Annotated in this window: 454 protein-coding genes, 2 tRNA genes, 4 rRNA genes, 4 pseudogenes, 1 CRISPR repeat array, 3 riboswitches and 6 other annotated features (2 of these 474 cut by a window edge); of the genes and pseudogenes, 401 read left to right on the top strand and 63 right to left on the bottom strand. The window is 30.1% G+C overall.

Translation table 11 applies throughout. From position 1 onward, the window contains the following. Positions 1-535: the 3' portion of a methyl-accepting chemotaxis protein gene (locus CURI_RS12645; protein ID WP_014968659.1), read on the top strand. The gene continues 434 nt to the left of window position 1, outside the view; 535 of the gene's 969 nt are visible here — the last part of the coding sequence; the start codon falls outside the window, past its left edge; the stop codon is at positions 533-535. A gap of 129 nt (positions 536-664) precedes the next feature. On the opposite strand, the gene CURI_RS12640 is transcribed toward CURI_RS12645, so the two are convergent. Continuing rightward, positions 665-1,213 (bottom strand): GNAT family N-acetyltransferase, encoded by a 549-nt coding sequence (locus CURI_RS12640; protein ID WP_014968658.1) that lies wholly within the window; start codon positions 1,211-1,213, stop codon positions 665-667. 420 nt (positions 1,214-1,633) lie between these two features. Between CURI_RS12640 and CURI_RS12635 the strand changes: the two genes are divergently transcribed. From CURI_RS12635 to CURI_RS12530, 22 genes are all read left to right on the top strand, one after another. Then, on the top strand, positions 1,634-1,963 hold the full coding sequence (locus CURI_RS12635; protein WP_014968657.1) for a hypothetical protein: 330 nt from the start codon (positions 1,634-1,636) through the stop codon (positions 1,961-1,963). A gap of 201 nt (positions 1,964-2,164) precedes the next feature. After that, entirely contained in the window at positions 2,165-3,742 is a 1,578-nt protein-coding gene (locus CURI_RS12630; RefSeq protein WP_014968656.1) for a nitrite/sulfite reductase, read from the top strand. Between the two features lie 22 nt (positions 3,743-3,764). Then, positions 3,765-4,367 carry an adenylyl-sulfate kinase gene (gene cysC / locus CURI_RS12625; protein ID WP_014968655.1) on the top strand — a complete coding sequence of 201 codons (603 nt, stop codon included), beginning with the start codon at positions 3,765-3,767 and terminating at the stop codon, positions 4,365-4,367. After that, entirely contained in the window at positions 4,364-6,055 is a 1,692-nt protein-coding gene (locus CURI_RS12620) for an adenylyl-sulfate reductase subunit alpha (RefSeq protein WP_014968654.1), read from the top strand. The genes cysC and CURI_RS12620 overlap by 4 nt, the downstream gene beginning before the upstream one ends. Continuing rightward, entirely contained in the window at positions 6,036-6,350 is a 315-nt protein-coding gene (locus CURI_RS12615; RefSeq protein WP_014968653.1) for a 4Fe-4S dicluster domain-containing protein, read from the top strand. Before CURI_RS12620 ends, CURI_RS12615 begins: the two co-directional genes overlap by 20 nt. 23 nt (positions 6,351-6,373) lie before the next feature. Continuing rightward, entirely contained in the window at positions 6,374-7,414 is a 1,041-nt protein-coding gene (locus CURI_RS12610; protein WP_014968652.1) for an aliphatic sulfonate ABC transporter substrate-binding protein, read from the top strand. Between the two features lie 48 nt (positions 7,415-7,462). Then, entirely contained in the window at positions 7,463-8,302 is an 840-nt protein-coding gene (locus CURI_RS12605; RefSeq protein WP_014968651.1) for an ABC transporter ATP-binding protein, read from the top strand. Continuing rightward, positions 8,214-9,008, top strand: a complete 795-nt coding sequence (locus CURI_RS12600; RefSeq protein ID WP_014968650.1) for an ABC transporter permease — start codon at positions 8,214-8,216, stop codon at positions 9,006-9,008. The genes CURI_RS12605 and CURI_RS12600 overlap by 89 nt, the downstream gene beginning before the upstream one ends. A 14-nt stretch (positions 9,009-9,022) precedes the next feature. After that, a complete protein-coding gene (gene cysD / locus CURI_RS12595; RefSeq protein WP_014968649.1) occupies positions 9,023-9,823 on the top strand; it encodes a sulfate adenylyltransferase subunit CysD in 801 nt (266 codons plus the stop codon). 15 nt (positions 9,824-9,838) lie between these two features. Next, positions 9,839-11,626, top strand: a complete 1,788-nt coding sequence (locus tag CURI_RS12590; RefSeq protein ID WP_014968648.1) for a GTP-binding protein — start codon at positions 9,839-9,841, stop codon at positions 11,624-11,626. A gap of 141 nt (positions 11,627-11,767) precedes the next feature. Next, positions 11,768-12,106 (top strand): PadR family transcriptional regulator, encoded by a 339-nt coding sequence (locus tag CURI_RS12585; protein WP_014968647.1) that lies wholly within the window; start codon positions 11,768-11,770, stop codon positions 12,104-12,106. Further along, the gene (locus tag CURI_RS12580; RefSeq protein ID WP_187287403.1) at positions 12,099-13,502 is read left to right on the top strand and encodes an FtsW/RodA/SpoVE family cell cycle protein; all 1,404 of its coding nucleotides are present in this window, start codon (positions 12,099-12,101) and stop codon (positions 13,500-13,502) included. The genes CURI_RS12585 and CURI_RS12580 overlap by 8 nt, the downstream gene beginning before the upstream one ends. Before the next feature lie 376 nt (positions 13,503-13,878). Further along, positions 13,879-14,784 (top strand): NAD-dependent epimerase/dehydratase family protein, encoded by a 906-nt coding sequence (locus tag CURI_RS12575; RefSeq protein WP_014968645.1) that lies wholly within the window; start codon positions 13,879-13,881, stop codon positions 14,782-14,784. Between the two features lie 12 nt (positions 14,785-14,796). Continuing rightward, positions 14,797-15,630, top strand: a complete 834-nt coding sequence (locus CURI_RS12570) for an endo alpha-1,4 polygalactosaminidase (protein ID WP_014968644.1) — start codon at positions 14,797-14,799, stop codon at positions 15,628-15,630. A gap of 59 nt (positions 15,631-15,689) precedes the next feature. Continuing rightward, entirely contained in the window at positions 15,690-17,330 is a 1,641-nt protein-coding gene (locus CURI_RS12565) for a CotH kinase family protein (protein WP_014968643.1), read from the top strand. A gap of 23 nt (positions 17,331-17,353) precedes the next feature. Then, positions 17,354-18,058 carry a polyphosphate polymerase domain-containing protein gene (locus CURI_RS12560; RefSeq protein ID WP_014968642.1) on the top strand — a complete coding sequence of 235 codons (705 nt, stop codon included), beginning with the start codon at positions 17,354-17,356 and terminating at the stop codon, positions 18,056-18,058. Between the two features lie 15 nt (positions 18,059-18,073). Then, positions 18,074-18,757, top strand: coding sequence for a DUF4956 domain-containing protein (locus CURI_RS12555; protein ID WP_014968641.1), 684 nt, complete (start codon positions 18,074-18,076; stop codon positions 18,755-18,757). A 9-nt stretch (positions 18,758-18,766) separates the two neighbouring features. After that, positions 18,767-20,041, top strand: coding sequence for a GAF domain-containing protein (locus tag CURI_RS12550; protein ID WP_014968640.1), 1,275 nt, complete (start codon positions 18,767-18,769; stop codon positions 20,039-20,041). Beyond that, positions 20,042-21,001, top strand: a complete 960-nt coding sequence (locus tag CURI_RS12545) for a tetratricopeptide repeat protein (RefSeq protein ID WP_014968639.1) — start codon at positions 20,042-20,044, stop codon at positions 20,999-21,001. A gap of 13 nt (positions 21,002-21,014) precedes the next feature. Continuing rightward, a complete protein-coding gene (gene pelF / locus CURI_RS12540; RefSeq protein ID WP_014968638.1) occupies positions 21,015-22,421 on the top strand; it encodes a GT4 family glycosyltransferase PelF in 1,407 nt (468 codons plus the stop codon). Between the two features lie 7 nt (positions 22,422-22,428). Further along, entirely contained in the window at positions 22,429-24,012 is a 1,584-nt protein-coding gene (pelG, locus tag CURI_RS12535) for an exopolysaccharide Pel transporter PelG (RefSeq protein WP_014968637.1), read from the top strand. A 130-nt stretch (positions 24,013-24,142) separates the two neighbouring features. Next, positions 24,143-25,870 (top strand): methyl-accepting chemotaxis protein, encoded by a 1,728-nt coding sequence (locus tag CURI_RS12530; protein WP_014968636.1) that lies wholly within the window; start codon positions 24,143-24,145, stop codon positions 25,868-25,870. A 112-nt stretch (positions 25,871-25,982) separates the two neighbouring features. Further along, positions 25,983-26,100: riboswitch (molybdenum cofactor riboswitch) on the bottom strand. Here CURI_RS12530 and CURI_RS12525 read toward each other — a convergent pair. The 3 genes from CURI_RS12525 to CURI_RS12515 form a co-directional block, all read right to left on the bottom strand. Beyond that, the gene (locus CURI_RS12525) at positions 26,097-26,780 is read right to left on the bottom strand and encodes a HesA/MoeB/ThiF family protein (RefSeq protein ID WP_014968635.1); all 684 of its coding nucleotides are present in this window, start codon (positions 26,778-26,780) and stop codon (positions 26,097-26,099) included. (Overlaps the previous riboswitch by 4 nt.) Before the next feature lie 4 nt (positions 26,781-26,784). Next, a complete protein-coding gene (locus tag CURI_RS12520) occupies positions 26,785-27,009 on the bottom strand; it encodes a MoaD/ThiS family protein (protein WP_014968634.1) in 225 nt (74 codons plus the stop codon). A gap of 10 nt (positions 27,010-27,019) precedes the next feature. Next, positions 27,020-28,846, bottom strand: a complete 1,827-nt coding sequence (locus CURI_RS12515; RefSeq protein ID WP_014968633.1) for an aldehyde ferredoxin oxidoreductase family protein — start codon at positions 28,844-28,846, stop codon at positions 27,020-27,022. Positions 28,847-29,140: 294 nt separating this feature from the next. Between CURI_RS12515 and CURI_RS12510 the strand changes: the two genes are divergently transcribed. The 8 genes from CURI_RS12510 to CURI_RS15095 all read left to right on the top strand — a co-directional run bounded on the left by CURI_RS12510 (position 29,141) and on the right by CURI_RS15095 (position 36,279). Further along, positions 29,141-29,863: a polyphosphate polymerase domain-containing protein gene (locus CURI_RS12510; RefSeq protein ID WP_014968632.1), complete on the top strand. Its 723-nt coding sequence runs from the start codon at positions 29,141-29,143 to the stop codon at positions 29,861-29,863. Positions 29,864-29,865: 2 nt separating this feature from the next. Further along, positions 29,866-30,552, top strand: a complete 687-nt coding sequence (locus tag CURI_RS12505; protein WP_014968631.1) for a DUF4956 domain-containing protein — start codon at positions 29,866-29,868, stop codon at positions 30,550-30,552. 21 nt (positions 30,553-30,573) lie between these two features. Then, on the top strand, positions 30,574-32,364 hold the full coding sequence (locus tag CURI_RS12500) for a CotH kinase family protein (RefSeq protein ID WP_014968630.1): 1,791 nt from the start codon (positions 30,574-30,576) through the stop codon (positions 32,362-32,364). Positions 32,365-32,451: 87 nt separating this feature from the next. Next, complete coding sequence (locus tag CURI_RS12495) at positions 32,452-33,114, top strand: response regulator transcription factor (protein WP_014968629.1); 663 nt, start codon at positions 32,452-32,454, stop codon at positions 33,112-33,114. Continuing rightward, positions 33,114-34,625, top strand: a complete 1,512-nt coding sequence (locus tag CURI_RS12490) for a sensor histidine kinase (protein ID WP_014968628.1) — start codon at positions 33,114-33,116, stop codon at positions 34,623-34,625. Before CURI_RS12495 ends, CURI_RS12490 begins: the two co-directional genes overlap by 1 nt. 134 nt (positions 34,626-34,759) lie before the next feature. Further along, positions 34,760-34,984 (top strand): hypothetical protein, encoded by a 225-nt coding sequence (locus CURI_RS12485; RefSeq protein ID WP_041701819.1) that lies wholly within the window; start codon positions 34,760-34,762, stop codon positions 34,982-34,984. 52 nt (positions 34,985-35,036) lie between these two features. After that, the gene (locus CURI_RS12480) at positions 35,037-35,495 is read left to right on the top strand and encodes a hypothetical protein (protein WP_144276033.1); all 459 of its coding nucleotides are present in this window, start codon (positions 35,037-35,039) and stop codon (positions 35,493-35,495) included. Positions 35,496-35,547: 52 nt separating this feature from the next. Then, positions 35,548-36,279 carry a lysoplasmalogenase family protein gene (locus tag CURI_RS15095; protein ID WP_014968626.1) on the top strand — a complete coding sequence of 244 codons (732 nt, stop codon included), beginning with the start codon at positions 35,548-35,550 and terminating at the stop codon, positions 36,277-36,279. Here the strand turns inward: CURI_RS15095 and CURI_RS12470 are convergent. After that, a complete protein-coding gene (locus CURI_RS12470) occupies positions 36,276-36,848 on the bottom strand; it encodes a DUF2238 domain-containing protein (RefSeq protein ID WP_014968625.1) in 573 nt (190 codons plus the stop codon). The genes CURI_RS15095 and CURI_RS12470 overlap by 4 nt on opposite strands. 133 nt (positions 36,849-36,981) lie before the next feature. Further along, positions 36,982-37,168: riboswitch (cobalamin riboswitch) on the top strand. Here CURI_RS12470 and CURI_RS16400 point away from each other — a divergent pair. The 35 genes and pseudogenes from CURI_RS16400 (at position 37,126) to hemL (ending at position 64,339) form a co-directional block, all read left to right on the top strand. Next, entirely contained in the window at positions 37,126-37,254 is a 129-nt protein-coding gene (locus tag CURI_RS16400; RefSeq protein ID WP_266353467.1) for a hypothetical protein, read from the top strand. It overlaps the preceding riboswitch by 43 nt. 93 nt (positions 37,255-37,347) lie before the next feature. Then, on the top strand, positions 37,348-38,079 hold the full coding sequence (locus CURI_RS12465) for an energy-coupling factor ABC transporter permease (protein WP_014968624.1): 732 nt from the start codon (positions 37,348-37,350) through the stop codon (positions 38,077-38,079). Next, positions 38,069-38,359: an energy-coupling factor ABC transporter substrate-binding protein gene (locus CURI_RS12460; RefSeq protein ID WP_014968623.1), complete on the top strand. Its 291-nt coding sequence runs from the start codon at positions 38,069-38,071 to the stop codon at positions 38,357-38,359. Before CURI_RS12465 ends, CURI_RS12460 begins: the two co-directional genes overlap by 11 nt. Further along, the gene (locus CURI_RS12455; RefSeq protein ID WP_014968622.1) at positions 38,313-39,023 is read left to right on the top strand and encodes an energy-coupling factor transporter transmembrane component T family protein; all 711 of its coding nucleotides are present in this window, start codon (positions 38,313-38,315) and stop codon (positions 39,021-39,023) included. The genes CURI_RS12460 and CURI_RS12455 overlap by 47 nt, the downstream gene beginning before the upstream one ends. Before the next feature lie 71 nt (positions 39,024-39,094). After that, positions 39,095-39,466: a sirohydrochlorin chelatase gene (locus CURI_RS12450; protein ID WP_014968621.1), complete on the top strand. Its 372-nt coding sequence runs from the start codon at positions 39,095-39,097 to the stop codon at positions 39,464-39,466. Then, entirely contained in the window at positions 39,457-40,077 is a 621-nt protein-coding gene (locus CURI_RS12445; protein ID WP_014968620.1) for a precorrin-8X methylmutase, read from the top strand. The genes CURI_RS12450 and CURI_RS12445 overlap by 10 nt, the downstream gene beginning before the upstream one ends. Beyond that, positions 40,074-41,144: a cobalt-precorrin-5B (C(1))-methyltransferase CbiD gene (cbiD, locus tag CURI_RS12440; RefSeq protein ID WP_014968619.1), complete on the top strand. Its 1,071-nt coding sequence runs from the start codon at positions 40,074-40,076 to the stop codon at positions 41,142-41,144. Before CURI_RS12445 ends, cbiD begins: the two co-directional genes overlap by 4 nt. Before the next feature lie 40 nt (positions 41,145-41,184). Further along, on the top strand, positions 41,185-41,814 hold the full coding sequence (cbiE, locus tag CURI_RS12435; RefSeq protein WP_144276032.1) for a precorrin-6y C5,15-methyltransferase (decarboxylating) subunit CbiE: 630 nt from the start codon (positions 41,185-41,187) through the stop codon (positions 41,812-41,814). A 210-nt stretch (positions 41,815-42,024) separates the two neighbouring features. Continuing rightward, on the top strand, positions 42,025-42,603 hold the full coding sequence (locus CURI_RS12430) for a sigma-70 family RNA polymerase sigma factor (RefSeq protein WP_014968617.1): 579 nt from the start codon (positions 42,025-42,027) through the stop codon (positions 42,601-42,603). Then, complete coding sequence (locus CURI_RS12425) at positions 42,600-44,054, top strand: DUF4179 domain-containing protein (protein WP_014968616.1); 1,455 nt, start codon at positions 42,600-42,602, stop codon at positions 44,052-44,054. The genes CURI_RS12430 and CURI_RS12425 overlap by 4 nt, the downstream gene beginning before the upstream one ends. A 135-nt stretch (positions 44,055-44,189) precedes the next feature. Beyond that, positions 44,190-44,534: a zinc-ribbon domain-containing protein gene (locus CURI_RS12420; protein WP_014968615.1), complete on the top strand. Its 345-nt coding sequence runs from the start codon at positions 44,190-44,192 to the stop codon at positions 44,532-44,534. Between the two features lie 305 nt (positions 44,535-44,839). Further along, positions 44,840-44,986, top strand: a complete 147-nt coding sequence (locus CURI_RS15935) for a hypothetical protein (protein WP_187287402.1) — start codon at positions 44,840-44,842, stop codon at positions 44,984-44,986. 63 nt (positions 44,987-45,049) lie between these two features. After that, on the top strand, positions 45,050-45,490 hold the full coding sequence (locus tag CURI_RS12415) for a hypothetical protein (protein WP_014968614.1): 441 nt from the start codon (positions 45,050-45,052) through the stop codon (positions 45,488-45,490). Between the two features lie 647 nt (positions 45,491-46,137). Beyond that, a complete protein-coding gene (xerA, locus tag CURI_RS12405) occupies positions 46,138-46,974 on the top strand; it encodes a site-specific tyrosine recombinase/integron integrase (RefSeq protein ID WP_014968612.1) in 837 nt (278 codons plus the stop codon). Positions 46,975-47,179: 205 nt separating this feature from the next. Continuing rightward, positions 47,180-47,548 carry a hypothetical protein gene (locus CURI_RS12400; RefSeq protein WP_014968611.1) on the top strand — a complete coding sequence of 123 codons (369 nt, stop codon included), beginning with the start codon at positions 47,180-47,182 and terminating at the stop codon, positions 47,546-47,548. Positions 47,549-48,000: 452 nt separating this feature from the next. Beyond that, positions 48,001-48,168, top strand: a complete 168-nt coding sequence (locus CURI_RS15930) for a hypothetical protein (protein ID WP_187287401.1) — start codon at positions 48,001-48,003, stop codon at positions 48,166-48,168. 801 nt (positions 48,169-48,969) lie between these two features. Then, a complete protein-coding gene (locus CURI_RS16215) occupies positions 48,970-49,374 on the top strand; it encodes a tyrosine-type recombinase/integrase (protein WP_014968610.1) in 405 nt (134 codons plus the stop codon). Between the two features lie 361 nt (positions 49,375-49,735). Further along, positions 49,736-50,230, top strand: coding sequence for a GNAT family N-acetyltransferase (locus CURI_RS12390; protein ID WP_014968609.1), 495 nt, complete (start codon positions 49,736-49,738; stop codon positions 50,228-50,230). 164 nt (positions 50,231-50,394) lie between these two features. Further along, positions 50,395-50,457, top strand: a pseudogene (locus CURI_RS16575) (hypothetical protein); the annotation flags it as partial. 746 nt (positions 50,458-51,203) lie between these two features. Continuing rightward, positions 51,204-51,380, top strand: a complete 177-nt coding sequence (locus CURI_RS15925) for a hypothetical protein (RefSeq protein WP_014968607.1) — start codon at positions 51,204-51,206, stop codon at positions 51,378-51,380. Positions 51,381-51,700: 320 nt separating this feature from the next. Further along, positions 51,701-51,925, top strand: coding sequence for a hypothetical protein (locus tag CURI_RS12380; protein ID WP_014968606.1), 225 nt, complete (start codon positions 51,701-51,703; stop codon positions 51,923-51,925). A gap of 127 nt (positions 51,926-52,052) precedes the next feature. After that, positions 52,053-52,262 carry a hypothetical protein gene (locus CURI_RS12375; RefSeq protein WP_014968605.1) on the top strand — a complete coding sequence of 70 codons (210 nt, stop codon included), beginning with the start codon at positions 52,053-52,055 and terminating at the stop codon, positions 52,260-52,262. A 363-nt stretch (positions 52,263-52,625) separates the two neighbouring features. Continuing rightward, positions 52,626-52,807, top strand: a riboswitch (cobalamin riboswitch). A 131-nt stretch (positions 52,808-52,938) separates the two neighbouring features. Further along, positions 52,939-53,505: a precorrin-6Y C5,15-methyltransferase (decarboxylating) subunit CbiT gene (cbiT, locus tag CURI_RS12370; protein ID WP_420805160.1), complete on the top strand. Its 567-nt coding sequence runs from the start codon at positions 52,939-52,941 to the stop codon at positions 53,503-53,505. Then, the gene (cobI, locus tag CURI_RS12365; protein WP_014968603.1) at positions 53,502-54,158 is read left to right on the top strand and encodes a precorrin-2 C(20)-methyltransferase; all 657 of its coding nucleotides are present in this window, start codon (positions 53,502-53,504) and stop codon (positions 54,156-54,158) included. Before cbiT ends, cobI begins: the two co-directional genes overlap by 4 nt. Continuing rightward, positions 54,159-54,914 (top strand): precorrin-4 C(11)-methyltransferase, encoded by a 756-nt coding sequence (gene cobM / locus CURI_RS12360; RefSeq protein ID WP_014968602.1) that lies wholly within the window; start codon positions 54,159-54,161, stop codon positions 54,912-54,914. Beyond that, positions 54,911-56,014, top strand: coding sequence for a cobalt-precorrin 5A hydrolase (gene cbiG / locus CURI_RS12355; protein ID WP_014968601.1), 1,104 nt, complete (start codon positions 54,911-54,913; stop codon positions 56,012-56,014). Before cobM ends, cbiG begins: the two co-directional genes overlap by 4 nt. Beyond that, positions 55,998-56,726, top strand: coding sequence for a precorrin-3B C(17)-methyltransferase (gene cobJ / locus CURI_RS12350; protein WP_228370429.1), 729 nt, complete (start codon positions 55,998-56,000; stop codon positions 56,724-56,726). Before cbiG ends, cobJ begins: the two co-directional genes overlap by 17 nt. Further along, positions 56,723-57,451, top strand: a complete 729-nt coding sequence (cobK, locus tag CURI_RS12345; RefSeq protein ID WP_014968599.1) for a precorrin-6A reductase — start codon at positions 56,723-56,725, stop codon at positions 57,449-57,451. The genes cobJ and cobK overlap by 4 nt, the downstream gene beginning before the upstream one ends. Then, the gene (hemA, locus tag CURI_RS12340) at positions 57,448-58,635 is read left to right on the top strand and encodes a glutamyl-tRNA reductase (protein WP_014968598.1); all 1,188 of its coding nucleotides are present in this window, start codon (positions 57,448-57,450) and stop codon (positions 58,633-58,635) included. Before cobK ends, hemA begins: the two co-directional genes overlap by 4 nt. Continuing rightward, on the top strand, positions 58,602-59,207 hold the full coding sequence (locus CURI_RS12335) for an NAD(P)-dependent oxidoreductase (protein WP_014968597.1): 606 nt from the start codon (positions 58,602-58,604) through the stop codon (positions 59,205-59,207). The genes hemA and CURI_RS12335 overlap by 34 nt, the downstream gene beginning before the upstream one ends. 43 nt (positions 59,208-59,250) lie before the next feature. Beyond that, positions 59,251-60,123 carry a hydroxymethylbilane synthase gene (hemC, locus tag CURI_RS12330; RefSeq protein WP_014968596.1) on the top strand — a complete coding sequence of 291 codons (873 nt, stop codon included), beginning with the start codon at positions 59,251-59,253 and terminating at the stop codon, positions 60,121-60,123. A gap of 11 nt (positions 60,124-60,134) precedes the next feature. Continuing rightward, positions 60,135-61,616 carry a uroporphyrinogen-III C-methyltransferase gene (gene cobA / locus CURI_RS12325; protein WP_014968595.1) on the top strand — a complete coding sequence of 494 codons (1,482 nt, stop codon included), beginning with the start codon at positions 60,135-60,137 and terminating at the stop codon, positions 61,614-61,616. Positions 61,617-61,644: 28 nt separating this feature from the next. Then, positions 61,645-62,616 (top strand): porphobilinogen synthase, encoded by a 972-nt coding sequence (gene hemB / locus CURI_RS12320; RefSeq protein ID WP_014968594.1) that lies wholly within the window; start codon positions 61,645-61,647, stop codon positions 62,614-62,616. A gap of 3 nt (positions 62,617-62,619) precedes the next feature. Next, a complete protein-coding gene (locus tag CURI_RS12315; protein ID WP_014968593.1) occupies positions 62,620-63,015 on the top strand; it encodes a YkvA family protein in 396 nt (131 codons plus the stop codon). A gap of 55 nt (positions 63,016-63,070) precedes the next feature. After that, the gene (gene hemL, locus CURI_RS12310) at positions 63,071-64,339 is read left to right on the top strand and encodes a glutamate-1-semialdehyde 2,1-aminomutase (RefSeq protein ID WP_014968592.1); all 1,269 of its coding nucleotides are present in this window, start codon (positions 63,071-63,073) and stop codon (positions 64,337-64,339) included. A gap of 37 nt (positions 64,340-64,376) precedes the next feature. Here hemL and CURI_RS12305 read toward each other — a convergent pair whose 3' ends face one another. The 3 genes from CURI_RS12305 to CURI_RS12295 are packed head-to-tail and all read right to left on the bottom strand — an operon-like array spanning position 64,377 to position 67,187. Next, on the bottom strand, positions 64,377-65,174 hold the full coding sequence (locus CURI_RS12305) for an ABC transporter ATP-binding protein (RefSeq protein WP_014968591.1): 798 nt from the start codon (positions 65,172-65,174) through the stop codon (positions 64,377-64,379). Further along, on the bottom strand, positions 65,171-66,226 hold the full coding sequence (locus CURI_RS12300) for a FecCD family ABC transporter permease (RefSeq protein ID WP_014968590.1): 1,056 nt from the start codon (positions 66,224-66,226) through the stop codon (positions 65,171-65,173). The genes CURI_RS12305 and CURI_RS12300 overlap by 4 nt, the downstream gene beginning before the upstream one ends. A 16-nt stretch (positions 66,227-66,242) precedes the next feature. After that, entirely contained in the window at positions 66,243-67,187 is a 945-nt protein-coding gene (locus tag CURI_RS12295; RefSeq protein WP_014968589.1) for an ABC transporter substrate-binding protein, read from the bottom strand. A gap of 534 nt (positions 67,188-67,721) precedes the next feature. Between CURI_RS12295 and CURI_RS12290 the strand changes: the two genes are divergently transcribed. The 5 genes from CURI_RS12290 to feoB all read left to right on the top strand — a co-directional run bounded on the left by CURI_RS12290 (position 67,722) and on the right by feoB (position 71,728). Next, complete coding sequence (locus CURI_RS12290; RefSeq protein ID WP_014968588.1) at positions 67,722-68,729, top strand: ketoacyl-ACP synthase III; 1,008 nt, start codon at positions 67,722-67,724, stop codon at positions 68,727-68,729. Positions 68,730-68,797: 68 nt separating this feature from the next. Continuing rightward, a complete protein-coding gene (locus CURI_RS16205; RefSeq protein WP_228370427.1) occupies positions 68,798-69,025 on the top strand; it encodes a hypothetical protein in 228 nt (75 codons plus the stop codon). A 410-nt stretch (positions 69,026-69,435) separates the two neighbouring features. Continuing rightward, a complete protein-coding gene (locus CURI_RS15455) occupies positions 69,436-69,576 on the top strand; it encodes a FeoB-associated Cys-rich membrane protein (protein WP_014968587.1) in 141 nt (46 codons plus the stop codon). 18 nt (positions 69,577-69,594) lie between these two features. Further along, entirely contained in the window at positions 69,595-69,813 is a 219-nt protein-coding gene (locus tag CURI_RS12285; RefSeq protein WP_014968586.1) for a FeoA family protein, read from the top strand. 52 nt (positions 69,814-69,865) lie between these two features. Then, entirely contained in the window at positions 69,866-71,728 is a 1,863-nt protein-coding gene (gene feoB / locus CURI_RS12280; protein WP_014968585.1) for a ferrous iron transport protein B, read from the top strand. Positions 71,729-71,813: 85 nt separating this feature from the next. Here feoB and CURI_RS12275 read toward each other — a convergent pair whose 3' ends face one another. Beyond that, positions 71,814-72,992, bottom strand: coding sequence for an SAM-dependent methyltransferase (locus CURI_RS12275; protein ID WP_014968584.1), 1,179 nt, complete (start codon positions 72,990-72,992; stop codon positions 71,814-71,816). A gap of 299 nt (positions 72,993-73,291) precedes the next feature. On the opposite strand from CURI_RS12275, the gene CURI_RS12270 reads away from it, so the two are divergent. Continuing rightward, positions 73,292-73,888, top strand: a complete 597-nt coding sequence (locus tag CURI_RS12270; protein ID WP_014968583.1) for a YdcF family protein — start codon at positions 73,292-73,294, stop codon at positions 73,886-73,888. 92 nt (positions 73,889-73,980) lie between these two features. Next, positions 73,981-74,253: a hypothetical protein gene (locus CURI_RS12265; RefSeq protein ID WP_014968582.1), complete on the top strand. Its 273-nt coding sequence runs from the start codon at positions 73,981-73,983 to the stop codon at positions 74,251-74,253. A gap of 103 nt (positions 74,254-74,356) precedes the next feature. Here the strand turns inward: CURI_RS12265 and CURI_RS12260 are convergent, their stop codons facing one another. The 3 genes from CURI_RS12260 to CURI_RS12250 all read right to left on the bottom strand — a co-directional run bounded on the left by CURI_RS12260 (position 74,357) and on the right by CURI_RS12250 (position 77,174). Continuing rightward, positions 74,357-75,952 carry an NAD(P)/FAD-dependent oxidoreductase gene (locus CURI_RS12260; protein ID WP_014968581.1) on the bottom strand — a complete coding sequence of 532 codons (1,596 nt, stop codon included), beginning with the start codon at positions 75,950-75,952 and terminating at the stop codon, positions 74,357-74,359. A gap of 132 nt (positions 75,953-76,084) precedes the next feature. Continuing rightward, entirely contained in the window at positions 76,085-76,525 is a 441-nt protein-coding gene (locus tag CURI_RS12255) for a CBS domain-containing protein (RefSeq protein ID WP_014968580.1), read from the bottom strand. A gap of 115 nt (positions 76,526-76,640) precedes the next feature. After that, entirely contained in the window at positions 76,641-77,174 is a 534-nt protein-coding gene (locus CURI_RS12250; RefSeq protein WP_014968579.1) for a CD3072 family TudS-related putative desulfidase, read from the bottom strand. A gap of 260 nt (positions 77,175-77,434) precedes the next feature. Between CURI_RS12250 and mnmH the strand changes: the two genes are divergently transcribed. Continuing rightward, a complete protein-coding gene (mnmH, locus tag CURI_RS12245; RefSeq protein ID WP_014968578.1) occupies positions 77,435-78,466 on the top strand; it encodes a tRNA 2-selenouridine(34) synthase MnmH in 1,032 nt (343 codons plus the stop codon). A gap of 65 nt (positions 78,467-78,531) precedes the next feature. Here the strand turns inward: mnmH and CURI_RS12240 are convergent, their stop codons facing one another. After that, positions 78,532-78,771, bottom strand: a complete 240-nt coding sequence (locus CURI_RS12240) for a PepSY domain-containing protein (protein WP_014968577.1) — start codon at positions 78,769-78,771, stop codon at positions 78,532-78,534. 191 nt (positions 78,772-78,962) lie between these two features. Here CURI_RS12240 and CURI_RS12235 point away from each other — a divergent pair, with 191 nt between their 5' ends. The 15 genes from CURI_RS12235 to CURI_RS12165 all read left to right on the top strand — a co-directional run bounded on the left by CURI_RS12235 (position 78,963) and on the right by CURI_RS12165 (position 95,485). Further along, on the top strand, positions 78,963-79,841 hold the full coding sequence (locus CURI_RS12235; protein ID WP_014968576.1) for a phosphate/phosphite/phosphonate ABC transporter substrate-binding protein: 879 nt from the start codon (positions 78,963-78,965) through the stop codon (positions 79,839-79,841). Positions 79,842-79,851: 10 nt separating this feature from the next. Further along, on the top strand, positions 79,852-80,583 hold the full coding sequence (gene phnC, locus CURI_RS12230) for a phosphonate ABC transporter ATP-binding protein (protein ID WP_014968575.1): 732 nt from the start codon (positions 79,852-79,854) through the stop codon (positions 80,581-80,583). Then, complete coding sequence (gene phnE, locus CURI_RS12225; protein WP_014968574.1) at positions 80,552-82,132, top strand: phosphonate ABC transporter, permease protein PhnE; 1,581 nt, start codon at positions 80,552-80,554, stop codon at positions 82,130-82,132. Before phnC ends, phnE begins: the two co-directional genes overlap by 32 nt. A gap of 169 nt (positions 82,133-82,301) precedes the next feature. Next, complete coding sequence (locus CURI_RS12220) at positions 82,302-82,967, top strand: amino acid ABC transporter permease (RefSeq protein WP_014968573.1); 666 nt, start codon at positions 82,302-82,304, stop codon at positions 82,965-82,967. Next, entirely contained in the window at positions 82,948-83,625 is a 678-nt protein-coding gene (locus CURI_RS12215; protein WP_014968572.1) for an amino acid ABC transporter permease, read from the top strand. Before CURI_RS12220 ends, CURI_RS12215 begins: the two co-directional genes overlap by 20 nt. Before the next feature lie 15 nt (positions 83,626-83,640). Beyond that, the gene (locus CURI_RS12210) at positions 83,641-84,387 is read left to right on the top strand and encodes an amino acid ABC transporter ATP-binding protein (RefSeq protein ID WP_014968571.1); all 747 of its coding nucleotides are present in this window, start codon (positions 83,641-83,643) and stop codon (positions 84,385-84,387) included. Positions 84,388-84,416: 29 nt separating this feature from the next. Next, positions 84,417-85,295 (top strand): cysteine ABC transporter substrate-binding protein, encoded by an 879-nt coding sequence (locus CURI_RS12205; protein ID WP_014968570.1) that lies wholly within the window; start codon positions 84,417-84,419, stop codon positions 85,293-85,295. Between the two features lie 297 nt (positions 85,296-85,592). Then, positions 85,593-86,498 (top strand): carbohydrate ABC transporter permease, encoded by a 906-nt coding sequence (locus CURI_RS12200; protein ID WP_014968569.1) that lies wholly within the window; start codon positions 85,593-85,595, stop codon positions 86,496-86,498. A gap of 22 nt (positions 86,499-86,520) precedes the next feature. After that, complete coding sequence (locus CURI_RS12195; RefSeq protein WP_014968568.1) at positions 86,521-87,348, top strand: carbohydrate ABC transporter permease; 828 nt, start codon at positions 86,521-86,523, stop codon at positions 87,346-87,348. Between the two features lie 57 nt (positions 87,349-87,405). Next, entirely contained in the window at positions 87,406-88,743 is a 1,338-nt protein-coding gene (locus CURI_RS12190; RefSeq protein WP_014968567.1) for an ABC transporter substrate-binding protein, read from the top strand. Between the two features lie 250 nt (positions 88,744-88,993). Beyond that, the gene (locus CURI_RS12185) at positions 88,994-90,985 is read left to right on the top strand and encodes a methyl-accepting chemotaxis protein (protein WP_014968566.1); all 1,992 of its coding nucleotides are present in this window, start codon (positions 88,994-88,996) and stop codon (positions 90,983-90,985) included. Between the two features lie 536 nt (positions 90,986-91,521). Continuing rightward, positions 91,522-92,571: an HD-GYP domain-containing protein gene (locus CURI_RS12180; RefSeq protein ID WP_228370426.1), complete on the top strand. Its 1,050-nt coding sequence runs from the start codon at positions 91,522-91,524 to the stop codon at positions 92,569-92,571. Positions 92,572-92,663: 92 nt separating this feature from the next. Beyond that, positions 92,664-94,355, top strand: a complete 1,692-nt coding sequence (locus tag CURI_RS12175) for a methyl-accepting chemotaxis protein (protein ID WP_014968564.1) — start codon at positions 92,664-92,666, stop codon at positions 94,353-94,355. A 112-nt stretch (positions 94,356-94,467) separates the two neighbouring features. Beyond that, entirely contained in the window at positions 94,468-94,887 is a 420-nt protein-coding gene (locus CURI_RS12170) for a Fur family transcriptional regulator (protein ID WP_014968563.1), read from the top strand. A gap of 52 nt (positions 94,888-94,939) precedes the next feature. Further along, positions 94,940-95,485 (top strand): ferritin family protein, encoded by a 546-nt coding sequence (locus CURI_RS12165; RefSeq protein WP_014968562.1) that lies wholly within the window; start codon positions 94,940-94,942, stop codon positions 95,483-95,485. Positions 95,486-96,205: 720 nt separating this feature from the next. Here the strand turns inward: CURI_RS12165 and CURI_RS12160 are convergent. After that, on the bottom strand, positions 96,206-96,769 hold the full coding sequence (locus CURI_RS12160; RefSeq protein ID WP_041701817.1) for a beta-class carbonic anhydrase: 564 nt from the start codon (positions 96,767-96,769) through the stop codon (positions 96,206-96,208). A gap of 243 nt (positions 96,770-97,012) precedes the next feature. On the opposite strand from CURI_RS12160, the gene CURI_RS12155 reads away from it, so the two are divergent. The 3 genes from CURI_RS12155 (at position 97,013) to CURI_RS12145 (ending at position 98,659) form a co-directional block, all read left to right on the top strand. Then, positions 97,013-97,534 (top strand): peroxiredoxin, encoded by a 522-nt coding sequence (locus CURI_RS12155; protein ID WP_014968560.1) that lies wholly within the window; start codon positions 97,013-97,015, stop codon positions 97,532-97,534. A gap of 227 nt (positions 97,535-97,761) precedes the next feature. After that, entirely contained in the window at positions 97,762-98,040 is a 279-nt protein-coding gene (locus tag CURI_RS12150; protein ID WP_014968559.1) for a hypothetical protein, read from the top strand. Positions 98,041-98,206: 166 nt separating this feature from the next. After that, a complete protein-coding gene (locus tag CURI_RS12145; RefSeq protein WP_014968558.1) occupies positions 98,207-98,659 on the top strand; it encodes a chemotaxis protein CheX in 453 nt (150 codons plus the stop codon). A 56-nt stretch (positions 98,660-98,715) separates the two neighbouring features. Here the strand turns inward: CURI_RS12145 and CURI_RS12140 are convergent, their stop codons facing one another. Then, complete coding sequence (locus CURI_RS12140) at positions 98,716-99,033, bottom strand: DUF6506 family protein (protein WP_014968557.1); 318 nt, start codon at positions 99,031-99,033, stop codon at positions 98,716-98,718. A 181-nt stretch (positions 99,034-99,214) separates the two neighbouring features. Between CURI_RS12140 and mscL the strand changes: the two genes are divergently transcribed. The 6 genes from mscL (at position 99,215) to CURI_RS12110 (ending at position 105,616) form a co-directional block, all read left to right on the top strand. Further along, complete coding sequence (mscL, locus tag CURI_RS12135; RefSeq protein ID WP_014968556.1) at positions 99,215-99,670, top strand: large conductance mechanosensitive channel protein MscL; 456 nt, start codon at positions 99,215-99,217, stop codon at positions 99,668-99,670. A gap of 9 nt (positions 99,671-99,679) precedes the next feature. Then, positions 99,680-100,516, top strand: coding sequence for a CvfB family protein (locus CURI_RS12130; protein WP_014968555.1), 837 nt, complete (start codon positions 99,680-99,682; stop codon positions 100,514-100,516). A 44-nt stretch (positions 100,517-100,560) separates the two neighbouring features. Next, entirely contained in the window at positions 100,561-100,980 is a 420-nt protein-coding gene (locus tag CURI_RS12125; RefSeq protein ID WP_014968554.1) for an FMN-binding protein, read from the top strand. Positions 100,981-100,986: 6 nt separating this feature from the next. Beyond that, positions 100,987-101,190, top strand: coding sequence for a GIY-YIG nuclease family protein (locus tag CURI_RS12120; RefSeq protein WP_014968553.1), 204 nt, complete (start codon positions 100,987-100,989; stop codon positions 101,188-101,190). A 47-nt stretch (positions 101,191-101,237) separates the two neighbouring features. Then, positions 101,238-102,458 carry a threonine ammonia-lyase gene (gene ilvA / locus CURI_RS12115; RefSeq protein ID WP_014968552.1) on the top strand — a complete coding sequence of 407 codons (1,221 nt, stop codon included), beginning with the start codon at positions 101,238-101,240 and terminating at the stop codon, positions 102,456-102,458. A 314-nt stretch (positions 102,459-102,772) separates the two neighbouring features. Continuing rightward, positions 102,773-105,616 carry a GGDEF and EAL domain-containing protein gene (locus CURI_RS12110; protein WP_187287400.1) on the top strand — a complete coding sequence of 948 codons (2,844 nt, stop codon included), beginning with the start codon at positions 102,773-102,775 and terminating at the stop codon, positions 105,614-105,616. Positions 105,617-105,656: 40 nt separating this feature from the next. On the opposite strand, the gene CURI_RS12105 is transcribed toward CURI_RS12110, so the two are convergent. Further along, on the bottom strand, positions 105,657-107,213 hold the full coding sequence (locus CURI_RS12105) for an ABC-F family ATP-binding cassette domain-containing protein (RefSeq protein ID WP_014968550.1): 1,557 nt from the start codon (positions 107,211-107,213) through the stop codon (positions 105,657-105,659). A 983-nt stretch (positions 107,214-108,196) separates the two neighbouring features. Between CURI_RS12105 and CURI_RS12100 the strand changes: the two genes are divergently transcribed. From CURI_RS12100 to yfcE, 9 genes are all read left to right on the top strand, one after another. Next, complete coding sequence (locus tag CURI_RS12100; RefSeq protein WP_014968549.1) at positions 108,197-109,321, top strand: pyridoxal-phosphate-dependent aminotransferase family protein; 1,125 nt, start codon at positions 108,197-108,199, stop codon at positions 109,319-109,321. A 522-nt stretch (positions 109,322-109,843) separates the two neighbouring features. Continuing rightward, positions 109,844-111,307 carry a YjiH family protein gene (locus CURI_RS12095; protein WP_014968548.1) on the top strand — a complete coding sequence of 488 codons (1,464 nt, stop codon included), beginning with the start codon at positions 109,844-109,846 and terminating at the stop codon, positions 111,305-111,307. Between the two features lie 706 nt (positions 111,308-112,013). Beyond that, positions 112,014-113,144, top strand: a complete 1,131-nt coding sequence (locus tag CURI_RS12090; RefSeq protein WP_014968547.1) for an ABC transporter substrate-binding protein — start codon at positions 112,014-112,016, stop codon at positions 113,142-113,144. Between the two features lie 35 nt (positions 113,145-113,179). Beyond that, positions 113,180-114,061: a branched-chain amino acid ABC transporter permease gene (locus CURI_RS12085; RefSeq protein ID WP_014968546.1), complete on the top strand. Its 882-nt coding sequence runs from the start codon at positions 113,180-113,182 to the stop codon at positions 114,059-114,061. A gap of 14 nt (positions 114,062-114,075) precedes the next feature. Continuing rightward, entirely contained in the window at positions 114,076-115,131 is a 1,056-nt protein-coding gene (locus CURI_RS12080) for a branched-chain amino acid ABC transporter permease (RefSeq protein ID WP_014968545.1), read from the top strand. After that, on the top strand, positions 115,131-115,898 hold the full coding sequence (locus CURI_RS12075) for an ABC transporter ATP-binding protein (RefSeq protein WP_014968544.1): 768 nt from the start codon (positions 115,131-115,133) through the stop codon (positions 115,896-115,898). The genes CURI_RS12080 and CURI_RS12075 overlap by 1 nt, the downstream gene beginning before the upstream one ends. Further along, entirely contained in the window at positions 115,898-116,602 is a 705-nt protein-coding gene (locus tag CURI_RS12070) for an ABC transporter ATP-binding protein (RefSeq protein ID WP_014968543.1), read from the top strand. The genes CURI_RS12075 and CURI_RS12070 overlap by 1 nt, the downstream gene beginning before the upstream one ends. A 190-nt stretch (positions 116,603-116,792) precedes the next feature. Next, entirely contained in the window at positions 116,793-120,662 is a 3,870-nt protein-coding gene (locus tag CURI_RS15090; protein WP_228370489.1) for an AAA domain-containing protein, read from the top strand. 27 nt (positions 120,663-120,689) lie between these two features. Next, on the top strand, positions 120,690-121,235 hold the full coding sequence (gene yfcE / locus CURI_RS12060; RefSeq protein ID WP_014968541.1) for a phosphodiesterase: 546 nt from the start codon (positions 120,690-120,692) through the stop codon (positions 121,233-121,235). Between the two features lie 15 nt (positions 121,236-121,250). Here the strand turns inward: yfcE and proC are convergent, their stop codons facing one another. Both proC and CURI_RS12050 read right to left on the bottom strand, forming a co-directional pair. After that, positions 121,251-122,048: a pyrroline-5-carboxylate reductase gene (gene proC, locus CURI_RS12055; RefSeq protein ID WP_014968540.1), complete on the bottom strand. Its 798-nt coding sequence runs from the start codon at positions 122,046-122,048 to the stop codon at positions 121,251-121,253. 17 nt (positions 122,049-122,065) lie between these two features. Next, positions 122,066-123,124 (bottom strand): SLC13 family permease, encoded by a 1,059-nt coding sequence (locus CURI_RS12050; RefSeq protein WP_014968539.1) that lies wholly within the window; start codon positions 123,122-123,124, stop codon positions 122,066-122,068. Positions 123,125-123,276: 152 nt separating this feature from the next. Between CURI_RS12050 and CURI_RS12045 the strand changes: the two genes are divergently transcribed. Further along, positions 123,277-123,891 carry an NUDIX hydrolase gene (locus tag CURI_RS12045; protein WP_014968538.1) on the top strand — a complete coding sequence of 205 codons (615 nt, stop codon included), beginning with the start codon at positions 123,277-123,279 and terminating at the stop codon, positions 123,889-123,891. A 63-nt stretch (positions 123,892-123,954) separates the two neighbouring features. Here the strand turns inward: CURI_RS12045 and CURI_RS12040 are convergent, their stop codons facing one another. From CURI_RS12040 to hcp, 5 genes are all read right to left on the bottom strand, one after another. Continuing rightward, positions 123,955-125,307 (bottom strand): MATE family efflux transporter, encoded by a 1,353-nt coding sequence (locus CURI_RS12040; RefSeq protein WP_014968537.1) that lies wholly within the window; start codon positions 125,305-125,307, stop codon positions 123,955-123,957. Positions 125,308-125,320: 13 nt separating this feature from the next. Next, positions 125,321-125,767: a MarR family winged helix-turn-helix transcriptional regulator gene (locus tag CURI_RS12035; protein ID WP_014968536.1), complete on the bottom strand. Its 447-nt coding sequence runs from the start codon at positions 125,765-125,767 to the stop codon at positions 125,321-125,323. A 153-nt stretch (positions 125,768-125,920) separates the two neighbouring features. Then, positions 125,921-127,174, bottom strand: a complete 1,254-nt coding sequence (tyrS, locus tag CURI_RS12030) for a tyrosine--tRNA ligase (RefSeq protein WP_041701815.1) — start codon at positions 127,172-127,174, stop codon at positions 125,921-125,923. Between the two features lie 401 nt (positions 127,175-127,575). Beyond that, positions 127,576-127,950, bottom strand: coding sequence for a class II SORL domain-containing protein (locus CURI_RS12025; protein ID WP_014968534.1), 375 nt, complete (start codon positions 127,948-127,950; stop codon positions 127,576-127,578). Between the two features lie 354 nt (positions 127,951-128,304). After that, on the bottom strand, positions 128,305-129,948 hold the full coding sequence (gene hcp / locus CURI_RS12020) for a hydroxylamine reductase (RefSeq protein ID WP_041702132.1): 1,644 nt from the start codon (positions 129,946-129,948) through the stop codon (positions 128,305-128,307). A 426-nt stretch (positions 129,949-130,374) separates the two neighbouring features. On the opposite strand from hcp, the gene CURI_RS12015 reads away from it, so the two are divergent. Together CURI_RS12015 and CURI_RS12010 are read left to right on the top strand one after the other, a co-directional pair. Further along, positions 130,375-131,514 carry a PP2C family protein-serine/threonine phosphatase gene (locus CURI_RS12015; protein ID WP_014968532.1) on the top strand — a complete coding sequence of 380 codons (1,140 nt, stop codon included), beginning with the start codon at positions 130,375-130,377 and terminating at the stop codon, positions 131,512-131,514. Positions 131,515-131,539: 25 nt separating this feature from the next. After that, positions 131,540-132,346, top strand: a complete 807-nt coding sequence (locus tag CURI_RS12010) for a metallophosphoesterase (RefSeq protein ID WP_014968531.1) — start codon at positions 131,540-131,542, stop codon at positions 132,344-132,346. Positions 132,347-132,457: 111 nt separating this feature from the next. Here CURI_RS12010 and CURI_RS12005 read toward each other — a convergent pair whose 3' ends face one another. Both CURI_RS12005 and CURI_RS12000 read right to left on the bottom strand, forming a co-directional pair. Further along, complete coding sequence (locus tag CURI_RS12005; protein WP_014968530.1) at positions 132,458-132,658, bottom strand: hypothetical protein; 201 nt, start codon at positions 132,656-132,658, stop codon at positions 132,458-132,460. Between the two features lie 171 nt (positions 132,659-132,829). Further along, positions 132,830-133,264, bottom strand: a complete 435-nt coding sequence (locus CURI_RS12000; protein WP_014968529.1) for a C-GCAxxG-C-C family protein — start codon at positions 133,262-133,264, stop codon at positions 132,830-132,832. 358 nt (positions 133,265-133,622) lie between these two features. Between CURI_RS12000 and CURI_RS11995 the strand changes: the two genes are divergently transcribed. The 7 genes from CURI_RS11995 (at position 133,623) to CURI_RS11965 (ending at position 140,920) form a co-directional block, all read left to right on the top strand. Further along, positions 133,623-134,396 carry an ATP-binding protein gene (locus CURI_RS11995; protein WP_014968528.1) on the top strand — a complete coding sequence of 258 codons (774 nt, stop codon included), beginning with the start codon at positions 133,623-133,625 and terminating at the stop codon, positions 134,394-134,396. A 265-nt stretch (positions 134,397-134,661) separates the two neighbouring features. Continuing rightward, positions 134,662-135,153, top strand: coding sequence for an acetyl-CoA carboxylase biotin carboxyl carrier protein (gene accB, locus CURI_RS11990; RefSeq protein WP_014968527.1), 492 nt, complete (start codon positions 134,662-134,664; stop codon positions 135,151-135,153). Positions 135,154-135,157: 4 nt separating this feature from the next. Further along, positions 135,158-136,504 carry an acetyl-CoA carboxylase biotin carboxylase subunit gene (locus tag CURI_RS11985; protein ID WP_014968526.1) on the top strand — a complete coding sequence of 449 codons (1,347 nt, stop codon included), beginning with the start codon at positions 135,158-135,160 and terminating at the stop codon, positions 136,502-136,504. 24 nt (positions 136,505-136,528) lie between these two features. Next, on the top strand, positions 136,529-137,479 hold the full coding sequence (gene accD / locus CURI_RS11980) for an acetyl-CoA carboxylase, carboxyltransferase subunit beta (RefSeq protein WP_014968525.1): 951 nt from the start codon (positions 136,529-136,531) through the stop codon (positions 137,477-137,479). Beyond that, positions 137,472-138,428: an acetyl-CoA carboxylase carboxyltransferase subunit alpha gene (locus CURI_RS11975; protein ID WP_014968524.1), complete on the top strand. Its 957-nt coding sequence runs from the start codon at positions 137,472-137,474 to the stop codon at positions 138,426-138,428. The genes accD and CURI_RS11975 overlap by 8 nt, the downstream gene beginning before the upstream one ends. 125 nt (positions 138,429-138,553) lie before the next feature. Then, the gene (locus CURI_RS11970; RefSeq protein WP_014968523.1) at positions 138,554-139,516 is read left to right on the top strand and encodes an LCP family protein; all 963 of its coding nucleotides are present in this window, start codon (positions 138,554-138,556) and stop codon (positions 139,514-139,516) included. Positions 139,517-139,960: 444 nt separating this feature from the next. Next, the gene (locus CURI_RS11965; protein ID WP_014968522.1) at positions 139,961-140,920 is read left to right on the top strand and encodes an LCP family protein; all 960 of its coding nucleotides are present in this window, start codon (positions 139,961-139,963) and stop codon (positions 140,918-140,920) included. A 107-nt stretch (positions 140,921-141,027) separates the two neighbouring features. On the opposite strand, the gene CURI_RS11960 is transcribed toward CURI_RS11965, so the two are convergent. From CURI_RS11960 to murC, 4 genes are all read right to left on the bottom strand, one after another. Next, entirely contained in the window at positions 141,028-143,331 is a 2,304-nt protein-coding gene (locus CURI_RS11960) for a xanthine dehydrogenase family protein molybdopterin-binding subunit (protein ID WP_014968521.1), read from the bottom strand. Beyond that, positions 143,331-143,783, bottom strand: coding sequence for a (2Fe-2S)-binding protein (locus CURI_RS11955; RefSeq protein ID WP_014968520.1), 453 nt, complete (start codon positions 143,781-143,783; stop codon positions 143,331-143,333). Before CURI_RS11955 ends, CURI_RS11960 begins: the two co-directional genes overlap by 1 nt. Further along, complete coding sequence (locus CURI_RS11950) at positions 143,783-144,577, bottom strand: FAD binding domain-containing protein (RefSeq protein ID WP_014968519.1); 795 nt, start codon at positions 144,575-144,577, stop codon at positions 143,783-143,785. The genes CURI_RS11955 and CURI_RS11950 overlap by 1 nt, the downstream gene beginning before the upstream one ends. Positions 144,578-145,015: 438 nt before the next feature. Next, positions 145,016-146,404, bottom strand: coding sequence for a UDP-N-acetylmuramate--L-alanine ligase (gene murC, locus CURI_RS11945; protein WP_014968518.1), 1,389 nt, complete (start codon positions 146,402-146,404; stop codon positions 145,016-145,018). 200 nt (positions 146,405-146,604) lie between these two features. Here murC and purR point away from each other — a divergent pair, with 200 nt between their 5' ends. From purR to clpB, 53 genes are all read left to right on the top strand, one after another. Further along, positions 146,605-147,429, top strand: coding sequence for a pur operon repressor (gene purR, locus CURI_RS11940; protein WP_014968517.1), 825 nt, complete (start codon positions 146,605-146,607; stop codon positions 147,427-147,429). 65 nt (positions 147,430-147,494) lie between these two features. Next, entirely contained in the window at positions 147,495-147,761 is a 267-nt protein-coding gene (gene spoVG / locus CURI_RS11935; RefSeq protein WP_014968516.1) for a septation regulator SpoVG, read from the top strand. Positions 147,762-147,932: 171 nt separating this feature from the next. After that, on the top strand, positions 147,933-149,315 hold the full coding sequence (gene glmU, locus CURI_RS11930) for a bifunctional UDP-N-acetylglucosamine diphosphorylase/glucosamine-1-phosphate N-acetyltransferase GlmU (RefSeq protein WP_014968515.1): 1,383 nt from the start codon (positions 147,933-147,935) through the stop codon (positions 149,313-149,315). Between the two features lie 26 nt (positions 149,316-149,341). Next, positions 149,342-150,289, top strand: coding sequence for a ribose-phosphate diphosphokinase (locus tag CURI_RS11925; protein WP_014968514.1), 948 nt, complete (start codon positions 149,342-149,344; stop codon positions 150,287-150,289). A gap of 24 nt (positions 150,290-150,313) precedes the next feature. Continuing rightward, positions 150,314-150,874, top strand: coding sequence for an aminoacyl-tRNA hydrolase (gene pth / locus CURI_RS11920; protein ID WP_014968513.1), 561 nt, complete (start codon positions 150,314-150,316; stop codon positions 150,872-150,874). Positions 150,875-150,947: 73 nt separating this feature from the next. After that, positions 150,948-154,481, top strand: a complete 3,534-nt coding sequence (gene mfd / locus CURI_RS11915; protein WP_014968512.1) for a transcription-repair coupling factor — start codon at positions 150,948-150,950, stop codon at positions 154,479-154,481. A gap of 52 nt (positions 154,482-154,533) precedes the next feature. Further along, entirely contained in the window at positions 154,534-155,631 is a 1,098-nt protein-coding gene (locus CURI_RS11910) for a peptidylprolyl isomerase (protein WP_014968511.1), read from the top strand. A 222-nt stretch (positions 155,632-155,853) separates the two neighbouring features. Beyond that, entirely contained in the window at positions 155,854-156,405 is a 552-nt protein-coding gene (gene spoVT, locus CURI_RS11905; protein WP_014968510.1) for a stage V sporulation protein T, read from the top strand. Positions 156,406-156,519: 114 nt separating this feature from the next. Next, entirely contained in the window at positions 156,520-158,130 is a 1,611-nt protein-coding gene (locus tag CURI_RS11900; protein ID WP_014968509.1) for a putative polysaccharide biosynthesis protein, read from the top strand. A gap of 52 nt (positions 158,131-158,182) precedes the next feature. Further along, entirely contained in the window at positions 158,183-159,649 is a 1,467-nt protein-coding gene (gene yabN, locus CURI_RS11895) for a bifunctional methyltransferase/pyrophosphohydrolase YabN (RefSeq protein WP_014968508.1), read from the top strand. A 100-nt stretch (positions 159,650-159,749) separates the two neighbouring features. Further along, entirely contained in the window at positions 159,750-160,028 is a 279-nt protein-coding gene (locus CURI_RS11890) for an HU family DNA-binding protein (RefSeq protein ID WP_014968507.1), read from the top strand. Positions 160,029-160,094: 66 nt separating this feature from the next. Continuing rightward, the gene (locus CURI_RS11885; protein ID WP_014968506.1) at positions 160,095-160,334 is read left to right on the top strand and encodes an RNA-binding S4 domain-containing protein; all 240 of its coding nucleotides are present in this window, start codon (positions 160,095-160,097) and stop codon (positions 160,332-160,334) included. Positions 160,335-160,473: 139 nt separating this feature from the next. Next, on the top strand, positions 160,474-160,758 hold the full coding sequence (gene yabP / locus CURI_RS11880; RefSeq protein WP_014968505.1) for a sporulation protein YabP: 285 nt from the start codon (positions 160,474-160,476) through the stop codon (positions 160,756-160,758). 16 nt (positions 160,759-160,774) lie between these two features. Beyond that, entirely contained in the window at positions 160,775-161,251 is a 477-nt protein-coding gene (gene yabQ, locus CURI_RS11875) for a spore cortex biosynthesis protein YabQ (RefSeq protein ID WP_014968504.1), read from the top strand. Between the two features lie 84 nt (positions 161,252-161,335). After that, the gene (locus CURI_RS11870) at positions 161,336-161,650 is read left to right on the top strand and encodes an FtsB family cell division protein (protein ID WP_041701814.1); all 315 of its coding nucleotides are present in this window, start codon (positions 161,336-161,338) and stop codon (positions 161,648-161,650) included. A gap of 73 nt (positions 161,651-161,723) precedes the next feature. Then, positions 161,724-162,143 (top strand): S1 RNA-binding domain-containing protein, encoded by a 420-nt coding sequence (locus CURI_RS11865; protein WP_014968502.1) that lies wholly within the window; start codon positions 161,724-161,726, stop codon positions 162,141-162,143. 517 nt (positions 162,144-162,660) lie between these two features. Further along, positions 162,661-165,027 (top strand): stage II sporulation protein E, encoded by a 2,367-nt coding sequence (gene spoIIE, locus CURI_RS11860; RefSeq protein ID WP_014968501.1) that lies wholly within the window; start codon positions 162,661-162,663, stop codon positions 165,025-165,027. A 60-nt stretch (positions 165,028-165,087) separates the two neighbouring features. Further along, positions 165,088-165,819, top strand: coding sequence for a vWA domain-containing protein (locus tag CURI_RS11855; protein WP_014968500.1), 732 nt, complete (start codon positions 165,088-165,090; stop codon positions 165,817-165,819). Positions 165,820-165,878: 59 nt separating this feature from the next. Further along, a complete protein-coding gene (locus tag CURI_RS11850) occupies positions 165,879-166,757 on the top strand; it encodes a protein kinase domain-containing protein (protein ID WP_014968499.1) in 879 nt (292 codons plus the stop codon). 78 nt (positions 166,758-166,835) lie between these two features. Continuing rightward, positions 166,836-168,218, top strand: coding sequence for a tRNA lysidine(34) synthetase TilS (gene tilS / locus CURI_RS11845; protein WP_014968498.1), 1,383 nt, complete (start codon positions 166,836-166,838; stop codon positions 168,216-168,218). A 35-nt stretch (positions 168,219-168,253) separates the two neighbouring features. Then, entirely contained in the window at positions 168,254-168,790 is a 537-nt protein-coding gene (hpt, locus tag CURI_RS11840) for a hypoxanthine phosphoribosyltransferase (RefSeq protein WP_014968497.1), read from the top strand. A gap of 47 nt (positions 168,791-168,837) precedes the next feature. Then, entirely contained in the window at positions 168,838-170,649 is a 1,812-nt protein-coding gene (ftsH, locus tag CURI_RS11835) for an ATP-dependent zinc metalloprotease FtsH (protein ID WP_014968496.1), read from the top strand. Positions 170,650-170,741: 92 nt separating this feature from the next. Next, the gene (locus CURI_RS11830; protein ID WP_014968495.1) at positions 170,742-171,728 is read left to right on the top strand and encodes a biotin--[acetyl-CoA-carboxylase] ligase; all 987 of its coding nucleotides are present in this window, start codon (positions 170,742-170,744) and stop codon (positions 171,726-171,728) included. Between the two features lie 176 nt (positions 171,729-171,904). Beyond that, the gene (locus CURI_RS11825) at positions 171,905-172,666 is read left to right on the top strand and encodes an ECF transporter S component (RefSeq protein ID WP_014968494.1); all 762 of its coding nucleotides are present in this window, start codon (positions 171,905-171,907) and stop codon (positions 172,664-172,666) included. Positions 172,667-172,767: 101 nt separating this feature from the next. Then, positions 172,768-173,535 carry a type III pantothenate kinase gene (locus CURI_RS11820; RefSeq protein WP_014968493.1) on the top strand — a complete coding sequence of 256 codons (768 nt, stop codon included), beginning with the start codon at positions 172,768-172,770 and terminating at the stop codon, positions 173,533-173,535. Positions 173,536-173,710: 175 nt separating this feature from the next. Continuing rightward, entirely contained in the window at positions 173,711-174,679 is a 969-nt protein-coding gene (gene dusB, locus CURI_RS11815) for a tRNA dihydrouridine synthase DusB (RefSeq protein ID WP_014968492.1), read from the top strand. A gap of 119 nt (positions 174,680-174,798) precedes the next feature. Continuing rightward, positions 174,799-175,785 (top strand): hypothetical protein, encoded by a 987-nt coding sequence (locus CURI_RS11810; protein WP_014968491.1) that lies wholly within the window; start codon positions 174,799-174,801, stop codon positions 175,783-175,785. A 167-nt stretch (positions 175,786-175,952) separates the two neighbouring features. Then, the gene (gene greA, locus CURI_RS11805) at positions 175,953-176,429 is read left to right on the top strand and encodes a transcription elongation factor GreA (protein WP_014968490.1); all 477 of its coding nucleotides are present in this window, start codon (positions 175,953-175,955) and stop codon (positions 176,427-176,429) included. A gap of 17 nt (positions 176,430-176,446) precedes the next feature. Next, a complete protein-coding gene (gene lysS / locus CURI_RS11800) occupies positions 176,447-177,928 on the top strand; it encodes a lysine--tRNA ligase (RefSeq protein ID WP_014968489.1) in 1,482 nt (493 codons plus the stop codon). A gap of 187 nt (positions 177,929-178,115) precedes the next feature. After that, entirely contained in the window at positions 178,116-178,514 is a 399-nt protein-coding gene (locus CURI_RS11795; protein WP_014968488.1) for a YtxH domain-containing protein, read from the top strand. 18 nt (positions 178,515-178,532) lie between these two features. After that, positions 178,533-178,988, top strand: coding sequence for a hypothetical protein (locus CURI_RS11790; RefSeq protein ID WP_041701813.1), 456 nt, complete (start codon positions 178,533-178,535; stop codon positions 178,986-178,988). A gap of 445 nt (positions 178,989-179,433) precedes the next feature. Beyond that, positions 179,434-180,958, top strand: a 16S ribosomal RNA gene (locus CURI_RS11785). Between the two features lie 102 nt (positions 180,959-181,060). Then, positions 181,061-181,136, top strand: a tRNA-Ala gene (locus CURI_RS11780). A gap of 168 nt (positions 181,137-181,304) precedes the next feature. Next, positions 181,305-184,240 (top strand): 23S ribosomal RNA (locus CURI_RS11775). A 67-nt stretch (positions 184,241-184,307) separates the two neighbouring features. Next, positions 184,308-184,424 (top strand): 5S ribosomal RNA (gene rrf, locus CURI_RS11770). Together the 16S, 23S and 5S rRNA genes with 1 tRNA gene alongside form the textbook arrangement of a ribosomal RNA operon. Before the next feature lie 321 nt (positions 184,425-184,745). Further along, positions 184,746-186,104 (top strand): alanine/glycine:cation symporter family protein, encoded by a 1,359-nt coding sequence (locus CURI_RS11765; protein WP_014968486.1) that lies wholly within the window; start codon positions 184,746-184,748, stop codon positions 186,102-186,104. A 208-nt stretch (positions 186,105-186,312) separates the two neighbouring features. Then, on the top strand, positions 186,313-187,665 hold the full coding sequence (locus CURI_RS11760) for an alanine/glycine:cation symporter family protein (RefSeq protein ID WP_014968485.1): 1,353 nt from the start codon (positions 186,313-186,315) through the stop codon (positions 187,663-187,665). 68 nt (positions 187,666-187,733) lie between these two features. Continuing rightward, positions 187,734-187,891 (top strand) — a sequence feature (23S ribosomal RNA rRNA prediction is too short). 20 nt (positions 187,892-187,911) lie between these two features. After that, positions 187,912-188,116 (top strand) — a sequence feature (23S ribosomal RNA rRNA prediction is too short). 80 nt (positions 188,117-188,196) lie between these two features. Continuing rightward, positions 188,197-188,313: ribosomal RNA gene (gene rrf, locus CURI_RS11755) — 5S ribosomal RNA — on the top strand. Positions 188,314-188,478: 165 nt separating this feature from the next. Beyond that, entirely contained in the window at positions 188,479-189,006 is a 528-nt protein-coding gene (locus CURI_RS11750; RefSeq protein ID WP_041701812.1) for a thioredoxin family protein, read from the top strand. 221 nt (positions 189,007-189,227) lie between these two features. Continuing rightward, on the top strand, positions 189,228-191,528 hold the full coding sequence (locus tag CURI_RS11745) for a vitamin B12-dependent ribonucleotide reductase (RefSeq protein WP_014968483.1): 2,301 nt from the start codon (positions 189,228-189,230) through the stop codon (positions 191,526-191,528). Between the two features lie 113 nt (positions 191,529-191,641). Then, on the top strand, positions 191,642-192,892 hold the full coding sequence (locus CURI_RS11740; RefSeq protein WP_014968482.1) for a class 1 isoprenoid biosynthesis enzyme: 1,251 nt from the start codon (positions 191,642-191,644) through the stop codon (positions 192,890-192,892). 239 nt (positions 192,893-193,131) lie between these two features. Then, the gene (locus tag CURI_RS11735; RefSeq protein WP_041701811.1) at positions 193,132-194,787 is read left to right on the top strand and encodes a hypothetical protein; all 1,656 of its coding nucleotides are present in this window, start codon (positions 193,132-193,134) and stop codon (positions 194,785-194,787) included. 251 nt (positions 194,788-195,038) lie between these two features. Further along, a complete protein-coding gene (locus CURI_RS16200) occupies positions 195,039-195,674 on the top strand; it encodes a B12-binding domain-containing radical SAM protein (RefSeq protein WP_228370425.1) in 636 nt (211 codons plus the stop codon). A gap of 42 nt (positions 195,675-195,716) precedes the next feature. Beyond that, on the top strand, positions 195,717-196,334 hold the full coding sequence (locus CURI_RS16195; protein ID WP_420805120.1) for a B12-binding domain-containing radical SAM protein: 618 nt from the start codon (positions 195,717-195,719) through the stop codon (positions 196,332-196,334). A gap of 205 nt (positions 196,335-196,539) precedes the next feature. Further along, positions 196,540-197,280 (top strand): elongation factor P 5-aminopentanone reductase, encoded by a 741-nt coding sequence (gene ymfI, locus CURI_RS11725; protein WP_014968480.1) that lies wholly within the window; start codon positions 196,540-196,542, stop codon positions 197,278-197,280. Between the two features lie 592 nt (positions 197,281-197,872). Next, a complete protein-coding gene (locus tag CURI_RS11720) occupies positions 197,873-198,229 on the top strand; it encodes a hypothetical protein (protein ID WP_014968479.1) in 357 nt (118 codons plus the stop codon). A gap of 323 nt (positions 198,230-198,552) precedes the next feature. After that, positions 198,553-198,873: a PadR family transcriptional regulator gene (locus CURI_RS11715; RefSeq protein ID WP_014968478.1), complete on the top strand. Its 321-nt coding sequence runs from the start codon at positions 198,553-198,555 to the stop codon at positions 198,871-198,873. 1 nt (position 198,874) lies between these two features. After that, positions 198,875-199,816, top strand: a complete 942-nt coding sequence (locus CURI_RS11710) for a permease prefix domain 1-containing protein (RefSeq protein ID WP_014968477.1) — start codon at positions 198,875-198,877, stop codon at positions 199,814-199,816. 122 nt (positions 199,817-199,938) lie between these two features. After that, positions 199,939-200,520: a DJ-1/PfpI family protein gene (locus CURI_RS11705; protein ID WP_041701810.1), complete on the top strand. Its 582-nt coding sequence runs from the start codon at positions 199,939-199,941 to the stop codon at positions 200,518-200,520. A 223-nt stretch (positions 200,521-200,743) separates the two neighbouring features. Then, complete coding sequence (locus CURI_RS11700) at positions 200,744-201,025, top strand: hypothetical protein (protein WP_014968475.1); 282 nt, start codon at positions 200,744-200,746, stop codon at positions 201,023-201,025. Positions 201,026-201,122: 97 nt separating this feature from the next. Further along, positions 201,123-201,317, top strand: coding sequence for a hypothetical protein (locus CURI_RS11695; RefSeq protein WP_041701809.1), 195 nt, complete (start codon positions 201,123-201,125; stop codon positions 201,315-201,317). After that, entirely contained in the window at positions 201,305-201,973 is a 669-nt protein-coding gene (locus CURI_RS11690) for a copper amine oxidase N-terminal domain-containing protein (protein WP_014968474.1), read from the top strand. The genes CURI_RS11695 and CURI_RS11690 overlap by 13 nt, the downstream gene beginning before the upstream one ends. Before the next feature lie 686 nt (positions 201,974-202,659). Next, complete coding sequence (gene clpB / locus CURI_RS11685) at positions 202,660-205,248, top strand: ATP-dependent chaperone ClpB (protein WP_014968473.1); 2,589 nt, start codon at positions 202,660-202,662, stop codon at positions 205,246-205,248. A 118-nt stretch (positions 205,249-205,366) separates the two neighbouring features. Here the strand turns inward: clpB and CURI_RS15450 are convergent, their stop codons facing one another. Further along, positions 205,367-205,534: a DUF1540 domain-containing protein gene (locus tag CURI_RS15450; RefSeq protein WP_014968472.1), complete on the bottom strand. Its 168-nt coding sequence runs from the start codon at positions 205,532-205,534 to the stop codon at positions 205,367-205,369. Positions 205,535-205,697: 163 nt separating this feature from the next. Here CURI_RS15450 and CURI_RS11680 point away from each other — a divergent pair, with 163 nt between their 5' ends. The 5 genes from CURI_RS11680 to CURI_RS11660 all read left to right on the top strand — a co-directional run bounded on the left by CURI_RS11680 (position 205,698) and on the right by CURI_RS11660 (position 211,369). Further along, a complete protein-coding gene (locus CURI_RS11680) occupies positions 205,698-206,450 on the top strand; it encodes a hypothetical protein (RefSeq protein ID WP_014968471.1) in 753 nt (250 codons plus the stop codon). A 140-nt stretch (positions 206,451-206,590) separates the two neighbouring features. Continuing rightward, positions 206,591-207,595, top strand: a complete 1,005-nt coding sequence (locus tag CURI_RS11675; RefSeq protein WP_014968470.1) for a hypothetical protein — start codon at positions 206,591-206,593, stop codon at positions 207,593-207,595. Positions 207,596-207,739: 144 nt separating this feature from the next. Next, on the top strand, positions 207,740-208,411 hold the full coding sequence (locus tag CURI_RS11670) for a response regulator transcription factor (protein ID WP_014968469.1): 672 nt from the start codon (positions 207,740-207,742) through the stop codon (positions 208,409-208,411). Beyond that, positions 208,411-209,859 carry a HAMP domain-containing sensor histidine kinase gene (locus tag CURI_RS11665; protein ID WP_014968468.1) on the top strand — a complete coding sequence of 483 codons (1,449 nt, stop codon included), beginning with the start codon at positions 208,411-208,413 and terminating at the stop codon, positions 209,857-209,859. The genes CURI_RS11670 and CURI_RS11665 overlap by 1 nt, the downstream gene beginning before the upstream one ends. 169 nt (positions 209,860-210,028) lie before the next feature. Next, positions 210,029-211,369: a DEAD/DEAH box helicase gene (locus tag CURI_RS11660; protein ID WP_014968467.1), complete on the top strand. Its 1,341-nt coding sequence runs from the start codon at positions 210,029-210,031 to the stop codon at positions 211,367-211,369. Positions 211,370-211,465: 96 nt separating this feature from the next. Here CURI_RS11660 and CURI_RS11655 read toward each other — a convergent pair whose 3' ends face one another. Continuing rightward, positions 211,466-211,810: a winged helix-turn-helix transcriptional regulator gene (locus tag CURI_RS11655; RefSeq protein ID WP_014968466.1), complete on the bottom strand. Its 345-nt coding sequence runs from the start codon at positions 211,808-211,810 to the stop codon at positions 211,466-211,468. A 132-nt stretch (positions 211,811-211,942) separates the two neighbouring features. Between CURI_RS11655 and CURI_RS11650 the strand changes: the two genes are divergently transcribed. After that, on the top strand, positions 211,943-212,965 hold the full coding sequence (locus CURI_RS11650) for an oxidoreductase (protein ID WP_014968465.1): 1,023 nt from the start codon (positions 211,943-211,945) through the stop codon (positions 212,963-212,965). 73 nt (positions 212,966-213,038) lie between these two features. On the opposite strand, the gene CURI_RS11645 is transcribed toward CURI_RS11650, so the two are convergent. Continuing rightward, complete coding sequence (locus CURI_RS11645) at positions 213,039-213,233, bottom strand: hypothetical protein (protein ID WP_014968464.1); 195 nt, start codon at positions 213,231-213,233, stop codon at positions 213,039-213,041. A 298-nt stretch (positions 213,234-213,531) separates the two neighbouring features. Between CURI_RS11645 and CURI_RS11640 the strand changes: the two genes are divergently transcribed. From CURI_RS11640 to carB, 3 genes are all read left to right on the top strand, one after another. Then, the gene (locus CURI_RS11640; RefSeq protein ID WP_014968463.1) at positions 213,532-214,173 is read left to right on the top strand and encodes a lactate utilization protein; all 642 of its coding nucleotides are present in this window, start codon (positions 213,532-213,534) and stop codon (positions 214,171-214,173) included. Positions 214,174-214,460: 287 nt separating this feature from the next. Beyond that, positions 214,461-215,534: a glutamine-hydrolyzing carbamoyl-phosphate synthase small subunit gene (carA, locus tag CURI_RS11635; RefSeq protein WP_014968462.1), complete on the top strand. Its 1,074-nt coding sequence runs from the start codon at positions 214,461-214,463 to the stop codon at positions 215,532-215,534. Further along, on the top strand, positions 215,534-218,725 hold the full coding sequence (carB, locus tag CURI_RS11630; protein WP_014968461.1) for a carbamoyl-phosphate synthase (glutamine-hydrolyzing) large subunit: 3,192 nt from the start codon (positions 215,534-215,536) through the stop codon (positions 218,723-218,725). Before carA ends, carB begins: the two co-directional genes overlap by 1 nt. A 97-nt stretch (positions 218,726-218,822) precedes the next feature. On the opposite strand, the gene CURI_RS11625 is transcribed toward carB, so the two are convergent. Further along, entirely contained in the window at positions 218,823-219,332 is a 510-nt protein-coding gene (locus CURI_RS11625; protein WP_014968460.1) for a flavin reductase, read from the bottom strand. 188 nt (positions 219,333-219,520) lie between these two features. Between CURI_RS11625 and CURI_RS11620 the strand changes: the two genes are divergently transcribed. The 8 genes from CURI_RS11620 (at position 219,521) to disA (ending at position 228,917) form a co-directional block, all read left to right on the top strand. Beyond that, positions 219,521-220,000 carry an LURP-one-related/scramblase family protein gene (locus CURI_RS11620; protein WP_014968459.1) on the top strand — a complete coding sequence of 160 codons (480 nt, stop codon included), beginning with the start codon at positions 219,521-219,523 and terminating at the stop codon, positions 219,998-220,000. A 319-nt stretch (positions 220,001-220,319) separates the two neighbouring features. Beyond that, complete coding sequence (locus CURI_RS11615; RefSeq protein ID WP_014968458.1) at positions 220,320-221,513, top strand: pyridoxal phosphate-dependent aminotransferase; 1,194 nt, start codon at positions 220,320-220,322, stop codon at positions 221,511-221,513. Positions 221,514-221,795: 282 nt separating this feature from the next. Beyond that, the gene (locus CURI_RS11610; protein ID WP_041701808.1) at positions 221,796-222,251 is read left to right on the top strand and encodes a CtsR family transcriptional regulator; all 456 of its coding nucleotides are present in this window, start codon (positions 221,796-221,798) and stop codon (positions 222,249-222,251) included. A 33-nt stretch (positions 222,252-222,284) separates the two neighbouring features. After that, complete coding sequence (locus CURI_RS11605) at positions 222,285-222,800, top strand: UvrB/UvrC motif-containing protein (RefSeq protein WP_014968456.1); 516 nt, start codon at positions 222,285-222,287, stop codon at positions 222,798-222,800. 11 nt (positions 222,801-222,811) lie between these two features. Then, on the top strand, positions 222,812-223,840 hold the full coding sequence (locus CURI_RS11600) for a protein arginine kinase (protein ID WP_014968455.1): 1,029 nt from the start codon (positions 222,812-222,814) through the stop codon (positions 223,838-223,840). A 17-nt stretch (positions 223,841-223,857) separates the two neighbouring features. Beyond that, positions 223,858-226,314 (top strand): ATP-dependent Clp protease ATP-binding subunit, encoded by a 2,457-nt coding sequence (locus tag CURI_RS11595; protein ID WP_014968454.1) that lies wholly within the window; start codon positions 223,858-223,860, stop codon positions 226,312-226,314. A 151-nt stretch (positions 226,315-226,465) separates the two neighbouring features. Then, positions 226,466-227,830 carry a DNA repair protein RadA gene (gene radA / locus CURI_RS11590; protein ID WP_014968453.1) on the top strand — a complete coding sequence of 455 codons (1,365 nt, stop codon included), beginning with the start codon at positions 226,466-226,468 and terminating at the stop codon, positions 227,828-227,830. 7 nt (positions 227,831-227,837) lie between these two features. Beyond that, the gene (disA, locus tag CURI_RS11585; RefSeq protein ID WP_014968452.1) at positions 227,838-228,917 is read left to right on the top strand and encodes a DNA integrity scanning diadenylate cyclase DisA; all 1,080 of its coding nucleotides are present in this window, start codon (positions 227,838-227,840) and stop codon (positions 228,915-228,917) included. A gap of 106 nt (positions 228,918-229,023) precedes the next feature. Here the strand turns inward: disA and CURI_RS11580 are convergent, their stop codons facing one another. Further along, the gene (locus tag CURI_RS11580) at positions 229,024-229,425 is read right to left on the bottom strand and encodes a nucleoside triphosphate pyrophosphohydrolase family protein (RefSeq protein WP_014968451.1); all 402 of its coding nucleotides are present in this window, start codon (positions 229,423-229,425) and stop codon (positions 229,024-229,026) included. A gap of 195 nt (positions 229,426-229,620) precedes the next feature. On the opposite strand from CURI_RS11580, the gene CURI_RS11575 reads away from it, so the two are divergent. The 89 genes and pseudogenes from CURI_RS11575 to rpsI all read left to right on the top strand — a co-directional run bounded on the left by CURI_RS11575 (position 229,621) and on the right by rpsI (position 297,568). Then, positions 229,621-230,097: a CarD family transcriptional regulator gene (locus tag CURI_RS11575; RefSeq protein WP_014968450.1), complete on the top strand. Its 477-nt coding sequence runs from the start codon at positions 229,621-229,623 to the stop codon at positions 230,095-230,097. A 100-nt stretch (positions 230,098-230,197) separates the two neighbouring features. Then, complete coding sequence (locus tag CURI_RS11570) at positions 230,198-231,295, top strand: PIN/TRAM domain-containing protein (RefSeq protein WP_041701807.1); 1,098 nt, start codon at positions 230,198-230,200, stop codon at positions 231,293-231,295. 287 nt (positions 231,296-231,582) lie between these two features. Further along, positions 231,583-232,011 carry a YbaK/EbsC family protein gene (locus CURI_RS11565; protein WP_228370423.1) on the top strand — a complete coding sequence of 143 codons (429 nt, stop codon included), beginning with the start codon at positions 231,583-231,585 and terminating at the stop codon, positions 232,009-232,011. Positions 232,012-232,142: 131 nt separating this feature from the next. Further along, entirely contained in the window at positions 232,143-232,856 is a 714-nt protein-coding gene (gene ispD, locus CURI_RS11560) for a 2-C-methyl-D-erythritol 4-phosphate cytidylyltransferase (protein ID WP_014968447.1), read from the top strand. Further along, on the top strand, positions 232,849-233,010 hold the full coding sequence (locus CURI_RS15920; RefSeq protein ID WP_014968446.1) for a fluoride efflux transporter FluC: 162 nt from the start codon (positions 232,849-232,851) through the stop codon (positions 233,008-233,010). The genes ispD and CURI_RS15920 overlap by 8 nt, the downstream gene beginning before the upstream one ends. A gap of 66 nt (positions 233,011-233,076) precedes the next feature. Further along, entirely contained in the window at positions 233,077-233,703 is a 627-nt protein-coding gene (locus CURI_RS11550; RefSeq protein ID WP_014967851.1) for an IS607 family transposase, read from the top strand. Next, entirely contained in the window at positions 233,681-234,796 is a 1,116-nt protein-coding gene (locus CURI_RS11545) for an RNA-guided endonuclease InsQ/TnpB family protein (protein ID WP_014968445.1), read from the top strand. The genes CURI_RS11550 and CURI_RS11545 overlap by 23 nt, the downstream gene beginning before the upstream one ends. A 166-nt stretch (positions 234,797-234,962) precedes the next feature. Further along, positions 234,963-235,193 (top strand): CrcB family protein, encoded by a 231-nt coding sequence (locus tag CURI_RS16570; RefSeq protein WP_420805159.1) that lies wholly within the window; start codon positions 234,963-234,965, stop codon positions 235,191-235,193. A gap of 14 nt (positions 235,194-235,207) precedes the next feature. Then, positions 235,208-235,681 (top strand): 2-C-methyl-D-erythritol 2,4-cyclodiphosphate synthase, encoded by a 474-nt coding sequence (gene ispF, locus CURI_RS11540; RefSeq protein ID WP_014968444.1) that lies wholly within the window; start codon positions 235,208-235,210, stop codon positions 235,679-235,681. A 94-nt stretch (positions 235,682-235,775) separates the two neighbouring features. Beyond that, complete coding sequence (locus tag CURI_RS11535) at positions 235,776-236,471, top strand: Bax inhibitor-1/YccA family protein (protein WP_014968443.1); 696 nt, start codon at positions 235,776-235,778, stop codon at positions 236,469-236,471. A 312-nt stretch (positions 236,472-236,783) separates the two neighbouring features. After that, on the top strand, positions 236,784-237,509 hold the full coding sequence (locus CURI_RS11530) for a DUF975 family protein (protein WP_041701806.1): 726 nt from the start codon (positions 236,784-236,786) through the stop codon (positions 237,507-237,509). Positions 237,510-237,772: 263 nt separating this feature from the next. After that, positions 237,773-238,318 (top strand): GNAT family N-acetyltransferase, encoded by a 546-nt coding sequence (locus CURI_RS11525; RefSeq protein ID WP_014968441.1) that lies wholly within the window; start codon positions 237,773-237,775, stop codon positions 238,316-238,318. A gap of 174 nt (positions 238,319-238,492) precedes the next feature. Next, complete coding sequence (locus CURI_RS11520; protein ID WP_041701805.1) at positions 238,493-238,834, top strand: zinc ribbon domain-containing protein YjdM; 342 nt, start codon at positions 238,493-238,495, stop codon at positions 238,832-238,834. Positions 238,835-239,128: 294 nt separating this feature from the next. Beyond that, positions 239,129-239,692, top strand: coding sequence for a nitroreductase family protein (locus CURI_RS11515; protein ID WP_014968439.1), 564 nt, complete (start codon positions 239,129-239,131; stop codon positions 239,690-239,692). 50 nt (positions 239,693-239,742) lie between these two features. Continuing rightward, positions 239,743-240,282 carry a GNAT family N-acetyltransferase gene (locus tag CURI_RS11510; protein WP_014968438.1) on the top strand — a complete coding sequence of 180 codons (540 nt, stop codon included), beginning with the start codon at positions 239,743-239,745 and terminating at the stop codon, positions 240,280-240,282. Positions 240,283-240,347: 65 nt separating this feature from the next. Further along, positions 240,348-240,680, top strand: a complete 333-nt coding sequence (locus tag CURI_RS11505; protein ID WP_014968437.1) for a hypothetical protein — start codon at positions 240,348-240,350, stop codon at positions 240,678-240,680. 312 nt (positions 240,681-240,992) lie between these two features. Beyond that, complete coding sequence (locus CURI_RS11500) at positions 240,993-241,529, top strand: methyltransferase family protein (RefSeq protein ID WP_228370422.1); 537 nt, start codon at positions 240,993-240,995, stop codon at positions 241,527-241,529. A gap of 456 nt (positions 241,530-241,985) precedes the next feature. After that, complete coding sequence (locus CURI_RS11495) at positions 241,986-242,363, top strand: ACT domain-containing protein (RefSeq protein WP_014968435.1); 378 nt, start codon at positions 241,986-241,988, stop codon at positions 242,361-242,363. A 77-nt stretch (positions 242,364-242,440) separates the two neighbouring features. Continuing rightward, a complete protein-coding gene (locus CURI_RS11490; protein WP_051003991.1) occupies positions 242,441-243,091 on the top strand; it encodes a class I SAM-dependent methyltransferase in 651 nt (216 codons plus the stop codon). Positions 243,092-243,293: 202 nt separating this feature from the next. Further along, positions 243,294-243,995, top strand: a complete 702-nt coding sequence (locus tag CURI_RS11485) for an ABC transporter ATP-binding protein (RefSeq protein WP_014968433.1) — start codon at positions 243,294-243,296, stop codon at positions 243,993-243,995. After that, positions 243,992-245,596, top strand: coding sequence for a putative ABC exporter domain-containing protein (locus CURI_RS11480; RefSeq protein WP_014968432.1), 1,605 nt, complete (start codon positions 243,992-243,994; stop codon positions 245,594-245,596). The genes CURI_RS11485 and CURI_RS11480 overlap by 4 nt, the downstream gene beginning before the upstream one ends. Positions 245,597-245,800: 204 nt before the next feature. Beyond that, on the top strand, positions 245,801-246,367 hold the full coding sequence (locus tag CURI_RS11475) for a response regulator transcription factor (protein WP_014968431.1): 567 nt from the start codon (positions 245,801-245,803) through the stop codon (positions 246,365-246,367). 32 nt (positions 246,368-246,399) lie between these two features. After that, positions 246,400-246,516, top strand: coding sequence for a winged helix-turn-helix domain-containing protein (locus CURI_RS16565; protein WP_420805158.1), 117 nt, complete (start codon positions 246,400-246,402; stop codon positions 246,514-246,516). Next, the gene (locus CURI_RS11470) at positions 246,500-247,957 is read left to right on the top strand and encodes a HAMP domain-containing sensor histidine kinase (protein ID WP_014968430.1); all 1,458 of its coding nucleotides are present in this window, start codon (positions 246,500-246,502) and stop codon (positions 247,955-247,957) included. The genes CURI_RS16565 and CURI_RS11470 overlap by 17 nt, the downstream gene beginning before the upstream one ends. Continuing rightward, positions 247,950-249,053: a LolA family protein gene (locus tag CURI_RS11465; RefSeq protein WP_014968429.1), complete on the top strand. Its 1,104-nt coding sequence runs from the start codon at positions 247,950-247,952 to the stop codon at positions 249,051-249,053. The genes CURI_RS11470 and CURI_RS11465 overlap by 8 nt, the downstream gene beginning before the upstream one ends. Positions 249,054-249,114: 61 nt before the next feature. After that, positions 249,115-249,341: a binding site (T-box leader), on the top strand. A 53-nt stretch (positions 249,342-249,394) separates the two neighbouring features. Then, complete coding sequence (locus tag CURI_RS11460) at positions 249,395-251,119, top strand: proline--tRNA ligase (protein WP_014968428.1); 1,725 nt, start codon at positions 249,395-249,397, stop codon at positions 251,117-251,119. Positions 251,120-251,493: 374 nt separating this feature from the next. Beyond that, the gene (locus CURI_RS11455) at positions 251,494-252,345 is read left to right on the top strand and encodes a DUF1002 domain-containing protein (RefSeq protein ID WP_014968427.1); all 852 of its coding nucleotides are present in this window, start codon (positions 251,494-251,496) and stop codon (positions 252,343-252,345) included. A 159-nt stretch (positions 252,346-252,504) separates the two neighbouring features. Continuing rightward, positions 252,505-253,983 carry a glutamate--tRNA ligase gene (gene gltX / locus CURI_RS11450; RefSeq protein ID WP_014968426.1) on the top strand — a complete coding sequence of 493 codons (1,479 nt, stop codon included), beginning with the start codon at positions 252,505-252,507 and terminating at the stop codon, positions 253,981-253,983. Positions 253,984-254,050: 67 nt separating this feature from the next. After that, positions 254,051-254,262 (top strand) — a binding site (T-box leader). Positions 254,263-254,316: 54 nt separating this feature from the next. Continuing rightward, on the top strand, positions 254,317-254,979 hold the full coding sequence (gene cysE, locus CURI_RS11445) for a serine O-acetyltransferase (RefSeq protein ID WP_014968425.1): 663 nt from the start codon (positions 254,317-254,319) through the stop codon (positions 254,977-254,979). A gap of 2 nt (positions 254,980-254,981) precedes the next feature. Then, positions 254,982-256,378: pseudogene (cysS, locus tag CURI_RS11440) on the top strand (cysteine--tRNA ligase). Positions 256,379-256,383: 5 nt separating this feature from the next. Further along, positions 256,384-256,809, top strand: coding sequence for a Mini-ribonuclease 3 (locus tag CURI_RS11435; protein WP_041701804.1), 426 nt, complete (start codon positions 256,384-256,386; stop codon positions 256,807-256,809). A gap of 19 nt (positions 256,810-256,828) precedes the next feature. Further along, positions 256,829-257,602, top strand: coding sequence for an FAD-dependent thymidylate synthase (gene thyX, locus CURI_RS11430; RefSeq protein ID WP_014968422.1), 774 nt, complete (start codon positions 256,829-256,831; stop codon positions 257,600-257,602). Positions 257,603-257,641: 39 nt separating this feature from the next. Then, positions 257,642-258,379 (top strand): 23S rRNA (guanosine(2251)-2'-O)-methyltransferase RlmB, encoded by a 738-nt coding sequence (gene rlmB, locus CURI_RS11425; RefSeq protein ID WP_014968421.1) that lies wholly within the window; start codon positions 257,642-257,644, stop codon positions 258,377-258,379. Positions 258,380-258,388: 9 nt separating this feature from the next. Further along, positions 258,389-258,910: pseudogene (locus tag CURI_RS11420) on the top strand (NYN domain-containing protein). Positions 258,911-259,002: 92 nt separating this feature from the next. Next, the gene (gene sigH, locus CURI_RS11415) at positions 259,003-259,653 is read left to right on the top strand and encodes an RNA polymerase sporulation sigma factor SigH (RefSeq protein ID WP_014968418.1); all 651 of its coding nucleotides are present in this window, start codon (positions 259,003-259,005) and stop codon (positions 259,651-259,653) included. A gap of 87 nt (positions 259,654-259,740) precedes the next feature. Further along, positions 259,741-259,816, top strand: a tRNA-Thr gene (locus CURI_RS11410). 90 nt (positions 259,817-259,906) lie between these two features. After that, a complete protein-coding gene (gene tuf, locus CURI_RS11405) occupies positions 259,907-261,100 on the top strand; it encodes an elongation factor Tu (protein ID WP_014968404.1) in 1,194 nt (397 codons plus the stop codon). A 233-nt stretch (positions 261,101-261,333) separates the two neighbouring features. Then, on the top strand, positions 261,334-261,483 hold the full coding sequence (gene rpmG, locus CURI_RS11400) for a 50S ribosomal protein L33 (protein WP_014968417.1): 150 nt from the start codon (positions 261,334-261,336) through the stop codon (positions 261,481-261,483). A 39-nt stretch (positions 261,484-261,522) separates the two neighbouring features. Beyond that, positions 261,523-261,735, top strand: a complete 213-nt coding sequence (gene secE, locus CURI_RS11395) for a preprotein translocase subunit SecE (protein WP_014968416.1) — start codon at positions 261,523-261,525, stop codon at positions 261,733-261,735. A gap of 58 nt (positions 261,736-261,793) precedes the next feature. Next, positions 261,794-262,318, top strand: coding sequence for a transcription termination/antitermination protein NusG (gene nusG, locus CURI_RS11390; protein ID WP_014968415.1), 525 nt, complete (start codon positions 261,794-261,796; stop codon positions 262,316-262,318). Positions 262,319-262,451: 133 nt separating this feature from the next. Continuing rightward, complete coding sequence (gene rplK / locus CURI_RS11385) at positions 262,452-262,877, top strand: 50S ribosomal protein L11 (RefSeq protein WP_014968414.1); 426 nt, start codon at positions 262,452-262,454, stop codon at positions 262,875-262,877. 67 nt (positions 262,878-262,944) lie between these two features. Then, a complete protein-coding gene (rplA, locus tag CURI_RS11380; RefSeq protein WP_014968413.1) occupies positions 262,945-263,643 on the top strand; it encodes a 50S ribosomal protein L1 in 699 nt (232 codons plus the stop codon). 44 nt (positions 263,644-263,687) lie between these two features. Continuing rightward, positions 263,688-263,818 (top strand) — a sequence feature (ribosomal protein L10 leader region). A gap of 25 nt (positions 263,819-263,843) precedes the next feature. Next, entirely contained in the window at positions 263,844-264,350 is a 507-nt protein-coding gene (gene rplJ, locus CURI_RS11375; protein WP_014968412.1) for a 50S ribosomal protein L10, read from the top strand. A 55-nt stretch (positions 264,351-264,405) separates the two neighbouring features. Next, positions 264,406-264,777, top strand: coding sequence for a 50S ribosomal protein L7/L12 (gene rplL, locus CURI_RS11370; RefSeq protein WP_014968411.1), 372 nt, complete (start codon positions 264,406-264,408; stop codon positions 264,775-264,777). A 394-nt stretch (positions 264,778-265,171) separates the two neighbouring features. Next, positions 265,172-268,903, top strand: coding sequence for a DNA-directed RNA polymerase subunit beta (rpoB, locus tag CURI_RS11365; protein ID WP_041701803.1), 3,732 nt, complete (start codon positions 265,172-265,174; stop codon positions 268,901-268,903). A 36-nt stretch (positions 268,904-268,939) separates the two neighbouring features. After that, positions 268,940-272,476, top strand: a complete 3,537-nt coding sequence (rpoC, locus tag CURI_RS11360) for a DNA-directed RNA polymerase subunit beta' (protein ID WP_041701802.1) — start codon at positions 268,940-268,942, stop codon at positions 272,474-272,476. A gap of 110 nt (positions 272,477-272,586) precedes the next feature. After that, the gene (locus CURI_RS11355; RefSeq protein WP_014968408.1) at positions 272,587-272,829 is read left to right on the top strand and encodes a 50S ribosomal protein L7ae-like protein; all 243 of its coding nucleotides are present in this window, start codon (positions 272,587-272,589) and stop codon (positions 272,827-272,829) included. 24 nt (positions 272,830-272,853) lie between these two features. Continuing rightward, positions 272,854-273,273 (top strand): 30S ribosomal protein S12, encoded by a 420-nt coding sequence (gene rpsL / locus CURI_RS11350; RefSeq protein WP_014968407.1) that lies wholly within the window; start codon positions 272,854-272,856, stop codon positions 273,271-273,273. A gap of 124 nt (positions 273,274-273,397) precedes the next feature. Then, positions 273,398-273,868 (top strand): 30S ribosomal protein S7, encoded by a 471-nt coding sequence (rpsG, locus tag CURI_RS11345; protein ID WP_041701801.1) that lies wholly within the window; start codon positions 273,398-273,400, stop codon positions 273,866-273,868. A gap of 75 nt (positions 273,869-273,943) precedes the next feature. Next, positions 273,944-276,010, top strand: a complete 2,067-nt coding sequence (gene fusA, locus CURI_RS11340; protein ID WP_014968405.1) for an elongation factor G — start codon at positions 273,944-273,946, stop codon at positions 276,008-276,010. Between the two features lie 29 nt (positions 276,011-276,039). Beyond that, positions 276,040-277,233: an elongation factor Tu gene (gene tuf / locus CURI_RS11335; RefSeq protein ID WP_014968404.1), complete on the top strand. Its 1,194-nt coding sequence runs from the start codon at positions 276,040-276,042 to the stop codon at positions 277,231-277,233. A 323-nt stretch (positions 277,234-277,556) separates the two neighbouring features. Further along, entirely contained in the window at positions 277,557-277,868 is a 312-nt protein-coding gene (gene rpsJ / locus CURI_RS11330) for a 30S ribosomal protein S10 (RefSeq protein ID WP_014968403.1), read from the top strand. 96 nt (positions 277,869-277,964) lie between these two features. Further along, complete coding sequence (rplC, locus tag CURI_RS11325) at positions 277,965-278,594, top strand: 50S ribosomal protein L3 (RefSeq protein WP_014968402.1); 630 nt, start codon at positions 277,965-277,967, stop codon at positions 278,592-278,594. A 28-nt stretch (positions 278,595-278,622) separates the two neighbouring features. Further along, entirely contained in the window at positions 278,623-279,246 is a 624-nt protein-coding gene (gene rplD / locus CURI_RS11320) for a 50S ribosomal protein L4 (RefSeq protein ID WP_041701800.1), read from the top strand. Beyond that, positions 279,246-279,536 (top strand): 50S ribosomal protein L23, encoded by a 291-nt coding sequence (rplW, locus tag CURI_RS11315; RefSeq protein WP_014968400.1) that lies wholly within the window; start codon positions 279,246-279,248, stop codon positions 279,534-279,536. Before rplD ends, rplW begins: the two co-directional genes overlap by 1 nt. Positions 279,537-279,568: 32 nt before the next feature. Beyond that, positions 279,569-280,414: a 50S ribosomal protein L2 gene (gene rplB, locus CURI_RS11310; RefSeq protein ID WP_014968399.1), complete on the top strand. Its 846-nt coding sequence runs from the start codon at positions 279,569-279,571 to the stop codon at positions 280,412-280,414. A 33-nt stretch (positions 280,415-280,447) separates the two neighbouring features. Beyond that, entirely contained in the window at positions 280,448-280,732 is a 285-nt protein-coding gene (gene rpsS / locus CURI_RS11305; RefSeq protein WP_014968398.1) for a 30S ribosomal protein S19, read from the top strand. A 19-nt stretch (positions 280,733-280,751) separates the two neighbouring features. After that, positions 280,752-281,087, top strand: a complete 336-nt coding sequence (gene rplV, locus CURI_RS11300; protein WP_014968397.1) for a 50S ribosomal protein L22 — start codon at positions 280,752-280,754, stop codon at positions 281,085-281,087. 20 nt (positions 281,088-281,107) lie between these two features. Then, positions 281,108-281,782 (top strand): 30S ribosomal protein S3, encoded by a 675-nt coding sequence (rpsC, locus tag CURI_RS11295; RefSeq protein ID WP_014968396.1) that lies wholly within the window; start codon positions 281,108-281,110, stop codon positions 281,780-281,782. 30 nt (positions 281,783-281,812) lie between these two features. Then, positions 281,813-282,256: a 50S ribosomal protein L16 gene (gene rplP, locus CURI_RS11290; protein ID WP_014968395.1), complete on the top strand. Its 444-nt coding sequence runs from the start codon at positions 281,813-281,815 to the stop codon at positions 282,254-282,256. Continuing rightward, a complete protein-coding gene (gene rpmC, locus CURI_RS11285) occupies positions 282,246-282,449 on the top strand; it encodes a 50S ribosomal protein L29 (protein WP_014968394.1) in 204 nt (67 codons plus the stop codon). Before rplP ends, rpmC begins: the two co-directional genes overlap by 11 nt. A 32-nt stretch (positions 282,450-282,481) precedes the next feature. Then, entirely contained in the window at positions 282,482-282,736 is a 255-nt protein-coding gene (gene rpsQ, locus CURI_RS11280) for a 30S ribosomal protein S17 (protein WP_014968393.1), read from the top strand. 30 nt (positions 282,737-282,766) lie between these two features. Continuing rightward, positions 282,767-283,135, top strand: a complete 369-nt coding sequence (gene rplN / locus CURI_RS11275; protein ID WP_014968392.1) for a 50S ribosomal protein L14 — start codon at positions 282,767-282,769, stop codon at positions 283,133-283,135. A 16-nt stretch (positions 283,136-283,151) separates the two neighbouring features. Beyond that, positions 283,152-283,460, top strand: coding sequence for a 50S ribosomal protein L24 (rplX, locus tag CURI_RS11270; RefSeq protein WP_014968391.1), 309 nt, complete (start codon positions 283,152-283,154; stop codon positions 283,458-283,460). A gap of 29 nt (positions 283,461-283,489) precedes the next feature. Beyond that, positions 283,490-284,032 (top strand): 50S ribosomal protein L5, encoded by a 543-nt coding sequence (rplE, locus tag CURI_RS11265; protein WP_014968390.1) that lies wholly within the window; start codon positions 283,490-283,492, stop codon positions 284,030-284,032. 25 nt (positions 284,033-284,057) lie between these two features. Beyond that, on the top strand, positions 284,058-284,243 hold the full coding sequence (locus CURI_RS11260) for a type Z 30S ribosomal protein S14 (RefSeq protein WP_014968389.1): 186 nt from the start codon (positions 284,058-284,060) through the stop codon (positions 284,241-284,243). A 32-nt stretch (positions 284,244-284,275) separates the two neighbouring features. Further along, the gene (gene rpsH / locus CURI_RS11255) at positions 284,276-284,674 is read left to right on the top strand and encodes a 30S ribosomal protein S8 (RefSeq protein ID WP_014968388.1); all 399 of its coding nucleotides are present in this window, start codon (positions 284,276-284,278) and stop codon (positions 284,672-284,674) included. A gap of 35 nt (positions 284,675-284,709) precedes the next feature. Further along, positions 284,710-285,249 carry a 50S ribosomal protein L6 gene (rplF, locus tag CURI_RS11250; protein WP_014968387.1) on the top strand — a complete coding sequence of 180 codons (540 nt, stop codon included), beginning with the start codon at positions 284,710-284,712 and terminating at the stop codon, positions 285,247-285,249. 22 nt (positions 285,250-285,271) lie between these two features. Next, positions 285,272-285,634 carry a 50S ribosomal protein L18 gene (gene rplR / locus CURI_RS11245; protein ID WP_014968386.1) on the top strand — a complete coding sequence of 121 codons (363 nt, stop codon included), beginning with the start codon at positions 285,272-285,274 and terminating at the stop codon, positions 285,632-285,634. A gap of 17 nt (positions 285,635-285,651) precedes the next feature. Continuing rightward, positions 285,652-286,158, top strand: coding sequence for a 30S ribosomal protein S5 (gene rpsE, locus CURI_RS11240; protein WP_014968385.1), 507 nt, complete (start codon positions 285,652-285,654; stop codon positions 286,156-286,158). Between the two features lie 13 nt (positions 286,159-286,171). Further along, complete coding sequence (gene rpmD, locus CURI_RS11235) at positions 286,172-286,348, top strand: 50S ribosomal protein L30 (protein WP_014968384.1); 177 nt, start codon at positions 286,172-286,174, stop codon at positions 286,346-286,348. A 32-nt stretch (positions 286,349-286,380) separates the two neighbouring features. After that, complete coding sequence (gene rplO / locus CURI_RS11230) at positions 286,381-286,827, top strand: 50S ribosomal protein L15 (RefSeq protein WP_014968383.1); 447 nt, start codon at positions 286,381-286,383, stop codon at positions 286,825-286,827. 1 nt (position 286,828) lies between these two features. Further along, positions 286,829-288,106, top strand: a complete 1,278-nt coding sequence (gene secY / locus CURI_RS11225) for a preprotein translocase subunit SecY (RefSeq protein ID WP_014968382.1) — start codon at positions 286,829-286,831, stop codon at positions 288,104-288,106. A gap of 23 nt (positions 288,107-288,129) precedes the next feature. Beyond that, on the top strand, positions 288,130-288,780 hold the full coding sequence (locus CURI_RS11220) for an adenylate kinase (protein WP_014968381.1): 651 nt from the start codon (positions 288,130-288,132) through the stop codon (positions 288,778-288,780). Position 288,781: 1 nt separating this feature from the next. Further along, positions 288,782-289,528, top strand: a complete 747-nt coding sequence (map, locus tag CURI_RS11215) for a type I methionyl aminopeptidase (RefSeq protein WP_014968380.1) — start codon at positions 288,782-288,784, stop codon at positions 289,526-289,528. Between the two features lie 23 nt (positions 289,529-289,551). Beyond that, the gene (locus tag CURI_RS11210) at positions 289,552-289,824 is read left to right on the top strand and encodes a KOW domain-containing RNA-binding protein (RefSeq protein ID WP_014968379.1); all 273 of its coding nucleotides are present in this window, start codon (positions 289,552-289,554) and stop codon (positions 289,822-289,824) included. Positions 289,825-289,858: 34 nt separating this feature from the next. Continuing rightward, the gene (gene infA / locus CURI_RS11205) at positions 289,859-290,077 is read left to right on the top strand and encodes a translation initiation factor IF-1 (RefSeq protein ID WP_014968378.1); all 219 of its coding nucleotides are present in this window, start codon (positions 289,859-289,861) and stop codon (positions 290,075-290,077) included. 24 nt (positions 290,078-290,101) lie between these two features. Further along, positions 290,102-290,215 carry a 50S ribosomal protein L36 gene (gene rpmJ / locus CURI_RS11200; protein ID WP_041701799.1) on the top strand — a complete coding sequence of 38 codons (114 nt, stop codon included), beginning with the start codon at positions 290,102-290,104 and terminating at the stop codon, positions 290,213-290,215. Positions 290,216-290,350: 135 nt separating this feature from the next. Continuing rightward, positions 290,351-290,719 carry a 30S ribosomal protein S13 gene (rpsM, locus tag CURI_RS11195; RefSeq protein ID WP_014968377.1) on the top strand — a complete coding sequence of 123 codons (369 nt, stop codon included), beginning with the start codon at positions 290,351-290,353 and terminating at the stop codon, positions 290,717-290,719. Between the two features lie 21 nt (positions 290,720-290,740). After that, on the top strand, positions 290,741-291,136 hold the full coding sequence (gene rpsK / locus CURI_RS11190) for a 30S ribosomal protein S11 (protein ID WP_014968376.1): 396 nt from the start codon (positions 290,741-290,743) through the stop codon (positions 291,134-291,136). Between the two features lie 29 nt (positions 291,137-291,165). After that, positions 291,166-291,792: a 30S ribosomal protein S4 gene (rpsD, locus tag CURI_RS11185; protein WP_014968375.1), complete on the top strand. Its 627-nt coding sequence runs from the start codon at positions 291,166-291,168 to the stop codon at positions 291,790-291,792. 81 nt (positions 291,793-291,873) lie between these two features. Further along, on the top strand, positions 291,874-292,821 hold the full coding sequence (locus tag CURI_RS11180) for a DNA-directed RNA polymerase subunit alpha (RefSeq protein WP_014968374.1): 948 nt from the start codon (positions 291,874-291,876) through the stop codon (positions 292,819-292,821). Positions 292,822-292,845: 24 nt separating this feature from the next. After that, on the top strand, positions 292,846-293,187 hold the full coding sequence (gene rplQ, locus CURI_RS11175) for a 50S ribosomal protein L17 (RefSeq protein ID WP_014968373.1): 342 nt from the start codon (positions 292,846-292,848) through the stop codon (positions 293,185-293,187). A 138-nt stretch (positions 293,188-293,325) separates the two neighbouring features. Then, positions 293,326-294,144, top strand: coding sequence for an energy-coupling factor transporter ATPase (locus CURI_RS11170; RefSeq protein ID WP_014968372.1), 819 nt, complete (start codon positions 293,326-293,328; stop codon positions 294,142-294,144). Further along, positions 294,141-295,004, top strand: a complete 864-nt coding sequence (locus CURI_RS11165; protein WP_014968371.1) for an energy-coupling factor transporter ATPase — start codon at positions 294,141-294,143, stop codon at positions 295,002-295,004. The genes CURI_RS11170 and CURI_RS11165 overlap by 4 nt, the downstream gene beginning before the upstream one ends. Further along, positions 294,997-295,800, top strand: a complete 804-nt coding sequence (locus CURI_RS11160) for an energy-coupling factor transporter transmembrane component T family protein (protein ID WP_014968370.1) — start codon at positions 294,997-294,999, stop codon at positions 295,798-295,800. The genes CURI_RS11165 and CURI_RS11160 overlap by 8 nt, the downstream gene beginning before the upstream one ends. A gap of 29 nt (positions 295,801-295,829) precedes the next feature. Further along, on the top strand, positions 295,830-296,570 hold the full coding sequence (gene truA, locus CURI_RS11155) for a tRNA pseudouridine(38-40) synthase TruA (protein WP_014968369.1): 741 nt from the start codon (positions 295,830-295,832) through the stop codon (positions 296,568-296,570). Between the two features lie 153 nt (positions 296,571-296,723). Then, a complete protein-coding gene (rplM, locus tag CURI_RS11150) occupies positions 296,724-297,152 on the top strand; it encodes a 50S ribosomal protein L13 (RefSeq protein ID WP_014968368.1) in 429 nt (142 codons plus the stop codon). Positions 297,153-297,175: 23 nt separating this feature from the next. Then, the gene (gene rpsI / locus CURI_RS11145; protein WP_014968367.1) at positions 297,176-297,568 is read left to right on the top strand and encodes a 30S ribosomal protein S9; all 393 of its coding nucleotides are present in this window, start codon (positions 297,176-297,178) and stop codon (positions 297,566-297,568) included. Positions 297,569-297,796: 228 nt separating this feature from the next. On the opposite strand, the gene CURI_RS11140 is transcribed toward rpsI, so the two are convergent. Beyond that, positions 297,797-298,198 carry a universal stress protein gene (locus CURI_RS11140; RefSeq protein WP_014968366.1) on the bottom strand — a complete coding sequence of 134 codons (402 nt, stop codon included), beginning with the start codon at positions 298,196-298,198 and terminating at the stop codon, positions 297,797-297,799. A gap of 189 nt (positions 298,199-298,387) precedes the next feature. On the opposite strand from CURI_RS11140, the gene cwlD reads away from it, so the two are divergent. Both cwlD and CURI_RS15085 read left to right on the top strand, forming a co-directional pair. After that, positions 298,388-299,095, top strand: a complete 708-nt coding sequence (gene cwlD, locus CURI_RS11135) for an N-acetylmuramoyl-L-alanine amidase CwlD (protein ID WP_014968365.1) — start codon at positions 298,388-298,390, stop codon at positions 299,093-299,095. A gap of 20 nt (positions 299,096-299,115) precedes the next feature. Then, a complete protein-coding gene (locus tag CURI_RS15085; RefSeq protein WP_014968364.1) occupies positions 299,116-299,802 on the top strand; it encodes a phosphatase PAP2 family protein in 687 nt (228 codons plus the stop codon). Between the two features lie 128 nt (positions 299,803-299,930). On the opposite strand, the gene CURI_RS11125 is transcribed toward CURI_RS15085, so the two are convergent. After that, positions 299,931-300,266 (bottom strand): C40 family peptidase, encoded by a 336-nt coding sequence (locus CURI_RS11125; RefSeq protein WP_228370421.1) that lies wholly within the window; start codon positions 300,264-300,266, stop codon positions 299,931-299,933. Positions 300,267-300,747: 481 nt separating this feature from the next. Between CURI_RS11125 and CURI_RS11120 the strand changes: the two genes are divergently transcribed. Together CURI_RS11120 and CURI_RS11115 are read left to right on the top strand one after the other, a co-directional pair. Next, positions 300,748-301,254, top strand: coding sequence for a ferritin (locus tag CURI_RS11120; RefSeq protein ID WP_014968362.1), 507 nt, complete (start codon positions 300,748-300,750; stop codon positions 301,252-301,254). 93 nt (positions 301,255-301,347) lie between these two features. Then, complete coding sequence (locus CURI_RS11115) at positions 301,348-303,378, top strand: methyl-accepting chemotaxis protein (RefSeq protein WP_014968361.1); 2,031 nt, start codon at positions 301,348-301,350, stop codon at positions 303,376-303,378. A 52-nt stretch (positions 303,379-303,430) separates the two neighbouring features. Here CURI_RS11115 and CURI_RS11110 read toward each other — a convergent pair whose 3' ends face one another. Beyond that, positions 303,431-303,655 (bottom strand): alpha/beta-type small acid-soluble spore protein, encoded by a 225-nt coding sequence (locus CURI_RS11110; RefSeq protein WP_014968360.1) that lies wholly within the window; start codon positions 303,653-303,655, stop codon positions 303,431-303,433. Between the two features lie 225 nt (positions 303,656-303,880). Between CURI_RS11110 and CURI_RS11100 the strand changes: the two genes are divergently transcribed. Beyond that, positions 303,881-304,303 carry a metal-dependent transcriptional regulator gene (locus CURI_RS11100; RefSeq protein ID WP_014968359.1) on the top strand — a complete coding sequence of 141 codons (423 nt, stop codon included), beginning with the start codon at positions 303,881-303,883 and terminating at the stop codon, positions 304,301-304,303. Between the two features lie 61 nt (positions 304,304-304,364). Here CURI_RS11100 and CURI_RS15915 read toward each other — a convergent pair whose 3' ends face one another. From CURI_RS15915 to CURI_RS11070, 6 genes and pseudogenes are all read right to left on the bottom strand, one after another. Further along, positions 304,365-305,753 carry a nucleoside recognition domain-containing protein gene (locus CURI_RS15915; RefSeq protein WP_014968358.1) on the bottom strand — a complete coding sequence of 463 codons (1,389 nt, stop codon included), beginning with the start codon at positions 305,751-305,753 and terminating at the stop codon, positions 304,365-304,367. Further along, entirely contained in the window at positions 305,746-306,516 is a 771-nt protein-coding gene (locus tag CURI_RS15910) for a FeoB small GTPase domain-containing protein (protein WP_014968357.1), read from the bottom strand. Before CURI_RS15910 ends, CURI_RS15915 begins: the two co-directional genes overlap by 8 nt. A 21-nt stretch (positions 306,517-306,537) precedes the next feature. Continuing rightward, the gene (locus CURI_RS11085) at positions 306,538-306,780 is read right to left on the bottom strand and encodes a FeoA family protein (RefSeq protein ID WP_014968356.1); all 243 of its coding nucleotides are present in this window, start codon (positions 306,778-306,780) and stop codon (positions 306,538-306,540) included. A 213-nt stretch (positions 306,781-306,993) separates the two neighbouring features. Beyond that, a pseudogene (locus CURI_RS11080) lies at positions 306,994-307,362 on the bottom strand (manganese catalase family protein); the annotation flags it as partial. 38 nt (positions 307,363-307,400) lie between these two features. Further along, on the bottom strand, positions 307,401-308,951 hold the full coding sequence (locus tag CURI_RS11075) for a recombinase family protein (RefSeq protein ID WP_014968354.1): 1,551 nt from the start codon (positions 308,949-308,951) through the stop codon (positions 307,401-307,403). A 300-nt stretch (positions 308,952-309,251) separates the two neighbouring features. Further along, a CRISPR array of direct repeats spans positions 309,252-309,942; the repeat unit is 30 nt; unit sequence GTATTAATAGAACTAGAGTAGAATGTAAAT. Positions 309,943-311,233: 1,291 nt separating this feature from the next. Then, on the bottom strand, positions 311,234-311,701 hold the full coding sequence (locus CURI_RS11070) for a helix-turn-helix domain-containing protein (protein ID WP_014968353.1): 468 nt from the start codon (positions 311,699-311,701) through the stop codon (positions 311,234-311,236). A gap of 154 nt (positions 311,702-311,855) precedes the next feature. On the opposite strand from CURI_RS11070, the gene CURI_RS11065 reads away from it, so the two are divergent. The 23 genes from CURI_RS11065 to CURI_RS10975 all read left to right on the top strand — a co-directional run bounded on the left by CURI_RS11065 (position 311,856) and on the right by CURI_RS10975 (position 325,258). Next, positions 311,856-312,038, top strand: coding sequence for a hypothetical protein (locus CURI_RS11065; protein WP_041701797.1), 183 nt, complete (start codon positions 311,856-311,858; stop codon positions 312,036-312,038). Positions 312,039-312,140: 102 nt separating this feature from the next. Then, on the top strand, positions 312,141-312,560 hold the full coding sequence (locus CURI_RS11060) for a hypothetical protein (protein WP_014968352.1): 420 nt from the start codon (positions 312,141-312,143) through the stop codon (positions 312,558-312,560). A gap of 170 nt (positions 312,561-312,730) precedes the next feature. Further along, a complete protein-coding gene (locus tag CURI_RS15570) occupies positions 312,731-312,901 on the top strand; it encodes a hypothetical protein (RefSeq protein ID WP_014968351.1) in 171 nt (56 codons plus the stop codon). A 279-nt stretch (positions 312,902-313,180) separates the two neighbouring features. Next, on the top strand, positions 313,181-313,447 hold the full coding sequence (locus CURI_RS11055) for a hypothetical protein (RefSeq protein ID WP_014968350.1): 267 nt from the start codon (positions 313,181-313,183) through the stop codon (positions 313,445-313,447). Positions 313,448-313,693: 246 nt separating this feature from the next. Continuing rightward, positions 313,694-313,897, top strand: a complete 204-nt coding sequence (locus CURI_RS11050; protein ID WP_014968349.1) for a hypothetical protein — start codon at positions 313,694-313,696, stop codon at positions 313,895-313,897. 3 nt (positions 313,898-313,900) lie between these two features. Next, positions 313,901-314,119, top strand: a complete 219-nt coding sequence (locus CURI_RS16185; protein WP_228370420.1) for a hypothetical protein — start codon at positions 313,901-313,903, stop codon at positions 314,117-314,119. Next, entirely contained in the window at positions 314,110-314,568 is a 459-nt protein-coding gene (locus CURI_RS11045; protein WP_014968348.1) for a hypothetical protein, read from the top strand. The genes CURI_RS16185 and CURI_RS11045 overlap by 10 nt, the downstream gene beginning before the upstream one ends. 157 nt (positions 314,569-314,725) lie before the next feature. Next, positions 314,726-315,223: a helix-turn-helix domain-containing protein gene (locus tag CURI_RS11040; RefSeq protein WP_014968347.1), complete on the top strand. Its 498-nt coding sequence runs from the start codon at positions 314,726-314,728 to the stop codon at positions 315,221-315,223. Positions 315,224-315,242: 19 nt separating this feature from the next. Then, on the top strand, positions 315,243-315,494 hold the full coding sequence (locus CURI_RS15680; RefSeq protein WP_144276026.1) for a DnaD domain protein: 252 nt from the start codon (positions 315,243-315,245) through the stop codon (positions 315,492-315,494). Positions 315,495-315,801: 307 nt separating this feature from the next. After that, the gene (locus CURI_RS11035) at positions 315,802-316,200 is read left to right on the top strand and encodes a Holliday junction resolvase RecU (protein WP_014968345.1); all 399 of its coding nucleotides are present in this window, start codon (positions 315,802-315,804) and stop codon (positions 316,198-316,200) included. Positions 316,201-316,299: 99 nt separating this feature from the next. Further along, a complete protein-coding gene (locus tag CURI_RS11030; RefSeq protein WP_014968344.1) occupies positions 316,300-316,794 on the top strand; it encodes a putative metallopeptidase in 495 nt (164 codons plus the stop codon). A gap of 177 nt (positions 316,795-316,971) precedes the next feature. Further along, entirely contained in the window at positions 316,972-317,574 is a 603-nt protein-coding gene (locus tag CURI_RS11025) for a hypothetical protein (protein ID WP_014968343.1), read from the top strand. A gap of 352 nt (positions 317,575-317,926) precedes the next feature. Beyond that, positions 317,927-318,286, top strand: a complete 360-nt coding sequence (locus CURI_RS11020) for a PH domain-containing protein (protein WP_014968342.1) — start codon at positions 317,927-317,929, stop codon at positions 318,284-318,286. A gap of 289 nt (positions 318,287-318,575) precedes the next feature. Beyond that, positions 318,576-319,529 (top strand): hypothetical protein, encoded by a 954-nt coding sequence (locus CURI_RS11015; protein ID WP_014968341.1) that lies wholly within the window; start codon positions 318,576-318,578, stop codon positions 319,527-319,529. Between the two features lie 156 nt (positions 319,530-319,685). Continuing rightward, positions 319,686-320,033, top strand: coding sequence for a hypothetical protein (locus tag CURI_RS11010; RefSeq protein WP_014968340.1), 348 nt, complete (start codon positions 319,686-319,688; stop codon positions 320,031-320,033). Positions 320,034-320,347: 314 nt separating this feature from the next. After that, entirely contained in the window at positions 320,348-320,875 is a 528-nt protein-coding gene (locus tag CURI_RS11005) for a DUF4352 domain-containing protein (protein WP_014968339.1), read from the top strand. A 130-nt stretch (positions 320,876-321,005) separates the two neighbouring features. Then, positions 321,006-321,209, top strand: a complete 204-nt coding sequence (locus tag CURI_RS11000) for a BhlA/UviB family holin-like peptide (RefSeq protein WP_014968338.1) — start codon at positions 321,006-321,008, stop codon at positions 321,207-321,209. Positions 321,210-321,220: 11 nt separating this feature from the next. Beyond that, entirely contained in the window at positions 321,221-321,472 is a 252-nt protein-coding gene (locus CURI_RS10995) for a phage holin family protein (RefSeq protein ID WP_014968337.1), read from the top strand. 9 nt (positions 321,473-321,481) lie between these two features. Then, positions 321,482-322,198 carry a peptidoglycan recognition protein family protein gene (locus CURI_RS10990; protein WP_014968336.1) on the top strand — a complete coding sequence of 239 codons (717 nt, stop codon included), beginning with the start codon at positions 321,482-321,484 and terminating at the stop codon, positions 322,196-322,198. Positions 322,199-322,272: 74 nt separating this feature from the next. Further along, complete coding sequence (locus tag CURI_RS15430) at positions 322,273-322,428, top strand: SPOR domain-containing protein (protein WP_081580442.1); 156 nt, start codon at positions 322,273-322,275, stop codon at positions 322,426-322,428. A 434-nt stretch (positions 322,429-322,862) separates the two neighbouring features. Then, a complete protein-coding gene (locus CURI_RS10985; protein WP_144276025.1) occupies positions 322,863-323,627 on the top strand; it encodes a hypothetical protein in 765 nt (254 codons plus the stop codon). A gap of 365 nt (positions 323,628-323,992) precedes the next feature. Beyond that, positions 323,993-324,421 (top strand): hypothetical protein, encoded by a 429-nt coding sequence (locus tag CURI_RS15675; protein WP_144276024.1) that lies wholly within the window; start codon positions 323,993-323,995, stop codon positions 324,419-324,421. Between the two features lie 141 nt (positions 324,422-324,562). Continuing rightward, a complete protein-coding gene (locus CURI_RS10975; RefSeq protein WP_014968333.1) occupies positions 324,563-325,258 on the top strand; it encodes an ADP-ribosyltransferase in 696 nt (231 codons plus the stop codon). Between the two features lie 105 nt (positions 325,259-325,363). Here the strand turns inward: CURI_RS10975 and CURI_RS10970 are convergent, their stop codons facing one another. Genes CURI_RS10970 through CURI_RS15670 form a run of 3 tightly spaced genes read right to left on the bottom strand, consistent with a single transcriptional unit; the run spans position 325,364 to position 326,051 of the window. Then, positions 325,364-325,561: a manganese catalase family protein gene (locus CURI_RS10970; RefSeq protein ID WP_014968332.1), complete on the bottom strand. Its 198-nt coding sequence runs from the start codon at positions 325,559-325,561 to the stop codon at positions 325,364-325,366. 15 nt (positions 325,562-325,576) lie between these two features. Next, positions 325,577-325,828, bottom strand: a complete 252-nt coding sequence (locus CURI_RS10965) for a spore coat protein CotJB (protein WP_041701796.1) — start codon at positions 325,826-325,828, stop codon at positions 325,577-325,579. 16 nt (positions 325,829-325,844) lie between these two features. After that, positions 325,845-326,051: a spore coat associated protein CotJA gene (locus CURI_RS15670; RefSeq protein WP_041701795.1), complete on the bottom strand. Its 207-nt coding sequence runs from the start codon at positions 326,049-326,051 to the stop codon at positions 325,845-325,847. 185 nt (positions 326,052-326,236) lie between these two features. Between CURI_RS15670 and CURI_RS10955 the strand changes: the two genes are divergently transcribed. The 19 genes from CURI_RS10955 (at position 326,237) to zupT (ending at position 345,586) form a co-directional block, all read left to right on the top strand. Further along, positions 326,237-326,785: a rubrerythrin family protein gene (locus tag CURI_RS10955; protein WP_014968330.1), complete on the top strand. Its 549-nt coding sequence runs from the start codon at positions 326,237-326,239 to the stop codon at positions 326,783-326,785. Between the two features lie 106 nt (positions 326,786-326,891). Further along, positions 326,892-327,593, top strand: coding sequence for a PrsW family intramembrane metalloprotease (locus tag CURI_RS10950; protein ID WP_014968329.1), 702 nt, complete (start codon positions 326,892-326,894; stop codon positions 327,591-327,593). A 121-nt stretch (positions 327,594-327,714) separates the two neighbouring features. After that, complete coding sequence (gene cdaA, locus CURI_RS10945) at positions 327,715-328,548, top strand: diadenylate cyclase CdaA (protein WP_014968328.1); 834 nt, start codon at positions 327,715-327,717, stop codon at positions 328,546-328,548. Next, positions 328,529-329,746: a CdaR family protein gene (locus CURI_RS10940; protein ID WP_014968327.1), complete on the top strand. Its 1,218-nt coding sequence runs from the start codon at positions 328,529-328,531 to the stop codon at positions 329,744-329,746. Before cdaA ends, CURI_RS10940 begins: the two co-directional genes overlap by 20 nt. Before the next feature lie 37 nt (positions 329,747-329,783). Next, positions 329,784-330,668, top strand: coding sequence for a YitT family protein (locus CURI_RS10935; protein WP_014968326.1), 885 nt, complete (start codon positions 329,784-329,786; stop codon positions 330,666-330,668). Between the two features lie 63 nt (positions 330,669-330,731). Continuing rightward, positions 330,732-332,078 carry a phosphoglucosamine mutase gene (gene glmM, locus CURI_RS10930; RefSeq protein ID WP_014968325.1) on the top strand — a complete coding sequence of 449 codons (1,347 nt, stop codon included), beginning with the start codon at positions 330,732-330,734 and terminating at the stop codon, positions 332,076-332,078. Between the two features lie 124 nt (positions 332,079-332,202). After that, entirely contained in the window at positions 332,203-333,666 is a 1,464-nt protein-coding gene (locus CURI_RS10925; RefSeq protein WP_014968324.1) for a methyl-accepting chemotaxis protein, read from the top strand. 367 nt (positions 333,667-334,033) lie between these two features. Continuing rightward, positions 334,034-335,863: a glutamine--fructose-6-phosphate transaminase (isomerizing) gene (gene glmS / locus CURI_RS10920; RefSeq protein WP_014968323.1), complete on the top strand. Its 1,830-nt coding sequence runs from the start codon at positions 334,034-334,036 to the stop codon at positions 335,861-335,863. A 279-nt stretch (positions 335,864-336,142) separates the two neighbouring features. Further along, complete coding sequence (locus CURI_RS10915) at positions 336,143-337,447, top strand: hemolysin family protein (RefSeq protein ID WP_014968322.1); 1,305 nt, start codon at positions 336,143-336,145, stop codon at positions 337,445-337,447. Positions 337,448-337,684: 237 nt separating this feature from the next. Beyond that, on the top strand, positions 337,685-338,392 hold the full coding sequence (locus CURI_RS10910) for a PAS domain-containing protein (protein ID WP_014968321.1): 708 nt from the start codon (positions 337,685-337,687) through the stop codon (positions 338,390-338,392). 5 nt (positions 338,393-338,397) lie between these two features. Beyond that, entirely contained in the window at positions 338,398-338,859 is a 462-nt protein-coding gene (locus CURI_RS10905) for a GGDEF domain-containing protein (protein WP_014968320.1), read from the top strand. A gap of 68 nt (positions 338,860-338,927) precedes the next feature. Next, on the top strand, positions 338,928-339,527 hold the full coding sequence (locus tag CURI_RS10900; RefSeq protein ID WP_014968319.1) for a nitroreductase family protein: 600 nt from the start codon (positions 338,928-338,930) through the stop codon (positions 339,525-339,527). A gap of 80 nt (positions 339,528-339,607) precedes the next feature. After that, positions 339,608-340,156 carry a pyruvate kinase alpha/beta domain-containing protein gene (locus CURI_RS10895; RefSeq protein WP_041701793.1) on the top strand — a complete coding sequence of 183 codons (549 nt, stop codon included), beginning with the start codon at positions 339,608-339,610 and terminating at the stop codon, positions 340,154-340,156. A 789-nt stretch (positions 340,157-340,945) separates the two neighbouring features. Continuing rightward, positions 340,946-341,713 carry a LamB/YcsF family protein gene (locus CURI_RS10890; RefSeq protein ID WP_041701792.1) on the top strand — a complete coding sequence of 256 codons (768 nt, stop codon included), beginning with the start codon at positions 340,946-340,948 and terminating at the stop codon, positions 341,711-341,713. 54 nt (positions 341,714-341,767) lie between these two features. Continuing rightward, positions 341,768-342,079, top strand: a complete 312-nt coding sequence (locus CURI_RS10885; RefSeq protein WP_014968316.1) for a C-GCAxxG-C-C family protein — start codon at positions 341,768-341,770, stop codon at positions 342,077-342,079. 157 nt (positions 342,080-342,236) lie between these two features. Next, on the top strand, positions 342,237-342,965 hold the full coding sequence (gene pxpB / locus CURI_RS10880) for a 5-oxoprolinase subunit PxpB (RefSeq protein WP_014968315.1): 729 nt from the start codon (positions 342,237-342,239) through the stop codon (positions 342,963-342,965). Positions 342,966-342,967: 2 nt separating this feature from the next. Further along, a complete protein-coding gene (locus tag CURI_RS10875; RefSeq protein ID WP_014968314.1) occupies positions 342,968-343,942 on the top strand; it encodes a 5-oxoprolinase subunit C family protein in 975 nt (324 codons plus the stop codon). Positions 343,943-343,990: 48 nt separating this feature from the next. Then, positions 343,991-344,638: a hypothetical protein gene (locus tag CURI_RS10870; RefSeq protein ID WP_014968313.1), complete on the top strand. Its 648-nt coding sequence runs from the start codon at positions 343,991-343,993 to the stop codon at positions 344,636-344,638. A 123-nt stretch (positions 344,639-344,761) separates the two neighbouring features. Next, the gene (zupT, locus tag CURI_RS10865) at positions 344,762-345,586 is read left to right on the top strand and encodes a zinc transporter ZupT (RefSeq protein WP_014968312.1); all 825 of its coding nucleotides are present in this window, start codon (positions 344,762-344,764) and stop codon (positions 345,584-345,586) included. Between the two features lie 52 nt (positions 345,587-345,638). Here the strand turns inward: zupT and CURI_RS10860 are convergent, their stop codons facing one another. After that, on the bottom strand, positions 345,639-346,436 hold the full coding sequence (locus CURI_RS10860; protein WP_014968311.1) for an MBL fold metallo-hydrolase: 798 nt from the start codon (positions 346,434-346,436) through the stop codon (positions 345,639-345,641). Positions 346,437-346,498: 62 nt separating this feature from the next. Further along, positions 346,499-347,947, bottom strand: coding sequence for a cardiolipin synthase (gene cls, locus CURI_RS10855; protein ID WP_014968310.1), 1,449 nt, complete (start codon positions 347,945-347,947; stop codon positions 346,499-346,501). A 306-nt stretch (positions 347,948-348,253) separates the two neighbouring features. Between cls and gshAB the strand changes: the two genes are divergently transcribed. The 26 genes from gshAB (at position 348,254) to CURI_RS10735 (ending at position 377,131) form a co-directional block, all read left to right on the top strand. Further along, positions 348,254-350,593 (top strand): bifunctional glutamate--cysteine ligase GshA/glutathione synthetase GshB, encoded by a 2,340-nt coding sequence (gene gshAB, locus CURI_RS10850; protein WP_014968309.1) that lies wholly within the window; start codon positions 348,254-348,256, stop codon positions 350,591-350,593. Positions 350,594-350,821: 228 nt separating this feature from the next. Next, positions 350,822-351,757 carry a cysteine synthase A gene (gene cysK / locus CURI_RS10845; protein WP_014968308.1) on the top strand — a complete coding sequence of 312 codons (936 nt, stop codon included), beginning with the start codon at positions 350,822-350,824 and terminating at the stop codon, positions 351,755-351,757. Between the two features lie 31 nt (positions 351,758-351,788). Next, the gene (locus CURI_RS15665) at positions 351,789-351,914 is read left to right on the top strand and encodes a DUF2292 domain-containing protein (protein WP_187287398.1); all 126 of its coding nucleotides are present in this window, start codon (positions 351,789-351,791) and stop codon (positions 351,912-351,914) included. Between the two features lie 45 nt (positions 351,915-351,959). Further along, positions 351,960-352,103 carry a DUF2292 domain-containing protein gene (locus CURI_RS16560; protein WP_081580480.1) on the top strand — a complete coding sequence of 48 codons (144 nt, stop codon included), beginning with the start codon at positions 351,960-351,962 and terminating at the stop codon, positions 352,101-352,103. A 99-nt stretch (positions 352,104-352,202) separates the two neighbouring features. Beyond that, positions 352,203-353,258 (top strand): ABC transporter substrate-binding protein, encoded by a 1,056-nt coding sequence (locus CURI_RS10840; RefSeq protein ID WP_014968307.1) that lies wholly within the window; start codon positions 352,203-352,205, stop codon positions 353,256-353,258. Between the two features lie 122 nt (positions 353,259-353,380). Continuing rightward, the gene (locus tag CURI_RS10835) at positions 353,381-354,385 is read left to right on the top strand and encodes an ABC transporter permease (RefSeq protein ID WP_014968306.1); all 1,005 of its coding nucleotides are present in this window, start codon (positions 353,381-353,383) and stop codon (positions 354,383-354,385) included. Further along, on the top strand, positions 354,379-355,161 hold the full coding sequence (locus tag CURI_RS10830) for an ABC transporter ATP-binding protein (protein WP_014968305.1): 783 nt from the start codon (positions 354,379-354,381) through the stop codon (positions 355,159-355,161). Before CURI_RS10835 ends, CURI_RS10830 begins: the two co-directional genes overlap by 7 nt. Positions 355,162-355,201: 40 nt before the next feature. Then, entirely contained in the window at positions 355,202-356,542 is a 1,341-nt protein-coding gene (locus CURI_RS10825) for a nitrogenase component 1 (protein ID WP_014968304.1), read from the top strand. A 14-nt stretch (positions 356,543-356,556) separates the two neighbouring features. Continuing rightward, entirely contained in the window at positions 356,557-358,083 is a 1,527-nt protein-coding gene (locus CURI_RS10820; RefSeq protein ID WP_014968303.1) for a nitrogenase component 1, read from the top strand. 371 nt (positions 358,084-358,454) lie between these two features. Further along, positions 358,455-359,330, top strand: a complete 876-nt coding sequence (locus CURI_RS10815) for a radical SAM protein (protein ID WP_014968302.1) — start codon at positions 358,455-358,457, stop codon at positions 359,328-359,330. Positions 359,331-359,345: 15 nt separating this feature from the next. Further along, on the top strand, positions 359,346-359,681 hold the full coding sequence (locus CURI_RS10810) for a NifB/NifX family molybdenum-iron cluster-binding protein (RefSeq protein ID WP_014968301.1): 336 nt from the start codon (positions 359,346-359,348) through the stop codon (positions 359,679-359,681). Between the two features lie 58 nt (positions 359,682-359,739). Then, a complete protein-coding gene (gene nifH, locus CURI_RS10805; protein WP_014968300.1) occupies positions 359,740-360,615 on the top strand; it encodes a nitrogenase iron protein in 876 nt (291 codons plus the stop codon). 38 nt (positions 360,616-360,653) lie between these two features. After that, positions 360,654-362,135 carry a nitrogenase component 1 gene (locus CURI_RS10800; protein ID WP_014968299.1) on the top strand — a complete coding sequence of 494 codons (1,482 nt, stop codon included), beginning with the start codon at positions 360,654-360,656 and terminating at the stop codon, positions 362,133-362,135. Next, positions 362,119-363,435: a nitrogenase component 1 gene (locus CURI_RS10795; RefSeq protein ID WP_014968298.1), complete on the top strand. Its 1,317-nt coding sequence runs from the start codon at positions 362,119-362,121 to the stop codon at positions 363,433-363,435. The genes CURI_RS10800 and CURI_RS10795 overlap by 17 nt, the downstream gene beginning before the upstream one ends. A 103-nt stretch (positions 363,436-363,538) precedes the next feature. Continuing rightward, positions 363,539-364,837 carry an O-acetylhomoserine aminocarboxypropyltransferase/cysteine synthase family protein gene (locus tag CURI_RS10790; protein ID WP_014968297.1) on the top strand — a complete coding sequence of 433 codons (1,299 nt, stop codon included), beginning with the start codon at positions 363,539-363,541 and terminating at the stop codon, positions 364,835-364,837. A 141-nt stretch (positions 364,838-364,978) separates the two neighbouring features. Beyond that, positions 364,979-365,758 carry a methionine ABC transporter ATP-binding protein gene (locus tag CURI_RS10785; protein ID WP_041701791.1) on the top strand — a complete coding sequence of 260 codons (780 nt, stop codon included), beginning with the start codon at positions 364,979-364,981 and terminating at the stop codon, positions 365,756-365,758. Then, complete coding sequence (locus tag CURI_RS10780; RefSeq protein WP_014968295.1) at positions 365,755-366,423, top strand: methionine ABC transporter permease; 669 nt, start codon at positions 365,755-365,757, stop codon at positions 366,421-366,423. The genes CURI_RS10785 and CURI_RS10780 overlap by 4 nt, the downstream gene beginning before the upstream one ends. Positions 366,424-366,447: 24 nt before the next feature. Beyond that, complete coding sequence (locus tag CURI_RS10775; protein ID WP_014968294.1) at positions 366,448-367,302, top strand: MetQ/NlpA family ABC transporter substrate-binding protein; 855 nt, start codon at positions 366,448-366,450, stop codon at positions 367,300-367,302. 159 nt (positions 367,303-367,461) lie between these two features. Continuing rightward, positions 367,462-368,517: a magnesium/cobalt transporter CorA gene (gene corA / locus CURI_RS10770; RefSeq protein WP_041702104.1), complete on the top strand. Its 1,056-nt coding sequence runs from the start codon at positions 367,462-367,464 to the stop codon at positions 368,515-368,517. A 93-nt stretch (positions 368,518-368,610) separates the two neighbouring features. Beyond that, positions 368,611-370,197: a glycoside hydrolase family 26 protein gene (locus CURI_RS10765; protein ID WP_014968292.1), complete on the top strand. Its 1,587-nt coding sequence runs from the start codon at positions 368,611-368,613 to the stop codon at positions 370,195-370,197. A gap of 544 nt (positions 370,198-370,741) precedes the next feature. Then, the gene (locus CURI_RS10760) at positions 370,742-371,662 is read left to right on the top strand and encodes a muramidase family protein (protein ID WP_041701790.1); all 921 of its coding nucleotides are present in this window, start codon (positions 370,742-370,744) and stop codon (positions 371,660-371,662) included. Between the two features lie 24 nt (positions 371,663-371,686). Beyond that, positions 371,687-372,523 carry a ModD protein gene (gene modD, locus CURI_RS10755; RefSeq protein WP_014968290.1) on the top strand — a complete coding sequence of 279 codons (837 nt, stop codon included), beginning with the start codon at positions 371,687-371,689 and terminating at the stop codon, positions 372,521-372,523. Beyond that, a complete protein-coding gene (ytaF, locus tag CURI_RS10750; protein WP_338028508.1) occupies positions 372,513-373,199 on the top strand; it encodes a sporulation membrane protein YtaF in 687 nt (228 codons plus the stop codon). Before modD ends, ytaF begins: the two co-directional genes overlap by 11 nt. 200 nt (positions 373,200-373,399) lie before the next feature. After that, entirely contained in the window at positions 373,400-374,731 is a 1,332-nt protein-coding gene (gene mgtE, locus CURI_RS10745) for a magnesium transporter (RefSeq protein ID WP_014968288.1), read from the top strand. A 145-nt stretch (positions 374,732-374,876) separates the two neighbouring features. Next, positions 374,877-376,481 (top strand): putative manganese-dependent inorganic diphosphatase, encoded by a 1,605-nt coding sequence (locus tag CURI_RS10740; protein ID WP_014968287.1) that lies wholly within the window; start codon positions 374,877-374,879, stop codon positions 376,479-376,481. 2 nt (positions 376,482-376,483) lie between these two features. Next, positions 376,484-377,131, top strand: a complete 648-nt coding sequence (locus tag CURI_RS10735; protein ID WP_014968286.1) for a Dph6-related ATP pyrophosphatase — start codon at positions 376,484-376,486, stop codon at positions 377,129-377,131. A gap of 59 nt (positions 377,132-377,190) precedes the next feature. Here CURI_RS10735 and CURI_RS10730 read toward each other — a convergent pair whose 3' ends face one another. Beyond that, positions 377,191-378,900, bottom strand: coding sequence for a methyl-accepting chemotaxis protein (locus CURI_RS10730; protein WP_014968285.1), 1,710 nt, complete (start codon positions 378,898-378,900; stop codon positions 377,191-377,193). 189 nt (positions 378,901-379,089) lie between these two features. Here CURI_RS10730 and CURI_RS10725 point away from each other — a divergent pair, with 189 nt between their 5' ends. The 4 genes from CURI_RS10725 to CURI_RS10710 all read left to right on the top strand — a co-directional run bounded on the left by CURI_RS10725 (position 379,090) and on the right by CURI_RS10710 (position 385,237). Next, the gene (locus CURI_RS10725; protein WP_041701788.1) at positions 379,090-379,776 is read left to right on the top strand and encodes a response regulator transcription factor; all 687 of its coding nucleotides are present in this window, start codon (positions 379,090-379,092) and stop codon (positions 379,774-379,776) included. A gap of 117 nt (positions 379,777-379,893) precedes the next feature. Beyond that, positions 379,894-381,396, top strand: coding sequence for a HAMP domain-containing sensor histidine kinase (locus CURI_RS10720; protein ID WP_014968283.1), 1,503 nt, complete (start codon positions 379,894-379,896; stop codon positions 381,394-381,396). A 388-nt stretch (positions 381,397-381,784) separates the two neighbouring features. Continuing rightward, positions 381,785-383,449 carry a YcdB/YcdC domain-containing protein gene (locus tag CURI_RS10715; RefSeq protein WP_014968282.1) on the top strand — a complete coding sequence of 555 codons (1,665 nt, stop codon included), beginning with the start codon at positions 381,785-381,787 and terminating at the stop codon, positions 383,447-383,449. Positions 383,450-383,602: 153 nt separating this feature from the next. Further along, positions 383,603-385,237 carry a YcdB/YcdC domain-containing protein gene (locus tag CURI_RS10710; protein WP_014968281.1) on the top strand — a complete coding sequence of 545 codons (1,635 nt, stop codon included), beginning with the start codon at positions 383,603-383,605 and terminating at the stop codon, positions 385,235-385,237. A gap of 96 nt (positions 385,238-385,333) precedes the next feature. Here the strand turns inward: CURI_RS10710 and CURI_RS10705 are convergent, their stop codons facing one another. Further along, complete coding sequence (locus tag CURI_RS10705) at positions 385,334-386,332, bottom strand: YeiH family protein (RefSeq protein ID WP_014968280.1); 999 nt, start codon at positions 386,330-386,332, stop codon at positions 385,334-385,336. A gap of 207 nt (positions 386,333-386,539) precedes the next feature. Between CURI_RS10705 and CURI_RS10700 the strand changes: the two genes are divergently transcribed. From CURI_RS10700 to CURI_RS10690, 6 genes are all read left to right on the top strand, one after another. Then, positions 386,540-387,430 (top strand): LysR family transcriptional regulator, encoded by an 891-nt coding sequence (locus CURI_RS10700; protein ID WP_014968279.1) that lies wholly within the window; start codon positions 386,540-386,542, stop codon positions 387,428-387,430. Between the two features lie 226 nt (positions 387,431-387,656). Next, positions 387,657-387,833, top strand: a complete 177-nt coding sequence (locus CURI_RS15905) for an iron-sulfur cluster biosynthesis family protein (protein WP_014968278.1) — start codon at positions 387,657-387,659, stop codon at positions 387,831-387,833. Positions 387,834-388,324: 491 nt separating this feature from the next. Then, positions 388,325-390,226 carry an endonuclease MutS2 gene (locus tag CURI_RS10695; protein ID WP_014968277.1) on the top strand — a complete coding sequence of 634 codons (1,902 nt, stop codon included), beginning with the start codon at positions 388,325-388,327 and terminating at the stop codon, positions 390,224-390,226. Positions 390,227-390,305: 79 nt separating this feature from the next. Then, on the top strand, positions 390,306-390,434 hold the full coding sequence (locus CURI_RS16395; RefSeq protein ID WP_266353453.1) for a hypothetical protein: 129 nt from the start codon (positions 390,306-390,308) through the stop codon (positions 390,432-390,434). Between the two features lie 59 nt (positions 390,435-390,493). After that, positions 390,494-390,622, top strand: coding sequence for a hypothetical protein (locus CURI_RS16390; RefSeq protein WP_266353451.1), 129 nt, complete (start codon positions 390,494-390,496; stop codon positions 390,620-390,622). Positions 390,623-390,908: 286 nt separating this feature from the next. Beyond that, positions 390,909-391,703, top strand: coding sequence for a methylenetetrahydrofolate reductase (locus CURI_RS10690; protein WP_014968275.1), 795 nt, complete (start codon positions 390,909-390,911; stop codon positions 391,701-391,703). Between the two features lie 389 nt (positions 391,704-392,092). On the opposite strand, the gene CURI_RS10685 is transcribed toward CURI_RS10690, so the two are convergent. Beyond that, the gene (locus tag CURI_RS10685; RefSeq protein ID WP_014968274.1) at positions 392,093-393,430 is read right to left on the bottom strand and encodes an aminotransferase-like domain-containing protein; all 1,338 of its coding nucleotides are present in this window, start codon (positions 393,428-393,430) and stop codon (positions 392,093-392,095) included. 196 nt (positions 393,431-393,626) lie between these two features. On the opposite strand from CURI_RS10685, the gene CURI_RS16180 reads away from it, so the two are divergent. From CURI_RS16180 to nifJ, 3 genes are all read left to right on the top strand, one after another. Further along, a complete protein-coding gene (locus CURI_RS16180; RefSeq protein WP_228370419.1) occupies positions 393,627-393,920 on the top strand; it encodes a nitrilase-related carbon-nitrogen hydrolase in 294 nt (97 codons plus the stop codon). A 104-nt stretch (positions 393,921-394,024) separates the two neighbouring features. Then, positions 394,025-394,183 (top strand): hypothetical protein, encoded by a 159-nt coding sequence (locus CURI_RS16175; protein WP_228370418.1) that lies wholly within the window; start codon positions 394,025-394,027, stop codon positions 394,181-394,183. Positions 394,184-394,855: 672 nt separating this feature from the next. Beyond that, positions 394,856-398,392, top strand: coding sequence for a pyruvate:ferredoxin (flavodoxin) oxidoreductase (gene nifJ, locus CURI_RS10675; RefSeq protein WP_014968273.1), 3,537 nt, complete (start codon positions 394,856-394,858; stop codon positions 398,390-398,392). Positions 398,393-398,457: 65 nt separating this feature from the next. Here the strand turns inward: nifJ and CURI_RS15415 are convergent, their stop codons facing one another. Both CURI_RS15415 and CURI_RS10670 read right to left on the bottom strand, forming a co-directional pair. Next, positions 398,458-398,622: a CDIF630_02480 family spore surface protein gene (locus tag CURI_RS15415; protein ID WP_014968272.1), complete on the bottom strand. Its 165-nt coding sequence runs from the start codon at positions 398,620-398,622 to the stop codon at positions 398,458-398,460. A gap of 111 nt (positions 398,623-398,733) precedes the next feature. Further along, a complete protein-coding gene (locus tag CURI_RS10670; protein ID WP_014968271.1) occupies positions 398,734-399,771 on the bottom strand; it encodes an FAD:protein FMN transferase in 1,038 nt (345 codons plus the stop codon). A gap of 251 nt (positions 399,772-400,022) precedes the next feature. Here CURI_RS10670 and CURI_RS10665 point away from each other — a divergent pair, with 251 nt between their 5' ends. The 5 genes from CURI_RS10665 to leuS all read left to right on the top strand — a co-directional run bounded on the left by CURI_RS10665 (position 400,023) and on the right by leuS (position 405,404). Then, entirely contained in the window at positions 400,023-400,394 is a 372-nt protein-coding gene (locus tag CURI_RS10665; RefSeq protein WP_014968270.1) for a GntR family transcriptional regulator, read from the top strand. Beyond that, complete coding sequence (locus tag CURI_RS10660) at positions 400,394-401,260, top strand: ABC transporter ATP-binding protein (protein WP_228370417.1); 867 nt, start codon at positions 400,394-400,396, stop codon at positions 401,258-401,260. The genes CURI_RS10665 and CURI_RS10660 overlap by 1 nt, the downstream gene beginning before the upstream one ends. Then, a complete protein-coding gene (locus tag CURI_RS10655; protein ID WP_014968268.1) occupies positions 401,260-401,916 on the top strand; it encodes an ABC-2 transporter permease in 657 nt (218 codons plus the stop codon). Before CURI_RS10660 ends, CURI_RS10655 begins: the two co-directional genes overlap by 1 nt. Positions 401,917-402,051: 135 nt before the next feature. Next, positions 402,052-402,606, top strand: a complete 555-nt coding sequence (locus CURI_RS10650) for a GNAT family N-acetyltransferase (protein WP_041701787.1) — start codon at positions 402,052-402,054, stop codon at positions 402,604-402,606. A gap of 86 nt (positions 402,607-402,692) precedes the next feature. Next, positions 402,693-402,908, top strand: a binding site (T-box leader). Positions 402,909-402,995: 87 nt separating this feature from the next. Further along, positions 402,996-405,404: a leucine--tRNA ligase gene (gene leuS / locus CURI_RS10645; RefSeq protein WP_014968266.1), complete on the top strand. Its 2,409-nt coding sequence runs from the start codon at positions 402,996-402,998 to the stop codon at positions 405,402-405,404. A 54-nt stretch (positions 405,405-405,458) separates the two neighbouring features. Here the strand turns inward: leuS and CURI_RS10640 are convergent, their stop codons facing one another. Beyond that, positions 405,459-406,256 (bottom strand): 3'-5' exonuclease, encoded by a 798-nt coding sequence (locus tag CURI_RS10640; protein WP_014968265.1) that lies wholly within the window; start codon positions 406,254-406,256, stop codon positions 405,459-405,461. Between the two features lie 26 nt (positions 406,257-406,282). Then, complete coding sequence (locus CURI_RS10635; RefSeq protein ID WP_014968264.1) at positions 406,283-407,461, bottom strand: MFS transporter; 1,179 nt, start codon at positions 407,459-407,461, stop codon at positions 406,283-406,285. Between the two features lie 216 nt (positions 407,462-407,677). On the opposite strand from CURI_RS10635, the gene CURI_RS10630 reads away from it, so the two are divergent. Both CURI_RS10630 and CURI_RS10625 read left to right on the top strand, forming a co-directional pair. Continuing rightward, entirely contained in the window at positions 407,678-408,247 is a 570-nt protein-coding gene (locus tag CURI_RS10630) for a sigma-70 family RNA polymerase sigma factor (protein ID WP_014968263.1), read from the top strand. Beyond that, on the top strand, positions 408,247-409,698 hold the full coding sequence (locus CURI_RS10625; protein WP_014968262.1) for a DUF4179 domain-containing protein: 1,452 nt from the start codon (positions 408,247-408,249) through the stop codon (positions 409,696-409,698). The genes CURI_RS10630 and CURI_RS10625 overlap by 1 nt, the downstream gene beginning before the upstream one ends. Positions 409,699-409,778: 80 nt before the next feature. Here CURI_RS10625 and CURI_RS10620 read toward each other — a convergent pair whose 3' ends face one another. From CURI_RS10620 to CURI_RS16470, 4 genes are all read right to left on the bottom strand, one after another. Continuing rightward, a complete protein-coding gene (locus tag CURI_RS10620; protein ID WP_014968261.1) occupies positions 409,779-409,994 on the bottom strand; it encodes a helix-turn-helix domain-containing protein in 216 nt (71 codons plus the stop codon). Between the two features lie 10 nt (positions 409,995-410,004). Continuing rightward, complete coding sequence (locus CURI_RS10615) at positions 410,005-410,487, bottom strand: DUF2975 domain-containing protein (RefSeq protein WP_014968260.1); 483 nt, start codon at positions 410,485-410,487, stop codon at positions 410,005-410,007. A 344-nt stretch (positions 410,488-410,831) separates the two neighbouring features. Continuing rightward, positions 410,832-411,074, bottom strand: coding sequence for a hypothetical protein (locus CURI_RS10610; protein WP_144276022.1), 243 nt, complete (start codon positions 411,072-411,074; stop codon positions 410,832-410,834). A 224-nt stretch (positions 411,075-411,298) separates the two neighbouring features. Beyond that, the gene (locus tag CURI_RS16470; RefSeq protein WP_338028507.1) at positions 411,299-411,595 is read right to left on the bottom strand and encodes a MerR family transcriptional regulator; all 297 of its coding nucleotides are present in this window, start codon (positions 411,593-411,595) and stop codon (positions 411,299-411,301) included. 114 nt (positions 411,596-411,709) lie between these two features. Here CURI_RS16470 and CURI_RS10605 point away from each other — a divergent pair, with 114 nt between their 5' ends. The 6 genes from CURI_RS10605 (at position 411,710) to CURI_RS15080 (ending at position 418,958) form a co-directional block, all read left to right on the top strand. Beyond that, positions 411,710-412,375 carry an MATE family efflux transporter gene (locus tag CURI_RS10605; RefSeq protein ID WP_014968258.1) on the top strand — a complete coding sequence of 222 codons (666 nt, stop codon included), beginning with the start codon at positions 411,710-411,712 and terminating at the stop codon, positions 412,373-412,375. Positions 412,376-412,416: 41 nt separating this feature from the next. Further along, the gene (locus CURI_RS10600) at positions 412,417-413,043 is read left to right on the top strand and encodes an MATE family efflux transporter (RefSeq protein ID WP_014968257.1); all 627 of its coding nucleotides are present in this window, start codon (positions 412,417-412,419) and stop codon (positions 413,041-413,043) included. A 138-nt stretch (positions 413,044-413,181) separates the two neighbouring features. Continuing rightward, on the top strand, positions 413,182-413,829 hold the full coding sequence (locus CURI_RS10595) for a LysE family translocator (protein ID WP_014968256.1): 648 nt from the start codon (positions 413,182-413,184) through the stop codon (positions 413,827-413,829). An 878-nt stretch (positions 413,830-414,707) separates the two neighbouring features. Further along, entirely contained in the window at positions 414,708-417,206 is a 2,499-nt protein-coding gene (locus tag CURI_RS10590) for an ABC transporter permease (protein ID WP_014968255.1), read from the top strand. 10 nt (positions 417,207-417,216) lie between these two features. After that, a complete protein-coding gene (locus CURI_RS10585; protein WP_014968254.1) occupies positions 417,217-417,894 on the top strand; it encodes an ABC transporter ATP-binding protein in 678 nt (225 codons plus the stop codon). Next, positions 417,891-418,958, top strand: a complete 1,068-nt coding sequence (locus tag CURI_RS15080; RefSeq protein ID WP_014968253.1) for an HlyD family secretion protein — start codon at positions 417,891-417,893, stop codon at positions 418,956-418,958. Before CURI_RS10585 ends, CURI_RS15080 begins: the two co-directional genes overlap by 4 nt. Before the next feature lie 64 nt (positions 418,959-419,022). Here the strand turns inward: CURI_RS15080 and CURI_RS10575 are convergent, their stop codons facing one another. Further along, positions 419,023-419,856 (bottom strand): TIM barrel protein, encoded by an 834-nt coding sequence (locus CURI_RS10575; RefSeq protein WP_014968252.1) that lies wholly within the window; start codon positions 419,854-419,856, stop codon positions 419,023-419,025. A 331-nt stretch (positions 419,857-420,187) separates the two neighbouring features. On the opposite strand from CURI_RS10575, the gene CURI_RS10570 reads away from it, so the two are divergent. From CURI_RS10570 to CURI_RS10470, 21 genes are all read left to right on the top strand, one after another. After that, positions 420,188-420,760 (top strand): anthranilate synthase component II, encoded by a 573-nt coding sequence (locus CURI_RS10570; protein WP_014968251.1) that lies wholly within the window; start codon positions 420,188-420,190, stop codon positions 420,758-420,760. Between the two features lie 10 nt (positions 420,761-420,770). Next, the gene (gene pabB, locus CURI_RS10565) at positions 420,771-422,147 is read left to right on the top strand and encodes an aminodeoxychorismate synthase component I (protein ID WP_014968250.1); all 1,377 of its coding nucleotides are present in this window, start codon (positions 420,771-420,773) and stop codon (positions 422,145-422,147) included. Positions 422,148-422,155: 8 nt separating this feature from the next. Further along, positions 422,156-422,977, top strand: coding sequence for an aminotransferase class IV (locus tag CURI_RS10560; protein WP_014968249.1), 822 nt, complete (start codon positions 422,156-422,158; stop codon positions 422,975-422,977). Beyond that, positions 422,967-423,689 carry a nucleotidyltransferase gene (locus CURI_RS10555; RefSeq protein ID WP_014968248.1) on the top strand — a complete coding sequence of 241 codons (723 nt, stop codon included), beginning with the start codon at positions 422,967-422,969 and terminating at the stop codon, positions 423,687-423,689. The genes CURI_RS10560 and CURI_RS10555 overlap by 11 nt, the downstream gene beginning before the upstream one ends. 35 nt (positions 423,690-423,724) lie before the next feature. Next, on the top strand, positions 423,725-424,285 hold the full coding sequence (gene folE, locus CURI_RS10550) for a GTP cyclohydrolase I FolE (protein WP_041701781.1): 561 nt from the start codon (positions 423,725-423,727) through the stop codon (positions 424,283-424,285). 9 nt (positions 424,286-424,294) lie between these two features. Beyond that, positions 424,295-425,146, top strand: a complete 852-nt coding sequence (gene folP / locus CURI_RS10545) for a dihydropteroate synthase (protein ID WP_014968246.1) — start codon at positions 424,295-424,297, stop codon at positions 425,144-425,146. Further along, positions 425,134-425,499 carry a dihydroneopterin aldolase gene (gene folB / locus CURI_RS10540; RefSeq protein WP_014968245.1) on the top strand — a complete coding sequence of 122 codons (366 nt, stop codon included), beginning with the start codon at positions 425,134-425,136 and terminating at the stop codon, positions 425,497-425,499. The genes folP and folB overlap by 13 nt, the downstream gene beginning before the upstream one ends. Beyond that, on the top strand, positions 425,492-425,974 hold the full coding sequence (gene folK / locus CURI_RS10535) for a 2-amino-4-hydroxy-6-hydroxymethyldihydropteridine diphosphokinase (protein ID WP_014968244.1): 483 nt from the start codon (positions 425,492-425,494) through the stop codon (positions 425,972-425,974). The genes folB and folK overlap by 8 nt, the downstream gene beginning before the upstream one ends. A gap of 171 nt (positions 425,975-426,145) precedes the next feature. After that, the gene (locus CURI_RS10530; RefSeq protein ID WP_014968243.1) at positions 426,146-429,238 is read left to right on the top strand and encodes an ATP-binding protein; all 3,093 of its coding nucleotides are present in this window, start codon (positions 426,146-426,148) and stop codon (positions 429,236-429,238) included. After that, positions 429,235-430,350 (top strand): response regulator, encoded by a 1,116-nt coding sequence (locus CURI_RS10525; RefSeq protein ID WP_014968242.1) that lies wholly within the window; start codon positions 429,235-429,237, stop codon positions 430,348-430,350. Before CURI_RS10530 ends, CURI_RS10525 begins: the two co-directional genes overlap by 4 nt. Positions 430,351-430,641: 291 nt before the next feature. After that, complete coding sequence (locus tag CURI_RS10520) at positions 430,642-431,811, top strand: RNA-guided endonuclease InsQ/TnpB family protein (protein ID WP_014968241.1); 1,170 nt, start codon at positions 430,642-430,644, stop codon at positions 431,809-431,811. 158 nt (positions 431,812-431,969) lie between these two features. After that, positions 431,970-435,089, top strand: a complete 3,120-nt coding sequence (locus CURI_RS10515) for a hybrid sensor histidine kinase/response regulator (protein ID WP_014968240.1) — start codon at positions 431,970-431,972, stop codon at positions 435,087-435,089. 154 nt (positions 435,090-435,243) lie between these two features. Then, positions 435,244-436,965: a methyl-accepting chemotaxis protein gene (locus tag CURI_RS10510; RefSeq protein ID WP_014968239.1), complete on the top strand. Its 1,722-nt coding sequence runs from the start codon at positions 435,244-435,246 to the stop codon at positions 436,963-436,965. 201 nt (positions 436,966-437,166) lie between these two features. Further along, positions 437,167-438,084, top strand: coding sequence for a GGDEF domain-containing response regulator (locus CURI_RS10505; protein WP_014968238.1), 918 nt, complete (start codon positions 437,167-437,169; stop codon positions 438,082-438,084). Positions 438,085-438,251: 167 nt separating this feature from the next. Continuing rightward, complete coding sequence (locus CURI_RS10500) at positions 438,252-439,571, top strand: nucleotide sugar dehydrogenase (RefSeq protein ID WP_014968237.1); 1,320 nt, start codon at positions 438,252-438,254, stop codon at positions 439,569-439,571. Between the two features lie 23 nt (positions 439,572-439,594). Next, on the top strand, positions 439,595-442,303 hold the full coding sequence (locus CURI_RS10495) for a polysaccharide deacetylase family protein (RefSeq protein ID WP_014968236.1): 2,709 nt from the start codon (positions 439,595-439,597) through the stop codon (positions 442,301-442,303). Positions 442,304-442,318: 15 nt separating this feature from the next. Beyond that, the gene (locus tag CURI_RS10490) at positions 442,319-444,199 is read left to right on the top strand and encodes a glycosyltransferase family 2 protein (protein ID WP_014968235.1); all 1,881 of its coding nucleotides are present in this window, start codon (positions 442,319-442,321) and stop codon (positions 444,197-444,199) included. After that, complete coding sequence (locus tag CURI_RS10485) at positions 444,199-446,037, top strand: polysaccharide deacetylase family protein (protein WP_014968234.1); 1,839 nt, start codon at positions 444,199-444,201, stop codon at positions 446,035-446,037. The genes CURI_RS10490 and CURI_RS10485 overlap by 1 nt, the downstream gene beginning before the upstream one ends. Before the next feature lie 47 nt (positions 446,038-446,084). Beyond that, a complete protein-coding gene (locus CURI_RS10480) occupies positions 446,085-447,158 on the top strand; it encodes a glycoside hydrolase family 18 protein (protein ID WP_144276021.1) in 1,074 nt (357 codons plus the stop codon). A gap of 286 nt (positions 447,159-447,444) precedes the next feature. Then, the gene (locus CURI_RS10475) at positions 447,445-450,822 is read left to right on the top strand and encodes a sensor histidine kinase (RefSeq protein WP_041701779.1); all 3,378 of its coding nucleotides are present in this window, start codon (positions 447,445-447,447) and stop codon (positions 450,820-450,822) included. 10 nt (positions 450,823-450,832) lie between these two features. Next, entirely contained in the window at positions 450,833-451,714 is an 882-nt protein-coding gene (locus CURI_RS10470) for a cation diffusion facilitator family transporter (protein WP_014968231.1), read from the top strand. A gap of 542 nt (positions 451,715-452,256) precedes the next feature. Here CURI_RS10470 and CURI_RS16385 read toward each other — a convergent pair. Further along, positions 452,257-452,391, bottom strand: a complete 135-nt coding sequence (locus tag CURI_RS16385) for a hypothetical protein (protein ID WP_266353442.1) — start codon at positions 452,389-452,391, stop codon at positions 452,257-452,259. A gap of 162 nt (positions 452,392-452,553) precedes the next feature. On the opposite strand from CURI_RS16385, the gene CURI_RS10465 reads away from it, so the two are divergent. Together CURI_RS10465 and CURI_RS10460 are read left to right on the top strand one after the other, a co-directional pair. Then, on the top strand, positions 452,554-453,837 hold the full coding sequence (locus CURI_RS10465) for an amidohydrolase (protein WP_014968230.1): 1,284 nt from the start codon (positions 452,554-452,556) through the stop codon (positions 453,835-453,837). Between the two features lie 249 nt (positions 453,838-454,086). Next, positions 454,087-455,292, top strand: coding sequence for a trans-sulfuration enzyme family protein (locus CURI_RS10460; RefSeq protein ID WP_014968229.1), 1,206 nt, complete (start codon positions 454,087-454,089; stop codon positions 455,290-455,292). On the opposite strand, the gene CURI_RS10455 is transcribed toward CURI_RS10460, so the two are convergent. Both CURI_RS10455 and CURI_RS10450 read right to left on the bottom strand, forming a co-directional pair. Further along, positions 455,285-456,439, bottom strand: a complete 1,155-nt coding sequence (locus CURI_RS10455) for a YibE/F family protein (protein WP_041701778.1) — start codon at positions 456,437-456,439, stop codon at positions 455,285-455,287. The genes CURI_RS10460 and CURI_RS10455 overlap by 8 nt on opposite strands. Positions 456,440-456,527: 88 nt before the next feature. Further along, positions 456,528-458,024 carry an alkaline phosphatase gene (locus CURI_RS10450; RefSeq protein WP_014968227.1) on the bottom strand — a complete coding sequence of 499 codons (1,497 nt, stop codon included), beginning with the start codon at positions 458,022-458,024 and terminating at the stop codon, positions 456,528-456,530. A gap of 252 nt (positions 458,025-458,276) precedes the next feature. Between CURI_RS10450 and glnA the strand changes: the two genes are divergently transcribed. From glnA to CURI_RS10435, 3 genes are all read left to right on the top strand, one after another. Then, entirely contained in the window at positions 458,277-459,629 is a 1,353-nt protein-coding gene (glnA, locus tag CURI_RS10445; RefSeq protein ID WP_014968226.1) for a type I glutamate--ammonia ligase, read from the top strand. Between the two features lie 132 nt (positions 459,630-459,761). Continuing rightward, positions 459,762-460,385 carry a hypothetical protein gene (locus tag CURI_RS10440; RefSeq protein ID WP_014968225.1) on the top strand — a complete coding sequence of 208 codons (624 nt, stop codon included), beginning with the start codon at positions 459,762-459,764 and terminating at the stop codon, positions 460,383-460,385. Positions 460,386-460,458: 73 nt separating this feature from the next. Continuing rightward, a protein-coding gene (locus CURI_RS10435; RefSeq protein WP_014968224.1) for an NAD(P)H-hydrate dehydratase crosses the window boundary here: on the top strand, positions 460,459-461,373 show its 5' portion. It continues 309 nt past the right edge of the window; only the first 915 of its 1,224 coding nucleotides appear in the window; it begins with the start codon at positions 460,459-460,461; the stop codon falls past the right edge of the window.

The raw sequence follows: 461,373 nt of genomic DNA, 5'->3' as shown, positions 1-461,373 counted from the left end.
AGAAATAACAGATATTATAAAAACTATAACAGACATTGCAAGTCAAACTAATCTCTTAGCTTTGAATGCTGCAATTGAAGCGGCTAGAGCAGGAGAACATGGTAGAGGATTTGCGATAGTTGCAGATGAGGTTAGAAAATTGGCAGAGATTACTACTCAAAGTACTACTACAATTCAAGAGCTAGTAGTTAATATTCAAAATGAAATAGATATAGCATCTAGTAATAATGATAAAAGTAATAAAGCAATAGAAGAAGGTATCCTTATGAGTAGAGTAGTTACAGAAAAAATAAAGGATATAGTACAAGATTTTGAATCTGTACAAAAAGAAGTAGAAGAAGTTACAAACGCTATTAATAGACAGAAGAATTATATCAATGATATTTTGGCTCAGGCAGAATTATCTGATGAAATATTAATAAATATGAATGATAATCTAATAAGTCACGTAGAGCGTGCTGCTGTAGTAGATGAAAAATTAGAAGAGAATCTAAGTGATGTAAAAGATTTAATCCATAAAAATAAAGTAATGTAATAATAGCTATTATTATATTTTAAAGTTTTCCATGTTTTAATATGGCATTGAAAATATATAAATTAAAAAGGAAGTCATTTTGACTTCCTTAAATTTGTTTTTAAGAGTATTATATTTAAATTGTAAAAATTAATTCTCTAATATTTTTGCCATTATAACAGTGTTATAATAGTTTCCACCCTTATGAACACGGTCATTTATTAATAATCCTTCTTCTACAAATCCATATTTATTATATAATTGAATAGCTTTCGTATTTGTTTGTACTACAGTTAATGAAATTTTCTTAATTCCCGTAATATCTGCCCACATCAAAATATTTTCTATCATTACTTTACCAATTCCATATCCCCAATATTCTTTCAATATACATAACCCAAATTCCACTTTATGTTTAAATCTGCTTAACTTACTTCCTTGGCAACGAGTAAACCCAACTATTTTGCCTTCTATCTCTGCAACTAAAAATATATTTTGGGGAGATATTGAGTCTTCATAAATAATTTTTTCAAAATCTTCTGCTGTTAATAAGTCCTCACCAGGTTCTCTATCAAGATTTTCTGTTTCCCCATCAATCTTAATTCTTAAATTAGATAATTCAATCGCATCGTCTTTTAATGGACAACGAAGTATCCATGTTAAAATTTTTCCGTCTATTCTTTTATTCTCAATAATCATACAGTACCTCCACTAACACTTAAGATAAATCCTTATTTTATAACAGTCATATATTAAATTATAGTATTAATCTTAATATAATGTATAGGACTATAAAGTTCTTAACTTTAACAACTCCTTTATTCGTTTCAAATAGTTGTAGTCATTTGAGACAATAAAAAATAACACAGATATTTAGGCGTAAAACCATTAAGTTCAACTGTCCACTAAATCTGCCTATATGACTCATATCGTAGTGTGCTTTTGATAGAAAATAAATTTTTAATATTCAATTAAAACATAGTTTTTAAATTAAAAAATTAATGAAACATTGGCTTTCATTGAAATTAAAATAATATGCTTATAATGTTGAGAGTATTAAACTTATAATATATAATGAAAACATGAAGTAAAACGAACAGAAGAAAAAGGGGTGTAATAATGAGTAGAGAAGATAAAATAATAGAAATATTAGAAAAACTTACAAACAAAGTAGAGATTATCGCTGGAAAAATAGACTTGCTTGCTATGAAAATAGAGAATATAGAATTAAGAGAAGAATTGCCATTTATGAGCATGGAAGAAGATAGGATGGGAATGGATGAAGCAATATTCATAAATATAGGAACAACAGATATACTACCAAACTCTACAGATAAAATAGATCGTATAGAAGAAGAAATTAAAGAGCTTAGAAATGACTTAAGTAATATTCAACAAATAACGGCTATGAACTTAGGGGATATAGGAAAATTAAAAGCTACTAAATAATATAATATTAAATAAAAAACTCTTGATTTACAAAATTTCAACGATAGAAGCTTTGTAATGTTAAGAGTTTTTTATTTTTTATAAAATAATTTCAAAAAAGGTGTGGCAATATTTTCAATAGTAGTATATACTGTTTATAGTATTAAAGCACAGTATTCTGATGCGATTTAAAAAGATTGACGAATGAAGGGGCTGATTGTCGTGTTCGTACCACCAGATTATGCGGATGATTATATAGAAAATTTTAGACTAAAGATAAAAGAATATAGTGAAAAAGGTGAAGAGAAGCTTAATTTCAAAAGTTTCGGGGCCACTGTAGGAGTTTATCAGGAGAGAAGTAGTATTACTTATATGGTAAGACCGAGAAGTCCGGGTGGATTAATCACATTAAAGCAACTTAAAGCCATAAGTAAGATAGCTAATAAATATTCAAAAAGACAAATTAGATTTACAACAAGACAAGACATACAATTTCATAAAGTAGAATTAGAAGATACTATAAAAATTATGGAAGAACTTAAAAAAGTAGACGTATACACAGTAGGAACTGGAGGAAATGCAGCTAGAAATGTGGCATGCTCACCTCTTTCAGGAGTAGAATTAGGAGAGAAATTTGACGTTACTCCATATGCTTTAGAAAGCACAAACTATATAGTTAAAGACGAAAATAGTGTAAAGTTTCCTAGAAAACTTAAAATATCATATTCAAATACAGATGAAGATACGGGGAATTCTACTTTTGCAGATCTAGGATTTATAGCAAAGATAGAAGATGGAAAAGAAAAATTTGAAGTATATGTTGGAGGAGGATTTGGTGGAGGTTCAAGACTATCATTAAAGCTAGAAGAATCCATAGAGCCTAAAGACATATTATACTATGTTGAGGCAGTAAAAGAATTTTTCTTCAATGAAGGGAATAGAGAGAATAAGGCTAAAGCAAGATTAAGACATTTAGTTACTAAGCTTGGAGAGGAAGAATTTAAAAATAGATTTAATAAATACGTGCAGGAAGCTAGAGAGAAGGATCTGACGCTAAATATAGATGAGTTAAATAAAAAATATGAGGAATTACAAAATAGTACTGATGGGGTAGAGACTAATATAAGAAGTAAAATATTAATACCGACTAAATATGATGGTATCTACTCAATTTATATACACCCTAGAAGAGGGAAAATAAATACTACAGACTTAAATAAGGTAATTAGATTTATAGATAATTTAGACTATGAAGTTACTTTAAGAATAACACCAACGCAAGGGTTTGTAGTAAGAGGACTAAAAGGAAATGACTCAGAGAAGTTACTAGAAATAATAGCTCCATTTGCATCTGAATATGATATAGACAATTCATTAGTTTGTGTAGGAGCAGATACTTGTAGAACAGGGATAGGATCATCACAAAAATTACTTCAAAGTATTCTAACTAAGTTTAAGAACATAGAACAAGACATAAAAGATCAACTTCCTAAACTATATATATCAGGTTGCCCTAGTTCATGTGGTCAACATCTGAGAGGGGATATAGGATTTTCAGGGAAGCTAAAAAAGATTGATGGTGAGTTAGTTTCTATATATTCAGTTTATTTTGGGGGAAGAGTAGGAACGGATGCCAAATTAGCAACTAGACACTCAGATATACTAAGTAAAAGAATACCACAATTCTTGTATGATCTTGCAGTATTGAAAAAGAAGAGTGGATATAGTGACTTTAATGAGTTTCTTAGTGAAAAAGAAGAGGATATCAAAAACTTAGTTGAAGCATATAAAGTAGATTAAGTAAAAAGGGGGGATAGGGAATATGGCAGTTACTTCAGACAATGTAGTTTGGCATAGTTCAAGTATTAATAGAGAAGATAGAGAAGAGTTACTAGGACAAAGAGGAACTCTTATATGGTTTACAGGTTTATCTGGATCTGGAAAGTCAACTATAGCTAATGCACTTCAAGAAAGATTATATAAAAAAGGTAAACTTACTTATGTATTGGATGGAGACAACATAAGACATGGACTAAATGGGGACTTAGGATTTAGCCTTGAGGATAGAAAGGAAAATATAAGAAGAATAGGTGAAGTAGGAAAACTATTTGTAGACTCGGGAATTATAACTCTTGGAACTTTTGTATCACCTTTAAGAGAAGATAGACTACAAGTAAGAAATCTTTTAAAACAAGACTTCATAGAAGTATATATAAAATGCTCACTAGAAACTTGCGAGCAGAGAGATCCTAAGAACCTTTATAAAAAAGCAAGAAATGGTGAAATAAAAGATTTCACAGGGATAGATTCTCCATACGAAGAGCCAGAAAATCCAGAGATTATCTTAGAGACAGATGTTGAAGATATCGATACTTGTATAGATAAAATCATAGAATATTTAGAGCTTAAGGAGAATACGATATGAGTTTAGATATAAAGGAGTATAAAACAGATATTTTAATAGTAGGTGGAGGGACTGCAGGATGCTTTGCAGCCCTTACAATATCAGAAGAAAGCAATGCAAGTGTAATAATAGCTGAAAAAGCTAATATAAAAAGAAGTGGCTGTCTTGCAGCCGGTGTAAATGCACTAAACGCATATATAACAGAAAATGAAACTGTTGATTCTTATGTAGAATACGTAAAAAAAGAATTTGAAGAAGTCATAAGGGAAGATCTGGTATATACCATAGGAGAAAAGTTAAATAGTGTAACTGAAAAAATTGAGTCACTAGGATTACCAATATTAAAAGATGAAAATGGAAAATATGTGACTAGGGGTAAGAGAAGCATAAAAATTAATGGTGAAAATATAAAGCCAATATTAGTAGATGGAATAAAGAATAAAGAAAATATACTAATTTTAAATAGAGTAAATATCATAGATTATATAGTTAAAGATGGTAGAGTTATAGGAGCTTATGGATTTTCATTAGATGAAAATAAGCTATTAGTTATATATGCTAAAGGAGTAATTTGTGCAACTGGTGGAGCATCAGGAATATATAGACCTAATAATCCAGGATTTTCGAGACATAAAATGTGGTATAGTCCATTTAATACAGGTGCAGGATATGCAATGGGAATCAGAGCTGGAGCAGAAATGACTTCATTTGAAATGAGATTCATAGCTCTAAGATGTAAAGATACTATAGCACCAACAGGTACAGTAGCTCAAGGGGTAAAAGCATCACAAGTGAATGCTAATGGAGAAAAATACGTTTCACGCTATGGAAAACCGACTACTCCGGTAAGACTACATTCAACTATAATGGAAAATAGGATAGGAAATGGGCCATGTTTCATACAAACAGAAGGGATAGCTAAAGATGTAGAGGAACAATTGTTAAAGGCATATCTAAATATGGCACCAGCTCAAACTCTAAAATGGTTAGAAAATGGGATAGGTCCTTCAGAAGAAAATATAGAGATAGAAGGTACAGAACCATATATAGTTGGAGGGCACACTGGGAGTGGATATTGGGTTGATAGAGATAGGAAAACCACTTTGAAAGGATTATACGCAGTGGGTGATGTAGCGGGAGGAAGTCCTAAAAAATATGTGACAGGATGCTTTGCAGAAGGCGAAATAGCCGGATTATCAATAATAGAATATATAAGAGGTAAAGAAGTAGAAGTAGCTGATAGTGAAGAAATAATTAAAGTTAAAAGTAAGCTAGAAGGGTTCCTAGAAAATAAAGAGAGTATTTATTCTATAGAAGAGGTAGAACAATCTATGCAAAAAGTTATGGATGAATATGCTGGTGGGATATCTTCTAATTATGGATATAACGAAAGTAGATTAGATATAGCTTTAGATAAAATTGAGGAGCTTATAAGATTATCAAATAAACTAAAGGCAAATGATTTACATGAACTATTATTTATACAAGAAATACAAGATAGGCTTATAGTAGCAAAAGTATTAATCCATCATTTGAAAGCAAGAAAAGAAACTAGATGGAGAAGTTATCAAGAAAATCTAAATTATCCAAACAAAGATGATAGTAACTTCTTAAAATATATAAATTCAGTATATAGTGATGGTGAAGTGAAAATACAATATAGAGATTTGATTGGAAAAGGTGAAGTCTATGAGTATAGTGATAAGTAAAGAAAAGTGTGTAGGTTGCAATAAATGTATAGGGGTTTGTCCAGGGAATTTAATATATAAGAATAGTGATAATAAAGCATTTATAAAGTATCCTAAAGAATGTTGGGGATGTACAGCTTGTCTTAAAGAATGTAAGTTTGAGGCCATAAAATACTACCTAGGGGCAGACATCGGGGGTAAAGGTGGATACCTATATACTAAGGACGAAAATGACTATTTGCATTGGCATATAGTAGATAAAAATGGAGAAAGACAAGTGATAACTATAGATAAAAATGAGTCTAATAAGTACTAAATAGAGGTTTGGGGGCTAGTAAAATGAGGTTAAGAAAATCTTTAGTTTATACTATCTTAGTTATACTTACTCTAGCTTTGGTAGGCTGCTCAGATGAATCAACTAAGACTTCAAGCGATGGGTCTAAGATAGTAAGGGTAGGATTCTTCCCTAATGTAACTCATACTCAAGCACTAGTTGGTAAAGGAAATGGAACTTTTCAAAAAGAGATTGGGAAAGAATATACTATAGACTGGAAACAATTTAATGCAGGACCATCGGAGCTAGAGGCACTACTTGCAGGAGAGCTAGACATAGGCTATATTGGTCCAGGTCCAGCAGTTAACGGTTATACCGTGTCTAAAGGGGATTTACAAATAATATCTGGGGCTTCTAATGCAGGAGCAGTATTGATAGTAGGTAAAGATACAGATATAAAAGACATAAAAGATTTAGAGCATAAAAAAATTGCCATACCACAGTATGGAAATACTCAAGATATTTGCTTAAGGGGACTATTAAAAGATAATGGATTAAAAGATTCTGCAAGAGGTGGAACAGTAGATGTAGTCCAAGCACCAAATCCAGATATAAAGATGCTTCTAGAGGAAGGAAATATAGATGCAGCTTTTGTACCGGAACCTTGGGGTTCAAGATTAGAAAGTGAAATAGGGGCAAAAATTTTATTAGACTATGATGAGACTTGGAGAGAAGGGGAATATTCATCAGCAGTTATAATAGCTAGGAAAGAGTTTGTAGAAAATCATCCAGACTTGATAGAAAAGTTTTTAAAAGCACATATAGAAACAACTGAGTATATAAACAAAAACAACGATCAAGCAAAGAAGGTTATAAATGAACAACTTCAAGAATTAATACAAAAGCCACTGCCTAAAGATGTATTAGATAGAGCATTTGATAGATTGGTAATAACGTATGATCCACAGCGAGAGTCAGTGAAGGAAATAGTAGATCTTTCTTATGAAGTTGGCTATTTAAGGAGAAAACCCGACTTAACAAATTTATTTAATCTAGATTTATTAAATAAAGTACTAGACTCTAAGGGACTGAAAGAAATAAAGTAAAGTGAGCTAATAAAACTGTAAGTGGATATACAGAAAGGGGGTCTTTATATGGGAATTAAGATAGAAAAGGTTAGCAAAAAATTCTTTAGTAAGACAAAGGAAACTCATACTTTAAGTGAGGTGAACCTTAACTTTGAAAAAGGAGAATTTATTTGCTTACTTGGACCATCAGGATGTGGAAAATCTACACTTTTAAATATAATAGCGGGATTAGAAACACCAACAGAAGGTAAGATTTATTTGAACGGAAAAGAGATAAATGGAGTTGGGGTAGATAGAGCAGTTATGTTTCAAGAATCGGCACTTTTTCCTTGGCTTAAAGTTATAGATAACGTAGAGTTTGGTATGAAAATGGCGGGAGTACCTAAGGAAGAAAGAAGAGAAAAAGCAATACACTACTTGAAAATGGTACATCTAACAAAATTCCAAAACTCATATATACACGAACTATCTGGGGGAATGAGACAGAGAGTTGCACTTGCTAGAGCACTTACTCTAGATTCAGAAGTACTTCTTATGGATGAACCTTTTTCAGCTTTGGATAGTCAAACTAAATCAATCCTCCAAACAGAGCTTCAAAAAATATGGTGGGAGACTAAAAAGACTATAGTGTTTGTAACTCATAATGTAGACGAGGCAGTTTTTCTTGCAGATAGGATAATAGTTATGTCTGCAAATCCAGGAAGAGTTAAGAAGGAATTTAAAATAGAACTTGGAAGACCTAGAAAAGTTGATAGCTTAGATTTAGCATATATATCTTCTCAAGTTATGAAAGAGTTGAAAGAGGAGGTAGAGAAAGTTGCAAAATCAGAGTACGACATCGACTGGGATATTGAAAAAGATAGTGTTCTATATAGCACTGATAATGATATGGGAGTTGGCTTATAGACTTGGAGTAGAAACACTAAAAATATGGAAGCCATATACATTTCCATCACCCTTCAGTGTAATAGAAAGTTTATTCATACTTGGAAAAACCAATACACTAGCGATAGCTATAATAGCTAGTATGAAGAGATTATTTGTAGGATATGGTATATCGCTAGTACTTGGAGCTGCACTAGGGCTTATAATAGCTAAATTTAAATATATAGATGAGAATCTAACTCCACTAATACTAGGACTTCAAACATTACCAAGTGTGTGTTGGATACCTTTTTCAATACTTTGGTTCGGAATAGATGAAAGTTCGATTATATTTGTTATAGCTATAGGATCAACATTTGCAGTAACTATGGCAATAGAGTCATCGATAAAGAATATTCATCCCTTATATGCGAAGGCTGCTAGAACTATGGGGGCTAGTGGAATGAAACTATATTTTAATGTAACACTTCCAGCAGCATTACCGTCTATAGTTACAGGATTAAAACAAGGATGGTCATTTGCTTGGAGAGCACTTATTGCAGGTGAAATGATTAGTGCAACTACGGGACTAGGTCAAGTTCTTATGGTAGGAAGAGACCTTGCTGATATAAGCCAAGTAGTAGCAGTAATGGTAGTAATAATAATATTAGGACTATTTTTAGATAATATAGTATTTGGAAAAATAGAAAAAAGAATAAGACAAAAATGGGGCTTAGAAACTAATTAAAGGGGGCTATAAAAATGGATCATTTAGATCAACTAGAAGCACAAAGTATATATATTTTAAGAGAAGCATATAAAAAGCTAGGAAAATTAGGAATGTTATGGTCTATAGGGAAGGACTCTACAGTAATGTTGTGGTTAGCTCAAAAAGCATTTTATGGACATTGCCCATTTCCGCTAATACACGTAGATACTAAATATAAGATTCCAGAAATGATTGAATATAGAGACAGACTGGCAAAAGAACTAAATCTAAATCTTATAGTAAATACCAATGAAGAAGCAATAAAGGCAGGTATGGGACCACATGAAGGTAGACTTGTTTGCTGTAAAGCTTTAAAAACAGAAGGACTTAATCAAGTAGTTAAGAATCATGAATTTGAAGGTTTAATTTTAGGAATAAGAAGAGATGAAGAGGGTTCTAGATCTAAAGAGAGAGTGTTTAGTGAAAGAACTAGTGACTCAGAGTGGGACTATGCAAATCAACCACCAGAGCTTTGGGATCAATTTAAAACAGACTTTAAAAAAGGAAATCATATAAGGGTACATCCAATACTACATTGGAATGAGTTAGATATATGGGAATATATAAAAAGAGAAAATATACCTATAATAGACCTATATTTCTCTAAAGAAGGTAAGAGATATAGAAGTTTGGGATGTGCACCATGTACAAATCCTATAGATTCAGAAGCGAACACGTTAGATGAAATAATAGAAGAACTTAGAAATACTCAGGAAACAGAGAGATCAGGAAGAGCACAGGATCAAGAAGATGCTCATGCAATGGAAAAACTAAGAAAAGAAGGTTATATGTAGAAAGGGGGCAGTAAAATGAATAGAGAAAGTTTAAATATAGTTGTAGTTGGACACGTAGATCATGGTAAGTCAACACTTATTGGAAGACTCTTATTCGATACGGATTCATTACCAAGCGGAGCTATAGAAAAAGTAAAAAGAATTTCTCAAGAAAAAGGAAAAGGGTTTGAATATTCATATCTATTAGATGCTTTTGAAGAAGAGCAAAAGCAGGGTATAACTATAGATACAACAAGACTTCAATTTAAGACTGAAAAAAGAGACTATATAATAATAGATGCTCCAGGACATAAAGAATTCTTAAAAAATATGATATCGGGAGCAGCAAGTGCAGAGTCAGCAATACTTATGGTAGATGCCAATGAGGGAATACAAGAACAGTCTAAAAGACATGGATATATATTATCACTTTTAGGTATTCAAAAAGTTTATGTAGCAGTAAATAAGATGGACTTAGTAGATTACTCAGAAGAAAAATATGAAGAAATAAAAAGGGATTTTGATAGATTTTTAAATACGCTAGGCGTTTATCCGTTGAAGTATATTCCAGTTTCAGCATTCCACGGAGAAAATATAGCTAGCAAATCAGATAAAATGCCATGGTATGAAGGTGAAAGCATATTAGAAGCTATGGATATAATAGAAAAAGAAGTAGGAATAGAAGATCAACCATTAAGATTCCCTATACAAGATGTATATAAGTTTGATCATAGAAGAATAATTGCAGGGAGAATAGAATCAGGAAGCTTAAAAGTAGGAGACGAGATAGTTATACTACCAAGTAACAAAACTACAAAAGTGAAATCTATAGAGCACTGGGTAGAGAAAGATAAAAAAGAAGAAGTAAGTGCTGGAATGTCAGTGGGTATAATAGTTGAAGATGAGTTTTTCTACAAAAGAGGAGAGATAGTATCTCACAAAGATAATATACCAACAGTGACAGATACATTTGGTGGTAACTTGTTTTGGTTAGGTAAAGACGATTTAGTAAAAAATAAGAAATATAAATTAAAACTTGCTACTTTAGAAATAGAATGTGAAATAGCAAAAATAAATAAGGTTATAGATGCGTCTACTCTTGAAACTATAGAAAATGGAGAAAGAGTAAAAAGAAATGACGTAGCAGAAATAACTATAACAACAAAAGAACCAATAGCATTAGATGAGTTTAAAAATATCCAAAGTACAGGAAGATTTGTAATAGTAGATGATTTAGATGTTAGTGGTGGTGGAATAATAACTAAAGGAAGCAGTTTTGAGGTTGAAAAGAAATTTAAATCAGTAGATGGAGAAGTTCACTCTGTAAGACCTAGACTGGTAACTAGACAAGATAGAGAGAAAAGACTAGGGGCTACAAGTAAAGTAGTATGGTTAACTGGAAAAGCGGGATGCGGAAAAAGAGAAATAGCAGTAAATTTAGAAAAAGAGTTATTCGATAGTGGTAAAAATGTATACTATCTAGATTACTATCAAGTAGCAACAAATCAAAATGATTCAGAAGGAATAAAAGAAGTGACTAAGATAGCAAATATACTTAGTGAAACGGGAAGCATAGTTATAGTTACATCAAACTATCTTTTAAGAGAAGAAAAAGAATATATAAAATCTCAAGTTGGAAAAGAAAACTTTGTAGAAGTATATGTAGAAGCTTCAGATGAAGTATGTGCAGAAAGATTCCCATCGAAAGAAGCTATAGCTGACTTAAATGAAAAATCAAAAGAACCATTTATATCACTATATATAGACGATCCGAATTTTGATGGAAAAGAAAAAGCCAACTCACTTTTAAATATTATATTTTAGCAAAAACCCTTTGAGGATTTACTCAAAGGGTTTTACTATGTTTGTATACATCATGAACTATTTGACAATATAAAGAAGCTAAGATAATATATAGACATACAATACATAGATAACATATGTATCGAGAAAGGAGGTATATAATTGAATGATAATAAAGCACTTCTAAAAGGGAGCACAATTATGCTGGTTCTTAATTTATTAAGCACAAGTGATATGTATGGATATCAAATGATTAAAGAACTAGAAAAGCGATCAGATAGTACATTTACTTTAAAAGAAGGAACACTGTATCCAATACTGCATGAATTAGAAAGTAAAGGGATGATAAAGTCGTACTGGGAAGATACTGAATCTACCCGAAAAAGAAAATACTATAATATTACAACAAACGGAAAAAAGATGTTATCACAAAAACAGAAAGAGTGGAAAGTATATAGTAATGCTATAGATAAAGTTATGGGAGGTGAATATGTTGAATAAACATACTTCTGAGTTTTTAAGAAATGTATGTAACCAAATAAAGTATAAAAAAATTCATAAAGATATCTCTAATGAATTAATAATGCACATAGACGAAATAAAGGATGAGTATATAAAAAAAGGAATGCCAGAAGAAGAAGCTGTTAAAAAGGCAGTTGAGCAAATGGGTAATCCTATTGAAATTGGGAAAAGCCTTAATAAAACTCATAAGCCTAAACTTGAATGGTCTATTATTATATTAGTTGGTATGTTGATTGCTGCAGGTGTAGGAGTCTTATTTTCTCTTGTAAATGATGCTGCTTTCTTGTCTACTCTATCAATTAGAATTAATAATGATCTCTCAGTCTCAATGAAAGGACTTATTAAGCTTTATTTACTATATACATCTTTAGGAATCAGTTTTTTATTAGCATTTTACTTTCTCGATTATACAACACTTGAGAAGTATTCTTTACACATATTTTTAGCAAGTATTGCATTCTTATTTATAACATCATATTTTCTACCAAGCGAATATATATATAAATACATTGGAATTAAAGATGTAAGATTTAGTCCTGTATCTATAGCTATGCCCTTTTTACTTATATCTTTCTCAGGACTTTTAACAAGATGGATGACCGGTAACCGAGGTGATTCTCTAAAGATATTTGGTTTAGGAGCTCTAGCTATATTAATATGCTTAATACATATATCTAGGGTAAATAATGTTATACTGATACATGAATCTATTGTAAATACCTTTATACTTATTTGTGTATTTCTAGTTATGATTACTATAGCCATTATAGATAAAAGATTTAAAGGGAATAAAAAGTTATTTTTATTTTATACTTATGGAAGTGTAGTCAGTTCTGTAGGAGGATTTTTATTTTTCTATGTTAGGCCACGCAAGTATCTGGTAGAAAGATTAATGGATATTTTGAATCCTAGTACAGATCCGACATCATATGGATTTATATATATGTGTATAAAGAAGGTATTGTACGGAAGTAAAATGTTTGGAAAAGGAGATGGAGTATACTTTAATAATGGAGAAAGGTTCTTAGTTCCATCTTCAGAATCTGATTTTATTTTTACTTATATTGTTTCTACTTTTGGTTGGATTGCTGGTATTGCAATAGTTATTATCGCTTTAGTAACTATTATACGTATGCTTTTTACAGTCAAGAAAATTCATTCAACATACGGAAAGTATATCATGAGCTCAATCACTATAGCATTCTCTTTGCAGATAGCTGCTAATATATTGATGAATTTGGGCATGTTTCCTCTGATGGAGGCTGCACTACCCCTTATTTCATATGGAGGTGTGAGTTTCATAATTAATATGGGGCTAATTGGACTACTGCTTGGAATATATCGTAGGAAAGACTTAATACTATCTACTGAATAAAAGCACCCTTTGGGTCATTTAATAAATAATGACCCAGAGGGTTTTTTTGTTATAACGTTGTGTGAATTAACATAAATCTATACTTGTAACAATAAAGATGTATACATATGGGCTTAAGCAATATGAAATATCTGGTCTTAATAACTATAAAATATGCTAACATATAATATAATAACAAAAATGTTCAGAAACTGTTCAGCAATAATTTGTTAATGTTTACTCAGTAGCTTTAAATAAAGGATAATAAATCAATAAAAATAAAATGACATGTTTTATGGTGACAATGATAATTATTGAAATTTATCTTACTACAATAGAAATATTAGGGGTCTAACAAAAAAAGGACATAACTTATTTTGTAAAGAGGTGATAAGATATGAGAAAGATACTTGTTACAGGTGGAGCTGGGTTTATTGGCTCACATATTGTTGATGAATTAATAAATATAGGGGATAAAGTTATTATAGTAGATAACTTATCAACAGGTAATGTTAAAAATATAAATAATAAGGCTAAATTTTATGAGGAAGATATAATAAGCGAGAATATATATAGAATATTTGAAAGAGAAAAGCCTGATTATGTAATTCATAGTGCCGCACAAGTAAGCGTAAATAAATCTTTAATAGACCCCATATATGACTTACAAAATAATGTTTTAGGTACTGTAAATGTTTTAGAATGTTGTAAAAAGTATAAAGTAAAAAAAATTGTTCACTCTTCTACAGCTGCGGTATATGGCGAACCAATATATCTAGGAATAGATGAGAAACATTATATAAATAGTACTTCTTTTTATGGAACATCAAAATATGCTTCAGAAGAATATATAAAGACCTATCAAAGACTATATGGAGTAGACTATACCATACTTAGATATGCAAATGTTTATGGTGATAGACAAAGCTCTGAAGGTGAAGGTGGAGTTATATCTATACTGTTAGATAAACTTCAATCTAAGGATAGAACAACAATTTATGGGGACGGGAATCAAACTAGGGACTTTATATATGTAAAAGACATTGTTAAAGCTAATATGCTTTCAATAAATAAAGGAAGTAGTGCGACACTAAACATAGGGACTGGAGTAGAAACAAGTATCAACGAACTGATTAACATAATAAAAAGTATATCACGTACTAATATTGAAACTATTTATGCAGATAAAAGACAAGGAGATATTTTAAATAGTTATTTTAATAGTGAACTGTCTAAAAAAATTATAGGATGGGAACCTAAATACACTTTAAAAGAAGGATTGAAAGAAATGTTAGAATACTAGGAGGAACTTTATTTGCTCAAAAAAATTATCTTTATACTACTAGTTATATTACTCATATGGCAATCAACACGTATACTAACAGCTGAAAACAAAAGTAGCTTGGAAAAAGTAAAAAAATATAGAATTTACTATAGAGGTATTGATGATGAGATAATAACAGATATGGAAAAGTACGATTTGTTAATTGTGGAGGCTTTAAACTTTGAGAAAGAAGATGTTAGGAATATTAAAAAGAAAAAAAATACTATATTAATAGGATACTTATCTACAATAGAGATTGGACATTGGGATGAAGAGATTTTGGAAAAAATGAATGAAGAAGACTATATGACCTTTGAAGGAAAAACACTATACAATAAAAGTTTTAAAAATCCGTTAGCAGATATCAGTCAAGAACATTACCAAGAAATACTTTTAAATACATTAGAAGAAAGGATTTTATCTAAGGGAATGGATGGAGTTTTTTTAGATACTGTTGACTGGATAGATTACTATAGCACAAATGAAGAAATTTATAAAAAATTAAATAAAGGTTATGAGGAAGTCCTGAAAAAGATAAGAAAAAAGTATCCAGACATATATATTATACAAAATAGAGGGTTTAAAAGTGTAATTGATTTTAGTAGTGATTACATTGACGGATTATTATGGGAAAATTTAAATGTAAATGAATTTGATGAGGATTATCAAGAAACTTTTAAAAAACTACAAGAGATAAATAGTAAAAATAAGTTTGTAATTTTTTCTTTATCTTTTGAAGATGAAAGAGAAAATAGTATTTTTACTAAGAAGTTAAATTGGAAGCATATGTACCTAGAGAAGGATGGAAGATATACAAAATGGTGATAAGTAGATTTGCACAGCTTATAAATTATGAGAGTTTATTGTGAAAGGAAGTCAACAAAATGAAAAAAAATTTAACTATACTATTGATTTTGTGCATATTACTTCTTACTTCATGTAGCTATAAAACAGGAGCTTATAATAAGGACAAAGGGATTATAGATAATGATGACATTTATGAAGATGAAGCTATAAACAGCGTAAAAGAGCTTTATATAACTGTAATGCCTTCAGAAGATCAGTCACATGAATATAAGTATACATTTGAAGAACTAAATGAAAATATAGATGAAAAATTAGAAGTAAGGGTGCTACTTCAAGAAGGAAAAGATGGAGTTATAAGACCTGGTGACTTTGGATATGGACTAACTGATGCAAATGGAAAAATGAGATTAAGAGGACAGTCTGCAAAAACTGCTGAACAAAAGTCTTATAGAGTAAAATTAGATAAAGAAGCAGGATTATGGGATAGTTATAGAGTTGTAAATTTGAATAAACATGCTTTTGACTATACTAGGACTAGAAATAAATTAACATTTGATTACTTGCAAGATATTCCGGCAATAAATAGTTTAAGAAATCAGTTTGTACACGTTTATATTAAAGACTTAAGTAAAGGAAACTTCAACGAAAAGTTTAAAGATTATGGACTTTTCACTAATATAGAGAATGTAGATACTACTTTTTTAAAAAATCATAAACTTGATACAAAAGCTTCTTTATATAAAGTTGAGAACTTTGAATTCTACAGATATAAAGAAAGTATAAAGCTCAAAACTGATCCAGAGTATGATATTGAGGAATTCGAGAAAATATTAGAAATAAAGGGTAACGATGATCATCAGAAATTAATCAACATGCTAGAAGATGTAAATAATGAATCAATTCATATTAATGATGTTATATCTAAGTATTTTGATAGAGAGAACTATATTACATGGATGGCATTAAATATACTAACTGACAATATTGATATAGGGAGTAGAAATTTTTACTTATATAGTCCAAGCAATGAAAATAAATGGTACTTCTTACCCTGGGACTATGATAAGGGATGGGGAGGATACCACTATTCAAGGGGTAAGTGGCAAGAAGGAGCTTCTATTTATTGGGGCGGTGTACTTCACAAAAGATTTTTAAAAAATAAGGAAAATGTAAAAGAATTAAGTGAAAAGATAGAGTATTTATCTAAAAATATAATTACTGAAGAAAGAACAAATGAACTTCTGGCACAATACAGACCAATTTTAAACTATTACTTAAGTAGAGAACCAGATAGCTTAGACAAATCAATAAGTTTAGAAAAGCTGGAAAAAGAACTTCAAGAAATGCCTAAAAGTATTGAAAAGAATAAAGAAACATACTATAAAAGCTTAGAAAAGCCAATGCCTGTGTTTATGGATGAACCATTAAAAATAGGAGGTCAGTATGTTTTTAAATGGACTAAGTCTTACGATTTACAAGGTGATTTAATTGAATACAATATAGATATTAGTGATTCTCCAGAGTTTGAAACTATTATCTATCATAAGGATGGTATCGTAGATACAGAACAAATAGTTAATGGACTAGATTTAGGAAAATACTACTGGAGACTGCAGATAAAAGACTCGAACGGAAATATTCAAGATGCATTTGATATATATAGAAATGAAAAAACTTTAAAATATTACTTTAGTATTCAACCTTTTTATGTGCACTAAACAGTTTATCGGGAGGAAATGGTGTGTTAGGAAAAAGAAATAGTATAAAAGTTCGTCATGAATATAAATATCTAATAACTGAGGGTTCTTACTTACAACTGAAAAATATATTGGATAAAACTATGTATATGGATAAACATTCAAAGGACAGTGAGGGTTATCATATAAGAAGTCTTTATTTTGATGACATATATGATACAGCACTTAATGAGAAATATTTAGGAATTCCAAATCGTAGAAAATTTAGAGTGAGAATTTATAATTTTTCGGATAAAGTTATTAAGTTAGAAGAAAAGATCAAATATGATAACTATATTCAGAAGAAAGTTTGCAGTATTTCAAAAAGTGAATACGAAGATATCTTTGATGGAAATATAGAAAGCTTAATTCATGATAATAATTCTGTTAAAAAAAATTATTACTATCAAATTAGAAATAACATGCTAAGGCCAAAAGTTATAGTAGATTATAAAAGGGAGGCTTATACTTTTCCATTCAATCAAATAAGAATTACTTTTGACAGAGGATTATCAGCACAAAGGCCTTATAGGAATATATTTGACAAAGATTTAATCTCCTATAATGTAGGACAAGGATATGAAAATATATTAGAAGTAAAATATGACAACTATTTACCAAATCATATTAAAAATGCATTAGAAATGTATTGCCATAGCAGATTAGCTATTTCAAAATACGTAATATGTAGGGAGCATTTATCAATATAAATAGGAGGAACAAATATGAATGATGCATTAAGTTTCAAAGATGTAATAAAAAAGAGTTTGTTCAAAGGAGATGTTTTTGGATCTGTTGGCTTTCCAGATATAATATTAGGATTAATAATTAGTTTAGTCTTGTCGTTATATATCTTTCATATATATAAAAAGACTCACAGCGGAGTTATTTATAACCATAGCTATAATGTTTCTCTAGTTATAATGTCAGTGACTACATCTTTAATTATCATGACTATTAGTTCAAACTTAGTTTTGTCTTTGGGAATGGTAGGAGCTTTAAGTATTGTAAGATTTAGAACAGCTGTTAAAGAACCAATAGATACCACATTCATGTTTTGGGCAGTTGCATCAGGACTTACAGCAGGGGCTAGGCTATACACAGTTGCTATAACTGGAACATTGTTTATTGGAATAGTAATTGTAATATTAATGAAGTATAAAAACACTAATAACATATTTATGCTTATTATTCATTATGAGGACGAAGCAAGTGATAATATATTTATGAGCTTAAATGAGCTAGACTATAACATAAAATCGAAGACTATTAACAGAGGGATAACAGAATTAACACTTGAAGTTAAAATAATTGGATCAGATACATCTTTTGTAGAAGAAATATCTCAAATAGAAGGTGTAAAAAATACATCTTTAATAAGTTATAATGGAAATTTTGTTGGACAATAGGATGATAATATGAATACAAAAAAAACGATATACTGTGTGTCAGAAACAATTCTTATAAATGTTATAATTTACTTCATATTTTTTACTAAGCAGTACAATCAAGATGTTTACTTAAGCTTAAATCCACATCCACTGCTACTACTATGTGCTTTAATGGGATTAAGGTATGGAAATCAGTTAGGATTAATCAGTGCTGTTATATCTTCTATATTTTATACTTATGTTTTTATACAGATCCATGGAGATATATTGACACTATTTAGATATATAGATAACTGTAAGTATATTTTATTATTTTTCGGATCATCTATGGTGTTTGGAAGTTTTAAAGATAATTATGATACTAGACTAGAAAAGGCTTTGAATGAGAACAAATTAATAAAAAATAGATATAAAAAGCTAGATGAATCATATAAGTTGACTAAAAAAATTCAAGAAGAACTTAAGAAGCAAATCATAAACTCAGAAGAAAGTATACTTAACTTATACGAGATAGCCTCAAGACTTGAGACTTTTGAATTAGAAGCTATATATACAGAGACTATAGGTATACTATCTAAATATCTAAAGGCTAATACTGTATCAGTATATACGTATAATGAGAAGAGCGGATATTTAAGACTTAAAATTAGAATGGGAGATCATGTAGAAGAGAAGAGTTCAAAACAAGTACAAGAGTCCCCTGGTCTTAGTAAAGTTGTACTAGAAAAGATACCAGTTAGATGGAGTGATGTAAAAGAAGAAGGATTTGCATTAATGGCAGCTCCATTAGTTAAAGATGGAAAAGTAATAGCTATTGTAAATGTAGAAAACATGGACTTTGATAAGTTATCAGAATATGCATATCAGCTATTTAGAGTTATTATAGACTGGGTAAATAAATCTCTGCAAAAAGCAATGTATGTAGGGGAATTAAGAGAATCACCGTATATTGATGGTACAGAGATAATGGAGTATAGATCGTTTGAAGAAAGGCTAGAGGAAGAAAAGAGAAGAAAAAGAGATTTTGGCATGGAATATGGTCTTCTTAAATATAGAGTAGAAGATTTGCAACTAGAAGACGTAAATGAAAAGATGAAGAAAATCTTAAGAGATGTGGATATCATAGGATATGATAAGTTAAAAAAAGTAATATACATTCTTTTACCAGCTACACCAGAAGATAAGCTAAAGATAGTGGAAGAGAGAATTCTAAGTAAAGTAAGTTATGGTTTAGAAAAGATATATGACAAACATTATGAAGAAAGTGAAAGTTCAAAAAAAGCCTTAGGAGCTGAAATTTAAATGGGGAGCTTAGTGATCTTATTTATATTTTTAATAGGAATATTGGACTGTATTATATTCATTTTATTTCTAGAAAATCCTAAACTAATAAAAGAAATAATGCTTGTTCATACACTTCTATACTTACTTCTTTATAATTTAGAAAACAAATATCTGAAGCAAACTAAAGGAGTACCTACTTATATAGCATTTTTTTTACCGGGGTTAGGAGGTATATTAGTCTCTGGTCTATACTTTAGTTTAGACTATTTTATGAGGGATAGTATGGTACTGGAGGAGTATGAGCAGTACATTCACTATGATAGATTATTAGAAGATAAAAAGAAATTAGATTATAGAAAAGAAGTGTCTACTATAAGCTTTTTAGATCAAATGAATTTATTAGATTCTGAAAGTAAGAAAGAATCAATCATAGAATTTGATGTGAACTATTATGATGGAAGAATTAATTTACTACAAAAAGGCTTAGTAGATCAAGATGGAGAAGTAAAACACTATACTGCAGTAACTTTAAACATGATAGAAAACGAATTCTCAATAATTATTAATCAGTTAAAAGAAGAGTTTAATATAAAAAAGGATATCAGAATACTAGTAAAGCTTTCAGAAGTCTATAAAAGTTATATAGAGTCTGGACTATTATCATCAGAAGTTTTGAATGCATTTAATCTCGAATATATAGATATATTAAATAAGCTAATAGAATCTAAAAAAGAAACACTTAAAATAGTGAACGAGTTAGTTAAAGCATATATTCGAGATAAGAATTTTAAACAAGCAGAAAAAGTTAATGATGATTTGTTGAAAAAATATACAGATAAATTTGATGGTATATTCAATAAAATACAAATTGCATATGAGAAAAAAGACTTTGATGAGTTAAATAATTTAATTAAGGATTTAGATAATAGAGAAGATATACCTAAAGAGTACGAAAAGATATTATCATTTTGGAGATGAAAAGAGGGGTGGAATGGTAATTTGTTTGATTGCAGAAGGAGCATATCCGTATGTTACTGGAGGGGTTTCAAGTTGGATTAATCAGCTAATAAATGGACTACCTCATATAAAGTTTAAAGTAATATCTTTGATGCCATCATATAAAGAAGAGCTGGAGTATAAATATAAAATACCAGATAATCTAATAGAAATAAGGACAATCTATTTAGATGATTACTTGAAATTAAAACATAGGTTTATAAAAAGAAAGCTAAGATTTAATAAAGAAGAAAGAGAATGCTTGTACAAGCTATTATCTTTAGAATCAGATGTAGAATGGAACAAACTTATAAACTTAATATCTAATCCTAAAAAGATAGGAAGTTCAGTAGACTTTCTGCAAAGCAAATTTTTCTGGGATAATATTATAGACATATATACAAAACAATATAATGAAGAGAGTTTAAATACATTTTTCTGGACTGTAAGAACTATGTTACTACCATTTCTGAATTTATTTAATCAAGAAATCATGGAAGCTGATATATATCATGCAGTATCAACTGGATATGCAGGCATAATAGGTGTGCACTTTAAACAGATTAATAAAAAGCCTTTTTTACTAACTGAACATGGAATATATGCTCGTGAAAGAGAAGAAGAAATTATAAAGGCTAACTGGGTAACAGGAATTTATAAAAAGCTATGGATTAAGTTTTTTTACTTTATTTCCACTGCAGCATATAAGGAAGCGGATAAAATAGTTACTTTGTTTCAGAGAAATCAGGATATTCAACATAAGCTAGGAGCTTCTAAAGAAAAAACAGAAATTATTCATAATGGAGTAAACTTAGAGAATTATAAAATAGAGTATGAAGAACATGAGGAGTATAATATAGGGGCTATTCTTAGGATAGTGCCTATAAAAGATGTGATGACTCTAATAAGAGCCTTCAAAATTGTAAAAGACACAGTTGATTCAGCCAAGCTTTATTTAATTGGACCAGCAGATGAGGATAAAGAATACTATCAACAGTGTTTAGGTCTAGTTAAGTTACTAAAGTTAGAGAAAGATATAATATTTACAGGTAGAGTAGACGTAAAAGAATATCTTAAAAAAATAGATGTACTAGTTTTGACTTCCATATCTGAGGGTCAACCCTTAGTAATTTTAGAAGGAATGGCATCTGGAATTCCTATAGTGTCTACAGATGTAGGAGGATGTAAAGAACTGCTAGAAGAAGATGATCATGAAGGAAGTTGTGGTATAGTAACTAATCTGGTATCAGCAAGTGAAACAGCAGCTATGATAATTAGACTAATTAAAAATCCAGATTTAAGAAAGCAAATGGGCAAGAACGGAAGAATTAGGGCAGAAAGAATTTATAGTGAAAAAAGCTTTATAGATAATTATAAAAGATTGTATGAGGAGCTAGGATGATAATATTATGGCTGGAATTGGATTTACCTTAAAAAGATTATTTAGAGACGAAACATATACGAATAGAGGCAAAGCATATATATATTCTGCACTAGTATCAGCAGGTCCTTGGATTGCAGCAGTAGTAACTGTTAATATTATGCTAGCTACAATGGAGGTTTTTCTAGATAATCCTTTAGAAAAAGAATTATTTATGGGCACCATTGTTTATAGTTTTGTATTTTCTCAGATTATAACAGCACCATGGCAATTTATAATTACTAGATATATTTCTGATAAACTTTACACTGAAGAATATGACTGTATCAGACCTTCATATATAGGAATAAATAAAATAGTATTTTTTCTATCATTTATAATTGCAGTGTGCTTTTATATTAATAAACCGATATCAATTTACTACAAGGTAATGTCTATATATTTGTTTACGATTCTCACAATGGTTTGGATACTTATGGTTTATTTAAGTGCAGTGAAAAATTATGAATTAATCTCCAAGGCGTATATATATGGAGGTCTGATTTCAATTGGAATGACTATATTCTTTTTATTAAATCCTATAAAATTTCCCTCTAATGTATACTCTACAAACATATTGTTTGCATATTTACTAGGCATAAGCTTAACGTTTGCAATACTTTTATATAGCTTTTTGTCAACGTTTTATTTCGGAAATAATTTAGAATATGATTTTATAAGATATGTAAATAAATTTCCGAGTTTATTTTATATTGGATTATTTTACACAGTAGGTCTTTGGATAGATGATATTATAATGTGGTTTAGTGTAGTAGGTGTTAACGCATACGAAACATATCATTATGCACCTATTTATGATAATGCTGTATTCTTAGCATATTTAACTACTATACCATCAACAGTAATGTTTTTAGTATCTGTAGAAACAGAGTTTTACGATTGTTATAAAAAATATTATGAGTTAGCTAATAAAACAGGAACTTATGAAGAATTATTAATAGCAAAGAATGAAATGAAGAAAACCTTATATGGAAAGTTACGTCATACTTTTTATGTACAGCTTTTAATAACTACAACTATAATATTACTTTCTAGACAGATACTTAGCTTTTTAAATATTAGTATAGTAATAAGGAATATCTTTAGGATAAGTGCTTTAGGTGCGGTATTTAATATATTCGCTTTATTGATAATAATAGTTTTACTTTACTTTGAATCTAGGGTATATGCGGTAATAGTTTCCTTTATATTTCTAGCTTCAAATATTATATTTACGTACCTTTTCAGTAGCAGCGGGTTAGAATACTATGGATATGGGTTTACTATAGGATCATTTATATCATTAATTATTGCTATGATATTTTTATCTAGATTTATAAAAAAACTTAACTTCACAACATTTTCTCTACAGCCACTTTTTGTAGAGGAGGATACAGGAATTTTTATAAAAATCTCAGATACTATGAATAGATACAAGCTGAATGAAGTGAATCAAGGAAATAATTTATTGAAAAATAAACTTAAGATTAATAGTAAATATATAAATATTTTAATTATATTAGCTGCAATATTTATATATTTTATAGCTAAAATTATTAGTATTAAGTTCTAATAAAGTAATGTAAAGTATTTGTTATGTACAGGTTATATTAATGTAAAATACATAGACATGGATATATTAAAGTGCTAGATTTGAATTGTAAGCTATCAGATAAATAATTTTACTGGAGGTAAAAAAATATATGAAGCTAACAATCAGAATGAGAATGTATAGCACATCTGCCATCATAATTATGCTCACTATAATACTTAGCATACTTTCTATTTACTCATTAAGAACAGTAAAAGATAGATCAAATCAAATAACAGATACATGGCTTAATGCAGTAGACTTAGCTCATAAAGCTAATAAAACACTTGTAGATTTTAGGTCTAGAGAGTACGTACATATTATAGCTGATGATCCAGAGCTTGTAGATGATGCAGAAAAGGATTTAAAGAATTTAAGAAGCGAATTTGAAAAGTACATAAACGAATATAGTAAAATTATAAAGTCTAAAAAAGAAAAAAATATGATAGAACAAATAAATAAAGAATGGAAATCATACTTAAACATAAGCAATAAGCTTTTATATCTAGGAAAAGCCGGAGAGGGTAAGGTTGCTATGGAGGCAACTTTAGGATATTCTCAAGATCATTTCACTAAAATTAATAATTTAATAGAAGAACTTGTTAAAAGAAATAGTAAAAGTGCTAATAGTGTTCATACTGAAAATAATAAGCACTATAATGATGCAAGAATGAGATTTATATTAATATCTATAGCTATTGTGTTAGTAAACGGAATTTTTGCTATATATAATGGGAGAGATGTTTCAGGTCGTATAGCAAATTTAAGTTCTATAATTAAAGAAACGGCGAAGTTAAAATTATCAGACGATGACGATAAGATATCAGAAGTTAAAATAAGTAAGAGTAGACTTCAAGATGAAATTAGTATAATGCAAGATCTTATACTATCAATGAGATGTGAACTTAGACAAATAATAAATAATATAAAAGACAACTCTGATAAAGTAGCACTTAGTTCAGAGAATGTTTCAACTACGATGTCAGAAACATCAATCTCTATAGAGGGAGTAGCTAGAGCTACTAGTGAGCTTGCAGAAGGGACAGCGGATCTAGCACAAAATGTTCAAGGTGGGGTAGATAAAATAAATTTATTGGCTGAATGCATAAATCAATGTGTAAATAATTCAGATACTATAAAAAGACATATAGAGAAGACTACTAAAGCAAGTGAAGAAGGAATGCTATACATCGGTAGTCTAGAAGATTCGGTAGGAGCAAATAGCATAATAGCAAATAAAGTATCAGATCAAGTAGATATACTTTACAATGAATCAAAGTCTATTGAAAAAGTTATAGAAGTAATTAATTCAATTACTGGACAAATTAACTTACTATCGCTTAATGCAAGTATAGAAGCAGCTAGGGCAGGAGAACATGGGAGAGGATTTGCTGTAGTAGCTGAAGAAATCAGAAAATTAGCAATTGCTACAGATACATCAACTAAAGAAATAGAAGAAATTATAAGTATTGTAAAAAAGGAAGTAGACAATACAAAGTCTCAAGTTACCGAGTCTATATCTGCTATAAAGCAAACTAGCATAGCTTCAGATAGCACTAAAAAATCTTTTGAGAATATAGAAGATCAGATATCGGGAATTATTTATGAATTAGACATATTAATAAATAACATAAGAGATATAGATAAAAGCAAAGATGAGTTTATAATTACTATGGATGAAATAAGTGCCATTTCAGAAGAAGCAGCTGCATCAACTGAGGAAATATCAGTAGCTATGGAGCAACAGTCAGCTAGTGTTGAACAAGTGTCCAGCTCTTCTAATGAGCTAATTAAAGTTGTTCATGACCTCGAAGAATTAGTTAATAGGTTTAGAACTTAAGGTAAAATTAATAATAAAGATATTGATAACTTGGTATTTTAATATTATGTAATAAATTTTAATGATAATGAAAAAACAGTCCTGAAAAGGACTGTTTTTTTAAATATAGAAAAATCATCTCAAACACATTCCTTTCCAATTCGGGAGGCACATACATTTCTACATGTACCCATTGGTCTTATGCCATAGGAAATCCCTTAGGTATATAAGACTCGGAAGATTTTATTTAATTAATATTTATTATCTCGAAGTCATTATTTAATAGATCTACATATAAAAGCTTATTTCTAAAAACTTCTCCTTTACCTACTAGAACTTTTATTGCTTCACAACACTGTATAGAAGCTACAGTAGGTGGAATAAAAGATGGATTGCCCCATTTACTTTCAATACCTTTATTTTTATTTTTATAAATCTTTTCAAGAGTTTTATCACCTGGATATATGGTTGTAACTTGACCAAAGAATCCAGCAATTGCACCATGTACTAAAGGTATATTTTCTTCAGAACAAGCTTTCTCAAGTAACAATCTTGTTTCTATATTATCCAAACAGTCTATTACAATATCATGGTTTGTTATGATACTGTTTACATTTGACTCCGAAATCATGCAATTAAAAGTTTTTACATTTATATTACTATTTATTTCTGCTAAACCACTTTTACAGACTTCAACCTTATACTTACCAATCGTTTTCTCTGTAGCAAATAGTTGTCTGTTTAAATTACTTTCTACGAAAACGTCACCATCAACTAAAGTGAGATGTCCTATTCCAAAGCGTGCTAAAATTTGAATTGTATATCCTCCAAGACCACCGCAACCAATAATACACACTTTTTTTGTGAACATTGATTCTACTTCTTCTTTAGAAAAAGAGTTTGTATTTTTAACATATCTTTCAAAGTTCATTTTATCAACCCCCACCCACTTGCGGAAAAATTGATAATACATCTCCATCTTTTAAAGAATGTTCTCTGTCAGCATCATGTCCATTTAATAAAATTATATGGGCATCTTCATCTGATATTTTTAGCTCATCCAAAACTTTACGAATTGTATCTGCGTTAGTGTAAAGAACTTTTCCTCTGTTTTCTCTTAAATATGCGAATAGTCTAACTTCAACTTTTATATCACTCATGATAGAACCTTTATGCGAAACAATCTTGTAAGCCAAGACGTTTTTTAGTTTCTTCTGTAACTATACCATCTTTTGACCAACCACGTGATATATAATAGTTATCAAGCATTTTTTCTAAGTTCACTATTTCACCTTTTACTGGGCCACTTGGCATAGCTTCATCAGTTAATCTCTTAGGAAGTGTATCATCAGCACGTGAAAAACCACATCTTTCATTATACATACGCTCTAATGAATAAATTCTTTCACCAACTTCTAATAGAGTATCTCCCGTATAATTTGTACCACATACAGCATTTAAAATATCCGCATAGTCTTGATTATCTTTAAGTCCGAAAGTAGTAAATATGCACATACCCATAGAATCAACGATTGCTGTTAAGTTCTGAACTATAACAGTTAAATCTGATTTTTCCTTATCATCTGAGAGTCTATCCACTTTTACAGGATAACCTAAAATTTCTGGGTTAATCATATAACCTTTAATGTGGCAACCGCCTCTATTATTAGTTGCATAGTTAAGTCCGATTCCTTTTGCCCCACGTGGGTCATAAGCTGCAATTTCTTGTTTTTTAACACTCATACTTTTATCTATCTGACCATAGCTTTCACAAAGTCTATATGAACCATCTGCCATTTTAGCTCCAAAACCTTCTCTAAGTGCTATTTTGTGTAGCCACTTTATCATAGAATCTTTGTCGCCCCACTGAAGACTTAATCCATCACTTTGTAGTTCCTCGTCCTTTATTAATCCATCTTCATATAGTTCCATAGCAGCTGCAAGAGTTGCCCCTGCTGATATTGTATCTAATCCATACTCATTACATAACATATTAAGAACATTGATAGAGTCTAGATCATAGTTATCACAGTCTGGTCCAAATGACCATAGAGTTTCATATTCTGGACCACCTACTATATCACCATTTGAAAGTTTTACTTCACGTCCGCAAGAAATAGGGCAAGAAGCACAACCTACTGCTCTTGTTAGATGATCACTAGCTAAAGTTTCACCACTAACTTTATCTATTTTTTCTAAATCAGTGTATCCTTCCTTAAAATTCTTAACAGGATGCATACCATTTTCATTAATTATATTTACAAGAACTGCTGTACCATAAGCACGTAATCCCGTACCACCAACAGGGTCATTCTTAATCAAACTAATTTTTTCTTTTGCTACTTCTCTAAACTTATCTTTATTAGGAACTTCAACTGTTTTTGTACCTAGAATAGATATGGCTTTTAAATTCTTAAATCCCATTATAGCTCCCATACCACCTCTGCCAGCAGCTCTATCAATATCATTCATAATAGAACTCATCAGCGATAAATTTTCACCAGCTGGTCCTATTGCTAGTATTTTGTGCTTATCACTTGTCTCTGATTTTAGAGTTTTTGTAGTGTCTTCTAATTTTTTTCCCCATAAATGCTTTGCACTACGAAGTTCTGCTTTGTCATTTTCAATTAGTAAATAAACAGGCTCTTTAGATTTTCCCTCGATAATAATCATATCAAGTCCAGATTTTTTCAGATGTGTACCAAAAAATCCTCCAGAATTTGCTGTTCCTATAGTTCCTGTTAGCGGAGCTTTTGAAATTACCATATAGCGTCCACCTGTTGGAGCTATAGTTCCCGTAACCGGACCTGTAGCCAATATGATCTTGTTTTCTTCACTTATAGCTTCAACATTTGGATCAACTTCATCGATATAAGTTTTTACACCAAGACCTCTGGCTCCAATGAAGTTTTTTGCATTTTCCATGTTTAAATCTTCATATAAACATGTACCTTTTGTCAGATCGACACGTAAAACTTTTCCCATGTAACCATACATAAATTAAACCTCCTTTAGAATAAATTCGTTACAATTTAATTATAACAAACCTATCTTTTTATTCAAAAATTCCAGCTAACATGAAGAATCGTTTAAATTTAAACATTGAGACTTAAGCATATGATCGTCAATAAAACGGGTAAAAATTTCCTTCTACAATGATCCATATAACTTAATGTAATAGAAAATTTACCTTACATTATATTTACGTGATATTAACATAAAAATAAAATTGTGATAAAAGTGTAACATTAGTCTTTTATACTACTCTTATGAAATAAGGAGGTGATTACTATGAAAGAACACGCTAAGAAGCTAAAATATCGTCATGAATTAAAGTACTATGTAAATTATCATGACTACTATATTTTAAGTCATAGACTAAAACGGATAATGAAAAGAGATAAACATACCAATGAAAATGGTGAATATCTTATAAGCAGCTTATACTTTGATGATATTGATAATACTGCTTTAAGCGATAAGCTTGCTGGAATTAATGATCGGGTGAAATATAGAATACGAACATATAACAGAAGTGATGAACAAATAATCCTAGAAAAAAAGATAAAGAATGGCAGCCATGTAGCTAAAATTAGAGAGAAAACAAGCATAGAAATTTATAGAGCCATTATAAGTAGCAATTATGAAGTTATTAAAAATATAGATATGCCTCTTCATAAAGAACTTTACATGAAGATGAAGAATAATCTCTTAAGACCAAAAGTAATAGTTGAGTATGTAAGAGAAGCATATGTATCGGATCCAGGAAACATAAGAATAACTTTTGATAAAGAATTAAGTACAGGTTTAAATCAATTAGACTTATTGAAATCAGAGCTAAGCACAATAAGATCATTAGATGAAGAACACACAATTCTTGAGGTAAAATATGATTCATATTTACCAGAGCACATAAAAGATATGATTCAACTAGAGGGACTAGTTAAGCAATCAGCATCAAAGTATGTAATTTGTAGAAAATATATAAAGTCAAATTTATGGGAGGATAATTAAGAATGGATAATACGTTTACTTTTTCAGATATATTTAAGAAAAGTTTTTTAAATAGTGCATCAAATGATTTAACAGCAATGAAAGTTGTTCTAACTTTAGGATTAACTTTTCTTATAGGATTATTTATTTATGTAGTATATAAGAAAACATTCAAAGGAGTTTTATTTTCAAAAAGTTTTAATGTATCTTTAATAGCCATATCAATGGTGACTTCTCTAGTTATTATGGCAGTTACCTCTAATGTAGTTCTTTCACTAGGTATGGTAGGGGCACTAAGTATTGTTAGATTTAGAACTGCTATAAAAGATCCAGTTGATATTGTATTTATGTTCTGGTCAATTTCAGTAGGTATAGTAACTGGAGCTAGTTTGTATGTGTTAGCTATATTTGGTTCATTAGTTATAGGTATAATTTTAGTTGCATTCAACAAGACAGTAATGCCTGAAAATGCATATCTTTTTGTAGTGAACTGTAATGACAGTAGCGCTGAGGATGAAGTTATAAAGAAGATAAGAAATGAAATTAAAAAATTTAATATTAAATCTAAAACAGTAACTAAAGATAGTATTGAGATGACACTAGAGCTTAGAGTAAAGGATAATGAAACGGGTTTTGTAAATATGATTTCTAATATCAGTGGTGTAAGTAACGCAGTTCTTATAAGTTACAATGGCGACTATGTTTCATAGTATAAGCTGGTGGTGATAAAATTGAAAAGAAATACTAAGGTGTATGCAATTGTTGTAATTCTATACTGTCTAATACTTATAATAAGCACAGTAGTTCCATCTTATAAGACTAATATATCAGATACAACACAGAAAGATGCAACATTAGATTTAAGTCAGGAAGATAAAGATGCAAAGGTAGATAAAGAAATATTTCCTAAAGACAAAGTTATAGACGTTAAGATAAATATAAGTGAAAAAGATTTTGAGGACATGCTTAAAAATGGGCAAAAAGAAGAAATTAAGGTTGCTAATGTTAATTATAATGGATATGAATTTAACAATATAGGTGTTAGAACAAAAGGAAACTCAAGCTTAATGCAAGTTGCAGCACAGGATTCTGATAGATATAGTTTTAAGATAAACTTAGATGAATATACAGATGGACAAAATTTTTATGGAATAACAAGTATAAATCTGAATAACAACTTTAGTGATCCGACTTATATGAGAGAGTATTTAACTTATGAGTTGATGGAGCAAATGGGACTACCTACTCCAAGATTTAGCTATGTGAATGTGTATATTAATAATAAGTTACACGGATTATATTTAGCAGTGGAACAAGTTAATGAATCTTTTATAAATAGTAATTTTGAAATCACTAATGGTAATCTATACAAACCTGATGGAGATGGAAGTGATTTAATCTGGAAAGGTGAAAGTATGGATAATTATAGTGGATTAAATTTAAAAACTAATAAAAAAGAAAATGATAACTCGAAAATACTTAATATGATGAAAGAGTTAAGTGAAGGTAGTGATTATGAAAAGTATATAAATGTAGATGAGGTGTTAAGATATCTAGCGGTTAGTACAGTACTGTGCAACTTTGACAGCTACCAAGGTAGCTTTAAGCATAATTATTATCTTTATGAAGAAAATGGAGTGTTTTCAATAATACCTTGGGATTTTAATATGTCTTTTGCAGGGTTTGGCGGAATGGGGCCAGAAAGTGGAGAAATGACAGAGGTTTTAATTGATGAGCCAACTATGGGTTCTCTGGAAGAAAGACCACTAATAGATAAACTTTTAAAAGTTCAAGAATATAAAGAAAAATATCATAGTTATATAGAAGAGATAGTTAATGGATATCTATCAAAGGAGAACTTTAATAAAAGAGTAGAAGAACTTTCGAATCTTATAACTAATCATGTAGAAAAAGATCCTACTAAATTTTATACTTTAGAAGAACATATAAAGTCACTTAGTGAAGATGTAACAACAAGTAATAGCAGTAAAATGCCTGACCAAAAGGGGCAAAATCAAATGGAAGAACCTACTGAACCAGGGCAAAAAAAAGATGAAGAAATAAATAGTAACGAAAGATCTAGAGAAGGAAAAGTAAAAAATAATGATATTAATAAAGATAATAAAATAGGCTTTGGAAATAGCACAATAGTGGGACTAACATCTTTCGTAGAAGCAAGAATAGAAAATGTAAGAAAACAATTAGACGGAACAATTCCTTCCTATAAGGATGGAACAGGAATCGGTGGAGGCAAGATGGGTATGTCTGGTGGGAACAATAAACCAGAAAATATGTCAGGGGAATTTAATCCAAGCAATATGCCAAAGGATTTTGAAAACAAACAAGGCATGAATCCTCCTAAAGAAGGTATGTCACCTCAAGGTAACAATAACAAAATGCCTATGATGGGGCAGCAAAGGGGTATGGTGAATTTAGAAGATATAAAAGTATTAATAGTAGGAGCGGCAATGTTAATATTATCAACTGTATATATACAGAGATTAAATAAAAAAAGAATATAGAGATAAAGCATGCAATAAATTTTTACATATTGCATGCTTTATTTGGCTTATACTATAAATATATAATTAATTGTAGGTGGTGAGAAAGTGAAGAGAATATTATTATGTGATGATGAAGCAAGAATAAGAGATATAGTAAAAGATTTTCTTGTTAACGAAGGATATATAGTAATTGAAGCAAAAGATGGAGAAGAGGCATTAAGTATATTTAATAATAAAGAAATAGACTTAGCTATTTTAGATATTATGATGCCTAAAATTGATGGATGGGATGTATGTAAAGAGATAAGAAGAATATCAAAAAAGACACCTATTATTATGCTAACAGCAAAAGGTGAAGAGGTTGATGAACTTTATGGCTTTGAGATCGGTGCAGATGAATATATAGTAAAGCCTTTTAGACCATCAATACTTGTTGCTAGGGTGAATGCATTATTGAGAAGAATAAGTAGAGGAAGTATTTCTTTAGATAAGGACTTGGTAATAAATGATGACTTTCATGAAGTAAGGTTAAACCGAGAATTAATTGATTTAAGTCCAAAGGAATATGAATTATTGTTATTCTTATATGAAAATAAGGGAAAAGTATTTAATAGACAACAGCTTTTAGACAAGTTATGGGGATTTGATTCCTTTGTTACAGATAGGACAGTAGATACTCATATTAATAGACTTAGAATAAAGCTTGAAGATAAGAGAAACTATATTAAGACTATAAGAGGATTTGGATATAAATTTGAGGTGGATTAATGAAAAACTCTATAAGAACTAAACTGTTTATTCAAGTAAGCGGAATAATTATAATATTTGTTTTATTAACTACTATTATCAACTCTAGCTTATTAGAAAAATACTATATTTATCAGAAGAAGAATGTCCTTATTGAACAAGTTAATCATATAAATGAAATAAATACAGGAAACTATAAAGATATAGCTGTAGAATTAAAAAAAATAGAAAGTAGATATGGGACAAATATATCTATAATGTCCTCACTGGGTGAAATAAAATATAGTTCTTTTTTTTCAGTAATAGATGATGCACCCTATATGGTTCAAAATCCACAAGAGCAACGACCACCATTATTTCCCAAAGGGGCACCACCTGATTCTAAAGGTCGCACTGTAAAAAATAAAGAAATTTTAAATGAAGATTCTTTTATAGAAATACAGAGTGATAACAAGCTAAATATAGACTTCTTAGTTTACTATAGTAAGCTTAACAATGGAGATCTTATAGAAAGTAGGGTATTCTTAAGTTCAATTTCTGAAAGTGCAAATGTTGCTAACACATTTTTGCTGTTTATTTCAATAATATTATTAATAGTTGGAGCTTTTTGGGCATTTATTATGGCAAATAATTTTACAAAGCCAATACTACAGATGAATGATATAACTAGAAAAATGGCAAAATTAGATTTTTCTAAGAAGTGTAATATAAAGACAATGGATGAGATTAATCAATTAGGTGATAGTATAAACTACCTATCAGAGCAGCTTGAAGAATCTCTAACTGAGCTAAAAGATGCTAATGAAGAATTACAGCATGATATTGAGAGAGAGAGAAAAATAGATGAAATGAGAAAGGAATTCATATCTAATATATCTCATGAGCTAAGAACTCCAATATCAATTATAGAGGCATACTCTGAAGGGCTTAAATTAAACATTATAAATAATGAGGAAAAAAAGAACTCCTATTGCGATGTCATTATGGAAGAAACAACTAAGATGGATAGGTTATTAAAAGAACTTTTAGACTTGTCACAAATGGAATCTGATTATTTTAAATTAGATAAAAGAGAATTTAAGATCAAAGAACTTATTCAAAGATGTTACTCTAAATATGAAAGAATACTTAGAGACAATAAAATTAATCTGTATATAGATAGTATAGAAGAAGCGATAGTTTATGCAGACTCATTTAGAATAGAACAAGTTTTAAATAACTTAATAAATAATGCAATTGCTCATATAGATGGAGACAGAGTAATTAGAATATCATGTAGAAATATTAATAGTAGCGTAAGAGTATCAGTTTATAATAGTGGATCGGAGATACCAACAAATGAACTAGAGAAACTTTGGATTAGCTTTTATAAAACTGATAAATCAAGAAACAGGGAGAAAGGTGGATATGGCCTAGGATTAGCAATAGTAAGAGCAATACAGGACTTACATGGGAAAGATTATGGTGCTAAAAACGTAGAGAATGGTGTAGTGTTTTGGTTTGACATAGATAAAAGCAAATTATCTATATAAATATATATACTCATTTTGTTACTTTAAATTTATTTAGAAATAAATAATTATAGTAAATATGTATTTTCCTTAAAGAGGATTTTAAAAGGGAACGTATAATAATATGTATAAACAGGATATAGGAGGGAAAAAAAGTGAGTATATATAAATTAGTACCACAAGACTACTTGAAAGCAAATAAAAAAAGAATAAGTGTAGTTTGTTTTATTATGTCTATAATGTTCGTACTAGTAATGTATGTTATCAATGGTTCATCAAATAATTTATATTATGATAAGTCTACTTTAATAGCAGAATACACAGTGTACGCTATAGCTAGTGCAGTATTTTTTTACAGTATTCTTAAAGACAATAATTAGGTCATTAAAAAGAGGATGGCTATCATATGAACTTCATATAGATAGTGATAAATTGATACAAAAACAAAATCATTTAAAAGATATTACTATTAATAGGGAAGAAATTGCAGATATTATAGAAGAAAAAAATAAAGGAATATATATTAATACTAAAGAGAAAAATAAGAGTATGTTCATACCATTAAGTTTAGATGGTTATAAAGAGGTGAGAAAGACTTTAATAGAATGGAAAGGAATAAGTGAAAAAGTTGATAGAATAAGTTCACATGAACTTAGAAATATATATACTGTACTATCAATGTTAATATTGATTATAGTACTAATTGTAAGAAATAAATATATTGTGATTCCATTAGGAATTATGTTCATTATAATTTTTATTTATGACATCATAAAGTTAAAAAATAATTCAGAGTTTGATGAAAGAATAGTGAGAAGATATTTACCCCAAATGTATCTAACATTATTTATAGTAATCGCTAAGATGATAACTCTCTTGATTTTTTACTAGAGTAATAATTATTTCGTATAAGAAGTTTTAAATTTATAAATGAGGGTGAGAAATGAGAAATAAAAAGTATAATTTTATGGATATAAAAATACTATTATTAGCAATTAGTTTTATTTATGTTCTTTGTTTATATATAGATTTTTCTAATAAACAATTTTTCATATCTATAGATATAGTTAAGTATATATCCATATTATTGTGTTTTATAATATCACTCCTTATAGGTAAACGTGCTATAAGTGTAAAAGATAGATGTTTACTTCAGGTAGGACTTCTCTTCACGGTTCTTGCAGACTTATGCCTTCTCATTTTGGGTTACTTCAAGCTAGGAGTAGCCTTTTTTTGCATAACGCAAATAGTTTATTTTTTTAGATATAAAGTAAAGGTAAACTTCTCAATAATAATGAGCTATATGAAAATACTAAGTATTATACTAATAGTATGTTTATCAGTTAACTATTTTTGGCTAAAAGCTGATATTATAATACCTATATCAATATTCTATTTTATATGTTTGCTAAATAGTATTATAGAGTCCTTAAAACTGCTTAGAAATAAGAGATATCCTTATCCAAATGCATATATGATAGCTATTGGTATGATCTTATTTCTTTTATGTGATATAAATGTAGGACTATATAATATAAGTAGAGCAGGAAATTTTCAACCGTGGCTTATTAAAGTACTAAGAGATGTATCATATCCACTAATATGGCTATTTTATCTTCCATCACAAGTATTACTATCATTAAGTGGGTTTAGAATTTATGATAAAAGATATTAACGATTGCCAACTCTAAAATCTAGAAGAAATAAATGAATACCAGCTAATATCGCACCAAAATAATTGAAAATTAAGTCTAAGTTAGTATCCACAAGTCCTGACTGACTAGCTGGTTTAGGATGAGCTATTACATCTATAAAAAACTCGCAAGTTTCAAACAATGCACCTAGACTCATACCAATACAGACTATAAAAATAAATTCACGAAATCTTGAAACAATTTGCTTCCTGGTAATTAAATTTAAAAATGAATATGCAAAATAGGTAACAGCATATGTTCCAAAAAGATGAAGTCCCTTGTCAAAATATTTAGACTTTTCATAGAATCCTAAATATTGTCCACAAAGAGTATGACCTATCGCTGTAATGATCAAAATAATTCTAGAATACGTACTAATATATAGTTTAAACTTAATTTCTAAAAACGTAAATATAATGAATAGTACAGTGGTGAAAGCTACATTACCTGCATATTTACCACCCTTGTTTTTGAACAATCCAAATATAATTAAAGCTTCTATAACAGTAAAAAGAACTGCAAAAAATATTGATTTGCTTCGTTTACTCAAAGAAAAACACCTCCATATTAAGAAAACTAAAAGATATGTTATATTATTTCCTAATATAAAGAGGTTTATCCTATAATATTTACTTTATCATTGCAATAACTATACATTAATAATATAATGAGAAATGAACTTAATATTGTATGTCGTTTTAGGTGCCTTGTATTTACAAGGATAATAGGGAAAGTGGTTAAAATCCACTACAGCCCCCGCTACTGTATACGGAGACGAATCTTTATAAACCACTGGCTATTATGAAAGCTGGGAAGGAAAGAGGAGGATGAAACGTGAGTCAGGAAACCTGCCTAAAAGGAGAGCTACACTTCGGAGGGAAGTAAATGGCGTGAGATTGATTTTAAAGAGTGTATTTATAATTACTTATGAAGAGTACTCTTATACTAGCGTTTAGATAGAAAACAACTCTTACCATTTATGGTTAGAGTTGTTTTTTTATCTAAGTTTTTATGGACAAACTTATAAATATCGGGAGGTGTTTGTTAAAATGAACAAACTAATTAAATATCTATATTCTTTAGCTATATTGCTATTAGCACCTAACTTTGGATACGCTATGCATATAGCTGAGGGATATTTACCACCAGTTTGGAGTGGTCTATATTTCTTACTTGCATTACCATTTGTTTATTTAGGAATCAGAGATATAAAAAGAAAGGGAAAGTTAAGCAATGATATGAAGCTTTTTATAGCTGTAGCAGGAGCATATTGCTTTATACTTTCAGCTCTAAAGTTACCTTCAGTTACTGGTAGTAGTTCACATCCTACAGGAACAGGATTTGGGGCTATAATATTTGGACCATTTATTATGAGTGTTGTAAGTACTATAGTTCTTTTATTCCAGTCCCTATTTTTAGCTCATGGTGGTCTTACTACACTAGGAGCAAATACTTTTTCAATGGGAGTAGTAGGACCTTTAGTAGCTTTTGGTGTATATAAACTTGCAGGGAAAAATAAAAAATTAGGAATATTTTTAGCTGCAGCTTTAGGTGACCTTGCAACTTATGTAGTAACAGCGATACAGTTAGCTCTAGCTCACCCTTCAGAAGTAGGTGGATTAGTAGCATCACTTGAAAAATTCTTATCTATATTTGCCATAACTCAAATACCATTAGCAATAGCAGAGGGAATACTAACTGTTCTAATATTTAATATAATTGAAAAATATTCTAAAGATGATTTAGAAGCACTAAAGGGGGACTTATCTTATGAAAAATAATGCATTACTTGTGATATTATTAGTAGTAATACTCGTAGTCTCTCTTCAAATAGGAGCTAAAAATGGCCCACTTGAAGGTGCCGATGGGATAGCAATGGATGAAATAGAAAACTATGAGCCATGGTTTGAACCAATATGGGAGCCACCTTCAGGAGAAGTGGAAAGTGGAATATTCGCATTTCAGGCAGCTATAGGAGGGGTACTTTTAGGGTACTTTATAGGTAAAAAGAAAAATGCTAAGAACACTAATGAGCTATGCAAAACTAAATCGACTCTGTAATGTACATCCTATAGAAAAAGCAATACTATTTTTGCTTCCTATCATTGTATGTGGATTTGTAAAAAATTCGATTGTAATTCTTCTAATAAATATACTGACAATGATAGCTATCCATATAATACTAAGAAATCCTAAAACGATAATATTAAAGTTCACTAAAGGGATACTCATTTTTTCCATATTTACATCTATATCATTAATCTTTGATCAAAGTATAAGATATATAGCTATTTTGATATTAAAAAGTATATCTGGAGTTTTATCTATACTATTATTTACTATGACAACACCTATAGAGGATGTATTTTATCTAGGTTCAAAATCCAGTTTATTTAAAGACATATGTGATATAGCTAAAAATATGATAAGATTTTTAATCTTAATAGAAGATGAGTATCTTCTACTAAAAAATGCTATGAAGTCAAGGCAAGGTTTTATTACAACTAAATTTAAAGTCATAAATGGTGCAAAAGTTATGGGATTCTTATTTGTAAATACCATGAGAAGGTGGAAGGAAATAAGCGACTCTATAGAAAGTAGAGGTTATAGGGGTAATACTGTCTATTTAGAAAGAAAATTTGAGTTTTCCAAACTAAGATTTGGACTAGGATGTTTTTATAATATTATATTAGTAGTTTTAATATTAAGTTTTGATAAAATATGATGAGTTTAAATTATTTCATTATTTTGACATAAGTGATATAGTTAATTAATAAGAAAAAGGAGCGATGGAAAGTGAAAGGTATAATAATTATAGGACATGGAAGCAGAGCAAATGATGCTAAAGATATATTTTTAAAAGTAGTAGAAGGATTAAAAGAAAAACTAGACACTCCTAATGTTGAGGGATGTTTTATGGAGTTGTCAGAGCCATATATACCTAGAACTATAGATAAGATGTATAATGAAGGAGTAAGAGATTTTACTGTGCTTCCATATTTTCTTTTTCCTGGAATTCATATAAAAGAGGATATACCTGAAATATTAAACGAATGTAAAGAAAAATATGGAGATATATCTATAAAGCTAGCTGAGCCTATAGGTTATCATGATTCTTTAATAGATATATTAAAGGAAAGAATACAAGGTGAAACTAAATGTATATAAAAAATCCTGAACTTATAGAAACTAAAAGTTTTGAAATAATAGATGAAGGCATGACTCCTCATAGTTTTACTGATGAGGAGTTAAATGTAGTTAAAAGAACTATTCATACTACAGGAGATTTTGATTATCAGAATATAGTTATATTTAAAAATAGTCCAATAGAAGTAGGTATAAACACAATAAAGAATGGATGTAGAATAGTAACGGATACAAAGATGGGCTTTTCAGGAATCAATAAAACAGCTCTAAACAAAGCCAATTGTACGCTAGATAACTATATAAGTCATGAAGATGTATTTAGAATAGCTAAAGAAAAAGAAATAACTCGCTCAATGGCAGCAGTAGACTTTGCTTTAAGTGAAGGTGTAGACATATTTGTAGTAGGAAATGCTCCAACTGCCTTGTTCAGAATAGGAGAACTAATAAAAGAGGGAAAAGCTAGTCCAAAACTTATAATAGGGGTTCCTGTAGGTTTTGTGGGAGCTAAGGAGTCAAAAGAGTATATAAGGGAATTTGATATACCTACTATTACTACAAAGGGAACTAAAGGGGGAAGTAATGTTGCAGCTGCTATAGTAAACGCATTGCTATATATGGCGGTAGGACGATGAGCAAGTTAGACTTATATGTTATAAAAGAAGGAAAGAAACTTAGATGTGGATATACTACAGGGAGTTGTGCTACAGGAGCTGCTAAAGCATGCACAGTTGGACTTTTAACAGGAACAATTCCTGAATATATTGAAATAGATACTCCTGCGGGAATTAGACTAAAGCTAAAAGTAGACAAACCTACAATAACAGAAGATTTTGTATCTTGTTGCATAGTAAAAGATGCTGGAGATGATCCAGATGTTACAGATGGAATAGAAATATTTGCAAAGGTAAGTAAAAGAGATGATGAAGAAATAGTTATAACTGGTGGACAAGGTGTAGGAACTATAACTAGGGGTGGATTCTGGGGTAAAAAAGGTGAAAGTGCTATAAATCCTGTACCTAGAAAAATGATAAAAGAGGAAGTAAGTAAAATTACTAATATAGGAGTTAATATAGAAATATATGTACCTATGGGTGAAACTATAGGGAAAAAGACATTTAATTCTAACATAGGTATAGAGGGTGGAATCTCCATCATAGGTACAAAAGGAATAGTAGAGCCTATGTCAGAAGAAGCATTTAAGAAAAGTATATATATTGAGATCGATAGCATAAGAAATAATGAAGAAGATGAAATTGTGCTCTATCTTGGCAATCATGGTGAAAAGATATATAGTGAAATGAATGAAAAGGTAAGTGGAGTGAAAATAGCTAATTTTATAGGTGAATCTATACTATGTTGCTATAATAAAGGGTTTAAGAAAATAACACTAGTGGGGCATATAGGGAAACTATGTAAACTATCAATAGGTGCATTTAATACTCATAGTAAAATATGTGATATGAGAATTGAGTCATTCATATACTATCTTTCATTACTAAATGCTCCACATGAAATGATAATGAAAATAAATAGCTGCTTAACTTCGGAAGAAGCTTTAAAAATAATAATAGAAAATGATTATATGAAAGTTATAAAAGACATGATTAAGGGCTGTGAATATAGGATAAAAAGATATTTAAAAGATGAGGACTTTGATATAAAAGTAGTAATGTATTCTATGGACTATGGAATACTTTAATTAGTGAATTAGTTTAAACAGCAAATAATTATTGTAGGTGTTGGGGGATGATATTACGATTTACTTAGTTGGAATGGGACCTGGAAATATAAAAAATCTTACAATAGAAGCCATAGAAGTTCTAAAAGATTCATCAAAGATAATTTCATTTGGTAGAATAGGAGACGTAGCACAAGAATTTAATAAAAATATATCTAAAGTCAAGACCTTAAATGAAATAGGTTATTTATTAGAAAATAAAAGTATGATAGAAGAAAATATAGCTATACTTGCCTCAGGTGATCCTTGCTTTTATGGAATACTGGAATATTTAAAAAGAAAAGAAGTAAGAATAGATAAAATAGTACCAGGAGTTTCATCGTTGCAATATATGATGTCAAAGTTAAAAAAGAGTTGGCATAATAGCAACTTGGTTAGTTTTCATGGCAGAGATGAAGAAAAAGAAGAAAAAATTAGAAACATAATGAAAAGTCAAACTTCTATCATTCTTACAGATAGTAATAATACTCCTAATAATATATCGAAGCTGTTATATGAAAAAGGACTAAAAGGAAAAATATATGCAGGATATAACCTGTCTTACGAGGATGAAAAAATAATTATAGGTAATATAGGAGATGAAATTAACTACGAAAGTTCGTTAGCATTAGTTGTTGTTGAGGTAGATTAATATGACAAACTATAAAATAATTTCAGAACAAAATTGTAAGTTTAAAATAGCGTAGAATAGAAAGTGAAAATCTATTTTATGCTATTTTTTTATTAGCGAATAAGATATATGAAAAAAATTTGGATAATCGTGATAGAAAGTCATTACATAGTTCGTATTATTTATTGAGAAGCTTCTTAAATAAAGGAAAGAAAAGGAGGGGTAAAATCTTTGAAAGTAAATGAAGAAAATTTTATAAGTTATATAGAAAAGAAAAGTCCAAAGGGTCTAGACTATGCTGTAGACTCATACTCAAAGCTAGTTTATAAGGTAGTATATAGCATTCTTGGAACAGGATTTCATGTACATTCTATAGATGAATGTGTAAATGATATATTTTTAGCGCTATGGAATAATATAGACTGCTTTGATGAGAAAAAAGGAAGTTTTAAAAATTGGATTATAGCTATATCAAGATATAAAGCTATAGATTATAGAAGGCAACTATTAAAAGACACGAATCTAGAATTTGATGAAAGTTTAGTTGAAAGAGATAAACTTTTAACTAATGAAAGTGATGCGGAAAATATTTTACTAATGAAGGAAAAAAGGGAAAAACTACTTAAAATGATAAACGAACTTAATGATGTTGATAGAGATATATTTATAAAAAGATACTTTCTAGATGAAGAAATACAAAATATAGCTGAAGACTTAGAGGTGAAGAGATCAGTAGTAGATAATAGACTCTCAAGAGGAAGAAAGACTTTAAAAGAAAAGCTTATAGCCTTGAAGGAGGAGATAATATGAATAGGGAGGAATTAAAAAATATTTTAGATGAAAAAGATATATATAAACTTCTTAATGAAGTCAATATTGATGGAGAAGAATTTGAAGATATAGATTTAAATATAGATGAAATAAGAATAAGAAAACTTAAAAAGAATTTGAGAAAAGATTTAGGAGTTAAAAGATTATCTAAAAAAGCTAAGTATGCTTTAAGTATAGCAGGAGGAGTTATAATTTGTATAGCTTGGATAGGAATAATGAGTGTTAAAAATCCTGCCTTTGCCAAAGAAATACCTGTGTTAAACTCTATAGTGCAGAGATTAATAGAGAATTACGGATATAAGGGTGATTATGAGACATACGCTGAAGTTATAGGTCAAACTCAATATGACAAAGGAATAAGTATTACACTAAATGAAGTAGTATATGATGAATCGGAAGTAATAATAACGTACACTATTAAAAGTGATAAAAAAATTGAAGAATTAGGTGAAAATTTTATTTCAAATCTATATGAATCAATTAAGATAAATGGAAGTTTTAGTGGTTTTAGCGGAGCCTCGTCTACAAGCGAGCAGATAGATGAACATACTATGATAGCTTTTGTTGAATATCAGATGGGACTTGAAAAACTACCAGATAAGTTTGATATGGATATAAATATTAAAGAAATATTTGATATAAAAGGAAAGTGGAAATTCTCATTTAAATTATCAAAAGAAGAAATATTAAAAGAACAAAAAACATTTGATGTTGATATAGTTAAAAATTTTGAGGGAACAGATGTTAGAATAAGTAAAGTTTCCTTTAGTCCACTAAGTACTAATATAAAATTAGACGGAAAAAAATATGAAAACATGAATGACTTAAATAGTCATTTCGGATTTTTTGAATATGACTATTGGCTTTTATTCGACGATAACGGAAATGAAATAGGAAGAAGAGAAAATATGAGTGGGGGAGGATCTCACGAAAGCTTTGAATCCACATATAGATATGATGCTGTGGACAAAGTACCAAAATATTTAACTGTTGTACCAGTGCAGTTCAGAATAAGAGAGGAATTTGGTTTACACGAGGATGGGAAAAAGTCTGTTAGAAAAAACAAAAAAGAATATATAACAAAAGATGTGAAAAAGCTTATAAATGGATCATATCCTATAGAATTAAAGCAAGGTAGATTTGGAAAGTTAACAATAATAGGAATGGAAGAAACAGAAGATAAAACTATTATAAGATATAAGGCAGAAGGAAAACTACCTTATTTTCAAGGACATCAACTCTATATAGAAAATGAAGCTGGGGAAAAACTTGAAGTGAAAATAAATCCAATAAATAATGGATATAACAATAAAGAATTTACCATTGAGGTAGAAAAACTTAAATCTAATGAAAAATATTACTTTGTAACTAGTAATTTAAACAATAGAGACTTTAAAGAAGATTATGTGTTTAAAATACCAATTAAATAAGAAATAAATAAACTATTCATTCAATGAAAGAAATCTTGGGTGGATAGTTTTATTTTGATATAATAGCCTAAATTATGTTGAATGATTATAAAAAATATGAGATGATAAATTTATTGAAATAGAAGGAGGAATAATATGATCATTTTTGGATGGGGTAAAAGAACAACTAAGCAATATGGAGAATCAGGACAAGACTATTGTAATCATTGTGCTAATTTAGGAAGTTGGTCATATAATCGCTATAGAACTTGGTTTACACTGTTTTTTATACCTGTAATTCCTTATCAAAATATGTACGTGAAAGAATGTAATATATGTGGAAACTATGTACCACTTAGTAAAGAAGAATTTTTTAGTGAATTAGAAAATTGTAAAGAAGCACCTTGTACAAGCAATGGTAAAGATGTGCATAATGATGGATTAACGGAAGTACAAAGAAATTATAGAAGACAAATGGCTGAGTTAAGAAAAGAAAAATAGTGTTGGTCATAGTAAGAGGGAATGAATATACATATCTGATATAAAATTATTTATAAGTGACACATTGATATATGTATAATATTTAGTTGAATTTTAAATAATTATAGAACATGAGATGATGGATTTACTAGAACACAATTAGGTTTTAGTATAAGTAAGAAATTAAAGATCAATATTAGGATGTATCTATAGTATATATTTCTGATACTAACATCTGGAGTATCAGGAATTTTAGTGGATATGCTGACATGAATGTCCTAAATACATTAGTTATGTGAAATGATGTGGATTGAGGAGGATTAATAATGACAGTAAATATTACGCCATCACTATCAGAAGCTATAGGTTTTTTAATACCTTTGATTTTATATCTAATTTTAATGGGGCTTGGTATATATACAATGATATTAATTATAAAGGCATTAAAGATATATATCAAAAAGAACTCTTGACGGTTATTCAAGATTAAAATTAATACATAGTAGTAGTATAACAAGAACAAAGGAAGTGCGTTTATGAAGAATATTTTTTTAGCGGTTATTTTATTTATAATGATGACCTCAATATCAGCGTGTAATAATATAAAAGAAGAAAATATGGTATATGATGAAATTAACAAAGACAGTCATATAAGCTATCCTTTAGCAAAAACAAAAGTTTCTGATACTAATACCTTTGAGAGAACTGTTTATCCTAATACAAGTCAAAAATATTATAAAATGTGGTATGAAAATAATTCACAATATTCTGTTACTATAGGATTATATATGAACGGCGAACGTGTTAGAAATCTAAATATTGAGCCATATCAATCTGATGGATTAGTAGGAGATTTCACTGTACAACATAAAAAATACTATAATCAAAATTTTGAATATAGAGTACTGTCTCAAAATGGTTATAACTTAAATGGGTATGCTACATTTGGAACAAATGGTTATGGAATGGAAAAATAAAAATATAATCTCCGATTATAAGTTAGATTAGGACTGTGAGTATAGTACAATATTTATATTTTACGTAATACAGAGTTTCCAATTAATACGATATATATAAGGAAAAATTTTAGACGAGTTTCTTCCAAATTAATAGGATTTGATACGGAGTATTAAATCCTATTAATAATCTCTCAGATTGCTGTCAGTTTAATTGTATAGAAAAGTAACTAGAAATTATATAAGCAGAATCATAAGATAAATAGAATAACTCTAAGATATAGGTGTGGGGGGAAATTACAAAGTAATTTCCCCCCACACCTTATTAAATCAATATGAAATATCATATGGTATTAATGAATCTAAAGGTAATACATATGATTCATATCTAAATAAAAGTATAGTATATACTCCTTATGATAAGCCTACTGTTACTATAGGGGGTAAACTAACTATTGAATGTGTAGAAACAAATATTTTAGCTGATGGTTATCTGTAGTAAAGTTATAGATAAATTCCTTCGGTACCTATATGAATCATAGAATAAAGAAAAAACGTTTCAAGCCCCACCCATATATTAAAAGTAAATATGAATAAGAAATTAATGCACTAGCCAATTAAGGTTAGTGTATTTTTTTATGCTTAAAATTAAAAGGAGGATAAATTAAATGAATCATCAAGAAGTATATGTAGAATTAGAAAAAGTATTAAAGCTAAAAGGATATAGTCCAAATACAATAGAATCATATGTAAATCATATTAGGAGATTCATAGAATATTATGAAATGGAATTAAAGCTTGTTACAAGTGAAGAAGTAAATGAATATATAATATATCTCCTAGAAGAAAAGAAACGTTCAGCATCCTATGTTAATACATCCATAAGTGCAATAAAGTTTATGGTGAATAATGTACTAAGTAGAAGTGATATTAGTATTAATATGTTTAGGGTAAAGAAAGAAAAGAAGTTCCCCGATATATTAAGCCAAGAAGAAGTAACAAGAATATTAAATGTAGTAGAGAATCATAAACATAAAGTCTTATTAAGTTTAGTATATTCAGCAGGATTAAGAGTAAGCGAACTAGTTAGATTAAAGATAGAAGATATTGATTCAATTAGAATGCTAATCCATGTTAGAGATGCTAAAGGTAAAAAGGATAGATATACATTACTATCAGAAAAAGCATTGATAGTATTGAGGGACTACTACAGAAGATATACACCAAAAGAATGGTTATTTGAAGGATTAGATAAACATCAACACCTGACAGAAAGGTCAGCTCAAAGAGTATTTGAGAAAGCTTGTGATAAAGTAGGAATTAAAAAGAATGTTAGCATTCATAGTCTAAGACATTCTTTCGCCACTCATTTATTAGAATCAGGAACAGATATCAGATACATTCAAAAGTTATTAGGTCATAGCAGTACAGAAACCACTATGACTTATACTCATGTTAGTAAGAAATATATTAGTAATATTCAAAGTCCTTTAGATAGGTTGTAGAAGGATTTTGGATAGGTATGTCGAATATGGTACCAATGGATAATTAATCATGTCCTTAGCTTAAATGATGATGTTTAAACTAAGGATAATTTATTATCCATGTAAACAACACATAACTGAATATTACCAACATTGACTGTTAGAAATGTACAGTCAACATCGGTAATACGAGTAGTTATGTGAAATTAATAAGGTGAGGTATTAAATGAAAAAGTTACTATATCTTATAAGTCTGTGCTTAATAACTATTATGTTAAGTTCATGTAATCAGAGTAATAAGAAATTAGAAAATATGACAACTCAAGAAAATAATGATTATGTTGCGATTGTTAGTGAAAATAGGACTTATATTCCTTTTTGTGCTGTTGACAATAGTGAAAGAGGAGAACAAATTGGTATAGTTAATGGAGACAAGAATGACCAAGTTTATGAATATAAAGACTATTCTACAGATGATTGGATAATTTCATTTTATAAATCTGGAGAAATGGATAGCTCTATGCTGATGAAAGAGATAAATGTAATGGAAATACCTGGTAATTTAAAATCTGATTATGAGTGGAATAATAAATAGTTTTTTAAATTACAATTTATATAAGTAAAACTTAGAAAATAAGCTTACAACTTAATTGTTTTACGCAACACAGAATTTCCAATTGATAAGCCATAGAGGAAAAATATATTTTAGACGAGTTTCTTCTATTATGTTTTAGAAACAGAAGACCAGCCAGCAATAGCGTTAGATGATAATTGTGTATCAATGGTAATTTTAAGAGCTAATTGAGATTGAGTTTAAAGTAAATTGTTTTATAATTAGTTTCTTAACAGCTAGATACTATGAAACTATTTTAAATAGAAAATTGAATACTAGGAGGTGTTATTATTAAAAGATTTATAGAACTTGTTAGAACTCTTTTAGTTGTTTTATCATGCTTATTATTTAGCTTTAGTATATTTGCTTGGACGCTAGAACTAAGGATAAGTGATTCTGAGCTTTTACCAATAATGGCTTCAAGTAGTTTGAATTTGTTTCTATTATTTATTTACTGGATATTAGGAATAGGATACATTAAACCTTTAGGTGTACAAGAAAATAAAGTGATTAAAATCTTATCTAAAGTAGGATTTGGAGGAAATATGGTTTTATTTATATTTTCTATATTAATTATTAGTGGATTTGGTATTATACCTTAAATAAAATTTATATCATGTTATTAATATCTTACGTCATACATAATTTCCAGTTAACAACCCATAGAAGAAAAAATATCTTAGACGAGTTCTTTCTATTAGTAGGTACGATATGAATGTATTCTATCTTAAACATGCTCTCAGATTGCTGTGAGAACGTCTAGCACATTAAAGTATGTAAATACAACTGGAAATTATACAACTAGAGTCATAAGATGTATAAGTATATTTTAAACTGGTTTCTTTAGGAGGGGAGAATACTTTGTATTCTCCCCTCCTAATATATCTTTATTAAATATCATATAGAATTAAGCTATCTAAAGATAATATATATGATTAATAGTAAATATGAATCACTGTATACACTACTAACAATAAATGATTTACTACTGAAAAGGAGAAATAGGTTATTAAATGTGTAAAAACAGTAGTTTTACTAGATGGTTATCTGTAGGGAAATTATATATAGATTTTTCTTCGGTATCTATATGAACCATATGATTTAGAATAATAGTTTAATGCCCCACCCCTATATAAAAACTAAATATGATAAAGAAATTAAAGCTCTAGCCAATTGTGGTTAGGGTTTATTTTTATGCTTAAAATCAAAGGAGGTTTAATTAAATGAATCATCAATCAGTTTATTTAGAGTTAGAAAAAGTATTAAAACTAAAAAGATATAGTTCTAATACAATTGAATCCTATTATAAGGTTCACAGATTATTATGAAAGTGATTTAAAGTTTGTTTCTAGTGAAGATGTAAATGAATATATATTATATCTCCTAGAAGAATTGATATTAATATGTTTAGAGTAAAGAAAGAAAAGAAGTTACCTGATATATTAAGTCAAGAAGAAGTAACAAGAATATTAAATGTAGTAGAGAATCATAAACATAAAGTCTTATTAAGTTTAGTATATTCAGCAGGATTAAGAGTAAGCGAACTAGTTAGATTAAAGATAGAAGATATTGATTCAATTAGAATGCTAATCCATGTTAGAGATGCTAAAGGTAAAAAGGATAGATATACTTTACTATCAGAAAAAGCATTGATTGTATTAAGAGATTACTACAGAAGATATACACCAAAAGAATGGTTGTTTAAAGGAGGAGATAAGAAACATCATCTAACAGAAAGATCAGCACAAAGAGTGTTTGAGAAGGATTATTATAAAGTAGCAATTAAAAAGAATGTTAGTTATTCATAGTCTAAGGCATTCATTTGCTACGCACTTATTAGAATCAGGAACAGACATTAGATATATATAAGTTATTAGGCCATAGTAGTACAGAAACTACAATGATTTATACTCATGTGAGTAAGAAGTATATAAGTAACATTCAAAGTCCATTAGATAGATTGTAGGAGGCTCTAGGGTTATTATGTCGAATATGGCATATATGGACAATTAATTACATTCTTAAGTCAAAGTAGTATGTTTAAATTAAGAAGATATTGATTATCCATGTAAACAACACATAACTGAATATTCCTAACATTCACTGATAGAAACGTTCAGTAAACATCGGGAATACAATTAGTTATGTGAAACTTAGGGAGAGGTTTAAATGCTTTTTAGGTCAAAAAAATTATATGTAGACTTAGTAGATAATAAAGATTTATACAGGATTACTGAGGTTTATAACTCTAGCAAGAAATTTTTAATAAGTCATACGAATTATGATAGTGTAAGAAATGAGTGGATATATGAAGAAATTGAATCTATGAAAAAAATAGGATTTCACTGTTGTAAAATAGTTGAGATAAGTTCACAAAAATTGATTGGTATTATGGATTTTAAAATTGATAAGGAAACATACTTATCATTATTAATTATACATAATGATTATAAAAATAAAGGTTTTGGAAAGGAGATTTTTCATGCATTAGAAATATACGCTAAATCATTACGAAGTGACTCAATTAGGATAGATGTGGTTACTAACTACGATAACTATGTACTTGATTTCTGGACTAAAATTGGATTTATAAAAATCAAAGATATAGAATTAAAGTGGGCAGGGAAAACTTTATGTGGTGATATGATGAAGAAAATCCTATAATTACTTAGTAAAAAGCATAAAGTTGTCAGTTATCTTAAAGATAGGAAAGATATTAAAACGTCTAGCCTTGTAAATGAACTTAAAACTAAGTGATATGTCCTATAGTAGTTCAATAAGACGAACTATATAAAGTACAGGTTGGAGCATTTAGTGTAAAAACTAATGTAGATAGTTTAGTTAATGAACTAGAAGGAAAAGGATATAATGCTATAGTAATATATTCTTAAGTGTAAATTATATTGAAGGCTAGACTGTATAGTTATAAGACGGTTTACCCTGTTTTCTTATGTCTAAAGGTTAGAAAGTATATTATGTAATGATTTAACTAGATCATGCTAAATACTTAGGTATTTTGAAGTGTATTCTCACGAAGATACTAATTTTGATAGATGTCATGAAATTAAGTTCTTGAATATTTTAGTTATGTAACATTAATGAGCGTGGAGGATTTGGTTTACAGTAGGTTATTTTAGAAGGAGACTTATAATAGTTAACACTATACTTCATAGAAAGAGGGGGAAGTGATATGCCTGATTATCTTTATATAATAGTCTTTATCACTATACTTGTAGGTCTAATTATCAGAGAAATCTACTTATTTAATAAAGACAGATATAATCCATATGTATTTCGGAGAAAAGGTAAATTTCTTAAACAATTCATTGTTAACTTAGGAGTGAATATATTTATAATTGTGTGTATTAAAAATATTAAATCTACATTTATAGTGTTATGTATTTTTTCAGTATATTCTTTTTGTCTAGCTACTTGTATAAGCATATTGAATTATTTATCGTACAATAGGATAAAAGACAAAAAGATAATCTTTCATACTGCCTCATTGATCATAATGATTGTTATTATTTTAATATTTCTATGGCGATTAGTAATAAAATAATCAAGGTATAATGCTTTATAAGTTGATTCATAAACGTAAGAATTTACAAACTTAAGATTAAAGGAGGTTATTGCTATGAAAAAGGGAAGCATGGGTATGGCTTTATTTACAGGCGCATTTGTAGGAATAGTAGTTTTCTTATTTGAATATATACTACCTAACAGTAATCTTATTACATCAGTTAGTATTACTGGGCTATCAGCTTTAATCGGCGGACTGATAGGAAATAAGTTATTTCCAAATAAGTCGTAAATACATGTAAAAGGGAGTTTCACAATGTATAAAAGAACCTAAAGGAAAGAAACAAGAGATTCTATTATTTAGGAAATTGCATATGGTTGTGTTATAGATAAATATTTTAGTATTAAATTGATTGATAACTATACATCAGGATACATTATAGGAGGATGTATAGAGGCACTTATTAGGTACTGTATTATTAAGTTTAAGAGAATAAAGAAAAATAAATAATAAATATAACATACTATGAAGATAAGTTTATGAGTTGATTCGCAATCTTACTATGTTGTGTACTAAATAAGATTGTCACTTTTATAAAAGGAGGAGTTGTCTTGGAAAGAAGATTAAGCCTTTTATTAGGTATACTTGGTAGCCTTTTTCTTGTATTGGTGAGTACCTCAAGTTATATTAGACCTGTTTATAGATTAAGAGGCATTGTAGGTTATTTTAATAGGATTTTATTTAACCTAATATTGATTATAGGAATTATATTTATAATTTACTTTAGTATTATACTAATCATTGATGCTATAAAAGTAATACATAAAAGATCATAATATTATTTACTTTACGCCATATAAATTTCGAATCAATAAACTATAAAAGAAGAGGGTTTGAGCTTGATGTAGATTATTATATAACTGATTCATAAAATTTTAATATTAATAGATTAATAATGGAGGATTGAATGAAAGAAAAAAATATATGGGCATTTCTAAATTTATAATAGCATTTATAATTGTTCGCATTATTCGTAGCTTAACAGGATTTAACTATAACTTTTCTGAAGGAATATTTAATATAAAAATACTAATCGATTTAGGTTTGTGGATTATAGTATATCTAATAATTGATTTTATTTTTAATAAATTATCATTGAGTTATAGAGAATAATTTCAAAATAGTATAAGGCTTAAATTTCTAATTAATAAATCATAGAAGGAAAGATATCTTAGATGAGCTTCTTCTATTTTTTAAAAGAATTTTTTTTTTGCATTTAAATAAATCCAACAGATTTTAAAATAGAAATTAAACCCTATATTTTAGCTAATATAGAAACATTATTGTCTGTTAAAGTTGAGGAAACTATTTACTTTGTTCATGATAGAGATCTTTAAAAGACAGATTTATTTGATAAATATACTCTAGGTAAATATTAGAGTATATACTGATTTTAAGACCTTTAATGAATATAAAAATAGTAATCGAGACTTTATCATTGAAATAATTATGGACTGATAATATAATGAAAGTAAAGTTAAATATATTGTTTTAGGTGCCTTGCAAAAGGATAATAGGGAAAGTGGTTAAAATCCACTACAGCCCCCGCTACTGTATACGAGGACAAGTCTTTATACCACTGGTTATTACAAATATCTGGGAAGGAAAGAGGAGGATGAAACGTAAGTCAGGAAACCTGCCTAAAATGTAAGCTACACTTCGGAGGGAAGTAAATGGCGTAAGATTATATATTAGGGGTAGTTTATGTAAAAATCAATTACCTTTTACTAGTATTGTTAGATAAAAAACTCTTGCCATTTAAGGCAGGAGTTTATTTTTTGTATTGGTGGTGAAAATATTGAGATGGATTAAAGATGAGGAATTTATTAGAGGAAACATTCCTATGACTAAATTTGAAGCAAGAATAATTACTATAGGAATGTTAGAAATAGAAAAAGGAGACGTGTTTTTAGATATAGGTGGTGGAACTGGATCTATATCTATAGAAGCATCACTACAGGGGGCAAAGACCTATGTTATAGAAAAAGAGGATGAAGGTATAGATCTAATTAGAAAGAATTCTGAAAGGTTCAATATAGAAGATATAGAAATAATTAAGAATATAGCTCCTTTAGGAATAGATAATATACATTATTTTAATAAATGTTTTATAGGTGGAAGTAGTAAAAGGTTAGAAGAAATAGTTAGAACAATTACAGATAAAATTGCTCCAGATGGAATATTGGTGGCAAACTTTATAACATTAAATAACTTAACAAAGTTTCAAAGTTTATTAAAACAAAACGGATATCGAAATATAGAAACTAGACTAATTCAGGCATCTATAGTTGATGAAAAAACAGGATTGTTAAAAGCACAAAATCCAATATTTATAGTTAGGGGGATTAAAGGGTGAAAAAATTATATGGAGTAGGAGTTGGACCAGGGGATAGTGAGCTTATAACTATAAAAGGATTAAATGCTATAAAAGAAAGTGACTATATATTTATACCTAAGAGTAAGGGAGAAAGTACAGCAGGAATAATAGCAAAAGAGTATACAGAAGGTAAGAATATAATAGAGCTAGAATTTCCTATGGGAGAAGATAATAGTGATAGATATAAAAATGCTGCGAAGATAATAAATGACACTCTAAAGGAAGGACAAACTTCATCGTTTTTAACATTAGGAGATCCTATGACTTACAGCACATATATATACTTAATGTTAGAGCTGAAAGAATACAATATAAACATAGAAACAATACCTGGGATAACTTCTTTCGGAGCTAGTACAAGTGCTCTTAATTTGCCGTTAACATTAAAAGGAGAAAGCTTCTATCTTTGTGACGGAAAAATAGATTATGAAGTACTAAAAAAGGTAGATAGTATATGTATTCTAAAAGTAAACAGGAATAAAGAAGATATAATATCTAAGTTGGAAAGAGAAAACTTTAAATATGTATATATAAAAAGATGCACTAGAGCGGATGAAACTATACTGTATGATAAAGAAGAAATATTAAAAGACAATGACTATATGTCACTTATATTCGGAAGGAGGAATTAAATGTTTTATTTCGTAGGGGCTGGACCTGGAGATGTAGGTTTAATAACTGTAAAGGGACGAAAATTACTAGAAGAAGCAGACATAGTTATATATGCAGGATCATTAGTGTCAGATAAACATTTACAATTTTGTAAAGATAAATGTGAAAAATACAGTAGTGCATCCATGACTTTAGAAGAAGTTATGGAAGTTAGTATAAAAGGTATAAAAGAAGGTAAAAAGGTAGTAAGACTTCATACTGGAGACCCAACTATATACGGAGCAATAAGAGAGCAAATGGACTACTTAGATAACTATAATATAGAATACGAAGTAATACCTGGAGTTAGCTCATTTACAGCAAGTTGTAGCAGAATAAAAAGAGAATTTACACTACCAGATGTAAGTCAAACAGTTATAATAACTAGAATAGAAGGAAGAACGCCCGTACCAAAAGATGAAGACTTAGAAAGTCTTGCTAGACATAATGCATCTATGGCAATTTTTTTATCAGCTCAAAGCATAGACAAAGTAGTAGAAAAACTTAAAAATGGATATGGCAGTGACAGTGTTCCAGTAGCAGTAGTATATAAAGCTACATGGGAAGATGAAAAGATAGTTTTAGGTACACTGAAAGATATAGCTGAAAAAATTCAAAAAGAAGGAATAAAAAACTTTGCACAAATACTAGTAGGAAGATTTATAGAAGGAGACTATGAGAGATCACTTCTTTACAATCCTGACTTTACACATGGTTTTAGAGAGGGAAATAAATGAGAATAGCATGTATTTCTTTCACATCTAGTGGTAAAGAAATATCGAAAAGAATTAAATATGGATTGACTTGTAGAGTACAGGATAAAGAAGCCATGTTATCAAAAACTGAAAAAAATTTTCATTATAGAAATGAATATGTAGTTACAGAAATAGATAAGAATACTTTCTCAGATAAGCTAAGTAATCATATGGAAGATATTTTTAGGAATCATGATGGATTAATTTTTATATCATCAACAGGTATAGCTTTAAGACTTATAGCACCATATATAGAGAGTAAAGTTAAAGATCCTGCTGTTATAGTAGTAGATGATATGGGGAAATACTCAATTAGCTTACTTTCTGGGCATATTAGAGGAGCTAATGATCTTACTTTACAGATATCAAGCATACTTGAAAATCAACCTATAATAACTACAGCGTCAGATGGAAGAGGTATAGATGCTGTAGATACATTTGCTAAAAGATATAATTTAGAAATAGAAAGTATGGAAGATGCTAAAAAGCTAACCTCACTTATGGTTGAGGGAGAAAATATAAAGTTAATATCAGAACTAGTAGATGTAGAATTGAGATATGATAATGTTATCAAAATAAATAAACATAGCATTAGTTCAACTTTGAGTGATGTTAAAGGAATTATAGTAATTTCTTCACTTGATAATATAAAAGATTATATAAAGTCAGAAGACAAGCATAAACCAATATGCTTACTAAGACCTAAGAATATAAATATAGGCATAGGTTGTAGAAGAGGAAAAAGTAAAAGAGAAATACTTGGTGCAATAATGGAATTATTTAAAGAAAATAATTTATGTTTAAAAAGTATAAATAAAATAGGAACTATAGATGTAAAAAAAGATGAAGAAGGTATAATAGAGACTTCAAAAGAGCTTAATTGCTCTATGGAAGTATTTACTAAAAAAGATATAGAAAAGGTTCAAAATAAATTTAATCGAAGTAAATTTGTAGAATCTAAAGTAGGAGTTACATCAGTTTGTGAACCATGTGCATATTTACTAGGAAGTGAAATGATAATAAGTAAGAAGATATTTAACGGAATAACTATTGCAGTTTCGAGGAGTGATAAAATTGGCTAAACTATATGTTATAGGAATAGGACCTGGTGGTAGGGACGACATGACATTGAGGTCACTAGAGACTATAAAAAAGTGTGATGTAGTAGTAGGTTATACCTTCTACATAGATCTTATAAGTGATTTAGTAATAGGCAAAGAAGTTATTAAGACAGGAATGAAGGGCGAAATAGAAAGATGCAATATGGCAATAGATAAAGTAAAAGAAGGATTTAATACCTGTATAATTAGCACAGGAGATGCAGGACTTTATGGCATGGCAGGCCCAATACTTGAGTTATCAGAAGGTATAGAAGTTGAAGTAGTACCCGGCGTTACGTCAGCATTTAGTGGAGCATCGGTACTAGGAGCACCTATTATGCATGACTTTTGTACTATAAGTCTATCAGATCTTTTAACTCCATGGGAAGTTATTGAGAATAGGATAGATTTAGCTTCAAAAGCTGACTTCGTAATATCTATATATAATCCTAGAAGTAAGGGAAGAAAAGAGCATATAGAAAAAGCCGTAGAAATAATGTTGAAATATAAAAGTAAAGATACACCTGTAGGAATAGTAAAGCATTCTGGAAGGGAAGGAGAAGATAAGATAGTAACTACACTAGGAAATATAAACTATGAATTTATAGATATGATGACCATAGTTATAGTTGGAAATAGAGAAAGCTATATTAAAGATGGAAAAATAGTTACTCCTAGGGGGTATAAAATTTGATTTGGATAATAGGAGGAACTAAAGAAACCTTCTATTTGGTAGAAAAGATATCTAAAAAAGTAGATTATGTAGTCACTGTTGCAACTTATGCGGGAAAAGAGGTTCTAAAGGATAAAAATACAATAGTTTCAAGATTAAACTATGAAAATATGATAGAATTTATATCAAGACATAATATAAAAAAGATAGTAGACATGTCTCATCCGTATGCTGAAGAAGTTACTCTAAACGCAAAAAGAGCTTCTAAAGAGTGTAATATAGAATATATAAGATATGTAAGAGAAAAAGCTCAGAGAGTAAAGGAATCAAAGACTATATATCTGGAGAATATAGAAGCATGTTTAAACTATCTGAAAGAAAGAAAAGGAACAGTTCTATTTACTACAGGTATAAAAAACATAACGGACTTTGAACGTATAAAAGGGAATAATAGATTTATATATAGAGTACTTCCTTCTAAATTTAGTATAGAAGAATGTGTAAATAATAATATAGATATGAAAAATATAATAGCTATTTTAGGTCCTTTTTCGGAAGAATTTAATTTGGCTATGTTTAAACAGTACAATCCAGACTATGTTGTTATGAAAGATAGTGGAAATATAGGTGGAACTTTTGATAAATTATCTGCCTGTGAAAAGCTAGGGATTAAATCTATCATAATAGGTAGGAAAGATGAAGAAGGAATAAAGGATATAGATAAGTTAGTGGAGATGATAATTTGATACAAGCACTAGGAGTTCGTCATAATGTAGAGTTAAGAATTAGAGAAAAACTATCTATAATTACAAAGAGAATAGAGAAGTCTTTGGAGAAACTGAAAAAACATTGTGACGAGGTAGTCATACTAAGTACTTGCAACAGAACGGAAATTTATTTTAAATCTAAAGACTATGATGATAGTATTATAGAAAAGATATTTGATGAATTAAATTGGGATAAGGATCTATTAGAATATACTTTTTACTTAAAAGAAGATAAAGCTATAGAACATTTAATGGATGTAGTATGTGGTTTTGATTCAATAATATTTGGAGAAGAACAAATACTAGGGCAAGTTAAAATGGCTTATGAAGTTGGCTTGGAAAATAAGTCCATAAAAAGTGAATTTATAAGATTATTTGAAACAGCCATAGCTTGTGGAAAAGAATTTAGACTCAAAACAGAGCTTTATAGAATACCAGTATCTTCTTCTTCCATAGTAGTAAATGAGGCTAAAAAAAGAGGAATAAAAAAATTTATGATATTAGGATATGGTGGGGTAGGAAGTCTTGTTGCTAAATATATAACATCTATAGATTTTGAAAAACTTTATATAGTAGTTAGAGATGAGGAAGATTTAAACATAGATGATACAAGGGTGAAAGTAATAAAGTTTAAAGAGCGAGAACTATACTATAATGATGTAGACTGTATAATAAGTTGTACATCAGCGCCACACGTGGTTATAGAAAGTAAGAACCTACCAGATAAAGAGTTATTGATATTTGACCTTGCAGTTCCAAGAGATGTTTCCGAAGATGTATATAGTCTTCCAAATGCAGAAGTTTATAATATAGATAATATAAATATTATAAATGACGAAAACCACGATAGAAGAAAGTCAGTTATGATTAAAAATAGAGATATTATAGATGAATATATTAAAGATTTTAGGGACTGGCAAACTATAAGAGAAATAACACCTTATATAATAAAGCTGAAAGGCAAAGGTGAAGATATATATAAGAAAAGATACGAGGTTTTTAAAAATAAGAAAGAAACGAAAGATGTTGAACAACTAGTAGAAACTATGATTAAAAGCACCTCGAACGCTTATATAAATAAGGCCATAGAAACATTAAAAGAAGAATACTTAGATGGTAGGGGAGAAGAATGTCTAAGAATAATAAAGAAGATATTTTACTAGATTATGCACTTATATCATTGATATCATCAAAAATAAAAGTAATTATAATTGGTGGTGGAAAAGGTGGATATATAAAGGCGAAGTCCTTTTTACAAAGAGGATGTAGTGTATATGTACTATCAAAAGAGTTTGATGAAAAATTTAAAAATCTTCGATATTCTAAAAATATAATATTTATAAATGAAAGTTACAAAAAAGATTATATTAAGGATAAACATATAGTCATAATATCGACTAATAATCCTGAATTAAATAATATTATAAAACAAGATTGTGAAGAAAATTATAAACTATATCTTATGTCTTCAGACTTTAAAGAAGGATTATTTGTAACTCCTACTCAAAGGGATACTAGAAGTATCTCTATAGCAATAAATACAAAAGTAGGGAGTCCAAAAACTTCTGTTTTTTTAGCTGAAAAGATGATTAAAGATTTAAGTGAATATGATGACTTTGTAATGTATGTAGGTGAAGTTAGAAAAATGGTCAAGGAAAAAGCGAATGATAAAAAGTTAACTTTAGAAATAATGGAATTTTTAAATACAGATGATTTTTATTTTTTTATAAATTGAATAAGCATCATATAATATTAAGATTATTTTGGAGGGAAATATTTTGATCTTTAGAATAGCTACGAGAAGAAGTGCATTGGCTCAAGCACAAGCAGATACAGTAATAAGCATGCTTAAAGAAAAACTTAATATAGATTGTGAAAAAGTTCTTATAGAAACGCTGGGAGATAAAAGGCTAGATGTAACTATAGATAAAATAGGTGGAAAGGGAGTATTCGTAAAAGATATTCAGAATGCTATGGTAGAAGGAAATGCTGATGGAGCAGTTCATAGTATGAAAGATGTTCCTTTTGCAATGCCGGATGGATTTAAAATAGTAGCTATACCAGAAAGAGAAGACGTAAGGGATGCATTTGTATCCTTAACAGGAGTAAGCTTTTTTGATTTACCTAAAGGCGCTAAAGTTGGGACAAGCAGTTTAAGAAGAAGGAGTCAAATAAGAATATTGAGGCCAGATATAGAAGTAGTCCCAATTAGAGGAAATATTCAAACTAGGGTAGATAAAATAAATACAGAAAAACTAGATGGAATACTGTTAGCAGCTGCAGGACTTAAAAGATTAAATATGGAGAACTTCATAGTGGACTACTTTAATCCAGAAGAATTTGTTCCAGCAGTAGGGCAAGGAGCTTTAGGTTTTGAAACACTAACAAATAGTAATCATAAAGAACTATTCAAAAAGATAGATTGTGAGAAATCTAGGATATGTATAGAATCTGAACGAAGTTTTATGAAGTCACTTAATGGAGATTGTCATACTCCTATAGGGGCTTATGCAGAGCTAGATGGTGATTTTATAAATATGATAGGAATGTTTGAACTAGATGGAAAGCTTATAAAAAAAGATATAAGAGGGAATGTAGAGGAGCATATAAAATTAGGAGAAGAGCTAGCTAAGAAGATATTAAATACTTAAGAGGTGATGACATGGGCAAAGTATATCTGATAGGAGCAGGTCCTGGAGATGAGGAATTAATAACCTTAAAAGCAATTCGAGTACTGAAAAAGTGTGATGTTGTACTTTATGATAGGTTAACAAATAATAATTTATTAAAATATATTAGAGAAGATTGTGAAGTATACTATTGTGGTAAAAAGCCAGGAAGTCACTATAAAACACAAGAAGAAATAAATGATATGCTAGTTAAATTCTCCAAAGATGGTCATACTGTAGGTAGAATCAAAGGTGGCGATCCATATATATTTGGAAGAGGAGGAGAAGAAGGATTAAGACTTCGTGAAGAAGGGATAGAATTCGAAGTAATCCCTGGGATAACTTCCCCTATATCTGTTTTAAACTATAGTGGAATACCAGTTACACATAGGAAGTTGACTCAAAGTTTTCACGTATATACGGGTAAAAGTGCAGAAAACCTTAATATAGATTGGAGCATAGTATCTAAAACTGAAGGAACACTTATATTTTTAATGGGACTTGAGAGTTTAGAAGACATAACCAGAAATCTAATATCAAATGGAAAAGATAAATATACACCGGTTGCGGTAATAATGGAAGGAACAACAGCAAGACAAAAAAAAGTAATAGGAGATTTAGAAAATATTTCTCAAAAAGTAAGAGATGCTAAGTTAGTATCTCCATGTATGATAGTTATTGGAGATGTAGTTAAGTTTAATGAAAAATTAAACTGGTATGAGAAAAAGCCGTTATTTGGGTTGAATATATGTATTACTAGATCTAAAGAGCAATCTGAAGAAATAAGAGAAAAGATAGTTGACTCAGGAGGAGAAGTTACTGAAATAAATACTATAAAGATAATTAATACATCTAGTAATATAGATAAATATAAAGAGAAATTATCACAATATGACTATATAGTTTTAACGAGTATAAATGCAGTTGAAATATTCTTTGAAAGATTAAAAGAGTTGGAAATAGATATAAGAGAACTTAAAGGAAGATTTATAGTTATAGGACCTAAGACATATGACACTGTAAAGAAAAAGGGAATAATTCCATTTGCCATGTCAGATCATTTCATATCTGAGAATTTACTAGAAAAAATGAAAGAGTTTATTAAAAGAGGAGATAAAATTATATTACCTCAATCGAAGATATCCAGAAACCTACTATATGAAGGATTAATTAAAGAAGGCTGTCTAGTAGATAAGGTAGACTTATATGATACAGTAGAGGGAGATATAAAAATCCATGGATCTATTAGTGAAAGATTAGAAAAAATAGATGTTATCTTATTTACTAGTCCATCAACTGTAAGAAACCTCATAAATATGGTTGGAATAGATAATATAAAACATAAAAAAATAATAGCCATAGGAAGCATAACTAAAAGTGAAGTTGATAAATGGGGACTAGAATCAATTAAAAGTGATGAATGTACCACAGATAGTTTAATTAAAAAGATTATAGAAGTAAAAAAGGATATTTAAAACATTAATTAGACAAGGAATGATTAGAATGTTTAAAAGACATAGACGATTAAGAAATAATGAAGCTATAAGAAGTTTAGTAAGAGAAACATATTTAACACCTAATGACTTCATATACCCTATATTTGTAGTAGAAGGGGAAAATATAAAAAGTGAAATATCGGGACTGCCTGGCAATTATCACTATTCATTAGACAAATTGGATGATATTATCAGTGAGATATCAGCATCTGGAATAAAAGGTATACTTTTATTTGGAATACCAGATGAGAAAGATGATATAGGATCATCAGCATTTGATAAAAATGGGATAGTGCAAAAAGCAATTAGAAAGATAAAAGAGTTAAATAATGATATATATATAATAACGGATATTTGTATGTGCCAATACACTGATCACGGACATTGTGGAATAATAGAAGACGGAATAATTAAAAATGATAAAACATTAGAATATTTACAAAGTATAGCTCTTTCTCATGTAAAAGCTGGAGCTGACATGGTAGCTCCTTCTGATATGATGGACGGAAGAATACAGTCGATAAGAGAAATACTAGATGAAAACGGATATGAAGATACTCCTATAATGGCATATAGTGCAAAGTACGCTTCTTCATTTTATGGTCCATTTAGAGATGCAGCAGGATCTTGTCCACAATTTGGCGATAGAAAGACTTACCAGATGGATATAGGAAATGGAAGAGAAGCACTTAGAGAAATAGAAGAAGATATATTAGAAGGAGCAGACATAGTTATGGTAAAACCAGCTCTTTCATATCTTGATGTTATAAGAAGTGCAAAAGATAGGTTTGATTATCCATTAGCTGCTTATAATGTAAGTGGTGAATATGCAATGGTTAAAGCTGCTGGACAACTAGGTTATATAGATGAAAAAAAGATAGCGTTAGAAATACTTACATCTATAAAAAGAGCAGGTGCAGATATTATTATAACTTATTTTGCACTAGATGCATGTAAGTGGATAAAGGATTTAAAGTAAAAGTTGAAGAAAAAATTAAAAATAATCTTAGATAAATTAAAGTTACAAGCTAAAACACTGAAAAAAGAAATAAGTGCACTATACTTAGCATATAAAAGACCTGATGTGCCATGGTACGCTAAAGTATTGTCCATAATTGTAGTAGGATATGCTATAAGTCCTATTGATTTGATACCTGATTTTATACCAATAATAGGGTATTTGGATGACTTACTTCTTTTACCTATAGGAATAATGATAGTAATAAAGTTAATACCAGCTAATATCATGGATGAATGTAGAAAAGAAGCAGAGAATATTTTTAAAGAAAATAAGCTTAAAAGTTGGATTCCAGCTTTTATAATTGTGTTTATTTGGGTTTCAATATTAATCATTATATTAAAAAATAAATTTTTATAGATAAAACTATTTTGTTTATAAGACGAAATAAGAAAAGATAAAAAGGGTGATATAAATGAAGAACGCAGATATATTCAATGAATCAAAAAAATATATGCCAGGTGGAGTTAATAGTCCTGTTAGAGCATATAAAGACGTGGACGTTACTCCTCCTATCATAAAAAAGGGAAAAGGTGCTTATCTTTATGATGAAGAAGATAAAGAGTATATAGACTATGTAGGGGCATGGGGACCAGCTGTATTAGGTCATTGTGATGAAGATGTAGTAAACTCTATAAAAAATACAGCAGAGGATGCTATATCATTTGGAGGAACAACTAATCTTGAGCTTCAACTTGCGAAACATATATGTACTACTGTAGACAATATAGATATGGTTAGAATGGTAAACTCAGGTACAGAAGCCACTATGAGTGCAGCAAGACTAGCAAGGGGATTTACAAAAAGAGATAAGATAGTTAAGTTTGCAGGATGCTATCATGGCCATTTTGATGCATTTTTAGTTAGCGCAGGATCGGGTGTACTTACAGAAGGAATCCCAGGGAGCGAAGGAGTACCACAAGAGATTATAAAAAATACTATAGTAGCCAACTATAATGATATAGAAAACATAAAATATATATTTGACAAATTTGGTGAAGAAATAGCAGGAGTTATCATAGAACCAGTAGCTGGTAATATGGGTGTAGTACCAGGAGATAAAGCATTTTTAAAAGAGCTAGATAGTCTTTGTAAAAAACATGGATCACTTTTAATCTTTGATGAAGTTATGTCTGGATTTAGAGTAGCTTACAAAGGAGCGCAAAGCTTATATGGAATAAAACCAGATATAACGACTATGGCAAAGATAATGGGTGGCGGACTTCCGAGTGGTGCATATGGTGGTAGGAGAGACATAATGGAACAACTATCACCTATGGGGCCAGTTTATCAAGCTGGAACTATGTCAGGAAATCCTATAGTTATGGCAGCAGGGTTAGCAACACTGAAAAAACTTCATAGTAATCTATCATATTATAACCACCTAGAAAGTCTTGCTATTAGACTACAACAAGGTGTAGAAGAAGTAGCTAAAGAAAAAGGGCTACCTATAGTAGTAAACAGATTCAAGTCTATGATGACTATATTCTTTAACAAAGAAGGAATAGTAAATAATTATGAAGATGCTAAGAAATGTGATACTAGCCTTTATGCGAAATTCTTTAAGCATATGATAACTAATGGAATATTTATGTCACCATCTCAATTTGAAGCTATGTTTTTATCAGTTAGACATACTGAAAGTGATATAGATAAATTTATAGATATAATGAGAAATATGTAATAAAAAAAGCTACTAGATTATAATCTAGTAGCTTTTTTTATTTTTTCATATAAGGTATTATATGAGGTTTACCAGTAAGTGGGTTTTTCATTGTGAGAGCTCTGATATTATATACTTTATTAATATTTTCTTCTGAAATGATTTCTTCTGGAGTTCCGCTTTTAAAAATCTTACCCTTATCCATTAGTATCAAATGTTCACAGTATTCAGAGGAAATATTAAGATCATGCAAGCTTAATATAACAGTTAGCTTTTTATTTTCTGCTAATCCTTTTAGTATATCAAGTATTTCAATTTGATGTTGAATATCTAGTTGTGACACAGGTTCATCTAATATCATAATGTCAGTTTGTTGAGCAAGAGCACGAGCAATAATAGCCCTTTGTCTTTCTCCACCACTTACTTGACCTATATTTTTATCTCTTAAATGCCAGGTATTGGTGATCTTCATTGCATTTACTGCTATATCAATATCACTTTCACTCTCAGACTGGAATCTTTTTAAATAAGGGCTTCTACCCATTAATACAATATCCATAACAGAAAATTCAAACTCTAAATTTGTATTTTGAGGCACATATGATACTATTTTAGAAAGTTCTTTGTTGGAAAAACTGGTCAGATCCTTATCTTGAAGAAAAATAGTTTCTTCTTTTGGCAATAGAGCTCTTGAAATATTTTTAAGAAGAGTAGTTTTACCTGAACCATTTGGTCCAATAATTCCATAGATTCTATTACTATAAAAATCAATATTAATATCCTTTAAAATAGCTTCTTCACTATAACTCCAGTTAAGATTAGTTATTGTAATCAGAGGATGTTTATTTAAACTCATCCGAACACCTTCTTTTTATTTTTATATAAGAAATAAATAAAATATGGTGCACCTAATACTGAAGTTATAGCACCAACAGGTATCTCCATTGGAGGAATAACACTTCTTGCAATAGTATCACAAATCACCATAAATATTGCTCCGCCAACTACCGAAAATGGAAGTAAAGTTCTATGGTCAGAGCCTATAATTAAGCGAACTGTATGTGGAATTATAAGTCCTACAAACCCAATAATACCACTAAAGGACACGCAAGTAGCAACTAGGAGTGAACATACAAGGATTAAGATTTTTTTTGTTTTCTCAACTTCAACTCCAAGGCTAATGGCTGTTTCTTCACCAGTAGACATTAAATTTAAATCTCTTGAAAAGGACATCAATGTAAAAATACCTAAACACACTATTGGAAAAATTATAAGAATTTGATTCCAACCTGCTGAGGAAACACTACCCATAGTCCAAAATATAATTTTTTCTACTTGATCTCTATTAAATACCATAATAATAGAAACTATAGAAGATAACATAAAGTTTATAGCAACTCCTGAGAGTAAAATTGTAGTTACTGGTACTTTACTTCCTACTTTAGATATACTATAAACAAAGAGCATAGTAAGTATAGAGCCTAAAAATGCACATAAAGTTACTATACCCACTCCAAAAAATGTATATCCAGCACCAAGAATTATTGCAATAGTAGCACCTAAAGAAGCTCCTGAAGATATTCCAAGAACATAAGGATCTGCCATAGGATTCTTGAACATGCCTTGGAGAGTTGCACCTACTATAGATAGACCAGCGCCAATTAAAGACGCTAGAATGATACGAGGTAATCTTAAATTTAAGATTATTAAAGAATGTGAACTATCTATATCATTATTAAACAAAAATTTATTTAAAATAGGAACTTTACTAATCATTATTTTAATAGCGTCTAAAAAAGATACATTTGCAACTCCAATAGTAGCTGAGAGAGCTATTAATAATAACAAAATAACGAATGAAATAACTAAAGCTAGATTCAATATTTTTTTCTTTTTAATAAATATCATTTAAATTACCCCTAAACTATTTAAAAACCTCAGGATGTATTATCTTAGCGATTTCTACAAGTCCATCTGCAACTCTAGGACCTTGTCTATCAAGTAGATTATTATCTATCTCATAAAGCTTACCATTCTTGATAGCATCTAAATCTTTATACCCATTAGAATTTTCTATACCTTGTTTTGAATCACTATATTTTGAACAAATAATTATATCAGGATTTTTTTCTACTAACTTTTCTAAACTATATGCCCAACCAGATATATCATCAGCTATGTTATTACCACCAGCTAATTCTATCATCTCACCTATGAAGGTATCACTTCCAGCAGTGTAATCTCCAGACTTTCCAAAAGATAAGGCATAATAAGTACTTACTTTAGGTTCATCTTTCACCTTATCTACAACACTTTGAACTTTAGCTTTCATTTCTGAGATAAGTTTTTCTGCGCTTTCATTATCATTTAAAACCCTAGCTACATTTTCTATAATCTCGTATGTTCCATCAAAGTTTTCCTTACCATGAAAAGATACCACCTTTAATCCAAGCTCATCTAGCTTAGCAATAATTTCTTCAGGAACAATAGGTGAAACTATAACAAGATCTGGTTTTAATTCAACAATTTTTTCTAAATTAGGATCTGTTAAAGAACCTACTGAAGGAATATTTTTAACATCTTCAGGATAATCACAATATTCAGAGCGTCCAATTAATTTATCTGATTCACCTAGTGAAAATATAATTTCAGTAATATTAGGAGCAATAGATATAATCTTTTGAGGCTCACTACCTAGTGTTACGGTTCTATTATAAGAATCTGTTATAGTTATTGGAAAGCTAGTATTGTTTTTGACATTATCTTCGCTACTGTCAGATAAGTCAGTAGTACCTGAACAACCTAGAAATGAAAATACCAAAGCAAAAGTTAAAATTAATAAAAATATTGCTTTATTTTTTTTAATCAAAATTAGAACCTCCCATCAAATAAATTTAAATAATTTTAAAGTAATAGCCAAGAAGATGGAAAAAGTTACAAGATGTACTCGTTCATTTATAGCATATGTGTGCAAAATAAGAGGCAAATATTTAAATTGTACTTTATCAGATTTATGCTTCATAAATTTTACACACTGAAATGATATGAAACATAATTTTTACATCATCTCAGCATATATAAACCCACCAAGATTCTTATTAATCTTGAGAACTATTTTAAGAATCTCTATGGTGATATATTTAACTGATAACACAATATCACACCTATTTATTATTGTCAAAATGTAGCGATTATAGTTGGAATTTGATAAAAAATCTGACAAACTGCTACTTAATAATGATATAATTTACATATGAGGAAGAATATTTTTGAAATCATTAGAGAACTTTAAAAATATTTGAAAACTCTACAACTAAAAAATTAAAAAATATCTATGAAGAAACTAATTGTAGTAAGACGGGAAGTTATTTAAAAACTAATCTGATAATAAGGAGTGAAGAAAGTGAAATATCAAAATATTAATATTAAAGGCACAGGTATATATCATCCAACTAACAGACTAAGTAATGAGTACTTTATAAAGCACTTTAATCAATTAGAGGTAGAAGTAGAAGGTCTCTTAACTCACTTAGAAAGAAATTATCGTTATCACTCAGATGACCCTAAAGAAACAGTTATCACTATGGCATATAATGCAAGTATTAATGCTCTGAAAAATTCTAATATTAATGTAGATGAAATTGATATAGTTGTTTTTGCGACAGACACTCCAGAGTATACCTCACCTTCAAATGCTATAAAATTGGTACATATGATAGAAGCAACAAATGCGAAGATGGTATATGACACAAATAGCAACTGCATAGGGATGTTATCAGCAATGGATCAAGTTTCAAGAATTCTTAAAACACATAAAAAATTTAAAAAAGCTTTAGTTGTAGGTTCTCTTCTCATAAGTTCAGTAGTAAGTAAAAATGACTCAGTAACGTATCCAAACTTTGGTGACTTATCAGCCGCTATGATATTGGAAAAAGAAGAAGAAGATATAGAAAGAGGATTTATTGATTCAGTTTACTACACAAAAACTACTGAGCATGATAATATTTTAATGCCCAAGATAGGGTATTCAAGAACTATAAGAGACTGTATATTGGATGAAGAAGATAAAAAATGGTTTTGGGATCCTTTTGATAGTGATTTTTTATCGGATTATTGGATGAGAATTATAGAAGAAGTAACATATGATAATAATATATCACCTAGAGAAATTGATCACTATGTTTTTTCTCAGTTTTCTAATCCGTCTTCAAAAGAAACTCTCTCGAAATTAAATGTAGACAATAGTAGAATGGTATACGTAGGAGATGAGTATGGATATACAGGAGTAACTAGTCCAATATTAGCATTACATAAGAAGTTAGAGTCTGGAATAATTAAAGACGGAGATAGTTGTGTATTTTGCTCTGTAGGTTCTGGATCAACAACAGTATCAATACTATATAAATTTTAAAATAAAAAAACCACATAAGATTTTATGTGGTTTTTTACGTTTACTATATAACTTGACTTAAACTTTCTATGTACTCAACATCCCAGCCAGGAACTTGTTCACCTAAACGTCTAAATTGGCTTTTAGTTACAGGGTTATCAGCTACTAAATATCTTTTGTTGAAAGGAACTTCTATGTATCTATGTAGTAATTTACCTAACAGTTCAGCAGAACCTGCACCAGATGCCTTTAAGTCAGAAGCGTCAATTATTAGATTATATGAGCTTGTGTTGAAAGTTTTAACGACTTTATTATAGTCATTTAAGAAAGATTGTCCATCTTCTACACTAAAGAAACCACAAGCTTTAAGATGTAAATATTTTTTTGATTATTTAAGTCCATAGTATAACTAACTTTTCCATTATCAAAGCTTATCAATTAAATCTCCTCCCTAAATATAAATAGTATGTACTAATATTATACAAGGAATATATATAAACTACAACGTATTCCTGTCTAAAAACCCACTTTATTGTAATAAGAAGTTGTAAATTGTAATTAAAGTTATAATAAAACTACATTAATTAGTAAAAGCGTGATAAATTTTATACAAATCAAAGCTAATTATATTGACAAAGTTAAATTAATAAGGTACAATTACGTTAATGAGAATCGTTATCGACTTCGTCAACTTAATGATAAATAAAAAATGCCTAGGAGGTGCATCATGGATAAGTTACTAGGATATGTTATGGGTGGAATAGTGATAGCAGTCGTAGGATGGTTTAGTATAAAAGAGGTTGTAAAATCAATAAAAGCGGGAGGATGTAATTGTAGTAATTGTCCTAGCGCAAAAAATAAAAGATAAATATAAGGAGGAATTTAAATGACTTTAGATTGTGCTACTAAAGGACAAAAAATTGAGATAATAAGAATTCCAGATGAAAATATAAGAATCCAAGCAATTAGGTTAGGAATATGTGAAGGTGCAAAGCTTATATGTTCTGAAAAGATACCAGCAGGACCTATTATTTTACAAAATAGAATGCAAGAAATAGCCATAGGGAGAAATCTCTCAAGACAAATAGAAATAAAAATAGCTTAATTTAAAACGAACAGAATTGAGAATTACTTAAGCTTTGGAGAGGAGACGGAATATGAGCAGTTGTCATAATCCAGCAATGGAGATAGAAATACCTAAAGATGCAAAGAAAATAGTATTAGCTGGTAATCCTAATGTAGGTAAATCAGTATTTTTTAACTATTTAACAGGAATATACGTAGATGTATCTAACTTTCCTGGAACAACAATAGACATAAGCATGGGTAAGTTAGATAAAGATGTAGTTATGGATACACCAGGAGTATATGGGGTATCGTCATTTAATGATGAGGAAAGTGTTGCGCGTGATATAATACTTTATTCAGATGTTATAGTGAACGTAGTTGATGCAGTCCACATGGAGAGAGACTTATTTTTAACTCAACAAATCATAGATATGGGAAAACCTATGGTAATAGCTTTAAACATGATGGATGATGTTAAGAGAAATGGAATAAATATAGATATTAAGACCTTATCAAAAGAATTAGGAGTAGAAGTAATACCTACGACTGCTACTAAAAAAGAGGGTCTAGAAAATATTAAAAATGCTATACCTAGAGCTAAAAAGGGTAATCCAATCAAAGAAGTAAAAGAATTAATGAATAAGGTAATGGACAAGGTTGATACAGAATCAGAAGCACTTCTTGTAATAGAGGAAGACAAAAATATAATTGAAAGACATAATATAAAAGGAATTGAAGGCAAAAGAGAAGAGGTCTACAAATTAAGAAGAAGTAGAGTAGATGAGATTATGGATAAAGCTGTTTCGCAAGTAAAAGATAGCTCTTCATTTGGAAACAAACTAGGAAAATGGATGCTTCAGCCATTAACAGGAATACCGATATTATTAATAACTTTATACGTAATGTATCAAGCAATAGGAGTCTTTGTAGCTCAAACAGTAGTAGGAATAACTGAAGAAGTAATAATGGGTGGATATTATTATGACCTTATAATGAATACTGTTGGAAAAGTAATAGATGAGGCATCAGTAATAGGACAAATGTTAATAGGTGAGTTTGGTATATTAACAATGGTTCCTATATATATACTAGGGCTATTATTACCGCTAGTTGTTGGTTTTTATTTCTTCTTATCGATCATGGAAGATTCAGGATACTTACCAAGAATAGCTGCACTAGTAGACAGAGTTCTTACGTTTTTAGGATTGAATGGTAGAGCAGTAATACCTATGATTTTAGGTTTTGGTTGTGTTACTATGGCAACTATAACTACTAGATTATTAGGATCAAAAAGAGAGAAGTTTATAGCCACAATGCTTTTATGTATAGCGATACCTTGTTCAGCACAATTAGGTGTTATTATGGGACTTATATCTCCATTAGGTTTTAAAGCACTACTTATATATGTTTTAACTATATTTATAGTTTTCGTATTGACAGGAACTTTATTAAACAAGATAATGCCGGGTAAATCTACAGATTTATTAATAGACTTACCACCACTTAGATTACCAGTATTCTCTAATGTATTAAGAAAAACTTATAACAAATCAAAAATGTTCATAAAAGAAGCAACACCATTATTCGCAATAGGTGCTATTATAATATCAGTTATGCAAATTACCGGATCACTGGATGCAATATCAACTGCCTTAGCACCATTTACAGAAGGATTCTTAAAGCTACCTGCTGAAACATCAAGAGCATTCATAATGGGTATAGTTAGAAGAGACTTTGGTGCTGCAGGATTAAATGACTTAGTAGCTAAAGGAATACTAACAGGTAGCCAAGTTATAGTATCATTAGTAGCAATAACATTATTTGTACCTTGTATAGCTGCTATAATGGTTATATTCAAAGAAAGAAGCTGGAAAGAATCAGCGTTAATATGGGTAAGTAGTTTTGTACTTGCATTCTTAACAGCTGGAATATTAGCACAAATTATCATATAGAAAATTATAAAAGTTAATATAAAAGTAAAAAACCTTCTATCATACAATGGAAATTGTAGTAGGAGGTTTTTTATTTTGAGTCATTCTATCTATATAAATAATCTCTAGTCATTGATAAATCATTATTAACACCTTTTGAAAATATAATTTGATGTAAATCAACCACACCATTGTTAAATCCAGCCGCACAAGAAGCTAAGTATAGTTTCCACATTCTTATAAATCGTTCATCAAACATTTTACTTATAGTATCAACTTCCTTATTAAAGTTCTCATACCAGCAAAGTAATGTTTTTACATAGTGACGTCTTAAACTTTCAATATCAACTGTATAGAAGTTCTTTTCTGAACCCTTACTGATTACTTCTCTAAGACTAGGTATTACGCCTCCAGGGAAAATATATTTTCTGATCCATGGGTCTCCCAAAGATTCTTTACGTCCGCTAATGAAGTGTAGTAAGAGTATTCCTTTTTTCTTTAAAACATGATCAATATTTTCTAAAAATAAATCATAGTTCTCTCTTCCTACATGTTCGATCATACCAACACTTACAACACGATCAAATGAAAGATTAGATTTTTTAAATTCACGATAGTCCATTAACTTAACGTCAAGATAATCTTCAAGTCCTTCTTTTTTTATTCTTTCCTTAAACTCATCGTATTGTTCCTGACTTAATGTAATTCCTAAACCATGAATTTTATATTTTTTAGCTGCAGCTATTAAAAGACCGCCCCATCCGCAACCTACATCTAATAAGGACATGCCTTCTTCTAAATGCAACTTATCTATAATATAATCAACTTTGTCACATTGAGCTTCATAAAGGCTTTTATCTTCTGATTTAAAATAGGCACAAGAATAGTTCATCGTATCATCTAGCCATAGCTTATAAAAGTCGTTTCCAATATCATAATGAGAAGATACTTCTTCTTTTTGATTTTTGGCTGAATTAGAAGTAAACAGTATACTCTTAAGTGAATTTTGATCTACTGTGAACTCATCCATTTTACTTAGGACTATGTCAAGGGCTTTAAATAGGTCACCTTCAACGTCTAATACTTTGTCCATATAAGATTCACCTAAAGCTAAAGATGTACTCCTCATAAGAGCCCTCTTATCTAATGGTTCATTTACGAATACAGTAAATTCAGGTTCTTTTTGTCCAAAATCCATCTCTTTGTTATCTTTGAACTTCACTTTAAAAGATATATTATCTACATCTCTAAAAAGTTTTTTTATAAAAGTTTTTTCTAGTATCATATTAATCATTCCTTTCCCTAATACCATTTAATGAAACTTATTAAGTGATTTTATCCATATATTTATGGTCTTATACTTTAAGGTTTGATTAAATAATCTACTTCTTCGTTCTAATTTCTGTAATTAGATTAGGTATAAGCTTATATATTAAGTTTGAGTAACACTTTTAGTGTTTTTGTTGAATAAAAGATGCAAATTCTATATAATGAACACAATACTATATAAATCTACAAGAGAAGAGTCGAAATATAGACTGCATATAAGTTAAATAAGTATATTAGTAAACTAGGAGAATAAAAATGAATCCTATAATTAAATATTCAAGAAAGATAATTTTTACTATATTTATGATGTTCTTAATCTCATTTGTTCTAATAGAAGGAATGATTCTATATGGTAGAAGTAATTATGAAGAAAAGAAAGTCGAATATGTTATAACCCTAGGAGCAAGACTTTATGGTAGATCTCCTTCACAGGCTTTATCAGAAAGGTTACATACCACACTAGAATATGCAGAAAAATATAAAGGCTCTAAAATAATTGTATGTGGTGGACAAGGTGTGGATGAAGACATTCCTGAGGCAGAGGCAATGGAATCGTTTTTATTAGATAAAGGAATAAGTCAAGATAGGATTATAAAAGAGCAAACATCTACGAGTACTTTTGAAAATTTGAAAAATGCTAAAGATATTATAAATGAAATAGACAATGGAGAAAATTTGGATATAGTTATAGTTACATCTGATTTTCATGTATTTAGATCCAAGTTTATTGCAAAGAGATTAGGGTTTAATCCTATAGGACTTCCGGCAAAAACACCTACGGTGTCAATTCCTAAAAGTTACATAAGAGAATATTTTGCCGTTTTAAAGTCAATAATCTTGGATAAAGTATAAAAACATATTAATAACCGATATAAATGTTATCATTTTTATACCTTGGGTATATACTATCAATATCGTAAACAATATAGGCGGGAGGTTTTAAAGTGATAGGTAAATTTTTGCTAATCATGTTTGTAATACTTTCATTTGCACTATTTAATAATATATTTTTCCCAAGAGGTATTGGAAGGGGATTATTTGATAATTCATCATCAGTCTTACTTTTAACAGCAATAAGTGTAGTTCTATTTGTTCTAGTAATGTTTGTTTTAGAAGCTGCTTTTGGAACAGCAAGCAATATTAATAGAGTAATAGAAGGGACTATGATAGGTTGGATAGTGGCTCTATTTTTACAAATTAAAAAATCAAGATATTAAAAACTAACATAATGAAATTATTTATAATAAAAGGAGTAATTTACTACTATCTTGTAGTAAATTACTCCTTTTATTATATTTTTGGTTATTATATTTTTGGTTATTATAGTTTAGGTTTTGAATACTTAGCAATAATCTTTTCAGCTACCTTTATTCCATCTACAGCCGCTGAAATAATACCACCTGCATATCCACCGCCTTCACCACAAGGGTAAATGCCAGCAGTATTAAGGCTCTCCAGACTATATTCATCTCTTTCTATTCTTATAGGTGCGGAACTTCTGGTTTCGACCCCTACTAGTAAAGCATCATCCATAGCAAATCCATTTAACTTTTTATCCATCTCAATTATAGCTTCTTTCATGGTATCTACTACAAAGCTTGGAAGACACTCTCTTAAACTAGCAAGCTTTATATCAGGAAGATATGATGGTTTAACACTTCCTACACTCGTAGAAGGTCTATCTAATAAAAAATCTCCGACAAGTTGAACTGGTGCATTATAGTTTGAACCACCTAGTTCAAAAGCTTTTCTTTCCCATTTTCTTTGGAACTCAATACCTGCCAAAGGATGATCACTTTCGAAATCTTCGGTATTTACTTGAATTAACAGAGCACTGTTAGCATTACTCTTGTCTCTTGCGTGTTCACTCATACCATTAGTGACTACCATGTTTTCTTCTGAGGAAGCAGCAACTACACTTCCACCAGGACACATACAAAATGTATAAGCCGCTCTATCATTAGATGCTTGATAAGTTAATCTATAATCAGCAGCACCTAGTTTAGGGTGAGTTGCGAACTGTCCATATTGAGTAGAATTAATTAAACTTTGTGGGTGCTCAATTCTTACACCTATTGAGAAAGGTTTTTGTCTTATTTTTACACCGTTGTTATAAAGAACTTCATACGTATCTCTTGCACTATGCCCTATAGCTAGTATAACTTGATCAGACTCTAAAACTTCACCATTATTAATTTCTATTCCTCTTACTTTATTATCTTTAATTAAAAAATTAGTTACTTTGCTATCAAATCTTATTTCACCGCCAAGGTCTTCGATAGTTTTACGAATATTTTTTACTACTTTTTTTAATATATCGGTACCAATATGAGGTTTATATGAGTACAAGATTTCTTTTGGAGCATCGGCATTTACAAACTCTTCTAAAACTTTTCTGCATCTTAGATCTTTAATACGAGTAGTAAGTTTACCGTCTGAAAACGTACCTGCTCCTCCTTCTCCGAACTGTACATTTGAATTAGGATTAAGCTTTCTTGTACTCCAGAAGTTATTAACATCTTCAGTTCTCTTATCTACATCCTTTCCCCTTTCCAATAATATAGGGAGATATCCTTTTTGAGCTAATAATAGGCCTGCAAATAGACCTGCTGGGCCTGTACCAATAATTATTGGTCTATGTTTAAGAAGTTCATTTCCTTCACTCACTTCTTTATAAGACATATCAGGAGTTTTGGAAACATCTTTATTTTTTTTAAGAATTTTTTCTTCATTAATAACATCAACATCAACAGTATATACGAAGTTAATAGTACCTTTTCTAGCGTCTATAGACTCTTTAAAAATTGTATAAGATATTATCTCTTCTGATTTAACTCTAAGTTTCTTTTCAATTTTAGATTTTAGTTTTGAGATATTTTCATCTATTGATAGTTTAATTTGACTTATTCTAATCATCAGTAAGATCCCTCTCTTCTTAATTCTAAGATATTATACCACAACTAAATTTTTAAATACTAAATTACTTTTGTATAAATCACATAAAAAAAGACCACCCATATAGTGTGATCTTTTTTATGTGATTTATATTTATGCTAAAGTTTTTAAAACGTCGGCTCTACTCACGATACCTACTAGCTTTCCATCTCTTACAACAGGAACACGGTTAATATTTTTATTAATCATGATAGAAGCTATTTCTTTTATTTCCGTATCTTCAGTTACTAGTTCTAATTTTGTTGTCATAATTTCAGATGCTTTATGAGCAGAAAGTTTTTGAAGCTCAAGCTTATACTTTTCGAACTCTTTTAAGTAAGCAAATCCACCCATAACAGAATATACTCCTGGAGTTTTAGGATTTACCTCTTTGTGTAAAAGATCTCCTTCAGTTACTATTCCTATTATTTTTTCATTTTCAACTACAGGTACTCCAGAAATGTTATTTTCAGTTAGAACTTTTGCTAACTCTTCGATTGTAGTATCTGGATCTACAGTTATAACCGACGTTTCCATAATATCTTTCGCTTTCATAAAAGATTCACTCTCCCAACTAAGTTATTTATAATATATAGCAATAATACCCTCATCATAATAGTTAAAACATTATTTAGAATAAAATAGTAAGATAGACTAATGCCATAAGAAATTAAGATATATAATTATTTATATTATTTTTATTAAAATTAATGAATGGAATGGAAATATTATGATCTTTAAGTATAGCTTTTATTTCATCAATAAATACTCCACTTTCTCGTGAAGAGGATATAGTATTTAGTGTATCTTTGAGATTAGGATTTTGACCAAGTTCTCCTCCCCAACTTCCCGTACAGGTTCTGTTGACACCACAAGTAGGACTGCCATTAACTCCAACTAAACATACTACTTCATAATTATTGGATAAATACTGCTTGATTTGATCAAGATAAGGTTGAAAGAGTTCATTACAGAGTTTTCTATAATGAGGAGTATCAAGTTGATTTTTTACATGTCCCCATCTTTTTAAACCATAGCATATCATTTCAGGACATGGTAGCTGTATGATACCTATTTCATTTTCTATAAGTAAGCTTATGAATTCTTTTTTATATTTAGAAGAAGTTATATTAACTTTTTTTACTTTTGACTTTTCATTCATTAAACAGTGACATAGAATAATGACTTTCTTAACTCTATCCAAGCCTGTCCCTCCTACTTAAAGCATTTAAATAAGATATATCTACAAATTGTATTGTTAGAAATGAAATAAGTCAAATTGATTTTTTCTATTGTTATAGTTAATTTAATGGATTTTCTTAATAGACATATAAGTAAAAAATTTACTATAGAAAAAAATAATAGTTGAACTCATTTCTATTTTAAAATAAAATAGTTGAGTGGAAATATATATGTTAGTTAATATAACATATGAAAATCTAATTGTTTTAGAAGGTGAAAGTTTTGGCTAAATATATAGAAGTTGAGTATCAAGAATTGGATGGAGATTATTTATTAATAGATCTAAGAAGTGAAAGTGAGCATGAAGATTATACTATACCAGGATCAATAAATATCCCCATTTTAAATGATGAAGAAAGAAAAGCAATAGGAACAGCCTATGTTAGAGAAAGTACAGACAAAGCAAAATCTATGGCGGTTAAAGCAGCAGCTCCAAAACTTCCGTATATATATGAAACAATAAAAGAACTAGAACATAAGCACGATAAAGTAGTGCTTTTTTGTGCTAGAGGCGGAATGAGAAGTACAGTTTTATATACTTGGTTAACTAGCTTAGGATCTAAACTCTACAAGCTAAAAGGTGGATATAAAGGGTATAGGGCTTATATAAATAATGAGTTGCCAATAATTAATGAAGAGTTGGAATATATAATTCTTCAAGGAAATACAGGGACAGGCAAGACTAAGATTCTAAAAGAACTTAAAATGAGAGGATACAATATATTAGACTTAGAAGAATGTGCTAATCACAGAGGATCTCTTTTAGGAAGTGTAGGAATGGGAAAAAGTAATAGTCAAAAAACTTTTGAATCCCTAGTATATGATCAGTTAAAAGAAAGAAATAGTAATCTAATCTTTTTAGAAGGTGAAAGTAAAAGAATAGGTCATACTCTAATTCCAGATTATATATATAATAAAATGAGAGACAGCAAGAGGATTTTAATAAATACAGATTTAGAATATAGAGTTAAAAATATAATTGAAGAATATACCGTAAGTGAAAACTGGAAGGAAGAAGTATCTGAAAGTTTAAATAATTTAAAAAAATATATAAGTGAATCAAATATAGAGAGATACTTAAATATGCTAGAAAATAATGAAATAGAAGTTTTAATAGAAGAACTTATGAAGAATTACTATGACGTTATGTATAAAAAAGGAGAAAACAAGTATCAATATGAGTTAACTATTAAAGGAAATAATATAGAGACTACATGTGATACTATAGAAAAATGGGTAAAGGGATTAAAATAGATATAATTATCCCTACCCTAGAACCCTACCTGGAAACTCAAGATTATTTTTTATTAACAAATATATTAATCTAAGTCAATGTCTAATACTTGCCCAGTAGTTGCATCAATTTCAACTTCATAAACACCATAAGGAGTTCTAATATGAATTTCATATACTAAAATACCATTTTCTCTATCTAACTCTGCTTTGATTACCTCACCTTGAACTTGCTCTAATGCAATTGCAATAGCCATTTCTATAGGAATAACATTATTAATCCATACATCACTCCATGAATTGTACCAATAATAACTTTGATTCATAAGCGCACCCCCCTTGTAATAATAAGCTATTCCATAAGTATATAGATAGTTCTAAATTATCATAAAAATAAATATATGCATACAATTATCGAGTGAATATTAAATGTGTTGTAATAATCCTCTAAAAAGTATTGAAAAGTAATGAAAATTAGTATAATATGTATTTACAAACAACACAAAGGGGGATGTAAATGAACATTAAAAGAATTGTACTGGTAATATTGACAATTGTAATGATGAGTACCTTATTTGGATGCGGAAAAGAAAAAGAAGAAGTTATAAAAATGGGGTTTGTACCTTTAAGAGATGGCGATAAACTAATCGAGTCTGTAGAACCATTAGCTAATATGTTAACGGAAGAACTTGGTATAAAGGTGGAAGCTTTCACTGCTGATAATTATGTTGGAGTTGTAGAAGGACTGGGATCAGGTCAAGTAGATTTTGGAATTATACCACCTCTTGCATATGTCCTAGCTAACAAGACAAGTGATGCTAAAGTTATATTAACAGCTTTAAATGATAAAGGAGAAGCAAGTTATCGTTCACAGTTTTTAGTAAGAAAAGATTCTAATATTGAAGATTTTAAAGATGTAAAAGGTAAAAAGGTAGCATTTGTAGATCCTTCGTCAACATCAGGATACTTATTTCCGGGGGCTTATCTTATAGGGAATGAAATAGATATAGAAAAAGATATAACATATTCTTATAGTGGTGGACACGATAAATCTATACAACTCCTTGTAAATGGAGATGTAGATGTGGTACCTACATTTGTAGATGCAAGACAGAATTTTGTAAGTGAGTTTCCAGATGCGATAGATAAAACTAAGATACTCGGATATACAAAAGATATTCCAAATATAAGCGTGACTTTAAGAGGAGATATGGACTCTGATATCGGAGAAAAGATAAAGAAAGCGCTAATAAAAGTAGGGAATTCAGAAGAAGGAAAAAAACTTTTAGGAGAACTATTTAATATATATGGGTTCGAGGAAGCTACAGATAAAGACTATGAGGTTATTAAAGATACTGCAAGATCAATGAACGTAGACCTAGAAGCAATTAAGTAGGTGAAAAGAGGTGATTAGACTAGAAAACATCTCAGTGCTATATAATAAAAAAAACCTAGCAGTTGATAATATTAGTTTAAAAATTGGAAAAGGACAATTTATAGGTATAATAGGTCCTAGTGGTAGCGGCAAGTCAAGTTTAATAAAAACTATAAACTTACTGGTTAGTCCATATAGGGGAAAAGTATACATAGAAAACACAAATATAGGTTCATTAAATGAAAAAGAACTTAGGAGCATGAGAAGAGAGATAGGATTTATATTTCAAGACTACAATCTTGTAGAAAAATCATCTGTATTGGAAAACGTACTAGTAGGAAGACTTGGATTTAAGTCTTCCCTAAAATCATTATTTGGAGTATTTAATGATGAAGACTATCAAGTAGCAGTAGAAGCTTTAGAACAGGTAGGATTAAAAGATAAGATATTTAATCGAGCAGATCAGTTAAGTGGAGGACAAAAGCAAAGAGTTGCGATTGCTAAGACATTGTGTCAAAATCCTAAAATAATTTTAGCTGATGAGCCTGTATCTAGTCTTGACCTTTCAACAGCTCAGATTGTGATGGACTATTTCAAGATGATAAATGAAAAAAAAGACATAACTATAGTAATCAACCTGCACGATGTAAATATAGCAAGAAAGTACTGTTCTAGGATAATAGGTTTAAAAGATGGAAAAATATTTTTTGATGAAAAAGCAGGTGATATAGATGATCAACGACTACAAAGTCTATATCAGTAAGAAAAAGAAAAAAACAATACTACTTATAATGTCTATAATTATAATTACTTTTGCATTAGGACTAGTTATAGATTTTAGTATAGTTAAAATATTTAAGGGTATCCCAAGCATGTATAGTCTATTTGAAAGAATCTTAAGACCAAACCTATCTTATATAGAAGAAGTATTTTCAAAGTTATTGGAGACGATAGAAATTGCAATAATATCATCTATAATAGGAGTGGCTCTATCTATTCCATTCTCACTGTTGATATCTAGAAATATAGCTCCCAGTAAACACATATCGATGATATTAAATGCTTTATTTTCAATACTAAGAACCATACCTAGTCTTATTTGGACAGCTCTTTTGGTAAGTGTCTTTAGTATAGGTAAGTTTTCAGGTGTATTAGCTCTTACTATAATAGCTTTTTTAATGTCTTTAAAACTTTTTAAAGAACATATAGAAACTATAAATGAAAATATTATAAATTCAACAAGATCTGTGGGAGCGAATCAAATTCAGATTTTAAGATATTGTATATTACCCACAATATTAGATATATTGATTTCTGTTCTATTTATAGTTCTTGAAACAAATATAAGGAGTGCAACCGTCCTTGGACTTGTAGGAGCGGGTGGTATAGGGCAAATAATGTGGAGAGATCTAAATCATTTAAGATATGATAATTTATCAACTTTAATTTTGATTTTATTTTTAACTATAGTTTCAATTGATACTTTAAGTTTACTTATAAGAAATTTGATAAAAAAATCTTCTATAACTTATACCTCATTAGAATCCTATAGAAAATTTCATAACAGAAGAAGGCTTTTTTATATAAGTATATTTATTATATTAATAGCACTTATACTTATATCCATAGACGTGGATTACGAAAGATTAAAGATTGGATTTAAACAAGGTTTGGAAATCATTACTAGAATTATAGATATAGATATATCTTATTTTCCAAAACTATTTGAGGGTATTAAGGAAAGCTTAGCTATTGCTATTTTTGCTACTGTATTAGGAGCTGCAGGAGCCTTAGTCTTATCCTTTTTTTCTTCATATAACACTTCTCCATCTAAATACATAGCTATACTTTTTAAAGGTTTAATAAATATCTTAAGAACATTTCCTCCAATAATAACTGCAATAATATTTTTTCGAGGAGTTGGACCAGGTCCTTTAGCAGGAAGTTTGGCACTTAGCATTTATACAGCAGGTGTTCTTACTAAACTATATAGTGATATTATTGAAAGTTCTAGTGAAAATATTAAAAATAGCATATTGGTGACAGGATCTACTAATCTAACTAGCTTTAGATATGGAATATTGCTACAAACACTACCTAACTTCATAAGTTTATCTTTATATAGACTAGAATCAAATATAAGAAATTCAACTATATTAGGAATTATAGGTGCAGGTGGAATTGGTACTATCTTGAATCGAAATATTACATGGAGAAATTGGGAAAGAGTAGGAACACTTATATTAGGAATCTCCATTATGATTATATTGATAGATATTTTAAGTTACTCTCTAAGAAAAAAACTTTTATAGAGTATATAGTAAATCAAACATATTAAAAATAAGTCTTAATTTAAATTGAGACTTATTTTTTTGTTGACAAATATAGATATAATTCATATAATGACTTTAAAACAGACTAAACATATAAATATAATAGGATAAGTAATTTAAATCAAAGCAATTGAAAGGTGGAAAATATATGAGTATTAATTGGGAATTCGTGATTAATAGCATACCACTATATCAAAAAGCCTTAATATTAACTTTAAAATTAGCTTTTTGGGGCATATTAGCATCATTGCTAATTGGCTTTATTTGTAGTGTAGTAATGTATTATAGAATAAAAATACTAAAAAATATTGTTGGAATTTATATTGAAGTTTCAAGAAACACTCCGTTACTAATACAACTGTATTTCCTATACTTTGGACTTACTAAACTAGGTATATCTTTAAGTGAGAATGCTTGTGCGATTATTGGATTATCATTTTTAGGTGGAAGCTATATGGCTGAAGCTTTTAGAGGAGGTATAGAGGCTGTAAGTAAATCTCAAATAGAAACAGGTTTAAGCTTAGGGCTCTCTAAAGTTCAACTTATTAGATATGTTATTTTACCTCAAGCTTTTTCATTTAGCATAACATCTATAGGAGCAAACTGTATATTCTTGCTAAAGGAAACATCTATAGTTGGTGCAATAGCAGTATTAGATCTTATGAATATTACGAAGGATTTAATAGGAATATACTATAACACTTTTGAATCATTACTAATGTTGGTAATTGCATACTTAATTATACTATTACCTATGTCGTTTTTCTTAACGTGGTTAGAAAGGAAGGTTAGACATGCAGAGTTCGGCAATTGATGTAGTTTTTACGTCACAGAATTTAACGAGACTACTTGGAGGATTACTAGTAACAGCTAGAATTGCCTTTATATCAGTTACTATAAGTATTATTTTAGGAATAATATTTGGGCTTCTAATGACTATAAAATCAAAGGGTGTTAAGGCTCTTTGTAGACTATATCTTGAATCTTTCAGAATAATACCTATTCTTGTTTGGTTATATGTTATATACTTTGGTGTTACAAGTGCACTCGGAATTCATCTGGAAGGTGAACTAGTTTCGATTATAGTATTTAGTCTTTGGGGTGCAGCAGAGATGGGGGATATTGTTAGAGGTTCTTTAGAGTCGCTACCAAAACATCAAATAGAGTCGGGTAAGGCACTAGGACTTAATTTTGGTCAACTTTACGGATACATTCTTATTCCTCAAGCTATAAGACGAATGCTTCCAGGAGCAATAAACTTAGCAACGAGAATGATTAAAACAACTTCTCTAGTAGTGTTAATAGGAGTTGTTGAAGTTTTAAAAGTAGGTCAACAGATTATTGAAGTGGCTCGATTTAAGACAGATATGGCATCATTCTGGATTTACGGTCTAATATTTGTTTTATATTTTATAATTTGTTATCCATTATCGGCATTATCTAAAAGGTTAGAATTAAAATGGAGTAATTAAGGGTGGTTATTATAAATGAATAAAAATGAACGATCATTATTAGAAATTGAAAGCTTAGATAAGGAGTATGATGGAAGAAAAGTATTGAATAATATAAGCCTTAAGGTAGATAAGGGTGAAGTAATTGTAATCTTAGGCTCATCAGGATGTGGGAAAAGTACACTTCTTAGATGTATTAATGGTCTTGAGACCATTAACAATGGTGATATAAGATTATCTGGCAAGAGTCTTGTAGATAAAAATGTTAATTGGCAAGAGATACGTCAGAAGATAGGCATGGTATTTCAAAACTATGAGCTTTTTCCTCATATGAATGTTATAGATAATATACTTTTAGGGCCTACTAAAGTACAAGGAAGAGATAAAGATGAAGTGTTAGATCAAGCAAAAAAGCTACTATCTAGAGTTGGATTATTAGATAGAATGAACTCTTATCCGAGACAATTATCGGGAGGACAGAAACAGAGAATAGCTATAGTTAGGTCACTATGTATGAATCCAGAGATCATTTTATTTGATGAAGTTACAGCTTCTCTTGATCCAGAAATGGTTAGGGAGGTTCTAGATGTAATTTTAGAACTTGCAAATGATGGCATGACAATGTTAATAGTAACTCATGAAATGGCATTTGCTCAGTCAGTTGCTGATAAGATAGTATTTTTAGACTCAGGAAGTATATGTGAGATATCAGAACCTGATGAATTTTTTACAAATCCTAAAACGGATCGTGCTAAGCAATTTTTAAATATATTTCAATATTAAATATATAATAAAAGAAAGGAATGATAATTATGAGAAGTATTAAAAAGTTTTTAGCATTATTAATTATTGGAATTTTAGCAATAGGAAGCTTCACAGGATGCAGCAAATCGGCACCAGAATCTTCAGATACTAGTGGATCTTCTAAGTCAGCAAGTTCTATAGAGGAAATTAAAAATCGTGGAATTATAAGAATAGGAGTATTCAGTGATAAGCCACCTTTTGGATATATAGATGCTCAAGGTGAGAACCAAGGGTTTGATATCTATATAGCTAAAAGATTTGCAAAGGATCTTTTAGGAGATGAATCAAAAGCAGAGTTTGTATTAGTTGAGGCAGCAAACAGAGTTGCATATTTGGAGTCAAATAAAGTAGATATAATAATGGCTAACTTTACTGTTACTGATGAAAGAAAGCAAAAAGTTGATTTCGCAAATCCATACATGAAAGTTTCACTTGGATTAGTATCACCAGATAATGCTCAAATTACTTCTGTTGATCAACTAAAGGGTAAAAAACTTATAGTTAACAAAGGTACAACTGCTGAGACTTACTTTACAAAAAATCATCCAGAAATAGAGTTATTAAAATTTGACCAAAATACAGAAGCATTTGAAGCATTAAAAGACAATCGTGGAGCTGCACTAGCACATGATAATACTGAAGTACTTGCATGGGCTAAGTCAAATACAGGATTTACAGTTGGATTACCGACATTAGGAAGTCAAGATACAATAGCACCAGCAGTTAAAAAAGGAGATAAGGAACTTTTAGATTGGATAAACAAGGAGCTCGAAACTATAGGAAAAGAAAATTTTGTGCATAAGGCATATGAAGATACTCTTAAACCAGTATACGGTGACTCAGTTAGTCCTGATGATCTTGTAATTGAAGGTGGAAAGATTAACTAAATATAAATATAAAATACCTACTATTCTTCTTAGTAGGTATTTTTATGTTTGCATAAAAATCAATTAGCCATAAGTATAGACAATCAAATCTAAAAGACTTAAATATATAGTAAAAATTATCCGCGTAAATATTAGAGTTATCTATAATAAGGTACAAGAAGATAGAAATATTCTATTTGAAAACCAATATTATTGGTGATAATCTGAACTTTGGTAATATTTTAATAAAATTAGGAATGACTTCATAAAAGGCTCTTATATGAAAAGTAGATAAGATAGTATAGAGAGGTGCATTTAGTGAAGCAAATAACAACTATAAGAAAGTTATTGAAAAGTAAAGAGCTTAAAGCATTAATATATCTATTGCCATCATTACTTATAATAACAGTATTTCAGATATATCCTATAATAAAGTCTCTTGTTATGAGTTTTTATACGGACTTTGACTATCTTACTGATACTGTTTATAAAAGAGGATTGGACAACTTTCAATATGTACTAACAGATCATGATTTCTATCTATCTCTTAAAAACACATTTATATTCGTTTTAGGGGTAGTTCCATTATCTATAGTAGTATCCTTAGGATTTGCAATACTATTGAACTCAAATATAAAACTTAAAAATTTCTTTAGAAGTATTTATTTTATTACGTTTATAACCTCTATAGTTGCTGTTTCAACAGTATGGAGATGGATGTTTAATCAAGAGTTTGGGCTAGTAAACTCTATACTAATAATGTTTGGAATAGACAAAATAAACTGGTTGACTAATCCTAAGCTAACTATACCAATATTAATTCTATTAAACGTATGGAAGGGTATGGGATACAAGATAGTTATTTTTCTAGCTGGATTACAAAATATAGATGAAAAGTACTATTTAGCAGCTAAGATTGATGGAGCGTCTGTTTGGAAAAGATTTAGATCCATTACTCTTCCACTACTTTCTCCTACATTGTTTTTCGTATCAATTACTTCAGTTATAGGTTCTTTTAAGATATTTGATGAGGTATTTATTCTCTATGACAAGCAGACAGGCCCTCTTAAAAGTGGACTTACTATAGTGTATTACATATTTAATAAATTTTATAGGCATTGGCAATTTTCAATAGCAGCGGCGGCAGCCTTTGTTTTATTTATAATTATTCTTATATTTACCTTAATCCAACTTAAAATAGGAAAAAAGAACATTAATTATTGAAATATATTAAGGGAGAAAACATATGAGAAGACAAAATTCAGTTAAGATAACAGTTACTTATATGTTATTAATAATAGGTGCAATATTTATATTATTACCGTTTATATGGATGATAACTACATCTCTTAAGCCTTCAAACGAAGTGCTAATAATGCCTCCTAAGTGGATACCGTCAAAATTGATGTGGGAAAACTATAAAATTGCTTTTCAATCTGCACCATTTAAAAGATATTTTATAAATAGCATTTTTGTTACTACAGTAGTTACTCTTTGTGAACTGTTTACAACAATACTTGCGGCATTTGCTTTTTCGAGGATTAGATTTAAAGGTAGGGATATATTGTTTTCTATACTAATAGCTACTATGATGGTTCCTGGAGAAGTACTTATAATTCCAAACTTTGTGACACTTAGCAATCTTGGATGGATAGATACTTATAAAGCGTTAATAATTCCATGGTGTGCAAGTATATTTGCAATATTCTTATTGAGACAATATTTTCTTGGGATACCTGAGCAACTTTATTATGCAGCTAAAATTGATGGATGCTCTGATAGTAGATACTTATGGTCAATAATGGTACCAATAGCTAAACCGGCACTTATGACTCTTGCGATACTTAAAATTGTTGGAAGCTGGAACTCATTTATGTGGCCTCTTATAGTAACTAATTCAGATAATATGAGAACCCTACCTGTGGCTTTGTCAGCTTTTTCATCTGAAGCAGGAACACAACATAATGTGTTGATGGCTGCATCGACAATGATCATATTTCCTGTGTTTATAATCTATTTAATTCTTCAGAAACATATAGTTGCTGGAGTATCACGTACAGGTATGAAGGGGTAGCAAGTCCTGTAATATAAAGGATTTATATATAAATATAAAAAACAAGGAGGATATTCAATGAAAAGAATTTTATCACTTGCACTATCTCTAATATTGGTTTTTAGCCTTGTAGCTTGTAATAACAAAAATTCTAATGAAGAGACTAGTAATAGTCAAAAAGAAAGTGAAGTAAATATTGTAACAGAAATTACTAAGCCAGTAGAAATAGAGTTTTGGAATTCAATGAGTGGTACAAATGGAGAAGCTCTTAAAAAATTAACAGATGACTTTAACTCAAAACATGAAAACATAACTGTTAAGCTAGTAAATCAAGGAGGATATAGAGATTTATTTGAAAAGCTAATGGGAGCAGCAAAAGCTAAGCAACTTCCAGCAATAACTCAGATATATTCAAATAGATTATCTTGGTATGTATCTAAAGGACTAGTTGAAGACTTAAAACCATATATGGAAAATGAAAAAGTTGGACTAAAAAAAGGTGAAATTGAAGATATTCCATCATTATTTTTAGAGGATGGTATATGGGATGGGAAACAATATGCTATGCCTTTTAATAAAAGTCAAATGGTCTTATATTATAATGTAGATATGTTTGAAAAGGCAGGGATAGAAATTCCAACTACATGGGACGAATGGAAGGAAGCAGCTAAAAAATTAACGATAGATGAAAATGGAGATGGAGAACCAGAAGTTTATGGGTTAGTTTTAGCTAATAATATTTCAACGGATATTGCACCTTGGGTAAAACAAGCAGGTGGAGAAATAATTAGTGAAGAGAAAGACCAAATTAACTTCGATACTCCAGAGACTAAAGAAGCAGTAGAATTTTTAAATAGTATGATACAAGAAAAAACAGCAAGATTAGCAGGAGAAGATAAAAATCCAAATGTTCCATTACAACAAGGAAGAGCAGCTATGTGTGTAGCTTCAACATCTGCAATACCTTATATAGATTCAGAATCAGTAGAGGGATTAAAATGGTTTGCAGCACCCCTTCCAGGATATAAGACAAATGATCAATTATTTTATGGTACAAACGTAGCTGTATTTAATACATTATCACCAGAAGAAAAGCTGGCAGCTTGGGAGTATATAAAGTTCATTACAAGTGTAGAAAATACAGCATATTTCTCAGAGCAGACAGGATATCTACCTGTAAGAAAATCGGTTCAAGAGTTGGATAGTTATAAGAAGTTTTTAGAAGAAAAGCCGGTTAAGGCTATTCCATTCAAAAGCATGGATATTGGGTTCCAAGGAGCAAGAAATATTGGGGAAATAAATGCATTAGATGTCTTGGGAGAAGAACTAGACCAAGTATTTAATAAAAAGAAAACAATAGATGAAGCATTGAAGACTGCTCAGCAAAGAGGAGAAAAAGGCAATGAAAGAAGCTAGAAATAACTAGCTTTAAAAAATAAAAGAATAGCCATATTACACATGTGTAATATGGCTATTCTTTTATTTTTTAAATGAAGAACTCCCCTTAAGTTCTAAAAGTTTAAATACAAAATGTCGTAAAATGTTGAATTATGTCTTGAGCTCATATATAATGTCCATATGTTATAAATACATGTAATAAATGAGAGAGGAGGATAAGATTACATACATATGAATAATTATAAAAATATATTATGGAGGCATTGAAATGAAAAGTATTAAATTAAAACTTATTATTTATTTTTCTGCTTTAATTTTATTATCGTCTACTAGTATTGGATTTATTTCTATACAAAAGGCTAGTGAAGGTTTTAATAAAGAAGCAAAAGAAACGATAAGTTCGTTAGCTACTGACGGAGCAAAATTAGCAGAGAGTAGAGTTGAAATTCAAAAGAGAACTTTAGAAATGATAGCAAATAGAAGAGATATAGAAAGCATGGACTGGCAAGTTCAGCAGCCTATACTTCAAAGGCAGTTAGAGAATACATCATTTACTGATATGGCAATTGTTCAACTTGATGGAACTGGATATTTCTCAAAAGGATCAGTATCTAGGATAAAAGATAATGACTATATGAAAAAAGCCTTAAATGGTGAGTCAAGTGTATCAGATTTGTTTATTATTGAGACGACTAACAATCTTGGAATAGTATACGCTTCACCTATCAAAAACGATGATAAAGTAGTAGGGGTTTTAATCGGAATTAGAAATGGTGATGAACTAAGTAACATCCTAAAAGATATTGGATTTGGAAGTAAAGGATATTCTTTTATGATTAATAGTGAGGGAAATATAGTTGGTCATCCAGATAAGGAAAAAGTATTAAAACAATCTAATCCAATAAAAGAAGTAAAAAATGACAAGAGTCAAAAGTCGTTAGCAGAATTCTTTGAAAAAATGCTAAAAGAGAAAACTGGAATAGGTATATATTCTTATGAAGGTAAGGACATATATGCAGGATATGAACCTGTGAAAGATACAAATTGGACAATAGTTGTTACAGCTGATAAAGATGAAATACTATCTGCAATACCAGACATACAAAAAAACATAATCATACTAATGATTGTAGTTTTATTACTAAGTATTACTATTACATATTTAATCGGAAATTCGATTAGCGTTCCTATTATTAATGGAGTAAATCATTTACAAGAAATTGCAGATCTTAATATTACAAGAGATGTACCTGAAAAGTATTTAATAAAGAAAGATGAAACAGGAGCATTTGCAAAGGCGATACAAGATGTAACTAATAACCTCAATGAAGTTGTTAAATCAATAAACAGTTCTTCAACACAAGTTGCTGCCACCTCAGAAGAACTAACTGCGATTACACAACAGTCTTCAGCTGCTATAGAAGAAGTCTCGAAGTCTGTAGAAGCAATATCAAGTAGAGCTTTAAATCAGGCGAAAAATACAGATGAAGGTGTCATGAAAGCGGATTTATTAGGTTCAGCTATAGAACAAAATCAGCAATATATGAAAAAATTAAATATCAATTCAAACGAGGTAATTGGGGTAGTTAATGAGGGATTAAGCGATATTGATAACCTATCTGAAATAACAAAAGAAAATAGTCATGCTATAGATGAAATCTATAAAGTTATATTAAAAACGAACGAAAGCTCTAATCAAATTGGACAAGCAAGTAATGTGATAACATCTATAGCAGATCAAACCAACTTATTAGCATTAAATGCTGCTATCGAGGCTGCTAGAGCAGGGGAAGCAGGAAAAGGGTTTGCAGTAGTGGCAGAAGAGATCAGAAAACTAGCGGAACAATCTTCAGAGTTTACAAAAATTATTGATGATATAGTAAATGAACTACAAATGAATTCTGAAGATGCAGTGAAAACTATGAAAAAAGTATCTAATATATCTAAGAATCAAACAGAAAGTATAATTAATAATAAGAAAAAGTATACATTGATAGCTGAGGAAATGAAATATGTAGAAGAGGCTATAGAACAATTAAATACTTCGGAAGAAGAAATGGAGAGAACTAAGAATAATATACTTGATACTCTAGGAGGTCTTTCTACTATGGCAGCGGAAAACTCAGCAGGAACTCAGGAGGCATCAGCTTCTATGGAAGAGCAAACGGCTTCTATAGAAGAAATAGCAAGCTCAAGCGAAAGTTTATCAAGTTTAGCACAAGAGCTACAGTCTATTGTTATGAAGTTTAAAATTCAATAATTTAAAATTCAAAACTCTAAAGATACCCACTAAGAAAAATAGTGGGTATTTTTAGTTATTTATGACAAAAGTAGAATTAAAAATAAAAATATCATAGTTTGTTGAAAAATGTTGTTTTTTAATATATAATTATGCGGACAGATAGAGATAGAGAAATTAAAAGGATTTAAAAAGTCTATCTATGGGTATAAAGTATTTGAAAATCGCAATATTTATATTTTAAGAATCCCAAAGATTACTTTTATCTTGGTTATATCTTTATTAAATCTTAACATTATTTTGTTAGTTATCAGTATAGTTAATACGATTAAAGAATCATTATTTATAATTGGACTTATAAGATATTTACTAGATGCAGATAAAAAATAGAAAGAATAAAGCTATAAATTATATTAATAATTGACGTACTCTGCTGTTGGATATATAATTCAAAGATTATTTGAACAGTGCATAATTATTTAGTTAAAAATTAATATACTAATAAATTATGATTATCATAATTAGGAAGGTGCGTTTTTTTGATAAAGAAGGTAAGAGTGAATCAAATAAAAATTGGCGATATAGTTGGAGAGGATATACTATGGGAGAGTAGGGAATATCCATTAGTAACTAGAAATACGATTGTAAATGAATATATTAAAAGTAGACTAAGAGACTTAAACATATCGCATATAGATATATTTGACCCTGACTATAAAGAAATTGACACAAATGATGATAGTTATAATAGAAAGTTAGAAGAGAAAAAGACTTTATTTAAGAGAAACTATAGAAAAAGTATCTTGAACGTAAGAGATATATTTAGGGATATTGCTAAAGGTGAAAGCATTAATTTTAGCAAAATTACAAATGTATCAACAGATCTATTTAAAAATGCAAAGGATGTACTTGCTACAATAGAATCTATAAATGAAATTAAGGAAATAGATGATTACACTTATAATCATTCAATAAATGTAGCCTTATATTCTATGTATTTAGCAGACTGGCTAAGGCTAGAAAAAAGGGAAATTAAATCGATTATTAAAGCCGGAATTTTACATGACATAGGAAAAGGTAAAATTGATCAAGAGATATTGAACAAGCCAGGTAAACTTACAGAAGAAGAGTTTAATGAGATGCAAAAACATACAATATACGGATATGATATATGCAAGCCGATAATATGGCTTAGTGATGAAATCAAACATGGAGCATTGATGCATCATGAGAAAATAGATGGAAGTGGATATCCATTTGGGTTGAAAGGGGATCAAATACCTATATATGCGAAGATAATAGCAATATGTGATATATATGATGCTCTTAATTCTAAAAGGGTGTATAAAGAAAAGCAAACACCATTTGATACTTTTAGTCAGATGATTAAGATAGGAAAGGGAAAACTTGATTCTAAAATATTATATATTTTTTTAACTAATATAGTGCACATTTACATAGGTTCTAAGGTGAAAATGAATACAGGAGATATAGGCGAAGTTGCATTTATACCGCCTACAAATATAACAAACCCAATTGTAAAAATAAATAATAAATATTATGATCTTTCAAAGAGTAGGAAGTACAAAATAAAAGAAATGATCTAAGAAAGTTATAAAAAAGACATGATAATCTTTAGGAATATCATGTCTTAAGCTTGTTATTTAAATGAAAATACAAATAGTAAAGGAGATAGAATATGAAAATAAAAATGAAAACTAATGGACTATTATTACTAATAATTTTAACATCTATATTCTCGATGTTTTTTTCTTTTGTTCACATTTCAAGTCTAGAGAAAAATACTGAATTGCATAAAAGCATCAATACGCCTTTGATGATTAAGTCGTTGACACTTCAAAAAGACATTATTCAGATTCAACAATGGCTTACTGATATATCAGCCACAAAAGCTAAACCGGGATTTGACGATGGATTTGATGAAGCCGAGACTTTCTATAAAGATGCAAAAAATATAATTAATGAACTAAAAGATTATGGAATAGAAGACAAATTTATAAATGAATTAAGAACTAGCTTAGATGATTACTATAAAGTTGGGATAGATATGGCTAATGCATATATAGAGAAAGGTACAGACGAAGGGAACACGTATATGGAAAGATTCGATCCTTTTTCTGAAAATATACAACAGGAAGTAGATATATTATTGGACAAAGCAAACAAAGACTTTGAAGCTGGAAATCAAGTAATTGACAAAAAGCTTTTGCAACTAAAAGTTATTAGCAATGTTTTATTTACTATACTTATAGTAATTACAATAATATCTATGATAATTATTAGATTATATGTGGTAAATAAGCTATCTAACTTAGTAAAAGTATTTAAAAATATTTCTGAAGGAGAAAGTGATCTTACATCTAGAATAAATGATAATTCTAGAGATGAAGTAGGGGATATAAGTAAGTACTTTAATATATTCACCGAACGAATACAAAATATCATACTTTTAGTAAAAAATATGACCTACGAATCAAACAATATGTCAGAAGAAGTATATGAAATTACTCAGAAGCTAAATAAATCAGTAGAACAGGTGTCAATTGCCACAAATGATGTCGCGCATGAAACTACTATGCAAAGTGAGACAGCCAGAACAATAATGAGTAGTATTAAAGAAAATAATGATCAAATAAGCATAGGAATTGAAAGCATTAAGGAGTCTGAAAAATCAGCTATGGCTTCTAATGAATTAACACAAAAAATGATTGTTACTATTAATGATGCAGTTTCTCAGCTTAAATTAATTACAGATGATATAAATATAGCAAAGGAATCTATAACAAGGCTTGATAGTACTGCTACCAATATTGGCAATATCGTAGATATAATATCAAATATATCGTCTCAAACTAACTTATTAGCTCTTAATGCGTCAATAGAATCAGCAAGGGCAGGAGAACATGGAAGAGGATTCTCAGTAGTTGCTGAAGAGATTAGAAAACTGGCAGAGGAATCTGAAAATGCTACTAATAAGATTTCAGTTCTTATAGAGCAAATGCAAAAAGAGACATCAGAAAGCGTAAATTCAATGGGTCTAAATATCGACAATATGGTGTCACAGTCAAAGACTATAGTGAGAATAAGTGAGGAAATAGAAGAAACTAGAAAGGCAAATTTATTAAGTTCACAAAAAGTAGAAGAAGTTTCTATAGTTTTTAGTGAGGTCACCAAGGGGATGAATAAATTATCTGAATTATTTGAAATGATGCTTGAATCGGTAGAAAGTACATCGGCATCATCAGAAGAGGTGGCAGCTTCGATAGAAGAACAATTATATTCGATAGAAAAAGTAACATCAAAGATAGAGGAAATGAAAAATAATGCTAACGATTTGAAGAGTAAAGTAGATGAATTTATAATAGAATAATATAAAACAATTAAAATTTAAAAAAAGATGTTGACAAATTTAAAAAATCATATATAATTAAATTATAATCATTACAAAGTGAAAATGATTACAGAAAACGGAGGGGTCATAAATGGATTATAGTTTAGAAAATATAAAAAATCATTTAGTTGAAAATAATATAAAACCCTCTTACCCAAGAATAAAGATACTTGAATATTTAGTAAAAAATAAAAATCATCCTACAGTTGATAAGATTTACACTGAACTTGTAAAAGAGATTCCGACCTTATCAAAAACTACAGTTTATAATACTTTAAATTCACTTATTGAAAAAGATGTCGCAAGAGTAATTACTATAGAAGAAGGAGAAACAAGATACGATGCAGATGTAACAACTCATGGACATTTTAAATGTACAAATTGTGGAGAAATATATGACTTTAAATTAGATGAGGATAGTGTAAACATCAAGGGTCTTGAGGATTTCAAAGTGAATGAAAAGAACTTTTATTACTTTGGATGTTGTGAAAAATGCTTAAAATATAATTAATAATTATAATAAATAATAAAAAATACACATATAAAAAGGAGAATGAGAGATTATGTCAAAATTTGTATGTAAGGTTTGTGGATATGTTCATGAAGGAAGCGAAGCACCAGTAGAATGCCCAGTATGTAAAGCAGGAAGCAATCAATTTACAGCATATGATGGAGATCAAGATTTTGCTGATGAGCACAGAATAGGTATTGCAAAAGGTGTAGATGAGGAAATATTAGAAGGATTAAGACAAAACTTTGTAGGAGAATGTACAGAAGTAGGAATGTATCTTGCAATGGCAAGACAAGCTCATAGAGAAGGTTATCCAGAAATAGGAGAAGCTTTTACAAGATATGCATTTGAAGAAGCTGAGCATGCTGCTAAATTTGCAGAATTACTAGGAGAAGTTGTTACTGAGTCAACAAAACGTAACTTAGAATTAAGAGCAGACGCTGAGCACGGAGCTTGTGCAGGTAAAAAAGAATTAGCAACACTTGCTAAAAAAGCTAATTTAGATGCTATCCACGATACAGTTCATGAAATGGCAAAAGATGAAGCTAGACATGGAGCTGGATTTAGAGGACTATTAAAAAGATATTTTAATGCTTAATATATAAATATAAAAAGGCTCTTGATGCTAGAAAATTACTAGCATCAAGAGTTTTTATATTTTAAGGTATTATAAAAACTTAAGGTAAGATTGTAGAGCAATAATTTGATTATTGAGTTAAGAATATAAGTACAAAAAACCTGGAAAATAGTTGACAAATAAATAATAAATAGTATAATGATAGTAGATAAAGTAATACTAACAAAGGAAACAATGTTTCACAAAATAAATTAAAAGCGTGTTAATTTATTTAAACGAGGCGAAAAAGACAGAGCGGCAACTCTGTCTTTTTTCTTTTTTTGTGTTAAAAAAGAGAGTCGGCAAACTCTCTTAATTGGTTCTATATGAACCACTTTACTATATTAATTATTGCGTTGATTAATTTGACTAAGCTGGAAACATATCTTATAGTTCTTCTTACTTTTAACTTGTGTACTATGCGTGTTAATCTCTTCAAACTCGGCACCCCCCTTCAAGTACAATAAAAGAGGCACCATAATTATATAATTTTATGTAACATTTGGCAATGAATAAAGGACAATGATAAAGCATAAATGTATTATATTTATAAAGTAAAGCGTATGATTTAGACAAAGTAATAAACAAGATTAATTTAATTTAACTTTATAATAACTTAAATTAAATTAAAGTGGCATAAAATATACCCTAGAGATAGATAATTTTGACTATCTCTAGGGTATATTTATTATTAATAACTAGTTAATTTTTATTCCCATCTACTACTAGATCTAACTCACCAGTTTTGGGATCCATGATAAGACCATGAACAGATACTTTAGGAGACATTAAAGGATGATTTTTTATTATTTCAACTGTATTTTTTACAGAATCATATACACATCCAAAGCCATGTAACCACTCGTTAAGATTTATCCCAGAGTATTCTAGAGTATTTATAGTGTCTTTAGATATACCTGAAGCTATCATACTATCTATCATAGCTTTAGGATCAACATTGCTCATCCCACATCCAGAATGGCCTATTACAAAGACTTCTTCTGCTTTAAGTTCATATAAAGCTATTAATATACTTCTCATAATACTGCCAAAAGGATGTGCAATAACAGCACCGGCATTTTTTATAAACTTAGCATCTCCATTTTTGATGTTTAAAGCTTTTGGCAAAAGTTCAGTTAATCTAGTATCCATACACGATAATATTACTATTTTTTTATCAGGATACTTGGTAGTTTCAAAAGCTTCATATTCTTTGTTGTCAACAAAATCCTTATTGAATTTTAATATTTCATAAAGAGCACTCATGGTTCTTACCTCCTCTATTAAAAGCATACAATAATTATAACATATTTTGAGATATACTATTGACATTTATAATAGATGATATATAATAAAGATGTAATCATTACAAACATGTAATCGAAGTTGAAAAGTAATAATTACATATTAATATAATTTACAAAAAATTATATTATTTAGGTTTATATTAGATATATGTGGTAAATAATAAATATAATAAAATAAAAAATACAGGGGAGGAATTTAATTATGTCAAGATTAGTTGGAAAACCAGCACCAGATTTTACAATGAAAACTGCATTAGGAAACGGAGAAGGATTTGGAGAAGCTAAATTATCAGACTATAAAGGAAAATGGTTAGTGTTATTTTTCTATCCACTAGATTTTACTTTTGTGTGTCCAACAGAAATCACAGCATATAGTGAAAGAAAAAAAGATTTTGAAGCTGATAATGCAGAAATATTAGGAGTAAGTATAGATAGTGAACATTCACACAAAGCTTGGATAAGTGGAGATCTAGGAAAATTAAACTTCCCACTAGCTTCAGACTTAACTAAAAAGGTAGCAACAGACTATGGAGTTCTTATAGAAGATGAAGGAATAGCATTAAGAGGACTATTTATTATAGACCCGGAAGGACAAGTGAAATACTCAGTAGTACATGACCTAAACGTAGGTAGAAATGTAGACGAAACGCTACGTGTTCTAAAAGCACTTAAAACAGGCGGCCTTTGCCCAATAAACTGGAATGAAGGAGACAAACTACTATAGAATTACAAAAAAGACACCTAGAAATTAAATTCTAGGTGTCTTTTGTAGTTTAAAATAAAATTATATTGAAAATCATAAAATTCTGATTTATTATATAGATAAAAGGAAGACGAAAGTATTGATAAATAAGAGGAAATAGGTATGAAGATATAGAAGAGGATATAGTAGAATAGAGAGTTTATAGATAGAGGAAATAGTCTATGCTGAAAAATTAGGAGGAGATATACGTGATAAGAAGCTCAAAAAGGAGACAAGCTAGTGAATTAAAGAAAATGTTAGATAAAATGAGTTTATCGGAAGTACAGGAATTTATAACTCAAATATATGTGGATGGGGTTAATAATACAATAGCACTACATAAAGAAGCACTGAATGAAATATACGGGTTTGGTGAAGGTAGATATAATAGAATATATGAATATATTAGTTTAAAACTAGTTAAAAATAAGGAAAAAGAAAAGACAAACTGTGTACCAGTGCATGAAGATGAGAACAATGCCATATAAATATATTTTAGAAGAAACGCCTAAGTGATTTTACTTAGGTATTTTTTTGCTTATATATATGTTAAAATAGGTAGTAAGTATTAATAATTACAGATCATAGTAGGGGAAATTTATTAAAACTTACTTAATATTGAATAAGACTAAATGTTGAAAGGGGATAATCATAATGGATGTAAAACTTATAAATCCTTTCTTAGAATCTTTTAATACTATAATGCCTCAATTGGGTTTTCAAACTGAAAAAGGAGAAATTTTACTAAAAGATAAAATAAATGGGGCAGGAATAGCAATAACAGTTGGGATTACTGGAGATATAAAAGGAAACGTTATATACATAATGGAAGAGGAAGGAGCTAAAAAAGTAGCTTCTCAGATGATGATGGGAATGCCTGTAGATGAACTAAATGATATGGCTCAAAGTGCTATTTCTGAGCTATCAAATATGTTAACTGCAAATGCAAGTATGAACTACTCAAATCAAGGACTTACAACAGATATATCAACACCTGTATTAGTTATGGGAAAAGATATAAATATTAAGGTAAATACTAAAGAGATTATATGTATTAACATGATAGCTAATGATATAACAATTGCAATTAACATATCAATAGAATAATAATATAAAAATACTAAGGTAAGAAATTACCTTAGTATTTTTATATTATTGCATACCTAACTATTAAACCATCCAGCTTCTTCTATACATTTTGAAACTATTTTATTTCCAGGCCCGTCACCTCTAACTACACTAACAGCAACAGAATCCCCGACAGCTTTTGAAATGTCTCCTACATTTTCATTTGAAAAGCCAGCACAAAGAATTATACAGTTAACATTCTCTTCTTCAACTAGTTTCAGACATTCATTTAAAGCTTGATCGTAGTCTTTGACTAAAACTCCAATAAATTTATAAGTATCAGTAGAAAGTAAAGTTTTATGAGTACTAGCATCTGCATCGGGTACATGTATAACATAAGCTTCTGTAAACATAGTATATCACCTCATAACAACTATATCATAACTTAAATAACACATCTAGCATAATTCAATTAATCAACTTAAGTTCATTAGAACATAACGTATTTCACATTTTAGAAAAATAAAAAATAGGGTATAATAGACTAGGGTCTAACTATGAGTATATTATTAAGTTAGGAAGGAGTTAAAATATATGCTTAAAGAGTTCAAGGAATTTGCTTTGAGAGGAAGTATAGTAGACTTAGCTATAGGGGTAATAATAGGAGGAGCTTTTGGTAAAATAGTTACTTCTCTAGTTAACGATGTAATAATGCCTATAATAGGACTATTACTTGGAAAGGTAGACTTTTCAAATTTATTTATTGCCTTTGGTGATAAAAGTTATAGTACCTTAGAAGAAGCAAAAAAAGCTGGAGCTGCTACATTAAATTATGGTACTTTTATAAATAATGTAGTTGATTTTATAATTATATCTTTTTGTATATTTATAATGGTTAAACAACTAAGTCGTTTTTCTAAGAAAAAAGATGAGGTAGAGGATGCTACTACAAAGAAGTGCCCTTATTGTATTACGGATATAGCTAAAGAGGCCACTAAGTGTCCAAACTGTACATCTAACTTAGAACAAACATCGAATATGGAGGTATAAATTAAAGAAATGATAGAGATTGGACAAAAACAAAAATTAAGTGTTATAAAAAAGACTGATATAGGAGTATATTTAAATTCAAGAAATAATAGAGATGAGAAAGGAGTCTTATTACCAAGGAAGCAGGTGCCACAAGGAACTGAGTTAGGTGACACTATAGAAGTTTTCGTGTATAAAGATTCAGAAGATAGACTTATAGCTACAACTGATAATCCAATGATTACAATTGACGAAACAGCATATTTAGAAGTAGTACAAGAAACTAAAATAGGTGCCTTTTTAGATTGGGGATTACCAAAGGATTTATTTTTACCATTTAAAGAGCAAAATACTAAAATAAAAAAAGGTAAAAAATACTTAGTAGGATTATACTTAGATAAAAGTGAAAGACTTTGTGCGACAATGAAAGTAAATAGTTTTCTTGAAGAAACTTCACCATATAAAGAAAATGATAGAGTGAAGGGAACAATATATAGTATAAACGAAGATATAGGTGCATTTGTAGCAGTTGATAATAAATATGATGCATTAATACCTATGAAAGAGCTGAGTAAAAGTTTAAATATAGGAGATCAAGTAGAAGCTAGAGTAACTAAGGTGAAGGAAGACGGTAAGTTAGACTTAAGCATAAGAGAAAAGGCTTATAAGCAAATGGACTCTGATGCAAAAATTATTTTAGATAAGCTAGATGAAGAAGATGGAATACTGTTTTTAAACGATAGTAGTTCACCAGAAGAAATAAAAGATCAATTAAATATTAGTAAAAATGCTTTTAAAAGAGCCGTAGGCAGACTATTAAAAGAGAAAAAGATTGAATTTGTTGATAATGGTATAAGAAAAATTTAAACTATAATTTTAACTTATGAAGGTATATGGGGAGAAATATTGTAATGAGAAATAAAAAAATAAAGGGCATAATAACAGCTACTTTAATAACATTATTATTAGGTATATACATTATAGATACGTATAAAAAGCAGAAAGAAGAAAAAGAATATTTGGAATATAAGAAACAAATAGAAAGTTTAAAAATTGAAAATGTAGATATAGATAATGTTAAAGATGGGGAATATATAGGTGAAAGTAAGGTAGTATGGCTGTCAGCAAAAGTAAAAATTATAGTTAAGGATCATCAAATCCAGGATATAGAGATACTAGAACATATAGAACAGAAAGGTAAAGATGCGGAAAAAGTAGTAGCAAGAATTCTAGAAAAACAATCTCTAGACGTCGACACAGTTACAGGAGCTACTTATAGCAGTAAAATTATATTAAAAGCTACTGAAGATGCTCTAAAAAAAGGGCTGTAAATTTTTATGAATTACGTATATATAGTAGAGTGTAAAGATGGAACTCTTTATACAGGGTGGACGACGGATTTAAAAAGAAGAATAAGTGAACACAATAGTGGAAAAGGAGCAAAATACACTAGAGCTAGAGGTCCTGTTAAATTAAAATATTTTGAAAAATTTGATACAAAACAAGAAGCTATGAAAAGGGAATATCAAATAAAAAACTAACAAGAAAAAGCAAAATAAAACTTGTAGAAGAAGGTAGTGGAGATTTTATGACAGTAATAGATAAGCAAAATATAGAAGGTATGAATTTTGAAAACTCTAGAAAGTTATTAGACGGAATACTCACAGAAACAAGATTAATAAAAAGTCTAGTATTCAGCAAAGAGTTTGAAAATGATGTATATATTAAGCCTGAAAATTTACAAACAACAGGGTCATTTAAGATTCGCGGAGCATTTAATAAAATATCCAAGTTGACTGAGGAAGATAAAAGTAAAGGGCTTATAGCTTCTTCGGCTGGAAATCATGCTCAAGGAGTTGCATATGCAGCACAAAAATTAGGGGTTGAAGCAACTATAGTTATGCCTACAACTACACCCCTGATTAAAGTTGAAGCAACTAAAAGCTATGGTGCTAAAGTGATTTTACATGGTGATTGCTATGATGAAGCATATAAGGAAGCACTTAGACTCAAGAAAGAGAATGGATATATATTTATACATCCATTTAATGATTTAGACGTTATAGAAGGACAAGGAACAATAGCAACAGAGATACTAGAGGAATTAAAGGATGTGGACTGTATATTAGTTCCGATAGGAGGAGGAGGACTTGCTGCCGGTATAGCTATATCTGCAAAGAAAATTAATCCAAACATAAAGGTTATAGGAGTAGAGCCAGAAGGCGCAAAGTCTATGAAGGCTTCTATAGAAAAGGGAGAATTAATTTGTCTTGATAAAGTATGCACTATAGCAGATGGAGTAGCAGTAAAAGAGCCTGGGGACATCACCTTTTCTATAATAAAAGAATATATAGATGAAATAGTTGAGGTCTCTGACTTTGATATAATGGAAGCATTTCTTATTCTTCTAGATAAACATAAATTAATAGGTGAGAATGCAGGAGTATCATCTCTTGCTGGACTTAAGAAAATAAAAGAGAAAAATAAAAAAATAGTATGCATAGTTAGTGGTGGCAATATAGATGTGTTAACTATGGCAAGTATGATAGATAGAGGGTTAGTTTCTCGTGGACGCATTTTTTCATTCACAGTAGATCTACCGGATAAGCCAGGTGAACTTTTAAAAGTCGCAGAGGTATTAGCGAGAACAGGTGCAAATGTAATAAAGTTAGATCATAACCAACTTAAAAGTATGGACAGATTTATGGAAGTACAACTTGAGGTAACAGTTGAAACTAATGGACATAAACATATAGAACAAATAATTTCAGAATTAAAAAGTTCAGGATATGATGTAATAGTTTTATAAGAGCTTAAAAATTAAGATAGAATTATATATCAAAATCTTATTTTTTAAAGGGTAAACCTAAAAAATAGGATTTTGATAATATTAAGATCAATATTTAAGTGGATACATGAAATATGTATGCATAGATATAAAGTACATAAGAAAGATACGGAAATAAATAAATCATGTAATAAATTACCAAATATACAAATATAATTATAATAACAATCCTTTAGTCAATAAAAAGTCTAAGGTGGTGATTTTATGGAAAAAATAAATGTTTAAAAGTGCTATCATTATTTATAATTATAATAATTATGATGACTAGTCTTAGTGTGGATAGCAAAAGTGAACAAAAGTCAGTATTAATAATAAATTCACACAATGAGAACTATTCTTGGACAGAAAGAGTACTAAATGGGATTCTAGAAAAATTAAATTCATCTAAGTTGGATGTAGACATATCCGTAGAAAGTTTAGAACAACATGGATTAAGTGATAAAGATGATATTGATAATATGTATAAACTTATTATGAACAGATACTCTGACAAAAAAACAGATTTAGTTATAACAACTGATCTTATGGCAACTGAATTTGCTATAAAATATCGAGAAAACCTTTTCAGGGATACTCCTATAGTTTTCTCCGGCATATCTAAAGAAAAAGCTAGAGAAATTACAAAAGGAGTACAAAATATTGCTGGTTGTATAGAGAAATTAAATATAGAAGAGACACTAACAACTGCATTTAAGGCAACTCCAAATGCAAAAGAATTATATGTTATACACGATAAAACAAATAGGGGAATAAGCATATTTAAGTATATTAAAAGTACATCATTAAGAATTAACAAAGATATAGATGTAAAATCATTTAGTGAAATGGGAGAAATTAAACTTAATACAAGCTTACCAAAGATACCTAAAGATAGCTTACTTATAGGGACAGTATATTTAAAAGATGATGATGGAAGAGAAACATCTATACCAGAGATATCAAGTAGAATAAGTAACGAAATAAAGTTACCAATGTATCATTTACACGAAATGGCAATAGGACATGGAATAGTAGGTGGGAGTTTATCAAGTGGTAATTTACATGGTAAAAATACAGGTGAACTAGCATTAAGAATTCTTAATGGTGAAAAGATATCAGATGTAGGTATCGTAGAAAAAGATAATTCTATAAACATGTATGATTATAATATTTTAAAGAAGTATAATATTGATAAGAGGTTTTTACCTAAAAATAGCCTTATAATAAATAAACCTTCTTCATTTTATGAAGATCATAAAAATATAGTTTTAGGATTCATTACTGCCATTATTATATTATCATGTACTATAATTTTTTTAGGTCTTAATATAAAGAAGAGAAAAAAGGTAGAAGTCGATTTGAAGTTAGCTAATGATGAATTATTTGCAGTCTATGAGGAACTTGCATCATCAGATGAAGAGCTTAAATTACAGTATCATGAGTTAAAGAAAAGTCGTGAAACAATAGAGAAAAATGAAGAAAGATATAGACTAGTTTCTGAAGCTAGTAATGATGGATTTTGGGATATGGATACAGTTACAAAAAATATATTTACGAATGTAAGACTTAAAGAAGTACTAGGACTAGATGAATCAGAAGTAAGAAACTATATAGATAGGCTAGACAAATATGTACATCCAGATGATTTTAACATAATAGAAAATATATTTAAAGAAATAAAACAAGGAGTTAGAGATAGCTATCACGTTGAATACAGGACATTAGATAAATATGGTACATATAGATGGATACTTGCAAAAGGCAAGTCACTAAGGGATAAAGATGGAAATATGTGTAGGATTTCTGGATTTCATATAGATATTGAAGATAGAAAACTACAAGAAGAGCAGATAAAAGTTTTAGCATATTATGATAGTATAACGGGTTTACCTAATAGAGCAATGTTCTATAAAAAAATGGATAACATATTAAAACAAGAAGATAGTTGCGGGTCTGTTATATATATGGATATAGATAATTTTAAAATTATAAATGATACATTTGGACACGAATTTGGAGATTTGCTTTTAAAAAAATTAGCCGATAGACTTAAGCCTATTGAAAGTAAAGAGAGTCATGTTTTTAGACTAAGTGGAGACGAGTATATAATAGTTTTTGAAAAATATAATGAAGACAATATTGAACAAAAAATAATTCAAACTCAGGAATATATCTCAGAACCATTTTCGATAGATGATAATGAGATACAGATTTCAGTGAGTATGGGTGTTGTGTTCTATCCCAAGGATGGTAGAAGCGTAGAGGAAGTATTAAAAAAAGCTGACTTAGCTATGTATAAAGCTAAGGAATTCGGAAAAAACTGCTATAAAACTTATGAAAAAAATATGGAAGAAGAAATAGAGAATAGATTATTATTAGAGAACCATCTTAGAAATGCTTTAGATAGAGATGAGTTTGTGCTTAACTATCAGCCCCAGATAGATACAGTAAGTAAGAAAGTGGTTGGATTTGAAGCTCTTATAAGGTGGGTTAGTCCAGAGTATGGAACTATATCACCTATCAAGTTTATTTCAATAGCTGAAGAAACTGGTTTAATAAATCAAATGGGAGAATGGATACTAAGAGAAGCATGTAAGTTTGCAATGAATATAGAAAGTATATATGATGAACAGATAGTTGTATCAGTTAACATTTCGTCTATACAACTTAGCCAAGATAACTTTATCGAAATTATAAAAAGAGTAATTGATGATACAGGAATGAATCCTAAATTTTTAGGTATTGAAATTACTGAAACTTCTTTAATGGAATTATTCGAAGAGAATTCTGAAAAATTAGAAATATTAAGAAATATGGGGATTACAGTATATTTAGATGACTTTGGGACTGGATATTCATCGCTAAATTATTTATTAAGACTTCCTATAAGTACTATAAAAATAGATAGAACATTTGTTATGGATATGATGAATGCTAAAAAAGGTGTAAAAATCACTGAATCTATAATTAATTTAGCACATAACATGGGACTAAATGTGACTGCTGAAGGAGTAGAAAATGAAGAACAATTATCTATATTAAGAGATCTTAGTTGTGACGTTATACAAGGATATATATTTGGAAAGCCGCTATCTGAATCAGATGCGATTCAATATTTGGAAGATAGAATTAAAGATTAATAAATAAAAGGATTGTTCAAATTATGAACAATCCTTTTATTTAGATAAGCTTTGTAGTCCAAGTTTCACAATTCCAAACGTCCGTTACGACATCTCTATAAAACTCAGGTTCATGGCATATAAGTAATATACTACCCTTATATTCTTTTAATGCACGTTTAAGTTCTTCTTTTGCATCTACATCTAAGTGGTTAGTAGGCTCGTCTAAAACTAAAATATTAGTATCTCTATTAATAAGCTTACAAAGTCTTACTTTAGCTTGTTCTCCACCGCTTAGAACATAAACCTTACTTTCAATATGCTCTGTAGTAAGACCACATTTCGCTAATGCAGCTCTGACTTCATATTGACTTAATGAAGGAAAAACATTCCATATTTCTTCGATACAAGTATTATAGTTAGAGTCTTTTATTTCTTGTTCAAAATAGCCTAATTCTTGATAATCTCCAAGAGTTATAGAACCAGATAGAGGTTTTATATCTCCTATAATGCTTTTTAAAAGAGTAGTTTTACCAATACCATTAGCACCTACAAGAGCCAATTTTTGTCCACGTTCCATACGTAAATTCAAAGGCTTAGAAAGTGGAGTATCATACCCTATAACTAAATCTTTTGTTTCAAAGATAAGCTTTCCAGACGCCTTTCCTTCTCTAAAATTAAAAGTTGGTTTTGGTTTTTCTCTAGCAAGCTCTATTACATCCATCTTATCGAGTTTTTTCTGCCTTGACATAGCCATATTTCTTGTAGAAACACGTGCCTTATTTCTAGCAACAAAGTCTTTAAGTTCAGATATTTCTTGCTGTTGTTTTTTATATGCAGCTTCTTGTTGCTGCTTTTTCACCTCATATATTTTTAGGAAGTCATCATAGTTTCCTACATATCGACTAAGCTCTTGATTCTCTACATGATAAACTAGATTTATAACACTATTTAAAAATGAAATGTCATGTGAAATAAGAATAAAAGCATTTTCATAATTTAAAAGATAGTGCTTAAGCCATTCTATATGTTTTTCATCTAAATAGTTAGTTGGCTCGTCTAAAAGAAGTATATCTGGCTTTTCAAGTAATAGCTTAGCTAATAAAACTTTAGTTCTTTGACCTCCACTTAAGTCTTGTACATCTTTATCTAAACCTATATCATCTAATCCTAAGCCACGAGCTATCTCTTCAACTTTAGAATCGATTATATAGAAATCGTTATTAGATAAAATATCTTGTATTGTTCCTAAATCTTCAAGCATTTTCTCTAATTCTTCAGGAGAAGCATCAGCCATATTATCACATATTTGATTCATTTCAGTTTCAAGGTCAAAAAGATATTTAAAGGCATCTCTAAGAATATCTCTAATATTTAGACCTTGGTGAAGTACGGTGTGTTGATCTAGATATCCAACCCTAACACGCTTTGACCACTCTATTTCGCCTTCATCGGGTTCTAACTTTCTAGTTATTATATTCATAAAAGTTGACTTTCCTTCTCCATTAGCTCCAATAAGTCCAACATGTTCGCCTTTTAGAAGTCTAAAAGAGACATTATTAAAAATTGCACGACTTCCAAAACCATGGTTTAGGTTTTTAACAGTTAAAATACTCATTTTATCGTCCTCATTTCTACATATATTACATGAAAATTATATATGAGATAAGAGAAGTTTCAAAGTAAAAGTTAAAAAATAAAGAATATTTTTTTACTTGTATTTTATTAAATAACAATTTAATAAAATACAAGTAAAAGTATTTGGATGACCTTCGGTCTCTAGTATAGGATTTTTCATTTCATATGAAGGAACAAGCAGAGTAAATGTATTTCCTTAACTTTTACTAAGATGGTAATTAATTATAAAATATACTTACGAGAAATATATAAGTAATTTTTCAAGTCTGACTTTTCATATGAGTAGTATATTATATTATTCTCTTTTACTTTTCTCTACTAGTATGTTGGGAATGTTAAATGTTAAAAAATGCACATGAACAATGTATGGCATAGCCGAAAGAAGTAAGAACTGGAAATATACCGGTGAAAGCAAAGTAAACACCCAGTATACCTAAGTAGAGAATAATAATAATAGAGTAATAAATTTTTGAGTCTAATCTAGATAAAAAATATTTTCTGTAATTATATTTTTTATCTAGATACATCAATAAAAATAGAGTAATAACAGTTGGAATTAATCCCAATAGTATCATCCTCCTTTAAAAACTACTAACAATATATGTTATAACTCTATAATGAAAACAGTAGCCTAAACTATAAAAGGAAATCGTATACTTGTTTACAAACTAGTATATTGTTTAATATAATTCTATATTAAATTTGTAGTAATAACTGAGTCCTTTTAATCAATCCATTTCTTGTATATGTATCCTAAGTCCTACTATATTATGGTATAATTAAATTGTAAATGTAACTATCGTGTACTAGTTTATATGCTTTATTTGTTAGGATTCATATATGTATAATAGAATTATTATTTAATGTATCTATTGACTTGGTAAAATTGTATTGATAAAATCAACTTATAAAGAATAAGTTTGGATATATGAATCGATACAATATAATTAAGGAGATGGAAATATGAGAACACCATTTATAATGACACCGGGACCAACACAGGTTCATGAAGAAGTTAGAAAAGCTATGTCAAGAGAAGCTACCAATCCTGACTTAGACGAAAATTTTTATGAGTTTTATAAAAATACTTGTAATAAAATAAAAAGACTTTTAAATACGGAAAATCAAGTTCTAATACTAGATGGAGAAGGGATTTTAGGACTAGAAGCAGCATGTGCTTCACTAACAGAGCAAGGTGATAGAGTACTTTGTATTGATAATGGAATATTTGGTAAAGGCTTTGGAGACTTCTCAAAAATGTATGGTGGAGAAGTAGTTTATTTTGAGTCAGACTATAGAAAAGGAATTGATGTAGAAAAGTTAGAGGAGTTTTTAAAAAGGGATAGTAACTTTAAATATGCTACACTAGTACATTGTGAAACCCCAGCGGGGATAACAAATCCAATAGATAAAATTTGTACACTTCTTAATAAGTATGGAGTATTATCTGTAGTAGATTCAGTATCTTCAGTAGGTGGAGATGAGATAAACGTAGATGAATGGAAAATAGACATAGCATTAGGAGGATCACAAAAATGTATATCAGCACCTTCTGGACTTACATTTTTAAGCATAAGTGAAAAAGCTATGGATACCATGATAAATAGAAAGACTCCAATAGCAGCTTTTTATTGTAACCTAACTATATGGAAAGGCTGGTATGAAGAGAAATGGTTCCCATATACTCAGCCAATAAATGCTATATATGCACTGGACTGTGCACTAGACAGATTATTAGAAACTGACTATATAAATAGACATAAAACTATAGCTAACGCTACTAGAGAAGCACTTGTTAAATCAGGATTAGAGCTATATCCGTTAGACAGTTACTCAAATACAGTTACTACTTTCCTAGTTCCGGAAGGAATAAATTTTGAAGACGTATTTGAGGACATGATGAAGGATCATAATATAATGATTGGAGGAGCCTTTGATTATTTAAAGGGAAAAGTTATTAGAATAGGACATATGGGTGAAAATTGTTATGAAGAAAAAATATATATAACTTTAAAAGCATTAGACACAGTACTAAAAAAATATGGGGCAAAACTTAATGGAGAAATATATAAGCATTTTGTAGATTAAGAAAAGTAAGCACTACTAGAAGTTTTAATTGATAAGTTTTAGTAGTGCTTATTTTTATGTACATAATTTCAATAGTAGCCTGAGGTCTAATAATGTCATATAAAATAGATAAATCAATAAAGATAAAGAATTATGATTATAATATAAAAATAATGGTATATATATAAATATCCTATACTGATAATAAAATATAAAAATGGAAGCTAGAAGGGATCGTATATTGTTTGTGGAATTTAATGAAAAAAATCGACAGAATAAGGGGCACAAAGTAGAGTGATAGATGTAGAAATTATTAAAAAAGTACGAGCCTTATTTAATACTCGAGAAAATGGATAGAAAAACATAATACAAGGTATACAATATACAAAAGATGGTATACAAAATACATATTTACTTAATACTTACAATTTCTACATAAATATCATTGAAAAAAATTAAGCATGGAGGTGTCAATAGAAAAAGAGTATAGGGGAAATACATATAAATTAATTTTGAAACTCACAAAAAAAGGAGGAATAAAGTATGGAAACTATTAATTTAAGTGAAAGAAAAGATATTAATCTCCAAGATTTAGACTTAAGTGATCCAAAGATTCTAGATTCTATTGAGCTTAATAAATCTGATTACAGAAAAGGACTAATAACATCTATAATTTTTACGGCAATAGCTATTTTTGTTTTCTTTGTTCCAGTTTCCTTTAATGGAAAACAAGGACAAATACCATTTGGAATCATATACACTGGAGTTCAAAATATCTTAGGTAATTTTGGATTAGCTATAGTAGCAATAGTAATTGCAGGTAATGCTATACTAAGTATTTATGGAAAATATATAGCTAAAGAAGGAACTTTATACGAATATTATAAAAATGATTCTATAATACACCCTATATTATATTCAATAGGTGGAGTATATATAGTCATGTTTGTACTAAATGCTTTATTAGGTGTTCCTGCACCTGAAATAATAATAGGTGCAAAGACAGGTCAAATGGTTATACCACCAATAGTATATGGAGTAGCATGTATCATACCAGTAGGAGCATTCTTTGTTCCATTCTTAATCGAATATGGTTGTATAGACTTCTTAGGAATTATACTAGAGCCTCTTATGAGACCTTTATTTAGAACACCAGGAAAAAGTGCAGTTGATGCGGTTGCATCATTCGTTGGTTCAGCATCTATGGCGGTTATTATAACTAGTAGAATGTATAAGTCTAATAATTATACTGAGAAAGAATCAAGTATAGTATCTACCTGTTTTAGTGCTGTAAGTGTAGGTTATGCATCTCTTATGATAGGAACAGCAGGATTAGGAGAACAATTTTCAAAAGTATACTTCTCATCATTCTTTTTAGCATTTATAATAGCTGCAATAATGTGTAGAATACCACCACTATCGAGAAAAAAAGAAGTGTTCTATAATGGTAGACCTCAAACAGATGAGGATAGAGAAGCAGAAGCTAAACTTGAAATTAGTCCGCGTATGTTGAAGGTAGGGATAGATAGAGCAGCTAAAAAAGCTTGGATATCAGGAAATATTTTTTATAGAATAAAAGATAGTCTTATCGGTGGACTTGCAATTGTACCTAAAGTTATAACTCTTTTATGTGCCATAGGTACAACAAGTATGATACTTGTTGAATATACTGAATTATTTACTTGGTTAGGGTACATATTTTATCCACTAGTTAAGTTAGTTGGAGTATCAAATGCGCTAGAAGTAGCACCATCAATAGTAGCAGGTATAACAGATCCATTTATACCTATATTAATCATATCGGATAAAGTAGATATAATAGCAGAAGCAGCAAGATATTTCCTTTGTTTAGTAGCAATGGTACAAATAATATACGTATCTGAAACTGCAGTAGTTATTATGACAACAGGTATAAAGTTAAGCTTTAAAGAAATAATGATTATATTCATTGAAAGAACACTTATAGCAATTCCTTTTGCAGCACTCTTTATGCATATACTATACTAATAGTAAAGAAAATAAAATAAAATAATACCTATGAACACTTATCAAAAACTATTGATAAGTGTTTTTTATATATAAAAACCTATTAAGTGAATAACTAAATATAAGTTTAGAGTAAAAAATTAGGGGTAATTTATATAAAAGAACATAGGTCTACTTTATTTGACAAATAGTAAATAAAATGTAAAATAAATAGAGAGCCATTTGTTTAAAAACTAGCAATATATAACTAATTATGCCACACTCATACATAAAAGTAAAAAACAAGTACTTAGAAGACTAATATAAGCGAAAACAAAGACATCAATATAAATAAGCTAAATTTTAAGTGATTCTAAAGTTTTAAAATCTATTGAATAGGACAAGCCATACTATAATAGAGAGTTAGCCCAATCTATAACTTTCAAATAGATTGTCATATTCATACTTTTCGTACATATAAATATTAGCATATCTTTTTGAGTCATATATTATAAGTTAAATTCAAAGGTGCACTTTAATATATGATAGAAATTTTTTTTATGTTTAATAGGTAATTTAAGTAATAATATCTATAGAATATTTATAACGTATAAAAAATGTATTTTAAAGCTAAGGAGAAATCGTTAACATTACTTATTTATAAAGCTCAATATAAGCTGGAAAGGAGGTGTTAAAAATAAGAACTTAGATACTATTTAAAAAGTAGATATAAAAAGGAGGATAAAAAGTGAAAATAAAAAATATTGCTATAGGGTTACTAACTTTAATCCTAGGAACTTCACTAGTAGGCTGTAGTACTAAAGAATCAACAGAAATAATAATAGGTAGTGCAAATCCAATGACAGGGGATTCAGCTCAATTTGGTGCCAATAAAGTTAATGCTATAGAGCTAGCCTTAGATGAAGTTAATCAAAAAGGCGGAATAAATGGCAAAAAAGTAAAACTAATTGTTGGAGACGACACAGGTAATCCAAAAGAAGCTCCAAACGTTGCTCAAAAGTTTGTATCCAACAATAATATGCTAGCAGTTATAGGCCACTGGAATAGTTCAGCTACTCTAGCAGCTAGAGGAATATATGAATCTGTGGGAATGCCTGTTATAACAGACTCAGTAAATGAAGCTATTACTGATGGAACAAGTCCACATCTTTTCCGTATTTCCTTAACTGATACAGCTCAAGCAAAACACTTGGCAAGTTATGCTTACAATGAACTAGGAAAAAGAAAAGTAGCTATAATATATACAGCAAATGACTTTGGAACAGGATTAAAGAATTCATTTACTAAAGAGTTCACTAAATTAGGTGGAAAAGTCGTAGTTGCAGAAACATATTTTGAAGGTCAATCTAAAGACTTTAGTCCTCAGCTAACAAAAATCAAAAATAAAAAACCAGACTTATTGTTTGCTCCAGGATATTATGTAGAAGTAGCACTGATAGCACAACAAGCTAAGTCAGTAGGGCTAGATGTTGAGATACTTGGAACAGAAGGAATAAGTTCTGATGAACTAGTAAAATTAGGCGGAAAAGCAGTTGAAGGAATTAAATTCACTGGATTCTTCCATCCAGATGTAGAGTTTTCAGGAACAAAAGAATTTGTTGAAGCATTTAAAGCTAAGTATGGAAAAGAACCAGATACTTATTCAGCACTAGCTTATGATTCGGCTAAAATTTTACTGAAAGCTATAGAAGAAAATGGTGAAAATAGACAAGGTATTAAAAAATACCTAGAAGAAGTTAAAGATTTTCCAGGAGTTGCAGGTCCTATAACATTTAAGGACAACGATGTAACTAGAGGAATTATTATTTTAACAGTTAAAGATGGAAAAATAGTTCCAGCAGAAGTTCAGCCTAAGTAAACAAAAATCTTACAATAATGAGAGAAGGTGACGTAATGTTTCTAGAGTTTATGGAACATCTAAGTAATGGGATAGCCTTAGGAAGTATATATGCATTAACGGCAATAGGATTTACAATGGTCTATGGTATTATAAGACTTATAAACTTCGCACATGGAGATATATACATGGTAGGTGCATTCTTAACTCTAACAGGAGTGACACTTTTAAACTTACCTATTATAGCAGCATTTTTATTCGGTATGGTAGGAGCTGCAATATTTGGAATTCTTATAGCTAAATTTGCATATAGTCCAGTTTTTAAAGCACCGAGAATAAATCTATTCTTATCAGCAATTGGGATGGCAATATTTTTAGAAAACTTTGCAATGTTAATTTGGGGACCTGAAACCCAATCGTTTCCAGATGTTATTAACAACACAGTATATAATATCTTAGGAATGAGAGTTTCAAAGCTTCAAATTATAATATTATTAACTACAATAGTGTTAGTAGTTATACTGAACTACATTATAAAATATACGAGAATGGGTAGAGCAATGAGATGTACTTCACAAGACATGGATGCATCTAGACTAATGGGAATAAATACAAATAGAATTGTTTACTTTACGTTTGCATTAGGTTCAACATTAGGAGCAGCAGCAGGAGCATTAGTAGGAATGTACTATAAAGCAGTTTTCCCTATGATGGGATTTGTACCTGGACTTAAGGCATTTATAGCAGCCGTAATTGGAGGAATAGGAAGTATACCAGGAGCCATGATAGGTGGACTTATAATGGGTGTATCTGAAAGTTTAGGAGCAGCATATATATCTTCAGGATATCGTGATGCAATAGCTTTCATAATATTAATTATAATTTTACTAGTAAAACCATCTGGAATACTAGGTAAATCAGATAGAGAAAAGGTATAGAAGGGGTGGCTGATATGGAGAATTTAGTAGGTGTATTAATTAGAATAACAATTTATGCAGTCATACTCTTTATTGGAATTAAGATAATGTCTAAATTCTTTGACTGGGGTACTGCTAAATATACAGGATTGAATAAAAAATCAAGAAAAACTTTGGGAATTATATTTGGAGTAGCATTATTATTATGGCCAATAATTACTTCGGGCAATCCTTATTTCTTAAGAACGAGTATAATAGTTTTACTATATGTAGTATTAGCTTTAAGTTTAAACTTAATACTAGGATTTGCAGGACAGCTTTCAATGGGACACGTTGCATTCTATGCAATAGGAGCATACACAACTGCACTACTTACAGTTAGCTTCAATGTACCGATCTCAATAGCATTTATAGCAAGTGCTATTATGGCGGGAATATTTGGTCTACTGATAGGAATACCTATTCTGAGACTTAAAGGAGACTACTTAGCAATCGCTACAATAGGATTTGCAGAGATACTAAGACTAGTATTGATTAACTGGACTTCATTCACAAAAGGACCAGCAGGAATACCATCAGTGCCTTATCCATCGATATTTGGAATTGTTATAAAACATAATATCGGATACTTTTATATAATTTTAATTATGGCTGCAATTACAGTATTTATATCAAGTCGTTTATTAAATTCAAGACTTGGAAGAGGACTTGTAGCTATTAAGGATGATGAAATAGCAGCTGAAGCTATGGGTATAGATCCTAGTCATTTAAAAATACTAGTATTTGTACTAGGAGCAGCTATAGCTGGAACTGCCGGAAGTTTCTTTGCTTCATTTATACACTATGTAAATCCAGATAACTTTGTTTATATGGAATCAGTAACTATTCTTACTATGGTTGTACTAGGTGGAGTGGGAAGTATACCTGGAGTTATAGTAGGTGCAGCTATATTAGCGATACTACCAGAAGCATTAAGAGATATATCATCATATAGATATGCTATATATGGATTACTTCTAGTAATGATGATGATAACAAGACCACAGGGTATGATTAGTAGTGACAGCTTAAAGAAAGGGGGCAAAAAATAATGAATATACTTGAAACAAAAGGAATGACAAAATCATTTGGTGGACTAACAGCTGTAAATGATGTAGATTTTCACATTAAAGAAGGCGAAATAGTTAGTCTAATAGGGCCTAATGGAGCAGGTAAGACCACTTTCTTTAACTTGATAACTGGTATATATGAACCTACAAAAGGAGAAGTAACTTTTCTAGGTAAAAAATTAGAAAAATCAAAGCCCCATGAGATAACTAAACTGGGAATAGGAAGAACTTTTCAAAATATAAGATTATTTAGTACTATGAGTGTTTTAGAAAATGTAATGGTAGGACAGTACTGTAGAACTAAATCAAATTTAGTAGATGCTATATTTAAAACAAAGAATTTTAAAGAAGAGGAAGCTAAAGTAAAAGAAAAAGCGTTAGAAATTTTAGACTTTTTAGATTTAACAAAGTTTAAAGATGAAATTGCTACTAGCTTACCTTATGGACATCAAAGAAGAGTAGAGGTAGCAAGAGCAATTTCTACAGGTCCAAAGCTTATACTATTAGATGAACCTGCTGCTGGTATGAATAGCGGGGAAAAAGTAGAGATGACTAATCTTATTAAAAAAATACGTGATAAAGGCTATACAATACTGGTCATAGAACATGATATAAAATTAGTAATGAATATCTCGGACAGAATATATGTTCTTGATTATGGTAATAAGATAGCAGAAGGTCTTCCACAAGAGATACAACGTAATGAAAAAGTTATCTCAGCCTACTTAGGACAAGGAGGAGATGAATAATGCTAAAGATAGATGATCTACACGTATATTATGGAGGTATTCATGCTTTAAAAGGAATATCATTTGAAGTAAAAGAAGGGCAAATCGTTACCTTAATAGGAAGTAATGGTGCAGGTAAAACTACTACATTAAGATCAATATCTAACTTAGTTAAAGGAAAAGGAAGCATTAAGTATAATGGAGAAGAAATAATAGGTAAGGCTTCTGAGAAGATAGTTAAAGATGCACTTATACATGTACCAGAAGGAAGACGTGTATTTACAGCACTTAATGTAGAGGAAAATTTATTTATGGGTGCATATTTAAGAAATGATACAGACGGTATTCAAAAAGACTTAACGTATGTATATAAACTATTTCCAAGACTTAAAGAAAGAGCGAAACAGATGGCTGGAACACTAAGTGGAGGAGAACAGCAAATGTTAGCTATAGGAAGAGCTATAATGTCAAAACCAAAATTACTTATGCTAGATGAACCATCAATGGGATTAGCACCTATAGTAGTATCAGAAATATTTGAAGCAGTAAAGGAATTAAACAAAGAAGGATTAACAGTGTTATTAGTTGAACAAAATGCTAATATAGCTCTTAAAGTTGCAGATAAGGCATATGTTATTGAAACTGGTGAAATTGTATTAGAGGGAAATGCCAAGGATCTTTTATCTGATGATAGAGTTAGAAAGGCATACTTAGGCGAAGATTAGATAGATAAAGTGAAAGTTTTTCGTATGAAAATATAATATTTATAAAAAACATCTATTAAAGTAATTACTTTAATAGATGTTTTTTTATGTAGAAAAACCTTAAACGTTGTAAAAGCTAATGTTTAATCATATAATAAAGATAAGAACATAAGTTTTAGTTAAAGAAAGTAAGGTGATAAGATTGCAAGATATGTTGTCTATATACAGAGATAGACTTATAAATATAAGCACCAGAAATAGAACACTATTATTAAAAAAACTTTATAAAAAAGTAGCTTTTGATTTAAAGTCATTAGAAAAGGCAAATGGGCAAAATTTTTGTGAAAGACTACTAAAGCTACTTACAGAAAGATATGATGGAAAGATAAAGATACTATCACCACCTTATGACGAAAATATATCTGCACTCTATGAAGACTTAAAGAAACTTTATAAGGAAAACAACTCTATTCAAAGAGAAAAAGGGAGCCATGATCTGTGTATAGGGTATCCATTTGTGGAAGGAAAATTTAAGGATGGTACGCTTGTAAAAGCACCTCTTCTACTTTTTCCAGTAAGTTTAAAGATAGAAAATGATGAAGTATTTTTACAAAGTATAAATGATGAATATATAAATATAAATAAAACATTTATAATGGGCTTTAAAAAATATAATGAAATAAAACTTAGAGATTTTGAACTAGAGTTTGAAGAGTTAACAGATGTGGATATACTGAACTGGATAGCAGAGTATTTATCTGAAAATGGAATATTTATAGATAAAGAAAATGATATATCGTGCATAGAAGAATTTAAGGAGATAAATAACTCAAACACTTCAACATACGAACTAGGAGAACTTATTTTAAAAAACAATATAGTAATAGGTCAATTTCCTAATTCAACAAGCTCTATATATGATGATTATATAGAACTTATAAACAGAAATAGCAGTAATAGATTGATAAACAACTTAATTCATAATGATGCTAAAGGAACTGGAGAAAAAAGCTTTAGTAGAGAAAATAAAGAATCAAAAAGAATTAGAGTGAATCAAGAAAATAACTACTTTGTAACTGAACTAGATTATAGTCAGGAGAAAGCAATAATAGTTAGTGAAAAAAGTGAGGAACTAGTAATATATGGTCCACCTGGAACTGGAAAGTCACAAGTAATAGTAAATCTAATAGTAGACAATTTAGCTAAAGGTAAGAAGATACTAATGGTGTCTCAAAAAAAAGCTGCACTAGATGTTGTATATAATAGACTACTAAAACTAGAATTAGACAATAGAGTTGCAAATATAGAGTCTCCTAATACAGATAGACAAAAACTATTTAATAAGATTAATAGTATATTAGAGAATCAAGAAAGATATTTTAGAGATAAGTATAATATTCAGTTTAATAAAGTATCTCAAGACATAGAAAGTGAGTTAGAAAAACTAGAGAAACTATCAGATGTTTTAAACAAAAGTACTAGCTTTGGTTTAACTTTAAATCAGTTATATACTAAAAGTACAAATAAATATAAATATTATATAGAGATATTAGGTGACAATTTTAATGAATTTAAAGACATAAATAGTACAGAACTTGAAGAAATACTTAATAATATAGATCGAATATCAAGATATTTAAAGTACGACTCTAATAATTTAGTATTAAAGAATAGAAAAAAATTTGGAGATCTTCAGGAAATAGAAAAAGATAGAATTATAAGTCTTGTGGAAAGAATAAAAAGATATGCAGAAGAATATAATGGTGAGAAATTGAAGGATAGTAGTATAGTTTATATTGAAAATTTAATAGAAGATAAACAAATAGATACCTCTTACCTCTCTAAAAAGCTAAGTGAGGACTTAGAGTTAATTAGTAATACTAGTAATCTTTTAGATGACAAGCATACTAAAAACTTGAATAAACTACTACAGCTTAGTAAGGTAGTTAAGAAAAAAAGAATATGGACACTTAGATACTGGAAAAGTAGAAGAGAACTAAAGCAGAGAGTAAAAGGATATAGTATAAAAAATATAATAGAGTGTATAGATGAGACTGCTAAAATTAATAGTGAGATATTAAAAATAAAAAGCGAATTTGGTATTAATGATATAAGCTATACTAGCAATAAAAAAGAAATAATATCAAAAATAGAAAGTTATATAAAAAGCATAGAGACTGTAGAACTACTTACTAAAGAAGTATATATATTAGAAAAGTATTTTAATGAAGACCTATTAGAACTTTTAACTAGTAATATATTAAAAAATAATAAGTGGAAAGAGTTGCTTGAGGATATACAAAGTATAATATCTACAGACTTTGAGCAAATAAAAATTTTAGATTATTTAAAAGATAAACTTTCTGATAAAGAAAAGCTTTTAATGAAATTTTGTATGGAAGAATATGAATGGAATGATAAAGAAGATATCGACCTTTCCAAAGCTATAAGAAATACTATATATTTGAAGCATATAGAATATATAGAGTTAGAAAATAAGGAAATTTTAAATTCAATAGATAATCCGGATGAAATCAAAGTAAAAATAGAAAATTTATTAGAAAGTAAAAGAAAGTTAGTTCCCGAGGTCATCATAGATAAACTAAATAATGACATAGAAGATGGAACTAACTATAGTGATATGAAATACGAAGTAGATAAAAAAAGAAACAAAATGAGTTTAAGAAAGTTTATTCATACATTTCAGAGCAGTGGACTTCTAAATCTGCTACCATGCTGGTTGGTAACTCCAGAAGCAGTATCAAGTGTATTACCTTTAAAAGAAGGAATATTTGATGTAGTAATATTTGATGAAGCATCACAAATGTTTATTGAGAATAGTATACCTTCTGTATACAGAGCTAAAAGTGTAGTAATAGCAGGAGACGATAAACAGTTACAACCGAATGACTTATATCAAGTAAAGATGGACAATGAAGAATATATCGAAGATGATGAAAAGTATATTTCTAAAATAAGTACAGAAGTTAAAAGTTTATTAGAACTAGCAAAGTATAAGTATGAGAGTGTTACTTTGAACTATCACTATAGATCTATGTATGAGGAACTTATAAATTTTTCAAACTATGCTTTTTATAATGGAAAGATAGAAGTAGTTCCTAATATAAATAAGAGTCAGTATTCCTCGCCTATAGAAAGAATAAAAATAGATGGAAAGTGGATAGATAGGAAAAATATAAAAGAAGCTGAGGAAGTAGTACAGTTGATTAAAAAGATACTGTTAGACAGGGAAAATAACGAAACTGTAGGTATTATTACTTTTAACTCTAGCCAACAAGAGTGTATAGAAGAGATGCTAGATAGAGAAATTTTAAGAGATATAGAATTTGGAGCTGTGTATAGAAAAGAATTAGAAAGAAAAGAAGGAAATGAATATAAAGGTATTTTTATAAAAAATATAGAAAATGTCCAAGGTGATGAAAGAGATATAATTATATTTTCTATAGGATATGCACCAAATGAAGAAGGACGAGTAGTGAGAAACTTTGGAAGTCTCACTATGAAATCAGGAGAAAACAGACTAAATGTTGCCATAAGTAGAGCTAGGAAAAAAATATATGTAATAACTTCTATAGAACCAGAAGAGCTGGGCTATGTAGATAACTTAAGTAAAGGTGCTATACTACTAAAAAAATATCTACAGTATGTAAGAGCAGTATCAAATGATAATAAAGAAGAAGCTAGAGATATATTATACTCACTAGATACTATAGAAAGAACACAAAAAGATATAATTCACTTTGATAGTCCTTTTGAAGAAGAAGTATATGAGGCGTTAGTTAATATTGGACTAAAAGTTCAGACTCAAGTGGGAGCATCTAGCTATAGAATTGACATGGCAATATATGATGAGGATAGATCTGAATATATACTTGGAATAGAATGTGATGGTGCAACGTATCATAGCTCTAAATCTGCTAGGGAAAGGGACATATATAGACAAAGATTTTTAGAAAGCAGAGGTTGGACAATCCATAGAATATGGAGCAGAGATTGGTGGAAGAATAAGCAGGTAGAAGTAGAAAAAATAAAAATGAAACTAGAGTCTTTAAAAAATTAAAAATATATTTTACAGGGGGAGAATAAATTGAAAATATTATTTTTATCAGATATACATGGTTCGATACACTATTTAGAAAAAGGCATAGATATATATGAGAAAGAAAATGCACAATATATAGTAATATTAGGAGATGCGTTATATCATGGACCAAGAAATCCACTTCCAAAAGACTATAACCCAAAGGAAGTAGCATCACTACTAAATAAATATAAAGATAAAATAGTTGCAGTAAGAGGAAATTGTGATAGTGAAGTAGACCAAATGATGCTAGAATATCCTATTATGGCTGACTATGGAGTTCTATTTTATAATGGAAAAAGAATATATATAACTCATGGACACATATACAATAAAGATAATCTACCTAATATATGTGAAGGAGACATATTAGCTTATGGACACACTCATGTACCTTTAGCAGAAAAATATAATGGTATATATGTACTTAATCCGGGATCGATAACACTACCAAAAGAAAATAACCCTAACTCTTACGGGATATTAGAAAACAATTTATTTGAAGTTAAGGATCTAGAAGGGAATATACTAAAGTCCATTAAAATAAGCTAAGGGAAAACCCTTAGCTTATTTTAATTTTTTTGTCTTGTCGTAAGCAGAAATCATGGCTTCAATTATAGAACTTCTAAATCCTTTTTCTTCAAGCTTTGCAACTGCTTCTATTGTAGTTCCACCAGGAGAACAAACAGCATCTTTAAGCTCACCAGGATGAGTCTCAGTTTCTAAAACCATTTTGGCAGAACCTAAGACTGACTGAGCAGCTAATTTATATGATAGTTTTCTAGGTAATCCAAGAAGTACTCCACCATCTGCTAAAGCTTCTATCATCATATATATATAAGCAGGTGAACTGCCAGAGATAGGAACTATGGCATCCATGAATTTTTCTTCTATAATCTCTATCTCACCACAAGATTTAAAAATATTTTTTATATCTTCAGTTTCTTCTTCACTAAAATTATCTTTTGAAAATGATAGTACGCTCATACCTTCAGAAACTAGAGATGGGGTATTAGGCATAACTCTTACTATTTTAGCACTTTTACCAAATACATCTTTTAAGCTGTCTATTGTAATTCCAGGTGCTATGCTTATTATTACAGAATTAGCATCTAAAGAATCTTTTATTTCAGACAAACATTCACTATAAAATTGTGGTTTTATAGCTAATATAATATACTTAGAGTTTTTAGCAACATCAACATTACTTTGACGTAAGGCGATACCTAGTTCTTTAACTATACTATCTTGTTTTGATTTGTCTATATCATAAAAAGCTATATTTTCGCCTTTTTCAGATGAGAGAAGACCTTTAACAATTGCATATCCCATATTACCTAAACCAATAAAACCTATTTTATACATAAAAATCCTCCTTTATATTAAACAATAAATAATCCTAATAGTAGAAACAAACCTAAACTTAAAAAATTAACTATATGAAAAGTTAAAAGATAATTAGAATCTTTATATTCTTTTATATATATCTTATAGGATATCAAGTTAGCTAAAGAAGCTATTAGTGTTCCCATGCCACCAATACTCACACCAAGTAACAGAGATCTAAAATCGGAAGTAAATGATGAAATAAGTATAGCAGCAGGAACATTACTTATAAATTGTGATATCAATGAAGAATATACTAAAACACTTTTATCATCGACTAAAACATTAGAAAAAAACAATCTTATATTATCTATATTAGAGATATTATCTATAAACACAAAGAAACATACGAAAGTAAGTAAAAGTAAATAATCGACTTTAAGAAACAACTTCTTATCTAAAATTATAAAGGAAATTAAAGTTATAATAAAGGCTAATCTGTAGTCTACTATTCTAAATATAGACAAAATTATTATTAAGAATAGAAATAAATAATAGATTATAACCTTAGTATTACTTAAATTAACTGACTTCAAATCTAAATCTAATTTAATGTTTTTATTCTTTAGATTTAAAATAAATAGCCAAATAAATCCTAATGCAACAAAGACACCAGTTATTACAAAGAAATCTTTTAAACTTATGTCAAAGAATTCATATAGAAAAAGATTCTGAGGATTACCCATTGGAGTAAGGCTACTACCTATATTAGCTGCGAGTGTTTGAAGGATTATAATCCATCCAGGATCAAAATTAGATTTTTTAGCTATGAGTATAGTTATAGGGACTAGAGTAATAAGCCCTACGTCATTAGTTATAACGCTAGAAAGTAGACCGGTAGTTAATACAATCATCATACCTATGCTTCTTTCAGTCTTGAATCTAGATAAAATTTTAATAGCAATATAATCTAATAAACTATATTTCTCAAAAGCTTTTACTACTATCATCAGATTAAATAAAAGTATAATTACTTTAAAATCTATACTATCTATTCTAGGTGTATTAAAGAAACAAGATAATATAGCTAAAACCAAGGATATGATAAATACCAAATCTAGATACCTCCTAAAAATAAAGTTGATAATAATAATTATATATTATCTTAATGTTTAATAGTAAGGTATAATTTAAAGTACTTGAATATAATATAAGGAATCAAATATATAAGGTTATATTTAGTTAAAAAGGGAGAGTTATTTAGGATATGAGTAGTATAGACAATTTATATAAGTTAAAGAATAGAGAGGCTAAAATAATAGGTAATAAAAGAGACTGTTCTGTTTTACTGCCATTAATAAGAGTGGATAATGAATGGAATATACTATTTCAAGTTAGATCAAAGAGATTAAATTTCCAACCAGGAGATATTAGTTTGCCTGGAGGAAAGAGAGATGGTAACGAGACAAATTTAGAAACAGCAATTCGAGAGACTGAAGAGGAATTAAATATTAGTAGAGATAATATAGAGATATTAGGTGGAATAGACTATATGGTAATGCCATATAATATAACTATATACGGATATGTCGGAATAATAAGAGATATAAGAGTAGAAGATATAAACTACAGTAAAGATGAAGTAGATCATATATTTACAGTTCCATTGGAATTTTTCTTAAAAAACGCACCTAGAAAGTATAGTCTGAAGCTAGATATGATATTTGATGTAAATTTTCCACATGATGAAATTGAAAATGGTGAAAAATATAAATGGAAAAAAAGAGAAGAAGTAGTTCCTTTTTATAAATATAAGAACTATACTATTTGGGGAATTACAGCTACATTTGTTGACAATTTTATAAGTATACTAAATAATTAATTAGATATTAATTAAAGAGAAATGGACTATTGTATATGTAGAATAACAATAATCCATACTTTTTTAAGATATTTTAGTTTGTCTATTTAAAAGTCTCATATCTATAGCTAAAAATATCATAGTCAATAAAGATGATATAAAGTCTGATACTGGACCTGCTGCCCATACACCTGCTAGTCCAAAGAATCTAGGAAGTATAAGTACCGCAGGGATAAGAACTATAACTTGTCTTGAAAGACTTAGAAATAGAGCATGTTTAGGTTTACCAGTCGCTTGGAAGTAGTTTGAACTTATTATTTGGAAACCTATAACTGGAAGTGCAGCTAAGAAAACTCTAAGTCCTGTTATAGTAACTTTAGTTAGCTCACTATCTCCTTTACTGAACATAGATACTAATAGTTGTGGAAACGCCATTATAACTATAAACCCAAGAACCACAATAATTGTAGCAGCTATAATTGCTAAGCTTAATGTTTTCTTGACTCTATCATAATTTTTAGCTCCAAAGTTGTAACCTATAATAGGCTGAGCACCTTGATTTATACCAAATAGTGGCATAACAAGGAATATGGCTATACTATTTATTATTGCATAAGCTGATATAGCTATATCTCCACCATATGATGCTAAAGATCTATTAATTATAAGAATAATAGCACTATTAGCTATTTGAGAAAAAAATTGAGCAGAACCTAATGAAAGTATATGAGTAACTATTTCTGACTTTAATTTTAAGTTCTCTTTTCTTAATTTCAATAAGCTTTGACCAAATAAAAAGTATTTAAGTACCCAGATGGCAGAAGCAGCTTGACCTATTATAGTAGCTAATGCAGCACCTTTCATACCCATATTAAAAATAACTATGAACACATAATCTAAAACTATATTGATGATGGCTCCTATTAACATAGTCATCATTGCTATTCTAGGACTTCCTTCTGAACGAATAAAGTTATTCATACCAAAGCCTATAACTTGAAATATTGATCCATAAAGTATTATGCTGAGATATTCTTTAGCTAAAGGCAAGATGTTTTCACTAGCACCAAATAGACCTAAAATTTGGTCAAGGAACAGTAAACAAAAAGCAGAAAGTAATACAGGAATAATGATTAAAAGGAAGAAAGCATTACCAAATACTTTTTCAGCATCTTCATTTCTACCTTCACCAAGTCTAATTGAAATAATCGATGTTGCACCAACACCTATAAGCATACCAAATGCCATTACAATTATCATTATTGGATATGAAACTGCAACACCTGCTAATCCTAAACCACCGACATAATGGCCTATAAATATTCTATCTACAATATTGTAAAAAGCATTTACTACCATACCTATAATTGCAGGTACAGAGAAACTTAATAAAAGCTTACCTACAGGAGATTCTCCTAGTTGTTTTGAACGATCCATATAATTCCTCCTTCTATAATTCTTTTACAGTATCTAATACATTTTTAAAGCTAGGTAAAAATTCATCTAACTTTTCTTCAGGAAATTTACTAAATAACTTAGATATATTATTTTGGAATTCTTCTAATTTCAAGTTTCTAAGATTATTCCCTTCTTCAGTTAAAGATATTAATGTTTTTCTTCTATCTTCAGGATGTGAGCTTCTTTTTATTAAATTCATATTTTCTAGGGAATCAAGAAGAGTGGTTAGGCTTCCTTTTTGCAAACCTAAGCATTGACCTAATTTAGTTGGTATAATGCTTTCTTTACCTCCTATAATCATAATAGCTTTCACTTGACTAGAGTTACATTTGTAAGTTTTATCACCACATTTAGAAAAAAAGGATATTATCTTTTTTTGGTATAAGGGACTGAACTCAAAAAATAATTTAGCAATTTCTCTTACTTTTTCTTCACTCACTGAACATCACCTTTCAAACAGATAGTTAGATTTCTTACTATAAGAATTCTAACTAATTGATAGAAAGATGTCAAGAGATATATTTAGATAATTAAAAAAATCCTTAGAAAGTAGTATACATACTACTTTCTAAGGATAATAACTTTCATAAAATTATATTAACTTAACTAGATGATAAATCTTTTTACCTTTTCTTATCATTAGAGAATCATCTGTAAAGTCAGATAGTGATATTGACTTAGTAGGATCAGAAACAATCTCATCATTTATAGATATTCCATTTTGTTGAACTAATCTTCTAGCTTCCCCATTAGATTTAGTAAGACCAAGTTCTGTTAGAAGAGATAGAATACCAATTCCATCTTCGAATTTAGATCTACTAAGTTCAGTCATAGGCATAGACTCTAGACTACCACCACCACTAAAAAGTGCTCTAGCAGCTTCTTGAGCCTTAGTAGCTTCTTCTTCACCATGGATAAGTTTAGTTACTTCAAAAGCTAATACTTCTTTAGCTTGATTTATTTCAGCATCTTTTAAATCAGATAATCTTTTTACCTCATCCATAGGAACGAAAGTTAATAATCTTAAGCATTGTTCAACATCTGCATCGTCAACATTTCTCCAGTATTGATAGAATTCATAAGGAGATGTTTTTTCTGGATCTAACCATAGTGCACCTTTTGCAGTTTTACCCATCTTAGTACCCTCACTATTTGTAAGCAGTGTACAAGTCATAGCATATGCGCTTTTTCCTTCTTTACGTCTTATAAGTTCCATACCAGCAATCATATTAGACCACTGATCATCTCCACCAAGTTGCATTTTACAGTTGTATTTTTTATTAAGAACATAAAAGTCATATCCTTGCATTAACATATAGTTAAATTCAAAGAAAGATAGCCCTCTTTCATATCTTTGTTTAAAACATTCGGCTGAAAGCATTCTATTAACAGAGAAATGTACACCAATTTCTCTTAAAAAGTCTACATAGTTAAGGTCAAGTAACCAATCAGCGTTATTAACTAATATTGCTTTATCGTCTGTAAAGTCGATAAATTTTTCCATTTGTTTTTTTATACAATTTACATTATGATCTATATCTTCATGAGTAAGCATGTTTCTCATATCTGTTCTACCACTAGGATCACCAATCATACCAGTTCCGCCACCAACAAGAGCGATAGGTCTATGACCAGCTTTTTGCATATGAGACATAAACATCATAGCAATAAAGTGTCCTACATGTAAGCTATCAGCAGTAGGGTCAAAACCTATATAAAAAGTTACACTTTCTTTTCCTAACAATTCTCTTATCTCATTTTCATGAGTAGTTTGCTTTATATATCCTCTTTCATTTAAAATATCAAATACATTTGTACTCACAGTAATTACTCCTTTCAATTTCATTAAATAAAAAAAGGCTTTTCAAGTCCATAAAAGGACGAGAAAAACCCGTGGTACCACCTTAATTCGCATAAAAAATGCCTTTAACAGTCCTATAACGTGGATCAGACGCAATATTTTCATATTGAAACTCAAGAGTCATAATTCATAGATTTATGTGCTATAGACTTTTCACCAGCCAGTCTACTCTCTAAGTTGTAACCATAAAACTACTACTAAATCTTTCATAGTAAAGATATTTACTTGTTTAATATTTAAGAACTATCATAGTATATTAAAAATAATTTGTCAATATAGTATAAAAATTATACATAAAATTTGATTTAAGAATAAATTTTATTATTAATTAAAAAAGAGACAGCTATAAAGCCATCCCTTTAACTAAACTAATAAGTAACTATAAATTATGCTTCTACAACTAGGTCTTTACTATCTTCCCATAGACCGTGAATATTGCAGTAACTTAAAGCATATATTTTTCCACACTTGCTTGGTTTAAAAGATGTAACAACTAATGGTTCTGTGAATATATCACTTTCTCCATGAGCTGAGAAGTTGTAGCTTCCTATTTCAATAGGAAATTTATGATCTTTTGGTTGATAAAAAACTTTAATCCATGATATATAATGTTCAAATGTATTAGGATGAGGAATCTCTTCACCGATATGAACTTTTACTTCAACACTTTCACCTAGTTTAACACTATCTACTGATAATATAGCTGGAACGTGCTTTTCACCTTTCCAGTCTCCACTTTGTAATAAATTGCCTAAACTCATAAAAATACCTCCTTATAGTTTAAATAAATATTTTATTAACACTGCATTTATTATGATATTTTATCCATAAATATAAGTATGATTCACTTATAGAACATAATAAATATTTATTATGATATAGTGGATAAATTCAACTCTTGTAATATATATACTCATATTTTTAAAATTAAAACATTAATTTTAAAAATATTAATATAATTCAGATAGAATTACTATAAATTAAAAAAGGAGCTGTCTTTAAGAGACAACTCCTTTAGAATAAGGGGGGTGATCAAAGGAAAAAGTTTGGAGATTTCATTTTCTTTGATCATTGGTTAAACAATTAATACAAAGTCAAATATTCTACTTATGTGCTTAAGCTAAGAACATTTTTAAATCATCTTCAACATTAGTTATTCCACCAATACCAAATGTATTTACAAGTACATTAGCAACATTTGGTGAAAGGAATGCTGGTAGAGTAGGCCCTAAGTGAATATTTTTAACTCCTAAGTGTAATAATGCAAGTAAAACTATTACAGCTTTTTGCTCATACCATGCAATATTATATGAAATAGGAAGTTCATTTATATCATTTAATTCAAATACTTCTTTTAATTTAAGAGCAATAACTGCTAATGAGTATGAGTCATTACATTGACCAGCGTCTAATACTCTAGGAATACCACCTATGTCTCCTAAATCAAGTTTATTGTATTTATATTTAGCACATCCTGCAGTTAATATAACAGTGTCTTTTGGAAGTTGTTGTGCAAATTCAGTATAATAGTCTCTAGATTTCATTCTTCCATCACAACCAGCCATTACAAAGAATCTTTTAATAGCTCCAGACTTAACAGCTTCTACTACTGTATCAGCTAAACTTAGAACAGTATTGTGAGCAAAACCTCCTACAATTTCACCTTTTTCAATTTCAGTTGGTGCTGGACATTTTTTAGCCATTTCGATAACAGGTGAGAAATCCTTATTTCCATTTTCATCTGCTGAAATATGAGTACATCCTGGATAGCCTGATGCTCCAGTAGTAAATATTCTATTTCTTAAAGCCTCATTTCTTGGCGGAACGATACAGTTTGTTGTAAATAGTATTGGTCCATTAAAAGTTTCAAATTCTTTATCTTGTTTCCACCATGCATTACCGTAGTTACCAACAAAGTGACTATATTTTTTGAAAGCTGGATAATAGTTAGCTGGTAGCATTTCACTGTGAGTATATACATCTACTCCAGTTCCTTCTGTTTGTTCTAATAATCTTTCCATATCTCTTAAATCATGACCAGATATTAGTATAGCTGGATTATTTCTAACTCCAATGTTTACTTTAGTTATCTCAGGGTTTCCATAAGTTTCAGTATTAGCTTTATCAAGTAGAGCCATAACATCTACACCATATTTACCAGTTTCTAAAGTAAGAGCAACTAGTTCATCAGCTGATAGCGAATCATCTAGAGTAGATACTAGTGCTTTATCTATAAATGCAAATATATCTTTACTCTCATACTTAAGGTTACTAGCATGTTCTGCGTAGGCTGCCATACCTTTAATACCATATATAATTAACTCTCTTAAAGATCTTACGTCTTCATTTTCTGTAGATAGAACACCTACAACTTTAGCTTTTTCATCAAAAGCTTCTTCAGAGTCTGCAAACCAGTTAGCAGCATCATGATCAAAGTTGACATTTCCACCAGATTTTTTTACACTTTCTTTTACTTCATTACGTAATTCTAATGCATTTTTTACTCTTGCTATAAAAGCAGATCTATCAAAGTTTGCATTAGTTATAGTAGTAAATAGACTTTCCATTATAAATCTATCAGTATCTGTAGTATCTAAACCTAATTTTCTAGCTTCTAAATTATATAAAGATATACCTTTTAGTGTGTATACTAATAAGTCTTGTAAGTTGGCTACGTCAGATGTTTTACCACAAACACCTTTTACAGTACAACCAGTTCCTTTAGCAGCTTCTTGACATTGAAAACAAAACATACCCATATCTAAATTCCTCCCTTTATTAATATCTTTAGAATTATTAAAAAGTTTATTTTTAATATCAGAAATAATACCCATTACACTTACCTCCATATTTAAGTTAATGTTTTTAAACTTTGCTGATACAGTAGTTTGACTCATTTACTTAACTTTTGATTATATATACATGATATAGATAATAAAGATAAATTACTGTGACCAGTATCAAACGTATATGTGATTTATATCACATAGAATAAGTCACCTGAAATATAAAAAGGGAGGAAAAATATTGGGTGATATGTTATAATTACAATATAGTAAATTGGGGATATAAGTCACATAAATAGTAGGATTGCATAACAATTAAATACAATAATGATGATATGATTGAATTAAATTTGATAAAGGAGTAGAACTATTTAGAAAAGTATTTAAGAGGGGGAAATTATGTTATCTCAAAGTGGAGCATTAACTTTAGAAGAAAAAATAAAGCAGCATAAGAGGCTGACTTATGACATATTAGATGGAATGGTAGACTGGGTTAGAGTAATAGATCAAGATGGAATAATAATTTTTACTAATAAGTCTATGCAAAATGCTACAGAAGTTAGTCTCGTCGGGAATAAATGCCATTTGATATTCGGTAAGTCTTGCCCTTGCATAAGATGCATAGCAGATGCCACTAGAATTACTGGAGAAGCAGTAGAAAAAGAAGAGCGAATAGGGGATAGCATTTTTTCTGTTAAAAGTTCTCCTGTAAGAGATTTAAATGGTGATATCTACGCAGTTGTTGAAGTTTTTAGAGATGTAACTAGAGAAAGAACATTAGAGAGAGAACTAATAAGCAAGAATGAAAAAATGAGTAGAGATATTGATTTCGCAAAAAAAATACAAGAAAAGATACTACCTGAAAAAGGGAAAATGCGATCTTTAGGAATAGACTATATGTATAAACCATCAGAAATGCTAAGTGGAGATATATTTGATATTCAGATTATAGATGAAGATCATGTAGGAGTATATATAAGTGATGTTGTTGGTCATGGGGTTACAGCATCTATAATGACTATGTTTATAAGACAAACTATGGAAAATATAATGAGTGAAACACTTTCGCCTTCAGAAACTATTAGCAGACTTCATAAAAGCTTTTTTGATTTAAACTTAGATGATGAAAATTACTTTACTATATTCTATGGTGTTATAAACACAAAAAAGAATACTATAAAATATTCTAACGGTGGACATAATGGTATACCTATAATAATTAGAAAAAATGAAGATGAAGAAAAGGATATAATATTTTTAGAAGCAACAGGATATCCTATAACTTATCTTTTTGAAGAAGTTAGTTATGAGGAATATGATGTTAAACTAAATAAAGACGATAATATATTGTTCTTTACAGATGGAATACTAGAATGCAAAAATGAAATTGGAGAATTGTTTGGAATAGATAGGCTTACAGAAATAGCAAAAAAACATACTAAAGGGCTACTGAAGGCTATAGAAGATGAAATAACTAAGTATTCATATAAAGAGCTGGAAGATGACCTCGCAATATTAAAAATAGAGATATTAGAATAAGACTAAATTTTCGAAGAGGTGCGAGTTGGTAAGAAAAGGTTTAAAACTAATAATAATATCATTGATACTTGTATTTATATATATTTATTATCAAATCAGTATGTTTAAAATAAACCATGTAAGAATAGAAGAAGCAAAGCTACCAAAGGAAAAGAAAATAAAAATAGTTCAAATATCAGATTATCATGATAATGATTTAATAAATAAAAAGAAACTTTTAAAAGATATAGAAAAACTAAATCCAGATATAATAGTATTAACTGGAGATATAATAGACCATAAAACTAAAAATTTTGATAATACTATATTTCTTCTGAAAAATATGAAAAAAATAAATCCTAAAATATACTTTGTAAGTGGAAACCATGAAAAAAGAAATGAAAATGGAGAAGAGTTCATAGAAGAAATCAGTAGGCTGGGAATTATTAATTTTGATTATAAATACGAACTTTTAAATATAAATGGTGTTAACATAAATTTATGTGGTATACCTTACTACAAAGGTAACAATCAGAACACAGAAGTTTTTAATGATATAGATAAAAGTTTATTTACTATACTATTATCACATTCTCCACAAAAAGCACTACAGTATAGTGGTTTAAATAGCGATTTGACTTTAGCAGGTCATATTCATGGGGGTCAAGTTAGATTTCCTATAATAGGAGCTATAATTTCTCCAGAGGGAGGATTTTTTCCAAAGTATAGTAAGGGCTTATATGAACTAGAAGATGGAAAACTATATTTAGATAGTGGCCTTGGAAATAGTTTTAAGCCTATAAGACTTTTCAACAGAATCCAAATAAGTTATATAGAGATTGAAGGAAAATAATATTTAATATAGTAACAATACTTAAATCTAGTTTTAAAATAGATTAATCTTTAAAGAATAGCCTTACATTTATTAAAATAAAAAGCTAGGATAAAATCCTAGCTTTTTATTTTAAGCTAGAGTTGGAAGTTTAACTCCTAGCACTTCAAATTCTTTTTCAGGTAAGTCAGATGCGTATTTAGGAAACTTTATCCTAACTTCATCTTCCATATCAAGTTCTTTATTTATATATATAGTTAAATCATCTTTTGCATATTTTTCAAACCTGCTAGAATCCACCGGATTCTTAAGCCTTGTAAATATTTCTGGCATGATGCTTCAACAGCTACTTAAAATTCCGTAATCTATTGTGATTATATTCTTTCTTCTGAATTTTAAGTTTAATTTAACATCATCATCTATAACTATACTCACAAAAATCACCTCACTATATTAAGAATATATATATATTATACCCAATGTGATGATTTTTTCACTGAGAATTTACTTTTTATTTTCCTCATCTATTATAGATTTAATAATTTCACTTCCACCAGCAACAAATTTTTCACAATATGATTTACGTTCTGATGAAGCCCAATCATAGTTTTTAATTAAAATTCTACAACATATATGTCCAAAAGATTTTTTAAATTTATCATGTAATTTTTTTGACGTTTCAAAAGCTTTTTTTGCGCTTTGATCAGAAGAAGTTCTTCCAAATAAAGTCCCAAGGACTATTTCTCCACCAGTAACAGTACCACAACTACATTTTGAACCACCAAATCCAGCGCCAAAGGTTGTAGCAATTTTTAAAGTTTCACTACTAAGTCCCATATCATAGTAGTCATTAGCAGCTCTTAATGTAGCCTCGCTGCAAGAAAAACCCTCCCTAAAATAATTTAGAGCAATTTCAGAAATATCTACTTTTTCTTCCATATTAAAAAGCCCCTTTCTTTTTCATCATATATTTAATTTTAATTATTTTATAAACATATTGCAAATTAATATATTTATAAAAGGATTATAACGAAGAAAATATTACCTTAAGAAGATATATGATTTACTACAGGTATATAAAATATGAAAAACTTTAACTGTATAGATTGAGTAGTCAAAAATTATAAAATAGAATAAATTATTTTCTTTTATTTTAGATATTATATTATAATTTTCTACAATAAATAATTTTGTGACTAATGTCACACTTATTTTTGCTTTAATTCACATAAATATCTGTATGAAACTGCTATAATGAGGTTACAGCAAGTTGAAAGAAAATATAAGGAGTGATCTTATGGCAATAAGACAAATAATTGAGATAGATGAAGAAAAATGTGACGGATGCGGATTATGTATTCTTAATTGTGCAGAAGGAGCAATGAAAATAATAGATGGAAAAGCTAAATTAATATCTGATAATCTTTGTGATGGTATAGGGGCCTGCTTAGGTCACTGTCCACAAGATGCACTAAAAATAATAGAAAGAGAAGCTGATGAGTTTGACGAGGAAGCAGTGGAAGATCATTTAGCGAACTTAAAGAAAGAAGCTAACTCTACAACGCCTTGCCAGGGAAGTCATAATGGTAAGCTAGGACATGGAGGCAGATGTCCAGGTAGCAAGTCCATGATTATAAATAGAGATGATAACGATGATGAAGGTACACTTATATCCTCGGGAGACATAGAAATCAAAATAAAATCACAGCTTACTCAATGGCCGGTTCAGTTAAAAATAGTTGCAGAGGACGCACCTTATTTAAGTGGAAGAGGTCTCTTAATAGCTGCTGACTGTGTTCCAGTTGCATACCCTAACTTTCATTTAGACTTACTAAAAGGAAATTCAGTAGTAATTGGATGTCCTAAATTTGATGATATAGCTTTCTATACTGAAAAGCTTACAAATATGATAAAAAATAATGATATAAAGGAAGTTACAGTAGCGCATATGGAGGTACCATGTTGTACTGGAATAGTAATAGCAGCAGAAACAGCAATAAAAAACTCTGGGAAAGATATAAGATTAAATAAAGTTAGAATAGCTAGAAGTGGTCAGAGAGAGGATCATTAATAGAGATAAAAGAATATATCGAAATACATTTTAGCAAGGCTTAAAATCACAAAAAAGGGTCATAGAGATAAATACTATGACCCTTTTTTGATTTTAAATTTAGCTATATAGTGAAAAATTTGTAGCACATAAGTCTCTAATCGACATCAATCTACGTTATTTCTAATTGCAAATATGCAATATGATATGTTACAATGGTAACAACTATTAGTAGTAGGTACTAAATGATTAATATGAAAATTAGGTTTCTTTAGGAGGAATTAAATTGGAGATTAAAGATATAAAAGATTTAATATTGACTATGGATAAAACGAGTATAGAAAAAGTCGATATAGAAAATAATGGTTTTAAAATAAGCATATCTAAAAATATTAAAGTAGAAAAGTCTAATAGTGAAGTAGTTTATGCTCAACCTAATGCAATAGAAGAAACAGTTAAAATACAGGGGACAGTTCCAGTACAAAAAGAAACTATAGAATTAAATGAGGTACCACAAGAAAATACGGAAGACTATAAAGACATGTTTGTAGTAAAATCACCTATAGTAGGAACATTCTATTCATCACCAAGTCCAGATGCAGATAACTTTGTTAAGATAGGAGATCGAGTAAAAGAAGGTCAAACTCTTTGTATAATAGAAGCTATGAAAATAATGAATCAAATAGAAAGTGAAATATCGGGAGAGATATTTGAAATATTAGTTGAAAACGAAGATATAGTAGAATACAATCAGCCACTTATGATAATTAGGAGGTAATTGTATGTTTAAAAAGATACTTATTGCAAATAGGGGAGAAATAGCGTTAAGAATAATAAGAGCTTGTAAAGAGTTAGGGATAAAGACAGTTTCAGTGTATTCTGAAATAGATAAAGATTCATTACATGTACATATGGCTGATGAATCTATATGCATAGGTCCAGCGAATTCTTCAAAAAGTTATTTAGATATAAAAAACATTATAAGTGCTGCACTTGTAACAGGAGCAGAAGCAATACATCCAGGGTATGGTTTTTTATCCGAGAATACAAAATTAGTAGAAGTGTGTGAAATGCACGGTATTAAATTTATAGGTCCAAATGCGGATCATATAAATAAGATGGGAAACAAATCACAAGCAAGAAAAACAATGATTGATGCAGGGGTACCAGTAGTTCCTGGATCTGAAGAATCTACCACAGACTCTAAAGAAGCATTAAAGATAGCCAAAGAAATAGGATTTCCGGTAATGGTTAAGGCTTCAAGCGGTGGTGGCGGAAGAGGAATGAGAATAGTCTATGATGAAGATAAGTTTGAAGAATACTTCAATATGGCTAAATCAGAATCTTCTGTAGCGTTTAATGATGACTCTATGTATATAGAAAAATTTATAGAAGAGCCTAGACATATAGAATTTCAAATACTTGCAGATGAACATGGAAATGTAATTCATTTAGGGGAAAGAGACTGTTCACTACAAAGGAGAAACCAAAAAGTACTAGAGGAAGCACCTTGTGATATTATAAGTGATAAATTGAGAAAAGAAATGGGTGAGGCTGCTCTTAAAGCAGCGAGAGCTGTATCATATATAAATGCAGGAACCATAGAGTTCTTGTTAGATAAATATAATAACTTTTACTTCATAGAAATGAACACAAGAATACAAGTTGAACATCCTATTACAGAAGCTATAACAGGAGTAGATCTTATAAAAGAACAGATAAGAGTAGCATGTGGAAAAAAACTTAAGTTAAAGCAAGATGATATAAAGATAAATGGTCATGCTATAGAATGCAGAATTAATGCAGAAGATCCTTCTAAGAACTTTATGCCATCACCAGGAGAAATAGAGGATATATTTATACCAGGTGGTTATGGTGTTAGAATGGATAGTCATATATATAGTGGATATGTTATTCCACCAACTTATGACTCTATGATAGGGAAACTTATAGTATGGGGAAATGACAGAGAAGAAGCTATAGGTAGAATGAAAAGAGCATTAGATGAACTTATAATAACAGGTATTAATACCAATATAGATTTTCAAAGAGAGATACTTAGTAACAAGGGATTCATAAAGAATAAAGTAGATACTTCTTTTATTGAAAAAGAAGTACTAAAAAAGTAAATGAATTGAAAGGGTGAAGCAGTAGTGTTCAAAGACTGGTTCCAGAAAAAGAAATATGCAACTATACCGATTTACGATAATGGAAAAGTTTCAAACAGTGTTGTAAATAAGGATATGATTGAAAATAAAGATGAAAAAATAGAACTTAATAATACTATAAAAAAAGAAAAAACAGAGATAGAAGTAGATGACAATATATGGATAAAGTGCAAAAAGTGTGGAGAAGTTCTTTTAAGAAAAGATGTAGAAGAAAACAAAAACACTTGTACTAAATGTGACTTACATTTAAGAATAAATAGTAGAGAAAGAATAGCTATAACTATAGATGAAGGAACATTTATTGAGTATGATGAAAATTTAAGATCTAAGAATCCTTTAGGCTTTCCAGAATATGAAGAGAAAATAAAAAAAGCTGAAGAACAATCAGGTTTAAAGGAAGCAGTAGTTACTGGTGAAGGAAAAATTAATGGCAATCCATGTGTTATATGCGTAATGGATTCTAATTTTATGATGGCAAGTATGGGATCTGCCGTTGGTGAAAAAATTACTAGGGCTGTTGAGAGAGCTTTAGAGAAGAAGTTACCAGTTATTATATTCTGTGCGTCAGGTGGAGCAAGAATGCAGGAAGCAATAATATCGCTTATGCAAATGGCAAAAACTTCTGCTGCACTTGGAAAACTTTCAGATGAAGGGCTGTTATATATATCAGTACTTACTGATCCTACAACAGGAGGAGTAACTGCTAGCTTTGCTATGCTAGGGGATATTATACTAGCAGAGCCAGGTGCACAAATAGGATTTGCAGGTCGTAGAGTTATTGAACAAACTATAAAGCAAACACTTCCAGAAGAGTTCCAGAAAGCAGAATTTGTTCAGGAAAAAGGATTTATAGATAAAATAGTTCATAGAAAAGATTTAAAAGATACTTTAGGTAAAATATTATATATCCACAATGGGGGTGAAAAGCATGAGTAATTCCCTTGATTTTGAAAAACCTATAGTTGAACTTGAAGATAAGATAAGAGAGATAGAGACTTTTGCAAAAGAAAGTGATGTTGATTTATCTGGAGAGATAGAAATACTAAGAAATAAAGTTAAAGATATGAAAAAGAATGTATATGAGAACTTATCTCCATGGCAAAAAGTTAAAATTGCAAGATATCAAGATAGACCTACTACTTTACAGTATATTGAATATATACTAGATGACTTCATAGAATTTCATGGAGATAGACTTTTTGCTGACGATCTTTCTATAGTTGGAGGAGTAGGACTACTAGAAGGTATGCCTGTAACTGTTATAGGTCATCAAAAAGGAAATGACACTAAAGAAAATATAAAGAGAAACTTTGGAATGCCACATCCAGAAGGGTATAGAAAAGCATTAAGACTTATGAAGCAAGCGGAGAAGTTTAAAAGACCTATAATTACACTAATAAACACATCTGGTGCTTATTGTGGAATAGGAGCAGAAGAAAGAGGTCAAGGAGAAGCAATAGCTACTAATCTTTTAGAAATGAGTAAGCTTAAGGTTCCAGTTATAGCTATAATTATAGGTGAAGGTGGTAGTGGTGGAGCACTAGCATTAGGAGTAGGAGATAAAGTTGCTATGCTAGAGCATTCTATATACTCAGTTATATCACCAGAGGGACTTGCAAGCATTCTTTGGAAAGACTCAAATCTTGCTAAAGACGCATCGGAAGTTATGAAACTCACATCGGAAGATTTATTAAGACTGAAGATAATAGATGATATTATAAAAGAACCATCAGGTGGAGCACATAGAGATGTTGAGCTTATGTCAAAAAATATTAAAGATTATATTCTAGAATCTATATCTGAGTTAACAAACCAAGATATAGAGCAACTTTTAACGAAAAGATATGAGAAGATAAGAAGCATAGGAGAGTTTGAAGAAAGATGATTTCTGAATTACCAGAAATCATCTTTCTTTTTTTAATGACGAATTGAAAAGAAATGTGTATAATGGTATAATCATAATAAAAAATAAAATAAAATAAAGACTACAGAAGAGGAAGGTAAAAGTACATGAGTAGGTTTTTAAGAACTTTTTTATTTTCTTTAGTATGTTTCTCTCTATTTGCTATAGGTGGAATAACTGCATACTTTAAGATATTTGATTCAGAAGTAACCATACCACAAGATCAAGTGGACAAGCTAGATTTAAGCGATAAAGATCCTTTTGAAAGAGCCATATTAGAAAGCAAAAGAGTAAATGGAATACTACTAGGAGTAAATGAAGGTATGACAGATACAATAATGTTTTGTAGTCTTGATACTGAAAATAAAAAGATGGACATAATATCTATTCCTAGAGATACTTTTTATCATAGAAAAGGATATAACGGGGCAGCCGACAAGAAGATAAATGCAGCTTATAGTAGTCAAGGGATAGATGCAGTTTTAGGTGGAGTACAAAATTTACTAGGCGATAAAGTGCCTATACATCATTATGGAATAATAGACTATAAAGGAGTAGAAAAGATAGTTGACTTGGTAGGTGGTGTAGAAGTAGACGTACCTATAAATATGAGATATGATGATCCTTATGATAAACCACCACTAAGAATACGTATATCTAAAGGTAGACAAGTACTAGATGGTAAAAAAGCTATGGAATTTTTGAGGTTTAGACAGAATAATGATAAGACAGGATATCCAGACATGGATTTAGGTAGAGTGAAGGCTCAACAACAATTTATGACGGCATTTTTAAAAAAGGCAATAGGATTAAAATTACCTAATATTATAAAGACAGGATTTAAATATATAGAAACTGATGTAAATATATCTGATGGACTATCTTATGGAAGTAAAGTAATAGGAATAGGTAGTGAGGATATGAATGCTACGACTTTACCAGGAGAACCAAGATATATAGGATCAACATCATACTTTATTCATGATCCAGATGAAACTGAAAAACTTATCAAGCAACTTTATGGTGTAAGTGAAGTAGATGAAACACAGACTGAAGATGATGATATATAAAAAACAAAAAACGCCTCTTATTATAGAATAAAAACTATAATAAGAGGTTTTTTATGGCTGAAAAAAGATTTTCTTCTTACTTACCATGCTAATTCATACTAAATACAAATGTTAACTTTGGGATAAATACTCCAGCAATACATAAACTGTTTGTTATTTATAGTCCAGTGCTGATCAGTAGGATATTCTATCCAATCTCTATAGTCTAATTGTTCTTTATACACTATTCTTTATAACATGATATTTTTCATTTTAAAGTTTTAAAAGTTTATTTTACATCGGTTTTAACTATTCTATGTGGAACTTTGTATGATTAGCACTAAAAATGTATCTTTTAATTTACACTATTTTCTTGAAAAGTAATTGAAAAGACATATTTAGAGTGATATAATTACATAAATCAACAGGGTTTTCATAAAATGTGGAAAAGGAAGGTAAAGGTACATGAATAGGTTTTTAAGAACTTTTTTATTTTCTTTAGTATGTTTATCTCTATTTGCTATAGGCGGAATAACTGCATACTTTAAGATCTTTGATGCAGAACCAAGCATAACACAAGATCCAGATTTAAGCGATAAAGATCCTTTTGAAAGAGCCATATTAGAAAGCAAAAGAGTAAATGGAATACTACTAGGAGTAAATCAAGGTATGACAGATACAATAATGTTTTGTAGCCTTGATACAGAAAATAAAAAGATAGATGTAATATCTATTCCTAGGGATACTTACTATCATAGAGAAGGATATAATGGAGCAGCTGACAGAAAGATAAATGCTATATATAGCAGTCAAGGTGTAGAAGAACTTATAGATGGAGTACAAGATATAATAGGAGAAAAAGTTCCCATACATCATTATGGAATAATAGATTATAAAGGAGTAGAAAGGATAGTTGACTTAGTGGGTGGTGTAGAAGTAGATGTACCTATCAATATGGAATATGATGATCCTCGTGATAAACCACCGTTAAAGATTCGTATATCTAAAGGCAGACAAAAACTAAATGGAAAAAAAGCTATGGAATTTTTGAGGTTTAGGGAGAATAATGATGGTACGGGATATCTAGATGGTGACTTAGGAAGAGTAAAGGCTCAACAACAATTTATGACGGCATTTTTTAAAAAAGCAATAGGTTTAAAACTACCTAGCATTATAAAGACAGGATTTAAGTATATAGAAACAGATGTAAGTTTATCTGATGGACTATCTTATGGAAGTAAAGTAATAGGAATAGATAGTGAAGACATAAATGCTACAACTTTACCAGGTCTAGCTGAATACAGAACCTACGGTAGGACTGAACTATCATATGTTATTCATGACCCAGAGGAAACTGAAAAACTTATTAAGCAACTTTATGGTGTAGGTGAAGTAGACGAAACAAATGATATAAATAAAGAATAAAAAATAAATAGCCAAAGCTTGTAGATTTATCTATAAGTTTTGGCTATTTTTAAATTGAAAATATATTTAAACTTTATATATGAATTTAGTTGTTTAAGATTGAAAAGTTATCTATTTTTAAGAGCCATAAGTACTTTCTCAGGTGTCATAGGTAAGGTGTTTAGTCTAATACCTATAGCGTTATATATAGCTTCTCGTATTGCAGGTGCTGAGGTATTTATTCCAATTTCTCCAACTGATTTTGCTCCATATGGTCCTGAAGGTTCATAACTATTATCAAACTCAACAATTATATTACCAACATCCTCTCTTGTAGGAATTTTATATGTCATGAATGTATTGGTTTGCATTTTACCTTGCTTGCTCATTCTAACTTCCTCATGTAAAGCCATACCTATTCCGTGCATAATACCACTTTCAACTTGTACTTTAGCAAGAGCAGGATTTATAGGAGTTCCAATATCAATAACAGTTATAAAGTTGTTAACAAAGACCTTTCCTGTATCAGTGTTAACTTCTACTTCTGCAAATGCAGCTAAATATGGTGCTGGAGAAGTACGGCATAAATACGAATCACTTGCAATTAGTTCTTTTTGAGCATATGTAAGCGATTTTCCGAGTTCTTCCAGAGTCATACTGGCAGTGCTAGCACAAACAGTTATATTTTTGCCATCAAATCTAATAGAAGATTTTGAGACATTAAGAATTCTCGCAGCTTCTTCAAATATCATATCTTTCATTTTTTCCGCTGTTTGCTTTACTGCATTACCTGTTACATAAGTCGTACTTGATGCATAGGCTCCACTGTCAAATGGTGTAGTATCTGTATCTGAAGACACTATAGATATACTATCTACTTTAACCCCTAATGTTTCAGCACATATTTGAGATAACACAGTATCACTACCTTGACCTATATCGGCAGCTCCAACTAGTAATATGAAAGAACCATCTTCAACAAATTTTATAGAAGCTGATGCCATATCTTGAAAAGGTACTCCAGATCCCTGCTTAGATATAGCCATTCCAAATCCACGGAATTTGTTAGGTGCAATCTGTTCTCCTGGGAAGTTTTCGTCCCAACCTATTAATTCCTTACCTCTTTGAATACAATATTTAAGGCCACAACTTTCTCTAACTTCAATTGGACCTGTATTTTTAATGCCTTTACAATCAAACCTAATTACAGTCTCACCTTGATTAACCATATTCTTTTTACGAATTTCAGTAGGATCAATATCTAACATATCGGCAATCTCGTTTATTGTACTCTCAAGTGCAAAAGTTCCTTGAGTAGCCCCAAATCCTCTAAAAGCCCCTGTTGGAACCGTATTTGTATAAACTCCAGTACATCTACATTTTGCTGCATCTACTTTGTTGTAGAGATTAACTACTTTAATTGCTGTTGCAAACAATATAGAGTTAGAGTGTTGACCATATCCACCAGAGCCACCGATTGCATTGAGATCAATAGCAGTTATTCTACCATCATTATTAGCTCCTACTGTAACATCGATTCTCATAGGAACTCTTGGAAGTCCAGCTTCAAATGTTTCTTGTCTTGTTAAAACAAGCTTTGCAGGTTTTCCTGTTTTAAGAGTAACTAACGCTGGATAATACTCTGTAACTACAGATTGTTTTCCACCGTATCCTCCACCAACTCTTGGCTTTATTACTCTTATTTTACCTAAAGGAATGCCTAATGCCTTAGAAAGAGAGCGTCTAGCATGGAAAGGTACTTGAGTTGAACTTATTACAACAAGTCTGCCATAATGGTCTAAATAAGATGCACTTCTGTACGTTTCCATGAATCCTTGATGAGCTGCCTGAGTGTAGTATGTTCTTTCAACAACAAGATCACTTTCGCTTAGAGCCTTATCAAGATTACCATAATCAAAGGCATGTCTACAAACAATGTTATTTTCACGGTCATACTCAACAGAATCTACAAGACATATAGTATCATCCTCAGGGTGTACCATTATATGACTTCCTTCAGATTCTTCAATGTCAAGTAGAGGTTCAAGAATTTCATAATCAACTTTAATAAGTTTCATTGCTTTTTTTGCTGATTCTTCACTTGTTGCAGCTATTATGGCAACATCATCTCCAACATATCTAACATACTGATCTAAAATAAGAGTATCTTGTGGTGATGTTTCAGGATAGGCTTGTGCTGCTCTTGTAAATCTAGTCTTTGGCATATCCTCATAAGTTAATATACATTCTATACCAGGTACTTTCAGTGCTGTTTCTTTATTAACAGACTTTATTTTTGCAAATGCGTGAGGACTTCTTAGTATTTTTACAATAAGAGAATCTCTAGGAGCTAAGTCATCTGTATATACAGGTTTTCCAAGAATAAGTCCCATACCATCAACTTTTGGAATACTTCTAGTTACTTCTTTCATTATTGCGCCTCCTTTAGAAACTTTCTAATTGCTCTTAGTTGTCCTTCATATCCTGTGCATCTACAAAGATTATTATTTAAATAATGCTTTATTTCATCATCTGTTGGATTTGTAAGTTCATCCTTCATTGATAGAACAGTAAGAATAAATCCTGGACTACAGTATCCACACTGATCTACACCTTCTTCAACTATATACTTAGCTAATCTTTTTCCCTCATCACCAGTACCTTCTACGGTTGTTATACTATGACCATCACACTTAGCCGCAAAAGTTGAGCATGAAAGTATAGGTTTTTTGTCTACTAAAATAGTACATAAACCACATGAAGTAGTATCACAGCCACGTCTTACACTATAGTACCCTAAACCCCTTAATGTGTCTAAAATATATTCATGAGGCTTGATTTCGACAGTTTTATTTTCTCCGTTTACATTAATTTTTATTTGCATCATATTACCTCCAGTAGTGCAGATTTTACAAGTGCAGAAGCAAGATGAGTTCTGTATTCTTTTGAACCTAGGCCATTAGTTCCAAATGCAAGTTCCTCAGAAGCAATTTGGGATGCCTTAGATACTGTTTCTTCACTAATCTCATTAGAATTTATATATTCCATTGCTTTGTTAGCAAATACTGCAATCCCAGGTCTAGCGCCTACGACTATTTTAAAGCCAGTGTCTCCTTTAGAAACTGCAGCATTAAGAATTGCATAGTCTGCCATAGAGTTTCTCATCATTTGAAAAGAAGCTCTTAGATTTTCCTTTTTTATTATAATTTTTTCAAGAAGATCTTTTTTTCTACCAGAATCAATAAACTCATCAATAGTCATTTCACCAGCATTATAGAGCACAACCTTAGTATCTAAAACTCTAAGAGCCGTAATGAAATCTGAAAATCCATATTTAGAAAAAACAGTAGCTCCTACAGTTACCATATTTCTAAACTGAACACCTATAATGTTCTTAACTGAATGAGATAATAGATTATCAAAGTATTTACTTAAGATTTGATTTGTTTCAATTTCCCTAAAAGTGGTCATAGCACCAATCTCGATTGTAGTATCTGTTTCCCTTATGTATTCCATATCTGCATCGGATAAATCAATAGCTAAACTTACATGTCTTGAACCAAGATGGATATATGTTCCACCACCTATTAATAATGAATTTTTTTTAGATGTTAAAAGATCGTACGCCTCTTTAGCATTTTTAGGCTTTTTATATTCCCCAATAGTAATAAACGACACTAAGCATCACTCCCCTTTTTGAATTTGCTATTGTCTAGTTTCAAACAAACTATTCCCGAAGGAACGATAAAACATTAAATATTATATAAGTTACTTTAGTGTAGGAGAAAAATGGTTCAATGTATTAGCACTGATAAAATAAAAAACACTCACACAAAGCCCTTTTATACGTAAGTTTTACAAAAAACTACAAGGAAATGTGTAGAAATGTTTTGAAACTCAATTATACCAAATTAACTATCAATATACAATTTTTTTAAAGAATTAAACTTTACCCCGTATATAGATTTTATACCACTATATTCTTTAAAAAGTTATTATTTCTAAAGAATATAGTGGTAAAATGTATTTTTATAAATAAAAAACACCCTTTTTTAAAAGAATTGATTAACAATTCAAATTAGAAAAGAGTGTTCTTAAAATTATATCGTTATGAAGTTAATTTCTATCTAGTAGAATTTCTCCAATTTTATATACATCTCCGGCACCCATAGTAAGTACCAGATCACCTTCAGACACATTTTTACTAATAAACTCAACAATTTCATCAAATGTATCAAAATGATATGCATCTACATTTTTTTCTTTTAACATTTTAACTAAATCTTTAGAGTGTATTTCACCATTATCTTTTTCGCGAGCTGCATATATATTAGCTATAATAACCTTATCGGCATCGAAGAAAGCATCGCTAAATTCATTCAAAAGTGACTTAGTTCGAGTATATGTGTGTGGTTGGAAAATACACCAAGTTTTCTTAAATTCAAGATTACGAACAGCTTTTAGTGTAGCCATAATTTCAGTTGGATGATGTGCATAGTCGTCTATTACTCTTACGCCATCAAAGTATCCCTTGTATTCAAGTCTTCTATGAGTGCCTTTATAATCTTTTATTTTTTCAATAACTTCCTTAATATCTAGACCAGAAATATGAGCAGCTGCTATAGCACCTAGAGAATTATAAACATTATGAATACCTGTTACACTTAAAACAACATCATATGACTCATTGTTGTCTATAGTTAGTGAAAAATAAGAATGACCACTTTGATCAAAAGATACATTATTAGCTTTGTAAGTACTATCTTTGTCTATACCGAAAGTTACTACGTTACATACAGCATCACTTACAGACTTTATTGCATTTTCATCATCATTATTGATAATTACATGACCATCTCTAGGAATTAATTTAACAAATCCACTAAAAGTGTCTATTATTTCATCAATACTGTTATAATAATCTAAATGATCAGCCTCAACGTTTAGAATAACTCCAATAGTAGAGTGGAACTTTAATATATTTCCTTTATATTCACAGGCTTCAGTTAAGATTAAATTATCCTTACCTATTCTAACGTTTCCATTTATACAGTCAAGTTCTCCACCTAATAATATAGTAGGATCAAGGTGAGAAGAATGTAATATAGTAGATAACATGCCAGTTGTGGTAGTTTTACCATGAGTACCAGATACAGCTATAGAATCTTTATATTTTTTCATAAGCTGTCCTAAGAAGTTACCTCTATCTACAGTAAGAATTTTTTTATTTAAGGCTTCTAAATATTCTGGGTTATCTTTACTTATAGCATCAGTAAATACAACCAAGTCTAAGCCGTCTTTTATATTATTAGATTCATGACCTATGTATATAGTAGCACCTTTGTCTCTTAGTTTGTTAATGATAGGGGAGTCTTTTGAGTCAGAACCAGAAACTTCAAATCCTTCTTTAATCAGAATTTCAGCTAAGGCACTCATGCTTATTCCACCTATACCTATGAAGTGAACACGAGAAAAGCTGTCTTTATTTATATCAAACGAAATCATATTTAATTACCTCCAAGAAATTAGCAAAGTTTTTTATCTATATCAATAATGTATTATAAAGTTCTAATCAATACAGTGAAGATTATATCATAACCATGGTAATAAAATAAACAAAATATATATAGTGCTATTGAATATTTTATAAATAGTGAATAAAATTATAATATAATTAACTAAAAAGCACATTAAGGAGGAACTTAATGGATAAATTCAAGAAAAACGAGAGGATAGGTGCAATACTATATATACTTACTAATAATCCTAATAGTATATTCACATATAATTATTTTGTAGAAAAATTCAATTCATCTAAGACTACTATAAGTGGTGACATTGTTACGGTAAAGGAATTAGTAGATAAACTTAGTATAGGGTATGTGGAAACTATTGCTGGCGCTGGTGGAGGAGTAAGATTTGTATATAACGTACCAAGTGAATCTTCTGAAGAGTTTTTAAAAAAACTATGCCATAGAATATCAGACGAAAGTAGAGTTATACCTGGTGGATTCATATTCGTTATGGATATATTATATTCACCAGACATATCTAGTAAAATCGGGACAATATTTGCATCAAAATTTGCAGATAAAAATATAGAATATGTAGTTACTATTGAAACCAAAGGTATTCCAATAGCACTAATGACTGCTAAGACTTTAAACGTACCACTAGTTATAATAAGAAAAGATGCGAGAATTACAGAAGGACCTACTGTAAGTATAAACTATATATCTGGGTCTACAGGGAAGATACAAACAATGTCCCTTTCAAGAAAATCTATGAAAGAAGGGGCTAGAGTATTAATAATAGATGACTTTATGAAAGCCGGTGGAACTGCCAAAGGTATTATAGATATGATGAAGGAGTTTAAAGCTGAAGTAGAGGGCATAGGTGTCTTTATGTCTACAGAGGAACCTAAAAAGAAACTTGTAGATGAATTTGAGTCGCTTTTGATCTTAAAAGAAATTAATGAGCAAAAAGGTGAAATAGTTTTAAAAACAAAGAAGGAATTAACAGAAGAATAGAGAATTATAGTATTAAGTTTCATATAAAGGAAAAGAGACCTCTGGGGGAAAGGGTGGTTAAGTTCATGAAAATAACAGATGTTAGAGTTAGAAAGATAACTGAAGATGGAAAGATGAAGGCAATAATTTCAATTACATTTGACGATGCATTTGTAGTCCATGACATAAAGGTTATAGAGGGACAAGAGGGACTATTTGTAGCTATGCCAAGTAGAAAAATGACAGATGGAGAGTTTAGAGATATAGCTCATCCAATAAAGCAAGAAATGAGAAGTATTATAGAAGAAGCTGTACTTAAAGAATATGAAAAAGTTTTAAGTGAGCAAAATTAAGGGTCGAATAGACCCTTTTTTACTTGGATTTTTTAGATGGTATTATCTAACTGTAGAAAATAGCATATAATATAAAGTATAAACTTGTTTTTTTACTGTATTAGATTAATATTTATATTGATGATTTATATTTTAGAGATTTTTTTGATTTAAAGAGGGAGTGAACGATAAATGATTCTTTCCATAATATTGGCGGCCGGAGAAGGTACTAGGATGAAGTCAAAACTTCCTAAAGTTGCCCATAAAGTTTGTGGTAAGCCATTATTAAGTCATGTTATAGACTGCGCTAAAGATGCAAATATAGATAAAAACGTAGTAGTCATAGGATATAAAGGAGACATAGTTAAAGAGAGTATAGACAATGAAGATGTTTTATTTGTAGAACAACAAGTAGGAGAGGGACTACCGTACGGAACAGGATATGCTGTTATGCAAGCAAAAGAACATATAGAAGATGATAGCTTTGTTGTAGTGCTATGCGGAGATACACCACTTATAACTAGTGAAACTATAAAAGCATTTACTAAATTTCATATAGATGGAGGATTTGGAGCTACTGTCTTAACATCAGAAATTAGTAATCCAACAGGATACGGAAGAATAATAAGAGATAATAACGGAAATGTAAGCGGAATAGTTGAAGAAAAAGATGCTACGGAAGAACAAAGAAAAATAACTGAAGTAAACTCAGGAATATACTGCTTTAAAGGTAAAGAATTAAAAACGGCATTAGAAAAAATAGATAATAATAATGCACAAAAAGAGTACTATCTTACAGATGCAATACACATACTAGGAAATGAAGATTTCAAAATAGGTGGATATAAAATAGAAGATAGTGGTGAAATACAAGGGATTAATTCAAAAGTTCAGCTAGCAGAAGCTGAAAAAATAATGAGAAAGAGAACAAATGAAAGATTAATGCTTGAAGGGGCTATAATTATAGATCCAGAGAGTACTTATATAGATAAAAATGTTAAAATAGGAATAGACACTGTAATACATCCAGGAGTAGTTATAGAGGGAAATACTGAAATAGGTGAGGATTGCATAATAGGGCAAAATACTAGAATAAAAAATAGCAAAATAGGAAATAAAGTAGAGATACAGATATCAAATATAGTAGATAGTAAAGTAGAAGATGATTGTCATATTGGACCTTTTGCGAATCTAAGACCTAATAGTAACTTAGGTAGAAATGTAAAAATAGGTGACTTCGTAGAAGTGAAGAATTCAACAATAAGTGATAACTCTAAGGCCTCACATTTATCTTATATAGGAGATTCAGAAGTTGGTAAAAATGTAAACATAGGATGTGGAGTAGTATTTGTAAACTATAATGGAAAAGATAAAAATAAAACTATAGTTAAGGATAATACTTTTATAGGATGTAATTCAAACTTAATATCACCAGTAATTATAAATGAGAATTCGTATGTTGCAGCAGGCTCGACTATAACTAATAATGTAGAAGAATACAGTCTAGCAATAGCAAGATCTAGACAGGAAAATAAAGAAAATTGGGTAACTAAAAAAGGTTTAATAAAAAAATAAATAATAAGCAGCAGGAGGAAAATATAATGAACATTAGTGGAAACAACATAAAGATATTTGCGGGGAACTCTAATAAGGATTTAGCAGAAAATATATGTACTGAGCTAGGTATAGAAATGGGAAGTAGTGAAGTAGGAAAGTTTAGTGATGGAGAAATATCAGTAAATATCGGAGAAACAGTTAGAGGAGTAGATGTTTTTATAATTCAACCAACTTGTCCACCATCAAATGATAACTTAATGGAATTACTTATAATGATAGATGCACTTAAAAGAGCATCAGCTGGCAGAATAAATGCAGTTGTTCCTTATTATGGATATGCAAGACAAGATAGAAAAGCCAAAGCCAGAGATCCTATCACTTCTAAACTAGTAGCAGATATAATAACTGCAGCAGGAGCGGATAGAGTTGTAAGTATGGATCTACATGCTGCACAGCTTCAAGGATATTTTGATATTCCAGTAGATCATTTATTAGGAGGACCAATTTTAGCTGAATACTTTAAAAAGATGGTAGATAAAGATACAGTAATAGTTTCACCAGACGTAGGGGGAGTACAAAGAGCTAGAAACTTTGCTAGTATATTAGACTTACCTATTGCAATAATAGAAAAAAGAAGACCAAAAGCTAATGTTTCAGAAGTAATGAATGTTATTGGTGATATAGAAGGGAAAAATGCAATAATAGTTGATGATATAATAGATACAGCAGGATCAATGACTAAAGCAGCACAAGTATTACAAGATTTTGGAGCTAAGAAAGTTTATGCTTGTTGTACGCATGCAGTATTATCTGGGCCAGCTATAGAAAGAATTAAAGATTCAGTTATAGAAAAGTTAGTAGTAACAGACACTATTCCACTATCAGAAGAAAAGCAAATAGACCAAATTGATGTTGTTTCTGTTGCACCAATGTTTGCAAAAGCTATAAAAAGAATTTATCAGAACGAATCCGTAAGTACACTATTTAACTAGTCTTACTATTGAGGAGTTGATTTTTTGTATGTAGTTGTAGGTCTAGGTAACCCTGGAAGTAAATATGATGGAACTAGACATAACGTAGGATTTGATGTTATAGATATTTTAGCAAATAGACACAATGTTAAGATAAATAAAATAAAGTTTAAATCAGTATATGGAGAAGTTAATCTAGGCAATGAAAAAGTGATGTTTGTAAAGCCACAAACATTTATGAATAGAAGTGGGGAATCTGTTTTAGAAATATCTAACTTTTTCAAAGTTCCAGTAGAAAATATAATAGTGATTGTAGATGATATAGATATAGGCCTTGGAGCTTTAAGAATAAGATCAAAAGGTAGTGCTGGAAGTCATAATGGAATGAAGTCGATAATATACTTACTTCAAAAAGATAACTTCCCAAGGGTTAAAATTGGAGTAGGAAAACCGGAAGTGGGTAGAGATTTAGCAGACTTTGTACTAGGGAGATTTAATAAAGAAGAACAAATTATAATGGATGAGGCCTTAAATAAAGCGGCTGATTCTATAGAGTGTCTTATAAAAGAAGGAATAGATAGTTCAATGAATAAATATAATGGCTAATAAAGGAGAACCTTAGGCTCAGGAGATAGACCCTGAGCTTATGGTTGTTCTTTTATTTAAGGAGCTGATTTTTTTGACTCAAAATATGTTTATAGATAGTTTAAAAAACTTAAACTCATATAGTCAAATAATAGATGGAATAGAAAAGAATAACTCACCAATAGCTTTACATGGTTTATCTGGAGAAAATATATCTCATATATCTCATGGTATAAATCAGCATTTAGATAGACAAGTACTTATAATTACTTATGATGAATTGAAGGCAAAAACCATATCAGAGGATTTAAATTTCTTTGATAAAGAGAATAGTGAGATATTTCCTTCAAGAGATATAGTTTTTTATGATGTGGATGCTTTTAGTCATGATATATCTAATCAAAGATTAAAGGTTTTAGATAGATTATGTAAGGGTGAAAATATAATAGTAGTATCTTCTATAAATGCTATTATAAATAAAATAATGAGCCCAGATGGATTAAGAAAATACATTGGCAAATTAAAGTTTGGACAAATTGTAGAACTAGAGACATTGGGTAGCCAATTTATAGCACAGGGATATGAAAGAGTAGATATGATAGAGGGGAAAGGACAATTTGCTATAAGAGGTGGAATAATAGATTTCTTTCCTATAAACTCGGAAATACCATTTAGAGTAGAATTATTTGACGAAGAAGTAGACTCTATAAGAACTTTTGATATAAAGACTCAAAGATCTATAGATAATATAAAAGAAGTAGATATTCCACCAGTTAAAGAGGTTTTAATAGAAGATGATCAGATAGAACAAATAATAGAAAATATAAAAGAAGACTTAAATATATCTTTAAAGAAACTAGAAAAAAACAAATCATTAAAAGAAATTAAGGAAAAATTAAGTGAAAAATTCAACAACTATATAGATAGAATAGACAATAAACTAAATATCAGTAACTTAGATATAGTTCTACCATACATATCTGAAAATATTTCTAACCTAATAAATTATTTTAAAGATGATGCAATTATAATAGTAGATGAACCTCAAAGAATCGAAGAAAGTATGAAAGACTTTAAAAGTGAGTTTATGGTTAAATATACGGACTTATTTGAAAGAGGAGAAGTTCTTAGTAAACAGCAAAATATTTACTACTCGCTAGAGGAAATAGTAGAAGATATAAATAAAAAGAATTGCATAACTTCAACCAATCTATTGAAAAATACTTCTTTATTTAAACCTAAAGCAATAATAAACTTTGGGGTAAAGGGTATGCAGTCATTTCACAATAAGTTAGATATTCTAGTAGAAGACTTAAACCACTATAAATATAGAGGATATAAAGTAATAATATTGTGTGGAGTAGAAGAAAGAGGAAAACGACTACTACATGATTTGAAAGATAGTGGAATAGAATGTTCATTTGTGGAAGATGGAGATAGAGAAATAAAATCAGGTCAAGTATTTATTACTCCTGGTAGCGTAAGTAGAGGATTTGAATATTCAGCGTTAAAGCTTGCTATCATAAGTGATAAAGAAATCTTTGGAACTAACAAAAAGAAAAAAACATTTAAATCAAGAAAAGATGCAGCACCAATATCATCGTTTACAGATCTAAAAATAGGTGATCATGTAGTTCATGAGTCACATGGAATTGGGAAGTATTTAGGGATTGAACAGTTAAAAGTCCAAGGTGTAAAAAAGGACTATATGACAGTAAAATATTCTGGTGAAGATAGACTATATGTTCCTATAGATCAAATGAACTTAATTCAGAAGTATATAGGATCAGATTCAGGCGATCCTAAAGTGAACAAACTTGGAAGTGGAGACTGGGTTAAGACTAAAACTAAAGTTAAAAAACAAATAGAAGATATGGCGAAAGATTTAATAAAGCTATATGCTACTAGACATACAATCAAGGGCTATAAGTTTAGTGAAGATACCCCATGGCAAAAGCAGTTTGAAGATGCGTTTCCTTATCAGGAGACAGATGATCAATTGAGAAGTATATCAGAAATAAAAACTGATATGGAAACAGAAAAACCTATGGATAGACTTCTTTGTGGAGATGTGGGTTATGGAAAAACAGAAGTTGCACTCAGAGCAGCATTTAAAGCAGTTATGGATGGAAAACAAGTAGCTATACTAGTTCCTACGACAATACTAGCCCAGCAACACTATAATACACTAGTAGAAAGATTTGCAGACTTTCCTGTTAAAGTAGAAATGTTAAGTAGGTTTAGAACTGCTGGACAACAAAAAAAGATTATAAATGATTTAAAGAGTGGAAATTTAGATATCTTAGTGGGGACTCATAGGATACTATCAAAAGATGTTAAACTAAACAACTTAGGGCTATTAATAATAGACGAAGAGCAAAGATTTGGTGTAAAGCATAAAGAAGCTATAAAAATACTTAAAGAATCAGTAGATGTGTTAACGTTAACAGCAACACCTATACCTAGAACTCTTCATATGTCACTTATAGGGATTAGAGACATGAGTGTACTAGAGGAGCCTCCAGAAGAAAGATACCCTATACAAACGTATGTGGTTGAATATAATGAGCAGATGCTTAGAGATGCTATAGTAAAAGAATTAAGTAGGAATGGTCAGATATATATACTTTACAATAGGGTACAGACTATAAGTGAATTTAGTGCTAAGATACAACGCTTAGTACCTGAGGCTAGAATTACAGTAGCCCATGGTCAGATGAGTGAAAGAGAACTTGAGAAAGTTATGTTAGAGTTCTTAAAAGGAGAGTATGATGTATTAGTATGTACTACAATTATAGAGACAGGTTTAGATATACCTAATGTAAATACTATAATAATACATGATGCTGATAAAATGGGACTATCCCAATTATATCAGCTAAGAGGAAGAGTTGGACGATCTAATAGAATTGCTTTTTCTTACTTTACGTATGAAAAAGACAAGGTTCTAACGGAAGTTGCAGAAAAAAGATTAAGAGCTATAAAAGAGTTTACTGAATTTGGTTCAGGATTTAAAATAGCTATGAGAGACTTAGAGATTAGGGGAGCTGGAAACTTATTAGGTGGAGAGCAACATGGTCAGATGGCTGCTATAGGATATGATTTATACGTTAAGTATTTAGATGAGGCTATAAAGAGGTTAAGAGGAGAACAACGAGAAGAAAAAGTAGAAACAAGTATAGAGCTAAATGTTGATGGATATATTCCGGATAGATATATTAGAAATGAAGATCAAAAAATTGAAGTATATAAGAGAATTTCAGCAATCGAAAATAAAAGTGATTATTCTGATATACTAGAAGAAATAATAGATAGATTTGGAGATGTTCCAAAACAAGTTGTAAATCTAATAAATATATCCTATATAAAATCGTTATGCTCAAGAGCTAAGATATCTTCAATAAAACAAATAGATAAATTAGTTAAAATAGAGTTTATAGAAGATAAATATATTACACTAGATCTTATGAATGAACTTTTAAGTAGATTTGGTTCAAATATTCAATTTGATATATCTAGGAATCCTAGTATAAAATATAAGCTTAAGGGTAACAGTCAAGAGGATATATTGAGTGAACTAGAGGATGTAGCAGGAAAAATTAGTAGTTTTATAAATGCAAGTAAATAAAAACAGATTATACTGAATAAGCAACTAACTAACATAAAGGGAGAGGATATACTTGTTAAAAAGGATAAACAAAAAACTTATAGTAGCAACTTCAACGGTACTTCTTAGTACAATGATTCTAACTGGATGTGGGGCAAGTGCAGACACAGTAGCTAAAGTAAATGGAAAAACAATTTCTTTGGTAGAGTTCGACAAAACATATAAGGCTGAGAAGAAAAGATATGAAGCTCAATATGGTTCTGATGTATTATCTCAAAGTTCTTCAGATGGAAAGACTATGGGAGAGGCTTTTAAAGAATATATAATGGATGCTCTTGTAACAGAAGAAGTAATAATGCAAGAAGCTGAAAAAGAAAAGATAAATATAACAGAAGATGAAGTTAATAAACAGGTAGATAGCTTTAAACAACTAACTGGTGGAGAAGAAGGTTTTAAAAAGTTTTTAGAAGCTAATGGTATGACAGAAGATTATTTTAAAGATAGAACAAAGAAGCAACTGACTTTCGAAAAATATAGAGAGAAATATTTAAAGGATTTAAAAATATCAGACAAAGATGTAAAAGATTACTTTGATAAAAATAAAGACAAATATACAACTATTGAAGCAAGTCACATATTGGTAGAGAAAGAAGAAGAGGCTAAAGAAATAATAAAGCAACTTAAAGAGGGAGCTGACTTTGGGGAGTTGGCTAAAAAATCAATAGAGCCAGGAGCAGCTGAAAGAAAGGGATCTCTAGGATACTTTGGAAAAGGACAAATGATTCCAGAATTTGAAAAAGCAGCATTTGCTTTAAAAGTGGGCGAAATAAGTGAGCCAGTAAAAACTGAACATGGCTACCATGTAATTAAAGTTACAGATAAAAAAGATAAGTTAGATCAAGTAAAAGATCAAGTAAAAGCAGACTTAGAAAATAACAAATTTGATGAGAAAATAAAATCTCTTAAAGAAGAGTCTAAAATAAAATTATATATGGAAAATACAAAAAATGTAGAGAAAGATAGTAAAGACGAAAAAGATAAAGCAAAAGAAACAAAAGATACAGAAAAATCTAAAGAATCTAAGGATACAGAAAAATCTAAAGAAACAAAAGATAACACTACAGATAATACAAAAGACACTAAAGAAAAAACTAAGGAAGAAAATAAATAATAGTAAGTTCAAGGTAATCTCCTTAATAGAGAGCAAAAAGATTGGAAAAGAATTAATTAAAAAATTAATACTTTCCAATCTTTTTATTTTTTTGAATTAATAAAGAAAAAGATGTTAAAACTAAGATTAGATAAATTCAAAGTAATTTATAAAATTCCATTTGTGAATAAAATAATCAAAAAAGTAAGATAATAAAGTAATGACATTAAGGAGGGTACAAAATTGAAAGCAACAGGAATAGTAAGAAGAATAGATGATTTAGGTAGAGTTGTTATTCCAAAAGAAATTAGACGTACATTAAGAATTAGAGAAGGAGATCCTTTGGAGATATTTACAGATAGAGAAGGTGAAATAATATTAAAAAAATATTCTCCAATAAATGAGTTAAATGAATTTGCAGCAGAGTATGCAGAAGCATTATATGAGAATATTGGGTTTATATGTATAATATCTGATAGAGATAGTATAGTAGCTATTTCCGGAGGATCTAGAAAGGAATACTTAGATAAGAGAATTAGTCCAGAACTAGAAAAAATAATAGAAGATAGAGAAATCTACTCTACAAGTGAAGGTAAGTCGTTAATAAGAATATCGATTGATGAAATGGATCCAGAAATATATACAACACAGTTAATAGTGCCAATAGTAGCTCAAGGAGATCCTATAGGATCAGTGACTTTACTTTCTAAAGAACCAGAAGATAAAGTAGGAGAAATAGAAATAAAAGTTGCACAAACAGCAGCAGGATTCTTATCTAAACAAATGGAAGATTAACATAATACCTATAAAAATAAGTCTACTTTAATAAATAGTAGACTTATTTTTTTTTTATGTAGTATAATATAATACTAGTGAAATAAATCAAATATCCTTTTGGGGGGGAAAAAGTTGAGTAAAAATAATTTTTTAAAGGGTGCTGCTGTTCTTGCTATTGCAGGAATACTAATTAAGATTATAGGAGCATTCTATAGAATTCCATTAACGAACATAATGCCAGATGAGGGTATGGGATATTATCAAGTAGGATACCAATTATATATACTGCTAGTAGCTGTATCTACTTCAGGATTTCCTACAGCTACTTCTAAATTGATAGCAGAGAAAAGAGCTCATGGTAACTACAAAGGAGCACATAAGATATTTAAAGTATCATTTATAGGATTTTTAATAGCTGGTATACTTTCAGCATTAGTAGTACTATTTGGAGCAAGAACTATACTAGATTTTATGGATATCTCAAATTCATATTATTCACTTATAGCGCTAGTACCTGCACTCTTATTTGTACCTATAATGTCAGCTTTTAGAGGATATTTTCAAGGTATGCAAGATATGGTGCCAACAGCAATATCACAATTAATAGAACAACTATTTAGGGCTGGAATTTCACTGTCACTAGCATATGTTTTACTTGGGAAAGGACTGCCTATTGCCGCAGGAGGTGCATCATTTGGATCTTCAGCAGGAGCAATAGCAGGAACATTAGTGATTATACTTATATATTTTAGAAATAGAAAAGCAATTACAACAGAAATAAATAGTACACAGGGATTTGAGGAAGAAGATGTATCTAAAATAATTAAAGATATTCTATATATAGCTATACCTATAACGATAGGTGCATCTATAGTACCAATTATAAATCAAGTAGATACTGTTTTAATAAGTAAAATATTACAACAAATAGGATATACAGAAGCACAGGCATCTGCAAGACTTGGTCAGCTTTCTGGTAATGCTCAGACTCTAATAAATCTTCCACAGGTATTATCAGTAGCGATGGCAATGAGTTTGGTTCCATCTATATCTGATGCATTTACAAGAAAAGATTATAGAAGTATAAAGAATACTACTAACTCAGGTATAAGAATGACCTTACTTATAGGTTTACCATGTGCAATAGGATTACTTGTACTAGCACATCCTATAATAGACCTACTATACTTTAGTAAAACAGCTGCAGAGAAAGCAGGAACAAGTGAACTTTTAGCCATATTATCTATAAGTATAATATTTTTAACGTTAGTTCAATCGCTTACAGCTATACTACAAGGTATAGGAAAGCCAATGAAGCCAGTTAAGAATCTTGCAATAGGTGCAGTAATAAAAGTTGTACTGACATATACACTAGTAAGGATACCATCTATAGAAGCTAAAGGAGCGGCTATAAGCACAGTAGTTACATATTTTGTAGCTTCAGCATTAAATTATTACGATGTTAAAAAATATACTGGTGTAGGTATTAGTCTTACAAATACAATTTTAAGACCAGTTATATCAGGTGTTATTATGGGAGTTGTAGTTAAGATAGCTTACGTTTATGGAGCTATGATTATGGGAAGCAAATTAGCTACACTAGTTTCGATTGGTATAGGAGCAGTAGTTTATGGAATATCGTTACTACTTATGGGTGCTATTACATCAGAAGACTTTGAGATGCTTCCAAAAGGAAAAATAATAGCTAAAAAATTAAAAAGCATAGGATTATTAAGAAATTAATAAGCTAGGATTATTCCTAGCTTATTTTAAAAAACATATGGAGGAATAAACTATGAGAAAAATAGTAATAATAGGATTAGGACCTGGAGACATAGGATCCCTTACTATAGAAGCCGTAGAAAAGATATGTGATGGAAATAAAGTTTTTCTAAGAACTGAAAAACATCCTACGATAGAATATTTGAAGAAAAAGCAGATAGAATATACATCATACGACCATGTATATGATGAAGAAGAAGATTTTGATAAAGTTTATGAATTAATTTCAAAAAATTTAATACAAATGTCAGAAAAGTATGGTATTATTAATTACTGTGTACCTGGTCATCCATTAGTTGCTGAGAAAACAGTTAGTTTACTTATAGAGAAACAAGAGCAAGGTGAAATAGAATTAGAAATAATAGCTGGACTAAGTTTCATAGAACCTGTTATACTATCAGTGGGCTCAGATCCTGTCGATGGACTTAAAATTATAGATGGACTTGATATTCTTCATCAAAGTGTAGATATAAATACTGACAACCTAATAACTCAAGTGTATAATAGAGTGAGGGCATCTGAGCTGAAGCTTGAACTCATAGACATATATGGAGATGAATACGAGGTATATGTCATAAAGTCAGCGGGAATAAAAGGACAAGAAATAAAAGTAAAAGTACCACTATATGAAATAGACAGGATAGAATGGATAGATTATTTAACTAGCATCTACATACCTAAAATGGATAAAGATAAAAGAGTTAAATATGATATGTATAATTTGATGGCTATAATGGAAATATTAAGAAGTAAGGATGGATGTTCTTGGGATGCTGAACAAACACATACTTCTTTAAGACCTTATGTAATAGAAGAAGCCTATGAAGTAGTAGATGCAATAGACAATGATGATATAGATGGAATTACTGAAGAATTAGGGGATTTACTTCTTCAAATTATATTTCATAGTCAGATAGGAAAAGAAGAAGGGTATTTTACAATTATGGACGTCACAACTAGTATATGTGAAAAACTTATAAGAAGACATCCACATGTATTTACAGATTTTAGAGCAAAAAGCTCACAAGAAGTTGTATATGATTGGAATGACATCAAAGCTAAAGAAAAAAATATGACAACATATACTGAGAGAATTAAAAGTATTCCTAAAGGGTTACCAGCATTAATGAAAAGCTATAAAGTACAAAAAAGAGCAGCTGATGTTGGATTTGACTGGGAAGATGTTTCAGGTGCACTAGAAAAACTTGAAGAAGAGCTTAATGAAGTTAAAGAAGAGCTCAACACAAGTAACAAAGAAAGGCTTGAAAATGAAATAGGAGATCTTATCTTTTCTATAGTTAATGTATGTAGGTTTGTTAACGTTAACCCTGAAAATGCAGTTAATAAAACTATAAATAAATTTATAAAAAGATTTGAGTTTATAGAAACTGAAAGTATAAATCAAGGAAAAGATATAAAAAACATGACTTTAGAAGAAATGGATAAACTATGGAAGCAAGCAAAAGAAAATGAAAATTAAAAAAACATAAAAAAAGATTATTCAAAGAAGGGTTTTATTTAGAAAGATAGAATTATTCTAAATACGTACTTTTTTTATTGAAAATCAAGGAGGTTATATTGTGAATAAAGCTGAATTAGTAGCTAGTATAGCAGAAAAAAGTGACTTAACTAAAAAGGATGCAGAAAGTGCATTAAATGCTTTCATGAAAACTATAGAGGAAGCATTATCATCTGGTGATAAAGTTCAATTAGTCGGATTTGGAACTTTTGAAGTTAGAGAAAGAAAAGCTAGAGAAGGAAGAAATCCAAGAAACCCAGAAGAAATAATAAAAATACCTGCATCACTAGCACCAGTATTTAAAGCTGGAAAAACATTAAAAGAAGCAGTTAATAAGTAATAAAAAATCAGGTCATAGACCTGATTTTTTTATAGAATCAAAAGTGTATAAGTTAGAGGTGATTTTATGAGAATAGATAAGTTTCTTAAAAATGCAAGAATCATAAAAAGAAGAACAGTAGCAAAAGAAGCTTGTGAACAGGGAAGAGTTTTAGTTAATGGAAAAGAAGCAAAGCCAGGAACTGAACTAAAGATAGGAGATACTATCGAGCTTAATTTTGGAAATAATACAGTGAAAGTGGAAGTACTTGAACTTCTAGAACATGTTCCAAAAGATAAAGCAACGGACTTATATAAAACACTATAATATAAAAAGTAAAATGGTCTACCATTAAGTAAATAAGGTAGGCCATTTTTACTTTTTACTATCATAAAAGCATATGTAGACTCATATATTAAACTAAACGTATAGAGTAAAAAGAGATCATGCTAGGGGGTTATACATAATGAATGATGATTTAGCAAATTTAGGTCAAAATATAATATTAGAAGACAGATCTAAGCTAAGTATATCTGGAGTAGAGCAAGTCGATAATTTCAACGAAAATACTATATCTTTAGGAACTGTAAGAGGTGGGATTACGATTAAAGGTGAAGACTTAAATATTAGTAAGTTAAACTTGGAGGATGGCAACGTAATTATAGATGGAACTATTAACAGTATAACCTATATTAACAAAGAAGCCACAGGGGGAAAAGGTGGAGGTTTTTTAGGAAAGATGTTTAAGTAAGACAGAGGTGAACTATATGGATACATCGATCCAGAGTCAAAGTTATATGTTTCTTGCTACACTTTATGGTGGGATAGTAATGGGTTTTATATACGATTTGTACAGAATATTTAGATATTACTCTAGACCTAAGAAAGTAAAGACTTTTATAGAGGACTTAATATTTTGGATAATACTTTCCGCTATTGTAATTTCAATTTTAACACATATAAACTGGGGTGAGTTAAGGGGATTTATTTTTCTTGGATTCATACTAGGAGCTGTACTATATAATAGATTGTTAAGTAAAGTAGTAATAAAATTTATATCAAGAATATTAAGCTTCTTCATAACAAAAATAAGTAGTATATTTAAACTTATAATCACACCGCTAAAAGGAGCCATAAGCAAATTGCAAATATACTATGCAAAGATAAAAAAATATTTTAAACTTCCTTCTATATTTTATGATAATATAAAAAAGAGCGTAAGAACAATATTGAAGAAAAAGTAAAGGAAATAATTGTTGGAAGGAATTTAAATTCTACTGTAGAAAGTATAAAAATAAGGCTAAAGTAGTAAAAGGGAGATATATATGTTGAATAAAACAAAAGATAAAAAAAGAAAAGTAACATTATTTCATATAGTACTCATAGTAATATCTTTATACGTAATTTTTACTTTTATAAAACAAGAAATGAGCATAAAAAAATTGAACTTAGAGAAAGCACAATCAGAAGAAAAATTGAAGCAATTAAGTAGTCAGAAAAAAGAATTAGAAGACAAAGTTAAAAAGACAGATTCAGTAGAATACATAGAAAAAATTGCAAGAGAAGAGTTAAAAATGGTAAAACCTAATGAAATGATATATATAGATAGAAATAAACATAAAGAAGAGTCTTTTACAGATTGACATATTCATAGTTATAATATATACTTAAGTAAGTTTGAAAGCGATATATCTTTAAAGGAGGAGTATTTAATTTATGCCCGTTCTAGTAGGAAATGTAGTTGAAGGTACTATATCAGGAATAACTAACTTTGGAGCATTCGTTCAACTACCAGAAGGAAAAACAGGATTAGTTCATATTTCAGAGATATCACACGATTATGTTAATAACGTAAGTGACTACTTAAAGAGAGACCAAAAAGTAAAAGTTAAAGTACTGTCTATAACTAATGAGGGTAAAATAAGCTTATCTATAAGACAAGTACAACCAAAAAAGACATCATCAAATCCAGCACAGGTTGATTTCAATAAACCTGATGACAAGGTAAAGTCAATGTCTTTTGAAGATAAAGTTGCTAAGTTTTTAAAAGATAGTAGTGAAAAGCAAGAACAGCTTAAAAAGAAAGATACAAGAAGAGGTGGCGGAGGCTACTCACAAAGAAACTATAGAGCATAAAATTTATAACTGGGTTAATCCCAGTTTTTTTATGTACTTTTTTACCGACAAAAATATACTTAAATGTAAGGTCATTTAAAGATTATACTTATATTATACTAAAGTAAAGATATAGAGGCTTCTTTTAGAACTTTTCTATGATAATTTTTAAAAATAAATGTAAAAAGATTTTATTAAAAGAAAAAGATAAAAGAGATTAAACATTAACATTAATGATGGCAAACATCGGCCTTACAATAGCTATTACAAAGATATACATAAAGATACTTATAACTAAACTTTAGGATTCAATAATTAGAATATGTCGAAGATGTCTAAATACACAAATAGCGAACTTTAAATTAAGATATTGGAGTAAAAGTAAAACTTAACTTCAAATAAAAAATATCATAAAAAACAAAGTACAATATAGTTTTATGTCAAAAATGCTAAAAATCTTATCAACTAAGATTGACAAACATTTTAGACCTCCTTTGCTAAGATTACATCAACAGATAAATACGAGGAGGTCTTATATATGTTTAGTAAAATTGGAACAATAGAGTCAAAGCATCAGGAGTCTGCAATTTTTAAATTTATTACTAATATAAAAGCAGCGGACATATTTACTACAATACTATCGCTACTGATATCGAGAGCTACAATAATGGATGAGTTAACTCCATTTGGAATATCATTCATAGTAGCCTACACAGTTAAATGTAATAGAAACATACTAATACCACTTGCATCATCAATAGGTATAATAAGTGTACATGGTAAACATTCCATACCGTATATAGCAACTATATGGGTAACATACTTAATAAGTGGACTATTTAAAAAAGAAAAGCAGAAGGATATAGTAAATGTAGCAATAACTACAGTTGCATTTTTCATAATTATTAAAGGATCATACATTATTATAAGTGACTATTACTTGTACGATATAATAATGACTTTATTTGAAGGTATTATAATTTTCACACTTATATATATCTTCACATATGGAATAAAAACCATGCAAAAAGATTACAGTCGAGTTTTTACTAATGAAGAAATAATATGTGGAGCAATAATGTTAGCTCTAAGCATATCTGGTCTACAAGAAATATCTATATATGGACTAGCTATTAAAAACATAGTAGGAATAACATTGGTATCTATGTTTGCTTATAATAAAGGGGCGTCAGTGGGAGCTACTGTAGGTATAACTATAGGAATAGTAACATCTATGTCACAGAGCAACCTACCACTAGTTATATCGGTATATGGAGTTGCTGGATTACTTTCGGGATTATTTAGGGATTTAGGTAAGATAGGAAGTAGTGTAGGATTTTTAGTCGGATCTGTAATAATATCTTTTTACATAGACGGAAGTTTAGAAAGTATATTAAAGATAAAAGAAATATTAGCTGGAATAATATTATTTCTCACTATTTCTAAAGTAATAAAAAGATTTGATAGTAATATAGTAATAGGTGTGTCAAAATCTACACAAATAGAAGAAGCATATAGTAGTAGATTAAGAGATATGACACATAAAAGGTTAACAGAGATATCAAAAGTATTTCAGGAGCTAGCTACTACATTTGAAAAAGTATCAGATAAGAAAAAATTAGTTCAACAAAAAGATATATCAAAATTAATAGATAAGTTAGCAGAAGACGTATGTAGTAATTGTGCTATATGTAAGTTTTGCTGGGAAGAGGATTTTTATATTACTTATCAGTTGATGTTTGAAATGACTAATACAGTGGAGCTAAATGGAAATATAAGTACAAGCATGCTGTCAGACGAATTTACTAAAAGATGCAATAAAACAGATGTTATAGTAAATAAGATAAACTATCTATTTGAAGCTTATAAGTTAGATTACAAGTGGGAAAATAAGATCTTAGAAAGTAGACAGTTAGTTTCTCAACAACTAGAAGGAATATCAAATATTATTGATGATTTAGCCAGTCAGATATATGAAAATGTAAGATTTAAGCAAGATGTAGAGAAAAGTGTATATACATCTTTAAGAAACATGGGTATAGATATACTAGAAGTCATAGTAACAGAAACTGAAAAAAATGATTTTGAAATTTTCTTAGAGATTTCGGGAAATTGTGAGATGCACAAAGTAAAGAGTATACCAAAACTAGTATCTGACATAGTAGGTCTAGAATTAACTACAGATAAGTTTTACTCTAACACAAGATATGGGGGGGATAACATAAAACTAAAACTTTTAAAAGGGAATAGATTTGGAGCTATTACGAAAGTTTGTAGGCTAGACGAAGGATTTAACTATATATCTGGTGATAGTTATACTTTTGGAGAAAGAAAGAACAACTATTATGTGGCACTAAGTGATGGAATGGGTACAGGACATAGGGCAAATCAGGAAAGTAATATTACAATATCTCTTTTAGAAAAGTTTTTAGAGGCTGGATTTGATAAAGAACTCGCTTTAAAAACTATAAATTCTATATTAGTTTTAAAGTCTACTGATGAAATGTCAACTACTATAGATATGTCAGTAATAGATTTATATAGAGGAAAAACTAAATTTATAAAGGTTGGATCTGCACCTACGTTTATAAAGAGAAAGAATAGTGTAGAAGTTATAAATTCACATACACTTCCAGTAGGAATATTAAAAGATGTTGATTTTCAAGTATATGAGAAAGATCTAGAGGATGGTGATTTTGTAATAACTGTGTCGGATGGAGTTCTAGATGCTAATGAACATACTGATGATAAAGAAAAATGGATGTCAGATATAATACAGAAAATAGATACTTTGAACCCACAGATTTTAGCAGATAAAATAATTGATGAGGCTTTAGAAATAAGTAAAGATGCAAAAAGAGATGATATGACTGTTTTAGTTACGAAAGTATGGAAAAGGGTTTAATAAACATTTCTTCTGTCAATAATGATAATAGTAAACTATAAAGACAGGAGATGATTTAAATTGACTAAAGAAATTCAATTTAAGCAAATTGTATTAGTTACAGATGGAGAATCTAACTTAGGATTAAATCCTATAAAGGTTTCTGAAGACGGTAATAAGAGAGGTATTACTATAAGTACGATAGGAATAACTAGTGACTTAGAAAGAGAGGAATCTATTACAGAGATAAAAAGCATAGCAGAAGCGGGAGGGGGAATATGGGAGCATACAAATATAAAAGATCTAGACACAACTATGAGTATGGTCACCATGAAATCGGTTTACAAAACTATAGAAGAAGCAGTTAATAAAGAATTAAAAAATATAGTAGGAACTGAATTGGAAGAAATGCATCCAAGCTCAAGAAAAAAAATAACTGATCTTATAGATAAATTGGGTGATGAAGTAAATATAGAATGCTGTGTAGTTATAGATTGCAGCGGAAGTATGAAAGATAAAATAGATATAGCTAAAAGTAGTGTACTAAACTTACTTAGAATCCTAAATAGTAGAAAAGGAAAAACGGAGATTTCGGTAATAGGGTATCCTTACAGTAAAGCAGAAGCATACAAAGTTCTATGTGGGTTTACTGAAAACATAATAGACTTAGAGAAAGGATTACAAAAGATACAAATAGGAGGACAAACACCTACTGGAACTGCTCTAAAAGGTGCTATAGAGCTTCTTACAGAAGATATAGAATATAATATAGATGAATTTGAAGAAGGAATATTGCAAAGTAGTATTGTTTAAGGCTGTAAATTAACAGCCTTTTTCAAATTTTTTTATAATATACAAAAGGAGCTCAATCTATGTTTTATGTAGGAGAAACTATAAAAGGCAAGTGGAATAATAATGAATATTTAATACTAGAAAAGCTAGGTCAGGGTGGTATTGGCTACGTATATAAAGTTAGAGATAAGTTAGGAAATGTAAAAGGTTTAAAAATAAGTGACGATATAAACTCTATAACTAGAGAATTTGAAAACATGAAAAAATGTAAGACTATAGGTATAGTACCTAGTGTATATGAAATAGATGATTATAAAAGATATAGGAAGACATTTCATTTTTTTATTATGGATTATATTTATGGATATAATTTAAAGCAAATTATGACTAAAACAAATATAAATTTGAAAGATATTTTAGGAATATGTATTATAATTCTAAAAAACTTGAAAAAGATTTATGAACTAGGGTATATTTATAGTGATATAAAGTTAGAAAATATTATGATAGATAAAAATAATAGGAAAATATACTTAGTAGACTTTGGAGGTTTAATAGATAAAGAGTTTGGAATAAAAGAATATACTCCAACATATAGCATTGCATCTTGGGGGATAAAATTAAAACACGATTATAGTACAAGCATGATTTTTAGTGTTAATATGCTAATGACTTCTATGATCTTGAGAAAAGAGTTTTCTCCTATGATCGAGAGTATAAAAGACATTGTAGAAAATTTAAATAAACTCTCTTTGGATAGTAAATTTAAAAGAATAATAATAAATGGACTTTATGGTAGACTTAATGACACAGATGAATATATACTGAAATTAAAACAACTAGTTTACAATAAAGATAAACTAAATGCTAAAACGAGTATAGACTTTATAGATATATTTTTTAAAGGAAGTATTTTTCTATTTGGGATTGTCTTAATAATATGCGCGAAAAATTTATAAACTTTAAATAAAGGAAATTAAGCACTATATATAGAATAAAACTAGAAAGCAAGAGAGTAAAAATGGATGTGAACAATAATGAGGGAAATAGTAAAGAATACAATAATTAATCATAGACTATTAGATAAAGATGATAATATTGTCATAGGAGTGTCTGGAGGACACGACTCTATGACACTTTTATATGTGCTAGAAAGCTTAAAGGCTGAATTAAATTTTAGTATACATGTAGCTCATATAAATCATGGTGTAAGAGGATCAGAATCAGACGGCGACGAGGACTATGTAAAGAATATCTGTAAAAATCTAAATGTTCCATTTTATTCTCACAAAACTAATATGGATGAATATGCTAAGAAGCATAAACTTACTAGTGAAGAAGCAGGTAGAGAAATAAGATACTCTTTTTTTAGAAAAAGTATTAAAAAATTGGGTGGAGGAAAAATAGCAGTTGCTCATAATAAAAATGATCAAGCAGAAACTCTTATTATGAGATTCATAAGAGGTACAGGTATAGATGGGTTAAGAGGTATGGAGTATAAAAATGGAGATATAATAAGACCACTACTCGACATAGATAGAATTTATATAGAAAAATATTGTGATGATAACGGAATTATCCCTAGAATAGATAAAACTAACTTTCAACCGATATATGGAAGAAATAAAGTGAGATTAGAGCTAATCCCCTATATACAAAAGACATTTAACAAAGGTATTATAGATACACTTTCTAGAACTTCTACGATAATGAAAAATGATAGTGATTTCTTGCAAGAGTATACTGAAGATAGATATAGGGAAATATTAGAAAAAGAAGATAAGTCTAAGATACACTTAAATATAGAAAAACTTCACTCATTACATCAATCTATAAAAACTAGAGTTATAAGATATGCAATCGAAAGGATTCATGGCAGTATAAAAGGTTTAGAAGAAAAACATATTAAAGATATACTAAATTTAGTTAGTTCTAAAATTACAGGAAAGAAAATAAACATTATTAACAATATAGTAGTTAAAATAAGTTATAATAATTTAATTATAGAAAAAAGTGAAAAAGTTGAGGATATAAGATATAATTATAAATTAGATGTGAATAGTACTATAAATATATTAGAATTGGGTAGTAGTATAAAATCTAAAGTGACTTCTGTCTCTAGCATAAAAATAGATGAAAATAATGACTTCATAAAGTACTTTGACTATGATAAAGTTAAGGATAATCTTTATATAAGAAATAGGATAGATGGAGATAAGTTTAGACCTATAGGAATGAAAGGAAACAAGAAACTGAAGGATTTTTTTATAGATGAAAAAGTACCAAGAGACTATAGAAATACGATACCTTTGGTAGTTGATGAAGAAGATATACTATGGATAGTAGGATTAAGAATTAGTGAAAACTATAAAATTACCTCTAACACTAAAAATATATTAGTTTTAGAATACATCCAGTAAAAACATAAGAAGAAATAAGACATAAGGAGGAAAATATGAAAGAAGACATTAAACAAGTACTTATAACAAAAGAAGAAATACAAGACAAAGTAAAAGAATTAGGAAGACAAATATCACAAGATTATAAAGGAAAGAACTTAGTTTTAATAGGAGTTCTAAAAGGTGCATTTGTATTTTTAGCAGATTTAATTAGAAATATAGATATACCAGTAAAAGTGGACTTCATGGCAGTATCTAGTTATGGTACTTCTACAACATCTTCTGGAGTAGTAAGGATATTAAAGGATTTAGACTCTACGATAGAGGGAAAAGATATTTTAGTAGTAGAAGATATTATAGATACGGGACTTACTCTTAGTTATCTAATAGGAAACTTAAAGTCTAGAGGAGCTAATAGTGTAGGAGTATGTGCACTTTTAGATAAGCCTGAGAGAAGAAAAGTTGATGTTAAAATGAATTATAAAGGATTTGATATTCCGGATGAATTTATAGTAGGATATGGATTAGATTATAGTGAAAGTTATAGAAATTTAGATGAGATATATATATTGAAAGAAGAAGCATATAAATAATAAATATGCTATAATAAATATCAATATATATGAAAGGAGGACTATAGTTGAGGAAATTCTTTAGAGGTATAAGCTTTTATTTGCTTATATTTATACTTTTAATATTTTTAGTAACTACATTTTCTAAAGATATGAATCAGCCTAAAGCTATAGGTTATACACAATTAATAAAAGAAATAAAGGCAAATAATGTAGAGAGCATTACCATTGTAGAAGATCGTACTGTAAAAGGTAAATTAAAAGACGATACACAATTCAGTCTAATATTACCTACAAGTTCAGATAAATTCTATGAAGACTATTTAAAGGGACCTATAGATCAAAATAAGATAAAAGAAGTAGCAGGAGATAAAGAACAAGAAACTTCATGGTTTCTTCAATTCTTACCTAATATATTTTTAATATTAGTATTTGCAGTTATATGGTTTGTGTTTATGCAGCAGTCTCAAGGCGGTGGAAATCGTGTAATGTCATTTGGAAAGAGTAAAGCCAAAATGATTAACGATCAAAGCAAAAAGATTACATTTGAGGATGTTGCAGGACTAGAAGAAGAGAAAGAAGAGTTAAGAGAAATAGTGGACTTCCTTAAAGAACCAAGGAAATATATAGATTTAGGTGCTAGGATACCAAAAGGAATATTAATGGTTGGACCTCCGGGAACTGGTAAGACTTATCTAACTAGAGCAGTTGCAGGAGAGGCAGGAGTACCGTTCTTCAGTATAAGTGGTTCTGACTTTGTTGAGATGTTTGTTGGTGTTGGGGCTTCTCGTGTAAGAGACTTATTTGAGCAAGCTAAGAAAAATGCACCATGTATAATATTTATAGATGAGATAGATGCCGTAGGTAGAAAAAGAGGAGCAGGTGTTGGTGGAGGTCATGATGAGAGAGAACAGACTCTAAATCAACTTTTAGTTGAGATGGATGGGTTTGGTGAGAATGAAGGTATTATCATGATTGCAGCAACAAATAGGCCAGATATACTTGACCCTGCATTATTAAGACCTGGTAGATTTGATAGACAGGTCTATGTTGGAGTACCAGATATAAAAGGTAGAGAAGCTATATTAAGAGTTCATACAAAAACTAAACCACTAGAGGAAGATGTAGACTTAAAAATAGTGGCGAAAAGAACACCAGGATTTACTCCAGCAGATTTAGAGAACTTAGTAAATGAAGCAGCTTTACTAGCTGCTAGAGAAAACTTAAAAGAAATACCAATGAGATTGGTTGAAGAGGCTTCTACTAAAGTAGTAGCTGGACCTGAGAAGAAAAGTAAGGTAGTAAGTGAAAAGGAAAGAAAGCTTACAGCTTATCATGAGGCAGGGCATGCAGTAGCCTCAAGATTAACTCAAGGATCAGATCCAGTTCATATGGTAACTATAATACCAAGAGGTAGAGCTGGTGGGTTTACTATGAATCTACCTGAAGAAGATAGAAGCTATATGACTAAAACAGATATGGAAATTAAGTTAGTAGAACTATTAGGTGGAAGAGTAGCAGAGAAATTAGTTCTAGGAGATATAAGTACAGGAGCACAAAATGATCTAGAAAGAGCTACAAATATAGCTAGAAGTATGGTAACACACTATGGAATGAGTGATGCATTAGGATCTATGACTTATGGTGCAGATGATGATGAGGTATTCATAGGAAGAGATCTAGCTAGAAGTAGAAACTATAGTGAAGAAGTTGCAGCGGCTATAGATAAAGAAATGAGATCAATAATAGATAAAGCATATGAAGCTGTAGAGAATTTACTAAGCGAAAACTTAGATAAACTTCATAAAGTAGCAGAAGCATTATTAGAAAAAGAGACATTAGATGCTAAAGAATTTGAAGAAATATTCACAATAGCATAACTAAAAAAAGGCTGACTAGTTCAGCCTTTTTTTAATTAGATAGATAAAAATTGAGGTATACTTATAATATCAAAAGCAGAAAGGGGATAAAAATGAGAGAAAAGATACTAAAAGTCTTAAAAGAAAAGAGAGGAGAATTTGTATCTGGACAAGATCTAAGTAATAAATTAAATGTAAGTCGAACGGCTATATGGAAGTATATAAATATATTAAAAGAAGAAGGATATAGTATAGAGTCAATAACTAGAAAAGGACATAGACTATTATCTAGCCCAGATGTATTAAGTGAAGAAGAGGTAAAAGAATATTTAAAAACTAAATATATAGGTAGAAATATTTTATATTATGACAGTATAGATTCTACTAACAATGAAGCCAAAAATATAGCTTCTAAAGGAAATGAAGAAGGAACAGTAGTAATAGCAGAAGAGCAGATACAGGGAAGAGGTAGACTAGGTAAAAATTGGACATCCCCAAAAGGAAAGGGCATATGGATGAGTATCGTAGTAAGACCGGATATAGAACCTATGGATGCATCTAAAATTACTCAGATAACAGCTGCATCAGTTTATAGAGCAATGAAAGAGATGGAAATAGAAGTAAGTATAAAATGGCCTAATGATATCATACTTAATGGCAAAAAAGTATGCGGAATACTTACTGAAATGAGCGGAGAAATGATGAAAATAAATTATCTAGTTATCGGAATAGGAGTAAATGTAAACATAGAAGATGATGAGTTTCCAGATGAAGTTAAGGAAAAAGCAACATCACTAAAAAGAGAATTAGGAAAAACGATTAATAGAAAAGCATTAGTTGGAAAGATTTTAAATAACTTTGAATATTTCTATGAAGAAATGACTATAAAAAATAATATTGAAGAAGCTATAAACATATGTAGAGAGAAATCTATCCTTATAGGAAAAAAAGTTCGCGTAATACAAAAAAATCAAGAATTAGAAAGGGTAGCAGTGGGACTAACAGATGACGGAGAACTTTTAGTAAAGGATGAAGATGGAAACATAACTAAGTTAATATCAGGTGAAGTGTCAGTAAGAGGTGAAAAAGGATATGTATAGTTAAAAAAATAAAGCTCTTGCACACATAATACTAAATTGTTAAAATGTAAGTTGGTTATACAGAGAGGTAGCTAGTAGCTATATAGACCTAGACCACTTCGAAAAAACTATATGACTAATCTAATAAAATAAATGACTAGTATCCTGAAAATAGGAACTAGAGCAGGAGGAGAATTATGAGTAAAAAGAGTTTAATTTCGGTAAGAAAGTTAACGATTATAGGTATTTTAGGAGGAATATCAGCCATTCTAGGGATGACACCCATAGGACTTATTCCAGTAGGACCAACGAATGCTACAATAATGCATATACCAGTAATAATAGGAGCTATAATAGAAGGACCATTTGTAGGAGCCATGGTTGGACTTATATTTGGGATATTTAGTATTATAAGGGCTATCACAGCACCAACAGTTATTTCACCAGTGCTATATAATCCAATAGTATCAGTATTACCAAGAGTTCTTATAGGTATTACTTCTTACTACACATATATACTTATAAAGAAAGTAGGAAAGAAACCATCTATTATTTTACTATCAATAGTATGGATTTCTTCTATAATATACTTAATAAATAGTTTAGTCACTCAAATAGGCCAATATAGTTTAGGAAATACAAGTATTTGGAGTATAATTTTAAGTGCAATTTTAGTTATATGTACTGTTATAATTGGAGCTTATTCATTTAAGAAAGCTAAAGAGCAGTCGTTAGAAATAATCATATCTGCTATGGTAGGAACTCTAACTAATACTATAGGAGTATTAGGATCTATATATCTTCTTTATGGAAAATGGTATGTAGAAAAGCTGGGTAAAGACACAGAAGCTGTAGGAAAAGTAATACTAGGAATAGGACTTGCAAATGGAATTCCAGAAATGATAATAGCTATACTTATAGTTACAAGTGTAGTAGTAGGGATTAGAAAGCGATTTTAAGTAATGATATATAATACAAACAATAGAATAATTTTGATGAAAAATTACTAAGTTAGATAAATTTTTTATTTATCATAACAAGTTTAAAGAGGTGTAAGAACATGATACTAGTATGTGATGTAGGAAATACTAATATAGTCTTAGGAGTATATAAAGGAAAAAAAATATTAAAAGCATGGAGAATATCTACTGATAGAAACAAAACCTCAGATGAGTACGGAGTGTTAATAAAACAGTTATTCGAATATGAAAACTTAAATATGAGTGAAATAGAAAGTATAGTAATATCTTCAGTAGTTCCTACCATAATGTATGCACTAGAAACTATGAGCTCAAGATATTTCAAAAAAGATCCAATAATAATAGGGCCAGGTGTAAAGACTGGTATAAATATAAAATATGATAATCCTAAAGAAGTTGGGGCAGATAGAATAGTAAATGCAGTTGCAGCATATGAAAAGTTTGGAGGACCTATTATTATAGTAGACTTTGGAACTGCTACTACATTTTGCAGTATATCTGAAAAGGGAGATTATATAGGTGGAGTTATATCTCCAGGAATAGTAATATCTAGTGAGGCATTGTTTCAAAAAGCTTCTAAGCTTCCAAGGGTGGAACTAGCTAAACCAAAAAAAGTATTAAATAAAAATACGATAAATAGTATGCAATCAGGCATAATATATGGTTATGTTGGACTAGTAGACTATATAGTAGATAAAATGGAAGAAGAACTTGGAGTGAAATCTAAGGAAGTCATAGCTACTGGTGGATTAGCATCTATAATAGCAAGTGAATCGAAAAAAATAACTAAAATAGAAAAAATGTTGACTCTTGACGGACTTAGAATAATATATGAGAAAAATAAGTAAATAAGGAGATCTTACTCAGATCTTTTAACTAAAATTTTAATCCTGAATATAACTAAGAAACTTTTGTGGAGATATAATTAAGGACTCTTCATATAAAGATTAGTAATGATAATATATTTCAGGATTTTCTATATTTTTTAACTTGAAATGCGATAATAACAGAAAGAGGTAATATATGAAAATTGCTAATATAGAAGTTGATAATAATGTATTTTTAGCTCCTATGGCTGGAGTTACTGACCTTGCATTTAGACTTATGTGCAAGGAAATGAACGTAGGACTTTTATATACAGAAATGGTAAGTAGTAAGGCGCTTTTTTTTGAAGATCAAAAAACACATGAGATAATGAAGATAGATCAGAGAGAAAAACCTGTGGCTCTACAAATATTTGGGTCGGATCCTAAAGTCATGGCAAGAATTACAGAGGAAAAATTAAATAAAATAGATGATTTTATAATAGTAGATATAAATATGGGTTGTCCAGCACCTAAGATAGTAAAAAACGGTGATGGAAGTGCATTAATGAATAATCCAGACTTAGTAAAAGAAATAGTAAGAGAAGTAGTGAAAGTGTCAAATAAGCCAGTGACAGTAAAGATAAGAAAAGGATGGGATGAAAATCATCAAAATGCTGTAGAAATAGCTAGAATAATAGAAGATGCAGGAGCATCAGGAATAACTGTACATGGAAGAACTAGAGAACAGTACTACTCTGGGTTAGCAGATTGGAAAATGATAAGAAGAGTAAAAGAAAGTGTATCTATACCAGTGACAGGAAATGGGGATATATTTGAGCCTGAGGATGCGCTAAGAATGATGAAAGAAACAAATTGTGATGCCGTAATGATTGGAAGAGGCGCAAGAGGGAATCCATGGATATTTAAAAGAACAGTGCATTTGTTAAAAACAGGAGAGCTATTACCACCACCTACAGATAGAGAAAAGATAGAGTCTAGTTTAAAACATTTAAATCTACTCTTTGAGTTAAAACCAGAGAGAGTGGCTATAAGGGAAATGAGAAAACACATAGCTTGGTATATAAAAGGAATAAGGGGTTCAGCTGAGATGAGAAATAGAATAAATAGTATAGAAGATAGAACTGAGCTCGAAGATATCCTTTATAGATATATGGAAAGCTTATAGAAATACTGAAATCTATTCATGAATATTTTAAATTGAATTATGTGATAAAAAGTAATAACTAACTCCATTCTATACATATAATTAAGGTACAATTTATTATATATAGAAGGAGTTTTTTTATGGACAAATTCTTAAGAATAATAGGACCCAATGAATATGAAAACTACCTTAGAGAAAGTATATATAAATACATACCAAGAAACATATTGCATACTTTTCAAGAAAAGATAAAACCAAGAGCAGTATGTAATTATATTGATGAGGACACAAAAGAAACGGTTGGTTATGGTATAGGGATTTTTTTAGATGAGAATAAGTTAACTAGAGAAGAGTATGTAGATAGAATAATAAACTCAATAAAGATACTTAAAGAACAAGATCTGTATAAAAATGTAGAATATTTGGTTATGGACAATATTAAATTAGGCTATGATGATATAAAGAGAATACAAGAAAAGAGTAACATAAAAATACCAGACGCAAAGAGTTACTTTATAGAGAATATAATACAGTTACTAAGTAAAATATGTAATGCTAAGAATAAAGATCTACAGGAACAAGAAATATTAATAATAAGTGATGATACTAATGATACAGAAGATATTGTTGTTGATATATCTTCAAATATTAAATATTTAACTATATATAGTCATAATGAAGAATTCGGAAAAAATTTAGAAAGGATTGTACTAGAAGATACTGGATTGTCATTGCATATAACTAAAAATATAGATAAATTAATGGGAAATGTAGACTTTATAATAAATTTGTGTGAAGATGTTAGAATTGACATAAAAAAAATAAAAAAATATACTGTGTTAATAGACATAAGTAAAAATAAAGTACTATCTAGAGATACAGAACACGATAGAAAAAAAATAATGCTAATAGATGACTTATTCTTTAGAAATGATAGAAAAATTTATAGTGAAGTAAAAGATTATGATTTAAATAAAGAATTAAACACATCTTTAAGCAAATTCTTTAAAAATAGCAATAAAGATATAGTAAAGCTAAAAATTTATGATAAAATATACAGTGTACAACAAGGTGTTAGTGACTATAGCTTTCAAAAACGTAACATTTCTCCTTTTGATGGGAAGTGATATAATCTGTATATTCTATACTCTTGACAATATACTTTTACTAAACTATAATGTCAAATAAATAATGGTAAGCATTGTAAGTATTTTAGAGTAATCTTATATTTAAGGAAGTGAACTTTACGTCTAGTTAAATAAAGAACTAGATAAGAAAAAAGGAGAGAATAGGAATGATCGAAAGAGAGATTTTTTTAACTGCTGAAGGATTAGAAAAGATAGAAAATGAACTTGACGAACTCAAGACCGTAAGAAGAAGAGAAGTTGCGGAGCGAATAAAGCAAGCATTAGCTTTTGGAGATATAAGTGAAAACTCAGAATATGATGAGGCTAAAAACGAACAAGCTCAGATGGAAGAAAGAATTGCAAAATTAGAATCTATGCTTAGAAACGCTATAGTTATTGAAGATGATGATATATCTGTAGAATCTGTAAGTGTAGGATCTAAAGTAACTTTAAAAGATATTGAATTTGATGAAGAAGTAGAATATACAATAGTAGGATCAGCAGAAGCAGATCCATATGAGGGAAAAATATCTAATGAATCTCCTGTTGGAAGTGCTCTAATAGGTGGAGAAGTTGGAGACATTGTAGACGTGCAAGTTCCTGATGGAATTGTTAAATTTGAGATCATTTCCATAGGGAGATAATAGTAGGAGGAAAACTGATGATAAACGAAGAAAATAATCTTAATGAAATGCTCATTTTAAGAAGACAAAAACTAAAAGAGTTAAGAGAGCAAGGCAAAGATCCTTTTGTAAATGAAAAATATAATGTAACACATAAAAGTCAGGATATAAAAGACAACTATGATGAACTAGAAGAAAAAGAAGTGTCAATAGCTGGTAGAATAATGTCTAAAAGAGGTCAGGGGAAAGTTAGCTTTTCAGACATGCAAGATTCTCAAGGTAGAATACAATTATTTGTGAAAATGGACAATATAGGAACTGAGAGCTATGATCTATTCAAAACTTATGATATAGGAGATATAGTTGGAGTTGTAGGTACTGTATTTAAAACGAAAACAGGAGAAGTTTCAGTAAGGGTAAAAGAGATAACACTACTGACTAAATCTCTTCAAATATTACCTGAAAAATTTCATGGACTAAAAGATCCAGACTTAAGATATAGACAAAGATATGTGGATCTTATAGTAAATCCAGAAGTAAAAGAGACATTTATAAAAAGAAATAAGATAATTAAATCAATAAGAAGTTTCTTAGATGATAGAGGATACTTAGAAGTAGAAACACCTATACTTACTACAATTGCAGGTGGTGCAGCTGCAAAACCTTTCCTTACTCACCACAATACTTTAGATATAGATATGCAGCTAAGGATAGCAAATGAACTTTATCTAAAAAGACTTATAGTTGGAGGCTTTGATAAAGTTTATGAAATGGGTAAAATGTTTAGAAATGAAGGAATATCTATTAAACATAATCCTGAGTTTACGAATATTGAACTTTATTCAGCATATGAAGATTATGAAGATATGATGGATATAACTGAAAATATAATAGCTTATTGTGCAGAAGAACTATATGGTACTACTTTAATAAACTATCAAGGAAAAGAAATAGACTTTAAAGTACCTTGGAAAAGAGTATCTATGCATGACTTAGTTAAGGAAAAAACTAATGTAGACTTCTATTCAATTGAAAGCGATGAAGAAGCTAGAAAAATCGCAAAAGAACAATTAAAACTAGAAGTTACAAATAATATGACAAGAGGACATCTTGTAAACTTAGCATTTGAAGAGTTTTGTGAGAGCGATCTAGTACAGCCAACATTTGTACTTCATCATCCTGTAGAAGTTTCACCTCTTGCTAAGAGAAATCCAGATAATCCAATGATAACGAATAGATTTGAAGCATTTGCAAATGGATGGGAGCTTGCTAATGCATTCTCAGAGCTTAATGATCCTATAGATCAAAAAGGAAGATTTGAAGAACAACTTAAGCAAAGAGAAGCAGGAGACGAAGAGGCACATCCTATGGATGAAGACTTCATAAATGCCCTAGAAGTAGGATTACCTCCAACAGGTGGATTAGGTATAGGGGTTGATAGAATGATTATGATTCTTACTAATTCAGCTTCTATTAGAGATATAATACTGTTCCCAACAATGAAGCCAATAAATAAATAAAAATGATAAAAAGTTGTACTAAAGTCTAGATTTTTATATCTAGATTTAAGTGCAACTTTTTTTATCAGAAATATTAAAATGTTAAGAAGAATAAAAAAATTTATAACAAATTGTAAAAAGATTGTTAAAAGGAAAAGTATTGGGTATGTATTAGAATCATAAGGTATTATGAAAATGGGAAAACAGATTGGGAGGAGAGCATAATGAACTCACTAAAGAAAATGATAGAAAAAAACAAAAGGCAAAAGCTATGAAAGCTAAAAAAGAAACTGCAAAAAAAATAGCAGCAGGAGCTGCAGCTGGAACTGCCATAGGGGCTATAGCTGGAGTCTTGTTTGCACCTAAGAAAGGAAAAGAGACTAGAGAAGATATAGCAAATAAGGCTAAAGAGACTAGTGAAAATGTTAAAAAGACTGTGAAAGATTCTGTGGAAAGTGTAAAAGAAAAGAAAGATCAAATAGAGAATAAAGTTAAAGATGTTATAGAAGATGTTAAATATAGAAGAAAAGAAAAGAATGATGAAGTGGCTATAACTATAGATATTGATAAGAAAGATATTAAAGAAGATACAAAAGAAGAAGTATAATAGTGGAGGTAATTATTAATGTCGTCTGCGACTATTACAGTGGAAGAACTTATGAAACTGATTCTATTCTTAGTAGCTGTAGGAATAGGATGTTATCTGATAATAGCTATAAGAAACATTGTTGGTATTTTAAAAAGGGTTAGGGTATTAGTAGATGAAAATGCGAACTATATAGATAGTGTACTTAAAGATACACCTGAAATTATAGAAAATATAAGCAAAATAACTTTAGACTTAAAGGACAATGTAGAAATAATATCTCCAACTATACCTAAAATAGTGGAAAATATAAGCTCTATATCGGAAGATGTGAGTGAAAGTGTAGAAAAAGTTAACTATACTGTAGAGGTTGTAGGAGATAGTATAGAAGAAACAGCATCTAGTCTAAGAGAAAGTAGAAGCAATATAACAACATATTTAAATATAATATTAGAGATAACAGATATATTAAGAGGAGTTTTTAATAAAAAATAATTATAAAATAAGTTGAGAAGGGTCTATCATAGTGTGTAAATAAGCCAATTCGTTAGGTCTTTCTCAAATATATAAAAAAGTATTGACATATGATATTTATTTATGCTACTATATAAAAGTTGCTTCTGACGGAAGACAACAAAACTTCAACACTTAACACTTTAGAAATAAAAAAGTTTTAAAAAAGTGTTGACAAAGAAAAAGAAACCTGGTAAAGTAATAAGAGTCGCCACAAGAAAGCGACAAATAAAAACAAGAAGTGATAAGAAACGACAAAAGAGTTTAAAAAATTTCTTGACAAGAACTTAAAAGAATGTTAGAATAATAAAGCAGACTTTGGTCTTTGAAAATTAAACAGTAAAAAGCAAGTTAATTCCTAGAATTAATAACAAATGAAGCTCAACATTAAATAGAGCAGTCAGCAGAAGCTGAGACAGAAAACTTTTATTTTGAGAGTTTGATCCTGGCTCAGGATGAACGCTGGCGGCGTGCCTAACACATGCAAGTCGAGCGGGAAAGTCGTTACGGATCCTTCGGGTGAAAGAATGACTGGAGAGCGGCGGACGGGTGAGTAACGCGTGGGAAACCTTCCTTATACAAAGGGATAGCCTCGGGAAACCGGGATTAATACCTTATAAAACTCTAGCACCACATGGTGCATGAGTCAAAACTCCGGTGGTATAAGATGGTCCCGCGTCCCATTAGCTAGTTGGTGAGATAAAAGCTCACCAAGGCGACGATGGGTAGCCGGCCTGAGAGGGTGAACGGCCACACTGGAACTGAGACACGGTCCAGACTCCTACGGGAGGCAGCAGTGGGGAATATTGCACAATGGGGGAAACCCTGATGCAGCGACGCCGCGTGAGTGATGAAGGCCTTTGGGTCGTAAAACTCTGTCCTAAGGGAAGATAATGACGGTACCTTAGGAGGAAGCCCCGGCTAACTACGTGCCAGCAGCCGCGGTAATACGTAGGGGGCGAGCGTTATCCGGAATTATTGGGCGTAAAGGGTACGTAGGCGGCCAGATAAGTCAGGTGTGAAAGGCGTCGGCTCAACCGGCGTAAGCACTTGAAACTATTTGGCTTGAGTACAGGAGAGGAAAGTGGAATTCCTAGTGTAGCGGTGAAATGCGTAGATATTAGGAGGAACACCAGTGGCGAAGGCGACTTTCTGGACTGATACTGACGCTGAGGTACGAAAGCGTGGGGAGCGAACAGGATTAGATACCCTGGTAGTCCACGCCGTAAACGATGAGTGCTAGGTGTTGGGGGTCGAACCTCAGTGCCGCAGCTAACGCATTAAGCACTCCGCCTGGGGAGTACGGTCGCAAGACTGAAACTCAAAGGAATTGACGGGGACCCGCACAAGCAGCGGAGCATGTGGTTTAATTCGAAGCAACGCGAAGAACCTTACCAACATTTGACATCCCTCTGACAACTCTAGAGATAGAGTCTCCCTTCGGGGCAGAGGTGACAGGTGGTGCATGGTTGTCGTCAGCTCGTGTCGTGAGATGTTGGGTTAAGTCCCGCAACGAGCGCAACCCTTACCTTTAGTTGCCATCATTAAGTTGGGCACTCTAGAGGGACTGCCGATGATAAATCGGAGGAAGGTGGGGATGACGTCAAATCATCATGCCCCTTATATGTTGGGCTACACACGTGCTACAATGGTCGGTACAACGGGCAGCGAAACCGCGAGGTGGAGCGAATCTCAATAAGCCGATCACAGTTCGGATTGTAGGCTGCAACTCGCCTACATGAAGCCGGAGTTGCTAGTAATCGCGGATCAGAATGTCGCGGTGAATACGTTCCCGGGTCTTGTACACACCGCCCGTCACACCACGAGAGTTGGTAACACCCGAAGCCAGTGAGCTAACCGCAAGGAGGCAGCTGTCGAAGGTGGGATCGATGATTGGGGTGAAGTCGTAACAAGGTAGCCGTATCGGAAGGTGCGGCTGGATCACCTCCTTTCTAAGGAGAAACGCTTTTTACTGTTTAATTTTGAGAGACCAAAACTCTCAGAAATAGAAGTTACGAAGAAATCTTAGATTTCAGAGACGACTTTAGGTATGCGGGGGTGTAGCTCAGTTGGGAGAGCACCTGCCTTGCAAGCAGGGGGTCAGGAGTTCGAATCTCCTCATCTCCACCATAAAAACCTATAAGATGTTGTCGTAATTTCATTTGTACCTTGAAAACTACACAGCGAAATAGATTAAAATACAATTAACCGAGATATATTAATATATTAAGGAAAATTAAATCTCAATAATAAATTGAGTAGTGAATGTCAAACTTATTTGATATTTGCTTACTAACTGGTCAAGTTAGTAAGGGCATAGGGTGAATGCCTTGGCACTAGGAGCTGAAGAAGGACGCGATAAGCTGCGAAAAGCTACGGGGAGTCGCAAGTAGACACTGATCCGTAGATATCCGAATGGGGAAACCCACTTGAGGCAAACCTCAAGTACCATATACTGAATACATAGGTATATGGGAGCAGACCAGGGGAACTGAAACATCTAAGTACCCTGAGGAAGAGAAAGAAAAATCGATTCCCTAAGTAGCGGCGAGCGAACGGGGAAGAGCCCAAACCATGAGAGTTTACTCTTATGGGGTTGCGGACATAACACAAACGGAGAGGTATTGTAACCGAAGAGAGCTGGAAAGCTCCACCACAGAGGGTGATAGTCCTTTAGGTGAAACGAGAAAACTCCAAGTTATGATCCAGAGTACCACGAGACACGTGAAACCTTGTGGGAAGCAGGGGGGACCACCCCCCAAGGCTAAATACTACCTAGTGACCGATAGTGAAGCAGTACCGTGAGGGAAAGGTGAAAAGAACCCCGGGAGGGGAGTGAAATAGAACCTGAAACCCTATGTCTACAAGCAGTGGAAGTTCTTTATATGAACGACCGCGTACTTTTTGTAGAACGGGCCAACGAGTTACGTTATGCAGCAAGGTTAAGTTGTTAAGCAACGAAGCCGAAGGGAAACCGAGTCTTAATAGGGCGATTAAGTTGTATGGCGTAGACCCGAAACCGGACGATCTATCCATGGGCAGGATGAAACGAGAGTAAAATCTCGCGGAGGTCCGAACCGATTAGCGTTTAAAAGCTACCGGATGACCTGTGGATAGGGGTGAAATTCCAATCGAGTCCGGATATAGCTGGTTCTCCTCGAAATAGCTTTAGGGCTAGCCTCGAGAAAGTGAAGTGGGGGTAGAGCACTGAATGACTGCGGGGCGCTATGCGTTACCAAAGTCTATCAAACTCCGAATACCACATTCATGATTCTCGGGAGTCAGACTATGTGTGATAAGATTCATAGTCAAAAGGGAAACAGCCCAGATCATCAGCTAAGGTCCCAAAGTACAGATTAAGTGGTAAAGGATGTAAGACTACACAGACAACCAGGATGTTGGCTTAGAAGCAGCCATTCATTCAAAGAGTGCGTAATAGCTCACTGGTCGAGTGGTCTTGCGCCGAAGATAACCGGGGCTAAAATCTGTCACCGAAGCTATGGGATGTGTATAACATCGGTAGAGGAGCATTGTATGTGGGCAGAAGTCATACCGTAAGGAGTGGTGGACTGCATACAAGAGAGAATGTTGGCATGAGTAGCGAAAGGTGGGTGAGAATCCCACCCGTCGAAAGCCTAAGGTTTCCTGAGGAAGGCTCGTCCACTCAGGGTAAGTCGGGGCCTAAGCCGAGGACAAAAGTCGTAGGCGATGGACAACAGGTTGAGATTCCTGTACTACCTAAATGCGTTTGAGAAATGGAGTGACACAGGAGGATAGGTGAAGCGTACTGTTGGTTATGTACGTCTAAGCAAGTAGGGAGTTCTGGTAGGCAAATCCGCTAGAACAATCCTGAGATGTGATGGGGAGCGAAAATAAGTAGCGAAGTCACTGAATCCACACTGTCGAGAAAAGCTTCTATCGAGCAAATAGGTACCCGTACCGCAAACCGACACAGGTAGGCGAGGAGAGAATCCTAAGACGAGCGGAAGAACTCTTGTTAAGGAACTCGGCAAAATAACCCCGTAACTTCGGGAGAAGGGGTGCTGGAGGCTGTGAAAGGTGCACACCTGGAGCAGCAACCAGCCGCAGTGAATAGGCCCAAGCGACTGTTTACCAAAAACATAGGTCTCTGCTAAATCGAAAGATGAAGTATAGGGGCTGACGCCTGCCCGGTGCTGGAAGGTTAAGGGGAAGAGTTAGCGCAAGCGAAGCTCAGAACTTAAGCCCCAGTAAACGGCGGCCGTAACTATAACGGTCCTAAGGTAGCGAAATTCCTTGTCGGGTAAGTTCCGACCCGCACGAAAGGCGTAACGATTTGGGCACTGTCTCAACAAGAGATCCGGTGAAATTGTAGTACCAGTGAAGATGCTGGTTACCCGCGACAGGACGGAAAGACCCCGTGGAGCTTTACTGCAGGCTGATATTGAATTTTGGTATCATATGTACAGGATAGGTGGGAGACTTAGAAACCAGGGCGCCAGCTTTGGTGGAGTCACCGTTGGGATACCACCCTTATGATGCTGAAGTTCTAACTAGAAACTGTGAAACCAGTTTTAGGACACTGTCAGTTGGGCAGTTTGACTGGGGCGGTCGCCTCCTAAAGAGTAACGGAGGCGCTCAAAGGTTCCCTCAGTACGGTCGGAAATCGTACGAAGAGTGTAAAGGCAGAAGGGAGCTTGACTGCGAGACCTACAAGTCGAGCAGGAACGAAAGTTGGACTTAGTGATCCGGTGGCACCGAGTGGAAGGGCCATCGCTCAACGGATAAAAGCTACCCCGGGGATAACAGGCTTATCTCCCCCAAGAGTCCACATCGACGGGGAGGTTTGGCACCTCGATGTCGGCTCGTCTCATCCTGGAGCTGAAGTAGGTTCCAAGGGTTGGGCTGTTCGCCCATTAAAGAGGCACGCGAGCTGGGTTCAGAACGTCGTGAGACAGTTCGGTCCCTATCCGTCGTGGGCGTAGGAAATTTGAGAGGAGTTGTCCCTAGTACGAGAGGACCGGGATGAACAGACCTCTGGTGTATCAGTTGTCGCGCCAGCGGCATGGCTGAGTAGCTAAGTCTGGAAAGAATAAGTGCTGAAGGCATCTAAGTACGAAGTCTCCCTCAAGATAAGATTTCCCATAGGGTTAACCTAGTAAGATCCCAGGAAGACTACCTGGTAGATAGGTCACAGGTGTAAGGGCAGCAATGTCTTCAGCTTAGTGATACTAATAGATCGAGGGCTTGACCAATATATTAAAGATAATCTAATCGCTGTGTAGTTTTGAAGGTACGAAATATCTTCAAAAAGCAAAGAAATCCAGTGACGATAGCGAAGGGGTCACACCTGTTCCCATACCGAACACAGAAGTTAAGCCCTTCAGCGCTGATGGTACTTGGTGGGAGACCGCCTGGGAGAGTAAGACGTTGCTGGTTTTTTTATTTTTTGATAAATTAAGCTATTGTATTATTTACTTTCTATTTAAAGAGTGCTCTTAATATGATACCAATTTTAATACAACCCTTTTCTATATATTGCAGTATATCATATATAGAAAAGGGTTTTTTATTTGAATATAATGTTAGAAGTTAAAATAGATTTTAATATAGAAGATTAAAGTTTAAAGTATAGAGGAATAAAACTAGATTAAGGAATTATAATTAAGAAATCTTGTCGAGTTTTGACATCTATATTAAACTCTTATATAATTTTAAAGGATATGATTTTTGACATTGTAAAGGAGGAAGGTAGCTTTAATGAAACTAGTAGAGGTAATTGTAAATTATGTAAATGATGTGTTCTGGGGCAAAAATATATTAGCAGTACTATTGTTACTCGCAGGAATATATTTTACGATTAGGACAAGATTCTTGCCATTTAGAAAATTTAAAGAAATGATAAGAGTAATAACTGAAAAGAATACTATAACTGATGATGGAGAAAGTATATCATCATTTCAAGCATTTTGTGTTTCAACAGCATCAAGAGTAGGAGCAGGAAATCTAGCAGGGGTAGTAGCAGCAATATCGATAGGAGGATCAGGATCAATATTCTGGATGTGGATAGTAGCATTGGTAGGATCATCATCAGCGTTTATAGAATCAACACTAGCACAAATATATAAGGAGAAGGATCCAGAAACAGGGGAATATAGGGGAGGCCCAGCCTACTATATGGAAAAAGCTCTTAATAAAAGATGGATGGGAGTATTATTCGCTATATCAGGACTTATATGCTGGGCAGGAGTAAGTCAAGTAATGTCAAACACAATGACAGAGTCACTATATAATATATTTAAAATTGACAAGCTATTAATCATTTCAGTATTAACTGTATTAGGAGCCATAATTATATTTGGTAAAAAAGATAAGATAGCCAAAGTCTTAGAAAAACTAGTACCAATAATGGCTACATTGTACTTAGTAGTAGTTATATTTATAATATTAAAGAATATAACCTTGATACCTAGTGTGATTTTAGAAATAGTTGAAAATGCTTTTGGAATAAAACAAGCAGTAGCTGGGGGTATAGGTGTAGTAATAAGAGAGGGAGTAAAGAGAGGACTATTTTCAAATGAAGCAGGAAGTGGAAATGCACCATGTGCAGCGGCAGCAGCAGATGTATCTCACCCAGTAAAACAAGGACTTATACAATCTCTTGGGGTATTTGTAGATACACTTTTAATATGTAGTGCTACAGCATTTATAATATTATTAGCAGATAAAAGCGTAACAAAAGGTTTAGTAGGTATGGAAATGTTGCAAAAAGCTACAGAGTATCACATAGGAGGTATCGGACAATACTTTATAGCACTTATATTATTGCTATTTTGTTTTAGCACTTTTTTAGGAATATTATATTATGCGAAACCAAACATTGCATTTTTATATGATAAGAAGATAGGTCAGGAGATATATAAGGTGTTTGCATTAATAATGTTTTTCTTAGGCGGATTAAGTAAATATAATTTTGTATGGGCTTTGGCTGACTTTGGTTTGGGACTAATGACAGTTATTAATCTATGTGCGATAATACCTCTTTCCAAGATTGCTATAGAATCTTTAAAAGACTATGAAATGAATTATGAAAAAAAGAAGAAATCTAAAATTATTTAAAGTTGTTTTTATATAGGATACTTGATATTTTTCGATTAATAAAAGAGTTTAAGGCTCTATGGACTTAGAGCTCTTTTATTAGATATATAACTAATTAATTTTTCATAAGAACTATGAACTTTTGACATTGATAAGTAATTTTCATATAATCTTATGGTGGACAATGCTTATATTATAGTAGGAAATTTGTAGGAAGGTAGGGTTTGTTTTGTTAGGATTTTTAGAAAAAGTTATAATTAGTATTAATGATTTACTCTGGAATAAGCATATTTTAGTGGTAATGCTTTTATTTACTGGAGTGTATTTCACGATTAAAACAAGATTTTTGCCATTTAGAAAATTTAAAGAAATGATAAGAGTAATAACTGAAAAGAATACTATAACTGATGATGGAGAAAGTATATCGTCATTTCAGGCATTTTGTGTTTCAACAGCATCAAGAGTAGGAGCAGGAAATCTAGCAGGGGTAGTAGCAGCAATATCGATAGGAGGACCAGGATCAATATTCTGGATGTGGATAGTAGCATTGGTAGGAGCATCATCAGCGTTTATAGAATCAACATTAGCTCAAATATATAAGGAAAGAGATCCAGTAACAGGAGGTTATAGAGGAGGCCCAGCCTATTTTATGAAAAAGGCTCTTAATAAAAGGTGGATGGGAGTATTATTCGCTATATCAGGACTTATATGCTGGGCAGGAGTAAGTCAAGTAATGTCAAACACAATGACAGAGTCACTATATAATATATTTAAAATTGACAAGCTATTAATCATTTCAGTATTAACTGTATTAGGAGCCATAATTATATTTGGTAAAAAAGATAAGATAGCCAAAGTCTTAGAAAAACTAGTACCAATAATGGCTACATTGTACTTAGTAGTAGTTATATTTATAATATTAAAGAATATAACCTTGATACCTAGTGTGATTTTAGAAATAGTTGAAAATGCTTTTGGAATAAAACAGGCAGTATCCGGAGGTATAGGTGCAGTAGTTATGCAGGGAGTAAAGAGAGGACTATTTTCGAATGAAGCAGGAAGTGGAAGTGCACCATGTGCAGCAGCAGCAGCAAATGTATCTCATCCAGTAAAACAAGGACTTATACAATCTCTTGGGGTATTTGTAGATACACTTTTAATATGTAGTGCTACAGCATTTGTAATGTTGCTAGCTGATAAGAGTGTAACAAAAGGCTTAGTAGGAATAGAATTATTACAAAAAGCTACAGAGTATCACATAGGAAGTATAGGACAATACTTTATAGCACTTATATTATTGCTATTTTGTTTTAGCACTTTTTTAGGGATATTGTATTATGCGAAACCAAACATTGCATTTTTATATGATAAGAAGATAGGTCTGGAGATATATAAAGTGTTTGCGTTAGTAATGTTTTTCTTAGGTGGATTAAGTAAATATAATTTTGTATGGGCTTTAGCAGACTTTGGATTAGGACTAATGACCATCATTAATCTATGTGCAATAATACCTCTTTCCAAGATTGCTATAGAATCCTTAAAAGATTATGAGATGAATTATGAAGATAAGAAAAAAATCTAATAATTAGATATAGATCCGGTGGCACCGAATGGAAGAGCAATCGCTCAACGGATAAAAGCTACCCTGAGGATAACAGGCTTATCTCCCCCAAGAGTCCACATCGACGGGGAGGTTTGCACCTCGATGTCGGCTCGTCTCATCCTGGAACTGAAGTAGGTTCCAATGGTTGGGTTGTTCGCCGACTAAAGAGGCACGCGAGTTGGTTCAGAACGTCGTGAGACGGTTCGATCCCTATCCGTCGTGGGTGTAGGAAATTTGAGAGGAGTTGTCACGCCAGTGGCATGTCTGAGTACCTAAGTCTGGAAAGAATAAGTGCTGAAGGCATGAAGTCTCCCTCAAGATAAGATTTCCCATAGGGTTAACCTAGTAAGATCCCAGGAAGACTACCTGATAGATAGGTCACAGGTGTAAGGGCAGCAATGTCTTCAGCTTAGTGATACTAATAGAGGAGGGCTTGACCAATATATTAAAGAATAATCTAATCGCTGTGTAGTTTTAAAGGTGCAAGACATCTTTAGAAAAGCAAAGAAATCCAGTGACGATAGCGAAGGGGTCACACCTGTTCCCATACCGAACACAGAAGTTAAGCCCTTCAGCGCTGATGGTACTTGGTGGGAGACTGCCTGGGAGAGTAAGACGTTGCTGGCTTTTTTATTTTTGTAAAAAAATTAATAAGTAAATTGTATCTATGTAGCATATTATAGAAGTGTGTTGCGTAAAAAACATATATGCATTATAATCTAATAAATGATATCAGAATCTAATGGCTTTCATTTAACATTTAATATGCTTTTAAAACTAGGGGGTATATTTGTGAAAACAAATGATCTATTTAACAGTGGGCTTTCTTTTACGGAGTTTGTTAATACTGATACTGGTTCATATAGAGAGAAAACTCTAGAGATATTGGATACAATTGAATTTGATGAAGAGTACATAAAAGATATAGAAAATATAAATACGAATATAAATATACTTGTATTTGGAGAAATATGGTGTTCAGACTGTATGATAAATATTCCAGTTATAGAGAAGATGAAACAATATAATGGTAATATAAACGTTTCCATAGTTAGCAAAGAAGGTAATGAAGATTTCTTAAAAAAATATTTCGTAAAAGATCATATAAAAACACCTACACTTATTGTTTGTGATGAAAATTTTAAAGAATTAGGAATTTTCACAGAACATCCTAAGAAAATAAAAGATATAATAGATCAAGGTAATGAATCCAACATAATAGTTGCTATGAGAAAATATAGAAAAGGTGAATATGCACAAGAGACATTAAAAGATATATTAGATATAATAGGTAAAATGCACTCTGTAAGTGCAACTTGATAGAAGCTGAGAGGCTTCTATTTTTTATAGAAATATAATTAAGAAGTTTAAGAAACAATAGAGAATATAAAATATATCTAAATAGATGCTAATAATGATATAAAACGCAAGAAATTTAATGTCAATAAACTTTGACACTATATAACCAAATTGATACTATATATAGTGTTCTAAAGGAATGATAACACTGAATATAGTGTGTTGATAAAGGAGGTACATATATGAAATTAAGAGAAAATTCAATTACTGTTTTAGAAAATAGATATCTTACTAGAGATGAGAAAGGAAATTTGATAGAAACACCTGAGCAGTTATTTAGAAGAGTTGCTAAGTATATAGCTAGTGGAGATAAGATATATAATAAAGAGCCTAATATAGAAAAGACGGAAGAAGAATTCTATAATATGATGGCAAACTTAGAGTTCATGCCTAATTCACCTACACTTATGAATGCAGGAAAAGAATTAGGACAATTATCAGCTTGTTTTGTACTTCCTATAGGAGATTCCATGGAGGAAATATTTGATGCTATAAAAAATGCGGCACTAATTCATAAAAGTGGTGGAGGAACTGGATTTAGTTTTTCGAGACTTAGACCTAGCGGTTCCACAGTAAAGTCTACAGGTGGTGTAGCATCAGGACCTATAAGTTTTATGAAAGTATTTAACTCTGCAACAGAGGCGGTAAAACAAGGAGGTACTCGTAGAGGAGCTAATATGGGAATACTTAGAGTAGACCATCCTGATATCATGGACTTTATATCGTGTAAAAAAGATACTAGTGAAATTACTAATTTTAATATAAGTGTTGGTCTTACAGAAGAATTTATGAATGCAGTAGAAAAAGATGAAGAATACTCATTAATAGATCCCCATACTAAAAAGATAACTTCTAAACTTAAAGCTAAAGAAGTATTTGATCATATAATAGAAATGGCATGGACAAATGGTGAACCTGGAATTATATTTTTAGATAGAATTAATAAAACAAATCCAACACCACAATTAGGCGAGGTAGAGAGTACAAATCCATGTGGAGAACAACCATTATTACCATATGAATCATGTAACCTAGGATCAATAAACTTAGATAGTATGTTAATTAAAAAAGATAATGGTTATGAAATAGACTATGAAAAATTAGGTAAGACAGTAGAAAAATCAGTACATTTTTTGGATAATGTTATAGATGTAAATAAGTATCCACTTAATGAAATTGATGATATGACTAAAAAAACTAGAAAAATAGGATTAGGCATAATGGGATTTGCAGATGTACTATTTAAGTTAAAAGTTCCTTACAACTCTCAGCCTGGAGTAGATTTAGCAAGAAAAATAATGAAATATATAGACGATAAAAGTAAAGAGGCTTCTATAAAGCTAGCAAAAGAAAGAGGAACATTTTCAGCATATGAAGAGAGTATATACAAAGATAAAGATCTTGAGTTTAGAAATGCTACAACAACTACTATAGCACCAACAGGAACTATAAGTATAATATCTGGAGTGAGTAGTGGAATAGAGCCACTTTTCGCTATATCATTTGTTAGAAATGTAATGGATAATGATAAGTTAATAGAGGTACATCCATACTTTGAGGAGATAGCAAAAGAAAGAGGATTTTACTCTGAAGATTTAATGGAAAAGATAGCTGAGGCAGGAACATTAGCTCATATAAAGGAAGTACCGGAAGATATAAAAAGAATTTTTGTAACTGCGCATGACATATCACCAGAATGGCATATAAAAATGCAGGCAGCTTTTCAAGAATACGTAGACAATGCAGTATCCAAAACAGTTAATTTTACAAGCGATGCTACAAGAGAAGATGTAAGAGAGGTATACACATTAGCATACAAGCTTGGATGTAAAGGAGTAACTATATATAGGGACGGAAGTAGACAAAGTCAAGTTTTAAGTGTTGGAAAGAAAGACGAAACTAAAAATGAAAATGAAGAGAAAAAGTCTAAGTCAATACAACCTAGACAAAGACCAGATATCACTCAGGGCATTACTGAAAAGGCAAGTATAGGTTGTGGAAGTTTATATGTTTCAGTAAACTATGATGAAGAGGGGATTTGTGAGGTATTCACTAATGTAGGCAAGGCGGGAGGATGTCCAAGTCAAAGTGAAGCCACAAGCCGAATAATATCTATAGCTTTAAGAGCAGGAATGGATCCCAAATCAATAATAGAGCAACTTAAGGGAATTAGATGTCACTCTACACTTAGACAAAGAGCTAATAATAAAGACATAAAAGTATTATCTTGTCCAGATGCTATCGGAAAAGCATTAGAAAAAGTTCTAAATACGTATGTAGATATAAAAGACTCAAGTGTAAACGATATAGTAAGAGAATTAGAAGAAGAAATAAATGAAATACCAAAACCTACTGGAAACTTAATAGAGGAAGAACTACAGAAATCAAGAGGATCATCTAGATGTCCAGAATGTAATAGCAAAATAACACATGAAAGTGGTTGTGTTATATGTCCTAATTGTGGGTTCTCCAGATGTGGCTAATATAAAAAACACATGTTATATCTATAGATATAACATGTGTTTTTTAGTAAAATGACTATTAGTACTCAAATTTTTTTAACAATATACTAATGGGGAAATTGAGGAGGGATGACTTGGATAGTAAAGAAAGATTATTAGAAGATTTAAAAACTAAATATAAAAAAACATGGATAGAAACCAAAGATGATTTTCCTGACTTTTTAGAAAAGATAAGTTTTTTAAAAAAAATAACTAATGAGATAAATTTAGAAAAATTCAGAAAAAAGCTTTCAAAATTCATAGTTAAGATTCGGGAAAAAGAAAAATTAGATAATAAGTCGAGGGATAAGATATTATTAATAATAAAAGAACTAGAAAATAGTATTATTGGATATGGAGAAGATTATATAGATTTTTTTATTAAACAGGGATACATAGAAGTTACAGAAGAATTTATAGATAAAGTCAAAATATTTGATAGTAACATGGATATTCATGATACTTTTCAAGCGATTAGAAATGTATGGATTATGAATAGTATACAGATACTTTATGATATGAAAGTAGAACTAACACAGTCTGTATTTGCATATAGCATGCTGTATCCTTATAGTGATAATTACTTAGATGACAAAAATATATCCCTTGATGACAAAATTAAATTTAACACAAAGTTTAGAAAATGGTTACTAGGAGACAATGAAATCACTTCTAATTTACATGAAAAACATATATATGATCTTGTTAAAAAAATAGAAAGTGAATTTTCAAGAGAAGAGTACAAACAAGTCTTTAGAAGTCTGTTAGATATACATAAATCTCAAGAAAAAAGCTTAATACAACATGGGCAGTATTATTTAAGTATTGAAGACATAATAGATATAACTTTTGAAAAAGGAGGTACATCCGTAATAGCAGATGGATATCTTGTAAGAGGAAAACTTACTTATGAAGAAGAGGAATTTATGTTTATATATGGCATTGTACTTCAGCTAATAGATGATTTACAAGATGTAAAGGAAGATTTAAGTAACGAAAATGTGACTATCTTTACTAATGAATATAGAAGCTGTTATTTAGATAAATTAACCAATAAGTTATTTAGATTTATTAAACAATTTTTATGTGAGACAAATATGTTTTCATCTAATAACTCTGAAAAATTAAAAAAAGTTATATATGAAAGTTGTATAATTATGATGTTAGAAGCTATAGCTAAAAATAAAGAAATGTTTAGCAAGAAATACATAAAAGATATTAAAAAATATTCAATATTTAGATTCTCATACTATAAAAAACTTAAAAATAAATTTGAGAGTAGTTTTTCATCAAATGATATAAGTGAAGTATTAAATGCGCTAAAGAAAGATCAATGGAATACATAATTGAACAGATAAATATGAAAATACTAATGTTTTAGATAACTAAGTTTATTCAATATTCTATATTAAAATTAATTAAACCAGAATTTACAATACTAATAAAAATAGTTATTTAATAACTTAATATGTGGTTTAACGCAGTATTATGTAAAATATTTATATATATGACACCAAATTGTAATATAGTAATGATATAATTAATAAGGATGATATGAACAAAGTTAAATGAGGAGTTGAGTGAATTGATAAAAGCAAAAAAGGGACTATCATGTATTATAATAATGATACTATCTATAAGCATACTTATAAATTCTAACGTAGAATTAAGTGAAGCATCCCAAAAGCAATTAAAAATCGGTGATATAACTGGCTCTTTCAAAAAAAGTAGCAAGATAGTATCTTTTAGTGTTAGAAATGCTGAATATAGAACGATACCTACATATCAGATAGGAGAGGATTTATATATTTGTATAGAGGATTTAGAGTACTATGGATATAAGAGAGAATGGGATGATAAAAGTAGAGTTACTAAATTAACTTTTGCAGATAAGACAAAAGTAGGAACTACAAAATATAGAAAAGAAAGAGGAAATATACTCCATAGTGATATAAAGATATACCTAGATGGTGTGGAAGTAAAAGGACAGAATATGGGAGGATATTCTCTTGTAAAAATAGAGGAACTTAATGATAAATTTGGCCTATATTTCAAAAGAGAATATAGCCAAGAAGGTAGGGAAAAAATCAATATAAAAGGAAAAATAAAATTACCTAATGGAGAAGTGGCACCAAAAGGTGGAATAGACTTAGAAGTAGTGGTATATACACTTTACAAAACTGTACCCCATCTAAACTATACAAAAAAATTCACTATCAAAGAAGGAAAAAATTACTGTGAATATGAAATAAAAGATATATACACAAGTACTCCAATAGGATACAAAATAGATAATAAATATGGATATCTGAATACTTTTACAGATCATAAAACAGGATTAAATGTTCAAAACTACAATATGTACACTAAAAGTATCGAAGAATTCAAAATGAATTATAATAATTTTGATATACAAATATTAAAAAGTGCAAAAATAAAAGGAAGCATAACTTTACAAGATACATTATCATATTATGTGGGAAATGATAGAGAAATAGAAGTATTAGCTATTGACTCTAGATCACTAGATAATGACCTATATGAGTCTAAGTATATAGCAAAAAGCATAGTGGTTAATGAAAAAGAAAAGCATATACCATTTGAAATAGATGTGCCAATAGATAATGAATATATACTGGATGTAAGAGGAAGTACATTTAATACATTTGTAAGGCCTGGCACTCTTGCACGTAGACCAAATCCACCGCTATTATTTAGGGGATATTATTCTCAAAGTGGATTCGTTAAAGATATAGAAAGAGCTACTACTATTAGTGTAAAAGGTAACATAGACAATGTAAATATAAATGTACCTATAAAAGAGGAAGTTAAAAATGGAGAGGCAAATAAAAATAGTATAAGAACTTATATAAATGGAGATGAGATAGGTAGTATAAATGTCAATGGTGAACAATATGTTGCAGTAGATTCATTAATAGGTAGAGGGTTTAGAGCTGATGAATACAAGAGTAATAATATAATTGTAGATAAAAGTAGTAATGACAAAAAAAGAGATGTTATAATAGAAAATTTAAAAGATAAAATTGAAAATGCAAAGGTTGGTCATATAGGAGATTCCAGAGATATTTATATAAATAATAAAAAGATAAATACTTATACATGGGGATATGCGTATGATCATGTAAATATAATAAAAATAAAAGACCTAAGAAATCATGGATTTGAAGTAACATATGATAGTAAGGATAATTCTATAGTTATCGACTATAACAAGAATTGAGATGTAGGCTAATAAACTAAAGGTAAAGTTATCTAGATGAGAATAATAAATAATTATGATTAAATAGAAGACTAATATTGACAACAGGAACAGATTATCAATACTAGTCTTTTTTATTTTGCAACATAATAATTTGATAGTGATCTTCAAAAACATAATTGAATTAAGTAATTAAGTAAGATTTAAGACTATAAACATATACTTATCTTACAATTAACTAAAATATTTTGACTAGATATGGAGGTCAGAAATTGATTAAAAAAAGTATCTTAATGATAACACCTGAAAATGAAGAAATTAATAAATTTAGAAGACTACAAGTAAATAATTTTATACAGATTACAATGCCTTATTTAGCTGCTTATGTAGATGAATCGAAGTATAATGTTTATCTCATAGACGAATATAATCAGAAAATACCCTTTCACCTAAAATTTGATTTAGTTGTGGTTACTGTAAATACAGCTAATGCTTTTCATTGTTATGAAATAGCAAGTGTCTTTAAAAAAAGCGGTAGTAAAGTTGCATTTGGAGGACCACATACAACTTTAGTCCCAGAAGAAGCAAAAGAATATTGTGATTTTCTAATCATAGGTGAGGCTGAAGATACTTGGCCTCAATTCTTGGAGGACTTTTACTTAGGGAATGCTAAAGAAGTTTACAGATGCTTGAAAGCCCCAACACTAAAACATTTACCTATTCCAAGAAGAGACTTAATAAAGAAAAGGTATTTTACTAAAGGGTCAGTTTTTGCAACAAGAGGGTGTCCATATCATTGCAGTTATTGTAACCTAAAACAGATATATGAGGATTCATTTAGAACACGACCAATAAAAGAAGTTATAGAAGATATAAAGAGTATTAAAAGCAAATATTTTGTATTCTAGGATGATAACTTTCTTGGAGATATAGAATATGCAAAATTTTTAATGAATGAATTGAAAAAGTTGAAAAAAAGATGGGCTGCACAAGTAACATTAGAAAGATGTAATGATGAGGAGTTATTAAAGATAGCTAAGGAAGCAGGGTGTACATATTTTTTTGTTGGTCTGGAATCTTTTTCAGAAGAAACATTAACAAGTGTTAATAAAGGGATAAATAATGTGGATAAATATAAAAGTATAATACAACTTATACACAAATATGGGATATGTGTACAAGCAGGTATAATATTTGGATTTGATACAGATAAAAAAGATGTATTTAAGAGAACTCTTAATATATGCAATGATTTGGGTATTGATGGGGTTACTGTAAGTATCCTGACGCCTTTACCTAAAACTCCATTATATAAACAATTTAAGGAGGAAGGAAGACTAATAACAGATGATTGGTCATATTATAATGGAAAAACGAGGGTAGCATTTTATCCTAAGAATATGACAGCGCAAGAATTATTTCAAGGATACATGTGGTTTAGAAAAGAGTTTTACTCTATCAAGTCAATCATAAAAAGATTAAAAGTATCAAGAACGAATATACTTCATAATTTTATTATTAATTTAGGTTATAAAATTTCAATAAGAGGTACAAAAACTAAACTATGAAATTATAAGATTAAATATATCTCTATTAACAGAGTAATGTTAGTAAAATATATTTAACTTAGAAAGATACTTTATAGGTTAACATATAAATAGTGACAATTTAGAATAAATAGTTTTGTATTTAATCAAATTATTTGAGACAATATATCTATCACAATCAGTATAAAAGTAAAAAGTAATCTTGCAACAATACAGGAGGAAAAATATGAAAAACGTCAAAACAGTCTTAATTACAGGAGCCTCAAGAGGAATAGGAAAGGCAATGACAGAGATATTTGCCAATAAGGGATATAATGTACTGATGAACTTTAATAGGTCAGAAAAAGATGCAATAGAATTATGCAGCATATTAAAAAATAAAGGATTATCAATAGAAACTTTTAAGGCCGATGTATCTAAAAGAAGTGAAGTAAATGATATGATAAAATTTTGTCTTAAACAATTTGGAAGTATTGATATTCTTATAAATAATGCAGGAATCTGTCAGGACAAGCTCTTTACAGACATAACAGATAATGATTGGGATGAGATGATAAATGTTAATTTAAAAAGTGTTTTTTATTGTACGCAAGAAGCTTTAAGATACATGATCTCCGAGAAAAAAGGTAAAATTATAAATATATCTTCTATATGGGGGTTAGTGGGGGCGTCTTGTGAGGTTCATTACTCTGTATCTAAAGCAGGAATAGTTGGACTTACAAAAGCTTTAGCAAAAGAACTTGGACCGTCTAATATACAAGTGAATTGTATTGCTCCTGGTATTATTGAAACAGATATGCTTTCCCCATATAGTGAGAATGAACTAAAGACCCTTAAAGAGAATACACCTTTAATGAGACTAGGTAGTTGTTATGATATTGCTAATTGTGCTCTGTTTCTAGCATCAGATAATTCAGATTTTATAACTGGTCAGGTTATAAGTCCAAATGGTGGTTTCGTAATATAACTTATAAAACTATTCATTAAGCTGTTAAAGAGATCTGAAAGAGACTTAGAAAAAATGGTTAGAAGGTTTGATGAGTATAAGTAGATATTTAGTATCAGAAATAAAGATAACTATAGAATGAAGTCAATATTAAAAAATAGGTATTTAGTTATAGAGAGAATTGTACAATATATATGTATATAGAAGTAATTAGAGAGTAGATTATAGCTGATATTATAGTTTACTCTGTTTTTTTTATAAAACAAATTGTTGAATAGCTAGACTTGGAAATAACGAAACGAGTAAATAACAATATTTTATACACTATAATTCTTTAAAGTTTTTATATTAAAACTGTGTAAATCTGTATCTTTACTGATGGTAAGAATAGTTATTCAACAATCTAATATATATATTATAGCTTTAAATTGTATCATTTGTTCAATTTGTATCCAATAACTGGTACATATATGGTATAATGGGTCTAACTAAGTTGGATTTTACCAGCTATTCTTGATATTATAGTCACTGTAGTTATGTGAAATTAATACGAGGGGAGGAAGCTTTGGTTTAGGATTGATATTTATATGCGATCCATAACTAAGACCAGTTTATGAAAAAATATAAGATTATATTCACATCGTGTATTTTATGTATATTGATTTTAACTATAACAGGTTGCTCTTCTGTAGGAAGTATAAACGGAAATTATATTTCTAGTATAAGTCAGAATTCCGTAGTATCTTTTAATGGTGAAAAAGAAGATATAATTCAAATTACATATGATGTAACAGTCGAAGAAGGGACTTTAAAAATACAAATAAAAAATTCTGATGGAAATATTATAGAAGACTTTGAAGTAAATAAAAGTGGAAATAAAGAAGTACAGATAGAAGATGAAGATGAATATGAGTTATCAGCGATATTAGAAGATTTTAAAGGTAAGTTTAAGATAAATGCAAAGAAATAGATTGGTTTTCTAAAAAATATTTTCTTGATGCTATAAAATGTATTAGTATTTATTTAGGACTTTTATTTATAAAGATAAGAATAAAAAATATATTGAAATAGACATAAATGACTTATTACAATATTAATATTCTGGGTAACATAAAATTTTCAATTAAAAAATTCTAATGTAAACTATTTTAACAGGGGAGACTGTAGAATTACTCTATATGCTACCCTGTTTTTTTACATAAAAGGATATAAATATTTCCACATGCATTGTATTACGATGTAGGTTATGTTAAAATTCATATACATAGTAATACGATGTAAGGTGGTGTTCATATGAATAAAGAAATAATGAAAGGAAGTGTTGATATATTTATACTTTCAATAATTGAAAAGCAAGATTCTTATGGATATGAGATAGCGAAGTGTATTAAGGAAAAAAGCGAAGGATTATACTCTATAGGGGAAGGAACCCTGTATCCTGCCTTGAAAAGAATGGAAGGAAGAGAACTAGTTGAATCATACTGGAAAGATGATGAATTAACAGGTAAGCGAAAGTATTATAGGATTACAGATAAAGGAAAGCAAGAACTAAATGAAAGAATATATCAATGGAATAAGGTAACAAACTTAATTAATATTTTTAAGGAGGAATAGTATGTCTACTGAACTTGAAATATACATTAAAAAGCTTTTAGATAAAAGAGGTATAAATGATCAGGATAAAGAAGATCTGTACTATGAAATCAAAGATCATTTAATGCTTTTAAAAAATGAATATTTGAGTAAAGGTTTATCTGAAGACGAGGCAGTTAAATTATCAATAAAAGATTTTGGAAATATCAATTTCATAGGAAACGATATAAAGAGAAATCTACCATCAAATAATAAGTATGAGAATCTTTCATTTAGAGAAAAAACAATATGTTTATTAGAAATGTTTTTATCATACTTTATTTTCATATGCATATATGCTATGGCAGGGAATATATCGACTCAATCTATATTTTTTGATATAGGAATGGCTACAGTTGTTACACTAACGTCATTTATATATATAAACAAGAAGTTAAACAGTGAAAAGGGTAAAGTAAAAAATTTAATTATATGTAATATACTGTTTTTCATAATTGAAAAAATTATAATGTTGATATTTACTATATTTACTTTAAATATTATAGGTTTATCAACTGACCCTTTACTTTATACGATTACAAGTTCTTATGTTTTTGATCTGACATATATCTTGGCATTTGTATTGTTAGTATTTAGTTCAGTTATAGTGACTAAATATATAGGGAACATGTTGTTTAAAAATATCAGGAATACTTATAACTATACCTTGGCATCCACAGTTTTATTTGTTACATCAATAATATTGTTACTTATATATTATCTAATACCAAACAGATTTTATTTGTTAAGGAAAATAATAATAAATACAATAGGAACAGAGATTATAAGTGTAAGCAAGAATGTATTCTTTATGGTAATCAATAATGGTTTTGTTATTCCTAATATAGGGTTATTACTATTAATGTTACTTTGTATTAAACTAGTACTACATATAAAGAAAAAAGGAATAAAAAGTATATTATAGTTTTATAATTAATGGACAATCTTCTTAAACCATCATTTAACTGGTTATATTTTATTAGATTTAAAGTTGATATTGCAAATTAGATATTTTTATATTAGCTACGAACTATGAGGAGGATAAATATGAAAAAAGTATTGCTATTATTGGCTAATGGATTTGAAACATTGGAAGCAAGTGTTTTCATTGATGTAATTGGATGGAATTACATTGATGGTGACAAATCCACACAGTTGTTTACATGTGGAAGAACTAAAGAAATAAACAGTACATTTAATCAAAAAATTATTGTAGATTATACTTTTAACGAAATAAATATTGACGATTATGACGCACTGGCGATTCCAGGAGGGTTTATAGAATATGACTTCTATGATGACGCTTATAATGAAGAATTTTTAGAAATCATAAGAGAGTTTGATAGAAATGGTAAAATCATAGCATCAATATGTGTTGCTGCTTTGCCTATAGCAAAAAGCGGAGTTTTAAAAGGCAGAAAAGGAACAACCTATAATAAAAAAGACGGAATAAGGCAAAAACAGCTAAAAGATTTCGGAGTTGAAGTTGTAAATCAACCAATAGTAATTGACAGGAATATAATTACATCGTGGAATCCATCGACTGCAATGGAAGTTGCTTTCATACTGTTAGAGAAATTAACAGATAAAGAAAACAAGCAAAAGATAATGGAATTGATGGGATACTAAGAATAACTATAAATGAATTAAAAAAAAGGCTGTAAATGTTACGACCAGACAAAATTTTAAAATTAATGATGAAACTATGAATATTGTAATCACCATCGCAGATGAAATAAGAGAAGAAAGATTTTAACAGTATATGAGGGTTTACTTGATATAAGCCATTATACAGTTTATGCGTAAAGGAAGGGGTAGCTTACAATCTAAACACTAGAGGGAGGTGCTATACATGAGTAAGAAAGCTCAAAATATATTTAAGTATATTTCATCTACTTCTTTACTCTTAGGAGTAGTCGTTTGGATATGGTATATCATATCTAATATAATATTAGGTAAAATGTCTTATGGAGAAATTATTATGACTGTTCCAATAGGTATATTAGGAGTGATGTCAGGTATAATATCTCAAAATGAAAAACTGATAATTTTTAATTTTATACAGGCATCGTCTCTAATAGTAGTCTTGCTTATTATCTATTTTTATGGAGCTATAAGGCTAATAATTATATAAGAATATAATTCTAATTTTGCTAAGTGAATATTTGTGATGTTATGATAATATATACCATATCAAAAGTTGTATAAGGTAAAAAAAGGGAGAGAAATAAATGAGAAAGAGCAAAATATTGCTATCTATGTGTTTAGCTTTAATTTTAAGTTTATTTCAAAATTCATTTGCTCAAAGCAATGATTTAGTACTAAGTATAGATGGAAAACAAATAAACTTTTCTCACGAGAACAAGCCAAAAAGGTTGATATTTATCATGGTGATAGAGTATCTTACGTTTACATGGTTCCTTTAAAAGTTGTATATGAACACCTAGGTGCAACTGTATCATGGAATAATGATAGTAGCACTATTGATGTTTTACTAAATGGAAATAGAATAAACTTCAAAGTAGGTAGTAAAGACTTTGTTATAAATGGAAAAACTTTGGGCTCAAATGAAAAAGTACTAATAAAAAATGATAAAGCTTTTGTAGACATAATTGCAGTTAAATTAACATCTAACTACTATCTTGATTTTTCACAAGATCAAACAGTAGCAAATCTTTATGATCAAAATATATCTATTGTTATAGATAGAGTAAAGGTTTCTTTAAACACTTATAATGAAACTCCCGATGTTCCTTATTTATCATATAACATTAATGATCAAGGATTCAATGTGACTAATATCAGTAATGTAAGTATTCTAGCAAGAGATATCTTTGAAGCCTTAGGAGCTAGTGTAAAATGGAATAACATTGAACGATCTACAACTATAAATTTAAAAGATGATGTAATAAAGTTAATGGTTGATACAAATGAAATTTATTTAAATGGTATAAAAAGTGATTATCCTACATATTTATCTTTCGGAAAAACAAAAATACGTTTAGGTTTTCTAATAGATGAGTTAAACTATCATGCAAGATGGGTTCAAGCTGATAAAACTATATATTTAGATAAAAAATAAAAATACATTTAGAGAGTTTTATAAAAAAATATCTATACTAAAGCACCTTCTAGGTGAAAAAGAAGTAGACTTTTTAAAGTAGAAAAATTAAAAGAAAAACTGGACTAATGTTTAAAATCAAATGCTAGGTTATAGTGTCAATCTATGGTCTAGCATATTTTTTATGTCTAAATATCCACCATACATTGCTAAAATTGCAATAGTATATGAGGTGTGTATAATAATATTAGTTGTTTTTGTTTATAGTATTAGGGATATAAAGGACTTTGATAGGTACTATGACCTTCGTGTTACGAATATCTTAGCTATTCAACATAATCAAAATATTAAGTAAAGATTGAAAAATTAAGGAGTACATTAATGAATTTGAGTTAAATGTTCTTACTTAATTTAAGATTTTATATATGTAGAAGACGTAGATAAAATTTAGGACAGAAATACAAAGTTAGTAATCTCCTATTCATATGTAAATGTAAAGCTTAATATTGATTATATTAAATTTAATTTGACCCTTATAGCTTAAAACACTTTGGATATACTATAATATGAAAATTACCATTTAACAGAAATTAAACATTATATAACACAAATTAAAAACAAAGTACTTGATTTTTAAAATTAATAGTTTTATAATAACACTAAGGTCAGGAAAGGTCAAAAATAAAATAGACTTAAGGAGTGATAAAATGAATTTAGAAAAATTTACTCAAAAGTCACAAGAAGCAATAACATTAGCTAATCAGGAAACTATAAAACAAGAAAATCAGCAAATAGAAGAAATTCATTTACATTTAGCTTTACTAGAGCAAACTGATGGTCTTATAGCTAAATTAATAGGGCTTATGGGTAAGGATTTAAACTTAATTAAGAGTGAAGTTAAAAATGAAATAAATAAATTACCAAAAGTATCAGGTGGAGCTAGTATGCCTTATGCAAGTAGACAACTTCAAAAGATACTTTTAACTGCAGAAGATGAAGCAAAGAAACTTAAAGATGAATATGTAAGTGTAGAGCACTTATATATAGGACTATTAAAAGAAAAAAATACAGCTTCTCAAAATATATTTAAGAAATATAATATAACTCTACAACAATTTTTAGATGTATTAAGTAAAGTTAGAGGAAATCAGAATATTACTAGTGATAATCCAGAAGATACTTATGAAGTATTAGAGAAGTATGGAAGAGATCTAGTAGAAGAAGCTAAAAGTGGAAAGATAGATCCTATCATAGGAAGAGATGGAGAGATAAGAAACGCTATAAGAATACTTTCAAGAAGAACTAAGAACAACCCAGTTCTTATAGGAGAGCCAGGTGTAGGAAAGACTGCTATAGCAGAGGGACTTGCCCAGAGAATTGTAAATGGAGATGTTCCAGAAGGCTTAAAAGGTAAGACTATATTTTCACTAGACTTGAGTTCTTTAATAGCAGGTGCAAAGTTTAGAGGAGAATTTGAAGAAAGACTAAAAGCTGTATTAAAAGAAATAGAAAAATCAGAAGGAAGAATAATTTTATTTATAGATGAAATTCATACAATAGTAGGAGCAGGAAGAACAGATGGAGCTATGGATGCAGGAAATATCTTAAAACCTATGCTGGCTAGAGGAGAACTTCACTGCATAGGAGCTACTACGTTAGATGAATATAGAAAATATATAGAAAAAGATCCAGCTCTAGAAAGAAGATTTCAAAAAGTAATGGTAGATGAACCAACAGTAGAAGATTCTATAGCAATATTGAGAGGTATAAAAGAAAAATATGAAATACATCATGGAATCCGTATCTCTGATAGTGCAGTTATATCATGTGTTACACTATCAGATAGATATATAACAGATAGATTTTTACCAGACAAAGCTATAGATTTAATGGATGAAGCATCATCTATGCTTAGAATGGAAATTGATAGTATGCCTTTTGAACTAGATGAACTCAGAAGAAAAATACTTCAACTTCAAATAGAGGCAGAGTCTATGAAAAAAGAAAAAGATGAAGCTTCTTTAGGGCGATTAGAGAATATTAAGAAAGAAATATCAACTTTAGAAGAAGAAGCAAATAAATTGAAAGCTCAATGGGAATTAGAAAAAGAGGGAATAAATAAAATAAATGAAATTAAAAAGGAAATAGATGTAACTAAAATACAAATAGAAGAAGCAGAAAGAAAATATGACTTAGAACGAGTAGCCATTTTAAGATATGGAAAACTATCAGAATTAGAAAAACAGTTAGAAGATGAAAAAGAGAAACAAGAGCATAAAGAAAATACTATGCTAAGGGAAGAAGTAACTAATGTAGAAATAGCTGAAATAGTAGCAAGATGGACTGGAATACCAGTATCTAAACTAGTAGAAGGTGAAAAACAAAAACTATTACACTTGGAAGAAATATTAAAGGAAAGAGTAATAGGTCAAGAAAAAGCAGTCAAAGATGTTTCAGATGCAGTTATAAGAGCAAGAGCAGGACTAAAGGATATAAACAAGCCAATAGGATCATTTATATTCTTAGGACCTACCGGAGTTGGTAAAACAGAGTTAGCTAAAACTATATCAGAAACTCTTTTTGATAGTGAGAAAAACATCATAAGAATAGATATGAGTGAGTATATGGAAAAACACTCAGTATCTAGACTAATAGGAGCACCTCCAGGATATGTTGGATACGATGAAGGAGGACAATTAACTGAAGCAGTTAGAAGAAAGCCATATAGTATAGTATTATTTGATGAAATAGAAAAAGCTCATCCAGATGTATTTAATATATTATTACAAGTATTAGATGATGGAAGACTTACAGACAATCAAGGAAAAACTGTAGACTTTAAGAATACTATTATCATAATGACATCAAATATAGGATCACAGTATCTTATAGATGGAATAGATGAAAGTGGAGAAATAACAGAAGAAGCTAGAGAAGAAGTTATGGATACTATGCGTGTTAACTTCAAACCAGAATTCTTAAACCGTATAGATGAAATCATAATGTTTAAACCTCTAGGAAAAGAAAGTATTTATAAAATAATAGATCTACTATTAGATGATATAAGAGCTAGATTATCTGATAGAAATATCCAAATAGAACTAACAGAACTTGCAAAAGAATATATATTAAAAGACGCATATTCTCCAACATATGGAGCAAGACCTATAAAAAGATATATACAAAGATTTGTAGAAACTGAATTAGGTAAGATGATAATAAAAGGAGATATAAGCGATAAAGATACTGTTATAGTAGATGTGAAAGATGGAGATTTAAAATTAAGTAAGAAATAATTGAATTTCATAATAAATAAGAAAAAAGGTAGTAGAGATTTATAACTTTAAGTTATAGATACCTACACCTTTTTATAGTGTTACTTATTGTTTGTGACTATTACTTACTTTATACTTACTATTTCATAGATTTGAAAGTTGTACAACAAGTACCATCACTTGTTTTTGCATAACCATCACCGTGTGCGTTTACTTCTAAAGCACTAGCATAACACATCTTGCTTTTGTTATAATCACAGTTTTCTACGCTACACTTAACTTGCATACATGGTGCATCATGACTCATTTTCTCACCACCCTTTTCTTTTACATATAGTATTATAACCAGTGCTCTATTATTTATTACTTAAAAATTAAATTTAATTTAAAAACTAAATTATACAAATTTAAAAGTACTTATTTAAGTAATAAACATATTATGTATAAAAGTATGATAGGAGGGTTTAAATATGTATTATGATTACTTTGACTATTATAATCAAACGTTACAGTCGGAGAAGAGATTTTATACCATAGACTTTAAGCAAAGTGATGTTACTGGAGATGGTATTTTAGATAATATATTTTTAGTAGGAACAAAGCCTTCAGGTACAGAGAGTCCATTTATAGGAGATATAACATTAATCGTACAAGATGGAATTGCAGGTGGTCATACTAAAGTGTCACTTAAAGAAAACTCAGGGTACAATCCAACTATGTTCATAGGAGATTTTACAGGAGACAGAATTAATGACATATTAATAAGTATTGATTCAGGAGGAAGTGGAGGAATAGGATTTTATTATGTATATTCATTTGTAAATAATAGTCCTAAAAAGTTATTTGATTTCGAAAAGTTTAATCAAGAATATAAATATGAAGTAAACTATAAAGATAATTATATAGTAGAAGTTATAAGTAAAAAATTAAACACAAGATATATGATAGATATCAGATATAAAGGAAAGGAATATTTATCAGAAATTTATGATGAAAATGGTAAGCTCAAAGAGCCTATAGAAGGATGGGTGGATCCAATAAGTGGTTTATATCCAGTTGACTTTCAAAGAGATGGAATTTATGAACTATATACATTTCAAAGAATATCAGGACGATATCATGCAGATGCATTAGGATATGTACAGACATCATTAGAATGGGATAAATCTAAATTCACTCCTTTCTTCCAACAAATAAGCATATATGGAGAAGAAATGAATTAAAAAAATTTTTCAATTTTAAAATACTCCTTCACAGAACCATCACAAAGGCCGGATATAATAAATTTAAACTTAGAAATAAAAAATATTTATAATCTAAGTTCAAAATTTAAAAAGGTATAGTGGAGAGAGGGGAATGTAAAATGATAAAAAATAATTTAAGGAAAAAAGTAATTTCAGGAATACTAGCAGGAAGTGTGATTACTAGTCTAGGTGTAACAGCTTTTGCTAGTGAGTTAAATCAATCAAAAGTAGAGCCAGACAAGAGTATAGTATCAGAATACAAGCAAAACAAAGTAAAACATAAAGGTAATTTTGAAGAAATACTTAATAAGCTAGTAGCAGAAGACAAAATTACACAAGAAAAAGCTGACTCTGTAAAATCATATTTGGAAACAAATCGTGAAGAAAGTAAGAACAACAAAAGAGAAGAAAGTGAAGATATAAAAATCATGAGTAAAATAGATGTTATAGAGGATCTAGTTGGAGCTGGTATACTAAGCAGTGAAGAAGCTAACTTAATAAGAGAGGCACAACAAGAGTATAGACAACAAAAACAAGAAGATAAATTCAAAGAACTAGAAGAAAGTGATTTGTTTACATCTAGTGAAATATCAAAAATTAAAAGTTATATAGAAGATAAAAAGGCAGAACAAGATAAAGAGCTTGAAGCATTAAAAGATAAAACAGAAGAGGAGAGAAAAGCATATTTTGAGGAAAATAAAGATAAAAAAAGAGACATGTTAAGTGACTTAGTGTCACAAGGGATTATATCAGAAGAACAAAGAACTGCTTTAAAAGAAATTTTTTCACAAGATAGACCATTTGGCAAATTTGAAGGCAAACAAAGAGGATCAGAAAATATATTAAATCATATACAGGAAAGTGGTATATTCTCTGATAACGAGATAACACAAATTAAAGGATATTTAGAAGAAAAGAAAACGGAAAAGGATAAAGAAAGAGAAAGCTTAAAAGATAAAACAGAAGAAGAAAGAAAAGCATATTTTGAACAAAATAAAGGTGAAAGAAAAGATATTATCAGTGAACTGGTATCAAATGGCATTATAGCACAAGAGCAAGCAGATAAGTTGAAAGAAACAATGCCACAGAAACCAGAGATTAAAGAAACTAAAAACAATCAATAGTAAAACTTTAAAGATGTATTTTATAAAATATAGAAAGATGATATAAACACCCCTATAGAGTAGTTAATGAAAAAAATACTACTCTATGGGGTATTTTAATGTATAATGGAAAAAATGCTAATATAAAAAGTAAAGGAGAGAAATATGCCTATAAAAATACTTGTAGCTGATGATGAAGAGCGAATAAGAAAAATCATTGGTGACTATTTGAAAAACGATGGTTATGATGTTATAGAAGCGGAAAATGGACAAGATGCATTGCAAAAATTTTATTCTAATAGTGATTTAAGTCTTATAATTCTAGATATAATGATGCCTATAAAAGATGGGTGGGAAGTGTGTAAAGAAATAAGAGATGAGTCTTCAATACCTATAATATTTTTAACTGCTTTGGGTGAAGATTATGATGAGATTAAAGGACTAGAAATTGGAGCAGATGACTATATTACTAAACCATTTGGATATGAAGTCTTTATGGCTAGAGTTAAAACAATATTAAGAAGAATTAATATAGATTGTGATAAAATAATTAGATTAAAAGAGCTTGAAATAGACTCAAGTAGTAGAATCGTTAAAGTCAATAATATAGTAGTAGAGATGAGTCCAAAAGAGTATGAGCTTTTAATATATTTATTAGAGAATAAAAATATAGCTCTTGAAAGAGAAAAAATATTAGATGCAGTATGGGGTTACGATTTTTACGGGGATCCTAGAACTATTGATACACATATAAAGAATATTAGATCTAAAATAGGAGAAGTTGGATCATGTATAAAAACTGTTAGGGGATTCGGTTATAGATTTGAGGTGAAATAGTGAGACATTCAATAAGGTTTAAACTATCTATAGTTTTTACTATACTAATAGTAAGTTTGCAGCTTATATTCTTTGTAGTAAATGCATATTTTTTAGAAGATATTTTTATTTTTGGTAACAAAAAAATGATGATAAAGATGTATGAAGAGTATAAAGGAAAACTAGGTGAGGGATATGGTCAAGAGGAGTTAATAAATAATATATCAGAGCAATATGGTGGCAATATAACGTTAATAGATGAGAATATGAACTTAATAATAAGTACTTCTTCTTTTCTAGGAAGAAAAAAATTTGACAACAGGCACACACCTACTTTAGAATTGTTTAATCGAGTAAAGGATGATATAGATGAGTATGTTTTCTTTACTTTTTCTCCAGATAGAGAAGGAAGAATGAATTCCATAATATTCATAGGAAAAATTTCAGAAAATAAATACTTAGTTTCTGAAAAACCAATTGGGGATGTTAGAAAAAGTAGTGATATAGCACAAAAATATATTGTAAGTTCAGGCTTAGTTACTATAACTGTAGGATCTATAATTATATTTTTCTTATCAAAAAAACTTACTAAACCAATAATATCAATAAATGATGTGGCTAAAGAAATTTCAAAGCTTAATTTTAATACTAAAGTTAACATAGATACAAATGATGAATTATCCGTATTAGGTAATAGTATAAATGATATTTCAGATAAATTGAGTTTTGCATTGACAGAGTTACAAAATGCCAACTCTAAATTACAAGAAGATATAGAAAGAGAAAGAAACTTAGAAAAAATGAGACGTAAGTTTGTTTCAAGCGTTTCACATGAATTAAAAACACCTATAAGCATGATACAGGGATATGCGGATGGACTTAAATTTAATATTGCAAAAAATCCAGATGATATGAAGTATTACTGTGATGTTATAATTGATGAGTCTAAAAAAATGAATTATTTAATAAAAGACCTATTAGACTTATCATCATATGAATCAGGAACCTTTAAAATTATAAAAGAATCCTTTGATATAACAAAGATGGTAGAAAATATAATTGAAAGATACAAAAAAAACTTAGAGATTGAAAACATTACACTAGATGTAGATATGCCAGAAAAGTGTATAGTTAATGCTGATAAAATAAGAATGGAACAAGTGATTTTTAATTTTTTGAATAATGCAAAAAAACATGTGGGATATGATGGAAATATATCTATAGTTATAAAAGAGATAGGAAATGGAACGTATATGTCTGTATACAATACTGGTAAACATATTAAAGAATCTGAAATAGATAATATATGGACTAGTTTTTATAAGTCAAATTATAATACGAGCACTAGGGAAGATGGAACAGGACTTGGACTTGCAATTGTTAGAGCAATTATTGATTTACACGATGGTAAATACGGGGTTAAAAACATAGACAACGGAGTTATATTCTGGATCGAAATACCTAACTAGAACTCTTTAGCAATATAATAAAAACACTGTAAGCTAAGGATTTAAAGTATTGCAATAGATATGTATATATTATTCTATAAATATATGATAAAATAGCTAAGCTTAACTATAGTAGAATTAAATGAATGATTTATGTCAATAATAATAAAAAAGAGAGGTAATAAACTCAATGACAATAAACTTTAGAGAACTTAGCATTGATAAAAATTTAGAAAATGCATTAGAAAAAGAGGGGATAATAAATCCAACCCCTATTCAAATAAAGTCTATTCCAGAAATATTAAATGGAAAAGATATAATAGCTCAAGCTCAAACGGGAACAGGAAAAACACTTGCATTTATTTTACCTATTATTGAAAAACTAGATACTAGTAAACCTTATATACAAGCACTAATAGTAACACCTACAAGAGAGTTAGCCATTCAAATTACAGATGAAGCCAAAAAACTTTCTTATGTAAATGAAATGAATATATTATCAGTATATGGTGGTCAAGATGTAGAAAGACAGATAAGAAAATTAAAAGATGGAGTACATCTAGTAGTTGGTACTCCAGGTAGAATACTTGATCATTTAAGACGAGGAACTATAAACTTTAATCAATTAAGAATGCTTGTACTAGATGAAGCTGATCAAATGCTTCATATGGGATTCTTAAATGAAATAGAAGATATAATCAGTCAGACACCCAAAGAGCGCCAAACAACGTTATTCTCAGCTACTATGCCAAGAGATATTAAAAAAATAGCAAAAAGATATATGAAAGAACCTAAAATTATATCTGTTGAGGCAAAGAATATAACTCTAGACGAAATAGATCAGATAGTAATTGAAACCACAGATAGAGGAAAGCAAGAGGCTATTTGCACAATGATAGACGAATATAATCCTTTCTTAGCTATAATATTCTGTCGTACTAAGCGTAGAGCAAAAGCGTTAAATGAGCTATTGATAAAGCGAGGATATAATTCAGATGAACTTCATGGCGATTTAAGTCAAGCAAAACGAGAAAGAGTAATGAAAAACTTTAGAGAAGCAAAGATACAGCTATTAGTAGCAACAGATGTTGCAGCTCGAGGAATAGATATAGAAGGAATAACTCATGTATTTAACTATGATATACCAGAAGATCCTGAAAGCTATATACATCGTATAGGAAGAACGGGTAGAGCAGGGCAAACTGGTATAGCAATAACATTTGTGACTCCTAAAAATTCACAAGAGTTAAGTGATATTGAAAAACAAATAAAAATGAATATAAAGAGACAAAAATTTGATAAAAAACATGAAAATAAATTCGAAACTGTAGTAAGTAAATCAAGAGAAAAAACTGATAAATCTTATAAAAATCAAAAGGATAGTGAAAGAACTAGATTTGGACAAAATAAAAAACATCTAGAAGTAATAGATTTAGTAGTGAAGCTAAACGAAGATATGAAGAAAAAGGAAAAAACAAAAGAAGTAAAAATACTAAAAATAAGTATTGATAAAATGAGAAATAATCTATAAAATAGGTTGTTTCTCATTTTTTGTTAGCAAATATAAAAATTAGGGTAAATAATTACATAAAGTCCTTATTTCTAAATGAAGCTAGTCAATTTTATTCTATAAATTATCAATTGCATTAGAGTTATTTATATTTTTTAATCCCCATTTACACATTTCATTTAAAATAGGCATAAGACTGTTGCCTTTTTCGCTTAAAGAATATTCTACCTTGGGCGGTATCTGGGAATACTCTTTTCTATTAATAATTCCATCACTTTCTAACTGCTTAAGCTGAGAGCTTAACATCTTATGAGTGATTGAAGATATATTCCGCTTTAGTTGACCATAACGAAGAATTTGTCCACAGGCTAACTCATACATTATTTTCATCTTCCACTTGCCTCCAATAATATCAAGAGTATATTCAAAAGGAGCTTTCTCAGTTGAGCATAAACTTTTCACTTACTATCACTCTCCTAAAGGTAAGTATATTACAAATAAGTGCATACTTTCTCTATTTATATATGACCATTATAATAGGAATTGTAAGAATTATCAATAAACAATCTTATTATAATATAGGAGGGAGATATAATGACAAATATTATGGATCCAATTAAAATAAAAAATATATTATTTAAAAATAGAGTAGTAATGGCTCCTATGGTGTGTTTTGGATGGCCATCAGAAAATGGGATGATGAGTGAAAAATTAATAGATCATTATAAAAAAAGGGCTAGTACGGGTATTGGACTTATGATTAGTCAATCAATCTCAGTATCCAGCAAAGAAAGTTGTGATGGAGGAATAGGTATATATAATGAAGATCATATTAACTATCTATCTAATATAAGAGAAACTTGTCATCAGAATGGTACAAGGTTTTTCTCTCAGCTAATTTATCCTGGATTAGCTTATCATTATTCTAGTTCACTTGACATTAATAAAATGTCTAAAGATGATTTAAGAAAAATAAGAGATGAATTTATTCATAGTGCACAGCTATGCAAAAAAGCAGGACTAGATGGGATTGAACTTCATGGAGCTCATGGTTTTTTCCTAAATATGATTACATCACCTATCTCTAATAATCGTGAAGATGAATATGGTGGGGATATAAATAGAAGATTACTTCTAGTAAAAGAAATTGTAGAGGGAATTAAAAGATTTACTGATGATGACTTTATAGTTTCATATAGAATGGGATGGAACGACTGTCTTGATACTGACATTAAAATGGCTCAGGCTCTTGAAAAAATAGGCATAGAACTACTTCACATCTCATCTGGAATTCCAATGGATAGAGAACTTGAAATGCCAGAAGACTTTCATTTTAATAATATTGTTTATACAGGTTCTCAAGTTAAAAAACATGTGAATATTCCTACTATTGTAGTTAACGATATTAGAACCTTTGCCAGAGGAAAATATTTAGTTAATCATGATATGTGTAATTTTGTAGCCTATGGTAAGCCATTTCTTGCAGATGAAAGCTTTATGACTAAGTCTTTAGAAAATGATAAATATGAATCATGCTTCAGATGTAAAAAGTGTCAATGGTTTATAAATAGTGATAACTGTCCTGCGAAAAGAAAGAATCAAATAGACAATATATAAACTGATAAATATATAATCATAAAAGATAAAGGCACTTCCTAAATATATTAGTCCAAAGGAAATACCCTTATCTTTAATTTTTATTAATAATATCTTCTAAATCTTTAATTCTTTTATTCAATTCTTCAATGGCTTTATCTTTTTTATTAAGGTTTTTTACTAAAATATATATACATACACATATAAGAGCCGGAATGGCAAATGCAATTAAGATATTTACAATTTGCAAAATAAGTATATGTAAGTCAGGAAATATATTTACTTGCATGAGAGCCCTCCTCTTTATATAAAATTATATCATATCTAGAAAATACTTCTATAGTTCTGGATGAAAGAAAAAGAGGTTTTTTATTATACCATCTAAATACAATTACTAATAATAATCATAAAAAGAGTATTAATACAACATGAAGTTAAGGGATTGTGTATAAATATACAGCTATACTCTTGTTTCAAATAAGGTTTACAAACAAATAACAAATAAAAGTTAAAAAATATAGTGTAAATTATCACAAAGTAATGTATAATTATAATTAATCCTAATAGAATGAAGGGGAGAGGTAAGGGTGGATAAGAATGTTAAGTTTGTCTACGAACAAAGGGTAAAAAAGGTAATAGATAGTTTGGAAAAAAGTAATATGCATGGATACTTTGTTCAAAATGAAGAAGAGGCAAAAATAAAAATAAAGGAACTTTTAAATGTGGGAGACACAGTTTCAGTTGGAGGATCAATGACTCTATTTGAAACTAGTATTATAGATCTATTAAGAAGTGGAGATTATAATTTTCTAGATAGATATAAAGATGGAATAACTCCAGAAGAAACTCAAGAAATATTTAGAAAAGTATTTTCAGCAGATGTATATATCGTAAGTACAAACGCTATAACAGAGCAGGGAGAATTATATAACGTAGATGGACTAGGCAATAGAGTATCAGCTATGATGTTTGGACCTAAAAAAGTAATAGTGGTTGTAGGAATAAACAAAATAGTAAGAGACATAGATGAAGCTATACAAAGGAATAAAAGTTTGAGTGGGCCAGCAAATATTATTAGATTAAGCAAAAAAACCCCTTGTGCCACAACAGGGCAATGTATAGATTGTGCAAGTCCAGATAGAATATGTAATAAGTACACAGTTATAAAGAGGGAAAATACTAAAGAAAGAACACATGTTATATTTATAAATAAATTTTTAGGTTACTAATATGACATTTAATATATTTAAAGATAGCAAAGAAATCACTTTATATAATAAACTTTTTATTGACATTATAGTAAGTAAAGTGATAAACTTTTTACAAGTGAAAAGCTATCTTTAATCTGGTCCAGAGAGGCTAGAAAGGTATAAATATGAACGACTTTTATTACCGTAATAGGTATTATGCCTTTCTGCGCCCATGTCCAGAAAGGCTTTTTTGTATATAAAAGCCTGAGGACTAAGGTTGCCATAAAGTTATTGAATAGAAAAGAATAATATGGTGGGGTGAAGAAATGAGTGGAATAATATATTTAGAAGATGGAACTATTTATGTAGGTAAAGGTTTTGGATATACAGGTACTTCAGTAGGAGAAATAGTATTTAATACGGCTATGACAGGATATCAGGAAGTTTTAACTGATCCTTCTTATGCAGGTCAAGTAGTAACTATGACATATCCGCTTATAGGAAACTACGGAATAAATAAGAATGAAAAAGAATCAGAGGGAATATTTGCAAAAGGATTTATAGTAAAAAACGTATGCAATACGCCTTCTAATTATATGAGTGAAGGGACACTAGACGAATTACTAAAAGAAATGAAAATAGTTGGAGTATATGATGTAGACACTAGAAGTATAACTAAAAAAGTAAGAAGTTTAGGTTCTGTAAAATGTGTAATAACTAATGAAGACTTAAAAATAGGTGATTTAGAAAAACTAATAAAAGAAACAAAAATAGATGATAACTGGGTAGAAAAAGTAAGTATAGCTGAGAAAATTCATATACCAGGAGACGGGAATAAAGTCGCGGTAATAGATTGTGGTGCTAAAGGAAATATAATAAACTGTTTACAAAAAAAAGCTTGTGACGTAACAGTATTTCCATATGGAGTAAGTTATGAAGAACTAATGAGTATAAATCCAGATGGAGTACTGATAAGTAACGGACCTGGAAATCCTAAAGCAGCATCAAAAGTTATACCAGTTATACAAAAACTTATGGAAGAAAAAGTTCCAACATTCGGTATATGTCTAGGACACCAACTAATATCTCTAGCAGTAGGTGGAGATACTTATAAAATGAAGTACGGACATCGTGGAGGAAATCATGGAGTATATGATATAGATACAGATAGAGCATATATAACTTCACAAAATCATGGATATAGTGTAGATGCTGAAAGTGTTAAATCAAAGGGAATGGTAATAACACATATAAATTTAAATGACGAAACTGTTGAAGGGATGAAGCATGAGAATTTACCGATATTCTCTGTACAATTTCATCCAGAGGGAGCACCAGGACCAGATGACTCAGAATATTTATTCGATAAATTTATAGATATGATGAAGGAGGGGAAATAATGCCATTAAATAAAACTCTAAAAAAAGTGATGATAATAGGTTCAGGACCTATAGTAATAGGTCAGGCGGCAGAATTTGACTACTCTGGAACACAGGCTTGTAAAGCTATAAAAGAAGAAGGAATAGAAACTGTTTTAGTAAATAGTAATCCAGCTACTATAATGACAGATGCAAATGTTGCAGATAAAGTTTATATAGAACCATTAACTATAGAGGTACTAGATAAAATAATGGATAAAGAAAGACCAGATGGATTACTAGCCGGTTTTGGTGGGCAAACAGCTCTAAACTTAGCTATGACTCTACAAGAAGAAGGAATATTAGAAAAATATGGTGTGAAGTTATTAGGAGTAAAACCTAATACTATAAAAAAAGCAGAAGATAGAGAAATTTTCAAAGATTTAATGGTTGAGATAGGAGAACCTGTAGCGGAGAGTATAATAGCTACTAACTTAGAACAATGTGAAGATTTTGTATCTAATAATGGATACCCAGTTATTATAAGACCGGCCTATACACTAGGAGGAACTGGTGGAGGTATAGCTTCAAACCATGATGAATTAGTAGAAATTTGTTTAAACGGTATAGAAAAAAGTCCAATAGGACAGATATTATTAGAGCAAAGCGTTGCAGGCTGGAAAGAAATAGAGTTTGAAGTAATGAGAGACGGAAAAGATAACTGCATAGTAATATGTGGTATGGAGAATATAGATCCTGTTGGAGTTCATACGGGAGATAGTATAGTTGTAGCACCTTGCCAAACATTAAGAGATAGTGAATATCAAATGCTAAGATCATCAGCTCTTAAAATAATAAGAAATCTAGAAATTGAAGGTGGATGTAACGTACAATATGCTTTGGATCCATTTAGTCAAAAATATATAGTTATAGAAGTTAACCCTAGAGTTAGTCGTTCAAGTGCATTAGCCTCTAAAGCGGCGGGATATCCAATAGCTAAGATAGCTTCAAAAATAGCGATAGGATATAGTTTAGATGAACTTAAAAACTATGTGACTAAGACTTCCAGTGCATTCTTTGAGCCTACACTAGACTATATAGTTGTAAAAATACCAAAATGGCCATTTGACAAATTCTCAAAGGCTGCTAGAAAATTGGGCACACAAATGAAAGCAACTGGAGAAGTTATGTCTATGGGTAGAACTTTTGAGAGTGCGATACTTAAAGCATTGGACTCATTAGAAGGAAAGTTTGTAGGTATAAAGATGCCTAGTTTACTTGAACTTTCTAAAGAAGAGTTAATAGAAAAAATTCAAATGTGTGATGATGAAAGAATATTCGCATTAGCTCAGGGACTAAGAATAGGTATGTCAGTAGATGAACTATATGAGTTAACGAAAGTAGATAGATGGTTTTTAAACGGGATCAAAAATATAGTTGATATGGAACAAACTATAAAGAATAATGAATTGAACGGTGAATTATTGAAAGAGGCTAAAAAAGTAGGATTCACGGATGCTGAAATAAGTGAATTAAGTAATGTTGATATAGATAGAATCTCGGAATTAAGAAAAGAAAATAGAATATACCCAGTATATAAAATGGTTGATACTTGTGCTGCGGAATTTGATGCACAAACTCCATACTATTACTCTTGCTATGAACAAGAAGATGAAAATGAAATATCAGATAAAAAGAAAATAATAGTTCTAGGATCAGGACCTATAAGAATCGGTCAAGGTATAGAGTTTGACTACTGTTGCGTACATGGAGTGTGGGCTATTAATGAAGCAGGATATGAGTCAATAATAATAAACAATAACCCAGAAACAGTAAGTACAGACTTTGATACATCAGACAAACTATATTTTGAATCACTATATATAGAAGATGTAATGAATATTATAGAAAAAGAAAAACCAGAAGGTGTAGTAGTTCAGTTCGGAGGCCAGACTGCTATAAACTTAGCAGAGAAGCTTAGTAAAAAAGGGGTAACAATACTAGGAACTTCATTTGAATCTATAGACTTAGCAGAAGATAGAGGTAAATTTGGAGAACTTTTAAATAGTTTAAATATACTATCACCACAAGGAAGTATGGTTACAAACTTAGATGAAGCTCTAGAGGCAGTAAAAAAATTAGGCTACCCTGTAATAGTAAGACCTTCATACGTTATAGGTGGGCGTGCAATGCAAGTAGTTTATGATGATGAGTCATTAGAAAACTATATGACAGAAGCAGTTAACTTATCTAAAGAGCATCCAGTATTAGTTGATAAATATGTAATGGGTACTGAGATAGAAGTAGATGCTATATGCGATGGAGAAGACGTACTGATACCTGGAATTATGGAACATATAGAAAGAACAGGGGTACACTCAGGAGATAGTATAACAGTTTATCCACCAATAACTTTAAGCAAAGAAGTTATTGATAAACTAGTAGAAAGTACTACTAAAATCGCTACATCACTAAAAACTCTTGGACTTATAAACATTCAATATGTGTATGACGGAAAAGATATATATGTAATAGAAGTAAATCCAAGAGCATCAAGAACTGTACCTATATTAAGTAAGGTAACAGGAGTTCCTATGGTTAAACTAGCTGTTGAATCTATGTTAGGCAAAAAGCTAAAAGACTTAGGATATGGCGTAGGATTAAGAGATAATGAAGACCTTTACGCTGTGAAAATACCAGTGTTCTCCACAGAAAAGTTAGGAGATGTGGATATATACCTAGGTCCAGAGATGAAATCCACAGGAGAAGTACTTGGAGTAGACTCTGATTTAAGTAGTGCAGTATATAAAGGATTTAGTGCTTCAGGACTTAAAATGCCAACTAGTGGTGGAATGTATATATCTTTAAGAGATGTGGATAAAGCAGAAGGAAAAAGTCTAGTAGAAGAATATCTAGCACTAGGATTTAAATTATATGGATCACTTGGAACTAGTGAATATCTAAACAATAATGGAATTGATTGTGAACCTATAAAATTAACACAAATAGAAGAAAAGATAAATAATAAAGAGATAGACTTAATAATAAACACTCCAACTAAAGGTAATGATAAAGAAAGAAGAGGCTTTAGACTAAGAAGAAAAGCAACTGAACATAGAATACCTATATTCACAAGTATAGACACAGCTAAACTATTTTTAACAGCTATAAATATTAAGAAAGACAATAAGAGTGTAGAATACAGAACTATGAGCGAATATTTTACAAAATAATTCATAAAAGATATAAAAGGTAGTGACAAGTTTTTTACTTGTTCACTACCTTTTATTAGTTTAGATTGTTAATAATTTCAATTATGAAAAAGGTTAATTAGTCTTTAACAAGGATTTTTGTAACTTCTGCAATATATAAAATATGATGATCTTTATCTGGATAACACTTTTGGTCTAAATTTGAGTCTACAAAACACTCTAGCTTAAACTCTTGTGAATATAGCTTTTTACAAAAAATCACTATATTGGCTTCTTCAAAATAAGGTATATCGTCTATATGTAGAACAGATAAATTTGCTTTTTTGATTTTATCTTCATCTCTACCTGACACAGTACCAAGATAACTAAGTTGTTTTCTAAAACTTTCATCAAAAAAAGTAAGTGAAAAGCTATCAGAGTTATCAACAAACTCTTTAGTATAGCGCTGTGGTCTTATAACAATATATGCAACATTTTTAAACCACATTACTCCAAATCCACCCCATGAAGCAGTCATTGTATTAACTTTTTCATTATGCTCTGCAGTTACTAACATCCAGTCTTTGCCTATAAGTTTAAATGGGCTTTGATCAAAATTTTCTGGCTGGATTTCAATAAAATTAGACATAGCACATTCTCCTTTTAATAGAAATTTATTTTGATGGTTATTTATGGCTAATTATAACAGAAATATTGATATCTGCATAGTAAAGAACTAATTACTTTTAATTTTAAAATTAAAATGTAAAATTTTTATCACATAATATTGTATACTAGAGGTATATATTATTATAAAGAAAATGAGAGGTGAAGATTGTGAAATATATCGTAAGACAAAAAATATTTTCTCTTGGAGATATATTTAATATAACAGACGAATTTGGAAAACCAATCTTTCAAGTAGAAGGGAAAATATTTTCAATAGGAAATAAGCTAAATATATATGATATGAATGAAAAGCATCTAATATATATAGAACAAAAGATATTTAAATTTTTACCTGAATACAATATTTATATAAGAGATATACAAGTAGCGAGAGTAAAAAAACAACTTACATTTTTTAAATCAAAATTTGACATAGAAAGTAATTATGGAAATTTTGAAATAGATGGAGATATTTTTGATTATAATTTTAGCATATATAGAAATGGAAGACCGATAGCTAGTGTAGATAAAAAGTATATATCATTTTCTGACACGTATTCAGTAAACATAGCTGAAGGAGAAAAGGATGAGTTTATATTAGCTCTAGTTATAGTTATAGATCAAGTACTACATGATAATAATAATTAATAGAACAATATGTAATCATATTCAGTCATTTATTTACTAACCATAATATATATTATTCTTAATGAAGCAAGCCTATATCCTTTGAAAAAAAGTTTTTAAAATCAACATCTTATATAAGTTATTAGATTTATATGGCAAAATATTGTTAATTTTTTCTCTAAAGATTATTTTTATGTTAAAATAGAATAGATAATAAAACAAATATGATTCCTGTGATGAAGGAGAAATGCCATACCTTCATCACAGGAATTTATAGGATTATAGCATATATAATATCACATGTATTAGGAATAATAATTTTGAAGAGGAGTGCATATAGATGATATCTAAGAAAATGGTTGGATATGTTGAAGCTAGTTCGCTCATAAGAGCTATGTTTGAAGAAGGAAAGAAACTGGCCTCAATCCATGGTGCAGAAAATGTATATGATTTCAGTCTTGGAAATCCCAATTTAGCACCACCAGAAGAGGTAAAACAGGCAATAATAGATATACTAAATAATGAATCATCGACTTATGTTCATGGATATATGAATAATTCTGGATACGAGGATGTAAGAAGCATTATTGCAGAGTCTTTAAACAAGAGATTCGGAATGGATTTTAGTGAAAAAAACCTGATAATGACTGTTGGTGCTGCTGGTGGACTTAATGTAGCTCTTAAGACCATTCTTAATCCTAGTGATGAGGTTATTGTATTTGCTCCTTATTTTGGTGAGTACAGAAGCTATGTATCAAACTATGATGGCAATCTTGTAGTCATTTCACCAAATACAGTTAATTTCCAACCAAACCTTAAAGAATTTAGAGAGAAGATAACGGCAAAGACGAAGGCGGTAATCATAAACTCTCCTAATAATCCTACAGGAGTTATTTACTCTGAAGAGACAATTCAGGAACTTTCAGATATCCTGAGAGAAAAGCAGAAAGAATTTGGAACAAGTATCTATCTTATTGCAGATGAACCTTATCGTGAACTTGCGTATGATGGTATAACTGTTCCATATATTCCGAAATATTTTGAAAACACTATTGTAGGCTACTCATATAGTAAATCCCTTTCTTTACCTGGTGAAAGAATAGGGTATTTAGTTATTCCAAACACTGTAGATGATTTTGAAAATGTACTGTCAGCTGCAAATGTTGCAAATCGTATTTTAGGATTTGTCAATGCTCCATCATTGCTTCAGAGAGCAGTAGCTAAATGTATAGATGCAGAGGTAAATGTAGCAGCTTATAACAAAAATAGAGAAGTTCTTTACAAAGGATTGACAGAGGTTGGATTTGAATGTATAAAACCAGAAGGCGCATTCTACATGTTTGTAAAATCACCTATTGAAAAAGATATTGATTTTGCTAACATGGCGAAAAAATACAATATTTTAGTTGTTCCAGGATCTGCTTTTGCATGTCCAGGCTATGTAAGAATTGCCTACTGCGTATCCTATGAAACTATTATTAATGCTTTGCCAAAATTCAAGGAGTTAATGGATGAAATTAAGGGTATTAAATAATTAAAATAAGAAATGCTCCCTTTAGAAGTAGACAGACAAAAAGAAAAGTCTGATATTTTAAAGGGAGCATTTTTATAATTATTATGAAAAGCTATAACATAAATCTCATATAATAAGTATTAAGAGCTCATAAACCAACATATAGAAATAAAGTTGATATAAATTGGGTATAAATTTAAAAAAATGGGTGAAAAATAATGAGAAAAGACTTGAAAAATATTTTTAATAGATTAAAATATATATAAAGGGCAAAGAAGGTCAAAGTCAGAAGGAGTGGTAAAATTGGCACGACTCAGTAATATAATAGAAGAGTTTATAAAAACTATGTTACGTAGTGCAGACGATGGAATAATAGAAATAAAGAGAAACGAATTAGCACAGCAATTTGACTGCGCACCTTCACAAATAAATTATGTACTGACTACGAGATTTACTTCAGATAAAGGGTATTATATAGAAAGTAGACGTGGTGGTGGAGGTTATATAAGAATTGTACGACTTAATATAAATGATAATGAATATATTAATAATTTAATATTAAATATAATAGGGGACTCTATAACTAAAACGAAAGCTTTTAGTTTAATAGATAATTTTATAGAAGAAGATATATTAACTGAAAGAGAAGGGAAGATTATAAAAGGAGTACTTTCAGATAGATCTCTTGGAGAATGTAAAGATACTAATGAATTGAGAGCAAACATACTTAAAAATATACTAATTGTACTTTTAAGCTGATTTATAATTGTAAGAAAAAGGAGGTAGAAGAATATGATGTGTGAAAATTGCGGTAAAAAACCATCTACATTTCATATGACAAAAGTCGTAAATGGAGACACAACAGAAGTTCATCTTTGTGAAGATTGTGCGAGTAATAATAAGGAATTTGACTTTAATTTTGATTCATCTTTTTCAATACAGAATTTATTAGCAGGACTTTTAGATATGCCTAAAGACGAGAAAGTTACTACTAACTATATACAGGATATTAAATGTAAAGATTGTGGAATGACTTATGAACAGTTTAGAAAGTTTGGAAAATTTGGATGTAGTAACTGTCATGATTCCTTCCATGAAAGACTAAGTCCGTTATTGAAGAAGATACATGGTCATGATACTCACATTGGAAAAGTTCCTAGAAAGGCAGGAGGAGCAATAAGAATAAAAAAAGATATTGATTTACTAAAAAATAAACTACAGTTATCAGTTAAAAATGAAGAATTTGAAAAAGCAGCAGACTTAAGAGATGAAATAAAAAGGTTGCAAAAAGAGTTAGAGGATAATTAGGGGGTGAATTGATGAATAAGTGGTTAGATGGAAGTGGAGATGAACGGGATATAGTTATAAGTAGTAGAATAAGACTTGCTAGAAATATAGAAGGAATGAAACTACCACAACATATAGAAGAATCAGAAGGAAAAAAAGTTGTGGATATGGTTAGCAATGCTATTTTAAAAAATTCAAATATCCCTGAAGATGAGTTTACCCTATATAAATTAGAAGATATGTCTAACTTAGATAAAAATGTGCTCGTAGAAAAGCATTTAATTAGTCCCGATTTATTAAAGAAACCTCAAATAAGCAGTTTTCTTCTAAAAAATGATGAGAAAGCTACTATAATGATGAATGAAGAAGATCATGTTAGAATTCAGGTTTTACTTTCTGGACTCGACTTGGAAAAAGGATGGAATATTTGTAACAATATAGATGATATTATAGAAGAAAGTGTAGACTATGCATATGATTCCAAGTTTGGATATATTACTTCATGTCCTACTAATGTAGGTACTGGATTAAGAGCTTCTGTAATGGTACATTTGCCATGTTTGGTACTGACCAAAAATGTAAATAGAATATTGCAGGCTGTAAATCAACTAGGTCTTGCTGTTAGAGGAATTTATGGAGAGGGAACAGGTTCACTTGGGAATATATTTCAAATATCAAATCAAATTACTTTAGGAGAATCAGAGGAAGAAATCATAAGTAAGTTGAAAGGTATAGTGATACAGATTATAAATAAGGAAAAAGAATCTAGAAAAATATTATTAAGTACGAAAAAAATTGAATTAGAAGATAAAATATATAGATCATTGGGTATACTTCAAAATGCGAGAATTTTGAATTCAAAAGAAACAATGAATTTTTTATCAGATATTTGTATGGGAATAGGTATGGAGATTCTAAAGCAGATAGATATAAACACTATTTACAACTTGATAATAGACACACAGCCAGCAAATATACAAAATATCTATGGTAAAGAGCTTTCAACTACAGAGAGAGACGTTAAGCGAGCGGAACTAATTAGAGAAAAGTTAAATAATTAAATAGGGAGGTTTTTTATATGGCCACTTTTGGAAGGTTTACAGAAAGAGCACAAAGGGTTGTCTATTTAGCCCAGGAAGAAGCAGAGAGACTAAATCATAACTATATAGGTACAGAGCATATACTTTTAGGGTTAGTAGCAGAAGGAGAAGGTATAGCGGCGAATGCTTTAATCAATATAGGAATAGATTTAGATGATTTAAGGGCTCAAGTTATAGAAGCAGTTGGAGAAGGAAAAGAAATAGTTAAAGTTTTAGGATTTACTCCAAGAACTAAAAAAGTTTTTGAACTTAGCTTTGAAGAAGCAAGAACATTCGGACAGAACTATATAGGTACAGAGCACTTACTTCTAGGACTTATAAAAGAAGGAGAAGGAGTAGCTGCTGCAATATTAAGGAATTCAGGAATAGATTTAGAAACAGCTAGAAAAGAGGTTATTAGTATGCTGAATCAAAACTATGGAAAAGGAAATTCAAATAATTCACAGTATAATGCTAACTTAAATAAAACACCTACACTAGACGAATATGGAAGAGATCTGACTGTACTTGCTAATGAAGGAAAAATAGACCCAGTAATAGGTAGAAGCAAGGAAATAGAGAGAGTAATACAAGTATTAAGTAGAAGAACTAAGAATAACCCTTGCTTAATTGGAGAGCCAGGAGTAGGAAAGACTGCTATAGCAGAAGGGTTAGCTCAAAAGATAGTATCTGGAGAAGTACCAGAGTTATTAAAGGATAAGAGAGTAGTTACTCTAGACTTACCATCTATGGTGGCGGGTGCTAAATATAGAGGAGAGTTTGAAGAAAGACTTAAAAAAGTTATGGAGGAACTAATAGAAACTAAAAATGTAATTTTATTTATAGATGAAATGCACACTATTATAGGTGCAGGTGCAGCTGAAGGATCCATAGATGCATCTAATATATTAAAACCAGCATTGGCTAGGGGAGAACTTCAAACTATAGGAGCTACTACGATAGACGAATATAGAAAATATATAGAAAAAGACCCTGCTCTAGAGAGAAGATTTCAACCAGTTATGGTAGAAGAGCCTAGTGTAGAAGATACAATTAAAATATTAGAAGGACTTAGAGACAGATACGAAGCACATCATAGAGTAAATATAAGCGATGAAGCTTTGAAAGCTGCTGTTGAACTATCTAGTAGGTATATAACAGATAGATATTTACCAGATAAAGCTATTGATTTAATAGATGAGGCCGCATCTAGAATTAGACTAAAATCTGTTACACCGCCTCCTGAATTGAATGAACTAGAAGGAAAGCTTGAAGAATTGAATCATGAGAAAGAAGAAGCAATAAACACTCAAGATTATGAAAAAGCTGCGAAAATAAGAGATGAAGAAAAAAGTATAAAAGAACAATTAGAGAAGAGACAGGAAGAGTGGAATCAAACTAAACATACTTCTGAGAAAGAAGTAGTGTATGAAGACATAGCTCATGTGGTTTCAACTTGGACTGGTATACCAGTTAAAAAAATGAGCATGGAAGAATCAGAAAGACTTTTAAATTTAGAAGAAATACTGCACAAAAAAGTAATAGGGCAAGATCAAGCAGTAAAATCTTTAGCGAGTGCAGTTAGAAGAGCAAGAGTAGGATTAAAAGATCCTAATAAACCAATAGGAACGTTTATATTTGTTGGACCAACTGGAGTTGGAAAGACTTATCTAACAAAATCTCTTGCAGAAGCACTATTTGGTGACGAAGATGCAGTTATTAGAATAGATATGTCAGAGTATATGGAAAAACATTCTGTATCTAAGTTAGTAGGATCACCTCCAGGGTATGTTGGGTATGATGAAGGTGGACAGTTAACTGAAAAAGTGAGAAGAAAACCATATTCAGTTATATTATTTGATGAAGTTGAAAAAGCTCATCCAGAAGTATTTAATATATTACTACAGTTATTAGATGACGGTAGACTTACAGACTCTAAAGGTAGAGTTGTAGATTTTAAGAATACAGTTATAATTCTTACATCTAATGTTGGGGCAAGTACTATTAAAAAACAAAATACTCTAGGGTTTTCCGCTCCAAGTGAAGATAAAGTTGAGAAAAAAGAGTATGAAAAAATGAAAGAAAATATAATGGAAGAGTTAAAACGAACATTCAGACCAGAATTCTTAAATAGAATAGACGAGACTATAGTATTCCATCCACTAAATAAAGATCATATAAAACAAATAGTAAATATAATGGTAAAAGATTTAGAAAAGAGATTGGAAAAATTAAATATACACATAGAAGTTACAGAAAAAGCTAGAGATTATATAGGTGAGAAAGGTTTTGATCCTGACTATGGAGCTAGACCACTAGAGCGAGCAATAAGAAATCTAGTAGAAAACGAATTGTCAGAAGAAATGTTAAGAGGAAATATATCTAAAGATGATTCAGTAGAAATAGATTTCGATGGTGAAAAATTAGTATTTAATAAAAGAATAGTTAATGTATAAAGCTAGATATAAAGTTAAATAAATAAAAGCTGTCTTGTTAAAAAAAAGACAGCTTTTATTTAAGTATATAGATTGATTGAAATAAGGGTATTTATAGAATATAATGGTTTAGTAAGGTTTTTTTATATAGTTACATTAGGAGGTTTTTTGTGTGGCTAAATTGAAGAATAGATATAGCTGTCAAGAATGCGGGCATGAAAGCCTAAAATGGCTAGGAAAATGCCCATCTTGTAACAGCTGGAATTCCTTTGTAGAGGAAATATATGATGCAAGATCTAAAGGTAGTATTTCGCCTCAAAACCTAGAAGTAAAAGTTGAAAAACTTGTAGATATAAAAACAGAAGATGAAGAAAGAATAAAGACTGGTTTAAATGAACTCGATAGAGTTTTAGGAGGAGGAATAGTAAAGGGATCATTAACTCTAATAGGCGGGGATCCCGGTATCGGAAAGTCAACACTCTCTGTCCAAGTAGCTAATAACATATCTAATATGGGATTTAAAACTCTTTATGTATCAGGAGAGGAATCGGCAAAGCAGATAAAAATGAGATCAGATAGGCTTGGCATAAAGTCAGATGAACTCTTTTTATTACCAGAAACTAACCTTGATATAATAATGGGTACAGTAGAAAAGATAAATCCTGATATTCTAATAATAGATTCTATTCAAACAGCATATAATCCTAATATAGAATCAGCACCCGGAAGTGTAAGTCAAGTTAGGGATATTACATCTGCATTAATGAGAACATCAAAGTCGAAAGAAATGGCAAGTATCATAATAGGACATGTTACAAAAGAAGGTTCAATAGCTGGTCCTAGAGTATTGGAACATATGGTAGACACTGTGTTGTATTTCGAAGGAGAAAGGCATAACACTTATAGACTACTTAGGGGGGTAAAGAATAGGTTCGGTTCAACTAATGAAATAGGAATCTTTGAAATGAGAGATATAGGACTAGTTCAGGTAAAAAACCCATCTGAAATGCTCTTAACAGGTAGACCTCAAAACACAGCAGGTACAGTAGTAGTTCCAAGTGTGGAAGGAACAAGACCGATGTTAGTAGAAGTACAAGCGTTAGTGAGCAATACATTATTTGGTATGCCTAGAAGAGTAGCTACAGGAATAGACTATAATCGAGTAGTACTAATGATAGCAGTTTTAGAAAAAAAAGTAGGACTTCATCTACAAAATTCAGATGCATATATAAATATAGTAGGTGGACTTCAGATAAAAGAACCTGCTATGGATCTAGGTATAGTATGTGCTATAGCATCAAGCTTTAAAGATGTAGCAGTAGATTCTAAGACGGTAGTAATGGGAGAGGTAGGACTAACAGGAGAATTAAGAACTATAAGCTTTATAGAAAATAGAATAAAAGAGGCTTCAAAGTTAGGATTTGAAAGGGCAATAGTGCCTATGGCAAACCTTAAAGGACTCGGAAAAATAAAAGGTATAGAGGTTATTGGGGTAGCTAATATAGAAGATGCTTTAAGAAAAGTTTTAGGAGGGTAGTTATGTAATGAGAGAGGAAAATTCTAAAAAAGACAGTATATTAGAACATTTAAAATGCATATCTCCAGGAACATATCTAAGAGATGGACTTGAAAATATAGTAAGAGCTAAAACAGGTGCACTTATAGTATTTGGAGATAGTGAAGAAGTTATGGATATAGTAGATGGGGGATTTAGTATAAATAGTGAATTTACACCTGCTAACATATATGAGCTTGCAAAAATGGATGGTGCTATAATATTAAGTGAAGATAATAAGAGGATACTATTTGCTAATACTCAAATGCTTCCAGACTCTTCAATAGTATCTAGAGAAACTGGTACAAGACATAGAACGGCAGAAAGAGTTGCTAAGCAAACAGGGAAGCTAGTTATAGCTATTTCTGAAAGAAGAAATATAATAACTGTTTATAAAGGAAATCATAAATATGTATTAAAAGATGTAAATGAAATATTAAATAAAGCTAATCAAGCAATACAAACATTGGAAAAATATAAAGTAGTTTTAAATCAAGCGATGGCTAATTTAAGTGCATTAGAGTTTGAGAATCTAGTTACTGTTTTTGATGTAACGAAGGTATTACAAAGAACAGAAATGGTTATGAGAGTAGTTGTTGAAATAGAAAAATATATAATCGAGCTGGGAAATGAAGGAAGACTTATCGAGATGCAACTAGAAGAGTTAACAGGGAACACTGAAGAAGATGGTTTAAATATAATTAGGGATTACTATGTTCATAGTGAGTATAAGGACTATAATGATGTAAACAAGGAAATAAAGAGGTTAAGCTCTGATGATTTATTAGAACTTAATATTATAGCTAAAGTTTTAGGATATGATGATGGAATAAACTCCCTAGATTTAAATGTACATCCTAAAGGCTATAGAATTCTAAGTAAAATACCTAGACTACCCTCTACTGTTTTAGAGAATGTAATTGAAGTTTTCGGTTCTCTACAAGATATTCTTAAGGCATCTATATCAGAGCTAGATGATGTTGAAGGAATTGGAGAAATAAGAGCTAGATCTATAAAAGAAGGACTCAGAAGATTTCAAGAACAATCCATAGTAGATATGCATATTTAAAAAAATGTCATCTTTATTAATGAGGGGCGTAGATATTCTCCAATAATAAAGATGACAATAATCAGTAGAAATTCTATAAATCGAAGAGATGTAGTTAAATATAGCTTTATAGCAAAGAGTATACCCCTAAAGCATTGAGCTTTTTTAATTCATCAGATATTATATCACCTAAATTAACATTAAGGGTATTACAAAGTGCACCTATGTAAAACATATGGTTGCCTATTTCTTTTTCTATTATTTCTTTACAATTGTCACACATATCCCCATCAATATGATCTTTAAAAAAATCTTTAGATTCGCTCAAAGTATACTTATCACTAGGACAACTTTGCTTATCAGCTGCTATAGAAACACATCCACAAGAAGTAACGGATTTTGCTATAGCACGATTAACTCTACTGTTAGACTCTTCAAGCTTGGTCATAATATCTAAGATACTTTTGTGTCTTATTAAAATATCAGATACTTTATTTTGCAAATTATCACAAAGAAATTCTTTTTCCAACAGAGATCAAATCCTTTCCCTTTAAAATATTACTCTATTCTACACTAATTATACTTTTTATGAAGTAGGATTGTCAATTGAAATATTAGTTGACAAGTATTAAGTAACTATGATAAAATAATTGATTTGACAAATGCAGGTAAATCGTGTATACTTGATGGTATAACGTCTTTAAAATTTTAGGGGGTTTGCCGTATGTTTAATATAGGAGATAAAATTGTTTATCCTATGCATGGAGCGGGTATTATAGTAGCGTTAGAGGAGAAAGAGATTTTAGGGAAAAAGAGAAAATACTATATAATGAAAATGCCTATGAGCGATATGAAAGTTATGATTCCTACTGATAATGTAGAGGATATAGGCATAAGACAAATTATAGACAATGAAGAAATAGAAACGGTATTAGCTGTACTAGCAGACGATGAAACCAATATGTCACAAAACTGGAATAGAAGATATAGAGCGAACATGGATAAAATAAAAAGTGGAGACATCTACGAAATAGCTGGAGTTGTAAGAAATCTTGTTTTAAGAGATAGAGAAAAGGGACTATCTACTGGAGAAAGAAAGATGTTAAATAATGCAAAACAAATGTTAGTTAGTGAAATGGTCTTAGTTAAGGAAATAGGACACGACGATGCAGAAAATTTAATAGAAGAAATAATCAAATAGCGTCTTAGTTGACGCTTGTTTTTTATAAAAATATTGCTATTTAGTTATAATATACTATTAATATGGTAATAAATATATATAGGAGGAGGTGAAAAAGAATATGATAGATAAAATGGTCAAAATATCAATAACAGTATTGGGAATGATTTTAGGAGTAGGAATAGTAGCATTATCACATAAATTGGGTGTTTTAGGAATCTTAGCAGTTGCAGATTATTCTATATATGTTTATATAGCATTAAGTTTAGCTCTTGGAATAATTTCTTTTATATTATCAAGTAAAATCATAAGCATTACTAAGAAAATGATGTATGAAATAGAAAGAAGGCTTCAAAGTGTTCCAGCTTCGGATATAGTGTTGGGTGCAATTGGACTAGTTGTCGGATTGTACATAGCTAACTTATTAAGTAAGCTGTTAGTACAAATTCCTTATGGAATTGGTTTTACGCTTTCTATAATTTCACACATACTTCTTGGATATCTTGGTATAAAAGTTCTTACTAAAAAAAGAGAAGATTTTGCAAATATAATATATGCTTTTAGAAAAAATCTTGCAAAAGATAAAAATGCAAAAAAACAAACTAATATAAAACCTAAAATACTAGATACAAGTGTAATTATAGATGGAAGAATATCTGATATATGTAATACTGGATTTGTAGAAGGCCCTCTTGTTATACCTGAGTTTGTACTAGCAGAGCTTCAGCGTATAGCAGACTCTTCAGATGGACTTAAAAGAACTCGTGGACGTAGAGGTCTTGACATACTTAATAAAATACAAAAAGAATTAGATATAGAAATAATAATACATGAAAAAGACTTTGAAGATATACCAGAAGTAGATACTAAGCTTTTAAAGTTAGCACAACATATAAATGGAAAAGTAGTAACTAATGATTATAATTTAAATAAAGTAGCAGAAGTTCATGGAGTAGAAGTACTAAATATTAATGAATTAGCGAATGCAATAAAGCCTGTAGTTATACCAGGAGAAGAGATGGTAGTACAAGTTATAAAAACTGGAAAAGAAGCCAGTCAAGGGGTAGCATACTTAGATGATGGAACTATGATAGTAGTTGAAGGTGGAAATGATTATATAGGTAAAACTATAGAGGTTTTAGTAACGAGTGTACTACAGACAGCAGCAGGTAGAATGATTTTTGCAAAACCTAAGAATGTAGTAAACAAAGCAGTATAAATATTTAAAAATATTATTTTTTACGAGATATATAGTAAAATGAAATTCTAATCTCTTTTGTACTAGCACAGGATATACAGTATATCCTGTGCTTTTTCATCGTCCTTATATCTTATCGATTACTTTATTAAGGCTAACTAATGTGATAAAATCATTATGGTAGAAAAATTTTACAACTTATATCCTATAGTTAAATTACTGTAGCGAATGAAAATTATATAATATATACACTGGAGGAAGTTATAATGGCAATTGATAAAGTTAGAAAGTATTTTAAGCAATGGGGGATGGAGAATAGAATACAAGAATTTGAAGTTTCAAGTGCGACAGTTGAATTAGCAGCAATGGCAATTGGATGTGAGCCGGAACGCATAGCCAAGTCACTGTCTTTCAAGATAGAGAATAAAGCGATTTTAATCGTTGCAGCTGGTGATGCTAAAGTTGACAACGCAAAATTTAAGACTCAATTTAATACAAAAGCAAAGATGCTTGCATCAGATGAAGTAGAATCTTTTATAGGTCATGCTATTGGCGGAGTTTGTCCATTTGGTATAAATGAAAATGTAGATGTTTATCTTGATATATCGTTGAAAAGATTTGATAAAGTATTCCCTGCATGTGGTAGTAGTAATAGTGTTATTGAACTGACTATTGATGAATTAGAGAAGTACTCAAAATATATTGAATGGATTGATGTTTGCAAGAATTGGCAATAAATATCAAATACAAGTAAGATATAATTTAATTTTTGAGTCTTCAAAACTATTATATACTGTGTAATATAAAGAATTATAAAAGCTGAACTAATTCTAAGTGTATAGTATAAATAACATAGAGGTGAAAAAATATGAGTTATAAAGGAAATCACATATCAGTGATAGTTGTAGCTGCTGGTATGGGAAAAAGAATGAGATCTAGTATAAATAAACAATACTTATTGTTAAAAGATAGGCCTATATTGTCATATACTATAGACAAGTTTGAAAACAATCAATATGTAGATGAAATAATAATAGTAACTAGAGAAGAAGAAATAGAATACTGCATGGCAAATGTAATAGAAAGATATAAATTTAAAAAAGTTAAAGGTGTTATACCTGGAGGAAATGAAAGGCAAGACTCTGTGTATAATGGATTGAAAAAAGTTAATCCAAAATGTAATATAGTTCTCATACATGACGGAGTAAGACCATTTATAAGAGATAGTGACATTAATAAAATGATAGAAAAAACTATGACTCACAAAGCTTGTGTAGTTGGAGTAAAAGTAAAGGATACTATAAAAGTAGTGGATTCAGAAAATAATATAGTAGATACACCAGATAGAAATACGCTTTGGGCAGTTCATACGCCGCAGTGCTTTTCCTATGAACTTATATTAAAAGCCCATGAAAGGTGCAAAGAAGAAGGATTATTAGTTACAGATGATAGTATGTTGGTTGAAAAACTTGGTGGTAAAGTTAAAATGATAGAAGGAAATTATGATAATATAAAGATAACTACACCGGAAGATTTATATATTGCAGAAAGTATTTTAAAGCAGGAGATTGAGAATGTATAAGTTACTATGTGTAGGATTAGGAGGTTTTATAGGAACTTCATTAAGATATTGCATATCTATAAGTGCTAGTAAATTACTTAGAACTCAAATACCATATGGAACATTATTTGTTAACGTTCTAGGAGGCACAATAACAGTTAACAGAACATTATAGAAGTTTATATATCTATATTGAGTTTATATAATGATTGCATTATAATAAATTCAAGAGGTGATAAAGATGAAATATTATTCAATAGGAGAATTTGCAAAACGTATAGGTAAAAATCCTCAAACATTAAGAGAGTGGGATAAAAAAGATATATTAAAGCCACATCACGTTGCACCAACTGGATATAGGTATTATTCACAAGAGCAACTTAATCATTTTTTAGGTATTAAAGGTATTCAAACAAAAACTAAAAAAATAATAGGATATTGTAGAGTTAGTTCTCACAAACAAAAAGACGATTTGGAACGTCAAATTGAAAATGTTAAAACATATATGATAGCAAAAGGTTATCAGTTTGAAATAATACAAGATATAGGAAGTGGAATTAACTACAATAAAAAAGGATTAAATCAACTAATAGATATGATAACTAATTCAGAAGTTGAAAAGGTAGTAATTCTATATAAAGATAGGCTGTTAAGATTTGGCTTTGAAATAATAGAAAATTTATGTAATAAGTATGGAACTACTATTGAAATTATAGATAATACTGAAAAGACAGAAGAACAGGAATTAGTTGAAGATTTAATTCAAATTGTTACAGTCTTTAGTTGTAGACTTCAAGGTAAAAAAGCAAATAAAGCAAAGAAAATGATTAAGGAGTTGTTAGAGGATGATACTGGCGAAGAAGATTAGAATTATACCTAATACAGAACAAGAACAACAACTTTGGAAATCCGTTGGAACTGCAAGATATATATATAACTGGGCACTTGCAAGAGAAGAAGATAATTATAAAAAAGGTGGTAAATTTATAAATGATGGAAATTTAAGAAAAGAAATCATTTTAATGAAACAAGCAGAAGAATATAAATGGCTTAAAGAAGTGTCCAATAATATAGCAAAACAGGCTGTAAAAGATGCTTGTAATGCTTATAAAAGATTCTTTAAAGGGTTAGCAGATAAACCAAGATTTAAAAGCAAAAGAAAAAGCAAACCATCATTTTATAATGACAATGTAAAGCTAAAAGTTAAACATAAACAGATTCTTATAGAAAAAGTAGGTTGGATAAAAACATCAGAACAAATACCAATGAATGTGAAATACACTAATCCAAGAGTAAGTTTTGATGGGAAGTATTGGTATATATCGGTAGGCGTTAAGAAGCAAAATCCAAGAGTAGAATTAACTGATGAAAGTATAGGCATAGATGTTGGAATTAAAGACCTTGCTGTATGTTCTAATGGAATGATTTTTAAAAATATTAATAAAGTAGGGTCAGTGAAAAAATTAGAAAAAAGATTACATAGGTTGCAACGTAAAGTATCAAGAAAATATGAATTAAATAAAGAAGAGAGGAAGTTCGTCAAAACGAGCAACATTATAAAACTTGAAAAGCAAATTAGATTACTTCATAGAAGACTATCTAATATTAGAAACAACCACTTACACCAATCAACTACAAAGATAGTGAAAACCAAGCCATCAAGAGTAGTAATGGAAACACTTAATATAAAAGGAATGATGAAAAATAAACATTTATCAAAAGCTATAGCTAAACAAGGACTATATGAGTTTAAAAGACAACTTCAATATAAAAGTGAATTCTATGGAATTGAGTTTGTTGAAGCAGATAAATGGTATCCATCGTCAAAAACATGTAGTAAGTGTGGACATATAAAAGCTAAATTATCATTATCAGAAAGAACCTATATCTGTGAAGAATGTGGGTCAACTATTGACAGAGATTTAAATGCATCAATTAATTTAAGCAGATATTCAGCATAACTACCGGAACAGTTAAGCTTGAGGTGTAGGAGTCGTTGTATCCGAAGTTAAGCCCTTGGAGTGTTATATCAAACGAAAGTAGTATGTTCTTAGAACTACAAAATCGGACATAATGAACAGGGAATTAAACAAGCTTTATAGAGTTTTATAAGGTTTTGGCAACGGAATTCTAATCGGTTTAATAATGGAGTTGAGTATAACAACTAATTTAATTTCACCAAACTTTAAGTTATTTCTTACAACCGGCATAATGGGAGGCCTTACTACTTTTTCTACCTTTAGTTATGAGACTATCAGTTTGTTTAGTGATGGTAAGTATATTTTGAGTATTGTAAATATAGGTCTAAATTTGTTTTTAAGCCTTATAGGTGTAGTAATAGGTAAAAATATGATTTAAAGGAGCGATTTAGAATGAGAATAGGGATAGGTTATGACGTACATAAATTAGTTGAAGGAAGAAAGCTTATACTAGGAGGAATAGAAATTCAACATGAAAAAGGACTACTTGGTCACTCAGATGCAGATGTACTAGTACATGCCATAATGGATGGTATAATAGGAGCTCTAGCGTTAGGAGACATAGGCAAGCACTTTCCGGATACAGATGATAAATATAAAGACATATGTAGTATGAACTTACTAGAAAAAGTATATGATACTATGAATGAAAAAGGATATATAATAGGCAATATAGACTGTGTTATAGCAGCTCAAAGACCAAAGTTATCACCATATATACAACAAATAAGAGAGAGTATATCTAAAGTTTTAAATACATCCTTAGAAAATATAAATGTTAAAGCAACTACTACGGAAAAGTTAGGATTTGAGGGAAGAGAAGAGGGTATATCTTCTCAAGTAGTATGTTTATTGATAAAAAAGTAAAACAAGTATTGAATAAAAATATCTAACATATATACTATAGGAATAGATATATGTTTTTTTATATCTAACTAATAAAAATAGAGGAGGTGAAAGTATGGATATGCAAACTATGGGTATAAAGAATGAGGGAGAGTTGCAAAAACGATATATACTTAAAGTATATATTTGGATGGCAGTTGCATTAACTATAACTGCAATCACAGCTAGGATTACAGTTTCAAGTATAAATATATTAGAATTTATTTTCAGTAGCAATGTAATATTTTATGGACTAATACTTATAGAGTTAGGACTTGTCATGCTACTATCAAGAAGAATAAATACAATGAAAGTTTCATCAGCTATAGCAGCATTTATTATTTATTCAGTGGTAAATGGCTTAACACTATCGTCTATTTTCCTTGCATACACGTATAGTTCTATAGCAACAGCATTTTTCATAACTGCGGGTACATTTGTTGTTATGAGTATATACGGTTATGTTACAAAAAATGACTTAACTAGAGTGGGAAGTATATGCATAATGGGACTTATAGGTCTGATAATTGCTTCAATAGCAAATCTATTTATGAATAGTGAATTAATATATTGGATTACATCTTATGCAGGAGTTTTAATATTTATAGGTCTTATCTCATATGATACACAAAAACTAAAAATGATTAGCATGTCAGGGTTTAATGATGAGAGTATGGAACAAAAAAGTGCAATAGTCGGAGCACTATCACTGTATTTAGATTTTATTAATCTATTCTTAATCATATTAAGACTTTTATCACGTAAAAGGTAATTTGTTAATAGTTTAAGTTGAATATTTTGAAAAGAGCATTTAAGATACATAAATTAATAAGATTAATATAACTAAGGACTCCTATAGCGAATAATATTATATTGCTATAGGAGTTTTTATATATTATGCTTTGGGGAATAATATGGATAAATTTCATGAATAATGTAAAAGAGTAAGGGAATATATGTTATAATAACATTTCATAGCACATGATATAGATAGTTAAATTATGATAACATTTCATAATAGATAGAATACGATAATATGAATGTATAGTTGTAAGCATGATTTATATGGAAGGAGGTGAAACTTATGTGGACACGAGAACATATTAAACAGAAAGCTAAAAATGTTCTAAAGTTTAATTATTGGAAAGCTTTCATTGTAAGTATAGTTATAATGATCGCAGGTGGAAATTATGAGACGGATAAATTATATAGATATATTGAGAAAAGTGAAAAATATAATAATTATCCAGCACAGTTAATTGAGAATATATTATTATTTATAGCAATTATTTCGATTATTATAATTATCTTAAGAGTTTTAGTTGGTTATATGATTGAGGTAGGAGGAAGAAAGTTTTTTATTAAATCAGCAGAAGGTGAAGTTGATATGGGATATCTTGGATACTGTTTCAAAAAAGACAGATACTCAAGTGTACTATTAACAATGCTACTTAGAAGTATATATACTATACTGTGGACTTTACTATTAATAATACCAGGAATAATAAAGTCATATGCATATAGAATGGTGCCGTATATATTAGCAGACAACCCCAATATAGGATATAATAGAGCGATAGAACTTAGCAATCAAATGACCAGAGGTGAAAAATGGAACATATTTGTACTTAAATTATCATTTATAGGATGGTACTTGTTAGGAGCATTAGCATTATTAATAGGCGTGTTATTTGTTAAGCCATATGAAGATGCTACAAATGCTGAGTTATATTTAGTACTTAGAGAAAATGCAATATCAAGAGGACTTACATCGTATGAAGAACTGAATATCACGCATGACTATAACTAAATTTATATTTCAACATGACGTAAACACTATTAAGAAGTGCAAAATTAATATATGTAGTGTTATGATTAATAAGATTATAGTTAAAACTCTAGCCATTGAACGGCTAGAGTTTATTTCTATATTCATGAATAGTAAAAATAATATATAGATGATTTTCTCAGGTAAGATAGACTTTAATCATGAACCATATGTGAAACTAAATAATAATAGACGGATTAAGTATATACGTCTTTATGGTTAATTAATAGAGGGGTGTTTGAATAATGAAAATAGAGATAAGGAGTGCTACAATACAAGATGTAGAAACTATAAGTAAAATACATGCTTCGAGCTGGAAAGTAGCATATAAGAATATAGTTCCTCAAAAATATTTAGATGAATTACAGAGTGATTTTTGGATATCAATTTTTAAAGAATGGATAAAGAATAATACATTAAAGGTAAAACTGATTTATGAGGAAAATATCTGTGTAGGAAGTATTGCTTATGGTGATTCAAGAGATGAGAGTTTACTTAAATGGGCAGAAATAGCTTCTTTATACATACACCCTAATTATTTTGGAAAGAGATATGGACAAAGGCTGTTGAATGTGGCACTGTGTGACATAGAAAAAGATGAATATGAGAACTCATATTTATGGGTACTAGAAGAAAATATAGGAGCGCAAATTTTTTATGAGAAAAATGGGTTTGTAAGTAATAGAGATAAATATAGTGTTGAAATTATGGGGAAGAAGCTAACTAACATAAGATATATCATTAACTTAAATAATAGGAGTAGAAATTGTAGAAAAGTTTTTAGAGAATAAAATTAAAAAATATCAAAATTATGAGCTACTGATAAGAAAAGACAGAGAATTTGTCAATGCAAGAGAACTATGATAGCATATAATCCTATAAGGAATCTCCTATATGTTTTTATGGAGTTCAATAAGATATATACATATATATTACTATTATAATGAATGGAGGAAATAATAAAGATGGTTGATTTACCGAATTGTCCAAAGTGTAACTCAGAATATACTTATGAAGATGGAAGTCTTCTTATATGTCCAGAATGTGCATATGAATGGACTGTAGGGTTAGAAGACGAAAACAATGAAGATGATAAAGTTATTAAGGATGCAAATGGAAATGTTTTAAAAGATGGTGATTCCGTAACAGTAATTAAAGATCTTAAAGTAAAAGGAAGCTCATTAGTTGTGAAAATGGGTACGAAAGTAAAAAATATACGTCTAGTTGATGGAGATCATGACATAGACTGTAAAATTGATGGATTTGGAGCTATGAAGTTAAAATCTGAATTTGTTAAAAAAATATAAAATATAGAAATATGATAGACTACAAATATAAGGTATATAGGAAAGCTAGTAATAATTATAGATTTCCTATATACCTTGATTTATATATAGGTTAAAGATTGAATAGTGTAATTATATTAAAGAATATTTATTAAAACTAATATAGAATAAATTAAATAAATTATGTATTACAGCTATAAAACAAATATAATTTCTGAAACTTAACTCTATACCTTTTACATAACAGAGATGTTGAATAAATTGGTAATATAGTGTAATATTATTGAAAAGTATTTAAAGGAGAGTGATATAGATATGGATACTATAAGAGCGATAAGAGAACGAAGAAGTATAAGGAAATTTCAAAATAAAGCAGTACCAAGATCAGAAATAGAAAAGATATTAGAGTTAGCAACAAAGGCACCTTCAGGCAAAAATCGTCAACCTTGGAAGTTTGTTGTTTTGCAAAACAGCAAAAAAGACGATTTAGTAAATCTTATGAATCTTGCTTTAAAGCTTCATAAGGAAAGAAAAGTTAATGTCGGAAGCCTTGAGTCAAGCATTGGTTCAATTAATCAAGCATCAGCAGTCATTCTGGTATTTAATCCATTTTCTAAATCTGAGGAAGATTACAATCACCATAGACTACTTACAGATTCACAATCAATAGGTGCTGCTGTGCAAACAATGATTTTGGCTGCACAAGATATTGAATTAGCTTCTCTTTGGATTTGCGATATTTTTTACTGTGATAATGAAATATGTTCTTGGCTAGATCGTGAAGATGAGCTTGTAGCAGCAGTAGCTATAGGATATCCAGATCAATATCCACATCAACGTCCACGTAAGTCGATAGAGGAAATAACAGAATGGTTATAGTGATGAATTAAAACTCATGGTTTTAAGTTAAATTTGGAGGAATGGTGAATATGAAAAGATTAGAAACAGAAAGGTTAAAGCTAAGAGAATGGAAAGAATCAGATAGTAAAGATTTGTTTGAGTATGCAAGTAGTGATTTGGTGGGCCCTAATGCAGGATGGAAACCTCATAAGGATGAAAATGAAAGCCAAGAAATAATAAAAATGTTTATACAAGCTGGCGATACCTGCGCAATAGAGTTAAAGTCAGAAAATAAAGTTATTGGTGGCATAGGAATACATAAAAGAAATCCGGATGATAGCTTAAAAGATTTAAAACAAAGAGAACTAGGATTCGTTCTAAATCCAAAATACTGGGGAAATGGATACATTCCAGAGGCAGTTGAGCGTATGATTGAGTATGGATTTAAAGAGCTTGATCTAGATTTAATTTGGTGTGGTCACTATGATTTTAATGAAAGATCAAAAAGAGTATGTCAAAAGTGTGGGTTTAAATATAAATTTAATCGTAATGAGAAAATAAAATTACTAGATAATAAAGAGGTAAACATACTATATTACAATTTATCTAAAAAAGACTATGATTACTAGAAAAAGAGTTAATGAAGTAATAGTTTAACTTGACCTTAATATTTTACTTAGAAAGGAGAGTTACTATGGACACTGTAATACCTTTTGTAATGATTGTATGGATGTGTGCAATGATTTTTATAGTAATTGGAGTGTTTGCATTAAATAAGAAAACACCAATGCATTTTTGGTCAGGAACAAAAGTTAAATCAGAAGAGATTTCTGATATTAAATCATATAATAAGTCTAATGGTATTATGTGGATCTCATATGGAGCTATATTTGTACTGGCGGATATAATTTCAGTTATATTTAATACAAATATAGGTGGAATTCTTGTAGCTATTTCAAGCATAGTAGGGGTACCTATATTAATTATAGTTTATAAACGAATATATAATAAATATAAGAATAAATAGTATAGCTATTTGATACTTCAAGTCTTAAACATAAAAATCAAGTAAACTAATTTAAGTTAAAATATATGTATATTGAACGTGAAAACAATAGTTTATATGTTTTAGCAGAAGCAACAGAGAAACTTAAAGTATTAACAGATATTAAATGAAATTCTATTAATATAAGAGATATTGCCAAAAGAGATATATACATTTTTAATATACGATCATCTATTTACATACCTTGGAGGGGATATTCTGGAAACTATAAACTTTTTATCATTTATACTTTTCATTATTTTTATTCTGTCATATTCTATAAAATTGGTTATTTTGTATAAGAAGTATAATATAAACGCAAATCTACTGGGGAAAGGTCAAAAAGGCAAAGAAATAGACGGAACAGAAATATTAGTAAAGATAACAACTTTTATTTGGGGAGCTACATGGTTTGTGGAGTCAATATCTGACAATTTAATAAAAGTAGCATTCAAAGATATATTTAAAAGCTATTTTATAAGTTACATTGGAATTATTATTACTTCAATAGGATTATTAATTTTTATTTTAGCAATGGTCTCAATGAAAACATCATGGAGAGTTGGAATAGATAAAAAGACAAAGTCTAAGCTTATAACACAAGGAATATATAAATATAGTAGAAATCCAGCTTTTGTTGGATTTGACTTGATGTTTTTAGGTTTGTTTCTTACTTATTCTAATTTACTAACACTTTCTATACTTGTGATAAATTTATTATCAATCCACAGGCTTATTCTTCAAGAGGAAAGACATTTACAAATCATGTTTCATGAAGAATATAAAGACTACAAGAACAGAACTCCAAGATACTTGTTCTTTTTAAGATAAATGATACACAAAATTACTATATAAACCTAAGCGCTATACTCATAAAATAGTGATATGCTAAGAAATTATCATAAGATATTAATACCCAAAATAGTGTAAAAAGTTTAAATACATTATTTTGGGTGTTTTCTTAATATAAAGGATATACAAATAAACACAAAGACAGGATGGAGTACTAATTATTAGAACAAGAAAAATATTAATGACAATATTTATATTAAGTTTATTTCACTATTAATATCACTTAAATTATTTTATAATCTAGGAATATTTGTAGATGAGTACAACTTAAACCCCGATATCGGAAGTAGGGGTGGATTTTAGAATCTTATGGATTGGCTAAGGCTATTGGTATTAACTCTATTATGTGTTATATCACTTATAGATGTAGTTAGGGAAAAACAACGTAGAGAATCGGATTATTTAATAATAGAAAAGAAAGGATTGGAATAACAGATGGAAGAAAAAATACTAACTATGAGATTGATAGAAGGAAAGTTTGGTGTTTGTAGACTAGATAGAAAAGAAGTAATACCCGAGTGGATAAAAAGATGTGATTTTGTTTCAATAACGAGAACATTAGACGAGCTATCTATTGTATGCTCTGAAGATAGTATCCCAGATTATATAAAGCGTGAAAAAGATTGGAAAATTTTAAAAGTTGAAGGACCTCTGGATTTTTCACTGATTGGAATTCTCTCTTCAATTAGTACTATATTAGCTAATAAAAAAATAAGTATATTTGCCATTTCTACATATGATACAGATTATATTCTTATTAAGGACAATGATGTAGAGGTTTTATCTAATAATAATTATGAGATCATTAAGTAGGAAATTTATGGACAAATATATATTTTATCAACTACATGTTTGAATCTCACAAGCTTATCAATATTAGGGGGATGATAATGAGTAAATATACGGATACGATGAATCCATATTGGAATAAAAGATATCTTAAAGAAAACAGAATATGGGGAGAAAAGCCAAGTAATACGGCTATATATGCATTAAACTTATTTGAAAAATACGAGGTTAAAAAAATCTTGATACCAGGTGCAGGATATGGTAGGAACTCAAAACTTTTTTCATCTAGAGGATTACTAGTTTCAGGGATAGAGATATCTAAAATAGCGGTTGAAATAGCAGAAAAGTATGATCCAGATACAAAATTTTATAAAGGATCGGTTTTGGATATGCCTTATGAGGATAAAATTTATGATGCAATTTATTGCTTTAATGTACTGCATTTATTTAAAGAACAAGAAAGAAAAGAGTTTATTAGTAAGTGTATAGAGAACATAAAGATAAATGGATTGATGTTCTTTACAGTGTTTTCAGATCAGGAAAAGAGTTATGTAAAAGGAAAAGAGATTGAAAAAGATACCTTTGAAAGCAAGCCTGGAAGACCAGTGCATTATTTTACTGAAGAAGATTTATTAAATCACTTTGAGCAAATGAATACTATAGAAACCTCATTAATTGAAGAGACTGAAAATCATGGAAATGAAGGATTGCATATCCATAGATTGAGATATATTTGTATTCAAAAAAGGTAATAAAACAGCTTAATTTAGATAATTGTAGCATTGTCTAAATTAAGCTGTTTTTAATATAGATAAGGAATAACACATATAAAGAAAATATTAAATCTTATAAAATATTATTTATATAATGTATAATAAATACAAGTAGAATATTAAATTCACTTTATATAAAATTAAAGGTTAGGGATTTGATAATCGTAAAGGAGGGAAAAATGTGCTAGAAGTTATAAAACTAAATAAAAGTTATGGTAAGAATAAAGTAGTAAGGGACATTACGTTTGATATAAAAGAAGGTGAAATTACTGTTCTTGTAGGGCCTAATGGAGCAGGTAAATCGACTATAATCAAGTCTATAGCAGGATTATTAAAATATGATGGTACTATAAATGTTTGTGACTATAACAACAAAAGTATAGAAGGAAAGAGTGTCATAGGGTATATTCCAGAAATACCTGCTTTGTTTCCATTACTTACAATTGAAGAGCATATTACTCTAATGGCTCATGCCTTTGGAATTAAAGAATATGAAAATAAATCAGAAGAAATATTGAAATTATTTGATTTATGGGATAAAAGAAAGAAATATGGAAGTGAACTATCAAAAGGTATGCAACAGAAAGCAAGTATATGTTGTGCATTAATAACAAATCCAAAAGTACTATTAGTAGACGAACCTATGATCGGATTAGATCCCAAGGCAATTAGGACTATGAAAGAGATACTTATAGATTTAAAGAAGCAAGGAACATCAATATTATTAAGTACACATCTTCTCGATTCAGTTCAAGATATTTGGGACAAAATTATTATTGTTAAAAATGGAGAGGTAGTGCTAAGCAGAGCTAAAAACGAATTCACTGATAATCATAAATCATTAGAAGATATATTCTTTGAGGTTACGGAGGATGAAGAATGAAGGCTTTAATATACTTGCTTAAAACAATAATAAAAAACTATTTTAAGCAAATGAAAGAAAAACCTCAAAAAGCTATACTACCTATATTAGGAACATTTTGGGCAGTACTTATTATTTTTTCAGGTACAAAAGGCAAAAGAGCAACCGAAAACTTAAGTGAATTAGGAGCTTACTATATACAAGTCTGTATTAGTATATTCTTACTTGTAGTAATAGCTATGACTATGTTCTCTCTATATAGTGGAACTAAAAAGGCAAAGTCAAGATTTGATATGTCTGATGTAAATCTGATATTTGTATCTCCTATAAAACCTCAAACTGTAATGCTTTATGGAATAATTAAACAAATTCATTTTGAACTTTTAGGATCTATTTATATACTTGCTCAAATACCTAAGTTTTTAAGAAGTATGAACGTATCGGGGTTAAAACAGGGAATGTTCATTCTATCTTGTATTATATTTCAAGTAGTCTTATGTAACGTTATAAAGCTATTAGCATTTTCGCTAAGTACTAAGTATAAGAAGGTTGGACCTATAATACGAAATACTATAAAAGCACTTATTCTCTTTACTGTAATCTGGATAATAGCAATAGTTATAAAAGGAAATGCTATTGAATCTATGATAAATTTTTCCAACTATATAACCTATAATCCGTACATTAAGTATATACCAGTGCTTGGATGGATAAAGGAAATAGCACTTCAAACTTTAAAGGAAATTAATTTATACTATGGAGTATACTTAGGGCTAATCTTACTGTTAAGCGGAGTACTGATATATATAATTTATAAAATGGATATAGATTTCTATGAAGATATGCTTTCTTCAGTAGAAGATAATGAATTGATGAATGATATAAAAAGTGGAAAAGTAAAACCAGGAAATCAAAAACAGAACTTCTTAACAAAACCTTTTAAGCAAGTACAGTTAAAACTTGACAATTCATATGGCGCTAAAGTTTTATTTTTTAAACACATGAATGAATACTTTAAAAAAAGTTTTATATTTTTTATAAATATTTACTCAATAATACTTCTAATCTTATCCATTGCTATTGGAATTTTTATAAAAGAATTAGATATAAGAGATATATTACTAGCTACTTGTGGATTGCTACTTTTCAGTTCGGGATTTGGTGGCAAGATTTATAGTGAAGTAGAGTATTATTTTATTTTTCTTATTCCAGATACTTCAATAAGAAAGCTCTTTTATGGAGTATCTTCATCGCTTATAAAAACATTTATAGATAGTTTAATTATATTTATCCCTTTTGGAATACTAACCAAAACACCAGTATTTGAAATAATATTCTGTATATTAGTATATTTAACTCTAGGATGTATGCTTTCATACAGTGGTTTACTTACCTACAGAATAACTGGATCATTAGGACTTACAGGGTCTATAACTAGAGGACTAATACTGACAGTTTTTCAAATCTTAATAGTAGCTCCCATATTTATGCTAGGGCTAGCAACTATTAAATATACGTATATTTTTTATATAGCTCTTATAGCTTATAATTTAATTACATCTATTACGTTTTCATTAGGAAGCTTAGGACTATTTCGAGATATGGAGTTTAGTGATAATTAAAAATGAACAGTGTAGATATTATTGAAAGTTAATAATATCTACACTGTTTTGTTATATTTATGCTAACTTCACTCACTGTGTGGACTTAAAATTTGTTAAAGAAAGAAATTTTATCTTAACTAATTTTAACTTATAAAGAAATTATTAAGTTTTGCGAAACTTTGCCTGTAACATATAGAATAAAAATATAGGAGGTAACTCTCTATGAAAGAAAAGATATTAGTAGTTGAAGATGATATTGAGATAGCATTTGCAATTAAAGAATTTTTAGCGAAAAAGAGATATGCTATCACATGGACTTCAACGGGTAAGGAAGGACTGGAAGAATTTCAGAAAAATAAATATGATCTAGTGATAGTAGATATAATGATGCCAGAAATGGATGGATTCACATTATGCAAAAACATTCGAATGAAAAGTGATATTCCAATCTTGATTATGAGTGCTAAGAGTCAAGAGAAAGATAAAGTGAAAGGTCTAAATATAGGTGCAGATGATTATATAACTAAACCATTTAGCCTCGTAGAATTAGAGGCAAGAATAGATTCACATATAAGAAGATATAAGAGATATTTAGGTGAAAATAAAGAAGAAAAAATAATACAGTATAAAGATGGTCTTAAATTATATAAAGATTTAGAAGAAATTGAACTCAATGATAAAAAACTTCACTTTACAATAAAAGAATATTCACTACTTGCACTATTAATAAAAACAAGGATCGGGTATTTTCCAAAAAGGAACTGTATGAAAACATATAGGGGGAAGTAGATGTAAATGGCAATAATACAGTAACTGTTCACATTAAGGCTATAAGAGAAAAGCTAAAGGATGACATGAAAAATCCTAAATTTATAGAAACGGTGTGGGGAAGTGGTTATAAATTTATAGGAGAAATACTATATGAAAATAAAGAATAAGCTTATAGTCTCACATATAGTAGCTATGTTAGCTCCAATACTAGGACTATGGATTCTCTTCATACTAGTTAAAGATTTTAACAAAGAGGTAGAGTTTAAAGACTATATTAATAATATGAAAATATTTGAAAAATATGGTGATACTCTAAACAATGTAGAGCTATATAAGAATCCCAAAAAAGAATTATTAAGTCAAATACCAAAGCAAGACAATATAAAAGTAGACGTATATGATAAGTATGGAACAATAATATATTCAAGTGTAGAAAATTACTTTTACTTTTCAGTTTCTAAAGAAAACTTGTACAAAAATCTATACGATATTAAACAAAGTAACAAGTTTATAACACTAAAAAAACCTGTATTTGAAAAAGAAGAAATAGTTGGATTTTACGAGATTACGATACTTAGAACAGAGTGGTTAAAGGGGTTAAATAGTAGAACTGCAGTGATCATAATATCGGTAGTGAGTATATTCATAATGACATTTGTAATGATCCTTAGAGTTATAAATAGAAAAATTAATTTACCTATAGGACTTTTAGTAAAATCTATGAAAAAGTTTGCTATTGGAGAAAATGAAGAAATACACTATTGTTCAAATGATGAAATCGGAGAATTAATATTACATTTTGACAATATGAAGAAACAAATAGGGCAAAAAAATAAAGAACTTAGAGAAGAACAAAAATCTAAAGAATATATGATATCAGCAGTATCACATGACTTAAAAACACCATTAACATCTATAAGAGCATATACAGAGCTTTTAAAAAGGAACGATATAAAAGAGTACGAAAAAGAGAGTTATACAAGTATAATACTAAATAAATGTGATTATATGAGTAATATGGTAGAAAATCTTCTTATGTATTCAGTACTTACGACAGAATATGAAATGAATCTTGTATCGGTAGAGGGAGAAGAATTTTTTGATATGCTGTCATCTGGATATGAGGAAATATGTAAAACTGAGGAAGTAATATATATAAAAGAAGTAGGTGTAAAGGGGAACTATAGTGTGGATGTTAATCAAATGATAAGAGTTATGGATAATGTAATTAGTAATGGAGTCAGATACACAGAAAAAGGAAAGAAATTATATCTAGGAATATACTCTGAGGAATTTGGCTTATCAAATTGGATTAACAGCAAAACTAGAGAAAGGTTAGAAGATATAAGAAAAGACAAGGTAGTTATAATAGTAAAAAATGAAGGAAAGGGCATAGATAATCAAGAGATAGAGAATGTATTTAAACCTTTTTATAAGGCTGACAACTCTAGAAGAAACACTAAGAATAGTGGTACTGGATTAGGACTTAGTATAGTGAAACTCATAATTGAAAAACACGGCGGAGAAGTAATGATAATTTCTGAAAAACAAGAAACAATGATTGTTATGCTTATTAAAAAAGATAATGGGGGAAAATATGATGATTAAAAGAAAGATAAGAATATATTTGGGTGCTATATTAGTTTCGAGTATGTTTTTAACAGGTTGCGATACAGATGTAGTAAGTTTACTTCCAGAGGAGATAGTTGCAAATGCGGTAGAGGCAGATAATAACTTTAGTAACTATTATGCTGAAAGTGAAATAATAATGTATGATAAAGAAGAAATTATAGAAAAGACATACATGAAAGAGTGGGTAATGAAGATAAATGGAAAAACGATGAAAAGGGTAGAGACTAAGGGTAAAGATGAAAAAGATAGTGTAGTTGCAGTAAATGATGGACGAAACTTGACTAGTTATATTGCTAAAGAGAATAAAGTTATAAAGGCTAATTTGGGGGATGAAGCAAGTAGTCTAATAGAGTTAAGTCCTAAAGATCAGATGAAAAAAGCTTTTGAATTTATAGATAAAACTCATGAAATAGAAAACTCAGGAGAGGAAAAAATTAATGGAATAGACACATATCACTTAAAAGCAGTTCCTAAGAAGCAAGATAGTATCGTTGGTGAACAGGATTTTTGGATAGAAAAGGACAAGTGGTTTACTGTAAAGTCAATATCTAAAACTGGAGATATGAAAATAGAAATTGAATATAAGAAAATAGATTATAAATCTAAAATAGATGAAAGTGTATTTAACTTTGAAGTTCCAGAAGATGCTGAAATAGTAAATATAGATGAACAATCTAAAATTAAAAGTGCTAGTTTAGATGAAGTAAAGGATATATTTAATAAGTCGTTTTTATATCTTAAAGATTCAAAAAATTATGTTTTGAAAGATACAAATATAGTAACACTTGACAATAAAGAATTTCCAGATGAAATAAGTCAAGAATATATTAAAGATGGAAAACCAGTATTTTCTCTAAGTGTATTAAAACCAAAGGAAACATCTTATGAAGTAGGGCTTCCAGGTTCAAAGGAAATCGTCATAAGAGGCGGTAAAGGTTCATATATAGATGATACTATAAAAATAATAACGTTTGATGAAAAAGGATTAAGATATAATATGATATTACACGTTAATAATATTAGTATAGAAGAGTGTATAAAAATAGTTGATAGCTTATCATACTATGAGTAAAAAATAAAATAAATTTGACAAACAGTACTTTTTCTAGTAATATGAAGTTAAAATTTAAGACTAAAATGCACTGAAGGGAAATAGTAAGTAATTTATGATCTATAAGAGAGGAAATCATAGGCTGAGAGATTTCTGATCCTCTAAAGCACTGAACCAGTCCTAGAGCATCTAGATTGAAATAAAAGTATATCTAGACGGAATAACCGTTATATAAAATGAGTAAACTGCATATATAATATAGTAGTTTATTAGGGTGGTACCACGGAAATACAAGCCTTCGTCCCTTTTTAGGATGAAGGTTTTTTTATGTTCAATTTTAAAATAAAAGGAGAGCTATAATTATGAGAATGTCAAAACTATATTTACAAACATTAAGAGAAGTTCCAGCAGAGGCAGAACTACCAAGTCACAAGTTACTGTTAAGATCGGGCATGATAAAAAGACTAGTTTCAGGAGTATATACTTATCTACCATTGGGATATAAGGTAATAAAGAAAATAGAAAATATAGTTAGAGAAGAAATGGACGCTATAGATTCACAAGAAGTACACATGTCAGCTATACAACCAGCAGAGTTGTGGCAAGAATCTGGAAGATGGGATGCATTTGGACCAGAGATGTTTAGACTTAGAGATAGACACAATAGAGAATTTTGCTTAGGGCCAACACATGAAGAGATATTTACAGATATGATAAGATTTGATATAAAGTCTTACAAACAGTTACCTCTTAGTTTATATCAAATTCAAACTAAGTACAGAGATGAAAAAAGACCAAGATTTGGATTAATGAGATGTAGAGAGTTTATAATGAAAGATGCTTATACTTTTGACTTAGATCCAGAAGGAATGAGAAAGTCATATTTTGACATGTGGAAAGCGTATGAGAAAATATTTGATAGATGTGGAATAAATTATAAAGTAGTAGAGGGTGACTCTGGAGCAATGGGAGGAAGTGACTCACATGAATTTATGGCTACATCGGAGTTTGGAGAAAGTGCTATGGCTTATTGTAATGATTGTGACTATGCTGCCACAGATGAAAAAGCTAAATTTATCTATGAAGTAAACTCTCAAGATGAAAATGAATTAAATGTAGAAAAAATTCATACTCCAAATGCTAGAACTATAGATGAATTAAAAGAATTATTTAATACAACAGGGGATAAGTTCGTAAAAACACTTTTATATTCAGCAAATGATAAAGTAGTAGCGGTTCTAGTACCTGGAGATAGAGAATTAAACGAAATAAAATTAATAAATACTTTAGGAGTATTAGAGCATGACTTATTTATGGCAGATGAAGAAACAGTTAAAAAAGTAACTGGCGCGGAAGTAGGATTTGCAGGACCAATAAATCTAAAAGGTGATGTAAGAATATTAGTAGATTCAAGAGTCGCTAATATGAAAAACTTTATAGTAGGAGCAAATGAAACAGACTATCATTTAAAAAATGTAAATTACGGAAAAGACTTTGCAGGAGAAATAGTGGATGATTTATTATTAGTTAAAGAAGGAGATAAATGTCCAAACTGCAGAAGTCCATTAAATATGGATAGAGGAATAGAAATAGGGAATATATTCCAGTTAGGTACTAAATACACGGATGCATTAAATGCTACTTATTTAGACGAAAACGGAAAGGCAGCTCAAATATGGATGGGTTCTCATGGGGTTGGAGTTTCTAGAACTATGGCAGCTATAATAGAGCAAAACTATGATGAAAATGGAATTATATGGCCATTATCAGTTGCTCCATATCAAGTTTTAGTAACTATAGTAAATATCAAAGATGCTGAGCAAGTTGCACTAGGAGAAAAGTTATATGAAGAATTATCTAATCTGGGAATAGAAGTATTACTAGATGATAGAAATGAAAGAGCGGGTGTTAAGTTTAAAGACGCTGATCTTATCGGTACACCTATAAGGGTTACAGTAGGTAAAAAAGCTAGTGAAAATATACTAGAGTTTTCATTAAGAAAAGACGGAAACAAAGAAGAAGTTAATGTTAGTGAAGTAATGAATAAGATAAAAGAGGAATTTACTAATCAGGGGTTAAGAATATAATTAAAAACATAATAAATTTATAATATAAAAATACCGCAATGTTATTTAATTGAATAGTATAGCGGTATTTTTGTATATAAATAATTATATCTGTGAACAATGCTAATAATAGATGTAGGTGGAGCTATTTGTAATTAAGGAGGTTCATATATTGAAAAATAAAAAGAAAGAGATAAGTAAAATTAGATTTTTATCGGGATGGTGGTGGATAGTTCATATATCAATATTAGTTTTAATATTTATACTACTTAGAGTTTTTTAACCAAATAATAGGGTATATAAAAACAATATTAAGTAGTTTTAGCAATAATATAGACATAACTTTATTGTATATAGAATTAAATAGTATATAATATGAGATATGGAGGGATAAAATGAAAAAGATTTTTTCAGTACTATTAATTATTGCCATGCTGAGTACTAGTGTGTTAGCAAAAGGAGATGCAGTAGTAAGCATTGGAAAAGACTTAAATAGTGAACAAAGAAGTCAGATGATGGAACTACTAGGTGCAGATGAAAATTCTAAAGTTATAGAGGTAACTAATGAAGAAGAAAGAAAATATCTAGGAAATTATGTTGATAGTAAAATATTGGGAAGTAGAGCTATATCTTCATCTTATGTAGAAAAATTAAGTGCAGGTGAAGGTATTCAAGCTGAGGTTTATAATGTAACATGGGTTACTAAAGATATGATTATAAATGCACTAGTAACAGCTGGAGTTAAAGATGCTAAGGTAAAAGTAGCAGCGCCATTTAGTGTTTCAGGTACTGCGGCATTAACAGGAATTTTAAAAGGGTTTGAAGATGCTACAGGAACAAATATTAGTGAATTAGAGAAACAAGTTGCAAATGAAGAGATAGCTAAAACAGGAGAACTAGGTCAAGAAATAGGAAAAGATGAGGCTACACAACTTATAAAGACGGTAAAAGAAGAGGTTGTGGAAAAAAAGATAAAAGATCCTGAGGAAATAAAAAAAGTAGTTACAGAATCAGCAAAAGAAATCAATATAACATTAACAGATGAACAACTAAAAAAAATAACAGACTTAATGGAGAATATATCTAAGCTAGATTTAGATTTGGGTCAAATTAAAGCACAACTTAAAAATATCTCTGATAAGTTAAGTGAGTTAGGTAAGAACTCAGAGGAGGTTAAGTCTGTTCTAGGAAAAATACTTGAGTTTGTAAAGGGTATATTCCAAAAATTGTTTGGAGCAACTGAATAGCATTATTTCTTGAATTAAACAGGTACTATACTATATAATATATAAGTATTAATTAGACTTTGCTTATTATCATTAAATATTTAATGCACTAGAAGATATTCTAGTGCAATTTTATATATTATGATTAAATTAGAATAAATTTCGAGGAGGATATATGAAATGTCAGAAGTAAGAGTAAGATTTGCCCCTAGTCCTACAGGATATTTACATATTGGCGGCTTAAGAACAGCGTTATATGACTATTTATTTGCTAAGAATAAAGGCGGAAAATATATTTTAAGAATAGAAGATACAGATAGAAGTAGATATGTTGATGATGCTATAGAGAACTTAATAGAATCATTGGAATGGGCCGGAGTTAAACATGATGAAGGTGTGTTTATAGAAGATGGTAAGATAGTACAAAAAGGAGAGTATGGTCCTTATATTCAATCAGAGAGACTACATATATATAAAGAGTATGTAGACAAGCTGATTGAAAACGGACATGCATATTATTGTTTCTGTGATAAAGAAAGATTAGAAAAGATAAGAGAAGAACAGAAAGAAAAAGGTCTTATGTTGGGATATGATGGACACTGCAGAGATATATCTATAGAAGACGCCAGAAAAAGAATAGAAAATGGTGAAGAATACGTTATAAGACTAAAGTTTCCTGAGAATAGAGATATAGTGTTTAAAGATATAATAAGAGGAACAATAAGTATAAACACTAAAGATATAGATGATCAAGTTCTTTTAAAATCAGACGGGTTTCCAACATATCACTTAGCTGTAATAGTAGACGACTATTTAATGAAAATAACACATGTTATAAGAGGAGAAGAATGGTTACCATCAGCGCCTAAACATGCATATTTATATGAGGTATTTGGTTGGGAAGCGCCAGAATTTGTTCATTTACCAACTGTTTTAAATAAAGAGAAGAAAAAGCTAAGTAAAAGACATGGCGATGTTTCTGTAGAAGATTTTAAGGAGAAGGGATATTTACCAGAAGCTTTAGTTAACTATTTAGCTCTTGTAGGGTGGAGTCCAGAAAGTAATAAGGAATTCTTTAGTATGGAAGAGCTTATAGAAGAGTTTTCTTTAGAGAGGGTATCAAAAACAGGTGGAGTATTTGACAAGGACAAGTTAGACTGGGTAAACGAGCACTATTTAAGAGAAGCAGATATAGATTTAGTTACGAAGATAGCTATACCACATTTGATAAAAGCTGGATACATTACAGAAGATGATATTGAAAATAAATATGATTGGGTAAAAACTTTAGTATCAGTGGTAAAAGAAAGATTATCTTATATAAGTGAAATACCAGAAAAGGTCAAATATATATTTAATAATGAAATAATTCCTGAAGACGAGGAAACATTAGAGTTGCTAAAAGGCGAAGGTGTACCTACACTTTTAGAGGCATTTAAGGAAGAATTAACTGAAATAGATGAAGTAGATCTAGAATTTTCACAAGGAATTATGAAGAAAATTCAAAAGAAAACAGGAATTAAAGGTAAAAATTTGTTTATGCCTGTCAGAGTAGCACTTACGGGACAACAACATGGTCCAGACATAGATAAAATAATTTTAGTTTTAGGTAAACAAAATATACTGAAAAGAATATCATATATAGAAAGTAACTATTAAGTAAAAGCATATTATTGAATAATTATAAAAAATTTAGTAATATATAATATACAAAGTGATTATATATATAAAGGTTACGATAAAGTAAAGTAAGTCTACTAAACTTACAGAGAGGGACTCCTACAAGCTGAGAAGAGTCTTAAGACGATTAGTATTCTGAAGTGCACTTTTGAACTTCTACCTGAAAATTAGAGTAGGGTAAGACGGTGGTACCGTTACAACTTTAAGGTGGAGCTTTTTGCTTAACTAGAGTGGAACCGCGGAATAATCGTCTCTTGAATGTAAGAGGCGGTTTTTTATATTAAAAATTAAATTAATGGAGGTAATAACTATATGTTTAAATATCTTAGATATGAGATTAAAGCTATTAAAGAGAGAGACCCTGCTGTTAAAACTAGTATAGAGGCACTCATATGTTACCCAGGGCTACACGCAATATTAGTTCACAGAATATCTCATTGGCTTTATAATAAAAGATTTTTCTTCATATCAAGAGTACTTTCTAACATGGCTAGATTCTTTACAGGAGTAGAAATTCATCCAGGAGCTAAAATAGGTAAAGGGGTATTTATAGATCATGGGATGGGAGTCGTAATAGGAGAAACAGCTGAGGTTGGAGATATGGCAACAATATACCAAGGAGTTACTTTAGGAGGAACGGGAAAAGATACTGGAAAAAGACATCCTACTATAGGGAAAAATGTAGTGGTAAGTAGTGGAGCTAAAGTTTTAGGACCATTTAAAGTTGGAGATAATTCCAAAATAGGAGCAGGTGCTGTTGTATTAAAAGAAGTTCCTCCAAACTGTACAGTTGTTGGAGTTCCGGGAAGAATAGTAGTTAAAGATAATAAAAAAGTTAGTCCGTGTGATAGAGAAATAGATTTAGACCAAATAGGATTACCAGATCCAGTAGCACAGGAATTAGAGTGTTTAAGAACAAGAATTAGAAGATTGGAAGAGGAACTATACGAAATAGAAAATACAAAGGAGAGATAATAGTGAAACTTTATAATACCTTAACTAGAAAAAAAGAAGAGTTTCAATCTATAGATTCAGAAAAAGTTACTATGTACGTTTGTGGTCCAACAGTGTATAACTATATTCATGTTGGAAATGCAAGACCACAAGTAGTTTTCGATGTATTAAGAAAATATTTTGAATACAAAGGTTTAAAAGTAGATTATTTAGTTAACTTTACAGATATTGATGATAAACTTATTAAAAAAGCTAATGAAGAAGATAGAACAGTGAAGGAGATAGCTGAAAGATATATTAAAGAATTTAAAACAGATGCAGAAGGACTTCTTATAGATGAAAGCAAGACTTTTCACCCAAAAGCCACAGAACATGTTGAAGATATGATTGAATTTATAAAAGACCTTATTGAAAAAGGGTATGCTTATGAGTCAAGTGGGGATGTATATTTTGACACAACTAAAATCGAAGGTTATGGAAAGTTATCTAAGAAAAATATAGAGGATTTAATATCTGGATCTAGAGTAGAGATAAGTGAAATAAAAAAGAACCCTATGGATTTTGCACTCTGGAAAAATGTAAAGCCTAATGAACCTTCATGGGAAAGTCCTTGGGGTAAAGGAAGACCAGGTTGGCATATAGAATGTTCGGCTATGGCTAAAAAATATCTGGGAGATACTATAGATATACATGCAGGTGGTGAGGACTTACAATTTCCGCATCACGAAAATGAAATAGCTCAAAGTGAGAGTTTGACAGGAAAACCATTTGCTAATTACTGGCTGCATAACGCAATGATTAATATAGAAAATAAAAAAATGTCGAAGTCAGAGGGTAACTTTTTTACAGTTAGAGAGATCGGAGAGGAATATGATTTAGAAGTTTTAAGATTTTTTCTCCTATCAGCTCACTATAGAAAGCCATTAAACTTTAGTAAAGAAAACATGGAGCAATCTAAAAATGGGCTTGAGAGGCTTTATATAGGTAAAAAAAATATAGAACATTTAATTGAGATCAGTCAATCTAAAGAACTGACTTCAAAAGATGATGAAATAAAGATTGAAATAGATAAACTAGAGCAAAAGTTTAGAGATAGTATGGAAGATGATATAAATACTGCAGATGCAATATCAGTCTTATTTGAAGTAATAAGGTATGCTAATGCAAACTTAAATAAGGATACACCGAGAGGAGTTCTGGAATATACTCTTAATAAATTAGAGACACTAAGTGATGTTCTTGGATTACTTTCTAGAAAAGAAGAATTATTAGAAGAAGAAATATTAGAACTTATAGAAAAAGAAATCAAGCGCGTAAAGATAAGAATTATAAATTAGCAGACGAAATTAGAGATAGTTTAATACAAAAAGATATAGTTTTAGAAGACACACCAGATGGAGTTAAGTGGAGGAGAGCGTAGTAAGTATGAGTGATGAATATACAAAAGGGATAGAGATGTTAGTAGAACAATTAAATATAAAGGATGTAAGACAATTATCTCCCTTACAATTAGCATATATTGGTGATGCAGTTTATGAGCTTTTAGTACGAACATATATATTGAGTAAGAAAAATATATCTGTTCATCATCTTCATAAAGAAGCTATAAAGTATGTAAAGGCAAAAGCTCAAAGGGATATATTATTTTCTATAGAAGAAAATTTAACAGAGGAAGAGTGGAACGTTGTAAAAAGAGGTAGAAATGCTAAATCAGGGACTGTGCCTAAGAATGCAGACTTACAAGATTATAAGTATTCTACAGGATTTGAAGCCTTAATTGGCTTCCTCTATCTCTTGAAAAGATATGATAGACTAGACGAAATATTTAACATGATAATCAAACAGCATTAACTAAAGGAGGATACGGCAAGTGAAATCTTCATTAAAGGTAAAACTAATAAGCTATACACATGAACCGGAAAAACTAATAGCATCGGCAGCTAAGATGTGTTATTCATCTGTAGGAATAGATGAAATTGAAAAAGCATTAGATAAAGATAGTGTAAAAAAGTTTATAGATATGCTTATGTCTATAGGTCACGAATCCCCAATAGAACATGTTTCATTTACATTTGGAGTACAGGGAATTAGTAGGACACTTACCCACCAACTAGTAAGACATAGGATAGGAAGTTCATACTCTCAACAGTCTCAAAGATATGTAAAATTAGAACAATTTCAATATATAATCCCCCCTTCTATTGAATCAAATAAAGAGGCAAGAGAAATTTTTATAAAAGCTATGGAACAAGATCAAAAAGATTATGACGAAATTTCGAATATACTGTATAAAAAACATTTTAAGGAGTTACAAGAACAAGGATTAGACATAAAAGTTGCTAAATCTAAAGCAGAGAAAATGAGCATAGAAGATGCAAGATATATCTTTCCAAATGCATGTGAAACTAAGATTGTATTTACAATGAATGCACGTGCACTTTTTAACTTTTTCAAGCACAGATGTTGCAATAGAGCACAATGGGAGATACGAAATCTTTCGATAGAAATGTATAAATTAGTAAAAGAAGTAGCACCATCTCTATTTAAATATTCCGGACCAAATTGTCTTTATGATACTTGCCCAGAAGGTAAAATGAGTTGTGGAAAAATGCAAGAAGTTCGTGAAAAGTTTAGAAACATGTAGACCGTATGGGTCTATACTAAATACACTTGAGGTGATAAGATGGAATATGAAAACAATATTGAAGGAAGAAATCCTGTTCAAGAAGCATTAAAGTCTGGAAGAAATATAGAAAAGATACTTATAGCAAAAGGTGCTAGTGAGGGATCTATAAATAAGATAATTGGAATGGCTAAAGATAGAAAAATTATAATTCAATATGTTGAGAGAGCAAAACTAGATAACATGTCGGATACAAAATCTCATCAGGGAGTTATAGCAATAGCTTCAGCATACTCCTATAAAACTGTTGATGATATACTTTCACTAGCCGAAGGAAGAAACGAGGATCCATTTATTTTAATATTAGATGAAATAGAAGATCCTCATAATCTTGGAGCTATAATGCGTACTGCTGAAAGTGCTGGAGTTCATGGAATAATAATACCCAAAAGAAGATCTGTGGGACTCACGGCTATAGTTTCAAAGACTTCCGCAGGTGCGATAGAATATATACCAGTTGCAAAGGTTTCAAATATAAGTTCTACAATAGAAGAGCTTAAAAGAAAAAACATATGGATATATGGTGCACATATGGAAGGCAACTACTACTACGAACAAGATTTAAAAGGTCCTATAGCTCTAGTCATAGGTAGTGAAGGAAAAGGAATAAGTAGACTTGTTAAGGAAAAATGTGATTTTTTAATTAAAATTCCTATGAGAGGAAAAGTATCTTCACTGAATGCATCTGTTGCAGCTTCTATAATAACATATGAGGCTTTAAGGCAAAGAGGAGTATAAGTAGATGATATGAAAGCTACAAGAAAAGACTACTTATTTGTTGATGGGTACAATATAATAAACTGCTGGAATAACTTAAGAGAAATAAGTAAAGTAAGTTTAGAAGAAGCCAGAAATGAACTTATAGATGTAATGGCAGAGTATAAAGGATATACTGGAACAGAAGTAGTAGTGGTTTTTGATGCACACCTTGTAAAAGGAAGTTGTCATAAGAAAGAGACTATAAAAGGGATAGAAGTAGTGTATACAAAAGAGAATGAAACAGCAGATCACTATATTGAGAAGAAGTTAGATATAATGGGAAAAACAAAAAGTGTTAAAGTAGCAACTTCAGACTGGATAGAACAATAGGTAGTCATGGGCAGGGGTGGAACTAGAATATCCGCAAGGGAATTAAAGTTAGAGATTGAAAGTTTGAAAAATATGATAAGTAGAAAAAGTAAAAAGAATAATGAAATTAATGATTTAATTATTGGAAGATTGGATAAAAGCATATTGGAAAAATTAAGAGGATGGGGTGAAAGTAAGTAAATAACCTTGACTCGGAGAAGTTCATTAATATATAATGATAATAATTGGATATCATGGGGGATATAAAATAAAATATTAGAGGGGGATATTTTGTGGGATTAAGCGCATATAAAGAAACTAAAGTGGCTGTTGTATATAATGAAATGGAAGATGAGGATATAGTAGAGTATGCAAAAAGTGGGGATTCATTGGCATTAGAATATTTAATGACAAAGTATAGAAACTTTGTAAGAGCCAAGTCAAGATCTTATTTTTTAATAGGGGCAGATCGAGAAGATATAGTACAAGAAGGTATGATAGGATTATATAAATCTATTCGAGATTATAATCAGGACAAGCTTACATCTTTTAGAGCTTTCGCGGAGCTTTGCATAACTAGACAGATAATAACGGCTATAAAGACAGCTACAAGACAGAAACATATTCCATTAAACTCATATATATCTTTAAATAAGCCTATATATGATGAGGAATCAGACAGAACTCTCTTAGATATAATAACTGGAGTTAAAGTAACTGATCCAGAAGAGTTGATCATAAGTAAGGAAGAACTAAAAAATATAGAGAGTAAAATTGGTGAAATACTGAGTGATTTAGAGTGGGAAGTTTTAATTTTATATTTACAGGGGAAAACGTATCAAGAAATAGCAGGTGAGCTAGAAAGACATGTTAAGTCTATAGACAACGCTCTTCAGAGAGTAAAGAGAAAATTAGAAAGATACTTGGAATTCAAAGATTTTTAGTATATGAATATACATAGATAATGAAGACAGATCTTTTACAGTTGACAAGAAAGTAGACAAGTAGTAAGATAATTGAAATGGGGAAATGCCCATGTGGCTCAGTAGGTAGAGCACTTGCATGGTAAGCAAGAGATCATCGGTTCGATTCCGATCATGGGCTCCAATATATAGATATAAGTATACCGAGTTAAGTTTTCTTAACTCCTTTTTATATATAATAAAATACTTTTGACCCTCAAGGAGGAATTGAAAAATGGGAAAAGCAAAATTTGAAAGAAGTAAGCCACACGTAAATATAGGAACAATAGGACACGTTGACCACGGTAAAACAACGTTAACAGCAGCAATAACAACAGTACTACACGCAAGATTAGGTACAGGAGAAGGAATAGCATACGACAACATAGATAAAGCACCAGAGGAAAGAGAAAGAGGAATAACAATATCAACATCACACGTAGAGTATGAAACAGAAAACAGACACTACGCACACGTTGACTGTCCAGGGCATGCTGACTACGTTAAGAACATGATAACAGGAGCAGCACAAATGGACGGAGCTATATTAGTTTGTTCAGCAGCAGATGGTCCAATGCCACAAACAAGAGAGCATATACTATTATCAAGACAAGTAGGGGTACCAACAATAGTAGTATTCCTAAACAAAGCAGATATGGTAAATGACGAAGAATTAATCGAGTTAGTAGAAATGGAAGTAAGAGAACTACTAAGCGAATATGAATTCGATGGAGATAATACACCAATAGTAGTAGGATCAGCATTAAAAGCATTAGAAGATCCATCAAGCGAGTGGGGAGACAAAATCTTAGAATTAATGGCAGCAGTAGATGAAACAATTCCAACACCAGAAAGAGATACAGACAAAGCATTCCTAATGCCAGTAGAAGACATCTTCTCAATCACAGGAAGAGGAACAGTAGCAACAGGAAAAGTAGAAAGAGGAGTACTAAAAGTACAAGACAACGTAGAAATCGTAGGAATAGCAGAAGAATCAAGAACAGTAGTTTGTACAGGAATAGAAATGTTTAGAAAATTACTAGACGATGCACAAGCAGGAGATAACATCGGAGCACTATTAAGAGGTGTTCAAAGAGAAGATATCCAAAGAGGTCAAGTATTAGCTAAACCAGGAAGTATAACACCACATACACACTTTGAAGCAGAAGTATATGTACTAAACAAAGAAGAGGGAGGAAGACATACACCATTCTTCGATGGATATAGACCACAATTCTACTTCAGAACAACAGACGTAACAGGATCAATAAAATTAGAAGAAGGCGTAGAAATGGTAATGCCAGGAGATAACGCTAAATTTACAATAGAGTTAATATCACCAATAGCAATGGAAGAAGGATTAAGATTTGCTGTACGTGAAGGTGGAAGAACAGTAGGATCAGGAGTTATTTCTAAAATATTAAAATAATTTTCTACTCTATAGATTAAAAAAGACTAGGTTAGAAAGCCTAGTCTTTTTATAGATTTTTAGCATATATATATCTAATTATATATATATAACTTATTATTGACATCTAAAATAATTTATGATAATTTATATAAAGTAGTGTAAACATAGTTAATACTAAAAGAAAACTGACAAATATTGGCGGTCTCAATATTAACAATAGAAAAGTTTTTAATTTGTAGGAGGTGTGTACGATGAGAAGTAAAGTGACTCTAGCATGTACAGAATGTAAACAAAGAAATTACAATACAATGAAAAATAAAAAGAACAACCCAGATAGAATAGAAATGAAGAAATACTGTAAATTCTGTCATACTCATACAGCTCATAAAGAGACGAAATAGTAGACTGAATTTAAAAAAATGTAAGGGATGTGAAGTAGTATGTCGTCTCAAACTGGTACAGATAATTCATCTAAAAAAGTTAAAGGCCTTATAACAGGAATGAAAGCTGAATTAAAAAAGGTAATCTGGCCAACTAGAAAGGAATTAGTTAACTACACTATAGTGGTTCTAGTTATGTGTACTATAATATCTCTAGTGGTTTGGCTTATAGATACAGGTTTGCATAGATTGTTATCACTAATAATAAGATAATATTCAAATTCAGGCAAAAAAATACCTAAAAAGGTACTTGAAAGGAGCTTGGTCAGGAATGACCATTAACGAAAAAAAGTGGTATGTAGTTCATACTTACTCAGGACATGAGAATAAAGTTAAAGCTAATATCGAAAAGTTAGTTGAAAACAGAGGAATGCAAGACGTTATTTTCGATGTAAAAGTTCCAACAGAGGAATATAACGAAAGTAAAAATGGAAAAACAAAAGTAAAAGAAAGAAAAATGTTTCCGGGATATGTCCTTGTGAACATGATGATGACAGATGAATCATGGTACTTAGTAAGAAATACTAGAGGGGTAACTGGATTCGTTGGGCCAGGATCAAAACCTGTACCTTTAAGTGAAGATGAAGTTAAGGCTTTAGGAGTCCAAGAAAAATTACCAGAAATAGACTTAAATATAGATGAGGTAGTTAAAATAAAATCAGGACTTTTTGCAGACTTTACTGGTACAGTTCAACATATAGATAATGAAAAAAGAAAATTAAAAGTATTTGTATCTATGTTTAGCAGAGAAACTTTAGTAGAATTAGATTTCGAACAAGTAGAAAGATTTTATTAAAATGCTTTTAAAGCTAATTGGCTTTAAGATATATGGTGAGTTAAAATTGTAAGTATATAAATGAACTAAACAATTAATAAAATATATTGACCACCAAATAAAAAACGTAATGAAATAAGGAGGTGCAACACAAATGGCAAAAAAAGTAATAGCCCTAGTTAAACTACAAATTCCAGCTGGAAAAGCTACTCCAGCACCACCAGTAGGTACAGCATTAGGACCTCACGGTGTAAATATTGTGCAGTTCACAAAAGAATTCAATGCTAAAACTGCAGATCAAGCTGGTATGATAATTCCAGTAGTGCTTACTGTTTACCAAGATAGATCATTCTCATTTATTACAAAAACTCCACCTGTAGCAATCTTACTTAAAAAAGCTGTAGGAATTGAAACAGGATCAGGAGTACCAAATAAAACTAAAGTTGCAAAAATCTCAAAGGATAAAGTTAAAGAGATTGCAGAGTTAAAAATGCCAGACTTAAATGCAGCAAGCGTTGAATCTGCTATGAGCATGGTTGCTGGAACAGCTAGAAGTATGGGAATTACTGTAGAAGAATAACAGTAATTTTGCGAAAAAAGTGGGAGGTATAAACTAACCGCTAATACCACTAAGGAGGTTAAGGAATATGGCTAAAAGAGGTAAAAGATATCAAGAAAGCATTAAGCTAGTTGATAAAGATAATTTATACGATGTTGTTGAGGCTATAGAGTTAGTTCAACAAACAGCAAAAGCTAAATTTGATGAAACTATAGAATTATCAGTAAAACTTGGTGTAGATCCAAGACACGCTGATGAACAAGTTAGAGGTGCAATAGTACTACCTCATGGTACAGGTAAAGTGAGCAAAGTTCTTGTTTTTGCAAAAGGTGATAAAGCTAAAGAAGCTGAAAGTGCTGGAGCGGACTTTGTAGGAGCAGAAGAACTTGTAACTAAAATACAAAATGAAAACTGGTTTGAATTTGATGTAGTTGTTGCAACACCAGATATGATGGGAGTTGTAGGTAGACTAGGTAGAGTATTAGGACCAAAAGGATTAATGCCAAATCCTAAGTCAGGAACAGTTACATTTGATGTTGAGAAAGCTATAAATGATATAAAAGCAGGTAAGGTTGAATATAGAGTTGATAAAACAAGTATAATCCACGTTCCATTTGGAAAAAAATCATTTGGAACAGAAAAACTTAAAGAAAATCTTGACACGCTAATGGACGCTATAATAAAAGCTAAGCCAGCGGCTGCAAAAGGTAAATATTTAAGAAATGTTGTGATTTCAAGCACTATGGGTCCTGGAATTAAGATAAATTCTCAAAAATTAATGGACTAAAAGGTGTTGACATATATATATAATACTGATAGAATATCATATGTTATAAAAAAAGAATATATCCGTAGAAAGTAGGGAACAAAATAGTTTTAAAAATCCTACCGAGGGTGACATCATAAAAGATTGTTAGAGCCTTTGTATATCTATGGATATATGAAGGCTTTTATATATTATATAAGTAGGAAAGAAGGAGGTGCCCCATGACAAAAGCTATAGAGATCAAAAAAAGTGTAGTTTCAGAAATAGCTGAAAAGTTAGAAAAATCTACATCTTGTGTAGTTGTTGACTATAGAGGACTTACTGTTGAAGAAGTAACTGAATTAAGAAGTAAATTCAGAGAAGCAGGAGTAGAGTACAAAGTTTATAAAAACACACTAGTAAGAAGAGCAGCTAGTCAAGTTGGCAATATGGAAATGTTCGACGAAGTAAACTTAGTAGGAACAAATGCCATAGCAATAAGCTATGAAGATGCAGTAGCCCCTGCTAAAATAATAAGTGACTTTGCTAAAAATCACCCAAAGTTAGAATTTAAAATGGGATATGTTGAAGGAGCTTACTATGATGCACAAATGCTAGATGAGCTATCTAAAGTACCATCAAGAGAAGAGCTTATTGCTAAACTTCTTGGAAGCTTTAAAGCACCAGTATCTAACTTTGTTTACTTACTTGATGCAATTGCTAAAAAGAAGGAAGAGCAAAGCGCATAAACAATTAATATACTTTTAAATTAAATTTATGAAAAAAATTCGGAGGTGTCATAAAATGACTATAGAGCAAATATTAGAAGCTATAGAAGGAATGAAAGTTCTAGAATTAAATGAATTAGTAAAAGCAGCAGAAGAAAAATTTGGAGTATCTGCATCAGCACCAGTTGTAGTAGCAGGTGGAGCAGCAGCAGCAGGTGGAGCAGCAGCAGAAGAGCAATCAGAATTTGAAGTAGTTTTAGCAGACGCTGGAGCACAAAAAATTAAAGTTATAAAAGTTGTAAGAGAAATAACAGGATTAGGATTAAAAGAAGCTAAAGAAATAGTTGACGGAGCTCCAAAAGCAATAAAAGAAGGAGTTTCAAAAGAAGAAGCTGAAGAAATGAAAGCTAAATTAACTGAAGTTGGAGCTACTATAGAATTAAAGTAGTTTAAATTGAATATATAAGAAAAGGCCTCATTTAAGATGAAGCCTTTTTTTATCTTATATATCAGCCATCACACAAGTATCATGTCTAAAGCAAAAACTCTCATTATCTTACTCTAAAACTTATAGAGAAATTCATGAATAAAACTAAAGACTCAAATTCATTATGGAACAGTATTTTGAATTTTCAAGAGATTTAATTACTTGACAACTTTATTTGAATGTGATAATATTATAAGATGTAAAATAGGCTAAATTTGCCATGAAGATTTTGAATAAGAAAGAGTTAATAAGGGAATACTATTATAATAGATATAATAACAAAGAGATGCCATCCTAGTAATAAAAGTAAGATGGCTTAATTTGATTATTAGTTTTGATGAGGGGTGAATTTACAATGGTGCATCCTGTTTCAGTAGGAAAACGGGTTCGTATGAGTTATTCAAAAATTAACGAAGTACTAGAACTACCAGATTTAATTGAGGTACAAAAAAGATCCTATAATTGGTTTATAGAAGAAGGATTAAAAGAAGTGTTTGAAGATATTTCTCCAATTAAAGACTATACAGGAAACTTAATTTTAGAATTTGTAGATTATTCAATTGGTGATGAAGCTAAGTATGGTGAAGAAGAGTCAAAGGAAAGAGATGCCACATATGCTGCACCGCTTAAAGTTAAAATTAGGTTAATAAATAAGGAAACAGGAGAAGTTAAAGAACAAGAGGTATTTATGGGTGACTTCCCTCTAATGACGGACAAAGGTACATTTATAATTAATGGTGCCGAGAGAGTTATAGTAAGTCAATTAGTGAGATCCCCTAGCGTATACTACTCAAGAGAAATAGACAAGACTGGAAAAAGACTATATTCTGCTACTGTAATTCCAAACAGAGGAGCTTGGTTAGAATATGAAACAGACTCTAACGATATAGTATATGTAAGGGTAGATAGAACTAGAAAAATACCTATAACTGTATTACTTAAATCAATAGGATATAGTTCAGATTCTGAAATAATAGAACTTCTAGGAGAAAGTGAACATCTACTAAAGACATTGGAAAAAGACAGTACGAAAACTAGTGATGAAGCAATTATTGAAATTTATAAAAAACTTAGACCAGGAGAACCACCTACATTGGATAGTGCTAGATCACTATTTGATACTTTGTTTTTTGACCCTAAAAGATATGATATGGCCAAGGTCGGAAGATATAAATTTAATAAGAAGCTTGCTTTACACAACAGAATTGTTGACAAAAAATCGACAGATGCAATAGTAGATCCTAATACAGGTGAAATTCTAGTAGAAAAGGACGAAAAGATATCTAGAGATAAAGCTATAGCTATAGAAAATGCAGGAATAAACTCGGTGAAAGTATTAACTGAAGATGGTAAAACAATTAATGTTGTTGGAAATCATTTTGTTGATGCTAAATCATTTAGCTTACCTTTTTCACTAGATGAATTAGGGTTAAAAGAAAAAGTATATTACCCTGTAATGAAAAAACTAATAGACGAAAATGAAAATCCTGAAGATCTAAAAGATGCAATTAAAGAAAATATCAGGGAGATTTCTCCGAAACACATAACGATACCAGATATTATTGCATCAATCAGTTATGAGTTTAACTTGTTCCATGGAGTTGGAAATGTAGATGACATAGATCATTTAGGTAATAGAAGATTACGTTCGGTTGGAGAACTTCTACAAAATCAATTTAGAATTGGATTATCTAGAATGGAAAGAGTAGTTAGAGAAAGAATGACTATTCAGGATGTAGATGTAGTAACGCCTCAAGCATTAATTAATATAAGACCGGTTTCAGCCGCTATAAAAGAATTCTTTGGAAGTAGCCAGTTGTCTCAATTTATGGATCAAACTAATCCATTGGCAGAGTTAACTAACAAGAGAAGAATGTCTGCATTAGGACCAGGTGGACTTAGCAGAGACAGAGCAGGATTTGAGGTTAGAGACGTTCATCACTCTCACTATGGAAGAATGTGTCCTATAGAGACGCCAGAAGGTCCAAATATCGGACTTATAACATCTTTAACTACTTATGCTAGAATTAATGACTATGGATTCATTGAAGTTCCTTTTAGAAAAGTAGACAAAGAGAAAAAAGTTGTTACTGATATAATAGAGTATTTAACGGCAGATTTAGAAGACGAATTTATAGTAGCTCAATCAAATGAACCACTAACGGAAGATGGCGAATTTGTAAATAAAAGAATGATAGCTAGAGCTAAATATGGTGCGGTAGATGTTGTTCCTTCTGATGAAATTGACTATATGGACGTTTCGCCTAAACAAATAGTTTCAGTAGGTACAGCTATGATACCATTCTTAGAGAATGATGATGCCAATAGAGCACTTATGGGATCAAACATGCAACGTCAAGCAGTTCCATTATTGAAGACAGAAACTCCTATAGTTGGTACTGGTATAGAATATAGAGCTGCTAAAGACTCTGGTTCTGTAGTAGTGAGCAAAAGTGATGGAGTGGTTACTAGAGTAACATCGGACGAGATATTAATAAAAAGAGATGACAATGCTCAAATAGATAGATATAGAATGCTTAAGTTTAAGCGTTCAAATCAAGGAACTTGTATAAATCAAAGACCGATAGTTCAAAAAGGTGAAAAAGTAAAAGGCGGTCAGATCATAGCTGATGGACCATCTACAGATCAAGGAGAAATAGCTCTTGGTAAAAATCTACTAATAGCATTTATGACTTGGGAAGGTTACAATTATGAGGATGCTATATTATTAAATGAAAGACTAGTAAAAGAAGATGTACTTACTTCTGTTCATATAGAAGAGTATGAATCTGAATCTAGAGATACAAAGTTAGGACCAGAAGAAATTACTAGAGATATACCTAATGTTGGAGAAGAATCTCTAAAAGATTTAGATGAAAGAGGTATTATAAGAATAGGAGCTGAAGTTGAAGCTAATGATTTACTAGTTGGTAAAGTGACACCTAAAGGTGAAACTGAATTAACAGCAGAAGAAAGACTTCTTAGAGCTATCTTTGGTGAAAAAGCAAGAGAAGTTAGAGATACATCACTTAGAGTACCACATGGAGAGAGTGGTATAATAGTAGATGTAAAAGTATTTACAAGAGAAAATGGAGATGAACTTCAGCCAGGAGTTAATCAACTAGTAAGAGTATACATCGCTACTAAGCGTAAAATAAACGTTGGAGATAAGATGTGTGGTAGACATGGAAATAAAGGGGTAATATCTAGAATATTACCAGAAGAGGATATGCCATTCATGCCAGACGGTACACCACTTGATGTAGTACTGAATCCACTAGGGGTTCCTTCACGTATGAATATAGGGCAAGTTCTAGAAGTGCATTTAGGTTTAGCAGCAAAAAAAGCAGGTTGGTTAATAGCTACTCCTGTATTTGATGGTGCTAACGAGGATGACATAAAAGATGCCCTAAGAAATGTAGGGTTACCTGAAAGTGGTAAGATACTTCTAAGAGATGGAAGAAGTGGAGAATCTTTTGATAACAACGTTACTGTTGGATATATGTATATGCTAAAGCTTCATCACCTTGTTGCAGATAAGATACATGCTAGATCAACAGGACCATATTCTTTAGTTACACAACAACCACTAGGTGGTAAAGCACAGTTTGGTGGACAAAGATTTGGTGAGATGGAGGTTTGGGCACTAGAGACATATGGTGCTTCACATACACTACAAGAAATACTGACAGTTAAGTCTGATGATATAGTAGGCCGTGTGAAGACTTATGAAGCTATAGTAAAAGGAGAAAATATACCTGAACCAGGAATACCAGAATCATTTAAAGTATTAATAAAAGAGTTACAAAGTTTATGCTTAGATATAAAGGTATTAACTGAAGAAGATGATGAAATAGAAATAAGAGAATCTTATGATGATGATATAAGCGAATTAAGCATGGGATTTGACTTAGAAGATATCCCTACAAGTCACGGAGAGCCAGATATTGAAGATGAGGAAGAAGATGACGATGAAATAGATGAAGATGACTTGGATAATATAGATGAAGTAGAAGTAGATTTTGTAAATACAGATGAAGATATGGACTTTGAAGAAGACCTTTTTAACGAAGATTTTGATGACTAATTTCAAAATACTTATATGGAAGGGAGAGATAACCCCTTGTTTGAACTTGAAAATTTTGATTCAATAAAAATTGCTTTAGCATCCCCAGAGAAGATAAGACAATGGTCTAAAGGGGAAGTTAAAAAACCAGAAACTATTAACTATAGGACGCTAAAACCAGAAAAAGAAGGATTATTCTGTGAAAAAATATTTGGACCTACTAAAGACTGGGAGTGTCACTGTGGTAAGTATAAAAGAGTAAGATATAAAGGTGTAGTATGTGACAGATGTGGAGTAGAAGTAATAAAGGCCAAAGTAAGAAGAGAAAGAATGGGACATATAGAATTAGCAGCTCCAGTTTCTCATATTTGGTACTTTAAAGGAATACCAAGTAGAATGGGACTTATATTAGATATGTCTCCAAGATCGCTAGAGAAAGTATTGTACTTTGCATCTTATATAGTAATAGATCCGGGTGAAACTTCTCTTTCAGAGAAACAGCTTTTAAATGAAGGCGAATATAGAGAGGCTAAAGAGAACTATGATAAAGCTGGCCAGAAGTTTAGAGCTGCTATGGGAGCAGAAGCTGTAAAAGAACTTTTAGCTAAAATAGACTTAGAAAAAGAAGCCAAAGAATTAAGAAGTCAGCTTAAAGACAGTACAGGACAGAAGAAAATAAGAATAATAAGAAGATTAGAAGTTGTAGAGGCATTCAGACAATCTGGAAATAGACCAGAATGGATGATCTTAGATGTAGTACCAGTTATACCACCTGACTTAAGACCTATGGTCCAATTAGATGGTGGTAGATTCGCAACTTCAGACTTGAATGACCTATATAGAAGAGTTATAAATAGAAATAATAGACTTAAAAGACTTCTAGACTTAGGAGCTCCAGATATAATTGTAAGAAATGAAAAGAGAATGTTACAAGAAGCTGTGGATGCTCTTATAGACAATGGTAGAAGAGGAAGACCTGTAACTGGTCCGGGAAATAGACCTTTAAAATCTCTTTCAGATATGCTTAAAGGTAAGCAAGGTAGATTCAGACAAAACTTACTTGGAAAAAGGGTAGATTATTCAGGGCGTTCGGTTATAGTAGTTGGTCCAGAACTAAAATTCTATCAATGTGGTCTTCCTAAAAAAATGGCACTAGAGCTATTTAAACCATTTGTAATGAAAAAATTAGTAAATGAAAATTATGCTCATAATATTAAGAGTGCAAAAAGAATGGTTGAGAAAGTTAAGCCAGTAGTATGGGATGTTTTAGAGTCTGTAATAAAAGAGCATCCAGTATTACTAAACCGTGCACCGACATTACACAGACTGGGAATACAAGCATTTGAACCTATACTAGTAGAAGGAAAAGCTATAAAGCTACATCCACTAGTATGTACAGCTTATAACGCTGACTTTGATGGTGACCAAATGGCAGTACACGTTCCACTATCAACAGAGGCACAGGCTGAGGCAAGATTCTTAATGCTTTCAACTAATAATATTTTAGCTCCTAAAGATGGTAAGCCTATAACTACTCCAACTCAAGATATGGTACTAGGAAGTTACTATTTGACAGTTGAGAATGATGAGGAAATAGGAACTGGTATGGTATTTAAAGACTTTGAGGAAATGTATATGGCATACCAAAATAAAGCCGTTGGACTTCATGCTCGAGTTAAGGTAAGAGTAAAGCTTTCACAAGATGATAGAGGAAAGCTTGTAGAAAGTACTGTTGGTAGATTTATATTTAATGAACACATACCGCAAAATTTAGGATTCGTTGATAGAAGTAAAGATAAATACTCACTAGAGATAGATACCCTAGTTGATAAGAAAATGCTAGGAAAGATAGTAGATAAGTGCTACAGAAAACATGGAAACACTGTAACTTCAATAGTTTTAGACCATATCAAATCTACAGGATTCAAATATTCTACAATAGGAGCTATTACAGTTAGTATAGAAGATATTATAGTTCCAGAAGAAAAGTTTGTTCTTATAGGAGAAGCAGAAGAACTAGTAGATAAGTATGAAAAGTCTTATAGAAGAGGGCTTATATCAGATGAAGAAAGATATGAGAGAGTTATAGAGGTATGGAGTAAAACTACTGAAAAAGTTACTGAAGCTCTTATGAGTGGATTAGATGAAATGAATAATATATTCATAATGGCACAATCAGGAGCGAGAGGTAGTAAAAATCAGATAAGACAGCTTGCGGGTATGAGGGGTCTTATGGCAAATGCTTCAGGTAGAACAGTAGAGCAGCCTATAAGATCTAACTTTAGAGAAGGACTTACAGTTCTTGAATTCTTTACTTCAACTCACGGTTCTCGTAAAGGTCTTGCAGATACGGCACTAAGAACTGCCGATTCAGGATATTTAACTAGAAGATTAGTTGATGTCAGTCAAGATGTTATAATAAGAGAAGAAGATTGTGGTACAGAAGAATATCTATTAGCAAGAGCATTTAAAGACGGAAAAGAAGTTATAGAAGAACTATGGGATAGAATCGAAGGTAGATATAGCTTTGAAGATGTGTTTGATCCTAATACGGGAGAAAAAATAGTAGGAGCTCTAGAATTAATTACAGAAGATATAGCTGATAAAATAATAGCTACTGGAATAGAAGAAGTTAAGATAAGAACTGCACTAGCATGTAGAACTAGACATGGTGTTTGTTCAAAATGTTATGGTAGAAACTTAGCAACAGGAACATCTGTTAATATAGGAGAAGCAGTAGGTATAATAGCTGCACAATCAATAGGGGAGCCTGGTACACAACTTACTATGCGTACTTTCCATACAGGAGGAGTAGCAGGAGCAGATATTACACAGGGTCTTCCAAGGGTAGAAGAGTTATTTGAAGCTAGAAAACCAAAAGGTCTTGCGATTATAACAGAAATACCAGGAAAGGTTACAATACTTGAATCAAAAAGAAAAAGAGAAGTAACCGTAACATCTGGAGATGGAGAATCAAGAAGTTACAGCATACCATATGGTTCAAGGATTAAAGTTAGAGAAGGAAATGTACTGGAGGCTGGAGATGAAATTACAGAAGGTTCAGTAAATCCACATGATATTTTGAAGATAAAGGGTGAAGCTGGAGTTCAGTCATATCTTGTAAAAGAAGTTCAAAGAGTTTATAGACTTCAAGGTGTTGATATAAACGATAAACATATAGAAGTTATAGTTAGACAAATGTTGAACAAGGTTAAAATAGAAGATTCAGGAGATACAGATTTATTACCAGGAGGACTTATAAATACATTTGAATATGAAAAAGAAAATGAACGTGTAGAGTCTGAGGGTGGAAAACCGGCTGTTGGTACAACGGTATTATTAGGTATTACCAAAGCATCTTTAGCTACTGAGTCATTCTTATCAGCAGCTTCATTCCAAGAAACAACAAGAGTATTAACTGAAGCAGCTATAAAAGGAAAAGAAGATAACTTAATAGGACTGAAAGAAAATGTTCTTATAGGTAAGTTAATTCCTGCAGGAACAGGGATGAAAAGATATAAAAGTATAGCTATAAATACAGAAGAAAAAGATGAAATTGAAGAAGAGATAAATGTTGACACTATAACTAACTGATGATAAAATATACTAGTGTGTAAAACTGTATGATATACTCTTTTGTTATCAAGAAGATTACGTGAATTTTCACGTAATCTTCCAGATATTTAAAAAAGGAGGAAACTATAGTGTTACAAAGTCTAAAAGAAGCCAATAAGGTAGTAGGCACTAAGCAGGTTAAAAGAGCAATAATGCATGATGAAGCTAAGCAACTGCTTATAGCTAAAGATGCAGAACCTAGAATTGTACATGAATTAGTAGCATTATGCGATGAAAGATTGATAGAAGTTGTATATATGGATACTATGAAAGAACTAGGTAAGGCCTGTGGAATTGAAGTTAGTGCAGCTTCTGCTGCTATATTGAAATAGACAATTTTGGAAGGAGGTGCTTTAATGCCAACAATAAGCCAATTAGTAAGAAAAGGTAGAAAAAAAGTAACTTATCAATCTAAATCAGCTCATTTAGGTTTTAACTACAACTCACTTAAAAAGAAATATACAAAGATGAATTCACCACAAAAAAGAGGGGTTTGTACTTCGGTTAAAACTGTAACACCTAAAAAACCTAACTCAGCGTTAAGAAAGATTGCCAGAGTTAGACTTACAAATGGAATAGAAGTTTCAGCTTATATCCCAGGAATAGGACACAACTTACAAGAGCATAGTGTTGTTCTTATAAGAGGTGGAAGAATCAAAGACTTACCAGGGGTTAGATACCATATTGTAAGGGGAGCACTAGATGCTTCAGGTGTTGATAAAAGAATGCAAAGTAGATCAAAATACGGAGCAAAAAGAGTTAAAAAAGAAAAGTAATTTTAGACTAAAGGTGCGGAAAAGATTGACGGCTGAATATGCTGTTTAATATATAGAGTTGCGCACTGCGACATATGGTCGAGTACCTATGAATTAATTTAATATGATTAAGGAGGGAAGCGTTGTGCCAAGAAAAGGTCATGTTCCTAAAAGGGATGTTATGCCGGATCCGATTTATAAAGATAAGGTTATAACTAAGTTAATAAACAGAACAATGCTAGATGGAAAAAGAGGTAAAGCACAAAAAATAGTATATGGTGCATTTGATTATGTAAAAGATCAAAGTGGAGAAGATCCATTAGAAGTATTTATCAGAGCGATGAATAACATAATGCCAGTACTAGAAGTAAAAGCTAGACGTGTTGGAGGAGCAACATACCAAGTTCCTATAGAAGTTAGACCAGATAGAAGAGAAACAATAGGATTAAGATGGTTAGTTGGATTCTCTAGAAAAAGAGGAGAAAAAACTATGGTTGAAAGACTAGGTAAAGAAATCCTTGATGCGTCTAACAATACAGGTGCTAGTGTTAGAAAAAGAGAAGATGTTCATAAAATGGCTGAGGCTAACAGAGCTTTTGCACATTACAGATGGTAATAAATATATAAAGAAAGTATTCCCAAGAATACTCGAAGTATATTGGCCGTATGAAATATAGGGAGGAGGAATACTGTGTCAAGACAATTTTCATTAGAAAATACTAGGAATATCGGAATAATGGCTCACATAGATGCTGGAAAAACAACTACTAGTGAGAGAATATTATTCTACACAGGAAGAACTCACAAAATAGGTGAGACACATGAAGGTGCAGCTACAATGGACTGGATGGAGCAAGAGCAGGAAAGAGGTATAACTATAACTTCTGCTGCTACAACTGCTCAATGGAAAAATCATAGAATTAACCTTATAGACACACCAGGACACGTGGATTTCACAGTTGAAGTTGAAAGATCACTTCGTGTTCTAGATGGTGCTGTTGCAGTTTTCTGTGCTAAAGGTGGAGTTGAGCCTCAATCAGAGACAGTTTGGCGTCAAGCTGATAAATATGGTGTACCACGTTTAGCGTTTGTAAACAAAATGGATATACTAGGTGCAGATTACTTTAGAGCTATTGATATGATGAAAGAAAGACTTAAAGCTAATGCAGTGCCTATAGAGTTACCAATAGGTAAAGAAGATGATTTCATAGGTGTAGTTGACCTTGTTGAAATGAATGCTATGGTTTACAAGGATCAATTAGGTAAGGAATTTGACATAGTTGAAATTCCTGAAGATATGAAGGATTTAGCTGCTGAACATAGAGAAGTACTATTAGATGCTATAGCAGATCAAAATGAAGAACTTATGATGAAATATCTAGAAGGTGAAGAGATTAGCGTAGAGGAAATTAAAAAGGCTATAAGAGAAGCTACGCTTGCTGTTTCTATAACACCAGTTCTTTGTGGATCAGCTTATAGAAATAAAGGTGTACAATCATTATTAGATGCTGTTATAGACTACCTACCAGCTCCTACAGATGTAAAGGGTATAGTGGGAACAAAGCCAGGAAGCGAAGAAGAAGAAGTGAGAAACTCATCTGATGAAGAACCGTTTGCTGCTTTAGCATTTAAAATAATGACTGACCCATATGTTGGGAAATTAGCTTTCTTTAGAGTTTATTCAGGAATTCTAGAGTCTGGATCATATGTGCTAAACTCAACAAAAGGTAAAAAAGAAAGAATTGGTCGTATACTACAAATGCATGCGAACAAAAGAGAAGAACTAGACAGAGTATATGCAGGAGATATAGCTGCTGCGGTAGGTCTTAAAGACACTACTACAGGAGACACACTATGTGATGAAAAAAGTCCTGTTATATTAGAGTCTATGGAATTCCCAGAGCCAGTTATTCATATAGCTATAGAACCTAAAACTAAAGCTGATCAAGATAAGATGGGGCTTGCTTTAGCTAAATTAGCTGAGGAAGATCCAACATTTAAAACTTATACTGATCAAGAAACAGGACAAACAATAATAGCAGGTATGGGAGAACTACACTTAGAGGTTATCGTAGATAGACTATTAAGAGAGTTCAAAGTAGAAGCTAATGTAGGTCAACCACAAGTTGCTTACAAAGAAACTATTACTAAAGAAGTTGAAGTTGACTCTAAATATGCTAGACAATCTGGTGGACGTGGACAATATGGACACGTTAAGATCAGAATGGCACCAAGAGAGCCTGGAGAAGGATATTTATTTGAAAACGCTATTACTGGTGGGGCTATTCCAAGAGAATATATCGCACCTGTTGACAATGGTATTCAAGAAGCATCTCAAAATGGTATACTAGCTGGATATCCAGTGTTAGACTTCAAAGTTACACTATTTGATGGATCATACCATGACGTTGACTCGTCAGAAATGGCGTTTAAAATAGCTGGTTCTATGGCATTTAAAGATGCTATGAAAAAAGCAGCACCAGTAATACTTGAACCATACATGAAAGTTGAAGTAACAGTTCCAGAAGAATACATGGGGGATGTTATTGGAGACTTAAACTCAAGAAGAGGTAGAATTGAAGGTATGGAATCAAGATCGGGAGCTCAAATCATAAGAGGATTTGTTCCGCTTGCAGAAATGTTCGGATATGCTACAGACCTTCGTTCAAATACTCAAGGTCGTGGAAATTATATAATGCTATTTGATCACTATGAAGCGCTTCCTAATAGTTTAGCTGAAAAAATAATGAATAAATAATTCTTAAAATAGTAAGGAGGAATTGAAAAATGGGAAAAGCAAAATTTGAAAGAAGTAAGCCACACGTAAATATAGGAACAATAGGACACGTTGACCACGGTAAAACAACGTTAACAGCAGCAATAACAACAGTACTACACGCAAGATTAGGTACAGGAGAAGGAATAGCATACGACAACATAGATAAAGCACCAGAGGAAAGAGAAAGAGGAATAACAATATCAACATCACACGTAGAGTATGAAACAGAAAACAGACACTACGCACACGTTGACTGTCCAGGGCATGCTGACTACGTTAAGAACATGATAACAGGAGCAGCACAAATGGACGGAGCTATATTAGTTTGTTCAGCAGCAGATGGTCCAATGCCACAAACAAGAGAGCATATACTATTATCAAGACAAGTAGGGGTACCAACAATAGTAGTATTCCTAAACAAAGCAGATATGGTAAATGACGAAGAATTAATCGAGTTAGTAGAAATGGAAGTAAGAGAACTACTAAGCGAATATGAATTCGATGGAGATAATACACCAATAGTAGTAGGATCAGCATTAAAAGCATTAGAAGATCCATCAAGCGAGTGGGGAGACAAAATCTTAGAATTAATGGCAGCAGTAGATGAAACAATTCCAACACCAGAAAGAGATACAGACAAAGCATTCCTAATGCCAGTAGAAGACATCTTCTCAATCACAGGAAGAGGAACAGTAGCAACAGGAAAAGTAGAAAGAGGAGTACTAAAAGTACAAGACAACGTAGAAATCGTAGGAATAGCAGAAGAATCAAGAACAGTAGTTTGTACAGGAATAGAAATGTTTAGAAAATTACTAGACGATGCACAAGCAGGAGATAACATCGGAGCACTATTAAGAGGTGTTCAAAGAGAAGATATCCAAAGAGGTCAAGTATTAGCTAAACCAGGAAGTATAACACCACATACACACTTTGAAGCAGAAGTATATGTACTAAACAAAGAAGAGGGAGGAAGACATACACCATTCTTCGATGGATATAGACCACAATTCTACTTCAGAACAACAGACGTAACAGGATCAATAAAATTAGAAGAAGGCGTAGAAATGGTAATGCCAGGAGATAACGCTAAATTTACAATAGAGTTAATATCACCAATAGCAATGGAAGAAGGATTAAGATTTGCTGTACGTGAAGGTGGAAGAACAGTAGGATCAGGAGTTATTTCTAAAATATTAAAATAATTTTCTGTAAAAACAATATAAAAAGAAGGGGTTTTTCCCCTTCTTTATTAATGTCGAGAAAAATATAGTAAAAAACTCAAAAAAGTTTTAAAAAAGGCTTGAGTTTTGTCTAGTATTGATATAAAATACTATGGTATGCAGTTGACATGCGATGAGACAAAAGGTTGCTTAATTTACTTAAGGGAATTTTTGTTGAGAATGTCCGGCTTAGAATCGGGCGACAAGTTGTCTTCTCAATCAAATTACAACACACCCGGTTGAGTGTATCGGCAATCATTGTCGTATGTAAAGAAAAACATGCGATAGAGGGAGGGAACTTTAAAATGTCAAACAAACAAAAAATAAGAATAAGATTAAAAGCTTATGATCATGAAATATTAGATTCATCAGCACAAAGAATTGTTGAAACTGCAAAAAGAACAGGAGCTAGTGTATCTGGACCAATACCACTACCTACTGAAAAACAAGTAATAACTATCTTAAGAGCGGTTCATAAATATAAAGATTCAAGAGAGCAATTCGAACAAAGAACTCATAAGAGATTAATCGACATTCTAAGTCCTACACCAAAAACTGTAGATTCATTAATGAGACTTAATCTACCAGCTGGTGTGGATATCGAAATTAAATTATAATTTATTCAGTTAACATAAGTAGAGCATATAAAAAACACTCTGCTTAGTATGATTACAATAGTGTAATCCGCTGTAAGACATTAGGAGGTGTTTGTTATGAAAAGTATATTAGGTAAAAAAATAGGTATGACTCAAATATTCACTGAAGAAGGTAATGTTATACCGGTTACAGTGATAGAGGCAGGACCAGTAGTAGTTACTCAAAAGAAAACAAACGACATAGATGGCTATAGTGCTATTCAAGTTGGTTATGGAGAAGTTAAAGAGAAAAAAATCAATAAACCTTTAAAAGGTCATTTTGATAAATCGAATATAGCTTATAAAAAAGTTTTACAAGAAGTTAGAGTATCTGATACAGATGCTTATGAAGTAGGACAGGAAATAAAAGCTGATGTATTTGCTGCAGGAGATAAAGTTGATATAGCAGGAATATCAAAAGGTAAAGGATTCCAAGGTTCTATTAAGAGACATAATCAAAGTAGAGGACCTATGAGTCATGGTTCTAAATACCACAGAGGAGTAGGAGCATTATCGGCAGCTACTTACCCTGGAAGAGTATTTAAAGGAAGAAAATTACCAGGACATATGGGAAATGCGAAAGTAACAGTACAAAACTTAGAAGTAGTAAGAGTAGATGCAGATAAAAACTACATCTTAGTTAAGGGTGCAGTTCCAGGACCTAAAGGTGGACTACTAACAATAAAACAAAGTATCAAATCTAAGTAATTAAGTTTTCATGAAAGGAGGAAACAAAATGCCAAAGGTAGCTTTATATAATGTTACAGGTGAGCAAGTAGGAGATATAGAGTTAAATGATTCTATATTTGGAGTTGAAGTTAACCAACACGTACTATACGAAGTAGTTAAAAATCAATTAGCAAATAAAAGACAAGGAACTCAATCTGTTAAAACTAGAGCAGAAGTAAGAGGTGGAGGAAGAAAACCTTGGAGACAAAAAGGAACTGGTAGAGCTCGTCAAGGAAGTACAAGAGCACCACAATGGGTAGGTGGTGGAGTTGTATTTGCTCCAAAGCCAAGAGATTACAGTTACAAAGTACCTAAAAAAGTAAGAAGATTAGCTATGAAATCTGCTTTAAGTTCAAAAGTTGCTAATAATGAAATAATAGTTTTAGATGAGTTAGTTTTAAACGCTCCAAAAACTAAAGAAATGACAAGTATATTAAAGAATATTAATTCAGCGAAAAAAGTATTAATAGTTACAGCTGATAAAGACGAAAATGTTGTAAAATCAGCTAATAACATTCCAGGAGTTGAAACTACTCTTGTTAGCACTTTAAATGTTTATGATATATTAAAGCATGACTCATTTATAATAACTAAAGACGCTGTTAAAAAAGTGGAGGAGGTGTATGCATAATGCGTAGCCCACACGACATTATCATCAAACCAGTAGTTACTGAGAAAAGTATGAATGATATGGCGGAAGGTAAATATACTTTCGTGGTTGATAAAAAATCAAACAAAACTGAAATTAAATCAGCTGTTGAAAAAGTATTTGGTGTTAAGGTTGAAAAAGTTAACACTATGAATATGGAAGGTAAAGTTAAAAGACAGGGAGTTCATGTTGGTAAAAGAGCTGACTGGAAAAAAGCAATAGTAACTTTAACTGCAGACAGCAAAGGCATAGAATTCTTTGAAGGAATGTAATGTTTAGACACTAAGTAAGAGGAGGGAACATAATGGGTATTAAAAAGTTTAAACCAACTTCGCCAGGTATTAGACAAATGACAGTTTCAACTTTTGAAGAAATAACTAAAACAGAACCTGAAAAGTCATTACTTACTAGTCTGAGTAAAAAAGCTGGTAGAAATGCTCATGGTAGAATAACTGTACGCCACAGAGGTGGTGGGGCTAAAAGAAAGTATAGAATAATAGACTTCAAAAGAAATAAAGATGGTATACCTGGAAAAGTTGCTTCTATAGAGTATGATCCAAATAGAACAGCTAACATAGCTTTAATAAACTATGCAGATGGTGAAAAAAGATATATTCTTGCTCCAAACGGATTAAAAGTGGGAGATATGATAGAATCAGGTGTAGATGCGGATATAAAAGTAGGAAATGCATTACCACTTAAAAACATACCAGTAGGTACAGTTGTTCATAATATTGAATTAAAAGCTGGAAAAGGTGGTCAATTAGTAAGATCAGCAGGAAACTCAGCACAATTAATGGCTAGAGAAGGAAATTATGCACAAATTAAACTTCCTTCAGGAGAGTTTAGATTAGTGAGAGTTGAATGTAGAGCTACTATTGGTCAAGTAGGAAATAAAGATCACGAGTTAATAACAATTGGTAAAGCGGGAAGAACTAGACATCTAGGATTCAGACCAACTGTTAGAGGTAGTGTTATGAACCCTAACGATCACCCTCACGGTGGTGGTGAAGGTAGAACACCAATAGGAATGCCAAGTCCACTTACTCCATGGGGTAAACCAGCGCTTGGATATAAGACTCGTAAGAAAAACAAAAAATCGAATAAGTACATCGTTAGAAGAAGAAAAAATAATTTTCTAATTGCTTAAATTAAAAAAGATGTGCTGAAAGGAGGAACTTAGATGGGTAGATCTCTAAAAAAAGGACCATTTTGTGATGATCATTTAATGAAAAAGGTAGAAGCATTAAATGAGAAAAATGATAAACAAGTTATTAAAACATGGTCACGTCGTTCAACTATTTTTCCACAGATGATAGGACACACTATAGCTGTTCATGATGGAAGAAAGCATGTACCAGTTTATGTAACAGAAGATATGGTTGGTCACAAGCTAGGAGAGTTTGCTCCTACTAGAACATTTAAAGGACACGCTGGTCAAACGGAAAGATCAACTTCATTAAGATAGATAAAGGAGGGAACCGAGAGTGGAAGCTAGAGCTATCGCCAAATATGTGCGTATTGCACCAAGAAAGGTGAACTTAGTAGCAGCTGAAATAAGAGGTAAAAACATAGATGAAGCACTTGCTATACTAAAGTTTACACCAAAAAGAGGGGCTAAAGAATTAGAAAAAGTTCTAAAATCAGCAGTTGCCAATGCGGAAAATAATTTAGATTTAGATAGAGAAAACTTATATGTACTACAAGCATATGCTAACCAAGGTCCAACACTTAAGAGATGGAGACCAAGATCACAAGGTAGAGCATACTCAATATTAAAAAGAACGAGCCATGTAGGCATAGTAGTTGCAGAAAGAGAATAGGAAAAGAAGGAGGGATAAGTATGGGTCAGAAAGTAAATCCACACGGACTTAGAGTTGGTGTTATAAAAGACTGGGATTCGAAATGGTATGCTAATAAAAAAGAATTTGGAGATCTTTTAGTAGAAGATAATAAAATTCGTAAATATCTTAAAAAGAAGTTATTTATATCTGGAATATCAAGAATTGAGATTGAAAGAGCAGCTAACAGAATAAAAGTTACTATAAATACTGCTAAACCGGGAATGGTAATAGGAAAAGGCGGTCAAGGAGTAGAAGAAGTTAGAAAAGAGCTAGAAAAGCTAAGTAACAAGAAAGTTACTGTTAATGTTGAAGAAATAAAAGTTCCAGAAAAAGATGCTCAATTAGTAGCTGAAAATATAGCTAGCCAATTAGAAAGAAGAATTTCTTTCAGAAGAGCTATGAAACAAGCGATTCAAAGAAGTATGAGATCTGGAGTAAAAGGTATAAAAACTGCTGTTTCAGGAAGATTAGGTGGAGCTGATATGGCTAGAACAGAAGGCTATAGCGAAGGAACTATACCACTACAAACATTAAGAGCAGATATAGATTACGGATTTGCTGAGGCAGATACAACTTTCGGAAAAATCGGAGTTAAAGTATGGTTATATAAAGGTGAAGTTCTTCCTACTTCAAAGGTAGTATCAAAAGAGGAAGATAGAACAGATAAAGAATAGTTACAATGCGTAGGAAGGGAGGAATTAGACATGTTAATGCCTAAAAGAGTAAAACGTCGTAGAGTTCACAGAGGCAGAATGACAGGTAAAGCTACTCGTGGAAATACGATAACTTACGGAGATTATGGAATACAGGCACTAGAGCCTGCTTGGATAACATCTAATCAAATAGAAGCTGCCAGAAGAGCAATGACAAGATACGTTAAAAGAGGGGGAAAAATCTGGATAAAGGTATTCCCAGATAAACCAGTAACACAAAAACCAGCTGAAACACGTATGGGTTCAGGTAAAGGTTCACCAGAATATTGGGTGGCAGTAGTTAAACCAGGAAGAATAATGTTTGAAATGACTGGTGTATCAGAGGAAATAGCTAGAGAAGCTATGAGACTGGCTATGCACAAGTTACCAATTAAATGCAAGTTTGTCACTCGACAAGATGCAAGTGAAGAGGGTGGTGAAGCTAATGAAAGCTAATGAATTACGTCAATTGACGCCTCAAGAATTAGGGAATAAATTAGCAGAATTAAAAGGAGAACTATTTAACTTAAGATTTCAATTAGCTACAGGTCAATTAGATAACCCTATGAGAATAAAATCAGTTAGAAAAGATATTGCCCGTGTAAAAACTCTTATAAGAGAAAGAGAAATAAAAGAAGTTAATGCATAGTAGCGTAGTTGAATGAAAGGAGGGCTAGTTAAATGGAAAGAGGAAATAGAAAAGTTAGAGTTGGACGTGTTGTAAGTGATAAAATGGAAAAGACTGTAGTTGTTGCAGTAGAGACTCTTGTATCACACCCACTATACGGAAAACAAGTAAAGAGAACTACTAAATTTAAGGCTCATGATGAGAATAATGAGTGTGGAATAGGTGACACAGTAAAAATAATGGAGACTAGACCGTTAAGTAAAGAGAAAAGATGGAGATTAGTACAAATATTAGAGAAAGCAAAATAATCCTTACGGTTGTGAAAGGAGGGTATCATAATGATTCAAACGGAAACACGTGTAAGAGTAGGAGATAACTCTGGAGCGAAGGAGTTATTAGTAATTAAAGTTTTAGGTGGATCTAGAAGAAAATATGCTAATGTAGGGGATATAGTAGTTGCCTCAGTTAAAAGTGCAACACCAGGTGGTGTTGTTAAAAAGGGAGACGTAGTTAAAGCTGTTGTAGTTAGAACAAAAAAAGGTGTAGGAAGACAAGATGGAAGCTACATTAAGTTCGATGAAAATGCTGCAGTTATTATAAAGGACGATAAGTCTCCAGTGGGAACTCGTATCTTTGGACCAGTTACTAGGGAGTTAAGAGAAGGAAACTTCATGAAAATAATATCATTAGCACCTGAAGTACTATAAGAGGAGGTGTAACTCAATGCATGTTAAAAAAGGTGATACAGTAGTTGTTATATCAGGAAAAGACAAAGGTAAAGTAGGTAAAGTTTTAACAGCTATGCCTAAAAAAGATAGAGTAGTTGTTGAAGGTGTTAATATTGTTGTAAAACATAAGAAGCCTAGCCAACAAATGCAACAAGGTGGAAGAATTGAAAAAGAAGGTGCTATTCACGCTTCAAATGTAATGCTATATTGCAATAAAGAGAAAAAAGGCGTAAGAATAGGACATAAAATAGAGAACGGTAAAAAAACAAGAGTATGCGCTAAATGTGGTGAAATTTTAGACTAAGATTTTTAGGTGAAGGGAGGTCAATAAATATGACTACACGTCTTAAAGTAAAATATTCCAATGAAGTAATACCAGCATTAATGGAAAAATTCAAATATAAAAGTGTTATGGAAGTTCCTAAAATAGAAAAAATTATATTAAACATGGGTCTTGGGGAAGCTAGAGAGAACCCAAAAATACTAGAATCAGCTGTTGAAGAATTAGGAATTATAACAGGACAAAAACCTATAGTAACAAAAGCAAGAAAATCGGTAGCGAACTTTAAACTTCGTGAGGGTATGCCAGTAGGAGCAAAAGTAACTTTAAGAGGAGAAAAGATGTACGAATTCTTCGATAAGTTAATGAATATCTCTTTACCAAGAGTTAGAGACTTTAGAGGAGTTTCATCTACTTCGTTCGACGGAAGAGGAAACTATGCTTTAGGAGTAAAAGAGCAATTAATTTTCCCTGAAATTGATTATGATAAAGTGGATTCTATAAAAGGTCTAGATATTATAGTTGTAACAACAGCTAATACAGATGAAGAAGCCAAAGAATTTTTAGCTCTAATGGGAATGCCTTTTAAAAAGTAAAAAAGGGAAAAAGGAGGGAAAATGAATGGCTAGAAAAGCTATGATTATTAAACAACAAAAAACGCAAAAATATTCTACGAGAGAATATAACAGATGTAAAGTTTGCGGTAGACCTCACGCTTATTTAAGAAAATATGGAATTTGTCGTATTTGCTTCAGAGAATTAGCATATAAAGGACAAATTCCAGGGGTTAGAAAAGCAAGTTGGTAATAGGTTGTTAAAATGGAAGGAGGTAGACTGTAATGGTTATGACAGATCCAATAGCAGATATGCTTACAAGAGTTAGAAATGGTAGTAATGCTAAACACGAGACTGTAGATATTCCAGCTTCTAATATGAAAAAGTCTGTAGCAAACATTTTATTAGAAGAAGGTTTTATAAAAGGGTTAGATGTAATCGAAGACGGTAAGCAAGGTATTATAAGAGTACAACTTAAATACGGAGAAGATAAAAACAAGATAATCACTGGTATAAAAAGAATATCTAAACCAGGATTAAGAGTATACGTTAAAAGTGATGAGATTCCGAGAGTTCTAGGAGGTCTAGGAATAGCAATCCTTTCAACATCAAAAGGAATCATGACTGATAAAGAAGCGAGAAAATCAAAACTAGGCGGAGAAGTAATCTGCTACGTGTGGTAATAACTAAGTGACACTTAAGAATAGGAGGTGCAGCTATGTCAAGGATAGGATTAAAGCCAATAACTGTTCCAGCTGGAGTAGAAGTTAGCGTTGATGCTAGCAACAAGGTAGTGGTAAAAGGACCAAAAGGAACATTAGAACAACAAATAAGCAAAGATTTAACGATAAATAGAGAAGACGATACAATAACTGTAGCTCGTCCAACAGATAGAAAAGAACATAGAGCGTTACACGGACTATCAAGAACACTAATCGCTAATATGATTGAAGGTGTAACAAACGGATATACAAAGGCTTTAGATATAGTTGGAGTTGGGTATCGTGCTCAAAAACAAGGAAACAAATTAGTATTAAACTTAGGATTTTCACATCCAATAGAAATGGAAGATCCACAAGGAATAAGTGTAGAGGTTCCAACTAACACAAAGATTATCGTAAGTGGAATCAACAAAGAGCAAGTTGGAAACTATGCTGCAATAATCAGAGAATTAAGAAAACCTGAACCATATAAAGGAAAAGGTGTTAGATACGAAAATGAAGTAGTAAGACGTAAAGAAGGTAAGACAGGTAAGTAGGATAGGAAAGGAGTGATAACAGGTGCTTAAAAAGGTGAACAGCAATAAAAAGAGACAAAAAAGACAATTAAGAATTAGAAAGACTGTAAGTGGAGCTCCTGAGAGACCAAGACTAAATGTTTATAGAAGTCTTAACCACATATATGCACAAGTTATTGATGATGTTGCTGGAAAAACATTAGTTTCAGCTTCTACATTAGAAAAAGATTTAAACCTATCATCAACTGGAAACAAGGAAGCTGCTAAAGAAGTTGGTAAATTAGTAGCTAAAAAAGCTTTAGAAAAAGGAATTGAAACAGTTGTATTTGATAGAGCAGGATATTTATATCACGGAAGAGTTAAAGAACTTGCAGAAGGTGCAAGAGAAGCTGGATTAAAATTCTAGACGAAGGAGGGGAAATAATGAACCGCGAACTTATAGATGTTAACTCATTAGATTTAAAAGAAAGAGTTGTAAGCATAAATCGTGTAACTAAAGTTGTTAAAGGTGGTAGGAACTTTAGATTTAGTGCTTTGGTAGTAGTTGGTGATGAAAATGGTCACGTTGGTGTAGGAATGGCTAAAGCATTAGAAGTTCCTGAAGCTATAAGAAAAGCAATACAAGATGCTAAAAAGCATATAATCAAAGTTGCAACTATCGGAACTACTATACCGCATGAGACTATAGGAGACTTTGGAGCAGGAAAAGTATTACTTAAGCCAGCTTCAGAAGGTACTGGAGTTATAGCTGGAGGACCAGTTCGTGCTGTTATAGAGTTAGCTGGTATAAGAGATTTAAGAGGAAAATCATTAGGAACTAGTAATCCTAGAAACATGGTTAATGCAACTATGCAAGCTCTAAGACAATTAAAAAGAGCAGAAGAAGTTGCTAAGCTAAGAGGAAAATCTGTAGAGGAATTACTAGGTTAAGGGGGGAAATACCTTGGCTAAAATACAAATAAAATTAACGAGAAGTAAAATTGGAAGATCAAAAAAACAAATAGCTACAATAGAAGCTCTTGGACTAAGAAAGATTGGTCAGACAGTTGAAAAAGAAGATACTCCTCAAATAAGAGGTATGATAGATAAAGTTAGTCATATGGTTCAAGTTATCGAATAAGATATATTTTACGAAGAGGAGGTGTAAGATACATGAAATTACACGAAATGAGCCCAAACGTAGGTGGTGGAAGTAAGTCTACAAAAAGATTAGGTAGAGGTACTGGATCAGGACAAGGAAAAACTGCTGGTAAAGGACATAAAGGTCAAAACGCACGTTCAGGTGGAGGAGTAAGACCTGGATTTGAAGGTGGACAAATGCCTTTATATAGAAGACTACCTAAAAGAGGATTTACAAACATATTTGCTAAAAAATACGCTATAGTTAATATAGGAGATATAAACGAAAAATTTGAAGCTAATACAGAAGTAACTCCAGAATTACTAGTTGAGAGTGGATTAATCAACAAACTATTTGATGGAGTAAAAGTGTTAGGAAACGGTGAATTAAACAAACAACTTACTATTAAAGCTAGTAAATTCAGTAAATCAGCTACTGAAAAGATTGAGGCAAACGGAGGAAAGGTAGAGGTGATTTAAATTGCTATCAACTCTTAAAAATGCTTGGAAGGTCCCAGAACTAAGAAAGAAAATGATATTCACATTAATGATGTTATTTATCTATAGAGTGGGATCTAGCATTCCTGTTCCTGGGATTAATGGAAGTGTAATAGCTCAGATGTTTGATAGTCAAGCAGGAGGGCTATTAGATTTCATTAACTTAATGGCAGGAGGAGCATTCAAGAACTTTACTATCTTCGCGCTAAATATCTACCCATACATTACAGCATCGATAATATTACAACTACTTACAATAGCTATTCCTAGTCTAGAAGAATTGAGTAGAGAAGGCGAAGAAGGCAGAAAGAAAATATCGCAGTACACCAAATATCTTACTATTGTACTTGCAGCAATACAAGCAGCTGGTATAAGTATAGGTTTCTTTAGACAAGCGCTAATAAAAGATGATTTTTTATCTATCGCGGTTGTAATTATCGTATTAACTGCTGGTACAGCATTTCTTATGTGGTTGGGAGAGCAAATTACTGAAAAAGGAGTAGGTAATGGTATCTCATTACTAATATTTGTTGGTATTGTATCTAGAGCACCAGAAGGTTTGATAAAAATGTTTAGTGCAGTAAAAGCAGGTCAAGCAAATATAATTGCAGTAATAGCATTTTTAATAATAGCTTTAGCAATTATAGTAGGTGTTATAATGATCCAAGAAGGACAAAGAAAGATTCCAGTTCAATACGCAAAAAGAGTAGTAGGAAGAAAAGTGTATGGAGGACAAAGTACACATATACCTATGAAAGTATTAATGGCAGGAGTTATTCCAGTAATCTTTTCAACATCATTATTACAATTTCCACAAATAATAGCACTATTCTTTAAAGGTGGATTTGCTGATTTTGTTAACAAATATCTATCACTTAATGGAACTGTAGGAGTATGGATATACTCAATATTAAACGTATTACTAATAATATTCTTTACGTATTTTTATACAGCTATACAATTTAACCCGATCGAATATTCGAACAACTTAAAACAAAATGGTGGATTTATACCTGGGATAAGACCAGGCAAACCAACATCAGATTATTTAAGTAAGGTTGTTTCAAGAATAACACTTGCTGGTGCAATAGCATTAGCGATAATAGCAACACTTCCAGTTATAATAGAAGCTATAGTTAAACTAAATATTCATTTTGGTGGAACTGGTATACTTATAGTTGTAGGTGTAGTTATAGAAACCGTAAAACAATTAGAAGCACAAATGCTTATGAGACATTATAAAGGTTTCTTAAATAAATAAAAACTCCTTAGGAGATGATGTGATTGAAACTTGTTTTATTAGGACCACCTGGTGCTGGTAAAGGAACTCAAGCAGCAGGTATAGTTAAGAAGTACAATGTACCTCACATATCAACGGGTGATATTTTCAGAAAGAACATAGGTGAAGGTACAGAGCTGGGTAAAAAAGCTAAAGAATATATGGATAAGGGACTTTTAGTTCCAGATGAATTAGTAGTAGCTATAGTTAAAGATAGACTATCAGAAGATGACTGTAAACAAGGATTTTTACTAGATGGATTTCCAAGAACAGTGTGTCAAGCAGATGCCTTAGACATTGAGTTAAAAGGCCTTGAATATAGTTTAGATAGAGTGTTAAACATAGATGTTGATAAAGAAGAGCTAATAGAAAGAGCAGTAGGACGAAGAATTTGTAAGGATTGTGGAGCAACATATCATATAAAATTCAATCCGACAAAGCAAGAAGGTAAATGTGACGTTTGTGGTGGAGATCTTTATCAAAGAGATGATGATACTACAGAAACAGTTACAAAAAGAATCGAAGTTTATTTAGAACAAACTCAGCCTCTAATTGATTACTATACTAAAAAAGGAATACTATCAAATGTTGATGGAAAGCAAGATATTGATAAAGTATTTTCTGATATAGTGAACATATTAGGGAGCGAAAGTTAAAATGATAATATTAAAAAGCAAAAGAGAAATTGAAAAAATGAGAGAGGCTGGCAGGGTAGTAGCACAAGCCCATGCCTTTCTTAAAGATATGATAAAGCCTGGGGTTACAACTGCTGAACTTGATGAGAAAGTTGAGAACTTCATAAGAAGTCAAGGAGCTATACCGGCTTTTAAAGGATATAATGGTTTTCCCGGAAGTATATGTGCATCTATAAATGAAGAAGTTGTACATGGAATTCCTGGATTAAAAAAGTTAAAAGATGGCGATATTATTAGTATAGATATAGGATCAATATTAGATGGTTACTATGGAGATGGAGCTAAAACTTATCCTGTAGGTAATGTGTCAGAGGAAGATTTAAATCTCATAAAAGTAACGAGAGAATCTTTTTATGAAGGCCTAAAATATGCAAAAGTCGGATATAGACTTTCAGACATATCTCATGCTATTCAAACATACGTAGAAGACAATGGCTTTTCAGTAGTAAGAGACTTTGTAGGTCATGGTATAGGTCAAAATATGCATGAAGAGCCACAAATACCCAATTTTGGATTGCCAGGAAAAGGATCAAGATTAAAAGAAGGAATGGTTTTAGCTATAGAGCCTATGGTCAATATAGGAACGTATCGTGTAGTAGTACTAGAAGATGATTGGACTGTAGTTACAACTGATAAGAAAAAATCTGCACACTATGAACATACTATAGCAATTACAGATGATGAGCCGCTTATATTGACTACATTATAATCCAATAAATGAGGTGAAAACCTATGGAAACTACTACTGATATTAACTTAGGTCAGATAGTAAAATCAAAAGCTGGTAGAGATAAAGATAAAATATTTACAGTAATTGATATAGTAGATGAAGACTATATATTAATAGTAGACGGTAAATATAGAAAATTAGATAATCCAAAGAAGAAAAAAATTAAGCACCTAATGGTATATAAAAACGTTTTAGGTGATTTAAAAGAAAAGATAGCTAGAAATGAAATAAATAATTCTTATATCAGGAAGGAGTTAGCTCCTTTCAATAAATAGATATAAATGACTGAATAGGAGGTTCGAACATCTAATGTCTAAAGAGGATGTTATTGAGGTAGAAGGTACTGTGGTTGAAGCCCTACCGAATACCACGTTTAAAGTTGAACTTGAGAATGGTCATGAAATACTAGCACATATATCTGGTAAATTAAGAATGAATTTTATTAGAATATTGCCAGGAGATAAAGTTACAATAGAATTATCCCCTTACGACTTAACAAGAGGCAGGATAACTTGGCGTAACAAGTAGTTAGGAAATTAAGGAGGGATTACCGTGAAAGTAAGACCATCAGTAAAGAAAATATGTGAAAAGTGTCAAATAATCAGAAGAAAAGGTAAAGTAATGGTTATATGCGAAAATCCTAGACACAAACAAAAACAAGGTTAATTTTTAAAAATAACTCTAGTTGTTTTTAAGAAAATCTAGTATAATATTATTCTGTATGATAGAAAACGCGGCTGTTTAATATAAATAAGTTATAAATATAGCTTTAAGTACATTACGTAGGAGGTGTAAACTTTAATGGCTAGAATCGCTGGTGTAGATATACCAAGAGAAAAAAGAGTAGAGATAGGATTAACATATATATATGGAATCGGTAAAGCTAGATCTAATGAAATACTAGCAAAAACTGGGGTTAATCCTGATACAAGAGTAAGAGATTTAACTGAAGCAGAAGTAAATGAAATTAGGGGAGCTATAGACTCTTATATGGTTGAAGGTGACTTAAGAAGAGACATTGCTTTAAACATAAAAAGATTAAGAGAAATAGGATGTTTCAGAGGAATGAGACATAGAAGAGGACTTCCTGTAAGAGGACAAAATACTAAGAACAATGCTAGAACTAGAAAAGGTCCTAAAAAAGCAGTAAGTAAAGGTAAAAAGAAATAATAGATAAAGGAGGGAATGTGAGTGGCTAAAAAAGGTGTAAAAACACGTGTTAGAAGAAGAGAACGTAAAAATATAGAAAGAGGTCAAGCTCATATAAGCTCAACTTTCAATAACACAATGGTAACACTATCAGATACTAATGGTAATGTTCTTTCATGGGCAAGTGCAGGCCAACTTGGGTTTAGAGGTTCAAGAAAATCGACTCCATTTGCTGCACAAATGGCTGCAGAAGAAGCTGCAAAGAAAGCAATGGAACACGGACTAAAAAGTGTAGAGGTTTATGTTAAAGGACCAGGATCAGGTAGAGAAGCTGCTATAAGATCACTACAAGCAACAGGATTAGAAGTAAGCTTAATAAAAGATACAACTCCAATACCACACAATGGCTGTAGACCACCTAAGCGTAGAAGAGTTTAATAATTTATATATAGGAGGTGCATTAAGAGATGGCAAGATATACGGGACCAGTATGTAGACTTTGTCGTAGAGAAGGACAAAAGCTATATTTAAAAGGTGACAAATGTTTTACTGATAAATGCTCAGTAACTAGAAGAGCGTATGCTCCAGGACAACATGGACAAGGAAGAAAAAAATTATCAAACTATGGTGTTCAATTAAGAGAGAAACAAAAAGTTCGTAGATATTATGGTGTTTTAGAAGGTCAAATGAGAAAATACTTTGAAGTAGCTGACAAAATGCAAGGTATCACAGGTGAGAACTTATTAAAAGTATTAGAACTAAGATTTGATAATGTTATATATAGATTAGGATTAGCAGAATCAAGAGCACAAGCTAGACAACTAGTAACTCATGGACATTTCACAGTGAATGGTAAAAAATTAGATATCCCTTCATACTTAGTGAATGTTGGTGATGTAATAGAAGTTAAAGAAGGTAGCAGAAAGTCTCCTAAAATAAAAGAACTTCAAGAAAATCATCAAGGAAATATACTACCATGGTTACAATTTGATGTAGAGAAGCTATCTGGTAAGGTTATTAGTCAGCCAACTAGAGAAGATATAGACTTACCAATAGAAGAGCATCTAATAGTAGAGTTATACTCTAAAAACTAATTAAAACAACTAGATTAGTTGTATATTAGAATCAGTTGCCCTCAAGATAGAAAACAAATATTATAGGGAGGGTTAATATAAATGATAGAAATTGAAAAGCCAAAAATAGAAATTGTAGAGATTAATGAAGACAATACCTATGGAAAATTTATTGTCGAGCCTTTAGAGAGAGGTTACGGAACTACACTAGGTAACTCACTGAGAAGAATTTTACTATCTTCACTACCAGGAGTAGCTGTTTCTTCAATAAAGATTCAAGGTGTTTTACATGAATTCTCAACAGTACCTGGTGTTTTAGAAGATGTTTCAGAAATAATTCTTAATATAAAAGAATTAGCTGCAGTTATGCACACTGATGAACCTGTTATTCTTAAAATAGATGCAGAGGGACCAGGCGTTATAAAAGCAGGAGACATTGATACGGGTTCGGAAGTGGAGATATTAAATAAAGATCTTCACATAGCGACTCTTGAAGATGATGCGAAACTATATATGGAACTTGAAATGGTAAAAGGAAGAGGCTATGTGCCAGCTGAGAGAAATAAAAAAGAGAATCAAATCATAGGTGTTCTTCCTGTCGACTCAATATTTACTCCTGTAAAGAAAGTAAACTTTACTGTAGAAGATACTAGAGTTGGTCAAGTAACAGATTACGATAAACTTATATTAGAAATTTGGACTAATGGGACTATAAAGCCAGATGAAGCTACTTCTTTAGGATCTAAAATATTAAGTGAACACTTAAACTTATTCATAACTTTAACTGACCATGTAAGTGAAGTAGAGATAATGGTAGAAAAAGAAGAGGATAAGAAAGAGAAAGTTCTTGAAATGACTATAGAAGAGTTAGATTTATCTGTTAGATCTTACAACTGTCTAAAAAGAGCAGGAATCAACACTGTTGATGAATTAGCTCAGAAGTCAGAAGAAGATATGATGAAGGTTAGAAACCTTGGTAAGAAATCCCTTGAAGAGGTTCAAAACAAACTTGCTGAACTAGACTTAGGCTTAAGAAATAATGAAGAGTAATACTTGCTTAAAGGAGGGATAAGGATGGCTAAGCTAAGAAAACTTGGACGCCCTACTGATCATAGAAAAGCTATGCTAAGAAACTTAGTAACAAGCTTGTTGAGAGAAGGAAAAATAACTACAACTGATACTAGAGCTAAAGAAGCAAAAAGAATGGCAGAAAAAATGATAACTTTAGCTAAAAGAGGAGATTTACACGCAAGACGTCAAGTGCTGTCATATCTATATGATGAAACAGTAGTTAAAAACTTATTTGACGAGATAGCTCCTAAATATGCAGATAGAAACGGTGGATATACTAGAGCGTTAAAACTAGGACCACGTAGAGGAGATGCTGCAGAACTAGTTATACTAGAGTTAGTATAATATATGTAAGGGGATTAAGTTGACAAACTTAGTCCCTTTTTAGTAAGTAAAAATAAGATTTAGGAGAAAGGAGTAAGTTGCTTAAACTTGAATTATTAAATACATAGTATTTAGTAAGTTTTAAGTAACGGAACTACAATGATAAGTATAGATAAAGTAACTTACGAATACCCTAGTAATGACAATAATTCATTTATAGCTGTAAATAATGTAACTTTAACAGTAAAAAAAGGTGAATTTCTAGTTATACTGGGTCATAATGGCTCAGGAAAGTCTACACTTGCTAAATTAATGAATTCATTACTATTGCCTACAAGTGGAAGTGTATATGTAAATGGAATGAATACTTCTGACATGGATAAGATATGGGACATAAGACAAACTGCTGGAATGGTGTTTCAAAACCCTGATAATCAGTTAGTTGCTACCATTGTTGAAGAGGATGTTGCATTTGGACCCGAAAATCAAGGGATAGAATCTAAGAAAATAGAAAGAAGAGTAGAAGATGCTCTAAATATTGTTGAAATGATAGAATATAAAAAGCACGCACCGCACCTATTATCTGGAGGACAGAAACAAAGAATAGCTATAGCAGGAGTATTGGCTATGAATCCTGAGTGCATAATTCTAGATGAACCTACAGCCATGCTAGATCCATCAGGTAGAAAAGAAGTGATGAGAACCATAAAAAGATTAAATAAAGAGGAAAATAAAACTATAGTTCATATAACTCACTATATGGACGAAGCAGTAGAAGCTGATAGGATAATAGTAATGGAACAAGGCCAAATAGTACTTGAAGGTATACCAAAGAAAGTATTTAGCGAAGTAGAAAAGATAAAAGAATTAGGACTAGACTTACCACAAGTAACAGAACTCGCTTATAAACTAAAAAAAGAAGGTATAGATTTACCTAGTGATATATTAACTGTAGATGAACTGGTGGGATTGATATGACTATAAAAATAAAAGGATTAAATCATATTTATAATAAAAACACCCCTTTTGAGAGTAAGGCATTAGATGATATTAATCTAGAAATAGAAAAGGGTGAATTTATCGGATTAATTGGACATACGGGATCAGGAAAGTCAACATTAATTCAACACTTAAATGGTCTATTAAAGCCTAGTTCAGGAACTATAGAAATTAATGATGTAGATATTACAGCTAAGAATACAAGTTTGAAAGATATAAGACAAAAAGTAGGTCTTGTATTTCAATACCCAGAGCATCAACTATTTGAAGAAACAATATATAAGGACATTTCTTTTGGACCTAAGAATTTAGGACTTTCTGAGGAAGAAATAGATAAAAGAGTCAAAGAGGCTATGTTGCTAGTAGGATTAGATTTTGAAAAAATGAAGGATAGATCTCCTTTTGAATTGAGTGGTGGTCAAAAAAGGAGAGTTGCTATAGCAGGAGTATTGGCTATGAAACCAGAGGTATTAATATTAGATGAACCTACAGCTGGATTAGATCCTAGAGGTAGAGATGATATATTAAATCAAGTTCAAGAGTTATATGAAAAAAATCAGATGACAATAATACTAGTATCTCATAGCATGGAGGATATAGCTAGGTTAGTTAATAAAATAATAGTCATGCATAAAGGAAAAATCAAGCTATATGATCGTCCAAAAGAAGTATTTAAAAATGTAGAAGAACTCGAAAGCTTTGGACTTGGAGTTCCACAAATAACTTACTTTATGAGAGAATTAAAGAAAAAGGGTAAAGATATAAATGAAAATATATTTACTGTAGATGAAGCAAAAGAAGAAATACTAAAGTATTTAAGGAGAAAAAAAGATGCTTAAAAATATAACTATAGGACAGTATTTTCCTGGGGATACAGTAATACATAATCTAGATCCTAGAGTTAAAATAATATCTGTATTTTTATTCATTATGTCGCTATTCCTTATCAAGACATTTTATCCATATATACTTGTAATAGTGTTTATAGGAGTTACCATAACTATTTCAAAAGTACCTATAAGTTATATATTAAAGGGATTAAAACCACTAATGTTTCTAATAGCAATTACATTTGCAATAAATGCATTAATGACAAAAGGTGAGATAATATTTGAGATAGGGCCATTAGATATAACAAAAGAAGGACTTATACAAGCTACATTCATGGCTTTAAGACTGATATTCTTAGTTATAGGAACAAGTTTACTTACGCTAACTACTTCACCAATATCTTTAACAGATGGAATAGAGAGCTTATTAAGTCCATTTAAAAAAATAGGTGTACCTGCGCATGAACTTGCAATGATGATGACAATAGCTTTAAGATTTATTCCTACACTATTAGAGGAAACGGATAAAATAATGAAAGCCCAGATGGCAAGAGGAGCAGACTTTGAAAGTGGAAACATCATAAATAGGGCTAAAAGTTTAGTTCCATTGCTAGTTCCACTATTTATAAGTGCATTTAGACGAGCGGATGAACTTGCAATGGCAATGGAAGCTAGATGCTATAGGGGTGGAGAGAATAGGACTAGAATGAGAAAGTTAGAACTTAGAAATAGAGACTATATAGCTACTACTATTACTGTAATGTTTTCTATATCTATAATAATATTAAGATTTATTAAATTATAGATATTCTATAATTTATAGGAGATAGAGATATGTTGAAAAGAAACATAAAGCTTACAATAGAATATGATGGAACTAATTTTTGTGGATGGCAAAAGCAACCTAATGGTCAAAGCATTCAGCAAGCCTTAGAAGATGCAATATACTCTATAACAAAGGAAAATGTAAATATAGTAGGATCAGGAAGAACAGATAGTAAAGTTCATGCTTTTGGACAGGTTGCAAATTTTTATACTAGCTCAAAAATACCACAAGAGAAATTTACTAATGCTATAAACAGTAAGCTACCATCAGATATATCAGTGAAAGATTCTATAGAAGTTCCATGTGACTTTCATTCAAGATATGGTGCTTTGGGTAAGGAATATAAGTATATAATATATAATGATAGAACAAGAAGTCCTATTCTTAGGAATTATTCATATCATGTACCTTATGAATTAAACATAGGACATATGAAAAATGCTATAGAAAGCTTTAGAGGGACTTATGATTTTAGAGGATTCATGTCTACAGGAAGTTCTGTAAAGAGTACAATTAGAACTATAAATAAGGCTGAGCTAAATAAAAAAGATGAAATAATAGAAATAACTTTACAAGGTAATGGATTTCTATATAACATGGTTAGAATAATAACGGGAACCTTAGTGGAGATAGGTATGGGAAAGATATGTCACGAGAAAGTATTTGAAATAATAATGTCTCAAGATAGAAAGTGTGCAGGACATACTGCACCACCACAAGGTCTTTACTTAAATCAAGTATTTTACTAAATATTCAAAAATATATTGACACACTTGGCACGTTGTATTAAAATATATAAGTATGTTAGAGTAAAAAATCCACTGCCCCGGATTTTAATATAAACATATATTTAGCAGCTAATATAAATAAATTTTGTTGTTGTTAAATAAGGAGGGAAAAAGATGAAAAGCTTCATTGCAAAACCACAAGAAATTGAAAGAAAATGGTTATTAATTGATGCTGAAGGAAAAACATTAGGTAGACTTTCTAGTGAAGTAGCATCGATTTTAAGAGGAAAAAATAAACCTATTTATACTCCACATGTAGATACAGGAGATCATGTAATAATAATAAATGCAGAAAAAATAGTTTTAACAGGAAAGAAATTAGATCAAAAAAACTATACTTATCATACAGGTCATCCAGGTGGACTTAGAGAGATACCTTATAGCGTTATGATGGATAAAAATCCTGAAAAAGTAATAACACTAGCTGTAAAAGGTATGCTTCCAAAAAACAGTTTAGGAAGACAAATGATTAAAAAATTAAGAGTATACAGAGGAACAGAGCATAATCACGAAGCTCAAAAACCTGAAGTTTACGAAATATAGTATTCAGGAAGGGAGGATTATAAATGTCTAAAGTTCAATACTACGGAACAGGAAGAAGAAAAAAATCTATAGCTAGAGTAAGATTATACCCTGGCTCAGGTAATATAACTGTAAATAAGAGAGATCTAAACGAATACTTTGACTATGAAACATTAAGAGTTATAGTTCAAGAACCATTAACACTTACAGAAAATCTAGACAAGTATGACGTTGTAGCAACTGTAAAAGGTGGTGGCTTTACAGGTCAAGCTGGAGCACTAAGACACGGTATATCAAGAGCATTACTTAAAGTAGACGGAGAATTAAGACCGGTAATCAAAAAAGCTGGATTCTTAACTAGAGATCCAAGAATGAAAGAAAGAAAGAAATATGGTCTTAAAGGGGCTAGAAGAGCACCTCAATTCTCAAAAAGATAGAAACAAAAAAACACTGGTATTTTATCAGTGTTTTTTATTTCTATCAATAATTAAAAATTAGAGTTTTTAGATATTAAATGGTATCAATATATTTAACATTAAGGTATAGTAGACAAAATAATATAAATAGATCGAAATAAATAGATGAGCTTTACTTAATAATAAAAAAGAGTTACAAAAAACATAGTTTTTTGTAACTCTTTTAAGTTTATAAATAACTCTATATTCTTAAGGAAGAACAAGTACAGGTTTTTTAGAGTGACTTACAACTTTACTAGTTACAGAACCGATTAAGTATTTCTGTAATCCAGTAAGCCCTCTTTTAGCCATTATGATTAAATCAATATCTTCTTCATCAGCTTTTCTCATTATTTCTTCAGAAGGATTTCCTAAAACAATAGTCTTTTCTACATCGATTCCTTCAAAGTGTGAAACAGCTTCATCTAGAATACGTGCTCTTTGTGATTTTAGATCACTTAATACACTGTGATCTAAAAGATAATCTACATCTACAACATGTAAGAGATATACCTTACTATTAAATCTAGCTGCCATATCTTTAGCCTCATCTATAGCTTTTTTATTAGGTTCTGATCCATCAACTGGAACTAATATTTTCTTAATATTCATTATAAATTCCTCCTATTCTTTAAAACACTTTATTAATATAAATATACCCACTATTAATGTTTAATAACTATTATTTTAAATAAATAATTTTAAAACATTAAATTGAAGAGATTAAAGGAACAGTACATAATAAAAATATAATAATAAAAATAATTAACAAGGAATATATCTCTAATAGGGGGGATTTTATTGAAAATAATAGTTATTAAAAGAAGATGGATTTTTTTCATAGCGTTAATTTTAATTATCACATTATTTGTGATAAGATTAGAGGATAAATCGGTTCCAACATTCTACTTACCAGTTACCAACAAAGTAGTAGCAATAGATGCTGGGCATGGGGGAATGGATCCTGGGGCTATGGGAAGTTCGAAAAATACAGAAGCTGAAGTAAATTTAGAAATAGCATTGAAATTAAGAAAGTTGATAGAACAGAATGGTGGAATTGTAATATTAACTAGAGAGGATGAAAAGGGACTATATACTGAAAAGACTCCTACAATAAGAGCGAAAAAAAATGAAGATTTAAGAAATAGAAAGATGCTTGTAAATGATAGTGAACCAGATATATTTATATCTATACATTTAAATAGCTTCCCACAAGAGAAGTACTATGGTGCACAAACCTTTTATAAAAAAGGATGTGAGGAAAGTGAAAAATTAGCTAAAATAATACAAGATGAGCTAAGAAACTCACTAGACAAAGAAAATAAAAGAGAACCACAACCTAGAGATACATTGTATTTAATAAGAGAGGTTGAAAAGCCATCGGTTTTAGTGGAAGCTGGATTTTTATCTAATAGTAAAGAAGAACAGCTTCTAAATGATTCTAAGTATCAAGAGCAGATCGCATGGGGAATATACATAGGAATAATAAAATACTTTAATGAAAAATAAAAATAATATGGAGGTAAGTTTTGAAAAATAAACATAAGATAACTAGGGAAATACCTAAAAAATCACTAGTAAAATATCTATTAGGACTTTTTATAGCAGTTTTGTTCTTTATAGTTTTTATGAATTTTAGTACTAAAGTAAGAGGGATTTCAGAGGGTATATATTTTGATAAGCTAATATTATCAAGAATACATAATCATATAAATCAAGATATAAAAAATATTATGATATTTATAAGTTTTTTAGGATCAGCTAAGTTCTATTTACCACTATGTAGTTTTTTGACAATTTATCTTTTAAGAAAGAAACACTATATAGAATCAATAGGTCTAATTAATGGAGTATTGGGAAGTGCTATAGTAAATTTTGTATTAAAAAGATACTATGTAAGAGTTAGACCAGAAATGTATTTTCAAGTTCAAGAAACAGGATATAGTTTTCCCAGTGGTCACTCTATGGTTGCTATAAGTTTTTACTTTATATGTACTTATCTTTTAGTAAGAAATAGGCCTTGGGATATAAAAAAGATTATAATATGGATGAGTACTATAGTATTCGTAACTCTAATAGGATTTAGTAGGATATATCTAGGAGTTCACTGGCCTACAGATGTTATAGGTGGATTAAGTTTAGGATTTGTTTGGCTATATTTTAATATAGTATTAGTAGAATTACTTCATAAAAAATATAAGAAGCCTATTAGATGATATGTACTAGTATATCATCTAATAGGCTTCTTTATATTTCTCTGTAGACTAAATGACTCTAACTCCACCTCTAAATCTTCTTTTCCAATGACGCTCTAACTTGCTCACGCGAACTCCTCTTTTAGGAGTCATATGAACAAAAAATTATCGTTTAGCTTTATACCAGTATGAGTAATAACATCATGGTTTATAACAAAATAAATTAGATCTAGAGGCTTGAGTTCTTCTAAAGAGACCTCTTTATACCCTAGATTTTTAATACCTCTCACATATCTGTCAGGATCCTCTAAGTACCATTCTTTATCTACATATTGACCATCATCGCTAGGTAATTCTACACCAAACTCCTTATAGAAAAGAATTAAGAACCCTAAACAGTCTATACCTTCTTCTATTGATCGACCATTGTGAACAAACCTAGCTCCCTTTAACTTGTTTATAATTTGATTTATTTTTTTATTCAAAATATCTCCCCCTGTCATATCTTTCTCTATATACTATGAAAAGAAACACTATAAGTGAAAAGAATATATTCACAGAAATTTAAAAATAGACATATAGTATAAATAGGTATATGAAATGAAATGCAAAAATATACCTAAAGTTATCGACTTATGAAAAGAGGTGAAAAATATGAGTCGTGCTACTTGTTCTTGTTGTGGAAATGGATCACGAAGTGAACTATTATTCTTTTTCTTACTATTGGTAATTTTGTGGTAGTTTTGTTTACACCTTATGGATATAAATACTAACTATGTACAAATAATAAATAGGGTCCATATAGGCCCCTATTTTAACTTTATAAAATGATATGTTATAATGCATCTTATATAAATGTCTATATATGTGGAAAAATTTATAATTTATGATATAATTAGATATTGAAAGTTTTAATTAACTACATAAGGGTATAATAAGAATAACAACAAATGGGAGGTAATTCATATGTTATCACAAAAATTATTAGATGCATTAAATGACCAATTCAATTATGAACTTTTATCTGCACACTATTATATAGCTATGGCAGCTTATTGTGCAGACCAAGATTTAGACGGATTTGCAAATTTCTTTATGGTACAAGCTGAAGAAGAGAGATTCCATGCTATGAAATTTTATAATTATATAAATGAAGTAGATGGAAGAGCTAACTTAGAAGGTATAAGTACACCGAAAAATGACTTCGAATCAATAACTGATGTATTCCAAAATGCCTTAAGCCATGAGAATTCAGTAACTAAAAGAATTTATAATTTAATGGATATAGCACAAGATGAAAGAGAGCACGCCACTATAAGTTTTTTAAGATGGTTTGTAGATGAGCAAATAGAAGAAGAAGCAAGTATGAAGACTATAATAAAAAAACTAGAGAGACTAGGAAATGATAATCACGGATTATTTGTTTTAGATCAGGAACTAGGACAAAGAGTATTTACACCACCGACAAACTAGTATTAATCAAAGAGACCTCAGATAAAATCGGGGTCTCTTTGATTAAGTACTTAAAATCAATTTGAGTAAAATGTAAACCAGGGGGATAAAAGATTGAAAAATTTATATATTAATAAAATAAATAATATAAAAAATAAAATATTGATTCCAACAATTGCTTTGCTATTAGTTTCTATAACGCTATTAGGATTCATAGGATATCATACTCAAAAACAATCTACATATAAAGTTCTAGAGGAAATGCTTACAGCGCAAGTAAATAGTTTTGAACAAAGTATTGAAGAAAATATAAAAACGTCTAAAAAAGCTAAGGAATCAATAAATAATACATTAGTGAATATAGCTAAAAGTATAGAAAGACAAACTAGATTTATACCAGAAGAAGATATGAACAGAAGTCTATCTGAGATATGCAGAGAGCTTAGTATAGATAGAATAAATATAGCTGACGAAACAGGGGTAACTAAATGGAGTAGTGATGAGGATGGCTTAGCATATGATTTTAACTCAGATGAGGAAGCAAGAAAATATCTGTCAGCTATAACCGATAAAACTTTTACTACAATAGATGAAAATATAACTACAGCTGAAGGAAAGGAAATGCACTTTATAGGGGTAGCTAGGCAGGATCGACCAGGATTTATACAAATAGGAATTGAAACATCTTTATTAGATGGAATAAATACTGATGTAGATATATCAAGCATTGCTAGATTAACATCATTTGGAAACGGTGGATATATGATAGTATTAAACTCAGATGGAGTGATACTAAGTCACCAAGATCATAATTTAATAGGTAAAAACATAAAGGAATTTGATTGGGGAGAGAAATTGCTTAAACAATCAAGTGGAAAGTTTGAATTCGAATATCTTAGAAAGAATAACTACATATCATTTAAAAAGTACAATAGTAATACCATAATAGGTGCTACTATACCTTCAGAAGAATATATAAAAGGTATAAATGTATTTATTAGAAATGTATTTATAACAGCAATAGTTACATTGATACTAACGTCTATATTTGTAAATATATTAAACAATAGAGTAATAGTTAAAAGATTAAATAAAGGATTAAAGTACATAAATGAAATAGAAAAAGGAAACTTAAATGCAAATTTTGATGTTGTAGGAAACGATGAGATATCACTTCTCATGAAGGGACTTCATAACATGAATATTAGCTTAAGATCCATATTATCAGAAATTTCAGAATTCGTTGAGAAAGTAGGAAACATGTCTAATACACTATCGGACTCATCAGAGCAGACTACTGTAGCAGGTCAAGAGATTGCAGCATCTGTAGCAGAGATAGCTAGTGGAGCAAATGAACAAGTAAGAGAAGTGCAAGAGGGGATATTGAAGTTAGAGAGGTTATCAGATGCTATGAATGAGATAACACAAGATTCTAGTACAATTGAAGAAAAAGCTATAGAAATACAAAGTCAGAATAGAAGAAATGTTCAAGCTATGTCAGTTTTAAGAGAAAAGTTTATTGATAACGAAAAATCTACTCAGAATGTGACACTTAAGACAAATAGCCTATCAGAAAAATCAGCTCAAATAGAAAATATAATAGAAGTTATAAATGGAATAGCAGAACAAACAAATTTATTAGCTTTAAATGCATCAATAGAAGCAGCTAGGGCTGGGGAAGCTGGGCGAGGATTTTCTGTAGTAGCTGATGAAATAAGGAAGTTAGCAGAGGAATCAATGAGTGCATCTAATAAAATAGAAGTGATAATTAACAGTATAGGGGAAGATATCAGAGAAACAAAGTTGTCTATGCAAGATGTATCTAAAATAGTAGTAGAGGCAAATCATGAATTACACAATACAGTAAATGAATTTGATTTACTAAGGGAATCTAATAATGCTATAGTTAAGCTTATAGGAAATTTACATGAAGTAATTAACAAGTCAAATAAAGACAAAGATGAGGTTATGAAGGCTATGGATGATGTTGCATCTGTATCACAACAAACAGCAGCTTCAACAGAGGAGATATCAGCTTCAACAGAAGAGCAAGCATCTACATTTGAGGGAATTAGTTATATTGCCCAAGAATTAAATCAATTGTCAGAAGGACTAGTAAAAATAGTTGAAAGATTTAATATATAAATATAAAAGCTATCCTAAATATTAGGATAGCTTTTATTTAATGTAGGTAAAATTATTTAGAAGAACCGCTCATGTTTCTTTGAGCCATTTCAACTAAAGACTTAGTCATGTATCCACCAACATAACCATTTTGTCTAGATGTTAAAGTTCCTTTATCTATAGATGAGTAGTTGCTTAGACCTAATTCACTTGCAATTTCTGTCTTCATTTGATTTAAAGCTTGACGAGCTTCAGGAACTACTATTTTATTACTGCTATTTCTATTGTTATTTGACATTTAAATTCATCTCCTCTTAAAATTGAATAATTAATTTGTTTCAATAGTATTATATGTAGAATATAAAGATATAAACTAAGTAAAAATATGAACGTGAACCATAACATGGTATACATAAATTAAAGTAAATTATTAATCTAAGTTTAAAAAAGATAATAAAAGTATTAGCAAATAAATATAAATACATTAGTAAGAGAAATTGACTCATAATAAAGAGGTGTTTAAATGTTGTCGCCAAGTTTAGAAGACTACTTAGAAGAACTATACAGACTAAAAGTAAATAATAAGGAAATAAGAGTTAAAGATATAGCATATTGCTTAGATGTATCTATGCCTTCAGTTGTAAATGGTCTAAGAAGATTAGGTAGATTAGACTATATCATATATGAACCATATGAAAAAATAGAGATCACAGAAAAGGGAAAAAAGAAAGGTAAGTTTTTAGTAATGAGAAACAAGATATTAAAAGATTTTATAGATGTGATAGAATCAGACTGTGATTCAGAAAAGGAAGCAGAAGCAATGGAACATTATCTTAGTATATCTACTATAAAATGTATAGAAAAAATGGTAGCATTTTTAAAAAATAATACTCATATATTAGATAAAATGATAAACTATGAAATAGAAAGTCAACTTAATGATTAACCAAAAACTAATATCATAATAAAAATAAGCAATTATAGAAATCTATAATTGCTTATTTTAACTATGATATTCCAAATAGCTTACCTAGCATACTAACTAGAAATGTTACAACGATGGCAGATAAGGTGGTTATTAAAAGTGTAAATATAGTCCATTTAGTACTATTAGTTTCTTTCTTTATAGTTAAAAGTGTTGTAGCACAAGGAAAATGAAGTAAACTAAATAACATGAAGTTTATTCCTGTTATTATAGTCCATCCATTATTTAAAAGTAAATTTTTAAGAGAATCCAGTGTGTCAAACTCTAACATAGAACCTTTAGACATATAACTCATTATCAAGATAGGTAAGACTATCTCATTGGCAGGAATACCTAAAATAAAAGCCATAAGTATAAAACCATCTAATCCTAGTAATTTTCCAAAAGGATCTAAAATATTTGCAATATAGTTTAACAAGCTTATATCTCCAATAGAAGTATTTGCAATTAACCAAGTTATAGCTCCTGCTGGTGCAGCAACTATAACAGCTCTCCATAGGACAAACAGGGTTCTATCAAGCAAAGATCTTACTAAAATGCGACCTAACTGCGGTTTTCTATATGGCGGTAGTTCTAATGTGAAAGAAGATGGCACACCTTTTAAAACAGTTTTAGATAATAGTTTAGATACTAAAAGAGTAATATATACACCAATAAGAACTAAGAGAACAACAGATAGTGACGCAAGTACAGTAGAATACTTATTAGAAAATGTTCCAATAAATATCATAGACATAGCTATAAGTATTGGAAATCTTCCATTACAAGGAACAAAATTATTAGTAATTATAGCTATAAGTCTTTCACGAGGAGAATCTATTATACGAGATGCAATAACTCCCGCAGCATTACATCCAAATCCCATGCTCATTGTTAGTGCTTGCTTTCCATGAGTTCCTGATTTTCTGAACATATTATCAAGATTAAAGGCTATTCTAGGAAGATAACCAAAGTCTTCTAGTAAGGTGAATATGGGAAAAAATATAGCCATAGGAGGAAGCATTACTGAGACAACCCATCCTAATCCTCTAAACATACCTAATACTAAAATACCATGTAACCATTCAGGGGAATTAAAATAATTAAATAATAAAGTTATTTTATCTTCAAGTTTAAAAAACATGTTTGACAAAAGCTCAGAAGGATAGTTAGATCCGACTATTGTAACCCAAAATACACCTGCTAATAACAAAATCATTATGGGGAAACCTGTTAATCTAGAAGTTAGTATGTTATCTAACTTTTCATCCCACTTGATTTTTCTGTTGTCTTTTACTGTAGTTACACTACTTGCTATACGTTCTGCGTTTTGATATATTGTGGTAACAATATCATCCCCAAGGCTTTTAGATTCTTGCTCCTCTACTAAACACATAAGTTTATCTATATTATTTTTAAAAACACTACTCATCTATATCACCACTCATTCTAGAAGTTAGGATCGAATCAATATTATTCAGAATCTCTTTATCACCATCTAATAATCTAAGAGAAATCCAGCGTTTATTTAATTTGTCATATAAGCTATCTGACAAACGTTTCTGTACTTTAGAAACATAGTTTTCAATATGTTCAGAATATTTAATTTTATATGGAGATGGTACTATTTCTTTCTGAACAACTTTGTATATTACCTCTAGTAAGTCGTCTATACCTTTTCCATCTCTTGCTATAATAGGTATTACAGGAACTCCTAAAAGTTGCTCTAGTTTCTTTATATCTATAGAAATTCCCTTTCGCTTTGCCTCATCCATTAAGTTTAGGCATACAATTACATTATCAGTTATCTCCATAACTTGTAGAGCTAAATTCAAGTTTCTTTCAAGACAAGTGGAATCAGTTATAACTACAGTTAAGTCAGGATGACCAAAGCATATAAAGTCTCTAGCTACTTCTTCTTCAGCAGAATTCGCTAATATAGAATAAGTTCCTGGTAAATCAATTAGTAAGAAGTCTTTATCTTTATATTTAAAACTTCCTTTTGCATTAGTGACAGTTTTACCTGGCCAGTTACCCGTATGCTGTCTAAGTCCAGTTAAACTATTAAATAAGGTACTTTTTCCTGTATTCGGATTTCCTGCAAGAGCTATTATTATTTCATCTTTAGACTTTTTTTCAATACTAAACTTTTCTTTAAGTAGGCTAAATCCAGATGATTGACTAGTTAGACCCATTTCAAAACACCTCTCTCATATTTATAAAATATTAACTTTAATACTTTGAGCCTCTTCATTTCTCAAAGCAATTAAAGAACCTCTTATTCTATAAGCTATAGGATTACCAGAAGGACTAGATCTCTCAATTGTAACTATAGATCCTGGTATAAGTCCTAAGTCCAAAATTCTTCGTCTATGCTCACCTGTGGTCAGGATAGAATCTATTTTAACTACACTACCTATAGGTAGTGTATTAAGAGATTGTGCTTTACTATCCTTCATAAAAAAACCTCCTTTATAATTTTTTATAATATATACAAAAAGTTAGGCTAAACTAAGTTTTAAATATATATATTTTAAAAACAATAGTACAATTAGTCATATACTATGTTGTTTTAACAAAATAGTTACATACAAAAAGCTTCCTTCTAGAATAATTTATTGTTTAAACAATAACTATTACTAGAAAGAAGCTTTTTATTTATAGTATTCTATTTAATGATATTTCTTGCTATCTAATGCTTCTTGAACTATACAGAGTGCCTCTCCAAAACGTTGGAAGTGAACAACCTCTCTTTCTCTTAAAAATCTTAAAGTATCCTTAACGCCAGGATCATCACTTACTCTTATTAAATACTCGTAAGTTGCTCTAGCTTTTTGCTCAGCAGCCATATCTTCATGTAAAGAAGCTATAGGATCGTCTTTAGACTGTATAAATGATGCAGTCCAAGGATGTCCACCGGCATTTGCGGGATATAATGCTTTACCATGGCTTACATAATAAGCTTCGAAAGGTGTTCCCTTTATTTTACTGATAGGAGCATCCTTTATCAGCTTCCAAACTATAGTACCTATCATTTCCCAGTGAGCTAATTCTTAGGTACATAGATGTTATCGTATAACTATTTAGGTATTTTAGGATGGACAACTAACTTGAAGTCATCTGGCTTAGCATGCCATCTTCCACCCACTTCTTTATTATATTCAACTTCAGTTAAAACTTCCTTAAGTAATTCATTTTTCTGATCTGGTGTTTCAAGTGTGTTATATGTCTTTAATATTCTTTCAATCTTAGGAATTATGGTTCTGTCACTTTCTTCTTTTAATCTATTTTGATTTAATTCTTTCTCTAAATTACTTTTATTATCTTTCAGTTTGGATATTTTCTCAGATATGATCTTAGAACGTTCAAGAAATTTCTCTGTTGAGTATATGCCTTGCTCAAGTAGGTCATGAAGTTTATCAGACTGTGTGTTAAGTGTTTCTAGCTCTTCATTTATAGTTTGAATTGATTTTTTAACTACATCTAACTCTAAGCTTAAATTATTGTTATCTGTATTAGAGTTTATTTTTAGTTTATATTTATCTAGCCACTTTTCTAAAGACTCTAATAACTTTTGTTCAACTAAATGTAGTTGAGAACTAACATTAGAGCATTGAGGAACAGGACACATTAAAGTAGCAGGCTGCCTTTCTCCATACGGTCGTCTATTCATATTTCTACCGCACTTACCACACTTGACTATTCCAGCTAGAGAATTTTTAATAGTATATTTTGTAGGAACGGGAACTGATGAATTTTCAGACAGTATTTCTTGTGCCTTATTAAAAGTTTCTTCATCTATTATTGCTTCATGTAAACCGTCTACAATTACTACATCATTAGAACGAGGTCTTTCTTTTATAATTTCACCATCTTTAACTTTCTTAACCTGAGGTCTATGTTTCCATCTTATTTTGCCAATATAGACAGGGTTATTTAAGATTCCTCTTAGAGTAGAAGTTGACCAATATCCACCTTTTGCTGTTGGTATTTTTAATTCTTCTAATCTTCTTACAATTAAAGATACTCCTATATTTTCTTCTGTGTATAATTTGTATATAAGTTTTACTATATCCGACTGTTCAGGATGCGGCTCTAGTGTATAGCCTTTTTCTTTTTCTAGTTTTTTTCTGACATATCCGTATGGGGGAGTATTACCAACGTATTTACCTTCCTTTACACTTTCTAGTCTTCCACGCTGCAAACGTCTATTTATGGTCTTATATTCTCTTCTAGACATAAAAAGGCCAAACTCAAAATATTCTTCATCAAATTCATTATTTGGATCATAAGTTTTGACAGGAGTTATTATTTTAGTATTAGAATATTTAAAAGCCTGTGATACTGTCCCTTGATCTATAGTATCCCCACGGGCTAGACGTTCAACTTCTACAACTAACACACCACTCCATAACTTTTCTTCTACTTCACTTAATAACTGCTGCATGATAGGTCTAGAAGATATAGTTTCACCACTTACAACTTCCTTATATATTTTAGTTATATTTAATTTTAGTTTTCTAGCTAGATCTAATAATATCTTCTCATGCCTAGCAAGAGTTTCACCTTCTCCTCGCTGTTCAGCTTCCTCATCAGATCTAGATTTACGGAGATATATACAATATTGCATATCAAAGCTCCTTTCAAGATATAAATTGTTTATTTACCTTATTACATCATACTTTTATTATTATTTATCTATTGTAAATAATATGTTATACTGGGGATAAGATATTATTTAAGAAGAAATATATGTCAACCTGTAGTAGTGTAAAAAATACTGAGGTTAGACAAACTTAGATGTAATCACACTTGAAATTGATTTTATATAAAATATAATTAATTAATACATAATATTTCGACAAAAAGTGAATAGGTAGACAGAAAACATATTTATAGTAAAGAAAAATCGATATACACAGAATAACGGGTATTAATAGAACTAGAGTAGAATGTAAATTAAAGCCACAGACCTTCAGCTCTAAGCTGAACAACTGTATTAATAGAACTAGAGTAGAATGTAAATATCCATTCTTTTCTTAGCATTAGAACCCCAGTCTCTGTATTAATAGAACTAGAGTAGAATGTAAATCCTTACAAGAATCAAGTGTTCGTAAAATTTCTTTTCTTGTATTAATAGAACTAGAGTAGAATGTAAATCCTTATTTATAATTATATAACATAGACGTCTAGACGTGTATTAATAGAACTAGAGTAGAATGTAAATTATAATTAAAAATATCAAAACTTGTACAAACTGTAATTGTATTAATAGAACTAGAGTAGAATGTAAATCAATGTAGACGTGAGAAATGGATTTAGATTCGATATTGTATTAATAGAACTAGAGTAGAATGTAAATTAGCATTTAAGGTAAAAGAAAAAGTAGTATCAATAGTATTAATAGAACTAGAGTAGAATGTAAATTTTTCTCCTTGATAAGTGGATTTCCAGTCGCAAGAGTATTAATAGAACTAGAGTAGAATGTAAATGTGTCAATAATGATCTAAGAAGTGTACTCTTGTATTAATAGAACTAGAGTAGAATGTAAATTTTGTAGCGTAATCGTTATTTTTTTAGTTACATACTGTGTATTAATAGAACTATATTAGAAATTTAATAATCATTTGTTTTACTTGTAGAGTTATAGTAGATTATAAGCTTTCTATTTTCACTTGTGGTATAATTTTTATATCAAAGTATTAATGGAACTAGAATAGAATGTAAATGTTGATGATACTGGAATAAAGTTTTTAACACATAAGTATTAATAGAACTAAAATAGAGTGTAAAGACTGTAAGTAGTCCTGTATTTACTATAATACTTTGTGTATTAATAGAACTACATTAGAATGTAAAGTTTTTAAAAACTTATTAATTTATAGTCATTGTACCAGCATTAATAGAACTACAATAGAATGTAAATTCGGCTGTGAAAGGTGTTCTTATCTCCATTTCTTTGTATTAATAGAACTATATTAGAATATAATATACTTTCTTATCAATACCTAATTTTACGAAATTATTAAAAAACAAAAGAGTCAACATATTGTATATACAATATGTTGACTCTTTTTAAATAAGATCACGAGTTAGTAAAACTTATTTGTCTTATTTTTTACTGAAATTTTTAAACAACATAATGAACATCGTTACTCCAATCGCATTTTGCAAGAGAGAATCTCCTTCAAAACAGTTCCACAACTTCTGCGATAAAAAATTTAATCCTAAGAAAATAAGAAAAAACTTTAAGTGATCTAGAATCCACTTTAAGTACTTATTCATATGAATATTGATCTTTTATAATAACTATTAAAATTATAAACTTTCTTTAGATTTTAATAGTTCAACTACTTTTCTAAATATTATTATTTAAGTATATCTAGAGCCCAAAATACTGCATTTAGATAATTTAAATTCTTAAATGAAATAATAATAGTAATTAATGATAAAATATTTAAGGTAGCTCCTATTCCAGATATTATCTTTTGTTCAGATTTTATTATGTCTATTATTCCCAAAATAGTCCCAAGCAAATTTATCACTAAAGTGATAAAGATAGTAACGAAAGAAAATAAGATGAACAATATATTTTCAGACACCCAGTCACCAGATAAGAAGGCTGCTATTACATTAGTAAAAAACAAATAACAATTGATATTGACATAATTATTGAACGATTGCTCAGTTTAGATCTATCAGTGAAGTGCCTAATTTTATCCATTACCGCAAATCTCCCTTCAATTATGTTTAAAATGTTTCTCAATAATTTCTACATGTACTAAATACTCATCATAACTCTTATCTTAGACTAAGAAATGTTTACAATGAATATCCAAATTGAAGTATGTATATTAAATTTCAAACCTTTTAAATACTGCTAAAAGTCAAAAATATTAAATATATTTTTATTTAAGTTAAATTTTCATTTTTCCTTCTTCCTCTTTGTTCAGCTTCTAACTCAAGCCTATAAGCTTCAAGCTCTTTATTAATATCGCTTTCTTCATCCTTAATAACAGCTATTTCTGAATGATTATCAAACACGGCCTTTAAAGATGTTATGATATCTTTACGAATATCACTATTAAGATTTATATAAGCTTTAACAATATCTAACTCCAAATCAGATAGATTATTTTGTTTAGCATAGTCATCAAGTGAAAAGGTATCAGCTTGAATGAACATTTCTCCTTTACCATATCTAAGCCAATCTTCATTTATACTAAATTCAGTACATATAAGCTTTACTGTTCTATCAGTTATATCTCTTAAGCCTTTTTCTAAAGCTGAAATACTTGCTTTGCTCATTTCGATTCTTGAGCCAAAATCATGTTGGTTAAGTTTCAAATCCTTTCTTAACATTAACAATCTTTCTTTCAATGCAATTACCTCCTTATGGAAATATATTAGCATAACAATTCCCGTTTGTAAATAAAAAGGTTAATATATTCTACAAGAGGGAATGCAATATCTATATACAAGAAAAAGCAGCAACCAACAGGGGAAGTTTATAGTGAGAGGAGTGTGAAAAGACATGGATATTTTAATAAAAAATGAAGAAAAACCAGTACTAGATGAAATAGTAAGGATTATAAAACAATCAAGTATTCAGAAACAACAACTAATTCTTACACATCTAGAAGGCTTTAATCAAGGTTATGTATATAGGAAAATGGAGGAAATAAAGCAAAGAGACAGAGAAAAAGAGTCAGCTTAAGATATAGTTACTTTTTATTAAGAGGGCTATTTAAGAAATACTTCTGTCAACAAGATGAAAGAGTGATATGACAAATAATGAAAACTGAATAGGGGGTATTGAATGAAGAATATAGATTTGATAACTATGATGTCAAGTATCATATGTTCTATTGCAGTAGTAAAAATATATATAATTTCTGAAATAAATAAGTTTATTAAAAAAGAAGAAAAGATTTATAAAGAATTTTTAAAAGAAGTAGAAGAAATGAATAAAAAGATTGAATCAACTATCAATACAAATCTACAACTGGTAGAGGAGGTGAGGGATATATCAAAAGAGAAACTAGATTGGCTCAAAAGTATAGATGCTATTGATATAAGTAATTATAATTACATGATAATGAGCAATGAACACGTATATTCTAAAGAATATTTGGAATATAAATCATTAGAAGAAATCAAAACAGAATATGAATCACTTTATTCAAATATAAGCCCTAATAATATCTTTAAATATTTAGCTAATGAGAGAAATGGGTAGTCCTACAACTGATTCAAAACTAAGTATTAATAACGATAGGATGGACAAACAGAGCAATGAAAATAAGAAAGAGGAGTTAAATAATATAATGAACTCTATAAAGCCTCAAAATATTTTGCAGTATAGTACAACCAGAGCTTTTCATAAGTATTATAAAGGGGGAATGAAGTATGAAGAAATACGATGCAACTTACAAGCTAGGAAATACTACAGTACACATAGTAGCACCGCCACCATTAACAGAGGATGATTGGAATAAAATTAAAAAAGGACTCAATAGGCTGGGACTTGAAATCTGGAGGGAAGATTCAGGGGAAGATGAAGAAGGGGAGGAGGTATAAAATTGCAAATTATCAATATAGACAAAAAGACGTGTAGTAGCTATAAAGTATATCGCAGTGAAAAAAGTTTTAATTATCAAAAATGGTGTGACTTAATAAAAAGGAAAAAGCCCTTCGGAGCTGGTACTCCAAAGAGCTTAAATTAAAAAAATATTCAATACGTACATTATAGCATAAAGGAGAAAAAGTTGTCATGCTAAAAATAAACGATGATATCAAAAAAGTTTAAAAAGAAATAGCAATTAGATAAAAGAGTGGCAAGAAAAAAAGAAATTACTTTTGAATGATTTAGATTATGTAGATGAACAAATATTAGGCTTAAGAATGTGTAACAGAGATATGCTAGGTAAAGTATATTGTCAACTAGTGTCTATGGAAATTATAGAAGACATTATAAATACTCATAAACCTTTAGGCTTATTTTGGACAAAAGATACCAAGGCTAATTTATATATAGCAGTAAATAATAATATAGGGAAAGCTTATAAAAAAGAGTTCAAATCACTAGAAGAATGTATAAATTGGTTAATGAAGAAGGAAGTATAGTGATGTATAGAGAGACAGTAGAATCACTAAGAAAAGTAGAATTAGCCATAGATACTTTAAATGATTAGAAGGTGATGAAGCAATTACAGATGATGAAATTTTAAAAATAATAGAACCTTCAACTGAACGCTTACATGAACTTAGAATGAGATTAAAATTAGATATTAATAACTATCAAGAGGACAAGTATTCACTAAAAGAAGATAAAACAGATATTTTTAGTAAGATGGCAAAAAGATATTAAAAATGAAAAAGATTATAAAAGAATGGAAATACAGACTTAAAAATATAGATGAAAACTTAGAGATACACATAAGAGCAACTGAGAATAAAGAATATACAAAAGATATGAGGGACTATGCAAGAAGTAGAGTAATTAGCCTAACCGAATATAAAAATCTTATAGAAAGTACAATAGAAGCACTTGAGAAAGTGAAACAGGAGGTGTAGAAAGTGAATATAAGAACATTGAGAGCTGATGAAATAGAGTGTAGAGTACAAACAGTAAAGCAAAATGGATGTTCTTTGCTTCTATTTAAAGATGCAAGATGTGATATGAAAATATTAGATGAAACCTTTGGGATAATGGGATGCAAAGAAAGCATGAGCTTAAAAATAATAACTTGTTTTGTACTATATCAGTCTGAGATAAGGAGAAACAAATGTGGATAAGTAAACAAGATGTTGGAGTTGAAAGCTATGCAGAAAAAGAAAAAGGGCAAGCATCAGATAGCTTTAAAAGAGCATGTTTTAACTTAGGTATAGGAAGAGAGCTTTATACAGCTCCTTTTATATGGATTAGTCTAAATAGTAATGAGATAACTGAAAACAGAGGAAAGTATAATGTTAAAACAAAGTTTAGAGTTAAAGAAATAAGTTATAACGAAAACAAAGAAATAGATAGACTTGTGATAGTTGATAACCAAGGAACAGTAAGATATGAGACAGGAAAGCATATAAAAGCAGATAATACGAGCAGTAAAAGCAACACTGAAAAAGATAAAGAAACAGAATATAAGTGCTTAGAATGTGGAGTAGATATTACACAGGCAGTAAATGCATATAGCAATAATAAATTTGGACGAGCATTGTGTAGAGATTGTCAAAATAAGCAAAGGTAGATGAGATTATGAGAAGATACACCTATGAAGAATATCTATGAATATGTTATTGGAATGATGAAAAACCAATGACTGAGAAAGAGTATGTAGAGTTTTTAGAAACTAATTATGAGTAAATAAATATAGGGGCCTCTCTAAGGAGAGGCTCTTTTAGCAAATGAAAAAGGTGATTTATATGGCAGATTACTTAAAAGGTGAAATAGGGGATATCAGAAAAAAAGGGTTTGGAATGATACCAAAAGTAGTGATGTTAGATGAAAGAGTTAGCATAGAAGCTAAAGCTATATATGCCTATATGGCAGGCTATGCAGGAGCAGGAGATACAGCCTTTCCCGGAGTTGAGAAAATGATAAAAGATTTGGGAATAGACGCAAATAGATTTTACAAGCATAGAAAAATATTAGTTAGCCTTGGTTATATAACTATCACAAGGACTAGAAAAGAGGTCAAAAGAGATAATAATGTTTACACGCTAAATCAAATGGTCATTGAAAATCAACCTCTTCAAAATGCAGATATAGAAAATGAAGATGTTGAAATTCAACGTATTGAAAATGAATATGCTAATAATAACAGTTTTTTAAAAGCAACAGTATTAAAAAACAACAACTACAAAAAGAGAAAAAGAAAAGCAGTTGTTATAGTAGTGGTCTAGAAAAAAGAAACAATCTAAAATAGATCTAGATACAGATAAAGAGTTTGGAGAACTAGTAAAGCTATATCAAGAGTGTATAGGGCAACCTAATGGATTAACTGTTAACTGGATAAGTCAAATGCTAGAGAAATATGGTTTTGAATGGTGTAAGAATACAATGTTAATAGCAGAAGAACAGGGCAAGAGAAGTAAAAGCTATGTAAAAGGTATTTTAGAAAACTGGAAAAATAAAGTTGGAATGCAGTTAGAGAAAAAAGATAATCTCATCTAAACACCTAATAATCAATTACCAAAAATTAAAACTAAATTTCACAACTTTGAACAACGGACAAGTAAGTATAGTTCAGAGCAGCTAGAAAACAAGACTTTAAACATAAGGAGAAATAATGATAAAGAAATACCAAGGCTAGTTGATAGGTGAGGAGGATAACCTTGAAGTCTATAGAGAAAGACATAGTAATTGTAACGGAGGAAGTAGAAAGACTGTGAGGAGAAAATCCAAACTGGACTTTAAAGAAAGCAATTGAAGTAGTTAAGGAGATAATGGGGGCTGAGCAATTTGATTAATTATAAAAAATATGAAGTATGTAAATAAGTGTAAGCTCTTTGAAGAAGAGGTTATAAGGTCTAATGAGAGCTATGAATATAAAAAAATAGCTTTAATACAGAAAATAAACACACCTTGGAAAGTTATAAGAAATGGGAAGAAGATAGTCTCAGCCTTTCCAGAAGGCAAAAGTACTTTAGATTTTAGAGGTACTGTAAAAGGTGGAGTATCAATATCATTTGATTGTAAAGAAAGTGAAGATGATAGAGGATTGCCACTAAGTTACATACAACCTCATCAGATAGAATATATAAGAAAAGCTCTAGATATGGATGAAGCAAGCTTTATCTTATTCTATATAAAAGCTTATAATAAAAGGTTTTTCATAGGTGGGCAAATTGTTATAAGTTATTGGGATAGATGGCAATAGAACAAAGGAAAGAGAGGATTTAACTTTATACCAATAGGGGAAATGGTAGAAGTTAAAAGTAGGGAAGGTATAATGCTAGATTATTTAAGGGGGGGTTAGATGAATATGCAGAAACAAATATTAGTGGTTAATAAAGAAACAGAAGAAAAACTTGAAGAAATAACGTTTAACTGTGGGTATAACATAGCCTTTACGAACCTAACTGACGACGGAAGCATAAGACATGTAAGAAGTTTGGATAATGGAAAGTTTGGAGAAAAGCACTGGATTATAAGCTATATTTATAAACCTATAGCTGAAAAGCTAGTTAAGAAATATCAAGAGCTGAGACATATAAGACCTACACGAATACTTTTCATAGAAGAAATGGACTGGATACCACCAGACTCTATAAAACCTAAAAAGCATTGGGTAGCTAAAGCTTCAAAAGCTAATAAGCATCTAAGTTCAATGATCGGATATGACTATGTAATGGAAACTAGAAGTTACTTTATAGAAAGAATATCTAGATCACAAATAATAGAACTCTTATGTCATGAGCTAAGGCAAATAGATGAGTATGGAGATATAGCTTCACATGATGTAGAAGATTAGGATAACTTAGTAGCTACATTAGGGAAAGATTGGGCTACAATTAGATAAAATAGACAGAAAAGAAAAAGCTTTTATATATGGTTGAAGGTAAAGGCTGATAAAAAGGAAATTGATAAGATTAAAAGGTAGATTAGCCCTTCCTTATATGGTATGATTTACTAAAAAGGAGGAATTAAAATGAAAAAAGTCATATTATTTCTAAGTTTATCTTTAGTCATGACTCTTATGGGATGTAATTCTAATAAAGATACTGGAAATTTAAATAGCTCTGTCATTCAAAAAAGTGAAGATGAAAAAATGCATGTTGAACAAGAGGAAAAGGAGATTGAAGAACCTAAAGTTACAGTTATTGAAAAAGGACAGACGATTACAGTAGACGATTTTTGTGAATTTGTAATCAATGATATTAAATTTGGAAAGACAATAAATCCACCAAATCCAGCATCTTTTTATACTTATTACGAAGCAAAAGAGCCAAACACAACCTATCTAGATACTGTTATTAACATAAAAAGCTTACTAACATCTGGAAGGAGTGCAGATGAGTTCATGTCTGTAGAAGTTATTTATAATGATAAATATAAATATTCTACATTTAGCACTATAGAAGAAGATAATGGAGGAAGCTTTACTTATACGAATATAACATCTATTGAACCACTTAAAAATGGGACACTACACTTTTTAGCAGAAGTTCCTGACGAGGTAGAGCAAAGTAATGGCAAGTTAGCTTTAAAAATAAACGTAAATAATCAAGAGTATCAATGTAACATTAGATAGTTTTAGTAAAAGGGACACTATTCGTCAGTGTTTTTTGATGTTTCCTCAAGTAATATTGTAACTTTTAAGATGTCTTTCTTTATGTATGAAATTAAAAGCTAATGTATTGTTTACAATATATTAAGCTTGTTCAAAAGACAAAAGTTAAGAATTAAAACTTTATCAGGTAAAGCCAAGGTTAAGGCTAAATACTAGCTTCCCGATAATCTAGTATAATCCTAAAGGGAGATATTTTGGATACTAGTAGAATTCAATGAAAATTAGGATAAAGTAATAATATTTATATAATGCTTGAAAACTTTGTATATATCTAGTAATATATATAGGAATATAATTAAAGGAGGTGTCATTTATGGAAAGTAAAGCTTTAGATAGTCTTGAATTTAAGCCAAGTTGGATAGGTGTTGTACCTGATATAATTTTACTTTTTTTTCTTGTAGGAATAGTTACTTTACCGGTTAAGGTTCTAAAGATTATTAATACTAAAATAGTAGTAGACAACGGAATGATATATGGTGAAACAGGTATACTAAAAAAAGATACACAAAACAGTCCACTAAAACACATTCAAAGTGTAAGAGTTGAGAAGTCTTTATTTGGGAGAATATTTGGATATGGAGATATAATTATTACAACAAGTGGAGATGGATATAAGTACAGTACTATGGCAGAGCCTGAGAAAATAAGAGATGCAATCAATAGCCGTATTTAAACAGAATGAGAAAAAAGCACGTACATAAGGAAAGGCTTTTTTATACTTCAAACAAAGAAACTTAAAGGATATTGATTATTTTATTAAGGAAAATCTTTACTTGCTCAATAAAAAAGAAAATTAACACAAAAAGACACTTTTAAAAGTGTCTTTTTTATGCCCTGAAAGGAGGTGACAAATTGCTCTTGTAGTAAAAGAATTATAGTTAAAGAAAAGGAAATGAATAATATGAAAAAGTAGATTAAATACTCCTTTTATGGTATCATCTACTAGAAAGGGAGGTTTTTAAATGAAAAAAGTATCAATTTTACTCTGCATGTTTTTCACAATGTTCATATTTGCTTCTTGCAGTGGAAATACAGAGACACCTGAACAGGCAACAACTAACGCATTAAATGCAGTAAAAAGCCTAAATAAGCAGGAAGCTGAAAAATATTTTACATATAGTGATTTAATTAAAGAGAACAGTTCAAAAGAAGACTTATTAGAAAATGAAGAGACTTTAAAGCTTATGCTTAAGAATTTGAACTTTAAGATTTTATCTTCTGATGTAAAAAATGATAGTGCCGTTGTAAAAGCAGAGATTACCAGCATAGACATGAAACCTATTTTAGGAGAGTATATAAGTCAAGCATTTTCAACTGCTATGAGTAATGCTTTTGTTCAAGATGAAAACAATAGTGAGGATGATGAAATGGAGCAAATTTTCATCGATCTACTAAAAAATGAAGATAATAAGCTATTAACATCTGTTGTAGATGTTAAGCTAACAAAGGTAGAAGGTGTTTGGAAGTTAGATATGGATGAGAGCTTGAAAGATGCAATATTCGGAGGATTGATTAGTTCTACTGAAGGTTTTGGTGGAGGGAATAAACTAAATGAAATAAATAATTATATTGTTGGAGATTTATGGAATGAAGGATTCTGTGATATTGACTCTTACTTAAAAATTGGTAAAAATAGCGTTGGAAAGACAATGGATATTGATCTTACATTAACTCAGTTAGATGAATCAATGAGCAAAAAACCTGAATATGACACATATATAAATGGATTAGAGGATGAAAAATACTCTAATTTAAAAATGATATGGGGAAAATTATCATCTGAAATTGATAGATTATACGGATTAATAAAAGCTAAGAAACCAACTGCAAATGCTAGTGATTATGAATTTGACACAGGATTATTTAGTCAATATTTAAATGCTTTTTCAGATGAAATATCAAAACTAGATGAATAAATTTTCAAAAAGCACTCGCTCTAAAGTGAGTGCTTTTATTATGTAAAAAAACGAGGTGATTAAATGACAGGTGTATCAATCTCACTAAAGATGTTCGATATGATAACCCGCCCTTTACAACAAGTTACTTAAGCCATGCATTTAACAGTGAATATTATGGATGATTTAAGTAATTCAACTAATAGAGATATAAAGCTTACTAGAAATTTAGAAGGTGCAAGAGTAGCAATAAGAAACGTAGATATAGGTCTAAAACAGATGTCAACAGAAACAGAAAGAACTAGAAACGCACAAGAAAGAATGAATAATATTCTAGGAAGTGGAAGTAAAGATACTGATTCTCTTACGAGGAATATAAAAAGTCTTGTAGGTAATTATACAGGATTACAAACAGCTTTAATAACTTTGTTTCTATACAAGAAATCTAAAGTTAATTATAGTAGGGTTTTATTATGTAATAAAATCATAGTTTGGTTATATATATTTGTAGTGATTTGGAATTAAAAGCTTTAAAGGACATTTTAAATACTTTGGTCGAATGAAGGAAGCTTAGCATATGATGGTAGCTAAGATGTAAGCTTAGTTTTAAGTAGAGTTTATAAGACCGAGCAGGTATCTAAGTTGTTTAATTTAAAAGATAATGTAAGCGAAATACTGAAAGAGTTAGGGTTATAGCATAATACAATTCATACCCGTGTAAAGGAAAAGTTGCTAAATATCGAAAAACGAGTAATATTGTATGAAATTTAATGGGGAAATATGGAGCAATTAGTGTATAGTGGACATGGCAACATTATAATTAATTATGGAGGTAGGTCATGAAAAAATTATTATTATCTATTATTACATTAGTTCTAGGATTAGCTTTAGTAGCATGTGGACGAGATAGTACACCAGAAAAAGTAGATAACCCTGATGTGGAAAATCAATCACAATCTGAAGAAAGTCCAAAAACAGAAGTGTTTAACATCGGAGATACTATAAAGATGGGAGATTTACAATTCACTGTGCATGAAACGAGAACTTCAAAAGGAGGAGACTTTATAAAAGCTCCTGAAGGAATTAAATATGTATATATTAATACTACAGTAGAAAACACAGGAAGTGAAGAAGAAGCAATAAGTTCTGTAATGATGTTCAAATTAGTTGATTTAGAGGGTACTAGTCATAATATAGCTATTGTGGAAGATGCTAAAGGTCAAGTTGACGGTTCGTTAGGAGCAGGAAGAAAAGTAAAAGGTGAGCTAGTATATAAAGTACCAGAAGATCAAAATGAATTTGAACTAGAGATAAATCCATCTTTAACAGGCAAAGGTATTGGAGTAGTAAAAATTACACTACAATAATCTGCTAATAAAAGCGTTAATGATACTTAAAAGTTATTAAAATTAAGTTAAATATAAAAACTAAGACAAAATAAGGGACTAGCAATAGTCCCTTTTCTTATGTCTATTTTTATAAGAAGTGAGGTGTGAAATGGAAAAAGAAATTATAAAACTAGCTCTAAGTCAAGGATTGTGGGCTAGTTTATTTGTGGTTATGCTTTTCTATGTACTTAATACAAATGGGAAAAGAGAAGGTAAGTATCAGAATATAATAGATAATCTAACTAAGAAATTTAATATTGTAGAAGAAGTACAGAAAGATGTTAAAGAAATAAAGAATAAGATATTCAAATAGGAGATGATGGTGTGCAGCTTTTAGATTCCGTAAATCAAAGTTCTATAATTTTAATTTCTACACTATATATAATAGGAGTATTTTTGAAGAATACAATGTTAATAAAGGATAAGTATATACCTATAGCTTTAATAGCTATAGGTATTTTTAGTTCTATAGGGCTATCAGGATTAAATGTTAATTCTGCATTACAAGGAATACTCGTTACCGGTGTAGCAGTCCTTGGTAATCCGGCCATAAAACAACTTAAAAAAGATGAGTAGGTGATCATTATGATTTATAAAATTCAACACGTTAGAAAAAGAAAACATATTAGATCAGGAACTAAAATTATACCCACGTCTATAACTATTCATAGTACAGCTAATCCAAAAAGTAAAGCACAAAATGAAAGAGATAAATTAGATAGAGAAGATAATTTAAGAGAAGCTAGCTTTCACATTGTAGTAGATGAGAAAGAAGCTATAGAGTGTATTCCACTTGATGAAAGAACTATTCATGCAGGGACAGGAAATAGTAGTTCTATAAGTATTGAAATGTGTGAAAGTGGAAGCAGACAAAAGGTTATAGATAATACAGTTACATTAGTAGCTAAACTGCTAAGAGAAAGAAATTGGGGAGTAGATAGACTTAAAAGACATTATGATTGGACTAAGAAAAATTGTCCTAGTATATTAAGTTATAATAACTGGCAAGGATGGATTGAATTCTTAGCTTTAGTAAAAATAGAATTAGAAGGAGGAAGCAAAGATATGACTAGGGAAGAGATTATAAATATAGTAAGAGAGATTATAACTCCAAGTTTAAAAGGAGAAGGTCAGAACTCAGACCATTGGGCGTATAAAGACTTAGAAGAATTGAATCAATTTTTATATCAAAATAAAGTGGAAGGAATAAGCAGTAGTAACCTAAATGACAGGGCTACAAGGGGCGAAATGATAGCTATAGTTAATAGAATTAGAAAGGGTATATTAAATTTAATTAAATGACATTAAAAGTGAAGGAATTTATAGCATTGAAGTAAGTTCATCTAGTGTAAGAGCAAATACGGATAGTATTGTAAATGGATATTAAGACTAAGAGGCATAGTTCTACGGTAGTTCAAGTGAGCGGACTATATAAAGTACAAGTCGGAGAATTTAATGTAAAAAATAATGTAGATAGATTGACTAATAAACTAAAGACTAAGGGATATCAAGCTATAATAGTATACTCTTAAAAAATAAATATGCTTAGGGTGTAGATTATAAAGTAAACTATGGTTTATATCATCTTATATAACTGCTCACTATATAATATTCATAGGCAAAATTTTTATAGTAAGCAGTTGTATAAATTAATTAATATATTATATATATTAATTGTTTACAAAAAACATATATTTTGATATAATGTAAAAGGATTATATGTTTTTTTATGGAGTGATATTATATGTTTAAAGATCCTAGAGTTATTATCCCTGCCATATCCTTAATTTTAGCAATAGCAATTATAGTATCTCCTATATTTAAAAGAGTGCTTAATATTTATAGTTTAACTGCATATTACTACTTGATACTAAGTGTTACTCTATATATCACCATAGATGTTTACATTAATTATAAAGAGATTCATAATTTAGCTATTTTCTTGTCAATAGTAGGAGTCTATTATGTGATTTTTTTACTTAAATCTCAGAAATATATAGATTTAATCAATGACAAACTTAACAAGCAACTTATTTTAAAAAAACCTCATATATCATTAGAATGGATGAAGGAGGCAACTAAGCTAGTACTGACATCTACGCATAATATACTTATATTAACTATAACTATATTCGCAATTTATGCTTATTCAAATTTTTTGATAAGATTTATATCGAATATATTTTTTTATGGAAAAAATGATATTAAAATAGATCTAAAATTTATAGGACTAATTACTGTTTACAGTATGGCGCTTATGTTAAAACCATATAGCTCGCATTTACATAATAAAAGGGCTTCAGAAATACAAAAACAGTCTAATGGAATTAAAATATTCTTGTATAAGTTAGCTAAATATTTAAAATATCAGGATGATGATGGGAAAATAGATTCTCTAAAAAAGATATATATAAATAATTGTTTAATGGACATAGATATTAACCAAAAATTAGCTAGCTTCTTCATTGATATAGAAGGTGAAGAAGAGAAAAGTTATATTGATTGTGTTAAAGATTTTCTATTATATATAGTACTAGAGTTAAAAGATGAAAATTTATTTAATAAATACGTTAGTTTATTTCAAAAGCATCATATTGTAGATGACAGCTTAATAGAGGATATAAATAATAAAATATTATTAAACAAAGATAAGTTAAAACCAGAACAATATCCTATAGGAGTTTCTGTAATGAATAATATACTAAGAGTCAAGAACTTTTTTATAAAATAATTTATGAGATATTTGTTCAGAATATCTTCTATGAAGTTACTTTTAGTTATTTCGAGGAGTGGTTTAGAAATTTTGTGATTTGTAGTTGAATTAAGAGCTTAGATATTGGTGGTGATAGAATGGTGGACAAATTATTGTATGAATATAAGCAAATTTTCAGTTTTAATAAGCGTTATTTTAGATATTTTCATAAATGGAAAGTGTTATTAACGTTTTTTATCATATTAGCATTATGGTCATTAATGTATGTATTAATAAAATTTTATAATATAACTATACATGAATTTATTAAACCTTTACCATTACTATTAGTCATGCATACTCTATATAGAGAAACAAACAGAGTTGTTAAGGACGTACATAAAATGAGCTCTGCTAAAGATTATAATGAAAAATGTAAAAGCTTATTCCAAGATAGAGTAAAGATGAATAAAATTGATGTAAATAATAAAGAACAAATGGATATGTTACTTAAGATAATAGATAGCGAAATAAAAGAATTAAAACCTAACTTTATTCTTAATAGAGGTATCATTGCTGGTTTATTTGCCCCATTATGGATCTGTTATATTGAAAGTATTTATAATACTGAGGTTCAAAATGTACAAGATGCAACTTATCTATTTCTAACTTTTTCAGTCTTATTAATAGAATTATTGATCATTGGTTATCAATTAAAGCAATTCATATATGATGATATTATCTCTGATTATGGGAAGCTAAAGAGAATGAGTAACTTATTGAAAGAGGCTTATCTTATTAGTTTAAATTCTAATCTTGCTAAAATAGAATAATAAAAGTTGCTAGGAGATATGTGGGATGAATGAAACTTCACTATACCATAATTAATTATATAGTTTACTATAAATATTTATGACTAAGATTATGATGTGTATGATACAATATACAAAAATAATGCTGGAGGATAGCAGTATATGATAAAGCATATAAAAAGGTTTACAAATGAAAATAAATATGGAAAACTTAATGGGGAAATTTATGATAAGCAAAAGTACAGAGAGTTCAAAGATATAAGCTCTGCAAAGACATGGGGGCAAGAATATTATACAGATTGGTCTGAAAAATATAAGAAAACAATGAGAACTTCTAACTCAATTCTAAACATGGGTTTATCTGGCAACCCTATTGAATGTTACTGTGGAAATACATATAGAGAAATCAATCCCTATTTGAGGTTTGGTAAAGATGATAAATTTAGTCATTACCGTGAATTATCACATATTTTAACGCTAGTGTTAGGAAGTGCTCCAAGAATACCAGAAAACATTGTTGTCTATAGATTAGTGGGTGATACGTTTATTAAGAAACTTATTGAGAATAATAATAAAAATTCTTGTATTGCTACACAAGAAAAGGCATTTCTTAGCACCAGTCTTCTTTCTGATATTGTAAATTCTGGCGAAGCATATACTAATCACAAGAATATGTTAAAAATATATGTTGAGAAAGGTTCGGTAGGAATATATGTGAATACTGTAACTTTCAGAAATGAACAAGAAATTTTACTTTATCCAAATGGCTATTTATCAATGATAGAATATCCATATTTCGATAAGCGATTAAATAAAATGATATACGAATGTCAACTTATATATCTAAATGTATTATAACAGTAAATTGTTACGAGTTTACTATTTTTTATTTTACATTAGATATTTATTAGTTTTATGTCAAAGAATTTGTTAGTAAAGTCATTAAAGATAACGTCTATGTACCTATTCTTCTGTACCTATATCGTTCAAGATACCTTTAGCTTCATCAGTAGGCATACTCCATCTTTGACTTAAATATCTAATAGCAGCTGATAATTCTCCATCAGCACCACCGAATTGCTCTAAAATCATTTGTGCAAGAGCTGGATTACAAGTATCAACTCTTACTGGATATTGCAGTTTTTTCTCATAAACCCACATAAACTAACCTCCTTATCAAAATTTTTCATCCCATGGCCAAGGACTATTTATATATTGCCAAGGGAACTTACTCATACCCTTATTTGTTAAAGGCCCAAAATTACATTCATATACTTTTATTAGCTCTTTAGACTTTTTTGCTAAAGTATTATGAAGTCTTAGAGCATGCTCATCATCAGGATGAGTAGCTAGATATAAGCTAGTTTCAAGTAAAGAAAAATCTATCTCCATTATTTGCATCAACAAAGCTTTTCTTTCACGATTCATAAACATTACCTCCTAACTAACATTTTTTACCGTCTTGTCTAATATAATAAGGTAAGTGTAACTCAGGAAACAGAGTTCCTCTTTTAAGAGCGTCTTCTGGACAATAGACCTTATCCATAGTCTGAAAAGGAACATAAGCATGAGCCAATTTATACCTAGAGTTAGGTTTTAAACAATCGGGTGAAATATATCTTGGTTTCTTTTTACAATCATCTTTATACACTTAAATCCCCCCTTAAAAAAACTGGTACAATAATATATTACTCATTAAAGCCTCAATGGTTACTAAAAAGGGTATAAAACAAGGTTTAATTTAATATAATTATGTTTAAACTATAATTAATTAGGTATATAAATAATACATAAAAATAAAAATGAGAGATTAGGAAAATCAAGGAGGAAGCAAATATGAATGAATTAACAGCAGAAAACTTAAGATCAGCTTTTGGAGGCGAAAGTCAGGCACATATGAGATATAAATCTTGGGGAGAGAAAGCTAAGCAAGATGGATTTCCAAAAGTTCAGATATTATTTGAAGCTATATCATATGCAGAGGAAATACATGCAAAGTCACATTTTAGAGTACTTAAAGATGTAAAAGGAGAATTTGAAGTTACATCAGGAGGAGCATTTGGACTGGGAACTACTTCAGAGAATTTAGAATTAGCAGCAGCAGGGGAAAGATTTGAAGTAATGGAAATGTATCCAGGATTTATAAAGGAAGCTAAAGAAAATGGAGAGAAAGGTGCAGTAAGAAGTATGGAACTTGCACTAGAGGCTGAGAAAACTCATGAGGCACTTTATTTAAAAGCTAAAGAATATACTGATAGTGGTAAAGATATAGATTTTGAGAATATTCACGTATGTGAAGTTTGTGGATATACTTCACATGGTGAAATGGTAGACAAATGTCCTATTTGTAATGTAGGAAATGATAAATTTAGAGTATTTAAATAAATGTAAAAATGATTGATGGATATTAATTCATCAATCATTTTTTTTGCTTAAATACTACTAATTATATAAGATTGGGGGAAAATAGAGAGGAATAAAATTTGAAAGGATGAATATCTTGATATCTAAATTATTATTAATAGCTATCGCTCCAGCTATATCAATAGCAATAGTAGTATATATAAGTGATAAATATGAAAAAGAACCTATACATTTGTTGATAAAAACATTTATACTTGGTGCACTTTCAGTTATACCAACTCTTATAGTTGAGAGGGCACTTACAATATTTAATATATTTCCTGGACTCATAGGAGTCTTCTATACATCTTTTATAGTTGCAGGATTTACAGAGGAATTCTTTAAAAGATCTGTAATCGTAAACTTTATATACAAAAATAAAAACTACAATGAAAGATTAGACGGTATAGTGTATAGTATTTTTTCAGCACTAGGATTTGCTACTATAGAAAATATAATGTACGTTGTCTTTAGGTTTAACTATAATGCTTACGTTGGACTTTATAGAGGTATACTATCTGTTCCAGCACACTGTATATTTGCAGTATCTATGGGATATTACTTATCTCTAGCAAAGTATTCTAAGGATGAAGTAAAGAAGAGGTCATATTTAAGAAAGTCTCTATATATACCTGTAATATTGCATGGAATATTTGATTTTATATTAATGAGTAATGTACCTTTATATAGCATACTATTTATACCATATGCTATATATTTATGGAGAAGTAATCAAAAGAGAATAGATAGATATATATTAGAATCTAAAAACAATAATGAAGATAAATAGGTAGACTCTTATGTAATATAAATAATGAAGTGTTATGTAAAGAACATATGTCTAAAATGAAAAAGGCACAAAAAATTCTGAGGCACGCTTTGTATATACAACAATGATCGGGGTGAGAAATTTGCAGATTATAAAAGAGCTCTTTTTTAATATAAGAATTATGGATGTTATAGATATAGTTATAGTAGCCATAGTTTTTTACAAACTATTTATGCTTATAAGAGAGACTAGAGCAGAGCAATTACTAAAAGGTATATTTTTATTACTTGTAGCCGCAAAAATAAGTGACATTTTAGAACTTTATACACTTTACTGGATTTTAGAAAGAGCCATGACAGTTGGAGTTATAGCTATACTAATAGTATTCCAGCCAGAATTGAGAAGAGCTCTAGAGTATATAGGAAGAACTAAACTTTTTTCAAAGTCAATAATAGAACTAGAAGATGAGCATATACAGAGTGTAATAGAGGAGATAGTGGAAGCCACAGCATCGCTTTCAAGACAAAAAATAGGTGCACTTATGATAATGGAGAAAGAAACTGGATTAAACGAGGTAGCAGAGACTGGAACAAATATAAGTGGTAAAGTATCCAGTGAACTTTTAATAAACATATTTATACCAAATACACCTTTACATGATGGTGCAGTTTTGATAAAAAATGATAATATAAAAGCAGCAGCATGTTTCTTACCTCTAACAGAAAATCCTAATCTTAGTAAAGAACTTGGTACTAGACATAGAGCCGCACTTGGTATAACAGAAAGGTCAGATTCAGTTGCAATAATAGTTTCAGAAGAAACAGGTACTATATCTATTGCAGAAAAAGGAAAAATAAAACGATATATAGAGCCAGAGACACTAAAAAAAGTACTTATAGATGTTTATAAACCAGATGTACAAAAAGTGAACATATTTTCAAAATGGAGGAATAAAAATGAGCAAAATCAAGGATAGCAATACAACTATAAAATTACTGGCTCTTTTTATTTCTATAGTACTATGGTCTTACGTTAGAGGAGAGGTAAATCCTAAAATCATAAGGGAATTTAAGGATGTAAAAGTAGATACAATAAATGAAAGTCTAATAAAAGATGCAGGACTTGTATTATTAGAACCTGAAGATATGACTGTATCCATAAAAGTATCAGGTAGAAGAAATGACATAAACTCTTTAACAGCAGAAGATATTACAGCAGAAGTAGATTTATCAGATATATCAAAAGGTACACATAGAGTACCTATAGAAGTAAGGGTTCCATTTAGAGTAGATTTAGAAGATATAAGCAAAAGATATATTTCATACGAGGTAGATACTTTAGGAACCAAAGAAAAAGAAGTAACTGTGAGAACCATAGGGAACTCTACAGGAGGCTATAGTATAGGGGAGGGAAGCATATCACCCGATACAGTAAAACTAAGTGGACCAGCTTCTTTATTAAATAGAGTATCTAAAGTAATAATAAATGTAGATATAAATAAGATGGTTTCAAATGGAAAAATGACACTACCCGTTGTAGCACTAGATTCTAAGGGGAAGGAAATAAAAGGGTTAGAGATAAATCCAAGTACTGTAGAAGCATCTTTACCTATATTAAAGACAAAAAAAGTACCTATAAAACCCAAATTTAAAGGTGCTATCAAGCCAGAATATAAGATAAGTAAAGTTGAGACAAATCCATCTACAGTAACTATAAAGGGACTAGATAAAGATATAAAAAATATAACTTCTATAGATACTAATGAGATAGATTTAAGTACGATTTCAAGTGATCAGGAAATCAATACAAAGTTAGCATTACCTAAAGGTGTATTACTAGAAAATAATAAGAATCAAGTTGCAGTAAAGATACAAGTGGAAAAGACTATGAGTAGGCAGGTAGAGATACCTATTGAAGAAGTCAGCATAGTTAATCTTAAAGATGGCTTAAAAGCAAATATACAAGATCAAATAGGAACAATAGTAGTTACACTAAAAGGCAATGAGAAAGTTTTAAATAAACTAACACCACAAGATATAAAATTAAAGCTAGATTTAAATGATTTAGATGAAGGTGTTTATAATTTTAAACTTAATATTTCAACTTTGGAAAACGTAGAAGTTCAAAGTATAAGTCCGAGCACATTATCAGTAAACTTACAGAAACTTGAATAATATAATGTAGTATAATATAGAAGAAAAGAGTGTGAGGATGTTGGGTAAGTACAGGATATGTGAGAAAATTGATAATATCTTATTAGAAATAATAAAAAAGCTTCCTTTTATTATAATAGGAAACTTAATGTGCTCTATAGCAATTAATGGTTTTTTTATACCTAATAAGATATTGAGTGGTGGTGTGACAGGTATATCTATACTAGTTCAATATAAGTTTGAAGTACCAATATCTATAACTATAATAGTAATAAATTTACCACTACTAATACTAGCAGCTAAAAAACTAGACAAAAAAATGATAGCATATACACTAATGTCCATACTAGCAACATCCATTTTATTAGATATAACTAAAGATATATACAAATATATAAATATAGACGATATACTACTGGCAGCGGTTTTTGGTGCAGTTTTCAATGGTTTAGGAATGGGTCTGTTATATAGAAATAGAATACTGCAAAGTGGTGTAGATGTAATAGGCGCTATGCTAAAAAAATACTATAATATAAGTATAGGATCTACACTTATGGGTCTAAATACTGTGATAGTTGCAATATCATCAACCATGTTTGGAATTAAATTTGCTATGTATACAATAATATCAATGTATATAGGATACCAAATAGTTGATAGAGTACAGGTAGGATTTAATACTAAACAAAATGTATTTATAGTATCAGATAGATGGGAAGAACTAGCACATGTTATAATGGCTAAAGTGCATAGAGGAGTAACATTCTTACAGGGAGAAGGTGCTTACACTAATCATAATAGAAAGATGATATACTGTATAGTTACCTCAACTGAAATAGCAAAAATAAAAGCAATAGTTGAAGAAATAGATCCGAATGCTTTTATGACTATACATTCTGTTCAAGAAGTTAAAGGTTCAGGATTTAAGCAGCTAGGATTATAAAATTAAATATATGAAAAAAGAAAGAATTATGTTAATATATAGATTTTAAAGGAGGAATAAAATTTGGGAAGATTATTTGGAACAGATGGAGTAAGAGGAATAGCAAATAAAGAATTAACATGTGAACTAGCATATAAAATAGGTAAAGCAGGAGCATATGTATTAACTAAAGGCAAAAAAGATGCCAAAATCCTTGTAGGAAGAGATACCCGAATATCAGGAGATATGCTGGAAGCTTCATTAGTAGCTGGAATATGTTCAGTAGGAGTAGATGTCATATCGTTAGGTATAGTACCAACGCCAACAGTATCATATTTAGCTAGAAAATATGAAGCTGATGCAGGAGTAGTTATATCAGCATCACATAACCCTGTTGAATATAATGGTATAAAGTTTTTTAGTGGGGAAGGATATAAACTCCCAGATGAAGTTGAAGATGAAATAGAAAAACATATAAGTAACGAATTATCAGATATTCCTCTGCCTACGGGTGATGAAATAGGTGTAAGACATATAAAGCAAGATGGTATAGAAGACTATATAGACTTTGTAAAAAGCATAGCAAGTACGGACTTTAAAGGAATTAAAGTTGCTATGGATTGTGCTGAAGGAGCTTCATATTATTCTGCACCAGAATTATTTAGAAGACTGGGAGCTGAAGTACATGTGATACACAATAATCCAAATGGAAAAAATATAAATAAAGAATGTGGATCTACTCACTTAGAGCAAATTAAAAAGTTTACAGTAGAAAACAAGTGTGATATAGGACTAGCCTTCGATGGAGATGCAGATAGATGTCTTGCTGTAGATGAAAATGGTGAAGAAATAAATGGAGATTTCTTAATGACCATTATTGCTAAGAATTTAAAAGATAAAGGAAAACTAAAAAATGATACTTTAGTTACTACTGTAATGAGTAATATGGGATTAGACATAGCGTGTAAAAGAGAAAAAATAAATACGATAAAAACTCAAGTAGGAGATAGATATGTACTAGAATGTATGTTAGATGGTGGCTATAAGCTTGGAGGGGAGCAATCAGGACATATAATACTACTCGACTATAATACTACTGGAGATGGATTAATAACAGCAGTAGAGATAGTTGAGACATTAAAGGAAAGTAATAAAAAGTTATCTGAACTTAAAAGTATAATGAAGAATTTACCCCAAATATTAGTGAATGCTAAAGTTACAAATGATAAGAAAGATATACACTTAAAAGATGAAGAAATAGTATCTGAAATAAAGAAATTAGAAGATACTTTACAAGGTAAAGGAAGAGTACTTATAAGAGCTTCAGGAACAGAACCATTGGTTAGAGTAATGTTAGAGGGAGAATGCATAGAAGAAATAACTAATATGGCAGAAAGTTTGGCTAAGTTAATAGAAAAAAAAGCAGAATAATATAAAATAATAAAGGATAATCTATGCTAAAATTAAGATAACAATTTGAATTTAAGTGTAGATTATTTTTTTATTAACATATATAGTTTTAATAAAGAAGACACATTTGAGGAAGGAGTTTACTATGATTTTTAAAAAGCAAAAGAACTGTAGTGAAATGAACAAAGTATCTAACTATGTAATATCTAAACTTAAAGGGGAAAATCTTGACAGACCTGTACTAAACTATGAGAAACATGAAAAAATACTTAAATTGTTTGAAAATCTTTTGGAGAGTAATAAAATTAATAATGAGCTGATTTTAAGTCTCATAAAAAATGCATCATCTTTAGGTGATTTTGATACAAATATGTCTTTTATATCAGGAAAAATGGACGATGTATCTATAAAACTATCAGACTTTAGTACTTCGAATATGGCAGTAGTAGAAGAAACTACTGCTAGTATGAATCAAGTAAGTGACTCAATAAGCAATAGTACAAGCATACTAGAAGATTTATCTAGTAGAGCAAATAACTTAATAAACTTAAATAAAGAAAACAATAAACAATTAAAAGAGATGGAAGAGATAAAAAATATAGTAACTGAAAATTCTAAAATAATGGATGAGAAAATAAATACCCTAGAAGATATGTCTAGAAAAGTAGATAATATGGTTGAAGCTGTAGGGTCTATTGCAGAACAAACAAATTTATTGGCACTTAATGCTAGTATAGAAGCTGCTAGAGCAGGAGAACACGGGAGGGGATTCGCAGTTGTTGCAGAAGAAATAAGAAAACTAGCGGAGGATACAAAAAATAGACTTACAGATATGCAACAGTTTACGGACAATATAAGATTAGCAACTCAAGAAAGCTTAGAAAGTGTAAGTAAAACAGCAGCATCTATGATAGATATGAACGAAAAAATGGAACAATTTAATGAAACCTTCGAAAGCAGCATAGAAGATTTGGAAGGTACGGTAAATGGTGTTATGGATTTATCTAGCATGATGGAAGAAGTAAATGCATCTTCAACAGAGGTAAATGAAGCTATGAATTCGGTAGCGTCAGATTCAGAAAAGATAAACTTTATGACAAGGGAGATATTAGGACATTCTCACCAAACTATGCAATATTCTAAAAAAATTGGTGATATAGATAAAGCTATATCTGATATAGTAAGAAAATTAATAGAGGTGTTGAATAATGGAACATCGCCAGTTTCTAATAAAGACTTATTAAATATAATAAATAATGCTACTAAAGGTCATATGATCTGGATTGAAAAGTTAAAAGGTATAGTTGAAACTGGGGAAATAAAGCCTATACAACAAGATGGAAACAAGTGTGAATTTGGCCATTACTATAAAGCTATAAATGTTAGTAATCCACAAATATCAGATGCTTGGAAGTCTATAGATAGCATACACAAAGACTTACATAAAAAAGCAATCTATGTAGAAGAGGCCTTAAGAGAAAATGATACTAAAAAGGCTAAGCAAATATACATAGAAGCGGAAGATTTATCGAAAAAGATTATGGCCATATTTGAAGAAATAATAAAAAAAGTTAATGATATGGACAAAAGAGGGGAAAGTGTTTTTTAAGGTATTACTTGAAGCTATTAGAAGATAGCTTCAAGTAATACCTTAATTATTATGCATATAGTTTTAATAATATGAGCTAGATAAGCCTATACTAAGGATATAACAGTTTTCAAAAAATGTTTACATCTAGAAAAAAATGTAATATAATTATTTTTGAAAAAATCTAATACAATAAAAAGGAGGATAAGAGTTAAAGCGCCAGGACTTTTTAAAAGTTGACGAGGACAGGGTTTATCGAATAATCGGCGGATGCCCTGCGTTTGACCAACGATATAAACCTTACAAAAACTAAAAGCAATTTTAGTGACAAAAGGGTTAGGTCATGGATTTTTTCAAACTTCTAAAAATTGAAGGGAGAAAATAAATTATGTGTGGAATTGTAGGATATATAGGAAATAAGGAAGCCTCAGGAATATTAATAGAAGGACTTTCTAAGCTAGAATATAGAGGATATGACTCAGCAGGAGTTGCAATAATAAATGAAAGTGGAATAACAATAAGTAAAACTAAGGGAAGATTATCGAATCTAGAGAAAAAATTAAGAGAAAATCCGATACAAGGAAAATCAGGAATAGGTCACACTAGATGGGCAACTCATGGGGAGCCATCTGACACTAACTCACATCCTCATTTTAACAAAGATCAAAGCATAAGTGTAGTTCATAATGGAATAATAGAGAACTATATGTATTTAAAAGAATGGTTAATATCAATTGGATATGAGTTTAAATCAGAGACAGATACAGAAGTAATAGCACATCTTGTAGACTATTATTATAAGGGAAATATAGTAGAAGCAGTTTCAAAAGCTGTAGAAAAGTTAGAAGGTTCATATGCATTAGGAGTTATAACTAGTAATGAACCAGAAAAACTAGTAGCGATAAGAAAAGACAGTCCACTTATAGTAGGGTTAGGTAAAGGAGAAAACTTCATAGCATCAGATATACCAGCTATATTAAATCACACAAGAGATATATTTTTGTTAGAAGATAAAGAATTAGTTATATTAACTAAGGAAAATGTAGAAATAATGACACTTGAAGGAATGAAAGTGGAAAAAGAGCTGTTTCATGTAACATGGAATGCAGAGTCAGCAGAAAAAGGCGGATATGAGCATTTTATGATAAAAGAAATACACGAACAGCCAAAAGCTATCAAAGATACTTTAACTTCAAGAATAATGTCAAATTCGGATGAAATAAAGCTAGATGATATTTCAATTACAAAGGAAGATATCCAAAATATCGATAAAATATTTATAGTAGCTTGCGGTACAGCTTATCATGCTGGAATGGTAGGAAAATATGTTATAGAAAAGTTAGCTAGGATACCTGTAGAAGTAGATATAGCATCAGAGTTTAGATATAGAGATCCAATAATTAATGAAAAAGCTTTAATGATAGTAATAAGTCAATCAGGAGAAACAGCAGACACATTAGCTGCTTTAATAGAGGCTAAAAAACAAGGAGCTAGAGTAATAGCGGTAACCAATGTAGTAGGAAGCTCGGCAGCTAGGGAAGCAGATGATATACTTTATACTTGGGCAGGTCCAGAAATAGCTGTAGCCTCTACAAAAGCATATACAACTCAGCTTGTTGCTATGTATGTGATAGCCTTATATCTTGCTAAACTAAATGAAAATATATCTATAAAAGAGTATAGAGAAATAAGAGATGAATTGTTGAAGTTGCCAGAAAAAGTAGAGAAGTTATTAGAAGAAAAAGAAGAATTACAAAAATTCGCAAATAATAATCACATGCATAGAGATATGTTCTATTTAGGTCGTGGATTAGATAATGCAGTAGCGCTAGAAGGAGCATTAAAGTTAAAAGAGATATCATATATTCATGCAGAATCATATGCAGCTGGAGAATTAAAACATGGACCAATAGCACTTATAGATAAAGATATACCGGTTATAGCACTTGCAACACAGGATGAACTATTTGAGAAGATGGTTAGTAACATAAAAGAAGTAGTTACTAGGGGGGCAAGAGTTATAGCAATTGCATTTGAAGGAAATGAAGATATAGAAAAGGTAGCAGAACAAGTAGTATATATACCAAAAACTATGTCATTACTTTCACCAATACTATCAGTAGTACCATTACAGCTACTGTCATATTATGTATCGGTGACCAGAGGATGCGATGTGGATAAACCAAGAAACTTAGCAAAATCAGTTACAGTTGAATAGGAAATCTTATTTCCTGGGAAATGATGTCGAGTTAAAATGAATTTTTTAATAAATTCACAGAAAGAGAAAATCTAGGTTAAATATTTAGATTTTCTCTTTTTCTATTTTTTAAAGTAAATTAAAAAGAAGGTTAAAAATATTAAGCTTTATCTAATAGTTTCCCTATTAAAAAATATTAAATTATTACTATTTTATTTTATGTTTTATCTGTAATGATTTCTCATATTGTGATAGAATATATCTTATAACTTATTACAAATAACAAGGGGGAATTTTAGAATGGACGTTGAGCCGAGGAGTATTATAGCCGAGTTACTGCTCATATTAATACTTGTCTTAATTAATGCTTTTTTTGCAGCTTCAGAAATGGCAATGGTATCAATAAACAAAAATAAAATCAATAAACTTGCAGATGAGGGTGACAAGAAAGCTCAATTACTTATTAAGTTGATGTCAGAACCAAGTAGATTTTTATCAACTGTTCAAGTAGGAATAACACTTGCAGGTTTTTTAGCAAGTGCTTCGGCCGCTACAAGTGTTTCTGAAAGATTATCAGGAGTATTAAGCAATTTAAATATTCCAGGAAGTAAAAATATTTCTGTTGTGATAGTAACAATAATTCTATCTTATATTACATTAGTTTTTGGTGAGCTATTTCCAAAGCGAATTGCTCTTCAAAAATCTGAACAAATTGCTATGTTTAGTGTTAAGCCAATTTTATTTGTTTCTAAGCTTACGCTACCATTTGTTAAGCTTCTTACATTTTCAACAAACCTATTATTAAAAGTTACGGGTATAGATCTTAACAATTTAGAAGAAAAGGTATCAGAAGAAGAAATACGCTCTATGATAGAAGTCGGTGAAGAGAATGGAGTAATTAATGAAATAGAAAAAGATATGATAGATGGAATATTTGAATTTGATGATACACTAGCAAAAGAAATAATGACGCCTAGGACGAATGTTTTTGCATTAGAAATTAACACGCCTATAAGAGAAATGATTAGTAAAATTATTTCTGAACAATATTCTAGAGTTCCTATATATGAGGAAGATACTGATAATATTATAGGTGTTTTATATATGAAAGATTTATTTGAATATTTAGCTAAACAAAAAATTGATGAATTAAAAATTAGAAATATATTACGTTCAGCATACTTTGTTCCTGAAACTAAGAATATCGATGCCTTGTTTAAAGAACTTCAAAATACCAAAAATCATATGGCTATTTTAATTGATGAATACGGTGGCTTTTCAGGTATTGTAACTATAGAAGATTTAGTTGAAGAAGTTATGGGTAATATCCTAGATGAGCATGATGCGGATGATGAAATTATAACAAAAGTTGATAATAATACTTACGTTATAAGCGGATTAACTTCAATTAATGAAGTTAATAATGCTTTACATCTTTCATTACCATCAAGTGACTTTGATACTATAGGAGGATTTATGATAGATCTTCTTGGAGCAATACCAAGTGAAAATGAAGAGCATATTGTCGAATATGAGAATTTAACATTTAAAATTGAAAAAGTTAGTGAAAAAAGAATAGAAGAGTTGAAACTATATATTAATTAGTACAGATTAATATATTCATATATGAACAGGAGAAAATCAGGAGATATATCTTAGATTTTCTCCTTATTTATATACAAAAAACTATGAGGAATAAAAGGAAATTAAAGTGTTAACATGAATATTATTGGCATAGTTAGAAGGTATTTGTTGAGGATATATAGAATATTAGATAACGATTGTAAGTCAAAGAGGATATGATACTAAACTATTGTCAAAATCGAAGGGATGTAATTATGAATGATATACAAAAACATAAGGGAGTTATACTTAGAACTAGATATAGATGGAATTATAAAAAATATAACTTCAAACTGTATGGAGATTCTAGGATATGAAAGGCAGTTAATAATAGGAAAATCCATTAATGAATTTGCTGTAGAAGAAATAGATTTAAATACTTTTAAAGATAAGGGTAACTCAGAGGAACTATATGTTTTACTAAGAAAAAGTGATGGACAAACGATACATATGGATACTAAGTATGAGTGCATTTATAATAAAGAAGAAAGTCAGCAGGTAAATATATCATTAATAGATGTTACAAAGTATGTATTAGAAGAAGAGAAACTGAAAATTTTGTTACAAATTTGTGAGAAATCTAATGATATGATATATTCTATTGATTTAAAGCCAGAGCTTAGATACAATTATTTGAATCCTGCTATGGAAAAAAACTTAGGATATACTACACAGGAACATATCGATGATCCATTACTCGTATTCGAAATGACTTATCCCGACTATTATGATATTCAAAGCAAAAAGAAATCAGGAGAAATAGACTTTAATAAACCTGTAGTTATGAAATATAGAAATAAATTAACAGGAAAATATATTTGGTTTGAGGACTATGTAAATCCAATTTATAATGAAGCTGGAGAGCTAGTTCGACTTTATGGAATAAATAGAAATATACAAGAAAGAAAAGAATTAGAGGAAAATTAATATATATGAGTTATCATGACACATTAACAGGACTTTTTAACAGAGCATATTTTGAGAAAGAAGTAAAAAGATTAAATAATGTCATAAATACTAAAATAGGAATTTTAGTTTGTGACTTAGATAATTTGAAAGAAATAAATGATGAATTAGGACATAAACGAGGAGATCAATTAATTAAAGAATCTGGTAAAATTATTGAGAAGAGTTTTAAAAGGTGTTCAGTATTTAGAATTGGTGGAGATGAATTTTCAGTTATTTTAGATAATCTAGGATGTAGGGAAGTTGAAGCAAAGATAAGTAATCTAAAAAGTCAAATTAATAGATATAATAAAAGTGAGCCTAAGATCCCAATAAAAATATCTATTGGCTTCTCTTATTCTGAACACTCTTTAGGACAAGTTAGTAAAGTATTTAAAGAAGCTGATAGAAATATGTATAAAGATAAACTAAATAATAAAATAGTATAAAAGAGTAACATAAACTTAGCAGGGTATAATTACAACTAGTATATACTTAAAAAAGGATGGTGTCTTATATGTCAAAAGATTTTTATAAAGCTGTAAAAGATAGAAGATCAATACGTGAGCTTATCAAAGAATCAACCGTTTCTGATGAAAGAATACTAGAGATAATAGAGAATGCAATACTTCATACGCCTTCAGCATTTAATTCCCAAACTGCAAGAGTCGTTGTTCTATTTAGAGATCATCATGATAAATTATGGGATATAGTAAAAGAATCATTAAGAAAAATAGTTCCAGAAGAAAAGTTTTCTCCTACAGAAAAAAAGATAAATTCTTTTAAAAATGGATACGGTACAATTTTATTTTTTGAAGATATTAGCATAGTAAAATCACTTCAGGAACAGTTTCCTACTTATAAGCATAACTTTCCAGACTGGTCTCAACAAGGGTCAGGAATGAATCAATTTGTCATATGGACATCCTTGGCAGTTGAAGGACTAGGAGCATCATTACAACATTATAATGAACTTATAAAAGATGAAGTAAAAAAAGAATGGAACATTCCAGAAAGTTGGGAGTTAATATCTCAAATGCCTTTTGGAAGGTTTACTGAACAAGCAGGAGAAAAAGAATTTATGCCGATAGAAGAAAGACTCAAGGTATTTAAATAGTTTAATAATATAAAATGCATACATTATGTGATAAAATAGACACATAGGTATGCATTTATTTTATTAAAGGAGAGATATAAATGTATTTTAACGAAAAAGGAAAAACAAATACAAGGGAAACTATAAACTTGGCTTTACAAAGAGCTAAGCAGGAAAGAATAAGAAATATTGTAATTGCATCTTGTACAGGATATACATGTGATTTTATAGATGATATTAAAGATCTTAATATTGTTTGTGTAACTCACTCATATGGTTTTATAGGAAGAGGTAAAATTGAAATGTCTGATGAAAAGAGAGCAGATCTGATTCGCAAGGGCTTTAAAGTTTTAACTACTACACATGTTTTAAGTGGAGCAGAAAGAGGAATAAGTTCAAGATACTCAGGACTATATCCAATAGAGATAATGGCTAATTCATTAAGAATGCTAGGAGAAGGCTTAAAAGTGAGTGTAGAAGTTTCTATAATGGCCTTAGACAGCGGATTAATCCCTTTTGGTGAAAAGATAATAGCTATAGGAGGAAGTGCTAGAGGGGCTGATACAGCAGTTATAATAACACCATCTCATGCTGCAAGTATTTTAGATACTAAAATTCACGAAATAATATGTAAGCCTAAAAACTTCTAAAAAATTATCAGAGTATTATAACTAGTGTCTAGAACCTACAGATGTACCCCATACTATTAAAAAAGTTATAGTATAAAAGCAAAGCTACTATTCATATTTACTTAAATATACTTGTATGAGCATAGTGAAAGAAATTTATAAATTATTTTTGAAAGTTAAACAAACTTAAAGAATAAGTCTAAAATTGTTTGCTATGCTCAACAAGGTAATGAATCTTCTAATTATATAGTAATTGTTTAGAATAACTTTTACTAAAACCTCCATAAAACCTACCATAATAATTGATTCAAAGATGTTAAGAATAACACACTTTTCTCTAATAATTCCATAAGGTCTTAATATAAGCAGAAGAACCAATATAAAAGCATAGTATTACACTTGAAGCACATCTATCTCTATGATACCATAAAAAAAACCTCCACTTTTTATTAGTAGATTGGCCTTATCTACTTACTCAAGTTGTGTGCAACTTCATTTTATTAGAAAAATATAATATATAAAAAACTTTACAATTCAATATGTAATTTCTTGATATAAAAGATATAAGATATTCTAATAGTTCCTCATTCAATAAAAAATGTCCCTGATTTTAACAAAATAGTACATTAGTATAAAAGCTTCAATTGTTAAGAATTGATAATGATTAATGATAAGTTAACGATAAATTATATATTAAATAATTATATATACGAAGAATATATGTAGTGAAATGAATTTTATGATAAAATGTATACATGAAAAGTTTGTGAAAAATTATTCTAAAGATACTATATGAGGATGAATATAATTATGAAAAAAGTAGATCTGAATAGTGATATAGGTGAAAGCTTCGGCATATATAAAATAGGATTGGACGAGGAGATAGTTAAGTATATAACTTCAGCTAACATAGCATGTGGATGGCATGCAGGAGATCCAATAACTATGGAGAAGACTATTGAAATATCTAAAAAATCAGGAGTAAAAATAGGAGCTCATCCAGGATTTATGGATTTGATGGGATTTGGAAGACGAGATATGTCAATTACAAAGCATGAACTAAAGGCCTATATAAAGTATCAGCTAGGCGCTCTAATGGCGTTATCAAGAAATAGTGGAGAAAAAGTACAACACTTAAAGCCTCATGGTTCCATGTATAATATGGCATCAAAAGATAAAGATTTATCTCAGGCTATAGCCGAAGCAGTATATGAAGTAGATAAAGCGATAGTACTTGTAGGACTAGCCAATAGTGAACTAATAGAAGCAGGAAAAAAGATTGGACTTAAAGTTGCTAATGAGGTGTTTGCAGACAGAGCATATAATAGAGATGGAACGTTAGTATATAGAAGTGTAGAAGGATCAATCATAGAGAACTTAGAATTAGCCATAGAAAGAACTATTGAAATGGTGAAAAAAGGACGAGTTAAATCAATAACTGGAGAATATATAGATATAGAAGCAGATACTATATGCGTACATGGAGATAATCCTAAAGCTGTCGAGTTTGCAAAAAATATTAGAAAAAACCTAGAGTATGAAGGTATAGAAGTAGTTAATATGTCAGAATTTATATGACTTTACTATTCAATATACAATACTTATTTTGACTATAATCTAGGAGAGGATTAAATGAGGAAATCAGATATAGCACTTGAATTATTTAATGAAGGGTATAATTGTGCACAAGCTGTTTTATCAGCCTTTGATGAAGAAATAGGACTAGATAGAAAAACTGCTATAAAGATTTCTTGTGAATATGGTGCAGGGATGGCTAAAGGTGGAACTTGTGGTGCTGTGATGGGAGCACTAATGGTGTTAGAATTTAAACTTAAACAAAATAATTCAGGTAATAGTAATTTAGAAGAGTTAGTATTTAATGCTCAAGGCAACTTAAAAATAAATTTAAATATATTAATAATACAACTATCTGTAAAGAGTTAATAAGTCATGATTTAAGCACAGAACAGGGGTTTCAGTATGCATTAAATAATAATATATTTGTAAATATATGTCCTAAATTTGTTAAAGATTCAGTAGAAATTTTAGAAGTAATATTGAAAAATGAAAAAATCTAATATTTAAAGAAAGGACACTAAGCATGACTACTAAATATCTATATTCAGGTGATAGGGGTCTAACAATAGAGTTCGGAGATATGATATTGGAAGAGATAAATAAAAAAGTAATGAATATGAAGAATTTAATTGAAAGTAGTAATATAAATGGAATCGAGGAAGTGGTACCAACATATAGATCTATACTAGTTTACTATAATCCATTTAAAATAAAATATGATATACTAGTTTCGCAATTAAGAAATATAGAGAATAATTCTAGTAAACAAGAATTAAAAGATAGTTTAGTCATAGAGATACCAACTGTGTATGGTGATATCTATGGTTCGGATATAGAAAAAGTGGCTAAATTTAATAAATTAACTATTCAAGAAGTCATAAAAATTCATACTTCTAGAGAATATCTTATATATATGCTAGGGTTTACACCAGGATTTCCTTATCTAGGGGGGATGGATGAGAGGTTAACAACGCCTAGAATAGAAACACCTAGAATAAAGATTAATGCAGGGTCAGTAGGAATTGCAGGAAAACAAACAGGTATATATCCTATAGAGAGCCCAGGAGGATGGAACCTGATAGGAAGAACACCTGTAAAGCTTTATAATCCTTATAGGGTAGATCCTATCTTACTAAAGCCAGGAAACTATATTAGATTTGTAGAAATTAGTAAAGAAGAATATAGCTATATAGAACACAAAGTAAACAATGACATATATACATGTAACACGTACTTAAAAAGGAGTGAATAAGCTTGGCTAGTATAAAGATTATAAAGCCCGGACTATTGACTACTGTTCAGGATAGAGGAAGACTAGGATATCAACAGTTCGGTGTTCCCTTATGTGGAGCTATGGATAGTTTTTCCCATAGAGTTTCAAATATTTTAGTAGGAAATGAAGTATTTGATGCTGTTTTAGAGACTACCCTTCTAGGGCCTAAAATAGAAATATTAGATGATAGTGTAATAGCTATTACTGGTGGAGACTTATCTCCAACTATAAATAAAAGTTCTGTTCCAATGTGGAAAAGTATATATGTAAGTAAGGGTGATGTACTGGCTTTTGGAGCAGTAAAAAGTGGATGTAGAAGCTATATTTCATTTGCTGGTGGAATAGATGTACCTTTAGTCATGGGGAGTAAATCAACTTATTTAAAAGGAAATATAGGTGGATATAAAGGAAGAAAATTAGAAAGTGGAGATATATTAAAAATATTAAATCCTAAAGAAAAATTAAAAAACTTAAAAAATCGTATGATAATTGAAAGATACAAACCCTACTATACTGATAGTATAGAATTAAGAGTCATACTAGGTCCACAAAAGGATAGATTTACGAATGAGGGTATGGAGACATTTTTATCAAATGAGTACACAGTCACAAGTGAAAATGATAGAATGGGTTATAGATTAGATGGTAAAAAAGTTCAGACTATAGATGGATCTGATATAATATCGGATGGTATAGCATTTGGAGCCATACAAATTACTAGTAGCGGTTTTCCTATAATAATGATGACAGATAGACAGACTGTTGGAGGATATGCTAAAATAGCCTGTGTAATTAGTTCAGATTTACCAAAGATAGCTCAGGCTAAGTCTAGAGATAAAGTAAGGTTTAAAGAGGTAAGTATAGAAGAAGCTCAAGATATTATAGTTAAAGAAATATTTATTAATCTTATATTGTTCATGTTTAACTACATTGACTTAATAACTATAATATACTAAAATATTAATAGTAAAAAAAAGGTAGAATGACTAGAAGGAGAAAACAAAATGAAAATAAAAAATATGCTTTTAATATCATTAGTAGGAATTAGTTTAACATTTACAGGATGTCAAAAGAGTAATAACGATGATGTCGGACAAATTATAAAAAATGTGGATATAAAAGAAGTTGAAAAGTTATCAGATGATGCTAAAGTTTTACAAGCTAGTAGGGATAAACTAAAAGTTGAATATCCTCAAGTAAAGGATGATGAGTCTGAAGCTTCGGCTAAAACAAACTTAGCTTTAAGTAAAGCTGTAGAGCCATATGTATATAGTAATTCATATAAAGAGGCTGATGTTAAGCCTGCAATAAAGAGACAGGATGATCAAATACTAAGTGTTCTTTATGAAGGAAAAGGAAAATTGAAAGATGGCGGAAAAGTTAATATAAAAGAAAGTGTAAATATAGACGCAAAGAGCGGAGAAAAGATAACTTTTGATACTATTATAAAGCAAGATAAGGAAACATTAAAACAGCTTAATGATATATTAAATAAAAAAGCAAAAGAAAAAGGAATTAAAGAGTTTGATGTCAATAAATCAAATATATACTTTGAGAATGACAGTATAGTATTTTTTCACACACCATCAAATGATAAAGAATCTGTAGAGGTAAAAGTATCAGAGAAAGAAATAAAACCTTTCTTTAGATAGTTTTACTAACAATTAAAATAAATCATGGACAGAAATCAGATGAAAATCTGAGGATATCCATGATTTATTTTTAATTACATTATATAAAATAAAATTAATTACTTAAGAAAGGGGGTAACAGTTTTGTTTTCAGAAAATGTTTTATTTGCATTTGGATTAACTTTATTTGCAGGATTATCCACAGGAATAGGAAGTCTATTAGGTTTTTTCACTAAAAAAACTAATACTAAGTTTTTATCTATATCACTAGGCTTTTCAGCGGGAGTAATGATCTATGTATCACTAGTTGAAATACTGCAGCAAGCACAAATGACATTAGTAAATGAGCTAGGAAAAAGTATTGGAGGATGGGTTACTATAATATCATTCTTTGGGGGAATGTTTATAATAGCATTAATAGATAAAGTAATACCAGAGGAAGAAAATCCTCACTCCTTACAGACGGTAGAAGATTTAGAAGAAGCTGAAGAAGAGATGGAAACTAAAAGCACAAATAGTGGACTAATGAGAATGGGAATAATGTCAGCACTTGCAATAGGAATACATAACTTTCCTGAAGGACTTGCTACTTTTGCAGCAGCATTAAAAGATCCCACAATAGCCGTGCCCATAGCTATAGCTATAGCAATACATAATATACCAGAAGGTATAGCAGTGTCTGTTCCAATATACTATGCAACAGGAGATAGAAAGAAAGCATTTACCTATTCATTTTTATCAGGGTTGTCAGAACCTTTAGGAGCAATCATAGGATATCTACTATTATATAGATTTCTAAATGATACGATATTTGGTATAATCTTCGCGTTAGTAGCTGGAATTATGGTCTTTATATCTTTAGATGAGTTACTACCTGCATCAGAGAAGTATGGGGAACATCACTTATCTATATACGGACTTATAGGAGGAATGGCTGTAATGGCTATAAGTTTAGTATTACTAGGATAAAAAAATCGTTAAAATTTCCAAAAAACTATTTAGGAAATTTTAACGATTATGTCTACTTTAATATAGCTATTTGCTCAAAGTTACTAACTAACTGATCTAAGAACTTATTAAGCTCATTTCCCTCTATAGGCATACCATGACTAGTTATTGCTAATGATGGAGATAAATCTTTAAGTTTACTTACTGATTCTTGTGCGGACTTCCAATCTATGGTTAGATACGCTGGAGGTCCACTTATCTTCTTATCTTGTGACAATACAGAAGATAGAGACTCTTGTTGAACTGTAGAGAATGCGTCACCAACTATAAGGGTTCTATCCCTATCTCTGAATAATGATATATGCCCTGGTGAGTGACCTGGTGTGTGTATCCAACGCCAATCGTTCATATCTGGAATACTTCCATCATCCGGAAGTGGATGAATGTGGTGACTTATATCTATAGCACTGTGTGGGAATGATGATGACATCAAAGACACTATTCCACCACCTGCATCTGGGTTGCCCTGAGGATAATCTTTTTCTCCTATTAAATACGGAAGTTCTAATTTATGTGCATACACAGGGACATTCCAATAATTGGTTAACTGGATTATTGAACCAATATGATCAAAATGTCCATGAGTAAGAATTATAGCTTTTGGGACAGTACCTTTTCCAAAGTGTTTTTCTGCAACCTCAATTATAAAGCCCGCAGCATTTTCCATACCTGTATCTATTAAGAACCATCCTTTAGGAGTATCTATTATACAAGCATTTACTATTTTAAGCCGAATTAGAATTATATCGTCAGTAATTTTTTGTGACCTCATTGAGATATTTGAAATTTTATGAAGTAACTCAGTTATCACTATAAAACCTCCCTATTAATAATAATTAAACTTATTATGTCCAGGAAGAGTAATTTTATAAATTATAGTATGGGTGACAGCAGCCTAGAAATAGATTCTTTTATTTTAACTATGTTTGAGCGAGCATTATATTTTTCTAATGTAATTTCATCACAAACCTTAAGATCTTCTTTGAAAAAATTTGTTAGACTTGAAGCAACAGACTTATCATATACGAAAGCATTTACTTCAAAGTTAAGTTTAAAGCTTCTTATATCTATATTAGCAGTTCCTACTGAGGCAACTTCTTCATCAATAATTACTGTCTTAGCATGTAGAAAGCCATCTTCATAGGCATATGCTTTAACTCCAGATCTTAGTAAGTCACCTATATAAGAGTAACTTGCCCAGTGGACAAAAGGATGATCAGGTTTAGCTGGAATCATTATATTTACATCTACACCAGATAAAGAAGCGATTTTTAGACCTTCTAAAAAGCTTTCATCTGGAACAAAGTAAGGAGTTTGGATATAAATATTTTTTTTAGCAGAGTTAATCATCTTAAGATATCCATTTTTAATATACATTTCTTCAGAGTCTGGACCACTAGAAACTATCTGAATACCAGTATCGCCTTTTACATCTAAATTAGGATAATATCTTTTTCTGTACTCTATTTTTTCCTGAGAAGCATGACTCCAATCTAGTAAAAACCTCATTTGAATAGAACGAACAGAATCACCAACTATTTTAAGGTGGTTATCTCTCCAGTATCCAAACTTTTTGTCGAGACCAAGATATTCATTTCCAATATTAAATCCTCCTATATATCCACACTTACCGTCAATGATTGCTAACTTTCTGTGATTCCTATAGTTTATTCTTAGACTAAGATAAGGTATTTTTGATGGAAAGAAGGATACAGAGCTTCCACCAGCTTCTTTAAGTTCTTTAAGCAATTTCTTTGATATACTTCTACTTCCTAAACTGTCATATAGAAGTCTAACCTTAACACCTTGTCTAGCCTTTTTTATTAATGCATTTAATACTATGTTACTTAAATCATCATTTTTTATTATATAATATAATATATGAATATGGTCTTCAGCATTTTCAATATCAGTGATTAATTGATTAAACTTATCTTTTCCATCAGTAAAAATTGTCACATCATTATTTCGGGAAAAAACAGATTGGCTACCTATTAAATGCATCTTAATAGTATCCTGATGATTTAAATCATAGTTACAATTGGTATAATCAGATTCACAATTTTGAAGATCTTCGAGCTGACTAATAACAATTTTATGGACAATTTTATCGTCTTTAGTTTTTGTATCAAATATTTTTTGTCTTCTTAGGTTTTGACCTAAAAGAAGATAAAGAACAAAACCAAGAACAGGAATTAAAGTTAATACCATTAACCAAGCCCAAGTAGCAGCGGGGTCTTTTCTCTCAAGAAATATTAAAATTAACGCAGAAGCTATATTTAAGATTACAAGTATTAAAAGTAGAAAAGAAAGTATACTCATATAAATTCTCCTTTGAAGTATTAAAGTAATTATACTTAATTATGATTATAGTTAATAATTATAGTGTACACAAGCATAAAAATAAACTTATAATAAATACAAACCATACTGATTAAACTATTTAAAAGATATTGATATAACTTATTATGTGATATATAATATGAAAAAATATATGAAAGTGTAAAAAAATAATAAAATGATATTATGTAAGGTGCATAGAAATAAGATTTTATGGGTATAAAGACAAATGCATATTTGGCTAGACATGGTATAAACTATACTGAAAATTTTTATGGAGGGCATAAGGTGAAGATTCTAGATAAAAAAATTGTTAAGTTTATTCAAGATAATAATTTAAAGAAAGAGTTGTTAATAGGAAGATTTGGATTAGAAAAAGAGAATTTGAGGGTCGGATATGATGGAAAATTAGCATTGACACCACACCCTAAACAATTTGGACAAAAAATAAAAAATTTATATATAAAAACTGATTTTTCTGAAAGTCAAGTAGAAATGATTACACCAGCCTTTAGAACACTAGAGGAGTCTTATAATTTTTTGGAGAATCTTCAAAATATAGTTAGCTTGGAATTAGACGGAGAGCTACTTTGGCCTCAAAGTAGTCCTTCTGTATTAGTAGATGAAAAGGATATACCTATAGCGGATTTTGGACCATTAGACACAGGTGAGAAAGAGTATAGGGAAACCCTATCAAAAAAATATGGCAAGAAGAATCAACTTATATCAGGAATACACTACAACTTTTCATTTAGTGATAAACTCTTAAAAAAATTATATGATGAGTTTGGAAAGAATACTAGCTTTAAGGACTTTAAGAATAAAGTATATCTTAAAGTAACTAAAGGCTTGTTGCAATATAGATGGTTAGCTATGTATCTTACGGGAGCAAGTCCAATAGTACATAATACTCATGATGAGAGATGTATTAATACTATGGAAAGTAACGATGGAGAAAATTATTTTTTAAAGGATAATGTGTCTTTTAGAAATGGAATATACGGATATAAGAATAAAAAAGATTATATTATTCCATATGATAATGTTGAAAACTATGTTAAAACCATAAAAGGACTAGTGGAAGATGGCGAAATAAGTGATCCAAGAGAGTTTTATAGCACTGTAAGACTTAGAGCTAAAGACAATAAGGATTTATTAAATTCTCTCTTATCTGATGGAATAAGTTATTTAGAAATAAGATATATAGATTTAAATCCATTTAATAAAAATGGAATAGACTTAGAAACGCTTTATTTAATTCATTTATTTATTCTGTATAGTCTTATAAAAGAAGATGAAGAGTTTGGAGAAGAAAGTCAAAAAGTTGCATATAAGAATCATGAAATAGCAGTAGGATTAGGACTTAAGAAAAATTTAGAGATTTATGAACGTTTAGATAAAAAAGTTCCTCTATATAAGTTAGGTGAGGATATATTAAATGAAGTAAGAAAATTAATTGATATCATAGGTCAAAAAGAAGAATTCTTGAATCAGATTATAGATAATTCCATTAAGAAAGTTAAAAATCCAGAAGAAACAATAGCATACAAAGTATTGAAAGAGTCGGAAAATAAAAAATATGTAAGTTTTCACTTAAATAAGGCTAAAGAGTACTTGGAAGAAAGTAAAAAAGATGAATTTAGACTAAAAGGATATGAAGATCTAGAATTGTCTACTCAGATACTACTAAAAGATGCTATAAAGAAAGGAATTAATTATGAGATTCTAGATAGACTAGATAACTTTATATTATTAGATAATGGTGAGAAGAAAGAATATATAAAACAAGCTACCAAAACAAGTCTAGATACTTATAGTACTGTTATGGTTATGGAGAACAAAGTTGTTACTAAAAAAGTACTAGATAAAGAAGGAATCAGAGTTCCTGCTGGTAAAGACTACACAGATGCTTTCAAGGCCAAAGAAGATTTTGAACTTTTTCAAGGAAAAAAAATAGTTATAAAACCTAAGTCAACCAACTTCGGTATAGGAATAACTATATTTAAAGATAAGTTTACTAAAGAAAGCTATGAGAGAGCAGTGGACATAGCATTTGAAAATGATAGTTCTGTTTTAGTAGAGGAGTTTATAGAAGGAAAAGAGTATAGATTTATAGTAATAGGTGAAAATGTGGAAGGTGTACTTAATAGAGTACCAGCTAATGTTATGGGTGATGGAAAAAGAACTATAACAGAATTAGTAAAAGAAAAAAATAAGGACTTTCTTAGAGGGAAAGGATATACAACTCCACTAGAAAAAATAAATCTTGGAGAAGCTGAAGAAATGTTTCTAGAGTCTCAGGGTAAAAACTTTGACTACGTTCCCTTAAAAGATGAAGTAATTTATATAAGAGAGAACTCAAATATAAGTACAGGTGGAGATAGCATAGATTTTACAGATGATATTCTAGATGAGTATAAAGAAATAGCAATAAAGTCTGCTAAAGCGGTAGGTGCACTAATATGTGGGGTAGATATGATGATTGAGAATATAAAAGAGAAGCCTACTGAAGACAATTATGGAATAATAGAGCTCAACTTTAATCCAGCTATTCATATACACTGTTATCCATACAAAGGTAAGAATAGAAAGCTAGGAGATAAAATATTGGATTTATTAAACATGTAAATAAATGTATATCATAATATAAAGTTGAATAATTATATTAAGATTAAAAGATAAAATATATAAAAAGCTTATTTAAATAAGTTTTTTATATATTTATTTTAAGAAATAAAAGGTTGACTTTTATTAGATTAAAGTATATATTAATATTAACAATACAATACCAAGTAAATAGATATGAATTATATAATAACAAAAATTAAAATATATAAATTTATAGGGGGAGATAACATGTCAAAAATAGCAAAAAATCTTACTGATTTAATAGGAAATACACCACTTCTAGAATTATCAAACTATAATAGCAAGAAGGGAATAGAAGCAGCTCTGATAGCAAAGTTAGAGTACTTTAATCCTGCTAGTAGTGTAAAAGATAGAATAGGATATGCAATGGTAAAAGATGCTGAAGATAAAGGATTATTAAAAGAAGGATCAGTTATCATAGAACCAACTAGTGGGAATACAGGAATTGCTTTAGCATTCGTAGCAGCTGCTAAAGGATATAAATTAATATTAACTATGCCAGATACAATGAGTATTGAGCGTAGAAATTTACTTCAAGCACTAGGTGCAGAACTTGTGCTTACACCAGGAAGTGAAGGTATGAAAGGTGCAATAGCTAAAGCAGAAGAACTATCTATTGAAACACCTAATTCAATAATACTTCAACAATTTAAAAATCCAGCTAATCCTGAGATACACAGAAAAACAACGGCGGAAGAAATATGGAGAGACACAGATGGAAACGTTGATATATTTATAGCAGGAGTAGGAACTGGAGGAACAGTTACAGGGGTTGGAGAAACTTTAAAAGCTAAAAATCCTGACATAAAAGTTATAGCTGTAGAGCCGGCAGATTCACCAGTACTTTCAGGTGGAGAACCAGGATCACATAAGATTCAAGGTTTAGGAGCAGGTTTTGTTCCAGATATATATAATGCTTCTGTAATAGATGAAGTATATCAAGTTAAAAATGAAGAAGCTTTCGAAGCTTCTAGAGAGATTGCAAAACACGAAGGATTACTAGTAGGTATATCTTCAGGAGCGGCAATTCATGCAGCTACTCAAATTGCAAAAAGACCAGAAAACAAAGGAAAAAATATCGTAGTTATACTTCCTGATACTGGAGAAAGATATTTATCAACTGTACTTTTTAAAGAAGATTAATATGAGATTTTTTAAATAAGGGGGAATGCAGATGTCTGCATTGGGAAAATATTTAAACACCATTAGGAATGGATATCTCACTATAATCAAGCAAGATAATCATATAGTACAGTTTAATATGAGTGAAAAATACTTACTTGGAGATTATCTTTGTTAAAGACTCATATTCTTTGGAGGGTATAGAATTGGCAAATAATAAAAAATTTTAGAAAAAGAATCTTCTGAAGAAAGCTTAAGTAAACTTGGAAAGATAATAAATACAGTTAAATATGGCTCAGTGACGGCCATAATACAAGAGGGAAAAATAGTACAAATAGAAAGAAATGAAAAAGTAAGAGTAAAGTAAGCTGACTGTAAAAACAGAGGCTTCAATATCACTAGTTAAATTATGTGATATTGAAGTCTCTTTTTTGTACAAAAATTTATTAATAAGGGGGAAATAGAAATGGCTATGAAAAAGGTAAAAAGAACTATGGCTGTATTAGTCGCTACAAGCGCTATTTTTACATTGGCTGGATGCAGCGATAGTAATAAAGTAGATGTATCTACGAATAAAGACGTATCAACAACTAGTAAAGAAACTAAAGTTGAAAAAGTAAAGAAGTTGGAAAATAGAAAAATAGTAGTAGGTCAGAATGGCGGTATATGTCAATCACCACTAATAATGGCTTATGAAAAAGGATATTTCAAAGAAGAAGGATTAGATGTAGAGTTACTGAAAGGAGATTATCCTGTATTAAGAGATGGACTTGCAACTGGGAGAGTAGACGTTAGTGATGGGCTAGTTGTTCAATGGTTGAAACCTATACAAAGTGGATTGGATATAAACTTTACACTGGGGATTCATACAGGATGTACATCAGCAGTTGTACCTAAAGGTTCTGATATAAAGGGATTTGAAGAACTAAAAGGTAAAACTATTGGAGTTACAGGAGGCATAGGTGGAGGTGGTATGAACTTTGGATATAGAAGTATATTAAGAGATGGTCTTGATATAAAAGACTATAAATGGAAAGACTATCCGGCTCAGCAACTTATCACAGCTCTTGAAAAAGGCGAAATACAAGCAGCTATAGTTGGAGATCAAGTAGGACTACAATGGTATAAAGATGGAAAGGTAGATCGTATAAGATCAAGTACTCATGACCAGGATTATAAAGAAGAATACTGCTGCTTACTTTCAATTAGAGGACCTATAGTAAGGGAAGAGCCTGAAGTTGCAGAGGCTATAACTAGAGCCGTTCTAAAAGGTGCCAAGTGGGTAAATGAGAACAAAGAGGAAACAGCAAAGATAATGGTTGATAAGAAATATGTTAATGGGGATTATCAATACAATCTTGAACTAATAAATTCTTATAATTATATACCAAGTATTCAGGGCGGAAAAGATGCAGTTAAAATTTCAATAGATGAACTTAAACAATTGGACTTATTTGATAAAAACATAGATATAGACAAAGAAACAGAAAAGATTTTTAGAAAACTTGAAAACGTGGAGTAGTAAAATTAAAAAATTCAAGTTTTAAATATAGGTTATACTTTCTACAGCTTCATTACTGGAAGATTTAATATAGATGTAGAAAGTATAATGAAGTACAAAAATATAAGAAGGCGGGTGGAGAAGTGAAAGCAGTCACATACTTAAAAGAGGAAACAACTACAGGTGAAATTAAAGAAAGAAAAACACATAAAATAAAAGCTATATTACCTTTAATAGGAATTTTGATAAATAATATCGTATATTATTTTTTGCCTAGTTATCGTAGTGATCTTAATACTACAAATGTATATCCAATATTACTTTGGATTATAGGACTTATATATATAGGAATCTTGTTTATATCAAGAAACAACAAAAAATCAAAGGAAAATGTAATAGATAAAGCACCAATTTTACTTGCTGTAACCCTGTTACTCATTGGACTTGACATACTAACACTTAAGACAGGATTTCTTCCTCTTCCTTATTTTCCATGGCCAGATAGAATTTTAAATGCAATTATAAACGATAGGGAAGTCCTAGCAGTTAGTGTACTTCATTCTTTAAGACTTTTAGCAGTAGGGTATATTTCAGGGGCAATAGTAGGTCTTATAACAGGAGTACTTATGGGATGGTATAAATGGGCGTACTATTGGATTAATCCATTTATGAAAGCAATAGGACCTATACCAGCAGTTACATGGATTCCTCTTATAATGCTACTTTTTCCAACAGGTATATATGGAAGTGCATTCTTAATATTTCTTGCAGTATGGTTTCCAGTTACTCTTATGACTTCATCAGGAATTTCAAACGTAAGAAATGCCTATTTCGAAGTAGCAAAGACATTAGGAGGAAATGAGAAGTTTCTAATTTTAAAAGTTGCGATACCAGCAGCTCTTCCTAATATATTTTTAGGACTTTTTCAGGGAATGACAGTTTCTTGTGTCACGCTAATGGTAGCAGAGATGCTAGGAGTAGAAGCAGGACTTGGATGGTACATTTCTTGGGCTACAGGATGGGCTGAGTATGACAAAGTATATGCAAGTATATTAATTATACTAATAACTTTTTCTAGTATTATTACTCTTCTATTTAAAATTAGAAGTAGAGCTCTATCGTGGCAGAAAGGGGTTATAAAATGGTAGGAGAAATACAAATAAAAGATATATCTAAAGTCTATGAAAGTTTAGACGGAGAGGGAGAAGTAAATGCTTTAAAAGGAATAAATCTTCATATAAAACCAGGAGAGTTTGTATCTTTAGTCGGAGCAAGTGGATGTGGAAAATCCACTTTACTTAGACTAGTTACAGGATTAGATACACCAACATTAGGCTCACTAACCATAGATGGAGAAGAAATAAAAGGACCAAGTCATTTAAGAGGACTCGTATTTCAAGATCCGACATTGTATCCTTGGCTCACTGTAAGAGACAATATAGCTTTAGGACTAAAAGCTAGAAAAATATACAACAAAGATAGTGAAAAAGAAGTAGATAAGATAATAGATTTAATAGGACTAGATGGATTTCAAAACACATATCCTCACCACTTATCCGGAGGAATGGCACAGCGTGTATCATTAGCTAGAGCACTCATAAATAAGCCTAAGGTATTGCTTTTAGATGAACCATTAGGAGCTCTAGATGCATTCACTAGAATGGATATGCAAGATGAGATATTAAGAATACTAGATGAACATAAAACTACTATGATACTTGTCACGCATGATGTAGATGAGGCAATATACTTAAGTGACAGGATAGTCATAATGACTCCAAGACCAGGAAAAATACAAGAGATCATAGATGTTAAAATAGGACGTCCTAGAAATAGAAATCATCCTGATTTTATTAGAATACGCTCTAAGATACTTGAATTACTTCATTTCGCAAAAGAAAATCATCTAAGTTACTATATATAATTCAAAGATATTCATAAGACATAATATAGGGGGGATTTACATGAGTGATTTTATAGATAGGCCAAGATATTCATGTGCTTTAGGAGGGGCATTAGGAACTATTAGAGCACTACCTAAAGTTGTTCCTATAATGCATGCAGCTGCAGGATGTGGAGGTAATCTTTCAAGTGCCATAAACTTTGGGGCAGGATATGTTGGGAGTGGATACTGCTCAGGTCAAGCTTTACCAAGCACAAATGTGATTGAGAGAGATATAGTTTTTGGTGGAGAAAATAGACTAAGAGAACAGATAGAAAACACACTTAAAATAGTCGATGGTGACTTATATGTAGTTCTTACAGCTTGTATGGTAGATATGATAGGAGATGATAGTAGGAGTGTGACTAAAGAGTTCTCTGACCATCGTGTACCTGTTTTATTTGCAGAAACAGGAGGGTTTAAAGGTAATTCTTACAAAGGCTATGATTTAGTACTAGAGACGCTCTTTAGAGATTTTGTTGAAAAGACAGATGAAAAAGAAGAAAAAACTATAAATTTATTAGGTATAGTGCCTATTCAAGATGTTTTTTGGCAAGGGAACTTAAGAATACTGAAAGAACTGTTTGAAAAGTTGGGGTATAAACTAAATACTTTTTTTGGAGAGGGAGAAACGATTGAAGATTTGAAAAAATCATCAAGATCAAAGTTAAATATAGTTGTATCTGATATCTTTGGAATAGATGCAGCTAAAGTATTTGAGGAGGTACATGGAGTACCATTTGTAACAACTCAATTTCCAATAGGAGAAAAAAGTACTAATAAATTTTTAAGAGAAATTGGAAAAGTATTAGAAGTTCCAGAGTGTTTAGTTGAAAACATAATAAGAGAAGAAAAGAAAAATTATTATAACTATATTGAAAGAATAGTAGATATTTATAACGATATAGATCTTCAAAGATATTCAGTAGTTGTAGGTGATTCAAATTATACTCAAGCTCTAGCTAGATTTTTAGCTGACGATTTAGGATGGTTACCAGAACTAGTAGTTATAACAGATGAGTTAGAAGAGAAGGATAAAGAGTTAGTGTTAAAAAGATTTGAACAATATGAATCGGGATTTAAACCTAATGTGATTTTTGATACAAATACGTCTAGTATAGAAAAGCACTTAAATGATATATGGCCTAATAATAAGGAAAGTATATACTATGATTCATTTAGCCCAGCCTTTGTTATAGGAAGCTCTTTTGAAAAAGATCTAGCTAAAAGAATAGATGCTCCACATTTAAGTGTAACATATCCTATTTCGAATAGAGTAGTACTAGATAAAGGATATGCTGGATATAGAGGAGCATTAAGTCTTGTGGAAGATTTGTTTGGAATTCTTGTAGAAAAGAGATAAGGGGGTAGAAGTAAATGGATTATATAAAATCAAAAACTCCACCTGTTCGTGAGGATAGGTTGGGAGCGTGTAATAGTTTTGGAGGATGCTGTTCTAGTCTTTTGGAAAAGTCAAAGAAAGGGTGCCTCAATAACAGCAAAAGAACATTTTATCAAACTCAAGGATGTCAATTAAATTTAAGTCTTGCTACTTTGAACACCATAAGAGACTCAGTAGTCATAGTTCACTCACCAATAGGGTGCGGGAGTGGAAATACATCTGTTGCAGGAATAACTACGAACTATCAAAAACTTAGAGATAGTAATTCTAGAGGATTAATATGGGTCAATACAAACTTAAATGAGACAGATGTAATAAGTGGGGGAGAAAAAAAACTAAAGGATGCAGTTTTATACGTTGAAAAAGAATTTTCTCCAGAAAGTATAATCGTAGTAAACAGTTGTGTTCCAGCTTTAATTGGGGATGATATTGATGGAATATTAACAGAAGTACAAAATGAAGTTACAGCTAAAATTGTGCCAGTTCACTGTGAAGGATTTAAAACTAAAATAATGGCTAGTGCATATGATGCTGTTTTCCATGGGATATTAAGAAATCTAGTTTATGAAAAGGAAAAACCTAAAGATGAAAAGGCTATAAGAGAAAAAAACATAAAAGAAAATCGTACAATAAATTTACTTAATGTGTCTTCTATGAGCAAGCTAGATGAAACTGAATTAATAAGACTTTTAGAAAAATTGGGACTTGAGGTAAGGGTATTACCTTGCTATTCTCATCCAGATGATTTTCAAGATATGTTAGATGCAGCATTAAATGTGAGCATATGTGCTACTCACGATGACTACTTTGTAGAGCATTTAAAGTCCAAGTATGATATTCCATTTATATTAAAAACTATACCTATTGGAATTAAAAATACCAATAGATGGATTAGAGATATAGCTGAATTCTTCGGGCTAGAAAAAGAGGCTGAAGGTGTTATAGAGTCAGAAAATAAAGCTCTTAAAGAAGCTTTAGAACCTTTTAGAAAATCTTTAAGTGGAAGAACAGCTCTTTTAGCAGGGGGAGAAATACGGGTATTAGCGACGGCAGAATTATTAGAATTTTTAGATATAAAGATTATTGGTATGAGAGGTTATCACTATGATCATTTTGCAAATGAACTTATAGAAGGATTAGAAGGTGATAAAAATAAAATAATATTTAATGCAGCTACAGGTCAGCCTTTTGAGCAATCAAATATTATTGAAAGATTGAAGCCTGATATATATATAGGACATACTGGTGGAAATGTATGGGCGGCTAAACACGGAGTACCTATACTTCCTATATTCGGTCAGACCTATAATTATATGGGATATTCAGGATCTTTTGAAATTATAAGAAGATTAAATAGAGTACTCAAAAATACTATATTTAATAAGAATATAACTGAAAATATTAAACCACCTTACTTTGAAGAATGGTACAAAGAAAATCCATTCCTATATATAGAAGAGCCAGAAGAGATATTATCTGAAGCTTTGTCAGGAGCTTTTTAAAGAAATATAGATGGAACTTTAAAGATAAAGTGGATGATATATATAACTAAAATTGAAGATATTTATGGAAACTAGACGGTTCATCGGATATTTCTGTAAACTTTGTAGTATAGAAAGGAATCATAGATGTAGAGGCACAAAGTTAAACTAGGCATAAGAAAAGAATAAAAGTTAACTATAAAAAAGATTGACAAAATATATCTTAAGTTATATTATATGTTTACAACATAAAACATATAATAATGATAAGAATACTTGGTATTAAAAATTAGTTGACCAGAAAACTGGAGGCTAAGTAACCAATCTCAAAATTTACTTTAAATAAGCTTTGAGATTGGTTACTTAGCCTTTTTTATTTTAGGAGGTGCAAAATGACTTATAAGTTTGATCATTTGGTAAAAAAACATCCTTGCTTTAGTGGAGAAGCACATGTTAAATATGGAAGAATACATCTTCCTGTAAGTCCATCTTGTAATATTCAGTGTAAATTTTGCAAAAGAAGTTTTAACAAATGTGAAAATAGACCAGGGGTTAGTAGATCTATAATAACACCTGAAGAATCTGTAAATATAGTGGATAAAGCACTAGACTTATGTCCAGATATTACTGTAGTAGGAATAGCAGGACCAGGAGATACACTTGCTACAGACCATGCATTAGATACATTTCAACTGATAAATAGAAAGCATCCTAATCTAATTAAATGCTTAAGTACTAATGGATTAAAACTCAGTGAAAAGGCAGAGCGAATAGTAGAATCAGGTGTAAAAACAATAACTGTCACTATAAATGCAGTTAATCCAGAAATATTAAAGCATATATGCTCAAGTATCCTTTATGAAGGTAAAAAAGTTATAGGAAAAGATGGTGCTGAGATATTAATATCAAATCAGCTAGAAGGAATAAAGAAAATAAGTGACTTAGGAACTATTGTAAAGATAAATACAGTCCTAATACCAGGAATAAATGATATTCACGTAGAGGAAATAGCAAAGACTACTAAAAAATTAGGAGCTTCAATAATAAATGTTATACCTCTTATACCTCAAAATGAAATGATAAACTATCCTGCACCAAATTGTGATCAACTGGGATTAGCAAGAATAAAAGCTGAGCAACATTTACCAGCATTTAAGCATTGTAAACAGTGCAGGGCTGATGCATGTGGGATTCCTGGAAAAAGTAGGGATTTATCAAAGCTACTATATGATAGACCGTTACAATTAGAAACTTTTTCTCACGGTTAAAAGGAGTGAAATGAGATGTCAATAAGAGTAGCAGTTGCAAGTAAAGATGGTAAAGTTGTAAACCAACATTTCGGTAAAGCAAATAAATTTTATATATACAATATTCATAAAGATAAAACACTAGAATACATAGGTGTTAGAGAAATACAGCCACTATGCGAGTTAAGAGGTCACGATCAAAATAGACTTTTAGAATCAATAAAGTTAATTTCAGATTGTGAAATAGTGCTCGTAAGCGCAATAGGATTAGGTGCAGAGAATGAACTAGTTAATAATAGGATAAAAGCTTATAGAGTATATGACTTTATTCATGACTCTTTAAATAAGATAGCGGATCAATATTATCAGTAAGATAAGTAGAAAATTTTAAATATAGCCAAACAAAAAATATATTAATGAGGTGAAGTAATTGAGTAAAAAACTAAAACAAATAGCAATCTACGGAAAAGGAGGAATAGGTAAATCAACAACAACTTCAAATATAAGTGCAGCTTTAAGCACTATGGGATATAAAGTAATGCAATTTGGATGTGATCCTAAGGCTGATTCAACTAATACATTAAGAGATGGGACTTATATTCCAACAGTCTTAGATACTCTTAGGGAAAAAAGTAAAGTTGATGTGCACGAGGTAATTTTTGAAGGATTCAATGGAATCTACTGTGTAGAGGCGGGAGGCCCAGCACCTGGGGTTGGCTGTGCTGGTAGGGGTATTATTACTGCCGTTGAACTATTTAAACAACAAAAAATATTTGAAGAACTTGATTTAGACTATGTTATATACGATGTACTGGGAGATGTTGTATGTGGTGGATTTGCAGTTCCAATTCGTGAAGGCATTGCAGATCATGTGTTTACTGTTTCATCTGCTGACTTCATGGCGGTATACGCTGCAAACAATCTTTTTAAAGGGATTCAAAAATATTCAAATTCAGGGGGAGCTTTACTTGGCGGTGTTATAGCAAATTCAATAAATCAGCCATACTCTAAAGAAATTATAGATGACTTTGTTTTAAAAACAAATACACAAATAATGCAGTATGTGCCAAGGTCAGTTACAGTCACACAAAGTGAACTACAAGGCAAAACTACTATAGAAGCAGCTCCAGATTCAGAGCAAGCAAAAGTATATAGAGAACTTGCAGAAAGAGTCGCAGGACACACAGATTCAAAAGTACCATCTCCTTTAAGTGTAGAGGAGCTAAAAGAATGGGCGTCAAAATGGGGAGACCATTTACTTGCCTTAGAAACAGGAACAGTTAAAGGTGAAGCTTCAGCTATATAGGGGTCTACGGTACGTGTGTCTAACTAGGGGGTGTATTTGTGTCAGAAATTAATATAAAAGTTCCACAAGTAAGAATTCGAGAAGCACGTCTTGGATCTATTACGGGCTTTAAAGGAACAGCAGATGAACTAGTCAAATGTTCCCACTCAGGTAAGTTAAAAGATTGTGCAAGGAAGTTTAGTCAGTGCATGGGATGTAGCTCTGGAAATGCATTTTGTCAGCTTTCAATGATAAAAGATGCTGTTGTAATAAATCATGGTCCTATAGGCTGTGCAGGTGACTTTTTTAACTTTAATTTTGTATATAGAGTAGGTCAAATGGAAAGAAACCTTCAGCCTTCAATAGGAAGATATTTTAATACTAATATTGAAGAAAGTGATACAGTGTTTGGAGCGATTAGAAAGTTAGAAGATACAGTTAGGGCTGCATATGAAAGGGTTAAGCCAAATGCAATATTCATTACAACCTCTTGTGCATCAGGAATAATAGGAGACGATGTTGAAGGTGTAGCAAATGATTTGACGGAAGAACTAGGAATACCAGTAGTTTCATGCTTCTGTGAAGGGTTTAAGTCAAAGTTATGGACGACAGGATTTGATTCTGCATATCATTCTATAGTTAGGAAGATAGTGAAACAACCTAGGAATAAAACTAACAAAGTAAATATTGTTAACTTCTGGGGAAGTCATATATTTGATGAACTTTTGGAGAGGTTGGGATATAAGGCGGAATATATTGTACCATTTTCTACAGTTGCTGACTTAGAATATATTTCAGAAGCAGCGGCTACAATTCAAATATGTCCTACTTTAGGAACATATTTAGGAGCAGCTCTTGAACAAATATATGGAGTTCCAGAAATTAAATCACCACCTGCTTATGGAATAAAGGGAACAGATTCATGGCTTAGAGAATTGGGAAAAGTGCTTGATAGAGAACACGAAGTAGAAGAAATAATAAAAGAAGAGCATGAGAGAATTACACCTAAAATTAATGAATTTAGACAGAAGTTAGCAGGAAAGACAGCATATATAACTGCTGGAGCTGCTCATGGTCACGCCATCATTGCATTATTAAGAGAACTAGGGCTTGAAGTACAAGGCGCAGCTATATTTCATCATGATCCAGTTTATGATAACGGAGATAATACTTCGGATGCACTATCTCATACTGTTAATACCTACGGAGATGTTAAGAACTATAACGTATGTAATAAGCAAGCTTATGAACTTGTAAATATACTCAATAGAGTAAGGCCAGACATAATGATTGCAAGACATGGTGGTATGACTGTTTGGGGAGCAAAGCTTGGAGTACCAACACTATTAATAGGTGATGAACAGTTTGGCTTTGGATATCAAGGAGTATTAAATTATGCAGAGAGAATAATTGAGACTCTTGATAATAAAGAATTTGTAACTAATCTAGCAAAACATAGTTCTATGCCTTATACGAAGTGGTGGTTGGAACAAGATCCGTTTACATTCCTTGGAGGTGATGCACATGTCGAAGTTTATTGAGCAACCTAGATATTCATGTGCTTTAGGAGCGCAACAAACTGTTGTAGCTATAAAAAGAGCTGTTCCTATTGTTCATGCAGGGCCAGGATGTAGTGGAAAAATAAGTGCACTTATAGGTCAGGGTGAAGGCTATGCTGGTGGAAATACAATACCATGTACAAATACTAGCGAAAGTGAAGTTGTTTTTGGGGGAGAAGGAAAACTTAGAAACGTAATAGATGGAGCTTTTAAAGTAATAGATGGTGATCTTTATGTAGTACTTACAGGCTGTACATCTGATATCGTAGGAGATGATATTGGAAGTGTTACATCTGATTACCAAAAGCAAGATAGACCTATAGTATATGTCGAAACAGGGGGATTTAAAAGTAATAATTATGTTAGTCATAGTGTTGTTGTAAATGCAATAATTGATCAATATGTTGATAAATATAAAGTAAATGAAGAGGTTGAAAAAGGATTAGTAAATGTTTTTGCATCTATACCATATCAAGACCAATATTGGAATGGAAATCTTGAAGAAATAAAAAGAATACTTGAAGGTATAGGTTTAAAGGTTAATATACTTTTTGGCCTTGAGTCAGAAGGAATAAATGAATGGAAGACTATACCGAATGCTGAATTTAATATAGTAGTCAGCACATGGGCAGGACTAGAGATTGCAGAACATCTTAAGGAGAAGTATAATACTCCATATTTTCACTTCTCATATCTTCCTATAGGAGGTAAGACAACATCAGAATTTCTAAGGCAAGTTGCAGAATTCGGAAATATTGATAAAGAAAAAGTAGAAGGTTTTATTAAAAAAGAAGAGGAGAAGTTTTACGCACATATAGAAAGAACAGCAGACTTTATGCTTGAATTTAGATACGGTCTTCCTCGAAGATTCTATACTATTTTAGATGCAAATTATGCAATTGGTTTCTCTAAATTTCTTTTAAATGAACTAGGAATTATACCAGCAAAACAATATATTATTGATGATACTCCTGAAAAGTATAGAGAAAGTATAAGGGAATTATTTAATAAAATATCAGAACATAGATCAGCTGATGTTCAATTCTCAGTTGATGGAGGGATTATACAAGAAGAAATAAGTAAAGATAAGCAAAAGAATAGAGCATTAATATTAGGTAGTGGATGGGAAAGAGATCTTGCACAAAATATTAAAGGTGATCTTCTTATTATAAGTGCACCTGTTGCATACAGGCTTATTCTAAATTGTGGATATGCTGGATATAATGGAGGACTCAGAGTTATTGAGGATATATACGATATAGCACTAAATACTTATAGATAGAAAGTAGATTGTATTTATTTGGATGAAGATTTTGTATATCTATAAATATAATTAATATCAGTATTAGGTCTGAAAATTAAGTATAAATAAGGGGTGTTGGTCAATGTCAGAATTAAGTCTTGGATTTGACACAATTAAAGTCAGAGGAGGATATGATCCTAAAGAACATAACTATGCTTCATCTGTTCCTATTTATCAAACAGCATCATATGAACTGGGAGATATTGAGAGATTTGAAAGACTAAGAGCATTTGAAGAGCCTGGACATTTATATTCAAGAATTGGCAATCCAACTGTACAGGTGTTAGAGCAAAGGATAGCTGCCTTGGATGGTGGCACTGCAGCTATTGGGGTTGGATCAGGCATGGCAGCGGTTACACTCACTTTATTTAATGTTGCTGAAGGTGGAGGAAGGATAATAACTACTCAGCAATTATACGGGGGAACTCTAGACGCTTTTAACAAGTTATATCCTAAGTTTGGAGTTAAGATTGATAAAGTGAATAATCCAAATGATACTGAAGAGTTTAGGAAGTTAATAAAGGATGATACAAAAGCTATATTTATAGAAAGTATAAGTAATCCAAGTACAATTGTTGCTGATATTGAAGCTATAGCAAAAGTCGCACATGAAAATAATATCCCATTAATTGTAGATAATACTGTTGCTACACCTTATCTGCTAAATCCAATAAAGTATGGTGCTGATATAGTTATATACTCAGCTACAAAATCAATAAGTGGTCACGGGAATGCGATAGCTGGATTGATTGTTGAAGGTGGAAATTTTAACTGGGCAAATGGAAAATTCCCACAATTTACAGAACGTCATCATCTACTAAGAGATAGTAATGATAAAGAAAGAAGTTTTGTAGAATCATTACCAGACTTTCCGTTTACAGCTAAGATTAGACTGAATTATCTTGCTTACTTTGGAGCCGTGTTAAGTCCTTTTGATGCATATCTTCTTCTATTAGGACTAGAAACATTATCAGAAAGAGTTAAAAAGCAAGTCTCAAATACTGAAAAAATAATAAAATATTTAGAGCGAAATGAAGCAGTTTTATGGGTTAAACACCCTTTTGCTAGCTCTAGTCCATATAAGGAACTATCTGATAAATATTTACCAAAAGGGGCAGGCTCAATTTTATCATTTGGAATAAAAGGTTCAGAAGAGCAACTAAATAAATTTATAAAGTCTTTAAAATTATTTAGCTATCAAGCTAATATAGGTGATGCTAAATCTTTAATAATTAATCCTCCAAAAGTTACTCATGGAGAACTGAATTTAAAAGAGTTAAGGAGTGCAGAAATATCACCTGAAACTATAAGACTTTCAATTGGGATAGAAGATGTGGAGGATTTAATTAATGACTTAGATCAAGCATTTAAAATATATTGATATTTGGTTGACCAGAAAACTGGAGGCTAAGTAATAACTGAAAAGCTCGTCTTATGATAGCTATTAAAGTTACTACTTAGCTATTTTACTTTTGGCAAGATAAAAATGATACATAGTTTGACTAGTATTGGAGTGGTGAAAGTGATAGAGATTAGAAATTTAAGTAAAAGTTTTATAACTCCATATGACAAGATAGAAGTTTTAAAAGATATAAACCTTACAATAGGCAAAGGCGATATATTTGGAGTAATTGGATTTAGTGGTGCTGGAAAATCGACTTTAGTTAGATGCATAAATAGATTAGAAGAGCCTGATAGTGGAGGTATTATTATTGGAGGGAAAGATATAACATTAATGAATAAAGAGGAACTAAAAGAAACTAGAAAAAAGATAGGAATGATATTTCAACACTTTAATCTCTTTGACTCTAGAACAGTTTTTGAAAATATAGCCTTTCCCTTAGAGATTTCAGGATGTAATAAAAAGTTTATAAAAAATAGAGTTGATGAGATACTTGATCTTGTAGAGCTTGGAGACAAGAGAGACTCATATCCCATGCAATTAAGTGGAGGACAAAAACAAAGAGTAGGCATAGCAAGAGCACTTGCAAATAAGCCAGATGTGCTTTTAAGTGACGAGGCAACGTCTTCTCTAGATCCTCAAACAACGTCATCAATACTTGAACTTTTAAAAAACATTAATAAAAGTTTAAATCTAACTATAGTTCTTATAACACATGAACTAGATGTTTTAAGATATGCGGCAAACAATATGGCTGTTCTTGAACAGGGAAGAATAGTTGAAAAAGGAACAACAGATTCTATATTTCTAAATCCTAAAAGTGATACAGCTAAAAGGTTTATAAATATAATAAATAGTTTTCAAGGAAGACTGGCATACTCAGCAGGTGATGGAATATGAATACTGAAATATATGAAGTACTAACTAAAGGATTGGTTGATACTTTATATATGTTAGTAATAACAAGTATTATAGCAATCATAATAGGATTACCACTAGGAACAGCTCTTGTGGTTACTGAAAAAAATAATATATATCCATTACCTAAACTAAATAGCATATTATCTGGAATAATAAATTTTATAAGGTCACTACCTCAAGTAATACTTATCATTATATTATTACCAGTTGCGAGGCTTATAATAGGAACAACTATAGGAGCTAATGCTGCTATAGTGTCGCTATCTATAGGATCAGCCCCTTTTATAGCTAGAATAATAGAAACTAGCTTGAAAGAAGTAGAATATGGAAAGATAGAAGCAGCGCTAGCAATGGGAGCAAGCCCTAGACAAATTATATTGAAAGTTCTTATACCTGAAGCATTATCATCACTCTTTAGAGGAGTTACTATTGGAATAATAGGGATTATTGGTCTTACAGCTATAGCTGGAAGTATAGGTGCTGGAGGACTAGGAAGTGTTGCTATAAGGTTCGGATATCATAGATATAGAACAGACATATTAGCAGGAACTGTTATACTTCTAGTAATACTAGTGTATCTGGTTCAATTTATAGGAGACTTTCTAGCTAAAAGAATAGATAAAAAAAGATATAAAATTAAATGAAAATTTAGCAGGAGGGATAAAAAAATGAATAAAAAGTCAAAGTTGTTATCTATACTTATGACATGTACATTAATAATAGGAGGACTTTTTGGATGTTCGAAAAGTACAACAACAGAGTCAGATAATGTAGGTTCAAATGCAAACTCAGATTCAAAAAAAGAAATAACTATTAAAGTAGCTGCCGATTTAGTTCCTCATGCAGAAATACTAGAGTTTGTTAAACCAAAGCTAAAAGAGGATGGAATAAATCTTGAAATAGTTACATTTGACGATTCAAATCAGCTAAACCCGGCGCTTGATGAAAAGCAAATAGATGCCAATTATTTTCAACACGTTCCATATCTAGAATCTGTATCGAAAGAAAAAGGATATAAATTTGTTGTTGCAGGGAATATACATGTTGAACCAATAGGACTTTACTCTAATAAGATAAAAAATATAGACGAGATTAAAGAGGGATCTAAAATAGCCATTACTAATGATCCATCTAATGAATATAGAGCATTAGTATTACTGGAGTCAAAAGGGCTAATAAAATTAAGAAAAGATATAGAAGACTATAATGCTACTCCAAAAGATATAGTAGAAAATCCTAAGAAATTAGAGTTTGTTGAAGTAGACTCAGGTCAATTAGTCAGAGTACTACCGGATGTAGATGGTGCAATAATAAATACAAATAGAATTTTAGAAGCAAAAATAGATCCCGAGACAGCCTTATTTAGAGAAGACGGAAACTCACCATATGGCAATGTTGTAGTAGTAAGAGAAGGCGATGAGAATAGAGAGGAAATAAAAACTTTGATAAAGCACTTAACAACTCAAGATGTTAAGGAATTTATTCAAGAAAAATATAGAGTTGCAGTGGTAGCATCATTTTAGTTACAAGACTATTTTAAAATATATAGAGTAAATAGAAAGACTACTTGAAAAATTTATTACAAGTAGTCTTTCTATTTGTGTTATATCTGGTATAATACAAATTAATGCTATTATAAAGTGGAATTAAGTTGAAAATATTTCAAGAAAGGCATGAAATATATGAGTCAATTAAAAAAGAGTCTTAACAAGGTAGGACAACCTAGAGGTTCAATAATATATACTGGATTTAATACTTCTGAAGAAATGAGTATCGAATTAATAAAATATAATCAAGAACAGTCAAAACAAATAAAAATAAGTTCAATAGATGACTTGAGTCTATATAATAACAATGATCTTAAATGGATAAGTATATGTGGTTTGAACAATGTTGAAACTATTAAAAGAATAGGAGAAAAATTAAATATTAGTTCACGAGTATTAGAGGATGTGTTGAATGTAGGTGGGAGACCCAAAGTAGAATTTTATGATGACTATTTGATTTTAATATTAAAAGTGTTTTTTTACGATAAGAGTGAAATGAAGGTTAAACAAGAACAAGTGTCATTTATTTTATTTGATAATATATTAGTGAGCTTTCAGGAATTTGATAATAATGTGTTTGACGCTGTCAAGTATATGGTAGAAGAAAATAAAGGTTTAATAAGAAAAAAAGGAGTAGATTATTTATTATATTGCTTAGTAGATACAGTAGTAGATGAATATTTTACATTGCTAGGAAGCATAGAAGAAAAGATAGAAAATATAGAAGATAGCATAGTAAATAGCTCTAAGAAAGAACAGTTACAGGAAATATATAAGATAAGAAAAGATATGCTTATATTAAAAACATCCATATGGCCCCTAGAAAACATAATATATAGTATGATCAAAGAAGAATCTAGTATAAAAGATGGTACAAAAGACTATTTTAAATATATAAGTGATCATCTAATTCAAATAATGGAGTTCATAGGGATTTATAGAGAAATGATTCTAGGAATGTTTGATATATACTTGTCTAATACTAGTAATAGAATGAATCAAATAATGACTACATTGACCGTATTTTCGACTATATTTATTCCACTAACATTTCTAACAGGCATTTATGGAATGAACTTTAGATATATGCCAGAGCTAAACTTTAAATGGTCGTATCCAATATTTTGGCTTATATGTTTAGCAAATATATTGTTTCTATACAAATATTTTAAAAATAGAAATTGGATCTAAAAAGATATATAATTGTAATATAAGTTCAATAATTAATGTGCTATTATTGAACTTATGGATAATATACTACTTTTACGTAATGGAGGATATATAATGAGGAAAAAGAAAATAATGGGATTACTTTTAGCTATCATTATTTCTAGTAGTTCTATGACAGCTTGTGCAGATGAATATGGGGATACTTATATAAAAAATGGATCCATAGTTGAAAGTGAAAATTTCACATCTGATGATGATTTCACAAAGATAAAGCCTTTAGACGAGAATTATAACATGATATATGACTATGGAAAAGGATTTGCAATGAAATACCCTAATAACATGAATGTAGACACAAAACTTTCAGAAGTGAAGACTACTATGTCTAACAAAGATATGACTATAGAAGTTTTCTATGATAGTTTTTATAATACTCCAGCAACATCACAAGCATATATAAACTACAGCAATGGATTTATGAAAAACACAAAAGATCATAAAAAAGAATATGAATCTCATCTAAAAATTAGAGGTAGGAAAGTTCATGTTTTAAAATGGAGTAGAGATAAACTAGATAGAGTAGAAAATGACAAGAACTACTATGTATGTGTTGAGATTGAAAAAAATGATAAAGAAGTATATACAATATTTATGAAATCATCAACTCCGTTTCCAAACTATGAGAGCTATATGGATATTATAAATAGTTTTAATTTAATTGAGAAGAAGGCAACTCCAAAAATTAATACTACTTTTAAGCAAAATAATAGAAAGTTTAACAAAGAAACTGAAGACTTTTACAATAAATATTTCTTACAAAGCGATAAACTAAAATGGGGAATATTTGAATATACAACAAAGTCTAATATGGACTTTTTAAATCAACTTGAAAATAGAATAGATTATGAGTTAGACTTTTTAGTTAGATATCAAAGTCTCTCAAATACTGCAGATGTTCCACTCGAAGAACTCAAAATGGCGTACTCTGAGAATAAATTCGTAGAGTTGACACTGCAAACTATATATAACGATGATAGAGATAATTCATCTGTACAATATGATATATTAAAAGGAAAATATGATGATTATTTAAATAAGTATGCAAGAGATATAAAGTCTTTTGGTCATCCTGTACTATTTAGATTTAATAATGAGATGAATGGAGACTGGTGTTTATATTCAAGTTATCATTTCTCTAAAGATACAGAAATTTTTAAGGAAACATGGAAGTATGTATATAGCATATTTGAGAAGAATGGAGTGGATAATGCACTTTGGGTATGGAATCCTCATGACGGATCTTTTCCAAACTTCAATTGGAATCATTATCTAAACTACTATCCAGGAGATGAGTATGTGGATATAGTAGGACTTACAGGATATAACGCTGGAACTTATTATCCAGGTGAAACATGGAGAGGATTTAAAGAAATCTATGATCCTCTATATGATGAATATGTTGGACTATTCGAACAACCACTTATGATAACAGAATTTGGTTCAAACTCTGTAGGTGGCGATAAGATAGCATGGATAAATGAAATGTTTGATACTATGAAAAAATATGATAGAATAAAAGTCGCTATATGGTGGAATGGAATAGACTGGGATCCAGATAAAAACCCGGCAAGAATATATAGACTAGATCAATCAGAAGCTATGTTAGATACTTTTAAAAACAGACTAAAGGAATATAAATAAAAATATGACTTAATGAGTCAATAGATATGCATAAGAAAAACCTCTATAAGATATTACATCTTACAGAGGTTTTTCTTATATAGATACAATACACACTAAATAAATAAACTAAGACATCAACTTAAGTTGATAGTACATAGTTAACAGTATAGGATCATGGATTCGAAGCACAACAATTAGTTTAAATTAGTAAAACTTAATTGAGTGATCCTGTTAATGAACTTAAACTCTCTCAATTATTGATGGATATAAGTATCACTATAGGATCAATTGAAGTTGAATGATATTTACTTGATAAAAATACAGTAGCAAAACTTTCAGTTAGAAACTCTGAAAGAAGATGAATATCATAATTAAAAATTGGTGATAAATTATTTTAATAAGAAGGATATATTACTATCAATGACAAATAAATATAATTTACCATATATAATTCTATTATTACAAATCCATTATATATTCAAAAAATAAGGTCAAAAGTAATTTTCTAATGATATAATAAACATGTTGATGAAAATTAATAAATTACTTAGGGGGAATGAGAGTGAAGAAACTAAAGAAGATAATGGCAGGCGCCATAATAGTACAAACTATAGGTATGTGTAGTATATCATTTGCTGGTAACTATAAAGTGGAACCAGGAGATTCTTTTTGGAAGATAAGTCAGAAACTTAATATAGAGTTAGATCAATTAATGCAAGCTAATAATGCAGGAGAAAGTACTATAATATATCCAGGTCAGAGCATACAACTTCCGGACAATAATTCAAATTTTAAAAGTGATACAAGCAGTCAGGAAGTAAAAGGAGAATCTACTGAAGGTAATGTTTATAGCTATATAGTAAAAAAAGGTGATAGTCTTTTAGGAATAAGTAATAGTGAAGGAATTTCTTTAAATAATTTATTAGCACTAAATAATTTAAATGAAAACTCTATGGTAAATCCAGGGTACGAATTAAAAATAGATAAGACATATAATAGTAGTGACGACAAATATGGTGAAGCTTTAGATTGGTTTAAAGAAGCGCAATACATAGTTCCAAGAGGTGCTGAATTTAAAGTAACAGATTTTTATACTGGAAGAAGTTTTATGCTTTATAGATCAGTTGGTACTAATCATGCTGATGTAGAGGCATTAACAGCTCAGGATACAGCTATAATAAAAGAGATATGGGGCGGAAACTTTTCATGGGAGAGAAGACCTGTAATAGTAGAGATTAACGGAAGAAGAATAGCAGCAAGTCTTGCACCAATGCCTCATGCAGGTGATGATAATGTACCTGGTGGACAAGAGACAAGCTGGAGAAGCGGAGATTATGGACAAGGAGTAAACTTAGACTATATTAAAGGAAATGACATGCACGGTGTAATAGATTTACACTTTTTAAATAGTCTTGGGCACGGAAATCCTGTACTAAATCCAGATCATCAAAGATGTGTAAAAATAGCAGCAGGAATAAATTAAGGAGATGAATGAGCTTTGATATATATGTGCGATGAAGCTATAGACAAGCTTATAAAGGAAGATACACCATATATAGACTTAACAACTCTAGTGTTAGATATAAACAATGAAAAAGGAAAAATAACCTTTATATCAAGAGAGGATGGAGTATTAGCTTGCTCTGAAGAAGTAGTAAGAATATTTGATAAGCTGAATATTACCACAAAACAATTTTTACCTACAGGCTCAATTATTCAAAAAGGAGAGCCACTAATAGTTGGTGAAGGTAACGTAGGGAATCTTCACATGGCATGGAAAGTATGTTTAAATATTTTAGAATATTGCTGTGGGATGGCTACAAGAACTAAGCGACTTGTAGATAAAGCTCAGAAAGAAAATGAAAAAATATCAATAGTTACTACAAGAAAGATATTTCCAGGAACTAAAGAGCTTGCAATAAAGTCAATACTAGCAGGAGGGGCATACCCACATAGATTAGGGTTATCTGAAACAATACTTATATTTGAACAGCATTTAAACTTTTATGGTGGTATAGACAATGTAGTAAAGAATATGATTGATATAAAAAGAAAAGCTTGTGAGAAGAAGGTCATAGTAGAAGTAGAGACTTTAGAAGATGCCATAAAGCTAGCTAGAGTAGGTGTAGATGGACTGCAGTTTGACAAGCTTAGTCCAACTGAACTTAAAGAATGTGTAAAAGAAGTGAGAAGTATAAATGAAAGTATAACTTTAGTAGGAGCAGGTGGAATAAATGAAAGCAATGTAGCAGAATATGCTAGTACAGGAATAGATGCAGTAGCTACAACTTGTTTATACTTTGGCAAACCATTAGATATGACAGCTAAAATAGATAGAGTGTAAAGTAACCAAAATTATAAAGAACGAATATAATACAGATAGAAAGTTGCCTTTAGGGGGAGTTTATATGCAGCTACTATCTGTATTTTTATTTTCACTTTCTGCAAATATAGACGGTCTAACTGTAGGATTAGCATATGGAATAAAGGACATAGAAATAAGTTATAAAAGTAATATTCTAATAGCTATAATAACTAGTATAGGAACTTTTGTTTCAATGACTATAGGATTATTTGCAAGAAAATTTATACCTATTGAAATATTAAGTATTATAGGATGTATAATTCTTATTTTAATAGGATTATCAATTATAATAAGTTCACTAAAGAATAAAGAAGAAAGAACTAAAGATATCAAAAATGAAGATATTACTTATACAGAAATACTAAAGAAACCTCAAAAAGCTGATAAAGATAACTCTGGATATATAGATACAAGAGAAGCCTTTACATTAGGTCTTGCATTATCACTTAATAATTTTGGATTAGGTGTGGGAGCTAGCGCAACAGGAATAAATATATATTTAACTACAATATTTACATTTATATTAAGTATATTGTGCATAATAATAGGTGTTAAGATTGGTAGAAAATATCTATCTAAATCTCTTAGGAAATATGCAGATCTAATTTCTGGAATCGTTATTATATTTTTAGGACTATATGAACTATTTATATAAGCTTCTTATATGTTTGAAAATATAGCAAACTTATGTAATAATAAAAGTACAGTAACATCAAAAATATTGTTAGCAAAACTAGTGTCTAATAGACACTAGTTTTTTGATAAATTTTAAATAATTTATTTGGGTGGTGATTATATGGATATAGATAGGAGTAGTGATTATGGATAATTGATTGTCATATGGGAGGTATAGAAATGGAAGAAATACTAGAGCTAATAAATGAGAACAAATTAACAAAAGCTAGGGAAAAATTGATGGAACAAAATCCAGCAGATATAGCATTTTTTTTAGAGGAGTTAGATTCTGAAAAGCTCTTGATTGCATTTAGAATTTTACCTAAGGATCTTGCTGTAGATATATTCTCGCATATATCTAGAGATCAACAAAGACATATAGGAGAGTCTATAACAGATAAAGAACTTTCTAATATAATAGACGAGCTATACTTAGATGATACAGTAGACTTTTTAGAGGAACTTCCAGCGAATATAGTAAAAAAGATATTGCAAAATACTGAAAAGCAGAGAAGAGATCTTATAAATCAATTTCTAAATTATCCTGAAAATTCAGCAGGAAGCATTATGACTATTGAATATGTGGACTTAAAGAAAGAAATGACTATAAAAAAAGCATTAGACCACATTAGAAAAACGGGAATAGATAAAGAGACTATAGATACTTGTTATGTCATAAGCGGACAGAGAAAATTAGAAGGTGTTATATCTATAAGAAAGCTTATACTAAGTAATGAGGAAGATAAAGTTGAAGATGTTATGTACACAAACTTAATATATGGATATACGACAGATGATCAAGAAGAAATAGCAGATATGTTTAAAAAATATGACTTTACAACTATGCCGGTTGTGGATAAGGAAAATAGATTAGTAGGAATCATAACTATTGATGATATTGTTGACATTATAGAACAGGAGAACACAGAAGATTTTCACAAGATGGCGGCTATGCAACCATCCGATGAGAACTACTTAAGATCAAGTGCATTAACACTTGCCAAACATAGAATTCCATGGTTACTTATACTTATGATATCTGCAACTTTCACAGGGCGAATATTGAGAAAATTTGAAGTTACACTTCAGTCCATGATAATATTAAACTCCTTTATCCCAATGCTTATGGATACAGGTGGAAATTCAGGATCTCAATCATCTACACTAATAATAAGAAGTCTTGCATTAGGTGAAGTAAGTATTAAGGACATAACTAAGGTTATGATAAAAGAGTTTAAGGTAAGTATAATAGTCGGAATAATACTAGCAGCTACTAATTTTTTAAGAATATATTATATAGAAAGTATAGATTTATATGTAGCGTTGACTGTCAGCATGACATTAATTTTTGTAGTAGTAATTTCAAAAATCGTTGGTGGTGCTCTTCCCATGTTAGCAAAAGCACTCAAACTTGATCCTGCAATAATGGCAGGGCCATTAATAACTACTATAGTAGACGCTTGTGCTCTTATAGCATATTTTAAGATAGCACAACTAATGCTAGGAATATGAAAACAAAAAGGGATGTTAATGTATACATCCCTTTTTGTTTTTGATAAACTATAATAGGCAAACATAAGACTTAAAAAGTAGTTGAAAAGTGTTTAAAATGGTATAATAACTACTACATTAACTAAAATGATAGGAGGAGAAAAGTATGAGTATACTTGTATTCGGACATAAAAATCCCGATACAGATTCAGTTTCATCTGCAATAGCTTTTTCATATTTAAATAACAAGCTAGGACAAAATACTGAGGCTACTGTATTAGGAAATATAAGTAAAGAAACAAAGTATGTATTAGATTACTTTAAAATAGAAGAACCTAGATTAATAAATAATGTTAAAATTCAGTTAGAAGACTTAGAACTTGAAAAAGTAGAAGGTGTGAAAGAAGATACTTCTATACTATCTGCATTCAAATTAATGGAAGATGGTCAAATAAAAGTTCTACCTATACTAGATTCAAAGCAGCATTTAAAAGGTGTAGTGACTATGAAGGATATAGCTATGGCACTTATAAAAAGTGATGGCTATAAATTAAGCACTACTTTAAATAGCATAGCAAATGATTTAAAAGGAAATATATTAGTAAAAGCTCAAGAAAACATAGAGGGAAATATAAAAATAGCTTCCCTTTACCATGAAACACTTCAAGGCATATTAACTAGTGATGATATTATTATTACTGGAGATAGATATGATGTATTTGAAGAAGCTATAAAACTAAAAGTAAAACTTATTATAGTTACAGGAGGAGTAGAAGTTCCTGAAGAGTACTTAAAGAGCGCAAAAGAAAATGGTGTAAGTGTAATATCAGTAGGAATAGATACATTTACTTCAGCAAAACTTATTAATCAATGTAATAACATATCTTCTATTATGAACACAAACATAATTAAATTTTCAACACATGAGTATTTAGAAGATGTGAAAGAAAAAATAGAACAAACTAATATTAGAAGCTTCCCAGTAATTGATTGTGATAATGTATTCTTAGGATTTGTAAGTAGAAGTCATATCATAAGTCCTCAAAGAAAGAAAGTTATGCTAGTAGATCATAATGAATACGAACAAAGTGCAGAAGGGTTAAAAGAAGCCGAAATAATAGAAGTTGTAGATCATCATAAAATAGGTAATATATCTACATCTATGCCTATAAGCTTCAGAAATATGCCTGTAGGAAGCACATGTACTATAATATACACTATGTTTAAACAAGCAAACATAGAAATACCACATGGAATAGCGGGAGTACTTATATCTGGGATAATATCAGATACACTACTATTTAAATCTCCAACTACTACAGATATAGATAAAGACGCAGTTGAGAATTTAAATAAAATACTAAAATTAGATTTAGAAAAGTACGCTATGGATATGTTTAAGTCTGGAACTTCTTTAGAAGGATATTCTATAGAAGAGATATTCTATAGGGACTTTAAACAGTTTGAAATAGAAGGACAAAAAATAGGAGTAGGCCAAGTATTTACACTAGATATAGATGATGTATTTAATCGTAAAGATAAGTTTTTAGAATTTATAGATAAAACACATGAAGAAAGTGGATACTATATTACTCTTTTAGTTATTACAGATATATTAAAAGAAGGATCATATATACTATATAAATCTTCTAAGACTAACTTAATACAAAAAGCTTTTAATGCGGATGAAGAGCAAGGAGTTTTTATACCAGGACTAGTTTCAAGAAAGAAACAAGTAGTACCAAATATAACTGAAGCTTTGAATCATTAATTATGAGATTTTTCTGTTCATGGAGTGGTGGCAAGGACTCTTGCTTAGCTTTATATGAGTCAATTGTCAAAGGAAATACACCAGATACTCTTTTTACTGTTTTTGTAGGAAATGGAGAACGTTCAAGAGCACATGGGCTTAAGCAAAATATAATAGAAGCTCAGGCTAAATCTTTAAATATACCCTTAGAAATAGGTACGGCTGATTGGGGAGAATATGAAAGTGTTCTCATAGAATTTTTAAAGAAAATGAAACGAAACGGAGTAGAAGGTGGTGTATTTGGGGACATAGATCTCCAAGGACATAAGGATTGGATTGATAAAGTTTGTGAAATTGCAGATATAACTCCTATGTTACCACTTTGGCAAAGAGATAGAGTAGAGTTAGTCAATGAATTTATAGATCTTGGATTTGAGACAATGATAGTATCAACGAAATCTTCAGTTATGGGCAAAGAATATCTAGGACAAATATTAGATAAAAAACTAGTGAACAAATTGCAAGAAAGAGGGATAGATCCTTCTGGAGAAGGCGGAGAATTTCATACACTAGTTATTGATGGACCTATATTTAAGGAAAGAATAGAACTTAACATAGGAGAAATATCAGAAAAAGAAAAATATTATTATCTAGATGTATCTTTAAAATAACTAATATAAGAATATAAATAAAAAGTACTCTCTTTAATCTTAAAGAGAGTACTTTTTATTTATATCTCAAACTTTTCAACTTCTGAAAGTAATTTTTCCATACTGTTTTTAGTTGATACAGTTCCACTTAAAATATCTTCTACTTCAGTAGCAACATTAGATATTGCTTCACTTATACTAGAAATATTAAGAGCTTCTTCATTTGAAGCTTCAGTTATTTCATTCATAGATAAAGAAACATTTCCTATAGATTCTTTCAAAATGTTGACTGTATCTTCAAAATCTTTCGTAATATAAGTTATGTAAGAAAGATCCTTACTATAATTTTCACTAGTATTAACTAGCATATCATAATCACTAATAACTTTTTCCTCTATAAAATTAAGTATCTTATAAGAGCTTTGAGTGAATCCGTTCACTATTGATACTACAATTTCTACTACATCTTTAATTTCATTGGCAGCAATTTTAGAATCTTCAGAAAGCTTTCTTATTTCGTCTGCAACTACTGCAAATCCACGCCCAATTTCTCCAGCTCTTGCAGACTCTATAGCAGCATTTAGTGCTAATAGTTCTGTTTGTTCTGTGATTTCTAATATAGTATCTGAAAGAACTTTTATTTTTTCAATACCATTAGAATCTTCAATAGCTTTGCTTATTTCTATATTTACAGAAGAATAAACTTCCACAGCACTTTTCCTAGATGCTTCGGCATCATGCTTTAACTCTATAGCCCTTGAATCTATATCATTTATAGAATTATTGGCTTCAATTATTTTGTTATGAATTTGTTCTATGTTGTTTTGAACATCGCCAGTCGTTACATTTATTTCTTCTGAAGAGGCAGCAGTTTGTTCTACTGTAGCTGATAATTCCTGAACATTTGCAGTTATTTCCTCAGTTTCATTATTTAAAATTTCTACATTTTGCTCTACATCTTGTATAAGATTAGATACATTTTTTGATTCATTATAAACTGATCTTAATATATCTCTTACACTGTTACTCATAACACAAAGAGAATTTAGCATAACGCTAACTTCATTATTACTATTAACTATTTTAATATCATGACTAAAATCACCTTCTGACATTTTACCTAAAATTCTTACAACATAATTAATTGGAGACACTATGCTTTTTATAATTAAACGTGAGACTATAAATGTAAGAATAGTAGTACTTATAAATATAATAGCCATAAATATAAGTGCGAAATGCTTGCTTTTTTCACTTTGTCTGTACATTTCCTTTGAAAGATTTACATTATGGTCGGAAAGACTTCTAACATCATCCTGAAATCTTTCAAGCTTTTCGGTATTAGACTTATAGAATTCATGAGCACCATGTATATCTCCAGCTTGAGCCATTTCTATAGTTTTATTACTTGTATCTTCAAAAAATACTAATCCTTCTATGATGTTTTGTAGCATATTTTTTTCTTCAGGAGTATCACTGAGTTTTTCTAATTCTTTTATTAAGCCATTAATATTATTTTTTCTAGTATCAATTTCATTAAACACCTGGTCACTTTGTCCACCACTAAGTAAAAAGTCAAAGACATCTGCCTTATATGCTCTAGTTTGATTTCTTAAGTCTATAAGCTTTTCTACACTGTTCAATTGATCAAGATACATTTTTTCTAAACCTTTGTATGAGTCCTGTACGTAATGATAACCAAAAAATACTATAACGGTATAAGCTAGTAAAAAAGCTGACGAAAGTAATACTAACTTTGTCCTTATCTTTAAGTTTAAAAATGTAGTCAAATATATTCCCTCCTATACAAACTATATTAACCAAATGTTTATCGACAAAACAATACAATATATTAATAAATCTATTCAAATAAATTAAATTGACTAGACAAATGCAAGAATATATGATTAATCTTATAATAGTGGAAAATTACTTTATATTTACTTAAATACATATTTTTGAAGGTAGGAGATATAGCAATGTTTAAAAATAAAATATTAATAATAGAAGATGAAGAGTCTATTTGCGACATACTTTCATATTCGCTAAGAAAAGAAGGTTATTTTGTAAAATGTGTTTTTAATGGAAGAGATGGACTAAAACTTATAGAAAATTTTAGTCCTAATCTAGTAATATTAGACCTTATGTTACCAGATATGAGCGGTTTCGATATATGTAGAAAAATAACTGTTAACTATAAAATACCTATATTTATGCTTACAGCAAGAAATGATATAGTAGATAAAGTTTTAGGTCTAGAGTTAGGGGCTGATGATTATATAACCAAGCCGTTTGATATAAGAGAAGTCATAGCTAGGATTAAAGTTATATTAAGAAGAATAGAGAGTTTAAAAGATTATAATGATAGTGAAACTATGTATATAAGCTCATATATTAAAATTGATAGAATGAGTAGAACTATTTATAAAGATGGAGAGGAGGTAAAGCTAAAGCCTAAAGAATATGACCTACTATCGTTTTTTTGCGAGAATAAGGGAAGGGTATTTGAAAGAGAAGAATTACTAGACAGTATATGGGATATAGATTTTGAAGGAGATATAAGAACTGTAGATGTACATATTCAAAGACTTAGAAAAAAATTAGATAAAGAGAATTCAACATCCATTATAGAGACAGTATATGGAGTAGGGTATAAAATGAACTAGTATATATACTGCAAAATAAAAATTTAAAATATAAAGTTGCGATTTATATTGCTAGAGATAAACATAAGTTATTATATAATAAATAATTATTGTTTATATAAAAATGGGAGAGAAGAAATGAAAATATCAATAAAATATAAATTCTTACTGGGTTTCTTTGTAATTTTTTCTATATCACTAATATGTTTTAATACCTTTATGAAAAATGTTATAAGTAAGAATAATGAAAATACATTGGAAGAAGATATGTCAGAAATCTATAAAAGTTCAATAAAGTATCTAAATCAATATTTAATAATAAATGAGATAAATATAGATAAAAGTAATTTAAATAATGAAAGCTATAATATATCAAGAGAACTGGTGGAAAATTACAACGCTGATGTCTATATACATAACTTAAAAGGAGAATTAATTAGTAAGAGTATATCAGCAAGTTATGAATCTGAAAAAATTAGCCGTAATTTACTTGATAAAGTAGGTAAAGTTGAAAAAGAAGATTTGAATTGGATACTTAAAAATAGAAGTACGTTAAGAATAAATAACATAAACAATAAACTTATAGGAAGTTTATCATATCCGCTATACTCAGGCGAAGAAAAGGTTGGAATAATTACATTAATTAAAGACTATACAAATTTGGTTACTTCAAGCCAAGAAATATTAGATATATTTACTTATTCCACCATTATTATATTTATAGTTATATTCATATTTTCATATATACTATCTTTAAATATTACAAGACCTATTATAAAACTTACAAAGGGACTTAAGGAGGTAGGTAAAGGTAACTACAATACAGATATAAATATAACTAACAAGGATGAGGTAGGGCAACTTTCTAAAAGTTTTAACAATATGAAAAATCAAATAAAAGATCAAATAAGAACTATAGAGGAAGAAAAAGATAAAGTTTTAAAATTACAAGAAACAAGAACAGAATTTTTCAACAATGTTACACACGAGTTAAAAACGCCTCTTACCACCATATCTGGTTATGCTCAGATAATGAATGAGGAAGGTTTTGAAGATATGAACTTTGTAAAAAGAGCATCAAAGAAAATAGAAGAAGAAAGTGAACGACTTCATAATATGGTAATTGATTTGATTGAAATATCTAAAAAGGATACTTTGAATGAGAAGTTAAAATTTGAAAAAGTACAGTTGGAAAATTTGGTAACTTCAATATGTGAGGATATGAGCTTTAAAGCTAATAAATACAACATGAAATTAATATATGGCTTAGAGGATAGCTATGTATTTGGAAATAAAAATAAATTAAAAGAAGTTTTCATAAATATCATAGATAATGCCGTAAAATATGGAACAACTAGCTCAGAAATAAAAGTAAAATCTTTTGAAAACGAAAAGCACTGTACTATTATCATTGAGAATAGTAGTGAGAACATACCTAAATCTAAAGTAGAAAAAATGTTTGACCCATTTTTTAGAATAACGAGTAATCATATTAACGAAAAAGGAAGCAGTGGTTTAGGACTTTTTATTTGTAAAAATATAATAGAAGAACATAATGGAATAATAAATTTAGAAAACAAAGAGAACAAAACTAAGGTTACTATAAAGATTCCTTTATGGCAACAATTTAGCAATAATTGATATAAATTTAGAAATAGTTCAACATTACAATGTACTTAAACATAATAATATGAGAAAAAATACAACAAATTAAGTCGATTTCCTGGGAAATATGCAAGGTGCTAATTTTATTACAAAGTAAAGAAAAACAATGAGAATTTCGAAACAATTAAAGGTTTCTATTAAATAAATTTGAAAATGAAGGTTAAAAATTAAATATAACTTTTGGAGAAAAAACATTGCACTTAAGCTAAACTAATGCATGTTTTTTTCTTTGAAAAACAAAACTCTTACATAAGAGCTAAGATTAAAAATTATCTATTTAGCAATATCTTGGCAATAATTGATGTGAAGATAGATATAATTGAGTGGTAAGGTTTTACTAAAGAATAGGAGGTAAGATATAAGTATGAGACTTAAAAAAACTATCATAAGGATAGGAATACCGATGGTGTGCATAGTTAGCATAACTACAGGATGTAACAGCGTAAGTGCTATAGATAAAAATATAGAGAAGAGTAAACTAATAGTTATGGAAGACAAGCCATTAGATGTCCTAATAGAACAAGATGAAGAGCTACAGCAAAAGCTTATAGAAAAGCTTAGAATAATTTTTGATATTGGAGAAGAATATAAATATACTAAATTTAAGGTATTTGAAGGTTATGATGTAGTCTTTAAAAAGAATGAAAAAGACTCAAAAGCTATTAGTGTGTTTTTAAACAAAGATATGATTATAACTAGATATGATAATACGTATATTGATCCGTATAGAAATCAAGATGTTTATGAGTTAAAAGCAAATATAAGTAAAAATGAACAAGAAAAATATATTAAAAATTTTGAGCAGTATATGGAAAAGATTAGTCCTGGAATATTAGACGAGGTTGAACTAGATAAAATAAATTTAGGAAATCAAAGCTATGTACGTCTAGATTATGTAAGAAAAGAAAATGGTGTACAATTTTTTAACGATACACTGTACGCTTCTTTAAATAGTAATACTGGAGAAATTACAAGTATTCAATTTAATTCGGCTACTAACAGCCTACTAGAAACAGCGGGGGTGGTAAATGATAATATGGTAATACCAGATAAAGAAAATATAATATCAAAGGATGAAGCAAAAAAGATATTTAAAGATAAAGTAGGTTTAGAATTGCTATATAAACTAGACTATAAAACTAAGGTGCCATATTTATTTTATTCTATAAAAAATCCATCTAGTTTAATCGATGCTAAAACCAAAAAAACTCTAGACTATTATTCTGAGGACGAAAGGATAAGTTTACGTATGGGTAAAAGTTATTATTACTATGAAGAACCTTTAACTCAAAAAGAAAAAGACAGTATGATAAGTGAAAAAGAGGCGGAAGAGATAGCTAGAGAGTATTTGGATATTGGTGAAAATTATAAAATAGAAAATAAAGATATGGATGTATACATACTGCGTAATAAATATGATACTGATGATTGGCTATGGGAGTTAAGATTTTGGGACAGAAATGGAGATACAGATGATGCATTAGACATTGTTGTAGTAAATGTTAACGCTAGAACTAAAGAAGTTAGATCTTTCAATAAAAGAAAGTATGAAGGCAAAAGAGAGGAAAAATATAATAAAAAAGATACATTAAAACTAGCTAAAGACTTTACAAAAAAGGCTCATCCAGAAAAGTTTGAAAAGACATCTTATATAGGAGATGAAGAGTTAAGTAATGGAATACATAGATTTAAAATTAGTAGAATAGAAAATGGCATACACTTTATAGAGAATGGATTTATTGTAGATGTAGACCCTCAAACAGGAGATATAGTAGGCTTTTTTTATGACTGGGATAATATAGATGAATTTTCAGATAAGCAGGATATCATAACAAAAGAAGAGGCATATGAAACTCTATTAAACAATTATGATTTTGATTTAAGATATACGATACTAGAAGATGATAAAGGTAAAAGAAATATAATTAAACTAGTATATGGGGTAGATTTTTATAAAGAAATTAGTCTAGATGCTAGAACAGGTGAGGTACTAGGTGAAAATGATGAGAAAATAATAAAAGTAAAATAATAATATAAGGAAATAAGAATGAATAGAAAAGATAAAACAATTGTAAGATAACTTTCTTGCTACATTAATTAATACAATTAGCTATTTTATTCTATCATTTATGCATTTAAATATTTAGATTATAAAATGGTCTAGAAAGGATTGGTATGGATAATGAAATTTAGAAAAAAGGTTGTTAAAACATTAGTACCAATGATCTGTATAATTAGTATAACAACAGGCTGTAACAGTGCAAGTGCGATAGATAAAAGTATAGAAAAGAGTAAATTAATAGTTATGAAGGACAAGCCATTAGATATGTTAATAGAGCAAGATGAAGAGTTACAACAACAGCTCATAGAGGAGATAAGATCAATATTTGGTATTGGTGAGGAGTATAGTAGCGCTAAATTCTACGTAAGTGAAGGGTCGAAAGAAAACTATTACTCTGTCACATTTAAGAAAAGTGAAAAAGACGATGCTTCTTTGGATATAAGTATTAATAAAGACAGGACAATAAGTAAGTACTATAATTCATATGTTATGAATCATATTGATAACGTAGAAGCAAACAAAGATGAAATAAAAAGTGAAGACGCAATTAAAAATTTTGAGAAATATATAGAAAGAGTTAGTCCTGGAATATTAAAAAAAATTGAAATTGATGAAATTAAAGAAATAAATCAAGACCATATAGATATAAGTTATATAAGAAAAGAAGATAATATACCTTTTTATGAAAACGGTATGTATGTTACATTAAACAGTTATACTGGAGATATTGGAATGATACAGATTGGTCCAACAATGAAAGACTTAATAGGTATGGTAAAATCATCAGATAAGGATATGGTTTTACCAAATAAGTCAAACATACTATCAGAAGATGAAGCAAAAAAAATATTCAAAGATAATGTAGATTTACAACTTTTATACGAACTAGACTATAAGACCCAAAATCCCTATTTATCTTACTCTATAAAAGATCCATCTAAATTGATAGACGCTAAAACTAAAGAAACCTTAGATTATTACACTAAAAATAAAAATAGAAATTTTTCCACAGGTAAAGCATATTTTTATAAAGAACCTTCAACTCAAAAAGAAAAATATAGTATGATAAGTGAAAAAGAGGCAGAAAAAATAGCTAGAGATTTTGTAAATATTGATAAAAATTATAGAATATATGGTGCGTATTTGTTGTACCAAGAACATAATGCTAGTAATCATGTGTTGGAATTACGGTTTAGAAACGTAGAAAATAAAAATGATTATGTATTAGATCATATTGATGTAAGAATTGATTTAAAAACTAAAGAGGTTAAATCCTTTAACAAAAGAAAGTATGAAACAAAAAGAGAAGAAAAGTATCAAAAAAAAGATATGTTAAAAATAGCTTCAGACTTTATAAAAAAAGTTCATCCAAATAAGTTTGAAAAGATATCTTATATAGAGGAGTTTGACAGAGTATTAGACAATGGTATTCATGAATTTGCCTTTGGTAGAAAAGAAAATGACGTATACTTTGCAGAAAATGGATTTAACATACGTGTAGATCCTGAGACGGGAGATATAGAGACATTCGTTTACGATTGGGATGATATAGGACAATTCCCAGATAAGCAGAATGTTATAACAAAAGAAGAAGCATATGAAGCTTTATTAAACAATTATGATTTCGATCTAAGATACATATTACGAGAAAATGATAAAGATAAGCAAGATGTAGTTAAATTAGTATATTGTATAGATTTTGATAAAAAAATTAGTATAAATGCAATAACAAATGAAATAATAAATGAAAAATAAATAGATAAACTCTGAGAACTTAAAACTTAATATATATACATTGAGAAGTCATGTACTAATTAATCCTAGGTGCATGACTTTTCGTTGTAAATAAACTTATGAAATAAGAAGAGTTATTAATGAAAGAGCAGATACTACTTGAACTAGTGCTATAAGTATGGCATAAACAGAAATTTTAAATCCTTGCTTTATGAGAGACTTTAAGTTAACTCTCATACCTATACCAGCTAGAGCTATTATTTCAAAACTATTGCTTATAGATTTAAATGCTCTAGATATTTCGCTAGGAATAATACCTACTGTAAATAGAAAACACATTATAAAAAAGCCAACAACATACCAAGGAACTTTTATATTTGACAATTTAGATTTATTTTTTATATTTTTTTTGTCCAGGCCATCATTATTCAACATGCTAAAAGATAAAACAACAAAAACTAAAAATATTATTCTAACTATCTTAAAGATAGTAGATAAATCCTTTACATCTAAACTGACCATGCTCCCACTAGCAACAACTTGTCCAACTGACTGAAGAACTCCACCTATAAGAGCAGATGTTTTAACTGTATCATATGAAAAAGTAAATTTAGCTATTAAAGGAAGTAACAGCATTAAAACAGTACCAGTTACGTTTACTATAGTTATGCTTATGCTTTTATCCTCATCACTAGCTCCTATGGCTGGAGCAGTTGCCCCTATAGCTGACGATCCACATACAGCGTTACCACTTGCCATTAAAAAACGAAACTTTTTAGAAAAGCCTAACTTTTTACCTATAAAAATAGCTCCGAGTATAGTTATAGTCATTTGGATAACTATAAAAGTTACTCCAGTATTACCTATTTGCATAATAGTTTTCGCACTTAAAGTTCCTCCAAGTAGGACTATAGAATAAGACAAAAGATTAGATTCAGCAAATGTGCTTCCTTTTTCAAATAACTTATTATTTAATAAAGTATTTTTTAATAAAATACCAAGAAAAATAGCAATAGATGCACCACCAATGCTTGGAATATATGACCCTAGAAATTGTCCTAAGTAAGCTATTAAGATACAAACTATAAGACCAGGGAGTATTTTAATGTATTTCATATAAGACACCTGCCTTTATTATTTATGACAATAAGATTTAAGAAAATATAGATAGAAATAAAAGTTTAGCTATTTAAGGAATACAAGAGATACTAAAGTTATTTGCATAATAAAGTATAATAATTATATAATCATAAGTAAAATATATATATTTAATAATAATCATTTAGAATACTAATGATTAGTGTAAGAAGGAGTAGATATCTAATGATAGAAGAGTTAAAAACATTTATATGTGTCGTTGAATGCAATAACTTCACAAAAGCAGGGGAGAAAATCGGTCTTTCACAACCAAGCGTGAGTCTTCATATAAAAAATCTTGAGCAATACTTTGAAACAACTCTTATACAAAGGTCTGTTAAGCAAAAAAAGATATTCATAACAAAACAAGGAAAACTATTGTATGAGAAAGCTAAAAAGATTATAAATATTCTAGAAGAAACTAAAGAGGAATTAAGTGGATATGAAAGCAAAATGAAAGGGGTACTGCATATAGGTTGTAGTTTTACATTAGGAGAGTATTTTATTCCATCGTTTTTAGGTGTATTTAGGGAAAAATATAAAGATATAGAGTTGTACATTACTATAGAAAATACATCTCATATATGTGAGAAAGTAGAAAATTATGAATTGGATTTAGGATTAATAGAAGGAACAGTTAATAAAAATAAATTTACATATGAAAGTATATATGAAGATAATATAGTCTTAGCAGTAGGTAAAAATAATCCTATTTTAAAAAATAAAATTTCAAAGGAATATATTGAGAATCAAGTATGGATAGGAAGAGAAAAAGGTTCTGGAAGTAGAGAACAGCTAGATCTTTTTTTATTGAAAAATAAAATAAGTCCGAAAAGCATAATAGTGCTTGGAAGTAACTATGCTATAAAAGAAACAGTAAAAAATAATTTAGGAATTACCTTTATATCATCACTAGTAGTAGAAGAAGAATTGAAATATGACAATATACGTTTAATACCTATGGATGACAAGTATACAAGAGATTTTTCATATATTTATCCTAAAGGTAGTAAAACGTCTACGATCGCCAGAGTGTTTATAGATATGCTCAAGGAATATTCAAAAAACTACTTTTAGATATATTGTTATTATGATAAAATAACATCGTAACATTTGGATATTTAAATATACAAAAATAAAAAGGTTATAAAATGATAAAAAGGGTATAAGATAAGTAAGAAAATAAACTCAAAATTAAGGAGTGATGAAAATGAAGTTTAATATTACAGATGAAGCAAAAGAAAAACTTCATGAAGAACTGTCAGGACAAAATGTAAGGTTTTATGTATCAAGAAAATCTTGAATGGGGGTTGCCTTTGATTGGGTTCAGGATGAGCCTACAGAGAATGATGAAATGTTCGATGTAGAAGGAGTTAACGTGTTTATAGATAAAAAGACAGTAAATAAAACTCCCTATATAAATATTGACTATGGCAATTTTCCATGGGGAGATGACTTCATTATAAATTATTCTAAATAAGAATAAATACCATATAGTTTTCTTAAAAAGAGTTATAAACTCTTAAGAGTTTATAACTCTCTTATTTATTTAAACTCTGATATTAGTTTTCCACTTGACAAACTAGTGTAGTTGAAATATCATAAAACTATATTAAAATTAATGGTTATATAAGGAGCAGCTTATGAGTGTTTATTAAATCTTTTTAATCAAAATAAAATATTGCATTATATTTAGGGGAAAAATTAGAGACCCCTTATTTAAGTGCAGTCTTTTATAAGAGAAGATTTAATAACTTTATAGTCCTTATATTTAAAGCTAAAATACTAAAAACTAACTATACACTACAATTGTATGGTTTTAAGGACTAACTGTGGGATTTTCTGCCACAGTTTTTTTGTTTTTACAATTAAATATCAGATAACCATTTATTTTAATTCATATCTTACAAATTAAATTAAGTTCATAGATGGTTATTAAATCTTCTCCTTTTATTATAAGGAGGTATTCAAATGAATTTAAATACGATGGATAAATTAGGATATTTTGAACTTAAAGATAGAGTAAAAAACTATTGTACAAGTAATTTAGGAAAAAAATTAATAGATAAACTAAATCCTTCAACAGATATAAAAGTTGTAGAAAGAATGTTGAGGGACACTAGTGAAGCGAAAAGTATTATTTTAAGACAAGGAAATCCTCCACTAGCTGGATTATTTGACATAGAGGATAGCATTGAAAAAATAGATATGGGAACTATATTGAATCCAAGTGAATTAATAACTATATCAGACTTTTTAAGGGCTTGTAGAAGTATAAAAAGATTTATGTTAGATCAAGAGTATATAGCACTGAATCTAAGTAACTATGCAAGATCAATATATGAAATAGAGGAACTAGAGGATGAAATAAATACAGCTATAAAGAATAATAGGATTAGTTCTAGTACAAGTAAAGAACTTAGTAGGATAAGAAGATATATAGAAAATACAGAAATTAAAATAAAAGAAGAGTTAAATAGGTTTTTATCCTCATCTAAGAACAAAGATTCTATAAGAGAATTTTTAATAACAGAAAGAGGAGATACCTACACTATACCTATAAAGTCAGAATATAAGAATAAAGTAGAAGGTAGAATAGTAGCAACATCTTCAACAGGAGTTACCGTATTTGTTGAACCAAAGAGTGTTCAAAAGTTCAATTCAGAGCTTTTAAAGCTAAAGGAAGATGAAAAAAATGAAGAATATCAAATACTAAGCTTTCTCACTGGATTTGTGCTCTCATATATAAAAGAAATTAAGATAAATCTAGAGTTAATGATGGAATATGATATGATATTTGCCAAAGCTAAATACTCTATAGATATAGATGGTATTGAGCCTAAATTAAATAAAAATGGATATATAAATCTACAGAAAGTGTATAATCCATTAATAGAAAAATACGTACCACTTGACTTTCAGATAGGGAAAGAATTCAGATGTGTTACTATAACAGGACCTAATGCAGGAGGAAAAACTATAGTTTTAAAAACTATAGGACTATTATCACTAGCTGTTCAAAGTGGTATCCACATTAAGGGAAATAAGGATTGTGAATTCTCAGTATTTGAAAATATATTTATAGATATAGGAGATAATCAGAGCATAGAAAATTCACTAAGTACCTTTTCAGCTCATATAAGAAATATAAGCAATATAGTAAATAAAAGTAATGAAAGGACATTAGTACTTTTAGATGAACTAGGAAGCGGTACAGATCCTAAAGAAGGTTCAACTATTGCAATTAGTATACTACAAGAGCTTTATCAAATGGGATCTATAGTTATAAGTACTAGTCACTACGATAGAATAAAAGAATTTAGTGAAAAACATCCACATTTCAAAAATGCAAGTGTTGAGTTTGATAAAGAAACCCTAACCCCTTTATATAAGCTTGTTATGGGGGAAAGTGGTGAAAGTAATGCTTTATGGATATGTGAAAAAATGAATTTGAAACAATCTGTATTAAATAGAGCAAGAAAAATACTGTCAGGTGATGAAATAATCTTAAACGAACCGCTATATAATAATTGTATAAGAGAAGAAAAAGAGAAAGTCGAAAATAAATTTAAAGAATTTAAAAAAGGTGATACAGTAGACATCATAAATGGAAAGAAAAATATACTAGTATATGACGGTGCAGATGAGATTAATAATATAACACTATATGTGAATAAGGAACTTGTAAAAATAAATTATAGAAAAGTTACTTTAAGAAATAAAGCAGAGGATCTATATCCAGAAGGATATAGTATAGATGATTTATTTTTAGACTATACGGAAAGAAAGTTAGAAAAAGATATTAAAAGAGGTAGCAAAAAAGCTATAAAGAAAATTCACAAAGAAATAAAGAATAGAAAGCATAAAAGATAAGATAATTGAACTCTCTAAAATAATTCTTCTAAATTATTGAAAAAGATAAATACATTAGGTTGAAGCAATATATTAGAAATTGGAAAAAGTTATTTATGTAAAGCCTACAAAATACCTAAAGGTTGGAATTGTTTTAAAGGGAGCAGAAATTATAATGGCTTCTGGTGTAATGGAAGTTGATACCGATGATTTACCCCAAATACTATAAAAGAGATTGCAAATATAATTATAACTTATGGTTCATCTATGATTCTAGGAGTTATGTTTATGCTTGTGTATAAAAGTAATCTAGTAATGTTAGGAATTAATTCACCTGGAATGTATCATAAAAATACTATTTTACACCTTATGCTTCAAAGGATAATAACAGAGGAAGAGTTAACAAAAAGGACTTAGCATGATTATCTCATAGAGGGCTTTGCCAAGGGTTGCGCCATTTGCTACTATTTAATATGTTCATTCGGAAAATAAGTTATAGAAAAATAGGAATAAAGTTTTGAAGTTAAAATCAACATCTATACTAGTACAGATGTTGATTTTATTTCTTGATATCTAAATTAAGCTATAATAATATGAATGTGTAATAAAAAAGAGAATTAATATGACCAATGAAAGCAAATTTGTAAGAGTAGCAGTAATTCAAGTTGCACTAGTAATTTATTTTGAAAGGTGGCAAAGGTAAATGCAAGATTATATTAAAAATAAGATATACCACGTTGAGATACTTCCTCCAAAACAAGATTCTAAAAAGTTAGAGGCTGATATTGAGCTTTTCGCTGAAAAATATAATAGAGTTATGAAAAGTGGTTATTGCGCTTGTATTGCAGATAATGCAATGGGACATCTTGCTTTTCAGGGCACCGAAATTATAGAAGAATTAGAGCTCAATGTAAATTCTGAGCAGGTAATGATTCACCTTAATACGTTTCATACTAAGGAGGACTTACACAACATTCTTGATACATGTAAATCTAAAGGAATTAAAGATATTCTAGTTTTAAGTGGTGATGGATCAGATCAGCTGCCAAAACTTCAACCTTCAGATATAAGAGTTAACGGAGTAGTAGAGTCAGTTACTTCTGTAGAATTATTAAAATATATAAAAGACGAATATCCTGATACTTTCGTTTTAGGTGCGGCTTTTAATCCCTATCAAGTAAAAGAGAATGAATTTAGTAAATTACAGAGAAAAATAAATGCAGGTGCATCATTTATAGTAACTCAGCCAATTATTGAAAAGAACGCTGTAGTTGATGAACTTTTAGAAAAATATCCAGATGTACCTATTATTATTGAAGCATGGATGAGTAAAAATCTTCAGCTTCTTTCAGAGGCAGTTGAATATGAAATTCCACAGGATATACAATTTGATCCTGTTGAAACACTAAAGATACTTCATAGAATTTACCCTGAAAACGTTGTTCGTTTATCACTTCTAGGATTTAAGACACAATATCATATAATAGAGGATATATGAGTCTAATTTTCAAATTGAAGTATGTTGATATTTCCTGACAAAGAGATGTTGTATCAAAAAGATTCTTTTTACTCACAAAAAATTTTATGCTATTTCAGATCCTATATGTTTTGCAAAGGCTTTAAAAGGTGAATTATTAATAGGGATTAAAATGAGTCTTGACGTCAAAATATTTATAAATAAATGTTTTGAGAAAGGACTTTTAGTGATAAGTGATAGTCATGAGGTTACAAGAATTTCGTAATTTCTTAACTTTTCATTTGAAGCAATAGATAATTTAATTAATATTTCTGAAGCAGTTGCTAAGGAATTAGCTTGTTAAGTTCGGATATATAAGATCCTAGTTGAATCTAATGTCAGATTCAACTAGGATTTTATATTACATAGAATTAAGTTAAGTATTTTTTTATAGTATTAAGTACTATAGGAATACCTTTTTTTATCTTATCTTCACTTGTTTTGCTAATGCTTACTCTAAAATAGTTGTGATTTTTATATTCCTTTAAAAAACATAAGCTGGTATCAAATAATTCGATATTTTTAGCTCTTAATGAATTTACTATTTTATTGTATTCAAGATTATTTTCAGCATACAGACAACCAAAATAGCCAGACTGAGGTACAGTCCATTTGATTTTTGGAGTAATGAATGTAGACAAGGTATCCTTTAAACAAATCATTCTATCAGCATATAGTTTAGTTACCTCTTTTTTGTGTACATCAAACATTCCATTTTTTAAATACATTTCAAGTGCACCTTGAGAAAGTATTGGGCTGTTCATGTCTGTCCACATTTTATAATCAAGGAAAGTACTTACAAGTAAGTTTGGTACTACAAGTGCAGCAACTCTTAATCCAGGCATAAGGATTTTTGAGTAGCTTTTTAAATAAATAACCTTCGAAGATGTGTCATAGGAAAACATAGGATCATTTTTTCGATTCAGATCTAGGTCTACAGCTATATCGTCCTCTACAATATATACGTTATATTTTTCTGCCATTTTTACAATAGCTTCTTTTTCCTGTCGGCTATAGGAGTTCCCAGTAGGATTATGAAACCTTGGAATAGTATAGAAAAACTTAATGTTTCCGTATTTAAACATCTTTTCTAACTCATCAAGATTTATACCATTAAGTCCTCTCTCTATTCCGAGAACTGAAATATCATTCAATTCTAAAGTTTTTATCATACCATAGTAAGTGGGCTGCTCAACGAGAACATTAGTCTTGCCATTTGGAAAAGGCATCATTGATAATATGGTCAAAGCCTGTTGAGTACCAGATGTAACAATTATATTTTCTGGTTTTGTGAATATTTGATATTGTTGCAGATGTTTTGTTAGTGCATTTATCAATGAACTTAATCCACGTGGATCAGAATAAGTAAAAAGAGTTTCTTTATATAATTTTATAGATTTATTCAAACAATGTTGAAAGTTCTTATAAGGGAACGTCTCAACTTCTGGAACTCCTGATGAAAAATCAATTATAAAGTCCTCAGAATGCTTATTATCATGAGAGTCTTTCAGAACATAGTATCCACTTTTTGGTAATGAATAAATAATATGCTCTTTTTCAAGTTTGTCATAAGCTTTTAACACTGTGCCAATACTGCAATTAAATTGCTGTGAAATTGATCTAATAGAAGGTAATCTTCTCTTATGTATAAGATCTCCATTGTAAATTCCGTTCTTAATATATTCAATGATTTTTTCGTATTTTAACAATTTTGACGACTCCTTTTTACTTTGTGCTAGTACAGAACATTATTATGTTTTATTATAACAAAACTATACTACATATCGAAGTACATTCATAATGATTTTTGTGTAATATGCTAGTACAGATGTTGTTTTTGTTTCTTGATATATAAATACTATGAATAGAGATTGAAATTTTCTTGAAAAGTAAAGAGTTGTTATTATGGTCGGTATAAATAAATCTGTAAGAGTAACAGTAATTCAAGCAGCACCTATAATTATGAATCCTGCCACTATTCTTGAGAAGATCTTAATTTTGATAAATAAAGCAAAGGAAATGAGCATTAATATAGTTGTTTTTCCTGAATCTTTTATACCTTCTTACCTTAGAGGTCTTTCCTTTGGATCTGTAGTTGGAAGCAGAATAATGGAGGGATTCAAGAATTGGCAGTGTTATTACGAGAATTCTGTAACAGTTCCTAATAATGTAACAGATATTCTAGGGAAATATGTTTAAGATGCAGGGGTCTATCTATCCATATAAGTTACAGAAAAAGATAGTGATGGATTAAATACAACTCTTTATTGTACAAATTTATTCTTTGAATCAAGTGGAGGATTTTGAGAGAACATAGGAAGTTAAAGTCTATTGGTACAGAAAGTTGTATTTGGGAAGAAGAAGAAGAATATAGAAGCACACTAACTGTTATAGACACTCCTTATGACAAAACAGGATATCTAATATGCTGGGAAATTATATGCCATTTACATGTGATTTAGAAGGAAGATGGTTTGTAATTTAATGCAATCAATATGTTGAAAAAAGTACATATACAACAGATATTAATTACTATCACGAATTAGAATCCCAGTCTGAAATTATGTGTCCTAGCGGTGGCTGTATAGTTGACCCTGTTTTTAATAAAGAAGAAATGTTAATTGCTGACTTGAATTTAGATCAAGTTGTTCAGAGCAGAATAGATTTTGATGTAGCTCAAGACCAGATGTACTTGAACTTATTGTACACAAATAATAAATTCATTTACTTAAAAATAAAGCTTATTGTTAGCAATCAAAACTATAAATGATTTTAGTAAATATAAGTTTCATGTAATGTGGATAACACTATGCCATTTAATAGAAAAATTACTTAACAAAAAACAATGGATTAAGTGCAATAGACTTCCATGGGATAAGTAGGAATGAATTTATAGTAGTTAAACTTATACTCAGAAAGAATTAATTATTCAACAGCCTATATAAATATAAAATTATTATGAAAAATAAGAAAATCAATGAAAAAATAAACAATAATTAGGTAATTATGAATTATAATTCTAAAAAGTAAGATAATAATAATAGATAATTTATAGAGTAGCCTATAAATCTTAATATGTACATAGCTACTAAATAAGTTTAACTATAAGTAATAGACATGGAGGAATATAAAATATGACAGTAAGAACAAAAATGATGGATGGAAATGAAGCAGCTGCATATGTATCATATGCATTTACTGAAGTTGCAGGTATTTATCCAATAACCCCTTCTACTCCAATGGCGGAGTTAGTTGACCAATGGTCAGCAGGAGGAAAGAAAAATATATTTGACCAAAATGTTAGAGTAGCTGAATTACAATCAGAAGCAGGAGCTGCAGGAGTAGTTCACGGTTCATTGCAAGGGGGAGCATTGACTACGACATATACTGCATCCCAAGGGTTACTGCTAATGATACCAAACATGTATAAAATGGCAGGAGAGCTATTACCAGCAGTATTTCATGTAAGTGCTAGAGCGATTGCAGCACATGCATTGTCTATACTTGGAGATCACCAAGATGTCATGGCAACTAGACAAACAGGGTTTGCTATGCTTGCATCTAATAGTCCACAAGAGTCTATGGACTTAGCAGCTATTTCGCACTTGTCAGCTATAAGATCGAGAGTACCTTTCTTACATTTTTTTGACGGTTTCAGAACGTCTCATGAAATACAGAGAGTAGAGACCATAGACTATGATGACTTAAAATCTATAGTAGATTATAACGCTATAAAAGAATTTAGGAATAGATCACTTAATCCTGAAAGACCTGTAGCTAGAGGAACAGCTCAAAACCAAGACATATACTTTCAAGGAAGGGAGTCAGCAAATCCTTTTTATGATAAAGTGCCAGATATAGTACAGGATTATATGAATGATATAAAAAAGATTACAGGAAGAGAGTATAATTTGTTTGACTACTATGGACATGACGAGGCTGAAAGAATAATTATAGCTATGGGGTCGGTATGTACAACTATAGAAGAAACTATAGACTACTTACTAGATAAAGGTGAAAAAGTTGGACTGATAAAAGTGCGACTGTATAGGCCTTTCTCAGAAAGACATTTTTTTAGGATATATCCTAGAGCAGTGAAAAAAATAGCTGTATTAGATAGAACAAAAGAACCGGGATCAATAGGAGAACCATTATACGAAGATGTAAGATCTGTGTTTTATGATAGTGGATATAATCCTATAGTAGTTGGTGGAAGATATGGACTAGGTCAGAAAGATACTACACCATCACAGATAATAGCAGTATTTGAAAATCTAAAAAGAGAAGTTCCTAAAAATAGGTTTACTATAGGAATAGAAGATGACGTTACAAATACATCATTACCAGTAGACAGATTTATTGATACATCACCGCAAGAAAATATAAGCTGTAGACTATGGGGATTAGGATCCGATGGAACTGTTGGAGCTAGTAAAGTTACTATTAAAATAATAGGAGATAAAACAGATCTTCATGCTCAAGGTTATTTTTCATATGATAGTAAAAAGTCAGGCGGTAGTACAGTATCTCACTTAAGATTTGGAAAAGATCCTATAAAATCATCCTATTTAGTTTATAGTACTGATTATATATCATGTAATAACAAATCATTTATTAATCACTATGACAACATATTGGATGGACTTAAGGAAAATGGTACCTTTGTATTGAATTGTCCATGGAATATAGAAGAGCTTGAAGAACATCTACCAAATAGAGTAAAAAGATATTTAGCAAAGAATAATATAAAGTTCTATATTATAAATGCAAATGAAATAGCTAATAAAATTGGTCTTGGAAATAGAATAAACATGATTATGCAAACAGTATTCTTTAAGCTTACAAATGTAATACCTTTTGAAGATGCCATAAAATACTTGAAAGAGTATATCAAGGATCTTTATGGTAGAAAAGGTGATGAAGTAGTTAATATGAACTACAGTGCAGTAGATAAAGCAACTGAAGAACTTATTGAAGTAGAAATTCCTAAACACTGGATAGATTCTAAAGAACAAGCTAATAGTGCAGACATGGATTTACCAGAGTTTATAAGAAAAATACAAATTCCTATGGCTAAGCAGGAGGGAGATAAATTACCAGTAAGTGCGTTCAAAGGAAGAGAAGATGGTACATTTCCGCTACAAACTACTGCTTATGAAAAAAGAGGAATAGCTACATCTGTTCCTAGATGGATACCTGAAAACTGTATTCAATGTAATCAATGCTCATTTATATGTCCACATGCTGTCATAAGGCCATTTCTACTAAATGATGAAGAAATGAAAAATGCACCTGAGACATTTATATTTAAAAAAGCAGCAGGAAAAGGTGAGTTTGAGAATTTAGGATATAAAATACAAATAAGTCCGCTAGATTGTACAGGATGTAGTAACTGTGCAGACGTATGTCCAGCACCAGAAAAGGCATTAGTAATGGTAGATGCAGAGGAAGAGGTACCGAAGGAAATAGAAAACTGGAACTATGCAAGAAGAGGAATTAGTATAAAAGATGAATTAATGAGCAAAGAAACACTCAAAGGAAGTCAGTTTTCACAGCCACTACTAGAGTTCTCAGGGGCATGTCCTGGATGTGGAGAAACAGCATATCTCAAATTAGTAACTCAGCTATATGGTGATAGTATGATGATAGCAAATGCGACTGGTTGTTCATCTATTTGGAGTGCTAGTGCTCCATCTATAGCATATTGCAAAAACAATGAAGAAAAAGGACCTTCATGGGCTAATTCCTTATTTGAGGATAATGCAGAATATGGTTATGGCATGTACCTTGGGGTTAATCAAATTAGAAATAAGATAAAAGATCTTATGGAAGATGCTATAAAAACAGATATTGATGATGAATGTAAAACTATATTTAACAAATGGATAGAAACTATGCATAGCACACAAGAATCCAAAGTTGTAAGTAAAGAAGTTCTTAAAGTAATATCAAAAGAAGAATATAAAGATAGTAAATTAATTCAAGAAATAATATCTAAAAAGGATTTCCTAGCTAAAAAATCTCAATGGTTAGTAGGAGGAGATGGATGGGCATATGACATTGGATTTGGAGGTCTTGATCAGGTATTAGCTTCTGGAGAAGACATAAACGCATTAGTATTTGACACAGAAGTTTATTCTAATACGGGAGGTCAGTCATCTAAGTCTACACCTACATCTGCAGTAGCTAAGTTTGCAGCATCAGGTAAACGTATCAGAAAAAAAGATTTAGGACTAATGGCTATGACATACGGATATGTTTATGTAGCTCAAGTAGCTATGGGTGCTAATATGAATCAATTTATGAAAGCTGTTACTGAAGCAGAAAAATATAAAGGACCTTCACTAATAATTTGCTATGCGCCATGTATCAATCACGGCATAAGAAATGGAATGCAAAGATCAATATCTCAAGAAAAAAGAGCAGTAGAGTCAGGATATTGGCACCTATATAGATATAATCCAGCTTTAAAAGACGAAGGTAAAAATCCATTTATATTAGATTCAAAGGAACCAAAACTACCATTTAGAGACTTTATTCTTAGTGAATTACGTTTCTCTCAACTTACTAAAATTTCTCCTGATCTTGCAGAAGAGTTATATGCAAAAGCAGAAGAAGATTCTAAAAATAAATATAATATTTATAAAATGCTTTCAGAAGCTAAACTTTAATTTGAAGAAAGAAAAACCATGAGGAATAGGATTGAAATATCCTAGCCTCATGGTTTTTTAAAACTTTATTTTTGATTTTCTTCTACCCATTCCTTAGCAAGTTCAACATTGTCAACACTAGGAATGGTTACTTTAGACTCGGGTAAAACATCTACAATTTCAGCCCAAGCTGCAGTTTGATGGTTTTCTATAGTTGTATTTTTCTTTTTGCGATAGATTTGTTTATCCATATAATATCACCTCTAAGGTGTATTATTTGAAATTATAGCTAAAATTATTATAAGAGTATAACATTAAATAAAAAAGTTTTTAATGCTATACTCCTATATAGTATTAAATATTTAGAATTCTTTTAGCTTAAAACTAGTATCCTTAATTTCGAAATTATTTTTAATACCAGGAGTTACATATACGTTTTTGTCTTTTGTAACAAAAATAGCATCTACATTATTTAATGAATTTATCAAACTATATCCATCTTTAAGACCTAAAGAAAATATAGAAGTAGACAGAGCATCTCCATCTATAGATTTATCTGAAACAATGCTAACACTCATAAGTTCATTTTCAACAGGATATCCAGTAAAAGGATCTAATATATGATGATATCGTTTTCCATCTTTTTCAAAAAAACGCTCATAAACACCAGAAGTAACTATAGACTTATTACTAGCTTTTAAAATTCCTAAGACATCTCCCCTAGTTTCACTAAATGGATTTTGGACACTAACAGTCCAAGGAATAGATTCATCTTTGCTTCCTAGCACATATATATTTCCACCTAAATCAACAATAGCTCTTTTAACTCCTTTGGACTCCAGATATCTAGCTACTTCATCAGCAGCATAACCCTTAGCAATGCTACCTAAATCCACTATCATACCTTCATCCTCAAGTTTGACATTATTACCAGATACAGATAATCTTTCATAACCAACCTTAGGAAGAAGATTATTAATTTCATCTTCTGTAGGAAGTTTAGCATTTTCAGTTCCTATTCCCCAAAGTTGAACCAATGGGCCTATCGTAATATCAAAGTGACCATTTGATAATTTAGAATACTCTAAACTTCTATTTATAACATAAGCTGTTTCATCAGATACACTCACGGAAGACTTTCCAGAACTTTTATTTACACTGTTAAGTTCACTTCCATCAATATTTAAACTCATTTTATTTTCAATATCTCTAATAACATCAAAAGCACCACTAAAAACATCGTCAGAAACTTTATCATATATAGTTAAGTTAATTATAGTTCCCATAATAAAGTTAGTTTTAGTTTGTTTATTAGAACTAAAGATTTGTGGAAATAAACGATAACCTAAGAATAATAAAAGTACAAGCAAAATAATTGATATTCGTTTTTTACCTTTCATAAGATACCTCCAAGCATGGATTTATATAGAATAAAACAATTATAACATAAAAGATAGTAAAATTTTTGCTCTTTTATAAAGAAAGGTAGGACGTTCTATAAATTATTATTATTATTACTAATTAAGTAAATTGCACTTATTGTTAGAATACTATTTATATGATTAAGTAGACTTTAATGAAAGATATATTGACAATAAACATACTACTGTATATAATGAGATATATACAGTAGGCAAGGAGGTATTGACTATTGAAGATACTCATTTCTAATAAATCTGATTTACCTATTTATGAACAAATTAAAGTACAAATTAAAGAGCAAATAATGTCTGGTAAAATTGCTGAAAATGAATTTTTACCTTCCATACGCCAACTTGCAAAGGATTTGGGAATAAGTGTTATTACGACTACAAGAGCTTATTCTGATCTAGAGGAAGAAGGATTCGTTTCTACTATGAGAGGGAAGGGAACTTTTGTGCTTCCTAAGGACAACGAAATGGTAAGAGAACAGTACTTGAGGCGTATAGAGGATTCATTTACCGTCGCTATAGAAAATGCGAGAATAGCAAATATATCAAATGAAGAATTAATAATGATTTTAGAGAATTTAATGAGGGAGTGATGAGTATGTATGCACTTGAAATAAAAAAATTGAACAAAAAATTTAGTAACTTTAGTCTACAGAACATTAACTTAAAATTACCTAAAGGATATATTTTGGGATATATAGGTCAAAATGGAGCGGGTAAAACTACTACTATAAAACTTATAATGGAACAATTAAAAAGAGATAGTGGAGAAATAACTGTATTCGAAAAAAAGTATTCAGATGATAATATATCATTTAAAGAAATAATAGGATTTATCGCAGATGAATGTTATTTTCCGGAGTCTTTTAAAGCGAAAGATATAATTAATACTTTTAAGGGATTTTATAAAACATTCGATGAAGTGAAATTTAAGGAATACATGGAAAAATGGAAATTACCATATGATAAAAAAGTTAAAGACTTTTCAAAAGGTATGAAAATGAGACTAATGTTTGCAAGTGTACTGTCTAGAGAAACAAAATTACTTATATTGGATGAACCAACAAGTGGACTTGATCCTGTAATTAGAGATGAAATATTAGAACTTCTTCAAGAATATATATCAGATGGCGAAAACAGTGTACTATTTTCTACACACATAATGAGTGATTTAGAAAAAATAGCGGACTATCTTTACTTTATAGATGATGGAAAAATTATATTTAATGATACAAAAGATAATATTTTAGAGAATTACTTATTAATTAAAGGAGGAGTAGAAGACTTAACATTAGATATAAAAGAAAAGTTAGTTGGATATAAAAAATCTAGTGTTGGATTTGAGGGACTTATTTATTCTAAAGATAAAAAATATATAGAAAATGATATGTTGTACGAAAAACCTTCTATTGATGATATTGTAGTATTTCATATAAATGGTGTAAAGGAGGAAATATAGTGAATTCTATAAATTATTTTAAGCTTGATGTTAGACTTATGAACAAATCGCTAAGATATTATGTAATGCTTCCATTCGTAGCTGTTATGATGTTTTTGAGTAATTCACCTACAGTTGGAATAGGGTATATGTTTTTCCTTTTAGTAATTATGGTAACATATCCGTTTAGCATTACAAGTAATGAAAAGTGTGAAAAGATGTATTATATGTTTCCTTCTAAAATCTCAAGTATGGTATTAGGAAGATATCTATACTTAATTAGTTTGATGATTATTGTGTGGATAATAAATGGAAGTGTTATAGCGTATTACTATAATATAGGCAAGATAGATACTTTAGAAGTAGGAGCTATGTGTTTAACAGGGACATTAGCAACAATAATTTGTTTTCTTCAATATCCTATGTATTATAAATTTGGAGTTGAAAAAGGTAGAATGCTATCTATGTTATTATATATGATGCCTGCGTTCCTTGTATTCTTCCTACCTTCGCTACTAAGTAGCAGCAGTTTTATAATCGAAAAATTAAATAATATATTAGACTTTGCTATGAGTAGTAAAATCACTATAATAATATTGAGTTTATTAATCATTAGCATAGTAGGAATTATATCATACTTAATATCTTTCTTCATATGTAAGAATAAAGAGATATAGAAAACCATAAAAGTATATATAAAAAAAAGATATTCACTTTTAAAAACTGTGAATATCTTTTTTTTATAATCTTTTAATTTTAGTGATATAATAAATCAAGCAAACAATATAAACAAAATTATGGATGGTGTAAAGATGACTGTTGGATATGAAACAGAAAGATTAGAGTTGAAAGTACTAGACGAGTCATATGGAGAACTAGTATTAGATTATTATGAGAGAAATAGAGAGTTTTTGAGAGAATGGGAACCCGAGCGAAAAGAGATATTTTATTCGTTAAATCTTCAAAAAAATCAATTATCTAGAGATTTAAAAGATATCAAAGACTACAAACTTTTAAGATTATGGATATTTAAAAAAAATGATTATAATAGAGTTATAGGAAATATAGCTTTCAGTAATATTATAAGAGGTGTTTTCTTATCTTGTAATTTAGGATATAAGTTAGATAAGGATGAAACAAATAATGGATATATAACAGAGGCTATAAATAAGGGAATTGAAATAATATTTAATGAATATGGCTTACATAGAATAGAAGCAAATATAATGCCAAGAAATAAGCGATCTATAAGAGTAGTAGAAAAATTAGGATTCCAAAATGAAGGACTAGCACATAAATATTTAAAGATAAATGGTAAGTGGGAAGATCACATTCATATGATTTTACTAAATGATAAAATAATATAATATTGTTAACATGGATATAATTGAATTAATAGACATATTAAAATTGATTTTTAGTAAGAAGTTTGATAAAATACATTAAAAATGATACATTTGCATTGAAGAGAAATAGTAGGTTGAAAGTTATTTATAGAGAGCTATTGATAGGTGGAAAATAGTAATAACTACATCTGAACTCGTCTCTGAGCTTACTAGGATGAAAGTATAGTAGTCTTAGTCGGATTGACCCGTTATAGTCTTTTGAGTGGATAGTAAAAATTGCTGTCAAATAGAGTGGTACCGCGAACAAACCCTTCGTCTCTATAAGAGTAGAAGGGTTTTATTTTTTGCAAATGTCGATATAAACTGTTAGAAACTTTAAACACTAATATATTTAAGGAGGAAAACTTCAGGTGAAAGAATATAATCCAAAACAGATTGAAAAAAAATGGCAGGATATATGGGATGAAAAAGGAACATTTCATGCTTTAGAAGATAAAACAAAGCCTAAATTTTACGCATTAATAGAATTTCCTTATCCTTCAGGACAAGGACTTCATGTGGGTCATCCAAGACCATATACAGCGCTTGACATAGTTTCGAGAAAAAGAAGAATGCAAGGATATAATGTACTATATCCAATGGGATGGGACGCGTTTGGGCTTCCTACAGAAAACTATGCTATAAAAAATAAAATACATCCTAAGATAGTAACAGAGCAAAATGTATCTAGATTTAAGTCACAATTAAAATCATTAGGATTATCTTTTGACTGGTCTAGAGAAATAAATACAACACATCCTGAATACTATAAATGGACACAATGGATATTTTTAAAATTATTTGAAAAGGGCTTAGCATATAAAAAAGAAGCATCTATTAACTGGTGTCCAGATTGTAAAGTAGGCTTAGCAAATGAGGAAGTTGTAAATGGAGCTTGTGAACGTTGTAGTACAGAGGTAACGAGAAAAGTTAAAACTCAATGGATGCTTAAAATAACAGAGTATGCAGAGAGACTTATAAAAGACTTAGACTTAGTAGATTATATAGATAGAGTTAAGATACAACAAAAAAACTGGATAGGAAAGTCAGAAGGTATGGAAGTTGACTTTGAAGTATCAGGAGGAGAAAAGCTGAAAATTTACACTACTAGACCAGATACATTATATGGTGTAACTTACATGGTTATATCTCCAGAGCATCCAGTTATAGAAACGCTAAAAGATAAAATAAATAACATGGACAAAATTGAGGAATATCAAGAGTTTGCAAGTAAAAAATCAGATTTTGAAAGAACAGAATTAGCAAAAGATAAAACAGGAGTAGAAATAGAGGGTATAAAAGCTATAAATCCTGCGACTGGAAAAGAAATACCTATATGGATTTCAGATTATGTACTTATGAGTTACGGTACAGGTGCAATAATGGCGGTTCCAGGGCACGATAGTAGAGACTGGGAGTTTGCTAAAAAGTTTGGACTTCCTATAGTTGAAGTTATATCGGGTGGAAATGTAGAGGAAGCTCCATTTACAGAAACAGAAAATGGTACTCTTATAAATTCAGATATAATAGATGGGTTATCAGTAAATGAAGCAAAAGAGAAAATAGCTAATTACTTAGAAGAAAAAGGAATAGGACAAAGAAAAACCAACTATAAGTTAAGAGACTGGGTGTTCTCAAGACAAAGATATTGGGGTGAACCTATTCCTATGGTACACTGTGACAAATGTGGTATAGTACCACTTCCAGAAAGTGAGCTTCCATTAACACTTCCAGAAGTAGAAAGCTATGAGCCAACAGATAACGGAGAGTCACCATTAGCAAAAATTTCTGATTGGATAAACACTACTTGTCCAAAATGTGGAGGAAGTGCAAAAAGAGAAACGGATACAATGCCACAATGGGCTGGATCATCATGGTATTTCTTAAGATATACAGATCCACATAATGATAAAGAATTAGCTAGTAAAGAAAACTTAGATTATTGGGTACCTGTTGACTGGTATAACGGAGGAATGGAGCATACTACCCTTCATTTGCTATATTCTAGATTCTGGCATAAGTTCTTATTCGATTACGGTATAGTGCCTACTCCAGAACCGTATCAAAAGAGAACTTCTCATGGTATGATATTAGGAAATAATAATGAAAAGATGTCTAAATCAAGAGGAAATGTAATTAATCCAGATGAAGTTGTAGATGAACACGGTGCAGATACATTAAGAACTTATGAAATGTTTATTGGAGACTTTGAGAAGAGTGTATCTTGGTCAGATAATGGAGTAAAAGGATGTAGAAGATTCTTAGAGAGAGTATGGAAGTTACAAGATATACTAGTCGAAGGTGAAGAATACTCTAAAGAATTAGAAACTAGTATGCATAAGACTATAAAGAAAGTTACACAAGATTTTGAAGCAATGAAATTCAATACAGCTATAGCAAGCTTAATGTCATTATTAAATGAATTTAATAATATAGGTAAAGTTAATAAAGCTGAATTTAAAACATTCATAACTCTTTTAAATCCTTCAGCACCTCATATTACTGAAGAACTATGGGAAATAGTGGGATATAGTGGAATGTTAAATGAAACAGAGTGGCCAAAATGGGATGATTCAAAAACTGTTGATGATACTATCGAAATGGCTGTTCAGATAAATGGAAAAGTAAGAGGGAAGATATTAGTTCCTAAGGATGCTACTGCAGAATTAGCAAAATCTAAAGTATTAGAAGATGAAAAGCTATCAGAACTATTAAAAGATAAGAATATCGTAAAAGAAATTTATGTAGCAGGAAGAATATATAATATAGTTGTAAAATAGATAAAAACTGATATCCCGGTAATAAGGGATATCAGTTTTTTCTTTAGATTAAAATTATTCTTCTGAATCATCAACCTGAAATTGACCAGTTCTTCCCATTGTATAAGCTAACTTTATAATAGATTTTTCTCTTTTAGTCATTTTCTTATTATACATTTTCTCAAACTGCTTTACCAAGCTATCAAAATCAAGTTTTGTCTTTTGAGACTTAATTCTTAGTGGTCTAACATTTTTGCTACTATTTTCACTCATATTATAAACGCTAGGACTAATGTCTTTACTATATATTTTTTTGAATATTTCAGCTGTATAAAATGCATCATTGAAGGCATCATGAAATTCATTTTTTATAGGAATATCGAATGCCTTTGCAGCATTTTCTAGACCTATACAATTTCCCTTAGGAGTATTAAGATGCTTAGATGCATGCTTCTGAACATCAATATATAGGCTAGGAATTAATGATATATCTAAACCATGAAAGTTGATATTTCTAATTAGTTCCCTTATGTCACCTGCACCCCAAGGGCATAAAACACTATCTGTTCCTATAAAGTCAACAAACTCTTTATAGATGTCTTTGAAAGACTTTGCATACTCCAACATATCTATAGTTATACCAGTCATCTCTGATATAAAGTGATGAATATTAGTATATATTTCAGGTTTAACTAGTCTATCTAGAGTAGAAATTAGCTCTAAGTTATCATCAAGTTTTACTGCACCTATTTGAATTATCTCAAAGGGACAACTTGGGTTTACTAAGTCCCTTTTATTATGCTTGCTCTTTCTTCTATATTTATAGCCTTGATTAAATTCTAAATCGAATATAATATAGTTCAAATTATTCACTCCTAAATATAATCACAAATTCTTTATCAGTTGTTTTTTCTTCTCATAGTACAGTATGTTATTAAAGCAACAAATAATAATAAAAGACCTGCTATACATACTCCAGCCCATCCAAACTTATTCCAGCTAAACGTTCCTAAAAAGGAACCGATAGATCCACCTGAAAAATATAGAAACATAAAAATAGTGTTAAATCTATTTTTAGCTTCTGAATTCAAACTATGTATCATAGCTTGATTTGATACTTGTCCAGAAGAAATTCCTAAATCTAGTAAAATTACACCTAAAATTAATCCGAAAATATTTTCTCCAAAGAGAAGTAGAACAAAATAAGATAGAATAACAACAAATATAGAAAGTCCTACTGTAAATCTAGGAGACTTTTTATCACTTAATTTACCTGTTAACGGAGTAAAAAGCACGCCTGTAATTCCTACCAAGCTAAACAACCCAGCTTCTTTTGCACCAAGATTATAAGAAGGAGATTCCAAATGAAAAATCAAAGTAGTCCAGAATACACTAAAGGATGCAAACATCATAGCTCCTATTATGGAAGACGATCTTACAATAGAATTATTTTTAAATATACTAAAAAGAGATCCCATTATATTAATATATTTATCACTAGAAGTAGGTAAACTTGAAGGTAATAATTTTTTCAGAGTAAAAGATAAAAGCAACATAAGAAGTGCGGCTGAAAAAAATATAATCCTAAATCCAAAGCGAGATCCAACAAATCCACTTATGGTTCTAGCCAAAAGAATACCTACTAAAGCTCCGCTTAAAACCTTACCAATTACAGCACCACTTTCATTAGGATTAGCTAAACTAGCAGCAAAAGGAACGATAAGTTGTGTTATAATTGATGAAAAACCAACTAAAAAGCTTGAGACTAGTAACCAATAAAAATTCATAGAAATACCAAATAAAACTAAAGAAATGGTTGAAATAAATAACATATTAATAATTAAAGACTTACGTTCTTTAATATCTCCCAATGGAACAATAAATAACATTCCTAGTCCATAACCTATTTGTGTGAAAGTAGAAACCAATCCTATACTTTTAGTTGAAACATTAAAATATCTTGCTAGGTCACCAAGTATAGGTTGATTATAGTAAATGTTTGCTACGGATACACCGCAAGTTATTACCATTAAAAGAATTAAACTGTTACTGAGTTTTAAACTTTCTTCATTGTCCAAAGATATTCCTCCCTGATTAAAAGAATATATAACTTTATTATAACTTATATAGTGAATACATTACACAAAATTAATTAAAATTCTAAAAAAGTAGATTTATAAATATTATGTCAGAAAATTAAGAGTGGATTCGTATTAGATTATGAGAAGCTTCTTAAGAGATAATTTTTAAAATATAGATAAAGAGTATGTAAGAGAGGAGGAAAATAAAGAAACATGAAAATAGATAATAATAACTTTATAAAAGAAATGAAAAAGAAAAATGCGAAAGCACTAGAATTTATAGTTGATGAATATAGTAATTTAATATTTAAGATTACGGGAAATGTTTTAAATTCAAACTTTCATTCTCAAAATGTAGAAGAATGTGTGAATGACATATTTTGGTCTGCGTGGAATAATATTGAGAGTTTTGATGAAGAAAAAGGAGAATTTAAACATTGGATTAGTGCGATAGCTAAATATAAAGCTATAGATTATAAAAGAAAACTGTTTAAGTCCAGCGTAGTTGAATCTATAGATGATTATGATTACGCGTTATCTAGTGAAGATAATATAGAAAGTTTGATAATAGATAAAGAAAATAGCGAAGAACTTATAGAAGCTATAGAGAAAATGAAAGATGAAGATAAAGAGATCTTTATAAGAAGATACTTTTTATATGAGGGGATTGAAAATATAGCTAAATCTTTTGGTGTAAATAGAAATTTAGTAGATAAAAGACTTTCAAGAGGTCGAGAATTTTTGAAACAAAAGCTTATACTTTTGAAGGGAGAGATATCTTGATGAATAAAAAAGGGTTTAATTTAGAAGAAAAAGATATATATAAGCTATTTAATGGCATAAAAATAGATGAAAGTGAGTTTGAAGACATGAACGAGAAAGTAAATTGTATACAAAAAGAAAGAATTAAGAAAAATCTAAATAAAAAAATGAAAGAAAAGAAGGGTTCTAAATCTTTTAAATATGGTGTAACAGCAGCTGCTATAGGAGTAGTTTGTGTAATAGGGGTGGGAGTGACTAATCCAAGTTTAGCTAAAAATGTACCAGTTTTAAATTCGATAATACAGACGCTGAATGATAAGTATGGAACTAACGGAGAATATGATAAGTACTCTCATATACTAGGTGAAAGTGTTACAGACAAGGGGGTAACAATTACTATAAATGAAGTGTTAAGTGATGAATCTAAGCTTTTAATAAGTTATACTATAAAGAGTGATAAAAAGATAAAAGATAAAGAAAATATGGGTATGTTCATTCATAATGATATAAAAATAAATGGTAAGCGTATGGATGCTACTATTGGCTCTAGCATAGGAAAATATATAGATGAATATACCTATGTTTGCAGTGATGAAATAGATATAGAAAAACTTAATCTACCAGAGGAGTTCAATGTTGATTTTAAGATTACAGATATAATTGGAACAGATATAGAGATACAAGGGAAATGGAACTTTGCATTTAATGTGTCAAAAGAAGAGATATCTAAAAATACTAATATATTTAAACCAAAGAAAACAATAGATTTTCCTAATAGTATTGTAAATATAGATAAAGTAACGCTTTCTCCTATAGGAACTTATATTTCATTAAGTGGTAATTATAAAGAAGGAAAGAGAATAGAAGACATTAGTGGCATATTTGAATATGATAATTGGATAGCTTTTGATGACAGAGGAGTAGAACTTGTTCCAAATGGCATTGGAGGCGGTGAAGCTAATAAATCAAAATTTAATAGTAAAATGAACTATGGTAAACTAGATTATATTCCTGAATACTTAACAATTATTCCATGTAAAGTTACTCCATCAGGAGGTGGTGGAGTAAGTATAGATAAGGATGGTAAAGAAACACCAGTTGCTATAAAAACAAAGAAACCTAAAGAAGTAAGTAAAGTCATAGATGGAACTTATCCAATAGAGTTATCACAAGGAAAAATGGGTAAGCTTATAATTAAGGATATAAAAACAGAAAACGGCACTACTATAGTTAAATATACTGCAGAAGGTAAGGCACCGTATACACAAGGATCTAGTCTTTATATAAAAGACCAAAAAGGAAATCATGTTAATGTAAAAAATTATGACATAAGAAAAGACAAAGCAAATCCTAATGAATTTACAATGGAATTTGAAGCCTTAGATCCAAATAATAAGTACACTATATACACAACCGACTTCAATAATTTTGAACTGGGAGAAGAGTTTAAATTTAATATTGAGCTTAAATAAAAAGTCAATAAGTAGTAAGACTATAAAAAGTAATTTATAAAAATAGACTGTAATTTTCATTACAGTCTATTTTTATAATCTTACCCTATAATATCATTTTTGTATTCTAGAATATCAACTGGTTGGCACTCCAAAGCTTTGCATATTGCTTCTAAAGTTGAAAATCTAATAGCTTTTGCTTTTCCATTCTTTAATATAGAAAGATTAGACATCGTTATTCCTACTTTCTCCGAAAGTTCTGTAACACTCATTTTTCTTTTAGCTAGCATTACATCAATATTGACTATAATTGCCATGTTATTCACCTCATATTGTTAAATCATTATCTGATTTTATATCTATGGCATCTTTTAAAAGCTTTTGAAGAACAGCAGCAAAGACTGCGATAGCCGTTGAAGCAAAAACAAGGATCAATCCGAGTACTATAACACCCGGTGCATCGTCCATTTCTGCTATGAGATAAAAGAGTGGCATGCCTATTATATACAAGACACTGATTATGACTGCACAGTATTTTATATTCTTTAAAGCTCTTACAGATAATTCTGAGAAAGCTTTGTTTTTATCAATATAGGTTAAAAGTTTAAAGGTTTGATACAGAGCAAAGTAAAAAGGTATTGCCGTTGCGTACAAATCGATTAAAACGAGATATCTCATATAAGCGATATCTGGATACAATTCTGCTGCAAAATTAGCTATCTCAGGTACCAATAATATGCACAAAGCAAGAACTGGAATTCCAATGAGAACAACAGCTAGCTTTAAAAAGAGTGTTGAACCTTGTTTCATAAAAAGCACCTCACTTATTTAATGTTAATTTGATTTTAGCACAACATTTATTGTATATCAATAATAATATATTAAAATATATTATATTTTTATCGATATACTTTGTATCCTTTAATAAAAAAAGAGTACTTCTGATTTGAACAGAAATACTCTGCTAATTTTAGACTTTATTAAAAAGCTAATTTATATATTAATTAATTCACAATATTCTATCTATGAGTTAATATTGATTTATTAACTGTATTAATAATTTACATAATTATCAAGATGAAGTCTTGTTCAAGATAAACTCCTTCACCTAAAATAATACTTCATAAGTGCAGAGACAATAGCTTATTCTATAGTTACTCTAATAAAAGCTGTACTTCATATTTCCATTGAAACATTCCTGTGAACTTTACATTTAATATTATATAGTCAGGTTCGATTCCATGCTTTTCTCTTGCTATTGACATCATTTCTTGAATTACTTCTTCCTTTTCGTTTTCCGAACATATATAGCATAAATAATTACCTGCCTGTAAATATTGAAGATGCTTGCTACTCTCAAATTTCGTACATATCGAAAACATTTTAGTAAAGTGCATATTTGACTTTAGTGAGAGGAGAAAATTTGCCGAATTATCAAATAAAAACTTCTCACGTGTGCTTTGGTCAAGTTTAGCATAAAGTACATCGTGAAGCTTACGAAAGTTCTCAATACTGGCCTCATGCAAATGATCTGCTAAGACTATGACTCGTCTATTGAAGTACTTTATATAAAAATCACTAGTAGGTAAGACAAGATTATGTTGTAGTTGATTACGCAAATTTAATATTTGTTTTTTGTCTGTCTTAGACGATTAATTTCTTTATCTATTTTTTGCTCTGTTTCTTTTAAAAAAGATATGGTGTAGGCAAAATCTTCTTGAAAAATATTTTTAATTTCTGTTAAAGACATATTATTTTTACGACAGAAGCTAATTACCTCCAAGTATATTAGCTCTTCATCTGTGTAGTAGCGATAGCCAGATTGTTCATTGATCTTTGCAGGTTTTAGCAATCCAATGCGATCATAATGTCGTAAGGTTTCAATTGTTAAACCAGATAAGCGAGCAGCTTCACCTATTGAAAAAATTTTTTCATTTTATTTCTCTCCTATTGACTCTTGTGCTACACAAGATTTTATACTTGAATTATAACAAAGAGTATAACAACTCACAATAGAAAAGGAGAGAACTTTATGAAAACAAATGAACTAGATCTGCTACATGATAGAATACCCTATCTATTTCGAAACTTTGCAATTCCAGGTTTGTTATCATCACTATCTATGTGCCTATATGGAATTATTGATGGAATTATCTTAGGACGATATGTAGGCTCTAATGCGATGGCAGCCGTAAGTATGGCTTCGCCTATTTTTAATATCATTTCGTGCATAACAATCTTAATTGCCATTGGTGGAAATACACTTGTGGGAATTAGTTTGGGAGAAAAGAGTGTAAAAAAGGCAAATCACTATTTTAATAACGCTGTTACAGCATTATTCGTAGTTTCTTTTGCAACATGGTTAATTATCATATTATGTCCAACTATGCTAGCAAAAAGTATTGGAGCAAATGCTGTATTACTTCCTCTTGTAAAAAGCTATATACAAACATTTGGCTTTTTTGTTATCCCGATTATCTTTAATATTATTCTTGGTATATCGTTGCAGTCTATAGGTAAGCCACAACTCTATATGCTAGGGAATATGCTCACTATGGTAATTAACATTGTACTAGATTTACTATTTATTTGTATATTTAACTGGGGAATTTGGGGAGCTGCTTTAGCATCAGGAATAAGTGCAACTATTGTTTTTGGAATATATTTATCTCAATTTATTCGTAAAACAGCATTTTGAAAATTGGGAAATGTAAGCTTGACTTTAAAGCACTTAAACAAATGGCATATAACGGCTCTTCAGAAGCGATTACACAACTTTGTGGAGGCTTGTCTACTATGCTATTTAATTGGATTTTAATTAAGAAATTTGGGGAAGTTGGTATATCTGCATTTGCAACTGTTCAATATATTTCTCTTGTTATTAACGCTATTATTATAGGAATATCACGCGGTGTAGCTGCTATTATTAGTGTAAACTTTGGCGGTAGATTATTTAATCGAGTGAAGCACACTCTTACTCTTGCAATAAAAACGGTAACAATAGTAGGCTTTATCTGTACCATTGTATTATTGATTTTCAAGAACCCATTGATTTCAATCTTTATTCAGGATAATCAAGAGGTGTTTTTAAATGCTCAGGAGATTATTGTATATTATAGTTTTAACTTTATTTTTGTTGGGGCTAATGTAGTTATCAACACGTTCTATACTGCTATTAACGACCCAAAGAGATCAGCAGTATTAGCGATAAGTCGATACTTACTCTTAATAGGGTGTTTCATCGTTCTACCTTTCATTTTAGAAACCGTTGGTCTATGGCTATCTTTTGCTATTGCAGAAATAATTTGCTTAATCATTAGTTGTGCAAGTTTAAAAAGAACACAGTATACTTGCTTAAACAGTTAAAATTCAAAGTCTATATGTTATGACTATATAAATTAATAATATAAATGTATATTTGATGTAAATATAAACCTTATAGAGTCAATATATGTAGTATAATTTAAATAATAGTATTTTGACATCATAAGTAGAGGTGAGGAAATGTTTGAAACTATACTCATTTTAAAAGGAATTATTATCGGTATGATTGTGTGCATTCCTGTAGGGCCTTTAGGACTTTTATCTGTACAAAGAAGTATGTCTAAAGGGCAATTAATAGGTTTATTATCTGGAATGGGTGCTTCGGTATCAGATTCAATCTATTGTACTTTAGCAATCTTTGGAGCTAGTTTTATTAATGATATTCTCGAAAAGTATACTTATCTTATAAATGAAGTGATGGGAATTTTATTTTTTATTGTAGGTTTAAGCATTATTTTAAGTACTAAAAAGAAAAATAGAACTATAAAAGACAGAGAAGGTATCGAAAATAAAAAAGAACAACTTATATACACTTTCACATCTACTTTTATGATGGGATTATCAAATCCAATGACATTTTTCGTATTTGTAACAGCATTCACAAAACTAGGGATAGATCTACAGCCAGAAAATATTATACAGAATATATTATTTATACTGTCTATATTACTAGGTTCTTGTATATTATGGATAATTATTACAACCATAATAAAGTCAACTAAGAAAGTACTTAACGTAAAAGTTTTCATATATATGGATAGAATTATAGGTCTTATGATTTGTTTGTTTGGTATATTTAGTATCTTAAAAGAGGTAATAAAATTTTGATGAAATAAATAATTTTAAATTAATTTTAAATTTATTAAAATTAAAAAACAGATATCATTTAATAAAAAATGATATCTGTTTTTTGTTTAAGTTAAATTTTGTCTTATTACTTTACCAAATAATCGATTTTAGGTAATTAATATAAAAGATAGAATGATTCAGGATATCTATAAATCTTGTAACTTTAATAAATAAAATATCAATTTTAAATAGTCGACTCTGTTTTTTATTTACCAAAGAGATTATGTTGTTAGTCAGGATTATCCTGACTTATACCTGATAATTTAAAATTATTTAAATTATCATATAAAAGCTATAGATAATAAATTAAGTAAGTTAGAGAATAAGATAACTAGTCGGAAACAAATCAGTTAATAACTATAGCAAAATAGTAAGATTAAAGTTAAATAAAAGGGATTGACAGATATACCAAATGAAGGTATACTTGTCTCTATAATGCACGGTACCTTGTAATACAAAGTACTAAGTATTATATAAATAATACGAGACTATGAAGAGGATTTCAATGTGAAATAGAAAGGTTCTGACAAGGAAGAAGTTTTAATAAAATCAGGTAATACTGAGTAGATAGGTAGAAAATATAAGTATAGATCTTAATATCTAAAGTATAGAAAAAACTTATTTTACAAACATATTAAGAAGTTTAATTTATAGTATCGAATTAGAGTTCTTCAAATTTTATGTAAGTATGTGTTATCGGTAGAGTAAGGGATGAATTTTCTTTTGCTCTCATCTATTCATTACTCTTATTTATCAAAGAGGTAAGGTTATATTTCAAATTTTTTATTTCTTAGGTTTGAGAAGAGTAATGTCAATATAAATTTAAAGACTAAAACTTTATAAAAGGTGGTGATAGTATGAAAATAATCATTAAGTTTCTTTTATTAAACATCAAAGAGAAAAAATTTCGGACGTTTTTAATTTTACTATCTATTACATTATCTACAGCCCTTCTATTTGCATCTATAGGAATGTCTGAGAATATTACAGAAATGTATCTTGAGCAAATGCAAAAAAAGATTGGTTCTGCTGAAATAATAATTTATCCGAATAAAGACTCTCCTTCTCCAAAACTCAGATCTAATAAGGCATATAAGTATATAGAAGATTTAGACTATATTATTGAAAACTCTAATGAAATGGTAACCTTTGAACACTCTAAAGAAGAAAAGATAGTATTTGATCTTCAGGGATTTAATATTGAAGACTTACAAAATATGAATCCTATAACTATAGAAGAAGAATATAACTTACAACCGTTTAATGGAAAAAAGATAATAATAGATAGCAAAACAGCAGAAAAATATGACTTGAAGCTTGGTAGCACCTTAAATGTAAAGGCTGATAATCATAAATACAACTTTACCGTTTCAGCTATAGCTTCTACTAGTGGAATATTAACACCTGGGAGCCAAAGTAACACAGCCATAGTGCCTATAGAAACAATAAATGATCTCTTTGGTGAAAAAGGTAAAGCTTCAAGAATATATATTAAGACTAAAGATAGTGGCAATATTGATAACTTGCTAGAGAAACTCTCAGAGGAATATAGACGATATGAAGTAAAGCAAACTATTACACAAGAAGATATTACACAGCATACTGACATGATATCTAAGCCGTTTATGTTAATGCTAGCATTAGTCATATTTATAAGTATATTCGTTATATATACTTCATTCAAAGTTATTTCTATGGAACGTATGCCTCTGATAGGGACATTTAGAAGTATTGGAGCAACAAAGCGGATAACGGACTTTTTATTACTTATGGAAAGTGCTGTTTATGGAGTATTAGGAGGAGTATTAGGATGTGGATTAGGCTATTTAATACTATATGGAATGATTAATGTCTTAGCTACAGACCCCTATCAGTCAGAGAAAATGGAAGTAAATATGGTAATTACTTTAGGTCAGTTTATAATATCTTTTTTTGGAGCTATCATTTTATCTTTTATAAGTTCAATACTACCAATAGTAAAAGTTTCTAAAGTTTCTGTAAGAGATATAGTATTAAATACATATGAAGACAAAAAAGAGAGAAAAGGTATAAAGACAGTGCTAGGTTTGGTGTTATTTATAATTTCAATGATTACACCTTTATTCATTCCTATGAAAGTGGCACTAATTGTAGATTCAATATGTTTAATTTTGATTTCTCTATCATTAATATTACTGATTCCTTTTATTACAGATAAATTCATATTACTTTTTGAATTGATTTACTCTTATACTTTTGGAAATATAGGGATTATAGCTGTAAAAAATTTAAGAGATAACAAAGGTGTTATGAATAATATTGCATTACTTACTATCGGAATTGCAAGCTTGTTAATGATAAATACTTTAAGTTACAGTGTAGGAATTGAAGTATTAGATGTATATAGTGATGGAAAATTTGATATTATGCTTTATCATCCAGAAGGTAATAAGAATGTGGAGCAAAGACTTAGAAGTATTGAGGGTGTTATTTCTACATATGGAGTATATGAGGCTAATAATATAAAGGTTTTAGAACAAGGAGAAGAGATATCTTCAGCTATTGGAATAGATCAAAATAAGTATTTTGATTATTGGGACTTCAATATTGGAAAAGACCAAAAAAGCGTTTTGAAAAATTTTGATTCAGATAGAAATATTATATTAAGTAGTTTTCTTAAAAATAAATTAGGAGTAAAAGAGGATGATTATATTAATCTAGAAATGGAAAGGGGAAGTCGCAATTATCGCATTGTTGGGTTTGTAGATACACTTATGTATAACGGAAACATAGCATTATTACCAGAACGATACTTAAAATTAGATATGAAGGTACAGAATTATTCAGATATATATTTAAAATCCAGCCACAATCCCGAAGAAGTAATGAAAAAAATAAAAGAAAAATTTAACCGAGAAAATATATGGGGAATGACATTAAATCAACTTCAGATAGATAATATGCAACAGAATAATCAACTTTTCATTTTGCTAAAAGGATTTTCAATAATGTCTATGATTATAGGAATTTTTGGTGTACTAAATAACTTTGTCGTGAGCTTTTTAAGTAGAAAAAGATCTATGGCTGTAATGAGATCTGTGGGAATGAGTAAAACCCAAATTACTAAAATGTTATATATTGAAGCTTTAACAGGAGGAATAATAGGAGGAATAACAGGTGCCTTAGGAGGACTAAGTTTTGTTTTTATATCACCATATATTCTCATGGGCATGAACTTACCTATAAAGATGCACTACTCTCCTTCAATGTTTGTTGTTGCTACTATTAGTTCTATTATTATTACTGTAATTGCTTCTGTTAGTCCGTCTTTTAAATCAACAAGATTAAATATTATAGAGTCTATTAAATACGAGTAGAGGTGATGCAATGAAGCCAGTTATAGAAGTATTAAATGTTTTTAAAAGCTTTAAATTAGGAAACATAGATGTAGAGATATTAAAAAATATTAATTTAACTATTAATAAAGGAGAATTTGTGTCTATTATGGGACCTTCTGGATCGGGTAAAAGTACTCTACTGTATTTATTAGGAGGGTTAGATAAACCTACATCAGGAAGTATTAAAATTAAGGGAAAAGAATTAGAGTATATGGGTGACAAACAACAGAGTATTATGAGAAGAAGGGATGTAGGGTTTGTATTTCAATTTTATAATCTTATTCCAAACCTCACTGTGGAGGAAAATACTATGCTGCCTATTTTACTAGATGGAAAGAAAATAAAAGATTATAGACAAAAACTAGATGAGATATTAGACATAGTAGGATTATCTGATAGAAAGAGACATACTCCAAGAGAACTATCAGGAGGACAGCAACAAAGGGTAGCTATAGCTAGAGCACTAATAAATGATCCTGAGATTATTTTAGCAGATGAGCCTATTGGAAACTTAGATAGTAAAACTGGAACGGAAGTAATGGAATTATTGAAAAAAATAAATCTTGAAAAGGGTAAAAATATAGTTCAAGTTACTCATTCAAGTGAATCAGCAAACTATGGCAACAGAACAATATATGTAAGAGATGGGAGGGTGTCGGAGGAATGAAAAAGTTAATAAAAAAAGTACAGGTATTTGGAGTTATAAGTTTAATTATTATGACAGTAGGATGTTCCGATAAAAACGAGGATACTAGTAAAAATAAAGTTAAGGGTATACAAGCAGAAGAGGCTGTAAAAGACAAAAATGTGGTAGAAGCTTTTGGAACCATTAAAGCAAATGATATGAAAAATATAGTAGTTGACTTTTCCACAGCTATTGAGAAGATTCATGTAAAAGAAGGTCAGCAAGTGAAACAAGGAGATGTTCTGGTAACACTGGATATGAGTGGATATAGAGCAGAACTAAAAGGTAAAGAGCATAGGTTAAATATTGTACAATCAGAAAAAAATAAAATTCAAAATACCCCTGTAGAAAATGACGGAAATGAAATTGCAATAAAAAAAGCTGAAAGTGTAGTAGCATTTTCAGAGAAATTATATATACAAGAACAAAATGACTTCACTACAAAAGAAGATCTGTTCAAATCAGGAGCTATTCCTAAGTCACAACTAGATGAAGCTAAAAAGGTTGTTGATTTAAGACATAAAGAATTAGAAGGTTCAAAGTATGACTTAGAATCAATTAAAACTAATAAAAAGAAGAAAACAGATAATAAAGATGATCTTAAAATTAAAGATAGTGAAATTGCTAGCGAACAGCATAATATATCTACACTAAAGGATAAGTTAAAAAGAACTTATATAAGTAATAATAATATAGTTTGTGACGTACCGAATGGAATAATATATGAAATAGGTTACCAGGCTGGAGATTTCACAGATATATCTAAAAAACTTCTGAGCATTATAAATGCAGATAGTATGGTTGTAGAGGCAGAAGTAGCAGAAGAATTTATAAAAGATATAAAGTTAGGTTCAGAAGTGAAAATTATTCCTTTAGCGAATAAGGAGAAGATTTACAAAGGCAAAGTAACTCAAATTTCTCATCGAGCTATTCAAAAAAATGGAGATACAGTCATACCAGTAGAAATTTCTATTGAAAATAACGATGGCTTTTTAATGCCAAATTTTAATGTGGACGTGGCAATTCAAACTAAAAAATTAAACTGAGATATATATAGTGTATAAAAGTATAAGACCTTTATTGAAAAAGCAATATAAGGTCTTATACTTATTAAAGTGATTTTTTCATAAAACTTAGATCGTTAAATAAATCTTCAAGATAAGTATCTTCACAAAAATTAGAAAGTATTTCAATATTCATACTGCCTTTAAAGTTACTTTTAGTTAGAATCTCTATTTCATTAGAATAGTCTATATCACTCTTACCAAGAGAAATATGAGAAGTATCAGATTTTAAATTATGACCATGAATATGACAATAAATAACTTCCTTCAAGAAATTATCATCAAAATCAGTTTCATTTGGATAAAAATTCAGCTTATCATGACACATATCCCAACAAATTTTCAAATTATCAGAATTAAATCTATTTAATATATAAAAAATATCATCTCTATTATCACATACATTTCGTACATCTTTTTTCCTTAAAGTTTCTAGAGCTAGAGTAAAGTTAAGATTCCTAGAAGATATTATATTTAACATCCAATCTAAAAACTTTAATGTATTATCCATACCCACTGATTTTTCGTTTTCGTTATAATTTGAGCCATGAACAACTATAATAGGATTATTTTTAATATCACTCTGCAAATCTTCTAATAGATGTAGAAAAGAATCGTATTTTTTCTTAGCTTCTCTTTCATATGTAGAGAAATTTTCTAGTTCATACTCTTCACTTGCAAAATAAGGAATATGATAATTTATATCCATATTGAAGTTGGAAGAAGTACTCACTATACCTTTATAAATATTTAAAGGTAAAATAGCAATATCAGGGCTAACCTCAAGACTTGATGCACCATAATCTTTTGATTTTTCAATAAGACTTTCATATGATACTTTGTTTAAAATTTTCTCATCAAATGTAAAACTTAGCTTCATATAATAACCTCCTAATTTAATAGTCACTTTTTATATAGACTTAAGTTATCACAAATAACAAATCTAATAAAGACAATTTAAACCTTATTTTAATTAACAAATAATATTTAAAAACATAACAAACTAATATATACTTTACGTTGAAATAAAAAATATATTATTTACAAAAATAAACTTGAAAATTGAAGTTTAAAAATAATATTTGCTTTGACTATATGAAATATAATCAGTATACTAAAAATAGATTCAGGGATAATAAAAGTATAATTTATTCTTTGCCGATTTTATTTTAAAATGATCGCGCTAGAAGGAGCTGTTTTAATTGATTTTAATGATTGATAATTATGATTCTTTTACATTTAATTTAGTTCAGTATTTACAAGGGTTAAACGAAGAAGTTCTAGTTAAAAGAAACGATAGTTTAACGTTAAATGAGATAAGAGAATTAAGTCCAGATATGATAGTCTTATCTCCAGGTCCATGCACTCCAAATGAGGCAGGGATATGTATAGATGCTGTTAAAGAGTTTAAAGGTGAAATTCCAATACTGGGAATTTGTTTAGGACATCAAACCATAGGACAAGTTTTTGGAGGAAAAGTTATAAAAGCAAATGAGCCTATTCATGGTAAAGTGTATCCTATTAAACATACAAATAAAGGAATGTTTAAAGACTTAAATAATCCTTTAAAGGTAACAAGATATCACTCACTAATAGTTGAGAAAGAATCTCTTCCAGATTGCTTGGAGATAACTGCTGAGACTGATGCTGGAGAAATAATGGGATTTAAGCATAAAGAATATATGATAGAAGCAGTTCAATTCCATCCAGAGGCAATACTTACAGAGCAAGGAATGGAGCTTTTAAATAACTTCTTACAAGAAGCAAAGAAGTTTAGAAAGTAGGGGAATATATATGTTAATAAAAGAAATAAATACTAAACTGAATAGCTTTGAAATCTTTACGATATTTAAAGATGAATATAGACCTTTTTTTCTAGATAGTGGAATGGATAGAGAAAAACTAGGTCAATTTTCTTTTATAGGATTTAATCCATTGCTAGTATTTAAAAGCAAGGATAATGATATAGAAATAACGGAGAATGATGAGATTACAAGATTTAAGGGTAATCCGCTTGATAAACTAGATGAAATTTATAAAAAATATAAGATGGACTATGAATCAGAATTACCATTTGTGGGTGGTCTGGTAGGATATCTTTCATATGACTTATGTCATCACATAGAGAAATTACCAAGAACATCTGTAGATGATGTGAATATACCAGATATACACTTTGGAATATATGATGGAGTTATAGTAATAGATCATAGAGAGAATAAAGATAAAGTCTATGTAGCGTCATTGGGCATAAAAGAAAAAGAAGATGTAGTAGTAGAATCAATAATAAATAGAATAAAGGAAAATGAAGAAAAAGGCATAGAAATAAATTTACCAAGTGTATCTACTAAAAAGGAGTTTAAATCAAACTTTACTAAAGATGAATATATAAAATCTATTCAGAAAACAAGAGACTATATAAAATCTGGAGATATATATATAATAAACTTAACTCAAAGATTTGAGTGTGACTTAGAAGAAACTCCTTATGAGCTATACGGAAAATTAAGAAGTATAAATCCAGCTCCATTTTCAAGTTACATGGATTTTGGAGAAGGATATATAGTGAGTAGCTCACCGGAAAGATTTTTAAAGCTTAAAGATAATATATTGGAAACAAGACCTATAAAGGGAACTAGACCAAGAGGTGCTACACCAGAAGAAGACTTGAAAAATAAAGAAGAGCTTATAAATAGTGAAAAAGATAAAGCAGAACTTCTTATGATTGTAGACCTTGAAAGAAATGATTTAGGAAAAATCTCAGAAGTAGGATCTGTAAAGGTAACGGAGCTTTTTGTAATAGAAGAATATCCAACTGTCTTTCACTTAGTATCTACTGTAACAAGTAAGATGAGAGAAGAACTAACTCCTATAGATTGTATAAAAGCAACATTCCCAGGAGGATCTATAACAGGAGCTCCTAAAATTAGAGCTATGGAAGTAATAGATGAGCTTGAACCAACACAAAGAAATATATATACAGGATCGATAGGATATATAGGACTTAATGGAGATATGGACATTAATATAGTAATAAGAACGGTAGTATGTAAAGATAATAAGGCTTACTTCCAAGTAGGTGGGGGTATAGTTTGGGACTCAGATCCAGAATTTGAGTATCAAGAGACACTAGATAAAGCAAAAGCACTAATGGAAGCGCTAAATAAATAGGTGAAAAAATGTATATTTTAAACGGTAGTGTATATAAAACAGAGGAAAATACAGTATCTCCATTAAGCGAAAGCTTTATGTTTGGATATGGATTATTTGAAACTTTAAAAGTATTAAATGGAAAAATTCTATTCCTAGAAGAGCATATAGATAGACTTATAAGTGGATGTAAAACTTTGAAGTTAACTTTAAAGGACTCAAAGAAGAATATAGAACTAGATTGCTATAAACTGCTAGAGCTAAATCAAGTTAAAAATGGAGTTTTAAAGATACTATATAGCAAAAATAGAGATAAAGAGTATTTGCTTTTAACAACTAGACATAATCCATATACTGAGGAAAATTATAAAAATGGATTTAAGATGATGTTTAGTGATATAAAGCGAAATCAACATTCAATACTTGCTTTTATTAAGTCAAATAACTATATGGAAAATTTATTAGCAAAACAAGTAGGTGCGGAGAATGGATATGATGAAGTTATATTTTTAAATACTGATGGTTTTATAGCAGAAGGTGCTGCATCTAATATATTCTGGATTAAAAGTGGAAATGTATTTACACCTTCTACAGAATGTGGATTACTTCCTGGCATAGTAAGAGATAAAGTTATATTAATTTCACAGAAATTAGACTTAAAAATTAATATAGGTAAGTTTAGTAAAGGAGATATTTTAGATGCAGATGAAGTTTTTATAACTAATTCAGTTATGGAAATTATGCCTATTTCAAATATAGGAAAAAAGGTTTATAATATAAGAGAAAATAATATAACTAAGAATATCATAAAGTCTTATATAAAATTAATAGGTGAAATAAATGAAAAATAACTTATTTAATAAAAAAATAAGTGAAATTGTAGAAAAAGAAAAACCATATGGTATAATACTGGTAGGCTCATTAGCTAGAATGAGCGAGTTAGAAATTGATAAAGCTAGAGATATAGATATATTTGTAATTGTAGATAAAGCTGAGTTTCAAAGAGAAGTAATAAATGTAGAAGGATTAGAGTTTGATATATCATATATGCCGTTAAACCTTTTACAATTATCTATGACAAAAAGAATATCCTCTGTTATATGTGTGTTAGCTAAAAGTAAAGTTTTATATAAGTCTAATGATACTCTAAAAGAGTATTTAGACAAAATAAAGACAATATATGAAGAGGGATCTTTTACACTAGATGATTATAATATTAACTATACAAGGTTTAAATTAACTCAAAGTTATCTTACTGTTAAAAGTAGAAGGGAAGATAGAGTAAACTTTGAGTTTTTAAGTGGTATTTTTATTAAAGAATTATTAAACTCATACTTCAAGCTAAACAAAATATGGATACCTCCAGATAAAAGAATGTTGAAATCTATTGAAGATAGAAAATTAATAGATATGATAGAAAAATACTACTCTGGTAATGATAAAGATACTCATGCTGAAGACAAGTTAGATAAACTAGAAAGTATATTAAATCATGTTATAGAACCATTTGGAGGTACACTACTACTTTGGGAAAAAGGTGAATATCCTTTTGACTTTATATAAAAAATAAAAACAGGTAATTGGAAGGAGATAAATCAATGGATAAGCCAAGAATAGAAGCAGCTGTAAGAGAAATACTTATAGCAATAGGAGAAAACCCAGAAAGAGAGGGTCTTTTAGATACACCAAAAAGAATCGCTAAAATGTATGAGGAAATTTTCTCAGGTTTAAAAGAAGATCCTAAAGAGCATCTTAAAGTTAATTTTGGAGAAGAAGGACACGAAGAATTAGTGTTAGTTAAAGATATTCCATTTTATTCAGTTTGTGAACATCACTTCGTACCTTTTTTTGGGAAAGCTCATGTAGGATATATACCTAAAGACGGTAAATTAACAGGTTTAAGTAAATTAGCTAGAGTAGTTGATACAGTAGCAAAGAGACCACAACTACAAGAAAGAATAACATCTACAATAGCGGATGCTGTACAAGAAGCGTTAGATCCATATGGAGTTATAGTAGTAGTTGAAGCGGAACATATGTGTATGACTATGAGAGGTGTAAAAAAACCAGGGTCAAAAACAGTTACATCTGCAGTTAGAGGACTATTTAACAAAGATGCAAAAGCTAGAGCAGAAGCAATGTCACTAATAAAATTCTAGGAGGACAAAATGAAAAATCTTAGAAAAGTAGATATAGATTGTGGAAAATACACTCTAAATCTAGGAACTAAAACGTATATAATGGGAATCTTAAATGTTACACCAGATTCATTTTCTGACGGTGGAAAATATAATGAAGTAGATATGGCTATAGAACGTGCTAAGGAAATGGTAGAACAAGGAGCAGATATAATAGACATTGGTGGAGAATCTACCAGACCAGGACACACAGTAATATCTGTTGAAGAAGAATTAAGTAGACTAGTACCAGTAATAGAGAAATTATCTAAAGAAGTAGAAGCACCTATTTCTGTAGACACATATAAATCTGAAGTAGCTGACGGAGCTCTTAAAGCAGGGGCACATATGATAAATGATATATGGGGCCTTCAAAAAGATCCAAATATGGCTAACGTGATTGCAAAGCACAATGCACCAGTAGTTATAATGCACAATCAGGATGGAACTGAATATAAAGCAGATATAATGGAAGAAATGTGTAGATTTCTAAGAAAGTCAATAAGCATAGCTTTAGAAGCAGGTGTAAAACCTGAAAACATAATATTAGATCCAGGTATAGGGTTCGGAAAAACTTCTGGACAAAATATAGAGGTTATGGATAGATTAGATGAGTTAAATTATTTAGGATATCCAGTACTTCTAGGAACTTCAAGAAAGTCAATGATAGGTAAGATATTAGACTTAGAGCCAGAGCAGAGGGTAGAGGGTACTATTGCTACATCTGTTATGGGAACTATAAAAGGTGTAGATATAGTAAGAGTTCATGATGTCGTAGAAAACTATAGAGCTTTAAAAGTTACAGATGCTATAGTGAGAGGGAATATGCCATGGATAGAGTAATAATGGAGAATCTAGGTTTTTACGGTTATCATGGGGTTATGTCAGAAGAAACAACACTAGGACAAAAGTTCTTTGTTGATATAGAAATATATTCTGATTTAAGTAAAGCAGGAAAAACAGATAATGTAGAAGATACTATACATTATGGAGAAGTATATGAACTAGTAAAAGATATAGTAGAAAATAAAAGGTTTAAACTTATAGAAGCGTTAGCAGAAAATATAGCGGCTTCAGTTCTAAATAACTTTAGTAAAGTTGAAGAAATAAATGTAAGAATAAAGAAACCAGAAGCACCAGTACCAGGCATATATGATTACTTTGGTGTAGAAATAAGGAGAAGTAGGAATGAGTAAGCAGGCTTATCTTGGGATCGGTGGAAATATAGGAGATACTAGAGGCAATATAGAAAGATCTATAGAGTTGCTAAAAGAGAACAGTGAAATACAAGTAACTCAAATATCTTCTTTTTATGAAACTGAGCCTGTAGGATATACTGATCAAGATTGGTTTTTAAATATTGTTGTAGAGATAAAAACTAGTTTAGAACCATTTGATTTACTAAAATACTGTCAATATATAGAGAATGAGTTAAAGAGAGAACGAGTTATAAGATGGGGACCTAGAACTATAGATGTAGATGTACTTTTATACGAAGGTTTTATATCTGATGATGAGGTTCTTACTGTACCTCATCCTAGAATGACTGAAAGAGCATTCGCGATGATTCCTCTATATGAGATTAATAAAAATTTAGTAATAAATGATAAAAATATAAAAGATATAGTGGAAGAACTAAAAGGCGAAGAAATAAAAAAATATAACATATAAAAAAGGTAGGATTCTAGAATCCTACCTTTTTTATATGTTAACTTAAAATTAATATGGGTATTATATCCAAGCAAAGAAAAAATATATTGATATATCAGAAATGATCCAATACACAAGTTAATAACAAAAATACATATGAACAAATGAAACAGATATCAACAGGGGTGAGAAATGAAAAGAACATATACAGTGGTATTTATTTCAATTTTAATTGGTATAATCACAATTTTAAGTGTTAGTTATATTAACATTGTATCGAATGATAAAGTGAAATCTAAAAATGGAATATTAGTGATTGAAAATGTTGATCTGAAAAAGAAAGGTTCAGCTAAACTAACAGGAGAGTGGGAGTTTTATCCTAATAAATTAATAACACCTAAAAGTAAAGAAAATGTGTTTGAACAATACCATGATATAAAAAAGATAATAAAAGTACCAGGTACATGGGATAAACATATATCTGATGATAATAGTCCTATAGGTTTTGGAACTTATAGACTTACGATACAAGTGCCAAGGGATGATCTATATGGAGTTAAAATAAATACTATACGTCATGCTAGTAAAACTTTTATAAATGGTAATGAGGTTGGATCTAGTGGGGTTCCGTCTGAAGATATAACGAATCATAAAACTAACAGTGATTTTTACATGGGGTTTGGAATGAGTGAAAATAAGTTAGTAGAATTAGTTATACATGTATCGAACTATTACTATCCTACGGGAGGAATTATCCAAGCCACTGACTTTGGACTTTTTAACCAAGTAATACATGAAAGAGAGACAAAAATATTGTTAGAGAGTCTTATAGCATCAGGATATATCATATTAGGATTTTATTTTCTAGGATCTTTTTTTCAGTGGAGAAAGCTAGTCTACTTACTATACTTTAGTTTGTTCTGTATAGCTCAATCTATATATGTGTCAACTCTTAATGAAAGATTAATAAATATAGTTTTTCTAGATGTTAATTTTCAAACTCTAACAAGAATACAAATGGTATTGATACATTTTGTTATACTTTTTTTTCTAATGTTTATACATGCTTTTTTAAATAACTATACAAATAGAAGGATAGTTAAAATTCTAAAGTATTCATTATTAATAGAAGGATTTTTATTAGGTTTTAAGCCTACAGATAGCTTTATAGAAAAAAATATTTCAATATATACTACACAGATTATAATAGTTATTATTTTAGCAGCTAGTTATGGATATATACTATACACATTATTTAAAGTTTTACGGAATAAGACTGTAGAGTCAGGCTATATTTTAATTATAGCTACAACATTTATTTACTATGGATTGTTACTTGGCGTAAACTTTTTGTTTGAAATTGAAATAGGAAATATACCAATACTCTTACTTTTAGTAATGACTTTTGGACTAGGATTACTAATATCACATAGATTGCAGGATTCATATAATCAAATAGATAAACTATCCCAAAAACTAAAAATTAATGATGAGTTAAAGGATCAATTTTTGGCTAAGACATCTCATGAATTAAGAACACCACTCCATATAATAAATAGTTTATCGCAACTATTATTAGAAGGTAGAGAAGGATTACTAAATTTAAAACAACAAAAAAGTGTTATGGTAATAAATAATAAAGGAAAAGCATTAACAAATATAGTGGAGGACTTATTAGATGCATCAAAACTAAGACATGGAGTGACAGAAATCTCTCCATCTATGGTTGATATAAGGATTATAAATGAAATTATTTATGAAATAAGATATTTAATACCAGAGGAAAAAAATATTGATATTAAGAGTGAGATTTCTGAAGAAATACTTTTAATTTACGTGGATGTAAATCGATTTAGACAAATTATGTCTAACTTAATTCATAATGCCATAAAGTTCACAAAATATGGAGAAATAAGAGTTTTAGTCAAACTTTATGATAAAAAAGTATATATATCTATAATAGATACAGGAGTAGGAATTGAAGAAAATGAATTACAATATATATTTACATCGTTCTATCAAGGAAAAAATTATAGAAAAAATATACCACAAGGTCTTGGCCTTGGATTAGGTATAGTAAAGAAGTTAGTAGAACTACATGGCGGAGATATATGGGTTAACTCTGAAAGAGGCAAAGGCACAGAGTTTACCTTTACACTTCCTGTAGTAAGTGATACTAGCATAGATACTAATGAAGGGAAAGATATAGAATCCCAAATTAACGATAGAAAATATACTGAAGAAAAACATGATAGTATGAGTATGACTTTGCCCAAAAAGATACATGGTACAGTAGAAAAAACAATATTAGTAGTTGATGATGAACATTCAAATTTAAAGATTCTGATGGATACAGTTAATTGTTTAAAATATACTGTAATCGCAGCCGATAGTGGAGAAAGCGCTTTACAAGTATTGAAAAATGAAAAAATTGACATGGTAATTTTAGATCTAATGATGCCAGATATGTCAGGCTATGATGTATGTAAAGTTATTAGAAGACATTATCATATGGTAGAATTACCAATTTTAATACTTACAGCATCAGGTAGATTACGAGATATGATAGACTCTTTTAATATTGGGGCGAACGACTTTATACAGAAACCGATTTGCCTGGAGGAACTAAAAGCTCATATAGAATCATTAATGTGCATGAAATTATTAGCACAAAATGCTATAAAACATGAGTTAAATTATCTACAAGCTCAAATAAAGCCACACTTCTTATATAATACACTAAATACGATAATTGGATTGAGTTATAGAGATGAGGAAAAAACACGTGAGGCACTACATAACCTAGCCACATACTTCAGAGCAAAATTAGATTTCTATAATCATAATGATTTTATTTCCTTAGAAAAAGAGATTGAGCTGCTTAAAGCTTATTTATCCATAGAGCAAATGAGATACGGTGAAAAATTAAAAGTAGAGTATGATATCGATGAGAGTATAGATATATTACTGCCATCTTTAACAATACAGCCTATAGTTGAAAATGCAGTACGTCATGGTATAGCTAAGAAAAGCTCGAATGGAACTATAAATATATCTATTCAAAGACAACAGAATAAAGAAATAAAGATTATCGTTAGAGATGATGGTGTTGGAATATGTGAAGAACAACAGAAAAAAATACTTTCAAATAAAAATGGCAGTATTGGTTTTTCAAATGTATTTAAGAAACTTAAGCTTATAAAAAAATCAAAATTTTTACTAGATAGTAAGGAGGGCTATGGCACTACAATAACTATAATTTTATCAGAGGTGAGAAGTGATTGAAGGTATTGTTAGTTGATGATGAGGAATTGGGACTAGAAGTATTGGAAATTTTGATAAGTCAAATAGATGGTATGGAGGTAGTTGGAAAATTTACAGATCCAAATAGGGCGTTAAAAGAGTTATCCAGTATGAAGGTTGATGCTTTATTTTTAGATATAGAAATGGGAGAATTAAGTGGAATTGGGCTTGTAAATGAAATTAAAAAAAACAATTATGATATGGATATTGTTTTTGTAACTGCATATCCTCAATATGCAATAAAGGCTTTTGAAGTAAATGCAATTGACTACTTATTAAAACCAGTTAAAATTGAGAGGTTGAGAAAGAGTATTTTAAGACTGAAAGAGCATAGACAGAAAAGAAATACTAATAGTTTAAATGAAAAAGAAAGTAGCCAATTAGTCATATCCACTATGGGAAAACTTCAGGTATTAGATTATAAGTGTATTCCAATTAAATGGAGAACTCAGAAAGTTAGAGAGTTATTTGCTTTTTTAGTTCAGCATAAAAAACAGCCTATTCATAAAATGAAAATAGTGGAAGAATTATGGTATGATGTTCCTATAGATAAGGCAACTACTTTATTACACACAACTATATATCAGCTTAGAAAGACTATTAGAGAAAAGATAAGTGTAAATCTAAATCCAATTGTTCTAGAAAATAATCACTATAGATTGAATATTGATGTTCAAATTGACTTAATAGAATTAGAAAATATACTAGAAGATTCAAAAGTAAATAAAGAAAATGTTAAGAAAATACTAGAGTTATATAGAGGAGATTATTTAGAAGAAGAAGATTATTCTTGGTGCTTGTATAAGCAACAAGAACTAAGAAGAAAAACCTTACAATATTTAGAAAAGTATTTAGTTGAACTAACTTCTAAAAATAAATCTTTGTTAGTGGAAAATTGTTTAATAAAAATGCTAGAGTTATCTCCATACGATGAAGAATATGCCTATTTATTGATTAAGTATTATGGAGAAATAAATAATAAAATAAAAATGATTGAAATGTACGAAATATTCAGAAGAAGATTGAATAAAGAACTAGGAATAGATGTACAAGAAAAAATATTAAAAGCTTATAGCAGATATATTAATATATAGACTAAAAAAATACCGAGAATTTTTTAATAACTCTAATACCAAGTTTAATTTCATATTAAAATTGAGAATACATTTTTGACATAGAGAAACATATGAACTCTAATAAAGAAAGTAGTGAGAAGACATAGGACATAATCTTTAGCTAATGAAAGCATAAACAAACATAATCAAATGTAATATTATGTAATCGTGGAAAAGTTGTTATTACATAAGCCAACATTATAAATCAAAAGAATTTGCAGAACTGTTAAATGTATCGGTAATAACCTTGCAAAGAAATCAAGGAGGATTATGAAGTTGAAAAGAGCATACAAGATAGAAATTAAACCTACTGGTGAACAAAAAATAAAAGTACATCAGACTATAGGTATATGTAGATTTATATATAATTTTTATATTGCTCATAATAAAGAAGTTTATGAAAAAGAAAAAAGATTTGTTAGTGGAATGGATTTTTCTAAATGGTTAAATAACGAGTATATACCTAATAATCAAGATAAAAAATGGATAAAAGAAGTTTCTTCAAAAGCAGTAAAACAATCTATTATGAATGCAGATAAGGCTTTTAAGGATTTTTTTAAAGGAAAAACGAGTTTTCCTAAATTTAAAAAGAAGAAAAATCAAAATATAAAAGCATACTTTCCTAAAAATAATAAGACTGACTGGAGTATCGAAAGACATAGAGTTAAAATACCTACTCTTGGTTGGGTAAGACTTAAAGAATATGGATATATATCTACAAACTCAATAGTAAAAAGTGGTACAGTTAGTCAAAAGGCTGATAGATATTATGTATCTATATTAGTTGAAGAAGATATACAAATATCACAAAAACCTACAAATGAGGGAATAGGTATAGATGTTGGTTTAAAAGAATTTGCTATATGTAGCGATGGAAAAAAGTTTAAAAATATAAATAAAACATCAAGAATCAAGAAAATAGAAAAGAAATTAAAAAGAGAGCAAAGAAAACTATCAAGAAAATATGAGAGTTTGAAATTAAGAAATAAAAATATAAAGGAAGGGAGAGCTACTCGTCAAAATATCCAAAAGCAAGTAGTCAAAGTACAAAAACTTCATCAAAAATTAACAAACATAAGAACAGACTATATAAATAAAACTATATCAAAAATAGTTAAGCAAAAACCAAGCTATATAACTATTGAAGATTTAAATGTTAGTGGAATGATGAAGAATAAGCATTTATCAAAGTCCATTTCAAATCAAAAATTCTTTGAATTCAGAACAAAGCTAAGCTCTAAGTGTAAACAAAATAATATAGAACTTAGAATAGTTGATAGATTCTATCCATCATCAAAGACATGTAGTAAGTGTGGAGAAATTAAGAAAGATTTGAAACTTAAAGATAGAGTTTATAGATGTGAATGTGGAATTAATATTGATAGAGATTTAAATGCAAGTATAAATCTTAAAAATGCTAAAAAATATAGGATAGCTTAAATTGAAAAGCACTTATATATGTACGGAGGGCTAACTTCGGAATTAAAGCTTGTGGAGAACCATACCAAATCGTAGTAGCTTAGGCAAGGAGAGGTTCTATGAAACAAGAATAATCTCAATATGAATACATTTGACCATATTTTGAGTAGCAGGAAGTAATGGTTATTGAGAAAAAAATTATATTAATAAAAAATAAGTTATTTCCTAGAAATAAAAATGATCTTAAAATTAAATATATTATTTCTGTCATTATTTCACTAATGATTACTTTACTAATTATAGGTAATATTTTAAAGCTTAACTTTTTAAAGTCGGAGACGAACTATATAGCTGAGAATGGAATTTTAAATATTCAGAACTGGGATCCAGCTAAAGAAGAAAATATTAAACTAGATGGTGAGTGGAGATTTTATCCGCATACATTACTCGATCCAAGCCAAAAAGAAACAAAAGATAATCTATTGGAAAAATATATAGAGGTTCCTAGCTCTTGGGAATCAAATGGATATATAAATGAATCTGGAACCTATCGCCTCGTAATAAAAGTTCCAGAGGACAGAGTATATGGTATCAAAACTAAAACAATAAGATCAGCAAGCCGTATATACTTTAATGGAGAAGAAGTTATGAGTATGGGAAATCCATCTCTAGATAGAGAAAACTTTAATCCAGAGAGTAAATATAAAATAGCAATGGGAAGTAGCTCAAATAAAGAAATTGAATTAGTTATTCAAGTATCTAGTTATGAGTATAGAGTTGGAGGTATATTAAAATCAATTGAATTTGGAACTTCTGAGACTATTATGAATACAAACAATAAAGATAGGGCGATGGATGCACTTATTATTTCAGTCTGTCTAGTATTAGGAATATACTTTCTTTTAACGTACATTCAGAGACAAAAGGAGAAGCATTTTGGATATTTTAGTGGAATGTGCTTTTTTATGGGTATATATTTATCTACTATGAATGAACAGCTATTAGATTTAGTATATACCTATGACTGGATAGCTAGAATTCGTATTCAGATTCTATTGATGATTATGATAATGATTTGCGTTTTGAAATTTATACACCATTTCTTTTATGAATATGTGAATAAAAGAACTATGGGTATAATTGTTAAAATCATGCTTATGATGATTATACTAACTTTTAATAATCCTAAAAATCCATTAAGCATTACTATGGGGTATGTACAAGCTATAGTTCTTACTAGTTTAGCTATAAGTTATGGATACATATTTTGGATCTTATTAAAAGCAATATATAATAAAGTGGATTCTTTGGAGTACATTATTGTAATTACAAATGCTATGTTTCTTTATTGGATAACAATATCTATTAAAATATTTTTTGAAATAGATTTGGGACATACATCTATGATTTTAATCTTTATAATAATGATAAGTATTGCTTTATTAATGAATCGACGTCTTCAATTAGATTATGAACAAGTAAATAATCTTTCTGAAAAACTTATTATGTATGATAGATTAAAAGATGAATTTCTAGCCAAAGCTTCACACGAACTACGTACGCCCCTATATATTATACTAAATTTAACAAAGTTCTTATTAGAGGGAAGGAAGGGATCTCTTAACTCAAAACAGCAAGAAGACTTATACTTTATACATCAAGAAGGTCAGAGACTATCTCGTCTAGTGGAGGATTTATTAGATGCCTCTCAGGTAAAAAAAGGTGAAATAAAATTAAGATTGAGTCCAATAAATCCATATACAATTGTAGAAGATATTTTAAAAGAAATGAAAATTTTAATTCCAAAGGATAAACAAATTATATTAAAAAATCGTATTCCCAAAGAGTTTCCAGCACTAAAGTTGGATTCTGATAAGTTTAGACAGATTATCTATAACTTAGTTCACAATGCAATAAAGTATACTGAATCTGGAGAAGTAAGTATAACAGCATCGTTAGAGTATGAACAGGCTATAATTAAAGTATCTGATACAGGAATAGGAATTGAAGAAAAATACTTAAAAGATGTTTTTAATACTTTTTATCAGAAAAATAAGAATGATAAATCTAATCAAGGGCTAGGACTGGGGTTGTCTATAGTAAAACAATTGGTAGAGGGACACGGTGGTAATATATCAGTAGAATCAGTTTATAAGAAAGGATCTACCTTTAAGATTACTCTACCTATATATGAGGGTGAAATTGAAGAAAAAGATAAACTAATGTCCTATCAATATAATACTTATGAACCAGAAACATTATTAGATTTAAATATGAAAAAAGAAAGTGAGAATAATATAGAAAGACAAACAGTGCTTATTGTAGATGATGAGCCATTAAATCAGAAAGTTTTAGAATATGTTATAGATCAGATGGGACTTAATACGCTTATAGCTTATAATGGAGCTGAGACATTAGACATTATCGAAAAAAACAAGGTTGACTTGATTATTTTGGACTTTATGCTACCAGACATGTCCGGTGATGAAGTTTGTAAAAAGATTCGCCAAAAATACACCATGGCAGAGCTTCCTATAATGATATTAACTGCCTCAGGTAAAACAATTGACTTAATGAATGCTTTTGACTATGGAGCCAATGACTTTCAGAAAAAAACATCAAATACTGAAGAGCTAAAGACAAGGATTAACTCCTTATTGCTAATGAAAAAATCTGTAGAAGATGGATTAAAAAAAGAGTTTCAGTACTTTTATTCCCAAATATCACCTCACTTTTTATATAATACACTGAATACTATTATTGGACTTAGCTATAAGGATACTAATAAAGCTAGAAAAGCACTAAATAACTTATCAACCTATTTTAGAGGGAAACTAGATGTTCATCAGAGCGAATGTCTTATATCACTAGAGTCAGAGCTAGAATTGGTAACTGCATATTTAGAAATTGAGCAAATAAGATATGGAGAAAGGTTAAAGGTTGAGTATGATATAGAAGGAGAATTAAGAGCTATGATTCCACCACTTACACTACAACCTTTAGTAGAGAATTCGGTTAATCATGGTATAAAAAATAAAAGTGATGCTGGAAAAATCAAAATTAGTATATATAGAGAAAGATCAGGCTTTATAAGTATTACTATTGAAGACAATGGTATAGGAATTGACTTTGAAAAACAACGAGAATTATTGAGTGGAAAAAGTCAAAGAATTGGGTTTAGTAATGTGATGAATAAAATAAAAATATTAAAAGGAGCTGAGTTAACACTAGAGAGTAAGCCTTATGAGTATACAAGAGTGAAGATTATTATACCAGAAACCAAAAATCATGAGAGATAGTTTTGTTATATTGAGAAAAGTATTAGATATTAACTGTTCAGAAATTGTTCAGAGCTATTTTGATAAAATTTATATTGAAAACTGGGTATATCAATATAATTTTAAAATCAGTGTGACTTTAGTTCATATTTAATTAATAGGAGGATGATAAACTATGAGATTAACAATTAAGACGAGGATATATAGTACCCTCGCTATGATAATTATTTCTATGATATTAGTTAATATATATTCTAACTATTCGCTAGAAAAAGTTCAACAAGGGTCAGACAAAATCACTAATGTATGGCTCAAAGGTATAGACTTAGCTTATAAAGCAGATGGTATTTTAGCTGACTATAGAGCTAGAGAGTATATGCATATAATATCACAAGATGAGGAACATTCAAAAGAAATAGAAGAAGAGCTAAAAGACTTAAAGAGTGATTTTGAAGTAATGTTGAACCAATATTCTGAAGCTATAAACTATGAGAAACAAAAAAATATAGTAAATCAAATAAACAAAGAGTGGATAGACTACATAAAAATTAGTGATGAACTAATAGAGTTAAGTATACTTAATAAAGATGAAGAAGCTATGGCTCTAGCTATGGGAAATTCAAATGAACATTTTAGAACAGTTAATGGCTTGATGCTACAACTTATAGAAATGAATAATCAAGAAGCAGATAAAGAAAATAATGAAAATAAGGCTAACTACAATAGTACAAGGATAAAACTTGCAATAATATCTACTATAATAGTAGTCTTAGGCATTATAGCTTCTGTTTACGTTGGAAGACATCTTTCAAAACGTATGGGACAACTTAGAGAAGTAATAGAAGATATCTCTAAGCTAGAACTATTAGAAAATAATAAAACAGGACATAAGAAAAATGAAAATACCTTTGAAGATGAAGTATACGAAATAGAAGAAATGATAAATACTATGAGATCTAATCTTAGACAAATAGTAAGTGATATAAAAGAGAGCTCTGAAAGAGTAACTTATAATTCAGATAATGTTTCAACTATAATGACAGAAACATCCTCTTCTATTGAGGGTGTAGCAAAAGCTACTGATGAACTAGCACAAGGTGCAACTAGTCTAGCTGCAAATATTCAGGATGGAGCTAATAAGCTTGAACTGTTATCAAAGCAAATAGATGAGTCTGTAGATAACTCTAATAATATAAAGCAATATATAGAAGAAACTACTAAAGCAAATAGAGAAGGTATGGAATACGCTAAGAAATTAGAAGATTCTGTACAAGCCAATATTGATATATCTGATAAAGTGGTAAATCAAGTAGGTTTGCTGAACAATGAATCAGAATCTATTGGAAAAGTAATAGAAGTAATCAATTCAATTACAGAACAAATTAATTTATTATCGCTTAATGCTGCGATAGAAGCCGCAAGAGCAGGCGAACATGGAAAAGGTTTCGCTGTAGTTGCAGATGAGATTAGAAATCTAGCTGGTGACGTAGCTACATCAACTAATGAGATTGAAGAAATTATAGTAAATATAAAAAAGGAAGTAGATAATACAAAATCACAAGTTGAAGAATCTATATCAACCATAGAACAAACTAATATGGTATCAAGAGATACTAAAATGGCATTTGAACATATTAATAAACAAGTTTCAGGAATGATTGATCAGCTAGATATATTAACAAACAATATACAATCTATAGAGAAGAATAAAGATGAATTTGTAGCTACAATGGATGAAATAAGCTCTATAGCTCAAGAGTCAGCAGCATCAACAGAAGAGATATCAGCGTCTGTAGAAGAGCAGTCATCTAGTGTAGAGCAAGTTTCTAACTCCTCAAATGAATTAAAAGAAATAGTTTATGATCTTGAAGATTTAGTTAATAAGTTTACTATCTAATGATAAAGAACTTAATATTATTAATATAAGTAAAGCTCTATTAGAATTAAATATATATAAATATATAAGTAAATTCCTTTGATTTTAAATTCTCTAAATCAAAGGAATTTTTTATTGAAATAGAAATACTTATAACTGTTCAGAAATTGTTCAGACACTTCTAGTAAGATTTACATAGTAACTTTTAGAGAGGTGATAAAAGTGAAAAGGACAACAAATTTTTCTTTAGAAGATAAGGAATATAATCATAAAACTTCAGATGAAAAAAAGTTAAAAGCTAACAAAAAAGTTACTATAGCGATAATATACGATAATTTAGAAGTATTAAGATTATTGAAAAACATATTATGTGAATATAAAATAATACTATACTCAAACGTAGATGAATTATTAGTAGACTTGGAAATGGAACTAATAGACCTAGTAGTGATAAAATGCAAATTCTATGAAAATGAATGTCCAAGTATTAAAGAACATATATTAAAACAAAATTTAGAGTTACCTATTATATATATATCAGAAAATGAAGTTAATTGGAATTGCTTAAGAGAAGGTGTAGATGATGTCTTGAAAAAGCCTTTTGATAGTAGAGAACTTATATATCGTGTAAAAGGAATAATTGAAAGAAAAAAGATTGAATTTACAGATGAATTAACTGGAGCATATAATAGAAATTTTCTTAAGAAGAGATTCGAAGAAGAAAAAAAGATTCATAAGAAAAGTAGAAAAGTATTATCAGTTGTATTCTTAGATTTAGATAATTTTAAAAAAATTAATGATAATTACGGTCACAGTTTTGGAGATAAAATATTGAAAGATTTTGTAGAAACTATAAATATCAGCCTCGGAAACTATGGAGAAGTTTTCAGATACGGAGGAGATGAATTTATACTACTTCTACCTGACACAACAGATAAAAAAGCATTAAAAATAGTAGAAGATATAAGAGCATCTATTAAAAATAAAGACTATCTTATTGATGAAGAAAGATATAACTTGAAAATTTCTTTTTGTGCAGGGATAGCAACAATGGATAGTTATGATTTATCAATAACTGAGCTATTAAAAAAAGCAGACGATGAACTTTATATCCTAAAGGGTGCAGCAAAGAGAATATGAGTATTCATTTATCTAAATGTCATAAAATAGAGGAAAATTAATATCTTTGAGATTATATATCTATAGTTGAATACAGCATATCATTTAGTTTTTTATATTATACAAATTTTAATTTTATTAAGAGTAAAGTCTACCATAAAAATCAAAAGAACGGATGTGGAAATTATATGAACAATATGTATGAGGAAATAATAATCGGAGAGAAGAAAATTGCAGTTGTAGGTCTTGGTTATGTTGGAATGCCACTAGCTGTGTCATTTAGTAAGAAAGTAAAAACTATAGGATTTGATATTAATAAAGATAAAGTTAAGAAGTATCTAAATGGTAAAGATCCAACCAATGAAGTTGGAGATGATGAAATAAAATCATGTAAAGTTGATTTCACTTGGGATGAAAATAAATTAAAAGAAGTGAATTTCATTGTAATAGCAGTTCCTACACCAATTAATCATGATAAAACTCCAGACTTAACACCTTTAATAGAGGCTTCTAAATTAGTTGGTCGCAATCTAACTAAAGGATCAATAGTAGTGTATGAATCGACTGTTTTCCCAGGTGTCACAGAGGATATTTGTATACCTACTATTGAAGCTGAGTCGGGTTTAGAGTGTGGTAGAGACTTTAAAGTTGGATATTCACCTGAGCGAATTAATCCAGGGGATAAAGTAAATAGATTAGAGAATATTGTTAAAATAGTATCTGGAATAGATGATGAGTCTATGGAAACTATTGCACAAGTATATGAAATGATTATTGAAGCAGGAGTACACAGGGCTAAAAGTATTAAGGTCGCAGAAGCAGCCAAATTAGTTGAAAATACTCAAAGAGATATAAATATTGCATTTATGAATGAATTAGCCATTGTTTTCGAGAAAATGGATATCAATACTAGCGAAGTAATTGATGCGATGAATACAAAGTGGAATGCGCTGGGATTCACGCCAGGACTTGTTGGAGGTCATTGTATTGGGGTTGATCCTTATTATTTTATTTATCAGGCGGAGAAACTAGGTTATCATTCACAAATTATCCTATCTGGTAGAAAAATTAATGACGATATGGGCAATTTTATTGCTGATATTTCTATTAAAAATATGATTAAGGCTAAAATTGCTGTAAATGAAGCAAATATTTATATTTTGGGTATTACATTTAAGGAGAACTGTTCTGATATTAGAAATTCTAAGGTATTAGATATTATAAATAGATTTAAAGAATATGATGTGGATGTTAAGGTCGTAGACCCAGTAGCTGATGCTGAAGAAATTAAACAGTTCTATAATATAGATTTAGTAAATTTAGATAAGGTAAAAGATGCGGATTGTATAATATTTGCAGTTAGCCATGATGAATTTAAGGAACTATCTATAAAAGAAATTAAGAATATGTATCGAAATGATTTAAATGCGAAGAAAACATTAATTGATGTAAAGAGCATATTCAAAAAGCAAGATATGAACGAAGATTTCATATATTGGTCTTTATAAGAAAATAGTAAAGGGGAGGCTATATGTCTAATAAAAAAATAGGAAAAACATTTATATTTACTATAGTATTCATAATAGCGTTAAGCATCATTGGATTTCTTATATATTCTTTAAGTGATAAAAAAAATATACCAACAAGTAAAGATACTAAATATGATGATAGTAAAACAATTAATTTAGCTATAAATAATCTTAAAAAAGATGGGTCAAAAGCTGAAATTATTACTAAGGTGAAGACATCAGATAAGGTATTTGCACTAACTTTTAAAGGACTGTCAGATACCAATACTAATACAAAAATTCTTGACTTAGTATCTAAACACAATGCTAAGGCTACATTTTTTGTACCAGGTATTAGAGCAGCGGAAGACTCAGCATTCATCAAGAAGGTTAACTCTAAAGGGTTAAATATTGGCAGTAATACTTTGAATGGATCAAAACATATGGAGAAATATTCTAGTGAGGAACTAGTAAAAGATTTTATTAAAACTAATAGTATTATTAAAAATCTAACTAAAAAAGAACCTACATCATTACTTTGTAATAGCACAAAATATACCGATAAGTTACTAAGGGCAGCATATGAGGCTGGAAATAAAAAGATAGTTGATAGTACACATGTTTTGAATTATCAAAGTTTTAAAAGTTATGATCAGGTACTAAATTATGTAAAAAAAATAAAAAAGGGGTCAATTATAACAATAAAAGTTGATGGAGTTTTAGATGAAATGGAATATGAGACACCCACAAAAGAAGAAAAGCCTGCTATAGACAAGAAGCCTGACATAGAAGTTGATAAAGAGATAGAGACACTTACGGAAAGTGAAAGACTATTAAATACTGTAAAGTGGTTATTGCAAGCAATTGAAGAGGTTAATTATAAAACTGTATTTGTAGAAGACTTAAAATCTTACATAGATAAGGGTTCTGACTTTAAGCTTACTAAATTAGAAGTAAAAACTATGGATTATTATCTAGATTACATTCTAAAGCAGAGGCTAAGCTTAGAAAAAAATTACTTTGAAAAAAGTAAGGGAAATACAAATACTAATACTAACAATAGTAAAGGAATCAGCACTAATACTAAGAAGGAGACGGATAACAATACTTATACAAAAGAAGAGCTAGACGCTCTAAGACAAAAAAATAATAATAAAAAAGCAAAAGAATCTCATACAATACACACAACTGAAAGGGCTTTAGGGTTTTCTTTTTATGGTATCAGCTATAAAGAGGTTTTAGATCATGTAATAAGTACCCTTGATAATTTAAATGCTAAAGGGACATTTTTTGTTACAGAAAGAGATATTTTGAATAATAAAGATGAACTTATAAAAATTTCAGAAAAAGGACATGAAATTGGTATAAGTTTAATGGAATCTAGTTCAAAAGATTATTATTCCACTTTAAAGACAATTTTAACAATGCAAAGAGATATCAAAGATATAACTGGTCAGAATGCAGTCTTAGTTAGATATCCATATGAAGTAAAAATATCAGACGATGTACTAGAAGCTATATCTAGTGCAGGATGCACAGTTATATGGTCTGATCTTGCAGTAGCAAGCTCAAAACTTAGCAAAGATGCAAGTATCGATGAGGTTATTAACAATATATTTCATGCCGGAAATCTTTTTACTCACAGAGGGTACGTAATCTACTATCGTATGGATTACTATTCTAATCCAAAGCTTATTGGGGATATAGTGAAAAACATTACAGAGAACAGAATTAATAATGTAGCTTATCCAAATGATCCTAAGGGTTCTGCATATTCTGTAAAAACATTAACTGATCTTATGAAAAGTGATAAGGTATATAATTATCCATTAGAACCGAATGATATAATACCTTCAGTTAGAAATGCAATTTATCCAGGTCATCTAGAGAATTTATCAGATAAAGATAAGTTTAATTTTATTAAAGATAGATATATTGGTAATCCTGATATTAGTAATCATAGAACATTACCAGGATTTACTGATGACGAACTTGCTTTAATAGATACAACTGGAGTAGCTACAGATGATAAGGTGTTGTTCTTAACATTTGATGACTGGTCTTCTGATAAACCAATTAACCAGTTATTATATGTTTTAGATAAACATAATGTAGATGCTACATTCTTTATTAGAACGAACTATATGCAAAATAATCCAAATATTTTAAGAGCTATTGCAGAATCAGGTCATGATGTTGGAAGTCATACAGATAACCATCTTCCATTTGCATTATCACGTGAGCAGCGGGATGAAAATGATACAAGTGGGCTATATTTTTCTCTTACAGATGATGATGTACAAAAAAGAAAAGAAGATTTATTAATCTCATATAACAAGTTACAAGCTGTTGTAGGAGATGTAACCATAAATGGGAAGCCTGCACTAACAAAAATTTTAAGACCACCAACTTTAGCTATGAGTAGAATTGGTATGGAATCAATCTTTGATATGGGATTTAGTCATATTGTAAGTGGTGACTTTAGCACACATGATTATGAAGACAGTGATCCGAATGTACTCGCAGATAAAATTATAAATGGAATGTTAAAGAGCAGTGGAGATGTTCAAAAGATACAAAATGGAAGTATTCTAGTTATGCATATGTCAGATGGTAACAAATATATATCAAATGAACCTAACATAACAGCTAAAGCACTTGATATAGCCATCCCTATATTAAAAGCTCAAGGATATAGATTTTCAAAATTAAGTGATTATGTTTCAGAATGATAAGGGGGATATGAAGTGTTTTTCTATAAAAGAAATAGCCGTAGAAATAATGATGAAAAGTACAAAGATATTCTCTTGAAAACAAAAGATGATAGAAGACTGTTATCACATGTCCCTGATAATACAAAGAGACGAAGTAATATAGATAGACGTGGAAAGGATATTGGCGACTTTGAAAAGAATATTAGTAGCTTTATTAAAAATAAACAAAGCGGAACTAGATATAAAGTAAACTATGATATTGATGTAATATGCAATATGAAGGGCAAAGAAACTAAATTTTCTTGTAGTAGTATAGATATATCTATGACAGGTATTTTAATACAATTAAGAAAAAGAGAGCATCTTAATAGCATAAAGGATGCAGAAACTGTTTTCTTAAAGTTTAAGATAAAGCCAGGAACAATGCCTGAAGGTTCTGAAATGAAAGTAAATATATCTGCAAATATAGCTAGAATAGAAGAGCTATTAGATGAAGAAATTTTATGTGGTATGGTATTTGATGAAGAGCTTTCTACCTATATCTCTAGAAAAAGAGGAAAATATATGATTATGACTTCTAGTTCACTACTCTTTTTCATTACAGTATTTATTATTCTTATGAGAGCTGAAAGTATTGTTTACTTTAAGTTTAATAAATGGCTTTACTTATATAGTATTATTGCAGCTGTATTCTTATTAAGCAGATACTTTGTAGGCATATTCTATAGGCAAGTACCTATAGATCCTGATTTCACTCCAGGGGTTACAATATTAATTCCTTGTTTTAATGAGGAAGAATGGATACAAAGGACGATACTTAGTTGTATTAATCAGGATTATCCTATAGATAAGCTAGAAGTTATAGTTATAGATGACTTTTCGACAGATAAGTCTGTTGAAAAAATTAAGGAAGTTATGAATATATTATATAATGAGGCCGAACAATTTGATGTTAAAAACAGACTTAAATATATTCTAATGGAGAAAAATGGTGGTAAAAGAGAGGCTCTATCGTTGGGAGCTTTAAAGGCTAAGCATGACCTTGTTGTTTTCGTAGATTCAGATAGTTTCTTAGATCCTTATGCAATAAGAAATTTGGTTCAGCCTTTTAAGGATCCTAAGATGGGAGGAGTATCTGGAAGAACTGATGTAGCTAATACCTATACAAATATCCTTACAAAAATGCAATCAGTTCGTTATTATATTGCCTTTAGAATAATCAAAGCAGCTGAAAGCTACTTTGATGCTGTTACTTGCTTATCTGGACCACTTGCATGCTACAAGAAGTCAATCATTCTTGAGAATCGTGAAGCATGGCTTAATCAAAAGTTTTTAGGCCATAGGGCTACATTTGGTGATGATAGAGCAATGACTAATTTTGTGCTAAAAAAACATAGAACAGCGTATCAGGACTCTGCTATTTGTTCAACAATAGTTCCTAATAAACAGTCTGTATTTTTAAAGCAACAAATGAGGTGGAAAAGATCATGGTTAAGAGAATCTTTAATAGCATCTAAGTACATGTGGAAGAAGGAACCTTTTGCTGCACTTACTTTTTATATGGGGGTACTTGTTCCTATTGCTGCACCGATCATTGTCATTTATAATCTAGTTTATGTACCAATAATGTATAGAATATTTCCAAAAACATTTATTATAGGTCTTTTACTTATGTCAATGCTCATGAGTATGACTCAGCTTTTCTTAAGAAAAAGTACTACTTGGATATTTGGTATGGTATTTTGTTTTTACTATGAAGCAGTTCTTTTATGGCAAATGCCTATTGCTTGGGTAACATTTTGGAAATCTACATGGGGTACTAGAATGACTCCTAGTGATGTAAAGGCTCAGGAGAAGATTGATAAAAGAAGAAAAAGACATCTGAAAAAATCAACAGGAGAGGGGGATATTTAATGAAATATTTGTCTACTCCAAAAGATAGAAGAAAGTTCATAAGAAGCATTATTCAAGCTATAGTTTTACTTACCGTATTTTGGATTTTAATTAATACTATTATGAATTTTAAAGAATATGTTCATTTTGATAAAAATAATGTAAATATTACTGAGAAAGATAAAGGATTTATAGCTCTTTCCTATATTGCAGTTGATAGAGAGGGCACTAGTACCATGATTAGTAAACAGCGTCTAGATGAGCACTTCGCAGCACTAGATATGAATGGATATACTACAATAAAACAAAAAGATATAGAAGATTATTATAAAAGAAATAAGCATCTTCCTGAAAAATCTATGTTCCTAATGTTTGAAGATGGACGTATGGATACAGCTATATTTGCAGGAGATATGTTAGAAAAATATAATTTTATTGGAACTATGCTAAGCTATGGAGATAGATTTGGGCAAAAAGACATTAAATTTCTTATGCCAAAGGATTTGAAGAAACTAGAAAAAAGTACTTTTTGGGAGCTTGGAACTAATGGATATCGATTATCCTTCATAAATGTGTATGACAGATATAATAATTTTTTAGGAGAACTTACCTATTTAGAATATGCAACGTTAAGTAAATACTTTGGAAGAAACTATAATCACTATTTAATGGACTTTATAAGAGATGAGGATAAAATACCTAAAGAAACTTATGAAGAGATGAAAAAACGTATAAGTGGGGATTATCTTTTAATGGATGAAGTATATAAAAAAGAACTGAGTAAACTTCCGGGTGCATATGTTCTTATGCACTCGAATACTGGAGCTTTTGGATCTAATGAAAAGGTAAGTAAAGTAAATGAAGAATGGATAAATAAACTCTTTATCATGAATTTTAATAGAGAAGGATATTCCAAGAATAATAAAGAATCAAGTATATATGACTTAACTAGAATGCAACCTCAAGCCTACTGGTATCCTAACCATCTTTTAATGAGAATAGCAGATGATACTGGAGATAAGATAAAATTTGTATATGGTGACTTAGAAAAGAAAAAAGATTGGGATATTGTAAAAGGCGTTCCTGAGTATAGAGAATCAACGATTGCATTAACCTCTACACCTAAAGGTAAGGGATTAATTAGATTAAAGCAAAGTAAAAAATATAAGGATTATAAATTAGCAACAACTATGACAGGTAATAAGCTAGGATCACAATCTATTTACCTTAGAGCAGATGAAAATCTAGATAAATATGTAGCAGTAAGAATCAAAAATAACTTTTTATATGTTGATGAAAATGGTAAGACAATTTACAAGCTAAATTTAGACCGTCATGATGGGGTTACTCCAATATCTGTTGAAGAAGATGAATTTGTAGTGTTAAATGAAGAGTTAAAGACTTATAAAAAGAATACAAAGTCATATAAAAATCCAACGAAAATGGAACCTCAAAAAGAGATAGATGATAAGAAAGTTAGAACTGTTGCTCAAGGAGCAGATGAATATATACCTCCTATTGACATTCATGAAAAAGGAGAAAGAAATCTTGAAATATACTTGGAAGGTAATGAAATTTCAATAAATATAGATAATAAAGAGGCAGTAAGTAAACTTCCTTTGTCAGAAAATTCTGCAGGTTATGTCTATCTAGAATCATCTTGGGGTGAAGATGGATATAGCCAAAGAAACACTGCAGATGATGTATATGATGGTGTATTCGAGGATTTAATTGTTACAGAAATATCTAAGGGTGAGAATGTAATATATAGAAATAAATTAGAGGGATTTGAGAAGATTAAACATAAGGCATCGCTTAGATGGAATAAAGTACTGAACTGGTTTATCAGAACATTGTAGTTATTTAAGTATATAGTTATTATTACTTTTATGAAATGGAGAAAAGCATGATAAAGAGAATATTAATACTTACTTTTATTGTATCTTTTACGCTTATAGGATGTGCTAGTAAAGAAGGTGAGAACTATACAAAAAAAGAGACTACGATAGAGGGCGGTGCTCTTAGTGAAGACAATAAAAAATCAGATAAGAATAAAAAGGAAAGAAAAATTTCTGTATGGACAACTTACTGGGACACTGTTGATTTGGAAAATGAGTTTGATAAAATAAGTGGAAATATTAAAGATATATCTTATTTTGCAGTTTATTTTGATGAGAATGAAAAACTATTTATTCCAGATGAAATAGAAGCGACTAATGAAATGATAAAGAAAAGATATCCTAAATACAATTATGGAAGTTACTTAACTTTTGTTAATGATTTACTTAGGAAAGATGAAGCTTCTTCTTTAAAAGATAAAGACTTATTATATCGCTTATTTTCAACAGAGGAATCAATGAATAATCATGTAAAGGAAATACTTTCTATGACTATAAAAGGTGGTTATAGTGGTGTTGAAATTGATTATGAGGCTATAGGTAAGGACGTTATACTTTGGAACTCATTCTTAAAATTTGTAGAAAAGCTGTACACAGAAGCTATTAAAAAAGACATTGATGTAAGAATAGTTTTAGAACCAAATTTTCCTGAAGAATCAATAACATTCCCGAAGGGTCCAGAATATGTAATTATGTGCTATAATCTACATGGATATGGAACAACACCAGGACCGAAAGCTAATAAGGAGTTTATCTTAAAGATGATTGAAAAAATGAAGAAGCTACCAGGAAATATTAACTTTGCTATGTCTACTGGTGGATTTAAATTTTATGGAGATAAGGTTGAGCAGTTGTCTGAAAAAGAAGCAGTAGAGTTAGCTAAAATGTATGATGCAACTATTATTAGAGATGAAGATAGTAAGGCTAGGTACTTCACTTATGTAGATGATGAGTCTGTATCTTATGAAGTATGGTACGCTGATCATGAGACTTTAGACTTTTGGTTCAGTATAGTTGAGGAGTCTGGGGATTATGGACTAAGTCTCTGGAGAATGGGTGGAAACTTGAGCATATTACAATAGATTGGTATAACAATAAAGGAGATAGAATAGTTATTATATTAGAAGTATCCTAATATGATTTGAACTATAGGGCTCTTACTGCATATTTGATGAAGAATTAACTTCTAAATTCTAAAAAACAGAAAGATGTTTATAGTCTAGTTTATAAATAGTAGTACATAAAAAAGGATAAGATATAATAATCTTATCCTTTTTTATGTTATAATATGATGAAATACATAATAATTCGACAAAATAAAACATATTGGAAATAGAATGAAAATAAAATGAAAAGGAGGAGGGAGACATGAATAAGATAAAAAACGTAGTAAGTTTGACTGTTATAATATGTATACTTTCACTTAATAGCATAAATGCTTTTGCAGTAGAAAATTATATAAATTTTATAAAACTAGAAGAAGAGACGGACTTATCTCATAGTGTAGTAAAAACGGTATTACAAGATAGTAAGGGCTATATGTGGTTTGGAACTAATAATGGATTAACTAAATATGACGGCTATAATACTAAAACTTACAGGCAGATGCCTTTTGAAAGAAATACTATTTTAGATAATTATATTGTAGATATAAAAGAAGATAAGCAAGGGATAATATGGATTGGAACAAATAAGGGTTTAACTAAATTTAATTCTAAAGAAAATAAATTCAAACATTATAAGCATAATAGGAATGATAAAAATAGTCTTAGTAGCAATAAGGTAACTTCGATCTTAGAAGATAAAGAGGGAAATCTGTGGATTGGAACTGATGGTGGTGGACTTAATAAATATAGTAAACAAGACGATAACTTTAAACGTTATAAAGGAAAACTAAGTAGTGACTATATAACGAAAATGTATCAAGATAAAGAAGGAAGTTTGTGGGTAGGTACAGAACATGGATTAAATAAGATTAACATAAAAACTGATGAAGTGGAAATTTACGAATATAGTGAAGATGATTCAAATACTTTGAGTGGTAATAACATAACAGCTATATGTGAAGATAGATATGGAGATTTATGGGTAGGTACATTAAAGAATGGATTAAATAGAATAGATGTTAAGAAAGATACTATTACAAGGTACCTAAAAGATGAAAGTAATTCATATAGTATAGGATCGAATTTTATTACGTCTATAATTGAAGATAGAAATGGTACTATATGGATAGGCAGTAAGCAAGGTGGACTTGCAAGATATGATAGAGAAAATAATTTATTTATAAAGCGTTTATCAGATCCTAGAAATCCATACACTAGTGCTAATGAGGATAATATAGTTACTTTGTATCAAGATAAGATGGGGCTTATATGGGTAGGGCTAGAAAGTGGTGGAATTAATAAACTTAATCCCCAAGCAAACTTTTCTAACTATAAGAGTATAGGAGCTTTTAAAAATAGTATAAATGATAGTAATATACTATCTCTATATAAAGATAAGGATGGAAAGGTATGGCTTGGAACTAGAAATGGTGGAGTTAATAAACTGGATTTTGACAAAAGAACTGTAGAGTACTATAGCCATAAATTAAACGATGAAAATAGTATAACATCAAATACTGTAAATCATATTATGGAAGATAGAAGAGGTACAATGTGGATAGGAACAGAAAATGGGTTAAATAGTCTCAACAAGCAAACTGGAGAGATTAAGAAATATTTCCATGAAGCTGACAATTTTAACTCTATTGCAGACAACAATATAAGTTACATCTACGAAGACTCTCAAAACTCTCTCTGGATAGGAACTCAAGATGGATTAGATATATATAATCAAGAAAAGAATGAATTTATACACTATAATGTGAAAAATAGTGACCTGAGTGGTAACCATATTACTACAATATATGAAGACAATGATAAGAATATATGGATAGGGACATTTCATGATGGATTAAATAAATATGATAGAAATAAAAAGATATTTAGGTCATATAAAAATAATTCTGAAGATAGAAGTACAATAAGTAACGACCATATAACTGGTATAGTAGACGATAGAAAAGGTAATCTGTGGATAGGAACTTCTAATGGATTAAATAAATTTAATAAAAAAAGAGAAGTATTCGAAGTATTTACAGAAAGTGATCATATAAAGAGTAACTTCATATCAGGTGTACTACTAGATGATTTCGACAAGCTATGGATAAGTAGTAATGATGGAATATCTAAGTTTGATATAGAAAAAGGAAAAGTTATAAAAAGCTATAGTACTATAGATGGTTTACAAGGAAATTACTTCAATTCAGGAGCTGTTTATAAAGATAGTTATGGTCAGCTATTATTTGGTGGAACCAATGGTTTTAATACTATTTATCCTGAAAAAGAAGTCTCCAACTTCACTAAACCACAGATAATTATGAATAAATTGACAGTAAATGATGAAGAGATAGATATAGAAAATACTAAGGAAATAGTATTGCCATATGATCAAAATCGCTTTTACTTTGAATATACTATGACAGACTATAAGAAGCCATCAAAGAATCGATATTCTTTTAAGTTAGAAGGGTATGAAGATGACTGGAACCATGTCAAAGATAGAAATTATGGTACGTATAATAACATAGAACCCGGTGAGTATACATTAAAAATTAAAGGGATAAATAGTGAGAGTATATGGAATGAAAAAGATGTAGAGTTAAAGATAAAAATAAAGCCACCTTTTTGGAAAACAAAGTTATCATACTTTATATATTTAATACTTGCAATATTAATAGCATATTTGATATTAAATTACGTTAAGGTTTTGGAAAAAATAATAAATGAAAGAACTCAAGAGCTAAATACAATAAATAAATATTTATTAGGGGAGATAAAGCAACGTAAAGAAACAGAAGAAATACTTAAAGAGACTATAGATGAAAATAAAAGATTATTTGATGAAAAGATGGAAGTAGAAAACTTTAGGAATGATTTCTTTATAAACTTATCTCACGAGTTAAGAACACCTCTTAATATGATTTTAAGTACAGTACAGGTAAGTGAAGCATGTCTTAAGAATAAAGATTTGAATAAAACAGTAGATAGGCTAATAGGGCATTTCAAATTAGTGAAGAAAAACTGTTACAGACTATTAAAAACAGCAAATGATATAATAGATGTTGCAAAAATAGAATCTAGACAGTATGATTTAAATATGAAAAAGGTAAATATTATATATTTAGTAGAGGAAATGGTATTATCTAGTGTAGACTATGCTAAACAAAAAAACTTACAAATATTATTTGATACAGAAACAGAAGAAGAAATTATAGAATGTGATCCTGTCGAAATAGAAAGAGCTATTTTGAATGTACTTTCTAATGCTATAAAATATACTGAACAGTATGGACATATATGGGTGAACATATATATAGAAGGAAAGCATGTAAAAATAGTTGTGAAAGATAATGGAATAGGAATACCTAAAGATAAACAAAGTACAATATTTGAGAAATTCAAAAGAGTAAATAAAAGTGATGGATTAGGTAGTGGTGTAGGATTAAGTTTAACTAAATTACTTGTAGATATGCATAATGGAAGTATAGATTTCACGAGTGAAGAGTCAAGGGGTAGTGAATTTATAATAAGACTTCCTATATATGAAGTTAAAGAAGGGGAAAGTTTAGAGATAACTAAATTGGATGAAGTAAATGCGGAAAGTATAGATTTAGAAATAGAGATGTCAGAAATAAATTAGGGGGATTAAAATGGTAAAAGAAAAAAATAGCTATACCGAGGTAAGGAAAGTACTTGCGTATATACTAGTACTGAACTTACTTGTTGCTATAGCTAAAATAGCATATGGTACAATAACTGAAACAGCAAGTATGGTTGCTGATGGGTATCACTCTTTTTCTGATGGAACATCAAATATAGTTGGATTGGTTGGTATATGGATAGCATCCAAGCCAGCTGATGATAGTCATCCTTATGGGCATCAGAAAGTTGAGACACTTTCTACAATAGTTATCTCATTATTGTTATTCTTCGTTTCATTTGAAATAATAACTAATGCATATGCTAGGTTTAAAAATCCTGTTATTCCTAATATAAATATAGGGAACTTCATCGTTATGATAATAACATTAGGGATAAATATATTTGTAGTTAGATATGAAACTATGAGAGGTAAGCAGCTAAAGAGTAGTATACTTATTTCAGATGCAAAGCATACTCAGAGTGATATATATGTATCAATTTCTGTAATAGTGAGTTTGATAGCTATAAAATTAGGTGTTGTTATAGTAGATAGTATAGTATCTATATTTATAGGAGTTTTAATAGTAAAGGCCGGTTTAGAGATATTACTGGAAGCTACTAATGTACTGATTGACGGGAAGATGTTAAATCCAGAGAAGATAGATAAACTGGTAAGTGAATATCCTGGAGTTATATACTGTCATAAGATTAGAACTAGAGGAAAAGAAAATCATATAATGGTTGATTTACACGTAGGTGTTGATCCAGGTTATACTATAAGTCATGCACATGAAATAGCACATGATATAGAGGATATGTTGAAAGAAGCCATAGATGGTGTGGAAGAAGTTATAGTGCATGTAGAGCCAGCAAAACTGAAAGAACAATAAGTAAAATTTTATAAAATATTAAAAAGTTGAGCAAATCTAAAAAACAATTGCTCAACTTTTTGATATTTAGTAATGAAACTTATCTAGATTAAGAGATTAAAAAATTCTTGGTAATAAGAAAACAAAGATTCTATCTTTCACCCCAAAGGCATCTTCATATCCCAAGCACTCAAGAGTTACTAATATATCCTGTTGTACTTTAACAAAATCATTAAATAACATACTTATATCCTGAAAAGAAATATAAGATAATTCATGGTCTAATCTTTTAATAACTTTTCCTACAAAAATTTTATTGTTATAAACATCTACTACATCTAAGTTTTCTCTAAGTTCATTATTATAGGTTTTTTCTAAAATTTTAGCGTTTATTTTACTTAATAAAAATCCTACTCCTAAATAAATATTTCTGTTTAAATCAGTATTTGTACTTGGAAGAATAGTAGGTAAATATGGTACTATAAGCTTTTTTGATATCTCTTTGTGGAGGATTTAAGCCCTTACTCATCATTTTTTTTAAGTAATCATTTATTCTATTTTGACTATTTAATTTTAAATCTCTTAAAATCTTTTCCCTCTGTAAAACAATTTTCTAAATTACGTACTTTACCTATATATCCGTCATCGCTTTTAAATACGTCTATATAATAGCCATTTACAACTATAGTATGTTTCATAAATAACATTTCCTTTCATGTTAACAATTAAGAAAGTATTAATACTATAGTATTGTACTTATATTAAACATAATATGTACTAAAAATCAAAAAACAAAGTTTTGTTTAAATGTTTTTAAAAGGTATATAAAATAAAGAAAGATATTGAATAGGAGGAAAAACATGAATATTCTAATAAAAGGCACTAATCTAATTACTATGAATGAAAATAAAGATATAAAAGAAAATATAGATATAGCAATAGAAGGAAATAGAATAAAGTATATAGGAGAAATAAAAGAAGATTTTAAAGTAGATAAAGTAATAGATGGAACGAATAAAATAACTATGCCGGGTTTAGTAAATACACATACACATATTCCCATGTCCCTATTTAGAAACTATGCAGATGATTTACCGTTTTGGGAATGGTTACATGAAAAAATATTGCCACTAGAAAAGGGACTGAGTGGAGACCATGTATATTGGGGATCTATGCTAAGTATAGCTGAAATGTTGAGTTCAGGTATTACTACGTTTGTAGATATGTATTTCTTCATGGACGATATATCAAAAGCAGTAGAGGAAACTGGAATAAGAGGGTGTTTAGCTCTTAGTCTTTCAGGTAATGAAATAACAGGAGAAAGTCAATTAATTGAAACTAAAAAGTTTATAGAAAAGTGGAACGGAAAAGCTAACGGTAGAATAAAAACAAGAATAGCTCCTCATGCTCCTTACTCATGCACACCTGAATTTCTAAATCAAATCATATCACTGGCTAAGGAATACAATCAAGGAATTAATATTCATGTTTCTGAAAGTAAAAAAGAAATGGAGGATAGTTATAAGTTATATGGTAAATCGCCAATAGAGCATATAAACGACTTAGGTTTATTTGATGTGCCTACAATAGCAGTACACTGTGTACAATTATCAGATAGAGACATAAATATATTAAAAGAAAAGGAAGTAACAGTAGCGAATAATCCTGGAAGTAATCTAAAACTTGCAAATGGATTCGCAAGAGTAGATGCCTTATTAAAAGCAGGAGTAAATGTAACTCTAGGTACAGATGGATCTGCAAGTAATAATAACTTAAATATGTTCGAAGAAATGAATTTGGCAGCACTCATAAACAAAGGAGTAACTGAAGATCCACTGTCAGTACCAGCATATACGGCTTTGGAAATGGCAACTATTAATGGAGCAAAAGCAATAGGATTAGAAGATGAGATAGGGTCAATAGAAATTGGAAAAAAGGCAGACATAATAATGATAGATATAAATAAGCCACACTTTTATCCAAGATATAATTTAATATCTTCTTTAGTGTATTCAGCTCAGGCATCTGACGTAGATACAGTAATAATAGATGGAGAAATTTTGATGGAGGAAAAGAAGCTTAAAACCATAGATGTAGAAAGTGTAATGAAAAAATGCCGAAAAGATGGCAAAGGACTTACTTAAAATAAAATAGTTTAAACAAGAATAAACAAGAATATTTTTAATATCTACAATAAATTTAAGTGAATACAAAGAATATTAATAAAAGATAAATATTTAAAATATTTCTTATTTCACTTAAATTTATTTCTAAATAACTCTTTATGTTTTTACATATTATTTATTGACTTTGAGATTCTTTTATATTAAACTATGATGAAATACCAAGTAATTAAACGGGAATTATTGGATTTGAAAAAGGGGGTATTATATATGGCAAAAGATTATAAATTTGATACACTGTCAATACATGGTGGAAGAGAAGAAGATGGCGCAAATTATCCATTGAACCCACCTATATATCAATCATCTACGTTTGTATTTGGAAGTACAGATGATGTAAATAGAATGATGAGTGGAGAAATGGATGGTTATCTTTATTCTAGAGGAGAGAACCCAACTGTAAGACTGTTTGAAGAAAGGATAGCAGCACTAGAAGAAGGTGTAGGCGCAGTTGCATTTGCATCGGGGATGGCAGCAGTAAGTTCAGTTATGCTTTCACTTTTAAGACCAGAAGACAATATCATTGTTCATAATAATTTATATGGGTCAAGTTATATATTAACTACAAGTGTACTACCAGACTATAATATAAACTTTAAAATAGTTGATTTAACAAATATAGATAACTTAAAAGAATCAATAGATGAAAATACTAAAGTAATATATTTTGAAACACCATCAAATCCTAATCTTACTATAATAGATATAAAGGCTGTTGTAGATTTAGCTAAAGAAAAAGGCATAAAAGTAGTAGTAGATAATACATTTGCTACACCATATTTTCAAAAACCACTAACACAGGGTGTGGATGTAGTAGTTCATAGTGCTACAAAGTATATAGGCGGTCATGGAGATGTAATTGCTGGAGTAGCTATAGCTAATGATAAAGAATATTTAAATCAGTTAAATTCAAAATATTTATGTAAATTTGGTGGAGTTATGAGTGCTTTTAATGCATGGCTTTTATTAAGAGGACTCAAAACATTAGGACTTAGAATGAGACAGCATGAGGAAAATGCAATAAAAGTTGCGGACTTTTTAGAAAGTCATCCTAAGATAAAAGAGGTAATGTATCCAGGGCTCAAAAGTTTCAAAGGTCACGAATTGGCTAAAAAACAAATGAGTGGATTTGGAGCTATGATTAGTTTCGAAGTTAAGGGCGATTTAGAAGAAGCAAAGGACGTTGTAAATAGTGTTAAACTGTCTAAATTAGCAGTGAGTCTAGGAGATTGTGAAACTCTAATAGAACTTCCTGCAGCTATGACACATAGTGGATATCCAAAAGAAGAATTAAGTAAATTTGGACTTACAGAAAGTATGATTAGATTGTCAGTAGGATTAGAGAACGCAGAAGACATAATTAAGGATTTAGATAATGCATTATCATATATATATAAGAAAGAAACTCTCAGTTAGATGAGAGTTTTTCTGTTTCCTTATCAAGAATTTCAGCATTTTTAATATTAATAGTGTAAATATATCCAGCAAAAATAGCAGTGAGAGGGGCTACGAACACTAGGCCAATACTACCTACCAATGTCCTCATTATCTCGGATGAAACAATTTTTAAATTCAACATAGTAGATAAGCTAGAATTCTTAGACATAAAAAGCATTAGTAAAGTTAAGTAACCACCAGAATAAGCAAGTAAAAGAGTAGTAGACATTGTCCCTATAACATCTTTACCAACATTAAAGCCAGAATGTATGAGTTCTTTTCTAGATAAATTCGGCTTTTTATCGAGTACTTCATCCATAGACGAAGATATATCCATAGCTATATCCATTGCAGCGCCAGAAGCACCTATAATAATTGCAGAATAGAAGATGTCTTTCATATTTAGGTGTATATATCCACTAAATAAGAGTGTTTCTGCAAAAGGTTCAGTTAATCCTGTAAGATTTATCTTACTACCAAAGAACAGCGTTAGGCCTAAGCTTAAAAATAGTCCACATATTGTTCCTAAAAATGCACTTATACCCTTTCTTGTTACACCAGCTATTGAAAAAATTATTACTCCGGTAAGAATCACTATAGTTAAAGAAGAAAATATTAAAGGGTTTTTGCCTAATAATAAGTTAGGAATTAAAAAAGTCCATAATATATATAGTGTAGCTATAAAAGAAAATAAAGATTTTAATCCAATAATTTTAGCGAATCCTATAATACATAAAGCAAAAACGATAAACAAAGCTAATATCCAATTTTGTCTGTAGTGTTCTAGAGTTTTAACGTTTACTATATTTTCACCATCTTCTAAAATGCTAACTAGAATAGTATCATTTTTCTTATAGAAACTATCAAAGTCCATACTTCCTAAAAGGTTATTAGAGGCTTTTACTTCCTGTTCTTTAAACTTACCATTTAAGATACGAATATTAAGTTCTTGAAAGCCTAGTCTTGAGAAGCTTCCGTCTACTACTTCAGAATTATCTACATTTAATACAATTGCTTTTGACTCTAAAGACAGTTCACTAGAACTATCTTTATTAAAACTCATAAGACCTATCATCATAGTTATTAAGAATATGAAAATAAATATTTGACTAATATTCTTTTTCATTAAGCACACCCCCAAATGATAACTCAACTTGTAAATTAAAATGAAAATAAGTAGCTAGATACATAAATTCTAGCTACTTGTATAGAATTTATTTTCCAAGCAAGCTAAACATGATTTTAGCAATTTCAGTATTATCTTTGAATCCTCCAAAGTGGCTAGAACCTACTCCAATAACAGATAAAGGAATTTGAGTACCACTGTGAGCGTAAGTAGTCCATCCAATTTGAGCCCTATTTGATATTACATGAGTAGTAGATATAGCTACAGGAGAGTAAGAGCCACCCCAAACAGCTTTAGGGTTTTTGTCTACAATATTCATAGCATTTTCTATTTTAGATTTTTCTTCTGGAGTTATATCGGAAAGAGCATAGTTTTTAGCTATGTAGTTAAAATACTTGGCACGATCTCCGTCATAAGTATTCATTAAAGTATCACCTACAGAGAATTTTACATCTCTTAATTTATCTAGTTGCATAAAATAATTAGTATCAAATCCTAGCCCCATACCACCTGTTTCATGATCCCCAGAAACAACTATAAGGGTTTCTTTAGGATGTTTTTTCATAAACTCATAAGCTTTACTAATAGCTTCATCAAGAGCTATAGTATCGTGAATAGATCCAACTGCATCATTAGCATGACAGGCATGATCTATTCTTCCGCCTTCAATCACCATGAAAAAGCCGTTTTCATATTTTGATAATACATCTATACCTTTTTGAGTTATATTCCCTAACGTAGGAACACTATCCTTAAAGCTGCTATTAAGTCTGTCAATTTCATAAGGAAGATGATCATTAGTAAAGGCAGCAAAAACTTGCTCCTTTCCTTTTGGAGAATAACTGCTAAAATCTTTAGCTCCTTTTTTTCCAAGAAACGTCTTATAACCTTTACTTTCAAACTCTTTAAATAAATTTCTATCATCTTTTCTATTAGATGAAATGGACTTACCAGAGGCATCTTCCTCAGTGGCATAGTCTTTAGGAATAAAATGTCTTATCCCTCCACCAGCAAAGAAGTCTACATTACTTGAAACATAGTCATTGGCAATTTCGCTTTCATTACTTCTACTAGGATTATGGGAAGCAAATACAGCAGGAGTAGCATGTGTTAAACGAGTAGTAGTTACAATTCCTGTTCCCATGCCTTTTTCTTCTGCGACTTCTACCAAAGTTTTCAAATTAGTTCCATCAGGAAGCTGTGATATAATACCATTATTAGTTTTATGACCAGTTGCTAAAGCAGTACCAGCGGCAGCAGAGTCTGTTACTAAAGTATTACCTGAGTGAGTTGTATTAATGCCTGACACAGGAAAAGTGTTCATTAGCAACTTTTTACCTTCATATTGCTGCAAGAAGTAATCTGCAGACTGTCTTTGAGCTGCACCTAAACCGTCACCTATAAAGTAGAAAATATATTTAGGTCGTTCTTTTATAGGAGCTGATGCTGATTGTTGCAGCACTGCATCTATAGAACCTAATGCAGATTGCTTTAAGATTGCATCTTTAGCATAAATACTAGATACAATTATAAGTATTAGAAAAGTGATAGCAAAAAATTGATTTAAAGATTTTTTCTTAAACATAATAAACCTCCTTATATAATGTAAATTACAACCTCATTATAGTCATACTAAAGTTATATATTTGTTATAAGACTGCAAAGAAACTTTAAGGACAAGTTAAACAAATTTACTTATAAGTATTCACAAAAAAAGTAAACTCTGATAGTATGGTATATGTTAAACATATGAGATATAATTAAAATTAATTATTCAGAATTTTTAAAATATATTGTATAATTAAAACACTAATCTTAAGACAAGGAGGATTTAGATATGTCCTTAAGCTCAAAGAACAGAAATGAACAAGTAAAAATAATAAAGGAACTAGTAAAAGAACATAATGTAAAATCAATAGTGTTGCAATTGGTGGATATATTAGGTATTGCAAAAAGTATAACATTGCCAGTAAGTCAGCTAGATAAGATTATAGATAATGAAGTAATGTTTGATGGTTCATCGATAGATGGATTTGCACGTATAGAAGAGTCAGACATGTACTTATATCCAGATTTAGCTACATTTGTAATACTTCCATGGAAGACTCATAATGGTGGTGCTATAGGTAGATTTATCTGTAATGTATATACACCAGATGACAAACCTTTTATAGGGTGTCCAAGAAATGTACTAAAGAGAGCGCTAGAAGAAGCTAAAAAAATGGGATATACATTTTATGTAGGACCAGAACCAGAATTTTATATATTCAACAAAGATGAAAAAGGAAATCCTATATTAGAAAGTAACGACAAAGCAGGATATTTTGATATGGCTCCACTAGATAGAGACGAAGAAGTAAGAGAAGCTATAATAGTAGCTCTTGAAGCATTAGGTTTTGAAGTAGAAGCGTCTCATCATGAGTGTGGTCCAGGTCAACATGAAATAGATTTTAAATATGCTGATGCATTAACAACAGCAGATAATATAATGATATTTAAATATGTTGTAAAGAGAATAACAGACGAATTAGGTTTATTTGCAAGCTTTATGCCAAAGCCAGTTGAAGGTATAGCTGGTTCAGGAATGCATTTAAATATGTCACTATTCAAAGATGGAAAAAACATATTCTTTGATCCAGAAGCTAAAAATCAGTTAAGTGATGAAGCGGTATATTTTGTAGGAGGACTATTAAAACATATAAATGGTCTTACAGCTATTACAAATCCTATAATAAACTCTTATAAGAGATTAGTTCCAGGATTTGAAGCACCAGTGTATATAGCATGGTCACACAAAAATAGAAGTCCACTAGTTAGAATTCCAGCGAAAAGAGGACTTTCTACTAGGGTAGAGCTTAGAAATCCAGATCCAGCATGTAATCCTTATCTAGCATTAGCAACAGTTTTAATAGCTGGACTAGACGGAATAAAAAATAAAATAGAACCACCAAAATCGGTAAATCAAAATATCTATGATATGGAATCAGAAGAAAGAAGTGAAAAACATATAGAATCGTTACCTATGAGTCTTTATGATGCGATAATGGAGTTAGAAAAAAATGAAACTGTAAAAGAAGCATTGGGTAGTCACGTAACAGAAAAATTTATATCGGCTAAATTAAGAGAATGGAACTTATATAGAAAATCAGTTCATGAATGGGAGATAGAAGAGTATCTTAGAGCATATTAAATTATAGAAAGGTGTGTCTTTATAAAGACATACCTTTTATAGTTTATTTATACATACAAATTGAAATATACTAATAAGACTATTTAAATTTACCGATTAATTATATATAATTATAATTAGGAGGAACATATAATGTTTAAATTCAATAAAGATAAAAATGATCTAGAAATAGACATTGAGTATGATTCAATAACGAGAAGTGTGATTCCACTGTTGATAGAAGATAGAAATTGGATAAGTTTATTTAATAAGATAGAAGAAAAAGATATAATAGATTTAAAAGAAAAACTTTCATCACTAGTAAAAGAAAATAGAAGTTCAAAAAAAGAACTGACTACTAGGAAAAGTGAAAAGAAAAAGCTTATAGCTAAAATACTTACCTTGTCAGATGAAATTAACAATAATGATCTTGTAGAAGGAGTAGACTTATTAGGAGAGTACGAAGAAAAACTGCATGAGGCTAATGAGAATATAGATGAACTTACATTTAAAACTGAAACTATTCCAAGTCAAATTAGAGCAACTAACCTAGAGCTTCTAAGGGTGACCATAAAATATGCATATAAAGACATAATATACACAGAAAAAAAGCTTAGTGAATTAGATAAAGAACTAACTGAATTAAGAGAGAGACTGAGAATAGCTATAAAAGAAAAATATGATAATGAAGAGAAAAGAAATACTACATATGCCTTTCTTCACAATGTACTAGGTGGGAAGGAAGTTGATAAATTAGATAAGAACATATTAGATTAGGAATGCTTATGCATTCTTTTTTTACATAAAGTACACAAGACAAGGCTGAAAAACACGGGAGAATGATGAAATTATGATAAAGGGTATCGGAATAGATATTATAGAAATAGACAGGATAAAAAGCATAGTTTCAAAGAACAAAAGATTTTTACAAAAGATATTTACAGAGTCAGAAATAGAATATATAAAGTCTAGAAATTATAACTCAAATACTATTTCAGGATTATTTTCTTCTAAAGAGGCTATAAGCAAAGTACTTGGTACAGGTATAAGTGGATTTAACTGGACTGATATAGAAATAATTCATGACCAGTTAGGAAAGCCTAGAGTAAAGCTAAAAGGAAATGCCAAGATAATATCAGATAATAAAAATATAGATCAAATATTATTATCAATAAGTCATAGCAATAAAGACGCTATATCTGTAGCTATTGGAGAACAAAATATGGATAAATCTATAAGTAATATTAAGAATGTTAATTGGACTAGAGGCATATTAATTAAGAGAGAAGAAGATAGCCACAAAGGAACTTATGGAAGAGTAGGAGTAATAGCTGGTAGCGAGGGTATGGCTGGCGCACCATATTTGACATCAAAATCAGCTTTAAGGACAGGTAGTGGACTAGTATATTCTATAGTACCTAAATCTATATTTACTATATCACAAATAAAAAATACAGAGGTCATAGTAAAATCTTTTGAATGCTTAAGTGATATAATGGCTCATAGTAAAGATATAGATGTTGTAGCACTAGGACCAGGAATAGGAGTAAATCAAAATACAATAGAAATGGTTAAGCATATATTGGAGAACTTGAAAAAGCCAATTGTACTAGATGCAGATGGTATAAACTGTATATCTCAATGTAGAGATGTATTGTTAAGTCGTAATGAAACTACAATAATAACACCACATCCAGGCGAAATGAGTAGACTAATTAATGTTGATATAAGTGAGATACAAAAAAATAGAGAAAAATATAGTATG

It is taken from the genome of Gottschalkia acidurici 9a (genome assembly GCF_000299355.1).
Lineage (GTDB): Bacteria > Bacillota > Clostridia > Tissierellales > Gottschalkiaceae > Gottschalkia > Gottschalkia acidurici.
This window is presented reverse-complemented; position numbering and strand designations above follow the sequence as displayed.

What these genes read in the sequence shown, in the direction of transcription:
- CURI_RS12640 (WP_014968658.1), bottom strand. Translation starts at nt 1,213, where the DNA reads ATGATTATTGAGAATAAAAGAATAGACGGAAAAATTTTAACATGGATA.
- CURI_RS12635 (WP_014968657.1), top strand. Translation starts at nt 1,634, where the DNA reads ATGAGTAGAGAAGATAAAATAATAGAAATATTAGAAAAACTTACAAAC.
- cysC (WP_014968655.1), top strand. Translation starts at nt 3,765, where the DNA reads ATGGCAGTTACTTCAGACAATGTAGTTTGGCATAGTTCAAGTATTAAT.
- CURI_RS12620 (WP_014968654.1), top strand. Translation starts at nt 4,364, where the DNA reads ATGAGTTTAGATATAAAGGAGTATAAAACAGATATTTTAATAGTAGGT.
- CURI_RS12615 (WP_014968653.1), top strand. Translation starts at nt 6,036, where the DNA reads ATGAGTATAGTGATAAGTAAAGAAAAGTGTGTAGGTTGCAATAAATGT.
- CURI_RS12610 (WP_014968652.1), top strand. Translation starts at nt 6,374, where the DNA reads ATGAGGTTAAGAAAATCTTTAGTTTATACTATCTTAGTTATACTTACT.
- CURI_RS12605 (WP_014968651.1), top strand. Translation starts at nt 7,463, where the DNA reads ATGGGAATTAAGATAGAAAAGGTTAGCAAAAAATTCTTTAGTAAGACA.
- cysD (WP_014968649.1), top strand. Translation starts at nt 9,023, where the DNA reads ATGGATCATTTAGATCAACTAGAAGCACAAAGTATATATATTTTAAGA.
- CURI_RS12590 (WP_014968648.1), top strand. Translation starts at nt 9,839, where the DNA reads ATGAATAGAGAAAGTTTAAATATAGTTGTAGTTGGACACGTAGATCAT.
- CURI_RS12575 (WP_014968645.1), top strand. Translation starts at nt 13,879, where the DNA reads ATGAGAAAGATACTTGTTACAGGTGGAGCTGGGTTTATTGGCTCACAT.
- CURI_RS12565 (WP_014968643.1), top strand. Translation starts at nt 15,690, where the DNA reads ATGAAAAAAAATTTAACTATACTATTGATTTTGTGCATATTACTTCTT.
- CURI_RS12555 (WP_014968641.1), top strand. Translation starts at nt 18,074, where the DNA reads ATGAATGATGCATTAAGTTTCAAAGATGTAATAAAAAAGAGTTTGTTC.
- CURI_RS12550 (WP_014968640.1), top strand. Translation starts at nt 18,767, where the DNA reads ATGAATACAAAAAAAACGATATACTGTGTGTCAGAAACAATTCTTATA.
- CURI_RS12545 (WP_014968639.1), top strand. Translation starts at nt 20,042, where the DNA reads ATGGGGAGCTTAGTGATCTTATTTATATTTTTAATAGGAATATTGGAC.
- pelF (WP_014968638.1), top strand. Translation starts at nt 21,015, where the DNA reads ATGGTAATTTGTTTGATTGCAGAAGGAGCATATCCGTATGTTACTGGA.
- pelG (WP_014968637.1), top strand. Translation starts at nt 22,429, where the DNA reads ATGGCTGGAATTGGATTTACCTTAAAAAGATTATTTAGAGACGAAACA.
- CURI_RS12530 (WP_014968636.1), top strand. Translation starts at nt 24,143, where the DNA reads ATGAAGCTAACAATCAGAATGAGAATGTATAGCACATCTGCCATCATA.
- CURI_RS12525 (WP_014968635.1), bottom strand. Translation starts at nt 26,780, where the DNA reads ATGAACTTTGAAAGATATGTTAAAAATACAAACTCTTTTTCTAAAGAA.
- CURI_RS12520 (WP_014968634.1), bottom strand. Translation starts at nt 27,009, where the DNA reads ATGAGTGATATAAAAGTTGAAGTTAGACTATTCGCATATTTAAGAGAA.
- CURI_RS12515 (WP_014968633.1), bottom strand. Translation starts at nt 28,846, where the DNA reads ATGTATGGTTACATGGGAAAAGTTTTACGTGTCGATCTGACAAAAGGT.
- CURI_RS12510 (WP_014968632.1), top strand. Translation starts at nt 29,141, where the DNA reads ATGAAAGAACACGCTAAGAAGCTAAAATATCGTCATGAATTAAAGTAC.
- CURI_RS12505 (WP_014968631.1), top strand. Translation starts at nt 29,866, where the DNA reads ATGGATAATACGTTTACTTTTTCAGATATATTTAAGAAAAGTTTTTTA.
- CURI_RS12490 (WP_014968628.1), top strand. Translation starts at nt 33,114, where the DNA reads ATGAAAAACTCTATAAGAACTAAACTGTTTATTCAAGTAAGCGGAATA.
- CURI_RS15095 (WP_014968626.1), top strand. Translation starts at nt 35,548, where the DNA reads ATGAGAAATAAAAAGTATAATTTTATGGATATAAAAATACTATTATTA.
- CURI_RS16400 (WP_266353467.1), top strand. Translation starts at nt 37,126, where the DNA reads ATGAAACGTGAGTCAGGAAACCTGCCTAAAAGGAGAGCTACACTTCGG.
- CURI_RS12465 (WP_014968624.1), top strand. Translation starts at nt 37,348, where the DNA reads ATGAACAAACTAATTAAATATCTATATTCTTTAGCTATATTGCTATTA.
- CURI_RS12460 (WP_014968623.1), top strand. Translation starts at nt 38,069, where the DNA reads ATGAAAAATAATGCATTACTTGTGATATTATTAGTAGTAATACTCGTA.
- CURI_RS12455 (WP_014968622.1), top strand. Translation starts at nt 38,313, where the DNA reads ATGCTAAGAACACTAATGAGCTATGCAAAACTAAATCGACTCTGTAAT.
- CURI_RS12445 (WP_014968620.1), top strand. Translation starts at nt 39,457, where the DNA reads ATGTATATAAAAAATCCTGAACTTATAGAAACTAAAAGTTTTGAAATA.
- cbiD (WP_014968619.1), top strand. Translation starts at nt 40,074, where the DNA reads ATGAGCAAGTTAGACTTATATGTTATAAAAGAAGGAAAGAAACTTAGA.
- CURI_RS12425 (WP_014968616.1), top strand. Translation starts at nt 42,600, where the DNA reads ATGAATAGGGAGGAATTAAAAAATATTTTAGATGAAAAAGATATATAT.
- CURI_RS12420 (WP_014968615.1), top strand. Translation starts at nt 44,190, where the DNA reads ATGATCATTTTTGGATGGGGTAAAAGAACAACTAAGCAATATGGAGAA.
- CURI_RS15935 (WP_187287402.1), top strand. Translation starts at nt 44,840, where the DNA reads ATGACAGTAAATATTACGCCATCACTATCAGAAGCTATAGGTTTTTTA.
- CURI_RS12415 (WP_014968614.1), top strand. Translation starts at nt 45,050, where the DNA reads ATGAAGAATATTTTTTTAGCGGTTATTTTATTTATAATGATGACCTCA.
- xerA (WP_014968612.1), top strand. Translation starts at nt 46,138, where the DNA reads ATGAATCATCAAGAAGTATATGTAGAATTAGAAAAAGTATTAAAGCTA.
- CURI_RS12400 (WP_014968611.1), top strand. Translation starts at nt 47,180, where the DNA reads ATGAAAAAGTTACTATATCTTATAAGTCTGTGCTTAATAACTATTATG.
- CURI_RS16215 (WP_014968610.1), top strand. Translation starts at nt 48,970, where the DNA reads ATGTTTAGAGTAAAGAAAGAAAAGAAGTTACCTGATATATTAAGTCAA.
- CURI_RS12390 (WP_014968609.1), top strand. Translation starts at nt 49,736, where the DNA reads ATGCTTTTTAGGTCAAAAAAATTATATGTAGACTTAGTAGATAATAAA.
- CURI_RS15925 (WP_014968607.1), top strand. Translation starts at nt 51,204, where the DNA reads ATGAAAAAGGGAAGCATGGGTATGGCTTTATTTACAGGCGCATTTGTA.
- cobM (WP_014968602.1), top strand. Translation starts at nt 54,159, where the DNA reads ATGTTTTATTTCGTAGGGGCTGGACCTGGAGATGTAGGTTTAATAACT.
- cbiG (WP_014968601.1), top strand. Translation starts at nt 54,911, where the DNA reads ATGAGAATAGCATGTATTTCTTTCACATCTAGTGGTAAAGAAATATCG.
- CURI_RS12335 (WP_014968597.1), top strand. Translation starts at nt 58,602, where the DNA reads ATGTCTAAGAATAATAAAGAAGATATTTTACTAGATTATGCACTTATA.
- cobA (WP_014968595.1), top strand. Translation starts at nt 60,135, where the DNA reads ATGGGCAAAGTATATCTGATAGGAGCAGGTCCTGGAGATGAGGAATTA.
- hemB (WP_014968594.1), top strand. Translation starts at nt 61,645, where the DNA reads ATGTTTAAAAGACATAGACGATTAAGAAATAATGAAGCTATAAGAAGT.
- hemL (WP_014968592.1), top strand. Translation starts at nt 63,071, where the DNA reads ATGAAGAACGCAGATATATTCAATGAATCAAAAAAATATATGCCAGGT.
- CURI_RS12305 (WP_014968591.1), bottom strand. Translation starts at nt 65,174, where the DNA reads ATGAGTTTAAATAAACATCCTCTGATTACAATAACTAATCTTAACTGG.
- CURI_RS12300 (WP_014968590.1), bottom strand. Translation starts at nt 66,226, where the DNA reads ATGATATTTATTAAAAAGAAAAAAATATTGAATCTAGCTTTAGTTATT.
- CURI_RS16205 (WP_228370427.1), top strand. Translation starts at nt 68,798, where the DNA reads ATGTACTCAACATCCCAGCCAGGAACTTGTTCACCTAAACGTCTAAAT.
- CURI_RS15455 (WP_014968587.1), top strand. Translation starts at nt 69,436, where the DNA reads ATGGATAAGTTACTAGGATATGTTATGGGTGGAATAGTGATAGCAGTC.
- CURI_RS12285 (WP_014968586.1), top strand. Translation starts at nt 69,595, where the DNA reads ATGACTTTAGATTGTGCTACTAAAGGACAAAAAATTGAGATAATAAGA.
- feoB (WP_014968585.1), top strand. Translation starts at nt 69,866, where the DNA reads ATGAGCAGTTGTCATAATCCAGCAATGGAGATAGAAATACCTAAAGAT.
- CURI_RS12275 (WP_014968584.1), bottom strand. Translation starts at nt 72,992, where the DNA reads ATGATACTAGAAAAAACTTTTATAAAAAAACTTTTTAGAGATGTAGAT.
- CURI_RS12270 (WP_014968583.1), top strand. Translation starts at nt 73,292, where the DNA reads ATGAATCCTATAATTAAATATTCAAGAAAGATAATTTTTACTATATTT.
- CURI_RS12260 (WP_014968581.1), bottom strand. Translation starts at nt 75,952, where the DNA reads ATGATTAGAATAAGTCAAATTAAACTATCAATAGATGAAAATATCTCA.
- CURI_RS12255 (WP_014968580.1), bottom strand. Translation starts at nt 76,525, where the DNA reads ATGAAAGCGAAAGATATTATGGAAACGTCGGTTATAACTGTAGATCCA.
- CURI_RS12240 (WP_014968577.1), bottom strand. Translation starts at nt 78,771, where the DNA reads ATGAATCAAAGTTATTATTGGTACAATTCATGGAGTGATGTATGGATT.
- CURI_RS12235 (WP_014968576.1), top strand. Translation starts at nt 78,963, where the DNA reads ATGAACATTAAAAGAATTGTACTGGTAATATTGACAATTGTAATGATG.
- phnE (WP_014968574.1), top strand. Translation starts at nt 80,552, where the DNA reads ATGATCAACGACTACAAAGTCTATATCAGTAAGAAAAAGAAAAAAACA.
- CURI_RS12220 (WP_014968573.1), top strand. Translation starts at nt 82,302, where the DNA reads ATGAGTATTAATTGGGAATTCGTGATTAATAGCATACCACTATATCAA.
- CURI_RS12215 (WP_014968572.1), top strand. Translation starts at nt 82,948, where the DNA reads ATGCAGAGTTCGGCAATTGATGTAGTTTTTACGTCACAGAATTTAACG.
- CURI_RS12210 (WP_014968571.1), top strand. Translation starts at nt 83,641, where the DNA reads ATGAATAAAAATGAACGATCATTATTAGAAATTGAAAGCTTAGATAAG.
- CURI_RS12205 (WP_014968570.1), top strand. Translation starts at nt 84,417, where the DNA reads ATGAGAAGTATTAAAAAGTTTTTAGCATTATTAATTATTGGAATTTTA.
- CURI_RS12195 (WP_014968568.1), top strand. Translation starts at nt 86,521, where the DNA reads ATGAGAAGACAAAATTCAGTTAAGATAACAGTTACTTATATGTTATTA.
- CURI_RS12190 (WP_014968567.1), top strand. Translation starts at nt 87,406, where the DNA reads ATGAAAAGAATTTTATCACTTGCACTATCTCTAATATTGGTTTTTAGC.
- CURI_RS12185 (WP_014968566.1), top strand. Translation starts at nt 88,994, where the DNA reads ATGAAAAGTATTAAATTAAAACTTATTATTTATTTTTCTGCTTTAATT.
- CURI_RS12175 (WP_014968564.1), top strand. Translation starts at nt 92,664, where the DNA reads ATGAAAATAAAAATGAAAACTAATGGACTATTATTACTAATAATTTTA.
- CURI_RS12170 (WP_014968563.1), top strand. Translation starts at nt 94,468, where the DNA reads ATGGATTATAGTTTAGAAAATATAAAAAATCATTTAGTTGAAAATAAT.
- CURI_RS12165 (WP_014968562.1), top strand. Translation starts at nt 94,940, where the DNA reads ATGTCAAAATTTGTATGTAAGGTTTGTGGATATGTTCATGAAGGAAGC.
- CURI_RS12160 (WP_041701817.1), bottom strand. Translation starts at nt 96,769, where the DNA reads ATGAGTGCTCTTTATGAAATATTAAAATTCAATAAGGATTTTGTTGAC.
- CURI_RS12155 (WP_014968560.1), top strand. Translation starts at nt 97,013, where the DNA reads ATGTCAAGATTAGTTGGAAAACCAGCACCAGATTTTACAATGAAAACT.
- CURI_RS12145 (WP_014968558.1), top strand. Translation starts at nt 98,207, where the DNA reads ATGGATGTAAAACTTATAAATCCTTTCTTAGAATCTTTTAATACTATA.
- CURI_RS12140 (WP_014968557.1), bottom strand. Translation starts at nt 99,033, where the DNA reads ATGTTTACAGAAGCTTATGTTATACATGTACCCGATGCAGATGCTAGT.
- mscL (WP_014968556.1), top strand. Translation starts at nt 99,215, where the DNA reads ATGCTTAAAGAGTTCAAGGAATTTGCTTTGAGAGGAAGTATAGTAGAC.
- CURI_RS12130 (WP_014968555.1), top strand. Translation starts at nt 99,680, where the DNA reads ATGATAGAGATTGGACAAAAACAAAAATTAAGTGTTATAAAAAAGACT.
- CURI_RS12125 (WP_014968554.1), top strand. Translation starts at nt 100,561, where the DNA reads ATGAGAAATAAAAAAATAAAGGGCATAATAACAGCTACTTTAATAACA.
- CURI_RS12120 (WP_014968553.1), top strand. Translation starts at nt 100,987, where the DNA reads ATGAATTACGTATATATAGTAGAGTGTAAAGATGGAACTCTTTATACA.
- ilvA (WP_014968552.1), top strand. Translation starts at nt 101,238, where the DNA reads ATGACAGTAATAGATAAGCAAAATATAGAAGGTATGAATTTTGAAAAC.
- CURI_RS12105 (WP_014968550.1), bottom strand. Translation starts at nt 107,213, where the DNA reads ATGAGTATTTTAACTGTTAAAAACCTAAACCATGGTTTTGGAAGTCGT.
- CURI_RS12100 (WP_014968549.1), top strand. Translation starts at nt 108,197, where the DNA reads ATGAGAACACCATTTATAATGACACCGGGACCAACACAGGTTCATGAA.
- CURI_RS12095 (WP_014968548.1), top strand. Translation starts at nt 109,844, where the DNA reads ATGGAAACTATTAATTTAAGTGAAAGAAAAGATATTAATCTCCAAGAT.
- CURI_RS12085 (WP_014968546.1), top strand. Translation starts at nt 113,180, where the DNA reads ATGTTTCTAGAGTTTATGGAACATCTAAGTAATGGGATAGCCTTAGGA.
- CURI_RS12080 (WP_014968545.1), top strand. Translation starts at nt 114,076, where the DNA reads ATGGAGAATTTAGTAGGTGTATTAATTAGAATAACAATTTATGCAGTC.
- CURI_RS12075 (WP_014968544.1), top strand. Translation starts at nt 115,131, where the DNA reads ATGAATATACTTGAAACAAAAGGAATGACAAAATCATTTGGTGGACTA.
- CURI_RS12070 (WP_014968543.1), top strand. Translation starts at nt 115,898, where the DNA reads ATGCTAAAGATAGATGATCTACACGTATATTATGGAGGTATTCATGCT.
- CURI_RS15090 (WP_228370489.1), top strand. Translation starts at nt 116,793, where the DNA reads ATGTTGTCTATATACAGAGATAGACTTATAAATATAAGCACCAGAAAT.
- proC (WP_014968540.1), bottom strand. Translation starts at nt 122,048, where the DNA reads ATGTATAAAATAGGTTTTATTGGTTTAGGTAATATGGGATATGCAATT.
- CURI_RS12045 (WP_014968538.1), top strand. Translation starts at nt 123,277, where the DNA reads ATGAGTAGTATAGACAATTTATATAAGTTAAAGAATAGAGAGGCTAAA.
- CURI_RS12040 (WP_014968537.1), bottom strand. Translation starts at nt 125,307, where the DNA reads ATGGATCGTTCAAAACAACTAGGAGAATCTCCTGTAGGTAAGCTTTTA.
- tyrS (WP_041701815.1), bottom strand. Translation starts at nt 127,174, where the DNA reads ATGAAATTGAAAGGAGTAATTACTGTGAGTACAAATGTATTTGATATT.
- CURI_RS12025 (WP_014968534.1), bottom strand. Translation starts at nt 127,950, where the DNA reads ATGAGTTTAGGCAATTTATTACAAAGTGGAGACTGGAAAGGTGAAAAG.
- hcp (WP_041702132.1), bottom strand. Translation starts at nt 129,948, where the DNA reads ATGGGTATGTTTTGTTTTCAATGTCAAGAAGCTGCTAAAGGAACTGGT.
- CURI_RS12015 (WP_014968532.1), top strand. Translation starts at nt 130,375, where the DNA reads ATGTTATCTCAAAGTGGAGCATTAACTTTAGAAGAAAAAATAAAGCAG.
- CURI_RS12005 (WP_014968530.1), bottom strand. Translation starts at nt 132,658, where the DNA reads ATGCCAGAAATATTTACAAGGCTTAAGAATCCGGTGGATTCTAGCAGG.
- CURI_RS12000 (WP_014968529.1), bottom strand. Translation starts at nt 133,264, where the DNA reads ATGGAAGAAAAAGTAGATATTTCTGAAATTGCTCTAAATTATTTTAGG.
- CURI_RS11995 (WP_014968528.1), top strand. Translation starts at nt 133,623, where the DNA reads ATGGCAATAAGACAAATAATTGAGATAGATGAAGAAAAATGTGACGGA.
- CURI_RS11985 (WP_014968526.1), top strand. Translation starts at nt 135,158, where the DNA reads ATGTTTAAAAAGATACTTATTGCAAATAGGGGAGAAATAGCGTTAAGA.
- CURI_RS11975 (WP_014968524.1), top strand. Translation starts at nt 137,472, where the DNA reads ATGAGTAATTCCCTTGATTTTGAAAAACCTATAGTTGAACTTGAAGAT.
- CURI_RS11970 (WP_014968523.1), top strand. Translation starts at nt 138,554, where the DNA reads ATGAGTAGGTTTTTAAGAACTTTTTTATTTTCTTTAGTATGTTTCTCT.
- CURI_RS11965 (WP_014968522.1), top strand. Translation starts at nt 139,961, where the DNA reads ATGAATAGGTTTTTAAGAACTTTTTTATTTTCTTTAGTATGTTTATCT.
- CURI_RS11960 (WP_014968521.1), bottom strand. Translation starts at nt 143,331, where the DNA reads ATGAAAGAAGTAACTAGAAGTATTCCAAAAGTTGATGGTATGGGACTT.
- CURI_RS11955 (WP_014968520.1), bottom strand. Translation starts at nt 143,783, where the DNA reads ATGCAAATAAAAATTAATGTAAACGGAGAAAATAAAACTGTCGAAATC.
- murC (WP_014968518.1), bottom strand. Translation starts at nt 146,404, where the DNA reads ATGATTTCGTTTGATATAAATAAAGACAGCTTTTCTCGTGTTCACTTC.
- purR (WP_014968517.1), top strand. Translation starts at nt 146,605, where the DNA reads ATGGATAAATTCAAGAAAAACGAGAGGATAGGTGCAATACTATATATA.
- spoVG (WP_014968516.1), top strand. Translation starts at nt 147,495, where the DNA reads ATGAAAATAACAGATGTTAGAGTTAGAAAGATAACTGAAGATGGAAAG.
- glmU (WP_014968515.1), top strand. Translation starts at nt 147,933, where the DNA reads ATGATTCTTTCCATAATATTGGCGGCCGGAGAAGGTACTAGGATGAAG.
- CURI_RS11925 (WP_014968514.1), top strand. Translation starts at nt 149,342, where the DNA reads ATGAACATTAGTGGAAACAACATAAAGATATTTGCGGGGAACTCTAAT.
- yabN (WP_014968508.1), top strand. Translation starts at nt 158,183, where the DNA reads ATGAGAAAAATAGTAATAATAGGATTAGGACCTGGAGACATAGGATCC.
- CURI_RS11885 (WP_014968506.1), top strand. Translation starts at nt 160,095, where the DNA reads ATGAGAATAGATAAGTTTCTTAAAAATGCAAGAATCATAAAAAGAAGA.
- yabP (WP_014968505.1), top strand. Translation starts at nt 160,474, where the DNA reads ATGAATGATGATTTAGCAAATTTAGGTCAAAATATAATATTAGAAGAC.
- yabQ (WP_014968504.1), top strand. Translation starts at nt 160,775, where the DNA reads ATGGATACATCGATCCAGAGTCAAAGTTATATGTTTCTTGCTACACTT.
- CURI_RS11865 (WP_014968502.1), top strand. Translation starts at nt 161,724, where the DNA reads ATGCCCGTTCTAGTAGGAAATGTAGTTGAAGGTACTATATCAGGAATA.
- spoIIE (WP_014968501.1), top strand. Translation starts at nt 162,661, where the DNA reads ATGTTTAGTAAAATTGGAACAATAGAGTCAAAGCATCAGGAGTCTGCA.
- CURI_RS11850 (WP_014968499.1), top strand. Translation starts at nt 165,879, where the DNA reads ATGTTTTATGTAGGAGAAACTATAAAAGGCAAGTGGAATAATAATGAA.
- tilS (WP_014968498.1), top strand. Translation starts at nt 166,836, where the DNA reads ATGAGGGAAATAGTAAAGAATACAATAATTAATCATAGACTATTAGAT.
- hpt (WP_014968497.1), top strand. Translation starts at nt 168,254, where the DNA reads ATGAAAGAAGACATTAAACAAGTACTTATAACAAAAGAAGAAATACAA.
- CURI_RS11830 (WP_014968495.1), top strand. Translation starts at nt 170,742, where the DNA reads ATGAGAGAAAAGATACTAAAAGTCTTAAAAGAAAAGAGAGGAGAATTT.
- CURI_RS11825 (WP_014968494.1), top strand. Translation starts at nt 171,905, where the DNA reads ATGAGTAAAAAGAGTTTAATTTCGGTAAGAAAGTTAACGATTATAGGT.
- CURI_RS11820 (WP_014968493.1), top strand. Translation starts at nt 172,768, where the DNA reads ATGATACTAGTATGTGATGTAGGAAATACTAATATAGTCTTAGGAGTA.
- dusB (WP_014968492.1), top strand. Translation starts at nt 173,711, where the DNA reads ATGAAAATTGCTAATATAGAAGTTGATAATAATGTATTTTTAGCTCCT.
- CURI_RS11810 (WP_014968491.1), top strand. Translation starts at nt 174,799, where the DNA reads ATGGACAAATTCTTAAGAATAATAGGACCCAATGAATATGAAAACTAC.
- greA (WP_014968490.1), top strand. Translation starts at nt 175,953, where the DNA reads ATGATCGAAAGAGAGATTTTTTTAACTGCTGAAGGATTAGAAAAGATA.
- lysS (WP_014968489.1), top strand. Translation starts at nt 176,447, where the DNA reads ATGATAAACGAAGAAAATAATCTTAATGAAATGCTCATTTTAAGAAGA.
- CURI_RS11790 (WP_041701813.1), top strand. Translation starts at nt 178,533, where the DNA reads ATGTCGTCTGCGACTATTACAGTGGAAGAACTTATGAAACTGATTCTA.
- CURI_RS11765 (WP_014968486.1), top strand. Translation starts at nt 184,746, where the DNA reads ATGAAACTAGTAGAGGTAATTGTAAATTATGTAAATGATGTGTTCTGG.
- CURI_RS11745 (WP_014968483.1), top strand. Translation starts at nt 189,228, where the DNA reads ATGAAATTAAGAGAAAATTCAATTACTGTTTTAGAAAATAGATATCTT.
- CURI_RS16195 (WP_420805120.1), top strand. Translation starts at nt 195,717, where the DNA reads ATGAATGAATTGAAAAAGTTGAAAAAAAGATGGGCTGCACAAGTAACA.
- ymfI (WP_014968480.1), top strand. Translation starts at nt 196,540, where the DNA reads ATGAAAAACGTCAAAACAGTCTTAATTACAGGAGCCTCAAGAGGAATA.
- CURI_RS11720 (WP_014968479.1), top strand. Translation starts at nt 197,873, where the DNA reads ATGAAAAAATATAAGATTATATTCACATCGTGTATTTTATGTATATTG.
- CURI_RS11715 (WP_014968478.1), top strand. Translation starts at nt 198,553, where the DNA reads ATGAATAAAGAAATAATGAAAGGAAGTGTTGATATATTTATACTTTCA.
- CURI_RS11710 (WP_014968477.1), top strand. Translation starts at nt 198,875, where the DNA reads ATGTCTACTGAACTTGAAATATACATTAAAAAGCTTTTAGATAAAAGA.
- CURI_RS11705 (WP_041701810.1), top strand. Translation starts at nt 199,939, where the DNA reads ATGAAAAAAGTATTGCTATTATTGGCTAATGGATTTGAAACATTGGAA.
- CURI_RS11700 (WP_014968475.1), top strand. Translation starts at nt 200,744, where the DNA reads ATGAGTAAGAAAGCTCAAAATATATTTAAGTATATTTCATCTACTTCT.
- CURI_RS11695 (WP_041701809.1), top strand. Translation starts at nt 201,123, where the DNA reads ATGAGAAAGAGCAAAATATTGCTATCTATGTGTTTAGCTTTAATTTTA.
- CURI_RS11690 (WP_014968474.1), top strand. Translation starts at nt 201,305, where the DNA reads ATGGTTCCTTTAAAAGTTGTATATGAACACCTAGGTGCAACTGTATCA.
- clpB (WP_014968473.1), top strand. Translation starts at nt 202,660, where the DNA reads ATGAATTTAGAAAAATTTACTCAAAAGTCACAAGAAGCAATAACATTA.
- CURI_RS15450 (WP_014968472.1), bottom strand. Translation starts at nt 205,534, where the DNA reads ATGAGTCATGATGCACCATGTATGCAAGTTAAGTGTAGCGTAGAAAAC.
- CURI_RS11680 (WP_014968471.1), top strand. Translation starts at nt 205,698, where the DNA reads ATGTATTATGATTACTTTGACTATTATAATCAAACGTTACAGTCGGAG.
- CURI_RS11675 (WP_014968470.1), top strand. Translation starts at nt 206,591, where the DNA reads ATGATAAAAAATAATTTAAGGAAAAAAGTAATTTCAGGAATACTAGCA.
- CURI_RS11670 (WP_014968469.1), top strand. Translation starts at nt 207,740, where the DNA reads ATGCCTATAAAAATACTTGTAGCTGATGATGAAGAGCGAATAAGAAAA.
- CURI_RS11660 (WP_014968467.1), top strand. Translation starts at nt 210,029, where the DNA reads ATGACAATAAACTTTAGAGAACTTAGCATTGATAAAAATTTAGAAAAT.
- CURI_RS11650 (WP_014968465.1), top strand. Translation starts at nt 211,943, where the DNA reads ATGACAAATATTATGGATCCAATTAAAATAAAAAATATATTATTTAAA.
- CURI_RS11645 (WP_014968464.1), bottom strand. Translation starts at nt 213,233, where the DNA reads ATGCAAGTAAATATATTTCCTGACTTACATATACTTATTTTGCAAATT.
- carA (WP_014968462.1), top strand. Translation starts at nt 214,461, where the DNA reads ATGAGTGGAATAATATATTTAGAAGATGGAACTATTTATGTAGGTAAA.
- carB (WP_014968461.1), top strand. Translation starts at nt 215,534, where the DNA reads ATGCCATTAAATAAAACTCTAAAAAAAGTGATGATAATAGGTTCAGGA.
- CURI_RS11625 (WP_014968460.1), bottom strand. Translation starts at nt 219,332, where the DNA reads ATGTCTAATTTTATTGAAATCCAGCCAGAAAATTTTGATCAAAGCCCA.
- CURI_RS11615 (WP_014968458.1), top strand. Translation starts at nt 220,320, where the DNA reads ATGATATCTAAGAAAATGGTTGGATATGTTGAAGCTAGTTCGCTCATA.
- CURI_RS11605 (WP_014968456.1), top strand. Translation starts at nt 222,285, where the DNA reads ATGATGTGTGAAAATTGCGGTAAAAAACCATCTACATTTCATATGACA.
- CURI_RS11600 (WP_014968455.1), top strand. Translation starts at nt 222,812, where the DNA reads ATGAATAAGTGGTTAGATGGAAGTGGAGATGAACGGGATATAGTTATA.
- CURI_RS11595 (WP_014968454.1), top strand. Translation starts at nt 223,858, where the DNA reads ATGGCCACTTTTGGAAGGTTTACAGAAAGAGCACAAAGGGTTGTCTAT.
- disA (WP_014968452.1), top strand. Translation starts at nt 227,838, where the DNA reads ATGAGAGAGGAAAATTCTAAAAAAGACAGTATATTAGAACATTTAAAA.
- CURI_RS11575 (WP_014968450.1), top strand. Translation starts at nt 229,621, where the DNA reads ATGTTTAATATAGGAGATAAAATTGTTTATCCTATGCATGGAGCGGGT.
- CURI_RS11570 (WP_041701807.1), top strand. Translation starts at nt 230,198, where the DNA reads ATGATAGATAAAATGGTCAAAATATCAATAACAGTATTGGGAATGATT.
- CURI_RS11565 (WP_228370423.1), top strand. Translation starts at nt 231,583, where the DNA reads ATGGAGAATAGAATACAAGAATTTGAAGTTTCAAGTGCGACAGTTGAA.
- ispD (WP_014968447.1), top strand. Translation starts at nt 232,143, where the DNA reads ATGAGTTATAAAGGAAATCACATATCAGTGATAGTTGTAGCTGCTGGT.
- CURI_RS15920 (WP_014968446.1), top strand. Translation starts at nt 232,849, where the DNA reads ATGTATAAGTTACTATGTGTAGGATTAGGAGGTTTTATAGGAACTTCA.
- CURI_RS11550 (WP_014967851.1), top strand. Translation starts at nt 233,077, where the DNA reads ATGAAATATTATTCAATAGGAGAATTTGCAAAACGTATAGGTAAAAAT.
- CURI_RS11545 (WP_014968445.1), top strand. Translation starts at nt 233,681, where the DNA reads ATGATACTGGCGAAGAAGATTAGAATTATACCTAATACAGAACAAGAA.
- ispF (WP_014968444.1), top strand. Translation starts at nt 235,208, where the DNA reads ATGAGAATAGGGATAGGTTATGACGTACATAAATTAGTTGAAGGAAGA.
- CURI_RS11535 (WP_014968443.1), top strand. Translation starts at nt 235,776, where the DNA reads ATGGATATGCAAACTATGGGTATAAAGAATGAGGGAGAGTTGCAAAAA.
- CURI_RS11530 (WP_041701806.1), top strand. Translation starts at nt 236,784, where the DNA reads ATGTGGACACGAGAACATATTAAACAGAAAGCTAAAAATGTTCTAAAG.
- CURI_RS11525 (WP_014968441.1), top strand. Translation starts at nt 237,773, where the DNA reads ATGAAAATAGAGATAAGGAGTGCTACAATACAAGATGTAGAAACTATA.
- CURI_RS11520 (WP_041701805.1), top strand. Translation starts at nt 238,493, where the DNA reads ATGGTTGATTTACCGAATTGTCCAAAGTGTAACTCAGAATATACTTAT.
- CURI_RS11515 (WP_014968439.1), top strand. Translation starts at nt 239,129, where the DNA reads ATGGATACTATAAGAGCGATAAGAGAACGAAGAAGTATAAGGAAATTT.
- CURI_RS11510 (WP_014968438.1), top strand. Translation starts at nt 239,743, where the DNA reads ATGAAAAGATTAGAAACAGAAAGGTTAAAGCTAAGAGAATGGAAAGAA.
- CURI_RS11505 (WP_014968437.1), top strand. Translation starts at nt 240,348, where the DNA reads ATGGACACTGTAATACCTTTTGTAATGATTGTATGGATGTGTGCAATG.
- CURI_RS11495 (WP_014968435.1), top strand. Translation starts at nt 241,986, where the DNA reads ATGGAAGAAAAAATACTAACTATGAGATTGATAGAAGGAAAGTTTGGT.
- CURI_RS11490 (WP_051003991.1), top strand. Translation starts at nt 242,441, where the DNA reads ATGAGTAAATATACGGATACGATGAATCCATATTGGAATAAAAGATAT.
- CURI_RS11480 (WP_014968432.1), top strand. Translation starts at nt 243,992, where the DNA reads ATGAAGGCTTTAATATACTTGCTTAAAACAATAATAAAAAACTATTTT.
- CURI_RS11475 (WP_014968431.1), top strand. Translation starts at nt 245,801, where the DNA reads ATGAAAGAAAAGATATTAGTAGTTGAAGATGATATTGAGATAGCATTT.
- CURI_RS11470 (WP_014968430.1), top strand. Translation starts at nt 246,500, where the DNA reads ATGAAAATAAAGAATAAGCTTATAGTCTCACATATAGTAGCTATGTTA.
- CURI_RS11465 (WP_014968429.1), top strand. Translation starts at nt 247,950, where the DNA reads ATGATTAAAAGAAAGATAAGAATATATTTGGGTGCTATATTAGTTTCG.
- CURI_RS11460 (WP_014968428.1), top strand. Translation starts at nt 249,395, where the DNA reads ATGAGAATGTCAAAACTATATTTACAAACATTAAGAGAAGTTCCAGCA.
- CURI_RS11455 (WP_014968427.1), top strand. Translation starts at nt 251,494, where the DNA reads ATGAAAAAGATTTTTTCAGTACTATTAATTATTGCCATGCTGAGTACT.
- gltX (WP_014968426.1), top strand. Translation starts at nt 252,505, where the DNA reads ATGTCAGAAGTAAGAGTAAGATTTGCCCCTAGTCCTACAGGATATTTA.
- cysE (WP_014968425.1), top strand. Translation starts at nt 254,317, where the DNA reads ATGTTTAAATATCTTAGATATGAGATTAAAGCTATTAAAGAGAGAGAC.
- CURI_RS11435 (WP_041701804.1), top strand. Translation starts at nt 256,384, where the DNA reads ATGAGTGATGAATATACAAAAGGGATAGAGATGTTAGTAGAACAATTA.
- rlmB (WP_014968421.1), top strand. Translation starts at nt 257,642, where the DNA reads ATGGAATATGAAAACAATATTGAAGGAAGAAATCCTGTTCAAGAAGCA.
- tuf (WP_014968404.1), top strand. Translation starts at nt 259,907, where the DNA reads ATGGGAAAAGCAAAATTTGAAAGAAGTAAGCCACACGTAAATATAGGA.
- rpmG (WP_014968417.1), top strand. Translation starts at nt 261,334, where the DNA reads ATGAGAAGTAAAGTGACTCTAGCATGTACAGAATGTAAACAAAGAAAT.
- secE (WP_014968416.1), top strand. Translation starts at nt 261,523, where the DNA reads ATGTCGTCTCAAACTGGTACAGATAATTCATCTAAAAAAGTTAAAGGC.
- nusG (WP_014968415.1), top strand. Translation starts at nt 261,794, where the DNA reads ATGACCATTAACGAAAAAAAGTGGTATGTAGTTCATACTTACTCAGGA.
- rplK (WP_014968414.1), top strand. Translation starts at nt 262,452, where the DNA reads ATGGCAAAAAAAGTAATAGCCCTAGTTAAACTACAAATTCCAGCTGGA.
- rplA (WP_014968413.1), top strand. Translation starts at nt 262,945, where the DNA reads ATGGCTAAAAGAGGTAAAAGATATCAAGAAAGCATTAAGCTAGTTGAT.
- rplJ (WP_014968412.1), top strand. Translation starts at nt 263,844, where the DNA reads ATGACAAAAGCTATAGAGATCAAAAAAAGTGTAGTTTCAGAAATAGCT.
- rplL (WP_014968411.1), top strand. Translation starts at nt 264,406, where the DNA reads ATGACTATAGAGCAAATATTAGAAGCTATAGAAGGAATGAAAGTTCTA.
- rpoB (WP_041701803.1), top strand. Translation starts at nt 265,172, where the DNA reads ATGGTGCATCCTGTTTCAGTAGGAAAACGGGTTCGTATGAGTTATTCA.
- rpsL (WP_014968407.1), top strand. Translation starts at nt 272,854, where the DNA reads ATGCCAACAATAAGCCAATTAGTAAGAAAAGGTAGAAAAAAAGTAACT.
- tuf (WP_014968404.1), top strand. Translation starts at nt 276,040, where the DNA reads ATGGGAAAAGCAAAATTTGAAAGAAGTAAGCCACACGTAAATATAGGA.
- rpsJ (WP_014968403.1), top strand. Translation starts at nt 277,557, where the DNA reads ATGTCAAACAAACAAAAAATAAGAATAAGATTAAAAGCTTATGATCAT.
- rplC (WP_014968402.1), top strand. Translation starts at nt 277,965, where the DNA reads ATGAAAAGTATATTAGGTAAAAAAATAGGTATGACTCAAATATTCACT.
- rplD (WP_041701800.1), top strand. Translation starts at nt 278,623, where the DNA reads ATGCCAAAGGTAGCTTTATATAATGTTACAGGTGAGCAAGTAGGAGAT.
- rplW (WP_014968400.1), top strand. Translation starts at nt 279,246, where the DNA reads ATGCGTAGCCCACACGACATTATCATCAAACCAGTAGTTACTGAGAAA.
- rplB (WP_014968399.1), top strand. Translation starts at nt 279,569, where the DNA reads ATGGGTATTAAAAAGTTTAAACCAACTTCGCCAGGTATTAGACAAATG.
- rpsS (WP_014968398.1), top strand. Translation starts at nt 280,448, where the DNA reads ATGGGTAGATCTCTAAAAAAAGGACCATTTTGTGATGATCATTTAATG.
- rpsC (WP_014968396.1), top strand. Translation starts at nt 281,108, where the DNA reads ATGGGTCAGAAAGTAAATCCACACGGACTTAGAGTTGGTGTTATAAAA.
- rplP (WP_014968395.1), top strand. Translation starts at nt 281,813, where the DNA reads ATGTTAATGCCTAAAAGAGTAAAACGTCGTAGAGTTCACAGAGGCAGA.
- rpmC (WP_014968394.1), top strand. Translation starts at nt 282,246, where the DNA reads ATGAAAGCTAATGAATTACGTCAATTGACGCCTCAAGAATTAGGGAAT.
- rpsQ (WP_014968393.1), top strand. Translation starts at nt 282,482, where the DNA reads ATGGAAAGAGGAAATAGAAAAGTTAGAGTTGGACGTGTTGTAAGTGAT.
- rplN (WP_014968392.1), top strand. Translation starts at nt 282,767, where the DNA reads ATGATTCAAACGGAAACACGTGTAAGAGTAGGAGATAACTCTGGAGCG.
- rplX (WP_014968391.1), top strand. Translation starts at nt 283,152, where the DNA reads ATGCATGTTAAAAAAGGTGATACAGTAGTTGTTATATCAGGAAAAGAC.
- rplE (WP_014968390.1), top strand. Translation starts at nt 283,490, where the DNA reads ATGACTACACGTCTTAAAGTAAAATATTCCAATGAAGTAATACCAGCA.
- CURI_RS11260 (WP_014968389.1), top strand. Translation starts at nt 284,058, where the DNA reads ATGGCTAGAAAAGCTATGATTATTAAACAACAAAAAACGCAAAAATAT.
- rpsH (WP_014968388.1), top strand. Translation starts at nt 284,276, where the DNA reads ATGGTTATGACAGATCCAATAGCAGATATGCTTACAAGAGTTAGAAAT.
- rplF (WP_014968387.1), top strand. Translation starts at nt 284,710, where the DNA reads ATGTCAAGGATAGGATTAAAGCCAATAACTGTTCCAGCTGGAGTAGAA.
- rpsE (WP_014968385.1), top strand. Translation starts at nt 285,652, where the DNA reads ATGAACCGCGAACTTATAGATGTTAACTCATTAGATTTAAAAGAAAGA.
- rplO (WP_014968383.1), top strand. Translation starts at nt 286,381, where the DNA reads ATGAAATTACACGAAATGAGCCCAAACGTAGGTGGTGGAAGTAAGTCT.
- map (WP_014968380.1), top strand. Translation starts at nt 288,782, where the DNA reads ATGATAATATTAAAAAGCAAAAGAGAAATTGAAAAAATGAGAGAGGCT.
- CURI_RS11210 (WP_014968379.1), top strand. Translation starts at nt 289,552, where the DNA reads ATGGAAACTACTACTGATATTAACTTAGGTCAGATAGTAAAATCAAAA.
- infA (WP_014968378.1), top strand. Translation starts at nt 289,859, where the DNA reads ATGTCTAAAGAGGATGTTATTGAGGTAGAAGGTACTGTGGTTGAAGCC.
- rpsM (WP_014968377.1), top strand. Translation starts at nt 290,351, where the DNA reads ATGGCTAGAATCGCTGGTGTAGATATACCAAGAGAAAAAAGAGTAGAG.
- rpsD (WP_014968375.1), top strand. Translation starts at nt 291,166, where the DNA reads ATGGCAAGATATACGGGACCAGTATGTAGACTTTGTCGTAGAGAAGGA.
- CURI_RS11180 (WP_014968374.1), top strand. Translation starts at nt 291,874, where the DNA reads ATGATAGAAATTGAAAAGCCAAAAATAGAAATTGTAGAGATTAATGAA.
- rplQ (WP_014968373.1), top strand. Translation starts at nt 292,846, where the DNA reads ATGGCTAAGCTAAGAAAACTTGGACGCCCTACTGATCATAGAAAAGCT.
- CURI_RS11170 (WP_014968372.1), top strand. Translation starts at nt 293,326, where the DNA reads ATGATAAGTATAGATAAAGTAACTTACGAATACCCTAGTAATGACAAT.
- CURI_RS11165 (WP_014968371.1), top strand. Translation starts at nt 294,141, where the DNA reads ATGACTATAAAAATAAAAGGATTAAATCATATTTATAATAAAAACACC.
- CURI_RS11160 (WP_014968370.1), top strand. Translation starts at nt 294,997, where the DNA reads ATGCTTAAAAATATAACTATAGGACAGTATTTTCCTGGGGATACAGTA.
- truA (WP_014968369.1), top strand. Translation starts at nt 295,830, where the DNA reads ATGTTGAAAAGAAACATAAAGCTTACAATAGAATATGATGGAACTAAT.
- rplM (WP_014968368.1), top strand. Translation starts at nt 296,724, where the DNA reads ATGAAAAGCTTCATTGCAAAACCACAAGAAATTGAAAGAAAATGGTTA.
- rpsI (WP_014968367.1), top strand. Translation starts at nt 297,176, where the DNA reads ATGTCTAAAGTTCAATACTACGGAACAGGAAGAAGAAAAAAATCTATA.
- CURI_RS11140 (WP_014968366.1), bottom strand. Translation starts at nt 298,198, where the DNA reads ATGAATATTAAGAAAATATTAGTTCCAGTTGATGGATCAGAACCTAAT.
- CURI_RS11120 (WP_014968362.1), top strand. Translation starts at nt 300,748, where the DNA reads ATGTTATCACAAAAATTATTAGATGCATTAAATGACCAATTCAATTAT.
- CURI_RS11110 (WP_014968360.1), bottom strand. Translation starts at nt 303,655, where the DNA reads ATGTCAAATAACAATAGAAATAGCAGTAATAAAATAGTAGTTCCTGAA.
- CURI_RS11100 (WP_014968359.1), top strand. Translation starts at nt 303,881, where the DNA reads ATGTTGTCGCCAAGTTTAGAAGACTACTTAGAAGAACTATACAGACTA.
- CURI_RS15915 (WP_014968358.1), bottom strand. Translation starts at nt 305,753, where the DNA reads ATGAGTAGTGTTTTTAAAAATAATATAGATAAACTTATGTGTTTAGTA.
- CURI_RS15910 (WP_014968357.1), bottom strand. Translation starts at nt 306,516, where the DNA reads ATGGGTCTAACTAGTCAATCATCTGGATTTAGCCTACTTAAAGAAAAG.
- CURI_RS11085 (WP_014968356.1), bottom strand. Translation starts at nt 306,780, where the DNA reads ATGAAGGATAGTAAAGCACAATCTCTTAATACACTACCTATAGGTAGT.
- CURI_RS11075 (WP_014968354.1), bottom strand. Translation starts at nt 308,951, where the DNA reads ATGCAATATTGTATATATCTCCGTAAATCTAGATCTGATGAGGAAGCT.
- CURI_RS11065 (WP_041701797.1), top strand. Translation starts at nt 311,856, where the DNA reads ATGGATATTTTAATAAAAAATGAAGAAAAACCAGTACTAGATGAAATA.
- CURI_RS11060 (WP_014968352.1), top strand. Translation starts at nt 312,141, where the DNA reads ATGAAGAATATAGATTTGATAACTATGATGTCAAGTATCATATGTTCT.
- CURI_RS15570 (WP_014968351.1), top strand. Translation starts at nt 312,731, where the DNA reads ATGAAGAAATACGATGCAACTTACAAGCTAGGAAATACTACAGTACAC.
- CURI_RS11050 (WP_014968349.1), top strand. Translation starts at nt 313,694, where the DNA reads ATGAAAAAGATTATAAAAGAATGGAAATACAGACTTAAAAATATAGAT.
- CURI_RS11045 (WP_014968348.1), top strand. Translation starts at nt 314,110, where the DNA reads ATGTGGATAAGTAAACAAGATGTTGGAGTTGAAAGCTATGCAGAAAAA.
- CURI_RS11040 (WP_014968347.1), top strand. Translation starts at nt 314,726, where the DNA reads ATGAAAAAGGTGATTTATATGGCAGATTACTTAAAAGGTGAAATAGGG.
- CURI_RS11035 (WP_014968345.1), top strand. Translation starts at nt 315,802, where the DNA reads ATGAAGTATGTAAATAAGTGTAAGCTCTTTGAAGAAGAGGTTATAAGG.
- CURI_RS11030 (WP_014968344.1), top strand. Translation starts at nt 316,300, where the DNA reads ATGAATATGCAGAAACAAATATTAGTGGTTAATAAAGAAACAGAAGAA.
- CURI_RS11025 (WP_014968343.1), top strand. Translation starts at nt 316,972, where the DNA reads ATGAAAAAAGTCATATTATTTCTAAGTTTATCTTTAGTCATGACTCTT.
- CURI_RS11020 (WP_014968342.1), top strand. Translation starts at nt 317,927, where the DNA reads ATGGAAAGTAAAGCTTTAGATAGTCTTGAATTTAAGCCAAGTTGGATA.
- CURI_RS11015 (WP_014968341.1), top strand. Translation starts at nt 318,576, where the DNA reads ATGAAAAAAGTATCAATTTTACTCTGCATGTTTTTCACAATGTTCATA.
- CURI_RS11010 (WP_014968340.1), top strand. Translation starts at nt 319,686, where the DNA reads ATGGATGATTTAAGTAATTCAACTAATAGAGATATAAAGCTTACTAGA.
- CURI_RS11005 (WP_014968339.1), top strand. Translation starts at nt 320,348, where the DNA reads ATGAAAAAATTATTATTATCTATTATTACATTAGTTCTAGGATTAGCT.
- CURI_RS11000 (WP_014968338.1), top strand. Translation starts at nt 321,006, where the DNA reads ATGGAAAAAGAAATTATAAAACTAGCTCTAAGTCAAGGATTGTGGGCT.
- CURI_RS10990 (WP_014968336.1), top strand. Translation starts at nt 321,482, where the DNA reads ATGATTTATAAAATTCAACACGTTAGAAAAAGAAAACATATTAGATCA.
- CURI_RS15430 (WP_081580442.1), top strand. Translation starts at nt 322,273, where the DNA reads ATGGATATTAAGACTAAGAGGCATAGTTCTACGGTAGTTCAAGTGAGC.
- CURI_RS15675 (WP_144276024.1), top strand. Translation starts at nt 323,993, where the DNA reads ATGAGCTCTGCTAAAGATTATAATGAAAAATGTAAAAGCTTATTCCAA.
- CURI_RS10975 (WP_014968333.1), top strand. Translation starts at nt 324,563, where the DNA reads ATGATAAAGCATATAAAAAGGTTTACAAATGAAAATAAATATGGAAAA.
- CURI_RS10970 (WP_014968332.1), bottom strand. Translation starts at nt 325,561, where the DNA reads ATGTGGGTTTATGAGAAAAAACTGCAATATCCAGTAAGAGTTGATACT.
- CURI_RS10965 (WP_041701796.1), bottom strand. Translation starts at nt 325,828, where the DNA reads ATGAATCGTGAAAGAAAAGCTTTGTTGATGCAAATAATGGAGATAGAT.
- CURI_RS10955 (WP_014968330.1), top strand. Translation starts at nt 326,237, where the DNA reads ATGAATGAATTAACAGCAGAAAACTTAAGATCAGCTTTTGGAGGCGAA.
- CURI_RS10950 (WP_014968329.1), top strand. Translation starts at nt 326,892, where the DNA reads ATGAATATCTTGATATCTAAATTATTATTAATAGCTATCGCTCCAGCT.
- CURI_RS10940 (WP_014968327.1), top strand. Translation starts at nt 328,529, where the DNA reads ATGAGCAAAATCAAGGATAGCAATACAACTATAAAATTACTGGCTCTT.
- CURI_RS10935 (WP_014968326.1), top strand. Translation starts at nt 329,784, where the DNA reads ATGTTGGGTAAGTACAGGATATGTGAGAAAATTGATAATATCTTATTA.
- CURI_RS10925 (WP_014968324.1), top strand. Translation starts at nt 332,203, where the DNA reads ATGATTTTTAAAAAGCAAAAGAACTGTAGTGAAATGAACAAAGTATCT.
- glmS (WP_014968323.1), top strand. Translation starts at nt 334,034, where the DNA reads ATGTGTGGAATTGTAGGATATATAGGAAATAAGGAAGCCTCAGGAATA.
- CURI_RS10915 (WP_014968322.1), top strand. Translation starts at nt 336,143, where the DNA reads ATGGACGTTGAGCCGAGGAGTATTATAGCCGAGTTACTGCTCATATTA.
- CURI_RS10910 (WP_014968321.1), top strand. Translation starts at nt 337,685, where the DNA reads ATGATATACAAAAACATAAGGGAGTTATACTTAGAACTAGATATAGAT.
- CURI_RS10905 (WP_014968320.1), top strand. Translation starts at nt 338,398, where the DNA reads ATGAGTTATCATGACACATTAACAGGACTTTTTAACAGAGCATATTTT.
- CURI_RS10900 (WP_014968319.1), top strand. Translation starts at nt 338,928, where the DNA reads ATGTCAAAAGATTTTTATAAAGCTGTAAAAGATAGAAGATCAATACGT.
- CURI_RS10895 (WP_041701793.1), top strand. Translation starts at nt 339,608, where the DNA reads ATGTATTTTAACGAAAAAGGAAAAACAAATACAAGGGAAACTATAAAC.
- CURI_RS10890 (WP_041701792.1), top strand. Translation starts at nt 340,946, where the DNA reads ATGAAAAAAGTAGATCTGAATAGTGATATAGGTGAAAGCTTCGGCATA.
- CURI_RS10885 (WP_014968316.1), top strand. Translation starts at nt 341,768, where the DNA reads ATGAGGAAATCAGATATAGCACTTGAATTATTTAATGAAGGGTATAAT.
- pxpB (WP_014968315.1), top strand. Translation starts at nt 342,237, where the DNA reads ATGACTACTAAATATCTATATTCAGGTGATAGGGGTCTAACAATAGAG.
- CURI_RS10870 (WP_014968313.1), top strand. Translation starts at nt 343,991, where the DNA reads ATGAAAATAAAAAATATGCTTTTAATATCATTAGTAGGAATTAGTTTA.
- cls (WP_014968310.1), bottom strand. Translation starts at nt 347,947, where the DNA reads ATGAGTATACTTTCTTTTCTACTTTTAATACTTGTAATCTTAAATATA.
- cysK (WP_014968308.1), top strand. Translation starts at nt 350,822, where the DNA reads ATGTCAAAAATAGCAAAAAATCTTACTGATTTAATAGGAAATACACCA.
- CURI_RS15665 (WP_187287398.1), top strand. Translation starts at nt 351,789, where the DNA reads ATGTCTGCATTGGGAAAATATTTAAACACCATTAGGAATGGATATCTC.
- CURI_RS10840 (WP_014968307.1), top strand. Translation starts at nt 352,203, where the DNA reads ATGGCTATGAAAAAGGTAAAAAGAACTATGGCTGTATTAGTCGCTACA.
- CURI_RS10830 (WP_014968305.1), top strand. Translation starts at nt 354,379, where the DNA reads ATGGTAGGAGAAATACAAATAAAAGATATATCTAAAGTCTATGAAAGT.
- CURI_RS10825 (WP_014968304.1), top strand. Translation starts at nt 355,202, where the DNA reads ATGAGTGATTTTATAGATAGGCCAAGATATTCATGTGCTTTAGGAGGG.
- CURI_RS10820 (WP_014968303.1), top strand. Translation starts at nt 356,557, where the DNA reads ATGGATTATATAAAATCAAAAACTCCACCTGTTCGTGAGGATAGGTTG.
- CURI_RS10815 (WP_014968302.1), top strand. Translation starts at nt 358,455, where the DNA reads ATGACTTATAAGTTTGATCATTTGGTAAAAAAACATCCTTGCTTTAGT.
- CURI_RS10810 (WP_014968301.1), top strand. Translation starts at nt 359,346, where the DNA reads ATGTCAATAAGAGTAGCAGTTGCAAGTAAAGATGGTAAAGTTGTAAAC.
- CURI_RS10795 (WP_014968298.1), top strand. Translation starts at nt 362,119, where the DNA reads ATGTCGAAGTTTATTGAGCAACCTAGATATTCATGTGCTTTAGGAGCG.
- CURI_RS10790 (WP_014968297.1), top strand. Translation starts at nt 363,539, where the DNA reads ATGTCAGAATTAAGTCTTGGATTTGACACAATTAAAGTCAGAGGAGGA.
- CURI_RS10780 (WP_014968295.1), top strand. Translation starts at nt 365,755, where the DNA reads ATGAATACTGAAATATATGAAGTACTAACTAAAGGATTGGTTGATACT.
- CURI_RS10775 (WP_014968294.1), top strand. Translation starts at nt 366,448, where the DNA reads ATGAATAAAAAGTCAAAGTTGTTATCTATACTTATGACATGTACATTA.
- corA (WP_041702104.1), top strand. Translation starts at nt 367,462, where the DNA reads ATGAGTCAATTAAAAAAGAGTCTTAACAAGGTAGGACAACCTAGAGGT.
- CURI_RS10765 (WP_014968292.1), top strand. Translation starts at nt 368,611, where the DNA reads ATGAGGAAAAAGAAAATAATGGGATTACTTTTAGCTATCATTATTTCT.
- modD (WP_014968290.1), top strand. Translation starts at nt 371,687, where the DNA reads ATGTGCGATGAAGCTATAGACAAGCTTATAAAGGAAGATACACCATAT.
- mgtE (WP_014968288.1), top strand. Translation starts at nt 373,400, where the DNA reads ATGGAAGAAATACTAGAGCTAATAAATGAGAACAAATTAACAAAAGCT.
- CURI_RS10740 (WP_014968287.1), top strand. Translation starts at nt 374,877, where the DNA reads ATGAGTATACTTGTATTCGGACATAAAAATCCCGATACAGATTCAGTT.
- CURI_RS10735 (WP_014968286.1), top strand. Translation starts at nt 376,484, where the DNA reads ATGAGATTTTTCTGTTCATGGAGTGGTGGCAAGGACTCTTGCTTAGCT.
- CURI_RS10725 (WP_041701788.1), top strand. Translation starts at nt 379,090, where the DNA reads ATGTTTAAAAATAAAATATTAATAATAGAAGATGAAGAGTCTATTTGC.
- CURI_RS10720 (WP_014968283.1), top strand. Translation starts at nt 379,894, where the DNA reads ATGAAAATATCAATAAAATATAAATTCTTACTGGGTTTCTTTGTAATT.
- CURI_RS10715 (WP_014968282.1), top strand. Translation starts at nt 381,785, where the DNA reads ATGAGACTTAAAAAAACTATCATAAGGATAGGAATACCGATGGTGTGC.
- CURI_RS10710 (WP_014968281.1), top strand. Translation starts at nt 383,603, where the DNA reads ATGAAATTTAGAAAAAAGGTTGTTAAAACATTAGTACCAATGATCTGT.
- CURI_RS10705 (WP_014968280.1), bottom strand. Translation starts at nt 386,332, where the DNA reads ATGAAATACATTAAAATACTCCCTGGTCTTATAGTTTGTATCTTAATA.
- CURI_RS10700 (WP_014968279.1), top strand. Translation starts at nt 386,540, where the DNA reads ATGATAGAAGAGTTAAAAACATTTATATGTGTCGTTGAATGCAATAAC.
- CURI_RS15905 (WP_014968278.1), top strand. Translation starts at nt 387,657, where the DNA reads ATGGGGGTTGCCTTTGATTGGGTTCAGGATGAGCCTACAGAGAATGAT.
- CURI_RS10695 (WP_014968277.1), top strand. Translation starts at nt 388,325, where the DNA reads ATGAATTTAAATACGATGGATAAATTAGGATATTTTGAACTTAAAGAT.
- CURI_RS16390 (WP_266353451.1), top strand. Translation starts at nt 390,494, where the DNA reads ATGCTTGTGTATAAAAGTAATCTAGTAATGTTAGGAATTAATTCACCT.
- CURI_RS10690 (WP_014968275.1), top strand. Translation starts at nt 390,909, where the DNA reads ATGCAAGATTATATTAAAAATAAGATATACCACGTTGAGATACTTCCT.
- CURI_RS16180 (WP_228370419.1), top strand. Translation starts at nt 393,627, where the DNA reads ATGGTCGGTATAAATAAATCTGTAAGAGTAACAGTAATTCAAGCAGCA.
- nifJ (WP_014968273.1), top strand. Translation starts at nt 394,856, where the DNA reads ATGACAGTAAGAACAAAAATGATGGATGGAAATGAAGCAGCTGCATAT.
- CURI_RS15415 (WP_014968272.1), bottom strand. Translation starts at nt 398,622, where the DNA reads ATGGATAAACAAATCTATCGCAAAAAGAAAAATACAACTATAGAAAAC.
- CURI_RS10670 (WP_014968271.1), bottom strand. Translation starts at nt 399,771, where the DNA reads ATGAAAGGTAAAAAACGAATATCAATTATTTTGCTTGTACTTTTATTA.
- CURI_RS10660 (WP_228370417.1), top strand. Translation starts at nt 400,394, where the DNA reads ATGAGTATGTATGCACTTGAAATAAAAAAATTGAACAAAAAATTTAGT.
- CURI_RS10650 (WP_041701787.1), top strand. Translation starts at nt 402,052, where the DNA reads ATGACTGTTGGATATGAAACAGAAAGATTAGAGTTGAAAGTACTAGAC.
- CURI_RS10630 (WP_014968263.1), top strand. Translation starts at nt 407,678, where the DNA reads ATGAAAATAGATAATAATAACTTTATAAAAGAAATGAAAAAGAAAAAT.
- CURI_RS10625 (WP_014968262.1), top strand. Translation starts at nt 408,247, where the DNA reads ATGAATAAAAAAGGGTTTAATTTAGAAGAAAAAGATATATATAAGCTA.
- CURI_RS10620 (WP_014968261.1), bottom strand. Translation starts at nt 409,994, where the DNA reads ATGGCAATTATAGTCAATATTGATGTAATGCTAGCTAAAAGAAAAATG.
- CURI_RS10615 (WP_014968260.1), bottom strand. Translation starts at nt 410,487, where the DNA reads ATGAAACAAGGTTCAACACTCTTTTTAAAGCTAGCTGTTGTTCTCATT.
- CURI_RS10610 (WP_144276022.1), bottom strand. Translation starts at nt 411,074, where the DNA reads ATGCACTTTACTAAAATGTTTTCGATATGTACGAAATTTGAGAGTAGC.
- CURI_RS10605 (WP_014968258.1), top strand. Translation starts at nt 411,710, where the DNA reads ATGAAAACAAATGAACTAGATCTGCTACATGATAGAATACCCTATCTA.
- CURI_RS10600 (WP_014968257.1), top strand. Translation starts at nt 412,417, where the DNA reads ATGGCATATAACGGCTCTTCAGAAGCGATTACACAACTTTGTGGAGGC.
- CURI_RS10595 (WP_014968256.1), top strand. Translation starts at nt 413,182, where the DNA reads ATGTTTGAAACTATACTCATTTTAAAAGGAATTATTATCGGTATGATT.
- CURI_RS10590 (WP_014968255.1), top strand. Translation starts at nt 414,708, where the DNA reads ATGAAAATAATCATTAAGTTTCTTTTATTAAACATCAAAGAGAAAAAA.
- CURI_RS10585 (WP_014968254.1), top strand. Translation starts at nt 417,217, where the DNA reads ATGAAGCCAGTTATAGAAGTATTAAATGTTTTTAAAAGCTTTAAATTA.
- CURI_RS15080 (WP_014968253.1), top strand. Translation starts at nt 417,891, where the DNA reads ATGAAAAAGTTAATAAAAAAAGTACAGGTATTTGGAGTTATAAGTTTA.
- CURI_RS10575 (WP_014968252.1), bottom strand. Translation starts at nt 419,856, where the DNA reads ATGAAGCTAAGTTTTACATTTGATGAGAAAATTTTAAACAAAGTATCA.
- CURI_RS10570 (WP_014968251.1), top strand. Translation starts at nt 420,188, where the DNA reads ATGATTGATAATTATGATTCTTTTACATTTAATTTAGTTCAGTATTTA.
- pabB (WP_014968250.1), top strand. Translation starts at nt 420,771, where the DNA reads ATGTTAATAAAAGAAATAAATACTAAACTGAATAGCTTTGAAATCTTT.
- CURI_RS10560 (WP_014968249.1), top strand. Translation starts at nt 422,156, where the DNA reads ATGTATATTTTAAACGGTAGTGTATATAAAACAGAGGAAAATACAGTA.
- CURI_RS10555 (WP_014968248.1), top strand. Translation starts at nt 422,967, where the DNA reads ATGAAAAATAACTTATTTAATAAAAAAATAAGTGAAATTGTAGAAAAA.
- folE (WP_041701781.1), top strand. Translation starts at nt 423,725, where the DNA reads ATGGATAAGCCAAGAATAGAAGCAGCTGTAAGAGAAATACTTATAGCA.
- folP (WP_014968246.1), top strand. Translation starts at nt 424,295, where the DNA reads ATGAAAAATCTTAGAAAAGTAGATATAGATTGTGGAAAATACACTCTA.
- folB (WP_014968245.1), top strand. Translation starts at nt 425,134, where the DNA reads ATGGATAGAGTAATAATGGAGAATCTAGGTTTTTACGGTTATCATGGG.
- folK (WP_014968244.1), top strand. Translation starts at nt 425,492, where the DNA reads ATGAGTAAGCAGGCTTATCTTGGGATCGGTGGAAATATAGGAGATACT.
- CURI_RS10530 (WP_014968243.1), top strand. Translation starts at nt 426,146, where the DNA reads ATGAAAAGAACATATACAGTGGTATTTATTTCAATTTTAATTGGTATA.
- CURI_RS10520 (WP_014968241.1), top strand. Translation starts at nt 430,642, where the DNA reads ATGAAGTTGAAAAGAGCATACAAGATAGAAATTAAACCTACTGGTGAA.
- CURI_RS10515 (WP_014968240.1), top strand. Translation starts at nt 431,970, where the DNA reads ATGGTTATTGAGAAAAAAATTATATTAATAAAAAATAAGTTATTTCCT.
- CURI_RS10510 (WP_014968239.1), top strand. Translation starts at nt 435,244, where the DNA reads ATGAGATTAACAATTAAGACGAGGATATATAGTACCCTCGCTATGATA.
- CURI_RS10500 (WP_014968237.1), top strand. Translation starts at nt 438,252, where the DNA reads ATGAACAATATGTATGAGGAAATAATAATCGGAGAGAAGAAAATTGCA.
- CURI_RS10495 (WP_014968236.1), top strand. Translation starts at nt 439,595, where the DNA reads ATGTCTAATAAAAAAATAGGAAAAACATTTATATTTACTATAGTATTC.
- CURI_RS10485 (WP_014968234.1), top strand. Translation starts at nt 444,199, where the DNA reads ATGAAATATTTGTCTACTCCAAAAGATAGAAGAAAGTTCATAAGAAGC.
- CURI_RS10480 (WP_144276021.1), top strand. Translation starts at nt 446,085, where the DNA reads ATGATAAAGAGAATATTAATACTTACTTTTATTGTATCTTTTACGCTT.
- CURI_RS10475 (WP_041701779.1), top strand. Translation starts at nt 447,445, where the DNA reads ATGAATAAGATAAAAAACGTAGTAAGTTTGACTGTTATAATATGTATA.
- CURI_RS10470 (WP_014968231.1), top strand. Translation starts at nt 450,833, where the DNA reads ATGGTAAAAGAAAAAAATAGCTATACCGAGGTAAGGAAAGTACTTGCG.
- CURI_RS16385 (WP_266353442.1), bottom strand. Translation starts at nt 452,391, where the DNA reads ATGAAACATACTATAGTTGTAAATGGCTATTATATAGACGTATTTAAA.
- CURI_RS10465 (WP_014968230.1), top strand. Translation starts at nt 452,554, where the DNA reads ATGAATATTCTAATAAAAGGCACTAATCTAATTACTATGAATGAAAAT.
- CURI_RS10460 (WP_014968229.1), top strand. Translation starts at nt 454,087, where the DNA reads ATGGCAAAAGATTATAAATTTGATACACTGTCAATACATGGTGGAAGA.
- CURI_RS10455 (WP_041701778.1), bottom strand. Translation starts at nt 456,439, where the DNA reads ATGAAAAAGAATATTAGTCAAATATTTATTTTCATATTCTTAATAACT.
- CURI_RS10450 (WP_014968227.1), bottom strand. Translation starts at nt 458,024, where the DNA reads ATGTTTAAGAAAAAATCTTTAAATCAATTTTTTGCTATCACTTTTCTA.
- glnA (WP_014968226.1), top strand. Translation starts at nt 458,277, where the DNA reads ATGTCCTTAAGCTCAAAGAACAGAAATGAACAAGTAAAAATAATAAAG.
- CURI_RS10440 (WP_014968225.1), top strand. Translation starts at nt 459,762, where the DNA reads ATGTTTAAATTCAATAAAGATAAAAATGATCTAGAAATAGACATTGAG.